Annotated in this window: 350 protein-coding genes, 2 tRNA genes, 1 pseudogene and 1 riboswitch (2 of these 354 only partly in view); of the genes and pseudogenes, 142 read left to right on the forward strand and 211 right to left on the reverse strand. The window is 38.7% G+C overall.

Going from position 1 to position 461,373, the window contains the following annotated elements; translation table 11 throughout:
- The 4 genes in view from R2R71_RS02280 to R2R71_RS02295 are tightly spaced (at most 16 nt apart) and all read left to right on the forward strand, a layout consistent with a single transcriptional unit that may run on beyond the window.
- Positions 1 to 510: the 3' portion of a biotin-dependent carboxyltransferase family protein gene (locus R2R71_RS02280; RefSeq protein WP_316829621.1), read on the forward strand. The gene continues 480 nt to the left of window position 1, outside the view; 510 of the gene's 990 nt are visible here — the last part of the coding sequence; its start codon lies beyond the left edge, outside the window; the stop codon is at positions 508 to 510.
- Positions 511 to 526: 16 nt separating this feature from the next.
- A complete protein-coding gene (locus tag R2R71_RS02285) occupies positions 527 to 1,288 on the forward strand; it encodes a 5-oxoprolinase subunit PxpA (protein WP_316829622.1) in 762 nt (253 codons plus the stop codon).
- Complete coding sequence (locus R2R71_RS02290; protein WP_316829623.1) at positions 1,285 to 2,469, forward strand: NRAMP family divalent metal transporter; 1,185 nt, start codon at positions 1,285 to 1,287, stop codon at positions 2,467 to 2,469. The genes R2R71_RS02285 and R2R71_RS02290 overlap by 4 nt, the downstream gene beginning before the upstream one ends.
- Before the next feature lie 10 nt (positions 2,470 to 2,479).
- On the forward strand, positions 2,480 to 5,035 hold the full coding sequence (locus R2R71_RS02295; RefSeq protein WP_316829624.1) for a M1 family aminopeptidase: 2,556 nt from the start codon (positions 2,480 to 2,482) through the stop codon (positions 5,033 to 5,035).
- A 4-nt stretch (positions 5,036 to 5,039) separates the two neighbouring features.
- Here the strand turns inward: R2R71_RS02295 and R2R71_RS02300 are convergent, their stop codons facing one another.
- Complete coding sequence (locus R2R71_RS02300; RefSeq protein WP_316829625.1) at positions 5,040 to 6,761, reverse strand: PDZ domain-containing protein; 1,722 nt, start codon at positions 6,759 to 6,761, stop codon at positions 5,040 to 5,042.
- A gap of 208 nt (positions 6,762 to 6,969) precedes the next feature.
- Here R2R71_RS02300 and R2R71_RS02305 point away from each other — a divergent pair, with 208 nt between their 5' ends.
- On the forward strand, positions 6,970 to 7,878 hold the full coding sequence (locus R2R71_RS02305; protein WP_316829626.1) for a Nif3-like dinuclear metal center hexameric protein: 909 nt from the start codon (positions 6,970 to 6,972) through the stop codon (positions 7,876 to 7,878).
- Positions 7,879 to 7,891: 13 nt separating this feature from the next.
- On the opposite strand, the gene R2R71_RS02310 is transcribed toward R2R71_RS02305, so the two are convergent.
- Positions 7,892 to 8,062, reverse strand: a complete 171-nt coding sequence (locus tag R2R71_RS02310; protein ID WP_316829627.1) for a hypothetical protein — start codon at positions 8,060 to 8,062, stop codon at positions 7,892 to 7,894.
- Between the two features lie 177 nt (positions 8,063 to 8,239).
- Here R2R71_RS02310 and R2R71_RS02315 point away from each other — a divergent pair, with 177 nt between their 5' ends.
- Positions 8,240 to 8,440, forward strand: a complete 201-nt coding sequence (locus R2R71_RS02315; RefSeq protein ID WP_316829628.1) for a hypothetical protein — start codon at positions 8,240 to 8,242, stop codon at positions 8,438 to 8,440.
- A gap of 85 nt (positions 8,441 to 8,525) precedes the next feature.
- Here R2R71_RS02315 and R2R71_RS02320 read toward each other — a convergent pair.
- The 4 genes from R2R71_RS02320 to msrA all read right to left on the reverse strand — a co-directional run bounded on the left by R2R71_RS02320 (position 8,526) and on the right by msrA (position 10,223).
- Positions 8,526 to 8,613 (reverse strand) — tRNA-Ser (locus R2R71_RS02320).
- A 114-nt stretch (positions 8,614 to 8,727) separates the two neighbouring features.
- The gene (locus R2R71_RS02325) at positions 8,728 to 8,994 is read right to left on the reverse strand and encodes a hypothetical protein (protein ID WP_316829629.1); all 267 of its coding nucleotides are present in this window, start codon (positions 8,992 to 8,994) and stop codon (positions 8,728 to 8,730) included.
- A gap of 465 nt (positions 8,995 to 9,459) precedes the next feature.
- Complete coding sequence (locus tag R2R71_RS02330; protein ID WP_316829630.1) at positions 9,460 to 9,618, reverse strand: hypothetical protein; 159 nt, start codon at positions 9,616 to 9,618, stop codon at positions 9,460 to 9,462.
- Positions 9,619 to 9,734: 116 nt separating this feature from the next.
- Complete coding sequence (gene msrA, locus R2R71_RS02335) at positions 9,735 to 10,223, reverse strand: peptide-methionine (S)-S-oxide reductase MsrA (RefSeq protein ID WP_316829631.1); 489 nt, start codon at positions 10,221 to 10,223, stop codon at positions 9,735 to 9,737.
- A 217-nt stretch (positions 10,224 to 10,440) separates the two neighbouring features.
- On the opposite strand from msrA, the gene R2R71_RS02340 reads away from it, so the two are divergent.
- Positions 10,441 to 10,665: a hypothetical protein gene (locus R2R71_RS02340; RefSeq protein ID WP_316829632.1), complete on the forward strand. Its 225-nt coding sequence runs from the start codon at positions 10,441 to 10,443 to the stop codon at positions 10,663 to 10,665.
- 215 nt (positions 10,666 to 10,880) lie between these two features.
- Here R2R71_RS02340 and R2R71_RS02345 read toward each other — a convergent pair whose 3' ends face one another.
- From R2R71_RS02345 to R2R71_RS02385, 9 genes are all read right to left on the reverse strand, one after another.
- Positions 10,881 to 12,314, reverse strand: coding sequence for an efflux transporter outer membrane subunit (locus tag R2R71_RS02345; protein WP_316829633.1), 1,434 nt, complete (start codon positions 12,312 to 12,314; stop codon positions 10,881 to 10,883).
- The gene (locus R2R71_RS02350; protein ID WP_316829634.1) at positions 12,307 to 15,477 is read right to left on the reverse strand and encodes an efflux RND transporter permease subunit; all 3,171 of its coding nucleotides are present in this window, start codon (positions 15,475 to 15,477) and stop codon (positions 12,307 to 12,309) included. Before R2R71_RS02350 ends, R2R71_RS02345 begins: the two co-directional genes overlap by 8 nt.
- A gap of 23 nt (positions 15,478 to 15,500) precedes the next feature.
- On the reverse strand, positions 15,501 to 16,583 hold the full coding sequence (locus tag R2R71_RS02355; RefSeq protein ID WP_316829635.1) for an efflux RND transporter periplasmic adaptor subunit: 1,083 nt from the start codon (positions 16,581 to 16,583) through the stop codon (positions 15,501 to 15,503).
- Between the two features lie 239 nt (positions 16,584 to 16,822).
- A complete protein-coding gene (locus R2R71_RS02360) occupies positions 16,823 to 17,218 on the reverse strand; it encodes a LytR/AlgR family response regulator transcription factor (protein WP_316829636.1) in 396 nt (131 codons plus the stop codon).
- 17 nt (positions 17,219 to 17,235) lie between these two features.
- Positions 17,236 to 17,652, reverse strand: a complete 417-nt coding sequence (locus R2R71_RS02365; protein WP_316829637.1) for a response regulator — start codon at positions 17,650 to 17,652, stop codon at positions 17,236 to 17,238.
- Positions 17,653 to 17,658: 6 nt separating this feature from the next.
- Positions 17,659 to 21,021: a PAS domain S-box protein gene (locus R2R71_RS02370; protein WP_316829638.1), complete on the reverse strand. Its 3,363-nt coding sequence runs from the start codon at positions 21,019 to 21,021 to the stop codon at positions 17,659 to 17,661.
- A 387-nt stretch (positions 21,022 to 21,408) separates the two neighbouring features.
- Positions 21,409 to 23,367, reverse strand: a complete 1,959-nt coding sequence (locus tag R2R71_RS02375; protein ID WP_316829639.1) for an OmpA family protein — start codon at positions 23,365 to 23,367, stop codon at positions 21,409 to 21,411.
- Between the two features lie 40 nt (positions 23,368 to 23,407).
- Positions 23,408 to 24,379 carry a type IX secretion system membrane protein PorP/SprF gene (locus R2R71_RS02380; RefSeq protein ID WP_316829640.1) on the reverse strand — a complete coding sequence of 324 codons (972 nt, stop codon included), beginning with the start codon at positions 24,377 to 24,379 and terminating at the stop codon, positions 23,408 to 23,410.
- Positions 24,380 to 24,434: 55 nt separating this feature from the next.
- A complete protein-coding gene (locus R2R71_RS02385; protein WP_316829641.1) occupies positions 24,435 to 43,184 on the reverse strand; it encodes a Calx-beta domain-containing protein in 18,750 nt (6,249 codons plus the stop codon).
- Between the two features lie 957 nt (positions 43,185 to 44,141).
- Between R2R71_RS02385 and R2R71_RS02390 the strand changes: the two genes are divergently transcribed.
- From R2R71_RS02390 to R2R71_RS02405, 4 genes are all read left to right on the forward strand, one after another.
- Positions 44,142 to 44,693 (forward strand): hypothetical protein, encoded by a 552-nt coding sequence (locus R2R71_RS02390; RefSeq protein WP_316829642.1) that lies wholly within the window; start codon positions 44,142 to 44,144, stop codon positions 44,691 to 44,693.
- A 90-nt stretch (positions 44,694 to 44,783) separates the two neighbouring features.
- Positions 44,784 to 45,314, forward strand: a complete 531-nt coding sequence (locus R2R71_RS02395; RefSeq protein ID WP_316829643.1) for a DinB family protein — start codon at positions 44,784 to 44,786, stop codon at positions 45,312 to 45,314.
- Positions 45,315 to 45,374: 60 nt separating this feature from the next.
- Positions 45,375 to 45,875: a GNAT family N-acetyltransferase gene (locus R2R71_RS02400; protein WP_316829644.1), complete on the forward strand. Its 501-nt coding sequence runs from the start codon at positions 45,375 to 45,377 to the stop codon at positions 45,873 to 45,875.
- A gap of 94 nt (positions 45,876 to 45,969) precedes the next feature.
- On the forward strand, positions 45,970 to 46,722 hold the full coding sequence (locus R2R71_RS02405) for a glucose 1-dehydrogenase (protein WP_316829645.1): 753 nt from the start codon (positions 45,970 to 45,972) through the stop codon (positions 46,720 to 46,722).
- 99 nt (positions 46,723 to 46,821) lie between these two features.
- On the opposite strand, the gene R2R71_RS02410 is transcribed toward R2R71_RS02405, so the two are convergent.
- The 14 genes from R2R71_RS02410 to R2R71_RS02475 form a co-directional block, all read right to left on the reverse strand.
- Entirely contained in the window at positions 46,822 to 47,064 is a 243-nt protein-coding gene (locus R2R71_RS02410; protein WP_316829646.1) for a hypothetical protein, read from the reverse strand.
- A gap of 202 nt (positions 47,065 to 47,266) precedes the next feature.
- Positions 47,267 to 47,965 carry a sulfite exporter TauE/SafE family protein gene (locus R2R71_RS02415; protein WP_316829647.1) on the reverse strand — a complete coding sequence of 233 codons (699 nt, stop codon included), beginning with the start codon at positions 47,963 to 47,965 and terminating at the stop codon, positions 47,267 to 47,269.
- Positions 47,965 to 48,402, reverse strand: coding sequence for a FixH family protein (locus R2R71_RS02420; RefSeq protein WP_316829648.1), 438 nt, complete (start codon positions 48,400 to 48,402; stop codon positions 47,965 to 47,967). Before R2R71_RS02420 ends, R2R71_RS02415 begins: the two co-directional genes overlap by 1 nt.
- Positions 48,403 to 48,427: 25 nt before the next feature.
- A complete protein-coding gene (gene ccoG / locus R2R71_RS02425; protein ID WP_316829649.1) occupies positions 48,428 to 49,807 on the reverse strand; it encodes a cytochrome c oxidase accessory protein CcoG in 1,380 nt (459 codons plus the stop codon).
- Positions 49,791 to 50,759: a cbb3-type cytochrome c oxidase N-terminal domain-containing protein gene (locus R2R71_RS02430; RefSeq protein WP_316829650.1), complete on the reverse strand. Its 969-nt coding sequence runs from the start codon at positions 50,757 to 50,759 to the stop codon at positions 49,791 to 49,793. Before R2R71_RS02430 ends, ccoG begins: the two co-directional genes overlap by 17 nt.
- Positions 50,746 to 50,928, reverse strand: a complete 183-nt coding sequence (locus R2R71_RS02435; RefSeq protein ID WP_316829651.1) for a hypothetical protein — start codon at positions 50,926 to 50,928, stop codon at positions 50,746 to 50,748. Before R2R71_RS02435 ends, R2R71_RS02430 begins: the two co-directional genes overlap by 14 nt.
- Positions 50,929 to 50,935: 7 nt before the next feature.
- Positions 50,936 to 53,074 (reverse strand): cytochrome-c oxidase, cbb3-type subunit I, encoded by a 2,139-nt coding sequence (gene ccoN / locus R2R71_RS02440; protein WP_316829652.1) that lies wholly within the window; start codon positions 53,072 to 53,074, stop codon positions 50,936 to 50,938.
- Between the two features lie 72 nt (positions 53,075 to 53,146).
- Positions 53,147 to 53,326: a cbb3-type cytochrome oxidase assembly protein CcoS gene (ccoS, locus tag R2R71_RS02445; RefSeq protein ID WP_316829653.1), complete on the reverse strand. Its 180-nt coding sequence runs from the start codon at positions 53,324 to 53,326 to the stop codon at positions 53,147 to 53,149.
- Positions 53,323 to 55,710, reverse strand: coding sequence for a heavy metal translocating P-type ATPase (locus R2R71_RS02450; RefSeq protein WP_316829654.1), 2,388 nt, complete (start codon positions 55,708 to 55,710; stop codon positions 53,323 to 53,325). Before R2R71_RS02450 ends, ccoS begins: the two co-directional genes overlap by 4 nt.
- A gap of 11 nt (positions 55,711 to 55,721) precedes the next feature.
- The gene (hemN, locus tag R2R71_RS02455) at positions 55,722 to 57,068 is read right to left on the reverse strand and encodes an oxygen-independent coproporphyrinogen III oxidase (RefSeq protein ID WP_316829655.1); all 1,347 of its coding nucleotides are present in this window, start codon (positions 57,066 to 57,068) and stop codon (positions 55,722 to 55,724) included.
- Positions 57,068 to 57,496, reverse strand: a complete 429-nt coding sequence (locus R2R71_RS02460; protein WP_316829656.1) for a lactate dehydrogenase — start codon at positions 57,494 to 57,496, stop codon at positions 57,068 to 57,070. Before R2R71_RS02460 ends, hemN begins: the two co-directional genes overlap by 1 nt.
- A 94-nt stretch (positions 57,497 to 57,590) precedes the next feature.
- The gene (locus R2R71_RS02465; protein WP_316829657.1) at positions 57,591 to 58,622 is read right to left on the reverse strand and encodes a response regulator; all 1,032 of its coding nucleotides are present in this window, start codon (positions 58,620 to 58,622) and stop codon (positions 57,591 to 57,593) included.
- 3 nt (positions 58,623 to 58,625) lie between these two features.
- Positions 58,626 to 59,828 (reverse strand): PAS domain-containing sensor histidine kinase, encoded by a 1,203-nt coding sequence (locus R2R71_RS02470; RefSeq protein ID WP_316829658.1) that lies wholly within the window; start codon positions 59,826 to 59,828, stop codon positions 58,626 to 58,628.
- 49 nt (positions 59,829 to 59,877) lie between these two features.
- Complete coding sequence (locus tag R2R71_RS02475) at positions 59,878 to 61,647, reverse strand: hypothetical protein (protein ID WP_316829659.1); 1,770 nt, start codon at positions 61,645 to 61,647, stop codon at positions 59,878 to 59,880.
- A 206-nt stretch (positions 61,648 to 61,853) separates the two neighbouring features.
- Between R2R71_RS02475 and R2R71_RS02480 the strand changes: the two genes are divergently transcribed.
- A complete protein-coding gene (locus R2R71_RS02480) occupies positions 61,854 to 62,831 on the forward strand; it encodes an alpha/beta hydrolase (protein WP_316829660.1) in 978 nt (325 codons plus the stop codon).
- Between the two features lie 60 nt (positions 62,832 to 62,891).
- A complete protein-coding gene (locus tag R2R71_RS02485) occupies positions 62,892 to 63,242 on the forward strand; it encodes a hypothetical protein (protein ID WP_316829661.1) in 351 nt (116 codons plus the stop codon).
- A gap of 86 nt (positions 63,243 to 63,328) precedes the next feature.
- Here R2R71_RS02485 and R2R71_RS02490 read toward each other — a convergent pair whose 3' ends face one another.
- Positions 63,329 to 65,209, reverse strand: a complete 1,881-nt coding sequence (locus R2R71_RS02490; RefSeq protein ID WP_316829662.1) for a gamma-glutamyltransferase family protein — start codon at positions 65,207 to 65,209, stop codon at positions 63,329 to 63,331.
- 174 nt (positions 65,210 to 65,383) lie between these two features.
- On the opposite strand from R2R71_RS02490, the gene R2R71_RS02495 reads away from it, so the two are divergent.
- Positions 65,384 to 66,247: a DUF808 domain-containing protein gene (locus tag R2R71_RS02495; protein WP_316829663.1), complete on the forward strand. Its 864-nt coding sequence runs from the start codon at positions 65,384 to 65,386 to the stop codon at positions 66,245 to 66,247.
- Between the two features lies 1 nt (position 66,248).
- Here R2R71_RS02495 and R2R71_RS02500 read toward each other — a convergent pair whose 3' ends face one another.
- Both R2R71_RS02500 and R2R71_RS02505 read right to left on the reverse strand, forming a co-directional pair.
- Positions 66,249 to 67,091, reverse strand: coding sequence for a metallophosphoesterase (locus tag R2R71_RS02500; protein ID WP_316829664.1), 843 nt, complete (start codon positions 67,089 to 67,091; stop codon positions 66,249 to 66,251).
- Between the two features lie 38 nt (positions 67,092 to 67,129).
- Entirely contained in the window at positions 67,130 to 69,568 is a 2,439-nt protein-coding gene (locus R2R71_RS02505) for a bifunctional YncE family protein/alkaline phosphatase family protein (protein WP_316829665.1), read from the reverse strand.
- A gap of 223 nt (positions 69,569 to 69,791) precedes the next feature.
- On the opposite strand from R2R71_RS02505, the gene R2R71_RS02510 reads away from it, so the two are divergent.
- Complete coding sequence (locus R2R71_RS02510) at positions 69,792 to 71,375, forward strand: Na+/H+ antiporter (protein ID WP_316829666.1); 1,584 nt, start codon at positions 69,792 to 69,794, stop codon at positions 71,373 to 71,375.
- A gap of 63 nt (positions 71,376 to 71,438) precedes the next feature.
- Here the strand turns inward: R2R71_RS02510 and R2R71_RS02515 are convergent, their stop codons facing one another.
- From R2R71_RS02515 to R2R71_RS02540, 6 genes are all read right to left on the reverse strand, one after another.
- Complete coding sequence (locus R2R71_RS02515) at positions 71,439 to 72,812, reverse strand: DUF3526 domain-containing protein (protein ID WP_316829667.1); 1,374 nt, start codon at positions 72,810 to 72,812, stop codon at positions 71,439 to 71,441.
- 3 nt (positions 72,813 to 72,815) lie between these two features.
- The gene (locus R2R71_RS02520) at positions 72,816 to 74,261 is read right to left on the reverse strand and encodes a DUF3526 domain-containing protein (RefSeq protein ID WP_316829668.1); all 1,446 of its coding nucleotides are present in this window, start codon (positions 74,259 to 74,261) and stop codon (positions 72,816 to 72,818) included.
- Complete coding sequence (locus tag R2R71_RS02525; protein ID WP_316829669.1) at positions 74,261 to 76,762, reverse strand: TonB-dependent siderophore receptor; 2,502 nt, start codon at positions 76,760 to 76,762, stop codon at positions 74,261 to 74,263. Before R2R71_RS02525 ends, R2R71_RS02520 begins: the two co-directional genes overlap by 1 nt.
- 12 nt (positions 76,763 to 76,774) lie before the next feature.
- A complete protein-coding gene (locus R2R71_RS02530) occupies positions 76,775 to 77,470 on the reverse strand; it encodes an ABC transporter ATP-binding protein (protein WP_316829670.1) in 696 nt (231 codons plus the stop codon).
- Between the two features lie 96 nt (positions 77,471 to 77,566).
- Positions 77,567 to 77,926 carry a hypothetical protein gene (locus R2R71_RS02535; RefSeq protein WP_316829671.1) on the reverse strand — a complete coding sequence of 120 codons (360 nt, stop codon included), beginning with the start codon at positions 77,924 to 77,926 and terminating at the stop codon, positions 77,567 to 77,569.
- A 90-nt stretch (positions 77,927 to 78,016) separates the two neighbouring features.
- Positions 78,017 to 78,388, reverse strand: coding sequence for a helix-turn-helix domain-containing protein (locus tag R2R71_RS02540; RefSeq protein WP_316829672.1), 372 nt, complete (start codon positions 78,386 to 78,388; stop codon positions 78,017 to 78,019).
- A gap of 88 nt (positions 78,389 to 78,476) precedes the next feature.
- Here R2R71_RS02540 and R2R71_RS02545 point away from each other — a divergent pair, with 88 nt between their 5' ends.
- From R2R71_RS02545 to R2R71_RS02555, 3 genes are all read left to right on the forward strand, one after another.
- Positions 78,477 to 79,355: an NAD(P)H-binding protein gene (locus R2R71_RS02545; RefSeq protein WP_316829673.1), complete on the forward strand. Its 879-nt coding sequence runs from the start codon at positions 78,477 to 78,479 to the stop codon at positions 79,353 to 79,355.
- A gap of 163 nt (positions 79,356 to 79,518) precedes the next feature.
- On the forward strand, positions 79,519 to 79,752 hold the full coding sequence (locus tag R2R71_RS02550) for a hypothetical protein (RefSeq protein ID WP_316829674.1): 234 nt from the start codon (positions 79,519 to 79,521) through the stop codon (positions 79,750 to 79,752).
- 195 nt (positions 79,753 to 79,947) lie between these two features.
- Positions 79,948 to 80,316 carry a response regulator gene (locus R2R71_RS02555; protein WP_316829675.1) on the forward strand — a complete coding sequence of 123 codons (369 nt, stop codon included), beginning with the start codon at positions 79,948 to 79,950 and terminating at the stop codon, positions 80,314 to 80,316.
- Positions 80,317 to 80,322: 6 nt separating this feature from the next.
- On the opposite strand, the gene R2R71_RS02560 is transcribed toward R2R71_RS02555, so the two are convergent.
- The gene (locus R2R71_RS02560) at positions 80,323 to 82,011 is read right to left on the reverse strand and encodes an ATP-binding protein (RefSeq protein ID WP_316829676.1); all 1,689 of its coding nucleotides are present in this window, start codon (positions 82,009 to 82,011) and stop codon (positions 80,323 to 80,325) included.
- Between the two features lie 111 nt (positions 82,012 to 82,122).
- On the opposite strand from R2R71_RS02560, the gene R2R71_RS02565 reads away from it, so the two are divergent.
- The 3 genes from R2R71_RS02565 (at position 82,123) to R2R71_RS02575 (ending at position 83,271) form a co-directional block, all read left to right on the forward strand.
- Positions 82,123 to 82,251: a hypothetical protein gene (locus tag R2R71_RS02565; protein ID WP_316829677.1), complete on the forward strand. Its 129-nt coding sequence runs from the start codon at positions 82,123 to 82,125 to the stop codon at positions 82,249 to 82,251.
- Positions 82,252 to 82,330: 79 nt separating this feature from the next.
- Positions 82,331 to 82,549, forward strand: a complete 219-nt coding sequence (locus tag R2R71_RS02570; protein WP_316829678.1) for a hypothetical protein — start codon at positions 82,331 to 82,333, stop codon at positions 82,547 to 82,549.
- A gap of 128 nt (positions 82,550 to 82,677) precedes the next feature.
- Complete coding sequence (locus tag R2R71_RS02575) at positions 82,678 to 83,271, forward strand: hypothetical protein (protein WP_316829679.1); 594 nt, start codon at positions 82,678 to 82,680, stop codon at positions 83,269 to 83,271.
- 49 nt (positions 83,272 to 83,320) lie between these two features.
- Here R2R71_RS02575 and R2R71_RS02580 read toward each other — a convergent pair whose 3' ends face one another.
- Entirely contained in the window at positions 83,321 to 85,738 is a 2,418-nt protein-coding gene (locus tag R2R71_RS02580) for an outer membrane beta-barrel protein (protein WP_316829680.1), read from the reverse strand.
- 312 nt (positions 85,739 to 86,050) lie between these two features.
- Here R2R71_RS02580 and R2R71_RS02585 point away from each other — a divergent pair, with 312 nt between their 5' ends.
- Positions 86,051 to 86,269 (forward strand): hypothetical protein, encoded by a 219-nt coding sequence (locus tag R2R71_RS02585; protein WP_316829681.1) that lies wholly within the window; start codon positions 86,051 to 86,053, stop codon positions 86,267 to 86,269.
- 61 nt (positions 86,270 to 86,330) lie between these two features.
- Here the strand turns inward: R2R71_RS02585 and R2R71_RS02590 are convergent, their stop codons facing one another.
- On the reverse strand, positions 86,331 to 86,798 hold the full coding sequence (locus tag R2R71_RS02590) for a hypothetical protein (RefSeq protein ID WP_316829682.1): 468 nt from the start codon (positions 86,796 to 86,798) through the stop codon (positions 86,331 to 86,333).
- Positions 86,799 to 86,977: 179 nt separating this feature from the next.
- Here R2R71_RS02590 and R2R71_RS02595 point away from each other — a divergent pair, with 179 nt between their 5' ends.
- Entirely contained in the window at positions 86,978 to 87,499 is a 522-nt protein-coding gene (locus R2R71_RS02595) for a GNAT family N-acetyltransferase (protein ID WP_316829683.1), read from the forward strand.
- Positions 87,500 to 87,515: 16 nt separating this feature from the next.
- Here R2R71_RS02595 and R2R71_RS02600 read toward each other — a convergent pair whose 3' ends face one another.
- From R2R71_RS02600 to R2R71_RS02615, 4 genes are all read right to left on the reverse strand, one after another.
- Positions 87,516 to 88,097 carry an HPP family protein gene (locus R2R71_RS02600; protein WP_316829684.1) on the reverse strand — a complete coding sequence of 194 codons (582 nt, stop codon included), beginning with the start codon at positions 88,095 to 88,097 and terminating at the stop codon, positions 87,516 to 87,518.
- A 77-nt stretch (positions 88,098 to 88,174) separates the two neighbouring features.
- Entirely contained in the window at positions 88,175 to 88,810 is a 636-nt protein-coding gene (locus R2R71_RS02605; protein ID WP_316829685.1) for a hypothetical protein, read from the reverse strand.
- A gap of 127 nt (positions 88,811 to 88,937) precedes the next feature.
- On the reverse strand, positions 88,938 to 89,423 hold the full coding sequence (locus R2R71_RS02610; protein ID WP_316829686.1) for an SMI1/KNR4 family protein: 486 nt from the start codon (positions 89,421 to 89,423) through the stop codon (positions 88,938 to 88,940).
- A gap of 543 nt (positions 89,424 to 89,966) precedes the next feature.
- On the reverse strand, positions 89,967 to 91,079 hold the full coding sequence (locus R2R71_RS02615; RefSeq protein WP_316829687.1) for an acyltransferase: 1,113 nt from the start codon (positions 91,077 to 91,079) through the stop codon (positions 89,967 to 89,969).
- Between the two features lie 260 nt (positions 91,080 to 91,339).
- On the opposite strand from R2R71_RS02615, the gene R2R71_RS02620 reads away from it, so the two are divergent.
- Positions 91,340 to 92,215 (forward strand): alpha/beta hydrolase family protein, encoded by an 876-nt coding sequence (locus R2R71_RS02620; protein ID WP_316829688.1) that lies wholly within the window; start codon positions 91,340 to 91,342, stop codon positions 92,213 to 92,215.
- Between the two features lie 20 nt (positions 92,216 to 92,235).
- Here R2R71_RS02620 and R2R71_RS02625 read toward each other — a convergent pair whose 3' ends face one another.
- Together R2R71_RS02625 and R2R71_RS02630 are read right to left on the reverse strand one after the other, a co-directional pair.
- Positions 92,236 to 92,919 (reverse strand): DUF6624 domain-containing protein, encoded by a 684-nt coding sequence (locus R2R71_RS02625; RefSeq protein ID WP_316829689.1) that lies wholly within the window; start codon positions 92,917 to 92,919, stop codon positions 92,236 to 92,238.
- A gap of 1,662 nt (positions 92,920 to 94,581) precedes the next feature.
- Entirely contained in the window at positions 94,582 to 96,441 is a 1,860-nt protein-coding gene (locus R2R71_RS02630; protein WP_316829690.1) for an ABC transporter ATP-binding protein, read from the reverse strand.
- Positions 96,442 to 96,693: 252 nt separating this feature from the next.
- Between R2R71_RS02630 and R2R71_RS02635 the strand changes: the two genes are divergently transcribed.
- Complete coding sequence (locus R2R71_RS02635; protein ID WP_316829691.1) at positions 96,694 to 96,912, forward strand: DUF6965 family protein; 219 nt, start codon at positions 96,694 to 96,696, stop codon at positions 96,910 to 96,912.
- Between the two features lie 15 nt (positions 96,913 to 96,927).
- On the opposite strand, the gene R2R71_RS02640 is transcribed toward R2R71_RS02635, so the two are convergent.
- The 3 genes from R2R71_RS02640 to R2R71_RS02650 all read right to left on the reverse strand — a co-directional run bounded on the left by R2R71_RS02640 (position 96,928) and on the right by R2R71_RS02650 (position 99,184).
- Positions 96,928 to 97,344: a DUF5655 domain-containing protein gene (locus R2R71_RS02640; RefSeq protein ID WP_316829692.1), complete on the reverse strand. Its 417-nt coding sequence runs from the start codon at positions 97,342 to 97,344 to the stop codon at positions 96,928 to 96,930.
- A 132-nt stretch (positions 97,345 to 97,476) separates the two neighbouring features.
- On the reverse strand, positions 97,477 to 97,920 hold the full coding sequence (locus tag R2R71_RS02645; protein ID WP_316829693.1) for a hypothetical protein: 444 nt from the start codon (positions 97,918 to 97,920) through the stop codon (positions 97,477 to 97,479).
- Between the two features lie 151 nt (positions 97,921 to 98,071).
- Positions 98,072 to 99,184 (reverse strand): sensor histidine kinase, encoded by a 1,113-nt coding sequence (locus R2R71_RS02650; protein WP_316829694.1) that lies wholly within the window; start codon positions 99,182 to 99,184, stop codon positions 98,072 to 98,074.
- Between the two features lie 94 nt (positions 99,185 to 99,278).
- Here R2R71_RS02650 and R2R71_RS02655 point away from each other — a divergent pair, with 94 nt between their 5' ends.
- Positions 99,279 to 99,425, forward strand: coding sequence for a hypothetical protein (locus tag R2R71_RS02655; protein ID WP_316829695.1), 147 nt, complete (start codon positions 99,279 to 99,281; stop codon positions 99,423 to 99,425).
- A gap of 21 nt (positions 99,426 to 99,446) precedes the next feature.
- Here R2R71_RS02655 and R2R71_RS02660 read toward each other — a convergent pair whose 3' ends face one another.
- The 4 genes from R2R71_RS02660 to R2R71_RS02675 all read right to left on the reverse strand — a co-directional run bounded on the left by R2R71_RS02660 (position 99,447) and on the right by R2R71_RS02675 (position 102,846).
- Complete coding sequence (locus R2R71_RS02660) at positions 99,447 to 100,193, reverse strand: LytTR family DNA-binding domain-containing protein (RefSeq protein ID WP_316829696.1); 747 nt, start codon at positions 100,191 to 100,193, stop codon at positions 99,447 to 99,449.
- A 217-nt stretch (positions 100,194 to 100,410) separates the two neighbouring features.
- The gene (locus tag R2R71_RS02665; protein WP_316829697.1) at positions 100,411 to 101,217 is read right to left on the reverse strand and encodes an MBL fold metallo-hydrolase; all 807 of its coding nucleotides are present in this window, start codon (positions 101,215 to 101,217) and stop codon (positions 100,411 to 100,413) included.
- Positions 101,218 to 101,221: 4 nt separating this feature from the next.
- On the reverse strand, positions 101,222 to 102,091 hold the full coding sequence (locus R2R71_RS02670; RefSeq protein WP_316829698.1) for an alpha/beta hydrolase: 870 nt from the start codon (positions 102,089 to 102,091) through the stop codon (positions 101,222 to 101,224).
- A 17-nt stretch (positions 102,092 to 102,108) separates the two neighbouring features.
- Positions 102,109 to 102,846 carry a hypothetical protein gene (locus R2R71_RS02675; RefSeq protein WP_316829699.1) on the reverse strand — a complete coding sequence of 246 codons (738 nt, stop codon included), beginning with the start codon at positions 102,844 to 102,846 and terminating at the stop codon, positions 102,109 to 102,111.
- Between the two features lie 538 nt (positions 102,847 to 103,384).
- Between R2R71_RS02675 and R2R71_RS02680 the strand changes: the two genes are divergently transcribed.
- The 5 genes from R2R71_RS02680 to R2R71_RS02700 all read left to right on the forward strand — a co-directional run bounded on the left by R2R71_RS02680 (position 103,385) and on the right by R2R71_RS02700 (position 107,216).
- On the forward strand, positions 103,385 to 103,903 hold the full coding sequence (locus tag R2R71_RS02680) for a hypothetical protein (protein WP_316829700.1): 519 nt from the start codon (positions 103,385 to 103,387) through the stop codon (positions 103,901 to 103,903).
- Positions 103,904 to 103,920: 17 nt separating this feature from the next.
- Positions 103,921 to 104,571, forward strand: a complete 651-nt coding sequence (locus R2R71_RS02685; RefSeq protein ID WP_316829701.1) for a TMEM175 family protein — start codon at positions 103,921 to 103,923, stop codon at positions 104,569 to 104,571.
- Positions 104,572 to 104,878: 307 nt separating this feature from the next.
- A complete protein-coding gene (locus tag R2R71_RS02690) occupies positions 104,879 to 105,571 on the forward strand; it encodes an alpha/beta hydrolase (protein ID WP_316829702.1) in 693 nt (230 codons plus the stop codon).
- Between the two features lie 132 nt (positions 105,572 to 105,703).
- Positions 105,704 to 106,288, forward strand: coding sequence for a hypothetical protein (locus R2R71_RS02695; protein WP_316829703.1), 585 nt, complete (start codon positions 105,704 to 105,706; stop codon positions 106,286 to 106,288).
- Between the two features lie 121 nt (positions 106,289 to 106,409).
- The gene (locus R2R71_RS02700) at positions 106,410 to 107,216 is read left to right on the forward strand and encodes a hypothetical protein (RefSeq protein WP_316829704.1); all 807 of its coding nucleotides are present in this window, start codon (positions 106,410 to 106,412) and stop codon (positions 107,214 to 107,216) included.
- Positions 107,217 to 107,287: 71 nt separating this feature from the next.
- Here R2R71_RS02700 and R2R71_RS02705 read toward each other — a convergent pair whose 3' ends face one another.
- The gene (locus R2R71_RS02705; protein WP_316829705.1) at positions 107,288 to 109,930 is read right to left on the reverse strand and encodes a sigma 54-interacting transcriptional regulator; all 2,643 of its coding nucleotides are present in this window, start codon (positions 109,928 to 109,930) and stop codon (positions 107,288 to 107,290) included.
- 343 nt (positions 109,931 to 110,273) lie between these two features.
- Here R2R71_RS02705 and R2R71_RS02710 point away from each other — a divergent pair, with 343 nt between their 5' ends.
- A complete protein-coding gene (locus tag R2R71_RS02710; RefSeq protein ID WP_316829706.1) occupies positions 110,274 to 112,211 on the forward strand; it encodes a sigma 54-interacting response regulator in 1,938 nt (645 codons plus the stop codon).
- A gap of 67 nt (positions 112,212 to 112,278) precedes the next feature.
- Here the strand turns inward: R2R71_RS02710 and R2R71_RS02715 are convergent, their stop codons facing one another.
- Together R2R71_RS02715 and R2R71_RS02720 are read right to left on the reverse strand one after the other, a co-directional pair.
- Positions 112,279 to 112,998 carry an SDR family oxidoreductase gene (locus R2R71_RS02715; RefSeq protein ID WP_316829707.1) on the reverse strand — a complete coding sequence of 240 codons (720 nt, stop codon included), beginning with the start codon at positions 112,996 to 112,998 and terminating at the stop codon, positions 112,279 to 112,281.
- Positions 112,999 to 113,176: 178 nt separating this feature from the next.
- Complete coding sequence (locus R2R71_RS02720; protein ID WP_316829708.1) at positions 113,177 to 115,645, reverse strand: sensor histidine kinase; 2,469 nt, start codon at positions 115,643 to 115,645, stop codon at positions 113,177 to 113,179.
- 359 nt (positions 115,646 to 116,004) lie between these two features.
- Here R2R71_RS02720 and R2R71_RS02725 point away from each other — a divergent pair, with 359 nt between their 5' ends.
- Complete coding sequence (locus R2R71_RS02725) at positions 116,005 to 117,603, forward strand: hypothetical protein (RefSeq protein ID WP_316829709.1); 1,599 nt, start codon at positions 116,005 to 116,007, stop codon at positions 117,601 to 117,603.
- 253 nt (positions 117,604 to 117,856) lie between these two features.
- Positions 117,857 to 118,909, forward strand: a complete 1,053-nt coding sequence (locus R2R71_RS02730; protein WP_316829710.1) for a DUF5694 domain-containing protein — start codon at positions 117,857 to 117,859, stop codon at positions 118,907 to 118,909.
- 66 nt (positions 118,910 to 118,975) lie between these two features.
- Here R2R71_RS02730 and mnmE read toward each other — a convergent pair whose 3' ends face one another.
- On the reverse strand, positions 118,976 to 120,334 hold the full coding sequence (gene mnmE, locus R2R71_RS02735; RefSeq protein ID WP_316829711.1) for a tRNA uridine-5-carboxymethylaminomethyl(34) synthesis GTPase MnmE: 1,359 nt from the start codon (positions 120,332 to 120,334) through the stop codon (positions 118,976 to 118,978).
- Between the two features lie 294 nt (positions 120,335 to 120,628).
- Between mnmE and R2R71_RS02740 the strand changes: the two genes are divergently transcribed.
- Both R2R71_RS02740 and R2R71_RS02745 read left to right on the forward strand, forming a co-directional pair.
- The gene (locus R2R71_RS02740) at positions 120,629 to 121,753 is read left to right on the forward strand and encodes an AI-2E family transporter (protein ID WP_316829712.1); all 1,125 of its coding nucleotides are present in this window, start codon (positions 120,629 to 120,631) and stop codon (positions 121,751 to 121,753) included.
- Positions 121,754 to 121,774: 21 nt separating this feature from the next.
- Entirely contained in the window at positions 121,775 to 122,299 is a 525-nt protein-coding gene (locus R2R71_RS02745; RefSeq protein ID WP_316829713.1) for a protease, read from the forward strand.
- Position 122,300: 1 nt separating this feature from the next.
- Here the strand turns inward: R2R71_RS02745 and R2R71_RS02750 are convergent, their stop codons facing one another.
- Together R2R71_RS02750 and argS are read right to left on the reverse strand one after the other, a co-directional pair.
- A complete protein-coding gene (locus tag R2R71_RS02750) occupies positions 122,301 to 123,062 on the reverse strand; it encodes a sulfite exporter TauE/SafE family protein (RefSeq protein WP_316829714.1) in 762 nt (253 codons plus the stop codon).
- 434 nt (positions 123,063 to 123,496) lie between these two features.
- Positions 123,497 to 125,263, reverse strand: coding sequence for an arginine--tRNA ligase (argS, locus tag R2R71_RS02755; RefSeq protein WP_316829715.1), 1,767 nt, complete (start codon positions 125,261 to 125,263; stop codon positions 123,497 to 123,499).
- Between the two features lie 182 nt (positions 125,264 to 125,445).
- Here argS and R2R71_RS02760 point away from each other — a divergent pair, with 182 nt between their 5' ends.
- The 6 genes from R2R71_RS02760 to R2R71_RS02785 all read left to right on the forward strand — a co-directional run bounded on the left by R2R71_RS02760 (position 125,446) and on the right by R2R71_RS02785 (position 131,416).
- Positions 125,446 to 126,891: an arginine deiminase family protein gene (locus tag R2R71_RS02760; protein ID WP_316829716.1), complete on the forward strand. Its 1,446-nt coding sequence runs from the start codon at positions 125,446 to 125,448 to the stop codon at positions 126,889 to 126,891.
- A gap of 83 nt (positions 126,892 to 126,974) precedes the next feature.
- A complete protein-coding gene (gene ctlX / locus R2R71_RS02765) occupies positions 126,975 to 127,889 on the forward strand; it encodes a citrulline utilization hydrolase CtlX (protein WP_316829717.1) in 915 nt (304 codons plus the stop codon).
- A gap of 542 nt (positions 127,890 to 128,431) precedes the next feature.
- Positions 128,432 to 129,820, forward strand: coding sequence for an arginine decarboxylase (locus R2R71_RS02770; RefSeq protein WP_316829718.1), 1,389 nt, complete (start codon positions 128,432 to 128,434; stop codon positions 129,818 to 129,820).
- A 103-nt stretch (positions 129,821 to 129,923) separates the two neighbouring features.
- Entirely contained in the window at positions 129,924 to 130,160 is a 237-nt protein-coding gene (locus R2R71_RS02775; RefSeq protein ID WP_316829719.1) for a DUF433 domain-containing protein, read from the forward strand.
- Positions 130,153 to 130,506 (forward strand): DUF5615 family PIN-like protein, encoded by a 354-nt coding sequence (locus tag R2R71_RS02780; RefSeq protein ID WP_316829720.1) that lies wholly within the window; start codon positions 130,153 to 130,155, stop codon positions 130,504 to 130,506. The genes R2R71_RS02775 and R2R71_RS02780 overlap by 8 nt, the downstream gene beginning before the upstream one ends.
- 10 nt (positions 130,507 to 130,516) lie before the next feature.
- Positions 130,517 to 131,416, forward strand: coding sequence for a DUF72 domain-containing protein (locus R2R71_RS02785; RefSeq protein ID WP_316829721.1), 900 nt, complete (start codon positions 130,517 to 130,519; stop codon positions 131,414 to 131,416).
- A 44-nt stretch (positions 131,417 to 131,460) separates the two neighbouring features.
- Here R2R71_RS02785 and R2R71_RS02790 read toward each other — a convergent pair whose 3' ends face one another.
- On the reverse strand, positions 131,461 to 131,958 hold the full coding sequence (locus tag R2R71_RS02790; RefSeq protein WP_316829722.1) for a DUF1579 domain-containing protein: 498 nt from the start codon (positions 131,956 to 131,958) through the stop codon (positions 131,461 to 131,463).
- Between the two features lie 82 nt (positions 131,959 to 132,040).
- Between R2R71_RS02790 and R2R71_RS02795 the strand changes: the two genes are divergently transcribed.
- From R2R71_RS02795 to R2R71_RS02825, 7 genes are all read left to right on the forward strand, one after another.
- A complete protein-coding gene (locus R2R71_RS02795; RefSeq protein ID WP_316829723.1) occupies positions 132,041 to 132,754 on the forward strand; it encodes a 3'-5' exonuclease in 714 nt (237 codons plus the stop codon).
- Complete coding sequence (locus R2R71_RS02800) at positions 132,755 to 133,018, forward strand: hypothetical protein (protein WP_316829724.1); 264 nt, start codon at positions 132,755 to 132,757, stop codon at positions 133,016 to 133,018.
- Positions 133,018 to 134,721: an ABC transporter ATP-binding protein gene (locus R2R71_RS02805; protein WP_316829725.1), complete on the forward strand. Its 1,704-nt coding sequence runs from the start codon at positions 133,018 to 133,020 to the stop codon at positions 134,719 to 134,721. Before R2R71_RS02800 ends, R2R71_RS02805 begins: the two co-directional genes overlap by 1 nt.
- Positions 134,702 to 135,760 (forward strand): sialidase family protein, encoded by a 1,059-nt coding sequence (locus tag R2R71_RS02810; RefSeq protein ID WP_316829726.1) that lies wholly within the window; start codon positions 134,702 to 134,704, stop codon positions 135,758 to 135,760. The genes R2R71_RS02805 and R2R71_RS02810 overlap by 20 nt, the downstream gene beginning before the upstream one ends.
- A 131-nt stretch (positions 135,761 to 135,891) precedes the next feature.
- Positions 135,892 to 138,021 carry a ribonuclease R gene (gene rnr, locus R2R71_RS02815; protein ID WP_316829727.1) on the forward strand — a complete coding sequence of 710 codons (2,130 nt, stop codon included), beginning with the start codon at positions 135,892 to 135,894 and terminating at the stop codon, positions 138,019 to 138,021.
- A gap of 36 nt (positions 138,022 to 138,057) precedes the next feature.
- Positions 138,058 to 139,221: a carboxypeptidase-like regulatory domain-containing protein gene (locus tag R2R71_RS02820; RefSeq protein WP_316829728.1), complete on the forward strand. Its 1,164-nt coding sequence runs from the start codon at positions 138,058 to 138,060 to the stop codon at positions 139,219 to 139,221.
- 8 nt (positions 139,222 to 139,229) lie between these two features.
- Positions 139,230 to 140,204: a polyprenyl synthetase family protein gene (locus R2R71_RS02825; RefSeq protein WP_316829729.1), complete on the forward strand. Its 975-nt coding sequence runs from the start codon at positions 139,230 to 139,232 to the stop codon at positions 140,202 to 140,204.
- 64 nt (positions 140,205 to 140,268) lie between these two features.
- Here the strand turns inward: R2R71_RS02825 and R2R71_RS02830 are convergent, their stop codons facing one another.
- The 3 genes from R2R71_RS02830 to rplU all read right to left on the reverse strand — a co-directional run bounded on the left by R2R71_RS02830 (position 140,269) and on the right by rplU (position 142,023).
- A complete protein-coding gene (locus R2R71_RS02830; RefSeq protein WP_316829730.1) occupies positions 140,269 to 141,096 on the reverse strand; it encodes a hypothetical protein in 828 nt (275 codons plus the stop codon).
- A gap of 150 nt (positions 141,097 to 141,246) precedes the next feature.
- On the reverse strand, positions 141,247 to 141,660 hold the full coding sequence (rpmA, locus tag R2R71_RS02835) for a 50S ribosomal protein L27 (protein WP_316829731.1): 414 nt from the start codon (positions 141,658 to 141,660) through the stop codon (positions 141,247 to 141,249).
- A 51-nt stretch (positions 141,661 to 141,711) separates the two neighbouring features.
- Positions 141,712 to 142,023 carry a 50S ribosomal protein L21 gene (gene rplU, locus R2R71_RS02840; protein WP_010601215.1) on the reverse strand — a complete coding sequence of 104 codons (312 nt, stop codon included), beginning with the start codon at positions 142,021 to 142,023 and terminating at the stop codon, positions 141,712 to 141,714.
- Positions 142,024 to 142,352: 329 nt separating this feature from the next.
- Here rplU and R2R71_RS02845 point away from each other — a divergent pair, with 329 nt between their 5' ends.
- The 3 genes from R2R71_RS02845 (at position 142,353) to R2R71_RS02855 (ending at position 146,930) form a co-directional block, all read left to right on the forward strand.
- A complete protein-coding gene (locus R2R71_RS02845; protein ID WP_316829732.1) occupies positions 142,353 to 143,216 on the forward strand; it encodes a GLPGLI family protein in 864 nt (287 codons plus the stop codon).
- A 76-nt stretch (positions 143,217 to 143,292) separates the two neighbouring features.
- A complete protein-coding gene (locus R2R71_RS02850; protein WP_316829733.1) occupies positions 143,293 to 144,270 on the forward strand; it encodes a GLPGLI family protein in 978 nt (325 codons plus the stop codon).
- Complete coding sequence (locus tag R2R71_RS02855) at positions 144,270 to 146,930, forward strand: carboxypeptidase-like regulatory domain-containing protein (protein ID WP_316829734.1); 2,661 nt, start codon at positions 144,270 to 144,272, stop codon at positions 146,928 to 146,930. The genes R2R71_RS02850 and R2R71_RS02855 overlap by 1 nt, the downstream gene beginning before the upstream one ends.
- Positions 146,931 to 146,972: 42 nt before the next feature.
- On the opposite strand, the gene R2R71_RS02860 is transcribed toward R2R71_RS02855, so the two are convergent.
- The 4 genes from R2R71_RS02860 to R2R71_RS02875 all read right to left on the reverse strand — a co-directional run bounded on the left by R2R71_RS02860 (position 146,973) and on the right by R2R71_RS02875 (position 150,806).
- Positions 146,973 to 148,397 (reverse strand): M56 family metallopeptidase, encoded by a 1,425-nt coding sequence (locus R2R71_RS02860; protein ID WP_316829735.1) that lies wholly within the window; start codon positions 148,395 to 148,397, stop codon positions 146,973 to 146,975.
- Between the two features lie 4 nt (positions 148,398 to 148,401).
- A complete protein-coding gene (locus R2R71_RS02865) occupies positions 148,402 to 148,764 on the reverse strand; it encodes a BlaI/MecI/CopY family transcriptional regulator (RefSeq protein WP_316829736.1) in 363 nt (120 codons plus the stop codon).
- Between the two features lie 116 nt (positions 148,765 to 148,880).
- The gene (locus R2R71_RS02870; RefSeq protein WP_316829737.1) at positions 148,881 to 149,330 is read right to left on the reverse strand and encodes a hypothetical protein; all 450 of its coding nucleotides are present in this window, start codon (positions 149,328 to 149,330) and stop codon (positions 148,881 to 148,883) included.
- Positions 149,331 to 149,420: 90 nt separating this feature from the next.
- A complete protein-coding gene (locus R2R71_RS02875) occupies positions 149,421 to 150,806 on the reverse strand; it encodes a dicarboxylate/amino acid:cation symporter (protein WP_316829738.1) in 1,386 nt (461 codons plus the stop codon).
- Between the two features lie 160 nt (positions 150,807 to 150,966).
- Here R2R71_RS02875 and R2R71_RS02880 point away from each other — a divergent pair, with 160 nt between their 5' ends.
- The 3 genes from R2R71_RS02880 to R2R71_RS02890 are packed head-to-tail and all read left to right on the forward strand — an operon-like array spanning position 150,967 to position 152,641.
- Complete coding sequence (locus tag R2R71_RS02880; protein ID WP_138821654.1) at positions 150,967 to 151,464, forward strand: RNA polymerase sigma factor; 498 nt, start codon at positions 150,967 to 150,969, stop codon at positions 151,462 to 151,464.
- On the forward strand, positions 151,451 to 152,050 hold the full coding sequence (locus R2R71_RS02885; RefSeq protein ID WP_316829739.1) for a hypothetical protein: 600 nt from the start codon (positions 151,451 to 151,453) through the stop codon (positions 152,048 to 152,050). Before R2R71_RS02880 ends, R2R71_RS02885 begins: the two co-directional genes overlap by 14 nt.
- 33 nt (positions 152,051 to 152,083) lie before the next feature.
- Positions 152,084 to 152,641, forward strand: a complete 558-nt coding sequence (locus tag R2R71_RS02890) for a DUF922 domain-containing protein (RefSeq protein ID WP_316829740.1) — start codon at positions 152,084 to 152,086, stop codon at positions 152,639 to 152,641.
- Here the strand turns inward: R2R71_RS02890 and R2R71_RS02895 are convergent.
- The 7 genes from R2R71_RS02895 to R2R71_RS02925 all read right to left on the reverse strand — a co-directional run bounded on the left by R2R71_RS02895 (position 152,633) and on the right by R2R71_RS02925 (position 160,384).
- Positions 152,633 to 153,007 (reverse strand): diacylglycerol kinase family protein, encoded by a 375-nt coding sequence (locus R2R71_RS02895; RefSeq protein WP_316829741.1) that lies wholly within the window; start codon positions 153,005 to 153,007, stop codon positions 152,633 to 152,635. The genes R2R71_RS02890 and R2R71_RS02895 overlap by 9 nt on opposite strands.
- 63 nt (positions 153,008 to 153,070) lie before the next feature.
- The gene (locus tag R2R71_RS02900; protein ID WP_316829742.1) at positions 153,071 to 153,667 is read right to left on the reverse strand and encodes a hypothetical protein; all 597 of its coding nucleotides are present in this window, start codon (positions 153,665 to 153,667) and stop codon (positions 153,071 to 153,073) included.
- 61 nt (positions 153,668 to 153,728) lie between these two features.
- The gene (locus tag R2R71_RS02905; RefSeq protein ID WP_316829743.1) at positions 153,729 to 155,639 is read right to left on the reverse strand and encodes a beta-N-acetylhexosaminidase; all 1,911 of its coding nucleotides are present in this window, start codon (positions 155,637 to 155,639) and stop codon (positions 153,729 to 153,731) included.
- Positions 155,640 to 155,819: 180 nt separating this feature from the next.
- Positions 155,820 to 156,776, reverse strand: coding sequence for a thioredoxin-disulfide reductase (trxB, locus tag R2R71_RS02910; RefSeq protein ID WP_316829744.1), 957 nt, complete (start codon positions 156,774 to 156,776; stop codon positions 155,820 to 155,822).
- A 119-nt stretch (positions 156,777 to 156,895) separates the two neighbouring features.
- Positions 156,896 to 157,531: a hypothetical protein gene (locus tag R2R71_RS02915; protein WP_316829745.1), complete on the reverse strand. Its 636-nt coding sequence runs from the start codon at positions 157,529 to 157,531 to the stop codon at positions 156,896 to 156,898.
- A 49-nt stretch (positions 157,532 to 157,580) separates the two neighbouring features.
- Positions 157,581 to 158,744, reverse strand: coding sequence for a dipeptidase (locus R2R71_RS02920; protein ID WP_316829746.1), 1,164 nt, complete (start codon positions 158,742 to 158,744; stop codon positions 157,581 to 157,583).
- 11 nt (positions 158,745 to 158,755) lie between these two features.
- The gene (locus R2R71_RS02925; protein WP_316829747.1) at positions 158,756 to 160,384 is read right to left on the reverse strand and encodes an acyl-CoA carboxylase subunit beta; all 1,629 of its coding nucleotides are present in this window, start codon (positions 160,382 to 160,384) and stop codon (positions 158,756 to 158,758) included.
- 160 nt (positions 160,385 to 160,544) lie between these two features.
- On the opposite strand from R2R71_RS02925, the gene R2R71_RS02930 reads away from it, so the two are divergent.
- Positions 160,545 to 160,988: a DUF2721 domain-containing protein gene (locus R2R71_RS02930; RefSeq protein WP_316829748.1), complete on the forward strand. Its 444-nt coding sequence runs from the start codon at positions 160,545 to 160,547 to the stop codon at positions 160,986 to 160,988.
- Between the two features lie 61 nt (positions 160,989 to 161,049).
- Here the strand turns inward: R2R71_RS02930 and R2R71_RS02935 are convergent, their stop codons facing one another.
- The 4 genes from R2R71_RS02935 to guaB form a co-directional block, all read right to left on the reverse strand.
- On the reverse strand, positions 161,050 to 161,514 hold the full coding sequence (locus R2R71_RS02935; RefSeq protein ID WP_316829749.1) for a MaoC family dehydratase: 465 nt from the start codon (positions 161,512 to 161,514) through the stop codon (positions 161,050 to 161,052).
- Between the two features lie 74 nt (positions 161,515 to 161,588).
- Positions 161,589 to 162,182, reverse strand: a complete 594-nt coding sequence (locus tag R2R71_RS02940; protein WP_316829750.1) for a TIGR00730 family Rossman fold protein — start codon at positions 162,180 to 162,182, stop codon at positions 161,589 to 161,591.
- Between the two features lie 229 nt (positions 162,183 to 162,411).
- Positions 162,412 to 164,991 (reverse strand): TonB-dependent receptor, encoded by a 2,580-nt coding sequence (locus tag R2R71_RS02945; RefSeq protein ID WP_316829751.1) that lies wholly within the window; start codon positions 164,989 to 164,991, stop codon positions 162,412 to 162,414.
- A gap of 466 nt (positions 164,992 to 165,457) precedes the next feature.
- Positions 165,458 to 166,927 carry an IMP dehydrogenase gene (gene guaB / locus R2R71_RS02950; protein ID WP_316829752.1) on the reverse strand — a complete coding sequence of 490 codons (1,470 nt, stop codon included), beginning with the start codon at positions 166,925 to 166,927 and terminating at the stop codon, positions 165,458 to 165,460.
- Between the two features lie 225 nt (positions 166,928 to 167,152).
- On the opposite strand from guaB, the gene R2R71_RS02955 reads away from it, so the two are divergent.
- Genes R2R71_RS02955 through R2R71_RS02965 form a run of 3 tightly spaced genes read left to right on the forward strand, consistent with a single transcriptional unit; the run spans position 167,153 to position 171,347 of the window.
- Positions 167,153 to 169,159, forward strand: coding sequence for a DUF3858 domain-containing protein (locus R2R71_RS02955; RefSeq protein WP_316829753.1), 2,007 nt, complete (start codon positions 167,153 to 167,155; stop codon positions 169,157 to 169,159).
- 1 nt (position 169,160) lies between these two features.
- Positions 169,161 to 171,056 carry a DUF3857 domain-containing protein gene (locus R2R71_RS02960; protein WP_316829754.1) on the forward strand — a complete coding sequence of 632 codons (1,896 nt, stop codon included), beginning with the start codon at positions 169,161 to 169,163 and terminating at the stop codon, positions 171,054 to 171,056.
- A 9-nt stretch (positions 171,057 to 171,065) separates the two neighbouring features.
- Positions 171,066 to 171,347 (forward strand): pyrimidine/purine nucleoside phosphorylase, encoded by a 282-nt coding sequence (locus tag R2R71_RS02965; protein ID WP_316829755.1) that lies wholly within the window; start codon positions 171,066 to 171,068, stop codon positions 171,345 to 171,347.
- A gap of 55 nt (positions 171,348 to 171,402) precedes the next feature.
- Here the strand turns inward: R2R71_RS02965 and R2R71_RS02970 are convergent, their stop codons facing one another.
- Complete coding sequence (locus R2R71_RS02970; protein ID WP_316829756.1) at positions 171,403 to 172,674, reverse strand: pitrilysin family protein; 1,272 nt, start codon at positions 172,672 to 172,674, stop codon at positions 171,403 to 171,405.
- On the reverse strand, positions 172,667 to 173,911 hold the full coding sequence (locus R2R71_RS02975; RefSeq protein ID WP_316829757.1) for a pitrilysin family protein: 1,245 nt from the start codon (positions 173,909 to 173,911) through the stop codon (positions 172,667 to 172,669). The genes R2R71_RS02970 and R2R71_RS02975 overlap by 8 nt, the downstream gene beginning before the upstream one ends.
- A gap of 171 nt (positions 173,912 to 174,082) precedes the next feature.
- On the opposite strand from R2R71_RS02975, the gene R2R71_RS02980 reads away from it, so the two are divergent.
- Both R2R71_RS02980 and R2R71_RS02985 read left to right on the forward strand, forming a co-directional pair.
- Positions 174,083 to 175,207, forward strand: a complete 1,125-nt coding sequence (locus tag R2R71_RS02980; RefSeq protein ID WP_316829758.1) for a CofH family radical SAM protein — start codon at positions 174,083 to 174,085, stop codon at positions 175,205 to 175,207.
- An 8-nt stretch (positions 175,208 to 175,215) separates the two neighbouring features.
- Positions 175,216 to 175,722 carry a hypothetical protein gene (locus tag R2R71_RS02985; RefSeq protein WP_316829759.1) on the forward strand — a complete coding sequence of 169 codons (507 nt, stop codon included), beginning with the start codon at positions 175,216 to 175,218 and terminating at the stop codon, positions 175,720 to 175,722.
- A gap of 156 nt (positions 175,723 to 175,878) precedes the next feature.
- Here R2R71_RS02985 and R2R71_RS02990 read toward each other — a convergent pair whose 3' ends face one another.
- Positions 175,879 to 176,739: a ferritin-like domain-containing protein gene (locus R2R71_RS02990; RefSeq protein WP_316829760.1), complete on the reverse strand. Its 861-nt coding sequence runs from the start codon at positions 176,737 to 176,739 to the stop codon at positions 175,879 to 175,881.
- Between the two features lie 18 nt (positions 176,740 to 176,757).
- A complete protein-coding gene (locus R2R71_RS02995; protein ID WP_316829761.1) occupies positions 176,758 to 177,477 on the reverse strand; it encodes a ferritin-like domain-containing protein in 720 nt (239 codons plus the stop codon).
- Between the two features lie 126 nt (positions 177,478 to 177,603).
- Here R2R71_RS02995 and R2R71_RS03000 point away from each other — a divergent pair, with 126 nt between their 5' ends.
- From R2R71_RS03000 to R2R71_RS03020, 5 genes are all read left to right on the forward strand, one after another.
- Positions 177,604 to 178,392, forward strand: a complete 789-nt coding sequence (locus R2R71_RS03000) for a LytTR family DNA-binding domain-containing protein (RefSeq protein WP_316829762.1) — start codon at positions 177,604 to 177,606, stop codon at positions 178,390 to 178,392.
- A complete protein-coding gene (locus tag R2R71_RS03005; RefSeq protein WP_316829763.1) occupies positions 178,379 to 181,384 on the forward strand; it encodes a two-component regulator propeller domain-containing protein in 3,006 nt (1,001 codons plus the stop codon). The genes R2R71_RS03000 and R2R71_RS03005 overlap by 14 nt, the downstream gene beginning before the upstream one ends.
- A 252-nt stretch (positions 181,385 to 181,636) precedes the next feature.
- Positions 181,637 to 182,203: an SMC-Scp complex subunit ScpB gene (gene scpB, locus R2R71_RS03010; protein WP_316829764.1), complete on the forward strand. Its 567-nt coding sequence runs from the start codon at positions 181,637 to 181,639 to the stop codon at positions 182,201 to 182,203.
- Between the two features lie 89 nt (positions 182,204 to 182,292).
- Complete coding sequence (locus R2R71_RS03015) at positions 182,293 to 182,484, forward strand: hypothetical protein (protein ID WP_316829765.1); 192 nt, start codon at positions 182,293 to 182,295, stop codon at positions 182,482 to 182,484.
- Positions 182,485 to 182,556: 72 nt separating this feature from the next.
- Complete coding sequence (locus R2R71_RS03020) at positions 182,557 to 183,675, forward strand: GNAT family N-acetyltransferase (protein WP_316829766.1); 1,119 nt, start codon at positions 182,557 to 182,559, stop codon at positions 183,673 to 183,675.
- 130 nt (positions 183,676 to 183,805) lie between these two features.
- Here the strand turns inward: R2R71_RS03020 and R2R71_RS03025 are convergent, their stop codons facing one another.
- From R2R71_RS03025 to R2R71_RS03075, 11 genes are all read right to left on the reverse strand, one after another.
- The gene (locus R2R71_RS03025) at positions 183,806 to 184,735 is read right to left on the reverse strand and encodes an EamA family transporter (RefSeq protein ID WP_316829767.1); all 930 of its coding nucleotides are present in this window, start codon (positions 184,733 to 184,735) and stop codon (positions 183,806 to 183,808) included.
- 4 nt (positions 184,736 to 184,739) lie between these two features.
- Complete coding sequence (locus R2R71_RS03030; RefSeq protein ID WP_316829768.1) at positions 184,740 to 185,219, reverse strand: Lrp/AsnC family transcriptional regulator; 480 nt, start codon at positions 185,217 to 185,219, stop codon at positions 184,740 to 184,742.
- A 121-nt stretch (positions 185,220 to 185,340) separates the two neighbouring features.
- Entirely contained in the window at positions 185,341 to 185,661 is a 321-nt protein-coding gene (locus R2R71_RS03035) for a helix-turn-helix transcriptional regulator (RefSeq protein WP_316829769.1), read from the reverse strand.
- Positions 185,662 to 185,736: 75 nt separating this feature from the next.
- A complete protein-coding gene (locus tag R2R71_RS03040; protein ID WP_316829770.1) occupies positions 185,737 to 187,089 on the reverse strand; it encodes a UDP-N-acetylmuramate--L-alanine ligase in 1,353 nt (450 codons plus the stop codon).
- A 77-nt stretch (positions 187,090 to 187,166) separates the two neighbouring features.
- Positions 187,167 to 188,006: a 50S ribosomal protein L11 methyltransferase gene (gene prmA, locus R2R71_RS03045; RefSeq protein ID WP_316829771.1), complete on the reverse strand. Its 840-nt coding sequence runs from the start codon at positions 188,004 to 188,006 to the stop codon at positions 187,167 to 187,169.
- A complete protein-coding gene (tpiA, locus tag R2R71_RS03050; protein WP_316829772.1) occupies positions 188,007 to 188,768 on the reverse strand; it encodes a triose-phosphate isomerase in 762 nt (253 codons plus the stop codon).
- A 51-nt stretch (positions 188,769 to 188,819) separates the two neighbouring features.
- A complete protein-coding gene (locus R2R71_RS03055) occupies positions 188,820 to 189,986 on the reverse strand; it encodes a GlmU family protein (RefSeq protein ID WP_316829773.1) in 1,167 nt (388 codons plus the stop codon).
- Positions 189,987 to 190,058: 72 nt separating this feature from the next.
- Entirely contained in the window at positions 190,059 to 190,307 is a 249-nt protein-coding gene (locus R2R71_RS03060) for a type B 50S ribosomal protein L31 (RefSeq protein ID WP_025142617.1), read from the reverse strand.
- Between the two features lie 178 nt (positions 190,308 to 190,485).
- Positions 190,486 to 191,184, reverse strand: a complete 699-nt coding sequence (locus tag R2R71_RS03065; protein WP_316829774.1) for a hypothetical protein — start codon at positions 191,182 to 191,184, stop codon at positions 190,486 to 190,488.
- A gap of 181 nt (positions 191,185 to 191,365) precedes the next feature.
- Positions 191,366 to 192,013, reverse strand: a complete 648-nt coding sequence (locus R2R71_RS03070) for a response regulator transcription factor (RefSeq protein WP_316829775.1) — start codon at positions 192,011 to 192,013, stop codon at positions 191,366 to 191,368.
- 53 nt (positions 192,014 to 192,066) lie between these two features.
- Complete coding sequence (locus tag R2R71_RS03075) at positions 192,067 to 193,824, reverse strand: histidine kinase (RefSeq protein ID WP_316829776.1); 1,758 nt, start codon at positions 193,822 to 193,824, stop codon at positions 192,067 to 192,069.
- Positions 193,825 to 193,948: 124 nt separating this feature from the next.
- Here R2R71_RS03075 and R2R71_RS03080 point away from each other — a divergent pair, with 124 nt between their 5' ends.
- Positions 193,949 to 195,574, forward strand: coding sequence for an amidase (locus R2R71_RS03080; RefSeq protein WP_316829777.1), 1,626 nt, complete (start codon positions 193,949 to 193,951; stop codon positions 195,572 to 195,574).
- Positions 195,575 to 195,599: 25 nt separating this feature from the next.
- On the opposite strand, the gene R2R71_RS03085 is transcribed toward R2R71_RS03080, so the two are convergent.
- Positions 195,600 to 195,875: a hypothetical protein gene (locus R2R71_RS03085; protein ID WP_316829778.1), complete on the reverse strand. Its 276-nt coding sequence runs from the start codon at positions 195,873 to 195,875 to the stop codon at positions 195,600 to 195,602.
- A gap of 217 nt (positions 195,876 to 196,092) precedes the next feature.
- Entirely contained in the window at positions 196,093 to 196,500 is a 408-nt protein-coding gene (mce, locus tag R2R71_RS03090) for a methylmalonyl-CoA epimerase (RefSeq protein WP_316829779.1), read from the reverse strand.
- Positions 196,501 to 196,618: 118 nt separating this feature from the next.
- On the opposite strand from mce, the gene R2R71_RS03095 reads away from it, so the two are divergent.
- The 6 genes from R2R71_RS03095 to R2R71_RS03120 all read left to right on the forward strand — a co-directional run bounded on the left by R2R71_RS03095 (position 196,619) and on the right by R2R71_RS03120 (position 203,588).
- Positions 196,619 to 197,830, forward strand: coding sequence for an IscS subfamily cysteine desulfurase (locus R2R71_RS03095; RefSeq protein WP_316829780.1), 1,212 nt, complete (start codon positions 196,619 to 196,621; stop codon positions 197,828 to 197,830).
- A 105-nt stretch (positions 197,831 to 197,935) separates the two neighbouring features.
- Complete coding sequence (gene iscU / locus R2R71_RS03100; protein WP_316829781.1) at positions 197,936 to 198,349, forward strand: Fe-S cluster assembly scaffold IscU; 414 nt, start codon at positions 197,936 to 197,938, stop codon at positions 198,347 to 198,349.
- Positions 198,350 to 198,427: 78 nt separating this feature from the next.
- Positions 198,428 to 198,754 carry an iron-sulfur cluster assembly accessory protein gene (locus tag R2R71_RS03105; RefSeq protein WP_316829782.1) on the forward strand — a complete coding sequence of 109 codons (327 nt, stop codon included), beginning with the start codon at positions 198,428 to 198,430 and terminating at the stop codon, positions 198,752 to 198,754.
- A 767-nt stretch (positions 198,755 to 199,521) separates the two neighbouring features.
- Positions 199,522 to 201,438, forward strand: a complete 1,917-nt coding sequence (locus R2R71_RS03110) for a long-chain fatty acid--CoA ligase (protein WP_316829783.1) — start codon at positions 199,522 to 199,524, stop codon at positions 201,436 to 201,438.
- 120 nt (positions 201,439 to 201,558) lie between these two features.
- The gene (gene lysS, locus R2R71_RS03115) at positions 201,559 to 203,268 is read left to right on the forward strand and encodes a lysine--tRNA ligase (protein ID WP_316829784.1); all 1,710 of its coding nucleotides are present in this window, start codon (positions 201,559 to 201,561) and stop codon (positions 203,266 to 203,268) included.
- Positions 203,269 to 203,375: 107 nt separating this feature from the next.
- A complete protein-coding gene (locus R2R71_RS03120) occupies positions 203,376 to 203,588 on the forward strand; it encodes a hypothetical protein (RefSeq protein WP_056090401.1) in 213 nt (70 codons plus the stop codon).
- Between the two features lie 77 nt (positions 203,589 to 203,665).
- Here the strand turns inward: R2R71_RS03120 and R2R71_RS03125 are convergent, their stop codons facing one another.
- Positions 203,666 to 204,220, reverse strand: a complete 555-nt coding sequence (locus R2R71_RS03125; protein ID WP_316829785.1) for a pyridoxamine 5'-phosphate oxidase family protein — start codon at positions 204,218 to 204,220, stop codon at positions 203,666 to 203,668.
- Between the two features lie 115 nt (positions 204,221 to 204,335).
- Here R2R71_RS03125 and R2R71_RS03130 point away from each other — a divergent pair, with 115 nt between their 5' ends.
- Positions 204,336 to 204,842: a YdeI/OmpD-associated family protein gene (locus tag R2R71_RS03130; RefSeq protein WP_316829786.1), complete on the forward strand. Its 507-nt coding sequence runs from the start codon at positions 204,336 to 204,338 to the stop codon at positions 204,840 to 204,842.
- Between the two features lie 85 nt (positions 204,843 to 204,927).
- Here the strand turns inward: R2R71_RS03130 and R2R71_RS03135 are convergent, their stop codons facing one another.
- Positions 204,928 to 205,467, reverse strand: a complete 540-nt coding sequence (locus R2R71_RS03135; RefSeq protein WP_316829787.1) for a DUF2892 domain-containing protein — start codon at positions 205,465 to 205,467, stop codon at positions 204,928 to 204,930.
- 153 nt (positions 205,468 to 205,620) lie between these two features.
- Here R2R71_RS03135 and R2R71_RS03140 point away from each other — a divergent pair, with 153 nt between their 5' ends.
- The 3 genes from R2R71_RS03140 to R2R71_RS03150 all read left to right on the forward strand — a co-directional run bounded on the left by R2R71_RS03140 (position 205,621) and on the right by R2R71_RS03150 (position 207,360).
- Positions 205,621 to 206,100, forward strand: coding sequence for a thioredoxin family protein (locus R2R71_RS03140; RefSeq protein WP_316829788.1), 480 nt, complete (start codon positions 205,621 to 205,623; stop codon positions 206,098 to 206,100).
- Positions 206,101 to 206,161: 61 nt separating this feature from the next.
- Complete coding sequence (ung, locus tag R2R71_RS03145) at positions 206,162 to 206,839, forward strand: uracil-DNA glycosylase (protein ID WP_316829789.1); 678 nt, start codon at positions 206,162 to 206,164, stop codon at positions 206,837 to 206,839.
- 110 nt (positions 206,840 to 206,949) lie between these two features.
- The gene (locus tag R2R71_RS03150) at positions 206,950 to 207,360 is read left to right on the forward strand and encodes a GxxExxY protein (RefSeq protein WP_316829790.1); all 411 of its coding nucleotides are present in this window, start codon (positions 206,950 to 206,952) and stop codon (positions 207,358 to 207,360) included.
- A 187-nt stretch (positions 207,361 to 207,547) separates the two neighbouring features.
- Here R2R71_RS03150 and R2R71_RS03155 read toward each other — a convergent pair whose 3' ends face one another.
- Positions 207,548 to 208,018, reverse strand: a complete 471-nt coding sequence (locus R2R71_RS03155; protein ID WP_056090420.1) for an Lrp/AsnC family transcriptional regulator — start codon at positions 208,016 to 208,018, stop codon at positions 207,548 to 207,550.
- Positions 208,019 to 208,144: 126 nt separating this feature from the next.
- Between R2R71_RS03155 and R2R71_RS03160 the strand changes: the two genes are divergently transcribed.
- Positions 208,145 to 208,807: a metal-dependent transcriptional regulator gene (locus R2R71_RS03160; protein WP_316829791.1), complete on the forward strand. Its 663-nt coding sequence runs from the start codon at positions 208,145 to 208,147 to the stop codon at positions 208,805 to 208,807.
- A complete protein-coding gene (locus R2R71_RS03165; protein WP_316829792.1) occupies positions 208,794 to 210,656 on the forward strand; it encodes an Nramp family divalent metal transporter in 1,863 nt (620 codons plus the stop codon). The genes R2R71_RS03160 and R2R71_RS03165 overlap by 14 nt, the downstream gene beginning before the upstream one ends.
- Here R2R71_RS03165 and R2R71_RS03170 read toward each other — a convergent pair.
- Positions 210,646 to 211,122, reverse strand: coding sequence for a TlpA family protein disulfide reductase (locus tag R2R71_RS03170; RefSeq protein WP_316829793.1), 477 nt, complete (start codon positions 211,120 to 211,122; stop codon positions 210,646 to 210,648). The genes R2R71_RS03165 and R2R71_RS03170 overlap by 11 nt on opposite strands.
- 209 nt (positions 211,123 to 211,331) lie before the next feature.
- On the opposite strand from R2R71_RS03170, the gene smpB reads away from it, so the two are divergent.
- Positions 211,332 to 211,781: an SsrA-binding protein gene (gene smpB, locus R2R71_RS03175; protein ID WP_316829794.1), complete on the forward strand. Its 450-nt coding sequence runs from the start codon at positions 211,332 to 211,334 to the stop codon at positions 211,779 to 211,781.
- 73 nt (positions 211,782 to 211,854) lie between these two features.
- On the opposite strand, the gene R2R71_RS03180 is transcribed toward smpB, so the two are convergent.
- Positions 211,855 to 212,511, reverse strand: a complete 657-nt coding sequence (locus R2R71_RS03180; protein ID WP_316829795.1) for a protein-L-isoaspartate(D-aspartate) O-methyltransferase — start codon at positions 212,509 to 212,511, stop codon at positions 211,855 to 211,857.
- A 189-nt stretch (positions 212,512 to 212,700) separates the two neighbouring features.
- Between R2R71_RS03180 and R2R71_RS03185 the strand changes: the two genes are divergently transcribed.
- Positions 212,701 to 213,387 carry a hypothetical protein gene (locus tag R2R71_RS03185; RefSeq protein ID WP_316829796.1) on the forward strand — a complete coding sequence of 229 codons (687 nt, stop codon included), beginning with the start codon at positions 212,701 to 212,703 and terminating at the stop codon, positions 213,385 to 213,387.
- Here the strand turns inward: R2R71_RS03185 and priA are convergent.
- Both priA and R2R71_RS03195 read right to left on the reverse strand, forming a co-directional pair.
- Positions 213,384 to 215,864 (reverse strand): primosomal protein N', encoded by a 2,481-nt coding sequence (gene priA, locus R2R71_RS03190; RefSeq protein WP_316829797.1) that lies wholly within the window; start codon positions 215,862 to 215,864, stop codon positions 213,384 to 213,386. The genes R2R71_RS03185 and priA overlap by 4 nt on opposite strands.
- On the reverse strand, positions 215,864 to 216,250 hold the full coding sequence (locus R2R71_RS03195) for a DUF423 domain-containing protein (protein WP_316829798.1): 387 nt from the start codon (positions 216,248 to 216,250) through the stop codon (positions 215,864 to 215,866). The genes priA and R2R71_RS03195 overlap by 1 nt, the downstream gene beginning before the upstream one ends.
- 92 nt (positions 216,251 to 216,342) lie before the next feature.
- On the opposite strand from R2R71_RS03195, the gene R2R71_RS03200 reads away from it, so the two are divergent.
- Together R2R71_RS03200 and R2R71_RS03205 are read left to right on the forward strand one after the other, a co-directional pair.
- Complete coding sequence (locus R2R71_RS03200) at positions 216,343 to 217,911, forward strand: DUF3352 domain-containing protein (protein ID WP_316829799.1); 1,569 nt, start codon at positions 216,343 to 216,345, stop codon at positions 217,909 to 217,911.
- A 25-nt stretch (positions 217,912 to 217,936) separates the two neighbouring features.
- Positions 217,937 to 219,346 (forward strand): DUF5723 family protein, encoded by a 1,410-nt coding sequence (locus R2R71_RS03205; protein WP_316829800.1) that lies wholly within the window; start codon positions 217,937 to 217,939, stop codon positions 219,344 to 219,346.
- On the opposite strand, the gene tsaB is transcribed toward R2R71_RS03205, so the two are convergent.
- The 8 genes from tsaB to R2R71_RS03245 all read right to left on the reverse strand — a co-directional run bounded on the left by tsaB (position 219,347) and on the right by R2R71_RS03245 (position 224,026).
- A complete protein-coding gene (tsaB, locus tag R2R71_RS03210; RefSeq protein ID WP_316829801.1) occupies positions 219,347 to 220,033 on the reverse strand; it encodes a tRNA (adenosine(37)-N6)-threonylcarbamoyltransferase complex dimerization subunit type 1 TsaB in 687 nt (228 codons plus the stop codon).
- A gap of 117 nt (positions 220,034 to 220,150) precedes the next feature.
- Complete coding sequence (gene yidD, locus R2R71_RS03215; protein WP_316829802.1) at positions 220,151 to 220,381, reverse strand: membrane protein insertion efficiency factor YidD; 231 nt, start codon at positions 220,379 to 220,381, stop codon at positions 220,151 to 220,153.
- Positions 220,365 to 220,763 carry a ribonuclease P protein component gene (locus R2R71_RS03220; protein ID WP_316829803.1) on the reverse strand — a complete coding sequence of 133 codons (399 nt, stop codon included), beginning with the start codon at positions 220,761 to 220,763 and terminating at the stop codon, positions 220,365 to 220,367. The genes yidD and R2R71_RS03220 overlap by 17 nt, the downstream gene beginning before the upstream one ends.
- A 66-nt stretch (positions 220,764 to 220,829) precedes the next feature.
- Positions 220,830 to 220,988, reverse strand: coding sequence for a 50S ribosomal protein L34 (gene rpmH, locus R2R71_RS03225; RefSeq protein ID WP_010601723.1), 159 nt, complete (start codon positions 220,986 to 220,988; stop codon positions 220,830 to 220,832).
- Between the two features lie 153 nt (positions 220,989 to 221,141).
- The gene (locus tag R2R71_RS03230) at positions 221,142 to 221,876 is read right to left on the reverse strand and encodes a LytR/AlgR family response regulator transcription factor (protein WP_316829804.1); all 735 of its coding nucleotides are present in this window, start codon (positions 221,874 to 221,876) and stop codon (positions 221,142 to 221,144) included.
- Positions 221,854 to 222,915: a sensor histidine kinase gene (locus tag R2R71_RS03235; protein WP_316829805.1), complete on the reverse strand. Its 1,062-nt coding sequence runs from the start codon at positions 222,913 to 222,915 to the stop codon at positions 221,854 to 221,856. The genes R2R71_RS03230 and R2R71_RS03235 overlap by 23 nt, the downstream gene beginning before the upstream one ends.
- A gap of 3 nt (positions 222,916 to 222,918) precedes the next feature.
- A complete protein-coding gene (locus R2R71_RS03240; protein ID WP_316829806.1) occupies positions 222,919 to 223,257 on the reverse strand; it encodes a DUF4288 domain-containing protein in 339 nt (112 codons plus the stop codon).
- 1 nt (position 223,258) lies between these two features.
- The gene (locus tag R2R71_RS03245; RefSeq protein ID WP_316829807.1) at positions 223,259 to 224,026 is read right to left on the reverse strand and encodes a LiaF transmembrane domain-containing protein; all 768 of its coding nucleotides are present in this window, start codon (positions 224,024 to 224,026) and stop codon (positions 223,259 to 223,261) included.
- A 130-nt stretch (positions 224,027 to 224,156) separates the two neighbouring features.
- Between R2R71_RS03245 and R2R71_RS03250 the strand changes: the two genes are divergently transcribed.
- On the forward strand, positions 224,157 to 225,029 hold the full coding sequence (locus tag R2R71_RS03250; RefSeq protein WP_316829808.1) for a ChaN family lipoprotein: 873 nt from the start codon (positions 224,157 to 224,159) through the stop codon (positions 225,027 to 225,029).
- Positions 225,030 to 225,068: 39 nt separating this feature from the next.
- Here the strand turns inward: R2R71_RS03250 and mscL are convergent, their stop codons facing one another.
- A complete protein-coding gene (gene mscL, locus R2R71_RS03255) occupies positions 225,069 to 225,458 on the reverse strand; it encodes a large-conductance mechanosensitive channel protein MscL (protein WP_316829809.1) in 390 nt (129 codons plus the stop codon).
- Positions 225,459 to 225,623: 165 nt separating this feature from the next.
- Between mscL and rpoN the strand changes: the two genes are divergently transcribed.
- Positions 225,624 to 227,096, forward strand: a complete 1,473-nt coding sequence (rpoN, locus tag R2R71_RS03260) for an RNA polymerase factor sigma-54 (protein WP_316829810.1) — start codon at positions 225,624 to 225,626, stop codon at positions 227,094 to 227,096.
- A 58-nt stretch (positions 227,097 to 227,154) separates the two neighbouring features.
- Here rpoN and R2R71_RS03265 read toward each other — a convergent pair whose 3' ends face one another.
- The 3 genes from R2R71_RS03265 to R2R71_RS03275 all read right to left on the reverse strand — a co-directional run bounded on the left by R2R71_RS03265 (position 227,155) and on the right by R2R71_RS03275 (position 232,715).
- A complete protein-coding gene (locus R2R71_RS03265) occupies positions 227,155 to 228,168 on the reverse strand; it encodes a type IX secretion system membrane protein PorP/SprF (RefSeq protein WP_316829811.1) in 1,014 nt (337 codons plus the stop codon).
- A gap of 2 nt (positions 228,169 to 228,170) precedes the next feature.
- The gene (locus R2R71_RS03270) at positions 228,171 to 231,656 is read right to left on the reverse strand and encodes a PKD domain-containing protein (RefSeq protein WP_316829812.1); all 3,486 of its coding nucleotides are present in this window, start codon (positions 231,654 to 231,656) and stop codon (positions 228,171 to 228,173) included.
- Between the two features lie 204 nt (positions 231,657 to 231,860).
- Positions 231,861 to 232,715, reverse strand: coding sequence for an HD domain-containing protein (locus R2R71_RS03275; protein ID WP_316829813.1), 855 nt, complete (start codon positions 232,713 to 232,715; stop codon positions 231,861 to 231,863).
- Positions 232,716 to 232,931: 216 nt separating this feature from the next.
- Here R2R71_RS03275 and R2R71_RS03280 point away from each other — a divergent pair, with 216 nt between their 5' ends.
- Together R2R71_RS03280 and R2R71_RS03285 are read left to right on the forward strand one after the other, a co-directional pair.
- Complete coding sequence (locus tag R2R71_RS03280) at positions 232,932 to 233,585, forward strand: TetR family transcriptional regulator C-terminal domain-containing protein (protein ID WP_316829814.1); 654 nt, start codon at positions 232,932 to 232,934, stop codon at positions 233,583 to 233,585.
- Between the two features lie 4 nt (positions 233,586 to 233,589).
- The gene (locus tag R2R71_RS03285) at positions 233,590 to 234,888 is read left to right on the forward strand and encodes an AarF/ABC1/UbiB kinase family protein (protein WP_316829815.1); all 1,299 of its coding nucleotides are present in this window, start codon (positions 233,590 to 233,592) and stop codon (positions 234,886 to 234,888) included.
- Here the strand turns inward: R2R71_RS03285 and R2R71_RS03290 are convergent.
- Positions 234,885 to 235,241 (reverse strand): two-component system response regulator, encoded by a 357-nt coding sequence (locus R2R71_RS03290; RefSeq protein ID WP_316829816.1) that lies wholly within the window; start codon positions 235,239 to 235,241, stop codon positions 234,885 to 234,887. The genes R2R71_RS03285 and R2R71_RS03290 overlap by 4 nt on opposite strands.
- 246 nt (positions 235,242 to 235,487) lie before the next feature.
- Between R2R71_RS03290 and R2R71_RS03295 the strand changes: the two genes are divergently transcribed.
- Positions 235,488 to 236,090, forward strand: a complete 603-nt coding sequence (locus R2R71_RS03295; RefSeq protein ID WP_316829817.1) for a GIN domain-containing protein — start codon at positions 235,488 to 235,490, stop codon at positions 236,088 to 236,090.
- A 128-nt stretch (positions 236,091 to 236,218) separates the two neighbouring features.
- Positions 236,219 to 238,165, forward strand: coding sequence for an LTA synthase family protein (locus R2R71_RS03300; RefSeq protein WP_316829818.1), 1,947 nt, complete (start codon positions 236,219 to 236,221; stop codon positions 238,163 to 238,165).
- Positions 238,166 to 238,196: 31 nt separating this feature from the next.
- Here the strand turns inward: R2R71_RS03300 and R2R71_RS03305 are convergent, their stop codons facing one another.
- The 5 genes from R2R71_RS03305 to R2R71_RS03325 form a co-directional block, all read right to left on the reverse strand.
- Positions 238,197 to 240,599, reverse strand: coding sequence for a GAF domain-containing protein (locus tag R2R71_RS03305; RefSeq protein WP_316829819.1), 2,403 nt, complete (start codon positions 240,597 to 240,599; stop codon positions 238,197 to 238,199).
- Positions 240,600 to 240,801: 202 nt separating this feature from the next.
- Positions 240,802 to 244,407 carry a BamA/TamA family outer membrane protein gene (locus R2R71_RS03310; protein WP_316829820.1) on the reverse strand — a complete coding sequence of 1,202 codons (3,606 nt, stop codon included), beginning with the start codon at positions 244,405 to 244,407 and terminating at the stop codon, positions 240,802 to 240,804.
- A 78-nt stretch (positions 244,408 to 244,485) separates the two neighbouring features.
- Positions 244,486 to 245,388, reverse strand: coding sequence for an SdiA-regulated domain-containing protein (locus R2R71_RS03315; protein ID WP_316829821.1), 903 nt, complete (start codon positions 245,386 to 245,388; stop codon positions 244,486 to 244,488).
- A gap of 72 nt (positions 245,389 to 245,460) precedes the next feature.
- The gene (gene ppk1, locus R2R71_RS03320) at positions 245,461 to 247,500 is read right to left on the reverse strand and encodes a polyphosphate kinase 1 (protein ID WP_316829822.1); all 2,040 of its coding nucleotides are present in this window, start codon (positions 247,498 to 247,500) and stop codon (positions 245,461 to 245,463) included.
- Complete coding sequence (locus tag R2R71_RS03325) at positions 247,500 to 248,729, reverse strand: Pycsar system effector family protein (protein ID WP_316829823.1); 1,230 nt, start codon at positions 248,727 to 248,729, stop codon at positions 247,500 to 247,502. Before R2R71_RS03325 ends, ppk1 begins: the two co-directional genes overlap by 1 nt.
- A gap of 298 nt (positions 248,730 to 249,027) precedes the next feature.
- Between R2R71_RS03325 and R2R71_RS03330 the strand changes: the two genes are divergently transcribed.
- Positions 249,028 to 249,101 (forward strand) — tRNA-Ile (locus R2R71_RS03330).
- 77 nt (positions 249,102 to 249,178) lie between these two features.
- On the opposite strand, the gene R2R71_RS03335 is transcribed toward R2R71_RS03330, so the two are convergent.
- Positions 249,179 to 249,973 carry an SDR family oxidoreductase gene (locus R2R71_RS03335; RefSeq protein WP_316829824.1) on the reverse strand — a complete coding sequence of 265 codons (795 nt, stop codon included), beginning with the start codon at positions 249,971 to 249,973 and terminating at the stop codon, positions 249,179 to 249,181.
- Positions 249,974 to 250,445: 472 nt separating this feature from the next.
- On the opposite strand from R2R71_RS03335, the gene R2R71_RS03340 reads away from it, so the two are divergent.
- Positions 250,446 to 252,395: a sigma 54-interacting transcriptional regulator gene (locus R2R71_RS03340; RefSeq protein WP_316829825.1), complete on the forward strand. Its 1,950-nt coding sequence runs from the start codon at positions 250,446 to 250,448 to the stop codon at positions 252,393 to 252,395.
- A gap of 34 nt (positions 252,396 to 252,429) precedes the next feature.
- Here the strand turns inward: R2R71_RS03340 and R2R71_RS03345 are convergent, their stop codons facing one another.
- The gene (locus R2R71_RS03345; RefSeq protein WP_316829826.1) at positions 252,430 to 253,800 is read right to left on the reverse strand and encodes an alginate export family protein; all 1,371 of its coding nucleotides are present in this window, start codon (positions 253,798 to 253,800) and stop codon (positions 252,430 to 252,432) included.
- A 354-nt stretch (positions 253,801 to 254,154) separates the two neighbouring features.
- Between R2R71_RS03345 and R2R71_RS03350 the strand changes: the two genes are divergently transcribed.
- The 7 genes from R2R71_RS03350 to R2R71_RS03380 all read left to right on the forward strand — a co-directional run bounded on the left by R2R71_RS03350 (position 254,155) and on the right by R2R71_RS03380 (position 260,295).
- A complete protein-coding gene (locus tag R2R71_RS03350; RefSeq protein ID WP_316829827.1) occupies positions 254,155 to 254,448 on the forward strand; it encodes a hypothetical protein in 294 nt (97 codons plus the stop codon).
- Positions 254,445 to 254,816 (forward strand): hypothetical protein, encoded by a 372-nt coding sequence (locus tag R2R71_RS03355; protein ID WP_316829828.1) that lies wholly within the window; start codon positions 254,445 to 254,447, stop codon positions 254,814 to 254,816. The genes R2R71_RS03350 and R2R71_RS03355 overlap by 4 nt, the downstream gene beginning before the upstream one ends.
- A gap of 146 nt (positions 254,817 to 254,962) precedes the next feature.
- On the forward strand, positions 254,963 to 255,718 hold the full coding sequence (locus R2R71_RS03360) for an SDR family oxidoreductase (RefSeq protein ID WP_316829829.1): 756 nt from the start codon (positions 254,963 to 254,965) through the stop codon (positions 255,716 to 255,718).
- 12 nt (positions 255,719 to 255,730) lie between these two features.
- The gene (locus R2R71_RS03365) at positions 255,731 to 256,513 is read left to right on the forward strand and encodes an alpha/beta hydrolase (RefSeq protein ID WP_316829830.1); all 783 of its coding nucleotides are present in this window, start codon (positions 255,731 to 255,733) and stop codon (positions 256,511 to 256,513) included.
- A gap of 18 nt (positions 256,514 to 256,531) precedes the next feature.
- The gene (locus tag R2R71_RS03370; protein ID WP_316829831.1) at positions 256,532 to 258,316 is read left to right on the forward strand and encodes an amidohydrolase; all 1,785 of its coding nucleotides are present in this window, start codon (positions 256,532 to 256,534) and stop codon (positions 258,314 to 258,316) included.
- A 26-nt stretch (positions 258,317 to 258,342) separates the two neighbouring features.
- Complete coding sequence (locus tag R2R71_RS03375) at positions 258,343 to 259,347, forward strand: MBL fold metallo-hydrolase (RefSeq protein WP_316829832.1); 1,005 nt, start codon at positions 258,343 to 258,345, stop codon at positions 259,345 to 259,347.
- 15 nt (positions 259,348 to 259,362) lie between these two features.
- Complete coding sequence (locus R2R71_RS03380) at positions 259,363 to 260,295, forward strand: alpha/beta hydrolase (protein WP_316829833.1); 933 nt, start codon at positions 259,363 to 259,365, stop codon at positions 260,293 to 260,295.
- A gap of 86 nt (positions 260,296 to 260,381) precedes the next feature.
- Here the strand turns inward: R2R71_RS03380 and R2R71_RS03385 are convergent, their stop codons facing one another.
- Entirely contained in the window at positions 260,382 to 262,649 is a 2,268-nt protein-coding gene (locus R2R71_RS03385) for a histidine kinase dimerization/phosphoacceptor domain -containing protein (protein ID WP_316829834.1), read from the reverse strand.
- Positions 262,650 to 263,226: 577 nt separating this feature from the next.
- Here R2R71_RS03385 and R2R71_RS03390 point away from each other — a divergent pair.
- On the forward strand, positions 263,227 to 264,357 hold the full coding sequence (locus R2R71_RS03390) for a TlpA disulfide reductase family protein (RefSeq protein ID WP_316829835.1): 1,131 nt from the start codon (positions 263,227 to 263,229) through the stop codon (positions 264,355 to 264,357).
- Positions 264,358 to 264,593: 236 nt separating this feature from the next.
- On the opposite strand, the gene R2R71_RS03395 is transcribed toward R2R71_RS03390, so the two are convergent.
- The 5 genes from R2R71_RS03395 to R2R71_RS03415 all read right to left on the reverse strand — a co-directional run bounded on the left by R2R71_RS03395 (position 264,594) and on the right by R2R71_RS03415 (position 273,206).
- Positions 264,594 to 265,370, reverse strand: coding sequence for a GLPGLI family protein (locus tag R2R71_RS03395; protein ID WP_316829836.1), 777 nt, complete (start codon positions 265,368 to 265,370; stop codon positions 264,594 to 264,596).
- 3 nt (positions 265,371 to 265,373) lie between these two features.
- Positions 265,374 to 268,190 (reverse strand): outer membrane beta-barrel family protein, encoded by a 2,817-nt coding sequence (locus R2R71_RS03400; protein WP_316829837.1) that lies wholly within the window; start codon positions 268,188 to 268,190, stop codon positions 265,374 to 265,376.
- A 1,269-nt stretch (positions 268,191 to 269,459) separates the two neighbouring features.
- Complete coding sequence (locus tag R2R71_RS03405; protein WP_316829838.1) at positions 269,460 to 270,143, reverse strand: lipid-binding SYLF domain-containing protein; 684 nt, start codon at positions 270,141 to 270,143, stop codon at positions 269,460 to 269,462.
- A 137-nt stretch (positions 270,144 to 270,280) separates the two neighbouring features.
- Positions 270,281 to 271,453, reverse strand: a complete 1,173-nt coding sequence (locus R2R71_RS03410) for a chondroitinase-B domain-containing protein (protein WP_316829839.1) — start codon at positions 271,451 to 271,453, stop codon at positions 270,281 to 270,283.
- 148 nt (positions 271,454 to 271,601) lie between these two features.
- Positions 271,602 to 273,206: a DUF6377 domain-containing protein gene (locus R2R71_RS03415; RefSeq protein WP_316829840.1), complete on the reverse strand. Its 1,605-nt coding sequence runs from the start codon at positions 273,204 to 273,206 to the stop codon at positions 271,602 to 271,604.
- 608 nt (positions 273,207 to 273,814) lie between these two features.
- On the opposite strand from R2R71_RS03415, the gene R2R71_RS03420 reads away from it, so the two are divergent.
- The gene (locus tag R2R71_RS03420; protein ID WP_316829841.1) at positions 273,815 to 276,802 is read left to right on the forward strand and encodes a SusC/RagA family TonB-linked outer membrane protein; all 2,988 of its coding nucleotides are present in this window, start codon (positions 273,815 to 273,817) and stop codon (positions 276,800 to 276,802) included.
- A gap of 10 nt (positions 276,803 to 276,812) precedes the next feature.
- Positions 276,813 to 278,543: a RagB/SusD family nutrient uptake outer membrane protein gene (locus tag R2R71_RS03425; RefSeq protein ID WP_316829842.1), complete on the forward strand. Its 1,731-nt coding sequence runs from the start codon at positions 276,813 to 276,815 to the stop codon at positions 278,541 to 278,543.
- A gap of 138 nt (positions 278,544 to 278,681) precedes the next feature.
- On the opposite strand, the gene R2R71_RS03430 is transcribed toward R2R71_RS03425, so the two are convergent.
- The 4 genes from R2R71_RS03430 to R2R71_RS03445 form a co-directional block, all read right to left on the reverse strand.
- Complete coding sequence (locus R2R71_RS03430) at positions 278,682 to 279,566, reverse strand: polysaccharide lyase (protein WP_316829843.1); 885 nt, start codon at positions 279,564 to 279,566, stop codon at positions 278,682 to 278,684.
- Between the two features lie 234 nt (positions 279,567 to 279,800).
- Complete coding sequence (locus R2R71_RS03435) at positions 279,801 to 281,675, reverse strand: RagB/SusD family nutrient uptake outer membrane protein (RefSeq protein ID WP_316829844.1); 1,875 nt, start codon at positions 281,673 to 281,675, stop codon at positions 279,801 to 279,803.
- A gap of 10 nt (positions 281,676 to 281,685) precedes the next feature.
- Positions 281,686 to 284,772 carry a SusC/RagA family TonB-linked outer membrane protein gene (locus tag R2R71_RS03440; RefSeq protein ID WP_316829845.1) on the reverse strand — a complete coding sequence of 1,029 codons (3,087 nt, stop codon included), beginning with the start codon at positions 284,770 to 284,772 and terminating at the stop codon, positions 281,686 to 281,688.
- Positions 284,773 to 285,036: 264 nt separating this feature from the next.
- Complete coding sequence (locus R2R71_RS03445; RefSeq protein WP_316829846.1) at positions 285,037 to 286,920, reverse strand: 7TM diverse intracellular signaling domain-containing protein; 1,884 nt, start codon at positions 286,918 to 286,920, stop codon at positions 285,037 to 285,039.
- 246 nt (positions 286,921 to 287,166) lie between these two features.
- Here R2R71_RS03445 and R2R71_RS03450 point away from each other — a divergent pair, with 246 nt between their 5' ends.
- A complete protein-coding gene (locus tag R2R71_RS03450; protein ID WP_316829847.1) occupies positions 287,167 to 288,171 on the forward strand; it encodes an FAD:protein FMN transferase in 1,005 nt (334 codons plus the stop codon).
- 347 nt (positions 288,172 to 288,518) lie between these two features.
- Here the strand turns inward: R2R71_RS03450 and R2R71_RS03455 are convergent, their stop codons facing one another.
- Genes R2R71_RS03455 through R2R71_RS03465 form a run of 3 tightly spaced genes read right to left on the reverse strand, consistent with a single transcriptional unit; the run spans position 288,519 to position 292,714 of the window.
- Positions 288,519 to 290,705 carry a PepSY domain-containing protein gene (locus tag R2R71_RS03455; RefSeq protein WP_316829848.1) on the reverse strand — a complete coding sequence of 729 codons (2,187 nt, stop codon included), beginning with the start codon at positions 290,703 to 290,705 and terminating at the stop codon, positions 288,519 to 288,521.
- 15 nt (positions 290,706 to 290,720) lie between these two features.
- Positions 290,721 to 291,206 (reverse strand): DUF2271 domain-containing protein, encoded by a 486-nt coding sequence (locus tag R2R71_RS03460; RefSeq protein WP_316829849.1) that lies wholly within the window; start codon positions 291,204 to 291,206, stop codon positions 290,721 to 290,723.
- Between the two features lie 2 nt (positions 291,207 to 291,208).
- On the reverse strand, positions 291,209 to 292,714 hold the full coding sequence (locus R2R71_RS03465; RefSeq protein ID WP_316829850.1) for an ankyrin repeat domain-containing protein: 1,506 nt from the start codon (positions 292,712 to 292,714) through the stop codon (positions 291,209 to 291,211).
- 398 nt (positions 292,715 to 293,112) lie between these two features.
- Here R2R71_RS03465 and R2R71_RS03470 point away from each other — a divergent pair, with 398 nt between their 5' ends.
- The 3 genes from R2R71_RS03470 (at position 293,113) to R2R71_RS03480 (ending at position 296,351) form a co-directional block, all read left to right on the forward strand.
- Positions 293,113 to 293,280, forward strand: coding sequence for a hypothetical protein (locus R2R71_RS03470; protein WP_316829851.1), 168 nt, complete (start codon positions 293,113 to 293,115; stop codon positions 293,278 to 293,280).
- A gap of 115 nt (positions 293,281 to 293,395) precedes the next feature.
- Entirely contained in the window at positions 293,396 to 294,169 is a 774-nt protein-coding gene (locus tag R2R71_RS03475; protein ID WP_316829852.1) for an HAD-IIA family hydrolase, read from the forward strand.
- A 97-nt stretch (positions 294,170 to 294,266) separates the two neighbouring features.
- Positions 294,267 to 296,351: an AAA family ATPase gene (locus R2R71_RS03480; protein WP_316829853.1), complete on the forward strand. Its 2,085-nt coding sequence runs from the start codon at positions 294,267 to 294,269 to the stop codon at positions 296,349 to 296,351.
- 80 nt (positions 296,352 to 296,431) lie between these two features.
- Here the strand turns inward: R2R71_RS03480 and R2R71_RS03485 are convergent, their stop codons facing one another.
- Entirely contained in the window at positions 296,432 to 297,865 is a 1,434-nt protein-coding gene (locus tag R2R71_RS03485; protein ID WP_316829854.1) for a SusD/RagB family nutrient-binding outer membrane lipoprotein, read from the reverse strand.
- A 10-nt stretch (positions 297,866 to 297,875) separates the two neighbouring features.
- Entirely contained in the window at positions 297,876 to 301,043 is a 3,168-nt protein-coding gene (locus tag R2R71_RS03490; protein WP_316829855.1) for a SusC/RagA family TonB-linked outer membrane protein, read from the reverse strand.
- 319 nt (positions 301,044 to 301,362) lie between these two features.
- Positions 301,363 to 301,470: riboswitch (SAM riboswitch) on the reverse strand.
- Between the two features lie 135 nt (positions 301,471 to 301,605).
- Here R2R71_RS03490 and R2R71_RS03495 point away from each other — a divergent pair.
- Positions 301,606 to 302,877 carry a TlpA disulfide reductase family protein gene (locus R2R71_RS03495; RefSeq protein WP_316829856.1) on the forward strand — a complete coding sequence of 424 codons (1,272 nt, stop codon included), beginning with the start codon at positions 301,606 to 301,608 and terminating at the stop codon, positions 302,875 to 302,877.
- Between the two features lie 98 nt (positions 302,878 to 302,975).
- Here R2R71_RS03495 and R2R71_RS03500 read toward each other — a convergent pair whose 3' ends face one another.
- The 5 genes from R2R71_RS03500 to rhaT form a co-directional block, all read right to left on the reverse strand.
- Complete coding sequence (locus R2R71_RS03500; protein ID WP_316829857.1) at positions 302,976 to 304,121, reverse strand: alpha-hydroxy acid oxidase; 1,146 nt, start codon at positions 304,119 to 304,121, stop codon at positions 302,976 to 302,978.
- 12 nt (positions 304,122 to 304,133) lie between these two features.
- The gene (locus R2R71_RS03505) at positions 304,134 to 305,519 is read right to left on the reverse strand and encodes an FGGY-family carbohydrate kinase (protein ID WP_316829858.1); all 1,386 of its coding nucleotides are present in this window, start codon (positions 305,517 to 305,519) and stop codon (positions 304,134 to 304,136) included.
- 15 nt (positions 305,520 to 305,534) lie between these two features.
- Positions 305,535 to 306,818 (reverse strand): sugar isomerase, encoded by a 1,284-nt coding sequence (locus R2R71_RS03510; RefSeq protein ID WP_316829859.1) that lies wholly within the window; start codon positions 306,816 to 306,818, stop codon positions 305,535 to 305,537.
- A gap of 156 nt (positions 306,819 to 306,974) precedes the next feature.
- Positions 306,975 to 309,095 (reverse strand): bifunctional aldolase/short-chain dehydrogenase, encoded by a 2,121-nt coding sequence (locus R2R71_RS03515; RefSeq protein ID WP_316829860.1) that lies wholly within the window; start codon positions 309,093 to 309,095, stop codon positions 306,975 to 306,977.
- A 28-nt stretch (positions 309,096 to 309,123) separates the two neighbouring features.
- Complete coding sequence (gene rhaT, locus R2R71_RS03520) at positions 309,124 to 310,215, reverse strand: L-rhamnose/proton symporter RhaT (RefSeq protein WP_316829861.1); 1,092 nt, start codon at positions 310,213 to 310,215, stop codon at positions 309,124 to 309,126.
- 127 nt (positions 310,216 to 310,342) lie between these two features.
- Here rhaT and R2R71_RS03525 point away from each other — a divergent pair, with 127 nt between their 5' ends.
- The 5 genes from R2R71_RS03525 to R2R71_RS03545 all read left to right on the forward strand — a co-directional run bounded on the left by R2R71_RS03525 (position 310,343) and on the right by R2R71_RS03545 (position 318,015).
- Positions 310,343 to 311,374 (forward strand): GntR family transcriptional regulator, encoded by a 1,032-nt coding sequence (locus R2R71_RS03525; protein ID WP_316829862.1) that lies wholly within the window; start codon positions 310,343 to 310,345, stop codon positions 311,372 to 311,374.
- A 938-nt stretch (positions 311,375 to 312,312) separates the two neighbouring features.
- The gene (locus R2R71_RS03530) at positions 312,313 to 314,013 is read left to right on the forward strand and encodes a ribulokinase (RefSeq protein ID WP_316829863.1); all 1,701 of its coding nucleotides are present in this window, start codon (positions 312,313 to 312,315) and stop codon (positions 314,011 to 314,013) included.
- A complete protein-coding gene (locus tag R2R71_RS03535; protein WP_316829864.1) occupies positions 314,010 to 314,711 on the forward strand; it encodes an L-ribulose-5-phosphate 4-epimerase in 702 nt (233 codons plus the stop codon). Before R2R71_RS03530 ends, R2R71_RS03535 begins: the two co-directional genes overlap by 4 nt.
- Before the next feature lie 93 nt (positions 314,712 to 314,804).
- Entirely contained in the window at positions 314,805 to 316,295 is a 1,491-nt protein-coding gene (gene araA / locus R2R71_RS03540; protein ID WP_316829865.1) for an L-arabinose isomerase, read from the forward strand.
- Between the two features lie 19 nt (positions 316,296 to 316,314).
- Complete coding sequence (locus R2R71_RS03545; RefSeq protein ID WP_316829866.1) at positions 316,315 to 318,015, forward strand: sodium:solute symporter family transporter; 1,701 nt, start codon at positions 316,315 to 316,317, stop codon at positions 318,013 to 318,015.
- 154 nt (positions 318,016 to 318,169) lie between these two features.
- Here the strand turns inward: R2R71_RS03545 and R2R71_RS03550 are convergent, their stop codons facing one another.
- The 17 genes from R2R71_RS03550 to R2R71_RS03630 all read right to left on the reverse strand — a co-directional run bounded on the left by R2R71_RS03550 (position 318,170) and on the right by R2R71_RS03630 (position 347,284).
- A complete protein-coding gene (locus R2R71_RS03550) occupies positions 318,170 to 319,183 on the reverse strand; it encodes a zinc-binding alcohol dehydrogenase family protein (protein WP_316829867.1) in 1,014 nt (337 codons plus the stop codon).
- A gap of 101 nt (positions 319,184 to 319,284) precedes the next feature.
- Positions 319,285 to 320,073, reverse strand: coding sequence for an SDR family oxidoreductase (locus R2R71_RS03555; protein ID WP_316829868.1), 789 nt, complete (start codon positions 320,071 to 320,073; stop codon positions 319,285 to 319,287).
- A gap of 78 nt (positions 320,074 to 320,151) precedes the next feature.
- On the reverse strand, positions 320,152 to 322,464 hold the full coding sequence (locus R2R71_RS03560) for a DUF5703 domain-containing protein (RefSeq protein WP_316829869.1): 2,313 nt from the start codon (positions 322,462 to 322,464) through the stop codon (positions 320,152 to 320,154).
- Positions 322,465 to 322,552: 88 nt separating this feature from the next.
- Entirely contained in the window at positions 322,553 to 323,980 is a 1,428-nt protein-coding gene (locus R2R71_RS03565; RefSeq protein WP_316829870.1) for a sialate O-acetylesterase, read from the reverse strand.
- A gap of 138 nt (positions 323,981 to 324,118) precedes the next feature.
- Positions 324,119 to 326,188, reverse strand: a complete 2,070-nt coding sequence (locus tag R2R71_RS03570) for a glycoside hydrolase family 127 protein (protein ID WP_316829871.1) — start codon at positions 326,186 to 326,188, stop codon at positions 324,119 to 324,121.
- Entirely contained in the window at positions 326,185 to 329,577 is a 3,393-nt protein-coding gene (locus tag R2R71_RS03575; RefSeq protein ID WP_316829872.1) for a glycosyl hydrolase, read from the reverse strand. Before R2R71_RS03575 ends, R2R71_RS03570 begins: the two co-directional genes overlap by 4 nt.
- Before the next feature lie 69 nt (positions 329,578 to 329,646).
- Positions 329,647 to 330,930, reverse strand: a complete 1,284-nt coding sequence (gene fucP / locus R2R71_RS03580) for an L-fucose:H+ symporter permease (protein WP_316829873.1) — start codon at positions 330,928 to 330,930, stop codon at positions 329,647 to 329,649.
- Between the two features lie 105 nt (positions 330,931 to 331,035).
- Positions 331,036 to 331,476 carry a MaoC family dehydratase gene (locus tag R2R71_RS03585; protein ID WP_316829874.1) on the reverse strand — a complete coding sequence of 147 codons (441 nt, stop codon included), beginning with the start codon at positions 331,474 to 331,476 and terminating at the stop codon, positions 331,036 to 331,038.
- Positions 331,477 to 331,528: 52 nt separating this feature from the next.
- Positions 331,529 to 332,608 carry a Gfo/Idh/MocA family oxidoreductase gene (locus R2R71_RS03590; protein ID WP_316829875.1) on the reverse strand — a complete coding sequence of 360 codons (1,080 nt, stop codon included), beginning with the start codon at positions 332,606 to 332,608 and terminating at the stop codon, positions 331,529 to 331,531.
- Positions 332,605 to 333,843 carry an extracellular solute-binding protein gene (locus R2R71_RS03595; RefSeq protein ID WP_316829876.1) on the reverse strand — a complete coding sequence of 413 codons (1,239 nt, stop codon included), beginning with the start codon at positions 333,841 to 333,843 and terminating at the stop codon, positions 332,605 to 332,607. The genes R2R71_RS03590 and R2R71_RS03595 overlap by 4 nt, the downstream gene beginning before the upstream one ends.
- On the reverse strand, positions 333,836 to 334,999 hold the full coding sequence (locus tag R2R71_RS03600) for a CaiB/BaiF CoA-transferase family protein (RefSeq protein ID WP_316829877.1): 1,164 nt from the start codon (positions 334,997 to 334,999) through the stop codon (positions 333,836 to 333,838). The genes R2R71_RS03595 and R2R71_RS03600 overlap by 8 nt, the downstream gene beginning before the upstream one ends.
- A 119-nt stretch (positions 335,000 to 335,118) precedes the next feature.
- Positions 335,119 to 336,270 carry a CaiB/BaiF CoA-transferase family protein gene (locus R2R71_RS03605; RefSeq protein ID WP_316829878.1) on the reverse strand — a complete coding sequence of 384 codons (1,152 nt, stop codon included), beginning with the start codon at positions 336,268 to 336,270 and terminating at the stop codon, positions 335,119 to 335,121.
- Positions 336,255 to 337,427 (reverse strand): ABC transporter substrate-binding protein, encoded by a 1,173-nt coding sequence (locus R2R71_RS03610; protein ID WP_316829879.1) that lies wholly within the window; start codon positions 337,425 to 337,427, stop codon positions 336,255 to 336,257. Before R2R71_RS03610 ends, R2R71_RS03605 begins: the two co-directional genes overlap by 16 nt.
- 106 nt (positions 337,428 to 337,533) lie before the next feature.
- Positions 337,534 to 340,929 (reverse strand): glycoside hydrolase family 2 TIM barrel-domain containing protein, encoded by a 3,396-nt coding sequence (locus R2R71_RS03615; RefSeq protein ID WP_316829880.1) that lies wholly within the window; start codon positions 340,927 to 340,929, stop codon positions 337,534 to 337,536.
- Complete coding sequence (gene galB / locus R2R71_RS03620; protein WP_316829881.1) at positions 340,926 to 343,418, reverse strand: beta-galactosidase GalB; 2,493 nt, start codon at positions 343,416 to 343,418, stop codon at positions 340,926 to 340,928. Before galB ends, R2R71_RS03615 begins: the two co-directional genes overlap by 4 nt.
- A 7-nt stretch (positions 343,419 to 343,425) precedes the next feature.
- Positions 343,426 to 344,586 carry a glycosylase gene (locus tag R2R71_RS03625; RefSeq protein WP_316829882.1) on the reverse strand — a complete coding sequence of 387 codons (1,161 nt, stop codon included), beginning with the start codon at positions 344,584 to 344,586 and terminating at the stop codon, positions 343,426 to 343,428.
- Positions 344,525 to 347,284 (reverse strand): family 78 glycoside hydrolase catalytic domain, encoded by a 2,760-nt coding sequence (locus tag R2R71_RS03630; RefSeq protein WP_316829883.1) that lies wholly within the window; start codon positions 347,282 to 347,284, stop codon positions 344,525 to 344,527. Before R2R71_RS03630 ends, R2R71_RS03625 begins: the two co-directional genes overlap by 62 nt.
- Positions 347,285 to 347,556: 272 nt before the next feature.
- Between R2R71_RS03630 and R2R71_RS03635 the strand changes: the two genes are divergently transcribed.
- Positions 347,557 to 348,330, forward strand: a complete 774-nt coding sequence (locus tag R2R71_RS03635) for an IclR family transcriptional regulator (RefSeq protein WP_316829884.1) — start codon at positions 347,557 to 347,559, stop codon at positions 348,328 to 348,330.
- Between the two features lie 74 nt (positions 348,331 to 348,404).
- Here R2R71_RS03635 and R2R71_RS03640 read toward each other — a convergent pair whose 3' ends face one another.
- From R2R71_RS03640 to R2R71_RS03765, 26 genes and pseudogenes are all read right to left on the reverse strand, one after another.
- On the reverse strand, positions 348,405 to 350,570 hold the full coding sequence (locus R2R71_RS03640; RefSeq protein WP_316829885.1) for an alpha-rhamnosidase: 2,166 nt from the start codon (positions 350,568 to 350,570) through the stop codon (positions 348,405 to 348,407).
- A gap of 57 nt (positions 350,571 to 350,627) precedes the next feature.
- Entirely contained in the window at positions 350,628 to 352,217 is a 1,590-nt protein-coding gene (locus R2R71_RS03645; protein WP_316829886.1) for a sodium:solute symporter family transporter, read from the reverse strand.
- A 338-nt stretch (positions 352,218 to 352,555) separates the two neighbouring features.
- The gene (locus R2R71_RS03650) at positions 352,556 to 353,641 is read right to left on the reverse strand and encodes a Gfo/Idh/MocA family oxidoreductase (RefSeq protein ID WP_316829887.1); all 1,086 of its coding nucleotides are present in this window, start codon (positions 353,639 to 353,641) and stop codon (positions 352,556 to 352,558) included.
- 135 nt (positions 353,642 to 353,776) lie between these two features.
- Positions 353,777 to 356,281: an L-rhamnose mutarotase gene (locus R2R71_RS03655; protein WP_316829888.1), complete on the reverse strand. Its 2,505-nt coding sequence runs from the start codon at positions 356,279 to 356,281 to the stop codon at positions 353,777 to 353,779.
- Between the two features lie 3 nt (positions 356,282 to 356,284).
- Positions 356,285 to 357,184, reverse strand: a complete 900-nt coding sequence (locus R2R71_RS03660) for a sugar phosphate isomerase/epimerase family protein (protein WP_316829889.1) — start codon at positions 357,182 to 357,184, stop codon at positions 356,285 to 356,287.
- Position 357,185: 1 nt separating this feature from the next.
- Positions 357,186 to 358,823, reverse strand: a complete 1,638-nt coding sequence (locus tag R2R71_RS03665; RefSeq protein ID WP_316829890.1) for an acetylxylan esterase — start codon at positions 358,821 to 358,823, stop codon at positions 357,186 to 357,188.
- Positions 358,777 to 359,070 (reverse strand): GIY-YIG nuclease family protein, encoded by a 294-nt coding sequence (locus R2R71_RS03670; RefSeq protein ID WP_316829891.1) that lies wholly within the window; start codon positions 359,068 to 359,070, stop codon positions 358,777 to 358,779. The genes R2R71_RS03665 and R2R71_RS03670 overlap by 47 nt, the downstream gene beginning before the upstream one ends.
- A 239-nt stretch (positions 359,071 to 359,309) precedes the next feature.
- On the reverse strand, positions 359,310 to 360,446 hold the full coding sequence (locus R2R71_RS03675; RefSeq protein ID WP_316829892.1) for a sialidase family protein: 1,137 nt from the start codon (positions 360,444 to 360,446) through the stop codon (positions 359,310 to 359,312).
- Positions 360,447 to 360,586: 140 nt separating this feature from the next.
- A complete protein-coding gene (locus R2R71_RS03680; RefSeq protein ID WP_316829893.1) occupies positions 360,587 to 361,252 on the reverse strand; it encodes a DUF3826 domain-containing protein in 666 nt (221 codons plus the stop codon).
- A 239-nt stretch (positions 361,253 to 361,491) separates the two neighbouring features.
- Positions 361,492 to 364,230 carry an alpha-L-rhamnosidase gene (locus tag R2R71_RS03685; protein ID WP_316829894.1) on the reverse strand — a complete coding sequence of 913 codons (2,739 nt, stop codon included), beginning with the start codon at positions 364,228 to 364,230 and terminating at the stop codon, positions 361,492 to 361,494.
- A 262-nt stretch (positions 364,231 to 364,492) separates the two neighbouring features.
- Positions 364,493 to 367,267 (reverse strand): glycoside hydrolase family 2 protein, encoded by a 2,775-nt coding sequence (locus R2R71_RS03690; RefSeq protein WP_316829895.1) that lies wholly within the window; start codon positions 367,265 to 367,267, stop codon positions 364,493 to 364,495.
- Positions 367,267 to 368,625: a sialate O-acetylesterase gene (locus R2R71_RS03695; RefSeq protein ID WP_316829896.1), complete on the reverse strand. Its 1,359-nt coding sequence runs from the start codon at positions 368,623 to 368,625 to the stop codon at positions 367,267 to 367,269. The genes R2R71_RS03690 and R2R71_RS03695 overlap by 1 nt, the downstream gene beginning before the upstream one ends.
- A 241-nt stretch (positions 368,626 to 368,866) precedes the next feature.
- Positions 368,867 to 370,699: a six-hairpin glycosidase gene (locus R2R71_RS03700; RefSeq protein WP_316829897.1), complete on the reverse strand. Its 1,833-nt coding sequence runs from the start codon at positions 370,697 to 370,699 to the stop codon at positions 368,867 to 368,869.
- Between the two features lie 264 nt (positions 370,700 to 370,963).
- Positions 370,964 to 371,854, reverse strand: a complete 891-nt coding sequence (locus tag R2R71_RS03705) for a glycoside hydrolase family 43 protein (protein ID WP_316829898.1) — start codon at positions 371,852 to 371,854, stop codon at positions 370,964 to 370,966.
- A gap of 364 nt (positions 371,855 to 372,218) precedes the next feature.
- Positions 372,219 to 373,619: a glycoside hydrolase family 140 protein gene (locus tag R2R71_RS03710; RefSeq protein WP_316829899.1), complete on the reverse strand. Its 1,401-nt coding sequence runs from the start codon at positions 373,617 to 373,619 to the stop codon at positions 372,219 to 372,221.
- Between the two features lie 3 nt (positions 373,620 to 373,622).
- Positions 373,623 to 376,775 carry a DUF6298 domain-containing protein gene (locus R2R71_RS03715; protein WP_316829900.1) on the reverse strand — a complete coding sequence of 1,051 codons (3,153 nt, stop codon included), beginning with the start codon at positions 376,773 to 376,775 and terminating at the stop codon, positions 373,623 to 373,625.
- A gap of 346 nt (positions 376,776 to 377,121) precedes the next feature.
- Positions 377,122 to 377,430, reverse strand: a pseudogene (locus R2R71_RS03720) (GIY-YIG nuclease family protein); the annotation flags it as partial.
- Between the two features lie 201 nt (positions 377,431 to 377,631).
- On the reverse strand, positions 377,632 to 379,263 hold the full coding sequence (locus tag R2R71_RS03725; RefSeq protein WP_316829902.1) for a polysaccharide lyase: 1,632 nt from the start codon (positions 379,261 to 379,263) through the stop codon (positions 377,632 to 377,634).
- A gap of 1 nt (position 379,264) precedes the next feature.
- Positions 379,265 to 380,920, reverse strand: coding sequence for a polysaccharide lyase (locus R2R71_RS03730; RefSeq protein ID WP_316829903.1), 1,656 nt, complete (start codon positions 380,918 to 380,920; stop codon positions 379,265 to 379,267).
- A 291-nt stretch (positions 380,921 to 381,211) separates the two neighbouring features.
- Positions 381,212 to 383,062 carry a RagB/SusD family nutrient uptake outer membrane protein gene (locus R2R71_RS03735; protein WP_316829904.1) on the reverse strand — a complete coding sequence of 617 codons (1,851 nt, stop codon included), beginning with the start codon at positions 383,060 to 383,062 and terminating at the stop codon, positions 381,212 to 381,214.
- A gap of 12 nt (positions 383,063 to 383,074) precedes the next feature.
- Positions 383,075 to 386,344: a SusC/RagA family TonB-linked outer membrane protein gene (locus R2R71_RS03740; RefSeq protein ID WP_316829905.1), complete on the reverse strand. Its 3,270-nt coding sequence runs from the start codon at positions 386,342 to 386,344 to the stop codon at positions 383,075 to 383,077.
- 977 nt (positions 386,345 to 387,321) lie between these two features.
- On the reverse strand, positions 387,322 to 388,260 hold the full coding sequence (locus R2R71_RS03745) for a hypothetical protein (RefSeq protein WP_316829906.1): 939 nt from the start codon (positions 388,258 to 388,260) through the stop codon (positions 387,322 to 387,324).
- A 30-nt stretch (positions 388,261 to 388,290) separates the two neighbouring features.
- Positions 388,291 to 390,126, reverse strand: a complete 1,836-nt coding sequence (locus R2R71_RS03750; protein ID WP_316829907.1) for a RagB/SusD family nutrient uptake outer membrane protein — start codon at positions 390,124 to 390,126, stop codon at positions 388,291 to 388,293.
- 26 nt (positions 390,127 to 390,152) lie between these two features.
- Entirely contained in the window at positions 390,153 to 393,290 is a 3,138-nt protein-coding gene (locus R2R71_RS03755) for a TonB-dependent receptor (protein ID WP_316829908.1), read from the reverse strand.
- A 34-nt stretch (positions 393,291 to 393,324) separates the two neighbouring features.
- Positions 393,325 to 394,005: a DUF3826 domain-containing protein gene (locus tag R2R71_RS03760; RefSeq protein ID WP_316829909.1), complete on the reverse strand. Its 681-nt coding sequence runs from the start codon at positions 394,003 to 394,005 to the stop codon at positions 393,325 to 393,327.
- Between the two features lie 24 nt (positions 394,006 to 394,029).
- Entirely contained in the window at positions 394,030 to 395,652 is a 1,623-nt protein-coding gene (locus tag R2R71_RS03765) for a fucose isomerase (RefSeq protein WP_316829910.1), read from the reverse strand.
- A gap of 228 nt (positions 395,653 to 395,880) precedes the next feature.
- On the opposite strand from R2R71_RS03765, the gene R2R71_RS03770 reads away from it, so the two are divergent.
- Positions 395,881 to 396,750, forward strand: a complete 870-nt coding sequence (locus R2R71_RS03770) for an AraC family transcriptional regulator (protein ID WP_316829911.1) — start codon at positions 395,881 to 395,883, stop codon at positions 396,748 to 396,750.
- Here R2R71_RS03770 and R2R71_RS03775 read toward each other — a convergent pair.
- From R2R71_RS03775 to R2R71_RS03810, 8 genes are all read right to left on the reverse strand, one after another.
- A complete protein-coding gene (locus R2R71_RS03775) occupies positions 396,747 to 397,448 on the reverse strand; it encodes a hypothetical protein (protein WP_316829912.1) in 702 nt (233 codons plus the stop codon). The two genes, R2R71_RS03770 and R2R71_RS03775, sit on opposite strands and share 4 nt — an antisense overlap.
- A gap of 153 nt (positions 397,449 to 397,601) precedes the next feature.
- Positions 397,602 to 398,534 (reverse strand): dihydrodipicolinate synthase family protein, encoded by a 933-nt coding sequence (locus R2R71_RS03780; protein WP_316829913.1) that lies wholly within the window; start codon positions 398,532 to 398,534, stop codon positions 397,602 to 397,604.
- 58 nt (positions 398,535 to 398,592) lie between these two features.
- The gene (locus R2R71_RS03785; protein WP_316829914.1) at positions 398,593 to 400,161 is read right to left on the reverse strand and encodes a sodium:solute symporter; all 1,569 of its coding nucleotides are present in this window, start codon (positions 400,159 to 400,161) and stop codon (positions 398,593 to 398,595) included.
- Positions 400,162 to 400,259: 98 nt separating this feature from the next.
- Positions 400,260 to 403,736, reverse strand: a complete 3,477-nt coding sequence (locus R2R71_RS03790; protein WP_316829915.1) for a malectin domain-containing carbohydrate-binding protein — start codon at positions 403,734 to 403,736, stop codon at positions 400,260 to 400,262.
- 23 nt (positions 403,737 to 403,759) lie between these two features.
- The gene (locus R2R71_RS03795) at positions 403,760 to 406,594 is read right to left on the reverse strand and encodes a glycosyl hydrolase family 95 catalytic domain-containing protein (protein ID WP_316829916.1); all 2,835 of its coding nucleotides are present in this window, start codon (positions 406,592 to 406,594) and stop codon (positions 403,760 to 403,762) included.
- A gap of 16 nt (positions 406,595 to 406,610) precedes the next feature.
- Entirely contained in the window at positions 406,611 to 408,233 is a 1,623-nt protein-coding gene (locus R2R71_RS03800) for a glycoside hydrolase family 28 protein (protein ID WP_316829917.1), read from the reverse strand.
- Between the two features lie 4 nt (positions 408,234 to 408,237).
- Positions 408,238 to 409,761, reverse strand: a complete 1,524-nt coding sequence (locus R2R71_RS03805) for an MGH1-like glycoside hydrolase domain-containing protein (protein WP_316829918.1) — start codon at positions 409,759 to 409,761, stop codon at positions 408,238 to 408,240.
- A gap of 23 nt (positions 409,762 to 409,784) precedes the next feature.
- Complete coding sequence (locus R2R71_RS03810) at positions 409,785 to 412,535, reverse strand: hypothetical protein (protein WP_316829919.1); 2,751 nt, start codon at positions 412,533 to 412,535, stop codon at positions 409,785 to 409,787.
- 330 nt (positions 412,536 to 412,865) lie between these two features.
- Between R2R71_RS03810 and R2R71_RS03815 the strand changes: the two genes are divergently transcribed.
- The 4 genes from R2R71_RS03815 to R2R71_RS03830 are packed head-to-tail and all read left to right on the forward strand — an operon-like array spanning position 412,866 to position 415,675.
- The gene (locus R2R71_RS03815; protein ID WP_316829920.1) at positions 412,866 to 413,630 is read left to right on the forward strand and encodes an SDR family oxidoreductase; all 765 of its coding nucleotides are present in this window, start codon (positions 412,866 to 412,868) and stop codon (positions 413,628 to 413,630) included.
- Between the two features lie 25 nt (positions 413,631 to 413,655).
- A complete protein-coding gene (locus R2R71_RS03820) occupies positions 413,656 to 414,510 on the forward strand; it encodes a fumarylacetoacetate hydrolase family protein (RefSeq protein ID WP_316829921.1) in 855 nt (284 codons plus the stop codon).
- Positions 414,511 to 414,512: 2 nt separating this feature from the next.
- A complete protein-coding gene (locus tag R2R71_RS03825) occupies positions 414,513 to 414,842 on the forward strand; it encodes an L-rhamnose mutarotase (RefSeq protein WP_316829922.1) in 330 nt (109 codons plus the stop codon).
- Positions 414,843 to 414,853: 11 nt separating this feature from the next.
- Complete coding sequence (locus R2R71_RS03830; RefSeq protein ID WP_316829923.1) at positions 414,854 to 415,675, forward strand: amidohydrolase family protein; 822 nt, start codon at positions 414,854 to 414,856, stop codon at positions 415,673 to 415,675.
- Between the two features lie 9 nt (positions 415,676 to 415,684).
- On the opposite strand, the gene R2R71_RS03835 is transcribed toward R2R71_RS03830, so the two are convergent.
- Positions 415,685 to 416,836 (reverse strand): aldose epimerase family protein, encoded by a 1,152-nt coding sequence (locus R2R71_RS03835; protein WP_316829924.1) that lies wholly within the window; start codon positions 416,834 to 416,836, stop codon positions 415,685 to 415,687.
- Between the two features lie 119 nt (positions 416,837 to 416,955).
- Between R2R71_RS03835 and R2R71_RS03840 the strand changes: the two genes are divergently transcribed.
- Together R2R71_RS03840 and R2R71_RS03845 are read left to right on the forward strand one after the other, a co-directional pair.
- Positions 416,956 to 417,627, forward strand: coding sequence for an HAD family phosphatase (locus tag R2R71_RS03840; protein WP_316829925.1), 672 nt, complete (start codon positions 416,956 to 416,958; stop codon positions 417,625 to 417,627).
- A 1-nt stretch (position 417,628) separates the two neighbouring features.
- Positions 417,629 to 418,327, forward strand: coding sequence for an NUDIX hydrolase (locus R2R71_RS03845; RefSeq protein WP_316829926.1), 699 nt, complete (start codon positions 417,629 to 417,631; stop codon positions 418,325 to 418,327).
- Here the strand turns inward: R2R71_RS03845 and R2R71_RS03850 are convergent.
- On the reverse strand, positions 418,324 to 419,100 hold the full coding sequence (locus R2R71_RS03850) for a helix-turn-helix domain-containing protein (RefSeq protein ID WP_316829927.1): 777 nt from the start codon (positions 419,098 to 419,100) through the stop codon (positions 418,324 to 418,326). The genes R2R71_RS03845 and R2R71_RS03850 overlap by 4 nt on opposite strands.
- A gap of 333 nt (positions 419,101 to 419,433) precedes the next feature.
- Between R2R71_RS03850 and R2R71_RS03855 the strand changes: the two genes are divergently transcribed.
- Both R2R71_RS03855 and R2R71_RS03860 read left to right on the forward strand, forming a co-directional pair.
- Positions 419,434 to 419,799, forward strand: a complete 366-nt coding sequence (locus R2R71_RS03855) for a hypothetical protein (protein WP_316829928.1) — start codon at positions 419,434 to 419,436, stop codon at positions 419,797 to 419,799.
- A gap of 63 nt (positions 419,800 to 419,862) precedes the next feature.
- Positions 419,863 to 421,134: an Hsp70 family protein gene (locus R2R71_RS03860; RefSeq protein ID WP_316829929.1), complete on the forward strand. Its 1,272-nt coding sequence runs from the start codon at positions 419,863 to 419,865 to the stop codon at positions 421,132 to 421,134.
- On the opposite strand, the gene R2R71_RS03865 is transcribed toward R2R71_RS03860, so the two are convergent.
- Complete coding sequence (locus R2R71_RS03865) at positions 421,135 to 421,545, reverse strand: PAS domain-containing protein (RefSeq protein ID WP_316829930.1); 411 nt, start codon at positions 421,543 to 421,545, stop codon at positions 421,135 to 421,137.
- A gap of 420 nt (positions 421,546 to 421,965) precedes the next feature.
- Between R2R71_RS03865 and R2R71_RS03870 the strand changes: the two genes are divergently transcribed.
- Together R2R71_RS03870 and R2R71_RS03875 are read left to right on the forward strand one after the other, a co-directional pair.
- Entirely contained in the window at positions 421,966 to 422,151 is a 186-nt protein-coding gene (locus R2R71_RS03870) for a hypothetical protein (RefSeq protein ID WP_316829931.1), read from the forward strand.
- A gap of 58 nt (positions 422,152 to 422,209) precedes the next feature.
- Positions 422,210 to 422,665 carry a hypothetical protein gene (locus tag R2R71_RS03875; protein WP_316829932.1) on the forward strand — a complete coding sequence of 152 codons (456 nt, stop codon included), beginning with the start codon at positions 422,210 to 422,212 and terminating at the stop codon, positions 422,663 to 422,665.
- A 3-nt stretch (positions 422,666 to 422,668) separates the two neighbouring features.
- Here R2R71_RS03875 and R2R71_RS03880 read toward each other — a convergent pair whose 3' ends face one another.
- The 8 genes from R2R71_RS03880 to R2R71_RS03915 form a co-directional block, all read right to left on the reverse strand.
- Positions 422,669 to 423,865: a GAF domain-containing sensor histidine kinase gene (locus R2R71_RS03880; RefSeq protein WP_316829933.1), complete on the reverse strand. Its 1,197-nt coding sequence runs from the start codon at positions 423,863 to 423,865 to the stop codon at positions 422,669 to 422,671.
- Positions 423,866 to 423,984: 119 nt separating this feature from the next.
- Positions 423,985 to 425,250: a sensor histidine kinase gene (locus R2R71_RS03885; RefSeq protein ID WP_316829934.1), complete on the reverse strand. Its 1,266-nt coding sequence runs from the start codon at positions 425,248 to 425,250 to the stop codon at positions 423,985 to 423,987.
- A complete protein-coding gene (locus R2R71_RS03890; RefSeq protein WP_316829935.1) occupies positions 425,234 to 426,607 on the reverse strand; it encodes a sigma-54 dependent transcriptional regulator in 1,374 nt (457 codons plus the stop codon). The genes R2R71_RS03885 and R2R71_RS03890 overlap by 17 nt, the downstream gene beginning before the upstream one ends.
- A 17-nt stretch (positions 426,608 to 426,624) precedes the next feature.
- Entirely contained in the window at positions 426,625 to 427,806 is a 1,182-nt protein-coding gene (locus R2R71_RS03895; RefSeq protein WP_316829936.1) for an ABC transporter permease, read from the reverse strand.
- 20 nt (positions 427,807 to 427,826) lie between these two features.
- Positions 427,827 to 429,056: an ABC transporter permease gene (locus R2R71_RS03900; RefSeq protein WP_316829937.1), complete on the reverse strand. Its 1,230-nt coding sequence runs from the start codon at positions 429,054 to 429,056 to the stop codon at positions 427,827 to 427,829.
- A 9-nt stretch (positions 429,057 to 429,065) separates the two neighbouring features.
- On the reverse strand, positions 429,066 to 429,731 hold the full coding sequence (locus tag R2R71_RS03905) for an ABC transporter ATP-binding protein (protein WP_316829938.1): 666 nt from the start codon (positions 429,729 to 429,731) through the stop codon (positions 429,066 to 429,068).
- Between the two features lie 153 nt (positions 429,732 to 429,884).
- Complete coding sequence (locus R2R71_RS03910) at positions 429,885 to 431,339, reverse strand: TolC family protein (protein ID WP_316829939.1); 1,455 nt, start codon at positions 431,337 to 431,339, stop codon at positions 429,885 to 429,887.
- Between the two features lie 4 nt (positions 431,340 to 431,343).
- Positions 431,344 to 432,591, reverse strand: coding sequence for an efflux RND transporter periplasmic adaptor subunit (locus R2R71_RS03915; protein ID WP_316829940.1), 1,248 nt, complete (start codon positions 432,589 to 432,591; stop codon positions 431,344 to 431,346).
- A 185-nt stretch (positions 432,592 to 432,776) separates the two neighbouring features.
- On the opposite strand from R2R71_RS03915, the gene R2R71_RS03920 reads away from it, so the two are divergent.
- Complete coding sequence (locus R2R71_RS03920) at positions 432,777 to 432,959, forward strand: hypothetical protein (protein WP_316829941.1); 183 nt, start codon at positions 432,777 to 432,779, stop codon at positions 432,957 to 432,959.
- A 221-nt stretch (positions 432,960 to 433,180) separates the two neighbouring features.
- Here the strand turns inward: R2R71_RS03920 and R2R71_RS03925 are convergent, their stop codons facing one another.
- A complete protein-coding gene (locus R2R71_RS03925) occupies positions 433,181 to 433,945 on the reverse strand; it encodes a LuxR C-terminal-related transcriptional regulator (protein WP_316829942.1) in 765 nt (254 codons plus the stop codon).
- A gap of 320 nt (positions 433,946 to 434,265) precedes the next feature.
- Here R2R71_RS03925 and R2R71_RS03930 point away from each other — a divergent pair, with 320 nt between their 5' ends.
- From R2R71_RS03930 to R2R71_RS03950, 5 genes are all read left to right on the forward strand, one after another.
- The gene (locus R2R71_RS03930) at positions 434,266 to 435,576 is read left to right on the forward strand and encodes a patatin-like phospholipase family protein (protein WP_316829943.1); all 1,311 of its coding nucleotides are present in this window, start codon (positions 434,266 to 434,268) and stop codon (positions 435,574 to 435,576) included.
- Positions 435,577 to 435,588: 12 nt separating this feature from the next.
- Positions 435,589 to 439,611 (forward strand): cache domain-containing protein, encoded by a 4,023-nt coding sequence (locus tag R2R71_RS03935; protein ID WP_316829944.1) that lies wholly within the window; start codon positions 435,589 to 435,591, stop codon positions 439,609 to 439,611.
- A gap of 20 nt (positions 439,612 to 439,631) precedes the next feature.
- Positions 439,632 to 439,829, forward strand: a complete 198-nt coding sequence (locus R2R71_RS03940; RefSeq protein ID WP_316829945.1) for a hypothetical protein — start codon at positions 439,632 to 439,634, stop codon at positions 439,827 to 439,829.
- A gap of 262 nt (positions 439,830 to 440,091) precedes the next feature.
- On the forward strand, positions 440,092 to 440,727 hold the full coding sequence (locus tag R2R71_RS03945) for an HAD family phosphatase (protein WP_316829946.1): 636 nt from the start codon (positions 440,092 to 440,094) through the stop codon (positions 440,725 to 440,727).
- A gap of 8 nt (positions 440,728 to 440,735) precedes the next feature.
- Complete coding sequence (locus R2R71_RS03950; RefSeq protein WP_316829947.1) at positions 440,736 to 441,056, forward strand: DUF962 domain-containing protein; 321 nt, start codon at positions 440,736 to 440,738, stop codon at positions 441,054 to 441,056.
- 371 nt (positions 441,057 to 441,427) lie between these two features.
- Here R2R71_RS03950 and R2R71_RS03955 read toward each other — a convergent pair whose 3' ends face one another.
- Positions 441,428 to 442,615, reverse strand: a complete 1,188-nt coding sequence (locus tag R2R71_RS03955; RefSeq protein WP_316829948.1) for a proline dehydrogenase family protein — start codon at positions 442,613 to 442,615, stop codon at positions 441,428 to 441,430.
- A 92-nt stretch (positions 442,616 to 442,707) separates the two neighbouring features.
- Between R2R71_RS03955 and R2R71_RS03960 the strand changes: the two genes are divergently transcribed.
- The 11 genes from R2R71_RS03960 (at position 442,708) to R2R71_RS04010 (ending at position 452,394) form a co-directional block, all read left to right on the forward strand.
- Complete coding sequence (locus R2R71_RS03960) at positions 442,708 to 442,914, forward strand: RNA-binding S4 domain-containing protein (protein WP_316829949.1); 207 nt, start codon at positions 442,708 to 442,710, stop codon at positions 442,912 to 442,914.
- The gene (gene aroB / locus R2R71_RS03965; RefSeq protein ID WP_316829950.1) at positions 442,914 to 443,972 is read left to right on the forward strand and encodes a 3-dehydroquinate synthase; all 1,059 of its coding nucleotides are present in this window, start codon (positions 442,914 to 442,916) and stop codon (positions 443,970 to 443,972) included. The genes R2R71_RS03960 and aroB overlap by 1 nt, the downstream gene beginning before the upstream one ends.
- 1 nt (position 443,973) lies before the next feature.
- On the forward strand, positions 443,974 to 444,939 hold the full coding sequence (locus R2R71_RS03970) for a sterol desaturase family protein (RefSeq protein ID WP_316829951.1): 966 nt from the start codon (positions 443,974 to 443,976) through the stop codon (positions 444,937 to 444,939).
- Positions 444,940 to 445,255: 316 nt separating this feature from the next.
- A complete protein-coding gene (locus tag R2R71_RS03975) occupies positions 445,256 to 445,447 on the forward strand; it encodes a hypothetical protein (RefSeq protein ID WP_316829952.1) in 192 nt (63 codons plus the stop codon).
- Complete coding sequence (locus R2R71_RS03980; protein ID WP_316829953.1) at positions 445,444 to 445,770, forward strand: type II toxin-antitoxin system RelE/ParE family toxin; 327 nt, start codon at positions 445,444 to 445,446, stop codon at positions 445,768 to 445,770. The genes R2R71_RS03975 and R2R71_RS03980 overlap by 4 nt, the downstream gene beginning before the upstream one ends.
- Before the next feature lie 271 nt (positions 445,771 to 446,041).
- Entirely contained in the window at positions 446,042 to 446,875 is an 834-nt protein-coding gene (locus R2R71_RS03985; protein ID WP_316829954.1) for a prephenate dehydratase, read from the forward strand.
- Positions 446,876 to 446,983: 108 nt separating this feature from the next.
- The gene (locus tag R2R71_RS03990; protein ID WP_316829955.1) at positions 446,984 to 448,123 is read left to right on the forward strand and encodes a chorismate mutase; all 1,140 of its coding nucleotides are present in this window, start codon (positions 446,984 to 446,986) and stop codon (positions 448,121 to 448,123) included.
- A gap of 285 nt (positions 448,124 to 448,408) precedes the next feature.
- A complete protein-coding gene (gene aroA / locus R2R71_RS03995) occupies positions 448,409 to 449,677 on the forward strand; it encodes a 3-phosphoshikimate 1-carboxyvinyltransferase (protein WP_316829956.1) in 1,269 nt (422 codons plus the stop codon).
- Between the two features lie 73 nt (positions 449,678 to 449,750).
- Positions 449,751 to 450,848: a chorismate synthase gene (gene aroC, locus R2R71_RS04000; RefSeq protein ID WP_316829957.1), complete on the forward strand. Its 1,098-nt coding sequence runs from the start codon at positions 449,751 to 449,753 to the stop codon at positions 450,846 to 450,848.
- A gap of 96 nt (positions 450,849 to 450,944) precedes the next feature.
- A complete protein-coding gene (locus tag R2R71_RS04005; RefSeq protein WP_316829958.1) occupies positions 450,945 to 451,556 on the forward strand; it encodes a DUF1684 domain-containing protein in 612 nt (203 codons plus the stop codon).
- A 91-nt stretch (positions 451,557 to 451,647) separates the two neighbouring features.
- On the forward strand, positions 451,648 to 452,394 hold the full coding sequence (locus R2R71_RS04010) for a LytTR family DNA-binding domain-containing protein (RefSeq protein ID WP_316829959.1): 747 nt from the start codon (positions 451,648 to 451,650) through the stop codon (positions 452,392 to 452,394).
- Positions 452,395 to 452,398: 4 nt separating this feature from the next.
- On the opposite strand, the gene R2R71_RS04015 is transcribed toward R2R71_RS04010, so the two are convergent.
- Both R2R71_RS04015 and R2R71_RS04020 read right to left on the reverse strand, forming a co-directional pair.
- Entirely contained in the window at positions 452,399 to 454,519 is a 2,121-nt protein-coding gene (locus R2R71_RS04015; protein ID WP_316829960.1) for a tetratricopeptide repeat-containing sensor histidine kinase, read from the reverse strand.
- A 464-nt stretch (positions 454,520 to 454,983) separates the two neighbouring features.
- Positions 454,984 to 457,404 (reverse strand): thiamine pyrophosphate-dependent enzyme, encoded by a 2,421-nt coding sequence (locus tag R2R71_RS04020; RefSeq protein WP_316829961.1) that lies wholly within the window; start codon positions 457,402 to 457,404, stop codon positions 454,984 to 454,986.
- Between the two features lie 172 nt (positions 457,405 to 457,576).
- Here R2R71_RS04020 and R2R71_RS04025 point away from each other — a divergent pair, with 172 nt between their 5' ends.
- Complete coding sequence (locus tag R2R71_RS04025) at positions 457,577 to 457,975, forward strand: DUF1573 domain-containing protein (protein ID WP_316829962.1); 399 nt, start codon at positions 457,577 to 457,579, stop codon at positions 457,973 to 457,975.
- A gap of 62 nt (positions 457,976 to 458,037) precedes the next feature.
- On the forward strand, positions 458,038 to 459,234 hold the full coding sequence (locus R2R71_RS04030) for a pyridoxal phosphate-dependent aminotransferase (RefSeq protein WP_316829963.1): 1,197 nt from the start codon (positions 458,038 to 458,040) through the stop codon (positions 459,232 to 459,234).
- 61 nt (positions 459,235 to 459,295) lie between these two features.
- On the opposite strand, the gene R2R71_RS04035 is transcribed toward R2R71_RS04030, so the two are convergent.
- Both R2R71_RS04035 and R2R71_RS04040 read right to left on the reverse strand, forming a co-directional pair.
- On the reverse strand, positions 459,296 to 460,621 hold the full coding sequence (locus tag R2R71_RS04035; protein ID WP_316829964.1) for an amidohydrolase: 1,326 nt from the start codon (positions 460,619 to 460,621) through the stop codon (positions 459,296 to 459,298).
- Between the two features lie 140 nt (positions 460,622 to 460,761).
- A protein-coding gene (locus tag R2R71_RS04040; protein WP_316829965.1) for a helix-turn-helix domain-containing protein crosses the window boundary here: on the reverse strand, positions 460,762 to 461,373 show its 3' portion. 228 nt of this gene lie beyond the right edge of the window; the window shows 612 of its 840 coding nt (coding positions 229-840); its start codon lies off the right edge, out of view; its stop codon occupies positions 460,762 to 460,764.

The raw sequence follows: 461,373 nt of genomic DNA on the forward strand, positions 1-461,373 counted from the left end.
TCCCAAAATATTTCCCATAGCCTTAAGGGAATCCAGCCGGCGTGGCCAGCATGGTACATTCCCCGTTCTATAATGCTACCTGCTGAACGTAAAACAATAAGGATTTTTCCAGGAGAAGAATTCACCTGGTTCAATAGCGAATCCATCATTAATTTTTTAACCAGAGATTTTAAGGTAGGTTTAAACAGTAACCGAATGGGTTATCATTTATCAGGAAATAAAATTGCCCGTCGAAGGAATGATGAACTATTAAGTACAGCAGTTTACCCGGGAACAATTCAGGTTACGGGTAATGGTGATGCTATTTTACTAATGGCTGATGCGCAGACCACGGGCGGTTATCCTAGAATTGGACAGGTTGCTGCTGTAGATTTACCATTATGTGCTCAATTAAAGCCAAACGACAGGATATGCTTTACTGAAATTAGCAGAGATACGGCGGAAATGCTGTATATTGAGCGTGAAAAACAACTCTCAGATTTTAAACACTCAATTAACTGCAGGTTTTAACAAATAACTATTTTAAATGCTAAGCATCGACCTCAATTGTGATATGGGAGAAGCATTTGGAAATTATTCCATGCCAAATGATGAAATTTTAATGGATTATATATCGTCGGCAAATATTGCCTGCGGTTTTCATGCCGGAGACCCTGAGGTAATGCAAAAAACGGTATATACAGCTATAAAAAAAGGTGTTGCAATAGGTGCTCATCCTGGCTTACAGGATTTGCAGGGTTTTGGCCGGAGAGTTATAAAAATAACGCCTAACGAAGCATACCAGCTTACCCTTTATCAAATAGGTGCCTTATCGGGCTTTGTTAGGGCCGCTGGCGGAAAACTTAATCATGTAAAACCCCATGGCGCACTGTATAATATGGCGGCTGCCGATAAAAACCTTGCAGGCGCAATCGTTAATGCAGTATACGATTTCGACCCGAATTTAATACTTTATGCTTTGGCGGGGAGTGAAATGATAAAAGCTGCCGGATTAAAGGGTATAAAAACAGCTTCAGAAGTTTTTGCCGACCGTACTTATCAGGAAAATGGGTTATTAACTCCGCGAACCCATGCTAACGCAATGATAATCAACGAAAAATCTGCTATAGAACAGGTTTTAAACATGGTTAAACACCAACAGGTTATTGCAACTAACAATCAAGCCATTAATCTGAAAGCAGAAACATTATGCCTGCACGGCGATGGTATCCACGCGGTAAGTTTTGCTAAAACAATTTCTGAAAAGCTAAGCGCTGAAGGTATTTCAATTAAAGCGCCTTTAGCATGAAGAAAAAATACAACTGGAGTGTATTAATCGGGGTAGCATTTTTAATGGCCTCATCGGCAATTGGACCAGGATTTTTAACCCAAACAGCTGTTTTTACTGAACAGCTCGGAGCAAGTTTTGCTTTTGTAATTCTGCTATCTATTCTGCTTGATGCCATTGCACAGCTAAATATATGGCGAATAATTGCTGTTGCCGATAAATCTGCTCAAGACATTGCAAATAAAGTATTTCCAGGTTTAGGCTACTTCCTCTCCTTTCTCGTTTTTTTAGGAGGACTTGCATTTAACATCGGCAATATTGCGGGCGCAGGTTTAGGGCTGAATGTGCTTTTCGGAATTAGCGTAGCCCAGGGAGCTGTAATCAGTGCAATTATCGCAATTGGAATTTTTCTATATAAAGAAGCCGGAAAAGCAATGGATGCTTTTGCAAAAACAATGGGTTTACTTAAAATATCCCTAGCTTTATTTGTAGCCTGGATTAGTAATCCACCCCTTGCTGAAGCAGCCATTCGGTCAGTTAACCCAACGCAGTTTAGTTTTAGCGCAGTATTAACAATTGTAGGCGGAACTGTAGGTGGTTACATTACTTTTTCAGGCGCACACCGTTTACTCGATGCCCGACAAACCGGTATCGATAATCTGCCGGCGGTAAACAAAGGTGCTTTAAGTGCAATTGGCCTGGCATCAGTAATGCGTTTACTCTTATTTATTGCTGCTTTAGGAGTAATTAGTAACGGCGCACACTTAGACCCTGCAAATCCTGCTGCCTCGGTATTTAAATTAGCCAGCGGACAATTTGGTTATAAAATTTTTGGTGTGGTAATATGGGCGGCAGGTATTTCCTCGGTTGTTGGATCAGCCTATACTTCCATTTCCTTTATCAAAAGTTTTCATCCGCTTATTTTAAAATACAACAGGCAAATCATTATTATTTTCATCCTTATTTCCTGCTTCATTTTTATACTTATTGGTAAACCCGTAAAAGTTCTACTCGCTGTTGGCGCCATTAATGGGTTAATTTTACCCATTGCCTTAGGCGTAATGCTAATTGCCGCCTATCAAACAAAAATTATTTCCAAATACAAACAACCTTTATGGTTAACCGCTGCCGGAATCGCCGTAGTTGCAACGATGATTTGGATGGGTTATGGCACCATCATACAAATGTTTATCGCTAATTAATTACATGCTAATGAAATCTACTTTTATACTTTTCCTGTTATTTTCTGGTTTGAATCTATTTGCCCAAACATCAGTAACAGCCACTGTAGAAACGGGTGTTTCCCTTTCACTTGCAAAATCACGCAAAGCGATAATAAACGAAATCGAATACAAATTACATTTCAATATTCCTGCCAGCAAAGCTTCTGAAATTGCGGCCAGTGAAGAGATTAAATTTAACTTAAAAGTTATCCCTACATTACTTCAGCTTGATTTTAAACAAGATGCTAAGCATATAAAAAGCATTGCTGTAAATGGGAAATCAATTGCAATAAACTTACAGAAAGAGCATTTACTCATCGATAAATACCTGATAAAGGCAGTTAATAAAATCAACATTCAGTTTATAGCAGGAAATGAGTCGCTAAATAGAAACCCTGATTATCTATATGCGCTTTTTGTTCCCGATCATGCCAGAACGGTTTTCCCATGCTTCGACCAGCCCGACCTAAAGGCAGTTTTTTCGCTTACGCTAACGGTTCCAAAAGAATGGCAGGTATTGGCTAATGGTGCAAAAAAAGATTCTGTATCCAATGTATCCGCTACAACATATCAATTCACCAATTCAGATAAATTACCTACTTACCTCTTCTCCTTCGCAGCGGGAAGATTTATTCCTTTAAAACAAACACTGAACAACCGTACCATGGAGTTTTTGCACAGAGAAACTGATGCAAAAAAAATCATTTTAAGTGTAGATTCTGTTTTCATTGCCCACCGTGATGCCATTGATTTTTTAGAAAAATGGACCGGTATTCCTTTTCCTTTTCAAAAAACCGGTTTTGTAGCCATTCCCGATTTTCAATTCGGGGGTATGGAACATCCTGGAGCCGTTCAATATAAATCATCGGCTTTGTTCCTGGACGAAGGCGCAACCCGCGACCAGTTTATTTCGCGTTCGAATTTAATTTCGCATGAAACTGCCCACATGTGGTTCGGCGATTTAGTAACAATGAAATGGTTTGATGATGTCTGGATGAAAGAGGTTTTTGCAAACTTCATGACCGATAAGGTAACAGAAAAGCTGATGGGTAAAAATACTTTCGACCTTAAATTTCTTCAAGACCATTACCCTGCAGCTTACGGTATAGACCGTACTACCGGTGCTAATCCAATTCGCCAACAGCTCGATAACCTTGAGAATGCAGGTTCGATGTACGGAAACATCATTTATCATAAAGCGCCAATAATGATGAAGCAATTGGAGCAATTAATGGGTAAGAAAAACTTTCAAAAGGGTATTCGGGAGTATTTAAAAAAATACAGTTACACTAATGCCGATTGGAATGAGTTAATTTCGATATTAAGCAAATACAGTAAAACAAATTTATACGAATGGAATAAAGTCTGGGTTAATCAACCAGGGCGTCCGGTGTTTAATTACCAGATTAAATATAATGGAAACAAAATCAGTAGCTTCATCATCTCGCAGCAACCAGAAAATGGTAGCCAGCGTGTGTGGCCGCAAACTTTCAGCGTAAAACTATTCTATCCCGACCAAGCCAAAACCATTTCAGTTAATATAAAAAATACATCAATCGCTTTAACAGAAGCTGAAGGATTGGAAAAACCTTCATTTATATTGTTTAATGCTGATGGTACCGGATATGGGGTTTTTCCGATAGAAAAATCAATGGAAGAAAAGATTTACAAAATGGAAAATCCGCTGGAAAGGGCTTCATTTTATATTAATGCTTATGAGAATACATTAAATGGTAAATATTTTAGTCCTGAACAACTTTTATTATTGCTTACCAAAGGACTTATTGTTGAGAAAAATGAAATGAATCTACGCTTGATTACTGGGTACATCAGTAATTTATTCTGGACTTTTACTCATAGGGATAACCGTTCTACTTTAAGCCTAATGCTGGAGAAAGCTTTGTGGCAAGCGATGGAACAACAAACTGCTTCTAATAACAAAAAAATTCTTTTCAATACCTATCAAAACATTTACCTGAGTGATGAAGCTGCAAGGAACATTTACACGATCTGGCAGACGCAAAAAGCACCAAATGGAGTGAAATTGATCGACGAAGATTACACTGGTTTAGCATTGTCAATTGCGTTAAAATCAGATACTGCAAAAAATGTTTTAAACCAGCAGCTGCAACGTATTACCAATATCGACAGAAAAAGCCGCCTGCAATTTTTAATGCCAGCACTTTCTTCGGTTGAAAAAGAGCGTGACAGCTTTTTCTATAGTCTAAGAGAAAGAAAAAACAGGGAGAAAGAAGCCTGGGTTACCAGTGCATTATCCTACCTGAACCATCCCTTAAGGCAAAACTCATCTATTAAATATTTACCGGAAAGTCTTAATCTTTTAGAAAGCATACAAAAAACAGGCGACATATTTTTCCCGCAATCATGGCTTTCGGCAATATTTGGAAGTTATCAAAGTCCTGAAGCAGAAAGGATAGTTAACGATTTTTTAAAAAATCACCCTAAATACAATCCAAAACTTAAAGATAAAATCCTGCAATCGACAGATAATTTATTCAGGGCGAACCGTTTATTAAAAAATTAACATTTTATTCTTTCAGCCAGCTCTTCTGAATAACCTGCTGTAAAGGCGATAAGTTTGGTTTACGTTTAATTTCAAAACTTGTTTTCATTTTCGTACCCAATATTACCGGAACTTCAATATTTCCATCAGGTCTTGAAATTTCTAACTTAACAATGTCGCCATCTTTATAATTTTTAGTAATTGCATCCAGTGTTTCAACGGTGGCTTGCTGGCTGTTAATTTTTAAAATAACATTGTTTCTACGAACTCCCTCATTCCAGGCAGGCGACATCCATTCAACATCTCGAACAACCAGACTTTCATTTTTTACACCAGCGTTAATACCAAGCCAACCGCCTGGAACTGGCTTTGGGCTTAAATCGACCGCGAGGCCTGCATAGTTAAAATACTTATTATAATCGGGGGTAGTTAAAGTATACACATAGCTAAAAAACTCATCAAGTTTTGTTCCTGCAATATTTTCACAAACGCTTCGAAATTCGGCTTCGGTATATCCCCTGTTTAGTTTCTTATAAAAATCATAATACAATTTGCGCATCACATCATCCAGTGATTTCACATTTTTGGTTTCATTTCTGATTTTTAAATCGAGCATCATGGCCAAGATTGGCCCTTTTTCATAATACGAAATGGTTTTATTAACCTCATCGTCTTTTCTACCGAAGGGACCATCAGACCATGTATCGTAACTTGCCTGGCTAACGGTTTGAAAGTATCTTCCCGGAGAAGTTTCGTAAGACTTTATTGTATTACTAAAATTTTTAAAAATTTCTTCACTACTTTCAAGACCTGCCCATCTTAGCAGCATTTCATCGTAATAAGTTGTTACGCCTTCTGCAACCCAAAGCATGTTTGTTTTACTACCATTATCGTAATCAAATGGCCCCAGCTCTATTGGTCTTATCCGTTTTGCATTATAATGATGAAAATACTCATGACCTAAAAAACTCAACACAACTTTTCTTCCATCAGCTGTATTGAGTTCTTTACTACCCGAAAATGAAACGGCACTTGAGTTAATATGTTCAATCCCTCCTCTACCTGGACCTATACCAATAAATGTATAGTCGTTGAAAGGAATATCGCCAATAACATTAACAGCAGCATCTACTACTTTCTTTAAATCAGCGATAAACGAAGTTTTATCAAAATCTCCCAACTTATATCCTATAAAATAATGAGGAACTCCCCTTACCTTAAAAACCGGGAGTTCATCGAGTTTTCCAATTAAAATCGGGCTATCATACAAAATATCAAAATCTGCAGCAGTGTAGGTAAAGGGCTTTTCTATTATTTTAGTTAAACCTGTTGCAACCTTTGTCCATCCTGAAGCTGGTTTTAACTGAACAGTTACCGGGGTATTAATTTTATTGGCAACATGCAGAAACATACCTGTTGATGCAATAAAACCATAATCTGCGGTTAAATAATTGGTTGCAACAAAAGATCTTGTTGTTTTAACGTTATAAGTGATTTTCAGGGAACTTACAGTTCCGTTGTAAACCCGCCAGGTATTATGATTTGCCCGCTCCCATTTTACATCATGCTCCGTTAGATCTTTGATTTTTAAATCCTGAATATCATTTGCATAATTCATAATCTGATAATAGCCGGGCATCCACACAGGAATTTTTAAATCAGTTTGAGACGACGATAAACCACTGCAAGTTAACTCAACCTGATAAATTCCCTTTTCCGGATGCTCCATCGAAACTATAAAATCCATTTTTAATGCTTCAGCATTAGCTTTGGAAGAACAGAATAAAAGACAAAGAACAAATAGCAAATGAAACCCAATACGTAAGAGTAACTTTTTAAAAGATTTAATGAGCACCATGATTATAAAAATATTAATACAGCAGGGAAATTAATTGATGAATGTAGCTGCAAACTAAGCAAATATGACTTATATTCAAATTCATTTTATTCATCCTATGAAAAACAGCAGCAAATTACTCCCACTCAAACGTCGCAATTTTATTGCTTTAACAGGAACTGCAACAGCTTCAATAATATTATCACCAATATTAACAATGGCTGAGTCCTCAAAAAAACAGGTAACGGTTAAAGATATAATGAATACCTACATCAATCAGTTAGCCACAGGCCCTATTGCAAACACGGTTGACACGTTAAAGTCGGGAAGCCCTGATTTGGTGGTTACCGGAATAGTAACCTGTATGTTCGCAACTATTGAGGTAATAAACAAAGCTATTGCCATTGGTGCAAATTTCATCGTCGCGCACGAGCCTACGTTTTACAACCACCAGGATGCAACAAAATTTCTGCAGAATGATGAGGTGTATAAATTTAAATCTGAACTATTAAAAAAGCATAACATTGCGGTTTGGCGTAACCACGATAACATCCACAGTATACAGCCTGATGGAGTTTGGGAAAGTCTTGTAGAAAAGCTTGGATGGGAAAAACAGTTGAATAATGAAAAAAGAATATACAATTTCAACCCTTCCATTAGTTTTAAAAACCTGATTACAGCGTTAAAAACAAAACTTGAAATTCCCGCACTCAGGTATATTGGCGATATGAACCAGCAGTGTAGCAAAGTTTTACTAATGGTTGGCGCAGCAGGCGGTCAGCGACAAATAGAAGCCATTGGGAAATTTAACCCCGACGTACTGGTAACCGGAGAAATAGCCGAATGGGAAACTGCTGAATATGTGAGGGATGCCAGGGCGAGTGGTAAAAAACTTTCATTAATTATACTTGGCCACATTGCAAGCGAAGAATGGGGTTCTAAATACATGGAAGAATGGCTTAAAAACAAGTTCCCCGATATTAAAACCACATTTATTCGAACCGGCGCATCTTTATCAATAATTTAACCTAAGAAGGAAGTTACTCGATAGATTCTGTTTCATTATTGAGATGTTCAAGTAAGCCTTTCAACACATATTCTCTTTTTTCTTTTAAATCGGGAATATTCTCCTGAATTATTTGCGAATCAGGGCTTTCATTAAATCGTTTAGATGGCTGGAAGTAATTTGAAAAATCGAATGTATTGATCATGGTTCTTAGTTTTCGTTCAAAAAAAAGACAAGTAAGCTCTTGGTTTTGTTTTGCTTAAATTTTGTTACAATCAAAGCAAAAAGTCAAATGTATTTTTTTTCAACTGAAAAAGAAGCACTTACATTTTTTTTACCTTTAAGCATAATTTATGCCCGTTGAAGCAATTAATTTTGCATTATGGCAAATCAAAACATCAGCAAATTATTGCAGAACAAAATCGAGGTTCTTAAAACAGAGGTAGAAAATGCAAAATCGGAACTTCAGAAATGGCAAACCATTGAAGAAGAATTTAACCTTCACCCAGAAAAATTCGAGTTAATGGCAACCTTACTTTTAGGTGATACCGCAGATCAGAAAAAGGCAAAAAAGAAAGTATAATGTTCTTATACGAGTAAAGATTCGTTACAACCATGTTGTTAAACAAAAAAGGGAAAACATTTATTAAAATGTTTTCCCTTTTTTTTGGCGGAAAGCGAGGGATTCGAACCCCCGGACCTGTTACAGTCAACAGTTTTCAAGACTGCCGCATTCGACCACTCTGCCAGCTTTCCGGAGGCAAAAGTACAAACTCCGGCTTCAATAGCAAATATTTTTTCAGCTTTTAATGCTATTTTAAGCTAACTAATAGATAACCAGCTAAAATAAATTAGAATGTATTTTAAAAATCAGGCCACTTGATTAAAAACAAGGCTGCTGTTTCCTTCTCCATCGATATTCAGGAAACAAATCTTTATTGGCGTAGAAAAATCTACAAAGACCTTTACCTTGGGCATCAGGCTTTCGGCAAATTCAACCGGAGATATATGCTCCTGCAAATGAACAAAAATTAAATCTTCAGTTTTAAAACTTACCCTGTCTATTTGTCCAGGCCATTCTAAGTCCATCTTTTGGAAGAAAACCTTGATTTTTTGCTTTTCGATTATCGGATTCATTGTTGAGGCATTGATTGTATGTAAAAGTAGATACAAAGCCATCCAAAAAAATGATGATACTGACGAATGTTAACAAAAAACTTTTGATAAATATCAATATTAATAAAAAAGCCCGTTGCTTTTGCAATGGGCTAAATGGCGTGGGGTGAAAGTTATAAAAAATTGAAACTGATTAAGGCATCAAAAAATTAAATTCCTGCAATCCACAATTTAAATAAGATTAACGAATAAAGAATTGTATTAGGTGCGCTTTTGAATTTTCATAACTCATTATAAAAAAGGTTAAGAAAAAAGTCGGTTAATACGATAGACGGTGCTACCCCCTATTACGCCTTTCTTGTTTTCAAATGTATTTCATTGCTTCGATAAATGCAAATCTATTTTAACCGTACTTTGATAAACAGATGAGCTAAAACACTTTAAAAACAAAAAACTGCAACCTGTTATGATTGCAGTTTTTTTTTACTAATAGCGATGTGCCGGAACCCAATATCGACCGCCATGAGGGCCAACATTATAATGTCCTGGAACCCAATGTGCCCGTGGAGCCCTGGTTCTCACTACGCATGCACTCAAATTAATAATCAGCATTAATAAGAGTAATACATTTACTATTCTTTTCATAACCTAACCGTTAAGTAAAACAATAAACTAAATTTTAAAATGTGTGTTATGGTTTTGACAAGTATTGTTAAGAAAAGTTTAAAATTGAGTTTGATTAATGCTGATTTTAAATGCTTTTACAATGCCCACTCAGGGCGTTCAAAATGGCAGGTATAACCATATGGGTTTTTCTGCAGATAATCCTGATGTTCTTCCTCCGCATTCCAAAAGTCGCTCGCCGGAACTACTTCAGTCACAATCTGACCAGGCCATTTACCTGAAGCTTCCATGTCCGAAATCAATGCTAAAGCCGTATCTTTTTGCTTTTCATTAAGATAAAAAATTGCCGATCGGTAAGAAGTACCGATATCATTCCCTTGTCTGTTTCTTGTTGTAGGGTTATGAATCTGAAAAAAGTATTCTAATAGTTTTCTGTAGGATATTTGTTCTGGATCGAAAATAATTTCAATTCCTTCCGCATGCGTTCCATGATTTCTGTATGTTGCATTAGTTACATCTCCACCGGTATATCCTACAACAGTAGAAATAACACCTGGTTGATGACGGAAAAGTTCTTCAACCCCCCAAAAACAACCGCCGGCAAGAATAGCTTTTTCTGTATTCATATAATTGATTTTATTGACTAAAGTACGTTGATAATAATTTTTAACAGCAACAAGATTGTAAATAAATCCTAAACATTAATTATTTATGATACGAAAAACCATGGATAAAGTTTTTAAAAAATAATTATTGAAAAATTTAAAGTAAAATTTAAACTCATTCGTCTACCTGATCAAATCCTTCCGAAATAAGTTTTCTGGAGGAGAAAAACCAGAACTTATGATTTCCGTATTTAAAACAAACGTACTTAATGAAGTTGAGTTGCTCAAACTTAAACCCAGCTTAAATTTACCACATGTAAATTGGAATATAGATTTAGCTGACAGCGATAAAATCCTGAGGATAGATTCAAAAGAAAACATTAATGACATTATTATTTCATTATTTAAAGGCTTAGGTTTTAAATGTACTATCCTTGAAGTTTTTCACGAACCTCCGATATAAAAATATCCGTTGAATAGGTTTTAAATAAATAATATATTTTTTGTTAAAAAACTTGCATATTAAAAAGAGGAACAATACCTTAGTTCCTGAGAGCGTTAATTTAGATAAATGGGAGTATGACTTAGGTCGTATTCTCATTTTTTTTGTCCCAAATAATATCATAAAAAAAGGGATAATTGAAAAATTATCCCTTTTATATGCTAAACTATTTTTCTTTAATTCCAGCCACCACCAAGCGCCCTGTAAATATATACTACAGCACTTAACTGCTGCTTCTTGGTTTCTATTAATTCAAGTTTTGATTGCAAAGCATCACGTTGTGTCATCAATACCTCAAAATAATCTGCCCTTGCCGCTCTAAACAAATCGTTAGAAATATCAATTGATTGTGTAAGTGCTAAAACCTGCTTCGATTTTAAATCGAAGCTTTTTTGCAGGTTATTAATGTTCGACATTTGGTTTGCCACTTCGATATAACCGTTCAAAATTGTTTTTTCGTAGTTAAAAACGGCCTGTAACTGTTTTGCATTGGCAGTTAGGTATTCGGCTTTTATTGCATTACGATTAATTAGCGGACCCGCCAAATCAGCAGCTAAGGAATAAGCTAATGACTCAGGTGTACGTAATAAATACGAAGGGTTAAAAGCCTGGTAGCCTATTGTAGCAGAAATGCCCAACGAAGGGTAGAACTGTGCTTTAGCTACTTTAACATCTAATTTGGCAGCAGCTAAATCATATTCAGCCTGTTTAATATCCGGACGATTTGCCAATAACTGAGATGGCAATCCGGTTTGTACTGCAGGAGGTACAAGATCAGTGAAGTTACCATGATTTCTTACGATAGGCTGTGGAAAACGCCCTAACAGGAAGTTAATCTTATTCTCAGTTTCAGTAATATTCTGCTGAATATCGAATTCCAAACTTTTTGAGCTTAACACCTCCGCTTCAAACTTTCTCACCGCTAATTCAGTAACTCTGGTAGCCTGTTTTTGAATTTTCATCAGCTCCAAAGCATTACTTTGCAAGGAAATATTTTGCTTTACAATTGCTAACTGGTTGTCCAGTGCAAGTAACTCATAATAAGAGTTTGCCACCTCAGCAACCAGATTGGTAATTACAAAGTTCTTTCCCTCAACCGTAGAAAGGTAACGTGTTACGGCTGCCTTTTTTGAGTTACGCAATTTATGCCAGATATCGGCTTCCCAGTTTGCCTGTAAACCAAAGCCATAATCAGGCAATACTTCAGGCACTTCTTTACCAGGTGTAATATCTGTAGAAGCATCACCAGCACCTGAACTTGTATAACGACCTACTTTTTCCAATCCAGCACCTACCCTATAACCCACACTTGGTAACAGTTCACCTTTTTTTGCTTTGATTTCGTTTCTTGCAATTTCAATCTCCTGCAACGTAACATTAAGCTCCTGATTATTTTTGAGTGCAGTATCAATCAGGCTCACAAGATTTGGATCAGTAAAAAACTGGCGCCACTGCAATTTGGCAGTGTTTGTACTATCATGCGAGCTGCCAAAGCTCACAGGTACGTTTTTATTTTCGTTACGTTGGGCAAAATCAGGCACTTTACAAGCCGAATAGGCAGCGCATATTATTGCTAAACCAGCGTATTTATAAATATTTTTTCTAAACATTATCTTCAATTTCTTCAGTTAACGGATGTTCTTCTTCAATTTTAATAAGCTTACGCTTAGCGGCAATTGAACCAAAAATATAATACAAGCCTGGTATAATTACTACACCGAATATGGTTCCCAAGAGCATACCTCCGGCAGCGGCGGTACCAATTGTTCTGTTTCCGATTTTACCTGGCCCGGTTGCAATCATCAAAGGAATTAAACCTGCCACGAAAGCGAATGAAGTCATTAAAATTGGTCTGAACCTGATTGCAGCACCTTCCATCGCTGCTTTTAAAATGGTAACCCCCTGACTGTGTCGCTGGGCTGCAAACTCGACAATCAGTACGGCATTTTTACCAAGCAAACCAATAAGCATTACCATTGCAACCTGTGCGTAGATATTGTTTTCTAAACCAAAAAGTTTAACAAAAAGGAATGCACCGAAAATACCTGTAGGTAGTGATAAAATTACCGATAACGGCAGGATGAAACTCTCGTACTGTGCTGCCAGGATTAAGTAAACGAAACCTAAACAGATTAAGAAAATATAAACAGCCTCATTACCCCTTGAAACCTCATCTTTAGAAATACCCGCCCAGTCAATTCCATAACCACGTGGAAGTGTTTTTTGTGCCACTTCGTTAATTGCTGCGATGGCTTGTCCTGAACTATAACCAGGCGCTGCCTGGCCGCTAATTTCGGCTGCATTGTGCATATTATGACGGGTAATCTCCGAAGGACCATAAACTTTTTCCATCGTCATAAAAGCAGAGAATGGCACCATTTCTTCTTTGTCATTTTTCACATAAAGCTTCAGGATGTCTTCAGGCAAAGCACGGTATTGTGGCAAAGCCTGAACAATTACTTTATAAGGACGGTCATACTTAATGAAACTGGTTTCATAATCACTACCTACATAAGTAGAAAGTGTACTCATTGCATTATCGATACTAACGCCTTTTTGTTGCGCAAGGTCGTTATCAATATGTAGCATATATTGCGGGAAACTGGCACTGTAAAATGTAAATACTGATGAAAGCTCTTTACGTTTATTTAGTTCGCGAACAAAATCTTTCGCAACAGATTCCATTTTTTTGTAATCACCCGAACCTGCAATATCAAGCATACGACACTCGAAACCACCTGCCGCTCCATAACCCGGTACTGCCGGTGGTTGGAAAAACTCTACAGTAGCACCCGGAATTTCTTTTGCTTTCTCTTCAAGTTCACGGATAACATCAGCTGCCGAATTTTTACGTTCGCTCCAGTCTTTAAGGTTAATTAAACAGGTACCTGTATTTGAACCAGTACCTTCAGATAACACCTCATAACCAGCAAGTGACGAAACTGATTTTACCCCTTCAATATCTTCTGACATTTTTTGAAGTTTCTCAGCGGCCTGATTTGTACGTTCGAGCGTAGAACCAGGAGGCGTTTGAATAATCGCATAAACCATTCCCTGATCTTCATTCGGGATAAAACCAGATGGAACACTATTACTGATAAAGTAAACGCCTACACAGAAAAGAGCTAAAGTACCAAAGGTAAACACACGTCGGCTAACCACTTTACTTAAAATGCGTTCATAACGACCGGTTAACTTGTAAAAGCCACGGTTAAAAGCATCTAAAAACTTATCAATAAATGTTTTCTTTTTAGGTTTACCATGGTTATTTTTAAGCATGATGGCACAAAGTGCAGGTGTTAATGTAAGCGCAACTACACCTGATAAAATAATTGCCGTTGCCATGGTTATAGAGAACTGTCGATAAAAAATACCAACTGGCCCCGACATAAATGTCACCGGAATAAACACAGCAGCCATAAGGAAAGTGATGGCTATAATGGCACCACTAATTTCCCGCATGGCCAGCTGGGTGGCTTTTAATACGCTTAATTTCGGATCGTGTTCCATCTTGGCATGCACGGCCTCAATAACCACAATGGCATCATCAACTACTACCCCAATGGCCATAACCAAGGCAAAGAGGGTAATCAGGTTTAAGGTAATCCCAAAAAATTGCATGAATACAAATGTTCCGATTAGGGAAACAGGTACTGCAATAGCAGGAATTAATGTTGAACGCCAATCGCCCAGAAACAGGAACACCACCAAACCCACAAGAATGAAGGCTTCTACAAGTGTGTGTACTACTTTCTCAATAGATGCATCTAAGAATTTAGAAACGTCGTAACTGATTTCATAATCGATACCTTTAGGGAAAGATGAAGCTTTAATTTCTTCCATCTTTGCCTTAACATCTTTAATTACCTGTGTTGCATTACTTCCGTAAGATTGTTTTAAAACAATAGCGGCAGAAGAGCGTCCGTTTAAGGTAGAATAAAGATTATAAAAAGATGAACTGAAACTAATATCTGCCACATCTTTCAAACGCAACATTTCACCATTGGCATTTGCACGTAAAACAATATCGCCGTATTGTTCAGTAGTTGTAAAACGACCTGAATATTTCAGAACATATTCGAATGCCTGCGATCGTAAACCCGAACTTTCACCCGTTTTACCTGGCGAAGCTTCTAAACTCTGTTTACCTAAAGCATCCATTACCTCATCAGGAGAGATTTTGTAAGCCTGCATCCTGTCGGGCTTTAACCAGATACGCATGGCGTAATCACGATCACCAAGAATATCAGCGAAACCGACACCATCTACCCTTTTTAATTCTGCCAGAATATTGATATCAGCAAAATTATAAAGGAAATTCTGATTCATTTTAGGGTCTTTGCTATACAAGTTAATGTACATTAACATGTTTGGCTCTTCCCTGCTTATTTTAACGCCCTCTCGAATAACTAAAGGAGGTAACTTATTGGTAACTGCCGCTACGCGGTTTTGAACGTTTAATGAAGCCTGATTGGGATCAGTTCCTAATTTGAAAACGACCTGGATACTTGCTTCACCATCGTTACCGGCATCAGAAGCAATATATTTCATTCCAGGAACACCATTTAAGGCACGCTCTAGTGGAATAACAACCGACTTGATAAGCAACTCGTTATTTGCTCCAGGATACTCTGCTGTAATGTTAACCTTTGGAGGTGATATTGAGGGAAATTGTGTTACCGGAAGGCCTGTAATGGCCAATACCCCTAAAAACACAATTATAAGTGATATTACGATAGAAAGGACTGGCCTTTGTATGAATTTACCGAACATAAAATTAAATTAAAATGGGTTGACTACTCTGCTGCAATTCTCAATTTGCTGATTACGCTTTTTGGATCCAGAAGTTTAAATTTGATTTTATCGTCGTCTTTTACTTTTTGAACACCTTCTAATAAAATCTTATCACCTTCTTTTAATCCTGCACCAACCACATATAAATCTGGAATTTCTGTAGCAATGGTAATTTCTCTTGAATGTACTTTATCATCATTTCCTACCACAAAAACGAAAGTTTTGTCCTGGATTTCATAAGTTGCTTTTTGAGGAATTACCAAAGCATTTTTTAATGGCACAAGCATCTGAATTTTACCTGTTTCACCATTTCTAAGTAAGTTATCTGCATTATTAAATCTTGCACGGAAAGCAATATTACCGGTTTCGTTATTAAACTCACTTTCAATAACTTCTACCTTACCTTTTGATTTAAGCAGCTCATTGTTTGCAAGTAATAAACCTACTTCCTGATCGCCTTTTGCTTTTGCTGCCGATTGATAACTTAAATATTCAGGTTCAGAAACATTGAAATAGGCAAAAACCTGACTGTTATCTGAAAGGCTGGTGAGTAATGCCCCTTCGTCAACAAGGCTTCCAAGCTTTAGAGGAATACGATCGATTGTTCCATCGAATGGTGCCTTGATCTCGGTAAAACCTAAATGTAGCTTTGCTAATGCAGTTTCTGCATTTGCGGCCTGCAATTTAGCTTTAGCCATAGCAAGTTCATTTTTAGAAACTACATTTTTATCTGACAGTAATTTTGTGTTTTCGAGTTCGATTTCTGCAGACTTAGTTTCTGCCTGTGCTTTGAGTAACTCTGCCTGAAGCATTTTAGGCATAATACGGAACAAAACCTGTCCGGCATGAACACGTTGTCCCTCATCAACATAAATATTTTGCAAAAAACCTTTCTCCTGAGCACGGATTTCGATATTTCTAACAGATTTTATCTGCGAAACATACTCCTTTGTGAAAGAAGTATCGATCTTTATCGGTGTGGTAACCGCATAAGTAACTTCTTCTTCTTTTTCTTCTTTTTTCTCGGTACAACCTGTTACGTAAAGTAAAGCACACAGGCCAAATAGCATGACATTTCTCTTCATCTTTTTACTGATAGTTTATCTGATTTATTTTTTATTAATTGATCAAACAGCTAAAATTTTTAAAGATTAGTACTCCACAAAGCAGATGAAACATCAATAAACTAGGGTTATCTGTTGATTAATTCTAGTACGAAATAAATACAGAATTATGAAGTTATAATGAAGTTCATCTTGTTATATTAAAATTGCGTAAAAGCTATTCAAGGCCAATATTTTAAACGGCAACTAGGCTATATATACTAAAGCTTTCTGTTCCTTTGTAAGTTTTTGGCAATTAAACTGTTAATTGCTTTAAGAACGAGATCAAAATCTACTGGTTTAATCAAATATGCATCGCCGTTTTCGAAAGCTTTAACAGCAAATTCTTCATGTCCTGTTATAAAAATAATATACTTTACCTTTTTTTTAAGCATTCTTGCCAAATCCAAACCTGAAATTTCCATACCGATATCAATAAACAGGAAGTCGATTATTTTGTAATTCTGAAATGCGGCCATAGCAGCAACCGGATCGGTGAAACTGCCGGTTAGTGTTAATTTACTAATATTTGAGATATAATTTTCAAGTAAGAAAACACTTAAGGGATCATCGTCGAGAATTACACAGTTGTAGCCAGATTTTTCTGATGGTTTCATAGCGCTTCCATTAAATTTCAGTCTGTTTGTTGTGAAACAAATGGCCTAATTTCTTCTATATTTTTAAGTTTATCTATGTATTCCTGTTTTAAGGGTTTACTTATAAAATCATAAATATTACCATATGTATTCGCTTTAATTTTATCGCTTTCATTTACGGATGATGTAACCATGACAACAGAAATATTATCTTTAAAATTGCTGTCATTTATTTCTTCTAATAAGTCCCATCCACTAATCATCGGCATATTAATATCTAAAAAAAGTAGAAATTTTTTATCACTTTTAGCTTGTCCTTCTAAGTAAAGCAATGCATCCCCGGCATCCTCAAAATACCGACATGTTATTCCGGGCAATGCCAACTCAAGCACCGCCTGATGGATCATTAGAATTATCGGGTCATCATCTATTACCAAAATTTCACGCTCGCTCATTAATTTTTACTTTGTTTTATCAGATTTTGCTGTAATTTCTTTTATGATAACATCAAGCTCTTCCGCAGAGCTTTCAATGTGACTAATTATATCGCTTTGCGACATTACTTTTTGTTCTCTATTGTTAGAAAGTATATCAACTAATCCCATAATTCTTGCCAAAGGTGCCCTAACCGTGTGCGATTGTATCCATGCAATTTCTTCCAACTTGGCATTTTTTTCCTCAATAGCATTTATATGAAGCAACTCTTTGGTAATATCGGCTGAAACAATCAGCTTAGCTTTCCGTCCTTTAAAAAGCATGGGATTGCTTCTAACATCAGCACGTATAACCGTTCCATCTTTTAGCTTATGCTTATATATACCTCGGGTATAAAAAGAGTTTCCTTTTTTTATTTCTTCAATTGTATTTTCCAATACTGGTATTTCTTCTTCCGGGCGGATATCCCTTATCGTCATTGAAAGGAATTCTTCTCTGCTAAACCCATAATGATTAATTGCAGCGAGATTAACATCTAAAAAGCATAAGGTTTCCGAATCGTAAACCCACATGGGTAATGGACTAAAATGAAAAAGTTCGCTGTATCTTTTTTCGGATTCAGCAACTTCCCTTAAAATCTTTTTGTTAAGCAGCTCAGCCCTTTTACGTGCATCAATATCCTGAAAACTACCAAAAATTCTCACACATTTTCCACCTACCATCTCTGCCTGCCCGATGGTTCTAATCCATTTAGAATTGCCTTTAAACGTTTCTATCTCAAGCTCCTCATCCCAGGGAGTGCCATAAAGCATGCATGCTTCAACTTTAGCTTTAATGGTATCTTTATCCCTGCCATCTTTAAAATAGTGTATTCCTGTTTCTAAATCTGGTTTAAAATCAGGGTCAGCTTCCCTTATTTCTTTGGTAACATCTGACCAGAAAACAGCTTTGTCTGCAACATTTACCTCCCAACTACCAATACGGGCCAAACTGTTGGTTTTCTGAAGTAAATCAGCAAGCATTTTCTTTTCCGTAATATCTTTAGCAACGGCAAATATTAGTCCGTCAGCAGAAACTGCATTGGCAGTCCAGGAAAGCCACTTTACCTGACCAGATTTTGTGATATACCTGTTTTCAAAACTTAGGGCTTTATCGCCATCGGTAAGTTTTTTTATTTTCCTGGCGGTTGATAATCGATCGAGTGGGTGTACAAAATATTTGGCAGGTTTTTGAAGCAGCTCTGCTTCCGAGTAACCTAACAAATCTGCAGCTGCAGGATTAATTCTTTTAAAATAACCTTTGTAATCAAGGGTAGCTAAAATATCAGGTGCAAATTCGAAAACTTCACCCAATTCCTGCTCAAGAAGTTTACGTTTTACTTCACCGGCTAAAAACTCAGAAAAATTTTCCGAAAGAATAGCCATTCCTTCCAGTTTATGATGTTGCCTAACTGCAAGAATAAGGATTCCCGTTAGTTTGCCATTATAAATCAGAGGCAAGCCATAAATATGTTTCAATCCTGCCTTTATTGCGGCCGGAATGCGTATTCCTTCAACAATATCACCCGTTAAACTTGTATCCTCAGGCTTCATATCACGCCAAACTCTTCCGGCAAGCCCTTCTCCCTTTTTAGCAGTACCAAAATTCGCTGTCTCCACATAGAAATGCTCCATCAATTCATCTGCTTTGCTACGGGCAAAAAGTTTCACATGCCTGTCGTTTGCATCGGGTAGCCAGAGTTCGGCAGTACAGAAATTACCGCACCTACTTATTTCATCGAGAACAAGTGCTGTTGTTCTCTTCATATCAGAAAAACGGTTAAATAATAAACTGATTCCTGAAAGCAGGTTCTGTCTGATCGTTTCTATCTTTTGTTGTGTAATATCCCTTTGAATGGATATCCAACGGTTGAAGTTTCCTTTATCATCCGCAATTGGTGTTACTGATAAATTGAGCCAGAATTCATCACCATTTTTTTTATAATTAATTAGCGTTGCTTCGCCTGGCAATCCCTTTAACAAATCAATAACCAACCGGTTCAACTCTTCCTGGTCTGTTCTTGGCCCTTCCAATAATCGCGGCGATTGACCAATGATTTCACTATATGTATAACCTGCCATCCGGCAAAAAGCCTCATTAACATAGACTATTTCACTTATTGGAAACTTCTCGGGATTTACTTCCATAATGGCAACCGAATCTGTCGTGTTAAGTACCACTGATTCGAGTAGTTTTAACCTTTGCTCTTCCTGCTTCATTTTGGTTATGTCCTGAAGTGCACCAACCATTCTTACAGGATGACCCGATTTATCAAAAATAACAAATCCTTTGTCAGCAACGAAAGCATAGCTACCATCGGCTTTTCTTAATCTGTACTCATCAAACCAGTTACTTTCTTTATTTTCGAGCACCTTATGAATACTTGAGTTAACCCTATTTAAATCATCAGGATAAATTTTTTCGAACCAGGTGTCTATTATTGTATTAAGTTCATTTTCACTATAGCCAAAGAGTTTATTAAATCCTTCGCCCCAAATCAATGAGCCAGAAACTAAGTCCCAGTCCCAGATAGCTTCTGATGTTGCCCTTGTAACGTAATTATACCGCTCGTTAGATAGCAATATATCATTCTGGATATTTATCTGTTCCGTTATATCTCTTGAATTGGCAATGATTCCTTTTACAGAGGGTTCATTACGTAAATCGGTAAGTGTTGTTTCAATCCAACGCCAGCTACCATTCTTGTGTTTAAAACGAAATGGTTTTAATACTACGCTGCTTTTACCATTGATATTTTGCAATGATTTTTTAGCTTCATCAATGTCATCAGGATGAAAAAACTCAAAAGTATTCCTGCCATTGTAATAGTCAGATCCAAAACCTAACACTGGCTGTGAAGAATTGCTTACGTATAGATAGTTACCATTATCATCCAGTACAGAAATCATATTTAAACCATTTTGTATAAGATGATTAAATCGCTGTAAATTGAGAGCAGAATCATCACTTAAATCCTGTCCATCCTGGTTAGTGTCATCAATTGTTAATATAAAATATGGTGTATTAACTGACTCTACATCCATAGGCTTAATATTTAAGCCTAATGTTTTTTTTAGATGCTCGCTGTAAACTAAGGCCTGAACTTGTTTATGTGTAGCCGAAGCATGTGCAATACCATCAGCAATAATTTGACTTGTTTTTTTATCACTGGTTATTCCTGAAAGGAAGTTAGTTGACGAAGTTTCCAAAAAGTCTTTTTTTTCTATTCGTGCCAGCTTTAAATAGTAGTCAGTCACTTCAATAACATGATTTCCATTCTGTCCCACTTCAACCAGCATAGCAGCCTCAGCCGACTTACAAAATAATTGCCGATAGATATCCTTTAACATGTTTTAATAATTAGTCAAACTTCGTTATTCTCTCAAATGAATCCGTTGTTATTGGTGTTCAGGTATGAAAAATATCCATAATTTAAGATTATTACAAATAAATTACATAAGGCTGTAATCACATATTCAATGCCATTTCTATTAATTTAGTCATCTTTTACAACATAAAAAAGGCAGAAACCATCGAATAGCATTGATAATGAAATAATTGCAGTAAAAATACTCTGCCTTTCTTAGCTGTTCATTACTGAATAGAGCGTTAAGCATTATTATTCATTATGTTCATTGTATTATATTTAGTATTGCGTTAGGTAGAAAGGTAATTACTGAAACCGTATTTAAATAAAAAAGTTCCGGCTAAATGTGCCGAAACTTTTCTCGTAACAATTATTGTTTGATAATCTTAAATTCGGTTCGTCGGTTAAGCTGGTGTTCAATGTCTGTGCATTTTACACCTTTTGCACAACGGTTAAGTAACTTTGTATCACCATAACCTTTAGCCGTTATGCGTTCCATATTTATACCTTTTGATATGATATACTGCCGGGCAGATTCTGCTCTTCGCTGTGATAATTTCAAATTATAATCGGCTTTACCCCGACTATCCGTATGCGAACCCAGCTCGATATAAATTTCCGGGTTATCCTGCATAATGCTTACAAGATTATTGAGCTCAATTGCGGCAACATCTAAAATTTTGGCACTATCGAAATCATAGTAAATATTATTCAACCTAATGGCTTTATTTACTTCAATCTGATTGAGGTAAATATCTTTAGCTAAAATAGTTGAAGTAACCAATCCCTTAGTACTTACCGCTTGGCCATTGGCAAAAAAACCACCTTTTTTTGCAAGTACCCGATAGTTGGATGCAGTATCTAAAGCAAACCAATAATTGCCTTTATCATCGGTTTCAAATTTTAGCTGATTTCCTTTTTCTTTTGTCAATGTTACAACTGCTCCTGCTATTGGGGTATTCTGTTTACTATCGAAAACACGTCCTTCGAGTTTTAAAACAATAACCGGCCGTTGTGTTATGGTATAAATATCATCACTACCTAAACCGCCAATTCTATTCGATGATAGATATTGAATATTTCCCTGTTCATTTAAACTAAAAGCAAAATCATCTTGAGGGGAATTTACAGGAAAGCCCAAATTAACAATACTACTAAAACCATGCGTATCTTTTTGAGCAAAGAAAATATCCAATCCACCCATGCCAACCCTTCCATCGCTCGCAAAGAATACATTACCTTTTGCATCTAAAGCAGGGCTACGTTCATTCCCAAATGTGTTTATTTCTGCTAAATTATTAGGTTTACCCCATTTCCCATCATTGGTTTTTAAGCAGAAGTAAATATCTGTCCCACCTTTACCACCAGGCATATTGGAAGCGAAATATAATTTTTGTCCGTCAGGTGAAATAAAAGGGTCGCCAACTGAGTAATCGTTTACTTTATTGTATTCAAATGAAACAGGTTTACTCCAGCTCCCATCATTATTCTGAATACTGCTGTAGATTTCTACATTCACAGTACTCGGTTTATTTCTCCTTTTTTCCAGGTCAGATGGAATTCTGGTCATTGTAAAATACATCGTTTTGCCATCACTGGTAAAACTTGCAGAACCGATATGGTAATCACCCAACTTATCAATTGGCAGCAGGCGAACACTGTCTGTTGTTGAGGATTTCTGATACAATTTCAGATAGCCATGACCAGCCCAGCCGTAAACATTTTTATCAAGTGATTTAGTACCATCAAACCTTAGGAATGGCTTATCTTTAGTAGATTCAGGTTTGCCAATATTTCTATCCGAAGTAAATATAACAGCTCCTTTATTGGTTACCGCTCCCCAATCTGACTGAATACTGTTTAACGAGGCTTCATTCTTTATATCAACTGGTTTTGGTTTCTTAGTCCAGCTTATAGCCGAATCACACGAAGCTGTCCATACATTAAGCTGTTGAGGCGTAACCGCCTTATTTTTATCAGCATAATTTAAATACTGAACCTTAGCTTCTGCATATTTGGCATTGTTTTGTAAAGCTTTAGCGTAGCCAAGGAGGTTATCGGCTTTGCTTTTTTCCATTTTAGATGCAATGGAAAACCAATGTTCAGCCTGCTGGTAATTATTATTTAAACTATAAGCACTAGCCAGCTGTTCGGCGGCATGTAAGCTTTCTTTTTTCTTATAAGCCTGCTCATAAAGTTCGATCGCTTTATTATAATTATAAAGCTCGTATTGTTTGTCGGCTTCTTTAAGTACAGTCTGTGATTTAGCACTAAAACTTAATACAAACAAACAAACCAGAACTGCAATGCTTAGTGAAAATTTCGTCATTATATTTTTAGCGTACGGATGATTCATAAAATAATAGCATTTAAAATACCCTTGGCGTAGCCATTCTAATATTTGATTTCAGGAACGAGAAAGCAATCGAAATTTCGTGTGTTCCACCACTATAACCTTGTAACGGACCTACTGAAAAATCATAACCATAGCCGATTCTGAATTTCTGTGAAGGGAAAATCTGAATGGCAGCTACAACTGAATTTCGTGGTGTAAGGTCTTTTTGCAAGTAGCTTTTATCGTAAAGCTTCACACCGGTACGATAAGAACCTCCAATCCAAAGCACCTCCTTAATCATTAAAAAGGCATTCAAATCTAAACTTGTTGGGCCTCCGCGGTCATCTTTCAATAAAAATGATGGCTTAATCTGGAACTCTTCATTTAACGGAAAAAGTGCACCTGCTGTAAGGTAATAATGTGGTTTGGGCTGAGGAATAAAGGCATACTTATCAATATTTACGTATTGTGCAATGAGGTTATCAACAGAAAAGCCAGCATAAAATTTATCGTTCGAAAAGTAAACACCTGCCCTTGCATCAGGTACAATGGTACTTTGCGTTCCAACCGGCTGGGTAAGTTCAGGATCGTTGGGATTAAGCAACGAACCATCTATTGAGAGATTTACCATCCCAAGTCCAAGTCCTAAAGCCAATCTGGAGCTACCGTCATCATTCATCCTGATACGATAGGCATAATTACCGTATAAGCTAAGGTTATTTTGTGCACCAAGTTTATCGCTAGCTACCTGCAAAGCTAAACCTACGTTACCATTGTTTGCAGAAGCATCAACCGCGAGCGACATACTCCTGGGTGCACCCTGAATGCCTGTCCATTGACTGCGGTAGAAACTATGAAGATTTAACACTTCCTTGTAACCAGCATAAGCAGGATTAATGTAAATCCCATTAAACATATACTGGCTGTACTGTGCATCCTGTTGTGCTAACACTGGTTTAACCATCAGGAGTAACGAACCTGCTAACAACAATATTAATTTTTTCATCATCATCGTATATCTTACGAAACCGGATAGCAACATCCGGTTTCTAGCCTCTTAATTATTTTTTAAATGCTCTTATTAATGTTATGTACCCTTTCAATACCTCAACCTGTTTAGTTTGAGGATTTGTAATGCGGAGCAGATAATAATATGTTCCTTCATTTAAGCCCTCTCCCGTCCAGTTGTTCTGGTATCCATTAGCATGGAACACTTCATTACCCCATCTGTTAACAATCTGTAAGGTATTTACAGGATATTGATTTAGCCCTCTGATTTCGAAAGTATCATTTGTTCCATCACCGTTAGGTGTAAATAAATTAGGTATAGTTAAACCGTAAAGGTTTGCTGTTAACACTACAGAAGCAACGTTCGTGTAATAACCGTAGGCATCCCTAACCCTGTAGGTAAATGAATCCTGACCAGTAAAACCTGGTATCGGTGTAAAGGTTACTGTACCATCGGCATTCACTCTTACTGTACCATTTTTAGGCTGTGTGATGATTTCAACCGTTAAGGTATTAAATGATGAATTACCAGAGTTATCATTATCGAGTACTCTGATAACGACTGGAGAATTTGCCGGTGTCTGTGCCACATCATCAACAGCTACCGGAGATTTTGGATAGGTTGTTACTGTTGCCGTGTTGTTATTCTCAGCAGTACCAGAAATATCACTTACATCACTACCTGTAATGGTTTTCGCATTTACAGTTGCTGTATTTGTTGCCGAGCCTAAATCTTTATCTGCCTGTGTTAAGGTGTAAACTTCAGTTGTGGTTACCGAAGCACCTGAAGCCAGACCACCACTTACCGGAACAGACTTATTAGCGATATTCAGTTTCGCATCAGTTAGCGTAATCGTATTCAAGGTAATTGAACCCGTATTTTTAATGGTAAACGTGTAAGTAATCTGATTACCACTGAACACTGCTGTTTTAACTAAACTAATCGCTCCTGCAGAACCCGTTGAAGTTACCGTAGGCGTGTTATTGTTCTCAGCAGTTCCAGAGATATCGGAAACTGAAACATTTGCCGGTGTCTGACCGGTAACATTCGCTGTATTGGTAACACTTCCTGCATCTTTATCGGCTTGCGTTAATACATACTGATAGCTATCTGTTAAAATATCGCCTGGAGCCATAATACCCGGAATTATTCTGCTTAAGCCTAATTTCGTATCGGTTAAGGTGATAATCCTTAGTGTTACATTACCAGTATTTTTAACAGTGAAATTGTAGGTAATGCTATTACGGTCCGTACTTAACGTACCTGTTTTAACCAGCGTAATTGCACCATTTGCACCAATTGGCGTTATCGTTGCATCATTGGCTGCAGGTGTATTCGGATCATCAGATAATTTTGTCAGATTATTACCCTGAGGATCGCTTGCTCTCGCCGAAGCCTGATTAGTTACGCTTCCGGTATTAATATCGGTTTGTGTTAAGATATGGGTCGCGGTTAAGGTAATCGTTGCTCCCGGTGCCAAGCTTGCAACAGGTGATCCTGTTACCGTTGCATTAGCATCAGTTACTACAATGTTACTTAACGGAACATTTCCGGTATTGGTAATAATCAGGTTATAATTTAATGGCGCTCCTGCCGTAACCGGAACAGTTCCATTGACCACTTTTGTAAAGGTATAAGAAGGTGCGCTGATTATGGTTATCGTAACCGGAATAGTAACCGTAACAGTACCTCCCTGGCCATCGCTAACCGTAATTGCAAACGAATCGGTACCCACATACCCTGGTGTTGGCGTGAAGGTATAAGTGCCATTAGCATTCAAGGTAACAGTACCATGTGCTGGTTGAGTTGATACGGTAAAGGTTAAAGGATCGCCGTCAACATCATTGGCAACAACAGCGCCGTTTACTGGCGTACCCTGAGGTGTTGTAATTGCCGGTGCACTTGCTGTTGGCGCATCATTTACAGGCGTTATGGTTACATTAATGGTTACGGCAACTGTTCCACCTTTACCATCGCTTACGGTTATGATGAATACGTCTGCTCCGTTGTAATTGGCCGCTGGTGTGTATGTGTATGTACCATCAGCATTTACTATAACAGTTCCATGTGCTGGTGCTGTGCTTACAGTAAAGGTTAGCGTATCACCATCAACATCACTAGCCGAAACCGTTCCGTTAACAGGTGTATCTTCAACTGTTGTTATTGCTGGTGAACTTGCGGTTGGTGCATCGTTTACAGCTGTTACGGTTACATTAATATTGATTGTAACGTTACCGCCGTTTCCATCACTTATCGTAACACTAAATACATCTGTTCCGTTATAATTTGCGGCTGGTGTGTAAGTATATGTACCATTTAAATTTACAACTACTGTACCATGTAACGGTGGATTACTTAAGGTATAAGTTAACGGATCACCATCTGCATCGCTTGCTGTAATTGTACCATTAACAGGTGTATCTTCTGCTGTGGTTATCGCTGGCGAACTTGCTACAGGTGCATCGTTAACTGGTGTCACCGTAACGTTAATTGTTACTGATGCCGTACCGCCTTTTCCATCGCTCACAGTTACGGTAAACACATCGGTTCCGTTGTAATCTGCAGCTGGTGTATAAGTGTATGTAAAATCAGGATTTAATACAACTGTACCATGTAATGGCGGTGTTGAAACGATTGCGGTTAGCGTATCACCATCAACGTCTGTTGCTGTGATTGTTCCGTTAACCGGAGTATCTTCCGCAGTAGTTATTGCCGGGGCACTTACAACAGGTATATCATTCACCGGTGTTATGGTTACATTAATTGTTACTGTTGCTACACCACCTTTTCCATCACTTACAGTAACTGTAAATGAATCGCTGCCATTGTAATTTGCAGCTGGTGTGTAAGTATAGGTACCATTAGTATTTAAAACTACAGTTCCATGTCCCGGAGCATTTCCCAGAGTGTAAGTCAATGGATTTCCATCCGGATCGGTTGCAGTAATAGCCCCGCTTACTGCAGTATCTTCTGCAGTTGTAATTGCAGGCGCACTTGCAACAGGAGGGCGATTATCAGTAATATTCACAACAGCAGGGATTGTGCTAGCAGTAATTAACCCGTTACTTGTCATCGCATTCATTGTAAGTACTACTGTTTCTGTTCCTTCTGCTAAATTATCATCAAGTACATTAACCGGAATCTTCACTACGGTTTGTCCGGCTGGAATGGTAACTGTTGTTCCCAAAGTAGTGTAATCACTTCCTGAAGTTGCCGTACCTGAAACTGTAAAGTTAATTACCGTGGCTGTTGTAGATGCATTACTTAGCGTGAAGGTAAATTCGCCTGGTGTAGAAGGTTCTGCACCATCGGCTGTAGCCGTTACAGTAACTGTTGCCACAGTATTATCAATAATGTTAATTGTTGCCGGTGTAGTTCCAAAAGTAACACCGGTATTATTTGAAGCTGTTAATGTTGCTATTACCGTTTCATTTCCTTCAACAATTGCATCTGTTAATACAGGAATATTAATTGTAGCTGAAGTTTGTCCTGCCGGAATAGTTACTGTTTTTGTAACTGTAGTGTAGTCAGTACCTTCTGTAGCTGTTCCTGTTAAAGTAAATGTAAGTTGCGTATCAGTTGATGATGGATTAGTTAAGGTAATAATAAATGTTCCGTTAACAGGTCCGTTTTCCTTACCATCGATACCTGCTGCAATTGTTGCAAATGATGTATCGTTATCTGTAATGCTTGTTGTTACACTGGCTGTGCCAATAGTAACCAACCCGCCTGTTACATTGCTAATTGTGGCCGTAAAGGTTTCAGCTGATTCAACAATATTATCATCAAGTATAGGTACTGTGAAAGTTAACACTGTTCCTGCCGCAGCGCTTGCAGGGAATGTTAATGTTCCTGATTTGGCAGTATAATCTAATCCGGCCAGAGCAGTACCATCAGCGGTATTATAGTCAACTGTAAATGCATTTTGAACCGCAGTACTTAAAGTTACCGAATAAGTAACGCTTCCGGCGTTTTCATTCACGGTTGCCGGACCAGAAATGCTTACTGTTGCTGTATTGTTGTCGTTGATATTAATTGTTGCTGAAACATTACTTACGGTAATTAATGCATTATTAGCAGATACCAGCTGTGCAATTACAGTTTCAGTTCCTTCAACAACCGCATCAGGTATTACCGGAATATTAAATGTAACTGATGTTGAACCTGCTGGTATAGTAACCTTTTTCACTATGATTGGACTGTAATCTGCACCTTCAGTAGCCGTTCCACTTAATACATAAGTAAGTTCTGTATCTGTTGATGCAGGGGTACTAATACTCACACGGAATGTTCCTGGTACAGAACCTGCTTCTGCCCCATCATTAACAGCAGCTATGGTTGCTATTGATGAACCACTATCGGTAATGTTAACTGTTGCAGCAGTTGTACTTGCTGTAACAGCCGTATTGTTTGTTGCAGGATTCATCGTAACAATTACTGTTTCCGTACCTTCAATAACGTTGTCATTAAGTACAGGTACAGCTAAAGTAACCGTTTTTTGCCCTGCAGGTATAGTTATCGTAGTTGGAAGCGCAGTATAATCTACACCACTGGTTGCGGTTCCTGTTACTGTATAAGTTACCTGAACATCAGTTGTTGCAACGTTACTTAAAGTAAATGTAAACTGTCCTGGTGTAGATGGTTCAGCACCATCAGCGGTAGCTGCTACTGTAACAATTGAATTGGTATTATCCAGAATGTTTATAGTTGCCGGTGTAGCATCAGCAGAAACAGTTAAATTGTTTGAACCCGTTAAGGTTGCCACAACGGTTTCGTTACCTTCAACAATATTATCAGCTAGTACCGGAATAGTAATTGTTCCTGTTGTGGCACCAGCCGGAATGGTAATGGTTTTAGTTGTAATAATACTATAATCACTTCCTTCTGTTGCTGTTCCGCTTAAGCTATAAGTTAATTGTGTATCGGTAGATGACGGATGGCTCAAGGTTACCGTAAATGTTCCGGCAACCGGCCCATTTTCATTACCCTGAATGCCAGCGCTAAGCGTAGCTACCGAAGCATCATTATCAATAATTGATAACGTTGCAGTACCGTTGCCAATTTTAACTAAACCGCCAGATACATTCGTGATTATGGCATTAAAAGTTTCAGTTGGTTCAGCAAGGTTATCATCAATAATCGGAACAGTAAAGGTTAAACTTGATCCTGCAGCAGAACCCGCAGGGAAGTTTAGTGTTCCGCTTGTTTTGATATAATCTAAACCAGCCGTTGCGGTTCCATCTGTTGTTGTGTAATCTACACTAAATCCATTTTGAACTGCGCCGCTCAAAGTTACCCTGAACGTGGCGGTTCCGGCAGCTTCATCTACGCTTACAGTCGATACTGAAATGGTTACCGATACTGAATTATCGTCGAGAATATTAATGCTTGCCGGTGTGTTATTTACGGAAATCGCAGGATTATCACTGCTTACCAAAGTAGCCACAACCGTTTCTGTTCCTTCAACAATATCATCATTAAGAACCGGAATGGTTACTGTTGCGGATGTTGCGCCTGCAGGAATGGTTACTGTTTTACTTATCGTTGTATAATCACTTCCTTCCGTTGCAGTTCCGGCCAGGGTAAATATCAGGTGTGTATCTGTTGATGAAGGATTACTTATCTTAACAGTAAAGTTTCCATTAACAGGACCATCTTCATTTCCATCATTTGCGGCAAGTATTGTAGCAACTGCCATATCATTATCAACAATGGTTAACGTAGCTGGCGAAGTTCCAATAGTAACCACACCACCTGTAACATTACTTAATGCAGCAGTTAGCGTTTCATTTGGTTCAACCAGGTTATCATCATTAATTGCTACAGTAAATGTTAAAGTTGTTCCCGCCGGAGCATTAGCAGGGAATGTTAATGTTCCGCTTGTAGCAGTATAATCCAAACCAGCTGTTGCCGTTCCGTTTGCGGTTGCATAATCAACACTAAAGCCATTTTGAACAGCATGATTTAGAGTTACGGTAAAGGTTGCCGTTCCTGCGCTTTCATTAACCGTTGGATTTGAAGAGATGCTTACAGTTGCAAAATCTTCATCAAGAATATTGATGGTTGCAGGTGAAGAACTTACAGAAATCGCAGGATTATCCGAGCCGGTTAGCGTTGCAATAACCGTTTCTGTACCTTCAGCCAAAGCATCAGACATTACAGGAATGATGATACTTGCCGTTGTTGCACCGGCAGGGATAATAACGGTTTTATTTACAGTACCGTAATCAGAACTTTCGGTAGCTGTTCCGCTTAGTGAAAAGGTTAAAGTTGTTGGTGTTGATGATGGATTGCTTAAGGTAATATTGAACACACCATTAACCATCCCACTTTCATTGGCGTTATTACCTGCCGTAACCGTAGCAATAGCTGTATCGTTATCCACAATGGTCACTGTGGCCGGACTCGTTCCAATTGCAACATCTGCCCCTGTTACATTACTTAAACCAACAGTAAATGTTTCAGAAGGCTCAACTAGTAAATCTTCAAGAATAGGAATAGTTACTGTTAATGTTGTACCTGCCGGAGAATTTGCCGGGAAGGTTAATGTCCCGCTTGTTGCGGTGTAGTCTAACCCTGCAATTGCAGTGCCGTTCGCTGTCGCATAATCAACAGTGAAACTATTTTGTACAGCAACATTTAAATATACTGAAAGTGTTACCGAACCAATACCTTCACTCACACTTGGTGCGCTAATCGAAATACTAACATTGGCCGTGTTTGCATCAATAATGTTAATACTAGCCGGAGCTGTATTTACCGTCACCGATGGATTATTGGTTCCGGTTAATGTAGCGATTACCGTTTCTGTGCTTTCCGCTATTGCATCAGCAAGAACAGGAATATTTATGGTTGCTGATGTTTGTCCTGCCGGAATAGTTACTGTTTTATTGGTAATTGCGGTGTAATCACTTCCTTCAGTTGCAGTGCCGCCCAACGTATAGGTTATCTGTGTATCAGTTGATGACGGTTTTGTCAAGGTTACAATAAATGTTCCGTCGGCCGGACCTGTTTCATTACCGTTTGAACCTGCAGCAATACTCGCCACAGAAGTATCATTATCGGTAATTGTTACCGTAGCAGTTGCCGTTCCGATTGTAACTAATGCGCCCTGAACATTACTCAAGGTAGCAGAAAAAGTTTCAGAAGGTTCTACCAGATTATCATCAATAATTGGAACAGTAAATGTTAATGTTGCTCCTGCTGGTGAATTTGCAGGGAAAGTTAATGTTCCTGTTTTCGCTGTATAATCTAAACCTGCTGTGGCCGTACCATTGGCAGTAGCATAATCAACAGTAAACGGAGTTTGAACTGCCGCACTTAAAGTTAAAGTAAACGTTACTGAACCTGCACTTTCGTTAACTGTTGGTGTTGCACTTAAACTTACAGTTGCAGTATTGTTATCGATGATATTAATTGACGCAGGCGAATTATTTACAGTTATGCTACCATTATTGGTGCCTGTTAATGTTGCAATAACCGTTTCGGTACCTTCAACAACATTATCAGCCAATACAGGGATAGTTATTGTTCCCGTGGTTTGTCCTGCCGGAATGGTTATTGTTTTTGTCGTAATGGTTGAGTAATCGCTACCCTCTGTTGCAGTGCCACCCAACGTATAGGTAATCTGCGTAGCAGTTGATGATGGATTACTTAAAGTAACTGTGAATGTACCAGCTACAGGGCCGTTTTCATTTCCATCTATCCCTGCGGTTATCGTTGCAACAGCAGTATCATTATCAGTAATATTTACTGTTGCAGGGCTTGTGCTTGCAGTGATTGCAGAATTATTAGTTGCAGCAACCATAGTTAAAATAACGGTTTCTGTAGGCTCAACAATATTATCATTCAGCACAGGAACAGCTAATGTAATTGTTTTTTGTCCTGCCGGAATAGTTATCGAAGTGCCAATTGAGGTATAATCAACTCCGCTGGTAGCTGTTCCACTTACTGCATATGTAATAACAGTTGGCGTTGTTGATACATTGCTCATGGTGAAAGTAAACTGGCCAGGCGTGTTAGGCTCTGCCCCATTTGCAGTTGCCGCTACGGTTACTGTAGCTGTTGTATTATCAGCAATTGATAATGTTGCCGGTGTAGTGCTTACTGTAACTAAAGGATTGTTAGAGGCCGATAAAGTTGCAATAACAGTTTCTGCACCTTCAACTATTACATCCGTTAATACCGGAATCGTTATCGTCGCAGTTTTCTGTCCTGCCGGAATGGTAACCGTTTTGGTGACAATTGAGGTATAATCGGTGCCTTCAGTTGCTGTACCACCTAAAGTAAAGCTTAATTGTGTATCGGCTGAAGATGCATTACTTAAGGTAACAATAAACGTTCCGTTCACAGGTCCATTTTCACTTCCGTCTACCCCTTTCGCAATCGTTGCAACCGAGGTATCGTTATCGGTAATGTTTACCGTTGCAGGACTTGTATTCGCTGCAATAGCCAGGTTATTTGTCGAAGGTGATAAAGTAACAATTACAGTTTCGGTACCTTCGGCAAGATCATCATCTATAACGGTTACTGGTAAAGTAATGCTTAACTGATTTGCCGGAATAGTTATGCTTGTACCAATCGAAGTATAATCAGCACCACTTGTTGCCGTTCCGCTTACCGTAAAATTAACAACGGTTGGTGTTGTCGAAACATTGCTCAGCGTAAAGGTGAACTGGCCCGGTGTATTTGGTTCTGCACCATTGGCAGTGGCCGTTACGCTTACAACCGATGTCGTATTATCTAAAATGTTAATACTTGCCGGTGTGGTACTAAATGTAACCAATGGATTATTTGATGCAGATAATGTAGCAATAACCGTTTCAGTAGGTTCAACAATCGCATCCGTTTTCACCGGAATAACTATTGTTCCAGTGGTTTGTCCGGCTGGAATAGTTATTATTTTGGTGGTGATAGCTGTATAATCACTACCCTCAGTAGCTGTTCCACCTAAAGTATAGCTAATTTGTGTATCTACTGATGAAGGATTTGATAAAGTTACTGTGAACGTTCCGTTAACAGGACCATTCTCATCACCTTGATTTCCGGCAGCAATGCTGGCTACTGAAGTATCGTTATCGGTGATGTTAACTGTAGCAGCAGTAGTACTTGCTGTAATAGATGGATTGCTGGTTGAAGCCAACATCGTTAAAATTACAGTTTCTGTTGGCTCGGCGATGTTATCATCAATTACCGGTACCGTTACTGTTGCTGTGGTTTGTCCGGCAGGGATGGTAACTGTAGTACCGATTGATGTGTAATCAAGTCCGCTGGTTGCCGTTCCGCTTACCCCATAGGTAATTTGTGTATCTGTTGATGACACATTACTCAAGGTAAAGGTAAACTGTCCTGAAGTATTTGGCTCTGCAGCCATTCTTGTCGCTGCAACAGTTACCGTAGCCGTTGTATTATCGGTAATGTTAATCGTAGCCGGTGTATTGCTAATGGTTACCAAAGAATTACCAGATGCTGTTATTGTGGCGATAACAGTTTCATTACCTTCAACAATATTATCAGTCAGTACAGGAATGGTAATGGTTCCGGTGGTCTGTCCCGCCGGAATAGTAATGGTTTTTGTTATTATGGTACTGTAATCACTTCCCTCGGTCGCTGTACCTGATAAAGCATAGGTAATTTGCGTATCAACTGACGAAGCTTTGCTTAGTGTTACTGTAAATGTACCATTCACAGGACCGTTTTCACTACCATTTACACCTGGAGCAATGGTTGCTACTGATGCATCATTATCGGTAATGGTTGTCGTTGCCGTTGCATTTCCGATAAGAACAACTCCTCCAGTAATATTACTTAATGTTGCCGAAAATGTTTCAGCAGGCTCTGCAATTAAATCATCTATAATGGTAACTGTAAACGATCTTGTGGTTCCCGCGGCTGAATTAGCAGGGAAACTCAGCGTTCCACTGGCAGCTACATAATCGTTGCCCGCAGTTGCTGTTCCATCAACGGTTGTATAGTTAACATCAAAAGCATCCTGAACAGCATTGTTTAGTGTAACGATAAAAGTTGTTGTACCTGTTCCTTCACTAATAGTTGTTTGTGTTGAAATACTTACACTGGCAGAATTAGCATCAAAAATGTTGATGGTTGCTGCCGTATTGTTTATAGTAACATGCGGATTACTCGAGGTGTTTATTCTGGCAATAACGGTTTCTGTGTTTTCCGTTATGGCATCAGTAAGCACTGGAATAACGATGGTACCTGTGGTTTGACCCGCAGGAATAATGATAGTTTTAGGTGATATTACAGAATAATCTTGACCTTCAGTTGCTGTTCCGTTTAACGTAAAACTAATTTCTGTATCAGAAGACGACGGATTGCTTAACGTTACAATAAATGTTCCGTTCACTGGTCCGGTTTCATTTCCGTTTACACCTGCTGCAAGTGTAGCTACCGAAGTATCATTATCAATAATAGAAACTGTGGCCGACGCGGTTCCAATGGTTACCAATCCACCTGTTACATTGCTTAAAGTAGCCGTAAAGGTTTCGTTAGGCTCAACTAAATTATCATCCGTTATTGGCACAGCAAATGTTAATGTGGCTCCTGCTTGTGAACCTGCAGGGAATGTTAATGTTCCGCTGGTTGCCGTATAATCCTGGCTTGCAATTGCAGTTCCATTACTGGTTGCATAATTCACACTAAATGCGTTCTGAACGGCGCCGCTTAGGGTAACGGTGAAAATTGCTGTTCCGTCACCTTCATTTATAGTTGCACCCGAAGAGATACTAACTGTAGCAGTATTATTATCAATGATATTAATGGTTGCACTGCTGGTATTTACGCTAACAAGTGGATTGTTTGAAGTTCCCAAAGTAGCAATAACTGTTTCATTACCTTCAACCAGGTTATCACTGCTCACCGGAATTATAATTGTAGCTGATGTTTGGCCAGCTGGAATGGTAACGGATTTGGTTCCAATGGTACCATAATCTGATCCTTCAGTTGCTGTACCACTTAAGGTATAAGTAATAGTTGTCGGGTTTGCCGATGGGTTTGTTAAGCTTACGATGAATGTTCCGTTAACCGGTCCGTTTTCATTACCATTTACACCCGGTGCAATACTGGCAACAGAAGTATCGTTATCTGCAATATTAACAGTTGCCGGATTAGTACTTGCAGTAATCGAACTGTTACTTGTTGCGGCATTCATGGTTAAAATCACCGTTTCGGTTCCTTCAGAAATATTATCATCCAATACCGGAACACTTAGGGTAGCTGTAGTTTGTCCGGCTGGAATGGTTATGCTCGTACCAATCGAAGTATAATCAACACCACTGGTTGCTGTTCCGGAAACGGTATAAGTAATAACCGTATTTGTGGTAGAAACATTACTCAATGTAAATGTGAACTGACCCGGTGTGTTAGGTTCAGCACCATTAACTGTTCCGGCAACTGTAACGGTTGCTGTTGTGTTATCAAGCAGGTTTATACTAGCTGGTGTATTACTAAATGATATTGAAGTATTGTTTGTACTGGTTAAAGTAGCAATTATTGTTTCCGTACCTTCTACAATTGCATCTGCTACAACAGGAATAACAATAGTACCCGTAGTTTGTCCGGCAGGTATCGTAATCGTTTTGGTCGTAATTGTAGTATAATCGCTTCCTTCGGTAGCAGTACCGCCTAATGAATAGGTAATTTGTGTATCTGTAGACGACGGATTACTTAAAGTAACGATAAATGTTCCGTTAACTGGCCCGTTTTCATTACCGTTTACGCCTGGTGCTATACTGGCAACTGAAGTATCATTATCGATAATGGTTACCACTGCTGTTGCTGTGGAAATTGTTACTAAACCACCGGTTACATTACTGATTGTTCCGGAGAAATTTTCAGACGGTTCTACAACATTATCATTGATAATAGGAATAGTAAAAGTTTGGGTAGCACCATTAGCCGAACCTGCCGCAAAAGTTAAAGTGCCGGTTTTGGCTGTAAAGTCATTTCCATCTGTAGCTGTGCCATTTAACGTACCATAATCAACAGTGAAGGCATTTTGTACCGCACCGGTTAAAGTAACTGTAAATGTAGCTGTTCCTGCACCTTCATTAACACTCGTTGGTGTTGCAGAAATACTAACAGTAGCCACATCATTGTCAGTAATCGTTCCGATTCCTTCAGCCTGCGAAATGGTTACAGGCGCTGTCGCACCACTTAAAGTTACCTTAAAGTTTTCTGATGGTTCTCTTACGTTATCATCGATTATTGCAATCGATATCGTTTGTGTTGCGCCGTTTACCGATCCTGCAGGAAAAGTAATGGTTCCCGTTTTACTGGTATAATCTGAACCAGCTAAGGCGGTGTTATCTGAAGTAGCATAATTCAGAGTCAGTGCGTTCTGAATATTTCCGGTTAAGGTTACCGTAAATACCATATTGCCAACGTTCTCTGCTGCAGTAACACTGTTAATTGCCACACTTGCTGCATCATTATCAATAATAGTTCCTGTACCTGTTGCACCGGCCGCCGGAATGGTTACCGGAGCACCTGCACTTACCGATGTAAGGTTTACAGTAAAGGTTTCTGTAGGTTCGGCAACGTTATCATTAATGATTGGAATATTGAATGTTTGAGTTGCACCACTTAAAGATCCTGCCGGGAAAGTTACTGAACTTGTAGTTGCGGTATAATCACTTCCGGCAAGAGCCGTTCCGTTAACAGTAGTATAATTTACAGTAAAGGCATTCTGAACATTTCCAGTTAAGGTTACAGTGAAAGTTGCATTTCCTGCTCCTTCGTTTACGGAAACACTGTTAATGGCTACTGTGGCGGCATCATTATCTGTAATATTAACAGTAGCAGGGCTTGAACTTGCTGTAATTGCCGAATTGTTTGTACCTGTCATCGTTAGAATAACAGTTTCTGTTGGCTCCGCAAAATTATCATCGAGTACCGGAACAGAAAGTGTTACACTGGTTTGCCCGGCCGGAATAGTTATCGAAGTTCCGATAGAAGAGTAATCGGTTCCGCTTGTAGCAGTCCCCGTTACATTAAAATTAATTATGGTATTGGTTGATGAGGCATTGCTCATGGTGAAGGTAAACAAACCTGATGTTGCAGGTTCGGCACCATTTTGCGTTGCTGCTACCGTTACGGTAGCTGTTGTATTATCTAAAATATTGATGGTTGCAGGCGTATTGCTTACTGTTACAGTTGCATTGTTGGATGCTGATAATGTTGCAATAACGGTCTCTGTTCCTTCAACAATTGCATCGGTTAATACAGGGATAGTAATCGTTCCGGTTGTTTGACCTGCAGGAATTGTGATTGTTTTTGTAGTTATCGTGCTATAATCACTACCCTCAGTAGCTGTTCCGCCTAAGGTATAGGTTAATTGTGTATCTGCCGATGCAGGGTTACTTAGAGTAACCGTAAAAGTTCCTGACACAGGGCCATTTTCATTACCAGTTACGCCGGCAGTAATTGTTGCGGTAGCCGCATCGTTATCGATAATTGTTGTTGTAGCTGTTGCGTTTGCGATAACAATTGAACCCGTAATATTGCTTAAGGTTGCACTAAAGGTTTCATTTGGTTCAGCAACATTATCATTTATAATCGGAACTGTAAAAGTTCTGATAGTTCCTGCGGCCGAACCAGCAGGAAAAGTAAGTGTTCCTGATGTTGCTGTATAATCAGAACCCGCAAGTGCAGTTCCGTTTACAGTTGTATAATCTACCGTAAAAGCATTTTGCACTGCATTATCAAGTGTAACAGTGAAAGTTGCTGTACCGGCACCTTCATTTACTGTGGCTGCTGTCGAAATGCTCACACTAGCTGTATTTGCATCAATGATATTAATTGTGGCTGCTGTTGAGCTGGCAGAAATTAAAGCATTGTTGGTTCCTGTAAGTGTAGCAATAACGGTTTCAGTACTTTCGGTTATGGCATCCATTAATACTGGAATGGTAATCGTTCCAGTGGTTTGACCAGCAGGAATAGTAATTGTTTTCGGTGAAACTGTTGTGTAGTCGCTTCCTTCTGTTGCAGTACCACCCAAGCTAAATGTAATTTGCGTATCAGTTGCCGATGGGTTGCTCAGGGTTACAATGAACGTTCCGTTAATCGGACCGCTCTCGTTTCCGTTCTGGCCGGCAGCAATGGTTGCTATAGCAGTATCGTTATCCGCAATATTTAAAGTCACTGGTGTTGTGCTGGCTGTAATTGCCGAGTTATTGGTAGCGGCTGCCATTGTTAAAATTACCGTTTCGGTTCCTTCAACCAGGTTATCATCTTTAACCGGTACTGTAACCGTAGCCGAAGTTGAACCGGCCGGAATGGTAACTGATGTTCCAATTGAAGTATAATCTGTTCCGCTTGTGGCGGTACCTCCTACCGAATACGTTACGATTGTATTGGTTGTAGAAACATTACTTAAGGTAAAAGTAAATACACCATTAGTTGATGGTTCTGCGGCGTTTGTCGTTACAGCAACACTAACTGTAGCAGTAGTATTATCGATTATATTAATTGTAGCAGGACTATTACTCACCGAAACTAAAGCATTATTTGATGTCCCTAAAGTGGCGATAACAGTTTCTGTTCCCTCAACAATGTTATCTGTCCTTACCGGAATAGAAATTGTAGCGCTGGTCTGTCCGGCCAAAATAGTCACCGTCTTCGTAGCAATGGCCGTATAATCACTCCCTTCAGTTGCAGTTCCCCCCAAAGTATAGGTAATCTGCGTATCGGTTGTAGTCGGATTGCTTAAGGTAACAATGAAAGTTCCATTAGTTGGACCACTTTCACTACCATTTACACCTGGCGCAATAGAAGCTACAGAAGTGTCATTATCAGTAATGTTAACTGTTGCCGGCGTTGCGCTCGCCGTAATTAAAGCATTGTTAGTAGCAGCGGCCATTGTTAAGATAACCGTTTCGGTGCCCTCGGCAATATTATCATCAATTACAGGGACTGAAACTGTTACAGTAGTTTGGCCCGCCGGAATAGTTACTGATGTGCCAATTGAAGTATAATCCGTTCCACTTGTAGCGGTTCCACTTACAGCATAGGTAATTACCGTTGCAGTAGAACTCGGCTTACTCATGGTGAAAGTAAACTGGCCATTTGTAGATGGTTCAGCTCCATTAGCAGTTGCCGCTACGGTAATGGTTGCTGTATCGTTATCAGCAATATTTAAGGTAACTGGTGATGTATTAGCTGTTATTAAACTGTTGCTCGTTGCAGCAGTCATGGTTAGAATTACCGTTTCAGTACCCTCAACAATATTATCGTCTATTACCGGAACTGAAAGTGTTGCAGAACTTGCACCTGCCGGGATCACTATGGATGTACCGATTGGGGTATAGTCAGTACCGCTTGTTGCCGTACCGCTAACAGTAAAATTAACAGTCGTAGCAGTAGCACTTACTTTGCTTAGCGTAAAGGTAAATAATCCGTTTGTTGATGGTTCTGCAGCATTCGTTGTTGCGGCAACGGTTACTGTAGCCACATCATCATCAGCTATTAATAAGGTTGCTGTTGCCGGCGTTACAGTAATGGCAGGATTATCTGTTGCTGCATTAAATGTTAAAATGATGTTTTCTGTTCCTTCAACAATCTGGTCGTTGATCACATTAACCGGAAGGGTAAAAGTTGTGGTGTTTGCGGGTATAACTACTGTGGTTGCAAGTGTTGAATAGTCAGTTCCATTCGTAGCAGAACCACCAATAGTGTAAGTTACTGTTGTAGCAGTTGCACTAGCCTTACTTAGGGTAAATACAAATGATCCGTTTGTTGTCGGTTCCGCGGCATTGTTGGTCGCTACAGTTATTGCCGATACATCATCATCAGCAATATTTAAAGTTACAGGTGATGTATTTGCTGTTATTAATGAATTGCTTGTAGCAGCAGCCATCGTTAAAATCACAGTCTCGGTTCCTTCCACAAGCTGATCGTTTATTACCGGAACAGTAAGTGTAAAAGTAGTCGTATTAGCAGGTATAACTACAGATGTTCCAATTGATGTGTAATCAGTTCCACTTGTAGCAGTTCCGCCTACGGTATAGTTTACGGTTGTTGCTGTTGCGCTAGGCTTACTTAAGGTAAATGTGAAAACGCCATTGGTTGATGGTTCAGCTGCATTTGTGGTGGCAGCTACGGTTACTGTTGAGGTATCATCATCCGCAATATTTAGGGTCACCGGTGTGGTACTTGCCGTAATCGAAGCATTGCTGGTGGCAGAAGCCATCGTTAAAATTACTGTTTCATTCCCTTCTACAAGATTATCATCAATTACAGGGACAGCTAAAGTTGCCGTAGTAGCACCTGCAGGAATTACAATAGATGTACCAATAGCAGTATAATCCGTTCCACTTGTTGCCGTTCCAGTAACCGTATAGTTCACCGTTGTAGGTGTCGAACTTGGTTTCGACAGAGTGAAAGTAAATAAGCCATTTGTAGATGGTTCAGCTGCATTCGTTGTTGCAACAACACTTACGGTTGAAATATCATCATCAGCAATATTTACCGTAGCGGTAGCATTAGCCGTGGTTGGTGTAATGGCGACACTGTTTGTAGCAGAGTTAAGGGTAATAATTACTGTCTCAGTTGGCTCGACAAGATTATCATCAATAACACTTACAGGTACAACTACAGAAGTACTTCCTGCGGGAATCGTTGCTGTTCCCGTTAATGCAGTATAATCAGTACCCGCAGTTGCTGTTCCGGTAACAGTGTAACTTACAACGGTTGCGTTAGCACTTGCATTCTGAATGCTAATGGTGAAAGCACCATTAGTTGAAGGTTCTGACGCATTGGGTGTAGAAGCGGTAACACTAGCATAGTTATTTACAAAAACACCAGTATTATAGGCAATGTTGTTACAGGTTTCATTTGCAGTCCCATTCTTACATTCCTGATGCGGATCGGTTGGTGTTCCGGATGTTGATGGATCAGTAGCATCCGGATCTGTTGTATCTGCAGGACGCAACATACTGGCTTCGACAGCAATATTACTTCCGGCCAAGGAAGTCCCTACAGTTCCTACAATAGTATAGGTTGCTGTAGAGCCACTGCTCATATCAAGTTTAGAACTGAAAACATTTCCGGCATTCGTTGCACCACTTTGCTGACTAACAGTTCCTGTAGATGAAGTAATTGTTGCCGAGTTAATGGTAAAACCAGCTGGAGCTGTAAATTTAAATCCAGCACCTGTAACTGCACTTGTACTACCAGTACTCGAATTATTAACATTTTCGACAACTACTGTATAAGTAACAGTGTTACCAATAGCTACAGGATTTGTAAATGTCGGGGTGATACTGGTTGTTTTCAAATCAGCCACGGCAATATTTATGCTCACAGGTTGTGTAACTGGAGTAGCAGAAATATAGGCATAAGTATCCAGTGTTTTTTCATTACCGAAGTCAAACAAACCAGTCCCGGTATTCGAATTTCCTGATCCACTTCCACTACCAGTTACATATGCCCCCCATTTATGGCCATTTGTTAATGAAGATACTCCGCTATTTTGGGTAACAGGATTGGAACTACGTGTAGTACCTGCACCAGAAATTGATGAGTCATCCCAGTAAACAACATTGTTATATACCGACGGATTGGTGCTTGATGATTGAACCGCATACGCTGTAGTATTTTCAGTAAGTTCAACATTAATCCCATTTGGATTAATTTCCATATCAATAAACGGGAAGTGAACTTCGGCTGTATATAATCGAACACTAATACTGCTTATAACAGTCCCTGCAGGTAATACATTTCCATTTCCGTCTTTTCCGTCCCATATAACTGAGTTTGCTCCAGCGTTTGCATCACCCGTTAAAACCCTTGGCGTTGGTGCAGGAATGGTTATTGAGTAAGTTCCATTTTCTGTAGAATTGAAAGATATTGTCCCACCCTTTTGGCCTGCCTTATTTGGTGTACCCTCCTTTCCGGTAAGCATCACATTTGATATAACCGGACTACTCGCTGTCTTTTTAAGCCAGGTGGTTGTTGCGGTTGTACCTATTGTAACATTCTGATCGGTTGTTGGCAAATCACTAGCTGGCGTAGTATAAAATATTTTGTGGGTAATTTGTATTGATGGACTAGCAATATCCTGCGTTGTCGGATCTTTAATTGCTGCGACTACTGCGGCACGATCTGAAGCATCAAGACTTTTAAATGTTGGTACTCCTGATGCATCAACAACGCCTTTATTATTAGCAAAGAAAGTAAAACCAGCCCCGTGTATACCATTTGTTTTAACACGATAAGCCCTACCGTTTTTTGTTAATACATAGGCTGTACCATAAAAGCCAGAGCTGAAATCATTATTGATTACAAAAAGGTTTAACACATTGGTATAAACCCTTCCAGGTATAAAAGCAGTACCTAAAGTATTGATAACAGAAACATCCCATGCTGCGATTAAACTTGTACTATTAGTTGTTGTTGGCGCTTGCCAATCCACATTTGAATTCACATTGGTTGATTGCAATTCAGTTGTATTCACCCCAGATGCAGACTGGTTACCTACAGGCAAAAACTCAACCTTATAAATACCTGAAGTAGTTGCTGTTACGTAAGCCGGTGTATATCGGTCTGCAACCACATCAGCTGCGCTAAGCTTTGGTCCCGCTACTTCATTTGCCCTTGTCGCTATTTTACCTGTTGTAGAATTGGTTGTTACTACCGAAACTACCCCAGCAGGCGTAGTAATTCTTATAGCTGCACTACCTACACCAGCCGAACTGAAGGCAAGTGCAATTCGCTCATTTGTAGCGGCATAAACATAGTGCGTACCTAGTGTTTTTGAAAGGCCAAGAGTTAATTGTAGTTCCATCGGTAGTGTAGTCATTACTATACATAAATGCCCTTCGACCAACCGGAGTACCTTGGTAAAGGTCTTTACTACCATCAGCATAAACAGCATTAGATGACAATAATGCAATTAGCTGCAAAGCACATGCAACTAAACTAGTATTAAATATTTTTTTAAAATTGATGAAGATATTCCCTCTGGAACGCAAGAATGGTAAAACTCTATTCATAAGCACATGATAACATGATATAGCACAATAAGGATGATGGCTAAATTGATTAGTTTGTAGCACTAATTACGAAATTTTAAACCTACTGGTTTTAAAAAATTAAAAATAATTAGTTTTCCGTTTCAAAGGTAAAATATATTCCATGAAAATACGTTGGCCAAAACTGAAAAAATATTTTATTCATGCTTTAGATGTCTTTATATCATACAGAATAACCAATAAATAAGCTACAAAAAACAACATTTTCTTTCCGTAAAAGTACTAACAAAATAGTACAACAGCATTAAAACATTGATTTACCAGCAAAAAAACAGGGTAAAAACACCCTTTAAATTTACCTGAAATGTGTTTTTTTTAAAAATTTTAAATAAGAATAACAGTAATTTAACGCAGAATAATTAGCTAATGTAAAGTTTAAGAAATGATAACATTATTCGTTTAAAAAACAATAATTAACTAAAAACAATAAGTTTAGCATCATTTAACAGCTTGTTAAAAATAACAGTCTAGAAAAAGCTAAAATCTGTATTTATACTTAAAAATGATCGTTTCAATCTTATTTTTATATTGTCTATTATCCAAATAAACTACACATTATCTATCATAAAGACAACTTAAAAAGCAAAATTAATAAGTCAATAATACTAATAAATAATACGTAATTTCTAGCTTAATGTCATAAAAAACTATAATCAACTGATATTCTGTGCTTTCTATTAAATTGCAGCTAAATCCCCTAAATTAACAAAATGAATAACTTCTTGCTGGCTATAAGTTTTAGTTGCTTTAGCCTGTTGACATCGATTGGAAACAATTTGTCTGAAAACGTTTATCCTCTTAAAAAAGACTTATTTGATAATCCCGGAAATATTAAAGCTTCATGGTTAGGTTATCTGCAATCGGCAAAAGCAAACAAATCAATTAATAATGTACCAATGTTCGTTTATAAAGATGAACAGTCAACTTATGCTAAAATCATTTGCGTTCCCACAAAACCTGTCCTATGGAACACTAAGTTTAAAGGCAAAAATATTCCCGAAAAAATTTCGATTTCCAAAACCTTAACCCAGGGCATAATCAATCATTCATTTGGAGAGAAAAATTTCATCATTTATGCCTTTGTACAGCAAAGCGATAATGTGAATAGCTTCCCTGCAACTATTTATATTTACCGAAACACGGGAAAAAAATGGAATCCTGTATCACAAAAAAAAGTTAATAATGCAGCTTCATATCAGCAGTTACAATATGATGTAGCCGACATAGCTTTAGCACCTGAAAAATTAATCAGAAAGTTGTAAAGATGCTAACTCGTCTTTAAAAATTTAATTAGATTATCGTTTCCACAGCTGATTTCTGCCTTATATTTGTTTCACAAAACAAATCAGATAATGAAAAAAGCAAAATTATTTTTAACCCTTTTATGCCTGGTGGCAGTAACGGGTTTGGCAAATGCACAGGAAAGTGCTGCAACTAAAATCGCAGAATGGGAAAGAGCTAAGGCTTACACCAAAGAATACCTTGATGCGATGCCTGAATCAGGATATGCCTTGAAACCAACCCCAGAAATGCGCTCTTTTGCTGAGCAAATGCTACACTTAACAGATGCTAATTATGCTTTTACAGCTACTGCCACTGGCGAAAAAAGTCCTTATGGATTTGGTGAGGTGGAAAAAATACAGGATAAATCTAAGGCAAATGTTACCAAAGTGGTTTTAGCAGGATATGATTACGTAATTGCTGCATTAAAGAAAATGACGCCAAAGCAACTTGAAGAGCATGTTAAATTCATGAACCGTTTCGACATGTCAAAAGACATGGTTTTTACTAAAGATTTTGAGCACCAGACACATCACCGCGGCCAGGCTACGGTTTACCTTCGTTTAGCTGGTGTAAAACCTCCTCAGGAAAAATTATTTTAAATACATTGAGTCTGCTGCAACTGAACAAATTGTAGCAGACTTCTCTCCTAACTCTTAAATATGAATATCAGATTAGCCGTTACTGAAGATATAGCGGAAATAATGCAACTGGTTAAAAAAGTTGTTCCATTGATGCGGGCTTCCGGAAATTTTCAATGGGGCGATGATTATCCTAACCCAGAAGTATTTGCCAAAGACATTTCCATAAACCAGTTATGGATTGCCGAAATTGATGAAAAAATTGTTGGGATATCGGCCATCACAAACGATCAGGATGCAGAATATGCCGATGCGGGATGGGATATTAATGAAAAAGCAATCGTTACCCATCGCCTTGCAGTTGATCCTGATTGCCAGGGAAAAGGAATAGCAAAAGCATTGATGAACCAGGCCGAAATAGTTGCAGGCAACTCAGGCATAAAGATTTTAAGGGTGGATACCAATAGTGAAAACATGGCTACTCAGGCACTTTTCCCTAAACTGGGTTATACATTTAGTGGCGAAATCGGTTTGGCAAAACGCCCCGGACTACGTTTTTTCTGCTATCAGAAATTACTTTAAAATTTATCAAACAATGCGTTGCTAAAACAACTTTTAGCTGACAAACATTTCCTCATCTCCATCCGTTTGTTAGACATAATTTTAATAATATATTATGTCAACATTAGAAAATAAAGTAGCCGTTGTCTCCGGAGCAGGTTCCGGAATTGGAAGAGCCATTGCCATTACTTATGCAAGCGAAGGTGCCAAAGTTGTAGTAGCCGATATCAATGAAGAACATGCTAATGAAACCGTAAAACTGATTAAAAGTAAGGGTGGTGATGCAATAGCTGTAAAAGCTGATTCATCAAAAGCCGAAGAAAACCAAAGACTGATAGAAGAAGTAGTTAAGCAATATGGAAGGTTGGATATTGCCTGCAACAATGCCGGCATGGGTGGTCCGGCAAAGCCTACGGGCGACTATGAGCCTGAAGAATGGGATCGCGTGATAGCCTTAAACCTTAATGGTGTTTTCTATGCATGCAAATACGAACTACAGCAAATGGAAAAGAACGGTGGCGGATCGATTATTAACATTGCTTCTATACACGGGCAGGTTGCTGCCCCAAATAGTCCTGCCTATACTGCTTCTAAACATGCTGTTGTTGGCTTAACCAAAAATATTGCAGTAGAATACGCTCAGAAAAATATCAGGTGTAATGCCGTTGGCCCGGGTTACATTGAAACGCCCTTGTTAACGGCCAATCTTAATGAAGCTGCAATGAAAGCCGTTGCCGGGAAAAGTGCAATGAACCGATTGGGAACTGTAGAAGAAATTGCATCGCTGGTAGCATTTTTAAGTTCCGATAAATCATCTTTCACCACTGGCAGCTACATTATCGCTGATGGTGGATATACAGCAGTTTAATATTTCAAGATAATCAAAAAGAAAAAGACCAGCTATATTAACTGGTCTTTTTTATGTTATTTAATCAGACTATTATTGAGCAATAGAAAAGATACCTGATTAAGAATTATATATATCTCCTATTACGGTTTCAACATCGTCTATCAGATTTCGTTTAGCCACGTTCCAGGTTCTTGGCGAAGAAAAATCTTCAATCATTCTGTTAATGTTGTTTTCTGATGCATTTGTGAATTTCTTAAATTCATTCACCAGATTATATGAATCCATATCCCCAAAGCCCCTTAGCTGCTGCACTTTCTTTAAAAATGAACTCATCTGAGAAATTTTATTGAGCGTTTCCATAACACAAATATAGTCCTTTGTCTTTTTAATTATACCGTAAAAACACCTTATTTGCATTTCGTATTAAAATAATAGATTAAACACCCTTTCAAGTAGTTGAACAGTATAAAAAAGTCGTTAAAGCTTTTCATCAGGTTAAGATTTTCTCAAAAGTAAGTTGAATTTAAACCATTTAAAACCAAAAACATTTTCCAAATGCCTATTACCTGCATTCGGCTGAGTGTGAGTAAGAATTGTTTGTTTTTGGGGATAGAAACGGGATTCCTAGATCCGCGGAACGCAGAATTAATAAAAGTCCCATAAAAAAAACGAACCAGGGAATTAATTTTTGGCTACTAAACCTGATGTATTTATTCAGAAAAATTCCACCTAAAGAAATCATCAGCATTAACGGTGTGGTCCCTAATCCGAACAGAAACATAAACTGAGCACCTGTCTCTAAGCTCCCGGTATTAAGGGCGGTTGCCAAAGCCAGATAAACCATGCCGCATGGAATTAAAGCGTTCAACATCCCGGCAAATAAACCCCAAAGGGGAATGTTAAATAATTTCCCCATTAATTTACTTAAAGGATTTAGCAATTTAAGCTGAATTGCAATATACCGGTTTCGATAACTTTTGCTAAACTGCAGGATTGTGAATAATAAAAGTATTGTTCCAATGGTGATGCTCAGTGTCTTTTGATCACTAAAAACCCTGATACTATTTCCCATTCCTCCCACTGCTATGCCCAGGATCGTATATATCGATATTCTCCCAAACTGATATAGCAATAACTGAAATGCAGATTGAAGGAGCTTAGCTTTTTTAAGTGGAAGTCCAAGCATAATCGGGCCGCACATTAGGGCGCAGTGCAGGCTACCAAATAATCCCATCAGAAATGCAAGCGGTAAAAAGTCCATCAAAAACGGATATTATCTTTGTATAAATAATCTTTTACTCCTGAATGCCATTTCAAATCGAGAAACCACACACCTTTTGCCAACCTGGTTTTATCAATCAGAATTAAGTTGCTACTTCCTGAGGTATTTCCGGTAAGTTTTAAATCGTCGTTGCTATTCGATGGACGCATTAAAATGAGTTCGTATTGTGCACTATCGCTTAACTGGATAATAAATTGTTTTGGTGTAATGGAAATTTTAGGTTTTACACCATCATGAATTACATTTTGCTTTGCATTGTACTCCGTATTGTAATCGATACCTTTTTCATAATAATTATCCTCCACAAGGGCATCCCGACCGTGAACATGAAACATATAGATGACCATTGCAACAATAAATAACATGAAACTTATCATGCCTAATACTATTTTTGTTCCCCAATTCATAAATTTCATCGCTAATTGTAAATTATTAAACCACTTAATCTGCCTGTGGCTGCGCAAAAAAACTCGTTCTGGCTGTGCTCAATATTTTACCATCAGCTACAACTTCAAACGTTGCCTCAGTTTTATATGACTTAATCCTATTGTTTTTCCTGATCAGAAAGAAAGTTAGGTGTACAGTACCTTCCTTTGGCAACACAGTTGACTGCTGAACAAAATCGATCTCATCATTATTGTTTTCAGGCTTAAGCCTGAATCGGATTGTTTTATTTGTTTTATTGATGAGTTCGGCATTGTACAAGTTACTGGTTTTATCATTTCCCCTAGCCTGGTATAATGTTCCGCTTGCCCGTAACACTGTTGTCTGAACCGCTTCGCGTTGATAAATAAGAGACGAAAACACCAGCATAACGATGAATAGAACTGCGGCATAACCATAGGGCTTTAAACCAATCTTATATGGTTTACCCTCATTAATAAACTCCTGATTATAAAAACCAATCAGGTTCGAGGACTTTCCTATTTTTTGCATTACCTCATTACAGGAATCTATACAGGCAGTACAGTTTACACATTCCAATTGCGTCCCCTTTCTGATATCAATGCCAGTGGGGCAAACCTGCACACACAAGCCACAATCAACGCAATCGCCGGTTTGTTTCAGTGCAGCATCTTGCTTCTGAAGTTTCCCTCTTGGCTCGCCTCTGGTAAAATCATAAGCTACAATTAAGCTTTTATTATCGAGCAAAACACCTTGCAAACGACCATAAGGACAGATAACTGTACATACAACTTCTCTTACATAAGCGAAAACCATATAAAAGACCAAAGTAAATACCCATATCGAAACGAATCCTGAAACATGAAAGCGGATGGGTTCGGTTATGATTTTTATTAAGACATCAGAACTGATAAGATAAGCCAGAAAAGTGTTGGCAATTGCAAATGAAATCAGTAGAAAAATAAAATGCTTTATTCCTTTCTTAGCTATTTTCTCTGCATTCCATGGACTGGCATCGAGTTTCTTTTGCTTGTTTGCATCACCTTCAATCCAATATTCTATTCTTCGGAAAACCATTTCCATAAAAATGGTTTGCGGGCAGACCCAACCGCACCAAAGCCTGCCCAAAACCACCGTAAAACAAACGATAAAAACAATAAGTATAAGCATTGCCAATGCAAACAGGTAAAAATCCTGTGGTGTAAATAGCAACCCAAAGAATACGAACTTACGTCCCAGGAAATTTAACAAAACCAGTTGTTCGCCATTTAATTTTAGAAAGGGCGAAGAAAATAAAGCAAGAAGCAGGAAGTAACTTAGCCATTTGCGGTAACTATACAGTTTACCTGATGGCTTTTTGGGATAGATAAAATTCCTGCCCCCGCTTTTGGCTTTTTCTTTATTTTGCTGAAGCATTGTTATTGTTCAAACTGTCTTTGTTAGCTTTCAATTCAGTACCCTGAACATCCTTGGCATCGTATTTTTCACCTTGAGGCGCTTTTGCACCGGCCGGATTTGAACCATGTAATGAAAGAATATAATTAGCAACTGCACTGATTTGCTTTGGTGTTAAATTTTTCTCCCAGCTAATCATTCCTTTTTCAGGCACACCGTATTTAATGGTTTTGAAAACGTTATTGATACCGCCTCCATGAAGCCAGAAATCATCGGTAAGGTTTGGTCCGATAAGCCCCTGCCCCTTATCGCCGTGGCAAACCACGCAATTACTGCTAAAAACACCTTTACCTTCTTCAAGTACTGCTGGCGTATGATCAGCTTTAACTGTATTTTCATCAATCGTATTAGCCGATTTTTCCAGATAGGCAGTCTTTTCCTCCTGCGCTTTAATCATTTCATGTTCATATTCCTTATCCTGCAAATCGCCATAACCACCAATGTGATAGTAGAACAGATAACCTGCGGCAAAAATCATTGTCCCGTAAAACAATACGTTAAACCAGGCGGGCACAGGATTATTAAGTTCCTTAATACCATCGTATGCATGTTCAATTTCCAAATCCTTTTCCTGCGCCATTGGCTTTAAGCTCAATAGTTTCTCCCATACAGAAGTACCGGTTTTCTTTGCTTTTAACCAGCTTTCGTAATCCTGAACAATTTCTTTTACAGGTTCGGTATATGGTGTAGGGTTTAATTGTTCTTTATACATTACCCTGAATGCATGAAGTAAGGTAATCGATACAAAAAGCAGAACAAGTACAAAAAGCAACATAATCAAAATAAGTAACTCCGATTGGCTAAGGCCTAATCCCGGTTCACTATGTACTATTGGTGTTGTAGCTTTTTCATCGGCTGCAAAAACACCCAGCGATAAAAAAAGTAAAGCAGTTAATAGGTTAATCTTTTTCATAAACAGCAGGTTGATTTTCCTGAACAGGAAGTGAACGCATGGTTTCGATGTGCTTTTTACTTAGTTTCAGGAGGTAAATCCCTACAATTACAAAAAACACCATAAATAACAGCAATGAGCTGATGAGGTAAAATTCTCCTCCGGCTAAGTCTTTTATTTGATTAAACATAATCTTATTAATTTGAAGGAATAGTTTCTTTATTAGCTTTGATATCAGTCCCTAATCGTTGCAGGTAAGCGATGATCGCCACGATTTCTCTGTCGCTTTTTACTTTGATATTGTTCTGTTTTAAATCCAGCGCAATCTTTTCGGCTTGTATTTCCAGGTCGACATTTGCTTTTAAAGCATAACCTTCGGGATAAGGAACCCCGAGCGATTGCATAGCCCTGATTTTTGCCGGTGTTGTAGACCTATCAAGTTTCTGTTCAATGAGCCATGGGTATGGTGGCATTATACTACCTGGCGACATTGAAGTTGGGTCGAGCAAATGGTTATAATGCCATGCATCAGAATATTTTCCTCCAACACGATGTAAATCAGGCCCGGTTCTTTTACTTCCCCATAAAAAGGGGTGATCGTAAACAAATTCACCAGCTTTACTGTATTCACCATAACGTTCAGTCTCCGAACGGAAGGGTCTTACAGTCTGCGAATGGCAGTTTACACAACCTTCTCTGATATACAAATCCCTTCCCTGCAATTCGAGTGCTGAGTAAGGTTTAACACTTGTAATGGTTGGTACATTCGATTGAATGGTAAAGGTTGGCATCATTTCTACCATCCCACCGATGAGAATAATAATCAATGAGAAAACCATAAATTTCATTGGTTTGCGCTCCAGCACTCTGTGCCATGCTTTATCTGCAGGCGAACTATCAACAACTGTTTTTTCCAATGCCCTGGCCTCAGCAGGTTCGTTGGCAATTAGTTTTGCGCCAAGCATTGTTTTTGCCAGGTTATAGCTCATTACGATTACCCCGGTCAGGTAAAGTGCGCCACCTATGGAGCGTAAAACATGCATCGGAATAATCTGCAGCGTAGTAGCAAGAAAATTCGGGTATTTAAGCAAACCTTCAGGCGTAAACTCTTTCCACATTAAACCTTGTGTAAAACCTGCCCAGTACATTGGAATAGCATAAAACAAAATCCCTAGGGTGCCAATCCAGAAATGAAAACCGGCTAATTTTTTAGAGTAAAGTTGTGTTTTATACAATCGTGGTATCAACCAGTACATCACTCCAAAGGTTAGGAAACCATTCCATCCTAAGGCTCCTACGTGAACGTGAGCTACGATCCAATCGGTAAAGTGGGCCACACCGTTGATCTGTTTCAGCGATAGCATTGGTCCTTCGAAAGTTGCCATGCCATAGGCCGTTAGGGCAACCACCATAAATTTAAGGGTAACATCTTCCCTAACTTTATCCCAGGCTCCCCTTAAAGTAAGTAAGCCATTAATCATACCTCCCCAGCTCGGTGCTATCAACATAATTGAAAAGGCAACACCCAACGATTGTGCCCAGCCTGGTAAAGAGGTATACAGTAAATGGTGAGGGCCTGCCCAGATGTAAATGAAAATCAGCGACCAGAAATGCAGGATACTTAATTTATAAGAATATACCGGGCGACCAGCCATTTTAGGAAGGAAATAATACATCATACCCAGGTAAGGAGTAGTCAGGAAAAATGCAACGGCATTGTGTCCATACCACCATTGTACCAGCGCATCCTGAACACCTGCATATACATAATAACTTTTCAGAAATGAAATAGGTAACTCGAACGAATTAACAATATGCAGAACGGCAATGGTTACAAAGGTTGCAATATAGAACCAGATGGCAACGTATAAATGACGTTCCCTCCTTTTGAAAATTGTACCGAACATATTAATGCCAAATACAACCCAAATAACAGTAATGGCAATATCTATGGGCCATTCTAATTCTGCATACTCATGCGATGTTGTAAAACCCAATGGTAAGGTGATGGCCGCCGCAACAATAATCAACTGCCAACCCCAGAAATGGATTTTACTCAAAATATCGCTAAACATTCTTGCTTTTAGCAGACGTTGTAAGGAGTAATAAACACCCATAAAAATGGCATTTCCAACAAAAGCAAATATTACAGCATTGGTATGTAATGGCCTTATTCTACCAAAAGTGGTATATTGATTACCCATGTTCATAGCGGGCTTAAAGAGCTGCATGGCGGCAAGTAAGCCAACGGTCATGCCGATAATGCCCCATACAAGTGTAGCGATTCCAAAATTTCGAACTATTTTGTTGTCGTAAGTAAATTTTTCTAACTGCATAATCTATAGAAAGTTTTGTTCGTTTGATGAGTCAAAGGTATTGTGAGCGGAAGTGGTAAATGATGACAGCGCTTAGCTCGAAAAGTGATCTTTTTCACTTTTTTCGGTTTCAGCTTCATCATCAAAAAGAATTCTTACACCTGGTGTGTAAACATCATCGTGTTGCCCGGTTTTTGATGCCCAGAAAAAGGCGGCAAGAAATATTAGTGCCATCAGTAAACTACAGCAAACAAGAAAATAAAGAATGTTCATTTCAATTTATTTTTACGGGCGAAGAACCCTGTAGTGAATGTGGTGAAACAGATAATTGTGATGGTACTAACCGGCATTAAAACCGCAGCAATTAAGGGATATAACGCTCCCTGAACAGCATAGTAAATACCGATACAGTTGTAAGCCGTAGCAATGGCAAAACTGGTTTTAATTATTTTTAAGCCGTCTTTCGCCTGCCGGATAAACGCCGGCAAAAAATTGAGCGAACTGCCCTTTAAAATGGCATCGCAACCTGGCGTAAAATTGTTAATGTTATCTGTTATGGCAATACCAAAGTTACTCTGCTTCAATGCGCCTGCATCATTAAGTCCATCACCAAGCATTATTACTTTTTGGTCGTTTTGTTGTAAAGACAGTACTGTACTAAGCTTTTCATGTGGGCGCTGCCTGAAGCTGATCCTGGTGTTAGGAGGAAAAATTGCTTTTAACTTTTCTTCATCCTTGTCGGTATCACCCGATAAAACATAAAGGCTAAACTTATTTTTAAGCTGGGAAATTAACTTTTGTAAATTGGGCCGCCATTGCTGTTGAACTGAAAAATACCCGAGGTAATCGCCACCAATAACAATATGAACACCGCTCCCATCAACTTTGCTAAGTTCAGTTGGTAACAAAGTCAGATTTCCGGCAAAAATATTACGCCCATTTATGATTCCGCTAAGCCCTTTACCTGGTGTTTCCAAATAATTTTGAACGGTATAGAATTTATCGGCATTCAAATATTTCAGAATATGACGGCTCATCGGGTGCGTAGAATTTCGCATCAGCGAACTGATTAAAATTTTCTGTGGATAAGTAAGTGTTCCGTGAAAGATGATATCAGCCTGTTCGCTGCTGGTTAAGGTTCCCGTTTTATCGAACACAATAGTATCGCACTTTGCAAGCGCCTCTACTGCATCAGTATTCTTCACATAAAAGCCTTGTTTATCAAATACGGAAAGTATAGCCGATAAAGTAAAAGGTGTACTCAAGGCCAAAACACAGGGACAAGCCACAATAATTACCGCGGTGAAAGCCGACCATGCCCGATGAGTATCTCCGGAAAAAAACCAGTATCCGGCAGCTGAAAAAGCAATGATAAAAACACCAAGGCTGAAATATTTAGCCACACGATCATTAAAGGTTTCCTTTGCATGGTTTGCCACATAATTTTCGTTGTTCCATAAACCGGTGAGATAACTTTGCGATACGGGCTTAATCACTTCAAGTTCGATAGCCTCACCTGTTTGCCTTCCCCCGGCATAAATAATTTCGCCCAAAACCTTATTTACCGGCTCAGATTCACCAGTAACAAAACTCATATCCATCCGAGCATCACCTTTCATTAAAATGGCATCAGCAGGAACCAGCTCTCCATTTCTAATCCACAACCGGTCGCCTGTTTTTACTTCATTTATGGCTAATGGTTTTTCCTTTCCTTCCTTAATTACAGTAACCGCGATTGGAAAGTAAGAACGGTAATCCCTGTCGAACGAAATATGATGATAAGTTCGCTGTCTTAGCCATTTACCCATTAACAATAGAAAGACAAGCCCGGTAAGTGTATCGGCAAAACCAGGACCTGCGTAAAATAATACTTCAAAAGCCGTTCTTAAAAAGAGCACTGCGATAATAAGTGCAAGCGGTGTATCAAGATTAATGTGCTTATGTTTTAGGCTTGTTATGGCTGATACAAAATAATCGCGACCGCAATAAAAAGTAGCCGGAATAACGCAGGCCAGGTTTAACCAGCCAAACAAGTGCTGAAATTGTTTTTCCAAGCCCGATAAACCAAAATACTCCGGAAAACTGAATAGCATTACATTGCCCATGAGGAATCCGGCAACCGCAATTTTTAAGACCAATGCTTTGTTATCTGAATTTTTCTGTTCTTTAACAATGTCCTGTAAACTGATTAATGGTTCATAGCCTATATTAACAAGCGTTTCTACCAGTTGCCTTAATGAAATTTCTTCGTGATTAAAATTTATGGTTACCTGCTTCTTAAGGAAATCAATCCGAGAACTGAAAATGGCTTCGTTTATTTTATACAGATGTTCCAGCAGCCAGATGCATGAACTGCAATGAATAGCCGGAATATAAAAAGTGACGATACTGGATGCACCTTGCCGGTAATCAATTAACTGATTAATGATAGCTTCCTCATCAAGGTACTCCAACCGGTTATCGTTATTAAAACGCTGTCCGGGGCTGTCATTGTAAGAATAGTAATTACAAAGGTTATTTTCTGATAAGATTTTATAAACCCCTTTACAGCCGGCGCAGCAGAAACCCTTATCATCAAACTGGTATTTTAGTGCTGGTAAATCTTCTCCACAGTGATAACATACTTTACTTAAAATCGCTTTTTTTTGGTTTTCCATATTGAAATGGTTTATATTGAAGAACTGAAAATCTGTGTATCGGGCTTTTTCATCCATAACTTTTCATCAAAGGCCATGCATACATTTCTGATGAATGATTTACCCTTTTCGGTGGCGCGTATTGATTGGTGATCTGACAGAATAAGTTTGTCTTCAAGAAATGGAACCAACCGCTGATACACGTGTTCCGGAATATCATCAGCAAATCTTGTTTCGCCAAGGCACATCATATTCAGAATATGCTTTCTGATACTTAAGTCTTCCTCTGTAAGAAGATGTCCTTTTTCTACCGGTAACAACCCGTCTTCAATTTTTTGCAGGTAAATATCTACCGTTTTTGGATTCTGTGCGAAAGCAGTCCAGCTATCGCTTATCGATGAAACACCTAAACCAATGAGCAATTGTGTATGCTGTTGGGTATAGCCCATAAAATTGCGATGTAGTTTTTTAGCCTGACTTGCCTGGAAAAGACTGTCGGTTCTCAGAGCGAAATGGTCCATCCCTACATCTTCGTATCCACAATTGAGTAGCAGGTCACGGCCTGTTCGGTAAAGTAAGAACTTCGCATCGCCAACTGGCAAATCCGCCTCGGTATAATGCCGCTGACCAGGCTTTAGCCAGGGCACGTGCGCATAGCTGTAAAAAGCAATACGGTCGGGCTGCATGTAAATCACTTCATTTATGGTTTCACGTAAACCTTCGATGGTTTGCATAGGTAAGCCATAAATTAAATCGAAATTAACAGAATCATAGCCGATTTTTCTTGCCTTGTTGGTAACCTCGAATACCTGCTCAGGTGTTTGAAAACGGTTAATCATCAATTGCACTTTAGCATTAAAATCCTGTATCCCAAGGCTCAATCTCCTGAAGCCTAAGTTATAGAGTATTTTAAGGTGCTGGTTTGTTGTATTTGCAGGATGTGCTTCAAAAGATAACGCTGCACCCGCTGCCAGTTCAGCTTTGGCAAATATGCCTTCGATGAGTAGCGACAGGTGTTCCGGACTGAAAAACGTTGGTGTGCCCCCACCCAGATGCAATTCCTTTATTTTGGGTTTATCGCCCAAAAGTGTAACATACATTCCCCACTCTTTTAAAACAGCTTCGATATATGGTTTTTCAACAGCATGATTTTTAGTGATGCGGGTGTTACAGCCGCAATACGTACATAAACTTTCGCAGAAAGGTAAGTGTATATACAGACTTATTCCATCAGCAGCCGATTTAGTGTAGGTGTATTGAACAGCTTTTATCCATTCTGCAGCAGTAAAATTTTCCGTTTCCCAGTACGGAACCGTTGGGTAGCTGGTATACCTTGGTGCTGCAACATTGTATTTTTTCAACAGGTCTGCAGTATCCATTATTTCAAATTTTTAGTAACACCACAGTTATTCTGGCAACAACAGGCTTTGCCAACGCATTTACCGGCAGCCCATTGGTCGAGGTTTTTAATCACCTGTTCCATCCGCAGATCCGGTTGATGGTCTGCATCAGTTAAGGGAACATTGGCAACTTTTATCCCCGCAGCTCCTGCTGCCTTTAAATCTAGATGGTTGGTTTGATAAGATGAAGTGGCGATATATTTTATGCCCAGTGCTTTTAGCCCCTTAATAATATCAGCATTAAGCACATCATTATTAAATACCAAAAGGGCTTCTTTGCCTGTTGCAAAAGGAAGCGTATCAATAGTTAAACTATTGGCAATTATGGTAATATCGTGCTTTTTATAATTTGCCAGAACCAGCCATTCCTTTTCGTCGGGTTTAATATTATAAGCTATAACTTTCATATACAAGTTTTATGTATACAAAACTAAAGCCCCTGAAATTGTGCTTCGGTGAGGTTACTTAGACAAAAAAGTGATTGTTATCACAAACTGTTGTTTATTGTTTAACGTTCCGGAGTTTCTCTATAGAAAGGATATTAATTGCATTGCCACTCTTATCGATTAACTTTTCTTCCTTAAAATCGGCAAGCATGCGGCTTACGGTTTCGCTGGCTGTACCTACCAATGCAGCGAGATCATCTCTGGAGATTTTAATGGTACAGCTATCATCATTACCTGTACCAAATTTAGCAGCAACCTGAAGCAATGCTTCAGCAACCCTTTTGCGAACTGATGAATAAGCAAGTTGAAGCATCTGTTTGCCTTTATCGCGAACATTACCCGATAATAAATCGATAAACTTTTTAGAAACGGCCTGATGGCTTAGCAAATACTGCATGAAGTCAGTTTTTGTAACCTGAATAATTTCACTATCTACCAGGGTAGCTGCGCTGTCTGCATAAACTTCACCACTACAGATGCTTTCATAACCAAAGAATTCCCCATCGTTATAGAGCGACGACGACAGCTCACGGCCATCTTTAAATCGCTTATAAGTTTTAACCTGCCCTTTTAGTATATAATATAAATATGCAGGTTCATCTCCCTCCACGTAAAGAATTTGTTTGCGATCGATTTGTTTGTTTTTCCCTTTTTGGCGGAGTTCTTCGAGTATCATTTCAAGGCTGGCGCCTGATGCACCAAAGCCTGCTGCAGCATTTTTCTTTTTAAACCTGCTTTCTATGGCTTTGAAAAGTTCTATATCATCAAAAGGTTTGGTCAGGTAATCATCAGCGCCCATTTCCATACCTTTGCGCATATCAGCCCGTTCTGTTTTAGCCGTAATAAAGATAAAAGGAATGGAAGCTGTTTTCGGGTTTTTGTTTAACAGATAAAGCACGCCGTAGCCATCCAGCTCGGGCATCATGATGTCGCATAAAATAATGTCTGGTATATGTTGCAAGGCAAGTTCAACACCTGCCTTACCATTTTTTGCTGTGATAGCCTGGTAACCTGCAAGCTCCAAAACCTCTGCTGTACCTTCACGGATATCATCGTTATCTTCAATAACTAAAACTTTTCTGTTCATGTGCTAATTTTTTAACTGGCTGCCTTGGTTAAATGTTAAGGTAAATGTTGTTCCGTTATTTTGTTCGCTCTGGCAATAAACAGTTCCGCCCATTAGCGCAACATAACGTTTAACAATGTTTAAACCTAGTCCCGTTCCAGGGATATCGCCTGTATTGTGTGCCCTGAAAAAAGGTTCAAAAAGATTATTCTGATCATTATCAGGAATACCAATACCATTATCTTTTACTTCAAGCACCAGTTTATCAGCTGATAAATTGGTATTAAACTGAATTAAAGTATCTTCTCCCGAATATTTCACGGCATTCGAAATCAGGTTAATGATACAGTTACGGAGCAAATTCGGATCGATGTAAACATCGGCGGTAATACCCCTATGCTCATAAATGATATGCTGGTTCTGTTTGGTCATTAGCTGCATTTCTTCCGTTATTTCTTCAGCAAAGCTGATGATGTTGAACAACTGTGCAGAAGCTTCTACTTTACCCGCCTCAAGTTTCTCGAGGGAAAGAAAATCGTTAAGAATGGTCGTCAGGTTATTTATCGAATTTTTTATTTTCGAAGTATGTTTTTCAACGCTACTTACATCATTTTTTGAAGTATACTTATCAATTAACGAGGCAGATAACTGAATGGAACTCAAAGGTGTTCTGAACTCATGCGATGCCATAGATACAAACCTGGTTTTTAACTGGTTTAATTCCTTTTCCTTCTGAAATAAAGCACGCATATTTTCTTTCGCTGTTTCAAGTTCCGAAACCAGTTTAACCAAATCGCGGGTACGTTCTTTAATTTTTACTTCCAGCTTTTCGGTGTAGGTTTTAATCTGTTCTTCACTTGCCTTTTCCTTACTCAAATCGTGGATAAAACCCGTGTAGATTTTACGGTCGGTAAATTTCACTTCACTAACGCCTAAACGAAAAGGAAAAACAGAACCATCTTTACGTTGCCCATGTACCTCTCTTCCTATCCCGATAATATGTTTTTCACCCGTTTTGTCGTAATTGTGAATGTAACCATCATGCCTGGCCTTATCTGGCTGGGGCATTAATACCGAAACATTTTTGCCTACAAGTTCTTGTTTGGTATAGCCAAAAAGTGTTAGCGCTGCAGGGTTCAAATGTTCTATAATGCCTTTATCATCGATGGTTATAATCCCGTCAATAGCATTTTCTATAATCGCATCTAAAAATTTCGACCTATCCATCAATTAAGTTATATGTCTGTAAATATAGAAAGATATCCTTATAGCTTTGTTAATCGACAAGGATGTTATTGAGCTTAATTTCTGAAACCGCAAGTGCCTTTAACTGTTCAGAAGCCTGTCCGGCCATTTCGCTGAAAAGGTTTTTATAGTAGTTTATACCGGTAGCTAACTGTTGTTTAAAGTTGTTTAATTGTTTTCTCTTTTTATCGCTAAAATCCTGAAGATGCTGCTGTAAATCATTTTGTAAATAATCGATATACAGATTCAGCTCTTTGATAAAGAAATGAGGACGTTCCACTTCAGCAAGTAAATCAAGCTTACCGTAAATATGACCTACCATTTCATCGAGCGAATATACATCCGAAAAATAAGCCAGGTTCGGCCCCGGACAAATGGCTACGGCCTTACTTTCTTTTGCTTTACTGATGCCATATTTTAAATAGGCTGAAGCACATAAACCTTCGCAAAGGCAAACTTTTTCGGTAACTGTATCAAACTGCCTTTGGTATTCCTGTTCAGAAAGCCCGCCAGTTTTAAGTGCTTTAATTTTAAGGTGCTGGTATTCTCTGGAAGCGGTGCAAATGGCCTGTTCGGTAAAATCGGTATTATTGCAAAGGTATTTTTTAGTACACGGACTGCCAGGCCTGCCTTTTTCTATCCGCTCTTTCCTTTGTTTTTCAATACTGCTGTTTCTGAAATTATTAAACTGAATACCCAATGGCGAAACCGAACTTAAATAGTAATCGTTTTCCTGTGCAGCAGTTAATTGAGCCAGTGTTTCTGCATCTACATTTGTCGCCTCGGGAACCAGTAAAAAAGGGCTTCCCCAGCCTGTTCCGTCAACACCATAATACATGCGTAGAAAATCATTCTCTGATGCAGTACCAATGCCGCCCTGAACGCTGACCCTTTGTTTAGGTTTTACCTTAATCTCGATATCTTTTTGAACTATTGCCCCCTGATAAAGCTGAAAAAGTTCATCGTACATCGCAATTTTCCTGTTCTTAAATTCTTCCAGTATCGGGCCAAGCAAATAACCTTCGGTAGCAAATGCATGTCCGCCACAATTTAAACCCGATTCAATCCTGAACTCTGAAACCCATAAACCTTTTTTGGCCAGAAACTTTGCCTGGATTAAGGCTGAGCGAAAATCGCTTACTTTTAAAATAATTCTTTTTTTGAGTTTACCCTCTGCATCAGGGAAAAAGTCTTTAAAGCTTTCCAGATAGCTGTATAATTTAGGGTTCATTCCTGCCGACAGAATAACCGATGCGTTTAAATCACTTTGTGCAAATCCTCTTAATGCCGCCAGGGCATCAGTATTTACATCACCCGAGTATTCATTGTTAACATAATTCATTTTATCAACTTTGGCCATGATATTTACATCAACAGCGCCCAGACTCATCGATTTCCGTAAGCGTTCCTGAAATGCTTCCCTGCTTTTCCCTTCAGGATAATCGAGCATTAAATCGTAACCTTGTTTTAAGGGAGAGGCATCAGGCAACAGATCAAAATACCGGCAGATATCGCTTCCCCCAATAAATGGTTGTTGTTTCAAGTCCGAAAATTGCTGGTTAATCTGATGGTTAAGAAAGTTTAAGTAAGCCGTAATTCTTTTACTACGATAATCCGTTTCTGATTTGGCAATGGGAATAAACTTCAGCATCGCCTTTTGTGTATGATAAGCTCGCATACGCTCGATCAGCTCATCATCAACAATTGATAAAACCGAAGATATGCCATAACGGGATACTTTTAGGGGCGTATCTATCGAATAACCAAGGCCTAATACGGGAATGTGAAAGGTGTGCGACATAAATTGAATATTTTTAACATCGCAAACCTATTAAAGGTACTTTACAGAATGCCAGACAACGATTACTAAATAAAATGATGAAAATCACTTTTAGGTAGCTACAAGCAAATCTGCACAAATATTATTTAGAATGATTCAAAATAACTTGCAATTTTTAAGTTTAAATAGGTACTTTGTGTAGGTACTTAAGCTAATAATATTCATTTATGAAAACACTTATATATATCATTTCAGCGCTAGGAGTCTTGCTATTGTTTGGTTTTATTTTAGAACAGATATTACGCAGGAAACAATTTGAAGAATTGAAGAAAAACCAGACTTTTATGGAGGTAAATAAGCACAAGCTGCAATACCTGAAAAAGGGTATTGGAAACTGTACTGTGGTATTCGAATCTGGCTTGGGTAGCGATTTAACGATTTGGAAAGCAATACAGGATAGTCTTGCTCAAAACGCTGTTACAATTTCATATAATCGTGCCGGAGTTACTTTGAGCGAGCCATCAAACAGCCTGCTCACTAATGAGTCGGTAAATAATGATTTAAGCGAATTACTTGAAAAAACCGCCTGCCCGAAACCTTATGTCGTGGTTGGACATTCTATGGGCGGCATATATCTTCGCAGGTTTATAAAGAAAAATGAACACAACATTGGTGGGATTGTTTTCGTTGACGCTGCACATCCCCTCCAGATGAAAATGGCATCAGAAAAATTATTAAAATCTGTTTCTGTTCCGCCGGTTTGGCTTATTAAATTTTTGATGAATACAGGTTTATATCGGTTAATTTTTTCTTATGTAGGTTTCCCGCCTGAAGTACCAGCCAAGCACCCGATTAATATTCAGCAAAAAAGGTTTTTTTATCTCTCATTTAATGAAACGATGAAAGAAGCTAAAAATGATAAGGTAAATTTTGAGGAAGCTGAACAATATAATAACTATGGTAATATTCCTTTTGCTGTAATAACAGGAACATCATCAATTCGTACCAAAGGTATTAGTGATGAAGTGATCAGAGAAGAATACCAGGATTTAGTGTCCAGGTTACAGGAAGATTTTTTAAAACTATCAACCAATAGCTGGTTGGTTAAGGCAGAAAAAAGCGGACATGTGACTCAGGCAAGCGAACCACAACTTATTGTTAACGAAATCAGAAAGGTGATAAATAGGCGACACGTTGAAAAATGAGTTGAATTGTTGAAAACATGATTTCCGGTTTTTGGATGGTAGGTGTTAATTTTGCCGCCAATGAGTTCAAGCTATAAAATCCTCTACCTTTTTGAAAATACCGAATTACTAATCACTGAAATTAAGCGCTTAGATTTACCTGAAGATGCCAAAGTAGATGAAATATTTCATTGGTTATTACTCGAAAAACAATCTTCTTCTTTTGTAAAACTCTGGTTTCGTTCAATGGATTCGTCAGCTGAAATCGAAGAATGGTACTTCGAGCAGGGTTATCTTAAGTTCAGCGAAACTGAAGCAACCTTTATCGAAAAGTATAATTCTTCACAGCATAAACTTACCAACCGGATTAAACAATCTTCAGAACATGAAGTTAAAAAATTAATCAGCGATTACCTGAAGCAGGTTCAGTAAACATAGTTTATCCTCATGGCGGGTAATGCTTCGTCGATTCTTGCAATTATGGTAAGAACTGATAATGCTTTAGCGGAAAGAAGAAGCTACCATCCGATGCCGTAATCCTCGCCATGGTTACTCGATCCGCCCCAGAAACTACCGTGCTTCCAATCGAAATAAATTGCATTAATCGGTCCGCTGGTACGTTCTGAGAAACTCAAACGGTAGCCCATCTTTTGTAGTTCTGTGCGCACATTATCTTTCGTATTGGTATTCAGCAATAGCTGTCCAGCTTTTGGTTCCCTGTCGCTGGTTTTCGTACCACCTAGCGAAAGCCATAACTGATTCGTATTAAAATTGGCAGCTTCCGTAGCTTTTTGAACGGTCATTCCAAATTCGGCCATATTTAAAAAGAACTGCAGCAGGTTTTGGTCCTGTGTATCACCTCCCTGCACTGCAGCCGAAACATAAGGTTTACCATCCTTTAAAAACAATGAAGGCGAAAGTGTAACCCTTGGTCGTTTGCCCGGAGCCACCACGTTAAACGGATTGAGTGTAGAATCAAGTACAAAGCTCTGCATTCTCTGGCTCATGCCTATGCCCGTATTCCCTGCTATGCAGGCGGGTAACCAGCCACCACTTGGCGTAACCGATACTACCCAGCCCTCTTTGTCGGCAGCTTCTATCGAGGTAGTTCCCCTCCACAATCTGTCTTCGTATAATTCCTTTGGGGTGTTATTACCTAAATCATGCTTGGGAGCAAAATTGCGTTTGGTGGTATCTATTTCATATCCCCTGCTTTTTAATAAGTTCAGGTAAGGATTATTTTTTCCTTCAAAAGGATAAGGATCACCAGGGCCAATCTTCTCATTATTTTTATTGGCATCAATTAACGCCGCCCTTTGTTTTGCATAGTCTTTATTCAGTAAACCTTTCATAGGTTCTTCAGGCCCTTGTGCAGGGTCGCCATAATAAAAATCGCGATCAGCAAAAGATAAATTCATCGCCTGGTATAAAGTATGGATATATTTCGGACTGTTATAACCCATGCCTTTCAGATCGAAATTCTCAAGGATATTTAAGGCCTGAAGCAAAACGGGGCCTTGTGTCCATTGCTGTAATTTATAAACGTCAATGCCTTTGTAGTTGGTAGTTAGTGGCTTTTCCTCAACAGGTTTCCATTTCGCTAAATCAGCCATGGTAATCAAGCCACCTTGTTCCTTGCTCCCCCTTACAAACTCTTCGGCAATATCGCCTTTATAAAACCTGTCGTAAGCAGCCATCAAAGCATCTCCTCTCGATTTCCCTTTTTTTAATGCAGCCTGCTCTGCCTCAACCATTTTGCTTAAAGTAGCCAGTAAATCTTTCTGAACGAAAATCTCACCGCCTTCAGGTGCCTCACGTTTTTCGCCGGGATGGGTAAGAAAAACTTTCTTGCTATAGGGCCAGGTTTTAATAAGTTCTTTATCCCGTTCCATACTGTTTGCAGCCTGTGCCTCGATAGCATAACCTGCAGCCATATGCATTGCAGGTGCCAGCACCTGTTTCAGGCTCATGCTACCATACTTGCTTAACATGAAAATCAAGCCCCCAGGTGTACCCGGTGTTGTTGCAGCCAATGGACCGTATTCAGGTGGAAAGTTATAGCCCTTACTTTTAAAAAAATCGACCGTGGCACCTGTTGGCGCAACGCCCATCGCATTTATTGCAATTACCTGTTTTGTTTTAGGATTATAAATCAGTGCCTGTGTTTCGCCACCCCAGCTTAAGGTATCCCACATGGTACAGGTTGCCGCCAGCATCGCAAAGGCAGCATCAACGGCATTGCCGCCTTGCTGAAAAATCATAGCTCCGGCTGTTGCTGCCATCGGTTTACCAGTAATGGCCATCCAGCTGTTACCGTACAACATTGGTTTTTGTGTTTGCTGACCAAAAACCGCACTAAATAAAACAGAAAAGAAGATAAACAGGGAAAACTTTTTCATAAACCTAAGATAAGGAAAACAAACTGAAATTATTTCCTAAGAATATATAGATAATAAGCATCAGCTTAAAGTAAACTGAAATAATTTGGATGGAAATAACAAATATTTATCACAGATTATAGATATGAATTAAAACTGAATTCATAATTTGCGGCCACAGATACAGATAAGAATATGGCCTCAGGTTTTTTTGCGATTTTAGATGATATAGCCGCTTTAATGGATGATGTGGCAGTTACCGCAAAGGTAGCCACAAGAAAAACCGCAGGAATACTGGGCGACGATCTTGCTGTTAATGCTGAAAAGGCTACCGGCTTTCTTTCTTCACGAGAACTACCGGTATTATGGGCAATTACTAAAGGTTCACTCGTCAATAAGCTGATAATTGTACCGATTGCATTACTCCTCAATGCCTTTTTTCCTATTGCGATAAAATTAATATTGATACTTGGCGGTTTTTACCTGGCTTACGAAGGCGCTGAAAAAATTTTCGAATACCTTTTTCATCGTTCAGAAGCGGCACCAACTGCTACAGAAGTAATCAAGAAAGATGATGATGCAGAAAAAGCAAAAGTTAAATCGGCGGTAACAACTGATTTTATCCTTTCTGTGGAAATTGTAATCATTGCATTAGGCACAGTACTTACCGAAAGCATTACCGTGCAGATTGTAACAGTATCCATTGTTGCATTATTGGCTACAATTGGAGTTTACGGCATCGTTGCACTTATTGTCAGGATGGACGATACCGGTTTTAAACTGATGAAGCATGCTAAGAACAAAGGTTTTTTAAATGCTTTGGGCAATCTACTCGTAAAAGCCCTACCGATAATTATCCGAGTTTTAGCCGTAGTCGGCACCATTGCACTGATACTCGTTGCCGGTGGAATTTTCACCCATAACATCGAATACATGCACCACCTCTTTCCATCGTTAAATTCTACGGTAAAAGAGCTTGCTTTTGGTTTAGCTGGGGGCTTTCTGGCTCTATTCCTGATTACGCTCACTAAAAAAATCATCAGTGTATTTAAAAAATAAGCTAAAGCTTTACTTCATTTAAAACCGGATTCTGGCTTGCATTAACCTGGTAGGTAGAAATTTTGTTTTCAGCGGAGACTTCTACAATTCGGTAACCTTTATAAGCCGTTCCCCAATTGCCACCAATATGAGAATCGAAGAAATGTGGAAGTTTATTGGTGTAAAAAACCGAATCTAAACTATGGTCGTGGCCGTGAAAAACAGCTTTGATATTTGAATATTGGTGCAATAAATTAATGGTATCAGCACACTCCACAAAAGGACTTTCAGGCACCCAGAAATGCGGTGGAATGTGAAGAACTACAAAGACCGTTTCAAGGGCCTTAAACTTCTCAAAAGCCTGCTTTAAAAACTTATTATCCGGACACAGGTATGTTCCTTTGGTATCTGAAGTATTGGCCAAGACAAAGCCAATCCCATTCTTTTCGAAGGAAAAATTATCTTCATATCCAAAAACTGATTTCCATATTGCGGCATCTGCATGATCGTGATTTCCTGGAATGGCATAAAAAGGAACTTTCAGTCTGTTGTAATAATTTTTCTTCACCTCAGTCAGCAATTCCGGTCTGTCGTGAACCAAATCACCATTTATGATAACAAAATCAAGCGGTGTCGTTTCATGTGCCTCATTCAGCCAGCGCACTATATTTTCATGATCCTTTTTAAAATCAGTTCCAGGCTGACCATAATGGCCATCAGATGCAATTGCAAAACGCAGTTTGGTTTTTTTATCACTTAAACCAATTGGTTGCTGCAGCTCCTGTGCTGCTGCCATTACAGGTGCCAGCCCGGTCATTACGACTGAAGCTAAGCCACTTTTTATAAAAAATCTTCTGTCAGACATATCCGCTTTTATCTTTTTAGATTGCTTTTTTGATGAGATTAGTCGTCATCATCCTTTTTCTTTTTCTCCAGAATTACAAAGGCACTTCGCTTTGGTGCCGGCATTACAGAATTTTCACCTTTTACCGATTTCCAGATCACCTCATTTAAATCCAGGTCAGGAGCTGAATCTTCTTTTGCAAAATTGAAAAGCTCAGAACGTCTGCTGCTCTCATTAACAGCCACATTTCTATTATCAAGGTTGATTAAAGGTTTAATTACGTTGTACGGTGTAAAATCAGGTTTATTGGTAAAACACTCAAATAAAGGAACCGCTGCCGCATCATACTGGCTCATTGGAGGTAAACCTAATATCAATTCCATAGTCCTTAAAAAACCTGAAGTTGAATACATGGTATGTACTGCTTTATTCCTTTTTACATACGGCCCCACAACATAGGCTGGCGAACGGTGTGCATCCACGTGGTCAGGGCCATTTTGTGCATCATCTTCCAGAATAAATACCACCGATTCTTTCCATACCGGACTGTGTGAAAGCTTATCCAGTATTCTGCCCACTGCAAGATCGTTATCGGCTACTGCCGATTGTGGTGAAACTTTTCCTTTTTTCTGTCCGCTGGTATGATCGTTCGACACCCTTAACGTACTGAATTGCGGTACCGCATTGGCAATAAGCAAGGAATCAAAATCTTTAATCCAGGCATCTGCCCTTACCTGGTCAGGGATATCCATATCAAAACCTGGCGAATTCGGGCACATGTGTCCTTGCAACGATTTAATATTAGCCTTGCCGTAATCGCCAAACTCGCCATAACTGCGATAAGAAATACCTGCCCGTTGGCAGTAATCCCATATAAATCCGCCTTTCGGATAAGTTACCGGTCGGCCACCTTCATAATTTGTTGTTCCACCGCGTGCCCCATAACTGGTAGGCCAGGTTTTCTCAACCACATCGGTAGCATAGGCCGCCATACTCCAGTTATGCCCGTCGGCGCTAACTTCCGCATCAACATAAAAGTTATCCAGCAATACATAATTCTCGGCAAAGGCATGTTGATTCGGGGTAATCTTTCTTCCGAAAAGGGTCAGGCTCGAGTCACCGTTACCTTTTGTTACATCGCCAAGTACCTGGTCGTATGTCCTGTTCTCTTTGATAATATAGAAGACATGTTTAATAGGTGATTTTTCGCCCTGCTTCCTCGGAATCGGATTACCTTCTTCCCCATCTGCCGTTATTGCCCGCTTATCAGTAAATGGTGTATTGGCATAAACCTGGCTGGTGTAGATCTTCAGCTGCTCAGGTTTTGGCACATCAATAAATGATAAGGTACCTTTAAATAAGCCTGCAATGTATTGTAGTTTATTGTTTGCTGTACTTCCCATCTGATAGCCACTGTTATCGGCTTTTGATATGGGTTGAGGGCCTTGCGGATTTGCCATTGATGTATTTCCCTTTCCATTTGTAATCAGAATCTTAGTACCGGCAACCTTTACACTGGTTGGGTACCAGCCTACGGGAATAAAACCCTGGCTCTGGCTTGTGCCAGGTTTGCTTACATCAAAAACGGCAAGGCAATTATTATCAGCGTTGGCTATGTACAATGTTTTTTCATTGGCACTTAAGGCTAAACCGTTGGTTGTAGAACCCGTAAGTTGTGTAGCATAAAGTGTTGTGGCAATGGTTTCAATAACTTTATTGCTTATGGTATTAATTACCGAAACCGTATTATCATTGGCATTGGCAACAAAAAGGTAATTCCCTTTTTTATTCAGCAATAACTCGTTGGGATGGTCGCCAACCGGAATAAGGCTGGTAATTTTTTCATCGGCAAGATTAACAATCGCGATGGCCCTGCCACCCCAAAGCGATATGTATAAACGGCTTTCATCGGGCGAAAGCACACAGCTGTAAGCAATTGCCGGCAGCTGAATCTTTTTTAGAATTTTCTTTTCTACCGGATTAACGATGTAAAGACTGCTATCTTCTTTGGTTACCGTAAATAACCTGTTATTATCTTTATTTACAGCGATGCCTGCAGGGCTTATTTTTCCCTTAGGCCAAACTTCGCCAAGTTTGATGGTATCACTTGATGCAAGTTTATTTGCTTTAATGCTGAAATTCAGGATAATATTATCATTCCCACCCGAAACATACAGATGCTTTTCATCTTTACTGAATGCCAGTCCGTACCATGATTTTTTTAATACCTGTTCATCCAGTACCTGCGAAGTCTTCGTATCAATAAGCTGAACAGTTTGCGTACTTTGACCATTATTAGTAACCGCAACGTATTTTCCTGAAGCGCTCAGCTGCATATTTAACGGTAAATCGCCCAGCTGAATAGACTGTCCAGCCGGACTAAGTTTCCAGCCGTTAGGCAATAGAATTTGTTTGCCCTTACCCGTTGGGCCAGGCTGCTGTGCACAGGCAGTGCCAATGCAACAAGCGCTTAATAAAATGAATAAATACTTTATCATTACAGGATGGTTATGCTGTTAGTTTGTATGCTTATAATTCCAGATAAAAGATAAAAATTTTCTTCAATCTTTCCTTGCGGTCAAAAGTAAATGCGGCATGTTAAATTTATGTTAACCCATTCATAAAAACATAAATATTACACAAAGCACCAACCTTATTTTTTTAGCATTACTTTGAAAATTTTATATTTTTAAGCAGCCAAAACACTTTGGTCTACCGTTTATGCACACACTTCTACCATTTTTCCTGGCCATGATTGCCGCCATTGTACTCCTGAACATGTGGGCAACCAAGCTTAAAATCGCCTACCCTATTTTACTTGTTGTTGCCGGATTGCTGGTCAGTTTTATACCCGGTTTACCAATGGTTAAAATAGATCCCGACCTCATCTTTTTCATCTTTCTGCCGCCCTTGCTATTCGAGGCTTCCTGGACAATATCTTTCAAAGAAATGAAGAAATGGTGGCGTATTATTGGGAGCTTTGCATTCCTGGTGGTGTTCTTTACTGCCCTTTCGGTAGCACTGATTACCAACTATTACATCCCTGGGTTCACTATTGCCATTGGTTTTTTATTAGGTGGAATTGTATCGCCGCCAGATGCGGTAAGCACCGGGGCAATCATGAAATTTGTTAAAATCCCAAAATCAACTTCAGCTATTTTAGAAGGTGAAAGCCTGCTTAACGACGCATCTTCCTTAATCATTTTCCGCTTCGCCCTTGTAGCTGTTGGCACAGGTCAGTTCATCTGGCAGGAAGCGGCAGGCAGCTTTGTATGGATGGTAGTTGGTGGTGCAGCAATCGGATTATTACTGGCTTGGTTATTTGTTCAGGCGCATAAACGCCTGCCAACAGATGCACCATCCGATATTGCACTCACACTCATCGAGCCTTATTTTATGTATTGGGTGGCTGAACAGCTGCACAGCTCGGGTGTAATGGCCGTTGTTAGCGGAGGTCTTTACATGTCATCGCAACGCCTGATCTTCCTGAACAGCGCAAGCCGTATCAGGGGCTATAGCGTTTGGGAAAGCTTTGTTTTTATCCTCAATGGTATCGTATTTCTTGTTATCGGTCTCGACCTGCCCGAAATAGTTGCGGGCATACGCGAAGAAGGAATTCCATTACAAACCGCCATTGGTTATGGTGTATTAGTTACGGCGGTACTTATCGGGGCGAGGATGATTAGTTCATACGCCGCTCTAATTGCTACCACCATATTCAGACCCAGCGTAAGGCCGCCTGCATCGTCAGTGAAAAGACGCTGGATGATGCCGCTCATGCTCGGATGGACTGGCATGCGAGGTGTGGTTTCACTCGCAGCAGCCTTGTCCATTCCGGTTACTTTAGGAAATGGCATTGCATTTCCTCATCGGAATCTTATCCTTTTCATTACCTTCATGGTTATTCTCCTTACCCTGTTAATACAAGGTTTAACCTTGCCTTACCTGATTAGAAGTACACATATTTTCGATAGCATTTTAAACGAAGACAGTGAAGTAACTTCCCGTCAGAAAATGAAGCAAGGCTTGAAGCAACATGTTTATGAAGTGCTAAAAACCAGGTATGAAAACGAATTACAAGGCCATGCAGGCATCGAAAAAATACTCAAGCAATGGGAAGAACGCTCAAAGGCGACTGATGACAGCTGGATGAACGATAAAACAAAAACTGTGTTTATCGAGCTGCTCGAAAGCCAGCGCAATTACCTTACCGAGCTGAATAAAGATCCAACCATTAATGAGGAAATCATCAGGCAGCAATTGTACCAGATTGATCTGGAAGAGGAAAGACTGAAAATCATTTAAATTCCTCTGTAAAAAATTGCCATTGGTTTAAAGAAATAAAACCAATGGCAATGATTCGGATAGCTAAGGGTTTAAGCGATATCTACCTGATTTAAATTTCAGCACCGATATAAGCGAAAGGATTAATGTCATCACAAATAACGATACAAGTCTTCCGTAAGGGATGATGTTTGTTTGGGGATTAAACATGCGCAGTTTAGTTTTTTTGATGTCTGTTTTAATCACCTCCTGATTCAGAAAGATTGCAGGATAAAAATGTAACCTTAACTGCTCATGATAATTTCTAACAGCCTGCTGAAATTTCAAATGATTTGCTAAATCGGTACCGGCAAGCTCATTTACACCAAGCTGCAGTTGTATTGTTGGAAAAAACAGTGCAATAAGATTTGTAAAACCCTGCCTCGAAGCCAGTTTCTGTTCCATCGCCAACCGGCTGTCCATCGCCTGATCATCACCCATTTGCTGCATACCATAATACCAGAACCAGCTAAAACTCTTCTCTTCAGGAAAAGGATATTTCGCCAGAACGGGATAATGTTTAAAAAAGGGTTTCATGGTTACCTGTTTATCCATATCCCATTTTTCGTGATAACCCTCCCTTTGCTTAATCACATGTGCCAATGCTTCGGGCATTGGATAACGTTGCGTAACATAAAGATTTAGGGAGGCCGGGATTACAATACAAATCAGTACCCAGAGCGCAACAAAGGCCGAGGCATTGAAACTGGAAGACTTCCCAAGAGCGATCAGCAAAAAAGCCATTGCAAACCAAAAGGCGAGATATAGAACAATTAATGCACAGAAATAGATAAATTTATCATCAAATGGCAGCTCCATGTAATAAAAGCTAATAATTAACAGAATAACTGCAACTGCATAGACAGTCAGAAGTCTGACCAGAAATTTCAGCCATACCAACTTAAATAACTGATTTGTTTGCGCCCTTAGAACTGGCCACAAACCACTCTCCTTTTGCTCAGAAAGTAAATTATAGGTAAAAGCGATGATCACCAGGGGGAATACAAACAAAAAAACAAAGTTTAAATCAATATTACCAAAAAGTAAACTAACCGGATTGGCAATATCTGTATCATACAATTGCCCTTCCAATCCGAGCATTGTTACCGAAATCAGGTAAGGATTTACATCTCTTTGTCCGTTGGCAATTCCAGCCCATACAGTAGGTTTGTTGGCCAGTGAGAATTTATTATGATAAAAGAAAAGACCGGCATCTTTACCAAAATGTGCTATATTATTGCTTGTATTTACCCTTTGTAAAACCGATGCGGTTTTAATAACGTCATGCTGTTTTTCGATAATTTTTTTGCCAAAATACAGTCCGGTAAAGCCGGTAAGGAGTAGCACAAGGATGCCGATCCATGAGGCCGTATTCCTGAAAAACAACTTAAACTCGAGTGTTAAATAACTTTTATTCATGATTTATATAATTTTAATCCACCTTGCGGCATATTGAAGAAACAGCACCATTGCCAGGCACCACAGTGAAAGTGAAACCAGTGATAAAACTTCACCGGAGATAATATTGCCAAGAAATTTAAAACGATAGTTAAAATCTGGTTGTTCTGCCCAATTGGCCTTACTGATTGCCAGTGGTTTTTCATGCTCAGCAGGTGTAATATTGCTGATTTTATCAATCTGTAACTTATTCATTTTCTGCGCCAGCTGATAACGGTAAGTTTCGGCCTGTTGTTGGAAATCCACATAGGTTTTAAAATCTGAAGCAGTAAGCGCCATCGAAAGCTGCTTAAGCGCCAAGTACAGATTGAATAAGGCGGCATAGGCCGTAAGGCTGTTTTGTTTTTCAAAACGCTTGTTTAAGGCCTGCTGGTGCTGGCTGTAGATTGCGGAAGTTATCTTCTCTCCTTCTGCCATAATATACCCGCCATAGTTAAAAGGCAATTGCTTTACATCGGCTACGCCGTATTTACGCAGGAGTGAATCTTTAATAGCCGCATAGTGTGCATCATTAGGATCATGGCTATCGCCTTGCTTATGGATATCCGTAGCAATAGCCGCAGCAAATTCAATTTTTGATGGTGTAGGATGCAGTTTCGTCCCGATTGCCTGCGTAAGCCTTGGCATAATCACAATGAAAAATATCCAGCCTGAAAGCAGCACAACCAAAGCCGATTTGGAGCTGCGTTGAAAAGCAGAAACCAGAACGGTTAGCGCTGCAATAACAAAGAAATAAGTACTGTATGCCAGCACCAGTAAAAGTAGCCTTAGGGTCGAATCGAAACTGATTTGCCAGTTGCTTAACGATGCCCATAGCAAGGTGGTAAGTATAATTAAGGGAATAAATACTGAAAGACAAACACCACTTATGCCTAAGGTTTTACCCCAGAGCAATTTTGGCCAGCTTACCTCCTGGCAAAGCAGTATTTTTAAAGTACCCGATTCCCGCTCGGCAGAAATACTGTTGTAGCCCAGAAAAATCAAAAGTAAAGGGACAAGGAGCTGAAGTACCATGGCTATGCTGATTTCGCCAAAGCGGAGCATCCCATTAGAAAAACCTGCCTCACTGAAATTAACGCTGTTTTGCTTATGCGCTTCCAGGAATATAGATACCCCCGCGAAACTTTCTATTCCAAAATCAAAAAAGCTCAGCTCATGTTTCTCGCGGAAAGCCAGGTAGCCATAATGTGCCATGCGGTGCGGATGCTTGTCCGGTTTAGCGAGCCATTGCTCCCGGACAAGTTTTTTATATTCAAGACGCTGGTTATTTTGCGTTTTATAGTTTTGCCAGCCAACATAAGTAGCCAGGCACAAAGCAAACCCGAGCAGAATACTCAGCGACAGGGTTGCCTTGTTCGTAAAGGCCGCTTTATAACCTTGTCTGGCTATCGTGAAAAGAATATTTGCCATTAGATGTTATAGGTTACGTTAAACATTACATTTCTTGGTGTACCTGGGAATAAACGCAGGTAATTCTGTGCGCCAACCCAATAAGTTTTATTTAGGATGTTATTTACATTCATCGAAAGCTGAACTTTACTGCCGGCAGGTGAATAATAAATGGCTGCATCTGAAATGGTGTAGGCGGGCAATACAAAATCGCGAATGTACAGCGGAAGCTTGTTGCCACTATATTGTACACCGGCACCAAAACCGATACCTTTTAACGCCCGCGACTGTAAATTATAGCGTGTCCAGATACTTGCACTATGCTTTGGTGTATTCTGTACCATTTCGCCAATAAGTGCCGGATTAAAATCATCCCTTATAATTGCATCTACGTAACTGTAGCCGGCATTAAACTGCCAGTTAGGCCTTATAAAGCCCGATGATTCGACTTCAATTCCCCTGCTCCGTTGCGCACCCCGCTCAATAAGCCGGTTTACATCAAGGGGATCGTTGGCATTCATCAGCAGGTTTTTCTGGTTAATCTCAAAAAAGGCCAGGTTAAGCATTAGCTTTCCGTTAAACCATTCCGATTTAGCCCCAAACTCCTTTAAATCACTTTCAAGGGGCTTAAAATTTGTACCTGCAGGTGGCGGTACAATCACCAATGTAGAAGTATTGCCTTGCGGCTGATAACCTTGCAGGTAGGTACCGTATACATTAATGTTTTTGTTTACGGTATAAGTAAGTCCAACCCTTGGTAAGAGCTTATGCTGATTGATTTCTTTCTGGCTTTCGAGTTTGTAATTACTGTAATCGGCATACCATTCCTGCCGTAAACCAACGGTTAATGTTAATTTATCGTATTTAAGCTGATCCTGAAGGTATATGCCGTTTACCAGGTAATATGCCGGCGGAATTTCGGCCTTTGTGAAGATATAATCATTCAGATTTTTAAGTGTATAACTCGGATTTGCAAGGTTAAAATGATCTACATTGGGAACTGGTGCATTTACCCCATTAACTACCCTGAACTGGTAGAGGTCCTTTTTAGTTACATCGTACCTCGCCGTTACTGTTCCGTCTTTAAGGCGATAACCCTGTGCGGTATTTGTTCCTCCACCCCTTAGTTTTTGTGTCGTGATCCTGTCATAACCTACAATTAATTTATGGCTTATCCCCAATGTTTTTGCATCAATGGCCAGGTAGCTGCTCAGGTTATCAGTGCTCCATTTTTGTTGGCGCTGAACAGCAATCATACCGGCAAGGGTTCTGATCGGGGCATTGTTTTCATCTACAGCAAAAGCATTGTTTGTGCGGTGTTCCTGTAAATCTTCATTCCAGTTTTGTTTCATATAGGCCAAATTGAAGGATATGTCTTTGCTAATGCGATGCGAAAAATTGGTCATCAGCATCAGGTCCTGGCTGTTAAAACGGTCGTTGCTTGCCCCCATATTAAAGCTTATGGGCGTGCTGTTTAAATCTGTTTGACCGGCTACCGCACCAAATATGGCCTGCCCCCTATCGAGCCTCGAATTACTGTTGTTCACCACCACTTCCACATTTAAGCTGGTACGGTCGTTGGGGATATAGGAAAATGAAGGCGCAATCATATAACCTTTACGGTACTGAAGGTCTCTGAAACTTTTACTGTCTTCATAACCGATGTTCAGCCTGTAGAGTAAAGTTTTCTCCGGATTCATAGGGCCAGTAAAGTCAAGTGCTCCCCTCACAGTTCCAAAGCTTCCGCCCGAAATGCTCACAACTTTCCGATCCTGATCTAAAGGCTTTTTCGTTACCAGGTTAATGCTACCACCCGGGTCTACGCTCGAAAAGGTAGCGCTTGCAGGGCCTTTAATCACTTCTATCCTTTCCAGGTTATTGGTTAAAGGCTGATTAAAATAATACTGCCGGGTACGCATGCCATTAATAATTGCCCCTTCCTCATTCTGATTAATCCCCCGTATGGAAAACTGATTATAATAACTGCTTTGCGATACACTGGTTACGTTTTTAACGGCATCAGCAAGCACGGCGGCCTGTCTGTCGGCAATCAGTTCTTTCGATATGGAAGAAATAGATTGTGGGATATTTTTATTCAAGGATGCGATTTTAGTTGCCGAAAAGGAATAGTTACCATAATACTTTTTCCCATTGGTGCCGACAACCTCAACGGTTTGGAGCGACTCGGTAGAAACTTCGATTACGATAGTGGCTAAATCGAGGTCACTATTAACAATATAGTGCTGGCTATAGGAATGGAAGCCAACAGCGCTGACCGTAAGGGTATAGCCTGCAGCTTTAGGTAATATGATGCTGAAATTCCCCGATGAATCGCTGCTGAAATTTAAAACATCTTTACCATTTTTGAACTTAAGGGTTGCTTTGTTAACGGCGTTGCCTTGTGTATCGGCAATTTTACCATTTACCTTAACCTGGGCTATGGTAAAGCTGTAGAGCAGGCAAAATAACACCACCAGAGGCAGTGCTTTAAAAAAGGTTTTTACTTGATACGTTGGTTTCATTAAGTGTGTGTGTTAAATGGTTTGTAAGTACAATTCCTGAAGGTCGGCAGCACTGATCGCACTGGCTTCAAATGTGTGCACGAGTTCGCCTTGTTTCATGATACCGATATGTGTACCTATGCTTACGGCATTGAAAATATCATGCGTAGCCATTAATATCGATTTTCCTTCGGTAGCAAGCTGCTTAACCAATGCAGAAAATTCAGCTGTTGCTTTAGGGTCGAGGCCGCTTGTTGGTTCGTCCATTAAAATGGTACTGGCATTTTTGGCCAGGGCAATGGCAATTCCCACTTTCTGGCGCATCCCCTTACTAAAACCTGCCAGCTGCTGGTGGTGGGCTTGCTCCTGTAAACCACATTGGTTTAAAAACTGAGCAAGTTGTTCCTTAGCATAGGCAAATCCGGCAAGCCTTGAAAAATAATCGAGGTTTTCAACTGCCGAAAGGTTCCCATAAAGCATTACCACTTCAGGAATGTAGGCCAGGTGCTTCCGTCGTCTGGTATCTGTAGCCGAAACCGCTTCTCCATTTATTAAGATTTTTCCTGAGGTGGGTTCAATAAAGCCGAGGAATAAGTTGATGGTGGTTGTTTTTCCCGCACCATTCTGGCCGAGCAAACAATAAACCTCTCCCGGTTTCACGGTTAGGTTAAGCTGGTTCAGGACGCAATACGTCCCGTAATTCTTTGATAAAGAAATTGCCTGAAGCATAAATATATACTAAAATTTAGCGCATACCGACTTGGGGTAGCACATTAAAAAGAAATGAATTCGTGTGGATTAAAAAGAACCTTGTGGTTCAGGAGCTTATGCCGTCAGGAATGGCGGCCCCTTGTTGGTGCAGGCTAAAAGGTAGGCACCAGTATGTTTCATCGTGTAAACAAAGACCCTGTTTACAGGCTTAACAAGCTGAACCGGGAAAGCACAAGCTGCCGGCAAATGAAAAAAATGCGAATGGTGCTTCAGCACTTCACAAAGCTTACACTTTACTTTTACGGCATTCAGTTGTTTTGTCTGATAGGCTATACCAGCCTTCTTTGGGGTAATTTCCTGCTCATGGTGATGTAAACCCTCAATAAGTAAGGCATTAACAAAAATTACAAGCAATAAAATTGCACGTACTTTCGAGAAAAGATGTTTACGGTATAAAGCTTTTGCAGGTTCCAATTGCAACAAAGATACATTTAAAATTTACATTGTCAATTTGCTGCATTATTATTAAACAGCTCAAATGGTTATAATCTTAAACGCTTTTGCTTATAATGCAGCACGGAAATGGCCATCCATATCCATAAATGCCCACTGTGCCATGGCATTAATCACAGGTAAAAGGCCTTCGCCCGCAACACTTAAACGATAATGTACAACAGGCGGCACTACGGCACTTGCATCCCGAAGTACAAGCCCATCGGCCTGTAACTGTTTTAAATGTTGTATCAAAACCTTTTCCGTTATGGCAGGTATATTCCTTTTCAATTCACTGTAACGCTTGCTTCCATTTGATAGCTGATAAAGGATAATCGGTTTCCAGTGGCCACCAATTTTATTCATTACGTGTGTAACCGGACAGGTTTCGAGTGCATATTGCTTATTTTCCTGTATAGTCGAAGTTTCTTTAATGGCCGTCATTAGCTACATACTTTAGGGTAAGTACTTGTAAAAAAGTAAGTACAAATATACCTTTGGTGTATCAATTAAAAAAATAAAATATATAAACATGAAAATAACATTAACAGGTTCATTGGGTAACATAGGTAAACCATTAACCATAAAATTATTGGAAGAAGGACATGAAGTAAGTTTAATCAGCAGCAGCGAAGCACGCCGTTCGGAAATAACGGCGCTTGGTGCAAAACCGTTAATCGGCTCGGTAGAAGATGCCGCTTTTCTTACGGAGGCCTTTAGCGGCGCAGATGCCCTGTTCGCTATGACCCCGCCTAACCTTGGTGGTGCAAATGTTATAGAAAATACCGTAAATGCTGGTAAAGCTTTTGCAGCAGCCATTAAACAGAGTGGTGTTAAACGTGTAGTGATGTTAAGCAGCATCGGCGCCGACCAGCCGGCAGGTACAGGACCAATTAAAGGGCTTCACCAGATTGAGGCGATTTACAATGACATAGATGGGATTGCCTTAACAAAACTTCGTGCGGGTTATTTCTATACCAACTTCTTTAACGATATTCCTTTAATCAAAGGCATGGGTATTATGGGTGGTAATTTTCCGGCAGAAACCTTGATTCCGCTGGTACACCCGACAGATATCGCAACTGCTGCAGCGGCGCAATTGCTTAGCCCTAAAGAGGATAATGAGGTAACTTACATTGTTAGCGAACTAAATTCAGCAGTAAACATTGCCACTACATTAGGTACAGCCATTGGCAAACCTGAACTACCATGGGTAGAATTTACAGATGAACAATCGCTCGATGGAATGACACAGGCCGGCCTTCCCGCAGAAATTGCTGCTTTATATACGGAAATGGGACAAGGACTGAAAAAAGGTTTACTACAAAGTGATTTCCAGGCAAAAGGAAGCCCTATTGACGGCAAAACCAAACTGGCAGATTTTGCCAATGAATTTTCGGCAGCTTTTTAAATAAACATAAAGGGGATTAGTGTTGACAACTAATCCCCTTAAATTGTAACTTAAACGATGCAGACCCGTTGTTAATCAGCTTTAAACGCCATATATTCTTATCATGCGTAAACTCTCGCGAACCTTATCCCGCGGCGAATGGTTTTAAATCAAAACCTTTAGCATGAAAGAAATAATTACAGGTTTACGCAGCCTGCTTGGCAATGAGGTGAAAGATATCTATCAACTGGAAGCAGATACCATAAATGTGATGTTGTTTGATCAGAAAGACCTCGATAAGCTTTACCAGAAAACAGAAACCTATATTGTTCAGTTAACCGATGCCAATACGCTGGCTTTAATAAATTTTGTAGATAATGAAGAGGTTGTTTTAAAATCCTTCGCACTTGTTCAATAGCGGCGATCATTTACTCATACAGTAAAAAACGAAGATTACACATCCTCTTGCACCATACAATACTATCAAACAGGGTTTTACCTTAAATGAGTAAATTTATACGGTAAATCATGGAAATGCTTGCCTGTCGTAAAATTAATACATACATTTACGAATGTTCAGGATACCAAACAAGTAAAACCCGGAGTGAATTTTATGAGCCTTACAAAAAGAATATATGTACTCGAAGATGACGAAGGCATCAGGGATATTGTAGAAATGGTGCTCGAATCAGAAGGGTATCAGGTCTTTTCTTTCCCAAGTGTAAGCCGATTTAACGAACAGGGCTTTAATACACCGGCAGATCTTTACCTGCTTGATATTATGCTGCCCGATGGCAATGGACTTCAGGTAAAGGAACAACTGGCCCTGCATCCCCTAACCAATCGTATTCCGGTATTGGTAATGAGTGCGCATACCAATAACCACCAATTAGAAAACTGGCCAGGCGAGCAACATTTCATTGCAAAACCATTTGATATCTACGAACTTACCGGCAAAATTGACTCGCTCTTAAACGCCTGATAAGTTTTATTGATGTTGAAATAAGGGAATCGTAAACCAGAAATTGGCACCTGCACCTTTTTCTGATTGAACACCAATTTCGCCACCATGTTTACGCACAATATCGGCGCTGATAAAAAGCCCTAAACCAAGGCCTGAATAATGTAGCTCCTTATATTCTGAGCGGTAGTAGCGATCAAACAAATGCGGGATTTTCTCTGAAGAAACTCCTTTTCCCTGATCCTGAACGGCAATCCTGGCAAAATCGCCAACTTTAGAAAGGTGTATATCAACAACCTTCGATTCAGGTGCATACTTAATTGCATTGTTTACCAGATTTACCACAACCTGATTAATACGATGTTCATCGGCCTCAACCTGCAAAGTTAAATCACCTGTCGTCCTGATTTCATATGCTCCTTCCAAACCAATATGGTTGCAGCAATCGCTGATCATGTCTGCCAGTTTAAAAACCGTTTTATGCAGTTGCAATTGTCCGGCACTGATGCTGTTCACATCAAGCAGGTTTAGCACCAGTCCATTAAGCTTATCCATGCTTCGGTTAGCCTGATCGATGAGCTTCGAAAACCTTGGCGAAGCAAAATCATCACGTATTTTCTCCATCAGCTGCAGGGAAGCTCGTAGTGTGGTTATGGGGGTTTTAAGTTCGTGACTTGCAATGCTGATGAAGTCGTCCTTTTCGTTCATCAGATTTCTTCTCGTCGTAACGTCGATAAAGGTGCATACCCCACCCGAAAGCTCGTTGAACTCATTAAACAAGGGCGCTGCATTAACTGATATATAAAGTACATCCCTGCCAGGGCGCAGGATACCGATTTCCTGGTCAAAAACCGGCAAGCTGGTGTTCAGCATAATGTACATGGGGTGTGCTTCTATCGGCAGGATGCTCCCGTCGAGGTTTACATTTTGCCAGAGTGCATCATTGTACTTCCGCGATTGCATATCTTCGAGCGTTACCTCAAATATGTGCTGCGCCATCTGGTTGATGTATACCGTTTTGCCTTTGGCATCAACAATACACACCCCATCGGCCATGGTATCCAAAATACCTACAAGGCGCTGTTCACTTTCAAATAATCTGGCATTGGCAGCTTTCAGGGTGGCTGTATTTTCTATGTTTTCCAGCCGCATTTCAAGCTGTTCGGTGACTATGCCTGCCAGACTGATCAGTTGTTCGATTTCAATGGCATTCAAAGTACGTGGCACCTTATCGATGATGCATATCGTTCCGATAACGAAGCCGTCGTTACTGAAAATTGGTACGCCTGCGTAAAAGCGAAGGCTAAAATCACCATATATATAAGGATGGCCAATCAGGCGATCATCTTCAAAAGTATCTGGAATTAAGGTAATGGATTCGTTAAGGACAGTTAAGGCACATAAACTAAGTGAGCGGTCTACCAGAAACAAACGCTCATCAAGACCCACATTTGCCTTAATCAGCTCATTATTTGCATCAAGAAACGAAATGTGTGCAATCCGCACGTTAAACATACTGCAGGCCAGTGCACAGATCTTCTCAAAAAGGGGTTCGGGCTCATTATTAAAAACCTGGTACCTGCCCAACGTGGCTACTCTTGCTGCATCGTTATCAGGTATGTGATTCGCTATTGCATGCTTGTACATATCCACCTCATCATTGATTTTAGGAAAGATATACAAAATCAGCTTTTCTTTCCAAATGCAATTAGACAAAAGTCAAATACATTATTGTAATGAACTGACCTACTGAAATAAATAAAACTTTTCAAAGCTGATATTGTTTTGATAATGAAGATCATTTTTTAACGCTTTTATTCTATTAAAATGTACAACAAACCACTTCAAAAAAACCATTCATTTGCATTCCTTTGGGCAATTGTTATTGTAATGTTGTTAGTTTTTTTATCTGTTGTGCTTGGGCCTGATAATTACCAGAGCTGGCTGGCACAGTAAAAATTGTTAGCTTTTCAAAAAAAAGACAAAACTATTTTCCATTCCTTTTGTTTTTGGGCTATCTAATTAACTCAAACAAATGTTCAGCGATGTAAACACTGACACGAAAATTTTCGTGCACAATAATCAAACCGTGGTGATCAGCCGCGTACTTGGTGTCCCATTAAAATTCAGGATATATATAGATGGCGCCAATAAAGGCTATATTGAAAAAATTGAAGGCCAATGGCAGCTCACTGAGAAATACGGAATCCCCAGCGATTTATTCGAACTCATATCCAATAACATGGGCGTTTAAGCCTTACTCAATAATTTAAAGAAGGATAGAAAAAGGAAATTAACTTATTTCCCTTTTTGCTGCTGCATTTATATTTTTGTTTTAAACCTCTGGTAAGCTATTCGGTCAAACCATCCCAAACCAAACCTATGCAGCGCCTAATTTTATCCTTGATTTTTACCCTTTGCTGTGCACAGCTTTATGCACAGCAACAATACAACCGGGTAGCCCCACAAAAAGCCGATTCGGTAATAGAAAGTATTAAGAGTGTTTTCCCTAAGTTTTACCGCGAATACAAATACCTGCTGGCGCAGGATAGTCTGATTAAGGAAGTCCGCTTTATTGATGAACGTGCCGTTGGCCCTGCCTTTGCCTCACCAAAAGGAATCATTACTTTCAACATCGATTACCTGAAAAGAAGAAGACCTGCTTTTGATGATAACCGCCTCATTGTAGTCCTTTACCACGAAACCGGGCATCTGCATTATTATATGCTCACCCCAAAAGAGAAATGGACACCCGAAGAAAGTGAAAAAGCCGCCTTTGAATACTCACTACTTAAAACCAGCGAAATGGTGGCAAAAAACGATTGTCTTCCCCTGGCGGCAGGACTTAAGTTTATGAAACTGCGCAGTGAAAGCAATGATACCAAAGACCCGCATGTAAGGGCTTTAAAGCGCATGGTTACCGAGCCGCTCTACGCTAGCTACCTCAAGTACCTGAACGACCATTGCAACCAATAAATAGCAAAAGCGGGGTTGTCTTAATGGCAACCCCTCTTTCTGTTTAATGCTAGTTCGACGACTTCTTAGTATCATCATTGCTGATACTCCGTTCGTTCTTTTTAATCGAACCCTGTAGCTTTCCGAATTTCCAGTTGATACCGAAACTGATGCGTCTGAAAGCATTCTCGCGGATGCGCTCCTGGGTAAAATTAGCACCTTCACTATAGCTTCTGAAAGCCCTGAACTGCTGGAAAGGATTGGCAACCATGGCCGAAACCGTAAGTTTATCTTTAATGATATCCTTGCTGCCGCTTAAACCCACAAAATAATAGCTGTTCGATTTGCCCTGTAACATTACATCAGGTGCACCGTAATTAACAGAAATATTTGCTTTCCAGGCCCTTTCAAATTTGTAACCCGTATTCAGGTTGGCATAGCCTGTAACACCGCTGTTTTTGGCAAGTACGCCACTAATCATGCCCTGTAAGCGGATATAGTTCAGGTTAGCGCTTAAATTCAGGTTCCATTTGGGTGTAATCGGGTAGTTAAAATTTGCATTTAAACCCAGTAAGCGTGTTTTACCAATATTAAAGGAAGTTACCCTGGTCAGGTTTTCGGCCGCTATAAACTCATAAACCTGCTGTTGTGTATTGTTGGCAAAATTGTAGCTCAAACTTAAGTTTAACGAACCTTTTTTAAAGTTACTGTAAGTTAACTCGAAGTTATTACTCAATGTGGCTTCCAGGTTCGGATTACCCACAAATTCGAAGCTTGGTCTCGATTTATCAACAAAAGGATTTAAATCCCAGATTCCCGGACGCTGGATACGCTGCGTAAAACCCAGACTTAAACTCTGGCTGTTTTTCAGCGTCCTGTTCATTGAAACCGATGGAATCAGGTTAAAGTATTTGGTTTTAACCGTAGAGCCGGTGCTTTCGAAATTACCGGTAACATAAGTTCCTTCCAGCCTTGCGCCGCCTTTAAAAGTCCAGTCTTTAAGTTTTAAGGTATAAGTATTGTAAACGCCGAAAATATCCTGATCGTTGCTATACACATTGCTTTGCGCAGGGTCTACGATGTAATCCTGCTGTGCAGCATTAAAATTCAGGTACTGGAAATTACTCTCTCCTTCTCTTAAGATGGCTTTAAAACCTGCTTCAACCGTAAGCTTTTTAAAGGGATTAATGTAATCGATCTGCGCCGTTTGCTCTTTTGATTTACTGGTATTATCCTGTTTGTAATTCGTACCCGTAAAATTGCTAGCATTACTGAACGAAACATTATTAAGCTGGGGTTCTGAACTTCCAAAGCGTTTGTAAGAAAAAGTTAAGAGGTGTTCTTTTTTATCCTTAAAACCTTTCTGGTAGTTAAAGGTATAATCGGTTCCACCCCACTCATAGCGGGTACGGCTATCCATGTCGTAACCCGAACGTACCGTTCCATCGCTAAGATCGAAATGCTGGTTAAGGTCTTGCTGGTTATAACCGCCATAAGGGTTTATCTCTACGGTAATCAGGTTTAATGAATCGATTTCGTAACTCAGCTCGCCGCCACCCCAGGCCCACTTGTTATCAGTTTTCTGGAAGCCCAGCGAATAAAGGCTCGAAGGCACTGCTGTTCCCACACTGTTCCTGATATCGGTAACTTTAATACCATCTACCTGCCATATACCGGTACCCCCATAAAGGTTTACCCCGAAATTCCCCTGCTTAACCGTCAGGTTCATGTTACCGCTCGGCCCGCCCGGAAACTGCTGGCGCACATTCAGGTTGCCATTATAACCATTATCCATTTTACGTGAGGTGATGATGTTGATAATCCCGGCAAGCCCTTCGCTTTCGTATTTTGAAGGTGGTGTCGTAATTACTTCTATCTTCTGTACCCCCGCAGCAGGCATGCTTTTCAGGTATTCTTTTGGGTCGCGGGTTAAGATACCCGAGGGTTTACCATTAATCAGGATACGGAAATTGCCGGTACCTTTCAGTTTTACGTTATCATCCGCATCGACTGATAAAAGTGGTACCTTACGCATCATATCCATTACCGAAAGTACTTTGCTTTCTGCATCGGCCTGGATATCGTAAGTAATGCGGTCGGGTTCCTGTTTTATAATCGGCCGGCTACCCATAACCGAAACCTCTTTCAGGTCGTTACCCGAAGCAGCCATTTTTATTTTACCCAAATCGGTATCGCCACTAAGGCTTAACAGAACCTGTTTTGATTTGTAACCAATCGAACCCAGAATAAGGGTGTATTTACCGGCCGCAATGCCTGTAAAGTTAAATTTCCCCAGTTGGTCGGAAACGGCACTTTTAATGACTGCCGAATCTTTACGCAGGGCGATGGTAAAATATTCTCCGGGTTTTTGACTCAGGCTGTCGATGATGGTACCCGAAACCTGGTATTTGTTTTCCTGTGCTTTTACACTGGTTAAAACGAGGCCGCATTGCAGCGCAATGAAAATAGTAAGTAAGTATCTGCTCATAAATTTGTTTTCCGGTAGTTATATCCTGCTGCATCTTCCAACTAACAGATGCAGAACTTTATTAAAAGTTGCACGGCTCGCTTAAAATTTCTGCTAAACACAAAAAGCTCAGCGCTTTATTTTTCGCAGACACTTTACTATTACGGTATAAAAAAGCGCTTTTTTAAGGTAAAATCAAGGAAAATTAAGGCAGAAGAATTGTGCATTTTGCACTTGTTTTTATGTAACAAACGTGTTATATTCACAAACTAAACGAAAGGTTTTACCTTCGTTTTTTTATGATCAGGAACAGGCAAATTAAAATTAACGGCCATGAGAAAAGGCATTGTTGTAGCAATCGATCCGGAGGGCAGAACCGGCAGGATTGAAGATGAGAATAAACAGGAAATATCCTTTATATTCAACCGGGTAGATGAAGTGCCAGTTATCCGAACGGCGGTAAGTTTCGATATCAGCCTGGGGCCCGATGGCTTAACCGCCATTGATGTGAAACCCATCGTTTCATCGGGCCAGGCAGAAATCAGCCTGTAAAAACCAGTTTTATCAGCTATTGGCCATGGCTTGCAGCCAAAGGTTTTCAGTGCCAGGCTTTTCAGGCCTGACGCTTGCTTTTTACATCGAGTTTAAAGCTGAAATCCTGTGTAAAGTTGTAGCTGTAAACTTTCAGGTCCATGCAGATTTCCTGGTTAAATAAGCGGGTAACATGCTTACAGAAGATGGAACGGAACGTACCAAGGTTTACCTGTGGCTTGCACACGATGGTAATTTCCGAGTCTGATTTCTTCTCGGCACTGCCAATGATGCCCGGCCAGCGGTCTTTAATCTGTAAAGGGATGGAATCGTAATAATTTTGCTGAATGAAGGCACCTGCCCCACGGATCAGTTCCTTAGGCAAAGCATCGCCCGAAAGTTGCTTCCAGCCATCCTGTATCCGCGACAAGCGGGCCAGCAGTACATCTTCTTCGCTGATGCACCATAAATCTTCAGGGCTACTTTGTGAGAGCTGTAAGGTACGGAAATGCCCGTAAATATCTTTAAAGCGGTAATTCAGTATAATCATAAATTTTATTGGGTTACGAAAATAGCCAGGCATTCCCGCAGCATCAATATTTTCTATCAACAAAATGTTGGTAAATTTTTAAGCGCCCTTATTCTTCATTTTTCCGTCTTAATGTGTAAACTAAGCATTGTCACTTCATCTTTTTCTGCTATTTTCGCCCCCTTAATAATTTCACCAACATGCCAGTAAGTATTGCCAGCCCAACCGATATTCCTGTTTTAAACATTTTAATTAACTCAGCCTACCGCGGAGCAAGCTCGAAGACTGGCTGGACTACTGAAGCTGATATCCTCGGTGGTATCCGTATTGATGAAGAGGGGCTTGAAAAATACTTTGCGCAAAGCGATACCACCCTGTTAAAATACACCGCCGAAAGTGGCGAACTGGTGGGAACCGTTTGCCTGGAGGTAAAACCCGGCGAACTTTACCTCGGTATGTTTGCTGTATCGCCTGCGTTGCAAGCTGGCGGAATTGGCAAAGCCCTGCTTGCCGCGGCAGAAGTTTTTGCTCTGCAGCACCATTGCCCCAAGATTACCATTTCCGTAATCAGCATCCGCGAAGAGCTCATTGCCTGGTACAAACGGAACGGCTATGTACCCACCGGACAGGCCATTGCTTTCGAAGAAATTGAAGGCCGCTTTGGCGACCCTAAACTGGAAGGCATTACACTGATTACCATGGAAAAAATACTGGTAAAGTAAGCTGCTGGTTTTATGGCTAGCGCTTATACCTGCGCCAAAGCTGAAACCATTTCTTATTGCGGGGATAACTGCGGTGTTGTGTACGGTTATTGAAAAAGATGGCCACCAGCAGCAGGATCATTACGCCCGAAAAAACGGGACTCAGCACGTACCAATAACCCAGTGCCTGTATTTTTGCCGAACCAATATTTGCGATTAAAGCTGTTGCGCCACCCGGCGGATGAAGTGTCTTGGTGATCTGCATCAGTACAATGGATAATGAAACCGACAGGGCCGACGACAGCCACAGCTCTCCGGGAATAAGTTTATGAATGGTAACCCCTACCAGCGCACAAACCACATGCCCGCCAATCAGGTTACGCGGCTGCGCCAGCGGGCTGTTGATAATCCCGTAAATTAATACGGAAGAAGCCCCGAATGAGCCGATGAGGAAAAGGTTATCGTAAGCTGTAAAGTATTCCGAATTAAGGAGGCCAATGAGTGCAATCCCCGAAAAAGAACCGAGAAATGTCCAGAGGTGCTCTTTTACATCAATTAGCGTTTCTTTATAAACGATATACTTTGCCGTACGCAAGTGTTTTCTGATTCTTTTTCTCATCGCCTGTTCCTGTTGCGGGCAAAAGTAAGAAAGTGAGAGTAAATAAGCAGCGGATTTGGGGAAATTAATATGAATGGCTATGGTTGTTGATTTCTTTTTCTCATTTCTTCGTATGTATATTCTGTCTGTAACATTAAATCAAAGGACATGCAGAAAATATCAATGGGTTGTGCCCGATTAAATTCTATCCAGGCAAAATATAACTCATAGTGAAGCAGTTCAACTTTAATAATGAGAAAATCGGCCTTAAATTTTAAGTTATACTCATATGCACTTGGAAATAAATGTTCAGGATTAACACTATTCAGTTTGAAGGATTTTGCAGACTCTGACACTTTAGTTGAAAGATTTTGCCCTTTCACTGAGGCGACTAGTTCGTTCAGATAGTCTGTCGGAAGATCGATTGGTGTTGGCTGATAATTTTGAAACCCCTGACCGGCAAAACTTGCGAAAATCTTTTTCTTCTTATTTTCATCTTCCAAACGAGAGTTCCAGTTATATAAAATATGACAAAACGAACTCCCTAAAGAAGCTATAAAATCAGTTTCAATTGCAGAACCTTCAATTAGTATTCGTTCCCCTTGGTCATCGGATACTTTTCGAAGTGCAAATCTGGTATTATTGACCCGATTGCATACACTAACCGCATATAGTAATGGTTGAAAGAGAATACCATCAAAATAAACCTTAAAATCTAACTTATCTATATGCATAATTATTTTTGTTTTACACCATTGCTGAGTACGTTTATGTGTATTTTCATAATTTTGGACTCAATCATTCTATCTCTATTCTACGCCCTGGCTTTTTGGATTAAAAAATATTTGATAACTAGCTTGCCTAAAATGGATTTCTACCTTGTTGTGTACGTTGAATTCTTTGATTAATCAAATCTGATAAAGACCTAACGGCGATAGGATGAATCCAATCGGGAAAGTCACTATTATTATAATAAGCTCCTTCATAAACCTTGGGATCATCATCCTCATCTAAATAGATAAAAAGAAACTGATCTCCTTGGTTGTAAATATCTACTGCATAAAAAGGTCTAGATATAGTCCTATTCAATTCCGTCATGTTCTCACGTACATAATTTTGGATTTCCTCTTGAGTGTTCCAAATTCCATAGTCCAGTACGTAACAATAATTTCCTGCGAGAAAAAGAAGTTCTCTAAGGGCTTTCGGAAAAGTATTCGAATTATTATAATGCTGTTCTAATAATTGAATTTCTTCCAGCGAAATAGGTTGATTAGTACCTGTGTAGTTTTGACTGCCTGCATTTCTTGAAGGAAAATCTCTCAATTTTTTTTGATATTCTATATTCATTTTAATTTAATTAAAGATCTAACATCTCCCGCTTGCGCTCGTTTGTAACGAGTGCATAACTAGAACAGCGACGGTGTCGCGATGAGCGAGGTTCCTCCAAATCCTCTTTTCAATTGAAGCAAGGCAATTTGGAGCAGCTGTTAACTTTTAAGGTACAAAGATTTCTCGAGTTCGCTCGAAATGACGATGTTGTTTAACCTGTTTGTAACGAGTGCATAAGTAACATAGCGACGGTGTCGCGATGAGCAAAGTTTCCCAAAATCCTCTTTTCAGCTGGAACAAGGCAATTTGGAGCAGCTGTTAACCTTTAAGGTACAAAGATTTCTCGACTTCGCTCGAAATGACGGTGTCTTTTTTGACCACTTACCCCGTTTGTGCTCGTTTGTAACGAGCGCATAACTAAAACAGCGACGGTGTCGCGATGAGCGAGGTTCCTCCAAATCCTCTTTTTAGCTGGAGCAAGGAAAAGTGGAGCCGCTGTTAACCTTTAAGTTACAAAGATTGACCGACTTCGCTCGAAATGATGGTGTTTTTTTAACCCGTTTATGCCCATTTCTTCCGCAACCATTTGCGAACAGGCTCGTCGTACCATTTCAAACTCAGGTAAGCCAAAGCAATGGCACCAATTAAAATGGCTAAAGCATAAGGCCATGCCTCCGCAAGTGTAGTCCCTTTATTATTGCTGATCCATGCCACATAGAAGTACACAAATGGATAATGAACCAGATACAAAGGATAAGAAATATCGCCCAGGAACTTACATACCCGCTTACCCGCATTGGTTTTCACCACACCACTTGCCCCCAGGTACACAATCAGCGGAAAAAGGATAATGATACTTACAGATTCATAAATGCCATTAAGCCATAAATGCGTTGCACCGCCAATACGGGGCATATATAACACCAGGGCAATTAATATGCTGCACCACAAAAAGGCATTTTTAATGTGGCCCGGTTTAGCCATCCGCGACAAGAGCAAGCCGGCAAAAAAAGGAAATAGTGTACGGGTAATACCGATGCGCAGCTGTTCGATATTCCAGGTCCAGCCGCCTGCAACATCGCCATTCGGACTAGTTATTGCCAGGTGTGCTAAAGCAACAGCAGCAAGCAGTACGAAAATACCCAGTGCCTTATTCGAAAACTTACGGATCCCCAGCGCATACAGAATATTGGCAATATATTCGAAAAATAAGGACCAGCCGACACTGTTCAGCGGGTGCATCTCCTCCCATCCCCTGATGTCGAGCGATAAAGGTACAGGAAGAACCGTAAAACCAATAAGGGTAACCAGCAGCATTTTCCAGAGCGGCACGGTATGGATAAGCGGCCAGATGGTAGAATCGGTAAAGTAAAAACCTATGGCACCGAGTGTCATTCCTAAAATAACCATTGGCTGCAAACGGATTAACCGTCGTTTAAAAAAACTGCCAGCAGTCATGCTCCCCCAACGATCGTCATACGCATATCCCATCACAAAACCCGATAAGAGGAAAAAGAAATCGACTGCCAGGTAACCATGGTTAACCAGGTTATCGAGATGACCTGTGGCCAGTGGTTCGGTAAGGTGAAAGGTAACCACAATAATGGCGGCTACACCACGGAGGCCATCAAGTATCGGATAATGTGGTTTCGCGACAAGGTTTTTATCGTGCATGCTGAGGATGTTAAGCCCGCAAATTATTAAAGATTAATAATTTTTAAGGCAACTAACGGCATTGTTGCAATTAGCCTACCTACAATTATCAAAAGCAAAACCGTGTAAATACCTCTTATTAAAATGATTAATTTGTAAATCAATAATAAAAGAAACCTCGAAAGCCTAAATAGATTATTCATCACATTTTTAACCGTTTCCATCACATTTTATATTCTGGTACTTCATTCTCCGCTACATTGCTTTAAAATTATCAAGCAATGAGATTAAACCTGTTTATTATTTTCCTTTCATTAAGTGCCTGCGCATTCGGGCAAAGTAATACCGATATGGCCAGGCAATTACCCTATACCCTGCAAAACATAACATTCGAAAGTGCAGGCACAGCACTGGCGGGCACTATCTTTTTACCGGAACGACCTAAATCGGCCATTGTTCTGATACATGGCTCTGGTCAGGAAAAACGCATGGTTAAACTGGGAGCAGATTTAGCTGCCAGGGGTTTTGCCGTGCTTACCTATGATAAACGTGGGGTTGGCGAATCGGGCGGTGTATATGCCGGCCCTGAAGCAGGCACCAATAATATCGACACCACGAACCTGAACCTACTGGCTGCTGATGCAGCGGCAGCCTGCAAGTTTTTAGCGGCACATTTAACCCGAAAAAGAACAGCCATCGGGTTAATGGGTGCCAGCCAGGCTGGATGGGTTATTCCCCTTGCAGCAACAAAAACCCCGCTGGTGAAATTCATGGTAATTTTTAGCGGCCCTGTTGTAACGACATTAGCACAGCTACGCTTTCAGTTTTATACTAATGGCAATACAGCGTTCTGGGATTCGCACAGCGAAGCTGAGGCGCTCGAGCACATCAAAAACGATCCTGACCGGTACAAGTTCGAAGCATTCGATCCCAACCCTGCTCTTCTAAAGCTTAACATCCCGGCCCTCTGGGTTTTTGGTGGAAAAGATATCCAGGTACCGGTTTCGCTATCGATAAACAACCTTAAGACACTACAGGCAACAGGAAAAAAGTTCGAATATGTGCTGTTTCCTGAACTGGGACACAATACGTTGTTTTCAAAATCAACGGAGCCTTTAAGCACAGCTGAGCACTGGATGAGGGGCCATTTTAAATAGTCTTGGCCGAAACCGTTCTCCTAATTCTTAAATCCGGTTTTCCGGGCTTTTTCTTCAATGGCGGGCAGGTTTTTTTGGTAAGCTGATAAATCCCATTCCATGTTCATGGCTTTGGCATATTCGGCCATCGGAATTAAACCCATTGCAGCTCTTCTCACATCAAGCTGTTCGGGTTTTTCTATCGGATAAAAATACATTGTTCCCGAAGCGGCATCCCTCACCGCCTGACTGCCATACATTTGCCTTAAGCCTTGTCGCATGTTTACACGATCTTCCAGAATGGCCAGGTTACTAGACAGGATTTCCTTATTCTTTTCGGCTGTACGGATAAGCGGAAGGTATTTTAACTGCGTAGTTAAATTGGCATGCTGAATCACCAGAAACAATGCCTGACTGGCCGACATGCCCACTTTTTGCGGACTAAGCCAGCCATGCTTATCAAGTATGCCACATACCAGTACGAGGTTGCTGGAATCTTTACGCTGCATAATTTTCCGCAGACTATCGGTAACCGTTCTTGGCTCTTTATTATTGAGGGCCTTTGTGTAGGCCATCCGACCATCCTGATCCTCATGGTATAAACTATCTAATGTTTTGGTGAGCGGCCTGATAAACTTACTGCTATCGATCACAAATGAGGTTACCTGGGCATGAGCTATAAAACTACCCATCAGCAGAATGAGCATTAAAATATTTCTTTTCATATGTTGATTTAGTATATCGTAAAGTTAAGTAAACCCGCTATTGATAGTTGCAGATGAAAAAGTATATACGCACTGTTTTAACTTTTTTTAACAATATATGCCGGAGTAATTGTTCAATCGGTTAATTGTTTAACTGACAATTGGTCACTGGTCATTCGTTCATTGGTCATTAGTTCATTGGTCATTAGTCATTGGTTCATTGGTTCATTGGTCTCAACAACTCGTCATTGCGAGGTACGAAGCAATCTACTCATTAACATCATTGCGAATTGTTCAATCGGTTAATTGCTTAACTGGCAATTGTAAACTGTTCGTTAGTTCATTGGTTCATTAGTTCATTGGTTTCAACAACTCGTCATTGCGAGGTACGAAGCAATCTCTTTCATTAACTTAGATCAAAAGATTGCTTCAGCCCGCTCATTCCTGGCTTCGCAATGACGGGTTGGTGAGTCCTTCGACTACGCTCAGGATGACAGATTGAGTAGGACGACTCTTTCATACCGAAACGATGCTCCACACCGTCACCCTGAACTTGTTTCAGGGCCTCCTTTTCAATGGATGCTGAAATAAATTCAGCATGACGTTTGGTGTTCTACGCTCAGGATGACAGGTTGAGTAGGACGAATAGTTCATTGGTCATTGGTTCATTGGTCTCAACAACTCGTCATTGCGAGGTACGAAGCAATCTCTTTCATTAACTTAGATCAAAAGATTGCTTCAGCCCGCTCATTCCAGGCTTCGCAATGACGGTGCTAACTGTAAACTGCCAATTGAAAATTGTTCATTAACTATTGCGGAGGCCTCTAACTCTGCTTCTGCCTTTCTTAACCTTAACATTTGGAAAACTTCGGGACTTGTTCGGCTGGTGTTTTGGAAACCGTCAGTACGCCGGGCTTGACAAGACAATGATTTAATTGCTATCCTATTGCTATCCCGGTCTGATCCCTGAATACTTTAGTTCTCTGGAGTGGAAGTGTTACTGAAGCAGAACTGAAGTAGTCTGGGAGATAATGTGAAGTAAGGGTGGATAAAAGGTGGACAAAAGGCGGACTTGAGTCGGACTTGAGGTGGACTTAATGATGAAAATTATTGGTGAAAAGTAGCGGAATCGCGGTATTAATCTTGTCTGTGAACAGCTACACAGGTTATCGATTAAATCTAAACTGGTTAGACATACAAATTTCTAATTTCTTTTTCAGTTATACAAGTTGAAAGTGTACATTAAATGGATTGCTTCGGCTCCCACTAGTCCAGCCTCGCAATAACGGCTGAGTAATCCTTCGACTACACTCAGGAGGACAGCCCCATAACTCGTCATTGCGAGGCACGAAGCAATCTCTTCCAAAAAACTTATTTCCTAAAACTCATCATCCCGATTGGAGGACAACGGAACAGCAATATCTTTGAAACTGAAACAATATCAGATGTGACTAACGGAATAGATTTCTCCAATACGGTCGAAATGACGGTTAGGTTTGTCGTCATGCTGAATTTAGTTCAGCATCTAATGATTAAGACCCTGAAACAAGTTCAGGGTGACGGATAGCGCCCGCCTCATAGCTTCCACACCACAACTCGTCATCCCGATTGAAGCGCAGCGGAACAGCGGGAACTTTTAAACTGAAACAATAACAAATGTAACTAACGGAAAAGATTCCTCCGTTACAGTCGAAATGACGGTTCGACATCATTAAAGCTTCCCATATTAAACTGTAAACTGCTCAGGTAACGGTAAAGACCATGTTCGTTGGTGATCAGGGATTCGTGTGTACCCGATTCGATGATGTGTCCTTTCTCCATCACCAGAATTTTATCCGCTTTCTGGATGGTCGACAGGCGGTGGGCAATGATAATGGAAGTGCGGCCTTTCATGAGTTCTTCAAGGGCTTGTTGCACCTGTCTTTCTGATTCAGCATCAAGGGATGAAGTAGCTTCATCGAGAATTAATATGGATGGGTTTTTCAATAGTGCCCGGGCAATGGCAATGCGCTGACGCTGGCCACCAGATAATTTCACGCCGCGTTCGCCAACCATGGTTTGGTAACCTTCGGGAAAGGCCGTGATGAACCCGTGGGCATTGGCCCTGATAGCTGCTTCCCTGATGGCATCACTCCCGGCTGATAAATCGCCATAGGCGATATTTTCTTCAATTGTACCACCAAAGAGCAATACATCCTGCGGCACAATGGCAATCTGGCGGCGGATATCATTAAGGGAATATTCACTGACTGCTTTGCCATCGAAAAGAATTTCGCCATGCTGCGCCTGGTAAAACCTTAAAATAAGTCCTGCCGTAGTCGATTTACCTGAACCACTAGGCCCAACCAATGCAATTTTCTCTCCGGCATTTGCCTCAAAACTTAAGTGATGTAAAACAGTTGATTCCGGTCGGGACGGATAAGCAAAACTGACTTCTTTGAACGAAAGATTACCCTTGATTAGCTGATTAACGTGTTTATCTTCCTGTGTAATGGAAATGGCTTCACCTTTTTCGCCTAACAGTTCCAGCACCCGCTCACTTGCACCGATGGCCTTTTGCAGGTTGGCAAACAGCTCAGGAAAGCTGCCAAGCGAACTACCAAGAAACATGGCATAAAGTGAAAATTTTAACAGGTCGCCGAAAGTAATTTCATTATGGCTAACCAATATGCAGCCATAACCAACAACAGCAAGTATACCACCAAAAACGCATAACACTATAAAGGAAACAAACATACCCCTGTATTTTGCGCCCTTTATAGCAATATCTGCCACTTCACCGATGGCTTTTTTATAGCGTGAGGCTTCAAAGAATTCGTTAACGAAGGCTTTCACATTGGCAATACCCAACAGGGTTTCTTCAACAATACTGTTCGATTCGGCCATTTTATCCTGTGCCTGGCGGGAGATTTTTTTTATGAAACGGCCGAATAACACGGCCAGTACAATCATTAAAGGAAGGATCAATAACAGCGCAAATACCAGCTTTCTGGAAATAACCGCCATAAAAACGATTCCACCAATGAGCAGCACAAACTGCCTTAACATTTCGGCAATAGTAGTGGTAAGGGTATCCTGTACCTGAGAAAGATCGGCAGAAATGCGGCTGTTAAGCTCCCCTACTTTCCTGCTGGCAAAAAAGTTCATCGGCAAGGTAATGAGTTTGAAATATGTATCTCTACGGATATCGGAAAGCGATCGCTCTGCAACGCTTACAAACCATAATATCCTGAAATAAGATACTACAGCCTGTATGGCCAGCACGAGAAAAGCTAAGGATAAAATTCCGGGAATTGTATCAGGCAGAAAAGCATTACTCCTTTTGCCCTGAGCGGTATCGACGAGGGCACCGATAAATGATGGAAAAGCTAAACCCACCAGGCTTGATAAAAACAGGAAGAATAAGGCTGCAATAAATTTACGCCGGTAAGGCTTAAGGTAGCTAAGTAAGCGGGCTATATGGCCAAGGCTTTCTCTCGTTATTTTTGCTTTTGTTAATTCAATTCCCTGCTGGTTGCCGCTATTCAGTTGTTTTCTTGCCATATTTTTTTAGGGTAAACAGCTAAGATGATACATTACGCTCTCAGGTTACCATTGCCATTAAACTCATTTAACCGAGTTAAATGTTTTGGTATTATTGATAACGGATGAGTTTTAAAAATACTTTAAAAATTTTTCAGCATTATTTCAGCAATAAAGATTTTTAAGAGCCGCTATTCAGTATATTTAACAATGGCATACGGCATACTTTTCAACACCAATAATATTAAATGCAAATTTAGCTAAGTTTGCCCCATGACGATAGCAGAATTGAATGAACTGGAAACATTTTTTGCAAATGCAGAAAAACAGGCAACCCCTATTTATTTAAATGAAGCAACCATAATTACTGATTACGATCATTTCCTGGAAAGTCATCTCGCTCCCTTACGACATGATCTTGAAAGCAAGGTTAACCAACCCTTAATCTGGCGGCTGAAAGCCTTAAAGCTTATTGTAGAAGCCAATGGTTAACCCGTTTAAACTGTTTTAAGTTAATTTCCGGCGCATTAGCTCATATGACTCACGGAGGTAAACGAATAAACCAGGACGAATATCCTCAACAGCAGCTATGCGAATGTGGTTTTCAAATTTCTTTCCTGAGACGACACTTTTAATCACCGGCTTTTCAGCATGTTGCTTTGCAGAATAAAACTTAATATCCAGGCATTTCTGCATGGGCCTGATGATGAGGAAACCTACCCTACGGGTGAAAACTATACAATTAGGTGTAAGTCCAACCAATACCTCTTCCCAATCTGCTACCTCTGCCAGGATCTTATCAAAAGCCAGAACAAGTTCTGGTGAACGGCCTTCAAATAAACTATCAAGGCTTACCCGGGCACAATAATGCCGGTAATCTTTCCATGGTAATTCACGATCGCAGTTGGGACAGGTCCAGCTCATCTTATCATTTTTATATGGTGCTACCAAAAATGTGCCAAGGCAGTATAGGTATTCTTTACCGGCTGTTTGATAAATGAAAAAGGAAAAAGCGCAGGATAAAATTATTTTACCCTGCGGATTGAGCGCAGATCCTTAGATCTGTATTTCTTCCATACTCGAACCGAGCAATGCCAGTGTTTTACTGATATGCGCCAGTTCATGAGCAATGTGCTCTTGTTCGGCGGGTGATTGGTATATGGCCAGGATATTACTGACTTCAGCTTGCTGATCGGTAATTAGTGTGATGATTTTATTGATCTGGTCGCCGTTGGAGAGCGGTTTTAACGGCCCGCTTACGTTACAATTTGCAGCCCAGGCACCTGTTCCTCCTGCTGACCATAGTTCCCTGGAGCAAAACAAGTACAAAAAATTATCGAAAGCATTAAGAAGGGACACATGGCGGATAAAATAAGCATGATGGGCCAGGTGTCTTTTTTCGATCTCATTTCTCCAGAAGCGATCGAAAGCATCTGCCAGAAACCTGGCCTTTAAGGCCAGGCTGAGTAAATTTTCGGCCGGGTTTTCACGTGCATCCATTTCTATCCTTAAGCATCTAGAGATATGCTAAGTTGCTCAAAAGGATAAAAAAATGTTTCACCGTTATATAAAAACCATACTTTTCTATATACCTCCTGCAATTTTGGGGAAAAAGATAGCCAATCCGCTATTCCTAAAAGCGTTATCAGCGCTATTGTGCTATTAAAACTTTAGGTTTCAGGTTGAGTGCTGCGAGCAGTACCGTTATCCTGGCGCAAAATACACCTTCAACCTTTGTAAAAGAACAGGTAGCAGCTTCACCGTAAGCAAAGTTTAACCTTTCTTCTATATTTTTCAACCCTGCCCTTGATGAATTTTGTTTATGGCTGCTGCCGATGGCATTAAGGGTTTCGATAAGCAGCCTGTCTCCTTCAATCGTAACAACAATCTGTATACCAGTTTCGGCCTCAGTGGTATCACCATGTTTAAAGATATTCTCAACAAGTGTCATCAATACAAGGGGTACAAAACGTAGTTTCGCAGCATCGCTGTCAAAATTCAAAATCAGGTTGAGGGTTTCTGATTTCCTGAGTTCATATAAATGAATAAGCTTTTCAACCTGCTCCATTTCTTCACCAAGGATAATAAATTCTTCCTGCTCACTTGAATCTACGGCATAGCGCATCATTTCTGAAAGGGTAAGTACGGCATCTGCAGCCTCAGGAGCATGTACACTAATGTTGTGGTAAACAAAGTTGAGGGTATTAAAAAGAAAATGTGGATTGATCTGTGCTTTAAGGAAGTCGTTATGGGCTTTAGCCAGGGCACGCCGGGTACGCTCTTCTTCAATCATCATTTCGAATTTTTGCTTTTCAAGCGCAATGCTGATATTTTTTTGTTTGATGAAACGATTAACGAAATAGTAAGCCATTACCATACACAGGATATACACAAAACGGAAAGATATTCGGCTGATGTAGCTGCGATCGAGAAAGATTTCCATTTTTTTTCCAATCAAATCGTAATAAAGCAGCAGGGAATCAACGCCAAAGTTAGCTAATGTGAAAAGGATAAATAAAACGGCGAGTACCAGTGGAAGTTTCCAGAACGAAGAAAGAAAGCTTGAAAATGTCCATGGCAGGATAACATTTCCTACCATATAAAACCAAAGAATTACAATAAGATAATGCAGGAAGTAATTGGCAAAAGTACTGAAAGTGCCCTGCAAAGAATATACGAGCCATAATTCATAGCCAATAAAGACCATCCATGCAATAACATGATACCAATAATGCTTAAAAACATGGGAAATACTTTTATTCATGAGCTAAAAATCTTTCAAATAGAAAACATAACGTACTGTATAACAAGTTTTTACAAAATAATCTACGAGGCTAATTTTCATAAAAAATCAAATTATGAAAAAGCCAGCATCAGTAGCAAACAAGAAAACAGTATTCATTTACAAATCGTTAAAAAATCAAATTAAATGGCATTCAACTGATCCGATCACTACATCGGCAACCATGACGGTAAGCAGTACCATTTGCATGGCAAGGCATTAAAGTTCAGGGCCAGGTGTATAATTATTTACGTCTGGCCTTGATCAATTTCGAATCAACAAAATCATTGAAATACTTTTTGTAGTAATCGCCAACGGTAATCCTCGTTCCGTTTTGCATTTTAATGGCATTACCTTCGATATATTCTATGTATTCGGGGGCAATAATAAAACTTCTCTGGAACTGCATAAACCATTCGAACTGTGCCAGTTTTTTAGACATTTCGAGCAAGGACATGTAGGTGGTTACGCTTCTGTCGAGCGTGTGGATCTGAATGTAATTTAATTTACTTTCTACCGCCACGATATCCTTATAACGGATTTTTATCAGCCTGAGGTTATCTTCTTTACTTTTAATGAACATATAATCATCACTATCCTGACTACTGGCCAGTGCCTGATTTTGTGGAAATAGTTTATTGATTGTTTTGAGGAAACTCGCAAGTGAATAAGGTTTAAGCAGGAAATCATCGGCTTCAACCTTGAAAGCTTCGTAAGCATATTTACTATGTGCTGTTGTGAAAACCAGTTTGCGTACTTTTGGCTTGAGCGATTCACCAAGCTCGATACCTGTTATTCCCGGCATATCAACATCTAAAAGCACAAGATCAATAGCTTCACCTGAAGAAATCTCCATCATTGCTTTTATAGGATCTGTGTATGTATTTACGATTTCTATTGCCGGTACCGCCTCAATATACCTCCGTAAACCTTCTATAGCATGTGGCTCATCATCTACAATTATGCAGCTAATCTTCTTTTCCTTTTTCATCAAGGTTAAAGATAGCGGCTTTCTTTTTCACTCTATATCTTTTTTAATGTATTTCCTTAAAAAGCTGCTATTCAAATAGAAAAAAACAGATTTCATCCTGAATTGTGGGGATTATCGGGGAGGCTTAAATGAAAGATTTGTTTTTAAACTATATGGATATCCGGCTATTATCTTTTACATAGTGATAAAAACTTAGTAAAAAACGCTGAAGCTTTGATTAACTTTCATTTTTCTTGGGAAATAAATAGCGCTGGCTCAGGTTTAACAATGCATCATTGTAGTAATCCGGTCTGGCTTCTTTAATAGCGGTGATAAATTCAGTAAAAGTTGTACTTTGCTGGTATATCCGCCTGGCAGCAGCAAGATATCCCAACATTAAATCGTACAATTCTGTTCCACCGGGTTTGCCATGTCCGGGAAAAATATGCACATATTTTTTTTGTGATTTAAAATGCTCCAGATCCTGCATCCAGCTATCAAAGGCCATATCACCAAGATAAGGATGAATACGGTTGTATATCATATCCTGTGTAATGAGGATACCATGATTGGGTAAGGCAATGATCAGTGCATCTACCGTTTCTGCATTTTTGAGGTGAATAAATTCCAACTCAATATCATCGAAAATTTCTGTTCCTGCCTGGATTATTTGCGCTACCCGCGGTGCCTTGGCAGGTACCAGATCTCCTAAACGGGCGTGCATGGATCCTGCAAAAAGATCAGCTGTTGCCTCAATCATTTCAGCTGTTTCGGTTAAAGCAGAAATGCTTGTATTGAAGGCTGTGGCACCAAAAAAATGGTCGGGATGATGATGCGTTACATATAACCTGCTTATGGGTTTTCCTAAAGATGCTGCATAATCAGCAACTTCTTCAGCGTAGGGAATGAGTAGCTGCGCATCAACAACCAGCAACTGTGAAGGTAGCTCAATAATATGCGAATTAACAGACCAGCCGTTTTCAGGAGAAGTGTAGGTATGGATAATCAGATTATCTATGATTGAGGCGTTTATTTTTCCTTCCATAATATCAAAATTTATTAAGGTTTAAAAACTGGATGATATAAGCTGCTGCAATAGCCGGATACTGATGCTGAGGCGCATGTCCTGCCTGAGGGAGAACCACTAGTTGCAAATGACTAAGTTGTTGATTGAGTGCATACCAGTTTTCTACAGCAAAACAAACATCGTGATCACCCATCAGCAAAAAGATTGGTTTTTCGTGCTTAATAATTTTATCTCTGATGTTAAGCACATCTGCCCTGAAACCATTTCCACCTTCAAAATATTTTTGAAAGATTGGTTCAGCTACTGGTATATCAAGGTCAGATTTACGGCTTTCTATTCTTTTCCGTGATTCTGCTCCGAGCCTACGGCTCAGTTCAGAACGCGGTTCAAAAAAGGCGATATAATCGTCGTTGAGATCGTTAAATGGTTTAACCGCCACTTCATAAAATACTTTTTCAACCGGGTGAGGATTATCTCCAGGTGGTGGGGTTCCAATCAAAACTAATTTTGCTGCGTATTCCGGATACAAAGCAAAAAAAGTTTGTGCAACCATTCCACCGTAGGACCAGCCTCCAACCGAATATGGTTTGAGCTGAAGGCCATCCAGTAAATCTTTTAAATCCCTTGCTGCATCCTGAACATTAGCGACGGTAACATCGCCAGTTGAGCGACCAATACCACTGTAATCGAAAATTACAACCTGTAATTCTTTTGCAAGCGCATCTATAAAAGCCGGATCCCATGTATCAAGCATACCTTTGAAGCGGTTACACAAAACCAGAACAGGTCCAGAACCAATTACCCGATAAGCAATCCTTCTCCGGTTTACTTCTATTGTTCTGGTTATTGCGGTATTGAAATCAGCCGCTGCATCATCAAGTATTTTTTTCATTTTTCAAAATTTTAGGTTCATAAATGGTATTCAATGTTACTCAGATCGGCCCATATGGCCAGATTCAGCATACCTGGACTATTGTCTTCATTGCGGTGGTACATCCTCCTGATGGTTGGCATTTTCAAACCTTGTACTTCCCGGTAATCATATACATATTGTGCTACTTTGAAGGTATTTTTCTCTTCAACTGCAACATCAACCACGTAATCCTGGCGACGTAAAAGAAAATTATTATCGAAATAAAATTGCTGTATTCTGCTGTGGCTCATAAGGTTTTCAGGGAAAGTTACTTCCAAAACCCTCCAGGTTTCATTACGCTCGGTATAAGGATCGATTTCCTTTATAGAAAACCCTGGCAAAGTCATAAAAAAAGGCATGTTAAGGTACTGCCAAAGTGCATAGCCATTGAAGGTGGCGAGGCCCAATATACCCCAGAGCCCTGTTTTCATATCCTTATGTAAAGTCTGGGCTGTGCCTTTACGTTCAGCGATCAACTCACCATTTACATTTTCAATCGCTACGCGTGTGGGTGTAAAATCAGAAAAAACTTCTTCGGACGGGCCAAAGGGTTTTAGTCCTGCACGCTGCTGGTGTAACCAGGCTGTAACTGTCCGCTCGCTTCTGTTCTGTGGCATTTCCTGTAAGGTTAGCAGTGTTCCACCACCAATCATGGTTACCGAAACTTTCTGAAATTTTTCCCATTGCGCAATTCCACCATGCGCAGCAATAATTTTTTCTAGTAATTCCATCATGTTTATTTTGTGAATAAATCTGTTAAAAATTGTTGTTAGCAATTATGGTTACCAACCTCAAACCTGTTATTACAAGCAGGAAACCAAAATATTTAAACACTGATTATCAGTTAATTATACATTTAACCTCTTATAAGAAATGCTTCATTTCGAAAAAGATACCTCTTGCTTACTAAATATCGAATCGAACTAATGGGTGATAGAAGAAGAACTTCCCCACTGAAGAAAATCGTCCTGCGATAAACGACAGCAGTGAACTGAAAGATTAAGTGCATCGTGATAGAAACATCAGATTTATTAAAACCAAAGCAAACCTGAACCGCTTAACACAGCCATCAACCTGTATTTAAACGGTTTAAAGTAATATGCCCAGTTAAAATTACCGGATATCGGAAAGCATGTTTCGTAAAAACAAGTTTAAAACCTAATTACCAACGCTTTACATAAAGGCGTATGAATTGAATAAAGAATTGCAGCGGACTGAAATGTTTCAGCCATGCTTAGCTAAATATTTCAAAATACCTTATCTAAAAAAATTATGAAAAGAAACATCAGCATCTATTGTGTGGCAGGCTGCCTGTTATTTGGCGCCTATCTTATTTTTTCCGGCTTCATTAAGGCCAAATCTACAAGTCAGGAAATGGAAGTAAAAGCAAGATTCAAAGGCCTTATAGACGCAGAAAACAAACATGATCTCAATGCCGTCAAAACCTTTATCTGGGACTCTGAAAATGCCTTATTTATTTCAAAGACAAAATCGATGGAAGATGGTGGCTGGGGAGCATATTGGGGGACGGCAAATATTATGACCCACTTCGGGGATTTGTACAAAGGTATCTTTCGGATAGATCCCGTATATAGCCGTCAGAGGGTTGTATTTTTGAATCCTACGGTAGCACAGGTTTATGTACCTGCAAAATTTACGGTGAGTTATGGTGGTAACGTACCCAAACCAGTTCCCTTTTTAATGGTCACCTTGTGGGTTAAGAGTGGAAAAGACTGGAAGATGAGTACTGACATTCCATTACCTGTTCCTCAATCTCCAATAAGCAAATAATACATTCTGGAGTAGATATGAAAAGATACGATCAATTGGCCGGGCAGAATATTTCCCGCTTGGAATTCCTGAGCGATGGGGTATTTGCGATTTCGATTACACTATTGATATTAGATATTAAAGTGCCTTTAAGTAGTTTAATCCACAATGAGGCAGATTTAATTTCATCCTTTTTAACACTTTCTCCCAGACTACTCGCTTATTTCCTGAGTTTTCTCACATTGGGAATTTTCTGGACTGGCCAGTCTTCAGAATTTCAGTATATCAATAAGAGTGACCGAAACCTAATCTGGATTAACCTCTTTCTCTTGTTGTGTGTATCTATTATTCCTTTTACAACTGCATTTTTAAGTGAGTACATGAATTTCAGGTTCGCCGTGATTGTATACTGGTTTAATATTTTTCTTATTGGCTTAATGCTTTACCTCAACTGGACTTATGCCGACAGGAAGGGCTTGCTCAAAATTAACCGACCTGACAAAGCACGGATTGACCGAGCAATAAAAAACAGGATTATTTTCGGGCAGGCTTTTTATTTCATCGGCTCCGCAATGTGTTTTATCAATACGTATCTAAGTATTGGGATTATATTTCTGGTTCAGCTCAATTATGCTTTAGGCCTCTTTACCAGACGAACAAATGCGCCTGAACAAAAGGCTATCCATTAACGACAGTTTACAGCTCTGTTTTCTGGCAGGTTTTACAAAATCCTTATGATTACGAATTATCAGAAACAGAGATGAATTATTACGAAATATGGTAAAGCAATTTGAACAATAAAACAAACAAATAACTCATTATCAATTATTTAAATAAAGGCATTTCAATTGCAATATACTGAGCAATCTTACTTAAACAATGAAATACATCACTAAAAAATTGACAGCTATGCTAGGCATTGCTGCAATAACAATTTGCTTTAGTGCAGCTTACAGCTACGCTGGCTATTTAAAAAAAAACTATAAAAACAAAATTATGACTACCCAAAACGAAAAACCCACAATTGTATTTGTCCATGGCCTGTGGGCTGATGGTTCCTGCTGGAATAAGGTAATTGCCGAACTCCAGGCAAAAGGTTATGAAACAGTTTCGGCCCAAAACCCAACAACATCCTTATCAGATGATGTTACAGCTGTAAAAAGGGCAATGGATCGTGTAAAAGGCCCTATTATCCTTGTCGGGCACTCCTGGGGCGGAATGGTTATTACGCAGTTTGCTGATGACCCGAGGATAAAAGGACTGGTTTACATTGCTGCCCAGGCACCAGACAAAGATGAAACAACAAATACACTACTCAAAAGTGTGCCTGCCAATCACCTTAACGATTACCTGGTAACTATTAATGGTTTCATAACCTTATCAAAAGAAGGTATGGAAAAAGGTTTTGCACAAGATTTATCCAAGGAAGATCAGATGATATTGTTTGCTACACAGGCACCTGCCGGAGCTGTTGCTTTCGACGATAAAAGTGCCTCACCTGCCTGGAAAGTGAAACCTACCTGGTACATACTGACCAAAAGAGATGAAACGGTTCCACCGCAGCTTCAAAAAAACATGGCTACCCGGGCAAAGGCAAAAATTACTGAGCTGGATGCCAATCATGTAGTAATGTTATCAAAGCCAAAGGAAGTAACCAAAGTAATTCTGGAAGCCGCAGGAAGTATATAAAATTTAGAAATAAATCCCTGCCAGTAGCAGGGATTTACAACCAGATTTAAGCCATCAGCGTGATCAGTGTAAGTCTGTCGATACAAGACTTAATCCAGGCGAAATAATAATATGGTTAAAAAGAACTGAAACATGAAAATTGAAGAAATAAGAGCAGCCTTAATCCATACTAAATGGGCAAGTATCTGTACTGAAATCAGGCCAAGCATCCTTAAAGATGAAAAGGGTAATGTTAAACCCATATTTTGTACAAGGGAATTTGATTATATGCCTGAAGATATATTTGAGCTCCGGTTTACCAGTTATGGTGATTCGAATGGCAAACTTGCACTCTCTGAAATGCTCATTCGTGGGCATATTCACTTTGGTGAGGAATTAGCGCTTATCGCTGGTGCTTATGAAATAAATTATATTGCCGACATCTCCTTTGAACTCACGCTGTTACATGATGGTATGGTGGAAACTTTCAATCAGCTACCACAAGATCCTGTATTGGGAAAATGGACAAAAAATACAAGTCAGGCTGTACTCAAAAAAGCATTACCAGCTTTAGGCTTAAAAGCAGATGAATATTTCGAGGAGTATGACCTGATTTATTTGTATGATGATTTACTATTTAACGGCAGCCGACATGTGGATGGAAGACCATTTGATAAGCCAGAAAACAGGCCTACCAATTTGCAGATCCCATTGACCCGTAAAGCAGACCGAAAATAATCACCTAATTACCAAATACATACAATAGAACATCATGAATTAATGCTTGCTTAAGATCGAAATTACAATAAGAAATGTGGCCTCATGCAGGCAACGATATGTTTAATTTAAATTTATACCTATGCATCCATTCAGAAAAGCAGTAATTAACAATACCAGTGACGATGAATTTAAAATGCTTTTTTCAGAGCAGGTTGAATTCTGGGCTCCTATGCTTACCAAACCCTTGTATGGGCGGGATTTTGCTGTTACTTTACTTTCAAATGCAGGCAAAGTGCTTGGCAAACCTCAATATACCCGTGAGATAAAAGATATTTCGCAAACTTTATTATTCTGGCAGGGTCAGGCAGACGGTCATCTGCTACAAGCGGTAACTATACTTAAAGATGATGAAAACACTGGTCTAATTAGCCAGGTAAGGTTTCTGATGCGCCCATGGCCTATCGTTTCACTATTTGTAACCAAGATGCATGAGCGCTTGTTCGACCTTATTCCCGAAGAATACTGGCAGGTTCAGGCGGCAGGCAACCCTAATGAGGATCATAAGTTTTCTCCTGTTAAATTGGTGGACCTTCCCTTTACTGAAGACCTGACACTTCATAGTCCGATTTTTGGTAAAGCCCTTCAAGGCAGGGATTGGGTGATCAAAGGATTATCAACTGTGCATCAGATACAAAGTCCTTCTTCATATACTTCGATCATTGCTTCACCGGAATTAAAAATTGAAGTATTTGATTGTAAAATAGCAGCGCATGCTGCTGAAGGGATATGGGTTTCGAAAATTAATCCGGCAGGCAAGGTATACGATTTAACGGTTTACTTGCGCCCTTATCCAGTAGTTTCACTGCTGCGTGAAAGGGCAAAAGCTACAGCAGAACAAGATCCTGAGCAGCGTGAGTATTTTAAAACCTACTGGGATATTTCTTAAACTTAAAGATCGTGGTTAATTGTTTTTATCATTATGGCATAAAAAGACGGTTTAATCAAAATGAAAAAGGGCTAAATTGACAGCCCTTTTTTTATTTTCAGTCTTATTATTTTCGAATTTAGGGTTGTAGATGGAATTCTAAGTATTTCTGCTGCTCCGCCAGGGCCGGCGACTTTACCATTACATCTTTTAAGTACTTCAATAATATGTTCACGCTCCACTTCGTCAATCGTTTTCACATAATTGGAGCTACGGCCATCCTCATTCTTTATATCGTTAAGGTAAAGATCCTCAATCACTGTTTTTTTATTAATTAAGACACTACGTTCGATAAGGTGCTCAAGTTCGCGTACATTTCCAGGCCAGTTATAGTTTTCCATCTGCGCAACCGCACTGGCAGAAAAGCTCATTACATGTTTCGCATTTTTTGCTGCGAACCTGAGGAGGAAATGGTTAGCAAGTTTACTTATATCATCCCTTCGGGCTCGCAAAGGAGGGATTTCGATGGGAAATACATTTAGCCTGAAATATAAATCACTTCTGAAATTTCCCTGACTTACCTCTTTTAACAAATCGCGGTTAGTAGCTGCAATGATTCGGACATTGGTTTTGATTACCGACCGGCCACCTATTCTTTCAATTTCTTTCTCCTGTATTGCACGCAAGAGTTTGACTTGTAAATCCAAAGGCATTTCACCGATTTCATCGAGGAATAATGTACTGTTATCGGCCAGTTCAAACTTACCTATGCGCCGGTCAATTGCACCCGTAAAACTGCCACGTTCATGTCCGAAGAGCTCACTTTCAATTAAATTTGCAGGAAGGGTTGCACAATTTATTTTAACCATTAATTTGCCCTTTCTAGGCGAATTATTGTGTACTGCCCTGGCAATAAGTTCTTTTCCTGTTCCGGTTTCTCCTAGTATCAATACTGAACTGTCGGATGAGGCTACCTGAGAAACTAATTCAAAAACACGATGCATGGAGGCACTTTCTCCAACAATTTCATTGTAATTATGGGTTGTACCAATTTCTTCCTGAAGGTATTTATTTTCTATTTCCAGTCGCTGTTTAAAATCGGATATTTCATTAAATTGTTTTTCAACTTTCTGGGCAGCAACATAATGGGCAAGTGCAATGGCAATCTGCGAGGCAACGCCTTTCATAAGCCTGTTATTTACCTTTCCAGCATGTGCCCATAAAATCCCGATATCTTGTTCCCCTACCCTAAGCGGAACACCTAATATACTATCTACACCAATAGATTTCCAGAATGATGCAGTAGGAAAATTAATTTTTTTCTCTTTAATCACCTGATCGACTTCAAAAATTACAGGATCAGCTGATTCAAAAACAACTTCAGCCATACCATTTTTTATGGGAAACTTATTATCCCGAATTTTATCAAAGTCGCGGCTAAGTTCGTACCGGGAACCCGCATCAATTAAAAAATAACTATGTGTTGTGTTATCATCATTCTTGAGTGATAAAATATATAATTCTATTTTAAACAGGTTGCTTAATCCCTGTCTGATTACTGCCGACAGGTGATTGCGGTCTCTAACTGCAGCAATATTATTACTAAAGGAAAGCAAGGCCGTCTTTTCTTTCTCTCTTTGCAAAATTTCATCGTTGATAGCAATGCTGGAGATTGCTGCTGATAAGAATGAAGAAACGTTTTTTATAAAATCAAGGTGTTGTTTACTTAACAGGTTTTTCTCATTGAGGCAAAAAACAATTAGTGCCTGTGGTTCAAAACTGTCGGCACTTAACGCATAAACCACCTCACGGGTTCCAAAAGAATGCTTCAACCGAAGAAAAGCCGGAAGGTCATCACGTCCAATCAGTTCGTCCAGGTCAAAAACCAAAGGACCATCGGAGGCGTATAATAAATTTACCAATCCCGAATCTACTTTTGATTTATCAAGTAATGCTTCAGCAAAGTGCAGATCATTTCGCAGGTCGGCCTGAACTTCAAATATATAAGGGGTATACCATGATTTATCTTCACTGATTTTACAGATGATAACCTGATCAATTGGGATTATCTTTTTTAGGTGTTCATTTATTGTACGTGCAGACCCGGCTTTATTCCTGATCACACCAATCGAATTACCCAGCTCCAGCATAATATCCCTTTCCCTCAGTCGTGCCCGAGCCTCATCCCGGGCAATAATATTGATTAAGGCAAGCCCGGTTGTTATCGCTATGGAATTCAGAGCAGTAATGTCATTTGCAGAAAGAAGCAATTCTTCATTACTAGATAAAACAAGTAATCCAATATGTTTTGTATTATTGGTTAAATTCAGGCATACCACTGTTTTTGCATCACCCCATATTTCCGGAGCTAACCATCCGGGCCTAGATTTTATTTTATCCATTTGTGCAGTACTCAATATCAAAGGCTTGTCTGCTATTGATAGTTCAGAAATTAGCTTATCCGTAAAGGGATATACCGCTTTCATTAAACTACTTGATGTAACCTGACTTTTCCTTCCGGATTCATTATCAAAAAGGCCTATATGATAAAATTCCTGATCATTATCAGCTAACAAGCAGATGATACCATTAATAGGAATATTTATATACTGCCTGAGCATTTTGAGCAGTTCTGATCGGTTAGCCGCAAACCCTATAGCCCGGTTGGCCCTAAGCAATTTATCGAAATCCATAGGATACGGGTGATTTTGTTTACCTCTGCTGTTTTTTTTCATTTCCATAATGATTAAATAGGGATTTATTTAATCCGCACAACCAGATCTGTTCCATGATTTAAATCTTGTTTGGTTAGTAATACAAGTTGTTATACGATTCAGTAATTTACCTTATTTCGTAATTTAATAAAATTAATTACGAAATAAGGTTTTTAAAATACCAATTAAAGTTAAGGTGGGTAATATTTCATTTTTAATCAATGAGATTAGCCCTAAAAGTTGAACATATTGGTTAGTTTGGCTAAATAAAAATGCTTTAAAGTAAAAGGCGCAATTTTTGCAATGACAGTTAGATTACTAATATAAAATAGTAATTATTTGGCGAATCTGTTAAACTTATAGCGTGAAACTCAGAATACTAATTGTTGAAGACCAGTTTATCCAGGCAACTCATTTAGGTGATATCCTTACTAAAGAAGGACATCAGGTAATTGGATTTGCGCAATCTGTTGATGAGGCTTTGCTGCTGGTGAGCAAAGAATCGCCTGACATGGTTTTTGTCGATATTTTTTTGGCAGATGCGCTAACAGGTATTGACCTTGCAAAGGTACTTAACCACAAAGACATCCCTTTTCTATTTGTTTCTGCTAATTCAAATGAATCTACCCTGGCGCTGGCAAGGGAAACACAGCCTTTTGGTTTTTTGGTAAAACCCTACCGGGAGAAAGATATTCTTGTTGCCATGGATATTGCTATTTACAGGCACCGGCAGAATATGGATCTCAAAACAAAACAAACGCTTTGGCTTAACCGCGAACTTAAACCTTTCATTGAAAACGCTTCAGGAACAGGTGTTAAAATTTCCGAATTTCTTAAAGCTTTTCATTCTTTCATTCCTTTTGATGGTGTTTTATTGGATTTAAATACAGCTGATACAGATATCAGTAGTATATTCCAGTTAAAGCGGACTTCATACAATGATTATATCGAAGTAAACAGCTGGGATTTTTTCGAAACTGAAAACCTTCCGCTAAAATCATTAAATGTGCTTAGACAAGGATTCGATGAATTTGATGATTTATTTTTTCTTTCAGGCTCACAGGTTAAATCTTTATGTCTTAAAAATAAAATACTGGCGCTGTTTGTAGAACATAATGAAATCGGAAGCATCATTGGTTTACCTGCAAGTTATGGAAAAGGCTTAAGGGCCAACCTTCTTTTCTTTAGTAAAGACTGTGATGCATATCATCCTACACAGGCAGCGGTATTACGTGCTTCAAGATCATTGATAGTGAGTATTCTGAATAATATACATACCACTAAACAGAAAAAAAACGGCACGAGCTTAGTTACAAACAGCACAACTCAACATAGAAACGTAAAAGAAAAACTAAAACATATCATTGGCAACAGTTCAAAATTACTGTTCGTGCTGGACCAGGTAAATCAGGTAGCTTCTTTTGATACCACTGTTATCATTGAAGGAGAAACTGGTGTTGGGAAAGAAGGAATCGCATTGGCTATCCATGAACTTTCATCAAGAAAAGCATTACCGATGATTAAAATAAATTGTGCTGCAATACCTCGAAATTTAATTGAAGCAGAATTATTTGGCTATGAAAAAGGGAGCTTTACAGATGCTACACAACGCAGGCTTGGAAAATTTGAACAGGCAAACGGAAGTACCATTTTTCTTGATGAAATTGGTGAAATCCCACTGGATATTCAAGGAAAACTACTGAGAATTATCCAGGAAAAGGAACTGGAGAGGTTAGGCAGTGCAAATACCGTAAAGCTTGATGTGCGAATTATTGCAGCAACTAACCGAAACCTATATAATGAAGTTACTACCGGAAATTTTCGACTTGATCTTTATTACAGGTTACATGTCTTCCCAATTTCTGTCCCGTCATTGCGTGAGCGCAAAGAGGATATTCCATTGCTGACAAAGCATTTTTTGAACTATTTCGCAAGTAAGGACAAGCTTGAAGAGAAGTCGATTACAGATGAAGCAATGCAAAAATTAATGGATTACCCATGGCCAGGCAATATCAGGGAGCTTCAGCATGTGATTGAGCGCCATGTATTGACAGCTGGCAGCAATCAGATTTCGAGCATTGAACTACCTGAAATAGAATCTCCGTCGGATTCAGATGCAAAAGCAGCCTCTTTCCTCACAATGGACGAATATGACCGTAAACACATCATGGAAGCCCTAAAAATCTGTAATGGTAAAATTTCAGGCAAGGGCGGTGCTGCCGAATTGTTGCAAATGCCCGCCAATACATTAACCGCGAAGATGAAAAAACTTGGGATCAGCTGGAAATTCATCTATGATTAAATGCCTGAATTCAGCCACATAGTATTTTTCTACATGGCTGATATATTTTTGGCAATAAGTATGAATCCTATACCAGCAGCGTACCACCGTCTATAACGATAGCCTGTCCGGTGACGTACTTTTGAGTCATAAGGTAAAGGAACCCCTCAGCAATATCTTCTGGTTCTCCAATACGTTTGATCAGTAATGATTTGCTGACATATTCAAAAAGTGACTGTCGATCTTGATCCGGCATCGAATTCCATAGTGGTGTTTTTATCACTCCAGGAACAACACAATTAACCCTAATTGGCGCTAATTCAACGGCCAGCGCCTTAACCAATCCCTCTACTGCTCCGCAAATACTAGATGCCAGGGTCCATCCTGATCCTGGCCGTACACTGGCCGTTCCACTGGTTAAATTGACAGATCCCCCATCATTCAGAAAAGCTAAACTATATTTTACCGCTGCGATTGCACTCCAAAAGCGTAGCGTAAAAAAATGTCTGGCCTCTTCCAGGTTTGTATCAGCAAGCAACTTTAAGTCAAGGTTATCACCTGCAGAATATACGAGATGATCAAAATTTCCAATTTTTTTAAATAACTCAACGATGTTAATTTCATGGTTTAAATCGGCAATGATTCCAGATGTATTGGTCGGAAGAAGCTCCAGAGCAGCATCAATTCGCTTTTGATTACTTGATAATATGATGACTTCAGCACCGTTCTCTGATGCCAGCTTTGCTGTTGCCAATCCAATACCTGAACTTCCTCCCAGAATTACTATTTTTTTATTAGCTAATTTCATATGTAAATCTTTAAAATGTTAAAGACCTATTTTAAACAAATAAAAAGCTAATAATTAAATAATTAATAATCAATAGATTAAAATTAAAACAAGAATATTGGTAACGATATTTCAAAAACAGAAATATCAATATTTCGAGATATGGCAATTGGAATCAGACAAATAAAGCTATCAAATATCAAACTGGTATCTGTAAATTAATGGTTGTACCACCGTTGCCGGTAATTATCAACTTCCCCTTAACTTCTTTGGCCAGACCGTGAATAAGACGCATCCCGAAATGACTTGATGAATTATCAGCAGGGGTATTATTTATCCCAATACCATTATCCTTTATTTCCAATTCTATTTCGTTAGAAGAAGTTTTACGAAAAATTAGAGAAATTTTTCCGGCCTGATTTCCAGGAAAGGCATGTTTAATGCAATTTGAAAGCGCTTCATTAATTAACAGTCCGATAGGGACAGCGACACTAAAATCCAAAAATATGGGTTCAGCATTGAACTTAATTTCAATTCCGGCACCTGGATTAAAAACTTCACTAAGGTGCTCTACTAGTTCTTCAATGTAAGAAGCCATATCTACCTCATTGTAATTTGAAGTATTGTAAAGTTTTTGATGAATCATAGCCATTGCCTGAACCCTGTGCAAACTATCCTGTAAAGCAGTATTGACTTGTTCATCTGTGCTGGCATAAAGCTGACTTCCCAATAAGCTGGTAATGGTTTGCAGGTTATTTTTTACGCGATGGTGAATCTCTTTTACCAACAACTCTTTCTCACCCACTAATTGTTCTAATGAAGCATTTTTAGCGTTGATTAAATTTTGCTGCTTTTGAAGCTGACGATTTTTCTCGTTTTTAAAACTGTATAATCCGAAAAGAATAGCAGCAAGTAAAATAAGAATAAATACACCCCCTATGGCAAGTATTTTCGTTTGAGTAGTTTGTTGCAATTCTTTTTTACGTAGCGCTGCTTCTTTCTCTAACAGTGCAATGTTTTTCTCTTTCGCCACGGTTTCAAACTGTATCTTCAAAAAGTTTACCTGATTAGCCTGGCGATCGTTACTGATGGAATCTTTTAAACGGTTCGCCCTTCTATAGCTGCTCAAAGCCACCTGAAAATTACCAGTAGCAGAATCAGTCCTATATTTCAGATAACGCAGCTGCATTTCCATAACAGGCGTTACATTTGGAAACGATAGTGCTTTGGTAGCGTAAATATCACCTGAGTCAAACTTATTGAGGCTAACATAGAAATTTGCGACATCGAGATAAGCCTCTGTTCCAACAATATTATAGTCAACTTTAGAGTTACGACCAGTTTCAGACCATACCTGTTTATCAAGCGCCAAAACCTGTAGAAAATATTTTTCGGCTAGTTTTGTCTCTTTTATACCCTGATAACAAAGCGCCATGATATCAGCAGCTATTTCCTTGCTCGTAGTTAGTTTTGCCGGATTTCGTTTCAGGTAATATTGGCTGTAACGGAGTGCCTGCCTTGCCTTTCCCTGCTTAATGTAACCCCTTGCCAGGCTTCTTAAAGTATAAAAATATTTTAAGGCACCAAAACTGGTATCAACAGGTCTTTCCATACACAGAAGATAATAATCGCAGCTTTTTTGGCTTTCACCGAGTTCCCCATAAATATCCCCAAGTGAAGCGTATACATTCGCCAGGTAAATATCCTGATGCAATTTTTCAATATTTCTCAGGGCAAGCAAGGTATAGCTTAATGCATTGTTTAAATTCCCTTTTAATTTATAAATATCTGCAAGCGCCAGATAGGTTGTAAAAAATTTCTCCTGATGCGCAGCCTTTAACAGCGTTATCCTTTTCAGATAATTTTTTTCTGCGAAGTCTAATTCGTTGCAAATAAAGGCATCAAAAGCCATGTCTTCCATTACAGAGGCAGCCTGGTTCAGATTACCTATAGAGAGATTGAGGTCGATGGCGTGTTGAGAGTATGCCAACGTTTGGCGATGATATTTGCCTATTCCTGGCATATAATGTGCCATTTCTGACCAGATAAATGCTTCCTGCCCTTTATCATTCTTAGCCTGGAAATACTTAATCAGTTCGAAGAAAAATTTTTTCCCGCCTTCAATATCCCCTTTAGCGTAATAAAGTTTACCCATAGCCAGTTTACTTTCCATATTCCATTTTTCAGATTGGGCTTGCTGAGCTGTTTCGATGGCTTTTTTCAAGTAGTTTTGTGCTGTATCCAGATTACTTTTGTGGGCTGATACCGGCATCCAGATGTAGTGTTCGGCAAAGGTTATCAGCAGACGTGCACGCTGCTCTCCATGAGTTAAGTTTAAAACCTTGGTAGCAGAAACCAGATCTGATTTTTCCAGATATGCCTTGCACAGTAGTAAAGTTGATTCAGTGAAACCAAAGTTATAGCCAATTTGTTTGCTTAGGGTGAGCGCCTGATGCCCAAGGTAAATGCAGGTATCGAGCTTCATTTTACCGCCGGAAGATCTTCGCCATTCTATACTGAAAAGTTTTATCAGCAAATTAACCTTTGCCGAATCTTCTTTAGCCTTTTTCAGCAGCACATTTACTTCTTCGGGACTACCCGCAAATTTCTTCACTTCGAGTGAACCTTCCGTTTTCTGGGCATACAGTGTTCCTGAATACAAAACCATCAACAAAAAAAAGATTTTTAACCTGGTATACCCCCTCATAAGTAATGCTATTCAAATCGGCCCGAATGTTTAATAAATTTAGCGAAAAGGCCTCATGCTAAATTACTTATTTTCTACCGAAAAGCAGTAATATTTTTCGAGCGTTTGACTTCAAAAAACAGCCTTAAGGCCTTATTAGAACCATATTTCATAAGCAAACTCGCTTTAAAAAAATGCAATAATTACCACTAATCGTAATTAATTGTCATCACATAACGATATATCAAAAGCATAATTTCATAAAAAAAATAAAGCGCTCATTTACAACATCTTACCAAAAGGCATTGCTTTTGAACTTTATGCTATCATAAAATATGATAATGGTGATAGATACTTCAAAAAATTTACCGGAAAATTCAAAAATTGCTACCACATACTTAGGACATCAATGGTTGGATAAAGCCGGCTATAAAAATAATCGACTGATAATTACAGCTATAAAAACAAGCCTACTATTGTTTTCTATAGTATTTCTGCTCTTATTGTTTTCTTCAACAACATATGCATTAAGCCTGAACGCTAAGGCTCCAATATATGAACTTTCCTGGGATGGCAACTCGTCGACAATAAAGGTTGATATAACTTACTATACGGCATCGCCAAAAAATACATTTGCCTTTATTAATGACATCGGAAATCAAAAAAACATTTTCCGTAGTATGCATATTATTAAAGTTAACGATGATGATAAAATTACGATAGATTCAATAAAACGTGAACTTACTATCACTCACAATCCATCAACTGCACTACACTTCAGCTATGAATTTGATGGTCACTTAAACATTAATATCAAAAATGCAATTCCCAATGAGTTATTCAAACCGATAATCGAATCGGGCGTATTAAGGGCCAAAGCCATTAATTTTTTAATGAAAATAAAAGAAATTCAGGCCGAGGATATCATGATAAACTGGAAACAAATCCCTGAAGACCTCCCATATTTTGTTTCTATACTGCCAGATGCAACAACAAAGTCTGTACTAAGGGTAAAAGAAAAGGATTTTAACGATCTGATTTTTTTCATGGGTAAAGATTTAATAATTAAAACTCATGCAATCCGTCATGACAAATATTATGAAATCACCTCTTCAAGAGATACGATAAACAAGATGCAAACTGCCTTGAAACCATTTTTTGATGTTTTTTTCCCTCGAGCATATGATTTTTGGCAAGATGATAAATCAGGACCTTATTTTTTATTCTCTGCCCCATTTTATACACCCGAACAAAAAACGAATAGCGGATATGCCGCTGGCAAACATGGATTTGTTATGATTTACCAAGGAAAATATACCCTTAACAATACCATGATTGTAGCACATGAAACTTCACATAGGTGGATCGGAGGAGAATTGAGAATTACAGAGCATGGTGATAAATACACCTGGTTTTCTGAGGGGGTTAACGACTATATTACTTATTTTTTATTAGCCGGATCAGCCATGATAAACAAAGAGGAATTCGTTTCAGAAGCCAACAAAAACCGATTTGAAGCCCTCTATAAAAACCCTGTAAATGCGCTTCCTGCAGATTCCATATCAAAACATTTCTGGGATGGCTATGATTATATACAACTCTCCTATCAGCGAGGATTCCTATATGGTTTTGTTCTGGATAATCAAATAAGAATCGCCTCGAAAGGAAAAAAGACTATGCGTGATTTTTTGCTCTTATTATTGGAGAAACAACGGTTAAGTAGAAATAAAGAAATTACGTACAATGATTTTATAGAGGTAGGTTCATATTTTATACCGAAAGAAATTTTCAAAAAAGATGTTGAGGAACATATGATTAAAGGGACTTTATATGATTTCTCGAAGATAAAGCTCATCAATGGATATAGGATAAATTACAAAAATGGAATTCCTTCATTGGAAATTTCTCCTGATACAGACATTAAACAAATTTATTCCTAGTAATGATAAAAACTATCGAGTTCAAACTGATCAACATCATATTAAAAAAATGGAAAAACAAAAATTAAAAAACCACGATGCCATGTTTTATATCCAGATGAAATGGAATATTGCAGAAAGAATGTCGTTCGACCGTACCACTCAGGGTCTGTATTCCACCTAAAATAAAGCTTTGCCAGTCATGGAGAATTTTCTATTTTGTGTTCATCTAAAGATTTGGACTAATCATCTACCCTTAATCTGAAATGCAGCCATGAAATATTTTTTTGTTTTGTTCCTTTTGTTCTCCCTCTCCTGTTCTGCTCAAAAACTGGAAGTTTTCCTAATTGGGGTATCCCATGATTATAGCAAATACCCCAAGCAGGACGTTTCTGACATTTACCGCAAAATCGAAGGCTTTAAACCAGATGGTTTTTTTGGGGAGTTTTTGAGTAAAACTGATGAACAGAACCTGATGGATTATTGGTGCAAAAAGGATAATCTTGCACGATTGAAAATGCTCCGAAAAAACAGGGATATTGCAGAATCGCAGCTGATGAAAAAAATCGACAGTTTAAAAAAAATGGTGCTGCAGCAACCTGAAAACTTTCAGCTCAAAACGGATCTGGCCCAAGCACTTTATTTAAACCAGGATGTCAGCAATGCCCATTACCAGTATTGGCAGGTTTTTGATGCCCTTAAAGCAAAACCGGATGCGAAGCTCCAAGCCTATGTGGATGCTGTGCTGAGTCCACGCCTGGATACCACAGGCCGGAGCATGCGCAGGCTTCAGACTTCTGAGTATGCGCTGATCGCTTTTCCGATGATGAGGAAGTTGGGCATCCGGGAGCTTCTGGCGATGGACAACCAGGATTATGATTTAAACTGGGGCGCCTCCTGGGCGGCATTTGATGCTAAATTTCTGAGTTTCAGGAAAGACACCTCGGCGGTATTCCGCAAAGAACTCAAAGAAAAACTGGAAAAAATAAACAACGGCTTTACCGAGTATGACCGGATAGAGAAAACCTCGAATAAAGTTACGGAGTGGCTCAATACGTCTGAAGCTTCTGCGATTTCTGCATCCGGAGATTTTTACCTTCCTGAAATGTATGACATGAAAGGCTTTCCCAAAGAAGAGATGCTCTCAAAAATTCACTGGTGGCTGATGCGCAATGAGGGCATGTGCAAAAATGTAGTGGCAAATGCTAAAGCGAAAGGCCTGAAAAGGGTTGTTGTGATTGCAGGGGCTAACCATAGGAAGTATATGCAGGATATTTTTGAAAAGATGCCTGGCGTAGTGGTCAAAAACCTGAATGAATTCAAATGATGATATGTTGTACTTCTGTTCATTCGTAACAGGCTCGCCACTTCTGATACAGATAAGACCTCCTTATTACTTTCCGATACAAAACTTAGTAAAAATATTCTCCAGCAAATCGTCCGTGGTAACTGTACCTGTTATTTCCCCGAGGTAATGTAAGGCCTGTTTAATATCCATGGCCAGGAAATCAGAAGTTACCGGATTATCTACATTATCCAGTACACGTTGTAAGGCATTTTCAGTACGTTTCAATGCTTCTACATGGCGGATATTGGTTACGAGTGTTTCGCTGGTATTAATGTGCAGCAAATTAACCTGTTCCAGCAGTGTATTTTTTAGGTCTTCGATACCGAGCTTTTCCTTTGCAGAAATAAAGACAACATTTAGCGGGGCAAAGGCTTTACGTTTTTCTTCGGAAATTAAATCGGCTTTGTTTACGAGAATCAGGTAAGGAATTTCGAGTTTTTCCAACCCTCTTAGCTGTTCTTCAAGCTCCGTTATGCTTTGTTCCGCATCGGCCATATAAATGATTAACCGGGCTTGTTTCATTTTAGCCAAGGTACGTTCTACACCTTGCGCTTCAATAATATCAGCGGTATCGCGGATACCTGCTGTATCGATAAAACGAAATACAATACCGCCAATGGTTAACTCATCTTCAATGGTGTCGCGGGTTGTACCGGCAATATCAGAAACAATGGCACGTTCTTCATTCAGCAAAGCATTTAACAAGGTTGATTTGCCTACATTAGGTTTACCTGCAATAACCACGGGAACACCATTTTTTATTACATTTCCCATCTCAAAGGATGAAATCAGGCGGCTGAGCACATGGTTAATTTTCGTAACCAGGTTACGCAGTTGTTCCCTGTTGGCAAATTCCACATCCTCCTCAGCAAAATCGAGTTCAAGCTCAATCATCGATGCGAAATGAATCAGTTGCTCACGCAGGACTTTAAGTTCATTGGCAAAACCACCACGCATTTGCTGCATTGCCACATCGTGTGAAGCTTTGGAATTTGAAGCGATTAAGTCGGCCACTGCCTCTGCCTGACTTAAATCAAAAGCACCATTTAAAAAAGCACGTAAAGTAAATTCGCCAGGTTTTGCAGCCCTCGCTCCTTTGCTAATCAACAGGTTGATGATTTGCTGGATGATATAGTTGGAACCATGGCAGGAAATTTCTACCACATTTTCTTTCGTATACGATTTCGGCGCTATAAACAATCCGGCTACAACTTCATCAATTAGCTGCTCACCATCCTTTACTAATCCAAAGTGCAAAGTATGTGAATCCTGCTTTTCGAGGTCCTTACCTGCAAAAACCGAATTGGTTAAGGAAATGGCATCCGGCCCTGAAAGGCGTATAACCCCAATGGCACCCGAACCCGGTGGCGTAGATAAAGCAATAATCGTATCTTGATTGTTCATGTTAGTTTACCGAAAACGCAAAAGTAAAGTTAATCTGCATTTATATCATTAGCAGGATGTAATTTTTTAACGGAAGTGAACAGTTGGCAGTTTTCAGTTTGGAATACCAATGACGAATGAACCAATGACAAGTGAACTAATGAGCCTACCAATGAGGTACAAAAAGAAACACTCTGCCCTGCGGGCACCCCGTTGAAAAGAGGGAAATGACTAACTGAAAGAGAATAGCACAAAATTATGCTCATCTTAAAACATTTAAGCATAAACCATGTTTAATGTGCAAACCGAAAAACTATGACGAACAATCTACCCCTTACCGTTAAACGATCTATTGAACTGCTTGGGCTAATCGCTCTTGTAGCTGTTATTGTTATCGGAAGAGATATTATTATGCCCATTCTGATGGCTTTTTTCATCAGTATTGTATTGTTACCCGTATATCGCTTCCTTAAAAAGAAGCACTTCCCTGAAACCCTGGCTATCATTTTACCTATTTTACTGGTTGCCTTGTTTGTGGCGCTTATTGTATGGTTTTTATCCAATCAGGTTGGTATCCTGGTAAAAGATTTCCCTCAGATAAAAAGCAATGTAACCCAACATATCAATGCTTTGAGCGATTGGGTAAGCCGTATTACGCATTACGACGATAAACAACAAAAGGCTTTTATTCAGGCGAAAAGTGATGATTTAATGAATATGGGAACCTCACTTGCCGGAGGTGCTGCAGTAACACTGAGCGGCATATTTATATTCATTGGCTTACTTCCAATCTACATTTACCTGATGCTGTTTTATAAAGATATCTTGCTGCGTTTTATCTTCATGTGGTTCAAAACCGACGACCATGCAAAGGTGAAAGAAGCTATTTACGAAACAGAATCTATCATTAAAAGTTACCTGATTGGCTTACTCATTCAAATCACTTACATGACTGTTTTATTAGGCGGGATTTTAATGCTGATTGGTATTAAACATGCCCTGCTGATCGGCGTTATCTTCGCTATATTAAACCTGATCCCTTATGTTGGGGCGCTAATTGGTAATGTGATTGGTGTTTTATTAACGCTAACCTCATCGCAGGAGCTTTGGCCGGTACTAACCGTTTTGGGTGTAATTGCCTTTGTACAGTTTCTTGATAACAACATTTTAATGCCTCGTATTGTGGGTTCAAAAGTGAAGATAAATGCATTATTTGCCATCCTGGGGGTATTTATAGGAGGAAGCGTTGCCGGGATTTCGGGAATGTTCCTGGCTTTACCAATTGTTGCGGTATTAAAAATCATTTTTGACCGTACCGAATCCTTTAAACAATGGGGGGCTTTACTGGGCGATGAGCGTCCGGCAAAAAGTCCAATGAGTTTTCCGGCTTTCAGAAAGAAAAAACCGGTAGCCGTAAAATCGGGAACGGAGAAAGGTTAGGTCTATTTTACATTTAAATCCATGAGAAAACTAGCAATTATCGCATGTACCTGCGCCATTTTAGGTAGTGCATGCCATTCATCTGACAAGGAAGATAAAACTGCGGCAAGAAACGACACTACACTGGTAAGCGAAACTGAATCAGTAAAGGAAACAGATCCGGTTACCGGAAAAATGACACTTACTGGCAGCGCCAAACTTGGTGAGCCAATAAACATAAAGTTCTCCGTTTACAACAACAGCGACAGCACAGTTAAATTCTGCAAATGGCACAGCCCTTTCGAGAAACTGATGAGTAAATACCTCGATGTGGCGATGGATGATTTTACGGATGTAGCCTACCTGGGGCCAATGGCTAAAAGAATTATGCCGCCTCCGGCCGATAGCTATACCACCTTAAAAAAGGGCGACAGCACGAGTACTAGTTTTAATCTTAGTGAAGCATACGATATTAAAAAGGCAGGAACCTATACCATAAAATATAATGCTTCGGCAATTAGCGGAATTGTGGTGAAAGACAGTTTAAAAATTGTGGTTTTACAGTAAATTACTTAAACAGGATATCGTAGGCAAATCTTAAGATGGTTCCGAAAACAACAATAAGAAAAAATATCCGTATAAATTTATTACCCTTTAGCAGGGCTAGTTTTGTTCCGAAATATGCGCCTGTTAAGTTTAAAACAGCCATCGGAATAGCGTACTGAAAAAGGATATGCCCTGTAGAACTGAAGTAAACGATCGCCGCCAGGTTGGTGGCAATGTTTACTATTTTCGCATGTGCACTTGCACCTACAAAATCAAAACCCAGTACCGCAATAAAAACCAGAATTAAAAAGGAACCTGTTCCCGGACCAATTAATCCATCGTAAAAACCGATCAGCAAGCCAAATACCGAAGCCATTAACACTTGCTTTTTTACTGTATGGTTTTTCTCCTGGTGTATCCCGAATTGTTTATTGAAATAAGTATAAAGCGCAACGAGTATTAATACAAGCAGAATTACTGGTTTAATAACACTGTTATCGATGCGGCTAACCAAAAAAGCACCAAGGAGTGCTGTAATAAAGGCCGAACCGGCACAAACCGCTAATATTTTAAAATTAAATTTAACATGTTTGGAGTATTTAAAAGCAGCAAGTGTTGTACCTGAAAGTGATGGGATTTTGGTTGTCCCCAGCAAGGTAGCCACCGGGTAGTGCGGCAAAATGAGTAAGGTTGCGGGTGTTTGCAATAAACCTCCGCCACCTACAATAGCATCGATAAATCCTGCAGCAAAGGCTGCAAGGCATAATAAAGTTAGTTCGTACATCAAACTTTAGTTCATTAGTTCATTGGCTATTGGTTCATTAGTCATTGGTTAATTAGTCATTGGTCATTAGTCACCAGTGACTGCAAATTGCCAATTAAAAACTGTAATCCGGTTAATTGTTTAAACTGTTTAACTGACCTAAAAAGGCATTAGCCATTGGTTCATTAGTCATTGGTCATTAGTCATTAGTGACTGCAAATTGCCAACTGTGAACTGCCAATTGAAAACTGTGATCAGGTTAATTGTTTAAACTGTTTAACTGAATTAAAATGCCATTGGTTCATTAGTCATTTGTCATTAGTGACTGCAAATTGCCAACTGTGAACTGCCAATTGAAAACTGTGATCCGGTTAATTGTTTAACTAAATTAAATGCCATTGGTTCATTGTTTCGCTATTCGCTGGTAACTGCCAACTGCAAATTGATTATTCCTCTTACATCCTTTCAGGTGAAGTAATTCCTAAAATTAACATGCCGCTATTAATGATATCAGCTGTTTTTTTGCAAAGGTTTAAGCGAAATTGCTTATCTGCACCTTCTTCCATTTTAAGGATATGTGGAACTTCGTGATAAAACTTATTGAATAATTTCGCTAATTCGTACAAATAGTTGGCTAAACTTGCCGGACTATAAGCTTTAGCCGCAATTGCGATTTCAGCAGGATATTTAGCCAATAACAAAATCATTTCCAGTTCAACAGGCAAAAGTTCTGACGGTTGAGTTGCAGCTAACTGATAACCTGCCTTTGTAAGTAAGGATTTAATCCTGGCGTGTGTATATTGTATAAATGGCCCGGTATTGCCCTGAAAATCGATACTCTCTGCCGGATTAAACAGCAATCGTTTTTTTGGTTCTACTTTTAAAAGGAAATACTTTAAAGCACCCAAACCAATGTTTTTGTAAAGCTCATCTTTATCTTCCTGCGGAAAATCGTTGGTTTTACCCAATTCTTCTGTTTTCTCACGGGCAGTATTTACCATGCTTTCGATCAACTCATCAGCATCTACTACTGTTCCTTCACGGCTTTTCATTTTGCCGTTCGGTAAATCTACCATCCCGTAAGAAAGGTGATATAAGCCTTTGGCCCAGCTTTTACCCAGTTTTTCGAGGATTAAAAACAACACTTTAAAATGATAATCCTGCTCGTTACCAACTACATAAATCGACTCATCCATATTGAAATCGTCGTGTTTCATTTCTGCAGTGCCTAAATCCTGGGTAATGTAAACCGAAGTCCCATCGGCACGTAAAACCAATTTCTGGTCTAAGCCATCGGCAGTTAAATCAATCCACACCGAGCCATCTTCCTTTTTAAAGAAAACACCCTTTTCCAGACCTTCATCAACCGTATCTTTTCCTAATAAATAAGTGTTGCTTTCGTAGTAAAACTTATCGAAATCTACGCCCAGGTTTTTATAGGTAACATTAAAACCAGCGTACACCCACTCGTTCATTGTTTTCCAAAGCGAAACCACTTCCTCATCGCCCTGCTCCCATTTCAAAAGCATCTGCTGTGCTTCCTTAATTAAAGGTGCATTCTTTTTAGCTTCCTCTTCGGTTTGTCCTTCAGCTTTTAGGGCATCAATTTCTTTTTTATACTCCTTATCGAAAACAACATAATATTTTCCAACCAGATGATCGCCTTTTAAACCAGAACTTTCAGGAGTTTCGCCATTACCCCATTTCTGCCAGGCCAGCATCGATTTACAGATATGGATTCCCCTATCGTTTACGAGGTTTACCTTTACCACATCATAACCATATGCTTTTAACAATTCAGAAACCGAATAGCCCAGGAGGTTATTGCGTACGTGTCCTAAATGCAGCGGCTTATTGGTGTTTGGCGAAGAATATTCAACCATTACCTTTTTCCCGTTTGATGGATACAATCCAAAATCAGGTGCTAAAACCTCTTCATTAAACTGGTTTAAAAAATAATTTTCGGCAATACTGAGGTTTAAGAAACCTTTAACCACATTAAAAGCAGTAACTTCTTCAACATGTTCTACCAAATATTCGCCAATTGCCTGAGCCGTTTGTTCAGGTGATTTTTTAGAAATTTTTGTAATGGGAAAAACAACAATCGTTACCTGACCTTCAAATTCTTTACGGGTTTCCTGTATATTGATTACACTTTCAGCTATTTCTTCGTTATAAAGTTGTTTAACGGCATCAAGTGTTGCAGTAATAATAAAATTCATGGTGTAAAAATAGAGAAAAAAGTCCGGAGTCGGAAAGTCCGCAATCAGAAGACTAGTAGTATATTATTATCAAAATTAAACTTTTTGACAGGTTTTGTTTAGTAGTTGTCAAAACTTCTGACCTGCGACATCAGACTTCCGGACTATAAAAAAAATGATAGCTTTGTACAACTAACTTATTTATGAGCGGACAGAATCAAAATTTCAAAGTGAACGTAAAAACCGAAATCGGACGGTTACGTAAGTTGTTAATCCACAGTCCTGACAGTGGTTTGGGCAAAGTTGTTCCATCAAAAGCACAAGACTGGCTCTTCGAAGATATTGTGCATTTAGATACGATCCGCAAAGGCGAATACGATTACTACATCAAATTGCTGATGTATTTTCTCGACCCTGAAAAAATTAAAGGCAAGCTTGCTGAAATAGATTCGGAAGAGAATAACCGTAATTTTTACAAACCTAATCATCCTGACTTCCATAACTCGACTTCTGTAATTGAGATTCAGAACCTTTTAAGCGAAATGCTTGAAAACGAATCGATCAGAAAAAAACTGGTCGCTGCAGTTTGTGCAATAGAGGGGTGCACATATAAAGTTCAGCTGGAGCTAACCAATACCGATCCTAAAGAATTGGCAGAAATTTTTATTTCGGGTACTCTGGCGAATGATGATATGATTTTTGCGCCAATACCGAACCTGATTTTCACCCGCGACGTTGGTACAACTATTAATAATCATATCCTGCTCAACAAACCTGCAAAAAAAGCACGGGTTCGGGAAACGCTTTTAATGCGGTATATTTTCTTCAACCACCCGCTTTTCGAAGCTTACCGAAATAACATTCTCGAAATTCCAGATGTTACCATGCACTTTCTGCGTCCTGGCGATGAGCCTGCTTTCAGTACCACTTTAGAGGGTGGCGACGTGATGATGGTAAGTCCGAACCATGTACTGATTGGGTGCAGCGAAAGAACTTCGGAACATGGTGCCAACGAAGCCATTAAATTGTTATTTGATAATGATGTGGTGGAAAAAGTTACGGTAGTTAAAATCCCGAGTAAACGTGATTATATGCACCTAGACACCGTATTTACTCAAGTAAAACGGAATACCTGGGTCATATTAAATTCGATTGCACATTCGCCAAAATATAATCCTTACGAGCCGATTAACTTTTTAAAAGAGCCTGAAAAACTGGAAGCAACAACCGCTATTCAGTTTACCAAATCAAATCCGCAGGCACCTAAACATTTTGAACATGTTGAAGCGCTATTGAATGATATCAGTCAGAACGATTTAAAAAGTACGGAGCCAACCAAAATCATTTACAGTGGAAATAACACTTTCCCTTACGACTCGAGAGAACAATGGACTGACTCGTGCAACCTGCTGGCCATAAAAGAAGGAGTAGTTTTAGGTTACGACAGAAACGATAAAACCGTGGATGCCTTTAAAGCTGCCGGATTTAATATCGTTAACGTTAAAGATTTAATCGACGACCTTGAAAGCGGCAAAGCTGATGCAGAAACCATCACCGATACATTAATTTTAATGCCGTCGGCAGAGTTATCACGTGCACGTGGAGGTTTCCATTGCATGAGTTTACCGATATGGAGAGACGAGATATAATGTAAGAGGGAAGATGGGTAATGTGCCGGAATGGTCTTGATACCTGATAATAAATACTTGATACTAAATACCTGATACTATAAATGCAAACAACTAACCACATATTAATGATTCGCCCGGTTGATTTTAAATTCAACGAGCAAACTGCAGAGAACAATAAATTTCAGGTAGCATCTTCTCAAACAGATGTTCAGGCGCATGCATTACAGGAGTTTGATGGTTTTGTTGCCTTGTTAAGGAAAAACGATGTGGATGTAACCGTAGTGGATGATACATTACAACCAGAAACACCCGATTCTATTTTTCCAAACAACTGGGTTTCTTTTCATGAGGATGGTTCAGTTTACCTTTACCCAATGTCGTCAGAAAACAGAAGACTTGAGCGCAGGAGGGAAATTTTAGATGGTCTGGAAGCAAACTTTGAAATCAGCCACATCAGCGATTTAAGTTTCTACGAACATCAGGAAGCTTACCTGGAAGGAACGGGAAGCATGGTTCTGGATAGGGTAAATAAAATTGCCTATGCCTGTTTAAGCATCAGGACAGATGTAGCTGCCTTAAATAACTTTTGCCAGCTGGCTGAATATAAATCAGTAATTTTTAATTCGGTAGATGGCAGTGGTTTTCCTATTTACCATACCAATGTAATGATGTGCATTGGAGATAAATTTGCAGTAATTTGTCTGGATTCTATCCCAAATGTGCATGAAAAAATTTTCGTTTCGCAGGTGCTTCAAAGCACGGGTAAAGAAATTATCGAAATAAGCCTTGAGCAAATGAACCGTTTCGCAGGAAACATGCTTCAGGTGGCAAACAACAAAGGAGAAAGCTTGCTTGTAATGTCAGAACAGGCTTATTTATCCTTAAATCATGAACAAATTGCCCGGCTCGAAAAATATAGCCGTATTATCTACGCTCCAATTTATACTATAGAAAAAAATGGCGGAGGTAGTGCAAGATGTATGCTTGCCGAAATTCATTTGCCTCAAAAAAGTTAATTGGTTATTGTATTATAGTTCATTAGTCATTGGTCATTAGCCATTAGTTCATTAGTCATTAGTCACTAGTTTTCAGAAGTCGTCATTGCGAGAAGGAACGACAGCACGTTCCGAATTATTCGGAAAAGCACTCTTTTCGTTAACCTGATTGAAAATTGATTATTGGTTACTGTTTAGTAGGTTAATTATGTAATTGTAAACAGCCAACTGTTCAACAAATGTTAAGAACCAATCTTTAACTATCGCCCTGCTGAACCAGTACTAATGAGTGTCCTTCGACTCCGCTCAGGAGGACAGGATGAGTAGGTTAACTCCACAAGTCGTCATAGCCAGCTACGAGCAATCTGATAGCTGTTGATCAGAACCTGAAACAAGTTCAGATTGACAGTATTTTAGTCCTTCAAAATCCCATGTAAAAAACAGAAAACAATTTATAAGCGAAGTTTGTCTTAGCCCTGACGTTTCTCTACAGTAAAAATATTTTCAATAAAGATTAATTCTCGATTTAAAATTACATTTTTGCAAAAATTATTTAAAAGTAAATGCAGAGTTACTCAGAATTTCTCGATCTAAGCGTTGGCTTTCCGCAGGAAGGCTTTGATGTTATAGATGATGAATTATATTTTCAGGATTTAAACCTGATGGAAATGATTGAAACTTACGGTACTCCCCTACGTTTCACTTACTTACCTCTGGTGAGCAAGAAAATTCAGCAAGCTAAGATTCTTTTTCAGACTGCCATCCTAAAGAACAACTACCGTGGTGATTATAAATATTGCTATTGTACAAAAAGTTCTCACTTCAGACACATTGTGGAAGAAGCACTGAAAAACAACATTCACCTGGAAACTTCTTCGGCATTTGATATGCCAATGGTTGATGCCCTGGAGAAGAAAGGACATTTAACCAAAGATACCACCATCATCTGCAACGGTTTTAAAACCTACCAGTATAAGCAATACATCATCGATATGTTGCATGATGGTTATAAAAACATCATCCCTGTATTGGATAATAAAGAGGAATTTAACCTTTACGATGATGAGGTAGAAATGGAAGAACCTTGTAATCTGGGTATCCGCATTGCAGCAGAGGAGCAACCAGATTCGCAATTCTATACTTCCCGTTTAGGTGTTCGTATGGAAGATGTAATCGATTTCTATAATAACAAAATCGTTCATAACCCGAATTTCAAGGTAAAGTTATTACACTTTTTCATCAACTCGGGAATCACCGATTCACCATACTACTGGAATGAGCTTGAGAAATATGTAACGCTTTATTGCAAGTTCAAAAAGATTAATCCGGATTTAGATACCCTTGATATAGGTGGTGGAATGCCATTTAAAGATTCACTGGTATTCGATTTCGATTACGAATACATGGTAAATGAAATTGTAAAAAGGATTAAAGAAATCTGTGCCATTCACGATGTTATGGAACCGGATATTATTACTGAATTCGGTAAATATACAGTAGCTGAAGCATCAGGTATTTTATATAAAGTTTTAGGTCGTAAACAGCAAAATGACCGTGAGCGCTGGTTAATGCTTGATGGTTCATTCATTACGAATTTGCCAGATGTTTGGGCATTAAACCAAAAATATATTCTTTTACCCATCAACAATTGGGATGCAGAGTACGAACGTGTAAACTTAGGGGGAATTACCTGCGACGGGCAGGATTACTACAACCAGGAAGCACATATGAACAGCGTTTTTATGCCTAAAACACGTAAAGTTCAGTACCTTGGTTTCTTCCATACAGGAGCATACCAGGAAGTATTAAGCGGTTACGGTGGTATTCACCATTGTTTATTGCCTAGTCCGAAACACGTATTAATCCGCAGAAACCGCGACGAAAGTTTCAATTTTGAGGTTTTTGGTGAAGAGCAGAACAGTAAGCAGGTATTGAAGATATTGGGTTACTAAGCTTAGTTAGCAGTTTTCAATCTAGAAATAATAAATTCTAAAATTAAAATAAGGTGCAAATCCCTCAGTTTTAAAAACTGAGGGATTTTTTTTATATTTGATTATGGCACAAGAACAAATTCAATTATTTGATAGAATCATTGCGACAGATGGTTTGATGGGCGGTAGACCTACAATACGTGGGTTAAGATTCCCTGTTTCTGATGTACTTGAACTATTGGCTAGCGGCATGAGTGAAGAACAAATACTAGAAGAGCATCCAATTCTCGAAAAAGAAGATATTGTAGCTGTTTTACTATATAGTGCTCAAAAAGTTGATGAGGACCTGATGTATGAGTAAATGGGAAATTTGGACCGACACCAACATATCCCCTATTATTGCCAAATGGCTCACAGAATACACAAATTTTAAAACAAAATCTTCTTATAGTTTAAATCTGCATGGAGTAGATGACATGACCATTTTTAAAATGGCTCAAATTAAAAAAAATGTTATCATCATTTCTAAAGACCTCGATTTCAAAGAATTAATTGATTGGTTTGGTGCACCTCCAAAACTGATATTAATTAGGTTTGGGAACTGCTCAAATAAACAGTTTTGGTTAAAATTAAAACCAAAAATTAAACCGGCAATAGAGATTCTTTTGGGTTCAAATGATGAAGTTAATGTAATTAGTATCACATAATAAAATTACCATGAAATTCGGACAAGTAGAAGATCCCTCAATTATAGATTTCACACTTCCGGCAGATGCTCCGGAAACAGCAGCAATATTAGCCGCCAATAAAAAAAATCAGAATTTTCAGGCATCAGTAGGTTGTGCAAAATGGAATAAGGCTGATTTAAAAGGTTTTTATCCAAAAGGAACAAAAGACGAGTTAACTTATTATTCAACTCAATTTAATTCCATTGAGCTTAATGCCACTTTCTACGGAATGCCATCAAGCGAACAAGTGATCACCTGGACGCAAAAAACACCGGCTGATTTTAAATTCTTTCCTAAATTAACAAATACAGTTAGCCACTTTAAAAGATTAATTAACGTTAAGGAGCCTGTAGCGCAATTTTGCGATGCCATCAGTAATTTTGAAGATAAACTGGGTATGGCTTTTCTTCAGTTGCATGATAACTTTAAACCAAAAGATTTCGACCGTTTAAAAACGGTGATAGAGGAGTTTCCAAAAGTTATTCCTTTGGGCGTTGAAGTGAGAAATGAAGAATGGTTTTCGAATCCTGCTGTTGCAAAGGAGTTTGCCAAGTTATTTGAAGATAACGGCATTGCTAATATTATTGTTGATACCGCTGGACGCAGAGACATGCTGCACATGCGCTTGACTACGCCTACAGCCTTTGTTCGTTACGTTGGGGCAAACCATGAAAGCGATTATGCCCGTTTAGAAGAGTGGGTAGAAAGAATTGCAAACTGGAAAGAACAAGGCTTACAGCATCTTTATTTCTTTGTACACCAGAATGTTGAACTGGCTTCGCCCCTTTTGTCGGCTTATTTTATTGAGAAATTAAATAAGGCCATCGGAACGGATTTAAAAATCCCTACAATGGGAAATGGCACCACACCATCACCAACCTTATTCTAAGTTCAAATAAAACCGTATCAGGTTCTAAAAGCCTGATACGGTTATTAAATCCGCTTTAATACCGTCTCAGTCGCTTTTGTTTCTTCCCCTTCAGGCGTTACATTGTAGGCCGTAATCATTATTTCATCAGCACTTAAGACTTCCAATACGGTTCGCCAGCCCCAAAGCTGGTCGCCATACTCCGGATTGCCATAAGTTCCTAAAATTGAAAAACCTTTATCTGTTCTATCGCCGCTCGACAGCATAATCTGCGTTCCCATATGAAAACTATCAATCCAGCTTGAGGTAAATTTCTGGTAAGGGATATCGAAACCAATAATCATTTTACCAGTTAAAGGCTTTTCATTCAGACTACCATTATAGTCATAAGAAATAAACCGGTTTCCCAATATTTCCGAAATCTTCCCAGAAACGGACGATTCATCAGCCAGTACATCCTGCTCAAACCATGTTTTTGTTATGCCATTCCATTCTCCGGCTAATCCGGAAAGCATTTTATGAGCCCCATCTTCAAGTGATTGTTCAAACTTACTTTTTGCCATACTCAAACTTAAAAAATTTTCTAGTTAAACAGCTAATACCTTAAATGACTTATTGTTATTCAGAAAATCGTTATATTGTTATATGCTAAAAACTGTCGACCTCAGCCAGGTAATGGTTATCGATATAGAAACCGTGCCTCAATATGCTTCTTATAATGAAGTTCCACCGCATTTGCAGGATTTATGGGAGCAAAAAACACATTACCAGCGAAAGCCTAAACAAACTCCAGATGACTTTTATGATAGAGCCGGCATAATGGCTGAATTCGGCAAGATTGTTTGCATCAGTATGGGTGTTTTTTACATGTATGAAAAAACACAATATTTACGCATAAAATCAATTTCAGGCAATGACGAAAGACAGCTTTTAACCAGCTTTTCTAACTTATTACAAAAACAGCCTGCTACCTTAATGTTTTGTGCGCACAATGGAAAGGAATTTGATTTACCCTATTTATGCCGGCGTTTTTTGATTAACACATTGGAGATTCCGGTACAGCTTCAGATTTCGGGTAAAAAGCCCTGGGAAGTAAACCACCTCGACACGATGGAACTCTGGAAGTTTGGTGATTACAAGCATTACACCTCCTTGAATTTAATTGCTGCCATTTTAAATGTTCCTACACCCAAAGATGATATTGACGGCAGCATGGTCAGGCAGGTTTATTATGAAGAAAAAAATTTGCCACGCATTGTAACTTATTGCCAGAAAGATGTAATTACAACAGCTCAGGTATTATTAAAATTTAAAGGAATGGATATAATTCCGCCAGAAAACATTACCATTGTAACTTAAATGAAGGTCGAAGTAAAACTGGAAATCCCCAAATATGATAATAACCTAGGATTGCAATCTAGTTGGGTGGATGGATTTATCGTTAAAACCGACATTGTTGATGATCAAATCCAAATTCAGGCTAATAAAGCAGGCCTCATTTCTCTTGCAAAGCAGCTACTATCCTTAGCACATGATGAAACACCAATTGGTTGTCACTACCATTTAGACGACTATAACAGCTTAGAGGCAGGCTCAATTGAGCTTATTATTTCAAAAATCTGATGCTAAACGTTGAAAATTTAAATATCGATTTCTTTAACCAGGAGGAAAAAACCTGGTTTAACGCTGTAAAACAAATTAGTTTTAACGTAAAAAAAGGCACTGTTTTAGGCATTGTCGGCGAATCTGGTTCGGGTAAATCCGTTACTTCGTTCTCTATTATGCGTTTACACGATGAGCGTTCTGCCCGCATTGCCGGTGCAATAGATTTCGACAGCGTTAGTTTGCTTAACCTTAGTAGCAATGAGATCAGAAAGTATCGGGGTAACCAGGTATCAATGATTTTTCAGGAGCCGATGACTTCGCTTAATCCGGTATTTACCTGCGGCGATCAGGTTGCTGAAGCCATTATTCTCCATCAAAAAGTTAACAAAGCAGAAGCAAAAAGACAAACGATAGCACTTTTTAAAGAGGTACAGTTACCGCGTCCGGAAAAGATATTTGAAAGTTACCCACATCAGCTTTCGGGTGGACAAAAGCAACGCGTGATGATTGCCATGGCCTTAAGTTGCAATCCAAAACTATTAATTGCCGATGAACCGACAACTGCACTCGATGTTACGGTTCAGAAAACCATCTTGCAGCTCCTATTAAAACTAAAAGAAGAACGCCACATGGCAATGATATTCATTTCCCATGATTTGGGGGTGGTACATGAAATTGCCGATGATTTAGTGGTCATGTACAAAGGCGAAATTGTTGAACAGGGTAATGCAAAATCAATCTTTCAGAACCCTCAACATCCCTATACCAAAGGCTTGCTTGCTTGCCGGCCATCGCCTGCCCTGCAACTCAAAAAGTTACCTGTGGTAGCTGATTTTCTTACAGGAGCAATTGATGATGCCTCTGCTCATTTAAATCCTTCAAACCAAATAACAGCAGCAGAAATTCAAAGCCGGAGAAATGAATTGTATGCAAAAGCTCCCTTACTGGAAATAAAAAATTTATGCACCTGGTATCCCATTAACAATGGCTTTTTCAATAAAACAAAAGAATATGTTAAAGCGGTAGATGAGATTAATTTTAAAGTTTACCCGGGCGAAACGCTAGGCCTGGTTGGTGAGTCGGGTTGTGGTAAAACTACATTAGGCCGCAGTATCCTACGATTAATTGAGCCTACTGCGGGCAGCATTATTTTTGAAGGAAATGAGATAACCCATATCGGTAAAAGCGAACTGAGAAAGCTGAGAAAAGATATACAGATTATTTTTCAAGACCCCTACGCCTCCTTAAATCCTAAGCTTACTATAGGTCAATCCATCCTGGAGCCTTTACAGGTACATAAACTTTTAAAAAACGACACAGAACGCAAAGCAAAGGTGTTGGAGTTATTGCATAAAGTTGGTTTAAATGAAACGCATTATAACCGGTATCCGCACGAATTTAGCGGCGGTCAGCGCCAGCGTGTGGTGATTGCAAGGGCTTTGGCATTGAAACCAAAATTTATTATTTGTGATGAATCGGTTTCGGCTTTAGATGTTTCTGTACAGGCACAGGTTTTAAACCTGATTAAAGATTTACAGCATGAATTTGGCTTAACATACATCTTCATTTCCCATGATTTAGCGGTAGTAAAGCACATTTCCGACAGGATTTTAGTTATGAATAAGGGCAAAATTGAAGAGGAAGGTTTTCCTGAAGAAATATTTAACAACCCGAAAGCGGCATATACTAAAAAATTAATCGATGCAATTCCAGGCACTTAAGAAATCGGGCAATTTCAGCCATTACTTATGCTTATTACTTCTCTTAATAAGTTTTACAAGTTTAAATGCGCAGGTTAAAATTTTAAAGGAAGAATACATCTTTGAAAAAGCGCCTTTTGCAGCCTGTCATGCTTCAACATTAGCCGAACTGGATAAAAACAGCATAATAAGTGCCTGGTTTGGTGGTAAACATGAGGGAAGCAATGATGTTGTAATCTGGTCGTCCATTAACAAAAATGGTAAATGGTCAGCTCCTGTTGAAATTGCAAATGGCATTCAGCATGATAGTTTACGTTTTCCGTGCTGGAATCCGGTACTTTTCAAGGCAAAGAACGGCATACTTTATTTGCATTATAAAGTTGGTCCAAATCCGCGAGCCTGGTGGGCAGAATATAAAACCTCAAAAGACAGTGGCAAAACATGGTCGGAAGCCCTAAAATTACCCGATGGATTTTTAGGTCCGATAAAAAATAAGCCCATTCAACTTGCAAATGGCAGTATTCTTTATCCTTCAAGTACTGAAAGTACTGATGAGAAAAAATGGCTCATACACATCGAAAAATCGGATAAGAATGCAAAGCATTGGAAAAAAATAGAAATTGACTGTGATACCTTTGGCGTAATACAACCTTCTATACTCAGTTATCCCGATGGGAAATTACAACTCCTTTGCAGAAGCCGGCAAAATGTGATTATACAAAGCTGGTCAGCCGATAATGGCGAAACCTGGTCAAAACTAACAAAAACGACTTTACCAAACCCTAATTCGGGCAGCGATGCCGTGACATTAAAAAACGGCAAACAATTGCTGATTTATAATCCACTTGAGGCAGGTAAAAACTGGTGGGAAGGCAGGTCTGTTTTAAAACTTGCCCTTTCAACCGATGGACAAAACTGGAAAGATATTTATACATTAGAAAATCACCAGGATGGTGAATACAGTTATCCTGCTATCATACAAAGCCGTGATGGTGTTGTTCACCTGAGCTATACTTCATTAAGAAAAAAAATCAGGTACCTGTGCCTGTTACCTGAATAAACACATCTGCAATTAATTGGGTTTACATCATTCTTTTTACCTACTGCATGGTTTCTTTTATCGCTTACACCATACCATTACGGCCTACATTTCGCCTCTTTTCTGTATCTTCGGTAAATTACAATTAACACATGGCAAAGAGAAAATCTGCAAATATAAAATTGGTTCTGAATCAACTGGTTAGTGATGTTTTCGAAAAAAACAGTAATCAACCTTTAAACTATAAACAGGTTTCTGCCAAACTGAGCCTTAGCGACCAGGAATCGAGAGAAACTATCCTCGAAATTTTAAAGGAAGGTAAAGGTGCAGGTATTTTCCTTGAACCCGAAAAAGGTAAGTTCAAATTAAAAGAATTGCAAAACTTCCTTACCGGACGTGTAGATATGACCGCTGATGGTTCTGCGTATATTATCCCGGATGATGAATTTGAAAAAGATGTTTTCGTAGCGCCACGTAAACTCAGAAATGCGTTGCACGGTGATTTGGTAAAAGTATATGTTTTTGCTAAAAAGAACGGGCGTAAAAATGATGGTGAAGTTATTGAAATCATCAAGAGGGCAAAATCTGATTTTACCGGAGTAATCAAAGTATCGGAAAGATTTGCATTTGTAATTGCCGACGATAAAAAAATGATGCATGATATTTTTGTACCCCTTTCTGACACGTTGGGTGCTAAAAATGGCCAGCGGGTTTTGGTGAGCCTTACCGATTGGCCGGAAGGTGCAAAAAACCCAATCGGAACAGTTAAGCATGTTTTAGGCGACCAGGGCGAGAACAATACTGAAATGAATGCCATTTTAGCCCAATACGGTTTCCCTTTAACTTTTCCACCAGCGGTAGAAAAAGAAGCTAATGTAATTCCCGAAGAAATCCCTGACTCGGAAATTGCTAAACGCCGCGATTTCAGAAATATATTAACCTTTACCATCGATCCGGCTGACGCGAAGGATTTCGACGATGCGATTTCTTATCAGCGCTTACCAAATGGCAATCATGAAATCGGGGTTCATATTGCAGATGTTTCTCACTATGTTATCCAGGGTACTGAATTAGATAAAGAAGCTTACAGCAGGGCTACCTCTGTTTATCTTGTAGACAGGGTAATCCCCATGCTTCCGGAGCGTTTAAGTAATGGCGTATGTTCATTACGTCCGCATGAAGATAAATTATGCTTTGCAGCGGTTTTTGAACTGGATGATCAGGCTAATATACAGGCTGAATGGTATGGAAAAACCGTAATTCATTCTGATCGCCGTTTCAGTTATGAAGAAGCGCAGGAAGTTATCGAAAATAAGGCCGGCGATTATGTGACAGAAATACTTAAATTAAACGAACTGGCCTACATCCTTCGCGACCGGAAATTTAAAAACGGAGCCATTAGTTTTGAAAGTACTGAGGTTAAGTTTAAGTTAGATGAAAATGGGAAACCTATAGGTGTTTATGTAAAAGAGCGCAAAGATGCCCATAAACTTATCGAAGACTATATGCTTCTGGCCAACCGTAAAGTAGCTGAATTTATTGCAACAAAGCTAAAGGGTAAAAACAAACTGACATTTGTGTACCGTGTTCACGATTCTCCAAACATGGAAAGCTTGAATACCTTTGCAAATTTCGCATCGCGTTTTGGCTATAAAATCAACACCAAATCAGATAAAGAAATAGCCCGATCACTTAATTATTTAATGGCCGATGTAGAAGGTAAGAAAGAACAAAATGTACTTACCTCACTGGCTATCCGATCGATGGCTAAGGCAATTTATACCACAAAGAAAACCAGTCACTACGGATTGGCATTTGAATACTACACCCACTTTACCTCACCGATCCGCCGTTATCCTGATGTTATGGTACATCGCTTATTGCAGGATTACCTTGCCGGGGGAAAATCAGCTGATGCAGAATTTTACGAAGTAGCCAGCGTACATTCATCTGCAATGGAAAAAAGAGCTGCTGAAGCAGAACGTGCATCAATCAAATACAAACAAGCAGAATACCTGGAAGAGAATGTCGGAAAGATTTATCCGGGCATTATAACCGGCGTTACCGAATGGGGTATGTATGTAGAAATTGAGGAAAACAAATGTGAAGGTATGGTTCGCCTGCGGGAGATTGCTGATGATTTCTACGTACTGGACGAAAAAAACTATTGCATTATCGGTCAGCGTAAAAAGAAAAAGTATCAATTAGGTGATGAAGTGATAATAAAAGTTAAAAAAGTGGATCTCGCTAAGCGACAGATAGATTTTTCATTAGTTTTATAAATGCTAAAAAATATTTGTTTCTTTTTACTTTTTATCTTGAGCTTAAAAAGCTATGCGCAAACTCTTCAGGGTAAAGTTATTGATGAGGTTTCGGGAGCTCCAGTTCCTTTTGTATCGCTTATGATTGTTGGTACGCAAACCACTTCAATAACCAACGAAAACGGAGATTTTGTTATCAAAGCTACTGCCCTTCCGGTAAAACTGAAGTTTAGCCATGTTAGCTATCTGAATGGCGAAGCTGAAGTTAAAAGCATTTCCGAAAACCTGGTTATTAAACTGAAACAGGCCGCCATTAACTTAGCGGAAGTAAAAATAGATCCTTTTCAGGGAAAAAGAATATTAAAAAGTGCTTTTGAAAAGGCAGCAAAATATAAAGATGAAAACCATTATTTAAAGGCTTTTTACCGTCAGCTAACTTCAGTAAACAACAACCCGACAAAAATTCATGAAATATTCTACGATATTAAATGGAATGTTACCCGCACTACGGGCTGGATTGCCAGGCAAACCAGGTTTGCAGAAAGTAAAAACCAATATGCTTTTGATTTGAGTAACCAGTCTTATTTTACTTTTAATTCCAGCGGATATCTTAGTCTGGCAGCTTCCGGTACATTTGTTACCGAGAAAACACTCGACAAATACAACATTGAAATTGAACGTTACATTGAACAGGCCAACCAGGATATTGCAGTAATTAACTGCACAATTAAAAAAGGAGGCAAAAATCAGTTTTATGCCAACGCAACTTTTTACGTAGGCACCAGTGATTTCAAAATCTATCGCCTGGAACAAAATATTATGAACCTGCCAATGGATTTAGATGAAGGTGCAAGTTTTAAATATCCACCTATTGTTAAAACCGTAGCAACCTTTAAAAACAGTTCAGGTGATATAAACCTGCTCGAAAGCATCTCTACAAAAATGTACTTAGCTGTTAGCCAAATGGATAGAATGCGCTCCAATGATTTAAGTGCAATTGTAAGCTCACTGTTAACCGTTTACCAGGAAGATAACTCATTAAAAAACGAAAATTTCCAGCATGTAAAACGTGACACTAAAGACAAAAATGTTGTAGAATCTATAAAATATAATGCCGATTTTTGGCGAAATAATCCAATTGTTAAGCAAACATCACTTGAAGACAAGTTTAGTAAAATGATGGAAGGCCAGAATGCCTTTGGCACGATGATTAACCCTTAAAATTACGAATGTACAGCATCATACAGTTACAAGAAATTCTAGAAACAGCAATTACTAACTTAAAGTTTCCTGAAAACCCCAGGCATCTTTACGAACCAATAACTTATATCATAAATCTTGGCGGTAAAAGAATTCGTCCGTTGTTGGTATTGATGTCTACTGAGCTATTTGGTAAAAACCCAAATGATGCAGTACATGCTGCTATGGCAATCGAAGTGTTTCACAATTTCACGCTTGTACACGATGATATCATGGATAATGCTCCGTTGCGGAGAGGGAAAGCAACCGTTCATGAAAAGTGGAGTACCAACACAGCTATTCTAAGTGGTGATGTAATGATGGTTGAAGCGAATAAAAACCTGGCAAGAGTAAACCCGGTATTTTTAAAAGATGCCCTTGATACATTTAATGCCACTGCGCAGGGCGTTTGTGAAGGCCAGCAGCTGGATATGGAATTCGAAAACCGTGATGATGTAACCATTGATGAGTACATTAACATGATTAGGTTGAAAACGGCTGTTTTGCTAGGGGGTGCCCTAAAACTCGGCGCTATCATTGGCGAAGCATCTGAGCAGGATGCTGATTTAATTTACCGGTTTGGCGAGAACATAGGTATTGCTTTTCAACTTCAGGATGATATTCTTGATGTTTATGCAGATCCTGAAAAGTTTGGCAAACAGGTTGGTGGCGATATTATTGCCAATAAGAAAACTTTCCTCTTATTAAAAGCGTTCGAGCTTGCCGAAAAAGAACAGCTGCAGACATTACAAACCTGGACAAAACACCAGGAATTTGATGTTAAAGAAAAAGTTGCAGCCATAACACAGGTTTACGATGTATTGGACATTCAAAACATTGCAAAACAAACAATGGATAATTATATGAACAAAGCACTCGAATTAATGGCACAGATTAATGTTAGCGATGCTGCGAAAGCAAATATTTTAGATCTTACTGCACAATTGATGGCCAGGCAGTATTAATTACCTGAAAGTTAAAGAAGTCGGCTTAACTAAAAACCGACTTCGCATTTGTATTTAATTGGGGTTATTTTGCCAGTTTGTATTTAATCCAGAAGTCAGACTTCTTATTCTCCTGATTTTCCATTCCTCCTTCATGTGGTCGCTGACCTCTTCCGCCTCCCATACCACCGGGCGAGCCCATGCCGCCACCCATGCCACCTCTTCCACCTGGCCTGCCTCCTCCTTGTGGTCCTTTGCCATCTTTCTTAAAATCAGGTTTATTGGGTTGATTAATTTTAATATTGTATGCAATTGGTTTTTTCAAATCTAAATTAACGCCTAGTTGTTCCAGCGGAATGCTTAGTTCGTAAATTAAATCCCTGTTCGGATGAATATTCATTCCGGCTTCAACACCGTATTCATTCATTGCGGGCAAATTTCCATCTTTAATATTTTTGAAACCCGAAACTTTAATGCTTTTATTCGTCAGAGAAGGCTCAACATGTTTATCGATGTTTTCAGGTGGAGGTGCATCCAACTCCTTGCGCTCAGGTATTTCATGTTCTTGCGGCATTGCAGGTTGTTCTATCAACGGAAAAACTAATTTAATGCCATCCTTCTTCTTTCCCTGTGTATTAATGTTCAGCGTTATTCCTCCTCTCAAGATACTGAATGTAGTCTGAGGATCTAAAGATTCTATGATAATGTAGAAGTTTTTATCATCATTTGCCAAAGCAAAGGCCAGTTTTGTTGCATCATTATATTGATTTAATGGTTCATCCCACTCATTCGATATTCCATCAGCCTTAAATGGCTTTATCATTCTGCTATTTTCTTCAATTTCCTGAGCCCTTAAAGAAAGGCTGGTTAGTATAATTGTTCCGATAAGCAGGCTTGTAATTTTAATACTCATTGCGCTTATATTTTGCGCTAAGTTATACCTGGTACTTGTTAAAATTTGTTATTTAACAGAGTTTAACCATGTTAAATACAAAAAAGCATAAAACACAAAAAGCTCCCTGATGTAAAACCAGGGAGCTTTTTAATATAAGTTTGTTACTAATTATTCTGCAGCTGCAGCTTCTTCAGTAGCTTCGTCTTTTTTAGCAGCTTTTTTTGCTGGTGCTTTTTTAGCAGGTGCTTCAGCAGCAACTTCTTTAGCTACAGCTTCTTTTTTAGCAGCTGGTGCTTTTTTAACCGGCTCAGCTACAACTTCTGTTTCAACGTAAGGAAGAATAGAAACATAAGATTTGTTATCAGCTTTCTTTCTGAAAACAACTGTTCCATCAACCAAAGCGAATAAAGTATGGTCTTTACCAATACCAACCCCTTTATCCGGGTGGTGTTTTGTACCACGTTGACGTACTAAAATGTTTCCTGCGATAGCTAACTGACCACCGAAAACTTTAATACCTAAACGCTTACTATGCGATTCACGTCCGTTTTTCGAACTACCGGCTCCTTTTTTGTGTGCCATGATTTTATATTTTGTAACTCGCTAAAAGCGAATTATTGGGTTAACAATTAATTATAGAGTGATATCAGAAATCTGAATTTTAGTGAAAAACTGGCGGTGACCGTTTTTCTTTTTGTAACCTTTTCTACGTTTTTTGTGAAAAACGATTACTTTATCACCTTTTAAATGAGATACGATAGTCGCTGAAACTTTAGCACCTTTAACTGCAGGAGCACCTACAGTAATTGCACCACCGTTATCAACCAACAATACGTTATCAAATTCAATACTAGCGCCTTCATCTCCTTGTAATCTGTGTACAAAAAGGTGCTGGTCTTTAGCAACCTTAAATTGCTGGCCTGCTATATTTACTATTGCGTACATTGTTTAAATATTAGTTTTTTAATTTTTATTTAACGAGGTGCAAATATAGAACAAATTCAATTAACACACAAACACATATCAAAAATAATTTCACTTAATTAAATCGGCAGGATATTCGGTTCGTTCTAAAATCCAAAATCGAGCTTTGTTCAAAGAGAATACCTGAAAGCATGAGGTTTTATAGCCTGTATTTATCGTTTAGTATTTCAAAGTTCAAGCGATCAGCTGAAACGCAAGCTTGTTATCACCACGTAAAAAACTAAAAGTTAAAAAATGTTAATTCTTTTTATTATTACGATAATTTCGTAGTTTTACGAAAACTAAATAATATGAAAAGAACTATTTTAATTTTTCATTTCGCTTTGGTCTTTGCAACAAAGCTCTATGCACAAAAACCAGACAAAGTACTGGCCCGCGTGAGGTACACATATACCAACCTTCTCGATACACTCCCATCGGGCAAAACACGAACTGAAAATATGCTCTTATTTACAGGAAAAAATGCTTCCCTATACACCAGTTATGATAAATTAAACTATGAAATAGCCAGCGATAATAGTTTCAGGGCGTCGATAAAAAACCGCATAGGAAATGGCCGCCCGCAAGCCGTTATCATTGATACAAAACCATCTGAATGGATGACAACTTCGAGTTGCCTGTATTTCAATAAAGAAGATAAGTTCTTCACAAAAGAAGTAATCGCACTCCAAAGCTATGTTTACGAAGAAAAACCCCCACAAATAAGCTGGCAGATTACTAAAGACACCCTGAGCTTTTCGGGATTAAGTTGTAAGAAAGCAACAGGCAAATACAATGGAAAAAACTGGATTGCCTGGTTCTCTACTGAATACCCTCTACCCTATGGGCCCTGGAAATTAATTGGATTGCCAGGTTTAATTATAGAAGCTTATGATGAAGATCAGCTTATTAAATTCCAGTTTGCCGGGATAGAAAATGCCAGAGCAGGAGAACACGAACGAATTGATGACGTAACGAAAAGACCGAATGCAGCACCAGGCGATTTTAATCCCATCGACCAGTTGATTGGCCGCGATGTTGGTACTGCTTATTTTGAGAATACTATATCATTACCTCAAAATGCGGTTAAAACCGACAAAAAGAGCTTGGATAAACTTAAAGTGGCTTTCAAAAAAGACCCTAAAGGCTTTGTTAAGAGTAGCATAAGCTTTTAATAGCATACCAATAGCGTAAAAAACACCAATTTAATTACGAAAAAATCGTAAATCTACGAACAATAAAAACAAAATTATGAAAACAAACTATCTTATCTTATTTCTTTTAGCTTGTACCATTGTTGCAAATGCGCAAAAAGCCGACAAAGCCCTATTGAGGGTAAGCTATAATTTCATCCACGTTCAGGATACCAACCACAGAGACCAGCCTTACACCGAAAATATGATACTGGTAATCGGTAAAAATGCTTCGGTTTACACCAGTTACGACAAAATTACACAAGCAGCCATTAGAAGAAAGATGATTGAAGAAGCCGTAAAAGCGCAATCAGAATCACCTAACCAAACCTTAAAATTAGATGGAAGAGGTATCAAAAAGACTAATCCGGTTGATTATTTCAGCTTTATAAACGAGCGTAAGTCTTTTACTAAAGAACGACTTATCAACAATTATTTAGTAGAAGAACCTACACCTCAGTTGAATTGGAAAATAAGTAAAGATACCGCTAGTTTTTCTGGCATTAAATGCCAGAAAGCAACGGCAACCTTTAAAGGAAGAAACTGGATTGCCTGGTTTGCGGCAGAACTACCTTTTCAAAGTGGCCCATGGAAATTGAGCGGCTTACCAGGTTTGATTATTGAAGCCTATGATGATAAAAAAGATGTTCAGTTCCTTTTTGCGGGTATTCAAAAAGTAGACCCCTCGGTAGAAATTGAAAAAACTAATGAAAACAAAGAACCAAGGGTGGGACAAACCGGAACGGTAATTAGCGTTGTTAGCGTTTCAGGCGCTGGTTCTTCTTCTGAAAACCCTAACGAGTACATGGGTGCTGAAATCAGCTTACCTGCTGACGCCATCAAAACGACGAGAAAGGAACTGGAAAAATTAAAAGAGGCGTCAAAGAAAGACCCAATGGGTTTTATGAATGCCCAGATGGCTGGCAGGGTTTCAGGCATACAAGTAACCGGCTATTCGATGAAAGCTACTGCAACAGGTTCATCCACTCAACCGAAAACCGAAATAAACAACCCAATCGAATTAGCTGAACAATAATGAGAATAGCCATAATTTTCATATCCATATTTTTAACCGGTCTCGTTTCTGCCTATGGGCAGAAACAGATCAAAGGTGTTTTAAAGGATACAAAGGGCGTAGCCATCCCATCGGCAAATGTTAACCTTAAAGATGCCGAGGGCAATATTCTAAGTTTTACTAGGAGCAATGACAAAGGTGAATTTATAATCAGGCAGCTTACCGATGAGAAGAACATAAGTATCGAAGCAACATCTGTTGGTTTTGAAAAACAAACCATCAAACTGTCGGATATAAATAAGTTTTACCAGATTGTTATGACTGAAAGTGATATAAGCTTAAAAACGGTTGTTGTTAAAAACAGACCAACTTTAACCTTAAAAGGCGATACCCTGGATTATAAAACTTCAGATTTTGCAGACAAGCAAGACCGTTCAATCGGTGACGTAATTAAGAAAATGCCAGGGATAACCGTTGAAGAAAATGGGAAAGTGAATTATAATGGCAAACCAATTTCGGCGCTGTACATTGATGGTGATAATGTTTTAGATGATAAATATGCGATAGGTACCAAAAGTATTCCACAAGGAGCCGTAGAAAAAGTACAGGTGATAGAAAAAGACCAACCCATTAAAATGTTGCAAAAAAACAACATGAGTGAGGATGTGGCGCTAAACCTGGTTATTAAAGATGAAGCGAAACTAAAGGTTATGGGCGATGTTAAAGTTGGCCTTGGTACACCTGATCGGTTTGACGGAAACGCAAACGCCATGTTGTTTAAGAAAAAAATTAAATTCCTAAACAACCTTAAAGGCAATAACATTGGTATCGACCCCGGAATTGACTTAACATCATTTAACCTGGATGATTATTTAAAACGCCTTGATAATGACAAGCCTTCAAGCTTTCTTTCTGCGGGAGCGGCAGGCGTGCCTACCCTGCCCCAATCGCGTACCTTGTTTAACAAAGCTGGATTAATTAACCTGAATAACTTGTATAAATTCAATGACGAGTTACAGGTAAAAGCGAATATTGCCTACCTGTACGATAAACGAGTACAGCAATATAATAAGCTATCGGAAACCTACCTGCAGAATGAAACCATCAGCTATACAGAAGCACAGGAAAACACGTTAAAACCGCAAAAACTGCAAACAAAGCTTCAGCTTACCGGTAACGCCGAAAAATATTACCTGAACAATGTGCTGATGATGAATTATAGTCCTACCAATACAAACTCTTATGTAATAACGAATGGAATTGCCGCAAATCAATCCTTGCAACAGTCTACTTTTGATTTATCGAATGAGCTGAACTACCGGAAAAAGTTAAAATCGGGAAATAATTTTCTTTTGTATTCTTACTTAAACCGGACAACACAGCCCGAAACCCTGAATATTAACCCTGGTTTAAATGAAGATTTGCTGAACAATGGAAATCCATATGCCGGATTAACCCAATATGTTAAGTTACCAACCTGGTATACTAACAATTACACTTCATTTGCCTTTGTAAACAATGCCTTTACGCAAAGTTATAAGGTGGGCTTTAATGTTCAGCAACAGGAATTAAATTCTGAATTATACCTTAGCCAAAACAATGGAAATAGTGCGCTCGTTTCCGAAAACATGACAAACAGTTTGGATTGGCTTAAAATGAAGTTATACACTGATGCAATTTACGATTACAATAGTTCAAAATTTAAAGCAACATTGAGTTTACCGTTGAGTTATAACTACATCAGCTATGACGACGCTGGTAAAAACCTTAACAGGAACATGAATAAATTCTTTGTTAACCCTATGCTGAACCTTAAATACCAAACGGGCATAGAGCATTACATCACGGCCAACTACAGTTTTAAAAATGATCTGGGAGGCATTGACGATGTATATCGGGGAACAATTCTAAAAAATTATCGTACACTGTTTTCTAATGATGCACCAATTTCCGAACGCAAAACGCAATCTGCAAACCTGGGCTTCAGTTATAAAAGAGCCATACAGATGATATTTTTCAATGCCAATATCAGTTATACAAACAGTACGAGAAACACTATTTCATCTTACAACTTAACGAATTCAATTCAGGAACGAATCGTATTACCACTTAGCAATGATGTTAAAAGCCTTAGCTTTAGTGCATCAGCAAGCAAATATCTTTTTTCTTTAAGAACTACGATAAATGCAGGTACAGGCTACAGTCAAACAAAATTCGACCAATTACAAAATAACGAATTGTTACCTTTTAATTCGATAAGTACTAATTATAAGGGAGGTTTCGATGCCAAGGTCACCAATTTCATGAACTGGTCGTACAACGCAACATTTGCGTTAAGCAAAAGCAAATCTGAACTAGCAGCAGCCGTCGAAACGAAGAACAAACAGTTAAGACAGCAATCTTCCATTACTGCTACATTATTCAAAAGCTTATTCATGACGGTTTCTGCAGAGCATATTTTCACCAGGCAAGTTGCACAACCTGATTTAAACTACATTTTTGCGGATTGTAACCTTAGATATAAATTCCTGAAACTTAAAACAGACCTTGAGTTCAGCTTAACCAACATTGCAAACGTTAAAAAATTTGAAGCGAATTTTATTTCTGTTAATTCATTCACATCAGGAACTTACTACATTCCGGGTAGAGTAGCAATGGTAAAAGCAACTTTTAATTTTTAAAGAAAAGGCTCTTAAAAATTATTTAAGAGCCTTTTTATATTTCTATTGCTTAAGCGGTTTACCCACAACTGTAATGGTTTTTATCGAATTAGGGTCAATTGTATTTAACTTTTCCTTATCCATAAATTCTCCATTCACAATAACATAACCTCTTTTTAGGTTCGTATTTACACTGTCGGGGTTAATTGCCCTGAATCTTACTTTTTTATCAGCATCATTAGCTGCTTTACGGGCGTAACCAATAACCACCACTTCTGCAAGTTTTTTATCTTCCTTTTCGGGTGATTTTGTTTCACTCAGCTGAATGCCTTTTACTACTCCTTTTAACTTCAACACCAAATCTTCGCTGCTGTGTTTACTATCTTCAATAAAAACAGGTTTTGCCCGATCTGAAACTGCGGAAACCAAACGTAAAGAATCCGCAGGCATTGAAATTGCCCGGATCATATTTATAACCCGAATAGCACTATCGGAAACCTGACTGGTTTTGACTTTTACTTTTTTTACCGTTGATTTTTTAGGCACACCAGCTATTTCAAGTAAGGGCTTATCATCCTTTTCATCGGCTATTAAAACCTGTTTAATAACGGCAATTTTTTCTTTAACATCTTTTTTGTCAACGGTAAAGGCAAGTGTAAGGCAAAGCAAAACAGGTAATAAAAAAATGTACCTTGTTAAATTCACCTTTGATGAGCGCTTTACATTCATCATCAGAATCCTTTTTTTCAGATCAGAAAGGTTAAAATTATTTACAATAGCTACTGACGATTGTAAAGTTCCAACACCCAATAAGCTGTACTGGTATGCTTTTTTATCTATTCCTCCTTTTAAAATTTTCGCATCGGTAATAAATTCGATGTTTTCCCGAACAGCCTTTTTCATTAACCACACACCGGGATTAAACCAATGAAAAACGAGGCTTAATTCTGAAAGAATGATATCGATTGTATGCCATTCTTCAACATGCACTTTTTCATGTTCTATAATACTGTTCAAATCAGTCTTTGTATGTAGTGCAGGATTAATGTAGATGGTTTGCCAGAACGAAAAAGGGCTCACCTCATCCTTAAGAATCCTAACTTTATTACGATCAATTATCCCCGGATGAGAATTTTTATGTATTCTATGCAAGGAAATAAACTGAAGCACTAACCTTGAGGCCATAAAAACAACACCGGCATAAAACAAAAATGTTAAAACCTGCCACAAGAAAGAAACTGCATCAAACTGAATAAGCGCCTTTACATTCTGGTTCAATCCTGGAACAAATGCAGGCAGCGATTCATTACTGGTAAAAAACTCAGTCAGGTTTATAAAAGGATAAATTGTTGAAAACAGGATCCCAAATAAAAGAAAAACACGGTTTAACACATAAAAAGTAAGCTTTCGCAGAACAAGGTAATATGCGGCAGCAAACAGTATTAAAACAAGGTTTATTTTGAACAAAACAATAAAGAAATGTGGCATAACTTTACTTTTCAGGGTTTTCGATCAGGTTAATTATCTCTTTTAATTCTTCAGCACTAATCTTTTTATCTTTGGCAAAAAATGCCACAAGCTCTTTATAAGAACTTTTGAAATAGTTATTTACAAAACCATTCATAAACCGTTTCTTATAGTCGGCTTCTTTAATTTTTGCACTATAACGGTTGGCATTTGCAAACCTTTCGCTCATTAAATAGCCCTTGCGTTCGAGATTTTTTATGGTAGAAGCAAGTGTTGTATAAGGAGGTTTAGGTTCGGGCAGTGCATCCATAAAATCTTTTATAAAACCTTTTCCGGTTTGCCAAACGGCAAGCATTGCCTCCTCTTCCTGTAATGTTAACTTTTCCATTTATTACGAATATATCGTAAATATACGAAATTTACTAAAAAGAAAAAGGCTTTAATAAAACGCTAATCATTAGCATTTTATTAAAGCCTTAAAAGCTGTACCAGGAAAGAAAAGCTTTATTTACAGCTTCTTTTCTCTGCCTGATTTATAGTTTCTTCTATAATTTTTCTCATTTGCATGGCTGCATCCAAAAGCTTCGGATTTCCATCAAAATCGCCATAAATTACCACGTGCTTATTCTTTTCTTTGTATTTGAAAAACATATCGTAACGCGGTACTGTCATCGATTTAGCGCTTTTTTTACCAATTGTATCTGGAAAATTCCATAACCCAAGTTCATTGGCTTTACTGTGGATATACAAAATATCATCACTTTTCAAACCTACTTTTTTACGGATAACAGAATCGCGGCTGTTTACATAGCGGTATGAGCTATCAGCAGAATTATATTCATTTTCCAACGTATCTTTAACACCCCATTTGTAATCCATAGATACAAAATCGTTTTTACGAAAAGGTGCGTTCTGAATAATCGGTTTATAGTAGATGTAACAATAGATAACCATCGGAACGATGATAGTTAGCGCTAAAAATATCTTTTTCCCTTTACTTGACACTTTACTTATTAATTATTGAATGATTAAATGTTGATTAACTTATGCTTCCTGAATTTCTTTAAGCTCGCCCTCCCATTTACTTACTACAGCGGTTGCAATGCTGTTACCTACAACATTTGTTGCAGAACGGCCCATATCCAATAATGGATCGATACCAATTAACAATGCCAAACCCGCTTCAGGAATGTTAAAACTGGCTATTGTTCCGGCAATTACAACTAGTGATGCTCTTGGTACACCGGCGATTCCTTTACTGGTAAGCATCAGGATTAAAAGCATCGAAATTTGCTGTTCGAACCCCAAGTGAATGCCATAAGCCTGTGCGATAAACAATGAAGCAAAAGTCATGTACATCATAGAACCATCAAGATTGAAGGAATAGCCAAGTGGCAATACAAAACTTACAATTTTGTCCTTACAACCGAAACGCTCTAAAAGCATCATGGTTTTAGGATATGCGGCCTCGCTGCTGGCGGTACTAAATGCCAAAACAGCTGGTTCTTTCATATCATTTACTAAACGAAAAATCCTTTTCTTTAAAATTAAAAAGCCCAGAAAAATAAGTACTGCCCACAGAATGGCTAATCCAAAATAGAATTCGCCGATAAATATAGCGTAGGTATTCAGTACGTTTAAACCCTGTTTTGCCACTATAGCGGTCATGGCACCAAAAACTGCAAGTGGTGCAAAATTCATTACGTAACCTGTCATTTTTAAAATTACGTGTGCAATGGCATCGAAGGCTTTTATTACAATTTGTCCTAAATCACCAATTGCAGCGGTAGCTACGCCAAAAAATAGTGAGAACACAACAATTTGGAGAATTTCATTCGTGGCCATTGATTCGGCTATACTTTTCGGAAACACATGCGCAATAAAATCTTTAACACTCATAGCCGTTTTTTGAATTCCCGTATTTACAAGCTGATCAGGAAGTGTTAGCTTCATGTGTTTACCTGGCTCGAAAAGATTTACAAGAATTAACCCAAGTACCAGCGACATCAGCGACATTGCGATAAACCAGCCTAAAGTTTTCCCGCCAATTCGTCCCACGGCTTTGATATCTCCCACCTTAGCTACACCCACAACAAGTGTTGTAAACACCAAAGGCGCAACGATCATTTTTATCAGGCGAAGAAAAATATCGCTCAGTAGTGTAAAATATTCAAGTTTTTTTTCACGAATTTCTTCGTTCTCTTTTTTAATTTTTGCGTTAGCCTTTTTATCAGCTTTTAGCTGCGCAAAAACGGCAGTAGTTGTATCGGTAGTTTTTGCAATATTTACTTCGATACTTTTAACTTTAGCATCAGCAGTTAGGATATTCTGGTTGTAAACATTAATGGAATTAACATTTAAAATGTAGCCTAAAGCAATACCTGCAACCAGCGCTATAAAAATAAAAAGCGTGAGTTTGTTTTTCTTCATGAATAATTAAGTTTGTGGCGCTAATAATTTGGTAAAACTACGATATTTACCGCTTGTAACAAATTTTGATTTTTCACGAAAAGAAAAATTCGTTTATTTTTGATTTTCGCTGTAACAAAAAACATTACAAACTATCTAAAAAACAATCTTAACCCTTTAAATGGAACAAAAAGACAAGTTATTTAAGCAAATCTTCGATTCGAATTCCAAAAAGATATTCCATTTATGTTATGGTTATACAGGTGATACCGACGCGGCTAACGACCTTTTGCAGGAAACTTTTTTAAAAGTATGGCAAAATCTGGATAAGTTTAGGAACAAATCTTTAATATCAACCTGGATTTACAGAATAGCTGTTAATACCTGCTTAACCTATTTACGCTCTGAAAAACGTCAGGCAAAAGATGAACTGACCGACAATATAATTGAAAATAAAATTGAAGAATTTTCAGAAAAGAACGAACAGGTTGCTTTGTTGTACACCTGTATCTCAAAGCTTGAAGAAAACGACCGCTTAATAATTACTATGGTTTTAGATGAATTACCATACCATGAAATTGCTGATATCTCAGGAATAAGTGAAGGCAATTTAAGGGTAAAAATTCACCGTATTAAACAAAAATTAACAGAACTATATAACCAGTATGCAAGCGTTTGATCAAATACAGGAGTTGTGGCAAAAGCACGAGGTAGAAGTTAAAGTTTCTGCTGATGAAATGCTGCAACAAGCTAAAAAAGAGGTTAATGGTTTAAAATTAAGGTCTGCTTTAAATATTTTAGGCATGCTTGCTTCGTTTGTAGCTATTGCGGCATTATTAATATTTATGCATTTCGAATCATGGACTACCTATGTAGGAATTACAATCGTCATGGTAGCCATTCTTTCCAGTACAATTGTACTTTACCGCGATCATAGACTAATTGCTAAAAACGATTTCACCGTTCATCCAAATGAATACCTGAAAAATTTAAAAACTTATCAGGTAAACCGATATAAAATATATAATTCCCTTTTCTGGGTTTACGCATTTGCTTTATCATTAGGAATTATTTTTTATTTCCTTGAAATCTTCACTTATTTAACAACGATTCAAAGAATATTTGCAATAAGTTTTACTGTACTTTGGATGCTTTTTTGTTCTACAATTTTAAGAAAAGCCGTCATCAAAAGAGAAAAAGAACGAATAGCTTTGCTAATTGAAAAATTTGAACGAATTAGTGGGCAGTTTTCAGGAGTAGAGTAATTTAGGCACGGTTTTTTCAATAGCTTTCAAACTATGAGAAGCCTGCTGATAACCCTTTCGTTTTTAATTGCCTTTCCGCTCCTGTCTTTCAATCCAGCTAGGGATGAACCTGAACAGTTAGACTGGAATATACATTTTAAAGGTAAGCCAGATAACAATTCACCTTATTATGCGCTAACTGCCATGACATGGAGGTACAGTTATGCTTCTACTATTTACAGGAACCGTGTTGAAATAAAATTGCAAAACGAAATCAGCATTGATAAAAACCGCTCATGGGTTAAATTTGATAAAGTTAAAACGGAAGAAGCTAGACAAAACCTTTTGCACCATGAACAAGGACATGTGAACATTCAGTACATTTTATACCTTGAAGCAGACAGGGTATTAAAAAACAGGAATTATTCAGTTAAAAATTACAAGGCACAGATTTCCCAACTAGCCAATGAAATAAGCAATTATTTCGATACCATGCAAAAGAATTATGATGAAGAAACCGAACATGGGAGTAATCACCGGATGCAGGCAAGGTGGGATGAAATTATCAGCGATAAAATGGAAGAATCGAGAGCGGCAAGTAACTCAAAATAGTTTCGGGAGGAAAATAAATCCAGCTACCGCTATGGCTAAAAAAGCCGCCACCAGAACTGCACCAGCTGCTAAATCTTTTATAATTTTTATTTTCGGATGAATTTCAGGAGATACGATATCCGCAAGTTTTTCTATGGATGAATTTAATAGTTCAGCAATAAACACAACTGAGATGACAACCAATATAGCTATCCATTCTAAATATGATAGTTTTAAATAAATTGAAAGTGCGATGGCAAAAACCGCAGCCAGAAGATGTATTCGTGCATTATGCTCACTTTTAAAGAATAAGATTAATCCGTTAAAAGCATATTTAAAGCTTTTAATTCTGGCCCGAACCGAAAATTTCTGATTTTCCTCTTGCATTTAACTGTTTCACCTTAACCTTCAGAAATACAACTTTTCATTTCAGGTTATTATTGTTAAAATTTATTTCACTTCGCTCGCAGAAAAGCTATTTCCACTTAACTTATACTGATATGTTTTCGTTATTGTTTTCGTTGAGTCTGTTTCATCCTTTACCGGAAATGACCGAAAAAGGTCGCCATTTTTTATAAAGAACTTATCATTACCTGTATAACCTTTCTTTTGGTTTGTTGTTAAGGAAGGAAAACTAATTTTATTGAAATTACCACCTGAATATTCAAACACATTTAAATCGAAAATATTTTTCTTACTTAATAACTGAATATAGAGTTCAGGGTTTCCATCATTATCCAAATCCATGTTCCAAGCATCGGTTATAATTCCGTTACGTTCTACAGCAGTTGAACGGTAGTTATGCTTTACCGAATCAGACATCAGAATCTGATAGCCTCCAATGGAATCGGCACCTTTACCCCAACTTACCAATTCAAAATTCAATCCTGGCTTCACTTCGATATCCTTATAAAAACGAAAAGGATTTTTCTCAACTTTAGGCGCTTCAATTTTTACCTCTGCAGGTTTTTCTTCGGTGCATGCAAAACAAAACAGCATCCCTGCAATTAACAAGAGATGCTGTAGTTTATAATTATGGATGTTCATTTATGTTTGGGAGTTTTTTCTAGTCCCAAAATAATGATTTTAGCTTTTTAAACAAAGTATTTTATTTCTTAGCCTCAGTTTTAACATCTGGGGCACCGTTATTTAAAATGGTTTCGGTTGTTACACTCCTTCTGCCACTCGGCGCTATAACAATTGTTCTAAGAACTCTTTTTTCTCCCTGAGGGACAATTACTTTTACAGGTGAAGTGTATAAAAATGCGTTTTCAGAAGGACGTGAGCCATCTAAAGAATAATAAATTTTTCCACCTTTAATTGGCACTTTTAAATCAATGGTAAAATCTCCACCCGAAAGTGGCTTATCGCTCTGTCCAATTGGTGTTGGCACCCAGAGATTAATATTCTTTTTATCCAAACGAGCCAAATGCACTGGTAAACGCTCTTCAGAAAAGTTTTTCAAATCCTTACGGTCAACCGGCGACCATGCAATTTCTGATAAAGCCAATAAACGGGGAAATGCATGATTTTCTGCTTTTTCAGGCGTTTTAATGTATTCTGTCCACAAATTTGCTTGAACACCTTTAATATATTTACGCTGATCTGCGGTTAATACCTTAGGAACCGGATCGTAAGCATAAATTTTCTGATAAGGTGCAAAGCCACCAATTGTTACCGGTTCATCAGGAGAATTGGATTGTTTATGATCGATGTATAAGCCCATAGAACCTGGTGTCATAATTACATCGTGATTTTGCTGAGCAGCTGCAATTCCACCAGCCTCTCCTCTCCAACTCATAACGGTTGCATTTGGTGCTAAACCGCCTTCTAAAATTTCATCCCAACCAATAATCGAACGGCCTTTCCCATTAACGTGTTTTTCGATGGTTTGAATAAAATAACTTTGCAACTCATGCTCATCTTTCAAACCTTTTTCTTTCATTAAAGCCTGGCAAAAAGGCGATTCCTTCCAGTACGTTTTTGGTGCCTCATCGCCACCAATATGAATGTATTTCGAAGGAAAAATAGCGATAACTTCATCAAGGATATTATTGAGAAAAGTGAATGTGTTCTCTGAAGGCACAAAAATATCATCAAAAACGCCCCAGGTTTGTTGTACCTGTTTTCCTTTTTTACTTCCGGCCCACGGTGTTTTATCGCTCACAAAAGTATCTCTGTCAGGAAAGCAACTTAATTCCGGATATGCTGCTATTGCCGCAGAAGCATGTCCTGGCAATTCAATCTCCGGAATAACAGTAATAAATCGCTCTGCAGCATATTTCACAATCTCCTTTGCCTCATCCTGGGTATAAAAGCCTTTTACTTCAGTTAAATAATTTCCGTTTCCTGGATAATTCCCAATAATAGACCCGTTTCTGCTCGAACCTACGGTGGTTAATTTAGGGTATTTTTTAATTTCCAGTCTCCAACCCTGATCATCAGTTAAATGCCAGTGAAAAGTGTTTATTTTGTAGTAAGCAAGCTGATCGATGTACTTTTTGATAAAGGATATAGGAAAAAAATGGCGGCAAACATCAAGCATTGTTCCACGATAAGCAAAACGAGGATAATCATTAATATCTACAGCAGGAATAGTTATTTTTTCGGCACTTTTATCAGACATCATTTGCATGGCCGACTGTACTGCATAAAATAACCCTGCACCTTTACCGTTAATGATTACCTGATTTGGGGTAACCTTAATGGTATAACCTTCGGCGGGCAATTTATCTGCTCCAGCGGATGTTAGCAAAATACTTTTCTGGTTTGGCTGTGCAACTTTGGCTTCACGTAGAGCAAAACCAGCTTTGGTTACAATAAATGCATTCAATAAATCAGCAGATTTTGCGCCATCAATGCTTTGATTTATTAAAACAGTTGTCTTATCTAATATAAAAGTGCCATTTGCCCTGGTAACAGATACAGGTGCCGGAATGATACCTAAATTGATATCACTCTGTGCAAAGACATTGGTGCTGATTAATACGCCAATAAAAATCGATAATGCTTTGTTCATGATTGGGTTGAGATTTGGATAATGTATTTATATAAATTAACCTAAGATAGATATTCTGACAAACCCAAAACCTCACTTTTCTGTTACAATTAGTAACAAACGTTTGTTTTTATAGATTTAACAGCAAAAAAAATCTCCCGGAAATTAATCAGGGAGATTTTAAAATAAGATCTATAATGCTTAAGCTTCTACAGCGTGTTCTTTAGCTGCCAGATACCTTTCAGCATCCAAAGCGGCCATACAACCTGAACCTGCAGCGGTAACCGCCTGGCGGTAGTACATATCCTGTACATCGCCACACGCGAAAACACCTTCTACATTAGTTAATGATGAACCTGGTTTAGTTAACAAATAACCGGTTTCATCCATATTTAACTGACCCTTGAAAATATCGGTATTTGGTTTATGGCCAATTGCAACGAAGAAACCTTCAACAGGTATTTCCGAAGTAATGTTGCTTTTATTATCGATAACCTTTACGGCTGTAACATTTTTACCATTACCCAAAATTTCCTGCGTTTCGGTATTGTAATGAACGATGATATTTGGCGTTGCCAAAACACGGCTTACCATTGCTTTCGATGCTCTGAATTCATCGCGACGAACCAATAAATGAACCGTTTTACAGAGTTTAGCTAAATAGGTAGCCTCTTCAGCCGCAGTGTCGCCAGCGCCAACAATGGCTACGTCCTGGCCTTTGAAAAAGAAACCATCACAAACTGCACAAGCTGAAACACCAAAACCGTTGTATTGTTGCTCACTAGGTAAACCCAACCATTTTGCTGTTGCTCCTGTAGCAATAATAACTGTATCGGCAGTAATGGTTTTAATTTCATCAACCACAACCTTATGGGGAGCTGATGAAAAATCGACAGAACTTACATACCCAAAACGGATATCGGTTCCAAAACGCTCAGCCTGTTTGCGGAAATCTTCCATCATCTCAGGTCCCATGATTCCTTGCGGATAACCTGGGAAATTTTCTACATCAGTAGTTTGCGTTAACTGCCCACCAGCTTGCATACCAGTGTACATAATTGGCTTTAAATCTGCTCTGGCAGCATAAATTGCTGCTGTATAACCCGCCGGACCAGAACCTATAATTAAACACTGTACGTGTTCGTTTTCTTGTGACATTATATTGTGTGTTTGAAATTCATTAATTGAAAAGCAAATTTAATGCTTTAAATATTTGCTGGCAAGTAGGCATTGTCAACATAGTTTACTTATTAACAACTGAAAACAATGCTAATCGGTTATTCATAAAAACTTTTCATCAGGTAGAAGATAGTGTCAACAAAATAAATAATTCCGTTGTTTGTGAGAACATTTTCATCATGCAAGTCTTCAAAAATAATTCCTAATTGAAGATTCACATAATCATTATTTCTATTATTCATAAAGTTATTGAACGAAAGAAATTTTCTTACTGTATTCAAATCAGTAATCTCGTTAGCAATAATAAAATCCTGCTTAACGACTGCAAAAAGTTCATCATTAACTATTTTAAACCCAAGAAATGCATAAGTTGTTGACTGGAAGAAATAATTATGAATCAGTAAACTATTGAAGTAATCTAACCAATATTCATAAAAAACAGCATCATTTAATTTGATTACGCTAAAATCATCATAGCGATAAACCCTTTGTTCCGCTCCCGCACAAATGAATTCCTTTTCAGATATCTCGCCGTGATAGAATAAATTCTCTTTCTTCGCAAAAGAGATTAAACCTATTTCCTCTTCACTTTTGAGGTACTCTTGTTTTTTAAATTTTCGGCTTGCTTTCTCATTTCTTCTAAGGAAATTTTGTGTTTTTTTGAGTTTGCTTGTTTCGCCAGTTGGTCCATTGCCGATAATGATATCTCGTAATTCATTTTTGATAGTTGTCATTAAAATAATGTTTAAATATACGAAATATTTTAGGTGCTTAAAGCAACCACTAACTACCTTTATTTTCCCTAATTAATCGGATAACGTTAGCTCCAAGAATCTTCTTAATATCCATTTCCGAATAACCGTTTTTAATCAATTCCTGGGTAATTTTAGGGTAATCAGCTACGCTGTTTATTCCTTTTGGAAAAGACTCTGCTCCATCAAAATCGGCACCTAATCCAACATGATTTACCCCAATTAATTTAACAATATGATTAATGTGTTTAACCAATAAAGAGACTGATGGACGTGTAGCATCGGCATCTGCCCTATGATTCGAAATAAGCGTATCAATAGCATTACTTCTCCCATATTTTGCTGAAAGCGATTTTAACTCCGCATCGTATTTTGCAAAAAACAATTTCTGTTTGTTATTAAATGTCGAATCTAAAAATCCGCTGTAAAAATTAACACAAACAACGCCTCCGTTTTTTCCAATAGCCTTTAGCTGTTCATCTTTTAAATTTCTGGCTACAGGATTTAAACTGTAAGCACAACTATGAGAAACAATTACGGGCTTTGAGCTTGCCGCGATGGCATCGTAAAAAGTTTTCTCACCAACATGTGATAAATCTACCATAACACCTAACTTATTTAAACGTTGTACCACTTGTTTTCCAAAGCTATTTAAACCAGCATTTTCAGTCCTCACTTTACCCGATGTTTCATCTGCAGCCGAGCTCGACCAGGGTGTGCTGTTGTTCCAGGTTAGCGTGAGGTAAGCCATACCCCGTTTAGCCAGACTATCGATATAATCTAAACGATTTTCAATCATGTGGCCTCCTTCAACACCTATAAGAGCAGCCAATTTATGCTGTTTAACTGTTTTTTCTAAATCGCTAGCATTATTTACCAATTGTATTTTGTCCGGATATCTCTTAATCAGGCTGTAAAGCGAATCTATTTCACGGTTTGCTAAGGCAAATCCACCTGTTTCATCGCACCAGATGGAAAAAAACTGAACATCAAGGCCACCACGTTTTGCCCGGATCAAATCGAAATTACCGACACGTTGCTCTTTTCCAACATCAATCCCAGATTTAATCTGATTGAAAAGGATATCGCCATGCGTATCCACAACTATGGCTTCCCCGTGAAGTTTGTGAACGTTTTGAGCAAAAAGGTTCACTTGTGAAAGTACCAATACAATAATTAGTGAAAGGATTCTCATGGATAAAATGGCTATGTCTGGATAATACCAACATTAAACTTTTTGGTTATGGGCGATTGATTTGCAGCTTCAATACCCATTGAAATTACTTTTCGTGTTTCAAGCGGATCGATAATACCATCAACCCATAATCTTGAAGCAGCATAGTAAGGTGTTGTCTGGCTATCGTATTTACCGGTAATTTCTTTTAAAAGTTCAGCTTGTTTTTCTGGTGTTACCAGCTCTCCCTTTGCTTTTAATGATGCCTCCTGAATTTGCAAGAGCGTTTTAGCAGCTTGTGCCCCACCCATTACTGCAATTTTTGCACTTGGCCAGGCATAAATTAACCTGGGGTCGTAAGCTTTACCACACATGGCGTAATTACCTGCACCATACGAATTACCGATTACGATGGTAAATTTTGGCACAACAGAATTGGCTACCGCATTAACCATTTTTGCACCATCTTTGATAATTCCTCCATGCTCCGAGCGACTTCCAACCATAAAACCGGTAACATCCTGTAAAAAAACCAGTGGAATTTTCTTTTGATTGCAATTCATAATGAATCGGCTGGCCTTATCTGCACTATCAGAATAAATTACACCGCCAAACTGCATTTCGCCTTTCTTTGATTTAACCACTTTACGTTGATTAGCCACAATGCCTACTGCCCAACCATCAATCCGGCCTAAGCCACAAACAATACTTTGGCCGTAACCTTGTTTGTATTCTTCAAATTCAGATTTATCAACCAATCGGTTAATAATAGCCATTATTTCATATTGTTTATCACGATTTTCGGGCAAAATCCCATAAAGTTCCTCTTCTTTTTCTTTTGGTTTTACTGGAGTTATCCTATCAAATCCAGCATTCTGAGGGCTTCCAAGCATGGCCATAATATTTCGGATACTATCAAGACAAGCTTCATCGTTGGGGTGCTTATAATCCGTAACACCCGATATTTCGCAATGTGTTGTAGCACCGCCTAAAGTTTCATTGTCAACTTCTTCACCAATAGCTGATTTCACCAGATAAGAACCTGCTAAAAACACAGAGCCAGTTTTATCAACAATCATTGCCTCATCGCTCATAATCGGAAGGTAAGCGCCTCCCGCAACACAGGCCCCCATAATCGCCGAAATTTGTACAATTCCTTCCGATGACATGATAGCATTATTTCTGAACATCCTTCCAAAATGCTCTTTATCGGGAAAAATCTCATCTTGCATGGGTAGGTAAACACCCGCACTATCAACCAGATAAATTACAGGTAAACGGTTCTCCATTGCAATTTCCTGGGCACGGAGATTCTTTTTGGCGGTCATTGGGAACCATGCACCTGCTTTAACGGTAGCATCGTTAGCTACAATCATACACTGACGGCCGCTTACATAACCAATGCCACAAACTACCCCAGCAGATGGGCAACCGCCTTGTTCTGCATACATTCCGTCTGCTGTAAAAGCACCAATTTCCAAAAAATCGGAGCCTTTATCAGTTAAATAGGCAATTCTTTCCCTGGCCAGCAGCTTTCCTTTTTCTTTTTGTTTGGCTGCATTTTTTTCGCCTCCACCCTGATAGATTTTCTTAAGCTTTGTATTTAATTCATAAACCAACTGCTTATTTATATCCTCGTTTTTATTGAATTCGATATTCATAAAGGCAATTTAAAGTTATTTTTAGAAAAAATATGGAGACTAAATCGGTTTCTGGTCTACTGCACTATTCATCAGCAAAAAAATAAGAAAAAAGGCCCGCTTTGCAGTTAAATAAGCAAATATCAGTTTAAAATAATATTTTTGATTTAAACCTTATCGAATGGAGTTAACGGTAAACATTCCTGCACTACTATTTCCCGCAATCAGCCTGATTATGCTGGCTTACACCAATCGCTTTCTGGCTTTGGCGGCACTGGTTAGAAGTTTAAAAGCAAAGTATGAGGAAGGCGAAAAAAACATTGGGTTACAGAACCAGATCAAAAACCTGCGTTATCGGCTAAAATTAATTAAGAATATGCAAGCCTTTGGTGTTTTAAGCTTTTGCCTTTGCCTGTTCTGTATGTTTTTTATTTACCTGGAATGGAATGTTGTAGCGGAAATTCTTTTTGCTTCAAGCCTGATATTTTTTATGGTTTCACTAGTCATATCATTAATAGAAATTCAAATCAGCACAAAAGCATTGGAGTTAGAACTAAGTACGCTGGAAGACCTGGAGGATGAGTCGCTTGGCGGTTTCATCAAAAAGAAGTTTATAAAAGATTAACAGTACCCTATAAGATAATCAGTATAGGTTGCATACTGATTATCTTATAGGGTATTTTATTTTATGTGGTGATGAAGTGGTATAGAAAAACAACTTCTCCCGTAAATGCAGCTTTTTTTTGCCCCTCTATTTCCATTTCGATGCCCATATTTACTTTAGTAACGCCACGTAAATTAACAATTGAAGCAAGTTTAGCCTTTAACCTGATTTTGCTGTTTACAGTTACCGGTTGGGCAAATCTCAAACTTTCAATTCCATAGTTAATTTCCATTTTCAGGTTTCTGATATCAACAATTTCTTTCCACAGGTATGGAATTAATGAAAGTGTTAAATAGCCATGTGCAATAGTTGAGCCGAATGGACCTTCATTTTTAGCTTTTTCTTCATCGGTGTGAATCCATTGAAAATCGAGTGTTGCATCAGCAAATTTATTGATTTGCTCTTGCGTAATGGTATGCCAGGAAGAAACTCCCAGCTCTTTTCCTAAATGTTGTTCAAATTCTGCGTGAGAAGTAATAATTTGCATTGTTATTTATTTTTATCGTCAATTTCTTTACAAATTAACGGTTTGAAAATTGTTTATCTTTTTTAGTTATTCGATTAAGTTAAATTTCTTTCCCTGAACCAAACTTCATCAGGCATTGCAGAAAAGCTATCCATTTTATCAATCAGCGATGAAGCAACAGCTTCATTATAAACCAAATCGCGGTTAGCCGGTTTTAAAAATTTACTTTGGACCATCATCTCCATTTGTTCAAACAATGGATCGTAAAAACCATTTACATTTAATACGCCGATTGGTTTATTGTGTAGGCCTAATTGCAACCAGGTAAGTACTTCAAAAAACTCTTCAAGCGTACCAAATCCACCGGGAAGAATTACAAAACCATCACTTAAATCGGCCATCTTCTGTTTCCGCTGGTGCATATTTTCAGTTACAATCATTTCGGTAACACCCTTATGACCAACTTCTTTATCCATCAAAAACTGTGGAATTACACCAGTAACCAATCCTCCAGATTCTAAAACATCATTCGCAAGCACTCCCATTACGCCTACACTTCCAACACCATAAACCAGCCTTATTCCTTCACCAACTAGTTTTTCTGCCAGTTCTTTAATTGCCTGTCTTAGTTTTGGATCGCCATTAAAATTGGAACCACAATAAACACAAACTGCTTTAAGCTTATTCATTTATTAAAAATTTACCGAAGTTAAGCTTTTATCGTTGTGCTGTAAACTATAATGTTGCACAAAAATTAATTTTAACTTTAATATTTGGAAAAAACAGCTTTGACCCAATCTTTTTAAGTATATAATAATCATTCTAACAAAGTTCTACACTGCTTTATAAAACAAAAAGTGCCGGATAAATCCGACACCTTTCAACCAAATATAAGAGAGAAAAGATTAAGCGCTTAATTTAAAAACTGTAGCGGAATGTTGCACCGTAAGTCCTTGGGTCGCCAAGTACACCGGCATACAAGCCTGAATTGCCTGCTGCAGCCTGCAATTGCTCATAATAGTTTTTATTTGTAAGGTTTCTGCTCCACACAAAAACCGAAAATTTCTCTGATTTAAACCCTAAACGTGCATTAAATAAGGCATAACCCTGAACATTTAACACCGCTGAGGGTGTAGGATTTGAAGAATAAGTAGAACGGTAGCTCGCATCGCCCGCAATAAAATAGCGGCCAGGTTTTGTGGCTAAACTCCCCGGAGTGCTAAACTCTGAACCACCTGAGATATTCCACTTAGAAATGCCCGGAAGTCTTCCGCCAGATGCATCTTTAAAAGCAACCTGTGTTGCTACTCCATTAATGGTTTCGGTATGACCAGTTTCTTCTAAAGGTAACGGTGCATTGGTAAAGGTTACATATTTTCCATCGAGGTAAGCTAATGCCGCATTCAAGGTCAAGAATCTTTCTAACTGATATGTTCCATCAATTTCCAATCCTTTAACATTTACCTTTTCTGCGTTTGCCAGATAGCCTCTGTTTACACCCAATTGAGGCGATTGCACATTAGTTTGGTAATCTTTAATGTCGGTATTGAAAGCTGTAACGTTTAAAATTGTACCTTTGAATGGCTTAGTTTTAAGGCCTAACTCATAATGTTCAACGTATTCTGGTTTTACCACGGCTACAGATAAATCTGCTGCACCTGTCGAAGTCGTTGGCAAGCCACCTACGTTAACACCAACCGGTTTATAAGCCGTAGAGAAAATTCCGTAAACATTTAACTTAGGTGTCGGGCGATAGGAAAGCGTAATATTTCCTGACAAGTTATTGTTAGTTACACTAGTATTAAATTGCTGATTACTGTAAACCGCAGCTTTAAGTGCCAGAAGCGCCGCATCAGTGGTTTGCAAACCTCCGTAGGTAGTCCTGTTATAATCAACATCTTTTTTATCGTAGGTAAACCTTAAACCTGGTAATACATGCAGATTTTTAACAACTTCCCAATCTACCTGACCAAAAACTGCTGTACTTAACGACTTGATAACAGAGTTAGTTTTAATGCCAAAACCATCCAACAAACCAGGTGTAGAATATAGTGCCTGCGACCCGGTATTACTGGTTTGTACAAATCTCCACTGGTCTTTACCAACTTCTTCCGTTTGATCTAAGCCTTTTAAATTCTGGCTTAAGGCAAAAACACCGATTACGCCACTTAATTTCTCGCTGATATTACCTGCATACCTGATTTCCTGAGAATACTGATCATGACGCGAGTTGCCCTGCGATTTTGTCAAAGCTGCCAGCTCCGAAAAATCCCGGTCGTTTGTAGGGTCCCAGTTCCAGAATCTCCATGCCGTTGTCGATGTTAATGTTCCGTTACCGATTTTATAATCAACATTTACAGAAACACCTCCTATCGATTGATTATGTCTCCACGGTGTATTTGTATTTATTTCCCTTGAGAAAGGATCGATTTTAGGTTGCTGATAGCCTAAATCAGAAACAATTCTGGCGTATTGGCGATAAGCGCTTCTTTCTGTTTGTGTAACGCCTGCAATTACCAAAGGATAACCTGCCGGATGTTGAACACTTACATCGCCACTTAGTAATATTTTCAACTTATCAGATGGTGTAAAATACAGCTGCCCTTTAAAACCCAGGTTATTTTGACCACTGTACCTACGTTCTTCCCTTGTATTCCAGATGGTTCCGTCACGCTGTGTGCCCGAAATGGATATTTTAGCGGCAAGATTTTTAGCAACTCCACCAGATACAGATGTTTTAGCTTGCAGGAAGTTATAATTTCCAACACTCATTTCAACTTTCGCACTTGGTGTTTGGCTTGGCTTGGTTGTGGTAATGTTAAAAGCCCCTGCAGTGGTATTTTTTCCGAACAAGGTTCCTTGAGGACCACGAAGCACTTCTATTTGGTCAATATCAAGAAAATCGGTTGAGGTAGCCGCTGGACGAGCGTGATAAACGCCATCAACATAAAAACCTACTCCAGGATCTATACCGTCATTGGTTAAACCAAATGTAGAACCTAAACCACGGATATTAAGTGTTGTATTCCTGGCGTTTGAAGCATATAATTGTACTGATGGTACTAACTCCTTTAAACGATTAACATTAAAAGCACCTGCATTCTCGGCAGCCTGACCACCAATAACGGTTATTGGGATTGGCACATCCTGTAATACCTCCGAACGCCTTCTCGAAGTTACTACAATTTCATCAAGCTGCGTATCTTCTACTAGAACCAATTCCAAAGGCGCTTCCTGAAGTTTCAAAATCTGAAAATCCTGAGGTTTGTAGCCAACATAGCTCACACGAATATAAAATGGCGGTTCTTGTTTAGCGTCGATAGTAAACGCACCGTTTGCATCAGTAACAGTTGCAATTTTGCTTCCCCTTATTGTAATTGTTGCTCCGGGTATTGTTGTGTTATTTGCACCTTTCACTATACCAGTTACTATACTTTGAGCGAATACTGAGCTGGCAGAAAGGGTTAAAAAAAATATGATTAGTATATTTCGTTTCATGATTAAATTAATGTATTTGGGTTAGATTTTTTAGATTATGGCCGCGTTCGGAATGCTTTATTTTGTGAATAAAGGAAGCAACAACAGCTATTTAAATGGTTATTAATGCAATGTTTCATTTTAAAATATATTAATTCTATGGATTTTGTCGACAAATATATTAAAAAAAGACACTTGCCAAATTTTATTTTGCATAATTATTTTCTGGTATGATTGAAAGCGTGGTTATTTGCTAAACAAATGCGTATTGGCGTAGAAATTTTGTTTCATTATTTTATTTCAAGAGATAAAGTAAAATCTTATCAGACAAGAAATGGCTGAAATTGAAACACCCACCATCGCAATAAAAAACGGAGCTATCAATAATGATGCTCCGTTTAAATTTTTTTGAGGTCTAAATGAGCGTTAAAGCTTACCAGACCATATTAAATGAGATTAATAATCTTTCTTGATTAAATGTTGCAGATTATCTTGTATAATTAGGTGCCTCTTTAGTAATCGTGATATCATGTGGATGACTTTCACGCATACCTGCAGCTGTAATTTGAACAAATTGTGCTTCTTGTAAAGCTTCGATATTTGCAGCGCCACAATAGCCCATACTGGCACGTAAACCACCTATGTATTGGTACATCACTTCGGCCAAAGTACCTTTAAACGGCACACGCCCTACAATACCTTCAGGAACTAATTTTTTAATATCATCTTCAACATCCTGGAAATAACGGTCTTTTGAACCTTGTTCCATTGCTTCGATAGATCCCATTCCGCGATAAGACTTAAATTTACGTCCTTCGTAAATAATGGTTTCACCTGGTGATTCTTCAACTCCTGCAAATAATGATCCCGCCATTACTGTACTCGCTCCGGATGCGATTGCTTTTGCAATATCGCCGGTATGTTTAATACCACCATCGGCAATAACCGGTACGCCAGTTCCTTTTAATGCTTTAGCGCATTCGTAAACAGCATATAATTGCGGTACACCAACACCGGCAATAATTCGGGTAGTACAAATTGAACCCGGTCCAATACCAACTTTAACCGCATCGGCACCAGCTTCTGCTAAAAATTTTGCAGCAGCTCCGGTAGCAATATTTCCAACGATAACCTGTAATTCAGGATATTTTGCTTTAACTTCCTTTAATTTATCAACTACACCTTTAGAATGGCCATGGGCCGTATCAATGGTAATTACATCAACACCAGCAGCTACCAAAGCGTCAACACGTAATAAAGTATCAGCAGTTACGCCAACGGCTGCGCCTACACGTAAACGACCACGTTCATCCTTACACGCTACAGGATAATTTTTAACTTTCGAAATATCTTTAAACGTAATTAGACCACTCAGGTAACCATCTTTAGATACTACTGGTAATTTCTCTATTTTATGATTTTGAAGGATTTCTTCAGCCTGTACAAGGTTAGTACCTTCAGGTGCTGTAATCAGATTTTCCTTAGTCATTACCTCTGCAATAGGTCTTGACATGTTTTTCTGGAAACGTAAATCTCGGTTTGTAATAATACCAACCAATTTATTATCGCTGCTTACAACAGGAATACCACCGATTCTGTGCTCTTTCATAATTTTGAAAGCATCGGCAACTACCGCAGTTTCTAGTAATGTAACCGGGTCTTGAATCATGCCACTTTCTGAACGTTTTACCTTGCGAACTTCGTTGGCTTGTCGCTCAATCGTCATGTTTTTGTGTAACATACCAATACCGCCATTTTGTGCAATGGCAATAGCAAGTTCAGCTTCAGTTACAGTATCCATCGCTGCAGAAATCAATGGAACGTTAAGCTTGATTTTTTTCGTTAGAAAAGTGGCTGTATTTACATCACGAGGTAGAATTTCAGAATATGCGGGTACTAAAAGTACGTCGTCATAAGTTAAACCTGTAGCAATAAATTTTGTGGAGTCGAGTTGCATAGCAAATAAATTACGATTTATTATTTGCCAGGCAAAGATACAAAAAAACCAGGAAAATAAAAGTGTAAGGCTGAAAATGGTTAAATATTAAGCTTTGCTGACAAATGGAAGAGGCATTTAATATTATGTTCAGCCAAGCTCTTTTCTGTAAATTAAATCTTACATTTAATTTTAAATATCAAAGAATGTTTTTATTATTGTTATAACCAAACAACTAAAAAATTCATGCGTAAAAACGTTCTCACATTGTTTTGCCTTGTGCTATGCACATGTGCAACAAACCTTATTGCCCAAACAAAGCAAACTGTAAAAAAAGAATTCAAATTTGGCAAAATTTCTCCTTCAGAATTTGATATCAAGGCAACAGGACAAGATTCTTCAGCCGCAGCTATAAAGCTTTTTGATGTTGGAGATTGTTATTTCGAACTAAGTCCTGCATCGGGCAGTTTTATATATGTTTTTGAAAGACACATACGTTATAAAATTCTGACTAAGAATGGTTATGATCTTGCCAATTTCAAAATTGAGCTTTACAAGAACAGTAATTCTGCTAAAGAAGATTTAAATTACATGGATGCTGCTACCTATAATCTGGTTGATGGAAAAATGGTTGTTAGCAAGCTTAATAAAGATGCAAAATTTACCGAAGAGTTTAATAAAAATTATGTGTTTAAAAAATTTGCTTTGCCAAATGTAAAAGAAGGGTCAATCATAGAATTTAAATATAAAATCAAATCAGATTTTATATTTACGCTACGTGGCTGGCGTTTTCAAAGCGATATACCTACAATGTATTCAGAGTACAATGTAAGTATACCAGAATATTTATCTTATAAAACTGATTTAAGTGGTTATTATAGCGTTAATCATACATTACATAAGAGTGAAAATGCCAGCTATGTTACGGGTGTATCGTCAAATGCAATGCATGACCAGTATACCGCAGAAAACTTACCAGCACTAAAAGATGAAGCATTTATCACTACAATTGACGATTACATCCCAAGAATATCGTTTGAATTACTTGCAACACGATTTCCAAATCAGATGTATCAAGACTATACCGGAACATGGCCCAAAATTATTAACAGCCTTGCCTTAGATGAGAACTTTGGTGGATTTGTAAACAAAAACGGCTATGCAAAAACAGTATTACCTAACATACTAAAGGGCGAAAAAGACACTTTAGCTTGTATTAAACTGATTTATAATTATGTTAAAAACAATATTAAATGGAACAATGATTATTCTAAGTATACCTCAGTAGTTAATCCAAAAATTATATTCGAAAAAAAATCGGGATCATCAGCAGATATCAACCTCACACTTCTTAGTTTATTAAAAGAGGCTAAAATTAACGCATACCCTGTTCTACTTAGTACGCGTGATAATGGTGCTCATCCAGGGTATCCAATCATCTCAAAATTTGATAATGTTATTACATTAGCATCAACAGGCAATCGAGCTTACTTTATGGATGCGACGGACCAGGATTTACCTATTGGCATGATAGATTTTGAAAACCTAAGTCATCAAGGATTTTTAATTGATTTTAAAAATATAAGTGGCAATTGGATTTCTACTGAACCAGAATTTGCTCAAGAAAAGACATTTATTTATAATTTAACCCTCGACAAAGAAAACAAGCTTAAAGGGCAAATAAATCAATATTCAAAAGGTTACGCAGCATTAAACTTAAGAAATAGATACCGAAAAACGAATAATGAAATAGAATTCTTAAAAAGTTTTAAAAAAGATAAAAATGGATTGGAATTATCCAACTATAAAATAGACAATTTGGATCTGCTCGATGAAACCTTAACTGAATCTATGTCTGTAGTCATTGAAGACAATGTGGAAGAGGCTGGCAACCTTGTCTATTTTAATCCTTTACTTTTCGAAAAAACTAAGGAAAACATATTTAAGCATGAGGAAAGAAAATTCCCAGTCGACTTCGCTCATCCAATTAAAGAATCATATCGAATAGCATTGAACTTTCCTGAAGATTATGAGATTGATAAGCTACCAAAAAGTGCTGCATATAAATTACCAGATGACAATGGAACTTTTACGATTTCTTATCTTTCGGAAGGTAAAACTTTAATGGTAAAGAGTGTAATTACTATTAATAAAACAATATATGCTCCGGAAGAATATTTTGATCTAAAAGCCCTTTTTAAAGCAATAGTAGAAAAGCAGGCTGAACAAATTGTATTTAAGAAAAAAGGATAAGATGAGGTATTTATTAATTCTATTGATATCATTAACTACACTTAATTTTTCTTCTGCTCAGATTAATTATGATGTAGCAAAAATTACTGAAGACTTAAAAAAAGATGCTGTTGCCGTAGTTAGAAATGAAGAGCAATTTATAGACATTAAAAGTATTGGATCAGCCCAATATGAATATAAAATTGCGATAACCATTTTAAATAAAGCAGGTGATGATTTAGCAGAAATGGAAGAAGTTTATGATAATTTTTCTAATATTTCTAATATCAAAGCTGCTCTTTATGATGCATCAGGAAAACGAATAAAAGAATATAAATCTTCTGATATTCGTGATCAGCTTGCATCAGATGGTTTCTCTCTTTTTCAGGACAACAGAATAAAGTTGTTAAAATTTGTTAGCAATAATTATCCATATACCATTGAATACAGCTTCACTCAAAACTTTAATGGACTACTCACCTTGCCTTCCTGGAGAGATCTTAAAGGCTTTGGCATTTCCACAGAAAAATCGGTATATACCATTCAAAAAAACAAATCATATCAGTTAAAATATTTAACCAGTAATAACCTTAAAACAGATTCGACAGCAATAGGCGATAAAATTCAATATAACTGGAGGAGCAATAATATCCAGGCAATAACCAGAGAACCAATGTCAGCAGGCATTGATAACATTTCTTCTTGGGTTAAAGCTTCCCCCAATCAGTTCGAGTACGATAATACAACTGGAAATTTTGATAATTGGAAAAATTTTGGTTCGTGGATTTATAAATTAAATGAGGGGGGGAATAAACTGCCCGAATCAACAAAAAGCTTGGTGCAAAATTTAATTAAAGATGCGAAAACAAATAAGGAAAAAATTCAGATTCTTTATAACTATTTGCAGCAAAATACCAGATATGTTAGTGTTCAGCTTGGCGTAGGTGGTTTCCGTCCTATTTTAGCAGAAAAAGTTGCGCAGGTCAATTATGGTGATTGCAAAGCTTTATCAAATTTCATGAAAGCACTTTTAAATGAGGCAGGAATACAATCGAACCTTATCATTATTGGAAATGGAATGCCAAGCTTAAATCCAAATTATTCCAGCATAGGTCAGGCAAATCATATGATTTTGTGCATTCCCTCGGAAAAAGATACTACATTTTTAGAATGTACAAGCCAATACAAACCTATGGGCTTTATTGGTTACAGTAACGCTGACCGAAATGTTTTAATGATTACTGAATCTGGAGGTAAAATGGTACGTACACCTGCATTATCCGCAAAAGAAAACTATCAAATAAGAAAAACAAAAATTATTTTGGCAGATGATGGAACTGGAAACCTTGAAATGAGATCAATTTACGGGAACGCTCAATTTGAAGACAATTTCGAATTTACATTATTAGAACCTGTAGAAACAAGAAAAAAAATATTGGAAAGCAGCATGCTTCCGATTGCCGAACTTCGAAGTTTTAAATACCTCCAACCAAATAAAAATACACCTATACTAACTGAAGAATTAAACTTTAAAACCAATCAATTGTTAAGTAAAGGAGGAGACAAACTATTTTTAGTTTTAAATCAGGTTAATAGAAAAGAAAGTGTGCCGCTTAAAGTTGAGAATAGGAAGACACAATTTTCGGTACCATTCAGTTATAATGATGAAGATGAAATAATTTACAACTTACCAACTGGATTGAAAGTAGAATTTATTCCTAAAGACATTACAATTAATTCAGAGTTTGGTTCATACACGGCCAAATTTGTTACTAAAGAAAATACTATTGTGTATACCCGTACACAAACAATGAATGATAAAAAATATCCTCCTGAGAAATATAACGAATATGTAGAATTCTATAAGAAAATATACCAGGCGGATAAGCAAAAAGCAGTTTTAGCAAAAATACAGTAAAATTAGGTTATGATAACTGAAAACCAATACTTCGATGGAAATGTAAAATCGTTAGGTTACGAAAGTGCAGATGGTAAATCAACGATAGGTATAATAAATCCGGGCGAATACGAATTTGGAACAGCCCAGAAAGAAATTATGCATGTTATTGAAGGCGTTCTTAATGCTTTACTTCCTGAACATGATGAGTGGGAATCTTTCGGAACCGGAAGTAAATTTGAAGTTCCTGCTAATTCATCCTTCAAAGTAAAAACAGATATACAGACAGCTTATTTATGTCAGTACAGATAAAAAAAGGGGCTGAAAATTAATTTTCAGCCCCTTTTTTATTCTTACTATTATCAGGTTACTTCTTCCCTACCACCACTTCGGTAAAGCTTGCAGTAGTCAGGTATTTATTAGCTAAATCCTTTATTTCTTCAGCACTTATCGTCTTCACTTTATGAATATAGTTTTCATAATAGCTGTAATCCAATCCCGAGAAATAAATATTCTTGAATTTATCAGCATGTGAAAAGACATTTTCCAGGCTACCTAACATCGAGCCTAACATATAATTTCTCACCAGTTCAAGCTCTTCTGCTTCAACGAGTTCGTTTTTTAGTAAATCTATCTCTTTATAAATTTCAGTTAATGCTGCAGTACAAACATCGGCACCAACCTCTGTCGCAATAAACAAATATCCGGCATTTTTTAAGGATACAATACCCGAACCAATACCGTAAGTATAGCCTTTATCTTCCCGGATATTATTCATTAAACGGGAGCCAAAATAACCACCTAAAACACAGTTTAAAATCTGTAATCCTGCAAAATCCTCGTGTCTGCGGTTAATTGCCAGCTGACCAATACGAATAGCTGACTGCAAAGATTCGGGTTTTTCTTTATAAACCTCATTTGCTTTTGGCGAATCGAAACTGAAATTGTTTTTTGTTGCATCACTTTTTCCCCAGTCCTTACCGAAATGGGTATTCAATAAAGAAAAACTTTCTTCACTGAATTTCCCTGCAACAACTATTGTACAATTATTTGGGGTATAGGCAGCTTTGAAATACGCCAGTAAATCATCACGTTTTACGGCGTCATAATGTTTCAACTGGATATCAACCCCGTAAGCTGTATCACCAAATAAAGCATGAGAAAATTCTTTACGCGAAAGAATATCATTTTTCTGCAAATTGACCTGTAATTTTTGCTTTTGATTCTGGATATAGATATCAAGTTCTTTTTGTGGAAACTGGCTATCAGAAAGCACATCCTTAACAATAGGTAAAACAGATGCAAGATGTTTATTTAAGGAATAAAGGGTTACTGTAGATTGGTCTTGCCCATATTCTGTTTGAAAAAAAGCACCATAGAAATCGATATTCTCGGCAATTTCTTTTGATGATAATTTCCCGGTTCCATTATTTAACATGGCACTAACAGCAATGGCTTGTAATGGTTTGTCAGGATTCCAGTTTACATTTTCGAAAATGAATTCGATTCTTACCAAATCCTGTTCTCCTGAATACACGGTAAACACCGGAACATCATTATCCAGTGATTTTCTTTCAGGTTGAATAAATTTTATGTTGGATACCTGTTTAAAATCAGGTGCCTGCGTACGGTTAAGCATGTTCTTCGGTTAAATAATACAAGGTAGATGATAAGTCTTTATTGAAAGTTTCCTGAGCTATTCTTTGAACATCATCAGCCTCAACCTTCAAATATTTAGCTGCTTCTTCATTTAAAATAGCTGCATCGCCCAGCAATTCGTAGTATGCCAGATTCATAGCTTTATCAAGCAGGCTCATCTCTGAGAAAACCAAAACCGATTCTACCTTATTTTTCACTTTTGTTAACTCCTTATTGCTAACAGGTTCAGCTTTCATTTTCTCAAGTTCTTCCCATATGGCAGCCTCTGCTCTTTCAATCGAAACGCCTTCAACCAGTTTTCCTTCAACGATAAATAAACCGGGGTCTAAACTACTTGAAATATACGCATTGATATCGCTAAATAACTGCTGCTCTTTTAACAAACTGTTATGTAATCTCGACGATTTTCCGCCAGAAAGTACATCTGATAATAAATCGAAAGCGTAATAATCTTTCCCTAATCTACCCGACATCTTAAAAGCGATATATATAGCATTAAGGGGAACATTCGCTTTTACGGTTTCAAACCTTGCTTCAGTTTGTTTTGCTTCCTGACTAAGGTTTCGGTTATATTTTTCGCCTGCTGGAATAGGCTCGAACCATTTCTCAGCAAGTTTTTTAACATCATCTACCTTCACATTTCCACCAACAACCAAAATTGCATTTGTTGGGTTATAATGTTTTTTAAAGAAGGCTTTTACATCACTCATTTTAGCATCTTCAATGTGCGAAAGCTCTTTACCAATAGTTGCCCAGCGGTAAGGATGGGTTTTGTAGGCCAGCGGACGTAATTTCAACCATACATCGCCATAAGGCTGGTTTAGATAGCGCTGTTTAAACTCCTCGCTCACAACATTAATTTGTGTTTCAAGGCTTTTTTCAGAAAAAGCAAGATTCAGCATCCTGTCGCTTTCCAGCCAAAAAGCTGTTTCTATGTTTTCAGCGGGTAAAGTAATATAGTAATTAGTGATATCGTTACTTGTAAATGCGTTGTTTTCACCACCTACGCGTTGCAAAGGCTCATCATAATTCGGGATGTTAACTGAACCGCCAAACATTAAATGCTCAAATAGGTGGGCAAAACCAGTTTTTTCGGCATCCTCATCGCGGGCACCCACATCATACAAAATATTTAAAACTGCCATTGGCGTTGTGGCATCTTCATGTACCAGAACTTTTAACCCATTGGCTAGTGTGAAGCGTTTAAAATCTACCATTATCTAATTTTAGGATTGTAAAGATAGAATTTTAGAAGAAAAATGAGGATGTAAAATGTAAGCTGTGAGACACATTTTATTTTTGAAAGGTTTAACGCTTTTTAACACTGTATTTACCAAAGGCTGACGACTTAGGGCTTGCGACTGACGACTTTTATTTATCTTTGTACTATGAATACAGCCGATTTACTGCAACGGGCATTACATTTCGATTTCTTAAGCCTTGAAGAAGGTGTACATCTTTACCATAATGCCGATACGGCATCTTTGATGTTTGTGGCTAACGAACTCAGGAAAATTCAGGTACCAAGTGGTAAAGTTACCTGGCAAATCGACAGAAATGTAAATACCACGAATGTTTGTATTGCTAATTGTAAATTCTGCAACTTCTTTCGCCGCCCTGGTCACGACGAAAGCTATATTACTGATATTGAAACCTATAAAGTTAAAATAGAGGAAACTTTTCGTTTAGGAGGTGATCAGTTATTGCTGCAAGGCGGTCATCACCCCGATTTAGGTTTGGCATTTTATGCTGATTTATTCAAAAAATTAAAAGAATTATATCCTGATTTAAAACTTCATGCTTTAGGCCCGCCCGAAATTGCGCACGTAGCTAAACTCGAAGGTTTAAGCCATACTGATGTTTTAAAAACGTTAAAAGAGGCTGGTATGGATTCTTTACCTGGAGCAGGAGCTGAAATTTTAAACGACCGTGTTCGGCGTTTGATTTCGAAAGGTAAATGCGGTGGACAAGAATGGCTGGATGTAATGAGGGCTTGTCATCAGCTGGATATTACAACTTCAGCTACCATGATGTTTGGCCATGTCGAAACCATCGAAGAACGTTTCGAGCACTTGGTTTGGATTCGCCAGGTTCAAAGTGAAAAACCTGCTGATGCAAATGGGTTTTTAGCTTTTATACCGTGGCCTTTTCAGGATGACGGAACGCTGTTAAAAAGACTCAGAGGAATCAGCAACAACGTTACTGCCGATGAATACATCAGAATGATTGCTTTAAGCCGTATTATGTTACCAAACATTAAAAATATTCAGGCAAGCTGGCTAACTGTTGGTAAAACAACTGCTCAATTGTGTTTACACGCAGGAGCAAACGATTTCGGTTCGATTATGATTGAGGAAAATGTTGTTTCGGCAGCAGGTGCACCGCACAGGTTTACGGCAAATGGCATTCAACAATCGATAAAAGCAGCAGGTTTTGAGCCACAGCTTCGTGGGCAAAAATACAATTACCGCGATTTACCTGAACATTTAGAAGAACAGGTGATAACTTATTAGGATTTATCATGTTTCGGAAATATTTTTGCCTTTTCTTTTTCCTCATTTTAAGCATAGCAGTAAATGCACAGCAAAATTGGTTTAATCAAAAGTTAGGCGATAAAATCAGTATATCTTTTCCAAAAAAACCAGTAAAAGCTTCTGAAACATCCTATGGTGTTAAAGATGACGAAGGTGTAATTTTTGCTGCCAGCATGGCTGATATCGCAAAAGCAATTAATTTTGATAAGGCGGCATTTGATAGTGTAGTGGTTGAGCAGGATTTTGCTAATGAATTTCTGGAAGGTTTTAAACCGTCGATGCCAAAATATACATTTGGGCCAGTTTCGATCTCAAACCTTACCGGAAAAACTTCGTATCAGTTTGAAGGCCGTGATGAGGTTAATAAATCACGAGTGTATTTTATTACTATATTCATCGATGGTGTTGCTTACAGTTTCACCTGTATCTTGCCTGACGGTAAAAGCATCCTGAATAAAAACATATTTTTCAAGGGAATAACCATTTCTAAATAGCTACTCAACTCATTTTAAATAACAACATTTCCCGCAGCCCAAAAATCTATCTGCGTTAAAATCCTGCAAAAAAAAGGGAAACAGAACCTAAGTCCTACTTCCCTACCTTAAACTAAACATTACCTATTTTAATCAGGATTGATTATATTCTTTCTATTATAATTTTGAACCCGTTCTTAAGAATAAATTTGCGATTGTAACCACACTTGCGGTATCTAAAGCTTCATCAAAGGATTCTACAGCTGCAGCTTTCGTTACACCAGTATTACCGTTTATACCGGTAATGGTAACACCTGCCTGTACATCCAGATTTTCGCCAGCATAAACAGGATCAACCTGAGGTACACCTGTATCGTTAGAAATGCCGCCAGCGCCAAGGCTAATCCATGGTTTAATTGAAGCACCGGCAGCGGCAAGCATCTGGCGGATGTGCGAAGCATGACGCGCTTCTACAGAATGAATTTGCAATGCGGTAGTTAATACTGAATTACCCTTTAAAACAGTTGCCTGTCCTTTGTATGCCCTTACGCCTGTATCTTCAAAACCTAGCGCAACTTTTAAGAAAGTAGTGTAATCAGAATAAACCGTTGAAAAGGTACCGCCTGCGGTAAAGTCTGTCATTGCGTAAGTAATCTCAGCCCTGGCTGAAGAACCTAATGCACCTTTTAATAAAGCAACGTGAGCAGCTTCATGATCGCGGATAGTGGTGATTGCAGCTTTTGCGGCAGTAGTTGGATACGCAAAGGTAACATCAGTACCTAACAAAGCGTGGTTATAAAAATTGAACTCCAAATACTCTAAAGCCAGTGCAAAATTCAATGTTCCAACTACAGCTGTTGGTAATGTTTGTCCATAGGCTTTGGTAAACATCGAACCTAATGCCAATGGTGCAGCCGCGAAAGCAATTTTTTTACCCATTGAGTAAAAATCTTTCATTGCAGCTCTTCTCGGACTTAATCTTTCATAGATTTCGCCGTCAACTTTTTCAATTTCTTCTAATATATTTACGATATTCATGATTTCAGGAGATTAAGATTAAAGATTAATTACATTAATTTTTGTTTTGATGTATTTACCAGCTACAGCCAATACCTTATCTGGTGTTAATGCGCCATCCAAACCACCTGCATTGTTCGAACCAAGTGCGGTTAAATCGTTTAAATCAGCGAAAGAACCATTAGATATTAAATCGCGGATGTAAGCAGCATGGCGAGCCTCTACAGAAACAATTTTGCCAGCTAACACTAAATAAGCATCAGTTTTAATACGTACACCTGCTCCGTTATAAGCTGCAACACCTAAATCTTCGAAAGCTTTAGCTGCCCCCAAAACACTTGTACGATCGGTAAAATTAATGCTCGAAAAATCAACCTCTAAACTACCAATTGCAGCAGTGCTCAAAGCGTTTTTAAAAAACTCTCTGTGTGCAATTTCATGAAACTGAATATCCTGGAAATAAGCTTTTTCAGCAGCAGAGAAGCTTGTTGGTGGAGCTGAAGCAACTTTAACATAAAATGCAGCTTCCAATTGCTCTAAAGCGTAGGCATAGTTTAATACACCAAAGTCATCTTTAAAATCTAAAGTTGCACCATCCATTGATGCGTAACCACGGTCTTTTTTACAACCGGCAGCTATCAATGCCATTCCCGCAGCACTGGCTCCGGCAAATTGTAGAAAAGACCTGCGGCCTAAACTACCATTAAACAAACTTTCTTGCTGAAGTTCATCTTTAATTTCTAGTTCATTGTTTTTCATATTTTTTACGTTTAGGGATTTTTCAATCTCGGTTTGGTGATATATACGTGACAATTACCAGTCTTGGTTTTTGCATTTACATTTTTTTTTATAAGGCGTTTTTAATACATTCACCAACCTATAACTATGAGTATATTAAAAGCTATTATTGTTGATGATGAGGAATTTGCACGTTCTTCGCTGTTCTTTTTGCTGCAACAAAACTGTCCGCAGGTAGAAATTACCGGCATAGCCCGTTCAGTTGCTGAAGCGAAGGAAATCCTTGCTCATCACCCTATAAACCTAATATTTCTTGATATTGCAATGCCTGGAGGTAATGGTTTTGAGCTTATTCCAGCCGCCCAGCAACACAATGCTGCCGTGATATTTACAACAGCCTACGATCAGTATGCTTTAAAAGCAATAAAGGCCAATGCGCTCGATTATTTATTGAAACCAATAGATATTGATGAATTAAAAATCGCAGTCGAAAAAGTTGTAGAGCACATCCGGCTACACAATACCATTGATAAAAAAGACGAACGGATCACAAATCTGGCATCGAGCCTCACCAGCAGGACAGAAATAAGAAAGCTTACACTTCCTTATGGACAAGGTTTTAAAATGATTGATATTGATGATATTATTTACATTGAGGCCGATAGTAATTATTCGGTATTCCATTTAAGTAATCACGATAAAATAACCGTTTCGAAAGTACTTCGCGAATTTGAAGAACTTTTACCTTCCGAGCAATTTGTTCGTATACATAAATCAAGCATCATCAACCTTAATCATTTAAAAGAATATAATTCTAAAAATGGCTTACAGGCACTTCTTAAAAACGGCGATAGTATAAATGTATCAAGAAGAAGAGCAAGCGATTTTTTTGAAAAAATAAAGCTATTTACAAAATCGAACGGTGAGCATTATTAGAAACACTCAACTCATTTTTTCGGCAATTATCCGATATTTCTACACAAAAACAGTGTTCAGAAACAGCTTCTTATTGCTATCCCTTGCCTTATTAGCTTTTCCTAATTACATTTTAGCACAAACAACTTATTTACCACATTACACCTCTAAAAACGGACTGGCAAGTAATAATTGCTATTATATTTTACAGGATAAAAAAGGTTTCATATGGATTGCCACAGATGCAGGTTTAAGCCGTTTTGACGGAACTAATTTTCAGAATTTTAATATTGAAGATGGCTTACCTGATACACAAATACTTCAGATAAAAGAAGATAGGGCGGGCAGGTTATGGTTTTTAGCGCTAAACGGTCAATTAAGCTTCCTTAAAGATGGTAAATTTTATAACCGTAATAACAACAAGTTACTTAAAGAACTAAATTCAAATACTGTAATTGTTTCTTTCTTAGAAGATAAAAAAGGTAGAATATGGCTGGGAACAAACTCAAACCTTATCATTCTTTGGGATGGAAAATCTGTTAAAAAATTTATTTCACCTGGCGTAAATACCCAGTTTACAAATGCTTTTCTTCATGAAGATGAAAAAGGAAATATTTATGCATACAGCGATTTAAGCAGACAAAAGTACGACGGAAAGAATTTCTCTGTTACCACAAACAAAGTTAATCCCTTATCGTACATGTCGGCTTGTAACCTACCCAACGGATCGTTGTATTATCTGGATGAGCAAGGACTGAAATTATATCAGCATAATACGATAAAAAGCCTCATAACCATTCCCGACAATTTGCTGAAAAATATGTCTGGTTATTTTTATTATGATAATAAGAATGGAGAAGTTTGGCTTGCAAATAACAACGGCGCACTGGTAATGGACCGAAGCGGCAAAACAGTGATGTATTTGCAAGGCATTACCGTTAATCAATCGGTAAAGGATTACAGCAATAACATGTGGTTTGCTACAAACCAGGGCATTTATATGTTGCCGAATGTCAATTCCCGCTTATCAATCATCGATGCAGAATCGGGCTTGAGCAGCAACGTAATTAAAAGTATTACCAAGGATAGTAACAACAGGCTCTGGCTTGGCACTGATGATGCGGTGATTGATATACTAAATATTAAAAACTATGCAATTGATGAGGTTGGTCTGGATGATTACAAAAAGTATAAAGTAATAAAACAAATTGCTTTCGATGAGAAAAAAGATGCCGTTTATTTTTCATCTGATTATGGATTAGGCGTTTTTAAAAATGTATCGAAAACCAAAGATGATGTAAAATACCTCAAGGAGGCGAACAATTCAATGTTTGTTGTAAAGCATTTTAGCCTGAGCGAAAAAAACAACCAATTGGCGCTGGCATTATCTTCGGGAGTAGTTTTCCTTTCCGACAGGATAAACAAACTCGAATTTAACTCATTAAAATACCGAGAGAAAGAAGATTTTTTCAAAGACAGGTCTTACCATGTTTTTTACGATAAAAATGGTGGTTTGTGGTTCTCTAATGTTAATGGTTTATCGCAATTCGCCAATGGCAAATTAATTCAGCATTTTAGAAATAATCCGCTGTTAACCAAAAGGATAAACGATATACAGCAATTACCTGACGGCACTTTAATTTTAGCAACCGACGGTTATGGCATTCTTTTTTATAAAGACAATAAAATCATCAGACAGATTACTCAAAAAAATGGTTTAACGAACGATATCTGCACAAAACTTTTTATAAAAAACAATGAAATTTGGGCGCTTACCAATAAAGGGGTAAATAAAATTTCGGATTATGCAAATAAGGCTGAAGTAATTAATTTCGATTATGGAAAGGATTTGCTTACCGAAGATGTTAACAGTTTATACATTGATGATAGTACTGCTTATTTCGCTACAAATAAGGGATTAATTCTTTTTAAGTACGACAAGAAGAATGTAAGCAAGAGTCATCCAAAAGTTTACATCACATCGATTATAAAAAATGGCGAACGTTTACCGATAAATCAGAATAATTTTACTTTTGAGAGCGGAAACAACACCGTACTTTTCACCTTTGGTGCAGTTGATTTTACCACAAGTGATATAACATACCGCTATCGTTTAAATGAAAATTCGGCATGGCTCGAAACCCGAACCCGGCGATTGGATTTTTCGGCATTGCAAGCAGGCGATTATTTGTTCGAAGTAAGTGCAAAAAGCCAGAATAACGATTGGGGGCCATCTGCAAAAATTGCTTTTACCATTAAAAAGCAATTCTGGCAAAGCCTGTGGTTCTTATCAATCTTAATTCTTTTGGTAGGTTATGTTTTCTATAAACTAGCTGTGTACATTACAAGAAGGCAAAAAGATAAGGAGCAGGAACAGCTTTTGCTTAAAAACAGAATTTTAATGCTCGAGCAACAGGCATTACAGGCGATGATGAATCCGCATTTCGTTTTTAACGTAATGAACTCCATCCAGCATTACATCAATACTCAAAACACAGCATCGGCCAATAAGGTATTAACTGGTTTTGCAAGATTAATTAGAAAAAACCTTGAAATCTGTACGAAAAGCTACATAACCCTGGAAGAAGAGCTGGAGTACTTAAACTTATACCTTAAACTAGAAAAAAACCGTTTTGGTGAAAAACTTCAATATGTAATTAATATTGATGAAGAAATAGACAGAGACGAAACCTTAATTCCGTCGATGCTTTTACAACCTTACGTAGAAAATGCTATCTGGCATGGTATAATGCCGAAAGAAACCGGAGGCGAAATACAAATTAACATACACCTACTTGATGAACAATACCTGAATATCGAAATTATTGATGATGGTGTGGGAATAGAGAATTCGCTCAAAGACAAAAAGGACAAACACATTAGTAAAGGGATGCAACTCACTAAAGAAAGGTTAAATCTTTTAGGACAAATTGAAGCAAAACCTATACAGTTAAATGTACGTCAAAACAACGAAAACGGAACAACTGTATTCATTTCTATACCGTTAAAATAGAATTATTACCGTTTACTCAATTATTAATACCACTCACTAAATAGAAATAACTTCGCATTAAGATTAGCCTTAAACTTGTGTTAGAAATAAACGATAGTGTTTATCAAAAACGTTCTTATAGAATTGATATAGATATTTAATAACCTAACCTAAAACTATATCTTAATTCAGGTTTCATTTGTGTGTTGAAAGCGGTCTTGTTTTTTAAAAAGCGAGACCGCTTTTTTTTGCTCAAAACTTTTACTTTTGTTTATGCCCCAAACTAATATTACACAACACATAGAAGCCCTTATTTTTTCTTCGGTACAAAGCATTAATGTACAGGAAATTATCCTAGCGCTTAATGCTGTTTTTGAAGATGAGATAATTGAAACGCAGGTTTTTGAAAGTTTAGATGAAATTAAATTAAAATATGCTGATCATAACTTTGCAATAGAACTCGTAAATCTTAATAAAGGATATCAGTTTTTGACAAAGAAAGACTATCACGAAACAGTAAACCAGTTACAGCTACATCGTTCAAAGAAAAAACTGAGCCAGGCCGCTATGGAAACACTGGCAATAATTGCCTACCGTCAACCCATCACTAAACTCGAAATAGAACAAATAAGAGGTGTAAATTCCGATTATTCTGTACAAAGGCTTTTAGAGAAAGAACTAATAAGCATAGAGGGAAAAGCAGAGACACCTGGAAGACCAATTTTATATACCACAAGTAACTTATTTATGGATTACTTTGCTTTGAATAACTTATCGCAGTTACCACAGTTAAAAGATATAACCCGTGAAGAAAATACAATAGGCGAAACTACCGAATAAATTAATTTTAATTTGTTTAAAACCAGTTTGTTATTAAAAAAAGTTTTTTCGTATTTTTAAACTATAAAAGCAATTTTTATTTTTGTTGTATGAAAACTCCAAAGAAATCCCCGACAAAACCGACTACTAAAAAAGAAGTAGAAGATAACGACGATTTTGAAGATGATGCAGATTTAAAACCTGCAAAAAAATCCCGTGATGATGATGATGACGACTTTGATGGTCCTTTAGATGACCTGGATAACTTCGACAACTTTGATGACGACGACGACGATTATTAATTTTTAAAAAAACTATATATTTGAAAAGCATCCGCCCGTTTGGTTGGATGCTTTTTAATTTTAAAATCTGCCATGCAAATTATACAGGTAAGTAATTCTACGCTAAAAAACGATTTCTTAGAAACACCAAAAATTCTTTACAAAAACGATAAAAACTGGATTTGTCCGCTTGATTCAGAAGTAGAGAATGTTTTTGATCCGAATAAGAACAATTTCTTCAGCCACGGTAAATGCACACGATGGGTTTTAAAAGATGAAAGCGGAAAGTTAATTGGGAGGATTGCAGCTTTCATCAACGAAAAAAAAGCTTTTCAATACGAACAACCTACCGGTGGGATGGGTTTTTTTGAATGCATAGATGATGAGCAAGCAGCTTTCTTATTATTCGACACGGCAAAAGCCTGGCTTACTGAAAATGGAATGAAAGCCATGGATGGACCAATAAATTTTGGTGAAAATGATAGCTTCTGGGGCTTATTGGTTGATGGGTTTACCCCTCCTTCTTTCGGTATGAATTACAATTTCCCATACTATCAAAAATTTTTCGATGCCTACGGTTTTGAAACACAATATGAACAGTTAACCAACCACATCAATTTAACCATCCCCTTTCCCGAAAGATTTACAAAAATAGCCAATTGGGTTAGAAATAAGCCTGGTTACACGTTTGAATATTTCAGCAAGAAAAATTCGGAAAAGTACATTGCCGACCTGATGGAAATCTATAATGATGGCTGGCAAAATTTCGAAAACTTTGTTCCTGTAAAGAAAGAAACTTTAGAGGAAAGTTTTAAAAGTATGGAGCCGATAATGGATGAGCATTTAATTCAATTTGCTTATTTTGAAGGAGAGCCTGCATCTTTTGTTGTGCTTATTCCCGATGCAAACCAGATGATTAAAGGTTTTGATGGTAAATTAGGCTTATTACAAAAGTTAAAATTTGCATACCGCAGATGGGTTGGCGTTACACGTATGCGAGCAATTGTAATGGGCACCAAACCAAAATTCCAGAAACATGGACTAGAGTCTGTTCTATTCATTCGCCTTGGAGAATATGTACTACCAAAAAATCAGTACAAGGAATTGGAATTAAGCTGGGTTGGCGATTTTAACGAACAGATGATCGCCATTCACAAAGCTACCGGAGCTACTTTCGGTAAAAAGCATTTAACAATGCGGAAAGTTTTTTAGCCTAAAACAAAGTCTTTTTGATTATACCGGCTATTTTTCATTTTTAATGCAATGAAGAAATCTATTTTAGATATTATATAGATTTCTTCATTAAGTATTAATTTGGGAGGGATAAAAGTTTAAGAACAACCTACACCTTTTTATATTTCGGAATATTAATTAGCAGTACACTTCCCAGAATAATTACAAGTCCGATTACCTGTGTAAACCCAATCTTCTCATCGGTAAAAGTTAAACTGAGCAGTACCGCCACAACCGGATTTACATAAGCATAAGTACTCACCTGCGTAGCCGGGCGAACTTTTAACAACCATACATATGCGCTAAATGCGGCGATAGAGCCAAACAAGATCAGATAAATGATAGACAACCAAGCATCAAGTGGAATACTTCGCCAATCGAGCTGTACAAATTCTGATTTTAATAAAGCACCGGGTAAAAAAGCTAAACTTGCCATCAGCATTTGCCAACCTGTATTTACTGAAACCGAACTCTCTGTAGTAGGATGGTATTTTGAATAAAGAGAACCACCTGCCCAGGCAATTGGTCCAAAAACCAGTAAAACCATACCAATAATTTGCAGGTTACTTTGCGGTTTATCGAGCGCCTGTACAATCTGGTCGCCGAATAAAAGTACAACACCTAAAAAACCAATAATTAAGCCTGATACGATATATTTATTACTGAGGTTTTCTTTCCAGTGTGATTTATCAAGAATAACAAACCATATTGCAGCCGAAGCCACCATAATAGCCACTAAACCGCTTGGAATAAACTGCTCAACCCAGATTACGATACCATTTCCTAACCCTAGCATTAAAAGACCACTAACAGTTGCAATTTTAATGGTTTTAAGGTTAAAAATTTGTTCTCCATTAACCCTGCACCAGCTTAGCATTAAAACACCCGCAATGGTGAACCTTACAATCCCTAAAGTAAAAGGCGGAAAACCTGCCAAAGCCTTTTGAATAAAAAAGTAAGTTGAACCCCAAACGATGTATACAATAGCAAAAGCCAGGTAAACCATTACCGGCGATGCATTTTTATTTAAGTTCGTCATGATTTTACTTTTGAGGAATTACCAGTTGTTGCTGCTCTTTTACCGTTTCTAAAACAATCGTTGTTTTCACCGATAAAATATTAGGGATCTTACTAAATTCATCGCGGAGCAAAGCCATAAGTGAGGCTGAATCGGTGGTTCTTACCTTAACCAGAAAGCAATCATCCCCGGCAATAACATGTACTTCCTGCACATCAGGAATCTTCGCGAGTTCGTTTGCGGTATCGTTACAGCTAAAACTCTGGGCCGACTTCATCGAGATAAAAGCCAATAGCTTTAAATCAACAGCCACAGGATTTACTTTGGCGTTGTATCCGGTAATTACATTCTTTTTTTCGAGTTTTTTTACGCGTTCTAGAACAGCTGAAGGGACGAGCTCCAATGCCTTTGCCAAATCAACGTTAGAAATCCGGGCATTTTCCTGCATCAGTTTGAGTATAGCTAAATCGACATGATCGAGGCTAAAAGTATTTTCGACTATCATTCTATAAAACTAAAAAGAATAAGAACAAAATTCAAAATTATTTTAATATATATGAATTTTATTCTATTTAAATTTTAAATTTATGACAATTAATCGAATTAAACTCAACAGAAATGAATTTTCATATACCCAGCTTATCATATAGCTCAATCACTTTTTTACGAAGTTTATTAAGCTCGTCCTCTTTCTCTATTAGCTCTTTTTTAAGGAAAACCAATTCGCTTGAAGCATCTGCCACATCTGCTTTTTCATCAATTAGCTGAGCAACGGAAATTTTAAAAGCTTTTGAAATCTGAAGTAATCGGGAGATATTGAGATCAGTTTGTCCGGTTTCAATTTTACAGAAAGCCGGGGTTGATATTTTAAGCAGCTTAGCAGCATCGGCCTGGCTTAATCCGAGCGATATTCTACTTTGCTTAATATTTTCGCCTATGTTTTTCATACAAAGAGCCAGAAAACTAAGGCGTGAGATCCTGATAGTGATTTAATCTAATTTTCAAAATCTCACACCTAAAATCTATTTGTTTAATGAAGCTGCGAGTTCAGGCAAATCAAAACCTGCATAATTACCAGAACTCATCATTAATAAATTTGTATCCTTATAATTTAAACTTAACAAATACGTCTTTAAAGCTGAGGCATTATTGAAAAATTTAAGGTTTGGATTTGAAAAAGAGTCCTGAACATCCTGCTCAGAAAATGGCTCCATCCTTTTTTGCTCAAATGATTTCAAATCGATAAAAACGATTGCATCATCTGCTTTATCCATCGAACCTGCATATTCCTTTAAAAAATCTTTATTTAGACTGCTGAAAGTATGCAATTCAATACAAGCAACAAGTTTACGATTAGAAAACTGCGATTTCACGGCATCGATAGTCGCCTTTAACTTTGACGGCGAATGAGCAAAATCCTTGTACACATTTGTAGACTCATCAGCAGAAATAACCTCCAGACGTTTCGCTGCACCGGCAAATGACGAAATTGCCTGGTTAAAATCCGTTTCGCTAATATTGAGCTGAGCACAAACTAGTTTTGCAGCATTCATATTCATCAGATTATGATCGCCAAATACCTTTAATGCCGTTTTTTGAGGAAGTAAATAAGTTATGCCCTCTCTTATTTCGTGTTCAGGAATAGCGTAGCCTATTTTGGTTATTTGCGCACTGCTGTTTGCTACAATTTCATTCAGATCGGCATCTGCCTTGCAATAAATCAAAGTGCCGTTAGGCTCAATGGTATTTATAAATTTGTCAAATTGCAAAGTATAGTCAGCGTATGTTGGGAAAACATTGATATGGTCCCAGGCTATGCCACTAATAACTGCCACATTTGCCTTGTAGAGATGAAACTTGGGTCTTCTATCGATTGGTGAAGATAAATATTCATCACCTTCAATAATCATTACCGGAGCTTCCTCTGTTACTTTAACCATGGTTTCGAAACCTGCCAATTGCGCCCCAACAAGATAATCGAAATCGCGGTTGTAGTAATTCAATACATGCAGAATCATACTGGTAATGGTTGTTTTACCATGACTACCGCCAATTACCACACGCAGTTTGTTTTTGCTCTGCTCGAAAATATATTCAGGGTATGAATAAATTTTAACGCCAAGTTCCTGGGCTCTTAGCAATTCCGGATTATCTATCCTTGCATGCATGCCCAAAATTACGGCATCAAGCGCTTTAGAAATGCGGTTTTCATCCCAGCCCATTTCGATTGGCAAAAGCCCATATTTATCTAATCTGGATTTTGCAGGTTCAAAAATAACATCATCAGAACCTGTTATTTGATAACCTTTTTTATGTAAGGCAATTGCTAAATTGTGCATGGCACTTCCGCCAATTGCGATAAAATGTATGCGCATATACTTAATGATTGAATTTTAAATGATTGAATTATTGAATGAATGCTATTCATATCATCCATTTCACATCACACATTTTACTTTTTTTCAAACTGAGCCGCAACCCAATCGCCGTTTTGTTTGTGATCCAGGTATTTGATACCATATTTAGCGCATTCGGCTGTGAGCATACTTAAATCAGGATCTAAATAAAAACCACTAAAGAAAATTTTACCGCCTGTTTTTAAAACTTCAGCATAACGATGAATCTGATCTAAGAGAATATTGCGATTAATATTGGCAAAAATAATCTCATATTCATCATTAGGAATTACTTCCTTACTACCACAAAGTGCATCTAAATTATCAACCTGGTTAAGTGCGGCATTTTCGATGGTACTTTGGTAACAGATATCATCATAATCGATAGCCATTAAATTTTTAGCCCCAAGTTTTGCGGCCAGGATCGCTAAAATACCGGTGCCGCAGCCCATGTCGAGGATATTCTTATCCTTTACATCAGCAGCTAAGATATATTGCATTACCATGGTTGTAGTTTGATGATGACCAGTTCCAAAAGCCATTTTTGGGTCGATCACGATCTCATACGGATATGACGGTTGAGGTGTATGAAATGTAGCCCTCACATAGCAAACATCATCGATAATCAACGGACTAAAATTCTTCTCCCATTCGGCATTCCAATTCTCATCGGCAACGTCTTCCAACAGATAATCTGTTGCAAATTCCTCGCTGTAATTAGCCAAAAGAGCTTTTAATTCCTGCTCATTAAAATTATCCTTGATTACAAATGCAGTAAAACCACCCTCACTATCTTCGAAAGTATCGAAGCCTAAATCGGCAAGATCGCTTATGAGCAGATCTTGCTGATAGTCTTCAATACCTTTGAATGTAAATATTGCCTTAATGTATTGCATCTAGCTATTTAATGCTTTAATAATATCTGTAAAATCACGTGATTTTAACGAAGCTCCACCAATTAAACCACCATCAATGTCTTTCTGTGCGAATAAGCTCGCGGCATTACCTGGGTTACAGCTACCACCATATAATATTGTAGTATCGTCAGCAACATTAAAACCATAGTTTGCTTCTATTTCAGAACGAATAAAGGCATGAATATCTTGTGCTTGTTCAGGTGATGCAGTTAATCCTGTACCAATAGCCCAAACTGGTTCATACGCAATTACAACTTTTTTGAAATCTTCTTCAGTTAAACTAAAAAGACCTTCAACCAATTGTTTCTTCAGCACTTCATAGTAACTTCCATTATTACGTTCATCTAATGTTTCACCAATACAAAAAATCGGCTTTAATCCATTAGCTAAAGCTGTTTTGGTTTTTGCTGCTAATAACTCATCACTTTCAGCCTGGTACTGTCTGCGTTCTGAATGGCCTAAAATAACATACTCCACGCCAACAGATTTAACCATTTTCGCTGAAATTTCTCCTGTGTATGCACCACTCTCTTTATCGTGAATATTTTGAGCACCAATGGCAACATCAGTACCACCAAGCTTTACCAAGCTATTTAAATGAACAAACGGAGCACAAATAATAGCAAGCTGATCGCCCTTGCGTTCATCTTTTACCATATTTACAATTTCGCTGAATAATGAAATGCCTTCATTATAATCTAAGTTCATTTTCCAGTTACCGGCAACAATCTTTTTTCTCATTTTGTATTATTATTTAAGGATTGGTTGACCCCTAAAGATCAAGGTTTTATATTAAAATCGTCTGTACGATTCAGTTAATTCAAATACTTTGGCAATAATATCTCTTTCTGTATTAGTTAAAGACAGGTTTTTTCTGGCGAATACCTTTTCAGTCGTTTCGAGCATTTTATCCAATCTATATACTTCAAAGCTATTTCCACCGCCCCAACTAAAATCGGGTATATAATTTGGCGGAAATCCACCACCAAACACATTTGCACTAACACCAACTACACTGCCGGTATTAAACATCGTATTTATACCACATTTAGCATGATCGGCCATGATTAAACCACAAAACTGCAGGTGTGTGTTACGCATTTTCTCCCTTTCATAATCGTATAGCTTAACTTCGGCGTAGTTATTTTTCAAATTAGAATTGTTGCTATCAGCACCAATATTGCACCATTCGCCCATTACTGAATTACCGAGGTAGCCATCGTGTCCTTTAGCTGAATTACCCCATATTACAGCATTGTTAATTTCACCGCCTGCACGACTATTCGGGCCGATTGTAGTACCTGAATAGATTTTCGCTCCCATTTTTACCGACGAGTTTTCGCAAAGTGCAAAAGATCCTCTGATTAAGGAACCTTCCCAAACTTCGGCATTTTTCCCGATGTAGATTGGCCCATAGCCACTGTTAAGCACACTACATTCAATTTTAGCACCTTCTTCAAGAAAAATATCATCACCAAGCAATTGATTGGTACTGCTTATTTTAGCAGAACTTCGACCATGTGTTAACAGTTTAAAGTCTTTTCTAATCTCTCCCGGGTTATAGCCAAAAATATTTTCCGGATGAACGATCTGTACAAAATCGGCAACGTATTCAATCTGCTTCAAGGATTTAACCAACTCAAGATTGTGTTGCTCAGCCTTATAAGCGATAACAATATCATTTTTATAAAGTGCTTCACCTGCTTTAAGATTGTTTACTGCATTGAGCAAAGCCTCATCAGGACAAACAGATCCGTTTATAAATAACTCAGCATTAGGTTTAGGCGTAAATTTTCCGGAAAGATAATCCTGTGTGTAAAAACCAAAATCGGCATTTAGATATTTGGCCCATTTTTCAGCTATGGTTAAAATACCAACGCGTAAATTGGCCACTGGCCTTGTAAAAGTAAGCGGACGTAAAGACGCCCAGCAAGCATCATCAAATAAATTGATTATCATAAGGCGCAAAAATAAAAAAAGTCCCGATGCTTTTGGCAAAGGGACTTCAAAAAATGCTTTTTACAGCTAAAATTATTTTTTAGCGTAACGGTTTTTAAATTTATCGATACGTCCTGCAGTATCAACCAATTTCATTTTACCAGTATAAAAAGGGTGAGAAGTGTGAGAAATCTCTAATTTATAAAGAGGATACTCATTACCATCTTCCCATTTAATAGTTTCTTTTGTATCTACGCAAGATTTTGTTAAAAAAGCATATTCGTTAGACATGTCTTTGAAAACAACTGGTCTGTAGCTAGTAGGGTGCAAATCTTTTTTCATTTGAATATTATTTTAGTTATCTGTGTGAAACTTTCAAGAACTCTTTTGCAATTTGCTGGCAAAAACGCTTATGTCAATTTCTATTACTCTTTTTTATCTCTATTTTAGAGGTTGCAAATATCTTAATTTTATTTCTGATAAACAAGAGTAGAAAACAAATATTTTAATATTCTTATCCTTATGGAGAAACTAGCCTCGAAGCTCCAAATAGTTCAAGTAATTGCTTTTCTTTTGTAACTGCAAGAAACTCCTGCTGTGTAATCGCAGTTGAAAGTCCATCGCTTTCATAAATTAACCTACCCTGCCCTTCTTTAATAAAGGTATTATCTGTGGCTCCATTTTTATTTGAGATGCAAATTAAGCCATATTTAAAGCCTTTAAAAGTCTTATTTTCTAATTTAGCAGTTAAAATAATTGCGAATTCTGCCACTTTACCCCCTCTATTCGACTTTACTTTACCATAAACAGTGATATCGTTACCTGTACCTGAAATTGCCGTAACAATACTGGTATCTCTTTCAGCTAAAAAATTTTTACCCAACAAAAAAATGTTAAAATCAGCGTCTTGTTTAGAAAGATTAAGACGGGCATCACTAAATCTATAGCCAATTTTAACATCATTAGGAATGTTAGTGGCTTCTAATAATAATGGATTAATAGCGTAGTTCCCTTCAACATTGGCCGGTGTAATACCAGTATTTATGGTGAGTCCAAGTTTTTTCAAAGAATCCAGGTATATATCCGGAATAATTTGTTGGATCTGTTTTTTCTGGATTTCTACTTTGTTAATCTCTTCAACGAGATTATCATCTTTAGAGCAGGAAGTAATAGCAATGGTTAACGTTGCCAGCAAGTAAGTAAATTTTAAAAATTTCATGTGATTTAATTTTAATGTTTGCGATAATTGATTTAAACAAAAATTCATCAAATCAATTCATAAGCAAATACCACAACGGGTGATTTTAAACAGATAACTTAAAGACCTACAATTAATTAAATAACAAAAAAGCACCATAACTATTCTGGTTATGATGCTTTTAATATATATGAGAGCCATACTATAATAAACCCTGCTGCCTTGCTTTAAGAATTGCCTCTGAGCGACAAGCAACATGGAGTTTTTTGTATATATGTTTAATGTGCGTTCGAACGGTTTCGTAACTTATAAAAGCCTTTTCAGCAATTTTCCGGTAGTTATCTCCCTCAATCATTAATGAAAGTATTTCTTTTTCCCGGTTACTTAAATCAAAATCGGCTTCATTTGGCTGCACAAGCATTACGTTTTGACGAACAAAAAACTGCATTACTTTATGGGCGATTGCTGAAGACATCGAAGCCCCTCCGTTATAAACTTCTTCCAATGCCTGTAGTTGTTTCAAGGGGCTGTCGGTTTTTAAAATATATCCCGATGCACCAGCACACAAAGCATTAAATATTTTCTCGTTATCGTTAAAAACAGTCTGGATAAGTACTTTCACTTCAGGAAATTTTGTTCTTATGATTTTAGTCGCCTCAATACCATTACGCCCGGGCATTTCAATATCCATTAATACCACATCCGGCCGACTAAAAGTAACATCTGCCTCAACCTGATTGACATTAACAAAAGTACCCGAACAAACAAAACCTGGCGTTCCGTTAATAATGGTTTTTAACCCTTCACGAATGAGTTTGTTATCTTCGAAAATGGCTACTTTAATTTCCATAATATTTTTACCCTGTAAATTTGCCTGTTTAAAAATCATTAAAAAATCACCCTTTAGGTGATTTTACAAATAAGTTCAATTTTTGTTCCTTCGCTGCCAGAACTCTGGATTAATAACCGGCCACCAATCTCTTTAGCCCTGCTTTCCATATTTATCAATCCATTACCTTTCAAAGTTGCATCATTAATAAAACCCTTTCCGTTGTCGCTTATTAAAATATTAATGTTTCGATTAATCACATTAACATCGATCTTCAGCAAGCTACATTCACTATATTTTACAGCGTTATTTATGGCTTCTTTACAGATTAAGTAAATATTTTTACGCTGTTCCATTGGTAGTTTTGAAGCAGCGAGTATTTCAGGAATATCAAATGAAACATTTATATATTTTACGGCTGCGATTTGTAAAGCAAAATCCTTCAACCGCTCTAAAAGTTCATATAAATTATCCTGCATCGGATTAACAGCCCAAACAATATCATTTAGTTTTGAAGCCATTTCACCGGCATTATCCTTGATTAACTCCAGCGATTTATTTACTTCCTCCCGTTGATTATTTTTTAGCTGTTCCTGGGTGATGTAGCTATACATGGCAATGCCACTTAATGTTGCACCAACTTCATCATGTAAATCCTGGCTGATTTTAGTCCTCAAATTCGCTAAACGTAAACGTTGCAAACTGTAATATCTATAGGCAATAAATGCAGCCATAAAAACCAGTAAAACCAGTAGCAACACATACATCCTGGTTATTGCCAGGCTTTGTTTATTTTGAGATTCAGCTAATTCCAGATTAAAGATGAGCTTTTCATTTTTCAAACCCGTTAACAGAAGTGTTTGTATCTGGGTATTATTTCGCTCGTAAGTAGCAGTTTGAATTTGTGTTTTTAATTCTAATGTTTTTATTAACTCGTTATTATTGGCGTACTCACGATAAATCTTTAATGCCGTCTCTAAAAACATCAGGCTATAAAAATCATTTAATTGAGGATACTTTTTAAGTAAATTAAAGCCGACAGAAAGCTGGTTAAATGCAGTTGTTTTATCTCCTGTTTCAGCAGCACAATCGGCTAAGCCGCTATAACTATTTAATTCTACATCAAAATCCCGACTTTCTATCGAAGTCAGATTCGTTTGTCTGAAATATTTCTTAGCGCTATCAATCTGTTTTTCACGAATAAATGCACTCCCAAGGTTTAAGTTTGCTGTTGCTGTACCACGTCCCGATTTAATTTCTGTGGCTTTTTGTAGAGAAGCCCTACTATAAAAAATGGCGCTATCCGGTTTATTTAACTTTTCAAATGCTTCAGCCAGGTTTCCATAAATATGATGAGGCTTTGAAAGTTCGATATATTTTGAATCGTAAGGAGGTTGTTTACATAAAAGCAATGCTTTTTTAAAATAATCAATTGCCTGCGTTGTTTTATTATTATTCATGTAAAACAAACCAATAAAATTACAGGCATCAGCCATCAACAAGCTATCTTTTAAAACCAACGCAATATTCTCGGCTTTAAAAGCTTCCTGTAATCCTAATTCGTGCAAATTGTTATAATAATAAACTTCAGCCTGCCTTGATGTTAAAAAGTATGAAAATAACGAGGGTTTACGGTAACTAACTTTAGTGTAGATTTTATTGAGCCACAATTGTGCAGAATCGTAATGATCTGAATTCATGTATTCATCAGCATGATTGAAAGCTTTAAGAATAAAAGCCTTATCAGCACCATTTATTTCAGCAGTGGGTTTATCTTGTCCGAAAACAATTAAAGGAATTAACAATAAAAAAAAGAGAAGCTTTTTTTCCATTTGGTTTTAAATATAAAGAAAATGACGATAATACATTTGAAATGAATTAATTACATACAATACCCTCCAAAACGAATACAAATCCAGATAAAAAATTATATTTATAACATCAATTATTCCCCAGATGAACAGAAGAAACTTTTTAAAAAACAGCTCAACCACAGGATTGGGACTAGCGATAGGTATACCTGCATCGGCTGCTGTAATATCCACAGTCTCAAATGATGTTTCCAGTTTTAATGATGATTTCGAATTAAATGAAATTACCATTACCGAATTGCAAAAAAGGATGCAATCAGGAAAAACCTCGTCGGCAACGCTTACAAAAATGTATTTAAAAAGAATAGAAAAAATTGATAAGAAAGGACCTAAACTCAATGCGGTTATTGAAATAAACCCTGATGCAATTAAAATTGCTACTGAACTGGATGAGGAAAGAAAAGCTGGTAAAATAAGGGGAATGATGCATGGAATTCCGGTTTTAATTAAAGATAACATTAACACTGCCGATAAAATGCAGACCACGGCTGGTTCGCTGGCTTTAGCGGGTAATATTGCAACCGAGGATGCCTTCATCGTTAAAAAATTACGCGAAGCAGGTGCCGTTATTTTAGGCAAGACAAATTTAAGCGAATGGGCAAATTTCCGCTCAACACGCTCGTGCAGCGGCTGGAGCAGCCGAGGCGGGCAAACTAAAAATCCCTTTATCTTAGACAGAAGTCCGAGTGGCTCAAGCTCTGGTTCCGGTTCTGCCGCTTCGGCAAACCTTTGTGCAATTGCTATAGGTACCGAAACAAACGGCTCAGTAATTGCGCCATCCACTTATAATGGAATAGTCGGGCTAAAACCAACAGTCGGTTTATTAAGCCGAAGCGGAATAATCCCCATATCGAAAACCCAGGATACCGCAGGACCAATGGGTAGAAGTGTTACCGATGTTGCAATTTTGCTCTCCGCTCTAACCGGCATCGACACAAACGATGAAATAACAAAAACCAGTGAAGGTAAAACTGAAAAAGATTATACCTTATTCCTTAAAACCGATGCCTTAAAAGGACAAAGAATAGGTATAGAAAAATCGTTTCTATCCGGACATGAAGGAGTTGTTTCACTTTATAAAAATGCTATTAATAAACTCAAAGAATTAGGCGCTGAAATTATCGAAATTGAATTACTTAAAGAAATGAGGGTTATAGGTTCTGCAAGTTTTACTGTACTGCAATGCGAGTTTAAGGATGGTGTAAATACCTATCTGTCAAAAGCAAATGCAAAAGTAAAAACTTTAATTGATGTAATTACTTTCAACAAAGCAAATGAAGCTACCGCCATGCCCTATTTTAAACAGGAAACCCTGGAAAGCAGCGATAAAGCACCTGACATAAGTAGCAAGGAATATAAAGATGCGCTTGAAAAAGTACTTTCATCAAGAAAAATTATTACCGATTTGATAACCAAAAATAAACTCGACGCAATTGCAAGCACAAGCTATGGAATCCCTTCGGGAATTGATTTATTTAACGGCGATTACAGCAATGGTTTTTATTTCTGCTCGCCTGCAGCCATGGCCGGTTTCCCTCACATAACTGTTCCAATGGGCAAAATTTATGAATTACCTGTAGGGTTATCGATAATGGCCTCAGCCTACGAAGAAAAAAAGGTTTTGGCTATGGCTTTTGCATATGAGCAGGCAACAAAACACAGAACGGCCCCCAAATTTATCAGATCTTCAAATTTTTCATCGGGTATTTAATAATTGATGCAGAAAAACAATATGATTACCTACTATATTTTTTCCAGGTTTCGAGCTTAGCCATCTGCCGGGCGATATAAGTATCTGCAATAACTTCTGCAGCGCTTCGCCCCTCAGCAGTTTCGAGCAACTCTTTTAATTTATACTGATCAACATCCGCCTTATACAAAATCTGAATAAGTTTAGAAAAATCATTATCTATAAGGTAAGCAAAGGCATTAACCAATGTTTCATGTAATTGGCTTTCTGATAGATTTTCATTGATATCAAAATCTTTACTGATGATTTTTATTACCGACATGGATCAGGATTTTTAGGATTACTGTTGATCATATTAGTAGAAAGCGATGAAACACAAAATTAAGTAAATAAACCTGATAGAAACGGGCATCCTGTATCTCTCGAGATAAAGTGGAAGCAGGACTGAAGAAGCAATGAAAGCCGAACTATTCATTTTCAAAAAAACAAATAATCAGCAACCCCTCCCATTTTCCATCATCCATCCCACATCTTCCATTTTAAATCCACTTAATCTCCTGACAAAGTTCTATTAAAACACCATTAGTTTCTTTCGGATGCACAAAGCACACCATTTTATTATCGGCCCCTTTCTTTGGCGTTTCATTGAGCAATGTAAAACCCTTTGCTTTAAGGCGCTCCATTTCTTCAAGAATATCATCAACAGCAAATGCAATATGATGAATCCCCTCTCCTTTTTTCTGTAAAAATTTAGCAATTGCGCTGTCTTCCGAAGTTGCTTCGAGCAGTTCTATCTTATTTTCGCCGGTTTTAAAAAAGGCCGTATTTACATATTCTGATACTACTAATTCTGTTTTATAACAAGATGTATTCAAAAGCATTTCGTATAACGGAACCGACTTGTTGAGGTTATTTACAGCAATTCCAATATGTTCTATCTTATTCATCGTGTAAAAGGTTGGTTAAATGTAAAAATGCGGCTTTTATCTATAACCTCATAGCTATTAATTATAATTGTTAGAAAACTTTTTTTGTATCTTTGTAATCATAATTAACAGAATAGAGATGAAACAGCCGATATATTTAGATAATAACGCAACCACACCTTTAGACCCTAGAGTGCTGGAAGCGATGCTACCTTACTTTACTGAGAAATTTGGAAATGCCGCAAGCCGTAATCACGCTTTTGGATGGGTGGCCGAAGAAGGAGTGGATTATGCCCGCGAGCAGGTAGCCAAATTAATCGGCTGTACTGAAAAAGAAATCATTTTTACATCAGGTGCAACTGAGGCTGATAACTTAGCCATTAAAGGTGTATTTGAAATGTACAAAGATAAAGGTAACCATATCATTACTGCGGTTACTGAGCATAAAGCTGTATTAGATACTTGTAAACACCTTGAAAAAAATGGTGCCAGAGTAACTTACTTAGGTGTTAAAGAAGATGGTTTAATTGACCTTGCTGAATTAGAAGCAGCAATGACTCCTGAAACCATTTTAGTTTCAATTATGTATGGCAACAATGAAATCGGTGTTATACAACCTGTAAAGGAAATTTCAGCGATAGCACACAAACATGGCGCTTTATTCATGACTGATGCAACGCAAGCAGTTGGAAAAATCCCGGTTGATGTAAATACTGATGGAATAGATTTAATGGCTTTCTCTGCACACAAAATGTACGGTCCGAAAGGCGTTGGTGCGCTTTATGTTCGCAGAAAAAACCCAAGAGTTAAAGTAACATCACAAATGGATGGTGGTGGCCATGAGCGTGGCATGCGTTCAGGTACCTTAAACGTTCCGGGTATTGTTGGTTTAGGTAAAGCTTGCGAACTTTGCCGTTTAGAAATGGAAAGCGAAGCAAAACGTTTATCGGGCTTACGCGACCGTTTAGAATCGACATTAAGTAAAATGGAAGAGAGCTATGTTAATGGTAACGTAGAACACCGTTTACCACACGTAGCGAATATCTCATTCAAATATGTTGAGGGTGAAGGCTTAATGATGGCGATGAGTGATTTAGCCGTATCATCGGGTTCGGCTTGTACTTCAGCTTCACTGGAACCATCATACGTATTGAAAAGCTTAGGTTTATCTGATGATTTAGCACATTCTTCTATCCGTTACGGTTTAGGACGTTTCACAACGGAAGAAGATATTGACCATGCTATTGAAATTACACAAAAAGCGGTTAACCACTTAAGGGAACTTTCTCCACTTTGGGAAATGTTTAAAGAAGGAATTGACTTGAGTAAAATTGAGTGGGCAGAACACTAAGAAGCAAAAAGATTAAAGCAGAAAGATAAAAGCTTTAAGTCTTAGTCTTTCAACTTTAAGCAAAAAATAATAAATCACCTTCGCAGAAGGCAAAAAAATAAAAACATGGCATATTCAGAAAAAGTAATTGACCATTACAATAACCCACGTAACGTAGGTACATTAAATAAAGACAGTAAATTTGTAGGAACAGGCTTAGTTGGGGCACCTGAGTGTGGCGACGTAATGCGCTTACAAATTGAAGTTAGCGAAGATAACGTAATCACTGATGCTAAATTTAAAACATTTGGTTGTGGTTCGGCTATTGCTTCTTCATCTTTAGCTACAGAATGGTTAAAAGGAAAAACAATTGATGAGGCTTTAGCAATCGACAATATGGATATTGTTGAGGAATTAGCTTTACCTCCTGTAAAAATTCACTGCTCGGTGTTAGCAGAAGATGCGATTAAATCAGCTATTAACGATTACCGTGTTAAAAATGGCTTAGAGGCAATTGCGTTAGAGAAATCACACCACTAATATTAGTAGCAAGTATAAAAAGCAAATATCAGGATACTCAAATTTAATCTTGATACTTGATACTCAAATCTTAATACGATGATCACAATAACAGATAAAGCAAAAGAAAAAATCAATCACTTGATGCAGGATTCTGAAATGGGTGCTGATTACTTTTTACGTGTTTCAGTAAAAGGTGGTGGTTGCTCGGGTTTATCTTACAATCTGGACTTCGATAACGAAGAACAAAAAGGTGACCAGTTTTTTGAAGATAAAGGAATCAAAATTGCATTAGATATGAAATCTTTCCTTTACCTGGCTGGAACAGAACTAGATTTCACTGATGGTTTAAATGGAAAAGGTTTCAACTTTGTAAACCCTAATGCCAGTCGCACTTGTGGTTGCGGTGAGAGTTTCTCTGTTTAAAACTCATTACTAATAATATTTAAAAGGCCTCGACTTTTCGAGGCCTTTTTGCATTATGCTGTTTTTTGGTCCCCGCAGATTAACACTGATCTCACAGATTTAAAACGATTTCTTGGCTCAAAAGATTAGACAACTTGCTTACAATTTCTAATGGCCGTAATATCATAGATATAAATCTGCGTAAATCCCTTTCTTCTACGGGAAATAGTATTACAGCTGTTTTTTGGTTCACGCTGATTAACGCTGATCTCGCAGATTTAAAACGATTTCTTGGCTCAAAAGATTAAATAGCTTTCTTATAATTTCTAATGACCGTAACATCATAAATATAAATCTGCGTAAATCTCTTTCTTCTGCGGGAAATAGTATTACAGCTGTTTTTTGGTCCACACAGATTAACGCTGATCTCGCAGATTTAAAACGATTTCTTGGCTCAATAGATTAGACAGCTTTCTTATAATTTCTAATGATCGTAAATATAAATCTGCGTAAATCTCTTTCTTCTGCGGGAAATAGTATTATAGCTTTTTTTTGGTCCACACAGATTAACGCTGATCTCGCAGATTTAAAACGATTTCTTAGCTCAAAAGATTAGATAATTTGCTTATAATTTCTAATGACCGTAATATCATAAATATAAATCTGCGTAAATCTCTTTCTTCTGCGGGAAATATTATTACAATTAAATCGGCTGCAAACATCAAATTATAGTTTTAAACCAAAAAGCACTATAATTGTTAATTATAACGAACACCAAATAAAGAGCAATGCCATTAATTAACGAATTTTCAACTGTCCCTACCCTTTTAAGGAATGTTGTAAAAAATATTCATAAACCCGCTGAAACTTTCTTAATACACAAACAAGGTGCAGAATGGGTTGAAATTTCTTATGAAGATACTTTAAAGCGAGCCGATGCTGTTTCTGCATACTTTTTAGAGAAAGGTATAAAAAAAGGCGATCGCTTAGGCTTAATGATTGAAAATTCGCCGGAATATGTTTACTACGATCAGGGCATCCAGCAAATTGGTGTAATAAATGTTTCTATTTACCCCACACTTTCCGAGCAGGAAGTTGCCTATATAATAAACGATTCAGGTATTAAAGGAATCCTTGTTGGAAATAACTTCCTATACCGTAAAGTGCTTAAAGTAGCTGCAAACTGTGCTGAACTAAAATATATAATTCCTGCATTTAAGGATTTTGAAAAAGTTACCTTACCTGCTGATGTTAATGTCGAAATTATTGCATTTAATGATATTTTAGCGCTTAAACATCAGGTTACTGCTGCTGAGCGGGCGGAAATTGATCAATGCAGAAGCCTCGTTTTACCAGAAGATGTTTCTTCATTAATTTACACTTCAGGAACCACAGGAACGCCGAAAGGTGTAATGCTTACACACCATAACTTTGTTAAAAATGTTGAGGTTTGCCTGCAACAAATCCCTGTAATCGACCAAACAGAAACATTCCTTTCATTCTTACCCTTATCACACGTATTCGAGCGTACCGCAACCTATCATGTATGCTGTGCACAAGGCTGTAAAATCGCCTTTGCGCAAAGCTTAGAACTACTTGCCAAAAACATGGGCGAAGTAAGGCCAACGGTAATGAGTTGCGTACCTAGGTTACTAGAACGCATTCATGACAAGGCCATAAAATCGGGTACTGCAGCCGGAGGAACTAAAGCCAAAATATTTACCTGGGCATTAGAAACTGGTAATAAATACAGGGTTGCCAAAGAAGCGGGAGAAAATCCAGGCTTAGTATTATCAGCAAAAAAGGCTATTGCAGAAAAATTAGTTTTTAGCAAGATAAAGGAAAAAACCGGAGGCCGTTTGAAATTTATGATTTCAGGCGGAGCGGCCTTACCTAAAAATGTTGGTGAGTTTTTTGGCGATTTGGGTATTAAAATCCTTGAAGGATTCGGATTAACTGAAACCTCACCCGTAATGTCGGTTACAGAATACCACCGCCAGGTTTACGGAACGGTTGGTCGTGTAATTCCAGGTATAGAGATTGGTATTCAGGATGTTGAAAGCAAGGAAATTATTAATATCCAGACACATGACACATTTAATGAAGAATTTGAATGTGCAGAAGGTGAAGTAATTGTCCGCGGACACTGTGTTATGAAAGGTTATTTTAATAAACCTGCAGAAACAGCTGAAGCAATTGATAAAGATAAATGGTTTCACACAGGTGATATTGGTCGCTTTTACAAGGGTAACCTCCAGATAACCGATCGATTGAAAAACATGATTGTGAATGCCTACGGCAAAAATGTTTATCCAACACCTGTTGAAAATATTTACCTCAAAAGCCCAAAAATTGACCAGTTATTTCTTATTGGTGATAAACGTGAATTCATCACTGCAATCATTATCCCAAACCGGGAAACTTTAGAAGAAACCTTTAATTTAAAACCTTCATTTTTCGAAGAGGCAGATCCGTTTATACAAAACAAGGAAATTATCGATTGGATTGAGCAAGACATCAGGAAAATTTCAAATGAACTGGCTAAATTCGAACGGATTAAAAACTTTAAAATCAAACGTAATCCTTTCAATATCGATGAAGGAGAAATTACGCCGACCATGAAAGTTAAACGTCGCATTGTTGAAAAGAAATACGCAGATGCAATTAATGAAATGTATGAAGAAGGCATTGAAGCCGAATCTTAAATAATACGGTTATTGCCTGGCACCAGGCAATGGTACAAAAAATAAAATTCAATCGTTTTAAGCTTGCTTCTTACCTCGCAATAACGGAAGAATTCATTACTTTTGCAAAAAATACCCGAAATGAGTATAGGATTATCAGAACAAGAAATATTGCGACGTGAGTCGCTAAAACAATTACGTCAATTAGGCATTGAGCCTTACCCGGCAGAAGCCTACGAAATTAATGTTACCGCTGCCGATATTTTAGCAAATTACGAAAAAGATAAAACTGCCTATAAAACCGTTAGTTTAGCTGGTCGGATTATGGGACGTAATATCATGGGAGCTGCATCTTTCGCAGAATTACAAGATTCAACAGGCCGTATCCAGATTTATTTGAAACGTGATGAACTTTGTCCTGGCGACGATAAAACCCTATATAATACAGTATTTAAAAAACTTTTGGATATTGGCGATTTCATCGGAATTAAAGGATATGTTTTCACAACACAAACCGGAGAAATTTCCATTCACGTAACCGGATTTACAGTTTTATCAAAATCTTTACGCCCTTTACCGATTGTAAAACGCGATGATGAAGGAAATGTATATGATGGTTTTACTAATCCTGAGCTACGCTATCGCATGCGTTATGTGGATTTAACCGTAAACCCTGATTACAAACAAATTTTCATTAATCGTTCTAAAGTAATCAATACCATGCGTAATTACTTCGACAGCCAGGGCTGGATGGAAGTAGAAACGCCAATTTTACAGGCAGTGCATGGTGGTGCGGCGGCCCGTCCGTTTGCAACACACCACAATACTTTAGATATGCCATTGTTTTTGCGTATCGCGAATGAACTTTACCTCAAAAGGTTAATTGTTGCTGGTTTTGACGGCGTTTACGAGTTCGGTAAAATGTTCCGTAACGAAGGGATGGACAGAACACACAACCCTGAGTTTACTTCAATGGAAATCTATGTAGCCTACAAAGACTACGTTTGGATGATGGGAATGGTTGAAGAATGCCTGGAAAAAATTGCAGTGGCGATCCACGGTTCGGCTGTTGTTAAAGTTGGCGAGCATGAAATTGATTTTACCGGTCCGTACGAGAAATTAACAATGTACGAATCTATTCAAAAATATACAGGCATCGATGTTTCTGGGATGAGTGAAGCGCAATTAGCTCAAACCTGCAAAGATTTAGGTATCGAAATCGACGACAGCATGGGGCGTGGTAAATTGGTAGATGAACTTTTCAGTGAAAAAGTTGAAGCTAACTTAATTCAGCCTACTTACATTACCGACTACCCTATCGAAATGACACCTTTGGCGAAGAAACACCGCAGTAAAGAAGGTTTAGTTGAGCGTTTTGAGCTATTCGTAATGGGTAAAGAAATTGGTAATGCTTACTCGGAGTTGAACGACCCGATTGACCAAAAAGAACGTTTCGAAGAACAATTAAAACTGGCAGCCAGAGGCGATGATGAGGCAATGGCGATGGATGATGATTTTGTCCGTGCTTTAGAATATGGCATGCCACCAACCTCAGGCTTAGGTATTGGTATCGATAGATTAGTAATGCTAATGACCGACCAATCGACAATCCAGGAAGTATTATTCTTCCCTCAAATGCGCCCTGAGAAAAAGAAAATAGAACTTACAGCAGAAGAAACTGAATTATTCACTTTGGTAAAGGAAGGCGAACAAGTTCTTTTAGCGGATGTAAAAACTAACCTGACTGATTGGAGCAACAAAAAATGGGATACAACGCTGAAGGCTTTAACCGGAAAAGGGATTTTAAAAGTTACTAAAACTGATGATGGCTTGTTCTTATCGCACAAATAAGCACAAGATATTAACAAAATCATAACATAAACTTAAAAGGCTTGCTAACAATTAATTAGCAAGCCTTTTCTATATTTACAGCAATCGACATTAAAAATCATTGCGTTATGAATACTTCAAGTTTAGAAATTACGGAAAGAGAATACTGTATCAAATTAAGTAAAGAAGCTTTCGATTTATCATTGGTTCACCAGTTAATTAAAAGAATACAAGCGGAAGCCTTCTTCTTCAAAAGAGCTGAAGCCGAAGAAGATGATATCTTAAGCAAAAGAAATCAAAGAGAAGAATTCGAAGGATTTGATTATTTGGGTGATAAATAATACCCCATACGTCACCCTGAATTTATTTCAGGGTCTACTCGAGCTAGATGCTGAAATAAATTCAGCATGACGAAAAGCTAATCAATCGCCAGGTTCCCCTCAACCGAGTCATCCATCGTTTTCCCGGTAATTACCGATGCGGCCATCTTTAAAAAAGCAACAGCTGCTCCATGTTTGGTATCCCAGTAATAACCTTCTGAAGGAATAACTTTTATCAAAGTAATATTTGGATCGTCTTTACCACCCTGAAACCAGGTTTTAATCAAGGGGCTCCAAAGTTCATCTATCTTCGCCTGATTTCTACTAATCTCTGCGATTCCATAAATATTTACAAAACCTGAATGTGCACTTGCCTGAAAAAGCAAATGTGTAAAGGGATCAGTATTTATTTCATCATTTTTATGGCTATCCTTCATACTCATAAACCAGATATTTCCTTCATCATCAACCTGCTGAATGGCCATAGGTCTTATTGATAGTGGTACGCCCGTTTTTATATTGGTACAAAAAAAGCAACTTTCTGCCTTTTCTGCCAGCTCTTTAAGCTTCTCAACTGCTTTTTTGCCACCCAAATCTTTTATATTATTATCTTCCTGAGTATTATTCGTACTCCCGTTTTGTGATGTTCCCATAGGTATAAGTTTATATACACTACATTCAGAAAATGATTTGGTTTTAGGTAAATTGTTTAAAGAGTAAAACTAAAAACACCTGTTATGTTTAAAGCTGCTATATTTAATCTATAAAATGATGAAAACAAAGAAGCCAAAGCCATTTTCAGCCGATATTGAGATAATAGGAATAAATCCATTTGTACTTATTCCTGAAGAAACACTTGCTTATATTTTCCATTCTGCAGGTAAGTGTAAGGGCCAGATTCCTGTGATGATTAAAATTGACGGATATAGTTTCAAACAAACCCTTGTGAAATATGCTGGCAACTGGCGATTATACCTCAACACACCTATGCGAAAGGCTGCAGGCAAGGAAGTTGGCGACAGAGCAATATTCGACATAGCGTTTGACGCCGAGGACCGCGTTATCAAGCTAAACCCTCAGCTTAAAAAGGCATTAGGAGAAAATATAAAAGCTAATGAGGTTTTCGAAAGCCTGGCACCTTATCTCCAAAAAGAAATTATCCGCTACATAAATAACCTTAAAACTGAAACGTCTATTAACAGAAATATCGAAAAAGCAATTGGTTTCCTTCTCGGTAAAGAAAAGTTTATCGGCCGTGAACCCCTTGTAAAGTAATTCCAAAAACCATTACACTTCTATTTACTTAAGCAACAAAAAAGCCATTTCAAATCTGAAACGGCTTATATCTTTATGTTGAATTCTATCTGTAACGAACCTGCTGTTGCTTATCCATCATCCCCATCTGATCTTTCATTTGCTTAATTTGTTCAGCAAGAAGCTTGTTCTTATCTGCTTTTTTAGCTTCCGCTAAATACATTGTAGCCTCACGTTTATTGCGCTTTGCCATTGCAATACCTGCTAAACTTAATTTAGCCAGGGCCACATTGTGTTCCATTTGCATACCTAAACTAAGTGCAGTCTTAAAGTATTTTTCCGACTTCATTGGCGCCGTTCTGCTTTCAATTAAGCCAACAAGTAAATTATAATAACCGTGTTGAAGTTTAATTAATTGCTTTTCATAATTTGTAATCCTGTCCAGATACATTTTAGCTTTAGGCATATTGTCTTTTCGTAAAAACCATTGTGCTAAAAGCATGTTTTCATTGAAGAAATAGGTAACAAGTACAATTATTCCAAGTAGAATGGCAAGAATACCCCAAGGCCAGAAACCGAAAATAAATAAAGCAACAGCGCCACCCAATAATGCAAACCCCGCTATTAATCTGATAATATTTGGCATAAATTTTATTCTAAATTATTTTTTTGCAAATATCGTGTTTAAATAGCAGAAATTAGATTTTAAAACAATAATTTCAATAAAAATTTACAAGCCGATAAAAAACAATTTATTAAAATGAAATATCTATTATCCATAACCCTAATAATCCTTACCATGACCGTTTCTGCACAAGAAGTAAATAAAAAAATCCACGATGCAGCTCACAATAAAGATATACTGATCAATACCTGCACCCGTGAAGGCGTAGTCACATTCCCCGAATTTAAGGAAATGTATGATCCTTTATATGAAGCATATACACCTGATGCAGCAACCATGATTGAACTAAAAAAACTTGTAAAAAAAGAGCATATAAAAATTATTTTCGGTACCTGGTGTGGTGATAGTAAAGTAAATGTTCCAAATTTTTTCAAGGTACTTGATGCATTGCAATTCAAAGAAAAGAATGTGGACATCATCGCGGTAGATGGCCATAAAAAAGCTGAAAATGGCATTATAGATGGATTGGACATTCAAATGGTGCCAACTTTCATTATCTATGACAATAAAGGCAAAGAATTAGGCCGTATTGTAGAACACCCAAAAACTACTTTAGAAGGCGATTTCTTAGCAATCCTGAAAAAGAAACCTTAAACATTCCCTGTTAAAAATAGTTATAATAATTATCAGGATTGAACTAAACATTTATATTAATATGTCTGCTGCATTAGAGCCTGGCTGGTTAGCCGTTTTAGAAGAAGAATTTGAAAAAGATTACATGAAAAGCCTTAAAGCTTTTTTGCTTGAAGAAAAAGAGAAAGGCCATCAGGTATATCCTAAAGGAGCAGATATTTTTAATGCTTTAAATACAACACCATTTGATAAAGTTAAGGTCGTAATTCTTGGCCAAGATCCATATCACGGTGTTAATCAAGCGCATGGATTATCTTTTTCTGTACAAAAAGGTGTCCCGGTACCTCCATCGTTAAAAAACATTTACAAAGAACTTGAAACCGATATAATAGGATTCAAAACACCACAACATGGCAATTTAATGCATTGGGCCGAACAGGGTGTGTTACTCTTAAATGCAACACTTACCGTTCGTGCAGCTGAGGCTGGCTCACATCAAAACCGTGGATGGGAAATCTTTACCGATGAAATTATTAAAGCACTCTCAACAAAGCGGGAGCACCTGGTATTTTTGTTGTGGGGTAAATATGCACAACAAAAAGCAGCATTAATTGACCAAAAAAAACATTATGTTCTAACCGCCGCCCATCCATCGCCCTTCTCTGCCTATAATGGTTTCTTTGGTTCAAAACATTTTTCAAAAGCAAACCAGCTGCTGGTACAAAATAACTTAAGTCCTATTGATTGGAAAATTGATTAGATTAACCACTATATATACTTTCTTATTAAATTTACCACCTCAGACACCTAAGAAATTCTTGGCAAATCATTTGAATCATCCCAAAAGTTTATAAACTGATTGATTTATATATGATTGAGAAAACATTCATTGATACTTTAGAATATAAAGTGACAGGAGCTTGTATAGAAGTTCATAAACTGCTTGGCCCTGGATTATTGGAAAGCATTTACCATAAATGTCTGATTAGGGAGTTACAATTGCAAAATATAAAATTTACTTCAGAGCAACCTATCGCCCTATTTTATAAGGATATTATTATTAATAGTGAATTACGTGCAGACTTATTCATTGAAAACTGCATGGTTTTGGAGTTAAAATCTGTAGATAGTATTTTACCAATAAATGAAGCTCAAATACTTACATACATGAAGTTATTAAAAGCTCCGAAGGGGCTATTAATAAATTTTAATTGCACAAATATCGTCCAAATTGGTAAACGGGCCTTCGTCAGTGAATTCATGCACACAATTAGAAAATAAATATCAATTTATTTAAAATTTCTAAATTGAGTAATGAAACTCAAAAGATAAATCATCTTTATCATTAGAGATTTAGCTCTTTATAATTTACAATATTAGATGCTTAGGCTAATAGTAGTAAATCAGTTTTATAAATATTAACTTATGAGAAAACTAAGTTGCTCTTAGGTGCCTAAGGTGGTAGCAACTAATACTCCAAAGGCACTATCGGTTCTTTTTTTGTTGTCGACATAATCATCATCGTTTGGAATGTTTTAACAACAGATATCTTACTTATTTTATCCATTATTAAACGTTCATAAGATTTTATGTCTTTCACATAAACCTTTAAAAGAAAATCTGCTTGTCCCGTTACGTGATGGCATTCGGTGATTTCTTTGATCTGGTTTACTTCATCTAAAAAGATCTGAATGGTATTGTTCTTATGAAAATCCAGCTGAATCTGAATGAAAGTTTTTATGCCTAAGCCTAGTTTTTCTTCATCAACCAAAGCATGATAGCTCTTAATATAGCCAGCCATTTCGAGCTTTCTTACACGCTCTAAAGTCGGTGCAGGCGAAAGGCCTATCTCCTGAGATAATAAAAGATTGGTAATTCTACCATTCTCCTGCAAGATTCTTAAAATTTTAAAATCAATTTTGTCTAATTCAGATGCCATATAAGTCCAAAGATATTGAGAACACAAACATAACCAAATTATATTCTAAATTTTAACAAAATTTATCATATATATTTTAAAATAAAATTTTTAGATTTACCTAAAAATAAAATTAGATAAACATAAATGCAAAGCTTCACCGAGGAGAACTATCTTAAGATTATTTATCACCTTTCAGAAAAAACAAATAGCGTTCAAACAAATGCCATTGCCGAGCAGATTCAAACAAAACCTGCATCAGTTACGGATATGATTAAGAAATTGGCCGAAAAAGGATTAGTTGATTATATTAAGTACCAGGGCGTTACTTTGACCGAAAAAGGAAAGCAAGCCGCAATCGATATTGTTCGAAAGCACAGGCTCTGGGAGGTATTTTTAGTTGATAAACTTAATTTTAAATGGGATGAAGTTCACGATGTAGCCGAAGAGCTCGAACATATCCGTTCTGTCGATTTAATTGAAAGATTAGATGAATTTCTCGGTTTCCCCAAATCCGACCCGCACGGCGACCCTATCCCTGATAAAAACGGGAGATTTGCTAAAACACAATTCATAAAACTTATTGAGCTTAAAATTGGTGATGGCGGTACCATTACCGGTGTAAGCCAGCACAGTTCCGCATTTTTAAAACACCTTGAAAAACTGGGATTAACCCTTGGCAAACAAGTGCAGGTATCAGATGTTACAGATTTCGATGGTTCAGTAGAGATTGTAGTGTCTGACAAACAAATTAACATTAGCAGAGAAGTAGCAAAACATATTTTAATTAGCAGTAATGGCAAAAACTGAATCGTTAAGTGAGGTTCATCAAAGTGTAAATACCGATAAAAGAAAAGGTTGGCGCAGGGTTTTATCTTTCATCGGCCCGGCGTACCTTATAAGTGTTGGCTACATGGACCCCGGAAACTGGGCTACCGATCTGGCTGGAGGAAGTAAATTTGGCTACCAGCTCATCTGGGTACTATTAATGTCGAACCTCATTGCATTACTTTTGCAATCGCTGAGCGCCCGTTTGGGAATTGTAAGAGGTTTAGATTTGGCGCAGGCATCTAAGCAGGCCTACCCACGCTGGGCAAACATCCCTTTATTCGGATTAGCCCAGCTTGCAATTATTGCCTGCGATTTGGCTGAAATAATTGGAATGGCAATAGGTTTACAGTTACTTTTCGGCCTTCCACTAATCTGGGGCATTTCGATAACCATATTCGATACCATTTTATTGCTTTTCCTTCTTAACAAAGGAATGCGGGCTATGGAAGGCTTTATTGTTTCAATGGTTTTCATCGTAGGCATTTCCTTTCTTGTCGAAATGTTTATTGTAGAGCCATCACTAAAAGAAGTGGCAAGAGGTTTTGAGCCCTCGCTTTTAAGTGGCGATGCACTTTACATTGCCATCGGAATTATTGGTGCTACTGTAATGCCCCACAACTTGTATCTGCATTCTTCATTAGTTCAGACCCGTAAAATCGAGCGCAGCAATAAAGGTATTAAAGAAGCTTTAAAATTTAACCTGGTTGACACAACGATAGCACTGAACCTGGCATTTTTTGTTAATGCCGCCATTTTGATTTTAGCCGCCGCTGCTTTCTTTAAAAATGGCTTACATGAAGTTGCCGAGATTCAGGATGCGCACAAGCTATTATCCAATATTTTCGGAAACATTGCCCCTACGCTATTTGCAATTGCCTTAATTGCCGCCGGACAAAGCTCTACTGTTACAGGAACACTTGCCGGACAGATTATTATGGAAGGTCATATTAATTTGAGGATTCAACCTTGGTTAAGGCGATTAATAACCCGCTTGTTGGCCATTATTCCGGCATTTTTTACGATACTTCATTTTGGGGATGATGCACTGGGCGGTTTACTGGTGCTCAGTCAGGTTGTGCTTAGTTTGCAGCTTGGTTTTGCCGTAATTCCCTTAATTCATTTCACATCAGATAAGAAACTGATGAAAGATTTTGCCATAAAAACATGGGTAAAGGTTTTAGCCTGGGGAAGTGCATTACTAATAATCGCACTAAATGTAAAACTCGTTATCGAAGAAATTTCAGGGTGGGCTAAAGACACAAATACCTGGTGGATTTATGTTTTCGTATTACCAGCCGTGTTTTTAATCGTGCTTCTTTTACTTTACGTATTTTTTCACCCCTTAATTGATAAACGAAACCTGCAACGGCAAATGGTTCCTCATGGTAATGCCTTGGATATCGGTAAAATTGACAAGATAAGCTATCAGCGGATTGGTATCGCAGTAGATTTCTCTAAAAATGACAGAAATACAATCAGGCACGCATTAATTCAGGGCGGAAAAGATGCTCACTATTATTTAATCCATGTGGTTGAAACTGCAGCTGCCCGGTATCATGGCGATATTGTTATGGACCATGAAACACAAAGCGATGCTAAGAATCTGGATAAGTACAAATCAAATCTTGCTGATTTGGGCTATGATTCTACTGGCTTTATTGGTTTTGGCGGTACAGCAAAGGCAATTGCAAACATAAGCAACAATAACAAACTGGAACTGCTTGTTATGGGTGCTCATGGTCACAAAGGATTAAAAGATTTAATTTTCGGAACTACTGTAGATGCTGTTAGGCATAAAGTGAATATCCCGGTATTGATTATCCGATAGATTTCAGAACTTTCTTAATTCCACCATCGCCATTGCTGTAAACCAAAAGCTTTCCGCCTGTAGAATAAAGATACATTGCAGGATATTGCGAAGGTAAAAATGTCGGGATAAAGGTTCTGTTCTTATCCTGAAGTACGGTAACATTTGGTTTTAGGTTTAATCCTGGTGCATAAGAACCAAAAAATTTCTGGATAGATATAGATTCATCAAGGGTAACCATTAAAATGTTCACATCCTTAAATTTACTATAAACACTGTTTAACTCCTTTGCTTCACGCTGGCAATGCTCGCAGGTACAATCAAATAAAATAAATAAGGTTTTCTTTGCCTGGTTAATGTTTACATTCGAATAAGGTTTACCATCTAATTTAAAAAATTTAAACTGAGGTAAAAAAGCAGGTTGCTGCGCATTTGCACTTATCGCAAAAAAAAGGATTACGACAAAAAATAGATTTTTTAGCTTCATAGTAAATAAAATAAATCCAAACTTAATTTTTTAAATGCGAACAAAGTAATTAAAATATAGGTTTTACATAAGATGAACAAATTATCTTTTCATTCAACTATGTTTTAATTTAAAATAATTTTTAAGGCATTTTTTAAGATATTTGCTTTCCCTTAACATTTTTAATCTTTCTGACCTGCATTAAAAATGTTATTTAATAGAACATAATTTTGAAAAACGATATCAACATAAAAAACAAAAGAGCTTATTTCGATTATAATTTAATTGATAAATACATTGCTGGAATAGCACTTTTAGGCACCGAGATTAAAGCAATAAGACAAGGAAAGGCGAACATGACTGATGCCTTTTGCATGTTTGTTGGCGGAAATTTATATGTGCGTAATCTCCATATTTCTGAATATAGCCATAGCTCATTTTATCACCACGATATTAAAAGAGACCGGGCTTTACTGCTTCAGAAAAAAGAAATTAAGAAACTAAAGTCTAAAGGTGAAGAAAAAGGTTTTACAATAGTACCATTAAGGATCTTTGTTAATGAACGCGGCTTTGCGAAGATTGAAATTGCTTTGGCGCAAGGTAAAAAAGAATTCGATAAACGCGATAGCATTAAAGACAGAGATACTAAACGCGAACTAGACAGGGCAATGAAGCGGTAATTTTAATATCGCACCTGCATTCTTGAGTTAGTAGTTGAACAGTCATACTGCCAACTCAGGAATAAACGCTTAACTACCAGGCCTGATCGCCAACCAACGGCACAAATCTAAAGGTATCTAGTACTATTTTTTCGAAGTCAGTTTCGCTGATACGAAGAACGGTAACCATTTTTTGACTGTGCTCATCGCCAACAGGAATAACCAGAATACCACCGATTTTTAGTTGTTTTAGTAAAATCTCCGGTACCAACGGTGCACCAGCAGTTACAATTATTTTATCATATGGTGCATATTCAGCAATACCTTTCGAACCATCGCCGCAATAAAATGTAGGTTTATAGCCCATTCCTGGTAAAACCTGAATGGTTCGGTTGTAGATATTTTCCTGTCTTTCTATAGTAAATACCTTAGCACCAAGTTCCATTAAAATACAGGTTTGATAACCAGAGCCAGTTCCTATTTCCAAAACTTTATCACCTTTTTTAATATGAAGTAATTCGCTTTGATAGGCAACCGTGTAAGGCTGGGATATGGTTTGACCATCACCAATCGGGAAGGCAATATCTTTATAGGCCTGATTCCAGAAAGTTTCATCGAAAAAGAAATGGCGGGGTACTTTGCCTATTGCTTTTAATACACTTTCATCCTCAATACCACGAGATTTTAACAACTCTACAAGCTTTTTTCTCGCTCCTCTTTCCCGGTAATTATCAACAAATTTATAGGCCATGAAGTTTCAAAAATAGCTTATTTAAGTGGTGATACAAGGTAAAAATTTTATTCTGATTGTAAGTAACAGGAAATCAAAACTAAAAAAATATGCCTGAATGATATGCTTAGAATATTATTTGCTCGTTATTAATAATTATTTTTACTTTTGAGGTCTATAAAAATTATAATTAATCTATCTCCCGCTTAAATGAAAAAAATTTTCCTTTGCATATTAATTTTGTGCGCCGTTATTATTAATAAATCATTTGCCCAAACCAGTGCCGATTACAACTATTCGTTTTCAGTTAGAGGTTTTAGCATGATGCAATTACCAAAGATCCTGAATCAAACAAATGCTCAGGATTATACAAAAATGGCTGCAAATGGCGGAGTATTAAAATTTAATGATAACCAGATCAGTTACAGAATAAGCGGCAATTACTTCCGCGACAAGAACGTTCAATTTGTTAACACTTGCGAAACCTGCGAAATTGCTAAAGGGACAGTAACAGACTACTCTTTCAAAATTGGTTTTGAGAAAAACTTCAATTATTCAAGGATTCAGCCATATTTCGCATTTGATATCGGTTATCGCTCAAACAGATTTACCGGTACTTTAAGTCCTGCAAATTCAATGGTTGGTACAACAAGTCAATCTGCTGATGCAACTAAAAACGGCCTTGTAATGTCTCCTGCTATAGGATTCAAAATTAATATCATTCCAAACCTTTCTATCTTTGCTGAAAGCAGCCTGGATTTCAATTACTCTTATGAGAAACAGGATATTACACAACCAAACCAGGGTGCACGTACAATAAACACGTATAACAAATGGGAATTTTTACTAAATCCTGTATTGGCCGGACTTCAGTTCAATTTCAACAGTAAAAACTAATACGGATCAACATCAATCTGTATCAATACACTTTTAAAATCTTTCATCGCATTAAAGTCGGTAAGCGTTTCTCTTAACACATTTTTCACCTTGTGTATTGCGGTATGCTTATCTGCTTTAATGATAATTTGCTTAATATAAAGATTCCTAACCCTGCTAATCAACGGTTGTTCAGGTCCTAAAACCCGTTGTCCAAACTTAGCCTTTAATGTTTGTGCCAAAAATAAAGCTGCCTTATCTAAAACATTTGAATCTTTGTGTTTAACGGCGATAAAAATCATCCTAGAAAAAGGAGGGTAAAGAAATTTTTCGCGTTCGGCAATTTCATCGTTATACATCCCCAGGTAGTCGTTATCTACAACCTGCTTTATAATCCTGTTCTCGGCATCATAAGTCTGGATACAAACATTGCCCTGGTCGGCTCGCCTGCCAGCTCGGCCAGCAACCTGTGCCAATAACTGGTAACTTCTTTCGTAAGCCCTGAAATCAGGATAACCCAATAAGGTATCGGCGTTGATTACACCAATCAGGCTTAGGTTATCAAAATCCAAGCCTTTGGCAACCATCTGTGTGCCAATCAAAATGTCAGTTTTCTTTTCCTGAAAATCGGTTAATATTTGTTGTAAACCATTTTTGGTACGGGTTGTATCCATATCCAGGCGGGCAATGGTAATATCCGGATAAAGTAATTTCAGTTCCTCTTCTATCCTTTCGGTACCAAAACCTTTTTGCTCAACGTGTACAGAACCACAGGCAGGACAAATATTAACACTGCTTTGCTGGTAGCCACAATAATGACAATGCAATTTCCCACTGCTTTTATGGTAAGTTAAACTCACATCGCAATTAACACATTTAGGCGTGTAGCCACATGTGGCGCAAATTAAAATGGTTGCATATCCCCTTCTGTTCTGAAAAAGTACAACTTGCTCCTTTTTACTTAGTGCTAAATCGATATCTTTTATTAAAACGCTTGAAAAATAGGAAACCATGGTTTTTCGCTTCGTCTCCTCCGCTATGCTTACTACCTGCTGATTGGGTAGCTGAACGCCACCAAAACGCTCTTTCATTTCAACGAGCCCATACTTGCCATTTAAGGCATTATAATAACTCTCTAATGATGGCGTGGCAGAACCAAGAATCACCTTAGCCTGATGTAAATGCGCTAAATAGATAGCCGAATCGCGGGCCTGATAACGTGGCGCCGGGTCATATTGTTTATATGAAGGTTCATGCTCCTCATCAACCACAATTAATTTCAAATTTTGAAATGGTAAAAATACCGCCGACCGCGCTCCAAGAATTACCTTAAATGCACCATGTTTAACTTTATTCCAGATTTCAACGCGTTCATTGTTATTAAATTTGGAATGATATACCCCTATCGAATTACCGAAATACTGCTTAATCCGCTCTACAATTTGGGTAGTCAATGCTATTTCCGGCAGCAGAAATAAAACCTGCCCGTCGCTGTTATTAATAACTTCCTCAATGAGTTTTATATAAACCTGTGTCTTGCCAGAAGCGGTAACACCGTGAAGCAACACTACATCTTTATCCTCTAATGCTGCATTAATTTTGTTTAGTGCGGCCTGCTGCACCGTATTTAAGGTAAAGTTGGCATTAAAATCATCATCATGTGCAGCCAGACGGCTAACAGGCCTTTTTAATACCGTAAAAACATCCTTATCGGTTAAAGCCTTTAAAGCCGCAGGCCCGCAGTTGCTTTCTTCTAAAAGTTGTTCTTTAGCAATGGGCAAGCCTGATTTATTTAACTTTAAATAGGCAAGTAAAGCATCGAGTTGTTTAGGTGCACGTTCTAATATGGCAAACAGCTGCTTTAAATTTTCCTCATCATTGTAAAATTCATTCAGGATGATGAAAGATTTTAACAGCGGCTTATATTTTTGAATAACTTCTTCTGCAACCAGGATTAGTGCTTTATCTAACAACTGGTTGATGATGGGATAAATGGTTTTCTGCCCTAATAATTTTGAAACATCGTTAACTGTTAATTTTTGCTGTTTCTTTAAAGCGCTGATAATTATTTCCTCTTTTTCCGAAAGGATTACATCATCATCAAAATCTTCACGAAGTATAAGGATTGTTTCGCTGGCAAGTTTTAAACTCGCAGGTAAAGCTGCAGCCATAACATCACCTTCATTACACATATAATATTCCGTCATCCATGTCCAGAATTTCAACTGTGAAGCAGTTACTGATGGTGCCGAATCGATAATATCGAGAATGTATTTCGCCTCATAAACAGTAGGCGGAACTTTGGTAATCCCTTTAATTAAGGCCGTATAAATTTTATGCTTCCCGAACTGAACAACAACTCTTTTTCCGATTTCCACCTGACTGTTTAAATCAAAAGGCACACGGTATGTGTAGTTTTTTGCCAAAGATAAAGGCAAAATAACTTCAACAAAAAGTGTTTCTCTTTCTGCAAAAATATCAGGTTCAAATGTGTTCATTATTTATCTTTAAAAGCAGCAAAGAATAACATTATCCAGCCAAGGACAAATAGAAGTCCTCCAATCGGCGTAATCGGGCCCAAAACATCAACAAAGCTTAGGTTAAGTACGCTTCTCGTTGCCAGTAAATACAGCGATCCTGAAAAAAGCAGGATTCCGAAAGTGAAACAAAAATAAGCAATGTTAATGAGTTTATTTCTGTAGCGGGCAAATGTAGATAAATAAAGGAGTGCGAAGGTATGGTAGAACTGATAATCGACACCTTTCTGCCATATTTCTAAAGAAGGTGCATCAATTAAAGCCTTTAAGCCATGTGCACCAAAGGCACCTAATAAAACAGCAACAGCACCAAAAAAAGAAGCAGTAAGAATAATACGTTTGTTCATATAGTTTTAGCTTAGAGCAATTGCTAAATTAATAAATTGGGAAAGAATTTCGTACAAATGGATGTAATAATTTAAATTTGTTTCACAAACAGATGAGAAAAATTTTAGCCCTGGTAATTGCATTAACCGTTGGTGTAGCAGCTTTAGCTTACCTTTATTTTTCTAAATTAAATAATGATAATAACGCGAAAGACCTTGCACTTCAATCGGCTACAAATAATGCACCGATAATATTTGCCTTTCAAAACGATAAAGGTTTTTATCAGATTATTGAAGGCCAGGACTTACTTCAGCAAATTTTAGGCAAGGAAAAAACCAATCTTTTAAAAAGCTTTAAAGAAGAAATTACAAACGATAATACCTTAAATAGTTTCTTTTCAAACCAGGAGGTCTATTTAAGTATCCTCCCCGATGAAGAAAAAAAGCTTAATTTTCTGATTACCGTTCAGATTAAGGAGGGTAAAGATCAAAAACAATTATACAATTACCTTCAACAGCAAAAATCAGTTTCGAAAAAAGCTGATAATCTTTATAACATAAAGTTAAATGATAGCCTTAACTTTTTTATTGGTACGCAAAACCAGGTATTAACAATTTCGACATCAAAAAAACTGATTGATGATGCAGCCATAAGGTTAACAGAAAATCCATTTACCGATTACATCAAGCAAAGCAGTGTAATAAACAAAAACGTACTCGCACATCTATATATTAACTTTAATCAGGCTCCTGCTATTTTAAAAAATATTATTGCCGGCAGTTTAAATGGCGAACTTACTGTATTTGATAAACAAAATAGCTTTGCTTCTTTAAATTATAACTTTAGCAAAGAAAGGATATTGTTTAACGGAAATACAGAACTAAAAAGCAGCACTAATTACCTGAAGCTTTTTGAAAACACACCGGTTCAGGCCATCAGCATTACGAACCTGCTTCCATACAATACAGCAAACTATGTTTGGTATGCATACGATGATTACAAAAACTGGTTAAAAAAACTTGCAGCCTGGCAGTCTGAAAACAAAGAATCTGCCAGAATAGCTTCAGTAATTAAATCAGTAAAGAATGAATACCGTGTTGATTTAAGTCCGGTTTTTGAAACCTATGTAAAAAATCAGTTTATCTCTTTCCAGTTAAGTACAGCTGAAAAATTAGGCGCAATAGCTTTATCAAACGGCGAAAAAGTTAAACAACTGCTTTTAGATGTAAGTTCAGACTATAACGATGATATTAAAATATTTAAGTCATCAGACATCCTGTATAATTTCTTCGGCGAGCCCTTTAAAAAGTTTCGAAAACCATATTACACCATTATCGATAACTTCATCGTTTTCGCCAATAATGCGAGTACAGTTCAATCATTCTTAAACAGTTATAAAAACAACAAACTACTAATTGAAACACCGCAGTATCAGGATGCACTAAACCAGCTCTCCGTTACTGCAAATATTGGCTACTATATTAATACTGAAAACAGTAAAGATCTATTCAGAAACAATGTTTTATTACCCTATTACAAACATTTAAGAGCAGATAGCGGTTTAAAAAGTTTCGATACTTTTTACTACCAGATGAGTGCAGACAAAAACAAATTCATTACTAACATGCTTTTAAACAAATATTTAAAACCAGAAATACCAGATTCGCTCACCAACCGTTAATATCAAAACCCGAACTGCCAGCTACATGAAGAAACTTCTACCTATACTCATCCTTTTATTATCGTTTACAAATTCTTTTGCGCAGCAATATGCATTATTTGGTACTAAAACGATGTTTGATGCATTTGAAAATCCATCACAGAAATCATTTACTTTAGATTCGTCCAGAAAATTTTCATCTAACTTTTTCCTGCCCTATTTTGGTGTAAACGGTGCAAATACGGGAGATGCAGAACCGGTGATCAGAAGGATGATTGTTGATGGTGTTAATGATACCAGGACTTTACCTATTGGAAATGGAAACCTGAATCATTTCTATCAGAATAGTAACGTATATGTTTTAACACTTCGGATATTTCAATCTTATAAATACCAAAAAGAGATGGGTTTTGCCTGGCAAATCCGTTCAGATGCGCAGATAGACTACACCAATGAAACCCTGGCAGTTTTCGATTCATACAGAAGGTTTCCTCCACTTACCGAGCTAAATGATATTTTTAATACGAAAGGTTATCAGCAAACCTATCACCAGTTTAGTTTTACTTATCGCGAAAATTACAATAAAAGGCTAGCATTTGGTGTAAAAGCAAGCTTATTGAGTGGAATGGTTTATAACAATTTAAATATCTCCGACTCATACCTTTTTGTTAATCCTGAAGCAAACTCATTAAATATTGGCCTTGCAGGAACTTATTCGAGCAATTTTAACGACCAGAATAAGATAACGAGAAATACCATTGTGCCAACCTTTAAAAATCCGGGGGTATCAGTTGGTTTTAGTACAAACTACACGACTAAGAAAGGCTTGTTTTTAATGGCTAACATTAAAGATCTGGGTTTTATATGGTGGAGAAACAATACGCACAGTACAACAGTAAATACCTTAAAAACCATTAATAACATTGTTAATGATCAAAAAGAAACAAATCAGCAAATCAGAGATATTTTTGAACTTACAGAGCAACCAGCTAAATTTTTAGCTGCTACGAATGCCAAAGCAGATGTTTATGTATCTAAAATATATGGATTTTACAAACCTGCCCTGGCGGTATCCAAAAATTTATTTTACCGTGGTGGCGATATTGCTTTTATAAATACCTTTAATTACAATAATCTATCAGGTAGTGTTACCCCGCTCTATAACCTGAATAATGTGTTCATGGTTGGACTACAAGGAAAATACCAGACACCAAATTTTGAAATATTTATGGGAACTGACAACCTGCTTTCTACGGCAAGCACAGCCTCAGGCATCCTTAATAACGATTATTCCGGCGGCAGCGGACCAAATGGCGCATCCTTTTATATGGGCGTAGGTATTAAGTTCGGAAACATTGTAAACCACCCGCAATTTAGCGACGTGATGCCTGGCATAAACGATAACGAAGGTGGAAGTTTCTTTAAAAACCTGTTTTCTATTTTTAAGAAAAAATAATTAAACTTTCTTCTTAGGCTGTGTTAACACAAAATCCTTAAGGTAAAAAGGTTCAAAATAGGCTACATCCTCGAATTTAGCTGCCTGATAAGCATTTTCTGCAAGTACAGACATATTAGCTGCCGAATTAAAATTGTCGTTTACAAAAACTGCATTTTCTTGTTTTAAGGTTTCGGCACACTTAGCTGCACCATCGCCCAAAAAGGTAACTGTATTTTCAGCTAAAAAATTACTGAAACTAATTTCATCGATAATTTTGGCGGCAGTTGGCTCAAGCAATGCTAAACCAGCGGTATATACAGCAGTATAAACCTCCATCCTTCTCGCATCAATCATCGGGCAAACCAGTCCCTGGTATTCAGGATTTTGGATTAAAAAGCCCGCAGCCATCATTTCCAGCGTTTCGATAGCAATTAAAGGTTTATCAAGCGCATAAGCTAAGCCTTTAGCTGTAGAAACCCCTATCCTAAGACCGGTATAAGAGCCTGGCCCCTTACTGATGGCTATAGCATCTAAATCCTGATACACTAAACCAGCTTTACCAACTACTTCATCAATAAATAAGGTAAGGTTACTTGCGTGCAGATTCTGACCACCTTCTTCTTTAACGGATACTATTTTTCCATCAATTGATAATGCAACCGAACAGAAAGCCGTTGCCGTTTCCAGTAGAAGTATTTTAGCCATAGCGCAAAGATATAATTTTTAGCCCGAACTAGGCAGACCAAAGCAGGAAGTTGATTAACCCAAGTACGCGATTAACCATTTCTAGCCGGGATTTGGGCTTAATTAACCACCAAAATACTAGGGAACCGGATCATGGCCATGTTTACCCCAGGGATGACATCGGCCAATACGTTTTAACGCCATCCAGCCACCTTTAAAAGGCCCATATTTTTTAATTGCTTCTACACCGTACTGGGAGCAGGTGGGCGTGAAACGGCAGTTAGCACCAAGCATGGGCGAAATGGCATATTGATAAACTTTTATCAGGCCTAAAAAAAACCAGCTAAATAATTTATTCAGCAACTTCATCTGGTTGAATTAAACTGTGAAAACGTTTAAAGGTTGCAATCAGTTTTTTCTGAATGAAAGCAAATTCATACTTATCCTTTCCCACAAATTGAATCGAAAATAGAAGCAAACCTTTATCTGCCTGAAGCTGCGTATAAAAACTTTCTTTTTTATTAAGCCTGTAAGCTTCGCGGATGCGACGTTTGAGTAAATTACGGTCAACCGCCCTTTTATATCTTTTTTTAGGAACATTAATTACAACCTGTGCCTGAACTTCGGCAGCTGCATCAATAAAGATATAAGAAATACGAAATGGATATAATAAAAAAGAAGAACCGCTTTTGAACAGCAGATCCAAATGTTTCCTGCTGCATAACCGTTCTTCTTTTCTGAATGTGTACATATATTTTTGATTGATAATTGCAGATTTTGATCTGCCAGTTCCGTTAAACGGAAAAGCAATCAAAAATTATGCTTTATGCTTGCGTTCGTCAGAAACTGTTAATCTTTTTCTTCCTTTAGCACGACGTGATGCTAATACTCGTCTGCCGTTAGCTGTTGCCATTCTTTCGCGGAAGCCGTGTTTGTTTCTTCTCTTTCTTTGCGAAGGTTGGTATGTTCTTTTCATGACTGTATATTATCTTATTATAATTTCAAAATTAAGAGGTGCAAATATAAAGCGATTTCTCTAAAATTGCAAGTCTGTTTAATTTTATTTTTTCTATTTAAAATGCAAATATAATAATTCGTTTTAAAATGTGGCAAATACCATTAATACATCTTACAAACCTAATGCTGCTTTTAATTTTACATAACCTGTTTTACTCACCGGCAACCAGATATCCGATTTAAGCAACACCACATAACTGTCTTTTTCTTTCAATTCGATTTTAGTTACCTGTGCAAGGTTTATAATGTACGAACGGTGAATCCTGATAAACTGCCCGGCATCGAGCGTTTGCTCAAAAAAGGCCATGGTTTTATTTTTATAGAATGCACCTTCATTAGTACTTAGTTTAACATAATCATCATCAGCTTCCAGGTAATTGATGTCGGCAACTGGAATAATTTTTATTACACCGTCTTTCTTCACAACTACCCGGTTATTTTGCGCCGGGCTCATCGATGCTGCATCCAATACAGCTTCTGTATTTTCGGTTTGGCTTAATCTTGCCGGAAGCTTCTGAATAGCTAAATCGAAACGGTTTTTATCTATCGGTTTTAACAGATAATCTACTGCATTTACCTCAAATGCCTTAATTGCGTACTCATCAAATGCCGTTGTAAAAATTACTGCAGGCTTGTCTTCTACCAGTTCGAGCATTTCAAAGCCACTAATTTTAGGCATTTGTATGTCCAGGAAAATTAAATCAGGCTTGTGCTGTGTTATTGCTTTCAAACCCTCAAAACCATCATTACATTCCGCAATTACCTCTATTTCTTTATGTTCTGAAAGGTAAAACTTTACAATATCTCTGGCTAAAGGTTCATCATCAATTAGTATGGTCCTGATCATTTTTCTGAGGAATTTTTAAGGTGGTAATATATAAATTATTTGCCTCAATTTCTGTTTGCAATAAAAGCGGGTTTGCAAACAGCAGATATAATCTGCGTTTTATCGCCGTTAAGCCAAAACCGGTTCCACCTGTAGCCTTCATTTCCGGGTCAAACGGATTTTGTACTTTAAGATGAAGAATGTTTTGTTCAACAGTTACATCTATTTTAATGGTAATGGCTGCCGAAGTATTGTATAAGCCGAACTTTATTGCATTTTCTACAATTGGCTGCAGCAACGTTCCGGGAAGGCATAAATTTAGCGTATCGTTGTCAATGTTTACCTCAATATTTAACCTGTGGCTAAAACGGACCTTTTCAATATCCAGGTAAAGCTGAATATATTCCATCTCTTCCTCAACACTAACCCAAAGTTCATCATCGCGTTTCAGGGTTCCGCGTAAAAAAGAAGCAAGTTTGGTAATCATTACCCCGGCTTCTTTAGGATTTACCATGGTTAGTGCAAATACAGAGTTTAAACTGTTAAACAAAAAATGCGGCTGAAGCTGATGCCTTAGCTTATTCAATTCGGCCTCCTTGGCAAGGTTCTGGGCAGCCAGAAGCCTGTCTTGCATTTCAGATTGTTCTTCAAGCCGGTACCATAAAATATTAGCCAGTGCGCACCATCCCAGGCACATAAAGGAAATCAGCCCCCTGAAAGCAAAAGAAAACTGATAAAAATCCAGATAGTTTTTATAATCGGCAAAAATATACTGTAGCGCATACTTGGCAATAAAAATAATAACAAAGGTTAATGCAACCGTTATAATCAGAACATATAGTATTCGCTCATTTTTTGGCTGATAATACCCAAGCATATTACTGATACTGATACATGCAACTGCCAGCAAAATGTTGTTAACTATACTATCGGTAAAAGAAATCATCCACGAAAAATTGACCACATAATGCAAACCTACAGCGCACAGAACAGTCCATGCAATAGCAATGCCTAAAGCCGTTTTTTGAATTTGCGGGACTGATAAAGGTCTTGTTGTCAAAACTTATTTATTTAGTTCAGTTAATGTTTTAGTTCGGTGTTTTAAATCTTTCAGGTATGCTTCAACCGATTTTGGTTCTAAAATCTTCGAACTTACCTCTATCCCATCTGTCGGTTCATCTACAGCTGTTATTCCGCCAACAGCTATAAATTCCCATCTAACCATTTCCCCCACACAATTCTCAAACGAAGCATTGTACCCAAAGGCCAGCAGCTTTGCTTTTTGTATCGCTTCAAATGATGTTTCTGCAGTTACCAGCCGTACCTGTTCATTAAATTGTGGCGAATGTTTGCCCTCGCCACAAATTACCTGGTAAATACAATTAACCGCAAACCATTTCATTTTAAAAGCTTTTAATCTCTATCCCGCCAAACAATACAGTTCCGTCAATAATTAATGTTTTCTGAATTTCGCCTGTTGGAATCAAATGTCCCCGCTTATCTTCAATACTGCCAAAAATCGGTGTACCGTTTGTTTTAATGATCCAGTTTTGCGGAACAATGAGCTTAACCCCCCCGAAAACCGCTGTAACATCAAATACAGCAGTTTCATTAAAATCTGCCTGTGTTAAATTAATATCTGCCCCGCCAAAAACAACCGTGATATCGCCTCCTTTAAGGTTTTTCGAATACACAATCTGGTTGCTTCCTCCAAAAACAGCTGTTGCTTCCACAATATCGTGGTTGTTGGCTTTTTCACCACCGGCAGGATTTAAATTTTCGCCGGTAGTATTAAAGTTTTCGGTAAAACGTCTTTTGCGTCTTCCCGAAAAATCACCTTTTGGTTTTAACAATAAATAGCCTCCCAAAATAACAAGGCCAACACCTAAAGCATATTTCGAGGCGTCGAAATCCAGACCGGTAATATCATCAATGGTGAAATAAGCACCCACTAAAATCATGATTAACCAGCCTGCACCTTTAAAATTACGTCTTACGCCAACAAAAATACCGATGACAATTAAAAATGTATGCCAGCTAAATACCCAGTTAGGAATATCAAAGCCCATATTATCGAATAGGAATGCCAGTCCTATCATTACGATAACCAACCCACTCAGCATTCTGCCTGAGCGGTTGGTAACTGTATTATTATTATTTAAATTTTCCATTTGTGCAATTATTAATAATCAAAAGTATTTATAAAAGCTTAACCGCAGCATAGCAATTCACCGAAAAAGGGCTAAAAATCGGTAAGTAACCCTATTTCATCGGTGAAAAATATTTTAGTATTTTGAGGGCATGAAATTTCCATTATTTATTATTGCTTTATTTATTTCGGGAATAGTGGCTGCCCAAAGCAACGGCAATAGCTATAAAATTTACGATGTAAAAAAACAAAAGCTTATCGAAGTTGATGATATCATCAGCGATATGAACCGGGCAGATGTTCTGTTTTTTGGCGAAGACCACAATGATTCTATCGGGCACTTTTTAGAAGCAGAAATTTTTAAAAAACTCAGTGAAAAATACCCTAAAAGAACCGCGCTAACACTTGAGATGTTCCATACCGATATACAACCTGTTGTTAATGAATACCTGGCGGGATTAATATCAGAAAAAAACTTTATTAAAGAAGGCCGTGCATGGCCTAACTATAAAGATTACAGACCTTTAGTGGAATACGCCAGAGAAAATAAAATTGAAGTAATTGGCGCCAATGCCGCCACAAGATACAGTAATGCAGTAACAAAAGGTGGATTAGATGCTTTAAAAAGTTTTCCTAAAGGCTCAGCTGCATTTCTTCCTCCCATGCCAATCGATACCGCAACCGGACGATACAATGATAAGTTTGCCGAAACCATGGGCGGGCATAATACAGGACCAATGAAAATTTACCAGACCCAAAACCTTTGGGATGCCACCATGGCATGGTCCATAGCCAGATTCGCCAAAGAACATAAAGGCACTAAGATTTTGCAGCTCAACGGCCGGTTTCATAGCGATGAAAAACTCGGCACTTTTGCCCAGCTTCAGAAATATGCACCGAAATTATCGGTTTTAAATATCTCTTCATTCTCGGATGAAAGTTTCGATAACCCCAACTGGGAAAAATTTAAAAACCTTGGTGATTACATTATCATAACCGATCCCAAAATTAAAAGAAGCTATTAAGCAAAAAGGTTCGCAAATATTGCGAACCTTTTATTTTTATTATGCTTTAGTTTTAAGCAAATCTCTTATTTCCGTTAACAATACTTCTTCTTTTGTTGGCGCTGGCGGAGCTGCAGGCGCTTCAACTTCTTTCTTTTTAAGGTTGTTTGCACCCTTGATAATTAGAAACAGTACAAAGGCTACGATTATAAATGCAATAACCTGCGACAAGAAATTCCCGTACTTAATTGCCGTTCCCGGAATCACAAGCTTGCTTAAATCTTCTAATCCCGCAGCCTTTAAAGCCGGGCCTAAAACTGCTGGCGTAATAATATCCTCAACCAGCGAGCTAACAATTTTCCCAAAAGCAGCTCCGATAATCACACCGACTGCCAGATCAAGTACGTTTCCTTTAACTGCAAAATCCTTGAATTCTTTAACAATTCCCATAATAGTTTAATTAAGTTTTAGTGAATTTGTAACGAATTTAATAAACATTAGATTGCAAACAAACGTTTATCAAATTATTTAAAGTTAAATCTGCAGGGTATTAAGATTAATTCTAAAAAATATCTGATAACAATTCCTTATTTTTGGCGAACACTATAGAATAACATGTTAAAGCAACACCTACAACAAAAATTATTACAAAAGTTATCCCCTCAGCAAATTCAGTTTATCAAGCTGCTGCAGGTGCCAACTGTTGCTTTAGATACCAGGGTTAAAGAAGAACTCGAAGAAAATCCGGCACTTGAAGACCCTAGTTTAATGACAACCGACGAACCAAAAGGTGAATACGACGATTTAAATGACGGTCCTGACGATTATGAACAATCGTCAGAAGATAGTGGTATGGATGAGTTTAATGTAGATGATTATCTGCAAGACGACAGTGCAAACGATTACAGTACAAACTATAATAATGGCGATGATGATGAAGAGAAAAAAGAAACACCAATCGCCATCGAAAGTACCTTTTTCGAAAGCCTTCAGGAACAACTTGATTTAGTACCGCTTTCTGACCAGGATTTTATCATAGGAAAACAAATTATCGGCAGCCTTGACGATGATGGCTACCTGCGCCGCCCCTTAAGTTCGATGATTGACGACCTTGCCTTCTCTCAGAATGTAATGGTTGAAGAAGAAGATGTGCTGGAAATGCTTAAACTCATCCAGAGCTTCGACCCTCCCGGCATTGGTGCCAGAGATTTAAAGGAATGTTTGCTGATCCAGTTAAAAAGAAAAGATACTGGCAATCCGATAATTGTAAAAGCGATGAATGTTGTCGAAAATTACCTCGACGAATTTACCCGCAAACATTACGATAAACTGGAAAAAAGCTTAGGCCTTGACAGCGAGGAACTCAAAGAAGTAGTAAATGAAATTCTTCGTTTAAACCCGAAACCCGGTGATGCAAACCAGGTAACAACCAAACAAATGCAAATCATTCCTGATTTCCATATCAGCAATAATGATGGCGTTCTGGTATTAACCCTGAATTCGAAAAATGCACCGGAATTGAAAGTAAGCCGCTCTTACCAGGAAATGTTCGAGCACTACGATAAAGCTTCTTCAAAAGATAAAAAGCTTAAGGAAGCCGTGCAGTTTGTAAAGCAAAAGCTCGATTCGGCAAAATGGTTTATCGATGCAATAAAGCAAAGGCAGCAAACCCTGCTTAAAACCATGAATGCCATTATGCATTATCAGTACGAATATTTCTTAACTGCCGATGAACGTAAAATGCGACCTATGATACTTAAAGATATCGCCGATAAAATCGACATGGATATCTCTACGGTTTCAAGGGTGGCAAACTCAAAATATGTTCAAACAGAATTCGGGACTTTTCTATTGAAATCTTTCTTTTCAGAAGCAATCCAAACCGAAAACGGTGAAGAGGTTTCTAATAAAGAAGTTAAAAAAATCCTGGAAGACTGCATCGGCAATGAAGATAAGCGTAAACCCCTTGCCGACGAAAAACTTACCGAGATATTAAAGGAACGTGGCTATAATATCGCCCGCCGCACAGTTGCCAAATACCGTGAGCAAATGAATATTCCGGTAGCAAGACTAAGAAAAGAACTTTAAAAGTTTAGCCATTCAGTAAACAGTTTTCTCCTCAAGAATTAAGCTGTTTACTGAATTGTTACCACATCTTAATGTATGATGGTACTTTATAAATATTGTTCAGCAACAGCCCCAGAACAATCTCATGGCTGCCATTACTTACCGTATTCAGATCAGAAGTTGTAAAATCATACGAATAGCTTAAGTTTACCATTTTACCGATGTTAAACCCGGCCATTGCAGCAAAAGAATCATCCTTTCGGTAACTTCCCCCTATCCATATCTTATCCTTAAACGCAATCTTCATATTCAGGTCGAAAGATACCGGAGAGGGTTGTACATATTTAACCATAACCGATGGAATAGCCGCAATCTGGTCATCAAGAAAAAACTTATATCCTGCCGTAGCAAAAAAATGAGGTACTTCCTTACCAATATTATAATTATCAGAATTGGTAAAATTTAACTTCTGCGATAATACCTGCTGGGCTGATATCCCTGCAAAAACACGGGCTCCATACAACCATATACCAACACTCAAATCGGGTTTTACCTGACTAACAATCGCGTTGGAAAGCGCAGGATCACTTTGGCTATCAGGAAAGGTAAGCGAATTAACATCCAACTTAATACTCGAAATACCGGCCGCAGCACCAACTGACAAGTTAAAGGTATTGCTCAGCTGCAAATGGTAAGCATAGGTTAAGTTCGCATCTATTCTTGATAAAGGCCCTGCTTTATCCTGCACTACCGTTACCCCCATACCATGGTGCGCCGGAGATGAAGTATAATTCTGTGTGTAATTTCTGTCCATAGGGTCGCCGGTTTGCTCTGGAAATGACGTTAATGCATTACTCCAAAGATGATTATCCCCTAATGCCCAATGCGCCGAAACAAAGGAGGTTTGCGGCGCATCCGTTATCCCCGACCATTGTTTTCTGAAACCTGCCTTAAAATCAACATAATTCTCAATCCCTGATAACGCAGGATTTAATAAATATTGATTAAAAATATACTGAGTATATTGTGGCCGCTGCTGACCAAAGCCTTTAAAACTCAAAAATAAGGCGAATAGAATGATATATTTCTTCAATTTTATCTGATTATTGTTAGTGGTCCGGTTACTGCTTTTCTCCCGTTTCTTGGGTTGATAAGATAATAATAAACACCGACAGGTAAAGCTTCATTCTGATAATTCCCATCAAAAGGAACCTTATAGCCGTTGCTGAAAAATACCCTTACGCCATTTCTGTTAAAAACTTCGATGGTTGCATTTGGGTAGCTTTCTAAATATTTTATATTCCATACATCATTTACACCATCACCATTGGGTGTAAATGAGTTGGGTGGATTTAATGCCTGTAAAACTTTAACCGTTACGGAAGTCGTCACAGTACACCCTTCATCTGTAGTTGCAATGAGTTGGTAATCGGTATCTTTCTCCGGCGAGGCCACAGGATTTAATACATTGTCATGATCTAATCCAACCGACGGTGTCCATTTATAAGTTAAGCCTGAGCCATCGGCAACAGCAGGAATCGTTACCTGTCCGCCAGAAAGTATATATAATGTTGCACCGGCATCAGCCGTTGGCGATTTATAAACCTTTATGGTTTTCGAAATACTTCCGGCGCAGCCATTGGTTGCTGTAAAAGTATAGGTAATAACATGCTCGCCAGTACTTACATTTTTTGGGTTGAAATTTCCTTCTGCATCAACCCCATCGCCTGAGTAAATACCTGTTCCGGCAATTTCAGAATTTTCCTTAGCCTGGTTTATAACTACTGAACCATCATTCTGGCAAGCCGCCGGAATATCTTCAAATGTCAAAATCGGAGAAGGTTTAAGCGTAATCGTTTTTTGTGCTTCCTGAAAACAGGATTCGCCAGAGTATGCAACCATCCTGATTAAATAATTGCGGCTTCCGGCACCTCCAAAAGCAGCATAAGTTAAAGGTATATCTGCATTTGTCGGATACATTATCGTTTCAACTTCTTCAGGGTGATCTATAAAGTCTTTATAAATATCAATTTTGGTAATCCGGCCAAAAAAGGTCGTTGAGGAGTTATTAATTACAACAGCGCTATTACTGCATAAATTATTTTCATTCTGCACCGTAAATTCAGCTTTCTGAACGGCTCCGTTCACTGTAAACTGTTTTGTTATAGTAGAAACACAACCGTTAATATTGGTTATTTTTAATGTTACAGTATAATTACCAAAATTTGCATATTTATGTTTACCGTCTTTGTCGGTTGAAGTATTGGGATTAGCAGTAGTAGATGCTGCATCACCAAAATCCCATGCGTAAGTAAAAGTGCCTGATCCGCCGGTTACATCAGTCGATTTATTCGTAAACAACGCAATAGCATCTGTTAAACAAATATCAGGTGTACTAAAATCTGCCACAGGCAGGTCAGCTACCGTAACCTTTTGACTATAAACTTCACTAACACAACCTTCGCCGGAAGTAGTAAGTAAAGAAACTGTATAACTACCTGCACTTGTATATTGATGAACAAAAGGCGTTGCGTCAGTCTTATCTATCTTTGTACCATCCCCAAAATCCCAGCTCCACTTGGTAATGGTATTCGGACTTTTTGCAGAACTTATCGAAGATTGATCCGTAACACGATAATCCGTATTAATACAGGTATTTAATGATGCTGCAAATTTTGAAACAGGCAAAGGAAATATTTTTACCGTTTTAATTACAGCGTCCGAATAACACCCTGTTCCGGCTTTGACAGATAAACTTACATTGTAGGTTCCTTCATTTGCATACTGATGTTTTGGATTTTGCTCTGTTGAAGTACTGCCATCACCAAAATCCCAAAACCAGTTGGTTATCGCAAAATCGGCAGAATTAGATGAACTCTTATCCGTAAATGTAATATCCGATTTTGCACAGCTACTTGCAGCTAAATCAAAGTTTGCCGTTGGTAAATTGTAAATGGTGAAAACATAATTGGTTTCAAGATCACCACTCTGGCAACTTGTGGCATTATTCGGCACATGCGCAACAACATTTAAATGATATTCACCCGTAGTGGTATAGGTTTTATTAACCGGGTATTTGTAAATATATACCGTTTGTCCGTTTGTCGTTTTTGTTTCAGGCACCGGATTTAAAGTAACTTCTGGCGTGCTGTTTTCCAATGTCCAGGTAATTTTATCGGGTTGATAAGGTAAACTGACTTTAAAATCAATTACCTGCCCCACACAGCCATTCGGGCTTTCTTCATTCTTTGCTTCATTAACTACCGTTAAATAATTATTTGAAGCCAGATTGGTACCAGCAGAATAGGCATACGATTCTGCCTGCCCAAAGCCATAGGCAATTGCATTAAAGCCATCATCGGCAGTCAAAGTCAGGCTGCTTTCCGTAACTGGTATCTGGGCAAAAGCATAAAGATTATTCCCCAAAAGCGTTGCCCAGGTTACTGCCGGAGCTACACCATTAATTTTAAAAGTACTGGTTTTGTCAGCTTTCATTAAAATATTAATATACCTGACTGAAATATTTTGTAATGTGGAAGAGAAAACCGTAACCGCTTTGATATTAAATTCAATAGGATTCAGCATCACCATATCAGGGTCTCCAATCATGCTCCCCCCCGTGGCTGCAGAACAAGCCTGTGTTAATGAATATTGTGCAACACTTATTAATTTATCTGATGTAATGAAAGCCGATTCCGTTAGCTGACCACTCTCTAAATATTGCCCTTTGTTAATGGTAAAAGTTTGTGCATTATAGGTAACAGTGGTATTATCTTCCTGTGCAAGAATTCTTAAAATATATTTCCTGTCAGTAAAGGCTACAACGCCATAGTTTTTCCCCCAGCTTACTGTTGGATACAGTTGTTGGTATAAGGGGTCTTGAGAGCCTGTACAGGCAATTGTTAACACAGACGATCCGGAAAAAGCAGCAAATCTTTTACAAGACGATGTAGCCGCATCTGTTTCAACATACACACCGGTTAAGTCTGATGTGCCCGAAATATATTCATAAACATCTCCCGCCTTGGCCAATGTAATGGTTTTGGTTGATCCGCTTTTTTCATGGAGCAAAACAGTGGTGTTATCTTCAACAGCCACAATGGTGAAAAAATTATTTCCCCCATTACTTTGTGTATAATTCATCGAATAATAAGTTTGCCCGAGTGTTTCGTAAGGCAAAATTAAAGAAGCTGCAGACCGTGCACCAGCATATATATGCGTATAAGCCGAAACCTTAGGTTTTCCATCAGTTACTTTTATATGAATACCCCGGTTGGTCAAATTCTGATTAGCATCAGCAATATCAACATAAGCGTTTGCTCTCGGAACATCAAATTGAATTGCTGTATTTGCAGGAATTACTTGTTTTTGAGACCATGCCCCGCAACTAACCGTAACTTCTGTTGCAGCTTTTGATGTTACGAAAACAGCTAGACTGGCCAGGTTATTAGTCATGTTAGGCACATGCGTAGGAAAAACTGCCCAAAAATCTGTTCCTTCATTAGAAACAGTTTGTCCGAATACCGCATTTGATAACGTAAAGAAAAGAACGACAAAAACTAATAATGTAGCTTTTCTCATTACAGTTAGATTAATTCAGAAATAGTTTGCATGGTTATATAAATAGTAAAGCAATATACTATTAAAGAATATACAACAAAAGCAACTAATTAAAAATTAACACATTTTAAGGAATAAAAAGCAAAATTTCGTGTAAAATCCTGAGTGGTTGATGTAATTTTTTTTCTCATAAAACTTAAGTTGTTATGAATTACACCTCAAAACTTAAACAAACAACGCACTTAAAGTTCTTGATTTTACTTTCGGTACAGCACCATTCCGCATAAATTCTGAAAAACCTTTTAACTGTTTTATTGATTTTATGGCATCATAACCAAAAGTGTGGCTTCTTATTTTATTTAACAACATCGTGTCGGTTTTAAATAAATCATTTTCCGTGAGCACCCCCTTTTTAATCAGATTTTTGATTAATTCTGCCATTTTACCATTGGCATACAGATATAATGGTAACTTAAAAACCTCTTCATTTAATCTTTTGAATACGTCATTAATCCACAAAACCTCATGCTCGGTATTTACAGCAATTTTTCCATCATTTAAAACTACCGACTGGAGAAATTCCTTAGCCCTTTGCCGGGAAATAATGCCCGCATGAATACTATCCCGCAAGGTGTAATCTAAACGGTCAGCACACAACGAAGGCAATGGTTGTTCTAAAATATTAAACTCACCAAATAAAACCTGATTTACACGATAACCATACCTGAATAAAACTTCAGGGATTTCTGAATTATATAAAACTTCGGCAAAGATTTTTTCGTGGTAATCTTCGTCCGTATTACCAAATACATAATCGCCAACATGTGAAAATGCCGTGTGAGAAACATCGTGCAGCAATCCTGCAATCTGCTCCAGTTCACTCCCGCCAAGTCTCCTGATTAACATCATTACACCAATTGCATGTTCTAGCCTCGAATGACAGAGATCAGGATTTACCAGAAATATAGCACCACTCTGGTGAATTCCGGCTAAACGTTTTAAAGCATCTGTTGCCAGAAGTTCCTTAAACACCAAAGGCAACTCCATATTGCCATATAAAATATCGTTCACCTGAATCATATCATTAAAATTTAAAACCAGTAAACAATATTACTAATAATTTTAGCCAAATAAAAATTTAAAGAAACATTTTAGACTCTTAAAAACTAACTATATTAGCTAACAAACTTGTTTTAATTTCTTTACCGTTGATTATTACAATAACATGATTAATAAAATATGCCTGATAAAAACAAGCTTATCCTATTAACGTTATAAACATATACAAAAATCGATATGGCAACTGCTCAACAAATTCGAAAAACATATCTGGACTATGTTTTAACTAACAATAAAAAGCCAGAATCAGTTTATAGTTTTGTTAAAAAACTAAAAATTACTGAGGCCGAGTTTTATCAGTTTTATGCATCTTTTGAAAGCATTGAGAAAAACATATGGTTTGAGTTAACTTTTGAAACGATTTCAAGAGTTAAAGAACAGGAGGTGTGGCATCAGTACTCGGCCAGGGAAAAAATACTTTCCTTCTTTTATAGTTATGTAGAAAACCTTAAAAATGAACGAAGTTTCATTGTCTATAGTTTGAAAAGCTACAAATTACAGCTTACCACGCCAAATGTTCTGGCAGGTGCTAAAGCAATATTTGAAAATTTTGTAGACGATATTATTACGGAAGGACTCGAAAACGGAGAACTTGCTCAGCGCCGTTTTTTGAGCAAAAGATACAAAGATGCAGTGTGGATTCAGTTTGCTTTTATTCTAAACTTCTGGATTAACGACGACAGTGATGGTTTTGAAAAAACTGATGAAGCCATTGAAAAAGGTATTAATGTCACTTTTGATTTATTTCAGCATTCTCCAATTGACAATTTAATAGATTACGGGAAATTTTTAAGCAGAAACAGAAATTTCAAAGAAAGTATGGGGCTTTAATTTCATGAAAGAACAAAAGAGCATTCCGGTAACCAAGGTAGAACGTTCGGCTAAGTTTGTAAAGACAGGCATTCAGATTGGTGGAAATTATATTAAACATTATGCTAAAAAATTGTTCACGCCAGATATGGATAGAGAACAGCTCAATGAAGATAATGCAACAGATATTTATAAATCATTGAGCGAATTAAAAGGCAGTGCGCTAAAAATTGCGCAAATGCTCAGCATGGATAAAAATATACTTCCAAAATCCTATGTTGATAAATTCACACAATCTCAATACAATGCGCCTCCCTTATCAGGCCCTTTAATCATCAGAACCTTTAGCAAAAACTTTGGTAAAACACCTGATAAACTGTTTGATAGCTTTAATATTAATTCAACCAATGCCGCATCTATAGGTCAGGTTCATCAGGCAACATTAAATGGTAAAAAATTAGCTGTAAAAATTCAATACCCCGGTGTTGGCGATAGTATTTCATCTGATCTCAAACTCGTAAAACCTTTCGCTTTTCGTTTACTCGGCATGTCTGAAAAGGAATTAAATATTTACATAAAAGAAGTTGAAGAACGTTTATTGGAAGAAACTGATTATCAGTTGGAAGTTAAACGCTCCATAGAATTTTCGGAAGCCTGCAAAAACCTCGACAATGTAATTTTCCCAAAATACTATCCTGAAATGTCTGGTAAAAGGATTATTTCAATGGATTGGATTGATGGCCTGCATTTAAAAGAATTTTTGAAAACGAACCCCTCGCAGAAGCTGAAAAACAAAATCGGCCAGGCTTTGTGGGACTTTTATAATTTCCAGCAACATGAGTTGAGAGCCGTACACGCCGATCCGCACCCGGGAAATTTTATGATTACTCCGGACGAAAAACTAGGCGTAATAGATTTTGGATGTATTAAGGAAATGCCCGATGATTTTTACCAGCCATTTTTTTCACTAATTTCTACCGACGTTATTAATGATAAAGAAAAAACGATTGATGCATTTCGAAAACTTGATATGATCCATAAAGATGATACCCCTGCCCAGGTAGAATTCTATTACAAATCGTATAAAGAAATGATTGAGCTTTTTGCTAAACCCTATATAAATCCCTTTTTTGATTTCAGTAATAATGATTTCTTTGAAAAGCTTTATGCTTACGGTGAAAAAATCTCAAAAATGCCCGAATTTAAGCAGGCTCGTGGTGTGAAGCACTTCATCTACGTAAACAGGACAAATTTTGGCCTCTATACAATTTTGCACGATTTAAACGCAACTGTTAGAACAGATACTTTTAAACCTTCCTTTTAAGCATTCTTTTTAACAACTTCCACCATGTGGTCCAAATCAAATGGTTTCTGAATAAAGTCATCTGCTTTGCTTTCTTCAGCTATCTGGGGTAGTTTATCAGAAGTGGAAGTTAAAACAGCAGCAATATCTTCCGTTTCAGGATCAGATTTCAGCTCTTTTATCACCTTCGATCCTTTTTTATTTCCTTTAATATTGTCGTCAATCACCACAACATCCGGCTCAATTTCATTAATCTTATCTATTGGCTCAGTAGATAGTGATGCCGTAACATCAAAACCTTCCTCATCAAGTACGTGATCCATAATATCCAGGATGTCTTTATTATCCTGAACCAGAACAACCTTCTTCTTCATAAAAATTTGCCGGGTTTAATTTTCAATTAAATATAATGAAAAGAATAATTCAATAACACCAGCAGGCAATAATTTATTTTCTGCAGCACTTATGCTGAGTTCGTCTGATTTTTAATGGTGTTCGTCGATTAGTTCCTAAAACTTGTATAAAAGCGCCGCATTTGCTGCAACGTATTTTCGGTATTGGCGTCTTATCTACAAAACAGAAACTTAAAAAATTTATAAATAATTTTAAATAACAGCATTATGAAAACCTCAACCAAAAACTTAATCGCCAGCGCATTAACAGCAATCGTATTAACATCATCAGTTTTCGCAACAACTGCAGTTGCTTCAGAAAGTAAACCCGTAACTGCTGTTGCAGCACCGGCAAATTTCAAAAGAATAATTGTTAAAGGCAATGTAGAAGTTACGCTGGTTCAAAGACAAAACGAAGGTGTTAGCTATACTGAAGACAGTTTCGGAAAAGCTAAAATTACACAGGAAGGCAATATCTTAAAAATTACATCTGCCGATAAAGAAGTTGCTAAAGTAATTATATATGCAAACGACCTTTTCAGAATAGAAGCTTCGGAAAATGCAACCGTAAAAACCAGTGGAAAATTAAAAACTAAATTCTTACAGGTATTTTTAAAAGGAAATGCACATGCAGACATTAACTCAAATACAGAAGGCTTATATACCGTAATTCAGGATAATGCAGACTTAAAACTAAGTGGCGCTACCGATAACCATACTTTAGTGATGGGAAAAACACCAAAATTAACAATCGACAGGTTTGCTGCACTAAAAACAAACATCAGCTCAGCTGAAGCTAAAGCAGTTGAAATGGCCGCATTAGTAAAATAACAAAACACGCAATTTAAGATAAGCGGCAAAGGAATTTGCCGCTTTTTTTGCTTTTATCTTTTCATCCACAAACCTAACTTCAGTATTTCTTCAGAATGAAAATGTATTTTGCATGAAATTCCTAATCAATGACTAACCTATTTAAAGGCAGATATGCTATTCTCATTGCCTTTTTAACTTATTTTGTTTCTTTTTCGCTTATTGTAAGAACAATATTATACATCCTCTCCACACAAAAAACCGACTTTTCATTAGCTGAAACCATTACCGTATTTACGGTAGGATTGTTTTTCGATTTAGGAACCGGATTAATCATCCTTAGCCCCTATGCACTGTTTTTACTTTTTATATCAAACAAATACTACCAGAAAAAATGGATTCAGCTCTTGTCTAAAGCCACGTTTATTTTACTGGTAATCATCACCTTATTTTCATTTTTTGCCGAATTAACTTTCTGGCAGGAATTTGAAAGCCGCTTTAACTTTATCGCGGTTGATTACCTGATTTATACTTACGAGGTTATCCATAACATTAACGAATCTTACCCTTTACCAATATTAATCTCTTTAATACTGCTTATCGCATTAGGGGTAACCATTACATTTACGAAGCTTAAAATTTTCAAAAACAGTTTTACCAGCATTGTTTCATTAAAACAAAGGATTTCAGCTTCGGCATTGCTTATCACAATGGCAATTGTTTTTGGCATATTTGTTAAAAACAGCTGGGCAGAACAGGGGAACGATCGCTACGCAAACGAATTAAGTAAAGCTGGTATTTACTCTTTTTTCGCCGCCTTCAAAAACAATGAATTAAACTACAAAGATTTTTACAGCCTGATTGATGATAAAACGGCCTTTACCCTGATCAGAAATGAACTACAGGAAAGTCATAGTAATTTTATCGGCAGCCAGGCATCAATAAAACGTAAAATCGATAATGTTAAACAGGAATTTAAGCCAAATGTAATAACCATTACAGTTGAAAGTTTAAGTGCCGATTTCATGGAGCACTATGGCAACACACAGCACATAACGCCATTCCTCGATTCAACAGCAAATCATAGCATTTTCTTCAGTAACATGTACGCAACGGGAACAAGAACGGTTCGTGGCATGGAGGCACTAACGCTCCTGATCCCGCCTACACCGGGAAGCAGCATTGTAAGAAGAATGGATAATGAACATCTTTTTTCAGTAGGCCACGTATTTAAGGAAAAAGGATATGTTAATACATTTTTTTACGGTGGTGATGGTTATTTTGATAACATGAACCATTTCTTCGGCAACAATGGTTATAACATTGTCGACAGGGGCCGTAAATTATTAGATGAAACTTACGATGGAAGCCGAACCATTATTAAAGATAAGGATGTAACTTTCGAAAACGCCTGGGGAATTTGTGATGAAGATATTTTTAACCTGGTTATTAAAGATGCCGATGTAAAGTATAAAAACAACCAGCTGTTCAATAACTTCATTATGACAACTTCGAACCACCGCCCCTATACTTTTCCTGCCAATAAAATAAATTTACCGCAGGGCACACGTGAGGCAGCGGTACGCTATACCGATTACGCCATTGAACATTTCATAAATGCAATTAAAACCAAACCATGGTTTAAAAATACGGTGATCATAATCGTTGCCGACCACTGCGCAAGCAGCGCCGGCAAAAATGAAATCGATATCTCGAAATACCAGATTCCCTGCATGATTTTAAACATGAAAGATAGCCCGGCAAGAAATATCAGTAAAATGACTTCTCAAATCGATGTTTTTCCAACATTATGGAGCATGCTGGGCTGGAAGTACACCAGTAATTTCTTCGGAAAAAGTGTTGATGATGAAGATTATAAATCCAGGGTGGTTTTAGGTACCTACCAGAAGCTCGTTTACATGAGGAACGACAGCATGGTTGTTTTAAGCCCGCAACGTAAAGTGGAAAGCTTTATTTACATCAAAGCAAAAAACGAACAGCGAAAGGCTGATTCCGCTAAAGCACTTACCAACCAGGCCATTGCCAACTATCAAACCGCATTCGAACTCTTCAAAAACGGCAGCTTAAAGGAATAAAAAAAGGAACTGTTTTCACAGTTCCTTTAGATTAGCTTTCTTTTAAATTCAGGCTTAAATCGTCGGCCTTTAAATCTTCTGCCTCTTTTCTTTTTGTTTTATTTAAGTATTTAACGCCAACCCTTAGCGCTTTTAACCCGGAAACACCTTGCAGTTCTTCCAGGTCAAGCTGCTCCAGATCATCATTCAAAAAGCCCAGATCCTGCAAATACTTAATATACTCGATATATTCCTTCGCTTCATCAGCATTGAAATAAACCATGGCAATTTTATGCGGCTGCGTTAAACGCTCTGATGTTCCTTTAATTAAAACTTTATCGATACGCTTTTTAACCACTTCGTACCGGATATTATAGGCTCCTTCAACATCAAACCTTCTTTCATCGTTACGGAAACTGATGTCAATCGAATTTGAGTGGATAAAAACCAGTTGTGTTGTTTCCAGTGGCCTTGGCATTTCGCCGATCAGGTTTTTCGATAAACGGGCAATTTCCACCATCGATGTAAGCTGCCACAACCTGATATTTTTTAAATAAAGTAAATCGAAAGGTTTGTTTGGCGCTATATCCTGCCCGATATAGATATCATACTCCACACCATCAGTACGGAATTTAGCAAAATAACAAGGATAGGAAGCCTGAAGGTTTGCCTGTGCTGTTTCCAGGTACTGGCTTACTTCCATATTTATCAGCTGCATCGAAACCTCAAGTTTTCTTCTGTTTTCGAAAGCCAGACCCGTTTCCGGAAGGATCTCCGCAAAATAGTCGTCAACAATTTCCGCTGCCTCCGGATGATTAAGCTTGATAACCGAGAAAAAAGGATATACCTCTGCCGCAAGGAATTCGTTCAGCAACATTTCTTCATTGCTCGAGGCAACATTGCTGATACGCACGATCCAGTCGTTACAGTTAAAAATAAGTTTATCAATAAGTTCCAGGTAAACATATTTCCTTAAACCTTTAAGGGTTTTAATGATGTTCAGTAAATGAACATGCATATCTTCTTTTAAAGCCTGGTTCCGCTCGGTAGTAGAGTTACGGATATCAATAGCACCAAACAGCGGGTACATATTTTTAAAGGTAACCGTATCAATCTGCTTATGCTTTTTATTCGCCCTGTTTTGTTGAATAAAGTGCCATACCGCTTCATTGAACTTCCATTGTACCGAAGGCTGCAAGGCCGTAAATTTATCCATCAGCACCGCATCCATCTTTGCATTGAACTCCTCAATACTGTATTGGAAAAGCTGGCCGATGAGTGGCATCGCCGGACGTAAACGCGAAAGCAGTTTATCATCAACCATTACTTCCTTGTTCGAATAAACCTCCAGTACCCCGGCAAGCTGTGTATTATAGTAAATCGGTAGTACCGAATAAGAGCAAACACCTGCAGCTTTCAAAACCTTTAGGAAAGGATCTTTCGACATCTGGTCCTCATTAATCGAGCTTACAAAAATCGGACGGGGATCTTCCTTATATTTATCTACCAGGGAATAAAAAACCTCTTCTTCCATGTTCGATGCTTTCGCCGAATTGATCAGCATGCTCTGCGAAAAATCCTGGTTATCGAATACCAGTTTATTGTTTACCGTTAAGAAAGGCATTAAACCGAATTCCAGGTCGCCATTACCACTTAAGGTTTTTAAGGCCTGAATAACATGATTATAAGCTTCCGTTTGATAATTATGATCAACAAGGGCACTTCTGATACCTTCAATAGCGTGTTGCAGGGTAACGTCAGTAATCGAAATTACACTAAAGCCTTCGAAAGTAAATTTCTTGAGAGGCAGTTTCTTTACCAGGTATTCAATTTCAGTTCCTTCCTGAAAATGTTGCGCAAGCGCTTCAAAATTCAGTTCCGGAAGTGTGCCCTTATACTTGATATCAATAAACTGTGTATCGTTCTGAATGTTATAGTACTGCGTTAACTTGTTTTCAGGGTTAACATGGGCATAGATAATTTCATTTTTAAGCACTGATGTGAAGTTATAAAACCGATCTAAAATTAAATTATAGATAAATTTTAAATGCTTCATTTCCGAAGGCTCGTTATTATCTTTATTTACCTTGTTTTTAGGATCATGGTCCTTAAAAAACTGGTAAAAAGCATTCGTACTAAAGAAAATTTCGTCAGGTACAGGCGTACTTAAAGCCCAGAACAATTCATTCTCATTGGCCATTAAAGGCGTAAGAATGGTAAAAATCAACTCTAAAGTTTCTTTATACTTCGCTAATTCCTGTGCAGTTATATTGCCGAGTAAAGCATCTTCTTTCTCGATTTTTTCCAATAAAAACCTGTAAAACTCAGATTTAACTGTTTTTTCTGTCTTCAACCGGTTTTTCAGGTAATTTACCAATGGCCTGAAAGACAAGTTCGATTCGACCTGACAATGAATACATTCGTTTTTATGTATTTGTATTACATTGGTATTCATGAGTATATGTTTTGTATAGACGTAAAATTAAATGTTAAAATAATATTTTTTAACAAAGATACGAACAGCTAAAGCCATAAATAGTCTTTAAAACGTAATACTATTTTTACATCTGTTATATATTACCTACGCTGTTTCAGGCCTTTTAGTTTTAAATAGTTAATCTTTCTTACTCCTTCAGGTGATTACAGCGCCTCGCCCCTTAATACCTGAAATTTAAGGAAACATAAGGATACCAGCCATCACTCGAGTGCCCCATTACAAAACGTATAAGGGTTAATGAGGCGGGAGCAAAATAAACTCCTCCACCAACACCATGGTGCCATAAATCCGAATTTTCATTACGGCTCCATACACGCCCTACATCGTAAAAACCTAGTAAACCAACTTGCCCCGGCAAAACATAACTCACCAGGTCGCCAAGCTTCGCCCTTAACTCCAGGTTATTATAAAAGGTGTGGTCGCCGGCAAACCTGAACTGTCGATAGCCCAGTAAATTGCCCTGCCCACCCAAAAACTGCGATTGATAAAATGCCGGCTTACCTACGGTTATACCGCCGCCAAAACGATCGGCCAGTATAAAAGCTTTACGCCCGTCAAGGTTTTTATACAAGGCAATACTGGCTGTAAACTGTCCAAACGAATTGGAATATTTATTTACCCCCTTGTAACCAACCAGTTTAAAATCGACATAACTGCCCAATGTTGGCAATAAATCGTTATCGCGGGTATTGTTGGTAAAGTTTACAATCGCCCCTGCAAACATTTTTTCGTTGCGGAGGGTCAAACTATCCGACGAATGTAAAGCGCCGCTGCTCGTAATAAAACGGCCTTCATTATCTTCCTGGTTTAATTTATAATACTGGAACGACGGACCAACACTAAAGGTCGATTTTGGCCTGCGCCACCTGATCGACGGATCAACCTGGTAAAGATTAAACCTTGCCCGGTAATACCTGATATCATCGCCATGTTCATCAAAATGCGTGTTATTACCTATACCAAAGAAATTCTGCGTATTGTTTGGCGCATAAGCATCAGCCTTGATAATAAAATCGCCCTTACCCAGTGCCTTTAACCATTCGCCCTTATAGCTAAACCGGAAAGCCCTGGTAGAGAAGGAATGCAAGAATGAAATTGTTTGCGAATTCCCGTAAGGTTGCTTCCGGAAACCCGGGTTCGTTTGCCTGAAAATCAAACCTAAAAGCACGCCGTCATCATTATTATAGCCCGCATTTAATAACCACGAATTCCTCCTGTACATATCTTTCGGGATATAACTGAAATTTGAAGTGTCGTTCGAAATGATTTTCCTGATTTTATCAGCAGCTTCTCCATTGTAAGTTGCCTTATCTTCCCGGCCGTATAACTTTACCGAAGCATTGCTGTTCGCAAAATCGTAAACCTTCTTACCTTTCCCGCCGATAATCCTGATTTTAATATCCGATTTTTTATTATCAAGGATTAAACTGTCGTTTCCGTTATGCATGTACACACGGATTTCACGGGTAACTTTCGGATCGAATACACGGTCGAAAAGTTTTTCCTTAATATTTCCTTCTTTCGAAATTTTATTGATTTTGACCTTTAAACCCTTATCTGCGGCATCCGTAATCTGGATTAATTCATTTTTATTCGTTACCTCAATATCAACAATGCGGTTAAAGAAATGGTAATATTCATTCATTAACTTCGGCAGCTGCTGCACCCTTGCACGCATTTGAGCCAAAAGCGCATCATGATGAAGCGAATAACTTGGCTCCGGAAGTTTTTTCAGTGCCTTTTCAAATACTTCATCATTGTAGTGTGAACAAAACTCCTTAACAATTTTATCCCATTCTTCCTCACCAATGTTTGCTGTCCAGCGACTGCTGATCTCTCTTCCCTCCCATAAAAACCAGTTGATGTTCTTGATATTGCGTTCATAGCCCTGCATCATTGGCAACAACGATGATGATTGTGTATATCGCTGCAAAGCACCGTCAGAGCGAAAAAATACCTGGTCACGGTCTCTTGGTACCGGAGTATAATGAGAACCGCCATCCTTTTTGGTTTCCTTCCAGCGCCATTGGTCTTCATGCCTGTCCCAGTCGCCCAGTAAAACATCAAAGGCCCTAGCCCGCAGCCATGCCGGCCCATCTAAAGTATTGTCATTATCATCTGTTAACTTCCTGTCCATTTTAGGCGAGTTATCCGATTCGCCTAAAGGCTCCCTTTCTTCCAGTAAACACAATGTATTTGCAAAGGCCGGTTCATACTCGCCCAGGTTATCATCAGGCGAAACCCAGCCAATAATCGGGTTGGTATGCGGAATGCCCCCGGCTTTGGCCAGTTCAGGAACCACCAGTGCCGAAAAAGGGTGTTGCGCCGACATGTTATCCTTAATAATGTCTTTGGCAAAAGTTTGCCTTAACTGCTCAGGAAGCAATACTTCCGGGTATTTCTCTACACTCCTTAAAACGTATTCCTTACCATTCTTATCTTCAAGCCTTAACGACCTTGACTGGTTTCCGCCACCTCTTTGCGTGGCCTTTAACCCTCCCGCAATTTCCGATATCCGCAATACCGGCACCTTGGTTCGCTGGGCATACTCTTTTCGGTAGTTTTCGCCAAAAACATAACGATGGAAACGACCTACGCTATCATATTCAGGTTTAATCTTAACGGTAATACTGTCTGCTAAAATCGGTTTATCCCGGTTTCTAACCTTCTGACTAATGGTTTCGAATTTCTTGGTATAACTATACACCCTTTGAACGCCCGTATCTGCATAGATATAGTATTCGTAACGCATATCGTTGTTCATTAACTGATCGGCAACAACATAGCCCTGCTGCATTTCGTGAAACAAGGATGTCTTACCCTCCTTATTTGGCGAAACCTTCGATCCGGAACCGCTGATGATCTGTAGCTGTTTCCCTTTAATCAATTGCAAACCATGCTCATGCCCAGCAACATAGGTCACATTGGGGTAATCACCAAAAACACCTGTTATCGATTTGATCATATCCTTATAGGCCGGATGGTTCAAATCCTCAGGACTTAACAAAGTGGAACGTAAAAAAGGATAAACAGAACCTAAAACCGGCATCGGGATGTAAAGGTTCTTATTTAATGAGGTTAATGGAAAAAGGTGATTGCGTAGGTTAAAATACCCCCCATGCGGGCCATAGCTCTGGAAAGGATGGTGCGAAGCAAGCAAAATCACTTTGCCTTTGTTTTTCTCCAGCAAATCTTCCATTTTTACCAATATCTCATCTTTCGTGCGGCATTCGCAGTCACCGTTCGGGTTAGCCTTATTGTAAGGAAACAGCCACCACTCACTATCGTAAGCAATAATGGTTAATTTATCCGTTAAATTAATGGCCACCGGGTCAGGACAACCATTTTCAGGAATCAGCTTTAAAAGCGGGTCGTTCTGTAGTTTTAAATAATCATCCTGCGCCTTGATTTTCGCCAGCCCCTTTGGCCCAGATTTATCCCAGTCGTGGTTACCCGGGATAAAATAAACAGCCGCACCCTTTTCACGCATAGGCACAAACTGCGATTGCAGGATTTTCTTCGTTTCTTCTTCTTCCAGGCTACCGGGTAAGCCCATACCCGTAGGATAAATATTATCGCCCAGGTAAAGCACCGTTGTTTTTTTGGGAATGATCTGCTTGGCTGCATTCTTCAGATCCTGCATTTGGCCAGGGTTCATCTCGCCGGCATCACCAAATAAGATCACCCGGTACTTGACATCGCTTTGCGAAAAAGCGGCAATACTTATCAGGATAAAAAATATTGATAAAGTAAAATTTTTAATCATAGGGTTTGGTTTAGGATGCTTTGCAGCAGATCGTAAATAGAACAGGCAACCATGCATCTGCATCGCTGCCCGCTTATTTTATTTTTTTAGTTTAAACTGTAAAATATTGCCGGCAGCCAGTGTACCGCCCTCGTTTGAGATATAAAGATTTTGATCCCGGTCGAAGGCAATGCCCTCAGGCTGATTAAAGTTACCACCTTTTAACGAATGTACAGCCGTAATTTTAAAATCAGCATTCGCAATCACCAGCATTTTATTCACCGACGATAAAATATACCATTCTCCGGTAGCCGGGTTTTTAGCCAGCGCCGAAGGCTTGAACTTAACCTTTTTCTCGCCTGATAAGCTTTCAATATCGGCAAATGGCAAACTGAACTCCCCTGATGCCTTTAAAGTGCCATTGTCGCTGAAATCGAAAGCGTAAATACTTGTTGCCTTATTTTTATCATCTGCCTTGCTGCCTTTGGTAAGAACATAGACTTTACCGGCTTTTTCATCGGCAGCAAGCCCTTCATATTCTGCTTTCGGAACCAGGTCTTTGGTTTTCACAACATTTTCAGCCTTTGCTTTACTGATCTGCGATAAAGGGAAAATATGCAGCTCGCCATTGCTTTTAAGTACAATTACCTGATTTTTTATAATGGTCAGGTCTTCGTAATCGCCTTTACCGCCAAATTTGGTAAACTTCAATTCCTTATCATTTAAACCTAAATAAAACAAATCGCCGTCTTCATCCTGAATGGCAAAAACCTGTTTCGGATCGCCATTATGAAAGACAATACCTGAAATCTCGAACAGGTTCTGTGGCATGTTGTACTTCATGGGTTTATCCAGATCGTAAGGAAAGGCTGCCGCCTTTGCCTGCGTTTCTTCATTTAGACTGCCTTCTTTTTCACGTTTTCCGTTAACACAGGAGATGCAGAAAAATGCCAGTAAAAATACCGGAATTGATGACAGGAGGTATAGCTTAAATTTTTTCATTTAAATATAATTGATGTTTAGCCTGATGAAAGGACTTTTGTGCTTAGCAAGCTTTTCATCGTCCAATAAAAATCAGCACTTATTTTTTAAGTATTCGTAAATTTCATGTTGTGATGCAATAAGTGTTCCATCATTTTTAACCGGGATATTATCCATGTTTTCATCAATAAGAACAGCCTGCACATTATCCTGTTTCTGGATATTGATGATGTCGATGATTTCGGCTTTGATCTTTTCATCATACACCGGGAAACAGACCTCAATGCGCCGGTAAATGTTCCGGTTCATCCAGTCGGCCGAGCCTAAATAAACAGCCTCCTTGCCGCCATTGTGAAAAATAAACACCCGGCCATGCTCCAGGTAGCGGTCAACAATCCTGATGATTTTAATGTTTTCACTCATCCCTTCCACACCCGGAATTAACCTGCAGATACTCCGCACCAGCAGGGTAATTTTTACACCGGCCTGCGAGGCTTCATACAATTTATTGATTAAAACCTTTTCTTCCAGGTTATTCAGCTTAATGGTAATCGCCGCTGCCTTCCCTGCCTTTGCCTGCGCAATTTCCCGGTCAATTAAATCAAGGAAAGCCTGCTGAAGGTTAAACTGTGCCACCAGGATATGCTCGAATTTAATGAAGTCGCTTGATGCCGGTTTGATCCGCTTGGCCAGGAATATAAACAGCAGTTCTATTTCGCGTAAAATAGCCTTGTTCGCCGTCATTAAAATATGGTCGGTATAAAAGGCTGCCGTACTTTCGTTGAAATTCCCCGTGGCCAGCAGGCCTGTATAAAGCATCCTGTTGCCGCTTTTACGTTTTACCAGTGCAACTTTGGCATGTACCTTTAAAGCCGTAACACTGTAAACAATCTCCACGCCTTTCTCCCGCATCTTTTTTGCCCACTTAATATTGTTTGCCTCATCAAAACGGGCTTTCAGCTCTACCAGCACAAAAACTTTTTTACCATTCTTTGCCGCACTGATCAGCGCATTGATAATTTTCGAGTCACTGGCTACCCGGTAAATCGTCAGGTAAATTTCCTCAACATCAGGATCAATAGCCGCCTCATTAAAGAATCTGAGCACACTATCGTAACTATGGTAAGGCGTATGGATGATGATATCATTTTTAACGATAGCATCGGTTAAGCTGCCATCAACCACATCGGTATTGTATATTTTTGGCCAGGCTTGGTTTGCCAGCTTGGGGTTGCTTACCGGAAAACCCATAAAATCTTTAAGGTTATGGTATTGGCCTCCTTCAACCATACTAGTTTTTTTAAGGTTGAAGATTTTTTTCAGTAAAAGCAGCACCTCTGCCGGTATTCCGGGCTGGTGAAGAAACCTGGTGGCAAGCCCCGCATCTCTTTTTAACAACTGCGCCTCCAGCTGTTCTGATAAGCTCCCCGAATATTCATCCTTAAGGTCTATTTCCGCATCACGGGTAATTTTAAAGCTAAAACAACCTGTTACAACAGCGTTTTTAAAAACAACATCCAGGTGAAAACGGATAATATCATCCAGGAAAACCACGAAAACTTCCTTCCCAACTTCTACCTTATAAAATCGGGGCAGCTCATTCGAAGGGATATTTAAGATCACCGATTGCTCTGCTCCCCCTTCCTGAAGGGTAATCAGGAAATAAAGCTCGTTATTTGAAGGGAAAAAAGTGGTTTTTGGGCTAAGGTAAACAGGCTGCAAAAAGGCCAGCACCTGACTTAAAAAATAGCGGCTCAGTTGCGCCTTAACCTCATCAGGAAATGGCTTGCCGTAAATCAGGTTAATATTGTTTTCTGCCAGACCGGGGATGATCGCCTGTAAAGTCTTTCCATAGCGCTGTTGCTGCGCTGCAATTAAGTTGTTGGCACTGCTCAATAAGTCGGCTTCAATGCTGATATCATTATCATCACGGTTGCTCAATTTCTCCAGCGCCAGCAAAACCGGCATCCTTACCCGGTAAAACTCATCAAGGTTGGATGAAAAAATAGACAGGAACTTAATTCTTTCCAGCAGGGAAACACTTTCCCTTTCGGCTTCCATTAAAATGCGCTCATTAAATTTGAGCCAGCTTAAATCGCGGTTAAAGAGCGATGTTTCCCTTTGTAGTTCCATTAAAGTTTACCGTATGCAGCATAGGCAACAACAAATGCCAGCACCGCTGCAATTAAACCAAACATAAAGATATTATAGGCCAGCCTGATGAGTTTGTATTTTCGGCCCAGCACAACCCCCTGCGAGTAAACATCGGTAATCAAGGTGCCGTACAGAAAATCCTTATCGTCCATTACCCTGAGCATGCCCTCGGTATATGCCGGTAACGACATTTTATAAAAGTTACCGAAAAACAGCAGGTTTACCTTTTTATTGTCCATATCCTCTGGGGTAAAAACGCCCGAAGGAATAGAAGGACGGGTTGATAAAATAGATACAACCACACAGGTTAAACTTACCATCAGCAAAATGAAAGTAGGTATAATTAAGTTGCCATGGTCTTCAAGCCTTCTGAGCAGTAAACTCACAATCAGGGAAAGCATAATGGAATTAACCGTAATTAAGATATGCGCCTTATTATCGGCCATATCACTTAAACGCTGGTTATTGGCCGAGGTAATCCGGAACATGGTTTCAATCCCCTTATCCGGTTTATCATCCTTGTCCTTTTTACCTTTCTTCTTTTTTTCATGGATAACAACCGACGAATTATTAATCGTTACCGGGGCCTCTTCAAAATCGACAGTCCCTTTTTGTTCCGAAAGTTTCATTTTTATCTTGTCGATATTTTTTTGTTTCTGGTCATCGAGCAGTAACCTGGCATAATCGGTATGGTAATGTTGCGATTCGAGAAACTTGATATCCTTAATCCGCCAGTCGCTTTTACTGATGTCTTTTCCGTAAATCAGCTCCACCTCCTTATGCATCAGCTTGCCCTTTTTCCTGAAATCTTCTGTACCTAGATGAAAAAGGTCGGCATCACATAAAATATTTTCAAGCTGGTTATTCGGCTGCTGGGGGATTTTCGTACTTAAAATGGCGCCCGAAACCTTCGCCCTCACTGCCGCATCAACCCCTATTGATTCCAGGTATTTATCGGCAAGTTCCGAACCCTTTAACTCATGTTGCAGGGCATCTTCAAAATAACCCGTATCATGAAACCAGGCCGCAGCCGTAACGATAAAGAAATCTTCATCATTTAACTGGTAATGATTGGCAATCTGATGGGCAGCCTTAACTACATATTGCGTGTGCTGGAGGTTGTGGTAAACCAACCTCGGGTCGTGATGCGTATTAAAGTAATCGGTAACATGTTTTTCTACATCAGTTTGTAGTTGTTTATAATCCATGTGCTGTGATGCTATTGTTTTATTTATTGCCGGATATCTCCTGCAGTATGCTGTGTTTAATTAGCTAAAATTACGCTTATTTTCATAAAAAACGGCCAATGTTTAACAGGTAGCCCGCATCAAAAATATTTTATGACAATGTTATCTATAATGAAATTAGCTTGTTTTTGTTTTAGAAAAAAGCAATTCATTGAAAATGAAGTTGAAATAAGCTTTTTTGAAATTTATGTAAAAAACTTTTTCCAAAATCGAAAGCAAATTTGTAACATTGCACTCGCAAAAAACGAAAGTTTTTTCAGGGCCTATAGCTCAGTTGGTTAGAGTAGAAGACTCATAATCTTTTGGTCGCTGGTTCGAGCCCAGCTGGGCCCACAAACCCTTCAGTATTACTGGAGGGTTTTTTTATGATTTCAAATCATACTTTAAATAGCTTCCATCTGATTAAGTACCTAAACAGCACCTTTCAGCAAACCTCCTTCTGCTCGAATAGCCGCACCATTGGTTGCCGAGGCCAGCGGACTCGCTAAATAAGTAATCATATTGGCTACTTCATTCGTTTGTAAGAATCGTTGTATAATAGAGGTAGGCCGGATAGTTTTGAAGAAATCAGCTTCTACTTCAGCAACGCTCTTGTTTTGATCATTGGCAAGGCTATCGATAAAACCGCCAACGCCTTCTGATAAGGTTGGCCCTGGCAATACCGAATTTACGGTTACCGATGTCCCTTTAGTTAATTCGGCCAAACCTCGGGCTATCGCTAGCTGCGCAGTTTTGGTCATCCCATAATGTATCATTTCTTCAGGAATCTGAATGGCAGATTCGCTTGATATGAATATAATTCTGCCCCAGTTATTTTTTAGCATTTTATCAAAATAAGCACGAGCTAAACGTATGCCGCTCAATACATTAATCTCATAAAAGCGAAACCAGTCTTCATCGGTGATATCGGCAAAGGCCTTAGGTTCAAAAATGGCAACATTGTTTATCAGAATATCTAGCTCCGGAACTTGATTAATGAGCTGTTGAATAGACACGCTATCGGTAAAATCGGCAACTACACCACTAACCTGATCGTTGCCACTTTCAGCTTTAATCTGAGCTACAGCCTTATCAATACGCTCACGTGTACGTCCGTTAACAATCACTTCAGCCCCCTCCTTTGCTAACTGAAGGGCCGTAGCGAAACCTATTCCGGCAGTCGATCCGGTAATTAATGCTTTTTTGTTCTTTAACTTTAAGTCCATAATATCTTATTATTAGTATTTCTTAGTAATGCTCTGTCACGCTCCGACAACTCCAATGCCAAAAGCTTAAATACATACAATTAATATTTTTATAAAAATCTTCGCGCTGTAAACAACTTTATTTCAAAAATAACAGCTTTTTACAACGATATCCGGTAAATATGTTACGGGCAGGTAATTTAAGAAGTGATAAATTGCAGATAACCACTTCCTGCAAAATCATAATTAAAAAACAACGAAATATCGCTGATAAAAACAACGGTATTTCGTGGCTTTAAAATACACATGCATTCATGACTTATTTAAAATTCCGTTAAGCTGTTAAAAATATTTAACTTGCTTCATTAAACCACAAAATGTTTCTTTGGCGCTGCTTTATGGCAGGATTTATGAATAACAGCCAGCAATAACTAATCAGCAAATCCGGCATGCTGTAACCGGTGACAAACTAATTGACATGAACTCACGGAACATGAAAACAAAAAACATCCTCATTGTTGAAGATGAATTTATTATTGCGGATGTACTGGCAGATATCCTGAAAACAGCTGGCCATAGCGTTTCCGGCATTGCCGACAATGTTAATGAAGCCATTGAAATGCTAACCTTGTTCAAGCCTGACATTGTGTTGGTAGATATTTACCTGAAAGGTAAACTTACTGGGATCGACCTGGCAAAGAAGCTAAACGAATTGAATATCCCTTTTATTTACATTTCCGCCAACTCCAATCAGGAAGTGCTTGATGCAGCAAAAACAACCAATCCTTACGGTTTTATTATCAAACCATTTCGCGAAAAAGATGTAATTATAGCACTTGAAATTGCAATTTACCGTTACGATAACTTACTGGAGAATGGCACACACCAAACAGCAGTTCTACAGAAAAAAGCTGCTGAAATATTAGCATCAAAATTAAATTGGGAACTTAAAATATTGGAAATAAGCAAAACCCTGCAGCCCTATTTGCCTTTTGAGTTTATTTCATTTGGAACAATCCCCGCAGACGAGGCTAACTTTTATGAGCTATGTTTTTCCAGAATCGGTTTCGAAGAATATCAACTGATATCTGCAGCAGAACTTATGGTGATTTCAGGCTTAAAAAGGCATGAACTCGCCAGACTTAAATCCAACGATTCTTTTGATAAAATAGCTACCTGGTATGATGAAAACGAATTATCATCCCTGCTCCAGACACCATCTTTGAAAAAATTTCTTACAAATAAATATCGCCTAAAATCTCATCTTTCCTTTCCGCTTTCTTTAAATGATGGAACGGAATGCTATTTTAATTTTTATAGCAGGCGCCCTGATGCTTACCAGCCTGACCATTTGATTTTATGTAATCGCTTTGAGGCTTTGCTCACAAATTTCATGAGCAATTTACTTCGTCAGGCTGACAGCCCGCTGAAACAGGAAGTAAATAATTTTTCAGTCAGCCACCACAAACCTGTTATTGAAGCCAACAATCCTTTCTCAGGCATTATTGGTAACAGTCATCTTTTACTCGCAGTATTCGATAATGTGATACAGGTTGCCGGCTCAGATTCGTCGGTACTGATTCTGGGAGAAAGCGGTACCGGCAAAGAAAAAATTGCCGAACGCATTCATTCATTATCACGACGTAAAGACAGGCCATTCATTAGGATAAACTGTGCAGCATTGCCCACTACACTCATTGATTCTGAACTCTTTGGTCACGAAAAAGGAGCATTTACCGGCGCTCATGAACGAAAAACTGGCCGTTTCGAACATGCACACACCGGCACTATTTTTTTAGATGAAATTGGCGAGCTACCCCTGGAGTCGCAATCGAAATTATTACGCGTACTTCAGGAAAAGGAAATTGAACGGATTGGTGGTAGAAGCACTATAAAAACTGATGTAAGGATTATCGCCGCAACAAACCGTAATCTTGATAAAGAAGTAGCCGAGGGACGTTTCAGACTCGATCTTTTTTACCGCATCAATGTTTTTCCAATCGTAATGCCTCCACTTCGCGAGCGTAAAGAAGATATACCAGGCCTGGCCATGCATTTTTTAAACGTATATTCCCGAAAGACAGGAAAAAATGTAAAAACCATTGTTCCAGAAGTCTTAGCCCAAATGAATCAATACCATTGGCCTGGAAACATCAGGGAACTGGAAAATATGATAGAGCGAAATGTTTTACTAACAAAAGACGATACCATTAGCAATATGGTGCTCCCAAGTCAGCTTGAAACCTACGGTGCATCAAAACCCGTTGAAACCTCAATAACGACCATGAGTGAAGGCGAACGTGCCCACATTCTTTCCGCACTAAGAAAGTGTAATGGAAAAATCTGGGGTGAAGGCGGTGCAGCAAGCTTATTAAATCTGCCACCAACCACATTAAATTCTAAAATGAAAAAACTGGGAATCAGTAAGAATTTTGGTCTTTAAAATCACCCGTCGGAAATTTCATTTACCCTTATCGTTAGAATTTAAAAATAATAGTACTACCGAACATTAAAATATCTTTCCCCGTTCCAGCCTGCTTTAGAAATTCGCCTGCATTAAACCAGGTAATTTCCTGTCTCAGGTACAGGAATTTATTTGGCGAATACCGCAGTTCTGCACCAATCTGGCGACCAATATGTTTAGCACTTACATTTTTACCCGAATAGATAAGTTTACCATTCACCGCATACAAGCCATCATTACGGTTCATTCGCCAGAATAAATCGTAATCTGCAGCAAGCACAAGTTTTTTAGTAAGATTATATTCAACATAAGGATGCGCATCAAGTAAATTATACGGTCCGATTAATGCCGCCAACCCGAAGTATGCGCCTTTAGGAAATAATGGATTAAAAGTATTTAACCGGCCATCACCATAGTTTTTATCGCCACTAATGGCTTCTGCCTTAATCCCCGCCTGTAATTCATGTTTGGTCTTAAGAAATGAATAAGAAAGGTTTGCAGATAATGTCCATGCAGCGATACTTTTTTGGTTTAAATCGCCAAACTGGTACAGTCCTTCCACATCATACTGAAAGCCTCCTGTTGTATTCCAGAATCGCCCACCTACCGAGTGCCTGGTTTCAATCCCCTTGCCATCATCATAAACAGCATTTTTTTTATGGATACCTAAATAATAAAAATCAAGATTTTTAATGACAGGCACATTTGTGAATACACTGTACACCCCCCAGAATTTTGTATCAGCACTAAAGCGATCGTCAAATATTGCAGCTTTCGCCGGTACATAATAAGAATAAAAACCATCTATTTTGATATGCTGTCGCTTAACCATGATTTTAACAGCATCGAACGACTGGCGATTATTAGGTGCTTCGCGAACAGAGACTAACCGCTGAGAACCATATGCTAATTCCTGTCTGCCAACCCTAAAAGTAAGTTTAGTGGCAGCACCAATGCCAGTATTGAAATCAACAAATGCCTGATGCAGGTCGAGTACATTCTGATCCACAGGCGATGGTACCTCCTCTTTTCCCGCAGCCATACTGCTTTGTAATTGTGCAAAAATACGGAAGTACTTCCCTCCATGAAAATCAACATGCCCAAGATAACGGTTCAGTACAAATCCATCATTATCTTTCGGAGATTCACCCCAGTTCTCATTTTTAAAATAAAAATACTGGTACCTCACTTCTCCTCCCAGACTTAAATAAATGGATTGATCATGAGATAACGGCTTGAATTTTAATTGATCATACCAACTCCTGGAACTATCATTTTTAAGTGTTTCATAATTCTCTTCGTAACGCAACTGCTTAAATGAATTTTCCTGTGCAAGGCTAACAGAGGAAGCAAATAATAAAACTAAAATGATGATGTTTTTCATGGGTTTGGTTTTTAAGAATGAATATCCTTTGGCTAAAACTATTTCCTCATGATACCAAACAAAGCACCAACTACATAAACAACTGAATATAAACGCATTAAAAACAATAAACCGCACCAATAACTAAATCTCGTGGTTTCAGCATTTTTTAATAACGATATATGGTTGATTAGGAATTATACCGATGATTTAAAGCAGTACTGATATTGATCGCTGATAACTAAATATCATGATGGAAATTGAAAAATATCGAAATAACGTTATTATCCACACAAACAAAATCAACTAAAAACACTGCAATACAAGCATTTACATAAAAGGAACGCCTATTGTTTATTTCGTCAAAAAAAAATTATGAGGAAAGCAATCAAGAGAAAATTAAACAGTGAAATAACAAACTGGGTGATTATTCTTCACGAACGAGGTTATATTAATGATTTCCATTCTCTTAATCACGAAAAACTACAGTGTGCACAGAATGGAGAATGCTTCCCGATACTGGAGCTGAATATTCACCTGATAGATTGTAGTTATGACATCCTGAACCAAAACTATAAATACATCCATACTATTGAAACACAGGCCGGTTATCGTGGATTATTGATCATAAACGGCTTGCTACCCCTAAATAGTTTTACTGCACTATGAAAAAATCTCAGACTGCTAATTACTTTCTATCTCAGGATATCAGGGTTTTAATGGAACAACATATAGCGCAGATTTTTTTCAGCAGGGAGATCGAAAAGTACCTGTCAATTAACGAGAGTGGTTCTATATATTGCATTTTAAACTACTGCGGCAAAGCTGCTCCAAAACTGTCTTCAATAAGATTAGCTTATCAGATTTGGATAAACATGTCCCTGTCAGACCGCCATGCCATATTATACTTATTTCACACGCTTTTAAAATCATTTTCTGTCGCAGTATCACCAGGTAAAAGAAACTTAATATTCTGTACACTTTTTATTAATGAACTCACAGGGCTTTTGGATGATATGATGATGAGTCGAAGCTGATCCTACCCACTATATGTCGTTGCTCGGAAGCGGCAGATAACGAAATATAGTTAAGCTCAATACCGAAACAAGATACAAAAGACTATATATCAGCACATTAAATAGATTGGCCGATACCTTGTCATTTCATATCAAATACTCACGATATGAATTCACTTCAAAAAAAAACAGCGCTCATTACCGGAGGCAACAGTGGAATAGGTTATTCCACCGCAAAACTTTTCAAAGAAAACGGTGCTACGGTTATCATCAGCGGGCGAAATGAGCAGCGCATTAACAGTGCTGCTGCAACATTGGGCATAACCGCATACACCTCCGATCAGGGAGATCTTACAGCTATAGACAAGCTCGCAGAGATGATAAAAAGAGATTTTGGAAAACTCGATATCCTGTTTCTGAATGCAGGTGTAGCAAGCTTTTCTCCATTCGAAAGTGCTGACGAAAGCCACTTCGAAAATATCATGGATGTCAACTTCAAAGGTGTTTTTTTTACCCTTCAAAAATTACTCCCCTTACTAAATGATCATGCATCGGTAATATTCAACACTTCTGTTAACGCAAATATCGGCATGCCTAATTCAGGGGTATATGCTGCGAGTAAGGCCGCAATAGTTGCATTAAACAGGGTGCTGGCAACTGAACTCGCTCCAAAAAATATCCGGGTCAATTGTATATCACCAGGCCCTGTCAAAACACCTGTATATGGGAAACTTGGATTGGATATCGATGAACTGAATGCATTCGGCAAAATTTTAAGCGAAAAAATATTGCTGAAACGTTTTGCTCAGGCTGAGGAAATTGCACAATTAGCCGCCTTTCTCGCCTCCGATAAATCATCATTTATTACGGGAACCGAAATTGTTATCGACGGTGGCCTTACGGTTAATGCGGTAGTTAATTAAATCTTATTGGTTATGAAAAATATACAGTCGAAAACTATTGTATTTATTACAGGGGCATTCGTAAGCAGTGATTGCTGGAAAGAATGGAAAACCTACTTCGAAAATCAGGGATATACCACACACGCTCCGGCATGGCCACATAAAGATGCGCCAGCCTGCACCCTCAGGCAACGACACCCTGACCCGGAGATCGCTGGCATACGTTTAAGTATGCTTACAAACTATTATACGGCATTTGTAGAAAAGTTACCTGAACGGCCTATTCTAATTGGTCATTCAATGGGCGGCTTAATTACACAGCTGTTAATCCAAAAAGGTTTGGCATCTGCAGGTATTGCCATTCATTCCTTGCAGCCACAAGGGGTTTTTACCTTTAAATTTTCATTCTATAAAGCTGGCTGGCCTGCATTAGGTTTTTTTACTAATCCTGCCAAAACCTATCTGATGTCTTTTCCGGAATGGCAATATGCATTTACAAATGGTATGGAATACGAAGCCCAAAAGGAGGCTTACTATAATTTATTGATCCCGGAATCGAAACTTGTAGTACGCGATGCAACAACAAATGCAGCGAAGATAGATTTTGAAAAACCACATGAACCGCTCCTATTTATCGCCGGGAGTACCGACCGTTTTATACCAGCTTCATTAAATTATTCGAACTACAAAAAATACCGGCACGAAGAATCAATTACGGTTTACAAAGAATTTACCGGCCGCAATCATTTTGTTTTAGGTCAACCCGGTTGGCAGGAAATTGCAAATTATATTTCAACCTGGCTTTCAGCAATTTAACCTTCAATAATAAAAATAATGAAAAATCTATATCAACTCAGCAGCATCTTTTTGTTGCTTATGGCAGTATTGGTTTCACAAAATTTGCTGGCACAGCAAAAGGCCGATTTAATCATTTATAATGGCAAAATTGCCACCATGGCCAAAGCCGGAGAATTTAAACAAGCGATAGCCATTAGGGACGGTTTAATTCTGGAAACAGGTACTACACAGGCCATATTCAAACAATTTAAAAGCAAAGAAACCAGATTGGTTAATGCTGCAGGCAAAACCGTAATACCTGGATTAAACGACAGCCACATGCACGCCATCCGTGAAGGGCTTAATTTTAATATGGAACTTCGCTGGGACGGTGTTAAAACACTTAAACGGGCTATGCAAATGTTAAAGGAACAAGCAGCACGTACACCTCCCGGAGCTTGGGTAAAGGTGGTAGGCGGATGGAACGAATTCCAGTTTGCCGAAAAAAGGCAACCCACAATTGATGAAATTAATGCTGCAGTTCCTGATAAACCCGTATTTATAACTTATCTATATGGCAAGGCTTTCCTCAATAAAAAAGGAATTGAAATGTTGGCTTACGATAAAAACACCAGTTATCCCGGAAGTTTAATAGAGCTGGATCAGACAGGTAAACCTACTGGTTTACTTTATGCGAAGGAAACGCCAATGGCAATATACCGTACGCTCGCCCTTACAGGAAAACTAACACCTGAAGAAAGGATAAACAGCTCACAGCATTTCTACCGCGAAATTAACAGCTTCGGCATTACCAGTGTAATCGATGCAGCCGGAGGTTCGCAAAATTATGATGCCGATTATCAGGCCTCACTCGAGCTTGCACGTCAGGGAAAACTTACCGTACGTACAGCATATTACCTTTTCGCTCAGCAAAAAGGTAAAGAACTGGAGGATTATGAGAAATGGATTAACCTTACTCACCCCAACAAAAACGATCATATCCTGATGGCAAATGGTTATGCTATGGAAGGAGCAGGAGAAAACCTGATTGCCTCAGGAGCAGATTTTGAAAATTTCCTTGAACCTCGCATTGAACTTGGTCCCGAGATGGAAGGTGACCTTGAACCCGTTATACGTCTATTAGTTAAAAACCGTTGGCCTTTCCGCCTGCATGCAACCTATGGCGAGTCCATCGACCGTATGCTGAATGTATTTGAAAAGGTAAATAAAGATATACCCTTTAATGGTTTACGCTGGTTTTTCGATCACGCAGAAACCATAACCGATAGCGAACTGGCAAGAGTAAAAGCATTGGGCGGCGGTGTCGCTGTACAGTTCAGAATGTACTACCAAGGCGAACTGTATAAGAAAATGTATGGCCAACCCAAAACACAATTACCCCCAATAAAAAAAATGCTGGCCATGGGTATTCCTGTTGGTATGGGTACCGACGCCCCCAGAATTTCTACCTATAACCCATGGATGGCCTTACATTGGCTGATCACAGGCAAAACAATTGGCGACATGCAGTTCTGGCCAAAAGATCAGGTACTTGATAAATTCACCGCATTGAATATATACACATCCGGTAGTGCATGGTTTTCAGGAGAACAAGATAAAAAAGGCAAACTGATTAAAGGCATGTATGCAGATATGGCCATCATTACTGATGATTATTTTACCGCCAGCCCTGAAAAGGTAAAGGGTATAACAGCATTGATGACCATTGTTAATGGCAAAATTGTCTACGCTACCGGCAATTATGCAAACCAATGTCCGCCTATAGCAGCTCCCATACCGTCATGGTCGCCCGTAAACTATTTTGGTGGCTATCAGAAGTAAAAATTCCGACTAAACGATAAAATAAAATGATGAAGACATTAAAATTAATAGCAATAGCCTTTTGGCTAATGGCTTGCTGCAATTTAACATTTGGGCAACAGCCACCTCATATTCCGATATGGGATGCCAACAAAGTTACTTTAGCGCTGCATAAAATAACAACCGACGTTTATGCAATTATTCCTTCAACAGCAGAAACAGAAACTACAAAGGGCATTCCCCAGGCTACTACCGGAGGATTCATTATTGGTGAAAAGGGCGTGCTGCTCATTGAAGTGATGCTGAGTAAACAGCTTTACGATCAGCAAATAAAACTGATCCGTTCGGTTACCGATAAGCCTGTTTTTTATGCCGTAAACACCAGCGACCATGGAGATCACTGCTTCAGTAATTATTTGCTGCCACAGTCAGCAACCATTATTCAGAATGAATTTGCCCGCGATAACCTGTCTAAAAATTTTGATGGCATTAAAAGCTTTATGATAGGCCTCTTTGGAAGCGGCAGGGGAATAGAAAATGCAGTATACAGGGCTGCAGATATTGTAATCCCCAAAAACAGTAACATGAAAATCGATATGGGAGCCGGCAAAACCGTAGAACTGCTTAATGTAGGTACTGCGCAATCACCGGCAGATTTATTTGTGTGGATGCCGGCACAGAAGATATGCTGGGCCGGAAATCCATTTATTGCAGAAAGCCCTGCTATACCATGGCTTTTCGACGGCTTTTTTCTCGAACCGGCAGCAAACCTGAAAAAGGTATATGATTTTTTACCCGACGACGCCATTATAATCCCGGGTCATGGACGTATAACCAATAAAGCAGGCATCAAATTCACGATCGACTATGTTTTACAACTCAAAAAAGAGGTCGAATCCGCTGTAGATAAAGGACTAACATTAGAGCAGACTAAAGCGCAGGTTCAAATGAAAGACTATGATAAAGGCTATGAGCTGTTTAACTGGCTGCATTACGGATCTAACTTACCCAATGCCTATAAAGACATCAGTAACAATAGAAAATTAAAATAAACTAAATCACTAATCATGAAAACAAAAATTAAAATGAAGTACCTGGCGGCAACATTATTATTGACCATAATGCTTGGTCATGCCTTTGCTGCAGTTTCACCGGCAAATCCGCCATCCAATTTCAAACATCAGTATGCCACAGTAAACGGCGTTAAAATCCATTATGTTATCGGAGGTAAAGGCGACCCCCTGCTCCTGGTACATGGCTTTGGACAGAACTGGTACATGTGGAACCGTCTGCTCCCTGAACTTTCTAAACACTTCACCATAATCGCCCCTGATTTAAGAGGTGTTGGCGAATCGGGTAAAACAGCCGCAGGCTACAACAAAAAGAATATGGCAGTCGACATGCACCAGTTGATGCAAAAGTTAGGCTACAATAAAGTTAATGTAGCAGGCCATGATATAGGTTTAATGGTTGCCTATGCCTATGCCGCCCAATTCCCTGATGAAGTGAAAAAACTAGCCCTAATGGATGCCTTACTGCCAGGTATAGAGCCTGTATGGAGTCAGGTGAAAGCACAGGCCTGGTGGTTCGGCTTTTTTGCCCAGCCCCATGCAGGTGAGCTCGTTTCTGGTAAGGTTGCTTTGTTTCTAACCGATTTCTGGCCTGTTGTTGGTTTTAAGAAAAATGCCTTCACCAAAGCAGAAACTGCAGAATTTATACGTGCCTATTCAGTTCCCGGCGCTACAACAGGTGCATTTCATTGGTTTGGTTATTTTAATCAGGATGCTAAAGATAATGAAGTGTTTGCCGGCAAAAAATTGAAGATGCCCGTACTTACCGTAGGTTCAGATCATTTCGCAGCCCCATTTCTGGCAACCCACACCAGGTTGGTAGCTGAAAATGTGAAGGAATCAATAATTAAAGATTCAGGTCACTGGGTTGTTCAGGAAAATACACCCCAGGTTCAAAAAGACCTGCTCAGTTTCTTCCTTTCTAAATAATACGCTCAAATTTAAAAGCCAGGACCTCCTCTTCTCGTCGGAATTCCTGGCTTTAACTTAACCTGGCAATCCTGCTCCACATTAACTCATGATATCGTCCGGGATAGCTGTTGCTCCGGTTCAAAAATTATTTCCACACTAACACCCTGATTATTTCGTATCTCAAAGCTACCACCCAGCTGTTTAGCTAATCCACGCATTAAATTCATGCCCATGGAATCTATCTTTTGTAAATCAAAATCTGTAGATAAACCAACCCCGTTATCTTTTATGCTTAGCTTATTGTGTTTCTTATCTATCCTTTTAAGCGAAACACGGATAAAATTCGAGTTATTTTGCGGATAAGCATACTTGATGGCATTTGTAATGGCCTCATTCATAATAAGACTCAACGGAATGGCCTGCGAAACAGATAAATAAATTTCATCAAAATCCTTTTCAAAAATCAGGTGGTCACCTAAATCCAGACTTTCTTTCACGTAACTAATAAATTCATCTATATACTCCGCCATGTTGATGAGATCAAATCCTTCCGACTGATAAAGCTTTTGGTGAATCAATGCAATAGAACGCATCCTGTTCTCACTATTGGAAATAGCATCTTTAGCAATCTTATTATCAACATATTTAGATTGGCGTTGTAGTAAACCGATAACAATCTGTAGGTTATTTTTTACGCGGTGATGAATTTCTTTTAATAACCACTGCTTTTCTTCAAGCAGTTTATCTTTATCTCCTAGCAGGGAATTCAATTCATTGTTTCGCTCCTGAATTATGCGGTTATTTTTCTGTTTTACGCGATAACTGTTGATGAGTACACCAATAAGCAAAAGCAATAATATGATAAACCCAATGATCAGATTTCTGATATAATCGGCTTGTAACACTTTATCTAGCAATAGGCCACGCTCCTTTTGCAATGCACCAATCGCAGCTTCTTTCTGCAGGGTCTTATATTTCACCTGTATTTCGGCAATTTGCCTCGCTGATGCCACATTAAAAGCAGAATCACTTTTTTGCTTAAATCTTCGGTAATGTTCCAGAGCAGATTTAAAATTCTTGTTAGCAGAATCTATTTTATAATAGTAAAGTGCATCTTCAGCACTGTTCAGGTATGCCTGACTATCAGAATGGATATTTTTAAATTCCCGATCCAGGTAAGTACGGGCAAGCGCATATTTTTTTTGTTCCATGTAAAAACCAGCCAGCATCTTATTCCCCCACGATTCGTCCATTAAAGTACAACGATAGTACGCGACCATTTTCAGGTACCAACCTTCTGCAATACTATATTTACGGATAGCATTGTAATACATGCCGTATACTTCCGCCTCACGTCCATGCTGCAGGCTATCTACAGGAGGATATCTTTTAAAAATTTTCCGGGCTTCAATAATTGCAAATTGTACTTTATTTAAGATAAGTGATTCCCTTACCAGCTCAGTAATATTCAGATAAGTGATCTCAGAAGTGCTGTTACCCGGATTATTTTTGACACCGATTTTTATCGAACGATTGAAATTTTCGAACGCATTTAAGTGGTCGCCCATATCCGAATAAACATACGCTAGCTGGTTGTAACGCTTCGCCAGATTTAAGTAATTCAAGGTATCACCCCGCTCAATGGCGTTATCAATGGCTAGCAAGCTGTATTTTAATGCTCTATTGAGGCTGCCCTTATTCCGGTAAATGAGCGACAAGCTATGATAGGTAAATCCCAGGTCGACAGATCCGGTCGATTCATATAGCTTTAAAGCCTTTAGTGAAAAATATTCCGCACTATCTAATTTAACCCGGTCGAAATATTCTGCACCTAAAGAACAGAGCGCTTCTGCTTCCTTATTTACGTCTCCGGTTTGTTGGTATAATGTGATGGCTTTTTTTAATAGCGACCTTATTTCAGGTCGTACTTTGTAAGCACTCTTCATCATATTTGCAAAACGTAACCAGGTTCTGGCTTCCCGCTTTTTATCGCCGCTTTTTTGGTAAGCCTGGATAACTGACATGAAATATCTTTTTCCATCTGTTAGGTTATTCAACCTGAAATAAGCTTCACCAACCCGTAGCATACCTTCATACCTGTTATTAACACGAAGCTTTACAGAATCTGCAAATTTTATGGAGTACAGAAAATAGCGAAGACCACTATCCAGATTCACCTTCTTGTTGCCCGGCTTTAATAACTGAATTTTACCTAACTGCTGAATCAGATTACATTTAATGCTATCATTGCTGGCAGCTTGAAGCATTGCTTTCACCTGAGCAGTCCCCGCCTGATCTCCGGATAGTGCCTGCGCAAAGGCCATACTCCTTTGCAAAATAAGGGCAATCAAAAAGCAATAGAGAATCTTCATATTTCAACCACCTAATTTATTCAAAATTCCCAATATTAATTTTAGTTTTTTGCTGATATAAACCTATCTAAACTCATACCCTAATTACAAATTGATGGTTAACAGTGATTTGTAATTAAATAAAACTAAACACCAACGGTATTTCGCTGCTTTAAAGCTAAGGCAACGATATTTAGTGGTAATGTTGAAATAGATATGAGGAAAAAATGCTGTTAGCAGCTTAAACTTAACTTTCAATTCCCATCACCTTGATATTACATTCGATCAGATAATTTTTAGCTAACATTTTAGGTGTAAGTGACCCACGAAAAAATAATACTTAAACAAGAAGGAGTGGAAGAATGTATATTACTGACAATCAATAAACTATTATGTCAAAAAAATTAAAAGGGTTCAATTTTTTGATGGTGAAGAATTGAAACAAATCAGAAGGTCGTAGATGTAACAAGATCGATCGTGACTCCCAATTCCATTGCGTTTCATCTAGAAATGACGTACCTTATGCAAAGGTTCCTTCTAATTATTGTGTAAAATAAAAATCGACCGGAAATAAATTCTAGGCGTTAATTTAATATCTATGAAAAATCTTTTTAGCATTTTAAGCTTCTTCTTGCTGTGGATCCCAGCTAGTAAAGCGCAAATTCCTTTCGAAATTGAACTTCAATCCAAATCGTTAAAGAACTCTAAATTCATATTCTGTGTATTGGCCAACAATAAGATAGAAGTGCTGAAGAAATATGATATTTCATATAAAAATGGATATGTTAAAATGAGGGGAAGTTTGGACCAGCAGGCAAGATTTGTCAGTTTGAGTACGCAACACAATGGACAGACAGCATTTAAAATATTTTCTATCGACGGTGGAAAGAATTCGGTTACCGTTGAGCTGAAAATGAAAAACAACGCTCCTCAACTTGTTGTGTTGACAAATGCGCAATCCAATCAGATTTCTGAATTAATCGACACCGCCTTCTATGAGAACCTTGCCATGTATCGCCAATCATCCGGGCTTAAAATGGCGCACACGCTCGATACCGCTTTTAATAACAAATTCAAGGATGCGGTCTTAAGGATTATTGCCTCTAATCCACAAAATTATGGATCACTATTAGCGCTTAGTGGCATCAGTAAAATTGAAAATTCCCCACAATGGGCTGAGAGAATACTTACCGCTATGGACACTTTATCACCTAATATAAAATCAACATCACTTTTTAAGCAAATAGCAACAAGCAGAAAAGGACTGATAGCTGGCGTGCGCAATTCGTCAGCAGGGCAAACCGCCAAAATTTTTGAGATTAAAGATGAAAAAAGTCAGGTATTTAGCAACAAAAATTTATTAGGTCAAAATTACCTTCTTGCCTTTTCTGCAACATGGTGCATCCCTTGCCAACATCAATTACCATTGTTAAAAAAAATCTATGCGGCATATAAGCAAGCCGGGTTAAAAGTAGTGTACTTCAATGATGATGACAACATTGAGAAATGGCAGCACCACATTAAAGATAACGAACTAGATTGGATTAATGTTTCAGACAGAAAAAAGCCAGGACAAAGTATTGTACAAAAATCTTTTGGCATAAATGCGGTTCCAACGATACTTATTGTTAATTCTGAAGGTAAGATTGTTTATAATTCAGATCAGACTGATCCAGGATTAAATACCCTTGAATCTAATATAAAGTCTCTTTACAGCAATTTAAAATAGTCATTTTGAGTTATTGCATGATACCAATCTTAATAGCAACATAATAGTGGAACAAATCTTTCCGGGATACGGAAAAGATGTTCGTTGCGCATCACTATAAATATTCAGGCTTAAGTTCAGCTATTGGTGGTAAATCAATGATTTTAAGGAATGAATGCGTTAGAACACGGTGATGAAAACCCAAATTGCAAAGGCGTTCTGCAAAATGACCAAAAGTTAGAACTTTATCACTAAGGCTAAAGCATTATCCCCTTGAGAAAATTCCGTTCGTTGAAATTGTTTCGTTTAATCATAGGCAATAAAAAGGTTGCGAGTTCTCTTCTAGGTATTTCCTTACCGGCTGTAGGGGGTTTAATTACTGAAGGAGCAATGGTTTTCTCTTCGACCTCAGTGGCGAACCATGTGATATTTTCATGAGGCAAAGCCAAACCCAAAATCATGCCTGGTAAACCTCCAAAGCTTTCAGGTCCTGAAGAAGATAATATTTTCTCGGTGTAGAAAGCAACCACGTAAATTGAATCCTGGATGAGGCCGTTAGCCCTTTTACACGGGAAACCCGCTATTTCCCTTGTTTCTTCGGTCAATTTCCAAACCATTTTCCTTGTTGAATCCTTCAGTAAAAAAACTTCGCCAAGAATTTTCTTTTCAACAACATCAATTTTGTTGTCTCTGTCTTTGAAAACAACATTGATCTGTCCTCCCATTAGATCTTCTCCAAAATAACCGACATTATCCCCGGAGGTTTGGTTCAAGGGTTCAAAAAGTGATTGAGCAGCGGAAAAATATAATTTGCTCTCCAAAACCCTAAATTGTGGTTGGGTGAGTTTAAATTGTTCAAAGGCTTGCTGCTTTACCGGATCTTTGACAGATAGTGTCTTCTTGATCCTAGCGTAAAGGTTTATCCTTTTTTCAAAATGTATTACGCCTGAACTTATGAAATGAAAGTTTTGTGCTTTTGCTGGAATGAAAAAGTGTAATGATGAAATAACTAAAATTAAAAATATGAGCTTCATGATTTATGGGTTAGGTTGGGTACCGAATTTGCTAAAATCCCAGGCAAGGGATAACATAAAATATTGTTTTATCGTGCTATAGTTGGTTTGTGTTAGGGTTGTGCCGATCATGGTTCTTCTAAAGCCCTGATTCTGATTTAAAATATCATTTGCCTGTAGGCTGAGCTTGAGATTTTCGGACTTAAAGAACTTTTTAGTTACAGAAGCATTCCAAAGAAACAGTTCATAACTTTGTGGAAATGCGAGTGTTTTTGCCTGATACTGATAGTTTATGGATGAGCGTACTTCAAAAGCTAAAGGAAGGTAGATATTCCCCGTTAGATCCAAAATAAACCCACTTCCATTATTATTTAACTGTTTGAATAATGAAGAGCTACTAAAGGTATAACTGGGGCTTATATTAAGCATGAAGTCATACCGTTTAAGTTTTGATTTTGACAAGTTCAGCCCTGCAGTAAGTACCGAAGCATTACGTTCATTTATTAAACCATTGGATAGTCCATAATTTTTCGTGTTACTCACAGACATATTTAGCCCCAAATAAGTATCAATTGATTTAATCTTCGCTCCTGCGTTTATCCTGCCATAGAGACTGGAATTATTTTTTTGCCTAAGGTTGATGGCCTGATAGGTCGTTTTCCCCGCATTATCAATATTTACCTCGGCCACTATTGGATTCACAATGTTATTATAACTTAAAGCTAGAACGAGATTCTGTCCAGTTACGAGTTTCAATATGTTGTAATCCAAGGAAATATTATTAGAAAAGGAAGGTTTTAGATCTGCATTTCCGATAAGGATATTCAATGGATCAACATTATTCCTCACGGGTTGTAGCTGATCTATTGAGGGTTGGAGCGTGTTACCAAAATAGTTCAATCTAATCAAGTGTTGAGGGCTAAACTGATAACGGTAGCTTACCTGTGGATTGAGATAATTGAAACGACGTTGATACTGAATATCGGTGATTAAATCATTTTGATTAAAGAAAACATGTGAATATTTTAAGCCCGCCTCAACTGATATTTTATTTTTAGAATACAACACGGAGCTGCCGATCTGGTTGGAAATCTGGTTAAAATCATATGAATTTGAGTATTCAGCATCTAACAGGTCAAATTGTCCTGTAGCAGATTTGTTAAAAGATTTTCTGTCTGAAAAGCTGTTATTAATCCCTAGTCCGTAATTTATGATCAGGCTAGTAAATTTCGCCAGCGGCTCAGACCAGCTCGCGGCGGTACTAAAAATTTCAGTCTTACCGGTTTGTAGTTTTAACTGTTCAATCTGCTGAACACTGTCTACGGCGCCCGAGGGTGCAAAAAAGCTGGTCCTGGCGAACAATGAACCTGCGAGGTCATTTTTTATCGATGCCACAGAAACATTCAATGAAAACAGACGATTTTCTTTTTTGAATTTATGACCGAAAAAAATCCCCCCATTAAAGAGGTCCTGATGGCCGTTATCATCTAATAACCGATTCGTACTATTAAGCTGACCTAGGCCAGCCAAAGTGTTTGAAGAAATAAACGCTGTTTTCGAGGCAGTTCTTTTTTGGGTACCATCAAATGAAATCTTGAAGGTATTGTTCGGATTTGGCCTCAATGTAATTGTCGCATCGAGTTTTTGTCGGAAAAGATTATTGTTGAATGATTGTTGGGAATTGCTGATCAATGATGTAGCAGAGAGATCATTTTGCGTGAAATTATCACGAACACCCGAAACGTCCAAAGCTCCTATTTTATAGTTTGCGTTAATCGCTTTTCGATCTCTTGACCATTTTGCATCGTAATGGATTCCTGCAGTTCTAGCCTCCGGCAAACCTTGACCAGAAAACCGACCAGATGATGAACTTAGTTCATCTACTTCACTAGGCGAGGCCATCAAGCTTCCACCTACGAAAACAACATTTTCAGATGAGGATGCATATTTGGAATTTTCAGAACCACTAAGTCCCAAGCGGCCTATATTACCAAGATTTCCATATACAGCGAACTTCTCTTTTTCAAGAAATCTATTGAACATCGTAGCAGCAGTATAGTACTTCTGGGTGGACGCCCCTGCCTCTATTTTCCCAAAAAATCCTTTCTTCTTATCTTCTTTAAGTTTAAGGTTGATCGTCTTTATTTTTTTCCCATCCTGAGACTTTGTAAAAGCAGCCTGTTCAGACTGTTTGTCAAAAAGCTGCACTTTATCTATCATATCTGCACGAAGATTTCTTGTGACTAAGGTTGGATCATCACCAAAAAATTCTTCGCCATCAACCAGTACTTTATCAACCGATTGCCCATAAGCGGTGATTCGTCCATTATTATCAACCTTGATTCCTGGAAGCTGAATAAGCAAATCTTCTACCTTTGCATTCGGCGTGATACTAAAAGCTTTCGCATTATATTCGGTTGTATCACCTTTGAGCCTGATTGAATTCAAAGTACCTTTCACAATTACTTCTTTGAGCAGTTGCGCTTTCAGCGTAAGGGGGGTTGGATTTAGGGCAAGTGAAATATTATCTTTGGCGATAGTAAGGGTATCAACAAAATCAGCGTATTGCGGGTAACTGACTGTTAACGTGAATTTTCCTTTTGGAAGATAGGAAAGTAAAAAACTACCGTCACTTTTACTTCGGCAAAAGGCAACCAGCAGCGTATCACGATGATTTGTGAGCGTTACTGATGCATTCAATAACTTTACTCCAGTTTCTCCATCGTAAATTAGCCCTGAAATATTTGATGACGACTGCGCCCGGGTTTGAGAAGGAATTACAGACAACCAAATAAGTATTGCTGTTGCTGAAAAAAAAAATCTGAATTGTAATCTGCTCATGAAATGTTTTACTTATTGGAAAAGTTACTTATAACCATAGTGATGCTTTAGCAGTAATGATTAAGCCAAATGGTGTTTAGTGCATAATCACTAACACTGTCTGAGATTGCTTTACAACACTTATTGCACTTTGAGATAGTAAAAAAAGCTTGCGTGTTTGTATGCTAGCAATAATTGTCAGTTTTTTATCTGGCATCAAAAGAATTTCTGCTTCCTTTGAAGAACAGATCAAACGGTTTGGTTCTAACTTAATTTATTTGAGCGGCTTTGTATAACTTTGTTTATGATTAGAATATTCTTAATGCATGTTTCGAGCTTTCCCATCGTATTCTGGTCATGGTGCATAGCGATACAAGTTATATACATAAAATTTGGATGTTAAGAGGTTAATATTTGATTTATCAAACATAAGGTTAAATACATAAATTCCTATAACCAATCCTCCATTTCATTTTTTGATTGAACTTTCGTGTTGCTATAGATTGTCATTAAAGTGAGGATTATCCCAAAAGTGGCTACTAATTTCTAAGCAAAGAAGTCACTTATTTCCGTACCAAGATATGCACTGACCACCCCCTTAAAGGTATGTAGTCGACTGGTTTTAAGTCTTTTTAAGCGCCAGATTCCGACATGCGGACTACATCCTATTCTTTTGGTTCTTTAAAGTTCCCTCAAAAGATTAAAATTGCTTTGAAAATAAAATTGCTTCGGTGATTTGACCTTCAAACTTCAACTAGACTTTTTTTAGCAGTTAAGGATTTGAAGTGCCTTTGACAAGGTCCGAAGAGTCGGATCCAAGCTTCGATGAGTTGTAGCATATGCAGCTAAGCCATTTTCTGATGGGAAAACATGAACTGGAGATGAAGCTGATTTGTCAACAACTGGCCTTTGATGCACTCGTTACAAACGAGCGCAAGCTATTGAATTTATTAGTTGTCATTCTAAAATACCGTGATTAACTAGTCCAGAGCTGGTTATCTTGTAGTCCCTGTCCCATTGCATGCCCACTGCCTTCCTATTGCATCCCTAAGGCATGATGGTTGCATTTTATGGCATGTTTAAAATTTAGCTTACAGGAGTTTTTAAGCATAAAAAAAGAATCACTGAATCAAAACCTTCAGGAACACGAATCAGCTTTACAATTCAAACCCAGGAAGGCCATATAAAACAAATAACCATTTAAGGCGCAAGGGTTCAGGCTTTGCTTAACCTGAATATGCTCAAATACCTTAAATGGTTATGCTGTTTTTACCCGAAGCTTACAAACAGCTATTTCATGCCGTTAAGCTTGTTTTTCAAGGCAACAACCTGCTCATCACTACTGTTCTCCGCACTGAATATATCGCCAACGCTTAAATCCTTGCCGTAAAAGGCTTTATTTGCAGCAGCGTCAATAGCAAGCGAAGCACCGTTTAATGAAATCCCTGCAAATAGCCCCCTGCTCCGCGAATATGAATATACTTCTGCATCCAGTTTATAATCGGTATTGGCGGTCGAGCTTCTTCCAACAGGGCCTGCCGCTACCGAAATATCGCCACCTAAAGTAAAACTGCTCTTCTTAATATCCGAAAGGCTGCTCGCATGTTTAAAAACCAAAACCAGGTCAACAGACTGTACACCAATCTGCGGACCAACGCTGCCACCGGTAATCGTAACAAAAACAGGGTTACTCCAGCTGCCATCAGCCTTTTTAACCATTGCCAATCCCCTGCCCCGCTTACCGCCAACTACAAATCCCGCATTAATAAGCTTCGGCACAATGATAATCCCCTGGGTAATATTCAGCAGTTCCGAAGGGATCGATTCCTTCATTTTACTGAATTCCGAAAGGGTAACCGTTGCGGCTTCTATTTTCTTCTGCTCTTTTTCCTGTGCCTGTACGCTTGTTGTAGTTAGTGCGCCTGCGCCAATAAGCGTAATCAGGCAAATGCTTAATGTTTTAGTAAAATTCATGGTTATATTTTTTATCATGCATGGCCGCAATGGCGGCACGATTTACTAAACGCTTAAAGTCCTGAAATGATTTACCCCTGGCTTTATTTGATTTTGGGATGATTTTTCAGGATAGGTTCCTGCCACCTGAAATCAGGCTATAAATGGCTGATGGCTGTTTTTACCCCGGTAAATTCATTATCGCTAAACACATTGTCAAAGGGTGCTACATCCTGAAAAACCCGCGATGGATAGCGTTTGGTATCAAATTTACCAGTCCAGTCGGCATTTTTACTGCCCCCTTCCAATATCCCCGTTGTGGCATGGCTTATTTTATTCCCCTTAACGATACAGCCGCTGGCGGCAATATAAAATCCGGTATCGGTTTTGCCTTTTGCCATGCCGTACATCAACCTGATGGCCGTTTCGATACCGCTTAGGTTATTATTGATTACCTGATGCCCGGTGCCGTTAATCCTGATCCCACCGGTTCCGCCTTTAAAAACATTTCCTTCAATCAGGCAATCATGTCCTCCCCTCAGCACCAGTTCGCCATCATTATCCTGAAAGTAATTATTTAGGTATTTATTTCCACTGCTTTTGTTGCTGATCACCTCATTCTCCCCGTTACAACGGATAAACCGGTTATTTTCAACAGTGCAGAAAGCCGCTTTGGTGCCCAGTAAAATCGGGTCCTGCCCTACCTGAACGCATTCGCCGCCATTGCCATTCGCCCAGCTTACTTTTTGTTTATCGCTGAAAATGTTCTTCCTGATATGCGTATACTGTGGCAAATCCTCATTTGTTATTTTTACCTGAAGATCAATACTGTTGATATTCGAAATGAATGAACAATGGCTCACCACATTATAAAGCCCATCTCTTGTGATGGAAACAAGCGGAAGAAACTGGCTGCTTACCTGGTTAGCAATAAAAGAACAATGCTTAACCTGGCAATATTTAGCGCCTTTCAGTTCAATCAACATGCCCGTTCCTGCCTGTTCCTTTACCAGGTTTGCATTTTTAAAAGTCAGGTTTTCGAGGATGATGTAATCGCCGCTAAGCTGAAAGATACATGCTTTAACCAGCCCTGTAAAAACAGTTTTGCCCTGACCTGCACCCCTGATAATAACCGGATTTTGGGCTGTACCTTTTACATGCAGTTTTACAGACCAGTTTTCGTAGTTCCCGGCCAGGATAAGCACTTCATCGCCCGGCTGAAGTTTGTCTTCCAGTTCTTGAAATCCGGCTTGCGAACTTACGCTGTATTTCTTTGCATAAGCCGGCTGGAGCAGCATAAAACATAATAAAATAGTAAGCAGTTGTTTCATAAAAAAGGGCTATTGACTGCTCAATTTATAGAAAATAAGCCCTGGCAATTAAGGGCATTCAGGAATTTAAGCACCAAAAGGCCATCCCTGCATTTTACAACGATTGAAATAATGGCGAAGCGAAGGATGGCTGCTTGCCGGGAAAAACTTATACCGCCTTTACCGACATGATGATATGGTCGAATTCCTCTGCCGGAACCAGCGCTTTGGCTTTCAGCCGCATCTTGTAAACGTAAACGGTATTGACCGAATATTCTAAAATATTGGCAATCGTCTGCACATCACTGATCCCCAGACGCGTTAAGGCAAATATCCTTAAATCGGTATTCAGCAGTTCAGGAGCCTTTGGCCAGATCTGGTCTTTTTCATCGAACATGGAGTTAAACACCGTGATGAAATTCGGGAATACGCTCATAAACACACTATCGAAAGTATTAAAAAGCTGCTCACGCTCTTTTTTGATATCGATATCGTTTAATGAGGGCAGCACTTCGGCAAAGCGCTTGGCCAGTATTTTCCGCTCAACGTTTTTCTTTAAGCGGTCGAGCTTAAGGATATAGCCCGATATGGTATTAAAAAAGGTGCCGATATACCTTTCATTTAAAGTGGCATATTCCCTTAATTTATCGTTTGTTTCGATGAGCCGCAGGTTAATCCGTTCCAGTTCCAGGTTCTTCTCGTTGATAATCCTTTCTTTCGCTTTAAGTTTCTTAAGCTGGATGTAAATAACAAAGGCCACCAGGAGGATAATAATGGTAACCATGGAAATCGCCAGGAAATACATGAGGAATTTATTTTTCTCACGCTGTGCCACCAGGTTAACCTGTGCGGCAATATCGGGCAATACCGATTCGATCTTTAGTTTCCTGAGCCTGTTACCATAAAAACCTGCATCATCCCTCGATTGCTGAATAAACAGGTAGGCATCGTCAAGGTAACCGTTCCTGAACAGTTCTTCCGATAAAAGTAAGGTGGCGAGCGTTTCCCTGGTCGAAGAACGGATATCGTAAATCGCCGATTCGGCCAGCAGGCAAATGCGTTGCTCGTGTTGCTTTTCACCCCGGTAAAATGCGGCCATGGCCGTGAGCAGCCTTGCCCTTTGGTGTGCCGTAAGCTTAAAGTGCTGCAATAATTTAATAAAGATGGCAGGGGTTTTCCGGGTTTCCCCCGCAACAACTTCTCGGTTTCCCGCAGTAAATAACCGCTCAAACGAATTCGGTTCGCATACCGCGATAGCCGAATCGAGCAAAGCCACCGCTTTTTTATTGTAAGGAACAGTAAAGTTTGGATCGTCGTTATAAATGGCCAGGTTGGAGTAAGCCCCCGATTTTAAGCAATAGTATTCGTACTGGTACTGGCTGTTTAAAAGCTTTACCTTAATCTCACCGAGCAGATCGAACGTTTCCTTAAACATGCCCGCATGCAATAAAAGGGAAGCAATTTTAACCTTGCTTTCACTGATTTTAACCGGATTATGCTTGCTTAAACGAAGGTCGAGCAGTTTTTTTCCATAAAAATAGGCCGAATCGAACTTGTAATACTCATATTCATTAAACAGCTGAAGATAGGCTTCGTCTGCATTCAGGGGCAGCAGCAAAGCGATTCTTTTAATCCGCTGCAGTTTTTGCTGCTCATACACACCCTTTCTCGAAATCTCAGTTTTCAATTGATGGAGTAAACTGTCTTTCCTGTTTGCTGCCCTCACAGCAAGTAAGCTAATAAGGCATAAAAATGTGGCAAAAAACAGTTTCATTGATTAGGGTTAGCGCCTTCAAAATTAACATATCTCCTGAAATCTGAAATTATTTTTTGCAGAGGTGCCACGCAAGTAAAGGCATTGAACATACAAATTTAGAAGCCTTGCCACAGGGGCATGGGGCTTATTTAATCCTAAATCAAGCCTGCCTGGCTTCATATTCCTTTATATTTTTCAGGCACAGACATTTCATAACAAGCTGACAAACAATTTATTACAATTATAAAAACCAATAAATGTTTATACATTTTCCTGATCAGGCTAAATCGTAGCAGTATAATTTTTCATCCGTTCTAAATTAGGTATTCGAAACCTGCTGAATTATGCAGCATCGAAAAATAAAATAACCAGATAGAAATTTTGCCTCCGCACTGCAACACCATAAGGTTACAGTAAATCCTTTTAGTCTACAGTAAAGAGCAGCAGCTAATCCCCGATATGAGAAAAAACATACCACCTTAACAAGCGGTTCCCAGGTTTGCAACACGCTCATGATAGGCCCCAACCTAAAGCAGGTAACGTCTATTGCCTGCTGATGGAGGGCCGCCCAGGCAAACACACCGGCAATTCAATTTAACTAACATAAACTAATTAATTCTAACCATATGTATAGGAACATTCTACTATTAATGGCCTGCTGCGTGATTTTATTTTTATCAGCATCTCCCGCGAGGGCCCAAACCAGGTTAATTACCGGAACCGTAACAGATATGGCCGATGGCGCTGCCCTGTCTGGTGTAAGCGTAACGGATAATAACAAAACATCAGGTACCTCCACTAATACGGCGGGAAAATATTCAATCGCTGTTGCCCCGAATGCTAAACAGCTTATATTTTCTTACGTTGGCTATCAGCCTAAAACCATCACCATAACTGAATCAAACACCATTAATGTAACACTGAATTCAACAACAAATACCTTAAATGAGGTAGTGGTAGTAAGTGTGGGCTACGGAACTTTAGATAAAAGGGAAATATCCAGTGCAATCACGCATGTTTCATCTAAAGATTTACTCACCGTGGCTGCAAACAACCCTTTAATGTCTTTACAGGGCAAGGTACCCGGCTTAAACATCACCAATACGGCATCAGCCGATCCGAACTCCAGCCCGAGCATCCAGTTAAGGGGTGTATCATCCAGAAGTGCCGGCCTTGGCCCCCTATATGTAATTAATGGTGTACCGGGAGGAAATATCGATAACATCAACCAGAATGATATCGAAAGCATCGATGTTTTAAAAGGTGGTGCAGCTTCGGCAATTTATGGTACAAGGGGTAGCAATGGTGTAATTATCATCACCACCAAAAAAGGCAGCTCACAATCACAAATGCTTTATGATGGCTATGCCAGCTTCGATTACCTTACCAATCGCCTGCAAAACCTTTCAGCAGAGGAATTTATTGCCAACCGTGTGGCCAACAAGCAAGGTCAGGATTACAAAGCCCGAACCAATTGGCTCGATGAAGTAACCAACTCCCCTGCCTTCGCACAAAAACATACCCTGCAGTTCTCCGGTGGTTCGGCAAAAACCAATTATTTTGCCTCAGGCGATTACCGCGATGCGGATGGTATCGACTTACGTGCCCATAAAAGGGAATATGGTGCCAGGTTAAACATTAACCATGCCACCGATAATAACATGTTCGTGGCTACCTTAACTGCCGCACCCCGCTACATGAAAACCAGCAATGCCGATCAGGGAAACTTCAATAATGCCTTAACCTTAAACCCTACCTACCCGATTTACAACAGCGCAGGTAAATACAATTACATCAACACAGGTTTTTTCTCTAACAACCCTGTCGAAAATGCCAATGTGATTAAATCTGAAGCAGAAATTAAGGAACTTGATATTAATGGCTCCCTGAAGATGAACATCCTGCCCACTTTGAGCACTACGGTAACCCTTTCGGAAATCAGCCGCTCGGCAAAGAATATGTATTTCACACCATCTACCTTATCCTCTATTGTGCAGGCGAATAAAGTAACGCAAACCAATTTTGCTTCGCAGGAACAACAGGAAAACGACCAGAAAAACATCGAATGGACTGGAAACTATGCGGAAAACTTTGGCAGGAACCACCTGAAGGTACTTGGCGGCTATTCTTATTCCCTGTACAATTACAAACGGATGTATGCGCAAAACTATGATTTCCCTTTCGATACCTATTTATGGAACAACCTGGGTTCGGGATTATATAATGGTGGTGCCGCCGGACAAGGCCAGAGCGCAGTAGCTTCAACACAGAACGGCTCTACACTCATCGCCTTTTTTGGTCGTGTAAATTACGATTTCGATAACAAATATATCTTAACAGCGAGCTTACGCCGTGAAGGCTCTTCGAAATTCGGTGCCAATAACAAATGGGGAAATTTCCCGGCGGTTTCTGCCGCATGGCGTGTTTCGGAAGAAGGCTTCTTTAAATCGGCAGCACCCTGGATGAATGAATTAAAGCTCCGTGCCGATTACGGTATTACAGGTAACCAGGATTTCGGGAATTACCTTTCTTTGCTGCTCTACGGTGGCGCGGGCTACTTCCCCTATAACGGCCAGTATTACCAGGTTTATGGTCCTTCATCAAATGTAAACCCCGACCTCAGCTGGGAAAAATCAGTTAACTTTAACGTAGGTCTCGATTTCTCTTTACTCAACAGCAGGATCAGTGGCTCACTTGATTATTACGTAAGGACCAATAAAGACCTCCTGGGTTCATACACGGTGCCGGTACCGCCCAACACACAATCAACAACATTTACCAATGTGGGTACCATGAAAAATTATGGTATTGAACTTGCCCTGACAGGTGAAGTGGTAAAAAACGAAGGCTTCAGCTACAATGTCAACCTGGCCTTCGCTTACAACCGCAATAAATTTATCTCCTTTTCAAACGACCTTTACAAAGGCGGTACTTTTCAGGATGTTGCCGGGCTTCCTGCTCCGGGTTCGCCGGGAAACATCCAGCGGATTCAGGAAGGACACAGCATAGGCGAGTTTTACACGCTTCGCTCAGCAGGCGTAAATGATTCCGGTGCTTTAATGGTATACAAAGCCGATGGAAGCATCGTACAGGCTAACCAGGCTTCCAATAACGACAAACAGTTTGTGGGTAACGGCTTGCCTAAATTCATTACCTCAATGGGTAATACCTTCCGCTATAAACGCTTCGACCTGGGTATCTTTCTTCGTGGCACTTTCGGCTACAAAATCTTTAATACCTCGGCATTTTACATCGGTACGCCATCAAGCCAGACCGATGCCAATGTGCTGAAATCAGCTTACGATAGCAGCAGCAAATATTCATTGCTGAAAAACAGTGCAACCACTTCTATTGCCTCAGATTATTTCCTTGAGAATGGCTCTTTTGTTAAAATCGATAACGTTTCGCTTGGTTACCGCCAGCCTTTAAATAATAAATACCTGAAATCGGTAAGGCTTTACGCAGCAGGAAGAAACCTGCACACCTTTACCAAATACACTGGCGGCGATCCGGAACTGGTACAGGTTAATGGGCTTACTCCGGGCGTAAACACTTCCCTAAACTATTATCCTTCAACCCTTCAGTTAATCTTTGGCTTACAGGCAACATTTTAAAAAGAAAAAAATGAAACACTATAAAATATTTATCAGCGCTGCATTAGGAGGTCTTCTAACCTTTGCAGGATGTACCAAGTTGGATGAACAGGTATACGACCAGGTTGATGCCGCAAATTTCCTGACCAGAAGAGACGATGTGATCCGCGATTTCCTCAGGCCTTTCGAACATGCTTACTGGAGTATTCAGGGCAATGATGTTTATGCCGTTGGCGAAGACAGCAGCGATGAAATGGGTACCTACAACCGCCAGGGCGACTGGCAGGATGGTGGTTACTACCAAAGGATGCATTACCACACCTGGACACCCCAGGACAATTTCACCAATGGTGCATGGCGCAACTTTTACCAGGGTATAGTACTTTCTACCAACTCCTTACAGGATATGGAAAGCATTACCGACCCTGCAAAATTAAGTTTAACCCCTGATGAACTAAACGATTTCAAAGCCGAACTCAGAACCTTAAGGGCCTGGTTTTACCTGCGGGCATTTGATTTTTACCGCAACATTGAAATCGTTACCGATGTAAAGAACAGCACACAGGGTGGTACGCAGGCTACACCTCAGGAAACCTTTACCTACATCGAATCGGAACTTAAAGCGGCCATTCCTTCCTTACCGATCCGCGAACAACTTGGCGCTAATGGCATTGGCCGCTGGACCAAAGCTGCCGCAGCCAGCTTACTGGCAAGGTTATACCTGAATGCAAAAGTTTACATCGGCACCGACAGGTACGCCGATTGCGAAACCATTTGCCGCGATATCATCAGCGGTAAATATGGTAACTATGCATTGGATACCCGATGGGATGCACCTTTCGATTACACGAATAAAACCCTTAACTCGGAAGTAATTTATGGCTTCCCGGGCACACTGGCAAGAACACACTGGCAATATGATAGCGGTATGTTTTTCTGGGGCATGACTTACGATGCCGCAACCCTTTACTGTGGCTTTACTGACTTTGGTAAATCGAACCCTAAATATGCCTTGCAACCAGGCCGTGATGTTGACAGCGTAGAATATACCCACACTTTAGGCAAGCCATTTGTTAAATTCCAGAAATACCCTGACGATTTACGCCTTAAGAAATATAAAAACCTGGGCGACAGCAAACGTGAAGGCATGTTTTTATATGGATATTTACCTTATACAACTACCGTGAACGGAACGAGCAAGGTTGATACCGTTCGGGGTAATAAAGGACCTTATGCATTATTTATCAGGGATCAGGTTGGTTTCTTTTTAGGGGCAAAACCAGGTACTAAAATTGCGGATAAGGAGTCGAACATGAATCATGCTGATCATAATTCGGGGATTTTCCTGGTTAAATATCCAGTATATCCAACACCAGATCCTAACCGGATCACCTCAGCTTATGCAGAAATCAGGCTATCCGAGATTTATTACACACTTGCCGAATGCCGCTATCGTGCAGGTGATAAGGCGGCCGCAGCAGGCTTCCTTAATCAGGTAAGGCAACGGAATTATCCGCAGGGTTCAGCAAGTTTATATACAGCAAGCGGTAGCCAGTTAACAGATGATGAAATGATGGATGAATGGGGACGTGAGTTTATCGGCGAAAACAGGCGTCGTACCGACCTGATCAGATGGGGTATGTTTACCAAAGGTACCTGGTGGGATAAAAAACCGGACGCAGATAACCATACAGAAATATTTCCTTTAGGAAGGGACATCTTAAATGCCAATCCTAAACTGAAACAAAACCCTGGTTATTAAAATATAACCCTTGAAATATTAAGAAGTTAAATTTGGATTAGTTAGGTGTCTCCTGTAAAAGGGAGGCACTTTTTTTTTAGAATTAAACCCTTAAAAAATAAAACCGGCAGTACACTTTACTACTGCCGGTTAATGTTTTTACTGGATTTTATTAACCACAAGGTCGTCAAAATAGATATAACTGGTTTGGCTCGAACCCCATACCGCTACATCTTTGCCGCCCCTGAAATTATGGAACGACAACCTGTTGATTAGTCGCTGGGCATCGTTCGTGGTCCAGCGGATGGCCTGATCAAGTACGGTAGTACCATTAATCAGCACTTGTACCCATCCGTTTTTGTTCGAACCGGTATTGCTTTTAATATACAAATGCACCGTGTAGGTATTTCCTTTAACCAGGCTCCCGGTTGAAGGGTAAGATTTCCCGAAGGTATCGCCACATGGCCCTGCCATATCCCTGTGGTAAACATAAGGCTGAAAGTAAACCCTGCTGCCACTGTTGTACCACATTAACCTTAAGCTGCCACCATTGCCATCAGTTGCGATATCGCAACCGGTATTGCCCTCACCTATTAAGAAACCAAAGCCTACTTTTCCGCCTTTGCTCCAATCAAACTGACTATGGAAACGCACTTTAAATGTTGCTTCGTAGGCTGAGCCATCAGAAATGTCAGCTCCGGCAATCAATCCGTTTGATACAGCATTTGGTGCCAGCGTTGCCCTCGCCCATCCACCTGAAATGTAGGCCCGGTCCTCGTTCCAGCCCGTTAAGGCCGCCATGCCAAAATCGCTGCTGGCTTCACTATAAGAGTAAGAACCATCGGGATGATTAAAACTGGTGTTAATGTTACTTGGATAGGCCTGTGCCGCGGCAACAGCCATACTTTTGTTTACAGTTAACTTTTCGGCTGCATTTGCTGGTTCATTTAATTCTGCCGAATCTTTGGAACAACCCGCTCCTGCTAAGGAAAAAATAAGCAAAGCGATGCCCGTTAATTTTTGGAAATTAATTTTTTGGCTCATGATAAGAAGTTTAATTTTAAATTTGGTTAGTTTTCTCACGCAGTTTCATGTCCTCGACAATCCCTTGCTGCTTAGTTTAACTTACTGTTTCTTAATTACGGTTGGATTTTATCTGATTTGCTGAAAGCGCAATGGAATCTGGTTTTTAAAAGAAGCAGTCCTTGCTAAAGGGACTGCTCCGAACAACTAAACCAACCCTGTTTATACTAAATACAGGTGAAGTTCTTTGGCCTGCTAAGGCAGTTTATCTAATGCAGGTACATTCTGGTCATAGCCTGCGTAACCTTTATTCTGATTGATCCGGCCTTCGGTATTGAAACGCTGTGCACTTGCCGGAACAGGCCACAGCACATGGTAAGGTGCGATTCTGTAATTTACCCCCTGTAAAGTCGGTACCTGATTCTTATAGAAATCGTTTTTCTCCATAATCCTGTCGTACATAAAATTATTATCCGAGAAAGTGGCCATGCTATAACTTTTACCGTTGTAGGCAGGTTTTCCGGTCTGTGCAAAAATGTATGCAATACGGGTTAATTCCGTTTTACGCGGCTCTTCCCAGTACAATTCCCTTGCACGCTCATCTAATATGGTTCCGATATTAACCTGGGTTGCATCTGTTAACAAAGTTGCATTGGCCCTGCTCCTCACTACGTTGATATCTGCCATCGCTAAAGCCAGGTCACCTTTCCAGTAGTAAGCTTCGGCCCTTAACAAATAGGTTTCTGCTAAACGGAATACATACCAGTCGGTGTTTGTTCCGCGTGGTGGTGTCCAGTACGGGTCGTTGGCCAGGGCATTGGTCGAGTTAATGAAAACTTTATAATGCGGCCAGCCAAACCAATGGCGGATGGTATCAAGTGCACCGTTTGTAAAGCGCTGTTTGATATTGGCGTCAGAATACATTTGCAATGGCTGCCCGTACAAAGCCCTGTCGGCCGCATTGGTTGAGGTTTTTAATGCCGGATTATTATACACTAAATCGGTCATTTCCATCCACATCCCTTTCGCATGGCGATAATCGGTATTATCTGTCCAGATGTATTTTGTGCTGTAGGGTGTTCCGCGGTAGCGGCCAATGCCACGTCCATACATTCTGGTTAAAGGAATTTCGGCGGTAACCGCATCCACTATTGCCGTAGCACCCGAAGGGGTTTTTACATTGGCAAAGTGCCAGGCCGGCACAGTATTCCGCATCAGCTGAGAACCTAGTGCTGTAAAACCGGCAAAAGCTTCCCTGTCGATCACCAGGAACAATGCTTCGCGGTTGGTGGTCAGCGCCTTGTTATCCATACGGTGCAAATCCCAGATTACATTTTTAGTAAGGTCTGATGCCGTACTGCCAAAGCGTGCCGTCATCATCCCGTATTTGCCACCGTTAATTACATTCGATGCGGAAGCAATGGCATCATCAAATTTACCAAGGGCAAGATTAACCTTGGTAAGTAAGTGGCTCACCGCTCCCTTAGTTACATCGCCTTTGTTCCCGCCATCGGTTACCCAGGTCTGGGCAAATTCCAGGTCGGTTTTCATTTTACCTAAAATCACTTCCCGCTTGGTAGAATAAAAATCGGCCTTAGGCGATTCAAGGTCTTTTAAAAGTAAGGGTACATCACCAAACTGATGAACCAGGCGATAATAGAAATAAGCCCTGAAAAAGTATGCTGCACCTAAAATGGCATTCTTCTCAGCCTCTGATGAATAAGCAGGCTTATCGATGTTCGAGATGATGGTATTTGCCTGTCTTACTGCGACAAATTCATTATCCCAGTACCAGCCGATTTTATTAAAATCGTCACTGTTCAGGTTGGCATCAGGCGTAATCCTCGAAACTAAATCCTGAGCAGGCGTATTTTTATCTGTGGTACCTTCTACCGCCACATCCGAAAAGATGGATTCAGTAAGCATAGGCGCCGAGTCACCAAAAAATTCGCGTCGGGTAGCCAGGCCCAGGCCATTTAAAGCGGCTTTCATGGCAGTAAGGTTGTTCAGGTTTTCCGGAGCATAAGCTGAAAGCTGTTCCGAATCCAGAAAGGTTTTCTTGCATCCTGCGCAACCAAGCAGCATAGCGAAGGCCAGCAGAACGATTATATTTTTATTGATCTTTTTCATTTTCATCTACTTATAAAGTAACATTTAAACCTAAAGTGTAATACCTCGGGGTTGGGCCATTGTTCTGTGGATCCCAGAATGTCCATTTTGGTGCGTAATAACCAGCATTGTTTACATTAGCATAAATCTTTGCACTCTTTACGCGAAGCTTTGTCAGTAAATTTGCCGGCACCGTATAAGATACTGCAACGGTGTTTAAACGGATAAAAGAGTTATCCCAATAAACATTGTAACTGGTTCCGCTTGATCCTGAATTTAACCTGGCGTAATCGTTAATCGGGTTTGATGGTGTCCAGTACGGCAAAACATAAGATGTTGCACGGGCAAAACCTACACTTCCCGGCTGGTTTTTAGCCGAATTATATTGTTTTAACTGCCCCCAGTTTGCTAATAGCTGGAAAGAGAAATCGAAGTTCTTAAAGATGTTAAACTCATTACGCATGGCGAAGAAATATCGCGGGGTACGGTAACCCAGGAACTTTTTATCAGCATCTGAATAGGCGTAATCACCATCTACGTCTTCCAGTTTAAAATCTCCCGGTTTAATGGCCGCCTTTGTAAATTTAGCAGCCTCTGCCATTTCACTTTGCTGCCACACACCAAGGATGTTGTAATCCCAGATAACATCTATATCTTTCCCGATAAACCAGCCGTTTCCAGGGTCATCTGTAGGTAGTGCCAGGGCTACAATTTTATTCCGGTTGAAAGAGAAATTGAAATTAGTATTCCACTTGATATTTCCCTCAACAAGGTTTTTTGTATTCAGGTTTAGCTCGCCACCCCGGTTATTGATCCGGGCTAAGTTGGAGTAAACGGTAGAATAACCACTTACGTTAGGGAGGGTTTGCCTAACCAGCAGGTCGCTTGTTTTTTTGTTGTAGGCATCAATCGAACCACTAATACGGTCGTTAAGGATTGAAAAGTCCAGACCAGCATTAAGTGCAGTGGTTTCTTCCCATTTTAGGTTTGAATTGGCCATTTTACTGCCAATTGATACCGTATTTACATCAGATGCACTTCCGCTTGTTGTTACCGTTTGATATTTACCACTGGTAAGCTGGGCAAGGGCTGCATAAGGGTCTACCGTTCCGTTATCCGGATTTCTTAAATCGCGGTTACCGTTTATACCGTAAGAAAGACGAAGTTTACCGTAACCAAGCCATTTCTGGTTTTTCATGAAAGGCTCATCGGTAAATACCCAGGCAAAAGCCGCTGCAGGAAAGGTTGCCCGCTTGAAATTCACCCCGAATACGGAATAACCATCCCGCCTAACGGAAAGGGTTAAAATGTAGCGTTGCAATAAGCTGTAGTTTAACCTGGCCATCAAAGCATCGCCGGTGTACACTTTATCTTCACTGTTGGTTACTGGTTTAATACCACTCGATAAGTTGTGGTAACTTAACACGTCGCCCGGCACAAAGCCTTCATTTGAAGCCTGTGTCCACCAGGTTTGGTATTTTTCGGCATTTGCCAGTAAGGTTACATCGATGTTATGGATCTTTGCGAACGTTTTGTTCCACTTGATCAGGTTATCGATTTGCCAGTTGTAACGGGTTTCATTTGCACGGCTGGCAGAGCCACCCGGGGTTACTACATCAGGGTTTCTTGATGATTTATAATCGAATGTCCGGTAAAAATCAAGCCCCGGACTAAAATTCAACTGGTAAGTAATGCCGAAAGGCAGCTTTACACGGCCATAAATACTCGCAAAAATGGTGTTCTGCTTGTTCATACGCTCGTTATAAGTCATGCTCAGAAATGGATTCCTGGCATTAAGCCCGCTATCATCTGTAGGAATACGCCTTAACTCGCCATTCGGTAAATATTTATCTCCGTAAGGTGATAAATTGATGATCTGTGTCCAGTCGGCTTCAGTAGAACCATCGCCTGTCCTTGCTTCATCCCTGTCGGCAAACTGTACATTCATGCCCAGTGTCAGAAATTTTGCAGCTTCACCTTCCAGGTTGATCCTGCCCCGAATAGCAGTGTAATCCCCGCCTTCGATAATGTTCTGATTCTTCTGATAATTCATCGACATGTAATAGGTAATTTCCTGTTTCTTACCGCTCAGGCTTAAGGTATGGTCCTGGCGGAAACCTGTCCTGAAAATATCATCGTACCAGTTTACAGTTTTTCCGGCGAGGTAATTTGTCTTTTCATTGGCAGTAAGCCCCAGCCTGTTCAGCCACAAGTCAACCGGGTCGCCGGTTTGTCCGTTGAGCCATTGGGTTAAAGTTACACCTGATGGCAAGTTACGCGGGTCGTTATACAGGTAATCTGGTGTTACAGCGCCGCTCCTGAGTACATCACCACGCCAGGCAAGGAAACCTTCCCCATCGTATGGACGCATGTTTTTGCCCACCTGTGCTATACCTACATTTGTATTTACAGTGATGGTTGGCGAATCGCCCCGCCCTTTTTTTGTGGTAACGGCAATTACACCTGTTGCTGCCTTTGCACCGTATACGGCCAGTGAGCTGGCATCTTTCAGTACGTCGATGGCATCGATATCATTTGGGTTGATATCTGCCAGCTGTCCGTTGTAAATTACCCCATCAAGTACAATTAGTGGTGAAGTACCAGCACTTAAGGTCGATTTTCCACGCACCAGTAAATCACCTCCGCCCTTTGCGCTGGAGTTTAATCCTACTGATAAGCCCGGAATATTACCCTTTAAAACATCGGCGATACTTTGAGGGTTTTCATTCTCAAGCTGTGTAGCCTTAACACTTGAAATGGCGCCCGTTGCATCCCTTTTGGTGGTGGTACCATAACCAATAACCACCACATCGGTTAAGTTCTTTGATTCTTCATCTAAGCTTACCGAAAGGTTAGTTTTTTGATTTACGGCAACTTCTTTAGTAGCGAAACCAACCGCCGAAAAGATAAGGGTTCCGTTTGCCGGTACAGTGATGGCAAAAGTACCATCGGCACCGGAAGAAACCGCCGTTCGGGCATTTTTAACTTTAATGGAAATACCGGGCATACCAACACCGGATTTATCAGTAACGGTTCCTTTTACATTTATATCCTGTGCGAAACAGATGCTAAGTGTAAAGCAAACCAAACTGATCAGGAGAGTAATTTTTTTTCTCATTTTTATTTGGTTAAGATTTGATTAGTTAGCACAAACCTATTCCATTTATCACCAAATAACAAATAAAAATAATCGTAACTACTTAATATATAGATAGTTATAAAATTTTGTAATACGTTTCATAAACAAGCTGATTTCAGGAAAAACAGCTTTATTACCTGTACAGCTATTTTATATTTTTCAGGCTAATACGCTTTATAAACATTAATTTTTTTAGAAAAAATTTCACTTCGCAGCTCATTTTTCAGCCTTAAAGCAATAAGTTTAATATGTTTCATCAACTACCAGTCTGCTCCACCCTTCCACACCGGCCTTTTTTATTTCCTCTTTCCGCTCGTGAAAGAGCTTTTGCATTTTGGAGTTATAGGTCCAGCAGGTACTTTGCCTGATATCGAGTATTTGCGAAAGCTTATAGGATGAAATGGTGCCCTTGGAGCTGTATACCAGAAACAGCATGTACAAAGCTTTATTGATTGGAATCCGGCTATTTTGAAATACTGTTCCGGCAATAACCGATTCGTCATAACCGCATTTTGTACACCTTTTACTGTAAAGGGTTTGTCCGGCAAGGTAGTGTGTATTACTGCACTTTTTACAGGTATAACCTTTTTTCCATTTAATATCGGCAATGTAACTGAAACAGCTTTCTTTATCAGGATAAATGCGGCAGAATTCCTCAAAATCAGGAACCTTCGAAGTAAGCCTGGCTTTTGTTGCCCGCTCTATATTAAGGTTAAGTTCGATGTTATCTTTTTTAAGCATCGAATTCATTACCGAAATCTCGATATTTTGCTGCTCAATAATTTCAGCTTTTTTACTGATTTCGGCAGTGCGTTCCTCAACCAATAGAGAAAGCTCGTTATTCAGGGTACGGGTAAGTTTCTCATTAATCCTTAGCTGTTCGATAATGCGTTTCTGTGCCCTGCTTTGTTTCTTTCTCAAAGTCCTGATACTATTACCAATGGCAAAAGAAACCAGTATCATCTCAAAAATAAAACAAATGCTCAGGCTGTAGTAAACCAGTGTTCCATAAGGTATCCATTTCAATAGCAGCAATATTTTCACTACAAAGCCAGTTAAGAGAAAACCATAACCAATCATCAGAAACATGGCTGGCTTAAAACCTTTCCGGTAAACATAAACGCCGGCGGCAAAAACCACAATTAAAGGAAACAGCTCAAGTATTTTGAGGTTAAACAGCCTTGTATCAAAAAGGCAAGCCACAAAAAACAGTGTCCTTAAAACAATCAATGAGGCTATCACTTTGTAAAAACCCGGTGCTTTGGCTTTCAGGTACAGAAAATTCATGGTAAAAAGCATTCCGAAAATACTGCTGATGAAAAGTGCTACGCCAAAACCATAAACATTTGCCTGCGGAAATGATGGCCATAAATACTGAAAAGCGATGCCATCGTTGCACATTTCGTAAAGACCAATTCCGAGATTGTAAAGTACATAAAACAGGTATTGTCTTCTTTTTACGGCGAAAAACATTAAAAGGTTATACAGACAAAAAACGATGATCATGCCGTAAAACAACCCGAAGATGAAGTATTCGCCAATGGCATAACCAACAAACCACCTTAAATCCCTGAGCACAATAATGGCACTTACGGGATTAGGCGATTTTACCCTGATGTAATAAGTGAGCAGCTGGTTTGATTTATTCTCTAAATCGTAGGTAAAGTTTTTATGTGCATAAACCCGCTTGGCAAAGCTGTAATCTGTTCCAAAGTGGTTTACCTGATAGCTGTTAAAACCATCAGGAACATATAATTCCAGATTGGTGATCGACTGGTCGAAGAATTCCAGTAGCCAGCGTTTCGATGAGGCCTCATTATGGCCGATTTTAAAACGGTACCAGTAAACCGATGCAGTATGGTCGTTTTTTGGAATACGGTTCCGGTTAGCTACAAATTTAGCCTGCCAGGGATTTGTTAAAACCTGGCCAATGTTTAACTTACCTGAAGCATCTTCCAGTACATCAATCTGGCCGAATGTTAAAATCTGATGCGGGGTACTGTCATCGATCAATACCGGTAACTGCGCCTTGGCTTTAGTACAAAACAGTACGAACAGTAAAAAAGAAAAGGTTAGCCTGTACCTGATGATAATCCGGGATATCGGAAATTGAAGTTTTGTTTTCACGGAATTAGCTGGTTAGTTAATTCATTATAGCTAAAAATAGCCGCTTAAAATCCTTCTTCATCCATAAATCAATGCTAAATCCCCCCTTCGTCGATTTCAATCGATTGAAATAATAACAACATCTGGCTTCCGCCCGTATACCGCCTCAATTCGCTGTTCTGATTATTTCTACACTTTATTGTGACGATATAAATTGAGGATTATCGGGCTAATGGGTTAATTTTGCAGCTACAAAAATAATCACACATGAAAAACATCTTCTATAGCTGCCTTTTACTGATTTCCCTTCATGCCAACGCACAGGTTTTGCGGAAAAGGACAACAATTTTAATGGGTGGCCGCTTCGATATCAGCATCGTTGCCGATAACCGGGAGATTGCAGAAGATAACATTGATACGGTGATTGCAGAGATTTCGAGAATTGAATACCTTATTTCAGACTGGAAGCCAAACTCTGAAGTATCAGCGGTTAACAATAACGCAGGGATAAAACCGGTTAAAGTTAGCGCAGAGGTACTTGCACTTGCCGAAAGGGCCATAAATTTATCTGAAATTACCAATGGGGCTTTCGATGTAAGTTTCGCCGCGATGGACAAAATATGGAAGTTTGATGGCTCAATGAAAGAGATGCCTTCGCCGGAAGAAATAAAGAAATCGGTAGAGAAAGTGGGTTACCGGAACATCATCATAGACAAGGCACAATCAACCATTTTTCTGAAACTAAAGGGAATGAAAATTGGCTTCGGTGCTTTAGGAGAAGGTTATGCAGCCGACAGGTGCCGCGAGATGATGCTTGCGAGAGGCATTAAAGCAGGTATCGTTAATGCCTCAGGCGACATGAGTACCTGGGGAAAAAATCCTGATGGAAAAAACTGGACAATCGGAATCACAAACCCAATGAAAGAAGATACCATTTTTGCAGTAGTGCCCATGAAGCAAAATGCCATCGTTACTTCCGGCAGTTATAGAAAGTTTGTAGAATTTAACGGCAAACGTTATGCACATATCATTAATCCGGCTACCGGATATCCTTCTACAGGCTTAATCAGTGTCACCATCATGGGACCAAGTGCCGAGGTTGCAAATGGTTTAAGTACATCTACAATGGTGTTAGGCCCGGATGCCGGAAAGAAACTGATTGAGAAATTTCCGGGATACAGTTACCTGATGGTTACGGATCAGGGTGAATTTCTGGTTTCGAAAGATAATTCGGTGTTATCGAAAATTAAACTACCAAAACAGATAAAGTAAGAAGGTGCTATCAGGATAAACACCAGTCTAATTATTTGTTCTGAACTGTTAACTATTTTCTTTTGGCAACAAAAGAAACAAAATTGCCGGCTGAAAATTTTTGTATTAAAGATGCGGCAATGGCCAAACTAATGCATCCCCAAAAATTTGTTAGGCCGGATTTAAGCTAAACGGAGGTTCAATACCGGGGCCTGGCTGGATGAAGGTAAAAGCCTTAAAAAAGGTTTTCCTGAACGATTTAGTTAGATATTAGAGGAAGTCTAAAACTTAAAGAATATAGATTGCTTCGTGGCCTCGCAATGACTTTACTATTTTCGTCATTGCGAGGCACGAAGCAATCTTATCGATTAATAACAATCCGTTAAAATCTGATTTCTCGATTGGTAGAAAGACAAAGGATTTCCGGTTCTTTCGATACAAATCTGCTCAAGCACATTCAGGATATCCTTTTGCATAGAAAGCGATCCGCAGATCATAACTACAGCTGATTCAGTAAGGCTTTTTGCCAGCAGAACGGCATCTGCAGCTACTAAATCGCTCACATATTGTTTTACGCCTTCTCTCGAATAAGCTACGTTAAGCTTGTTTAATTTCGAATCGCCAACTTTAGCCTTAAGAAATTCTTCAAATGGTTTAAAAGATGCAGTGTTTTTGAAACCGCAATAAAGATGGCAGGAAACCTGCTTTCTGTTTTCATCTATCATCCCTAAAAAAGGTGCTATGCCCGTTCCATTGGAAATCATAATTACTGATGATGCCTTTGGCGGAAAATGAAAGTGTTCGTTCTTAACCACTCTCGCCTGCAAGGTTCCATCCTTACCTAAGGCATGTAAAAACCCTGAGCCTAAACCATTTTCATGAAGCTTAACGCTCAGGCTTATATTTTTATCGATAACGCCGATTGAATAGAGCCTTTCACGGTGGTCGTTTGCCGGGTAAATGGCCAATAAATCACCCGATTTAGCCTTCAACTTTCCGCGGCCTTTCATTGCAATCTGAAAAGTTTCACCATGTTTAATATTCGACAGAACAGTAAAATTCCTTAAAGGTTTCTGTTTTTCTTTCGCCGGACTTGAAAATCCCTCAAAAGAAATATCAGCCTTCTGCGACCAGGATTCCTGCCAAAGCAATAAATCCTCAGGCGACCTGTCGTTTACCGTATGAATATCAATTAATGGCCTGGCCCATGCTGTAGCCGAAAGCTTGTTATGCACATCAAAAGCAAACTTACAAAAATCGGGGTACGACTTTGAGCCGAAACCCAATACGGCATAATTAACCGGGTTAGGTTGCTTTATTTCATCAATTAAAGAAAGGAATTTCTGCGCATTGGCAGGTGGTTCTCCAATACCGTATGTTGATGTGAAAATTAAAAAATGTGAGGCCTTTGGATAAACCGTATAGCTATTCATTGGGGCCAAGTATGCTTTTTTACCTTGTTTAATCAGTAATTTAAGCACTGCGGAGGCATAACGGTTTGTACTGCCGTTTTCGGAACCTACCAATAAAATAAAATCACTTTCCTCTTTCGCATATTTGTTTTTGGTTCGGCCTGATAATCTTTTCAGCGTAATTGCAAAACCCGAATAAATAAAGAAGAGGATACTTAAAGAGGAAATACCTAAAACAATTGCCCAGATTGCACTCGCCCTTCCCGTATGGATACTCATGCTCAGGTTGCTAACCAGCACTGAAAACGGATATTTACTTTCGGCAATAACGACACCTGTAATTTGATTTACCGCAACTTCCCTGTCTTTCAGGGTTAATGTAAAGTAATCTTCAACATCTTCGGAAAATGGAAATTCGATGGTTTGCACATCAGCTAAGCTCACCGACTGGAACAGCTCAAAATCTTTAATATCTTTCTGAGGACCTGATTTAATGCTGTCGAAATCAACATCCACATTGGTTTTTACAGGTTTTATAACCCCAAGCGTATTCAGCGAGAGGTAAGTTCCGCTGGTAGCAATTAAAAGAATAAAAATTAACGAAAAACGGCCAACAACGGTATGGTAATACTGGTTTGTTTTATCGTTGGGGATTTTAGCAAGAAAACGTCTTATGCCACGTTGTCTTTTTATGGTAAGCATAATGCCCGAAACTGCAATAAGCATTAACAGGAAAGCCGTTAATCCTATAAAAATACGGCCAAGTTCGTGCAGGAACAACGACCTGTGCAAACTGGTTACCCATTGAAAAAACTCATTCTTTTTACCAGGTTTACCAATAATTTTCCCGGTTGTTGGTTCTACATAAGCCTTAACATCATCGCCGGCCTTATCTGTTCCCTGAACCAGAACATACTGGTTGCTTTCTACTGTAATACTGGTAATCCCCGGATAATTTTCGCGTAAAACAGGAATGGCCTGCGCTAATTTTACACCGTCAAGATTTTTAGCTGCATAGGGTTTTAGCTTACCAATAACGGGCTCGGCCGAAAGAATTGCACCTGTAACCGAAGCCAATAGCAGAAAAAGAAAAGAAGATATAGCCAGTGCTAAATGGCTATATCTCCAAAAATGATTCGTCATTATCCCGTGAAAAAATTAATTAGGGCTAAAACGCACGTATCTGATGTAACCGGTGCCTTCAGTTTTAGCTGCAAGGGCTTCGGTTGTTAATGGTATTTCCAGGTCTTTAACGTTATATTTCTGGTCTTCTACCGCACTTTCAAAACGAAGTTTATATCCGGCATTAATTTTAGATTTATCAATATCGATTATAGAAACACCCCTGTCGCCACCGGTTAGCGATGCTCCGGTAATGGCACTGATATTAGATGGTTTTTTAGCATTAAATTTATGCCACTCTTTTAAGCTGTTGTACCATTTTTTATCGGCACCCAATACATAAAGGGTTTTTTCATACTGGCCTTTTTCATCGATTAATGAAATCGCAATATAAGCACCTTCACCCATGTAATTGGTCATTTGAATCATGCACTTATACTTTGCCGTTTGTGCTTTCGACTGGCTCTGTTTAAAAAATGTAACAGCTAAGAGTAAAAGGGTTATTTTCAGGAAATTATTCATATTTATTTTAAGAAACTAAGTGAAACATTGGCTTTTGAAAGTGATTCATTTTCACTTGCAAGATCGAAGGCACTTTCATCGAAACTGGTTTTTGGATCTTTTTTAGCACCGATAGACAATAAGTATTTAAGCATCGCATCATCTTTCGAAATCATTGCTGCTTTATGCAAAGGGGTAATCCCTTCTTTATTTTTTGCATTTATATCAACTGATAAATCCTGAAAACGTTTAACTAATGCAATATCGCCTTTGGCAACCGCCAGGTGAAACAAAGTATTTCCATTCTTTTGTGGCGTTGCAATATTGAAGCCTTTTGCCTGTAAAAGCGCTAATTTCTGGGTAAATTCCTGCGACCTTGAAGGCATACCTGCAGGTGCCGGGCGACCAGTTTCAGGATAATATGATTGAACCAGGTAATAGGCAAGGTTATTACCATCATGGTCAACAGCATTTAAATCTGCACCTTTAGCAATTAACAAATTTACAATTGCCGGAGCGTTATTGCTAACTGCCATTGCCAGTGCAGTAACACCTTTAGCATTAGCCTGATTGATGTTCTTAACTTTTGGCAATAAAATAGCAAATGCAGCTGTATCGCGGTTAGTTAACGCAGCATTCATTAAAACAGTATTTCCATCTGCATCGGCCTGGTTCACATCAACACCGGCTTTAATAAAATGCTCAATTAGTGCATTTTGTCCAGGTCTGCGAACAATAGCGTGCAATACGTTACGCCCATCTTTACTTAGTGCAGTAGGTTTTATCTTAAGACTTTCCAGGTATTCAAATACTTCAATCGGTGCTGCTCCCCTGCGTGAGCCTTCGGCTGCAAGAAGAATAGCCGTATTGTCTACCGGAACACCTTTGGCAATAAGTGCTTTAAGTACATCAATATTACCAGATCTTGCCGCATAACCGAAAGCATTATGCCCTTCCTTATCTGTACTCTTCAAATCCAAGCCTTTAGAAATAAAATAATCCGTCAGTTTTAAATCCTTATCGCCACTAATAGCAAGCAATAAAAGATTTGCACCTGCACCATTCTTTTCTGCTTTAAGATTAACACCTTTCGCAGCAAATAAATCATAAATTTTGGTATTCTGCTGTCCGGCTCCAGCTGCAAAAGTTAAAGGACTTGCGCCATGGCTGTCGATATAACCGATTGATGAGCCTTTATTAATCAGGTAAGATGTAATTTCCTCGTTTCCACGATATGCAGCCCAGTGTAAATAAATACGACCATCATGAGTGAGTTTTGCAACATCATTTCCAGGTTGTGATAGTAGATATTTAATTGTTTCATTAGGCGCATCAGCATTTATGGCCAAAACTACCGGATCGAAGCTAGACTGATTTAATTGTGATGGATTAGCACCTTTTTCAATTTCAGCTTTTACTGCATCTACAGTTGGCTTGGTTTGCCAAAATGATCCTTCCAAAAGACTATTTTTCTGTGCATACACAGAAACCGACCATAACAATGCGATGGTACATATTATTTTTTTCATTTTCTGTTTATTGTGAGATTGTTTGAACCCATAAATTACGGATGGCTCAAAATTAACAAGAATTAGTCTAAATAAGAACTAAATATTTTTTTATTTTGTAAGATTTATGATGCTAATAGTTTCGCTAAAGCAGCTATCTGCTAAAAAAATCAACATATCATTTATTGTTTTAGTTACCTGAACTGCTAAATAAAAGATAGATATACAATTTATAAAGTATAAAAATTACAAAATTTATCAATAAAGTAATACATACCTATAAAACATTACAATTATTAATATAAAGAAGCATCAACTTACTAAAAGACATAAAATTGTAAATAACTGACAATAAAATTTTGTCAACTAACAGATTTACAGTATATTTACGATATACAAAAAACCAAAAACTCAGAATTATGAAAAATTTTTTATTTTTCTTTCTGACGGTTTTAATTTCCACAGTTATCATACTTATAGGTTCTGACTATTATGAACCTGAACTGATTTACAGCACTGTGATATTGGTCTGGGTATTTTATTTGTGGCAGCTATCTTATGCCGGCAAAAAGAATTACAGCGAATAACGATTAGTTTATCTTTCCTGATTGTATTATCAGTTAACCATTTCGTATTGTTAAGTGTATAAATAACGATTATTTAAATCCTATATTTGGGTTTTTACGTTATTTAGCTTTTATTATGAAACAAGGACTTTTAATTGATATGGACGGGGTTATTTACAGTGGCGAAGAATTAATTTTCGGTGCTGATAAGTTTATCAATAACCTTATTAAGAATGATATTCCCTTTGCTTTCATGACAAATAACAGCCAGCGAACGAGTTTAGAAGTTCGCCGTAAACTAAAAGGCCTGGGCATGAAAGTAGAAGACAAACATGTTTACACCAGTGCAATGGCAACCGGAAAATTCCTGAGCGACCAAAGCCCGAATGGTACAGCATATGTTTTAGGCGAAGGTGGTTTATTAAGCAGCCTGCACGAAAACGGGATTACCTTGGTAAACACCGACCCCGAATTTGTTGTTCTGGGCGAAGGAAGGAATTTTACACTTGAAATGGTGCAACGTGCTGTTGACATGATTTTAGCAGGTGCAAAATTTATTACCACTAACCGCGACCCATCGCCAAAAAAACCTGGATGGAACAATTTAGGCATTGCCGCAACAACGGCCATGATTGAGGAGGCAACAGGCAGAAAAGCTTTTGTTACCGGAAAGCCGAGCCCCGTTATGATGCGTTCGGCACGTAAGTTCTTAGGCCTTGAAACCTCCGAAACTACTGTGATTGGCGATACAATGGAAACCGATATTCAGGGTGGTGTTCAAATGGGCTATAAAACCATCCTCGTACTTTCAGGGATTTCTACAAAAGACCGTTTAAGTCATTATGCCTTTAAACCCGACTTAATAGCAAGCTCTGTAGATGAAATAGAATTCCCGTTAAGCTGGTGGTAAGCAAATAGATACTAACATTTTTAGTAAAAATTAAATATTCCTTGTATTTTTGAAATGGAATTAGCACACATTCTTCCATATCCTTAAAAAATATACATTGGCCCACGAACATCAGCTCATTCTCGATTTTCTTAAATCTACAAATCAATCGATTTTTCTAACCGGAAAAGCAGGAACCGGAAAAACGACCTTGCTGCGCCACATCAGGGAAACTACAGCGAAAAATTATGCTGTGGTAGCCCCTACAGCCGTAGCTGCAATTAATGCCGGGGGCGTTACACTACATTCTTTTTTTCAGATTCCATTCGGACCACTTATCCCGGGTAATCCGGGTGAAGCCATAAAATACTCATCAGAAAAAATTAAGCTTTTAAAATGCCTTGAGCTTTTGATTATCGACGAAATAAGTATGGTAAGGGCTGACATTCTTGATTTTATTGATGCCGCCTTAAGACGTGTAAAATCATCACAACTCCCTTTTGGCGGTATACAGGTTTTAATGATTGGCGACCTTTACCAGTTAGCTCCGGTTGCGCATGATGCCTGGCATATCCTGAAAGCACATTACAGCAGTCCTTATTTTTTCGATAGTCTTGTTATCCGGGCCAATCCCTTAACTACTTTCCAGCTTGATAAAGTTTACCGCCAGTCTGATCCTCAGTTTCTCGATATTTTAAATGGTATAAGGGAAAATACAGTTTCCATCGAACTACTTGCCGAATTAAATAAGCGTCATGAATCGAATTTAGCTTCTTTTAATCCGGAAGAATACATCACTTTAACAACACATAACCACCTGGTAACACAAATTAACCAGCAATACCTGGAAAAGCTTCCCGGGGAAATTCATCAGTTTAGCGCTAAAATTACGGGTGATTTTCCTAAAGATGCTTATCCTGTGGATGAAGTGCTTGAACTGAAAACCGGCGCAAGGGTGATGTTTGTAAAGAATGATTCATCGGGCAAAAAACTGTATTATAATGGAAAAGCGGCAATAATCACCGAAATCAGAGATGATGGTGTAAAAGTGAAATTCAACGATGAAGCTACTGATCTGGAAGTTGAACGTGAAGAATGGCAAAACATTAAATACAACCTGAATCCTGCTGATAATAAAATAACGGAAGTAAACACAGGCTCGTTTTCTCAATATCCATTTAAACTTGCATGGGCCATTACGGTTCATAAGAGCCAGGGATTAACTTTCGATAAAGCGATTGTTGATGTTAGCTCATCTTTTACCCACGGACAGGCATATGTTGCGCTAAGCCGCTGCCGAAGTCTTGAGGGATTGATTTTAAAGTCGCCGATTTCAGCTGAAAATGTAATTACAGATGCAAAGGTTATTCAATTCACGAATGATGCCATTGTTTCAAAACCCAATGCTGAAGCGCTGGAAAATGCATCCAAAAATTACGAATGGACGCTCATTTATGATTTACTAGATTTTGTTGCCATTCAGAAAAACTGGTCAGTATTGAAAAAATCTTCCTTTGGCAACAATCCGGGGAATACTGCATTCCATGAAATTATCGATAAAATAAGTAAAGTTTTAGAGGAAGAACTTATAGGTGTTGCAGGTAAATTCATCAACAAAGAACTTATCAGCTTGGTAAAAAAACAGCAGGTTAAAAATGAAACAGAATTTGTTGGCCGTTTGAGTAAAGCATCGGCCTACTTTATTCCGAAACTGGAGTTTGTATTAAGCGAAGCTGATAAATTTAATGAGCTGAATGTTTATTTAGATGACCGATCGGAAAAGATATTGAACCGAATCAGCGATTTAATTAACGACCTGAGTATAAAATTAGCGCTCTTTAAATTATCATGGGGCGAGTTTAATATCGAAGCCTATAATAAAACCTATCATAATGCCGGCAGCAAGTATGAACCTGTGCAAACCGGGCGTAAACCTAAAGTAGTTGTTGCGCCAAAAGAAATTTCAAATGTTCAGCTTTTCAATGAACTTTTAAAGATTAGAAAAAACATCAGTGAAAAGCGTAACGTACCTGAACATCATGTACTTTCGGAGCAGGCCTTGCTTTTAATTGCAACTAAACTACCTAAAAATACCGATCAGCTTGCTGCAATAAAAGGTGTTGGTATCGGGAATGCGGTTGAAATTGGCAATGAAATTTTAAAATCGGTTAATGGCTATTTAGGAACCAGCGAACTTTTTTAAAAGCGAGAAGCAGCTGCGAACCATGAAATAAGATTATGGATCGCAGCTGCTTCATCAGATTACAGGAAAATTAGAATTGTTTAAAAGGCATCGAACCAGAGTTTTGTCGTTAACAAATCTGCTCCCTGATTAGCAACGGCATGTTTATAGCTCTGTCCGTTTAAAGATTGTTCAGTACCTGGATAGATAAACCTAACCGGAATTTGGCCGTTTAAAACTGTATTTACTGATGCTGTTAATTGCGGATAATCCAAACGGCGTCTTTCTGCCCAGGCTTCCAGACCCTGACCAAAAAGTGCAATCCATTTTTGTTCACCGATTGATTTCTTAAAGTTTGCTGCATCGTACTGTACTGAAGCTTGCGCTGTATAAGTTGTTGCAGCAGCATCAGCAATGCCATATTGTTTTAATGAAGCTTTTATAGCCTGCTGGTATAAATCTGCAGCATTTTCGGTCGTAAAGCCTCTTGCAGCAGCTTCTGCCCTATCAAAAAGTAATTCTGAATAACTGAAAATTACTGCCGGTGCCTGAGGCAATAGGAAATATGCTCCCGGTTTTGAAGTTTTGGCAAAGCCCAATATACTGGCTTCAGAATTCGTTAAACCATTCGGCACACCAATGTACTCTTCAGGTGTTGCAGTTTGTGTTTTACTGGCAAAGACAGCTAACCGTGGGTCGTTAAGTGCAAAAAGCTTATCAACAATGGTTTTGCTAATGCGATAGTCATCTCTGGTTTCGAATAAAGCACTCACCGGATTTTGCTGTGGGGAAGTAAGGTAATTTAATTGTGCATTATCCGAATTATCACTCAGGAACAAATCGCCATCAGCTTTAATCTCATCTAATACTGTTTTTGATTTTGCCGCTTCCTTATCTGCAATCCTTAAAGCAATACGTAACCTTAAAGAATTAGCCAGTTTTTTCCACCTGGCGATGTTTCCATTATAGATCACATCGCCACCAATAGCTTTCCCCGATTCGGTTAAAGTATTTTTTGCAGTTTTTAAATCATCAAGCAAACCGAAGTAAACATCCTTTTGCTTATCGTAAGCTGGCGTAATAAATTCATTAATTTTTCCGGCCTGCGTATAGGGAACATCACCATAGGCATCGGTTAGCAATAAAAATACCCACGAACGCAAAACCAAAGCCACACCTTTATAATTAGGGTTTGCCTGCGCATTTCCTAGTTCAATAATTTTATTAAAAGCGGTTATACTCTGTGCATATCCGGTTGACCAAAGCGAGGTAAAACTACTGTTTGAAAATATGAAGCGGTCTTCTTCGGTATATTGAATCTTAGACCAGTGCTGCACAAAAAGTAGGCTCGAATTCATGGTATTCGCTGTACTCCAATAGGCATCGGCAGTAGTTTTTATTGCGCCGGTAAGTAAATAATCGGGCTGTGCGTTTTCGGTAGCATTCGGATTAATGTTTACCTTATCCAGCTCTTTACTGCACGATGTTAGCACAAGAGCAGTAATCGCCAGTATATATAATCTAGTATTTTTCATGATTTAACTGTTAAAATTTGATATTCAGGTTAATTCCGTAACTGCGTGTAGTTGGATTTGAAAGGCTCTCTAAACCCTGTCCGTTCCCCGTATTAAAAGCAACTTCAGGATCTATATCCTTAACATTTCTATGGATAATCCAAAGGTTTCGCCCAACGAGCGAAACAGAAGCTCCCTGCAAATTCAAATGCTTAATCCAGCCCGACGGCAGGTTATAGCTTAATTTCAATTCGCGAAGCTTAACATAAGAGGCATCAAAAATATTGGCTTCATCAATCGTTCTGAATGATTTATAATATTGCTGAGCAGGTAAAATCTTTTCATTTTTCTTACCATCGGCTGTAACACCATCAAAAATTATCCCGTCGTCGTAAACCGTTAAGCCAGCAGGCGCAGTTCCGTTAACCCTAACTGTTCCATTAGCTTTAACATTGCCAGGATAGTAATAGGAAATACCGCCATATTCGGCAGCACGACCTGGTAAAGTTGAAGCGAGAACGCCTGTGTAAGTTCCGGTAGCATAAGTACCGTTGTATATTGAGCCGCCAAAACTGGCATCAACCAATACACCTAAACTAAAGCCTTTATAGCTGAAAGTATTATAAATCCCTCCTATCCAATCGGGCGTATATTTCCCCAAGACCTTCTTGGTTGGATCAGTTTGGGGGGCTCCAGTTGCGTTGACAACAATATTTCCATTTCCATCTCTAAGAAAGGCATTGCCATAAAGCGTACCGTAAGGCTGGCCAACAGCTGCAATAACCTGTGCTGAATTTGAAGCAATAACATAGTTTTGCAATAAGCCGGCAGCATCAAGCGCAACAACTTTACTGCGGTTTGCCGCATAGTTGATGTCGATATCCCAGGTAAATTGTTTTTTAACAGGTGTTAAGCCTAATTGTACCTCAATACCTTTGTTATTGATTTTACCAGCGTTTAAAAGCTTCGAGCGAAATCCGGTTGAAGGACTTACATCGACACTTAAAATCTGATCGTAGCTATTGGTATTATATAAACTTAAATCCAATCTTAACCTTTTATTTAAGAAAACCGCTTCGGCTCCCAATTCGGAAGAAGTTGTGGTTTCGGGCTTCAGGTTTGGGTTTAAATCAGTGGCTGAAGTGGTAAGTTGCGGACTTGAACCAAATGGTGCACCGAAAACATAGGTATTTACTGAGCGGTATGGATCAGCATCTTTACCTACTTTAGACCAGCCACCACGGATTTTTGCATACTCAAGAAACTGGCCTTTGATATCGAAAGCTTCCGTTAGCACCAAACTTCCATTAAATGAAGGATAAAAATAAGAGCGGTTTTGTGCTGCAAGTGTTGATGACCAATCGTTACGGGCGGTAATGTTTGCAAAGAGATAATTTCTGAAACCAACCTGCGCCGACGCATAAACACTGTAAGATTTTAATTTGCTATAGTTATTTGAAGAAATAAGCGGGTCGCGTGAGTTGCTTAATGAGTATAGACCAGCAACAGCAAGCCTTGGTGCACTCTGGTCGTTTTGCTCTATATAACGCGAACGAATATTGCTACCTAATAGTCCCTCAAGACTAAAATCAGCACTTAATTGTTTATTTAAGTTTAACGTTGCATCGGTATTATTTTCATTTACGGTAAATCCATTCTCCATGTAAGAGCCGTAGGGTGTTCCATTTGTACCGTAAGCAATTTTGATTTTTCTCCTGTCGTTATAATAATCTGTTCCCGAACGGAAATTAAATTCCAGGCCATCGATAATTTTATAATTTAACCCCAGACTTCCTATTAAACGATTTCGGCTCTGGGCAACAGTATTTTCATAAGCCACCCAATATGGATTGCTGTAATAGCTGTTATTCCAGTTAAATGTATTTCCGTTTTCATCAAGATAGTTTTTCAGCTGGTTAATATCAACCTGACGGCCAAACCAGGTAAACTGCAGCATGGTACTTGTAGACCTTGAACCACCGGTTCCAGGTAAATTATCAGAAGAAAGCTTACTGTAATTCGCATTAGCATTAATGCTTAGTTTTGGTGTAAGTCTTAAAGTTGTATTCAGGGCAAAATTGTTCTTACCCTGGCCGGAGTTCGGAATTACCCCAACTTGCTTAAGGTTATTGTACGATAACCGGTAATCGAATTTTTCAGAAGCATCGGCTATTGCAATACCATTATTCAAAGTATAGCCCGTTTCAAAAAAATCGCGGACATTATCCGGATGCGCCACAAATGGAACAGCAACACCTTTAGAGTAAAACTGTGGAATTAACTGGCCATTGAGCTTTGGACCCCAGCTTTCATCAACGCCATCGTTAACACCGCCGCCCTTTCCATCAACATAACTAAATTTCCCTTCAGAACCTTGTCCGAAAGCATTTTGATAAACAGGCAATGTGGCAATCGTTTCAATTACGGCATTTGAATTTAAGGTAATCCCCACTCCTTTTTTTGACTTTCCTGTTTTTGTTTTAATCAGAATAACTCCTGCTGCTGCTCTTGAACCATAAAGTGCTGCCGCATTCGGGCCTTTAAGTACACTTATCGATTCGATATTATCAGCATTTATATCTGAAATGGCATTTGCATAATCTCTTGCGCCACCGGAATTCAACTGGGAGTTATCAACCGGAACACCATCAACTACAAACAGCGGCTGGTTATTACCTGAAATAGAGGTTTCACCACGGATCACCACACGCGAAGAACCCATGTCGCCCTGACTATTTGTTACCCTAACACCAGCAACTTTTCCGGCAAGTGCATTTACCAGATTCGATTCCCTGGCTTCTGTTAAATCCTGCCCCTTCAATTCCTGAACAGCATAACCGAGTGATTTTTTTTGTCGTGAGATGCCTAGTGCCGTAACAACAACTTCATCCAAAGCATTTTCACTGGATTGTAAAGTAATCGTTAGCGCCCCGGCGTTTTTATTTACCAGAATTTCCTGGGTTTGAAAACCGATGTAAGAAAAAACGAGGGTATTTTTATCCGATACATTAATCGAAAAAGCACCCTTTGCATCGGTTGCAACTACCTGCTTACTTTCCTTAACCAAAACCGATACCCCCGGAATGCTTTCACCGGCAGATGTCCGGACGGTTCCGGTTACGATTGAATTTTGAGCCGATAACTTTTGCGCAAGCAGGAGCAAAAGTATGAAAACCGGCAGTTTGATTTTTTTGAACATAATTTTAATAATGATAAGTTAAAGCGAATTATTTGGGCATAGCAGTTCCCCGATGGTTAAAAACCATTATTTTTTTTGAAGGAAACAAATGTTAGATATACCGTTGAGGCCTGTTATTTTTTAATCTTTAACAGGCTTTACACATTCGGAAATAACCGATGTGTGGTAAGAAAATACAATTGTGTAGGTTTTGCTCGTCTGTTTTTTTCATGTTAATGATTTTTAATAAAAACAACTTACCAGAAAAGCGCCAAAAGAAAAGCACCCCCGTAAAATCAGAAGTGCTCCTATATTAATCATAAGGAAATGCATTCTTACTGACTTAACTACCCGGAAATCATTCCGGATGGAATTAGCACCATTTCCGTTTTCACAGACGGTTGCTAAGGCTTCAAAGGGCCATTCCCTCCACCTTTCTTGATAAGTAATTTTAAAATAACTGCCGCAAAGATATAACTAATTCCATTTATCCTATAGTTTTTATAGATTTTTATTTAAAATTTTTTTGTTTGCCCAATACATGCCTATATTTGTCGACTTATTTAGTAGATTACCACACACAATGAATAAAAAAATCACATACATAACAATAGCATTAACTGCATTAAATACAGGCGTGGCTTTCTCGCAAACAAGTCTGGCATCTGCAAATGCTAAAACGGAGCAACTGTCAAAATCAAAAACTTTTATTGCAGATGGTAAATGGCGGGGTGTTTTTAAAATTAAAGAAGGACTGGAAATACCTTTTAATTTTGAAATTGCGGAGCAATCAGGTGTTAAAAAATTGTACTTCCGCAATGCTGAAGAAAGTTTTGAAGGCGGCCCTATTAAACAGGTTGGTGATTCTATTTTTGTTAAACTCGACCAATTTGATAATGAGCTTGCACTTGGAATTAATGGTAACACGCTTAATGGAAGTTTAAGAAAACAGAATGGTACCGGACGGGCAACGCTGGTGTCGGCTGAAAAGAAAAATTACCGTTTTGAAAGTAATGGAAAAGCTGCCGCTGCAGATTTCTCGGGAAGTTATGATGTCATCTTTAAATCTCCTGATGGCAAAGAAGAAAAAACAGTTGGTTTATTTAAGCAAAGCGGGAATAAACTTACCGGAACGTTTCTCCGTATAACTGGTGATTCACGCTATCTGGAAGGTATTGTTGAGGGAAATGAGTTTCAGTTATCGAGCTTTATCGGCTCATCGCCTGCTTACTATAAAGGAACATTTAACAATGACGGAACCTTAAGTGGCGAAATTTTGGGTGCAAGGGGTGCCCAGCCATTTACCGGAACTAAAAATAAAGATGCCGCGCTTCCGGATGCCTATAAACTTACCTACCTGAAAGATGGTTATAAAACCCTCGATTTTTCTTTTCCTGATGTTAACGGCAAAAAGATTTCACTTAAGGATGAAAAGTATAAAAACAAAGTTGTTGTGTTAACGATTACAGGAAGCTGGTGCCCTAATTGTATTGATGAGGCAGGTTTTATTGCACCATGGTATAAAGAGAATAAAAAGCGTGGTGTTGAGGTAATTGCTTTACATTATGAAAGACAAACGGATGCAGATTATGTGAAGAAAGCTTTGACGAATTTCAGAAACCGTTTCGGTATAACATACGATCAGGTAATTGCTGGTAAAGCTGATAAACAAGCCGTATCAGAATCTTTGCCTGCATTGAATTCATTTTTATCTTTCCCTACAACCATAATTATTGATAAAAGTGGAAATGTGGCACAAATTCATACAGGTTACAATGGCCCTGCCACAGGCAAATATTATGATGAATTTGTTAAAGAATTTAATACCGAAATTACTAGTTTACTTGCTAAATAGTGCAGGTTCCCTAACGATTAACTTCGGTTAAAATGTATTAGTTCCAGTGGTCTGTCTATTACACACCACTGGAACTGAAATAAAGATTTAATGCTAACTTAAGAAAGGTGATGATATAAATCTTCTACTCTTTCGCAACCTAACTGGTCCATAACCTGTTTAAGCTGCGTTTTAAGCATGCCAATGGTATGGTTGCCGCCTTCATTGCCTAATGCTCCTACACCATACATAAATGTACGTCCAAGAAAGGTAAAATCGGCTCCCGCAGCTATGCTACGGGCAATATCCGGCCCCGATCGAACGCCACTATCCATCATCACCGTTAATTTATCCTTGTATTTCGGGGCAATCTGTATTAAAGGCTTAATCGATGACTGTCCGGCATCAAGCTGACGGCCGCCATGGTTAGAAACAATAATTCCATCTAAACCGAGTTGAACGGCTAGTTGTGCATCCTCTTCTGTTGCTACCCCTTTCAAAACCAGTTTACCTTTCCACTTATCGCGGATAGCTGCAATTCGCTCTGAATTTAATCTGCCTGAAAAAGTTTTATTCATGTACAAACCCAGTTGTTTCATGTTTAATCCTTTAGGCATATAGGGCTTCATGGTTTCAAAAGCCGGTTGTCCGTGAAAAAGGGTTCTTAACGCCCATTCAGGACGGCCAACAATCTGCAACATATTTTTCAATGTCATTTTTGGAGGCATGGCAAGTCCGTTGCGGATATCACGCGGCCGAAAACCAAAACTTGGCACATCACAAAGAATTACAAGTACCTTACAACCTGCAGCTTCAGCACGGTCGATAATATTGTTTTTTATATCTGCCTCGGCCGGGTGGTAAAGCTGATACCATGCGTTTCCTTCGGTTATGCTCATAATCCTTTCAATTGAAGCAGTGCTAACCGTACTCAGAATGAAAGGCACGTTGTGTTCAAAAGCCGCTTTTGCTAAAATTTCGGGTGCATTGGGCCAGATTAAACCTTGTAAGCCAACTGGCGCAATACCAAAAGGGGCATCATAAGTATGCCCGAAAAGATTTGCTTTTAAAGATGTTTCTTTGAAATCCCTGATGTAAAAGGGCAATAACTCTAAGGCCCTGATATCATCCGTATTCCGGAATAAATTTACGTCTTCGTTACAGCCACCATCCAGGTACTCAAAGGCAAATCCAGGTATTTTTGATTTGGCCTTGTTTCTTAAATCGTCGATTGAGGGATAATTGGAATTGTATTTCCAGCTCATTTTATAAGGTATTTAGAATTGCAGACTGCGTTGTATCGCAGAATAATATTTTAATTGAATAATATCGCTAGGTGGTGGATTCTGGTTCCATGAATCATGAATTGCCAAAGCCGTTCCGATTGAAGTAGCCTGAGAAACTGAAGATGCGTAAACCTCTATATCGGGGATGGATGTAGCCAGTAAATGCATGTAAATTGCATTCTTCCCGAAACCTCCATCTACAAAAACCCTTTTTACACCTTCATTTAAAACCAGTTTCAGGGCATAAACCTGTTGTTTTACCAAATCGAAAATTAACTGATGATAGGCTTCCTCAGCGGTTTGAAATATATTTAAATCCCTATCCCCAAAAGCAGATTTCTCTGAAAACACCGATTGAATATTCTGATTTTCAGGAATTTTATTAGCAAGTCTTAAGATCATTGCGGGGTTAAACTGCAAGTGCTTAAATAAGTAAGCTGCCCTATCAAAATGCTCAGCAATACGTTTAAGCTGTATTTCGTGTTCATAACCGGCAAAAATTCGGGATGCTTTTACTGCCTTTCCTTTAAAATGCATGTAGCACAAACAATCTTGTTTTAATTCTTCTGAAGTTAAAGGTTCCTGATTAAACGGATTCAGACTAATGCACCAGGTTCCGGTTGATAGCAGAACAAAAGGAACTGAAAAATTAGCCAGGTAAGGAATCAATGCTGCAGAACTATCATGTAAACCAACACCGACCTTGAAATTCCGGTCTTCAAATTTTGCTTCATCAACTGAATCGGCTGCAGTATAAGTACCAAATTTATTTACCAAACCTTCATCTACAACCCATTTATGGTATTCATTTTTGTTAAAATCCCAAAGCTGTGTATGGCAGCCAATGCTTGTAATATCTGCTACTGCCTTTCCTGTAATTAAATAACTTAAATACTGGGGTAAATGCAATGCATATTTCACCTTTGCAAATACTTCAGGCTGTTCTTTTTTAAGGCGGTATAATTGCATTCCCGAATTTAAACTACCTAATATAGGTGAAGCAGTTTCTAAAGAAATCTTTGCTTCTCCCCCATACCTGGCATAGAAATCGTTTTTTAAATCTTCGGGATAAGCTTTGAGGTAATTATAAAGCGGTGTTAATGGCGTTCCGTTTTCATCAAGATACACGAAACTTGCACCATATGTTGAAAAATTAATCGCTTTAATATCGTATTCCTCTAACTGCATAACCTGATTCAATGAATCAAAAACAGAGGTACGGAGGCTTTCCAGGTTTTCACAAGGTTCGCCATCTTCGTCTTTTGTTTCTACAAAACGGGCCGAACGCTCATAAACGATGTTATAATTTTCATCAACAAGAAATAACTTTTTATTTGTTTTCCCAACATCAAATATCGCTGCAACAGTTTTTGGCATTTCTTCCTCCTTAAATTATAAACCTGTAGCTACTGTAGCCAACCCACGGTTTTTAACTAAATTCTGACGAACATTTAGCTCACGGTATAAACTAACAGGAGATAATGCTGCATTTGCCCTTAACCTTGCCTCAGCAACCAAGGCCCTTAAATCAGTGCGGAAAGTATTTTGGAGAATTTCCTGTGCACCTGCCACATCATTGTTATCCTGTGCAGCATTTAACGCTTTTCTATCAACCAATAATGCCTGGGCATAAGCAATCATTATTGCTTCAACCGATTGCAGTAAATCTTCAAGCGGATCTTTTACATTATGTGAAGCATCTATCATCCAGCCCAAATCTTTTGAATGGTTCATTCCTTTTGCATCCATCCCCTCAACAAGCTCGTTAAAGATTAAAAATAACTGATAAGGCTTAATGCTTCCGGCAGTTAAATCATCATCGCCATATTTGGAATCGTTAAAGTGGAAACCTCCTAATTTACCCTCCATTAACAACAACGACACAATTTGCTCGATATTTGCATTTGGCAAATGATGGCCTAAATCGACCAATGTATAGGCTTTTTCACCCAATTTCGAGGCATACAGTAATGATTGTCCCCAATCGCCAACGGTTGTAGAATAGAAATTAGGCTCAAATGCCTTGTACTCTACAAACATTTTCCAGTTATCAGGCAAAGCCGAATAAATTTCTTCCAAACTTTCTAAAGTGTTTTCAAATGCTTTACGGAAATTTAACTGACCGGGGAAACAAGAACCATCAGCAAGCCAAACCGTAAGCGCATCTGAACCCAACGCAATACCATGTTTAATTACTTCGATGTTGTGCTCAATGGCTTGTTTGCGGATAGCTTTGTTTACATTTTGCAATGAGCCGAATTTATAACTATGGGTACTGCCTGCCTGGTCTTGAAAGGTATTGGAGTTCATGGCATCGAACTTCAATCCGTAACTGGTGGCAAGCGTTTTTAATGCTTCGGCATTTTGAGGGATATCCCAGGGGATATGTAGTGAAATTGCACCGCTGGCACCATTTAAAGCATGAAGTAAGCCTACATCTTCTATTTTCTCTTCAATTGTTCGTGGTTCTCCACCTGTTATGGCAAAACGACCAAAACGGGTTCCGCCGGTACCTAAAGCCCAGCTCGGTATCGCAATTTGAAAATCTACCAGTTTCTGAATTACATTTTCTAAATCAATTTGTGACCATTCTTCTTTTAAAAAATTTAGCTTACGCTGATGTGAAGTTAAAAGGGCATCGTTATGTTTTTCTATCTGGTTCTGCTCAATATTCATCAGTCTATTCGGTTAATACAGCTAAAAAAGCTGAGGTTAGGTAATATTTCTTTTTTAACGAGCAGTAATTAGACTACCCGGATTTTGGTTGAAAAAGTTATTTCGGCCCGCAATGAGCTACGGGCCTTTTGAAACAACTTACTAAAACTACATTAATTATCTTACAAATGCCATTGCTACGCCACCATCAACATTTAAAACGTTTCCTGTAGATTTTTGCAATAAGCCGCCAACAAAGGCGAAACATGCATTTGCAATATCATCAGGCAAGATAATTTGATTCAACAAGGTACGTTTTGCATAATAGGCAGGCAATTCAGCTACCGTTATACCATAAGCTTTTGCTCTGCCTTCGGCCCAGCCGCCAGCCCATATATTACTATCACTGATTACCGCATCGGGATTTACCACGTTTACACGAATATTATCTGCACCCAGTTCTGCTGCATTTAACCTGCTCAGATGCAACTGAGCCGCTTTTGCACTACCATAGCCTGCATTATTTGGTCCGCTAACCAGTGCATTCTTACTTACGATATTAATGATATCACCACCAATATTTTGCTTTTGCATGGTGCTTGTTGCAGCTTGCGTGATAAAAAACTGACCTTTTACTAAAACATCGTATAGTAAATCCCAATCTTTCTCAGTGTGGTCGCCAATTGTTTTTGAGATTGACAAACCGGCATTATTTACGACAATGTCTATCCCTCCAAAGGCTAATGCTGCTGCATCAAAGGCATTATTAATATCTTCCTGGCTGGTTACATTTAAAATGGTGGTACTGTACGAATCCTTACCAAATTGAGTTTTAAATTCTTCTCCAGCTGCCGCCAAACGTTCGGCATTCATATCATTTAAAATCACTACACCGCCTTCAGAAACAAACTTTTTAGCAATCGCCTTTCCAATGCCGCCCGCACTCCCTGTTATCAGGGCAATTTTTCCTGTTAATGGTTTTGGTTTTGGCATACGCTGAAGCTTCGCTTCTTCCAGTAACCAGTATTCGATATTAAAAGCTTCCTGATGTGGCAGAGAAGTGTATTCTGAAATCGCTTCAGCACCTTTCATTACATTAATGGCATTGATATAAAATTCTGCCGCAACCCTGGCCGTTTGTTTATCTTTAGAGAAAGTAAACATTCCAATTCCAGGATATAAAATTACCACAGGATTAGTATCGCGGATAGCAGGGCTATTGGAGTGTTTACAAGCCTCATAATAATCGGTATACATTGCTCTGTATGCTTCAAAAGCAGGCGTTAAAGTTTCTTTTAGAACTTTAGCATCTGATAGATCGGCATCAGTTGTAAGTGTTAAAACCAGCGGACTGATTTTAGTTCTTAAAAAGTGATCGGGACAACTTGTTCCCATTGGTGCTAAACGAGCCAGATCGTTTGAATTGATGAATTCTAAAACACGGGCATCATCCGTAAAATGACCAATCATGTGTTGTTTAGAAGAACATAATCCACGCAAAACCGGTGCTAAAGCTGCTGCCTGCTTTTTACGTTTATCAGCTTCGGCACTTTCAATTTTCTGTCCGCCAAAAACTGGTCCTTTTTTACCATAGTTCTGTGCCAGATAAGCTGAGCAAATTTCAATTACATCCAAGGTGTTTACATAACTTTCATAAGCTGTATTACCCCAGGTAAACAAACCATGAGAACCTAACATTATGCCTCGAATACCAGGATTTTCATCCAGACATTTTTTAAGTGTTAAACCCAATTCGAAACCTGGCTTTTTCCATTCAACCCATCCAATGGTGCCACCAAATAATTCTTCGGTTATTTTTTTACCATCTTTCGCAGCTGCGATTGCAATGGCAGCATCAGGATGTAAATGATCGATATGCGCAAATGGCAGAAAACCGTGTAATGGTGTATCGATTGAGGGTGCTTTAGAACTTAAGTCGAAAATGCAATGGTTAAATAATTCAACCATTTCATCCTCATGCTCAACACCACGATAAATATTTTTCAGGCTTCTTAACCGATCTACATACAGCGCAGCAAGGCCACTTTTCTTCAAAGTACCTAAATCGCCACCTGAACCTTTAACCCACATCACTTCAGTTTCTGAACCTGTTAAAGGGTCTTTTTCGAGCAGCTTACAAGAGGTATTTCCACCCCCATAATTTGTTAAACGTAAATCGGCACCTAACAAATTAGACCGATAAATTAATAATGCAACTTCATCTCCGGCTAATTTTGAAGCCTCTTCTTCATCCCATAAGTAGCTTACGTACTTATAATTTGTTTCTTTAACAGACATGTATATTAATATTTTACTTTTTTAAAATTTATTTGATTGAATTTCCGTACCCAACAATGAGTACAGATAATATTATGGTTAAAATCCCGGCTAAAACCGTTAATAAGGTTTTCTTTGAAACACCTTTCCATTCTTTCAAAACCAAGCCCCAAACGTTTGCAATTAAGATGATGAAAGCCATATGGAGAATCCACGAGCTTGCGCCGTTACCCATTTTGCTCTCGCCCATTCCGTAAAAGAAAAACTGTAAAAACCAGGTGGTACCCGCCAGTGCCGAGAAAATATAATTTTTTAATAAAGGCGTACTTGCCTTTGTATAATCACCGAAAGTTTTGTTTCTGGCGTTCAAAATCATGCACCAGATAAAGTTTGTGGTTAAGCCACCCCACAAAACCACTACATAGGTTACATTATTCTGAAAAAGAAAATTTCCAGTTTCTGAAGGATTTGCGGCTTTCCAGATTGCATTAGCTGCATCGGCCATTGGTTTTCCTGCTTCAATACCAAAATTAAAACAAGCACTCAACACGCCCGATACAATGCCAACAAATAAACCTAAACCAAATTTATATTCCGTTTTAACTTCTAATCCATGAGGGTCGGTAACAGCAGTTTTAATTTCTTTTTCTTTCATCACACCTGCTTTACCACAGATAATAATTCCCAAAACACAAACTAAAAGTCCTAGTAAAACCATCCTGCCCCAATCGGTTTCCAAAAACATGGCAAAAGTATCTTTACCAGCCTGGGAAAAAAAACCGAAGTATATAGATGGTAAGATTGAACCAAGCACCATGCAAAGTCCCAGAATGATACTACTGCCAAGCGAAACACCTAAATAGCGAACACCAAGTCCGTAAGTTAAGCCTCCGATTCCCCACAGTATACCAAAGAAATAAGTTAGCAGTAAAATACTTCCGCTTGTACTGGCAATAATCGTTGTAAAATTCGGAATGGTTAAAAATGCAGCCAGGGGCGGAACAATTAGCCAGGAGAAAATCCCGCCAACAATCCAATAACTTTCCCAGGCCCAGCCTTTAACTTTTTTGTAGGGTATATAAAAGCTGCCGGAAGCAAAACCTCCGATAAAATGAAAAATAACGCCTAAAATTGCCTGCATACTATTTGGTTTATATTTGGTTTTCGAATGTAGAAATTGAAATGTATTTAACTGTCATGTACTGTCATGTACTGTCATGCTAATAAGAAATGCGTTTTATTATATTTGGAAAAAATAAACCTCTGTTTTGAAATCTGAAGATTTAATAAGCCACATCAATATCGACGAGTATTCGGCCACGCCAAAATACAAGCAATTGGTTAATACAATTTTATACGCCATTGAAACCGGAAAGATTCAAAACGGGAGTATGTTGCCCTCCATCAATGAGCTAAGTTTCGTTTTAGAAATATCGAGAGATACGGCAGAAAAAGGTTACCGCAGGCTGAGAAAATTAGGAGTTATCGAATCCATCCCCGGAAAAGGTTATTTTGTAATCAATACCGATTTTTCGAGAAAACTTAAAATCTGCCTGCTTTTCAATAAACTCAGTACACACAAAAAAATCATCTACGATGCTTTTACCAAAGCCATCGGCGAGCAGGCTGCTATTGATTTATATGTTTACAACAATGACTTTTCACTTTTCAAAAACCTGCTGAACAATAAAAAAGATGGTTACACCCATTATGTAATCATTCCGCATTTTAACGAAGGGGATGAAAAAGCACAGGACATTATCAATGCCATTCCACGCGAGAAGCTGGTGATTCTTGATAAACTTTTACCCGGAATTACCGGTGAATATGCCGCAGTTTATGAGAATTTTGCACAGGATATTTACAACGCCCTTGAGCAGGCTTTAACGCCACTATCCAAATACAATACGCTGAAAATAATCTTCCCGAAGAACACCTACTTCCCTAAAGAGATTTTAGATGGTTTCTATAAATTTTGCCAGCAGTATGCCTTTAACCATAAGGTAGTAGATAACATTCTTATAGAAGAAATTAATAAAGGTGAGGTCTACATTAGCCTTATGGAGGATGATTTGGTAACACTCATAGAAAGATTATTGGCACTCGACATGGAAGTAGGAAAAGATGTTGGTGTTATATCTTATAATGAAACACCACTTAAACGCATTATTCTAAATGGTATCACTACTATTTCTACTGATTTTGCGATGCTAGGTACCGAAACGGCAAACTTTATCTTAAACAATATCAGGGAGAAAATTCATGTTCCCTTCTACTTGAATTTAAGGAAATCGCTTTAGTTTTTTGCCGCTGATTTCTTTCGCGGAAATAAAATATTAATTATCTAATGAATAAAAATCTGCGATTATCTTTTTTAATCTACGGGAGAAAAAGCAAATGCCCCCCGATGATTACACAGATTTTCGCAGAGTTAGAATGCTAATTTTCTAATGAATAAAAATCTGTGATTATCCTTTTTAATCTGCGGGAGAAAAAGCAAATAGAACCACCTGCTGATTACACAGATTTTCGCAGAGTTAGAATGCTAATTTTCTAATGAATAAAAATCTGCGATTATCCTTTTAATCTGCGGGAGAAAAACATAATAAAACCGCCCACTGATTACACAGATTTTCTCAGAGTTAGAATGCTAATATTTCTATTCAATAAAATAAACAATTATCTTTTTTAATCTGCGGGAGAAAAAGATAATAGAATCCCCCGCTGATTACACAGATTTCCGCAGAGTTAGAATGCTAATTTTTCTATTCAAAAAAATCAATAATTATCTTTTTTAATCTGCGAGAGAAAAAGCAAATAGAACCGCCCGCTGACTATACAGATTTTCGCAGAGTTAGAATGCTAATTTTTCTATTCAAAAAAATCAATAATTATCTTTTTTAATCTGCGGGAGAAAAAGCAAATAGAATCGCCCGCTGATTACACAGATTTTCGCAGAGCTAGAATGCTAATTTTTCTATTCAATAAAAATCAACATTATCTTTTTTAATCTGCGGGAGAAAAAGATAATAGAATCGCCCGCTGATTACACAGATTTCCGCAGAGTTAGAATGCTAATTTTCTAATGAATAAAAATCTGCGATTATCCTTTTTAATCTGCGGGAGAAAACCTTTAAAAGCCTCTAGAAATCAATATTGAAATTTATAAACGTTAAAAACACGATAAAAATTTTTAATTGTAAATAAATAAACGTTAATTAGACACTTATTTATTGTTATGAGCACAGCAAACTATGTAATCGGCGTGGATTACGGGACAGATTCTGTCCGTTCCGTTCTGGTCGATACCGCAAATGGAAAGGAAATTGCCTCTTCTGTTTTTCTTTACCCACGATGGCAAAAAGGCCTTTACTGCAAACCATCAATCAATCAATTCAGGCAACATCCATTAGATTATATCGAAGGTTTAACACACACCATAAAAGATTGCATTGCTAAAGCTGGGGGCGCTTCTGCAGCTTCTTTAGTAAGAGGAATTTCCATCGACACAACCGGCTCCAGTCCTGTAGCCGTTGATAGAAGCGGAACACCTTTAGCTTTAAAAGAGGATTTTGCCGAAAACCCAAATGCTATGTTTGTACTCTGGAAAGATCACACAGCGGTGAAAGAAGCTTCGGAAATTAACGAACACGCCAAAAAATTTCCAGTTAACTACCTGAAATATGTGGGTGGAATTTATTCATCAGAATGGTTCTGGTCCAAGTTATTGCATACGTTGAGAGTCGATCCGAAGGTTGGAAAAAGTACTTTTTCCTGGGTTGAGCATTGCGATTGGATTCCATTTTTACTGAGTGGAAAAACAGATATAAAAGAGATGAAACGCAGCCGTTGTGCCGCCGGACATAAAGCACTTTGGGCCGAAGAATTCGACGGTTTACCTCCGGAAGACTTCTTCGAATCGCTTGACCCTTTACTAAAAGGATACCGGGATTCATTATTTAAAGATACTTATACCTCTGATGTTTCGGCAGGAAACCTAAGTGCCGAATGGGCTGAAAAATTAGGACTGGATACAAGCGTTGTAATTGGTGTTGGCGCTTTTGATGCCCACATGGGTGCAGTAGGTGGCCAGATTGAACCCTATTATTTAAGTAAAGTAATGGGAACCAGTACCTGTGATATTCTTGTTGCCCCGAATAAAGACATGGAAGGGAAACTGGTAAACGGAATTTGTGGTCAGGTAGATGGTTCGGTTATCCCCGGAATGGCTGGGTTAGAAGCAGGACAATCAGCCTTTGGTGATGTTTATGCCTGGTTTAAAAACCTCATCAGCTGGCCATTGAATAACTTATTATGCGAATCTACGCTAATTGACACACATACTGCCCAGGCTTTAAAAGAAGAACTGGAGCAAAAAATTATTTCTAATTTGAGCAAACAGGCTTCAGAACTACCGAATGATGATTACCCTGAGCTTGCCCTTGACTGGTTAAACGGCCGGAGAACACCGGATGCAAACCAGGAATTAAAAGGCGCTATTACCGGCCTTAGTTTAGGTACCGATGCACCAAGATTTTTCAGGGCTTTAGCTGCAGCAACGTGTTTTGGCGCTAAAAGCATTGTTGATAGGTTCAGAGAACAAGGCGTTCCGGTGAAAGGGATTATTGGTATTGGTGGTGTTGCGAAAAAATCATCGTATATCATGCAAATGATGGCCGATGTACTTGAAATGCCAATCAGAATTCATCGTTTTGAACATACCTGCGCTTTAGGTGCGGCAATGTTTGCTGCCGTGGCGGCAGGCGTATACCCTGATATCGAATCGGCAATGGCTGCAATGGGTACGGGATTCGAGAAAGAATATCTTCCACAGCTAAAAAACAGAAAAATTTACCGTCAGCATTATCAGCAATACCTGGGCTTGGGTCGGTATATCGAAAAATATAATAAGAAAGATGTAAAACCATACATATCATGAGCAATTATCAAGATATAAAAGAACAGGCTTACGAAGCAAATATGCAATTGCCAAAGCTGGGATTGGTACTTTTCACTTTTGGAAATGTAAGCGCTGCTGATAGAAATAAAGGTGTATTTGCCATAAAACCTAGCGGTGTTCCATACGATGATTTAACTGTCGAAAAAATGGTTATTGTTGATTTCGAAGGAAAAACTGTTGAAGGAAACCTGCGTCCATCATCCGATACGAAAACACATGCTGTACTCTACAAGCACTGGGAAGATATTGGCGGTATTGTGCACACACATTCTATCTATGGAACGGCCTGGGCACAGGCACAAAGGGCTATTCCAATTTTTGGAACCACACATGGCGACCACCTAACGGTTGATATTCCTTGCGCTCCACCCATGGATGATGCTATGATTAAGGGAAACTACGAGTATGAAACCGGTTTTCAGATTATAAATCATTTTAAAAACCTAGGCTTAAGTCATAAAGAAGTGGAGATGATTTTAGTTGGTAATCACGCTCCATTCACCTGGGGCAAAACTGCTGAAAAAGCGGTTTACAATAGTGCCGTTTTAGAGGCCGTTGCCCAAATGGCAATACTTACCGAGCAGATTAATGCCAATGCGCCCCGATTAAAAGAAGCCTTAATTAAAAAGCATTATGAGCGTAAACATGGTACCGACGCTTATTACGGACAGGAATAAATTCGGAGCAATCTCGAATGCAGAAATGATATCAAAAGCGAAGACTGCTTTACAAAAAAATATAAATTATAGTAAATAGCTAACCACAATAAAATGATTGATTTAAAAAAATTACAGGTTTGGTTTATCACCGGAACACAGGATTTATACGGAGAAGAAACCTTAAAACAAGTGGCATTACACGCCGAAGAGGTTGCAAAATCCTTAAATAATAATGATAAAATTTCCGTTTCGGTAGTTTACAAGCCAATTGTAAAAAATACAGATGAAATTTTTGAAACGCTGCAAAGCGCCAATACTGATGAGCATTGTATTGGTGTGGTAACCTGGATGCATACTTTTTCGCCTGCTAAAATGTGGATTAGGGGCTTAAATGTATTACAGAAACCTTTATTGCATTTACACACTCAATTTAACCGCGATATTCCATGGAATTCAATTGATATGGATTTCATGAACCTGAACCAAAGTGCTCACGGCGACCGTGAATTTGGCTTCATGGTTTCAAGAATGCGTAAGGACCGTAAGGTGGTGGTTGGCCACTGGCAGGATGAAGAAGTAGCTAAACAGATTGATACCTGGGCAAGAGCCGCTGCCGGATGGAATGATTGGCAAGGTGCAAAATTTGCACGTTTTGGTGATAATATGCGTTTTGTTGCCGTTACTGATGGTGATAAGGTAGAAGCTGAAATGAAATTCGGATTTTCGGTAAACACCTATGGTATTGGCGATCTTGTGGCAGTGATCAACGCAGTAAGCGAAGACGCCATTCAAAATTTATTAAAAGAATACGAAGCTACTTATGAAATGGCAGCTGATTTAAAAGCAGGTGGAGAACGACATCAATCGGTTTATGATGCCGCTAAAATTGAGCTGGGTTTAAGAAAATTCCTTGAAGATGGCGGATTCAAAGGCTTCTCTGATACTTTCGAAGATTTACATGGTATGATTCAGTTGCCAGGTATTGCTGCACAACGTTTAATGGCGGATGGTTATGGTTTTGCAGGCGAAGGCGACTGGAAAACGGCAGCGTTAGTTCGTGCATGTAAAGTGATGGGCGCAGGCTTACCGGGTGGAAATGCTTTCATGGAAGATTATACCTACCATTTCGATCCATCAAATGCAATGGTTTTGGGCTCACATATGTTAGAAGTTGATGCATCACTGGCAAAAGGAAAAGCCAGCCTGGAAGTTCATCCTTTAGGTATTGGTGGTAAGGCAGATCCTGCCCGTTTGGTATTTAATGTTGCAAGTGGCGATGCATTAAATGCCTCTTTAATTGATATGGGTAACCGTTTCCGTTTGTTGGTAAATGAGGTTAAAGCTGTTGAGGCAGCGCACGATTTACCAAATCTGCCTGTTGCACGTGTACTTTGGAAACCACTTCCAGATATGAAAACAGGTTGTGCGGCATGGATTTATGCCGGAGGTGCGCATCATACGGCATATAGTCAAAATTTAACTACTGAACATTTATCAGATTTTGCAAATATCGCAGGTATCGAGTATATTAACATCGGCGCAGAAACCAAAATAAACCAGTTTAGAAATGAGCTTCAATGGAACGAAGTTTTTTATAAATAATAACCAAATAAACTAAATTATGAACAGATTTTCGACGGTAGATTACGCCGTTTTTATCTTCTACTTTATCCTCATATCGGCCTACGGTTACTGGATATACAGCAGAAAGAAAAATAAAGGTACATCAGGAAGTCACGACTTCTTTCTTGCTGAAGGTTCCTTAACCTGGTGGGCAATCGGTGCTTCACTTATCGCTTCAAACATTTCTGCCGAGCAGTTTATTGGCATGAGTGGAAATGGCTTTGTGGTTGGTGTTGCGGTTGCTGCCTACGAATGGGTTGCCGCTGTTGCGCTGATTATTGTTGCCGTATGGTTTATTCCGGTATACCTGAAAAATAAAATTTTCACAATGCCGCAGTTTCTCCAGACTCGCTATAATGAAACAGTAAGTTTAATCATGGCTATTTTCTGGCTATTCCTTTATATTTTCGTTAACCTGACTTCGATTTTATACCTGGGTGCTTTGGCCATTAGTAACCTTGTTGATGGTTCTAATTTTCATCTGATAATGATTGGCCTTTCAATTTTTGCCCTTATTATTACCCTGGGCGGGATGAAAGTTATCGGTTTTACCGATGTAATTCAAGTTGCAGTATTAATTATTGGTGGTTTGGTTACCACTTATATTGCCTTAACCATGGTAAGCGAGCATTTTGGATTAGGTAAAGATGCGATTGCAGGTTTCAATATGATGATGAAAGATTCGCCCGATCATTTTAAGATGATCCTGCCAAAACCCGGGCCGAATTCTACACAAGCAGATATTAACAAATACCTGATGTTACCAGGTATTGCGATGTATTTTGCCGGTCAGTGGATTGTTAACCTGAACTACTGGGGTTGTAATCAATACATTACACAGAGAGCACTTGGTGCAGATTTAAAAACGGCACGTACTGGTATTTTATTTGCTGGTTTCCTGAAATTAGGCATGCCTGTAATCGTTATGCTTCCGGGTATTGCAGCTTATGTTTTACATAGAAACGGTGGTTTGCAGGCTGAAATGGCTCCCGGAGGTCATTTTAATTCCGACAATGCTTATTCAGCAGTTTTAGGTTTTCTTCCAACCGGTTTAAAAGGGCTTTCTCTTGCAGCACTTACCGCAGCAATCGTAGCCTCTTTAGCTGGGAAAGCAAACAGTATTTCGACAATATTTACCCTAGATATTTATAAGAAATACATCAACAAAACTGCAGATGATAAAAAGCTGGTGATTATTGGACGTGCAACAATTGTATTGGCTATCGTATTTTCTATTGTTTTAACCTGGAAAGATTTACTTGGCATTGGTGGCGAAGGCGGCTTTACTTTCATTCAAAAGTACACCGGTTTTATTAGTCCCGGTGTTTTTGCAATGTTTATTTTGGGTATGTTCTGGAAACGTACCACCGGTACTGCGGCTATTGCAGGTTTATTAACTGGTTTTGGTTTATCAGTTGTCTTCAACAACTATGCACCGGCCTGGTTCGGACATGAAACTTTACTTTATACTGCTTATCCAAATGGTAAAGGTGGTTACGAGATTCCCTTCTTAATCTGTATGGGATTAGCTTTTGCTTTCACCATGCTGGTAATGATTGTGTTGAGTTTGGCTGGTCCGAAAGTAAATCCAAAAGCTTTTGTATTGGATAAAGCAATGTTTAAAGTTGCGCCATCTACAATGGTTTTAATCGTAATTACTTTCTTACTGCTTACCATGCTTTACGTTAAGTTCTGGTAAATATTCTTTGGCTGAAGCACAATTAGCCGAATAATGCATATAGTAAAAGAGGCAGTTTCCCTAATGGAAATTGCCTCTTTTTTTTGTTGATTATCTATTGATTTGGAAAAAGAACAAACCATTGAAAAGCATAACCAATGCTGCATAGTTAAGCCTATAAACTTACCATCGCTTTGATTACGCCATTTTTTGGATCTAACCAGCTTTCAAACTCTTCTTTTACTTCTTCAAATTTAACCTGATGCGTGATGTAGTTGGTTGGGTTTACCAGGCCTGCTTTCATTGATTTAATCACATGTTCAAAATCTTCAATGTCGGCGTTCCGGCTGCTCATTAAAGTAGATTCGCGTTTATGAAACTCAGGGTGGTTGAAAATTAAATCACCTTTTTGCAGACCGATTAAAACAAATCTGGCGCCGTGAGCCATGTAGTTAATGGCATTGTTAATGGCTTTTTGATTTCCGGTAGCATCAATAACGACAGTAGGCATATCGCCGTTGGTAATGTTAAGAAGTTGTTCCGTCACATCAGGAGACATTGCGTTGATGGTGTGTGTTACGCCCAGTTTTTGTTTACAAAAGCTTAGCCGGTCATCATTGATATCTAAAGCAACCACATGAGCTCCGGCAATGCGGGCAAATTCCATAGTCCCTAAGCCAATCGGGCCAGCACCAATCACTAAGACGAATTCGCCAGGTTTTACATCTGCCCTACGAACACCATGTGCGCCAATAGCCAAAGGCTCAACCAAGGCAAGTTCATCATAAGTTAACCCTTCGCCATGCAATAGTGTACGCGATGGAACCTGTAAATATTCACGCATCCCGCCATCAACATGCACGCCACAAACCTGCATTTTTACACAGCAGTTGGGTTTATTCATCCGGCATGCGATACATTCGCCACAATTGAAATATGGAATAAATGTAACCGCTTCTCCGATCTTAAAGTCTGCTGCCCCATCGGCTTCAACCAACTCACCGGAAAGTTCGTGACCAAGAACGCGGGGATAGTTAAAAAAAGGTTGCGTACCTTCAAAAGCGTGTAGATCAGTTCCACAAATGCCAATTCTTTTAATCTTTATAATCGCATGGTCTTTTTGCAATGCAGGTTTGTCTGTTTCTGAATATTCAAATGAACCAGGTGTTGTACAGGTAAGGGTTTTCATTTTTATTTCGATATTGTCAGTTTTAACTTATCGTCATTGCGAGGTACGAAGCAATCCCTTTTAATTAGATTGCTTCGTACCTCGCAATGACGTCTAAAAAATTAAGCATTCGCCAGCGCCCTGTCTAAATGCACATAACCGCCATCCACATGAATAATTTGTCCCGTGGTGTGACTTGATTTATCTGAAATTAAAAAAGCCGTCATATTTGCGATTTCTTCCGCAGTCGTCATTCTGTTCTCCAAAGGGATTTTTGAGGTAATTTCATCCAGTTTGGCTTGAGCGTCAGGTAGTGTCTCAATCCAGGTTTCGTAAGCTGGCGTCCAGCATTCGGCTACCACAACGGCATTTACCCTGATTCCATATTTTAACAGTTCAACGGCCCACTCTCTTGTTAACGCATTTCTACCACCGTTTGCTGCCGCATAAGCGGAAGTATTTCCTTGTCCGGTTTCGGCTGTTTTTGAAGTAATGTTAACGATAGCACCTTTACTTTTAATGAGCTCTGGCAGTGCATGGTGTGCCATCAGGTAATAGTGAACGACGTTTTTATGCAGTGAAGCCATAAAGTCTTCGTAATTGCCATTTTCCAAACCAACCCCATCATTAACACCTGCATTATTTACCAATCCGTCAACGCGGCCGAATTTAGCTGCAATTTCGGCCACAACCCGCTTACAATCTTCAGGTTTTGAAAGTTCAGCTACAAATTGCGCTGCCTTACCACCTTGCGATTCGATTTCTGCTACCACTTTTTGATTGTCTTCAGCTTTTCTACCTACTACAACTGCAACTGCATTTTCTTTAGCAAATACTTCTGCAATGCTACGGCCAATCCCTTTAGCTGCACCTGTTACAATGATTACTTTGTCTTTTAAGTTTAAATCCATGTCTTTTTCTTTTAATTAATGAATGATTGAATTTTGAATGAGTGATTTTTTTGGCGAACAGCAACATATTCTCTCATCCTATGATTCTCTCATCCTATCATTTATTATTACATCTGCCTTTCTTGATTCGGGCATAACTTTTAAATCGGTTAATTTTCCATCTTTCAGCGTTGCCTCTACAGTGGTTTGATAAGGCGCATGAAGTTTGAAATGTACATCCCATCCTTTAGGCCATGCCGGGAAAAGGTAGATTTTCTTACCGTCTACCTGCATCAACATTTCCTGTAAGCCAATCATTCCTGATCCACCCCAATTATGGTCGGGTGTCCAATCGAAACCTGGCCCCCAGAATGCCGGAAATCTTCTTCCCGAATCCTTTAATTTAGCAACGATCAATTTCGCTGCATCTTCGGTTAAACCTAATCGTGCAGCGAATATATTATCCTGTTTCCAACCTACATGACTTCTGAATTTTAAAACATCTGTATCGTATTTAAAAGTATTGATGGCTGTATCCAGGCCTGGCTTACCTATCCCATAAATGCCCCATGGATAGACCGGGTATAATTGCGGACTTTCTGTATTGTTAATTCGCTCCCAGATTTTAGCTGGAGAGATGGTGGGTTTACCGTCAAAATCCCTGAAGCTCATCGGAGGAATTGTTTTGAGCATTTCAGCCCACTCAGCCTTTTTACCTGCTGAAAGGTTTGGATATTCAATCAATCGTTGCAACACGGTTTTCAAAGCCGCAATGGTAGATGTTGAATTATAAGCAATTTTATAGGTTTCGGCACCGGAGCCCGGATATAAAATCAAATGTCCGTTAGCATCTAAACTTTTTGCGCCACGTTGTGTGGCTAAATAAGTATAATGAGCCTTGAAGAATTCGAGTGAGCTTTCGATTAAAGGGATATACTGATCGATGTTTTTAGCACCATATCGTTCGGTTTCCAGAATCATCATGCAAAATTCCAGAACGGTGTCCCATTCATATTCCAGCCAGGCATTATATTCCATGCCCTTATTAAACCCGGCCGGGCGCTTCCATCCATATTCAGCCGGATTTGGTAATCCAAAATTTTCCAGTTGTTCTGTAAAGCTCGCACCATCATGCCCCCATGCTTCTTTTGTTCTGATTTCTGCATTTTTCAACAGATTGAGGTAGAAATCAAATTGTGGCTTCATCATATCAAAATCACCACTTTTGAGCAAAGGCCAATACACCAAACGTTGGTTCTGGGCTGTGTGTGTTCCTCCTCCCCAATTCCGGAAATCCGGTGTGTACTTTAAGGTCGAGTCAGTTAACTGGGGATCAAAAGTGAACAAGCCCCCATTAAATTTAGTTGGATAATTTCCAAATGCATTACAGCCGAGCATATATCTGAATAACTGATAATTCAACGAGACCTGCCTTAACGATGTGTCGGCTGAAAGAATATTGATAAAGCTCCTGTTCCAGAATCCGTTCCACCATTTAACGGAGGCATCCTGTGCTTTTCCGCGGATGGCATATAATCCCTTCTCCCACTCCTCCACGGAGGCTGTCCTCGCTGTATTTAAAGCTAATGAAATTGTTATCTTTTTCGAGGGCTTCTTAGTTTTTAGATTCCAGCCTTTGAATGGTGTACTTAAATAAATTCCATTGTAGTTTCCTGCCGGAATCATGTTATCACCTTTCAGAATCCCTCCGAAAATCAGGTTTTGTAAAGGATTGAACAATTCGGCTTTCCGGTTTTCCAGTCCCTGCTGCTTCACCGTTAAATCAAAGACTGTTTCGGACTTGTTCTGGTGATAAAAGACCACGCTGTTATCTTTAAAATGAACTTCATCTTTAAGCGTCTTTACTGTCCCCTGTGGTGCCCATTTATATGAATTCTGGTTATTTTCCTTGCCTTTAGTAACCCGGTCTTCGAAACGCCAGCTTTCATAACCTGCCTCTGCAGCTATGTTCTGATTGGATTTGATATCAAGATGAACAACCGGATTAAATACATCTACCCAAACATTGATTTCGGTCTGAAGATTTCCGTTTGTACCTGCAATCCGGGCATATCCATCCTGCAAAATAAGGGTTTGCTTAAATGTTTGCCCGGCAAAAGGATTTGGCATTAATTTGAGTTTTATACGACCAAGCTTGAGCAAGGTATTATTTTCATCAAAGGTGCCGCTTCTTGATACATATAAGTAAACTTCCCCTTTCTCTACCCATAAATTAAGGCCGATATCCCCACCCCCAACTGGCATCGATTCTGATGAGTTATTGCTTTGAGAAGTCCAGGTTAGGTTTTCCTGGGCAGCCGCATGTTGTGTTAACCATAAAAGCAGAAAGCCCGCAAAGAAAAATTTTAACCACCTTAGACACTTTAGCGCACTCAAGTTAATATGGGGCATGAATTTTGACCATATCAGGCAGTTAAGAATGTTTAAACGCTCAACCATAATTATCTTTGTTCTTTGTGCCTTTGTGGTAAAAATCATATTACTTCTCCCAATCATCTGTACGGAATGAAGAAACTGGCAGTCCATCATTTCCGAATAAATCACCAATTACAAAATCTTTAAAAGCATAACGTACTGCCACTGGTGTTTTTACCTGCTCTGCCGAAAGCGTAACACTGCTTCCTGTGATAGCAGCCTTTGCAGGATGAAACTTCTGATCGGCTCCTGCCACTTCAAACAAACTTAATTCCTTACCAAATGAAGTTAAGCCATTTGCTGCATTTCTAAACTTTATTACTGCTTTATTTTTATCGATGGTTAATGATTCGTAATCCGGACTAAATGCGCCAAAACCTTTAATACCATAAGTTTGAGCGAGTGCTAAATAAGCCAGTCGCTCACCTCCCTGTTTTTTATTAGCAGGATGGATCGATTTTTCTTCGCCGATATCCATGAGTACGGCCATTCCTGAATTGGGGATTTTAACTTGCGATTTCCGTTGTGCATCCCTCAAAAAAGCAGAATTAAATTTCCCTCCTACATGGTTTGGGGGTAACTGCGCATAATTATACGGTGCTATCTGTGCATAATAAAAAGGGAATTCGCCATTATCCCAGTTCTTACGCCAGCTCGAAACCATTGCCGGAAATAAATCCTGGTAGCGATCAGAACGTTCATAGTTAGATTCTCCCTGATACCAGATAGCACCTTTTACACCATAGCCAATCACAGGATGGAGCATTCCGTTATATAAAGTTGTAGGCGTCCTGCTCACCTCTTTAATCGTATCACCTTTTGAAGGAATTTTTACTTCTGCAAATGCTTTCAGATCTTCGGGCGACATCCAGGCTTCAATTGAAGAACCACCATAACTATCGTTGATAAGGCCAACCGGAACATTCAACATTTCGGATAATAATTTACCAAAATAATAAGCTGTTGCACTGAAATTAGAAACCGTTTCAGGTGCTGCTAACTTCCATGCAGAAGGTTTGCTATTATTCTGACGCTCAATAACGGATGATCTCGGAACAGTATAAAGCCTGATATTACTGTTTGCAGATTTTAGAATAGCTTCATTCGAACCGATAATTGGCTGGCTTTTGAAACCTTTCATAGGCATTTCCATATTTGATTGGCCACCACAAAACCAAACCTCACCAATCAGAATATCGGATAGTGTGAGCTTCTCCCCATCATTAAATTCAATATTGTATGGACCACCTGCTGAGGGTGTTGATACCTTCACTTTCCATTTACCATCCTGGTCTGAATTAACGGTATAATTCTCCTTATTCCAGGAAGTATTAATTTTTACTTTGGATGATGGCTTTGCCCATCCCCAAATGGCTACATTGCTTTGTTGCTGCAAAACCATGTGGTCAGTAAAAATAGATGCAGGTTTTACCGTTGCCAAAGCATTAATACAATAAGCAAAACTTAAAAATATGGTGAGTTTTATTTTCATCTTTCTTTTTTATTTACCACCTCAGGCGTCTGAGAACTACTAATTTTTTTGTTTCAATGCATAGTTAAATCCCCAAAGCAAACACGCATTTCTTTTCAAATTATCTTAGGAGAACTAAGGTGTCTCAGGTGGTTAAAATTATTTACTTACCGGTAACCAAACCGACATCTCCGAGTGTCCTCTGTTTCCCCAGGCAAAATAAGGTACCAGCTTAATTTCTGTTTCTATATTTTTATCATTTACCGGGCGATACAAAACATTTTTCCAGTTGTCAGGCTCAATCATTTTAACATTACCAACCAAACTTATCATATCAGCGCCGTCAATTGTAACTGGTTTAGCCTCAAATTTAGCTGTCGCCGGGATCACTGCATTGAAGATATTTTTGCCCGCAAAATCGGTTGATTCCAGGCAGTAAACCACTGGTCCACGTTTTATGGCAACCTGATTACGGTTTTCTTCAACTAAAGGATTAGCCTCGATCAATGTAGCTTCCATCGGCAGGTTTAACTCCACAACATCCCCTTTCTTCCAACTCCTGTTAACCTCAGCGTATGTTCCGGAAGTTGTTTTGATATTTTCAGGGTTACCATTGATACTAATTGTAGCATTATTTGTCCACGATGGGATTCTTAAAAATAAAGAATATGCCTTATTTCCGGTTTCTTTAACCGTAATCTTAATTCTTCCATCCCATGGATAATTGGTTTCTTCCGCTAGCGAAATTTTCGTTCCATCAGTCAATTTGGTTGTCAGCTCATTGCCGCCGTATAAATTAAACCATAAACCCTTCTCTGAAACACTATAAGCATAATCGCTCACCTCGGCAATGGTGCGCACTACATTTGGCGGACAGCAATTAGATAGCGCAATGTAAGGTACTCTATCTTTCGACCAGCGTTGTTTGAACGGCAAATCATCAGATTGTGCCAGCGGATTGGTGTATAAAAAGTTCTTCCCATCAAGGCTTATACCTGATAATACGCTGTTATGCAAAGCAAGTTCCATTATATCGGCATACTTTGCATCGCCTGTAATCTGCAGCATCCGCCAGTTCCAGAGTACATTACCTATATTGGCACAGGTTTCGTTATGGGCTGTAAAATTGGGCAACTGATAGTCGCGACCAAAAGCCTGGTGAATCTTCTGTACGTCGGCAGGATTATAAGATGTACCATCAGCAGAAGTACCATCATACAGCGATCCACATCCTCCGGTCACATACATTTTATGCTGATTTACATCATCCCACATTAAATTCAAAGTATTAAGCAGCGAATCTTTTCCTGTTTCCGCATATAAATCGGCTACACCAGCATACAGATAGTTTGCCCTCACTGCATGGCCCATTGCTTTTGTTTGCTGCAAAAATGGAATGCGATCCTGATTATCATCGGTGCCGTCATCAATTTTACCTTTAATAGCGATGAGATGCTGCGCCAGCTCTAAATAACGGGGATCTTTGGTGGTGCGGTACATTTCTACAACGCCCATGTAATGCGATGGACAAATAGCATTTCTGGCCAATGTAGGCGAAGCTTTCTTATAGAAATTGTACAAATAGTCTGTTGCTTTTTTCGCGATATTAAGCAAAGTGGTTTTACCCGTAGCCCGGTAGTGAACACAACCCGCAGTCATTAAATGGCCAATGTTATAAGCTTCGAAACTGAGCCTGTCCTGAAACTGATTATTTGAACCTGTTTTGCGCTGTTCAATCATGGCTTTGGTATAGATGTAACCATCTTCACGCTGCGATTTACCAATGACAGCAATGGCCTTATCCATCATTTCATTCAACTTTGGATTTTTCGTTGAAGCATAGAGTACCGCAACGGCCTCTAAGGTTTTATAATAATCTCCATCATGAAAAGATGGCCCTGAATGAGAACCCGTGTCTAAGCCTGCAGCTATTTCGAAATTTTTGAACGCGTGACTGATTTTAGGATCGTTGTAAATGGCCCACATGTTGGGTACCATTGTTTCAGTAGCGACTTTAAAACGGTCAGCCCAGAATCCTTTGGTCCACTTTACATCAGTCATGTTAATGCTGTGTAATTTGGCATAAGGTGAACCAGCGTTGTTAACCAGGGCCTTATCTTGTGCATTAGCAGTTAAGAAGAAAGCTAAAAGGTTAAAGATTAAAGCTGAAAGCCTGAAAGTTACCGAGACTTCGTTTATTGAATTTCTATATGCTTGAATTATCTTCATTTTTCTTCAATTTGGATGACAACCGGTCCTAATAAACCAGCTGGATTTAAAGGCTTCCCTTCCAGCCTGAAAGGAGCAGTAGTTTTCGTTAATCTTTTCCCTTCAGGCAATTTGTTATCGCCAATCAAACGGTTTGCCCAGGTATTGGTTACTTCAATAGTGATATTGTTTTCCCCCTCTTTTAAGGCTGTGCTGATATCTAAACGATGCGGAGGAGTCCACAACGTACCACAGTTTATTCCATTTACCTTTACTTCAGCTATGCTCGAAAAATCACCTAGATCGATCCAAACTTTTCCGGCAGGTTTATCCTTAAATGTGAATGTGCGGGTATAAACAGCGGTGCCTGAATAATATTTCACCAAACTATCCGGATGTTTTGTCCAATCACTTAGTTGGTTAAAAACAATTGGTTTTGAAGGACCGAAGTAAGCGGTATCAAATCTGGCATCCCATGATTTAGAAATATCCTGAACGGCAGTAAAAACTGTCCAATTATTACCGTTATTTGATTGGTTTGTATTTGCCTCTTTTTCGAAAATAACGAATACTGATTCATTGGCTTGTAAAGCTAATTTCAATGTTGTTCTTTCATCCGAAATTCTCCATTGCTTTGCCTCTATTTTCTCCTGATTTACAGCATTATACAACTCAGGGATTTTACCCGATACCCTGAACGATGCTGAAATGACTTTAGCTTTATTCTTCTGGTTTGAAATAAAGTAAATCTCTCGATCGGCACTTGTACGATGAGTATATGCAATATCTTTAGCGTAATTCAATGAATCATCAATAAATATACAATCAGGCGCAAGGCCTATTTCTCTAAAACTATCTCCATAAAATGGTGCTTTATAAATTACTCCCAGTCCCAGCTTTTTGGTATACACCGGATGTCCGTTACTCTTATAAGATTCAAAATTCCCTCCCCAGATTTCCTCAATCACTTTATTAAATTCCACTTGATTGACTTGTTTCAAGCCATTTTGATATAATGGTTTTTCAGCGATGATCACTTTTGCCCCTGCTTTAATCAGTTCGCTAAGCTTTTTTAGGGATTGATAGCTAATGTATTCGTAATTAGGATTTAACTTAAGCTGCCCTGTGAAAACGAGAATCTTATAGGTTGCACCGCTTTCAAACACTATATTTCCATTTTTCACCTGAGCCGTTTGCAATACATCCGGATTAAAACTATCATAAGCATATCCACGTAAAGGATTTACCCAGTTTTCCGGATCGGCCATATTTGCCGAATGGGTAACACCCGCAGGCTTTTGTCTCAAAGGTTCTCCTGTATTTGCAAGCCTGATCTTTTCGGTTTCCACTACATCTGCACCAAATATACCAGGCAAGGTCTCCACTAAACGATCGGGTAAAACCGAACGGCGAGGCAGTTCTTCTCCGGTAAACACGGCAACATCAACTACAGGTTTGCCTTGTTGCAATAAATTTTGTGTTCGCTCTGCATACTCAACCCAGGCCTTTCCGGGTTTCCACCAGGTTTGATCACGTTGAAAGTACAGGCCTACTCCATCCAAAGTAACTCCGGGCTTGTCGTTTCCCGGATTTTGCGTAAATACATGGTACACCAGCTTATTTATACCGAGGGCATAATTCCGGTCCTGTAAGGTTTTAAGGTTTACCGGACTTTCATTCCAGTCCATTCGCACGGTCGTAAATGCTTCCGCCTGAATAATATTTTTACCGTAAATATGTGCGCCCGAAATGGCATCAAGCATATCATTGGGTTTGTCGTGAGTCGGGCTATTCAACCAGAATTCTCCCATGGGAACATCTACAGTTTTATAATGCAACAAGCCATCGCTCATCATCGTTGGAGCGATACTTTCAGCGGTAAACGTAACGCCTTGTTCTTTTGCAAGGTTAGCAAGGGTTTTGTAAAACTGATCGACCACTAGCTCTGAAATGGTTTTACGAACATCGTACAGAAAATTTTCGGATACGTTTGCATTTTCCACTGGCAAGCCCGTCATTACAGGCAAATATGGTGTTAAATCGTATCCCCTGCGTTTTTTAAATTCAGCCTTGAACACAGGCGACCAATTCTGGCTGCCACACTCCCAGCTATCTACATGAAAAACACTTAAAACCTTCTTTGCAATTTCAGGTCCGCCGTGTCTTAGGGCTTCACCATACCAGCTGTTAAACTGTAATTTTACCGCTTCGGGGTTAAACTTGTCGCACTCCAACCCTTTACCTCCGCCCGCTGTAGCATTGGTATGCCCTGTTGAGGTATGTCCAACCCTTAAAATTGTCCAATTGCCTTTGGGTGCTTTCCAGTTTAATGTTCCATCAGGGTTTAATTTATCGGTAAGGTTGATGAATTTATTTAAGGGAACACAAAGGTTTTTAGCAACTTGCTCGTCTGTACTTCTTTTACTTATTCTCCAGACTGAACCGTTTTTACCTTCAAACTGATTAATGCTGGCTTCGCCAGATAACTCAAGATTTACCAGTTTCAAAGATGGTTTCCATTTGGCAGCATCCAAATCTTCTGCACCGGGTTCCGAACCTTTTTTATCATAAATAAACCGGAAATATTTCGCTCTTACGGGTACAATGGTATGCGTTACATCTTCGTCCGTATCCTGCCAGCCGTGGCGTGGTGCTTCCAATCTGCCAGCAGAACGAAAGGTTTTCCCGTCATCGCTCACCTCGATAGCCAACCTTTGCGCCTGATAGTTATTCCCACTGATTTTAATGGTTACTGTCCGGCAGGTAAAGGGTTTTTCGAATTCGTATTGAATGTAGCAAGGTTCATTTGAGCCAAAGCTTTTTTTATTACCCGGCTGTATAAGGCCCGTTGCATCGACACCGTTACTCGAGGTGATTTTAGGAATAATAGTTCGTGTAGATATCCCTGTACCTGTTGGCGACGGGTAGGCATAAACAGCGATATCTTTATAGTAATTTTCCTTAGCTTCCGGCTCAGCTAATCTGATTGGTTGATTGGAATGATTTACTATTGTTTTAGACCATACAACTTTTTGCATAGAAAGTGCTGGTGTAATCCACGGCCCACCTGCAAGGGCAAAACCGTCGCTTACATGCATTCCTAATTTCAGATTCAACCGTTTTGCTTCGTTCATCGCAAATTCAACCAGTTTCCACCATTCTGGCGAAAGCTGAACTGCAGGTGGATTATAAAATGGCTTTTGATCTGGTCCTTGTATCGTCATCAGGTAGGCTCCGACAATTCCATTTGATTTCATCGCCTCCAGATCAGCAGTGATACCACTCTTTGAAACAGCCCCTTTCACCCAATACCAGAACACCCAGGGTTTGGCAGCTTCGTTTTGTCGGGCATTAAGCTTAAAGCAAAAAGCAGAAAATAAAAAGAACAGAAAAAGTTTACTAAGCTTCATTTTGTTGTTTTGTATCGTCATTATGCGAATGATTGTCTGTCGGGATAATCGTTTCGCAATGAAGTATTGTTACGCTTTATGAGCAATCTTATAGCCTTTTAATCCGAAGTAAAGAATAATAACAAAGCATACCAATGGTACACTATAACCGATCTGCACCTGATCATGGTTTGCATCGATCACAGCACCCATGGTCAGTGGAACCAATGATCCTCCGATGATCGACATAATCAACCAGGATGAACCTGGCTTGGTATCATCTCCAATTCCATCAATGCCTAATGCAAAAATTGTTGGAAACATAATCGACATGAAAAAACCTAAACCACCTAATGCATACACTACAATTGCACCTTTTGCTGCAATAGCAATCAGACACAAGATAATGGCTGTAGCGGCATAAACAGATAGTAATTTAGGAGATTTTACAACAGACAATAATGCTGTCCCGGCAAAACGTCCTACAGTAAACAGCACGCCATAAATAGTTAAATAAATTCCGGCGGTTTTTTCGTCAAAGCCTGCACCCTGCTGTGCTGCACGGATAAATGAACTGGTTACACATACCTGTGCACCAACATAAAAAAACTGTGCCACTACTGCCCAACGTAGATGTTTATGTTTCAAAGCACCCAAAAAACTTCCTTTCGCTTCACCGTCAACACTTTTGGTTTTAATCTCAGGAAACTTAATGAAGCAAAAAGAGATAGCAATAAAAACTAAAATAGCGCCAAGGATAATGTAAGGCGTTTTTACTGACGACGCTTCAACCAGGCGAACCGCTTCGGTCATATTGTCGAGTTCATCTTTCGAATAGGTTTTTCCTGATAAAATATAATGAGAGCCTACATAACCCGCCACTGCTGCAGCCAAACCATTAAATGATGCAGCCAGGTTTAGTCTTGTAGCAGCTTTTGCCGGATCGCCCAGAACCGCAGCATATGGATTTGCAGAAGTTTCCAGTGTTGCCAAACCGCATCCGATAATAAACAGCGCAATTAGAAAGGTAATATAGGAAAGGTTATTAGCTGCAGGCACAAACAAGAAGGCCCCGAAAGCAAATACCAGCAAACCTGTAATCATTGTACTCTTATAGCCCCATTTCTTCAAAATAACCCCGGCAGGAATAGCCATGATGAAATAGGCGAAGAAAATGGATGTATCAATCAGCATTGATTCCAGGTTACTCAGGTTAAAGGCCTTCCGCAAATGTGGAATCAAACTCGAATCGAGGTTGTGTGCCATTCCCCAAAGGAAAAACAAACTGATTACAAAAATAAATGGCAATAGATACTTCTTTCCCGAAGACGGATCGCCTTCAGTAACAATTTCTGCTTGTGTGTTGTGGTTCATTATATTTGGTTTTATGTTGGTTCATTAGTATCATTAGTTCACTGGTATCATTTTGGTTAGTTCACTGGTTACTGAATCCTTACCAATAAACTATTGACTAATGAACTAATATTTTTTAACTACCAGCAGGTGATCGCAAACTAATACTACTTCGCCATGCTGGTTGATAATTTCTACGTGTTCGGTAACGGTGCCGTATTCCGGTCTTTTACTCTCAGCTTTCTCAGATATGGTCACTTCCGAATGAATGGTATCGCCTATAAAAACGGGCTTTACGAAACGTAGCTTATCATAGCCTTTAGACATGGCCTCGGGATTAATTTCTGATGCGGTTAAGCCTATCCCAATGCTAAAAATCATTGTTCCGTGGGCAATCCGCTGTTTAAATGGCTGTGTTGCACACCATGCAGCATCCATGTGGTGAGGAAAAAAATCTCCTGTGTGACCCGCATGTACCACAAAATCCGTTTCCGTGATGGTACGTCCTAAGGTTACACGTTTATCTTCTAATTTATAATCTTCAAAAAATGTTGATTTGAAATACATAGTTAGTATGTTATTAAACCTGGAAGGTTTTGAAAACCTTCCAGGTTTGGGTTTATTTTAATTTATCCGTAACCTTAACTCCCCCAATATCACTCGATTGGTAAGCACTTTCAACCACGTTCATGGTTTGGATTACGTCTTCTACGCTGGTATGCAGTAAGCTCGAACTTCCTTCATTATAACGCATAAGACTAGCCATTGTGCCAATAAAAGCCTCAGGGAACCAGGATCCTTCTAACTTAACCGTTTGCCATTCCGGTGCTTTGCCTTCTTCTACCACACAGTATTCAAATACATCAGGCACACCATGCGGATAATCCATTAGCAAACCAATTTTTGCCACGATAGCACCTTTAGTTCCTTCCCATTTGATGTAGCTTTCCTGATGGTCAGGACCAAATTCATGATCATGATTCGTATTAATTACTGCATGCATGGTGTCACCGTAATCCAGCAAAATTGTAGAGCGTGAAGAGGAAAGCTTTTTCGCAGGATGTTTAAGTGTTTTTGCCAGCACACTCTTCGGGTTACCCAAAAATGAGCGGATTAAATCAACATAGTGAATACTATGATATTGTATTTCCAACCTTGGGTGGATGATCACATGCGGAAAAATCTCCCAGGGTGTTTTAATGGTCACCCTAACTTCCATATCGTAAAGTTCTCCTATCAATTCCTGATCGATCAGGAATTTGGCTGCACTCACAAATGGTGCAAAGCGTAGCTGAAAATTGATAGCCGCTTTCAACCTCTTCGTCCTGCACAGTTCAAGGATTTCAGTAGCCTGCGTAATATCGTCGCCCATTGGTTTTTGAATTAATACAGCACTGTCATCAGGCAATTGCCGCAATGTTTCAATATACTGCTCAGGCATAATTGTTAAATCATACACAGCGTTTTCAGGTGCCAGCTTCACAGCTTCGGCTACAGAATCGTATACATTTGGAATACCAAACTTATCGGCTAGTTTCTGCGCTCTTTCTCTGGTCCGGTTTACAATTCCGTGGACTTCAAAACCAGCAATTTTATAGGCCGGAAGATGGGCATCGGCCACAATCCCACCTGCACCGATGATGATGATTGGTTGTTTGGTACGTGGTAATTCTGGCTTATATTTTATTTCAATACTCATTTATCAATTTCGTTAATCTGTTTTTGAGCAATTTGAATCAGGTCTGCTGTTGGTAAGTCCGTTCGAATTGCCTGTAAAACCATTTCATCAATAATGGCCGCTATTGAGGCCCAGTTTTTCTTTTGAGGAAGTGTATTCGCTACCTCATGTAATTGCTCCAACTTGTGATAGTATGGGATAGTCTGATTAATATCCCCATCGTTCCATGTCGATATTCTGCAACCAATACCGCCTTCTAATGTCAGTTGCTTATCCTGCTCCTCTGCCAATGCAAAACGAAGAAAATCATAGGCAACTTCTTTATTTTTGCTACCTCTGGCGATAGTATAGAGCCAATATACATTTAATGATGCAGAACTTTTATCTGCTGCCGATGGCAACAATTCCACATCAATTTTACCTTTGACTTTTGAGTTTTCATCAACCTCGCACATTGCGGCGAAACCGAACCAGTTAATCATCATAGCCGCCTCCCCTTGTGAAAATGCGATACCGGCAGCTACGGATTCAAACTCAGCAGATTTTGGATGAACCGCATTTTGATCATTAACCATGTTACGGTAGAAATCCAGTCCTTCAATCGCTTCAGTGGTATTGATCTGAATCGAGCCGGTTTTATCAATCAGAATGCCGCCCCTCGTCCATAACTGTAAACAAAAATCAAAAACGGTGTTGTGTCCATCAGGATAGCAAGCGAAAATGCTTCCATACAAATGTTCAGATGGACGATTAAAAAACTTCGCGATCTGGTGAAAATCTTCCCAGCTTTTGGGAACTTCTAATGCTTTACCAAATGCGGTCAGGTAGTTTGCTTTCTCAGTTTCGCTTTCAAATAAATCTTTCCTGTATATGAAACACTCGGGACCATCATGAAAAGGGAAGCCAACTACCTCCCAGCCAAAACGTTGCAAACCTAATAATGATTTAGACCAACCTCTTGGAAAACCTTCTGGTTTATTTTTATTGATGTAAGGATTCAGAATTTCAAAATCCTCACTGGTGTAACCCTCCAATACCCAATCGGTACTGATATGAGCAATATCAAAATCACCATTAGCAAGCCCTTTCTGTGTAATGGCACGATCGTAAAGCTCATGTAAATCCATCACCACCATTTCCAACTTTAGCACACAGCCAGTCTTTTCACAATACTGATCCCAGAATTTCTGCATGGCAGTTTCAAAAGGACCAAATTTGCGTACGGCTATGGTAAAGGTTTCTATTTGGTTAGGCATTTGCAGCTGTCTTCTTTGTTATAAATTCGTTGATAATCTTTTCATTATCCTGACCAAGCTTTGGAGATCCTTTAGCAGAAGTGAGCAATTCGCCATCTATGCGAATCGGACATCTGGTCGTCTCATACCTGTAACCATCAGTCATCTCCACTTGCTGAATCATATTCAGCACCTTAAAGCCCTCGTGGGCCATCAGTGCTTTCCAGTTTAGTACGTCAGCACACCAGATATCAGCCGGTTCAAGTACAGAAAGCCATTTTTCTGTAGTAGCCGATAAAAGATGGTCAGCTAAAATAGCTTTAATTTCATCACGTTTATCAAATGATTCAGCCATTTTAGTATATTCTTTTAGCTTTTCGCACTCCAGCAATTCCCCTAATTGAGGAATCGATCCCATCGCTAAAGCTAAATATCCGTTTTCAGTTTGATAAATACCATAAGGTGCACCTAAATATGCATTGGCATTATTTTTTTTCGAGCGTTCGGGCAATGCACCACCGTCGTTCAGGTAGGTGGTAATCGTTTCAAACTGAAAATCATAGGCCGACTCCATCATGCTTACCTGAACAAAACCGCCTTCATTTTTAATTGCTTTGCGATAAAGGCAAGCTAATAAACCCTGAGCCAAATGTGCTCCGGCCAGCATATCTACAATAGATAATCCCATAGCTACAGGGCCGCTATCAGCGTTGCCCGTTAAAGATGTCAATCCGGTAACCGATTGCAATAATAAATCTTGTCCGGGTTTACTTTTCCACTCCGTATCAGTTCCATACCCTGAAATTTCGCCATAAACAATTGATGGATTTAAGGCCGCCACAGATGAATAATCGAAACCCAAACGTTCCATTACACCAGGGCGAAAGTTATGGATCATCACATCGGCTTTTTTTACTAAATCGCGAACCATTTCCACATCTTCCTCACTTTTCAGATCGACTTCGAAACTTTCTTTATTTCTGTTGATGGCATGAAATACCGACGATTCCCCATTCATAATCAGATTGGAAGTGTATAGGGTACGGCAAATATCACCCACTCCCTGCCGTTCAATTTTGATCACGCGGGCACCCATATCCGCTAAGCGCAAGCTTGCCGAGGGGCCAGATAGAAACTGACTGAAATCGATAACTAAATAATCCTCAAGCGGTCTCATAACTTTTATTTTTTAATATTTAATGTTTCTTCAGGCACCAATAGCGCCTGTTTTTCGTCATTGCGAGACACGAAGCAATCTGTATAAGAGATTGCTTCGTGCCTCGCAATGACGCGATATTAAAGAAGTTCAAATTCTTTATTAATCTCTCCCGTATCTGCACCTAACTTTGGCGCCGCTTTCGAAGCAAATAACTTCTTCCGGTCCAGCCGGATAGGACTTACTGTGGTTTTAATTTTTAGCGCTCCTGATAAATCCAGTTCCTGCTCAATTTGCAACTTTTTATAGGTATCGATTTTGGTAGCAGTTTGATAATTAAGCACTTCAGCACACCAGATTCCGTGGCTTTCCAATAGACTAACCCAGGTCACCGTATCTTTCTGCTTGAAAGTTTCGGCTAAACGAACAATTAGTTTATCCCGGTTTTCGAAAGCTGAACCGGCTTCTACATACAAATCGCTGATATTGCATTTTATAATGGCACATATATTTGGCAAATTCCCCATAGCCATAGCGATATAACCGTCTCTTGTTTCATACATGCCATACGGCGCACTTAAGTAGGCATGTGCACTACCTTTAGCTCCACTTCTATCGGGTAGTTTACCACCATCGTTCAGGTAAGTAGTCAATACTTCAAATTGGACATCAAGAATAGATTCAAGCAAACTTACCTCAACCAAAACACTTCTATTGGTCTTCGCCCTTTTGATTAAGGCTGCCATAATACCCTGGGCAAGGTGATTTCCGCACATAATATCAGAAACGGATAATCCAAAAGGTACGGGCCCATCCGTATCTAATCCTGACAGAAAAGTTAAGCCCGAAACTGATTGAACCAGTAGATCCTGACCAGGTTTATTTTTCCACGGGCCTTCATTTCCATAACCTGTAACTACGCCGTAAACGATTTTAGAATTAATGGTCTGAACATTTTCATAATCAAGCCCGATTTTCTCCATCACACCAGGACGAAAATTATGTGTCATGACATCTGCTTTGGCAATGAGCTTTTTGAGCGTTTGAAGATCTTCCGGATTCTTCAAATCAGCTGCATAACTTTCTTTATTTCGGTTAATGGTGTGAAATAATAAACTATCCTCATCAACAAACAGGTTTTTAATGGATAACTGCCTGCAGGCATCACCAGTATTCGGGCGTTCAATTTTTATTACGCGTGCGCCCAAATCAGCCAGCTTTAAGCCTGCTGATGGTCCTGCGAGGAACTGGCAAAACTCCAGCACCAAAAGTCCTTCTAATGGCCTGTCCATGATAATACTAAGCTTTTAGATTTAATATATAATTCATTCATAGTTGATAAAACCTGAATCTCATCACCGCCATTCATCAGGTAATCTCTTACCACATCCCCCGCATGGTCCTGAAAATACATAGAACCGTGGTAACGCGGACGAAGAAAAGCCCGTTGCAAGGCCGGTAAAGTATTTGCAAAATAATTCTCACTCTGGCGGTTTACTTCTTCATTTGTCCATGCCGCCAAATGCCCTGGTTGCCCACCATTTTGAAAAAACAATGTGGATTGACAGCCAGGCGAACCTACAAATTCTACATATCTGGCGGCAATGTCCAGATGTTCACATTTAGAAGAAATCGCCAAACCTGTACCGCCTAGTGTGCTGATCAGATTAGTTCTTCCATCTAAAGAAATCATATCATGAAAATGCAAGGTTTTACGTGCATATCCCTTTCTCGAATAATTTGAATAACCATAGGCAAATGGACAATAGGCAATATTATCACCTTGTGTCATCGCCTCATAAACCTGAATTGGGTTTCGGTTGAAGTTCGCTTTATCCATTTTAGAGGCAAGTTTACGATACATTTGTAAAGCCTTGACACCAGTTTCAGTAGAGATAACCTGTTCATCACCCTGACATGGCGCTTCACCGAGTGAGCAGCAGAGCGTGTAAAAATTCATTAACACATCTATCGGAATACCAGCGAAAGCAACCAAACCCTTGTTGGCAAGTGCCAGTAAATCTTCAAACGACTGAGGTAATCCTAAGCCTTTTTGAGCAAGCAAATCTGGCCGTGATGCGGCAACCGGTGTCGCTGCATCAATAGGTAATGCCCATAAATGATCATCATAAAAATAACTTTCATAGGATTGTCCTACTGAATTTTCTTTCTGATCAGTTAGATATTGATCAGACAAATAAAAGTCTAATGGAACAATCGACTTGGTTTTTGCAGCAAAACCCGCCCAAGGATGATCAATTACCAGTAAATCGAACCGCTCAGCCAATTCCTGAATGGAAAAATCTGCAAACTGCTGCAAGCTTCTTTTCTCCCAGGTAATATTTACATTCGGATACAATTCAGAAAATCGTTGTGCGGTAGCCACCATAGGCAAAAGCCCGCGACTGTGGTTCCATGTAATTCCTTTTAAATTAATTGTCTTCTCCACTTTACTTCTTCTAATTATTTTCTTTTTTAACCTTTAACCGTTGACTGAAGTCAACGGCAATCGAGTGTCTTTGAAGGCTGGTGTCTTCACCTGCCATTCTTATATTTCAAAATTTTATTCCTTTAACCCTATTTATTACTACCTCTTTTTTTCCCTCAAAAGGAAAAAGGAAAAAGCTGTAACTGTAGTTCTTTGATGGAATCTGATATTGCGGCAGTGGAGCCGCTACTTCACTCCAACTGTCATTTCCTCCAACACCCATCTGTACTAAATCTACATTGACCACCATATAACCGGCGTCTTTCAACGTATTAGTGTGTTTGGCCTGCTGTACATTTTCATCGGTATAAGGGCTGGCACTCATGCTCAATAAACTGTCGGCAACAATAACCAAACCTTTGTTTTTTGCAGGATTTGAAAAATACATCCAACGCACATCTGTACGGTTGCCATTCTCTTGAGGAACCGCATAATGCTCCATAAAATCGTTGATAGTTTCACTATAAATAGCGGCATCGGCAGCATAATTCTTATCGATATAATTTTCCATTGGCCCTTTACCGTACCAGGAAACCTGATCGCAGTTGCGAAGAATCCCCATTTGAATACCAACCTTCGGAAGGTTTGGCAAGCCCGGCTTCACATCTAAGGCATAACTAACCTTGATGATACCTTTTGATGAAATCCGATAAGTGATGTTAACCTTTGCACTGTCATTAATTAAGCTATATTGGCTTGTAATCAGGGAAGAAGCATCAGACTTTGAATCAACCGTCGACCGGATGAATTTCAAATCATTCGCATACCATTGTTTTAATTTTTTGTTCGACTTCCAGCCGCGTTTATCGTTGTCTGTTAGCGGACGTGTAAAGTGCGGTAGTAACGGTGCTGAAATTTGTTCCATACCTTTCCATTTATACGAAACTAAAGCACCATTCTTTTTGCTGATTCCAACTTCAAAGTTTTGTCCCGCATAAATATCCAGATCTGCATTTCCTGTGTGTTTTGGCGCCGTACCTAAAGCAATCACCTTAGATTCAGCCAGTCCGGTTAATGCAAACTGGTTTGATGCTACCTCGAAACCCTTTTTTGCCCAAGGTTCATCTTTGCTTAAGGTAAAATGAATATCTGCCAGATATTCTGAACCAGATTCCATTTTGGGGAGGTATCTGGAAATATTGATGAGTGTATCTCTCCCTGCAGGTAGGTTAATCGCAGATAATAATTTCTGGCTAACCACTGCACCATCTTTTCTCACAATCAAAGTAACCGTGTACTCATTTAAATTTTTAACGGCATGGTGGTTGGTAATCTTTATAATGTCTTTTAATTGATTACTCCACACTGTTTCTGCCCCCTGATAAACTCGTTTGCATTCAAACATGGCACCTTTAGGCTTTCCATCTGAATTTACCACACCCTTTATCGTAAAGTTATCGAAGTATTTCTCACCAAAATCGCCACCATAAGCGTAAAACTTTTTGCCTGCACTATCGGTTTGAAGAATTCCCTGATCTTTAAATTCCCAAATGGCACCACCAATCACACGTGGTGTTGCACGAAAAACATCCCAGAAATCTTTCATATTACCAACTGAATTCCCCATGGCATGGGCATATTCGACGAAAAAGATCGGACGATGGTCGCCATTCTTTTGTTCAGCGAGCATTTTCGGTGTATAGATACTGGGATACATCCTACTTACGATATCTACATAGGGTTGGTCCTGAGGATTCTGTAAACGGTGGGAATGATCATTAGGTTTTAAGTAAGCAGGATTGCTTGGATCCATATACCCATCCAAACGTGGATTGCCCATAGCAGGTTCATAATGTACTGGTCTGGTGATGTCGAAATCGTGAATCCATGCCGCCATTGCTGCATGATTCGGACCACTACCCGATTCATTTCCCAAACTCCAGATGATAATGCTTGGATGGTTTTTATCACGCATCACCATTCGGCTGCTTCGCTCCAGATAAGCCGAAGTCCAGGTTGGATCGTTACTTAGTTTACCTCCAAGGCCATGAGTCTCAAGATTGGCTTCATCGATTACTAAAATCCCGAATTCATCACATAAATCATATAAGTACGGATCCATTGGATAATGGCTGGTACGGATACAGTTAAAATTGAAACGCTTAATGGTAAGTACATCTTCTAAAATATCTTCACGACTCAATGCCTTGCCCTTTGTAGGATGATGGTCAGGGCGATTGATACCATACAGATAGGTCTCCTTCCCGTTGATTAATAGTTTTCCATTGGTTTTGGAGAATTCTATACTGCGGAAACCAACTTTGCTGCTTTTCACTTCTAAAATCCTGCCGGTACTATCTTCAAGAGCTAGCGTAAGCGTATAAAGATTTGGAACTTCATCACTCCATTTCAAAGGATTTTTAATGCGGGTTTCGAGCAAGCCAAACTTCACATTATCCAGTCGGGGCCAGATTTCATTAATGATACTTTCCGCACTTCTTTCTAAAGGTTTTTCTAAAACTTCCTTTCCGTTATGATCAAAAAGTGATGCTTTGATTTTATATCCTTTAACCTCTTTTCCTGTTAAATTTTCAATCCTCGGACGAATGCTCAGCGTTGCATCTTTATAATCCTTGTCCAGCTTAGTTTGAACGAAGAAGTCAGCAATTCTTAATTTTGGTTCTGCAAGCAACATCACTTCGCGGTGGATGCCACTTAAACGCCAGTGATCCTGATCTTCCAGGAAACTACCATCTGTCCAGCGCATCACCTGAACCGAAAGGATATTTTCGCCAGACTTTAAGTAAGGTGTGATATTAAACTCTGAAGAAAGGAAACTATCTTCTGCATAACCTAAAAACAAACCATTTACCCAAACTTTATAACCCGAACTTACCCCACCAAAATGAAGGGTAATATTCATGTCTTTCCAGTTTTCGGGGATGGTAAAAGTACGTTGATAACTCCCAACACCATTGTAATCCATTGGTGGATTCGGGGGATTTACCGGACGAAACGGATAAACAGCACTTTTATAAATGGGTTTATCATAGCCTTTCATTTCCCAGTTAGAGGGCACTTCAATTTTCTTCCATCCGCTAACGCGGGATTTGTAAAAGTCTTTAGGCGCATCTGCAGGTTTTACTGCAAAAGAAAAATCCCAGTCCCCGTTTAAAGAAATCATTCTACCTGACTGATTGCGGTCACCTTTTCTGGCAGCTTCAATACTACTAAACGAGTAAGCCGCGGCACGCGATGCATCTCGGTTGATTCCACTTACCAATTGATCTTCCCAGGGCTCTTTACTGTAAATTTGAGATACTTTCTGTACAGCCGTTGGTGTTTTATCAACCAGTTGTGCGGAAGATTTAAAGCCGATTGACACAAAAAACAGCAAAAACACTATTTGTTTCCCGCTGATTAAGAAGATTTCCGCAGATTTTAAAAAATTTATTCTGCGATGATCAGCGAAATCTGCGGGAGACTCCATTTGACAAATATGTTCAATCAATCTTCCTTTCATTTCCCTGTATTAATTGTAATGAATGAAGATGCTAAACCTTTAGATGTAGCCGTTAATTGAATAGTTCCACTCTTTTCTGTAGCCTGTAGAATAGCCAGACATAAACCATGAAAAGCTTTACGGTAATTTGCTTTGAAGGGTTCAACACTAGCTTGAAAGCCGTTATCAACGCCTGCAATAAATCCATCGCCTTCAACCTTAAAATCAACCAGATTATCAGCATCAGGAACCACATTTCCTTCAGCGTCCAGTATGCGAACCGTAATAAACGATAAGTCTTTACCATCGGCTTTAATATTCTTTCGATCAGCAATGAGCTCGATTTTTGCAGCTGCACCGGCAGTATTCACTTCTCTGATCAGCACATCTTTACCATTTTTTCTCGATATCGCCTTCAAAGTTCCAGGCTCAAAATAGACATCCCATTTAACATGCAAGTCTTCGTCCTGCTTCGATTTCTTACCTAAAGATTTTCCGTTAAGAAACAATTCAACTTCATCTGCCTGATTGTAATATGCCCAAACTTCAACAGATTTTCCCTGTTCCCAATTCCAATGCGGTAAAATATGTAAAACAGGTTTATCAGTCCATTCACTCTGATACATGTAGTAGGAATCTTTTGGGAAACCTGCTAAATCCACAATCCCAAAATAAGAACTTCTGGCTGGCCATGGATAAGGCAAAGGTTCACCTAAATAATCAAATCCTGTCCATACGAATAAACCCGAAACATGATCGTATTTTTTAGCGGCGGCCCAGGTTTCTTCGTGAGTAGAACCCCAATATGCCGAAACATTATCATAAGAAGAGGCCGACCATTCCTTATTGCCCTCGGTAAACTTGGTTTTACCATCACGTGGCCAACGCCTGATGGTATCGGCAGTATCATAAAAACCACGGGTTTCTAAAGCAGAAGTAGTTTCTGTAGCCAGAAATTTAACGCCCGGATAGTTTTTCGGAAAATCGTTATAAAGCTTGTGGTTATAGTTTAAGCCATAAATATCTATGGCATTTGCCTGATAGATAAAGTTCTTTTTTGCATCTGTTTCCGTTAGGGCTGAAATCACAGGACGGGTTGTATCCAGATTTTTAACAATCGATACCAGTTCTTTCGTAATTGCTATGCCGGTACTATCAAATTGTTCACGGATTTCATTTCCAATGCTCCACAAAATAATGGAAGGATGATTGCGGTCACGTTTAACCATGTCTTCCAGATCGCGTTTATGCCACTCCGGAAAGTTAAGGTGATAATCGTTTTTAGTTTTCTTTTTAGCCCACATGTCAAACGCCTCATCCATCACCAGGAAACCCATTTGATCACATAAGTCTAAAAATTCCGGTGCAGGTGGATTGTGGGATGTACGGATCGCATTTACGCCCATTTCCTTCATGATTTCAAGCTGACGTTCCATGGCACGAACATTTACTGCCGCCCCCAGTGCACCTAAATCATGATGCAAACATACACCCAAAATCTTCATCGGTTTTCCATTTAATGAAAAACCTTTTTCGGCATCGAAGTTGAAAGAACGGATTCCAAATCTGATTTCGTGAGTATCGATGACTTTGCTATTTTGAAGAATTTGTGTGACCAATTTATATTGATATGGATTTTCAACTGACCAAAGGATTGGATTTTTAACTTCCAAAGTTCCGTTGATCGTTCTTCCCGACGTATCTATACTGGCTGTTTGAGCAGCACTTCTTACTATTAATTTTCCATCTGCTGCATAAACAGCGCTGATAACTGAAATGGTTTGAGTTTTTAGATTTTTGTTCAACACCTGCGTTTGTACCTGAATTTTGCCGGCCTGATTTGCGGTAACAAAAGTACCCCAGTTGGCAACAGCAACTTTTGCCGTAGCAGTTAACCAAACATTACGGTAAATTCCCGAACCTGAATACCAACGGGAATCGGGTTGAGCGGAATTATCTACTTTAACTGCAATGATGTTTTTCCCGGCTCTCAAGTATTTGCTTATTTCATAAGAAAACGAAGAATAGCCATAAGGACGTTTTCCCAGATATTGACCATTTGCCCAAACTTCACTGTTTTTATAAACGCCATCAAATTCAACAGTAATTAACCTGTTCTTGAAATTAGCAGGAGCAGTAAAAGTTTTTCTGTACCAGCCAATGCCAGTTGGTAAACCTCCCCCTTCTGGTTTAGCAGGATTTTTTTCGTCAAACTTACCTTCAATACTCCAGTCGTGTGGTAGAGTCAGCTTTCGCCATTTTGTATCATCGTATGCAGGTGATTTTGCACCAGGTTCATCGCCAGGATAAAATTTCCAGTCCTTATTGAAACTGGTTCTGTTTCTTACCTCGTCATTGCTGTTTTTGGATGAGCCTAAGCCATCTGAATTACTGAATGAGATTGCTTCGTACCTCGCAATGACGGCATTGGTGGATTTGGCCTCACAACAGAGAGAAACCAAAAACGCTAAAACTATTAAACCAAAAATTCTATATTTAAACTGAGGCATCTTCATTCTAATTTCCACTTACAAAATCAACTTTACTTTTACCCAGATCTTTCGATGTGGCTACTGCAATACCACGCTGGTCTTGTTTATTTACTGCACAGTAGAAATGGTAAACCACACCTTTATATTTCAATACAAATGATTTGTGCGCATAAAGTTCATCGTACTTTTCTGATGATTCTATGAGGTTATTACCTGTCCAGTCTGTCCAGTTCACTAAATCTTTGGACACAGCAAAACGGTTAAAGGAACCTTTACGGTCCTGCCAGAAAGCGCCAAAGTAAAACATCACATAGTAATCCCCTATTTGCTGAATGACAGCATCTCCCGTAATGCCTACAGGGTGATGAACAACAGGATTACGCTGAAAACGGGACCAATGGAGCATATCGTCAGAAACGGCCATGCCAATACGTTCATACCATCGGGTTTTCTTATTATTGATCAAAGAATCGCCAACGGCGTTATAATACATCACAAAACGGTGTCCGGTAAGCCTTTTCTGATCTTCAATGACGGTACTCTTAAACAATTTGTTTCTGTTTTCCCACCAGCGCACATCTTTATCAAGCGAACTCAGTACGGGCTGATCCAATCTGCTCCACTCCTGAACTACTGAAGGGTGCTTGCTGGTATAAGCTATCCCAATGGATAAGGGTTCAACCTCATAACCTTTTTCTTTTCCACCAAAATACGACATCCAGTATTTTCCATCGAACGATTTTACCTGATAACTCCCGCCCCATTTCGTATCTAAAAGCGCATTGTATCCTGCTTTCTGGTTATCATCCCACTTTCCTGAATCTCCAAACGAAAGCAATTTCCCCTTATTTTCCCAATGTAAAAGATCCTTACTTTTAGCCAGCCAGGTTTCATATCCGCGGCCGCTAAAAATCAAATAAGTCATGTACCAGAACTTGCCCTTCCTAAACACAGTTGGGCAATCCATTTTATGTTCTTTATCATCAGGAACCATCACCAATCCATATTTATAAGGCGTTTTCACCTCATCATAAATCTTCTCCATGGTTTCAGCGGAAACCGGATTAATATTTTGAGCCTGCAGATTTATTGCACAAATCACCAGAAGTATGATCATTTTAATACTATTCATTTGTGCACCTGAATTTATACCTACCTGAACCAATTGTAATTTTTGCCTTTCCATTTTCGAAATGCAGCGCTTCCATTCCCGGATTTAGCTCATCGGTAATGGTTTCCATTTTTTTGCCAGGGAAATAAACATCAGCTTTGGTGTTTACCGGAATGTTTACTTCCAACACAAATTGTTTATCTGTTTTTTGCCACGAAGTAGCTATTTTCCCATAGGGCGAATCAAAGCTCACATCGGCAGATGTCAAATCACCTACAACCTCTGGTTCAATTTTAATATGCTTAAAAGCAATAACGTTTTCAGCCTGACGGATACCACCAATACCACTGTAAAGCCATTCCATTAAATGACCGAGCATGAAATGATTATTGGATACCGTTGGCAGAGCTGCCCAGCTTTCAGTGAGCGCTGTAGCCCCTTTCGCAATCTGCATTCCATATCCTGGCACATCAGATCGGCTATTCATATCAAAAATTACATCCGATTTGCCTGCGTCCTCTAAAACCCGCAATACATAGCGGTAACCGATATCTCCGGCAGTTAAACTATTTTTTCTATTTCTGATATCTTTTACCAGATTTTCAACCACATCGTTTTTATCTGCATCGTTTACCAGCCCCATGTAAACCGCCATAGCATTTGCAGCTTGCGATCCGGTAGCATATTGTTTTGTTTGAGCGTCGAAAAATTTATTATTAAATGACTTCCTCACCTCAACAGCTAAATCCGAGTAAGTAAGGGCATCGGCTTTTTTGCCTAAAACTGTTGCAATTTTTTCAAGTACTTTTAAATCATAATAGTAAATCGCTGTAGCGGTAACGCCCATTGGTGTAAGTTGCGACACACCCGGAGGCTTTGGTCCCAGGTCGTACCAATCGCCCAGGCCTTGTGATAAAATATGGTGATCGGCTTTGCTCGCCAGATAATTGATATACCGCTGCATCATAGGGTAGTAATCAATAATTGCCTGTTTATCCCCATACCATTGATACAGGTACCAGGGCAATAAAATACCACTACTTCCCCATTCAGGCGAATCGCGAAACATATCTCCACCCCATTCGAACTTCACATATTCCGGTGCAATTTCAGGAATCAATCCGTTGGCTAACTGAGAGTTTTTCATATCCTGCAAAGCCTTTTTAAATAGCGGTGCCGCATTGTAATTATAACCGACAGAATTACCCATCAGATGAAGTTGTTCTAACCATCCTAATTTTTCCCGATGCGGACAATCAGTAAAAACACTCACCATATTGCTTTTAACCGACCAGTCTATCAGCTTAAAAGTTTTATTGAATAATGTATTGGAAACTGAAAACTTGCCTATATTTTCAGCCGCATTTCTGACATGCAATGCCTGTAAGTCTTCAATTACGGCTTTGCCGGATAAATTTTCTTTCCCGGCTGGTGTACCACCCTTTACCTGCAGATAGCGAAATCCTGTGTAAAAAAATCTGGGTTTCCAGATTTCTAAACCATCACCTTTTAAAATATAAGTGAAGTATGAAGGTCCGCCGATATTTTTTTGAGTAACTGACCCATCATCTTTGGTTAACTCTGCGGGTGTAATACGAATGGTATCGCCTTTTTTTCCACGAACGCTTAACTCTATCATCGCAGAAGAATTCTGACCTAAATCATAAACCCAGTCCCCATTGTTAACCAGAGTGATTTTCTGTGCAGAAAAACGCTCGAAAATTTTCACAGGCTCTTCCTGTTGCGCCTTTAATATTGGTCCATCAACTAGCAGAGCAGTTTTCCACCTGCCATCATTGAAACCTGCTATATTCCAATCCTTTTGCTCCAGATTGGCGTTGTAATCTTCACCGCCGTAAATACTCGAAAAAGTAATCGGCGATGGTGCTGTTTTCCAGCTTTGGTTTGTAATGATATTCTCTTTCGATCCATCTGTATATTCAACCAGCACACGGCAGATCATTTTCGGAAAGCCATAGGCAACTTTTAGTTTCCTGTACCTATCCTTAACCGGAGGGATATAGTAAAATCCATTTCCAAGCATCACACCAATAGCATTACCACCAGTTCGAAGATGCTTCGTCACATCATAAGTCACATACAAGGCTTCCTGATCATACTTTGTCCATCCGGGTGCCAACACATCATCTCCAACCCGCATACCATTGATGGAAAGTTCAAAATGCCCCAAACCCGAAATAAATGCTGTTGCTTTTTTGACTTTCTTTCGCAAGTTGAATTCCTTACGAAATAAGGGTAATACATTGTTCGCCTGATATTTATCTTTCTTGCCGTCTGTAGGGAGTATATTGATATTGGAATCAGCCAGTTTTTCAAATGCAATCCACTTTGCGCCTTTCCAATCTGCAGCCGCTAACAAGCCCATTTGAAAAGAAGCAGGTTTGCTCCACGCAGATGAATGACCTTTATTGTCCCACACCTTAACTTTCCAGAAATACTTTTTAGCAGCGATGAGCTTTGAACCATTGTATTTAACCTGGATAGATTGATTCGAAGTTACTTTTTTACTGTCCCAAACCTCGCCTATATTTTTATTGAGATTTTCAATCTCACCTGAAACCAAAACCTGATAGGCGGTTTGCATAACATTTCGTTTTGAGGATGTTAACTTCCAGCTTAGTGCAGGATGAACATCATCGATTCCAATAGGTTTATCCCGATACATGCAGCTTGTTTCCTTAACCTCAATATCCTGCGCCATAAGCGAAAAGCTTATCATAAAAAGGCAAGAAAAGATTAAGATTTTGCTCATGGGATTTTGTTCTGCTTTGCGTTAAAAATTTTACGCGAAGGCAATGGTTTAATTTGGGTTTATAAATGGTTATCGATAACTTAAAGCATTTTAACGGCGAAATTCTTCCGGGCTAAAACATAAAAAAAGCATCAATTCAAATATAAATGTTTTTTTTAAATATGAAAACATATATTCGTATTTAAATTAACAAAATCTTCACATCACAATTTATGGATAGCATTTTGTATGTTTGAAATTGCAAAACATGCCATAGCCAAATTTAAACCTGTATGAACGAAAAAGAATCAAAATACCAGGCGCCTGCGCTCGATAAGGGGCTTGATATATTGGAATACCTCTCTGCACAGTCTATTCCGCTTTCTCAAACGGAAATAGCCATAGGTATTGAGAAAACCCCGAATGAAATTTACAGGATGCTGATGAGTCTGGAAAGCCGCGGATATATTTTAAGGGATGAAGTATCAGGAAAATACAGGTTATCGTTAAAACTGTTTTACCTCTCTCACCGCCACTCACCAATTGATGAATTACGTAAAGCCGCACAATTTCCACTGGAGGAATTAGCGAATACCATACGCCAGTCCTGCCACCTGAGTATTCTTTACATGAACCAGGTGATGGTCATCATACATGCCAAAAGTCCGGGGCCAATTGCTTTATCTATTGAAGAAGGAAACCTTTTCCCATTACCCTTAACAGCTTCGGGTAAGGTTTTACTTGCGTATATGTCTGATCAGGAGCGGAACACCACATTAAAAAACAATGCCATTTTTAAAAAATACCAAAAAACCCAACAGGAGGAGTTTATCAGTTCGCTGACAGAAATACAAGAAACAGGTTCTTACTTTAAGAATAGTGACTCGGTATCTGGCGTAACGGATATTTCTGTTCCGATTGGTATTGCCGGAAACAACGGTATTATCGCCTGTTTAACAATTTCTATGTTAAATGCGTTAAATGCAGATAAAGCGATTGAAAAAGAAGTAATTCTTGCTGAAGCTTACAAATGCGTAAAAAAGATTGAGCAACGGATTGGGGTTTAAGCCCCTAATACCGTCATTTCGAGGCACGAAGCAATCTGTATAGAGATTGCTTCGTGCCTCGCAATGACGAAAAATTATTCTGTATATTTCACCAGATATTCTTTTCCCTTTTCAATCTTCACTTCGTATTCCCCTTTCGCTACTTCTATCACAGTAGTATTCTTAGCCACGGGTTTCGACTTACTTTTAATTTTAAGTGTACCACTTCCAACAGCCGAACTAACCTTGATTTCTTTTTTGTTCATGTAAACAGAAATATCGCCATTTGCAGTAGGCACCTTTCCTTCCATCCATTCTAAACCGCCTAAGTTTGGTTCAATAGTATAAGTTTCATAACCAGCACTCACGGGGCTCACACCTAAATAATATTTTCCCAATAAATAAATCGGACTGGCACCCCAGGCATGGCACAGACTTTTACCAAATGGACGTCCGTACATCTCAAGGTGTTCCGCTCCTTTTTTATCCGGGTTGTATTCTTCCCAAAATGAAGTAGTCCCCAGTTTTAACATGCCACCCCAGTAGTTCTTCATTTCTTTCAGCACGTATGATTGTTCCCCCATGGCGCATAAAGCCTCCAACTCATAAAAACGCATATATGGCGTTGTAATTTTTGCCACGTTGGGATTTAATAGCACATCTTTCTTCACGCCAAGCTTTTGCTCAGGAGTAAAATAATCGAAAAAAATTCCGAACATATTGGCATAACGTGTTACATTCTCAGTTTGTTTATCATCAATACGACTATGTACAAGGGCATGCTTACTTTGATTCCAGTAAAGGTCAAAGATTTTCTTTTTTAATGCTTTTGCCTGTTGATCATATTGCGCTGCACCGTTAGGATCGTTTGCAAGTTTAGCACACAAGGCCATAGTTTCTAAACTCCTGGCATACAATAGTTGCTCAAAGCTTACTTCCCCGTCTTTACTCAGTTTGTCCGCCCAATCGATAAAAATCCAGTCACCAGGCATCCACTCCAACAAACCATTTTTATTTTTTCTGCCATCGATATAAGTCATAAGTGATTGCATTCTTGGATAGATATCCTGCACAAATTTCTGATCGCCGGTAAATTTATAGTAATCGTAAATCCCCAGAAACCAATAGAAAGAATAATCCATGATGGTATTAATGTGTGCCGTTACCGGGTCTTTACCACGTTGCGCCAATAAGGTCCTTTTCACGGTTGGTGCATCGAAAAAAGAGTAATAATTCATCAGGTAACTCTGATAGGCATCTCCGCTCCATACCCATCGGTCGCGTTTGATCCCGTCGATAAAAAACTCTCTGGTATTCAAATGAAAGGTGTATTTGGCAACATCGTAGATCTTATTCAATTCCGCATCAGATGATTTAAAACTGCCACGCTCCGTTACCGGCGCATATTCATAAAGCATACTAACTGAATCAACCGAAACCGTCCCACCTGGCTGATAGTTTACATATCTGAAGGCTTTTGAAAGCGGCAGAATAGAATCTTTTTTCTGAGCGATATCGATGTCCAGATAATCCAGGGTTTCGCATTTTTCTGTCGATAAAGCCTCCTCAGGCGACTCACCGTAGTAAATACTTACCCTGCCTTTGCCTTTAAGCCCATGAAGTTTAATAAAACCGAATGTCTCTTTGCCGAAGTCGTATAGTTTACCCTTATCTGCATTTTTGATAGAGATGGCCCGATGCGCCTCAACCGGCAATTTAAACTGCGAGGGTAAAACATCCGGATCAGTTAAGTTCCACGATCCGGCAGAAACAAAAGTCGTTCCTGATTTATCTGAGGTTTTTCCACTGGCATCAATCCATTCTTTATCTTCAAAAGTAGTGAGCCATGTATCGTCGGACACCATTGTTTTTCCCTGAACAAAAATAGCTGGAACATGCGCCTGATTGTAGACTTTCAAGCTTAATTTATGCTTTCCTGCCGGAATATTAACCGTTTTTGGAAACCCTGAAATCGCCTGCCCGTCGATCTTAACATTGTAGGTACCTTCAACAAAGAGTTTCACTTCTTCAGGCTGGCTCAGCGTAAATTCTTTATGAAAATCGACCAATACGTAATGGCTATCCATTTTCCAGAAAACAGGAAAAAATGCCCCACGTTCAGTCCTACGGTTTTGCATCACATTGCTGGTGTATATATCCAGATCTCCAGGATACCAGATCCAGGAAGCTTTTTGAGCAAAGGCAGGAACGATCAAACTCCCAAAGATCGAAAGGAGAATAATTTTTTTAAGATTCTTCATAGTTATTTATTTGTCGTCATTTAAACTCTTACACGGAGCAATGACGGATTTATATTTTTAATGTCCGTTAAAGAATAAATACAGTACAACCATTACAACAGCAAGTGCAATCCAGGCTACCCAAACTGTCCTGTCCGGCTTTTCAATATTGGCTTCGTGTTCATCATTAGCAATATAAACACTGGGCGATCTGTCGAACAATGAAATAGCAATAGCCAGAAGCAGTAAACCGATAAAAATTAAAAAAGAAAGGATGAGGTAATGTGGCCAGAAGTTGTATTTATCAGGAGGTAATATCCAGAGATAAGTAACGCCGACACCCAGGCTTAGAATTGAACCAGCTGAAAGGGTAAAATTCACAGCTTTGCGGGTAGTTCTTTTCCAGAAAACAGTGAGTAAAAACACCACAGACAATGGCGGTGCAATAAACCCGAGTACCGATTGGAATACATCGAACAGATTTAGTCCTTTAATGTTATCAATAGCCAGAACAACAATAACCGCAAAAATACAGCCCGCAACAACCGCCCATCGGCCAACACCAATAATCTGTTTGTTAGAAGCTTGAGGATTGATTTTCTTCACATAGATATCCATCGTAAATACTGTACTTAACGAATTTAGCGATGAACCAATAGTGCCCACTAAAACAGCTATCAGTACCACAATGACTAATCCGTTCATCCCCGGTGGAAACAGATTGGTAACCATGGTCATATACGCTTCATTAGGATCTTTTAAACCCGGAAAGAGCACATAACATAATATTCCTGTTCCGATAAATAGTGGTAACGATAAGATTTTTAACCAACCGATAAAGTTCACCCCAAGTTGCCCCTGTTTTAAGTTCCTGGCGCCTAAAACGGATTGAACCATAGATTGATCAGTACAGAAGAACGCAACAGCAGCAACGGGATACCCTAACAGGATGGCATACCATGGATATTTCGGGTCGCTGGCAGGTTGGATTAAATTCCAGAAATGAGATGGTGTTTTAGCATATAAAACAGAAATACCGCCCACTTTATTCAAGCCCAGGAGCATCAGCGATAGAGAAACCAGAATCAATAAAATCATTTGAAAAACATTCACCTTAGCAATAGCTTTCAGTCCACCGAAAAAAGTAAATAAACCTGCAAAAGCCACTAAAACCGTAACCGATTGCCACATGGGAATTCCCAGAATCTGACGAACCAGAAAACCTCCTGCAAATAACCCGAGTGATAACCAAGATATTAGAATTTTAACCAAAGCATACCAGGCCAGGATATTCTGTGTCGAATCACCATAACGGTTTCCCATAAACTCGGGCATGGTGCTCACTTTTGCGGCCAGATACTTAGGTGCAAATACTATCGCCAGCAAAAACAGAAAAATAAAGGCATACCAATCGAAATTTACTGCAACTATGCCTGTGCTATAGCCAATACTGGCAAAAGCAAGCAACATGGAAGGGCCAACATTTGTACCCCACATATTAAAGCCGATACTCGACCAGTTTAAAGATTTATTGGCCAGAAATAATGTCTCATCTCCGTTATTTTTTTTAGAAAAACTGGCCCGATATCCTATAAATATCAAAACAGCGATATAGGCGACCACAATGAAGTAATCGAGGTTAGTTAATCGTTCTACAATGTTTCCCATTGATTTATTTGGTTAGTTTGGTTTATTTTTTTTGCCAATGAAACACGAAATTCACAGAATATGCAAGCTTCCGTCATTGCGAAGCCGGGCTTGAGCGAGCTGAAGCAATCTATAAAGGATTGCATCCTATTCCGCAATGACGAAATTTTTATAATCCTATCGATGCTTATATTTTTGCCACTGAAACACGAAATTCACAGAATATGCAAGCTTCCGTCATTGCGAGGCTGGGCTTGAGCGAGCTGAAGCAATCTATTAAGGATTACTCCGTACGCTATTATAAAAATAAATTCCCTTTCCCGTGTCCTCTGTGTTTCCGTGGCGGTTTTTATCGAAAGCTATAATCCTATAGATTCTCGTGTAATATTATTTGCTTTTAAAATATCATCAACCTTCACGGGTAAACCTGTCTCCATTGATTTATCCATAGCTTGTAAAAGCGCTACGGTGCCAATACCTTCTTTCAAATCAGGGTATGCGGTAAATTTGTTATTAATACTATCCGCGAAATAGTCCAGGTAGTTCTGGTATTCACCAGCATGGTGGCTCTGCCCCTCAAAACGGAAATAGTGTTTTAAAGTCGAATCGCCCCAGGTGATAATCTTTTCCTCCCCGGTTTTTGTAGTAACCGAGTAACGCAATTCATGGTAATCGGCCTGGCTGGCGCCTTCTGTTCCACGCAAAATGCAGCTCATTCCACTATCCCGGCTTGCTGGCTGCGTAGGCCCGGTATAAGCGCCACTTACGCGGGCAATTCTGCCATCCTTAGCCTTGAATATGAAGTGCATGGTGTCCTGGTTTTTCAATCCTGCTTTTAAGCCGTTACTGCTCAACATCCCGTAGCCCATCACCTCTTCAATATCGGGCATGTACCAACGTATAAAATCCACAGGATGGCTCAATCCGCCATACAGCCACTTAAAAGATTGTTTTAGCGACCAGCCCTTTTCCAGAAACCATCGGTGATCAGCATGGTAATAACTTTCAATGGTAATTAATTCACCTATCAATCCTTTGTCGAAATCTTTACGCTGGCGCATAGCCGGCTCAAAAAAACGAGAGCTTTGCCCTACAAAAATTTTCTTTCTTGATTTCTTCGCCAGTTCAAGCAGCTCATTCGCCTGACTTAAATCATCAATAAATGGTTTGGTACATACCACATGTTTGCCGTGTAACAAAGCCAGTTTGATGTGCTCAAAATGCAGGTGATCTGGCGTATAAATCGCAATCATATCGATTTTATCACTGGTGAGCATATCCTCATAATTAGTTGTCCAGTTCTGAAAATCAAATTCCAAAGCCCTTTCCTCACAAAGCTTTTTATTGGCATCGCAAATCTGGATGAGCTTAAACTTTCTGCTGGTTAATGAGGCAGAAATTGTACTTCTTCCCTCTCCTAAACCTAAAATTCCTAATCTTAACATATTTATATTTAGCGTTGTATTATTAATAATATTTTCGTCATTGCGAAGCTGGATTCGAGCGAGCTAAAGCAATCTCTTTTATTAACTTCTTATAAAATTAGATTGCTTCGTCGTTCCTCCTCGCAATGACGGGCATTATTCAATAGGCTTAAAAAACACCCACACTTCTCCCGGTTTTGTGCCTTCTATTCCCTCCTGGTATTTTTTCATAATGGCATTCCATTCATCTACCCGCGGATTATTCTCCATAGTTTTTGGATTCAGGTCATCCAGCTTCTTTCCTTTCGGAATACTGATGATCAGCATTAATTGCCTGTCTTTTTTAAAAATCACGAGCCGCTGAAATTCGGCATTGCAAAACCCCCTTGAGATTTCAGGCCACCGCTCAAACTGAGTTTTATGATACTCCAGGTACTCGTGTTGCATCTTTTCATCCTTGACTAAACTGGCAGATAAAATGATATTGTCCCATACTGCTACGGGCTTATCACCGCAGTTTTTTGCCCGTGTAAAATCGTAAAACAGATCATCATACAGCTTAATTTCTTTGGCATTCAGGCGCTTCAAAGTCTGTTGAAGGCTTTCAACCTTTAATGTTGAAGTATAAAATACCAATCGGTTATTCCACTTATAAATGTCACCGGGCAGAAGATTATTTTCTTCCGCAAATTTTTCCAGGACTTTATCACCGGGCAGGTTTTTATCATCAAAAACCAGTTCAAATACTACCGATTTGTCTTCTGCCTGATTAATTCCACGCTGGGAATGCGGCGCTTTCTCCTGCAGTAAATAACGGTAAGCAGGTGTTAAACCGGCTTTCAGCTTTATGCTGTCAGCAACTCCCGGACCGTTATTTTCCCACAAGTTATCCGGCCCGTTGGCATTTTGCAGATATTTTTGAGATGGTGTCCAGTTGTTTTTGATGGTGAAGTAAGATGATCCTTCATCGGTATATAAATAAAACCAATGTTCCGGCAAATGGGCAAAAGGTGCCTTGTAAATGCTATCTACTACATTCTCTGTAATGAATGATGCCGGTTGGGCAGACAAAGTATAAATACCGGCAACATCGTACATGTGTTTTCCATAGTGATGGATTTTGTTACCATTGATGGTATTATTCTTCATCGCATTTTTGCTTTTGGTCCACCCCCAGCCCATGCTGATCCCTGAATAAGCAACATCACTAATCTCGTTATGCAAAATTCTGATCCCCTGAACATAACCTGCACCAATTCCAACCGCACCCCAATCTTCATTGGTTACGTCCGTAATGAAGTTATTTTCGATGCGATCATTGGTACAAATTTCACGTTTATCAGAGGGGTTATAAGGTAAATGTACTTCCGTCGCCTCATCAGAAAAAGTTCCGGTCAATACCGCAGCTCCTCCAATATCCTTAAACAAATTACCTTTAACCACATTATCGGATGTACCCTTTTTCAAATCCAGTCCGGTAGAGGCCAGGTGTAAAAAGCGGCAATTTTCAAACGTTGTTTGGCTTGCATAAGATACTTCTATCGCCGATGCCGGCCGTCCAACCCAGGCCTGGTTCTCCAATGAAGCTTTATCAGGTGTCCCAGCCTTGTCTAATTTATACGCATCAAGCATGTACATTCCTGCCTGGTGCGGAACATGTCCTTGTTTTGATGGTCGCAACCAGGTTGAATGCTCAAATGATATATTCCTGAAAGCGATAAAAGAGATTGGCTGATCTATCGTTCCTTCAATTTTCACCAGATTTTCAATAGCGGGAGCAATAACCTCAGCATGAAGCATATTTTCTGATGCCCTCGGCCAGTAATACAATTTATGGTTGATCAAATCCTCAAACCATTCTCCCGGTTCGTTTAAAAACTGAATGGCATTGGTTAGATAAAAAGCTGAATTACCTGTTTTATCCGAAATCCAGGGTGCTGGCCAGGGATGCTCTGACTGAATTCTGCTTTCAGGCTGCATAAAAGATAACTCGGCACTTTGTCCAACAACTTTCACGGATTTTACACGAAGATTAGCAATGGCCCACCATTGATGGATAAGCATCTCCATGCCTTTGATATGGGCTAAATCGATGTTTTTCTGAAGTGGAATTCTGCAGGTTTGTTTTTGATTATCCCATGATAAAATCCGGCCCATTAAAGCTCCGTTGTAATTTTTCGCACGTGTGGCTTTATTTCCGTTTACCCAAAGCTGACGAAACTGCAAATCACTTCCATCAAAATTGGGCACATCTGTAACCCATACTTTCCCTATGGCTTCTTTTGGTAATCCCTGTATGGCATGGGCCGGCTTTTTCCAGCCTCCAATCTGAACACCTCCACTTAAAACCACTCTATCAGCGCCAATAATTTCGGTCGGGCTATCCTTTGTACCCGAGTCTTCCGGACGAAGTACAAGGGGCTCGTGCAATTGGTAAACACCTTTACCAACATGAATTTTGATGCCGCCTTTGATGGATTCATCTTGCAACCTTCTTAATTCTCTCGCTTTGCGAATGGCTGAATGAAGTGTAGCCAAAGGTTTTTCCTTCGAACCCGGGTTATTATCCGAACCGTTTACTGCAACGTAAATATCAGCTGCACCTGCTTTCAAGCACAACAAACTGCATATGATCAAAATGATTACACGAATCTGTTTCATAAGTTACCGGGCTTGAAAGACTGATTTAAGGTAGCTTGTATTTGCACTGAAATTATACTTAACATTGGTTGGTTGTGCCGCATCCCTACTCCGCTCTACCACTAACCAACCGCTCCAACCCATCTCATCAAGGGTTTGCTTCACTTTTATCAGATCAATTTTCGGATCATGCTGCAACCAAACCCCATCTTCGTTTGTTGCATGGATCTGTATGATGTTTTTTCTACCAAGAATACGCAACTCTTCACTTAAATCCCGTCCGTTCTTTACCGCATTCGAGAAGTTGAAATAGCTCTTCACATTTCTGGAACCTATTTCTTTAAGTAACTGAAGCTCGCCACGGGCATCCAGCGAAGTTTCTATCCCGATAACTACACCCGCCTTTGAAGCCATTTTACCGGCCACCTTTAAACGTTCGACAATCGGAGTTCTCAGTTCCGGATTTTTTACCAAATCACCCTGAACACCTAATGGCAAAAATGCCACTTTAATATTCATCGCTTTTGCAGTATCTAAACAATCCTGAATCATTTTTTGATAGGTAGGCCTTGTAGCAAAAGATTGCGCATAAAAACCAGTCATGGCCAAAGCACAAAATTCCAGGTTCAATTCTTTTGCTTTTTCCAGATATTCCTGCAGGATTTTTGGATCTGCGAGTTTATTATCAAAAGTTTCCCTGTTTCCCAAACCACCCATATCCAGCTCCAGTCCGTCCGCGCCAATTTCCTTCGCTAATGGTAAAGCACTTATCTTTTGCCTTTTCAAAATCATCAAATCAATAACGGCAATCTTATATTTGCTTTTTGGAACTGCCGCCATCAAAATATCCGGCAACGCTAAAGTGCCTGTTAATAATGCCATTTGTGCTAAGAATGTCCTTCTGTTTTGCTCAGTTGGTTTCATACTAGTTATCGCCTTTTATTGGAAACAGTTTTTCCAGGTTCTCAAATCCCATTACCGCATTTTTAGGCAGCTTCTCACCCTTGTCACCAAACACATATAGTGCATTTTCTTTCTCAATCGTTACTTTACCCTCATCGTATTGATCGGTCTTATCTTTCACCGCAGTTGCATTGAGCTTGAAGTTTTTGATTAAGAAATCATAAAGGGCTATTCGTTTATTAATTCCAAAATCATGTTTTTCATCAGGCAAGTGAACATTTTCTACTTTGCCCTGAACGCCATAATAACCGTACATTTTTTGCAGGTATGGAAAATCATGTTGGGGTGTGTGAGCAGTCCAGTCGCCTCCATCAGATACCAACAACATCGGACGGGGTGCAGCCATTGCTGCAAGCTCCACATTATCGGTACCGCCACCGCATTGGTGGATTGGCATTCCGCTTTCGCAAGGGCATCCGCCATAAAAATAGGATGACATGGCTACAACAGATGCGCTAAGCTTAATCCGGTCATCCATGGCCGTCATCAGAATCGAATGACTGCCTGCACCCGACCCCCCGCTAATGCCAATTCTGGTGGTATCTGTTTCTTTCAACGAAGTGAAATAATCCAGAATCCTGATGCCTCCTAAAGTTTGAACCGTTTGAGCCAGGCTACGGCGGTGATCCTCATATTTAAACTGAAGCATCGACTCTCCCCATGCAAACAAATCGTAACTAAAGGCCATCGCACCCATTCTGGCAATCATTGCACAGCGGATCTGGCAATCAGCCCTGTAACGTTGTTTCTCCCAATGGCCGTCAGGACTTAAAACCAGCGGGATTTTACCCTTTGCATTTAATGGTTTGTATAAAGAGCCGTTGATCCAGACACCAGGAAGAATTTCTAAAGCGATGTTTTCAACAGAATAACCATCAAAAATCCGTTTTGCCGTTACGATTGGCTTTGAATTGACCTTCGCAGGCATTGGTGATAACATCAATGCTTCATATAACGCTGGTTTGATTTCTGCTTTACGTTTTTCCCAACTCGCTTTATCGTGGTATTTAGTTGCCAGGCTATCTAAATATGCCCAGCCATCCTGAACTTCCCAGCGGTAATATTCGTACTCTTTAAGCTTATAAACACCTGGTTTTTCTTTATTCACCTTCATATCCAGCGGCATCAGCACATTAGTCAGTGTTTCATCCAGGTTGCTGCGAAAACGCCATTCTGCGTAGTTCACCCATTTATCCTTTACCTGGGCATCAGTGTATTTGATCTGAACCTTAAAACGGGATTGGATTTCTTTTAAAACATCAACCAGAGGCTTTTTATAAAGATTGTCGGTGTTTTGTATTTGGGCATGAAGGTTGTTTTGGGATAAAAAACTGACAAGAAGTGAAATAGCCAGGTAAATCAACACCCTGCCCGTCATTGCGAAGCCTGATGTGTGCGAGCTGAAGCAATCTGACTTACCTAAAAGAGATTGCTTCGTGCCTCGCAATGACGACCATTTTAACGTCATTGCGAGGCCGGGTTTGTGTGAGCCGAAGCAATCTAATACCGATAATTTAGACTCAATTATTTCACGCTTCGACGACGAAAAAGACTTAGTCCAATGTTTCAAATAAATCATTCCAATCAGGATTAAATTCATTAATCAATTTTAATTTCGCTACTCTGCTGCCTCCTTTTATTCTTTTTTCTTCTGCAATTGCTTCTTCAATGCTCCAGAAAAAGTTATGATAAACCAGCTTGTGGCATTTATATTTTGAGGTAAAACTTGTAGGGTAATGATTATTGATGTGCTCATAAATTCTACTTCTTAAGTCGGAGGTCACTCCAACATATAAAACAGTATGATTTTTACTGGTCATGATATAAACATATCCTCCTCGTTCCATATTTTAGTTTCCTTTTAAGAGATTGCTTCGTCGTACCTCCTCGCAATGACGACCTCTACTTATAGTTACTACAGGATTCGGTGAACTGAAGCAATCTGACTTTTCTAGCATAGATTGCTTTCCCGAAAAGTCGGGACAGGGTATTCTTCGAAATGATGAAGTACCGAGGGATAGCCTCGATAAATCCGTCATTGCGAGGCTGGGTTTGTGTGAGCCGAAGCAATCTATATTTAAAATTCTCATGGCTCTTCGTTTTTAGTCTCAGTAATCACCGGAGCAGTATAGCCTTTTAATTTTGGCCATGTCCCGTTCTCTATCTTCTTCAGTTTCAATTTAGATGGATCAACTACAACATGCCTGATTTTCTCCCTCCTCCAGGTATAAATGAAGTGAAGCATACCATCTGCTGTTTGAATCACTGCGGGATAAGAATACTGGCTGATCGGAGAATCCTCCAGAATAAGTGCCGCAGACCATTCTTTTCCATCATTTGAAACCGCAACATTCAATGGTGTTCTGGGTCCTTTAGCAAGATCACCCGGAGGCAAAACATGGTTGTAAACCAACACGTGACGACCATCTTTCATCGTTACCGCGTCCGTTCCTGAATTATTGTTCGGCAAAGATGTTTTGGTCAATGCAGACCAGGTTTCACCATTATCTTCAGACCACGATTCTACGATTGCCCTGTTCGCAGTTCTGGCCAAAATCTGAAGCTTCCCATTACCATGCTGTAAAATACTCGGTTGAATGGCTTTGATTCCATTCTCTTGCAATGGTCCCACAGTACGCCAGGTTTTACCGTTATCTTTAGTTACCTCAAAATGAATCTTCCAGCCATTCCCCTCTTTACTTGATGGCGCAAACAGATTTCCATTGCTTAATAAAACAGGTTTGTTTTTTACTGGTCCGATATAACCGTCGGGTAGTTTCGTTGCATCCGACCAGGTTTTACCACCATCCTTCGAACTCCTCATCATTCCCCACCACTCAGATGGTTTTGGGCCGATTTTGTAAAACAACAACAATTCACCTCCCGGAACCTGGTACAGAACCGGATTCCATGTCGGTAACCGTTTACCATCAGCCTGAATACCGTTAGCTACGGAAACCGGCGCTAACCATTTTCCATCAACAAAACGACTGATATAGATCTCTACGTCGGGATTCCGTTCCTTAGTGCCCCCAAAAAATGAAGCTACCAATCCGGTTGGGGTTTCAGCTATTGTTGCCGAATGGCAGGATGGAAAGGAAGCCTTATCGTACAGAAATTCCTGCTTTACGATTCCTTTTTGCCATTTTTCAACCTGGGCTTTAGCGGTAAGTGCAATTGCAAAAACCATTGCCAATGTGATGTATATTTTTTGTTTTAACATAAATATTTTTGCTTCCTTCATTACTTTAATCCTGCCGTCATTCCCAGCCTGACTGGGAATCTTAATGCGTTCACAACACATTCCCTTTTGCTTTAAGATTCCCGCCTTCGCGGGAATGACGCACCATGAATAGCGGTTTACTACTGTTTCTGTGCCGCTTTCTCTTCTTTTATCTTTTTCGTATAAGCACTGTAAAGTGCTCTCCAGCTGCGTCCGTTGTTATTCAGCATCTGCTCCGATTTAGTCTTATAAATCTCAAAAATTGCTGAAATCTCTTTCATGTTTTTATAATCCACCGCCTGCTCACGCGCTTGCTTCAGAAAAGCCAGGATTTTTGCCTCCTCATCGGAAGTTAAATCCGGAACGATGGCCTTGTAACCTTTCATAGTAAAAGCGACCTTTCCAATTGTATATTGATCTAAAATAGTTTCTACCTGCTCCGGAGACAAATTCTGAGTTAACCCAGCCATTAAGGCCTGATGAACTGAAGATGGCATCGCTGAATCAGCAATAATCTGTTTATCCAGATCATTTAATTTATTGCCCGTAACCGGGTTAATCCCATCCGGAACAGTTGATGAAGGATGGTCGTTATGCCAATCCTTTACCGTAGTTAAATGGATGGCAATAACCTGCTCAACAGCTGTCTTCTTCGAAGCATCAGTTAAATTCAATACCGCAACAAATGCTTTTGCTCTGGTAAGGATTTCTTCAGGCACCACAATATCTTTTGTTTGACTGAATCCGTTTACTGCACTGAGCAGCATGGTCAGTAACATAAATGGTTTTAAAAATTTTTTCATCATTTAGCTTTATTTTCAATATCCGCTCGTCATTTCGACCGCAGTGGAGAAATCTTTTAATGCAGGTAAAAAGATTCCTCGGTTGCGTTGCACTTCACTCGAAATGACGATATATTCTTAATTCCTATTCCTTTTAGTTCGCTGCGTCATTCCCAGCTTGACTGGGAATCTTAATGCATTCGCGATACATTTTTCTTTGCTTTAAGATTCCCGCCTGCGCGGGAATGACGACTACTTTATCATTATTTTTTCCCTACCACAAACTCATAATCGCCCGATCCAATCTCATAAATCACCCGGCCATTCTCCATTTTTACAAATTTTAGTTCCTTAATTGATTTCAACTTTTCCGAAACCTCATTTCTATTCCCTGCCGGAACATAAACCACCGCGCTTGCATTAGCCGGAACCGTAATGTTCCACTTAAATTCTTTCGCTGTTTTAGTATAGCTGCTTTTAATCAATCCATAAACTGAATGATAGCTTGCATTTACACTATTCAAACCATTAATCATTTCAGGCTTCATCATGATCTTCTTAAACGCAGCACTTTCTGATTTAATCCCTGCAAGATTTTCATAGTACCAGATCAGCAAATCACCCAACATCATCACATGGTTCTGTGAATTCATTTTTTGGTCGGCTGTATTTCCGTTCCATAATTCCCAAATGGTGGTGGCACCTTGATCAACCATATAACCCCAACCCGGATATGTCTTTTGCGTGGCAACTGTATAGGCCAGATCAGGTCGTCCATAGTCATTCAGGCACCGCATAAGCCATTGTATACCGACTAAACCATTACTCAAATGTCCCTTATTCGTTACCTCAACGGTGTAAGTAATATTTTTAAAAACAGTTTCTGCTTTATCCTTTGGAACCATACCGAAATACAGCGGAATAATATTATCTGTCAAGGCATTCGAGGCATAATATCCTTTATCGTTATAGAATTTTTTGTTGAATGCTTCTTTAATTTTATCGCCTAAAAGTTCAAAGTCCTTCTTATCTGCGTCGTTTCCACTAACTTTTGCAAAATCGATCATCAAGCGGGTAAAGTGGTAGTAGTAGGCCGTTGAGAGTAATTCAGAAGGATATTTTTTATCAGCACTTTTACCACGACCTTCCTCAATCGTTGCAGGAGGCATACACCAATCGCCATAGCTATCTTTGGTCAGGATATAATCTTTCATATAGCGGTCCTGCATATAAGCCAGCCATTTTTTCATTGCCGGATAATTATCGCGGATGGCATTTACATCATCGGTTTGTTTGTAAAGCATTTCGGCAACAAGTAGCATAGCTCCAGGCCAGGTCATATTATCGCTGTAATAACGCCAGAATGCAGGAGCAACATCCGGAATAGCACCATCTTCTTTCTGTGCATTTCTAATATCCGTTAACCATTTCGCATAAAACCTGCCGTTATCGAACAGGAAACTTTCACCATAAGCCACCGCTCCACGATCGCCAAGCCATGGCATACGCTCATTCCGTTGCGGACAATCAATTGGAATTCCTTTATAATTTCCCGCAATCCCCCACCACGCATTCTTGAAAATCTGGTTCGTTAAAGCATCTGAGGTTTCAAATGTGCCGACAGTTTTAATGTTGTCATAAATCATTTTGCCTGTAAAATCATTTACAGATGGTTGATAGGCATAACCACTGAGTTCAACATACCTAAAGCCACGGTAAGTAAAAGTAGGGTCCCAGGTTTCTGTTTCTCCACCCTTTAAAGTGTATAAATCGGTACATTTAGCATTGCGAAGATTGGCTGTAAACAGCTCCCCGTTATCCTGTAATGATTCTGCAAACCGCAGCTTAATTTGCTTGCCTTTGCTGCCTTTCACTCTTATCTGCAGCCAGCCCACCATATTTTGCCCCATATCGAGGATGTATCGTCCATCAGCTAATCTCTTAACAGAAACAGGTTTTAAGGTATTCATCACCCGCATATTCTCATTCATCTGTGCTTCCATGGTTCCGCCTGGTTCCTGCACAAACTCTGCTTTGGCCCACTTGCTGTCATCAAAACCTGTATTATTCCATCCGGTGACTTCTTTTGTTGCATCATATTCCTCCCCATCATACTCATTACTTGCCCGTATCGGACCATCAGTAGTGCCTTTCCAGCTATCATCGGTATCAATGTTCGCCGAAGTACCGTCAGTATAAACGATATTAATATTCATCAGCATTTTCGGAAAGCCGAAGGTTTTGATCTTATATGGTTTTTCATTCTGGCGCATGGCGAAAAAACGACCACTCCCTAAAACCGTACCCACCGCATTTTTACCTTTCTGCAGATAGGCCTTTACGTCATAAGTATTGTATTTTACATTTTTAGTATAGTCTGTTGCAGAAGGCGATAAAACATCTTCTCCCACTTTTTTACCATTGATGTAAAGCTGATACAAACCTAAACCGATGATTGAAGCCGTTGCTGACTTAATTTCCTTTACACTTTGAAATTCTTTTCTGAAGTATCTTGCAGATAAGCGTGAATCCGTCTTGATATTATCCCATGGAAATGCTCTGTCAAAACCAATCCAGCCTTTAGGCCAGTCTTTATAGTTCAGCAAGCCCATCGAAAAGGAGTTTACCGCCGACCAGTCACTCTCTCCTGCACTCGTCCACACTTTAACTTTCCAAAAAGCTTTGTCCCTGCTGTTAAGCGCTTTTCCATCATAAGTAACATGAATAGAAGCGTTTGAATTTACTTTTTCCGAATCCCATAAATCAGCCTCGCCTGCACGTAGTTTTTCCGCTGATGAAGCCACAATGATCCGATAGGCATTCTGCATTACATTTCTTTCTCTGGCTACAATCTGCCAGGCCAGCCGTGGTTTCCTGACATCAATCCCCAAAGGATTCTCCAGCATCTCGCACGTAGTATGTTGCAGGGAGATTTGCGCCACCAATTTTGTAAGGGGTAGCAAACAAATGCTGATGATTAATATGCAGATTTTAATATTCATTTAATAATTCTATTCTCCCGCTGATTTCACAGATTACCGCAGAAACCATTTCTATCTGCGTGAATCACCTTAAATCTGCGGGCCATTTTTTTCATTGTTTTATAATTCTTTCATTCGTCATTGCGAGGCTGGATTCGTGCGAGCCGAAGCAATCTCTCTTTATGACTCTCCCGCTGATTTCGCAGATTACCGCAGAAACCATTTCTATCTGCGTAAATCATCTTAAATCTGCGGGCCATTCTTCTCTTTATTTTGTAAAAACCTATTTCCCGCTAAAATAAAAATACAACACCATATCCAACGCCCGGCTCTGGTCTTTATCAAAATCGTAAAACACATGCTTCATACCCATTGGGCCTGTTGTTTCCGGTTTCTGGGTTTTCGTCCCGATTGCTGAGATTCCATTCATAAATGAAATATCGCCGTTCGGAAAAGTCGGACTCAAATTATCATACTCTGTATCTTTCGATTTCTTTGGTGTAAACAACCTCAGGAACACATCTTCCCGATCGGTAACAACCTTAAATGATTGCTGCTTACCTATAAATTCCGTCCAGTAAATATTAGAATAATATCCTTTGAACTCCGGATACTGCCATCCTGGTTCTCCTGTTGCCGAATCATTGTAATCCTTATTCCAGATCCCAAACTGCGTTCCCTTCATTCTGTTTTTCCAAACACGGTAAGGACCATTACCTTTATAATTTACCGACTTCATCTCCGACTCCGGATAAGAGAAATTCAATCCGACAAAAGTGGTGAAGTAAGCAGAAGGGAAATACTTCACTTCCATTTTCAACCATCCGGATGGATAGACTGTCCATTGCAGCGTATTAAAACTTTCCTTTTTATTAAATGTGGATGAAATCACCAGGTTATTGCCATCCATTCTGGCGGTGAAATTCTTAAAGTTATTTTCTCCTTCCTGCAATACGGGCCCATTCGAGAAAGGAATAACACCTTTCGAATTTTTAGCCTGAAGCAGTAGTCCTGTAACTTTATCAAAGGAGAGGTCGATACCATTTGCCGAAACCTCATAAGTTTTAGCATTTTCATTTAAAACTACTTTTGATGCTGCTGTTTTCACCACCAGTTTTTCTGCATCGTCTTTTGGCAAAGCAATCGGATAGCTCCAGGTAAACAATTCTTTTCCATCAGGCCCTTTGGCCGTTAAGTACAGGGCATCAAAGCTTCTCCAGTCTGCAGGCAAGTTAATTTTTAGTGTTCCTTTTTCTAAAGGTTTAATATCTGGGGCATCTGCTTTACCGGATTTGAAATCCGCATCCGCTCCGGCTTTAAGCCTTTTAATTTTCCATTCAAAACTGCATTGATTCAGGTTAGTGAAAGCATAACGGTTTTCCAGGATAAAAGTACCGTCGAAGCCAAGGGTCATTTCTCTTTTCTCTATGAAAACAGGACTCCACACCTCTTTAATGGTGAAGAAACTACCCTCTTTTTCATGATAAGGGCCAACAATCCCATCCGGACCATGGTTGCCATCTGTATCCAGTTCACCATTTTTATCCGTGCGTACCACGGCCTGGTCGGCAAAATCCCAAAGAAAGCCTCCCGCAGATTGTGGATTGTGCCACATGGCATTCCAATAATCTTCTATTCCTGCACCATGGCCACCATCCCACATCCCATGTAAAAATTCTGTAGGCATAACAATCTGATGTCCATGGTCATAATTACCGATTCCATAATTAAATTCCCGGTAATGTGTGGTTTCGAAACCGCCAAAAACTTCCCATGGATGTATCAATGGTCGTTTTTGTATATCTTCTTCCGGAAAAAGATGGTCTAGCTCCCGATTGTGTCCGCCTTCATTTCCATTGGCCCAAAAGATGATAGAAGGATGGTTTTCATCATTCTGGAACATCTCTTTCATTAGTTTCGTTCCGGTGACAGTGTTATAAGTTCCGTGCCAGCCAGCCAGTTCATCCATCACAAATAAACCGAGCGAATCGCATACATCCAGAAAGTGGCCATCAGGCGGGTAATGCGACATGCGAACAGCGTTCATATTCATCTCTTTCATCAGCAATACATCCGCTATACTGATTTTTTTACTGGTGGTACGCCCCGATGAAGGGTAGAAAGAATGCCGGTTAACGCCTTTGAATTTCATTTTTACACCATTGATGTAAACACCATCGCGTTCTTTAACTTCTATGGTTCTGAAACCGATTTTTTTAGAAATAGTATGGACGACCTTATTGGCCTGATATAAAGTAAAAGTTGCGGTGTGTAGATTTGGGAACTCTGATGACCATAATTTCGGCTTTGGTAATTTATAGCTGATCCGGTAATTTTTATCTCCACCCATCACGATTAAATCTGGTATAAACCCCAAAGCCTTTCCGTTTTTATCGGTTATTCTGGTTGCAATCCTGTCATAATCACCAGTTGAATTTACAATTGCAATAAATTCGCCATTTGCCTTTGCATCAATCTGAACCCTGTTAATATGATTTTCAGGTAATGCTTCCAGGTACACCGGGCGGAAAATACCACCAAAAATCCAGAAATCTGCTTTTCGCTCAGCATTGTTCACCGATTCATTGGCAGAATGTTTAGACACTTTTACTTCCAGCAAATTATCGTTACCCGGCTTAAGGAGCTTGGTAATATTGTATTTAAATACATAGAATGATCCCTGGTGAATTTCACCAGCCAATTTGCCGTTGATCTTCACTTCAGTATCCGTCATCGAGCCTTCGAAAACGATATTAATTTGCTTGTCTTTCCAACTCTCCGGAACCCTGAACGTATATTTATACAGTCCCTGCTCTTTTCCCTTGTTCTCTTCTTTATTGAAACCGTAATTGTATTTCCCAAAGCCTTGCAACTCCCAATTTGAAGGAACAGGAATGGTAGTCCACACGCCGGATTTTGCACCTGCAGTGCAAAAGAAATCCCAGTTTACGGTATCATCATTCCCGGTACCCGACAAGTACAATGTCTCTGTTTGTTGCGCCTTAACTACGCAAAACATCAGGAATAAACACCAGAAAAAAATTAAACTGCGTCTCATTAATTGGTTTTAAATTGTGTGGTTAAGGGATTATCTGTACGAAAAGGAAGTGCTGGTAAACCATTACTGTAAAAGTTACCTGTTGGATTTTCAGTCCAGTTATACCGAACAGCTACCGGCTGTTTCACTCCATCGGCTGATACCATCACCTTTCCATTCTTCACAACTGCATGCGCCTCTACAAATTTGCCGTCGCTTCCTGCAATCGTAAATCCCGAAAGCTCAGTGTTTACAGGTTTTAAATAATCGAAATCCAATATCACTTCACTATTCCTGAAAGCAACGGATTTGTAAACCGGACCTGAAAAACCAGTGATTTGTTTGTATGTTTTCCCCAATGCCAGCAAGGCCAATCTTCTGCCCACCTCCCATTTATAGGTTGGGTGTAAATCGCCACCATTATCGTTCAAATCTGAGGTGGAAATCATCGCCGTATTGGGCAGCCGCAGTAGCTGTTGTTGCGCCTCCCAAAAATTTGGTTCTGTATCAGCTGTCAAAACAACCTTATCACTTTTTTGCTTACTGTAATCAAATGGAGCAATTTGAACATAATAAAAAGGTAAATCCTGCTCTCCCCAGGTCTTACGCCAAAGATTGATCAGGGTTTTCAGCTTATAACTGTAAGAAATGGTTTCATTCAGGAAGCAGTTGGTTTCCCCCTGATACCATAAAAATCCACGGATTTTAAATTTTGTGAGTGGCTCAATCATCGGCGTATAAAACTTACCAGGATCATTGCCCACTTTTACATTTTTGAAATAAGGTTCTTGCGCAAATGCTTCTGGTGCAACCCAGGGCTCTATGGCACTTCCCGAAACGGATGAAGAAATTACACCTACAGGAATACCCAATTTTGCCTGAACTTCTTTCGCAAAGAAATAACCAACGGCAGAAAATGCCCTTAATGCCGAATCTTCAGCTACGGCCCAGCTTTTATGAATGGAATCGGGTTTACTTAATGTTTTGCGGTTAACCAGGAAAATCCTGATTTGCGTATTCTTTGCTTTCTCCACTTCATCAGACGGAAAGCCTAATTTTTCATTTTTAGGTTTAGGAATTTTAGCCAGCTTACGCATCTGGTACTCCATGTTCGACTGACCTGAACATACCCAGACTTCACCAACCAGAATATTATTTAACTCGATTTTATTTGAGCCGGTAATGGTCATGGTTTGTGGCTTTGCAGAAGTTCTAAGCGGACTTAACTCTACCGACCAGTTTCCATTTTGATTGGCTATCGTCGTTTTCTTTTGTCCCGCAAAACTCACTTCAACTTTTTCATTGGCTGCCGCAAATCCCCAGATATTAATGGGTTTATCCCGCTGCAACACCATGTTGCTGGATAAAATCTGCGGCAAAAGGACTTTAGCGTTGGCGGAAAATAAACATAATAGCAAAAGCGTGGCTACCAAGCTTACTTTGCGGAAACAAAAGCAGCCTAGCCACCATTTCGTCATTTCGAGCGGAGTGCAACGAAGCCGAGAAATCTTTGTAATTGGTGACAAAGATTCCTCCGCTACGGTCGGAATGACGAACAGTGTAGTAAACCATCCCACTAAAACCCTAAACGATAAACGTAAACCATTAAACCTTTCCATCCTAAAACCTCTTCGTTTTTAAATATTTTATCGAATAAACAGCTTCTTTTTTCTCCGCTTCTCCGGCGTTCTTCAAATCATATGTCTGATCGGCAGGCGTATCCACGTCCGGAAAGCGGCGAACATCGCCTGTACGGAAAACAATTCTGAAAACATCAGCTACAGGCTGAAAAGCCAGACTCGTTAAAACATCCTTACCATTCACCGTAATGGTATAAAAGCGTGTGTGCGCATCTAGTTTCAGCTTCATGTCGTACGTTTTTCCAGATTCATACTTCATGAAATTTTTATACCTGGCGCCTGCTTTAGCACTAATTGTTCCGGCAGTGTCGAACGTTAACCGAACCGTAGCCATTCCTTTTGCATCCTGAAGCTCAATTTCCAATAATCCGAAATCGTTTTGTTTTGGTGTAACAGAAAATGAAGTAACAATCTTAGGGGAAGCGGGGAAGATCCGTTCCGCTTTTGCATAATCAAATGGATCTTTGTCTTTTAAAGTTAAGGCACCATTTTCTACTTTCACAGATGCCCAAAGCGGACTATAAATATTCCACCACTCCAGTTCTTTACCTTTGGCCATAGTGCTAAAATCATCATTAACATGCTGAGTGGCCTGATCATTTACCGGAACAGGAACTGACGATACCCAGATGTCTTCTTTATTCATGCTGTAGGTTACCCATAGTTTACCATCTGCAGGTTTACCATTTCCTTCCTCAATTCCACGAACATACTGCGGACCATAAGACTTGTAATTGCCACCATATCGCATGGGTGTAATCTCTCCATTTACCAATAAAAGATTGGTGTATTCCAATCCATTTTTACTGGTCGAAATGGCTAGCGGCCAACGGTATTCTGAAGGATTGTAAACCGTAGCAAAATTCCCATCTGAAGTTTTCTGCCCCCAGATTTTAGCATTACTATTCACAAAACCTGGTGCACGGAATGCACTTTCCGGCCAGCTTTTGCCATTATCGGTACTGATTGCCGTAAGGGCATTTTTCCATAAACCAACCACTCTTCCATCAGGTAAGTGATAATAACTAAAGGCCTTATATTGCTTTTGCAAGGTAATTAACGGATCTTTACGGTCCGCTTCTTCATTCCACTGCTGGGTCATGAGCCTGTTTGCCAATAACTCATTACAAGCGGCTACGAAAGCTTTGTTTTTACTTTTGGTAAAATATGGATAGCGGGTGTTTTTCTCTGAATATCCCGGATTGTAATGAATGAAGTATATAGGGCCATACTTGCCATCGGCTTGAATTTCACGAACCGCACGGCCTATGCCATGGCCGTCATTAGGATCATCCTTTGCATCAAAACTAATGGCGTAAAATCCCAACACCAGGAATACATTTTTAGTAGAAACATAAAAGCCCATTCTTTGGTGCATCACGGCATCCAGATCTTTAGCTACATCGGTTCTACCCTCCTTTGTCGTTCCATCAGGAATCCGGTAAACAGGAAAAATTACCTCAGGTTTGGTCCAGGTATAACCATCTGCAGAAGATTGCAATAAAGTTTGCCCTGGCGGAATACTTTCACCTACCTTATCACTTAAATACTCTACATAAAATTTATTGTTCCAGTAGGCCAGCATTGGTGCATGGTTGTACGTCCAGCCAAAGCCTTCCGCCAGTTCTGGATGCTCCCGATTGGCCCTGAAAGTCTGAATACTATGCACGCCAATTACCGGTGAAAGTTGACCATGGGGATAGTCTGCGTTGACTAAAGTCTTACCGGTATAACGCACTGTATCTTGTGCTTGCAAGGTTTGTATCCCAACCGCAAAGAGCACTGTTAAACAAAGTATTTTAACTATTTTCATTTTCATTATTTACGCTTTGTCATTCTGACGAAGGAAGAATCTCTACGCTATTATTACTGACTTCAGCCGTTGCGTGTCGGTGAGTCAGATTTTCATCGCTTACAGATCCTTCGTACCTCAGGATGACAACAACTTTTTACGGTTTAACATCTTTCTTCAATTACTTTTATAATCGTCCCGTGTTTATGAACTCAGATTGCTTTGTCGTTCATCCTTTCGCTACGCGTAAACCTTACAGGTTTTAAAAACCTGTGAGGTTTGTAATTAATATTTCTTCAACCCCTCAATCACTTTCCTACTCACTTTTATAATCGTTCCGTGTTTATGGCCTTCAGGAATGGAAACCTGCGCCGTTACATCTTTAAAACTTTTAAAATCTGAAGTTTCGTAAGCAGAATAAACTTTCTGGCCATAAGCATCAAAGTAAATCAGCCACTTTTTACCCACTTTCACCACAGTTGGACCTTCGGTTAACTTCGGGCTAAAAGTTTCCGAAACATGTTGATATGGTCCTAAAGCATCCTTAGCAAAAGCTACTTTTAAATTCCGGTTCGGACGGGTATTATCTTTTAAAACCAATACATAATCCTTTGCCGCCCTTTTCACAATCACCGCATCAATTACACTAAAACCAGGGTCTAAAAACAGTTTCGTTTCCGAAAAAGACTTAAAGTCTTTTGTGGTGATGCTATACATCCGGTGATTGTTTTCTTCCTCTTCTACCCCTTTTTCAAAACGGAAAGGGATCGTGGATGCCCATATGATCACAAATTCCTTTTTCTCACTGTCGTAGAAAATCTCAGGGGCCCATACGTTTACCGTTTTAGGTTCCTTTTCCATTACCGGAAGAAACTTTTGATCGCTCCAGTGAATTAAATCTTTAGAACTGGCATAACCGAATCCCTTATCACCTTTCCAGCTACTGGTCCACACCAGATGAAAGGTGCCATCAGGACCTTGCACAATAGAAGGGTCGCGTAGTACCTTTTGCGTTCCAATTTCAGGTTTCAGCAAAACTTTATTCAAATCTGTCCAGTGGTAAGCATCATCGCTGTACAACATCCTTAACCCATCCGTTGCTGGTTCATGGAATGAGGTAAAGATGTAGGCCTGCTTCGAGCATGAAGTTAATCCGCAAAAAGCTAAGCCTATCATGACTAACCGAAAGGATGATATGAACTTTGATTTTAACATTTATCTTTCTTTTTTCCGTCATTCCCACGCAGGCGGGTATCTTAATGCAACCTGCTAATACTTTAGGATTCCCAATTTAATTAGGAATGACGACCTTATTATATCTTCGTACTCTCCTCGTTCAGCCTTCATTCCCGCGCAGGCGGGAAACTTAATGCAACCTGCTAACGCTTTAAGATTCCCAATTAAATTGGGAATGACGGCATTATTATCTCATCGTCCTCTCCTCTTTCTCCCGTCATTCCCGCGCAGGCGGGTATCTTAATGCAACCTGCTAATACTTTAGGATTCCCAATATAATTAGGAAATGACAGCATAATTTATTTTACACTTTATCCAATATCAATACCCAATCATTTCCGTTTGCAGGTTCCCCTGGTGGATTAAATTCTTTAATCCCTTTATTTTCAAACTCACCAATTAAGGTAACCTTCCCCGTACGCGGATCAAACCAGGATGCTTTTACCTCATCGCCATCAATTTTCCCCATCTGCACGCTAAAGTTTTTACCAGTGTAAGTGTAGAGCATGGCAAATTCTTCTCCTCTGGTTGCAATCACCCGTTCATATTTTTCACCGTTCTGACCTGCAACTAGTGTCTGGTCAGGTACACGGTCGAAGTAAGAGCGGGAAAGCATCAGGTCTTTAAGATACTGCATCTGCTTTGCTCCCGGCGCATTGATCGCGGTAATCCATTGCTCATGCGGACCATAAGCAGGTTTCTTATCCGTAAACTTATACATCTGCATCACCGAATTATGACCATAGGTGTAACCAAATGCACCTGCAAAAACCGACCAGTAACCGTAACGCCTTACATCGCTATCTTTCCATCGTGGCTGTGTCGTATCGTGTAAACCTTGCGGAATATCTTCATAAGAAGGCTCTCCATCAATGGTTGGCTTTGTTGGCTTTAGTTTATAATCGGCTTCGATGTATTTCCAGTTGTCTTCTCCATAATGTAATTTCTCTTTGGCTGAAGTATCCTGATCGTAACGGCGGTGACCTGATTGTACCATATCAAAATCACTCCATGCCGAATTATGAAACCATTGCGAAGAGGCTGTTCTTCCCCTCGGGTGAAAGGTAATCAAGTGGTTTGGATCGTTTGCACGTAAGGTTTCGCCAATGGCTTTCCACACATTTCCCTTATCATCACCACGGATATCGCCACCGTTTAACCAGATGATGTTCCATTTTTCTTTATATCTATCAGCAAGAAATTTTGCGTAAACCTTAGCCTGGGCTTCTTTTACCTTTCCTGTTTTTACATTGGTGCCCCAAACAGGTACGAGCGCCATATATAGTCCTTTTTCAGCTGCTTTATCTACGATATAATCTACATGATCCCAATAATCATAAGCCAGTGAATCCTTAGGATTGTTTCCGGCAGTAACCATGGGTTTCGATACATCGGCATGAACTACTGATGAATCCATATAAATATTTCTTGAAGGGACATCGTGCAGCAGCATCACCTGAATCACATTAAAACCCTTCTGTTTACGGTCTTCGAGATAGGTATTAGCCTCTTCTCTGGTTAAACGACCAAACAATAACCAACCTGTATCACCAAGCCAGAAAAAAGGTTTTCCATCACCGGTAGTCAAATATCTGCCGTTATCAGATACCAGCAGGCTTTTATCTCCGAAATGAGGTTTTTGTTTACAACCAAAAGCGGTAATAGCAAATATTGAGAAAAGATATATTTGATTTTTAAGCGTCATATTCTATATTTTATTGATGATAATTACTTCATCGCCCTTTCCAACTTTATTAATTTTTGCTACGGTATTTCCGTTTATTTTTTCTTCCTTAAGGATATTGCCTTTTTTGGAGTCCAATATTTTCACGCTGAATTTGCCAGCGTAATTAGTCAAATCAAGAGCGGCAGCTTCTGTTGAAGAATTGTACAGCAGATATGATTTCCCGACATTTTCCAATCCATAAACATGACCGTTTTTCCCTGCGGGAAGAAATGGTTTCATAGTTGAAATGGCACTCAATGTATTCTTATCAATATTTTGTGCATTGGATAAAGAACCACCTGCCATTAAAATTGCCCATCCGAAACTATCGTAACTATCGCCTGAATAAATCACCGCTTTTTCAGGAAACTTTGTTTTGTATTCCGAAACAGCATGATAAACTTCTTCAAACGATGTTTTTTTAGGTTTTAGCAAACGGGCATGCTGACGGGGAGCCAGGTTTAATCCTCCCTGGGGTGCATAAGCCTTTCCATCAGCCTGATAGTGCCAATATCTGATATCGATCAAGTCGACTACTTTTGCTCTTTTTTCATCAGCTAAAATCGCATCCTGAACGTCTTTGGTTACACTTAAACCTATAACAGGGTGCTTTCCAGTTTCCTTTTCCCATTCATCGATGGTATCAATCCAGAATTGAACGAAATGTAAAGGACCTGTAAATTCAGCTCCGATCAACTGGATTACCCCAGAGTTTCCGTCGAAATTCTCTAAACATTTGCGGATATAGGCTTTATGGATGGCCTTACGGTGTTCATTGGTAATATCGTAAAACTGCTCAGCCATAAAAATACGCTTATCACCTGCGTAAGGTACGGGTTCGGGGAATCCGGTATTGTTGATGTTGTTTGCCGTACGCCATGGAAAATCTGCATAATGTGCCCCCGCCTCGATAATATTGTGCTGAAAATAGTTTTCGTGAATCAATACCAAACCTTTCTGGTCTGCGAGATTGGCAAACTTTTTCAACCTGTCCCAATACCAAAGGTTATACTTCGTAATGTCGTATTTACTCAAACCATCCCATGCTTTATCCTGTCCGCTTCGGGCAAAAGGAAGTTCGTAAAATGGCGCCCACACTTCTCCATCCATACGGCGGATACGTTCGTGATCATCTCTTCTCCTGTCGTACCAGAGACCGTAATTATGATCGAGGATTTTAACCGAACCATTCTTCATCGAATCGGTTATCTCATCTAAGTTATCGGTTAAACCATTGCCCTCACGCCCGGGAACAAAACGCGTAGCATGGAATTTCGTATTTTTTAATCCATAAGGGCGTGCACTGCCGTTCCACCAGGGAACTTCCTGCCGGTTACCCAATTCAACTTCATTTCCGCGAACCAGCCAGCCATTTTTAATGCGCATTGCGGCTGCCAATTCCGGCGTAATAACTTTATCCAGCCCGATTTTATCAATGCTTTTAGCCTGACCATCCCCTAAAGGAATTTTGTTCCTTTCAGCTGCCGAATCGATAAATTCTGCAACTGTTAGTGCTGGTTTATAGGCGAGTTTAGTTAAACTCTGAGCTACATCAACCGGCGGGCTGCTCGATGCTTCCGTTTCTACAGGAAGTACAAAAGCACGTTTATCCGCCTCAGCGCCTATCCTATCCTTTAGCTGCGCATAATATAAACTTCTTGGCTGAATCTGTTCGTTCGACATATCCCAATAACCGTTACCCGTAAATTGTGACCATGTACCGAATGCCCAGTTCTGAGCTGTTGGCGGTTGTGGATTATCCACCCTCGCCGCACTGCACTGCCAGAAAACGCTGTTTGCCGCGCTCCAGCCAGCACCCTGACCATCCTGACCACGGTTTAAATAACTTAAAGCCTGTCCATCCACATTCACAATATCAAACAATACACCCGAGGCCCAGCTGTCGATGGTTCCGCTAAAACTGAAAGGTAAGTAAGATTGACACTGCACAAAAACATTAGGCCCTGGAGCACAAAACCCTACAGCAAAATCATGATAACCATATTCAGCATATAAACGCTGGAAAAGCGTTTGCTGACCGGTAGTAAAAAAGGTATTTCTCCTTTCGCCGCCGATTTCTGAGACCGGTTCAAGCGATTTACAATCCTCAACTGTTACTCTTTTGGCAGTTTCAAGCACATTAACAGCAGAACCTGCAAAGTGCTTAAATACAACCTGACGAACCCATGCATCCTGTACATTTTCTAAACAAATCGCTGTCCAACGATGGTATTCATCTTTAATATTTTCTTGATGATAATCTGATGCCAGGATCAGGTTTTCAACGCCTGTTTTTGCAATTCTTCCATTCCACTGGTATTTTGATATCGTTGCACTACCATATTTGCTATCCAAAGCAGTCGTGATTGGTGCATCAATCGTCAGTGTATTCCCCTTTACAGCAGTAATTTTTCTGTCCCAGCGAATATCCCTCGTTCCGGGTTTCCAGCCTAAAGCACTTTCACCACCGCCAAATTCAACCGTTTTAAGCGTTTCAATCCACTCTTTCGTAGAAGGACGGTTAATGATAATCTCATCGCCAACCTTAAAACCTGAAGCATTGGCTACAGAAATCTGATTTGCATTAACAGGTACGTAACTATCTGTGATAGCTATTGGTGCTTCTTCAATTCTGTTCTTTTTGCCGAGGATTCTGATTACACCAATGCGGTCTAACCCTGTAGCAAAAATCTTTGTTCCGTTATCACCTGTTCCACTGCCACGAAGTACAATACCAGATGCTGATAACTTCAAGGTTCCGCTTACTTCATAAGTTCCTTTTTCCAGTAAAACAGCACCACGCAGGCCATCTTTTCCAACAGGTAATTTTGCAATGTAATTAATGGCCGATTGAATCCTTAAAGTGGCATCACTTTTTGATACCGGTACAATTACTTTAATGGCCGCGTCAGGAATCGCCTGATCACCTGCCATATAACCAGCATAAGAAAAATCCGGAATGCGGTTCCCCAGTTCATCAGGGGTGTAAGCCATTTTACCTTCTTTGGTCCTAAAAATAGGCTTCGGTGGCTCAACAGGTTTTGCCTTCTGGGCAAATGAGAAGTTTGCAGCAAAAAGCAGCAATGCCATAATCGGCAATCCCTTGATTTTATATAGATGGTTAGTCTGTTGCATTTATTTGTTTATCATTACGAATGATTCATCTAGCATTAGTGTTGTCATGCTGAGGCACGAAGCATCTGTTTTTTTTACTTCTAGCCTTGCTAATGCAACGCAATTAATGATTGTGCTATTATTAAAGTTTTCTTTTCATCGCTTGCAGATTCTTCACTATGTTCAGAATGACAATAAACGTTTTGTCATGCTGAGGAACGAAGCATCTGTTTCTTTTTTACTTCTGGTCTTGCTAATGCACCGCCATTAATGACTGTGCTGTTATTAAAATTTCATTCTCATCGCTTACAGATTTACTTCGTAGCTGCTTCGCGGTCTTCGCAACGCTCAGAATGACATTAAGTATCTAATTTTCAACTATTTCATCATTCAAAAATCTCCAATCAGGATTCTCAATTGCGATCAGATCATTTTTCTTTTGTCTCTTCCAGCCTTTTATTTCTTTTTCTCTTTCAATGGCATGTTCAATAAACTGATGTCGCTCAAAGAAGACCAGATAATAACAGTTATACTTATAAGTGAATGCCGTTTTATTGTCTTTATTTTCTATGTGTTGTTTCAGTCTGATCTCCAAATCATTTGTAACTCCAGTGTATAAGACTGTTTTATTCTTATTTGTAAGGATGTAAACAAAGTAATTATGATCCATCTCATTATTTAAGTTTTCTTTTCATCACTTACAGGTTCTTCGCTGCGTTCAGAATGACAGTTAGCAGTTTGTCATGCTGAGGTACGAAGCATCTGTTCCTTTTTACTTCTGGTCTTACTAATGCACCGCCATCAATGACTGTGCTGTTATTAAAATTTCATTCTCCTATCTTACAGATTCTTCACTGCTTTCAGAATGACAAGTTCATTAAGGCTTCACTGTTCCCACATCAACCAGGCTATTTAAATATACCTCAATATTTGCATATCCTGATTTAGAAATTTTTGCAGCATCACTGGCGTCCTTAGGATTCAATCCGTTTTTAGTCTCCCATGCATCCGGAATACCATCATGATCTGTGTCTACATAAGGTTTTCCTTTATATTCCGGATAACCGCCAACCTGAGCAATATCAGAGATAATCCCTTGTTTATAAGAATCGGCAGGAAGTCTGCGCTTTACATAACTTTGTTTTGCAGGTAATTTTCCATCTTCCACATGTTCAATTTTCCCGGTAGACACCTGCTTAATGATCCGTAGATCTACAGCATCGCGAACAGGCAAAGAAGCACCTGCATTGGCTAGCACATAATCATAAGCTTTTTTGGTATCGATAATGGAAATCTTCGCCATTGGCAATGGCTTATCAGTCCTGATTGAATCCAGTAGCTTCTGTTTATCACGTTTGCTTTCCGGCTGAACACCACCCTCCCAGTTATTTTTAGTTACCTTTTCATTACCTTCAATGATGTTTCCTGTTACATACGCACGACCAAACTCATTGCTGAATCTTTTATCTCTTCCAGATTCCGGCTTTAAAATACGATAAGAAATAGGTTCACCTGCAGGTGTGATCGGTCCTGGTTTGTAGTAGTTGTTAATGAAGCTGTAAAAAGAAGCATTATCACCTCCATCGGCACTTCGGTTCCACCAGTTGAAAATTACATTATTTGCAAAACCAAAATCGCCATACATTCCAACAGATGGATTACGGCTGATGTTGGAAGCCCAAAGGTTGCGCATAAACGTAGAGTTTAAGCCACCAATAGTACTGCCAAAAGCATGGTTATAAGTATCTAAAGCCTCCGAAAAAATAGAGTTCTGGATGGTTACATTTACAGTCGGTAACTTTTCAGGTTTCGAACCATCTTTCGGATCATATACATGTCTGTAAATCGACATGTTTTCATCTAATCCCCAGCTCGCCGATACATGATCAATCATGATATTCCCTACAGGATTTCCTCCGATAGCGTCATCTCTTCGGGTTACATCAGTTTCGCCACGGCGGAAACGCATGTAGCGGATCACGACGTCATGCGTATTAATCCATACCGATTCGCCGGCAATACAAACACCATCACCAGGTGCACTCTGTCCGGCAATCGTAATATACGGCGCACGGATAATCAGCGGTGTTTTCAACCTGATGATTCCGGAAACATTGAAAACAATGATCCTCGCCCCACCCTGCTCGCATGCCTCACGCAAAGTACCTTTTCCCTCATCGGCTAAACTGCTCACCACATATACTTTACCTCCACGACCACCAAATGAATAAGCACCACCACCTTCGGCGCCTGGAAAGGCTACCATTTTTGACTGTGGTAAATCGCCTGGTTTCGCTGCCCATGGAATATAAGGCTTTCCGTGTTTCGCCTCCTCGTCAACAATCGGTTTCACTTTCAAAAACTGTAGTTCGGATTTCTCTTCAATACTTTTTAGAAGTGAATCCGCTTTCTTTTCCATTGCTTCCGGAATAACCGGATACTGAGCAAAAACAGGACTTGAAGCCATTATTCCCGAAAACAGGGAGGCCATAATAATAAACCTTTTCATATTAGTTAGGCTTAACAATAGCAACCGGAACCACACTATTCAAATAAACTTCGATGTTCGAATAACCACTTTTAGTGATTTTCATCGCATCAGAAGGATCTTTAGGATTTAAACCATTTTTTAGCTCGTAAGCATCAGGCATACCGTCATCATCCGAATCTTTGTATGGCGTTCCTTTATACTCTGGGTAACCGCCTACCTGTGAAATTTCGGTAATGATTCCCTGTTTGTAAGAATCGCCTGGCAACCTGCGGTGCTCAAATTGAAATGCCGAAGGTTTAGCATCAGGATGAACTTCAATTTTACCAGTTGTGACCTGTTTAATTACGCGTGTATCAACCGGATCCCGCTTAGGTAAGGTTGCACCAACATTCGCCAACACATAATCTTTAGCCTGTAAAGTTGGAATAATAGAAATTTTAGGCATTGGAAAAGGTTTATTTGCCTTCATCGCTGCAAAGTATGGAGATGCTTTTTCAAACGACATCAGACTTCCTTTTTTATCCTCTACCTGAACACCACCGTCCCAGTTGTCTTTGGTTACCTTATCGTTTCCTTCTATAATATTTCCGTTTACATAAGCTCTTCCAAACACCACATAAGGCAATTTACTACGGCCAGATTCTGGTTTTAAAATGCGATAAGAAATCGGATCTTTTAAATCGGTAACCGGACCTGGTTTATAATAGTTATTAATGATGTTGTATTGGGCAGTATAATCTCCGCCATCTGTGGAGCGGTTGTTCCAGTTAAATACCACATTATTGGCGAAATTGAAAATGCCATTCCATCCAATAGATGGGTTACGGGCACCATTATCTGCCCATAAATTTCTTACAAAAGCACAATTCTCGCCGCCTAATGTCGAACCAAAGGCATGGTTCCAGTAATCCAATGCTTCAGAAAAAATAGAGTTCTGGATGGTGATATTAACGGTTCCTAGTTTCTCTTCTACCTTACCTGTACTGTCGTTATACATATGGCGGTACATCGACATATTTTCATCCAGGCCCCAGCTTGCCGAGACGTGATCAATCATGATATTCCCAACCGGATTTCCACCAATGGCATCATCACGACGGCCTACGAAAGTCTCACCTCTTCTGAAACGCATAAAACGGACAATCACATCATGGGTATTTAACCATACCGATTCACCTGCTACGCAAACACCATCACCAGGCGCCGTTTGTCCGGCAATGGTAATATATGGTGCACGGATAATTAATGGCGTTTTTAACCTGATAATACCGGCAACATTAAATACTACTATTCTTGCGCCTCCCTGCTCGCAGGCATCACGCAACGAACCCGGCCCGCTATCGTTTAAATTTTTAACCACAATCACTCTTCCGCCACGGCCACCAAAACTATAGGCTCCCCCACCTTCAGCACCTGGAAAGGCTAACAATTCCGATTGCAGTAAGTCATTTGGTCTAGCCGCCCATGGAATATAAGGTTTCCCTTGCTTAGCCTCTTGTTCAATAATTGGCTTGGCCTTTTCCCATGCAATATTGGAGTGAAGCGTTGCCGCTTTCATCAATGAATCTGATGTCCTCTGAACATCGGCAGGAATTTTTGGATACTGTGCAGAAGCTGAACCGGCGGAGAGCATTAATGCTGCTGAAAACAGCAGATTTAAAAAGTTCTTTTTCATGTGTGTTTTGCTCGTTAAAGAAGCTGAAGAAATAGCTATGCACTTTTTGCAGCAGATTATCTGCAATTTATCATCTGGCTACTTCCGGGTATTCTTTGGTTATTAAATTTGGTTAGGTATGCTATTTTGTTTCAAATTTCTCTGTTTGAAATCTATGATCCAAGGTAAGAATATTTTTCATATATAAATGTAACATTCTTAAATAAAAAAAAGGAAGCAAATAAATTGCTTCCTTTAAACCAAATATACAGATGAGCGTTATTAATTTTCAGATGTTATTATAACTAAAATTTATTGCAATGGATCGAATGGACCACCCCAGGTATTATTCTGCAAGAGATTTATATTATTATTAATTGCAGCGGTTGGTATGCCATAAAAATAGTTACCAGCCTGGAATGCGATATTTTGATTGTCTAAAGCTTTTAGTGATATTGTAAAACTTGATGCATACAAAGCATCAAGCGATGTTGAGGCTGAAGCTTCTCTTGTAGAAGCAATGTAATCAGTTGCTAATGTGCCACTTCTGTTTAACTGAATAACAATTGCATTTCTTTTAGTACCATTCAATGTAGATTCCAATAATTTTCTTCTTCTTAAATCAAAGAATCTTTTGCCTTCGAAAGCAAATTCTATCTGTCTTTCCTTCATTATTGCATTCACCAAATCTGTTTTAGACATACTTGCTGTTAAACCATACAAACCATCACTTCCTGCTTCCAATCCTGCTCTTTTCCTAATGGCGATTAAGTTAACATAGGGTTCATCAGCTATACCTACTTTATTCAGTTCAGCCGCAGCTTCAGCTAAATTCAATAATACTTCTGCATATCTGATTTCTATCCAGTCAGTCCCCATGAAAGTACTTGGCGACGCTTTTGTTTCATCTACACCTTTTCTTAAATAAAAACCAGTATTACTTGCAGCTGTAGCTTCGGTAGTTTTATTGGTTGTTCCTGATGAAGCGCTGTAGTAGTAATAGGTCCATAACCTTGTACCATTCATTACACTACCCCAGGTAGTACCATTATAAGCAATAGTAGCGTTAAATCTTGGGTCTCTGTTTTTATAAAATGTAGCTAACGAATAAGGATATTTTGTTGATGCTCCGGTACCCGTAGCTGGTTTTCCGTCAAGCATAGGGAAAGCCAAACTCATTTCATAACTAGGTGTGTATGAACCACTACCCGAAACCGACCTTGGTCTGGCGCCATTATCAAAAGTATTGTTATTTGCATTATTATCAACAGAAGATGTATTATAGCCTGTTACCAACACGGCTTCTGGATTATTTGGTGCACCGCTAGATGTTCCGCCCTCTGTAGTCCACATCGTATAATCATATTTAGCGTATAAACCATAACCGTTAGCCGACAAAAGCGTTACCGCAGTTTTACTTGCATCGTAGGCAGCTTGCCATCTTGTAGCATCGTTATTAGGATTGAACTGAGGACTAGCATAAGTTAATAATACCCGTCCAAGAAAAGCTGCAGCAGCACCAGAAGTAATCCGACCATAATCAGCTTGCTTTGGCCATTTAGCTGGTAAATACTTTACGCACGAATCCAAATCACTTTTAATTTGAGCAAATACTTCGCTCGTTTTTGCACGCGGTGTTAAGGCCAGTTGTTTAGCTTCATCACCAACAGCATTAAGTGGCACCAGGATTAATGGTACTCCTCCATATAATTTAGCAAGCTCAAAATATCTGTAAGCTCTCCAGAAATAAGCCTGAGCTGCAAATCTGCGCTTAACTGCAATATCTAATGTACCTGCGTTTATGTCCCTTAAAAAGGTATTAATTGTACGGATTTTCCCATAACTGTTACCTGTTGTATTAGCAACACCTAAATCGGTTACACTTTCTATTGTTGCTGTACCTAAAACAAATACGTTACTACCCTGGCTTTCTTCAGTAAGGTTATAAGTACCGGCAGAGTGAATCGAACCTCCTGTTGTACCAAACCAACCTGGCTGATTTTGACTATATAAATAATCAACATTTAATTTAACAGTTGTAGAGTCATTAAATACCTGCTCTGCAGTAAAATTTCCTACATCCGATTTTTCAAGAACTTTTTTGCAATTCGTTAGCGATAAAACAGCTAAACTTAATGCGGTTATGATGAATATCTTTTTCATTTTATATATCAATTAGAAGCCAACATTTAATCCAAACGACCATGTTTTAAGGGTTGGATAACTATATAAAGCTGTTTGTAAATCTCTGTATTTTTCCGGGAATGGATTAATAAACTGAACCGGATTAGTAGCCACAGTAAATAATCTTAAACTAGACATACCAATTTTATTGGCAATTTTAGTTGGCACATTATAGCTTAAATTTAAACTTGTAATGTTAAAGCTAGTAGCCTTTACCAACCAGAAATCAGATGTTACCTCGAAATTGGTTCTAAAATATGGGTTTGGATAAGCAGCATTGGTATTTGTCGGTGTCCAGTGATCAACCCAGTAAACAGCCCTATTATCATATATTGATGCTCCCGTTGCAGCACTTGATTGGTTAGCAGGTTTTAAACCATCCATACTTGTCCAACCACCCCACGACATTCCCATGATTACGTTCAAAACCAATCCTTTATAACCCACACTCCAGTTTAAACCCAACGCATTATGGTTACTTTGTCTGTCTTTAATGAAGTATTGATCTTTTTTATCAGTACTAATTACACCATCACCATTAACATCTTCATAGTTAATCATACCTGGTTGAACAGCTTGTCCAAATATCTTAACATTAGCTGCACCACCAGCTGCTGCTGCTCGCTGTGCTATAATCGCATCTGCATCTGCTTGTGTTCTAATAATACCTAAAGATTTATAACCAAAAACACCTAAATCTGATGAACGACCTGTAACATCTTCTACCGTACCTACGATAGCAGCAGATTGATCAACTTTCAGCATTTTATTATCCATCCAAGTGTAGAAAGGACTAAAGCTATAGGTAAAGTCTTTACCAATTTTATCTCTCCAGGTAACTGAAAATTCCCAACCAAAGGTATTGGCATTTGTATAGTTTTCAGTTGGTGTTGAAGCACCAATAGTTGCCGGAACAGAAGAACTTAATGATGTTAAAATGTCTGTACCGTGGTTCCAGTAATATTCACCTGTAAATGCTAAACGATTTTTCAGGAAAGCCATATCTACTCCATAAGAGGTTTTTAGCTCTTTATTCCAGGTAACATCAGGGTTAGGGATTGCTAAGTTTGGCTTAATGGCAATGGTCCTGTTATCATTACCATTAAAAACAGCTCCACCTGCACTTCCAGTACCAAGATTGTAATTGGCCAGATACTGATATGCTTTGGTATTATCAACACCTGATAAACCAAATGAAGCCCTGAATTTCAACATATCCAACCATTTAAAGTTATCAGCAATAAAAGATTCTCTTGAAGCTACCCAGCCAAAAGATGCTGCTGGAAAATTACCCCAGTTTTTACCAGGCGCAAATCTTGAACTACCGTCTCTTCTAAAGATAGCTTGAAATAAATATTTTTGATCGTAATCGTAGTTCAAGCGTGAGATAATTGATTGAAATCCGAAAAGACTTACTGCCGATGACTGGTTAGAACTTGAAGTCCCCACAGCAAACGATTGATAATCTAAAGCTCCTGCAACAAGACCAGTTGCTTCAGCATTTACGGCCTCGCTGTATTGTTCACGCTGCTCAAACAAGGCCAAAGCAGATATGCTATGTTTGCCGAAAGTACGGTTATATGTCAATCCGCCGTTAATCTGATAACTATCAGCAAAAGTTGGTGTTAAACGAACTTTATCACCATTCAAAACGTTAAAAGTTCCTGTTAATGCGCCGCCAGGAATATGACTATTTGCACCTAAGCCCGCGTATTTATAATATACGAATGTAGTACCAAACTGCTTATTATTCGCAGCATTTAAATTCTTATTAAAAGTAGCAGTAGCAGATAAACCCTTGATTGCAGGAATTTCGTAAGAAACTTTGGCTAAAATATTTGTAGAAGTATTAGTACCTCCCGTATAGTTATTGGAATTTTGTATTTGGAAAAAGTTAATGTTATCGTTACCCCCCGTATTACTACCACCAATTACAACAGGGTTGCCATTGATAAAATACTCTTGCCAAGGCTGAACATTTTGTAAAGAAGCCGCATCATTATCTAAATTCTCTGATGTACTTGTCAATTTATACCAGTAACTTCTTGTGTAGCCAATATTGGTATTCAATGATAATGAAGTTACTAAACCTTTTGCTGGTTTCGCTTCAACACTAGCCCTTAAGCCATATTTATGAGAATTTATTCCTTTAAAGTTACTATTCTGATTTACAAAGTCTCCACCAATAAAGTAGGTTACTTTATCAGTACCACCACTGATATTCGCTGCAGTACGCCAAACATATGCAGGTCCGAAAGCATCATCAAAATAATTATGACTATGAGTAGAAAAATAATCAAGCTCATCTGGGGTGTACCATGCAGCTGTTCTTGAATTAGCCGGCACGCCAGCAGTTACTAAATAACCATCTGCATTGATAAATTTATCAACAGGTACCCCAGGAACAGTCTGCATATAAGCAGATGCATTTGTATAATCATTTGAAAAAGTTGCCAACTGAGTAGAATTCATCATCTTAGGCATAATGGTCGCTGTAGAAACTCCTAATGAATTACTAATATTAAATTTCGGGGCACCAATTTTACCTTTTTTTGTTCTGATCATTACTACCCCATTCGCACCTTGAATACCAAAAATAGCTGCTTCAGCATCTTTTAATAGCGTTACACTTTCTACCTCATTAATATCAAGGTTATCAAAATCCGTCTGTGTTCTGATAATATCATCAATAACAAATAAAGGGTTGGTTCCTTGACCACCATCTTTAGCAAACACAACCGGGTTACGAATCGTAATGGTAGTACCCTGTCCAGGTCGTTGTGCTCCACCAGATACACTTAAACCAGGGGTGGTACCTTTTAAAGCGGCAGTGATATTTAATGCCGGAATATCTTCAACTGTTTTTAAATCTGGCGATGAAACAGAACCGGTTAAAGAGATTTTTTTCTGCGTTCCGTAACCAACAACCACCACATCATCTAAATTTTTATTATCTGATACCAGCTTTACATTAATCGTTGTTTGTGTTCCGACCGAAATTTGCTGCCTTGTATAACCAATGTAAGAAAACACCAATACATCTGTGTTAGATTTAACCTGAATGGTATAAACCCCGTCAGCATTTGTACTCACATTACTTGGAAAACCTTTCAGACTGACATTTACACCGGGAATACCGGTTCCATCAGACTGATCGACTACCTTACCCGTAATCTTCCGATCCTGAGCAAATAGAATTGTACTCGCCAGCAGCATTAGCAGCAAAGACAACGAAAGTTTGCGTAAAAATTTTAAGTTCATATTTATTATTTGGTTAGTATTTATGCTGTTTGTTTACAGCAATTTTTTTCGGTAAAAATTATCTGTTTCCGGTTGCTCTTGTCTAAAAAAATAGATTCAATTTAAACTCCATCTTCAAGTACCCATAATCAACAAAAGAAATTTACTCGGATAAAATCTGGCGAAAAACCACAAAGCAGTTTTGATAAAAATGGCTCATTTCTTCGTTTTTGTTTAAATCTATATTTTGGTTAGAAAGTATAATTATACTTTAATTTTCAATTAAAAAACTAAAATAAACGTTTTACAAGGAGCTATTTTATAGCTTATTATCATCAACAATAATAAACGTTATTTTAACATTTTTAATTTCATTACAATATAGAAATAAATTCATATATAAATGAAATATTCTTGAATAAAAAAATGTTAAAATATTTTTATTGTCAATATATAGCTGGGAGTAGACGACTTAAAGCAGTTCTCTAAAGACACCACAACAACTATTAGTACTGCTAATATTGGTAAACTCGCGACGGTGTTCCTTGCGGGAATCTTAATTTTAATTTCAGAACCTTCCGCTCAGCCTTGATTAAGCATCAGCTTTTATTAAATTATTCGGAGATTATTCATTAATTGTTTTACTCAAGCTTGTATTAACTACTGGAAAAGGTCGGGAAAACTTCGGGTAAGCTTCGGCTGGTGTTTTACTGAAACCCGATCAGCACCCGAATATTTCCCGAACACCTCCGGCACTTTTCTCGCAGTTTTCCCGGAGGATAGCCAAAGCTTTCCCGAAGCATTCCGCATGCTTTCCCGAAGCCCCGCCGAACATTCCCCGAATAAGTGGGGTGTTTTTCCGAATACTTCCCGAACAACTCCCGAACAACGTATAGATTTTTGCTGCTATTTTCTTCAGAAAACCAATTGATCAAAAACCGCTATAAACAAAAAAAGGAGACATTTTAAAATGTCTCCTTTTCGACTTGTAAAAACGATTAATTTTGAATCTTGATGTCAACATTCATGAACAATCCTCTTGTGGAATTTGTGCTTGAAATTGAATTGACATAAAATGCACCGTACTTCCCTTCCGGGGTCAAAAAATAAAACAAGCTACCAGCTACCAGCCCCGTAGTAATCGATTTAACATTAGGTTTTGCGCTTTTTCCTGCGGTAATGATCTGTGCCCCCGTCCGTAATGCGGTAAAGGTTGAAGCTTGTCCAGTTTTAGGTGCCGCAACTAATGTTGCACGCTTATTGGCCCATGTGCTGAAATCGTATGCTGTAAATGGCATAGGATTGGCATCCAAGGCATATACATTATATAAATAGCTGTTCGCACTTGTTGTTCCGGTACCCGGTGTACGGTAAAGACCCAGATCGATTTTGCTTGTATTATCTTTACCGTTGTTATATGAATATAACTGTCCATCGGTTAGCGAAATAAAGGAATTGGAGTTTTTGCCGACGGAATCGGGAATAAAGAATTCCCTTGAAGCCCAATACTTGTAATCAGGTAACACATTTAAAGTGATGGTTTTATATCCATCCCCTAAATATATACCACCCTTATCCAGTGCCCAGATCCGGTAAGAAATCTTACCTACCCTGGTATCCATTTTAAGCTTTACAATTCCTGTTGCCTTTCTTCTTTGAGAAGGTTCCAAAGTAACTTTTGTAGGAATAGCCGACGACGTTTCAAAGATACAGGCCACGTACATATCTGTTTTTGCCGATTCAATGGTATATTCTAAATATACACTATCGCCAACATTTACATCTTTATAATCAGTTACCGCATACTTACTGTTGGCAGTATAGGTAACGGTTACATCAGAGAACATGTTGAAGATATTTTCCGTTTCTTTTTTACATCCGGCAAAAAGAAGCGCAGCCATAAAAAACAGGCCTATGTATTTTAAATTTCTTTTCATTTTGACTTTATTTAATGATTAGTGAGCGCATTACAAAGGATCAAATGTTCCTCCATCCCACCCAATGGTTTGATCGAGTAGTGGACTGGAATTCATAAAGGTTGATGGCAAACCAAAGAAATAATAGGTATCCAAAGCTCCAAATCCTGTTGCGCCCTGATTTACATTCGTAGTTGAAAAATATTTATCAAAGGTTGTCCTATCGTTGATATTAATACTTTCCCTAAACCTTATACCGTTAGTACCCACTGTCTCCAATTCAGTTTTTAAGGCAGTTGTCTTCACCGTCCATTGAATGGTTTGCATATTACCTGATAACAAATGATACTGACGCATTCTTCTTAAATCAAATGATCTTTTCCCTTCAAAACAGAATTCCACCATACGTTCATTCATAATTAATGTCCGCATTTGCTCTTTAGTCGTCGCTAAGTCCAAACCATAGTTTTTTGTCCCAGGTAAAATTCCGGCCCTCACCCTGATTAACTTAACCAAATCTTTTGCCTCTTGCAGGTTTCCGATTTCATTGGCACATTCTGCATAATTCATAATCACTTCAGCAAAGCGAAGTTCAACCCAATCCAGACCATTGCCCCCATAATCATTTGCATAAGCTACTGATCCTTTTGCCAGATCAGGATCACAAAATTTCTTAAGATAAAAGCCCTGAGGTGATGCTTCTGTCACGCCGCCGGTATAGCACCATTGCCGTCTGGTTGCGGCCCCGCTTAGTTTCCAGGTGCTCCCGTTATACGCTATCGTCGCATCCAGACGAGGATCGCGGTTTACCCAGAATAATACAGGATCATAAGTAAAGGAACTCGTTTGCCCAACTGGCACACCATCTTTCATTGTATAGGCGTTTACCAGCTGCAATGTTGGATTGAACGCAGATGCGTTACCACCCTCTTCCGTTGGCCGGCTCTTTTGTTCTACGTTCTGTCCTCTTTTTGCCAGTTTTGCCGAATAAGACCTTACAATAATAGCCTCAGGATTCGCCGTGCCTTCTTTCAGGAAAATATCGCCATAATTTGGCAATAAGGATGCTCCCGCAGCCTTGCAGATATCGTAAGCTTCTTTACTGGCATCATATGCTTTTTGCCATCTCGACTGATCAAAAGGATGTGCAGCTATTGTTGTAGGGTTAAATTGAGGACTTGCCCAGTATAACAGTACCCTGGCTTTTAATGCTGCCGCAGCCTGACGGGTAAACTTCCCACGTTCAGTTGCATCTGCCCAGGTAACACCATTTAATAATTTCATTGCCGAATCCAGATCATTAACTATGGCCTGAAAACATTCACTAGCTTTAGCACGGCCCGACAGCGTAATATTATCTGGATTTTGAGGCGTTAGCACCAATGGCACCCCACCATACAACCTCACTAACTGAAAATAAGTTAATGCCCTCAAAGAGAAAAATTGTCCCCGCAGCTTATCTTTCGAAAGCTGAGAAAGCGTACCTTTTGGAATTTCAGCCAATGCCGTGTTGCAACGTGCAATGTCGAAATAGCGGTTATCTCCCTTATTGCCCTGATATTTCGTGGCAATAAATTTTACATCATTTGATGTAAGTGTTCCATTTACACCAATAGCTTTACGCATAATTGATTCGGATGAGGAATATTTATCTTCATCACTAGCGTATATCACATTGTCGGCAGCTACCTCATATGGATAATCGGGCATCACCACGTCATAGGTATCGTTTAACAAAAATTGAATAGACCCTTCATTATCCCAGATTCTGGAATCCATTCCATTACGGTCTTCCAGCTCGAAAAAATCTTTTTTACAGGAAGAAATTGATATCGTTAGCATAGACATCATGGCGATGACCAATGCTGATTTGTTTTTGAAATTCATTCTCATTTATTTTCTTAAATAAAAGATTACAGGCTTACATTCAATCCAACAGAAATAGTCCTGAGTGTTGGATAATCGTATATTGTTGAGGAATAAGGATCTTTATAATCCAGCGGATTAATAATTGTCCATAAATTATTTCCGGCCAGCACCAACCTCGAATCGCTCAGTCCAAGCTTGCTAAGCAGCATTTTCGGTAATCTGTAAGCAAGCGTCATGTTATTGATTCGAATCATCGTGCCGCTACGTGCCCAGAAGGTTGAGTTCCATCCCGCTGCAATAGAAGGATCATCATACCTTGGAAATTCGGCATTCGTATTTTCAGGTGTCCAGTGGTCTCTCCAGTAAGCAGGCACATTTACTGTAGTACTTGCAGGAGCTTTCGACTTCGCATCAAAGAAAACTTTACCACCAAACCTGGTAACGAAGTTTGTGTTCAGTACAAACGATTTGTATGTTAGCCCTACATTAAATCCAAAGCCAAAACCATTCGTTTTCTTGAACATCAGGGTCTGATCTTTTTCAGTGATCTTACCGTCGCCATTGATATCTTCATAATACAACCAGCCCACCTGTGGAACCTGACCATTGATCGTATAAGTTGGATTTTTATTTAAGAATTCATCAACCTCAGCCTGTGTGCGCAGCATACCTTTCGAAATCAACCCAAAGTTAGATGAGTTGTAAACATTGGGATTAGTGCCAAACTGATATTTCAAGTCAGGATAAGTGATATCCCATAACTGGAACTGATTATAGAACATCCGGTCGATACGGCTATTACCAAAACCAAACATCACATCGGTTGAAATACCCCAATCTTTACCGATTTTAGTTTTGTAACCTAATGAAATTTCATGTCCCCAGGCTGTTCTTTGCTGATAGTTTACAATAGGCGCTTCAAATCCTGCGTACATTGGGAAATTTTCATTATTTCCTTTATCAAACATATCGTATGAATAGCGATGATAAAATTCGTAGGTAATATTTAACCTGTTGTTGAATAATGAAGCATCTAAACCAAGGTTCATCGTCCTGGCTTTTTCCCAGGTAATATCCGGATTAGGTAAAATTGATGGATTCAGGCCTCCATATAGCGTTTCATTATAAGAATAGCCATTAGGATCAACTTTGTAACGCGATTGCCACAACCGTGCATCAACACGGCTTTCACCAACTAATCCGTAATTTGCCCTTACCTTTAAATTACTAACAAATCTGACATTATCTTTAAAGAAATTTTCCTGACTGATTACCCATCCTAAACCAATACTCGGAAACAAGCCCCATCGGTTACCAGGTGCAAAATTCGATGAAGCATCCCAGCGTGCAATGGCTTCTAAAAGATATTTTTTATCATAATCATAGTTAAAACGGCTTATATAGGAACGCTGAACAGATTCGCCAAACGTATTTTCCTGCATGGTAAACGTAGATTGGTCAAAGCCCCAATACTGATCAATGTTGGGAAGTACCTGATTTCTCCAGTAAACGGTTAATGATTCACTATTTCCCTCCGATTGATCGAAAGCTGCCATGGCCGATACAGAATGTTTTCCAAAAGTACGGCTGTAGTTTAAGGAACCAATAGCCTGATAACTCGATTCGGTAGTGGTGCCTTTAAGCAATAAAGTATTCGCCACACCTACCGCTGTAGTAGAATTAAGTAACTCGTTTGTATAAAGTAACCCATTCTGTCCGGTCATTTTAAAATTGTAAACAGTATACGGCGGAACATATTGACCACTATTGCCTCCCCTGTTATTTTTTCCAAAGCGTACACTAGCTGTTAAACCTTTAATAAATGTTGGGCTATAATTGATAGCGGCATTGATATTCAGTCCCTGTGATTTAGTAAAAATATTATTGCCTGAATTGATAACCGCTAGTGGATTGGTGTTGTTGTTATAATTTACAGGCTTACCGTCAATCTGAATAGGTACCCACATAGGTGTAGTAATCAGTTGCTGAAAAAACGCCTGATCATTTTCTCCACCATTTTTATAGGTATCGCTATTTTTTTTGTTGAAATCAAAGTTCAGTGTAACGTCTGCAGTTAATCCAGGCAAAATTTTAGCATTCATTCCCGAACGAAAAGCATATTTATTATAAGTGATACCGCCGTAATTGCCTGTTTCATTGTAATAGTTTCCACCCGCAAAAAATGTTATGGTTTCCGAACCTCCAGATACATTGATATTATGCCGCTGTGTTGTAGCGGCCTTCCATAACTCATCAAACCAGCTTTTATTAGGGTTATTTTTCAACACCTCCAGATCGGCATCTGAAAATAAGGTTGAAGTAGCGGCATTTTTAATTTTGTTAGCATCATTGAGCAGTGTCGCGTGTTCGTAGGCACTAAGCATCTTCACATCGCTGGTATTATCCTGAACACCCAAATAGCCTGTGTAACTGATTTTTGGCTTACCAGTCTTTCCTCTTTTGGTAGTAACCAACACTACACCTTTTGCTCCCGATGCACCATATATGGCAGCAGATGCATCTTTTAGAAAGGAGATATCCTCAACCATAGAAACGTCGATGTTATCGAATTCATCTCTCGACACCGTGATACCATCGATAACATAAAGAGGCTCCGAGGTTACACCGTATAGCTGCGATTGTTCTGATGCGGTAGAATTCCGGATATTTAAGGTGATGGATGAGCCAGGTTTACCCGAAACAGTATTGACGCCAACCCCCTGAATTTTATTCCGCAATGCACCTGCTATGTTTGGAGCAGGAATATCCTGTATCTCTTCTGCCTTTATGTTTGCAACAGACCCTAAAATTTCGGACCTCTTTTTAACACCATACCCTACTACCACAACAGCATCATTATCCAGACTTCGTGAATCTTCTGCAAGGTCTATCTGAATGGTAAGCTTTCCTTGTAGAGCCACCACCTGCCTGACATAACCAACGTATGAAAATACAAGTTCATCGGCATTTGGATCGGCATAAAGGGCAAATTCCCCCTTGTCATTTGTGCTCACATTGTTGGTTTTACCTCTTATACCAACGCTAACCCCTGGGATGGGTTGCCCGTCTTTTTTGTCTACTACTTTACCCCTGATCTGTTTTTGCTGTGCAAAAGCGACTGTTGAGGCAAAGAGTAGCCATAGCAGTGCCCATGAGGCCCTGCTCAAAATTTTAATCTTCATAATAGTTTATTTGGTTAGTTACTGTATTTTCTGATTAGTTATTGGTTTCAGCTTTCGCCTTTCGCCGCTTCTCCCATTCTATCCCTTCCTTCTTCAAATCATAGCCAGCAGCTGACAAATAGTTATTGATACGCCCTTTGTATTTACCGAACCAGGCATGTTTTTTATCTGATGATTCAGCATCAATTGCATGTTCCCTGGCCTCAGTTAGCCACACCAGAATTTGCGCTTTCTGCGCATCGGTAAGTGTTAGTATTTCTTCCTGATAGGCCTTATAAGTTAATGGTAAAACATTATAGGTCATTCCGTTTTTTACCCCTTCAATCTGCTCAGTAGTTAATTGCGCAGAAAGTTTGCCAATGTATTTTTTATGGAGCTTTGCCAAAGCCATTTCCGTATTGCGGTTTTCTTTTGCGATGGCGGTATCCCTAACTGCTTTATCGTCTTTATTCTTTTCTTTAATAGCTTTCAGATTAGCATCGCGAACAGTGTAAATATCATTCAGATTACTGTACTGATCCCTGATTATATTTCTAACCTTTTCGGTTTTAGCCGCATCGGTTAAACCAATCACTGCCACAATTTTATCGGCACGTTCGGTTATAATTTTCACATACTTAGCTTTATCTTCCTCCGAAACTGCATTTTGCTGTGCAAAAACCTCGGAAATACCTGAGAGCATTAAAAACAAAACAAGAACTGGTACTTTCATCATTTATATATTTTAAATTTTATTATTTTACTTAATTAAATGTACATCGCCACAAAAATGAACTTTTAAGCCCAATTCATCTAAAGCAGCTGCTTTTATTCTGCAGGCTTCGTGTGCACTTGCCTCGTAATTAGTGTAAACTACGTGAATGTGATTTGCCTTATGCCTCGCCATCAACTGGTTCCGGCTTACTCCCTTTAAAACTGCATGCATAATTGGCCATTCCGGGGTAGTGCTTTTCCAACGCCTGTTTGTTTCTTCTTCCGGTAAAGCTACAACTTCGCCAACCCCTAAATCGCAATGTAATTCGTTGTCTGCTATATAAACCCGACTCCAGACAATAAAACCGGGTTTACTTATACCTTTTAATGTACCTCCACCGAGGCGAAAATACATCGGTGGCTGCCTGTCGCTACTTGCACCTTCATAGCCCCCTATAAAATGAGCTGCCGGTGCAGCACCTGAAATCAGGAAAAGCCACACAAAATCATCAATTTCGCCTCCTTTATAATGTTCTCCCCAACGGATATCATGTAAAGTATTTTCGCCGGTCATTCCAAGTTCCTTCCATAAATGATAGGTGAGCATAGCGTCTAGTCCGGCGCACTCATCCACTTCGTTAAAATGTGGTAGCGCCTGGTTTGCATATAATTCTTTACCTGTTTTTGAGAAAGCAGGTGGACGATTTTCATTATTTAATAAACCTTCAACCAAATCGCTGGCTACAGTTAAATCTTTTAAGCCTTGCTGGTATTGGATACCAATAGTATCGCAGCTAAAATTATCTGCAATACGCAAAGCAGCGATGTACATTTTACATTGCTGCAAGGTTTGTGCTTTTGTTAATTCTGTAGTTTCATCAGTACCCCAGTTAAAAGTCATTCCCTTATTCAGCAGCCAGCTTAAAACCGCCTCTGCTTCATTATCGGTTACATCGAGCATTTCGGCATATAAAGCCGACTGGCTTAGTCTTTCTTTGAAAAAACCTGTTTGATGCAAGAGTTCATCAGGAATAATTGCATTATACATACCCATGCAACCTTCATCAAAAACACCCATAATCACTTTGCGTTCTTTTAATGTTCTGGCAAAAGTTCTTCCTTTATTTTCATCAGCCAATGGGATTTTAGATAAACTATAGCTATTAACATGGCTTTGACTGTGACTGATTTTTGATGTAGTTAACCATTCCTGAAGTCCGGTGGTAAAAAATTCGTCGGTAAAATCCTCACTCCATAAAGTACTGTATTTTACACCCGCTTTAGTTAAACAGCCATTAAGATTAAGCATACCAACCAGTCCGGGCCATTGTCCGCTCCAGTTCGCTACAGTTAAAATTGGCCCCTGATGTGTTGTTAACCCTGCAAAAACATGATGTGAGTATTGCCATACGCTTTCGGCAACGATTAGGGGTAGTTTTGGATCGATATTGCGAAAGATATCCATTCCCATTCTTTGCGAATCGATAAAACCATGCTTTTTTGTTGAATCATAAGCATGTGCCCGCTTAACTTTACAGCCAAATTTTTCAATTGCAGCTGTTAATTTAACCTCCATTTCAAGCTGTGCAGCCCAGCAATTCTGATTAGCGGAAAGCCTTAAATCTCCGCTTGAAACCAATAAAATTTCGTTCTGTTTTTCAGGCCTCATAATTCATTCATAAACAAATTATTCATATTAAAATAATTTGCCGGGTTATATTTTGGTTATCACCTTGATGGTTATATACAAAACTCTACAATCAGAATTGTTATTTACTAATACTTTTTAGCAAATTTATGTAGGATATTATCACATTATAAGCTAACTTTAATTCTTAAAGCTTATGATGTGCAAAACATTATATTGCTGGATTTAACCAAATATCCCTACAAATTAATGAAACCTCATTTTCACAAAGTTCCTGTTACACTTCAAAGTTCTTTTAGCATACGTCATGATATTAAACCAGATTTTGGCAACATCTGGCATTACCATCCTGAGCTAGAATTACACTATGTGATCAAAGGTGAAGGTGTACGTTTTATTGGTGACAATATCAGTAATTTTGTGCCTGATGAACTGATTCTGCTTGGCGAAAACCTCCCCCACACCTGGCGTTGCAAGGATGAATATTTTCAGGGCAATCCGGATTTGAATACCGAGGCCATGGTTGTTCACTTTTTACCCGACTGCCTGGGTAAATATCTGATTAATTTACCTGAAGCCTACCTGATTCCTAAATTATTTGAGAAGGCTAAAAGCGGTATGATTATAAAGGGCGATGCAAAAGAAAAACTGATTGATTTAATGAGGGAAGCTGTAGATGCCACAAACCTCGATAGGGTAATTATCCTGCTTTCGATTTTAAAAACACTTGCCGAAACAGATGAATACGAAACCATTGTTACGAGCAAAAATACATTTTATCAATCCAACGAATCGGAGACTTTACGCATTAATAAAATTTGCACCTATACATTAAGCAATTACAAAAAAGATATTAAACTTGAAGAAGTTGCTAATCTGAGCAACCTGAGTGTAACTTCATTTTGCCGGTATTTTAAGCTAATGACTAAAAAAACCTATTACGATTTTCTGATTGAAATAAGGGTTAGCCATGCATGCCGGTTCCTGATTGAGAACAAATTGCCTACAGAAGTAATTTGTTTTGATTGCGGTTTTAATAACGTATCGAATTTTTACCGTCATTTTAAAAAAGTAACGGGAATGACACCACTTGATTATAAACGAAAGTATCTGAATTAGTTCTTTTTTCTTTTTTGAATCAATAAACCCAAACCAAGCCGTGTTAATACGCGATTACGCGTATAGGCCTTAAGTTTAAAATTGCCTTCTAAGAAATTTGTAAAGTCATTTTCGCCTAAAATATCCCTAAAAGAAGATGCGTCCATTTGAAAAAGTTCCATCCTATGTTTAATAGATTCAATCAGATTCGCTTCCGGAAAAATTAGCTCGTTACGCTCATAGTGATCGATTTTAAAAATCAATATCATTAATCTGCGATATTCAGGAGATCCGGGCCGGGCGCCGAATAATGAAATAGCTTCATTTAAATAAAATTCATATTCTTCGAACGATTCGAAATCGATTAATTCCGATGGTTTTATATCGAAATTAAAACTTGTTATTTTATCACTTAATTCAGAGCTGTAGGTTGGAGTTGAATTGTCAGGTTTTATTTTTTTTATAACATTTACCTTTCCTGTTAGAACAACCGTTTTAGTTTCCAACTTTTCACCAAGAACATCTCGAAAATATCTTTCCCGCTCCTCATTTTCTTTTCTTCGTTTTTCTTCTTCTTCAAAAATAGTTCCTATCCAGGTTATCAACTGAGTTTTTGCGGGATGATTCGTTTCAAATTCAATACAATATTTGTTATCAGTACTTGCAGACCCTCTACCATTTGGACTGCCAAGGCCTATCGTTCTATCGCCAGAAAACATTAAATCAGGTTTTGATTCAAAATGTTTTAGCCAAAGAGCAAGTGATACCCTCGATTCAGGGTGTTCATTAATATAGTTTAATATTTTATTTTTTGAAATGAGAAACATTGCGTGATAATTTAGACCTTAAGCGTTTCCCAATATATCGATTTATCAGATATAAACCTGAATATTTAAATCATGTCTCAGCGCTGTGTAATCATTAAATAATTTTTCAACGTCTTTAATAACACCAGGTGTAAAATTACCTACGTTTCTCCTCGTAAAAGTAGAGATATCCAATCCTCTCTTCTGAAGGAAGTATTTCGAAACTATTGGATAAACATTATGCATTACATCCATATTATCAATTAAAAACTGTTGCACGATATTTACTTCTTCAGCAGCAAAGGGATCGTTATAATGATCACATAACCAAACGATTAATTCAGGAAAATAATTCCCCTGAATACAGGATAAGCCTGCTGAACCAGCTTTTAAAGATTCTACAGCATGAACAATATAAGCATCATATAATCCAAAATTCTGCCCATTGGTAAGCCTTAACTTTTCCCTGATCTGGGCTAAATTAAGTGAAGTATCTTTATGGTAAATTACCCGGCCGGTTGATACAAACTCACTCAGTTGTTGTGGTTTTAAAACACGTTTATATGGAACCGGACACTCGTAAAAGCCTATGGGAATATCGCCGGTTTGGGTTAACAATTCAAAAACACGATCGTTAAAAACCTCATCAGATTCATTTTCTGCAGCCAGCAAACCTGTTATTGCGATAACTGCTTCTACGCCGGTATCGCTAACTTTTTTCACAAAATCTGCCTGACTGGAAATTGCACCGCCAAATGTTCCGGTGGCCACTACGGGCACTGCGCCATCAACAACTTTTATAACATGTTTAATGGCATCAATACGCTCTTTATCCGTTAATTCGAACATTTCGCTGGATAAACAGTTGGCAAATAAGCCAGAAGAACCCGCCTGAAGGTAAATCTCCGTGAGTTGAGTAAGCGCTGTATAATCGATATTTCCATTGCCTAAAAAAGGCGTGAGCATAACCGGGATGAACCCTTTTTGTGAGTTTTCCATTTTATTAATTCGATATGTTTCCTATTATATTTTTATTCTGAAAGGATTAAAAAAAATCCTAATCTGAAGATTTTAAGCTCCTGTTTTTAATTTTAGTTAGACCAATGCCTGTTAAAAAGATGGTTAGTGTACCAACAACGATAATCATATTTTTATGCAAAGGATTTCTCAGCATTTCAAATTGTGGTGGCAATAATGCTGAAAAAGTCATCCATATAATTACGAGGATTCCGATCATTGTAGCAATGATAGCCTCGTGGTTTTTTGTCTGTCGGCTGGCAAGTCCCAATAGAAAAAGTCCCAACATACCTGCAGCGAAAATCCCTGATAACTCCCACCAAACATCAAGTATGCTCTTAACACCAATCATGGCAATCCCGGCAAGCATTCCAAGTAGCCCAAAAGCTACGGTAGCAATATGCAGAAGCGATAAATTTTCTTTCTCAGTAATGCCTGGTCTGATATAACGTTTATAGATATCGACTGAAAAAACCGTTGCAGAAGCATTCATTCCTGAACTGATGGTACTCATTGCTGCTGAAAGAATTGCTGAAACAATTAATCCCACTAATCCTACGGGAATTTTAGTCACCATAAAATGGGGCATAATTTTATCGCCATAATCTGCAGGTTTTAAGCTATTTTCTACTTTCAGAATTTCAGCTGCTGATGAATGGATTGGCAACCGCTCTATTGCGACCTGGTGTTTTACCGACTGAACCAAATCGGGATTAACATCATAATAGGCATACAGGCAAGATCCTATAATAAAAAACAACAAGGAAGCAGGAATATACAACCAAACACAAAGCCATATTGATTTAGATGCCGCCTTACCAGATGATGCCGTATGATACCGCTGGATATAGTTTTGATCCATCCCGAAATTGTTAAGATTGATAAAAAACCCATACAACAATACCACCCAAAATGAGGAACCCACAAAATCAGGTTTGAAAGTACCCAGACTAAATTTTCCTGCAGATTGGCCTATCGATACAATTTTTGAAATACCTCCCGGCATGTTGGTAAAAATCAGGTACAGAATTAACAAAGCTCCAAAGGTTTTTATAATTGCCTGCACAACCTCCGTCCAGATAACAGCTTCTATACCACCTAAAACGGTGTAGAATATAATGCAGATCCCCATAACAATCATAATTACCTGCATTGAATAACCCGTTAAAGCCTGCAAGCTCAGTGCTATTCCGAAAAAAATAGAGCCCATTCTGGCAAGCTGAGTTAACAAAAAGCAAACAACTGCATAAACTCTGGCCCATGACCCAAAGCGCTTTTCCAGGTGGGTGTATGCCGATATTTCACCCGTACTCCTGTAAAAAGGCACGAAGTATTTCGAGGCAATCCATGCCGCTAAAGGCATCGATATACTGAAAACAAATGCATTCCAGTTACCACCAAAAGCTTTTCCTGGCACACCTAAAAATGTATTGCTGCTTAAAAATGTCGCATAAATTGATAAACCTATTGCCCATCCGGGAATGAGGCCCGAAGCTTTTGTAAATTGCTCGGAATTTTTATTTTTTCGCGAAAAATAAACGCCAACTAATATCATTCCAACAAGATAGATGAAGATTACAGCAAGATCGAATACAGGTAGACCCTTCATTATCAGTTGGCTCGTTTATTAATTTGGTTAAAGCAAATATGCATTACTATGTTTTGTTATTAATATAAGATTTTAACTATATATTGTACCATCTTATCTTATTGAACATCAAGCCCATCAATATATAAACCTTTAGTTTGAATAGTTGTTATTCTGAGTTTATAGCTTCCTGCATTAATCATCGTTCCGGAACTGGTACTGTAATAGTTCCATTTGCCTTCTTTTGTAGGCGCAAATTCTGCTTTTTCAGTTTTCATGAGCGTACCATCGGCAGCTAAAAAATCGATTTTACCAATTAAAGGCTTATCCATTGGGTTATGATATTTCAAAGTAAGTGAATAAGTATCGGCAACACCAACACCAATAGAAAATTCAAGAGCAGCTTCAGAATCGTTTAAAAGTATCCTTTGCTTTCCAATGAAATCCTTTTTAATTGCGTTTCCATTTAACAAACCGTCAGTAGCTTTGTAAGTGGTAACCGTTTTTAAATCGTAAGCTGGCGCTAATTCACTAGGTGGAATTAAGGCTACAAATGAAAAGTTTTCACCTAAATCAACCCGGCTTCCCTTGATAAATCTTTTTCGGTAAACTTTGAATTTGTTAAAGTTGCTGTTTTCAATGAAAGTTTTAGTGTCTTCAAAACCCTTAAGGTTCGTCGAATCGATGTTTTCACTGGCGATAAAAACATCAGCTTCTTCATTAACTGTAAAATTAAACCCGGCATGTTTAGCAGGCATTTGTACCCATTCTGCACCATATAAATTTGGTGGCAAGGAAGTAAATACAATAGCCTTATCTAAAAACTGCTGGTCGCCAATGTCTAACCAGCTCGAAAGACTAAATTCATTTTTAACGGAAAGTTTTGCAATGGTATTGCTTTTTGGATCGACCTTTAGCTTTTTGTCTAAGCTGGCAACTGCAATTGCAGAAATAACCGCCTGACCAACTTTTACATTTGGAAATGAGACAACCATTCTTCCTTTCTTAACAAAAACCCTCACAGTTTTTTTCAGGAGCGAGTTGGTTCCGACTTCCTTCCAGATATCCAAATCTTTTAAAACCAGCTGATTGTTGATGGCAACATCAAATAGCCTCATTTTTTCGGCATTTATTCCTCCACCTATCCCTAACCAGGGTTCGATAAAATATAATTCTACTAAATACTCGCCATCTTCGGGTATAGTAAAATCAAAACTTAACTGATCTCGCCCATACCTGAAAGATTGAAACAATTTCCAATCATTTGTTCCCTTAACAGGCGAAAAAGTTCTTCGCTGGCTGGCAAAAAAAGCAGGCACCCCAGGAAATTGAGAAGTCCAGGAAGAAGAGCCGTAGTTGTATTGATCAATTTCCTGATCCTTTAACCAGACATTCCCATATTCATCTTTGTACTCGGCACCACCACAGTTTAAACGGTATAGGTAATTGTAATTCTTTTCCGGTTTTAAACTAACAGTATTCGTAATCAGCTTGTTTAAATGAGGTGCCTTGGGTAAACTATTCAGAACAACATAATCTTTTGCTACTGCTTGCCCGTTAACATAACCTATTGCATAAAGCACATTGTATTTGATGTCGGGTTTATCCCACTGAAAATGTGTCCCGGTTTTTCCACGTATTTTTTTACCCAGCGATTCGCCGTCAACATCATTAAACAATTCCACTTCATCACAATTAGAATAGACGACTATACTATCTTTTATGCCAGGTTTAGACCAGCGATTTGGCCAGGTGTGCGAAACAATATAGGCCATTGGTTCCGTTTGTTTGGGTGCATAATTTGCCCTGAACATATAATAAACATCAGTAGGTTCTTCCCAGGGCGTAAACATGCCTTTATAATTTACCGGCCCAATGCGGTCCAGGTCCCTTAATCCTTCACCTCCCTGAACACGGCCTGGATTATCATGAGAACTGTATAGCCAGAAAAAGTGTCCGGCAGTTTTATCCTTAACCACATCGGCCAGACGAACTTTCGTTTCCATTAAATCAGTCATTGCGTTCTCTGTGTAGCCTTTTTCTCCAGCATTTAAATGATGTAAATCTAAAGTTCTCCAGGCGCCATACTCTCCAACTAAAACTTGTCGTTCCAGATCGTCTCCATAAGTTAAAGGATTTCCGCCATAAGTACCTGTCCAGTTTTGCGGCACGTCCCAATCAGTTCCCTTACCGCCATTACATGTGGTAACTTTTCTTTGCGAGGACGCTGTAGGATCTAATTTTCTGATTAAGGCTGTACATTCTCTCGCAAAATCTTCGGGTAAAGTACTTTCGTTTTCAAGTCCCCATAAAACAACCGCCGGGCTATTCCTCCGCTCCTTTACCCAATCAGTTAAAAGTGCCTTAAAATTATTTCTAAATTCAGGTGTATCGTACCAGATATGCGCTGCCATTTGTGTCCAGCATAATACGCCTAACTTATCCCAGTAGCTATTATACAAAAGATTATGAGGTTGATGGGCATCGCGAAAAGCATTAAAACCTGCAGCTTTAATTTGTCGTACCCGCGAATAAATCTGTTCATTTGAAAAAGCATGGCTTTGGCCTAGCAGGTGTTCATATTCAGCTATTCCATTTATAAAGACGGGTTTTCCGTTTAGTAAAAATTGTTTCTGATTAACGTTATCGCCTATTGGCCAGCTTACCCATCGGATTCCGTAAGGCGTTTTTACTTCATCAACCACTTTTCCACTTTCAATAATCGTTGTTTTTAAGGTGTAGAGATAGGGATTTTCCAAAGACCACAACCTGGGGTTTCGTAACTCATCTGTTTTTTGTGATTTTGTAACTTCTGCCCCGGCCGTGAGATTGGCCAACTGCCTCAGTTCTTTAACGATTCTATTTGAACTATCTAAAAGTTGTGTAATAACCGTTAATGATTTCGTCTTTTCACCATAATTTTTCAGGGTAGTTTCGATATTTAAAACAGCTGCTCTATCAGAAATCTTGTTATCATTCCAGATGTGTATCCCAAATGGCTGTATTTTTGCCTCGTTCGTTACTATTAAATGTACTGGCCTGAAAATCCCAATGGGTTGAGAACCCTCAGAAAAACCCCTTTCAGTTGAACATCCACCATCAACCCAGGGCAAATCCTGAATATTGGCAGGATGATCGGCCCTTACCGCCAAAATATTATCCTGATTCTTTAGCTTTATCTCTGCGGTAACATCAAGTGTAAAAGTTGTTCTTCCACCAGCATGATAGCCTACCTTTTTGCCATTAAGCCAAACGGTAGCATAAGAACCAACACCTTCGAAATACAGAAAAAATCTTTTGCCTTGTTTTACCTCATTGCTCTTAAAAGTCTTCCGATACCAGGCGTAGCCATGTTTGTTACCGTGAAGTTTTCGCTGATAGCCTTCATACTGATCCCAGTTATGTGGTACATTTACGGTTTTCCATTGAGCAGTTTTATACGCAGCATTTTGAAAACCATTGTAGCCATTAATATCCTTTTCATCAGCAATACTGTGCCAGCCCGAATTTAAGGAGATATCTTTTCTGATCTGGGCCGAAAGCTTACAGGAAATAAAGGAGCTGATGAGTAGAAAGCATAGAACTTTAACTTTCAAACGGGTGAACTTTTCATTTATCATCATAACAACTTCAAGTCACTGTTCAAATTATAAGTTCCGCCAGCTTTTGTATCAAGGTTAATTTTTTGATTTTTATATACAATTCTGCACAAACCGCCTGCTTTCGATTTAACTTTTAAGCCAGTTAACTTTCCGTCATTCCAGTTTACATCCAGCTCATAAGCACCTCTCACACATAAACCTTTAATTTCGCCGAAAGGTAATGCTGTTGGCAATGCAGGTAATATATCCAAATAACCTTCATGACTTTGAACGATCATCTCAGCTATTCCTGCAGCACCACCAAAATTTCCATCAATCTGAAATGGAGGGTGTGCATCAAACAAGTTAACATACGATCCTGAGCCATTTCCGGCAGGTTTTATTAACATTTTAATGAGCTTCATGGCATGATCGCCATCTTTAAATCTCGCCCAGAAATTAATCTTCCAGGCCAGGCTCCAGCCTGTAGCATCATCGCCCCGGTATAACAACGATTGCCTAGCAGCTTCCATTACTTTTTTATTGCTATCCCAGGTGATGTCATCGCCAGGAAAAACACCCCATAAATGCGACACATGCCTATGCTTATTGGTCGTATCATCCTTATCTTCCAGCCATTCCTGTAACTGACCGAACTTCCCGATTTGATTTGGTGCAATTTCCTTTATCTTTTCTTTTAACGATTCAGCAAAAGCATCATCTTTGGCTAAAACTTTTGCAGCTTCAACACAATTTCTAAAGAGTGTTCTGATGATTTGATGATCCATAGTTGGCCCGGCAACTAAACCACCATTTTCTGGCGAATTGGATGGTGTGCTGATCAGCCACCCGGTTTTCGGGTCTTTCACCAGAAAATCCTCAAAAAACAATGCAGCTTCTTTCATTAAGGGATAGGCCTCGGTTTCCAGAAACTTTTTATCCTTTGTGTAGAGGTAATGTTCCCACAAATGCTGACTTAACCAGGCCCCGCCGGTAACCCAGATACCATGATTCGATGCATTAATCGGGGCTGTTCCGTTCCATAAATCAGTATTATGGTGTAAAACCCATCCCCTTGCGTTATAGTAAGCTTTTGCAGTTTCCTTACCGGTAACCGATAAACCTTCAATCTTTTTAAACAGTGGATTATTTAAGGCTGAAAGGTTAAGAATTTCTGCCGGCCAGTAATTCATTTCCAGATTGATATTGGTAGTATATTTACTTCCCCAAGGCGGGGTTAACAAATCGTTCCAAATGCCCTGAAGATTTGCAGGCTGGGTTCCGGGCCTGGAGCTTGAGATTAACAAATACCTGCCATATTGCATATAAAGCCCTGCAAAAGCGGCATCGTTTGCATTTGCAAATTTTTCTAGTCTTTCATCTGTTGGAAGTTTTTCATTTTCTGAATGACCAAAATTTACGTCGAAAGTATTGAAGTAGCTTTGATATTCTTTGATGTGTCTGGCTTTTATTGTTTCATAAGATAATCCCTTTATGGCCAGCTGACGAGCTGAATTTTTAGCTTTTGGATTACCTGAAACATTAGCGGCATTTAAAAAGTTCGTTGCCGCAGTGAGACAAAATGTTACTTCATCAGCTGCATTAACGATAATTTTGTTGTTTACTACCTGAACCGAACCATTTTTAGTTTTTACACTTAACCAGCTCTCTCCTTTTAAAGCACCATCTTTAACCTGAACGTATAAGGCAATGGCGTGAGCACTTAAAGTTTTCACATCAAATTTCTGATGGACACTTGATAATATCGCATCTAAATTTAAACTACCACGCTTAGCAGTTTTTAAATGAATAAAGAGTGCCTGGTTGGGTTCACTGATAAAATATTCTCTTTCAAAGTTTACCCCATTCAGTGTATAGGTAGTTTTTGAAATTGCTGTCCTTAAATCAAGAGAACGTTTATAATTGGTAATTTTCCCCTTTACCGATTTAAAGTTCAACATTAAATCGCCAAATGGCTGATAACTTGCCTGATACTGCGGCACTGCGGGTGGATTATCATCCTGAATTTTATATTTCCATAACTTAACAAGCGAAATACCTTTTGATACATCAGCACCTTGAGGGTAAATACCAATAGGTTTTGAAGTGTCTTTATAACCAGCAAGACCACCTTTATCGTAATAATTTAAAACCTGAATGGCTATACTATTCTGGCCGGCTTTAATTAACCTGGCAGGAATAACATACTTTCTTGGTTCTGCATTATCTGTATTACCTACCAGTGTACCGTTGATATAGGTAAAGTCCTGGTCGCGGATTCGGTTTAAATCCAATATTAAATCTTTGCCTAACCAGTTTTCGGGTACATTAAAAGTTGTTCTTAGCCAAACTGCACCGTCAAAGTTCGCGAGTCCAACGGCTTCCCAGCCTTCGTATGATGGCATTTTTATGGTTTTCCAGGTTTTATCATCGAATTTTTCCAATGCCGGATTTCCTGTGATCCCTTTTCCGGCCTGTATATCTTTCACCCATTTAGCCCTGTCTCCGGTTTCACTTTGTAAACCCATAAACTCAGCCTGCGCAAGGTTTTCGGCTTCTTTTTGTTTACCTTCTGAAAGCAACTTTCTGATTTGTGGCAAATATGCTGATGCACCTTGTTTATTGTAGTTGCGTGGTTTTCCAGTCCATAATGTTTCTTCATTAAACTGAATATGGTCAGACGCAACTCCGCCAAAAACCATTGCACCTAAGCTACCATTTCCCAAAGGCAGTGCATCCGTCCATTTTTCGGCAGGCTTATTATACCAAAGTGTTAAATTGTTCTGAGCAGCAGCACAAAAACTAATGAAAATCAGCACTGCAAAGCAGCCGAACTTTTCATTTAAAAAAGATTTCAAAATTTTATTAGCCATTACATGAATGAGTAAGTTATTGCCCTTTATCTCCAGATATTACATTTATCGAATCTGTAACCTCTTTCTCTTTTACCACTGCATTTTTTACATTCTTAAAGTTATTGTTTCCAATAGAAATACTTTTGGTTTTCGCTCCGCTAAGTTTTAGATATGTTTCCGTTCCACTAACAGGAAAAGCATTGTACAAAAAAACATCGCTAACATTTTTTAAATCGATAACCGCTGATTTATCATTGGGTGTATAGGTTTTAACATTATCAATGGTTAGGCTATTTACATTCGAAGCCGATAAAGCAGAGCCTAATGTTGTATTAACCTGAACATTGTGAAATTCAATTTTATTGGAATTGCCAATACTAAAACCCGTTTTAGCGTCTACATTGATATCATTAAAAGTAATGTTCTCGATAGGCATTTCTTCCAGTCCGTTTAAATATGCAGCCTGATTTACTTCACCAGTTATATTGCTGAAATGAATATTCCGGAATTTCGGGGTTCGTTCAGAAACAGGCTCCGGATTCGTTTTAGCGTATTGCATATCGAGTACAATTGCCTGTTGGCCAATGTTTTTCATGATAATATTACTTACCCTGATTTCCTCAACAACACCGCCACGGCCTCTTGCGGTTTTAATTCTGATTCCTCGGTCGGTTCCATCAAATACACAATTGGATATGGTAATTTTCCTGACATCGCCCGACATTTCACTGCCGATAACCACACCACCATGACCTGATAACATGGTGCAATTTGTTATGGTATAATTTTCAGCAGGTATTCCCATTTTACGGCCAGGTGCATCTTTTCCGGATTTTATGGTTATGCAATCATCGCCAACACTGATATGGCAATCGGAAATATGCACATTTTTGCACGATTCAGGATTAATTCCATCGGTATTTGGCGAATGTGGATTATTTATGGTAACAGCGTGAACTTTCACGTTTTCGCAAAACTCGGGGTTTATTGTCCAGAATGGAGAATTTCTTATGGTAATTCCTTCGATAATGATGTTTTTACAAAACATAGGCTGTATAAATGGCGGGCGCAGAAAGCCACGTTTCATCTGCTTTGCATCATCAGGCAGGATAATATCCTTATTTAACTCATCAAATTTATTTTGCCATTTAGAACGTGCTTGCCCTTCTTTATATCCTTCAACAAAATCCCACCACTTTTTACCATGTCCATCAATCAAGCCTCTTCCTGTTATGGAAATATTTTCAGCTTTATAAGCATAGAAAAGTGGTGAGAACGAAGTAACATCAACACCTTCATACCTCGATTTCACCATGGGTAAATAATCATCAAAATTATCGCTAAAGTGAAGTTCAGCTCCGGCATCAATAAATATGGTAATGTTACTTTTTAAATGAATGGGCCCCGTTAAGTATTTTCCGGCAGGAAAATAAACAGTACCTCCACCTGCTTTTGATGCAGCATCAATCGCATTTTTAATCGCTGTTGTGGCAATTTTACTGCTATCATTTTTTGCGCCATATTTCAAAACGTTGTAAAACGACTGGGCATTTGCAACTGAAAACGCGAAGAACACAAAAGTAAACAGCAATGCTTTTAATAAATGGGTGTAATATTTCATTAAGGTATTTCTTTTAATCGTTGTAGAAGCAGCCATTTAATTAAAGTTTAATTTTTACAGGCTTTAAATCGCTATTTCTATAAATTTCTTTTCCATTAGCATAGATAAAGAAACCTTTACCCTTTTTATATTTTGCTCCGGTTTTATCCCACATTAAAGTTATTGTTTTATTGTGGTAAGAAATGTTATCAAGGGTAAACCAATCCCATTTTCCTTTTGGAATTAGCGGATAAATTTCGAGTATGTTATCTATTCGAGGTTTCAGACCGATTAAATCGCTGATAATTAAATCGCAGAAGGTAGAGTGGTTATAGAAACTGCTTCTGGGATTATCGCCCTTTAGCCATTCGCCATTTTTTTCATCCTGATATTCACCTATATAAGGCTTTCCATTTTTTTGATGGGAAAGTGCATATTTATGTAATTCATCATAGAAAACATCAGCAGTCATTTTGCCGTGCTTTTTATAATTGGTTAATAGATTTGATAGGCCTTTTAATGTTTGTGATGAAGCAAAAGGCCATAAAGCACCATCCCATTCACAGCTATGTCCCGAACCTCTTGTCCTGAAGGTAGGATTTCTCCTTTCAGCCGTAGTTAAACCCCATGGTGCATTAAAACCTGCTGTATCTAAAAGTTGATCCCATGCTTTTGCATAATTATCCTGATCATCAGGCAAATTAAAATCCCAGGGTGTAAAACCGATGGCTTCACGAACATTGGCAAGACCTTTTTTTGCAAGTTTAGTTTCGAAAAACGATGAGGTAGCATTCCACAAACTATCCTGAACCAGTTTTTTTAACGTCAGGGCTTTTTGCTCGTACTTCTGTTTTATTGTTTCTTCTTTAAGTAAACCGGCAATAGTGGCTAAAGCTCTTGCATTGCCAAACATATAACTGTTAATGGTTGGCCGGCTGTTCTCATCCTTTCTTGAACCGCTAATGGATTCTTCCATGCCATCTTTAACATCGTGCTGCCAGAACAAACCACTTTTAAGCTGTCTTTCCTTTTCCCATTTTTCATAATCGGTATTAAGTGCCGGTAATATACTTTTTAAAAAACCAGCATCGGGTTTAACCATATAATTAGCCAGTACGGCATCGTCTACCCAGCTGCTAAACTGATGAAAACGTGGTTTGGTTTGGCCAACATCAGCCTTATATAACCAGAAATTAATGTATTCTTTGAGGTACTCGTTATTTTTAAGCCAACGACCTTCGTATATATGATGCCCGAGCGCACAGCTGATTGAGTTGTACTTGCCAGCATGCTTTACGGGCTCTATAAACTCGGTAAAGATGAAACCTTCAGGTGTTTTAACCAGGTGCTTACGGTACGACCACCAGCGATAGTAATAATTTTTCTCGATTACTTCATCAGGGCAATCCAGCAAAGGGATATTTTCGGACAACCAATTGTAGGATTGCGCATTGGGAACAAAGTTTTTGACTGCTTCGGTATCAATTGAGTTAAAATATTCGACATAATTTTTCAGTTTCGCTTTAAGCGGAACTGTTTTTTGTTGTGCAAAACCTGTTGCAGTAACAAACAGGCAAATTGCCATTATTAAATTTTTCTTATTCCCCATTATTCAAATAACCAATCAATATCTTTTCCATGTCCGTCTAAACCAGCGTTAAAAATCCGTAAGGTTTGTTTATCATCAATAAATCCCAAAAGCAAGCAGGCACCTTTACCTAATGTTAAAGTATGCGTACCGGCAGGAAAGGAATACGCATGAACATTTACAGGTTCATAACCATTTACAACCAGTGCATTTGAAATTTTAATCTCCGATTGCCCGTAATTATTGGCACTCGCATCTATTTCGAGTTGTGGCGGCAACAGTGTTTTACCATCCATCTGTTTAAAATAACCTACCAATAACTTAACCGGGTTTTTAGTGCTGAATTTAATTTCGGTTCCCTTTTTAATCTGATTTTCTTTAGATAACCTGAAGCCGTTAAGACCAGTAAGTTCTGTTGTAATTTCTTTAATCTGATTTGTAGTATCCGTAAAAACCTTTGCATTTTTTTCGAGTGGATAAAGCTCCATATTGCCCGACAGTAGCTTTACATCAGCATTTTTATAAGGAATTATTTTTGCAGATGCAGTACCATTTAACGACTTTAACGAATCGATACTATGCTTAAAATGACTCAATTCGTTAGTAAAAACAGGCAGCATTTCTTTCCAATGAATAAATGTTTTATCTACACCACGCATTGGTATTTTTCTTTGCTTTGTTTGCATGCTGTTGGCATATAGGTATTCATTTTCGGTTAGCATGGTTAGCTTTTGATAGAAATCCAGGCTCTTTTGTAAAAACGGCAATGCTTTATCCAAATCTTCAACGTTATTCGAATATTTATACCTCAACACCCAAAGTGCGGCCTTAACCTTTTCGGCATAAGCATTGGCGAGTGCATCATAACAATACATATCATTTTTTAACCGCCTGAACTCGGCTGTATCCTTTTTAACCGCCGGCGAGGCTTCGTTAATTGATGCCACAGCTTTCTTTCCATGTTCAATTACTTCATTTGCAATCTGAACAGGAGTTTCACCAACGTGCCCCTGCTTTTTCCATTCTTTCTCTGCATAATCAATAATCATTTCGCCTTCAGGCGCTTCCGATTCATACATTAAAGTGAACAAGCCATAGCGGAAAGGATTAATTAGCTGCGTCATTAACATTCCCAACGTTAAGGTCTGCCTGTTACCATCGGTAATACCATATCTTCTCAGCAGTTTCGGTGCAATTTCTCCCGACTCTTCATAGGCATTTAATATGGCTTTACCGGCAGCTAAATCAGTTCCGTACTTATCTGCCAATTCATTACCCCAATAATTTATTTCAGTTTTTCGGTCTCTTTGGCTATTCCACGAGTAACGGGCCCATTCTTTATACCAAATCCAGTCCCTGTCAATCTGCAGTTCGCGGGTTTTAGTTTTGTCAGCTGTGTAAGGCCAATCCCAATAACTAGCCTGTGGGTATAAATGAAGCCCCTTCGCACCATAAATCCTGTTCATTGCCTGCACTGATTTTTGGATGAAATCTGCAGAACCATACCTAAAAGGTTCGAGATTTGCCAGAATGTGAACATTGGAAATATTCATCGTTCCAATTGAAGCAAGCTTTCTATTCAGTTCGGCCCATGCACCCCTTGGCTCATAGGTAGTAAGTGCTTCTCCGTTAAATTTATTCTCGGTATAAAGATTCTTGTAAAGTGGCAATGCTGCTTTCATAACTGCCGGGGCGTCCGTATCATGTGCCCGCAGCACGATAGGCGGTTCATTCTTTATACCCGCAGCTTTCAAACCATCTTTTACGCCAGGGATAATTGTTTTTGTAAACCAATCAATATCATCTTGTCCTACACCTTCCATGGCTTCGCCGAGGGCAACCATCAAACCTACATTCGGATATTTCTCTACAAAAGCCGCAATAGATTTCTGAGTATAATCGGCAATAATCGGAATGATTGGCCGGTTTCTATCCTGCGTTTTCAATCCATGTTTATCCGCAAAAGGCTTAGGAATAATAATGTTGTAAAACATTTGTATCACCCAAATCCCCCTCTTATCGGCTTCAGTGGTCAAAAACCTGAAAATTTGTTCGTTCTTTTTAAAAGTGGCGTCATCAACTTCAATTGCGTATGGGTATTCCTTGAGCTTCACAAGCGATGAAAAAGGATGACCATTCCAGAGGTAAAGCGAGTTATAACGGTTTTCAACCATCATATCCAGGTATTTTATCCACAGTTGTTTATCGTAGAGCCATGGAAATGTTTCGGGTGTATAAGGATATTCGTATACATCATGTCCAGGTAAATAATCAGTTTTCTGTAAGCCAATACAAGTTCCCCTCATAACCATTTCCGGATGGTCAGTCAATTCAATTTTCGACGGAATATCACCAGTTTTTTTAAGTTGTTCAATAAGTTCTAAACAACCATATAATGTACCGGAAGCATCAAATCCAATTACATATAAATTACCGTCAGTTCCGTAAGAAATAACAAAACCCTCCTTACCGGCTCCCTGGACTTTCTTCTTAATTACTCCGGGAAGATTGTGAGAAATAAAGGAGTTATTCAGTTCGCCTATTAAAACGGCATGCTTTTCTTTGAAGGAAGCCTTATTAGTTATTTTTTTTAACGAAGATTGATAACCGGCTTTCTTCAAAGCGTTCAGAAATTTGGCTGTTCCAAAATTAATCCTGGCGTTATCAGTAGAAATAATTATCGTTTTAACCTTTTCAGCTTTTTTAATCGATGCCATTGAAACCAATGGAAAAAGTAACGCACAGGAAACAAAAATTAGAAAATTTCTCATTCAATCAGTTGGTGACATAAACCTCTTTTTAAAAGGTTTAATTTTACATTTGGTTAAAATTTTATTTAAATATAAAGATATTATTCAAATATAAGTAATATCGCATGTTGATTTTGTAAAATTTCTGCAAGGTAGGCAAGGCTAAACGGTCTTGAAGGCATTATGACAATATCAGCCAATATTTTGCTAAAAAGTTAAAGTATTTATTCAACATTAAGTATTTTATTTGTAACCAGCTATAAGATAAAATGTAATTTATCTAATGATTTTAACTCAATACTGGTTTCTGTTTTGTTAAAAAATCGATAATTTAAACCAATAATATAAACGATGTTTTCACTAAAAGATAAACGGGCGGTAGTAACCGGAGGCGGAAGTGGTATTGGAAAAGCCATAGCTACAGTTCTTGCAAAGCAAGGTGCCGAAGTGCATATCATAGAATTAGGAACTGAGCAGGCTCGGGAAACGCTTTCTGAAATTGAAGCACAGGGAGGCACTGCCTTCAGTTATGCCTGCGATGTTGCCGACCATAATGCAGTTAAAGAAGTTTTTGCTAAAATAGGAAAGCTAAATATTCTGATTAACAATGCAGGTATTGCGCATATAGGCAAAGCAGATACTACCGAAGAAGCAGATTTTGACCGTGTGATGCGTGTTAATGTAAAAGGTGTTTATAATTGTTTGTATGCTGCTATTCCGCAACTGCGTCTTTCGGGTGGTGGTGTTATCATCAACATGGCATCTATTGCTTCTTTAATCGGATTGCCGGATCGTTTTGTATATAGCGCTGCTAAAGGTGCCGTTAAGGCGATGACCATGAGTGTGGCCAAAGATTACATTGGCGAAAACATCAGGTGTAATTCAATTTCACCTGCAAGGGTGCATACCCCTTTTGTTGATGGTTTTTTACAGAAAAACTACCCTGATAATATCGAAGAAATGTTCGAAAAACTATCTAAAACACAACCAATAGGCCGTATGGCAAGACCAGAAGAAGTTGGTGCATTGGCCTTATACTTGTGCAGCGACGAAGCTTCATTTATAACGGGCTGCGATTATCCGATTGACGGTGGTTTCACAACATTAAATAACTAAACATTACAACGATAAAAAAATAAAAATGAAATTAATACGATTTGGCGAAGCAGGTGCTGAAAAACCGGGCGTAATTATCGACGATAAATATTATGATGTTTCATCGCTGGTTACGGATTATAACGAAGCCTTTTTTGCCGGTGATGCAATTGAAAAATTAGCAGCCGACATTAAAAATACAACCTTACCCGAGGTAAATAAAAGTGTACGCTTAGGTGCTGCCCTTGCCCGTCCTTCAAAAATAATTTGTGTGGGCTTAAACTATAAAGACCATGCTGCAGAAACCAATGCCCCAATCCCAGCAGAGCCAATTTTGTTTTTTAAGGCAACGTCTGCCATTGTTGGGCCTAATGATGATTTAGTAATCCCTAAAAACAGTAAGAAAACTGATTGGGAAGTAGAACTCGCCATTGTAATTGCTAAAAAAGCAAGCTATGTGACAGAAGAAAATGCGCTTGAACACATTGCCGGCTACGTTTTACACAACGATTATAGCGAACGCGAGTTTCAGCTAGAAAGAAACGGGCAATGGGTTAAAGGTAAAAGCTGCGATACCTTTGCACCAATCGGGCCATTTATTGCAACACCCGATGAAATTAGTGACGTACACAATTTAAGATTATGGCTAACCGTAAACGGCGAGAAATTACAGGATGGAAATACCTCGAATCTGATTTTCAATGTACCTTTCATGGTATCGTACATTAGCCAGTTTATGACACTTTTACCGGGTGATGTAATTACCACCGGAACACCGGCAGGTGTTGGTTTAGGTCAAAAACCAGAACCTTGGTATTTAAAAGCGGGAGATGTAGTAGAGCTGGGCATTGATGGTTTAGGTAGCAGCAAACAAGTTGTAAAAGCTTACAGCGAAAATTAATCATGAAAAGACATTGTTTTACACTCGATTTAATAGATGATGATGAGGTGATTGCTGCTTATAAAAAATACCATCAATCCGTTTGGCCCGAGATTAAAGCAAGCATTAAATCAGCTGGTGTTGAAGCTTTGGAAATTTATCTTCTCGGCACCAGGCTGTTCATGATGATGGAAGTTGATGACTCATTTTCTTTTGAGGCAAAAAACAAAGCCGACCTGGAAAACGAAAAAGTTCAGGAGTGGGAAAAACTAATGTGGAACTACCAGAAGGCACTTCCGGGAAGCAAACCTGGCGAAAAATGGATATTAATGGAAAATATTTTTAAACTCTAAACGAACTGAATATGATTGATACGCATGTGCATTTTTGGAACTTTGACCCGGTAAGAGATTCGTGGATTACAGCAGACATGAATGCCATTCGTAAAGATTTTACGCCTAAAAATCTAATCAGAACTTATAGTGAATTAAAAATTACGGGTTGCATTGCTGTGCAGGCTGTTCAATCAGAAGTAGAGAACGATTTTTTATTAACCTTAGCCGAGCAAAACGAGATAATTAAAGGTATTGTTGGATGGGTTGATTTAAAAAGTAAAAATCTGGAAGAACGCTTACGCTACTGGTCGACATTTAAAAAGATAAAAGGATGGCGACATGTACTTCAGGCCGAAAACACAGATTTTATCCTTTCAGAAGATTTTATCGAAGGTATCAAAACTTTAAAAAAATTCGATTACACTTACGATTTATTATGTTACCACAATCAGCTGCCCGACATCATAAAACTTGTTGATAAGGTTTCTGACCAGCCTTTTGTTTTAGATCATTGTGGCAAACCCGATGTAAAAAGCCAGGATTTAAAAACATGGAGTAAGAACATTAAAACTCTTGCACAAAACAAAAATGTTTACTGTAAGCTTTCGGCGCTATTGGTTGAGGCCGATTGGAAAAACTGGAAAGAAATAGAAATTTTCAACTGTTTCGATGTGATATTCGAACACTTTGGAACCAGCCAGGTAATGTATGGCAGCGACTGGCCGGTTGTATTATTAAGTCGCCCGTACGCTGATTGGTTTAACCTTGTTGCTAAGTACACTTCAAAATGCAGTATTCAGGAAAGAGAAAACCTGTTTCTGAATACTGCATCTTCATTTTATAAGCTGTAACAGCAAACCTTACTTTAAAAACTTATAGGTTGTTGTAGTTTTATAAACTTCGCCTGGCTTAAGCACTGTTGAAGCAAAGTTTGAATGATTCGGTGCATCAGGGAAATGTTGTGTTTCCAGGCAAAAAGCCGAGCGGTGCGGATAAGATTTACCATCTTTGCCATCTTTATCTTTCCCGGTTAAAAAATTTCCGCTATAAAACTGTAAACCTGGTTCAGTGGTATAAACTTCCATTACAATGCCGGTAACTGTACTTTTTACCTTTGCAATGGCTTTATTTTCATCATGCTGGTTTAAAGCAAAGTTATGGTCATATCCTTTTCCAAAACCTAATTGCTCATCCTTATCTTCGATATTTTTACCAATTGTTTTCGTTTTGGTAAAATCAAATGCTGTACCTGCAACAGGTTGTAATTTCCCTGTCGGGATTAAAGTTGAATCAACTGGTGTATAGGCATTTGCATCGATAGATAATTCGTGATCTAAAATCGTTGAATTTCCTTCACCATTTAAATTAAAATAGGCATGATTAGTTAAATTAACGATAGTCGTTTTATCTGTACTTGCAGAATAATCTATTTTCAGTGCATTATCATCTGTCAACGTATAAGTAACTTTAACATCCAATTTTCCCGGATAACCAGCTTCTCCATCCTTTGAAGAATAAGTTAACTCCAATTTTTGGGCGTCAGTTTGCTTTGCATCCCAAACTTTTGAATAAAACCCATCAGTGCCGCCATGCAAAGTATTTACGCCGTCATTCAGTTGTAACTGGTATTCCTTTCCTTCCAGCTTAAATTTCCCTTTGCCAATTCTGTTACCATACCTGCCAATTAAAGCCCCGAAGAATGGCTCGCCCTTTTTACGGTAAGCCCCAATGCTGTCGTAACCCAAAACCACATCTGTTAATTTGTTATTTTTATCAGGTACCAAAAGCGAAACCACTCTCCCACCATAATTTGTAATTGAAACCGACACACCTGCTTTATTTTTCAACGTATAAAGCGATACGGTTTTGCCATCTATTGTTGTGTTGTAAGCTGATGAATCTGTCTTAATTTCCTCAGTTGTTTTATTTTCTGAAGATGGATTACAGGAAAGTAAAAGTGTTGATAAAGACATGGTAGCAATCGCTACTACTGAAAAAATGTTTCTTTTCATAAAGATTTTAATTTGGTTAAGGCTAAAGTAACAAAATAATTAACGTTATTATAACGATTATAATTATAATTGTCTTCCAGAATTTACAGCATTAAAAAAAACTAATTTTGTCCTTAAATATGACCATAAAGGATATTAAACCCCGGGCTTTTATTTTCGATTTGAATGGCACCATGATTGATGACATGGCTTACCATACCATTGCGTGGCATTCTATTATCACAGAGGATTTAGGCGAAAAAATCAGCTATGAAGCGGTTAAGCAAGAAATGTACGGCAAAAACCATGAAGTTGTTGAACGTATTTTTGGCTCCGAAAGGTTTACGACCGAAGAAATAAGCAAGTTATCGCTTGAAAAGGAGAAACGATATCAGGAGGCTTATTTTCCAAATCTTAAATTAATTACCGGCTTAGAAGAATTTTTAATCGCGTCGAAACAAAAGGGAATTTTAATGGCTATAGGTTCAGCGGCGATTATGTTTAACATTGATTTTGTACTAAATGGACTAAAAATTCATGATTTTTTTGATACTATTGTTAGTGCTGATGATGTTGAAATAAGTAAACCCCACCCCGAAACTTTTTTGAAAAGTGCGGAAAAACTTGGTGTAGCACCATCAGCATGTGTAGTTTTCGAAGATGCACCAAAAGGTGTGGAGTCGGCCCTGAATGCTGGCATGAGTTGCATTGTACTTACTACAACACATAAAACTGAAGAATTTAACGGTTACACAAATATTTTGGGATTTATTGATAACTTCAACGACCCAATATTAAAAACGCTTTTTTAAGATGGCAAAATACATAAACCAAAACCCTGTTCTCGTAGCAGTAGATTGCATAATTTTCGGATACGATGGAGAGCACTTAAAACTTTTAATTATAAAACGGGCAATAGAACCCGTTAAAGACCAATGGAGTTTAATGGGTGGTTTCATTGGTACTAATGAAGATTTAGATGGTGCGGCAAAACGTATTTTACTGGAATTAACAGGTTTGCACGATGTTTACCTGGAACAGCTACATGCATACGGGCAACCAGACAGAGATCCTATTGAAAGAACAATTTCTGTTACATATTTTGCCTTAATCGACATTAATAAATACAGCAAACAGATAAATGACCAGTATCATGCCGAGTGGTTTAAATTAAAAGAAGTACCCGAATTAATTTTCGATCACAATGTTATGGTTAAAGCGGCAATGGCCAAAATCAGGTATCAGGCAGCGTTACACCCTATTTTATTCGAATTATTACCAAAAAAATTCACAATCCCCCAGCTTCAGAATTTATACGAACAGGTTTACGATTCGCCCATTGATAACCGCAACTTCATTAGAAAAATTATGGCGAGCGGTTTATTGATTAAGCAGGCGGAGAAAGATAAATCGAGCTCAAGAAGAGGTGCATTTTACTTTAAGTTAGATAAACATAAACATAAAGCGCAGTTTCAATCGTTTTTAAACTTTATCCCGAAACAAAAACCTTAATTCATCCTTCTGAATTCGAGTGCCGATATACCTTTTGTTTTTTTGAAATTACTAACAAATGAATTGGCTTGCTCAAAACCCAGTATTTCAGCAATCATCGACATGGAATAATCGGTGTGGATTAATAATTCTTCTGCTTCGCGGATAAGCCTCGCATATAGTAATTCAGGAAGATTTTTCTTAAATGCCTTTTTCAGGAAAGCATTCAGCTTTCTTGAGTTCATTCCCATGCCTGCGGCATAAAACTCCGTGGCACGTTCGGTTTTAAAGTATTGTTCTAAAATAGCCCTGAACCTTAATACCTGTTGTAGCTCATCAACGGTTAAATCCATAAGCTCGGCATTTAAAACAGCTGAAAAACCAAGAATTAAAGACAGGTATTGTGCCAGATAAGAAGTATCGCGTTTAGCTAGAATTTCTCTTTTAAGCTGTTCAAGCAATGTAAAAGCCTTATGCGCCTGAACGTTTGTTAAATCCTTAAAAGATAATGTCATGAATAAATTTCGCGATTGGGAATCGCGATGCTGCAGTAAAAACTCAGAATATAGGGTACTACTAAAACTCAACCAATAAGCTGAGGTAATTTCGCCTTCTAAACGTATAATTCCCTCTTCGGGTATAAAAAATACTCTTCCAGGCGAAAGTACATAATCGCCGGAATTCATACATAATAGTCCGGTAGCTTCTTTAATAATCAGTACCCTGATCGGGAACTCCGCATGTAGCGCCTTATCTCTTTTAAACCTGCCCCTGACATCTTCAAGTTGTATCATTTTATATCAAAGTATCTTATTTTACTCAGACAACATAACACCTGTTTACAGTTACATCACAAAATAAGCATTTTACATAACAATTCGCAATATTGCCTTCGATTAACCAAAAACAACAGTATTTTAACCTAACCTATTATTTTTTGGGTTATTTTCGCTGCTTAATTCATTACGAATACAGTTTCAATTAAATAATAATCTTATCGATCTAACTACACAGTTAGATTTTTTCGATGCAAACCTACATTTTTTAAGTAAAATTAATACTACAAATAATTTAATTTTTGAAAACAATATAAAACCTGGTATGTCGTTATCTTAAAATCAACTACCATGAAAAGTACTGTAATTATCATTTTGCTATGCTCATTTTGCTGTGCCTGCAAAAAAAATATACCCGAACCCGATGTGATTAAAATGGATGTATATGCTACCAAAATTAATCATACCAATCATAATGAACCAGATATACTGTATTGGTATGTAAGAGTGGCTAATAAAGGTGGTTATTTCTACATTAACTCTACCAGGGACATCAGTAACTTTAAAGATTATAAATTTTCCTATTCAAAAGATATCCCGAAAGATTTATTAAGTAAATCACCGGTAAAACAAATTGTGGTTTGGATTAATCAGCTAAATGGTGATTTATTATTTGATATCACAGGAAAAACCGCTTCTGTTCCTTCAACAGATTAACGGGATTTTTTTCATACTTTCGCAACCCAATTAAATTTCACCACTAATTTTATTTCTGCTGCGATGAGTAAATTTCTATATGGAATAGATTTTGGTACTACCAATTCTGCCCTATCCATTTTTGATGAAGAGAAGAAAGAAATCGTTTCTACAATTTCAATCCCCTCACTTATTTATTTCAAGCACGCCCTAACCTCTGCCGACAAAGGAAATTATGTTGTCGGTGAACAAGCAATTGAAGAATACCTTAATGATGGAATGAAAGGGCGTTTCATAAAATCTATAAAACAAATCCTATCCAGAACTACTTTTACTGAAACCAGAATTCAGAATAAACGCTATAATGCTTCTGATTTGGTTACCTTGATATTAAAGGATTTAAAAGAAACCGCTGATAAAATAACGGGAGTAGATTGTACCAAAGCAATAATTGGGCGTCCTGTTTTTTTTGATGATGATAATACCCAAAAAGATACACTTGCACAATCACGTTTAAAAAAGGCAGCTGAAAATGCTGGTTTTACGAATGTACGTTTCCAGTTTGAGCCTATAGGTGCAGCTTTTGCCTATGAAAAAACCATTACCAAAAAAGAAAAGGTTCTCGTTGCCGATTTAGGTGGGGGTACAACAGATTTCACTTATTTAATTCTGGACCCTGAAAAAGTTGGCAGCAAAGACCGGAAAAATGACATGATTGCTTCAGGAGGCATTTACATTGGTGGAGACAGTCTGGATTCGGCCTTTATGTGGGAAAAAGGAACTCCTTATTTTGGCAAAAACACTAAGTATGAAGCTACGAGAGGCCAAATACTGAATGTACCTAAATCACTTTTTGCCAATATATGCTCTTGGGATAAGATGAACTTTTTCAACGGGCAGAAAATCCAGAAAGATATCGATGATTATTATTATTTCTCTGGAAAAGACAGGAATTTTAAAAACCTTATCACTTTAATTGAAAATAATCTTGGCTATTCTGTTTTTCAATCCATCGAAAAAACAAAAATAGAATTGTCTGATATGGAATCATCGATATTTAAGTATAATAATATGGGGATTGAAATTGATGAAACCATTACGATACCTGAATACGATGAAGTTATTGCCAAAGATGTTCAGAGAATAAATGAATATTTAGACAAATTTCTTGAAACATATCAGATAAATCATTTGGAAATTGATTGTTTGTTTATGACGGGAGGAACATCGATGGTTAAAGCGATCCAAAGCCTATTCAGAAATAAGTTTCCACACATTCCGCTAAATTCAGGAGACAACTTTAAAAGCGTAGCCAAAGGACTGGCATACAGCGGCTATTTATTTGAAGATAACTAGCTAACTTCTTAAGTCAGTAATATCTTGTGTGCTGCCAACAAACGATATGATCACATTTCCATCACGTTCTACGGCACCATCAGCTTTTATCCACCTGATTTCGCCATCGGTTCGGTTAATTCGGTAAATAGCCTGAAAACTGCTTTTTTCTCCAGATAAGGCTAAATCAACTTCATCCTGCATAGCTTCTAAATCTTCAGGCAAAATCTGCGAAAGTAATTGTGCGTAACTAAAAGATGCATCCGGACATATACCGAAATTCTGTTTACACCTGGCTGTACAACGGATTTCACCAGTTTGGGTGTCCATTTCAAAAAAGCCAAGCTTTACGTGGTTCATAGCGACCAGTAAATGAGATTTCGAGATAAACTGAATATCTTCATTTTCATTTAATAATCCGCTCTCAGACATACAAAAATTGTTATAGAATAATACTCAAATGTATTTGTTTTTAAGAAATTAACAAATACCAGGAAACAGTCTACAAAAGCTAAATTATAACGAAACCGGCACTAATATCTGCATGATCTTATCTATTTATCGAATATACAAAAGCAGGCCTACGGCACAAACTCACAGTAAATCAATAATATAAAGTTTTAAATTATCAGCTTTTTTTCCCTCCTCCAAAAATCACACAGAAAACGCTGAAACCTCCGGCTATAAAAACTAAGCCCAATATTAAATTAAGTGTATCGCCCATGTTGTAATATAGACGTAATAAATGACATTAAACAGACTTTTCCATTTTTTTAGCATTCTATTTTGGAATAAACAGGCTTGTGGTATCGCTTTTGCAACCTCCACATTTAAATTAATCATATTATTTTTATGCCGTTAAGATTGACGTACACTACGCCACTTAATATTTTGGATAATATTAAGATTGGTGATTTAATTTCTGATGCCTACCAATTAATGGGAAAAGTTATAAAAATTGAAAAGATTACACTCAAAGGCAACATTCAGTTCATTTTTACCCTCGATAATTACAAAAGCATTTTAATGCTTAGATAGTTACCTATTTCAATTAAAATAAAAACATGTAAATTGCGGTGTAACCAAATACATCCCAATGAAAATCAGTAAGCTAGCTTTTACCGGCATCGTATGCCTTTTTTATTCTTGTAAATCAAATAAAGCGGATCAGACGCAATTAAATATTGCGGGAACCTGGAGATTGGTATCAAGTATGGCGATAACCAAAGGTGATACCCTTAATACTTCACCAGCTAAGGATATTGAAATGATAAAGATTTTGAATGCTACACATTTTGCTTTCTTTAAGCACGATTTAAACAAAGGCAAAGGTTCTTCGGCAGTTTATGATTCAGGTAGTGGCAGCTACACACTTACTGGAAACAATTATGATGAACACCTCCAATATTGCAGTGCCCGCGATTGGGAAGATCATCATTTCAAGTTTACTGTAACACTTAAAAATGATACACTCACGCAACGCGGCATAGAAAAAATTGAAAACCTGAATGTAAACAGGGAAATTGTAGAAATTTATACCAGAAAAAATTAGTGCTTAGCCTACAGGAATTTTAAGCGTAAAACAAGTTTCTTCGTTATCGGATACAACGTTTAATGTACCTCCGTGTGCTTTTGCAATTTCTGATGCGATAAAAAGTCCCAGTCCTAAGCCTTTTTGCGATGGTTTAACTTCCCCCCTTGAAAAAGGTTCAAAGAGTCTCTCCATTGAAGCTTCAGGAATTTGTTCGCCTTTATTTGCAATTGATAAATAAAATTGACCACCACTAACACCCGCTTCTACATTAATACTTTCTTCCGGATGGCCATAAGTTAAGGCATTGCCTAAAAGATTAGAAAATAACTGCGCTATTCTTTTACCATCGCAATTAATTGATTCAGGTAAATTAAATGAAGTATTTATTTCGCGATTCGGATAATTGGCTTTAAGTTCTGCTATAACCTCGTTTAAAACCGGTTCTACTACTTCCTTTTCATTGCGATAAATTTTTATGCCATCGCCAAGCCTTCCGCTGGCAAAATCGAGCATGCTTTCGATTAATCCGTTAATCCTGAAAGATGAATTTTGAATGATATCAGAAATTTTAAGGATACGTTCATCTGTGGTAAGCCTTTTTAATAGCTGCGAACTATTTAAAATGGCATTTAATGGGTTTCTTAAATCGTGCCCAAGTATTGCAATGAAATGTTCTCTCAATTCAGCAACTAGTCGCTCTTCTACCAGGTTTTTCTGCGAAGCTGCAACTTGTTCCAGTGAATCCAGGTGAAAAGAAATTAAATCGGCAAATAGATTAAACATGCCGATTACTTCAGGTGTATTTAACCGATGGGGTTCAGGATCGATGGCGCAAAGCGTACCGAAAAACTCGCCCGATTTAAGCATTATCGGAATGGATATATAACTTTGAAAACCGTATTGCAATGGGGTATGATGCTTTGCAAAGTGCGGATCTTTCGCAACATGATCGATTACTACCGGCTTATGGTGATCGCGGATTTCATTACAGATGGTACTTTCCAACTCAAGCTCCCCACCAGGTTTAAGCCCGAATGCTATATTATCAAGTAAGGCACAGGCTACCCATTTCTTCTCCGTTACGCGTGCAACGGCCGCAAATCCCATCCCCGTGGTACGGCAAATTACCTGAAGTATATTAGGAACTGCAGAAATACTGTTAATGGCATCTATTTCAGCCTGAATATTTTCGGTACCGGGAGTTTGATTTTGTTTCAAAGGATGGTTATTTTTTGATTCAAATATATTAAATGTAATTCCCCAATATATTTGCCGGCGGTAAAGATACTGTTATAATCAATCGAATTAATACTTAATATTTGAAGTTAAAATACGATTTATCCAGCCATTTGAATGGTAAATACGGTATTTGAATTAATCGTTCTCAAGGAGAAATCGAAGCCATGGTTAAGCAATATCTCTCTAACCAAGGTTAAACCAATGCCTTGTCCATCTTTTTTAGTGCTGAAAAAAGGGCTGAAAAGTTGTTCTGCATTTTCTTCAGAAATGCCTTTTCCATTGTCTGAAATATTGAGCTCATGTTTAGAGGAATTCAGTTCTATTTTAATAATACCATTGCGTTCTATGGCCTCAATTGAGTTTTTAATAATGTTAATTAGCGCCTGCTCCATTTGTTCAACATCGGCTGAAATAAAATAGGATGAGGCTGGTAAATCAAGTTCAAACCTGATTTCTTTTTCATTTGCGGCGAAATACATTAGTTCTGATACAGATTTGAGGAGTTCAGCCAAATCTGTTTTCTTTCTGTTTGCCTCAGGGAGTTTAACCAAATCAGCAAAATTCCGCATAAATACATTTAGGTTCTGGTTGCGTTCCACAGCAATTTTCATTGCATTTTTTAATAATTGTTCTTCCTCTTCGAGCCACAAATTATCCTGTGCCAATGCGGTATTGATGATAGAATTTACCGGACCAACGGTATTATTAACTTCGTGCGCCATCATTCTGATTACCTTACTGTAAACACTTTTTTCGGCAGCAAAAATTTCAGCTGTAACCTCCTCCATCATAATAAAAATCCGTTCAAAACCCCTGTCAATAAATCTCGACTTTTGAATTTTGTAGGTATGCAGTCCATCTGTTCGGAGCATTTTTGAAGTTCCGGTTTTCATTCCCTGAATCTGGTTTTCGAGCAAATCGGGGTTTGCTTTTATAATGTCAACCGCTTTGGGGTTAATTTGCTTTACCTGTCCGTCATAATCGAGAATAATTATTCCTGTTGGAGAAGTTTGAATAAGCTTTTCGAGAAAGAAATGCTGTTCTTCCTGCTTTGTCCGCTCCGTTCTCAATTCATCAATCATCCTGTTGTAAACATCAACCAATTCATCAACTTCTTTTTTTCCGGTGAGAATAAATTTAACATTAAAATCACGATCCTTTATAGCTGCAATACCTTGCTTTAAATAAGTAAGCGGGCTGATTAACTGGTTATAAAGACTGATAGAAATAACAACAGAAATAATGATAAATACCTCAGCCAGCATGAATATGAGCTTGTTTTTTTCAAAAATATAGTAGCTCATCACCAGGCAAATCAGATGAAGAATAACGATAAACAGGATATATTTAGTCTTCAGTTTCATTAAATGGAATTTGATGTTTTTCTAAACGGCGATAAAGGGCATTTCTGGTAATCCCCAAAGATGCTGCAGCTTTTGTGATTCTGTTTTTATGAAAATTCATCGCCTGCTTAACCATTTCTGCTTCCATCTGGTCGAGTGTCATAGTGCCTACGCCTGGCAGTTTTATCTTTTCATTTTTTAGTGGTGATAAATTTAACCGCGATTGAAAATCATCAATCCTCAGTTCATTTTTATTGCTAATCAAAACCGTTCGTTCAACGAGGTTTTTAAGCTGGCGGATATTACCAGGCAAAGGCAATTGCTGTAACCAGCGCATGGCATTTGGTGCAATTGATAATTCTTCCCTGCCATAAATTTCCTTCAAATTATTGATAAAGAAATTAACAAGTAAAGGAATATCAGATGACCTTTCTCTTAAAGCTGGAAGATGAATGGTGATGAGATTAATCCGATACAACAAATCTTCCCGAAACAGGCCAGATGCGACCATTTCATTTAAATTTTTATTTGTTGCACAAACTACTCTGGTATCTAAAGTCTTGGTTCGGCTGCTACCTAAAACCTCATAAGTACGATCTTGTAAAACCCTTAATAATTTCACCTGACTAGATGCTTCCAAATCACCTATTTCATCCAGAAAAATAGTTCCTTTATTTGCCATTTCAAACCTTCCGGTTCTATCGAAACGGGCATCGGTAAAAGCTCCGCGAACATGCCCAAACATTTCGCTTTCAAATAAGGAAGATGAAATCCCTCCGAGGTTAACTTTTACAAAAGGCTTTCCCGAACGGTTACTGTTTTCGTGAATAGCCTCTGCAATCAGTTCCTTCCCTGTCCCACTCTCGCCGGTAATTAATATTGATGCATTTGTTGAGGCTACACGGCCAATGGTTTCGAGAATGGCTAGCAAGCTCGGATCTTCGCCTATAATCTGTTTAAAATTATACTTCTTATCAAGTTCTTTCCTGTTCCGCGAGAGTGGTTTTTTACCATTTATTTTCAATAATGTTTCTACCGACTGAAGGACGTGTTCATTATTCCAGGGTTTATTAATAAAATCGTTTGCGCCGAGCTTCATTCCCTGAACAGCAAGTTCGATACTCGCCCATCCGGTGATTAAAATTATAGGAACATTGGTATCAATTGCCCTGATTTTTTTGAGCAAACTCATCCCTTCTTTACCAGAAGTATCAATCGAGAAATTTAAATCCAGTATTATAAGTTCAGGCTTTTGGGTTTTCACAACCTCAAAAGCCTGAACTGCGTTATCTGCAACAAGCACCTCGTTTCCTGCTCCTTTCAAAAGGAGCGAAATTGAAGCCCTAACGGCAATGTCATCATCAACAACTAAAATCATATACGAAGTTAAACTATTTAGTCTTCATGCAATGCGATGGCAGGATGAATTGCAGCTGCTTGCCTGCCCGGATATAATGAGCATGCAAAAACCAACGCATAAATAAACAAAACTGAGATTAAAATGGCGATAAGATAAACGCTTGAAGCAATATCAAAAACATTTAAAAGCGGGAACTGAATGGCAAAGAAACAGCCGATTAAAATTGATATGGTAGCTAAAATTAGTGATTCAAGCACCATTTGATTAGAAACGGAAAAACCACTTGCACCAATTGCCCGCCGCAGGCCTATTTCACCTTTCCGCTTATTAATGTTATACCATAATACACCGAAAAGACCAAGGGCGACATTAATAATCAGAAAACTTGCAACAATGATGAATAACAACATAGGGATAATGGTTTCCTTGTTTCTACCCTCACGCATTTCATCAACATGCTGAATTTCGACTGCACTACGCATCGTTGTAGCCATAAACTTGTACAACTTACTTTCAAAAGTTGCATCAGCGGTTTCCCTTACCTTAATCAAAAGTGTATTTGTCCATTTTAAATAGGCGGTATCTAACTGACTAAACATCACATTATTTCCAGGCACAAAATCGCCATTTGCCTTAAAATCGTTCACGACACCAATTATTTTGAATTTATTTTTATCATCAAAATCCCCGATTAGCTTTCCCGCAGCCTTTGCTGTCCCGAACATTTCTTTGCTAAACGATTCATTAATTATTATTCCTTTATCCTTACTGATTAAATCTTCGGGCGAAAACCATCTTCCATCAACAAGGTTAACATTCCATACTTTTTGATAATCATTCCCTACGTGGAAATCGCTGATATTATTAAATTTCTTGCGGTCATGAGTTAGGCCGGTGCTCATAAAACTGGATGAATACGGATAATTCGGACTCGAAAAACTGACTTCTTCAATTTCAGGCATTGCCTTTAGGGCTTTGTTCAGGTTTGTGTAAAAAATATTCAGAGAATCAGGGCTTTTCGACAATTGGCCACCGCTATAGCCAATTGCCCAAACCCTATTATAATCAAAACCAAGTGGCTTAGTATAATTTTTATAGTAATAGGTTAAGTAAGAAAAAACAGCAAACACAACCAGAAAGGAAATCAGAATTTCGGATAAAAAAAGGAAATTTTGTTTCCTTTTATTCCACATTAATTTAAACAGATGCTTGTACATAATCGTATTTTATTTTAAGGCTAAGCCTTTAATGCTTTAACTATATTTAATTTCGACATTCGCCATGCCGGGTAAACACCAGATATCAACCCAAAGAAAAAACAGGTAATCAGGCTGAAAAACAATACCGTTAAGTTCATGGAGAGGTTGAAATTTGACACATAATCTGATTCATTTATTAAATAAATCACCAACAAAGACAAGAACACACCGATAACCCCACCAATAAAGGTTAGAATTAAGTTTTCGACAATAAACTGGTAAACGAGCGTTTTTGATGAGGCACCAAAAGCTTTACGAACGCCAATTTCAGATGAACGCTCCATAATTCGGGTAATATTAATATTCACTAAATTCATGGTTGGTAGTAACAAGAAAAGCAGGACAAAAATTCCACCTACTGTGATTACTTTAGCAGTTCCGTTACTGGTCGAATTTCCAGCCATTCGGCGGGTAATACTGGTTTTAAATTCATCTGCATTGCAATAAATCTTATCAAAATCTGGCGGAATTGGCAGTTTACTTACCATTTGAGCAAACTCTTTCTTCATTTTAGGAACATCATTTTCGGTACGACCGAGAAGCACCGCATTATATACACCCATTAAACCGGTATCCTTACTATCTTTAGAAAGCGTATATGGCAAATACATATCGCCGGTAAAATTGCGTACAGAGCCCGAAACATTTTCTACAACACCAATTACACGATAATTAATGTTATCTGCAGAGATGTATTGGCCGATTACCGATTTCTCATCCCCGAAATAGGCTTCTTTTGTTTCTTTAGAAATTACAGCAACACGTTCTGCACTTTTAATTTCCTTATCACCATAAGGTTTGCCCTCCAAAAATTTGTACGATAAAACATTCCAGTAATCTGCATTGGTATATTTATATTCTATTACCAGCTTTTTGTTGTTTACATAAGCATTTGAGGATTTTTGCCCTGATGAAATGGCCATTTTATAAACCGTTTTTAACTTAGAAACATAATGTTCAAAGAAATAAAACGAGAGATTACTCATGTTCATCCAACCTTCTTTTGTATTTTTTATTTCTATTCGCTCTACATAAAGCGAACGATGTTGATTGTAATCGGGATACCCCGGATTAAACATCTTATCTGCTAATGCAGTGGCTACCATTAATATGGTTAGCGTAAGGCTGATGCCAAACAAGCTGATGAAGGTGAAAAACTTCCTTCTTTTTAAAACAGCTATGGCAATTTTGAAGTAATTTTTTAACATAACTGAAATTTATTGAACCTGAGAACCATCAAAAAGACGAACCAACCTGTGCGTTTTGTGCGCCATACTTTCATCATGTGTTACCATAACGATTGTTGTACCTTCATTTTTATTAAGGTTGATGAGGATATCCATAATTTCATTTCCCATCGCACTATCCAAATTTCCCGTAGGCTCATCAGCAAGGATAATCTGAGGACGGCCAACAATGGCCCTGGCGATGGCTACACGCTGACGTTGTCCACCCGAAAGCTGTGTAGGAAAATGTTTTAAACGATTGCTCAGGCCAACTTTTTCCAATGCTTCAGTAGCTAATGCCTTTCGTTCTTTCGCAGATGAGTTGCGGTATAATAAAGGTAATTCAACATTATCTAATACCTGTAAATCATTAATAAGGTGATAACTCTGAAAAATAAATCCGAGTTTCTCATTTCTGAAATTGGCCAGTTTCTTATCAGAAAAGCTGCGAATGTCCTGGTCGTCTATTTTAATATTCCCTTTCGATGGTTCATCGAGCAATCCCATGATGTTGAGTAATGTACTTTTACCACAACCCGAGGGACCCATAATGGAAAGAAACTCTCCTTTTGCAATGTCGAGGTTAATACCGTTTATCGCCAGAGTTTCAACGGTATCTGTACGGTAAACTTTTTCAATATTTTGTAAGCGTATCATAATTAGTTATGTAATAATGTAAAATGGTTAATGGATGATGTAATCTGTTGACTTTATATCTCGGAAATTAGTAATTGATTAGTATGATTGGTTATTGCACATTGTCATTGGTTATTGTAACTTGATTATTTTAAATTAATTCAGCGGCGTAAACTAATAGGTTATTTTTATGTTTTTTTCAAAATCGTAAAGTGAAAGATAACGAAGCTGGTAATAAGCGCCCCAAAAATCGCGGAGCGAAGAAACATAGTCGCGTTTTGCGGTATCATTTTCCTGGAATGCGATGCTTAAATCGGTGATGCTCAGATTACCTAAAACATAGCGTTCGCTGGCTATTTTATATTTTTCAGCGGCTATTTTTTCGGCAGTATCCGTTAGCTTTATCTGTTCTTTCATCATGTTAAAAAGCGTTACTTGTGTTACAATTTGTTGTTTAAATGTTTGCTTATCTTGTTCAACTGAATAAGTTACCAGCTGCTCGTTTGCCTGTGCTGTTTTTGTTCTCGATTTAGATCTGCCCCAATCCATAACAGGAATAGACAACTGTAATTCTACTGTTTGCTGATTTTTTGGATTCCGGTAAATATCAAAAGCAGTCAATCCTGCATTGGAAAAACCCAGATTTGCTCTCAAGGTGGCCTTAAGTCCATTTTCTCCCTTTGCCTTGGCAACATCTCTTCTGGCTTCTGCTAACCTTCGAACAAATCCAATAGCATCTGAACGGTTTTCAAAAGCTTCAGCCAAAACTTTTTCAGTCGCCACGGTCATTTGAGCCACTGCCTGTGGCATGTCCAATTTTATCCTGTCATCTCCCTCAATCCCTGTGTAACTACGAAGGTTCAACGTTGCAACCTCAACATCTCTTTTAGCTGTTCCAACAGCTTTTTGAGCGTTAAGTACCTCAAGCTGAAGCTGTAGGATTTCATTTTTTGAAATCTTTCCCAATTCAAATTTTGTATCGGCAATGCTCAGAATTCTTTTGGTGTTTGCATAGTTTAAATCAGCAATATCGAGGTTAACCTGCGCCAATAGCAAATCAAAAAAATATTCGGTAACGGTAATCGATATTTTCTCCTGTGTTTCGATAAAAACCTGTTTACTTTCATTGTATTTTAAGGGTTCGATTTTCTTATCCCACTTTAAGCTATTAAACTGTAACAGTGGCTGTGTATACCCAATTCCATAAGGGATACCATTATAAAGCACGCTGTTTCTGTCAAAATCATCAAAACGCTGCAACTGGGTAGTTCCGTAAATTGTGCCTCCGGTTGCCGCTATACTTTGACTAAAATTTAGTGTCAGTGAAGAATTATCATAATGTACAGGCTGGAAAAGAATACTTCCGTTAGGTTGCTGAACTTGCGTATATGTTTTGGTATAGCCAGGTAAAACACCTTCTAAAGCCAGTTGTGGTTGGTAATTTGATTTGAAAGTACGCCACTCCCAGTATTTAGTTTCCTTAACTGTTGTGGCCTGTTTAGCAGCAATAGAGTTTGACTTAGCCATTTCAACTACCTGAGGTAAACTAAGCTTCAAAGTATCTGTTTTAGCAGCTAATGAACCTGCAAAGCATGATAAAAACACGAATATGGTTACAATTTTCATCATCTTCTTAATTACTTATTGTTACCGTTTTCGAGTTTTTAAAATCACCCATATCCGACGTAATGATTTCATCACCGGCTTTTAACCCACTTAAAATTTCAACGTAATCAAAATTGCTTAAACCGGTTTTCACAGTGCGTCTTTCGGCAATACCATTTTTCAACACAAAGATTTCCTGCAAATTTGAACCGTTAAAAGCTGGCCCGTTTGCCACCCTTAAAACACTATTTCTGGTATCGGTAACCAGAAAGACATCTACTTTCTGATTTGGCCTCAACACTTTACTGTCTTTTTGATTGAGCTGGATATCGAACGATACCGTGGCATTGGTTACCGCAGGTGAGATATTTACAACGGCACCTCTTAGTTGAGTATCACCAATCCTGATAATTGCAGCCATATTATTGCGGATTTTATCGAGTAAATTATCCGATAGGCTGCCGGCAACTTTAAAACCATTTAAATCAGCAATACGCACCAATGCGTCGCCTTCGTGTACACTAGAGCCAATATTTTTATTTACCCAGGTAATTACGCCCGGCCTGGTCGCTGTTACATCAGCCAAATCAAGTTTCCGTTTCAATGCATCCAAATCATTCTTTTGGATAGCGAGGGCAATTTCAGCCTCCCTGATTTCTATTTTCATGGTTTGCTGTTTGCTTTTAATTTCATTTTCAAGTTGCAACTTCTCCAGTTCGGCAACCTTTAAATCAAGCTCAGCACGTTCCACATCTTCTTTGGTCCCACCTCCTGCTTTAAGCAATCTCTTCGCCGATGAAACCGCATCTTTAAGATTACTAATCCGTAACTGTTTAATATTGTTGCTCGATTTAACATCGAAAAAGCTTTTTTCCAAATCGAGTTTCAGCTTGCTAATTTCATTCTGTTTTGATTCCATCTGAAATTGCAGTTTCCCATAGTCGGCCTGGCTTACCGATTTATCAAGCAAGAGAATTGACTGGCCTTTATTAACATTTTTTCCGGCATCCATTAAAACATTTTTTATTGATGCACTTATCGGGCTGGTTAATACTTCTTCGAATTCAGGGAGAACTTCGCCTGTTGCATTAATCGTATTTTCGATTATTCCTGTTTCAACTTTTGCAGTAGTAATGTCAGCACTGGTTAAGGCAGCTTTAAAATAAAACCGCACAAACCAAACACATAATGCGAGTAATGCAACGATGATAAAAATCAGGAGATATTTTTTTTTCTTCCTTTTAGCTAAAACTTCTTCTTCAATGAGTTTGTCCATTTAAATATTTTTTGAACAAGCTTTTACAAGAGAAATGCCAATATTAAAATACTGAAAATCAGATTATTATAATTTTAACAAAATATTTAAATGCCCGATATCGAACGTTTTGTTTGTTATCGAACGAATAAAACATACTTAAAAATGACTTGTAAATTCTTTTTACATAAGATTACCTTTACCCCATGAAAAGATTAAACAGTGAAACGCCAAATGATGAATTACAAGATGTAAAAAAGGGCGACCTGGTGACAGATACTTTTAGTAAAACCGGTTTGGTGGAAAGTATTGAAGTAACTGACGATGGTTTGTACATAACCTATGAATTTACATTGGTTACCGGCAGGATAATTACCGTTAAAAAATAAAAGAGGGGCATTACACCCCTCTTAAATTGTTTTGAAATACATCACTAGTGGTAATGATAAATTTCTCACAATAAAAATAATGTAATGCCATAGTTTAGTATGCACCTGGTTTTCAGTTTAAACTGCAATTGCAGGTACTTTATGAATTACATTGATTACACAAAGACAATTATTAGTCTGGTTTTTGTGTAGAACTTAAATTAATATTTAGCAGTTTCATATTACAACCGGGCAATTTTATTTATCGCAGCGACCATATTACCACCACCGGTTTTAGCAATTATGTGCTTTCTGTGGCTTTTTACCGTTTCTATACACAAGTAAAGCATAGCTGCAATTTCTTTACTGGTGTAACCTTGCCTCGCAAGTTCCAGGACTTCTTTTTCCCTTTTAGATAATGTTTGGTTTAAAGCAGAAAACTCTGTTTCATGGCATAGGACATAGGTTCCTGCGGCAGAAAGCTTATGGATAGTTAAATTAATCGCATTGTTAAACCTAAATCCGGTTATATCTGCACAATTGAAATATTCTAGCGTTGGTTTTCCATCGGCAGTAAAATTTGCAAAATTACTCTGCCTTAAAATGGTAATGTAATTTTCATCCGCCGCTCTAAGCCTGATATTATAGCTAAAACGAAGTTTCGCACGCTGCTCTGCCGGCGTTTTGTAATAATAACTAAAAATAGCCTGATGTATTTCCTTTAGCAATTCTAAATCTGAAGGATGGACGATGCCGAGTGAGAAATTAACACCTCGGCTGAGAAATGAGACGGCTTCATAGCCTAGAATTTTCTTAACAGAAGCACTAATCGTTACATATTGCATGCGTGCCCAATTAAAAACGCCATCGTAGCCAGTTGCGTTCTGCGCCTGCCCATCAACTTCATTAATTAAACCAGGAACATTAAATTCCTCCTTATGCAACTTATTTGAATAACCCGCGATTCGATACAACTCGCCGGTTGAGAGAATATCCAACAGATTCATAACGTAGATTATAGGGTAAACAAACTTAAGAAATTATATCATCACTTAATAACCTGAAAATCACTCTTTTGAGGGATAATTATCCATCTTAATATTTTTGATATTGTAGTATAAATTAATCTCGCAAAAAATGATTAACAACGTACTTTTAGACGGAGTTATCGTATCTGTATTTACAATCAGTAGATCTATACTGATTAAAAAACAAAGCTCAGCCGTCTGTTCTGCTTTAACACAAGATTTACAAAAACATAATTTACCTGGTTTCTTAACCATTGTTATAAACTTGATGAAACAGGTAAAAACTAAACTATCTTACTATGGCATATAAAATCCTTTCTCTTGATGGTGGAGGTTCGTGGGCAGTAATTCAGGCCCGGGTACTTCTAGATATTTATGGCGATTTAAACGGCCATGAATTACTTAGAAAATTCGACCTTGTTATTGCAAACTCAGGTGGAAGCCTGGTATTGGCAACACTCTGTAACGACATGAAGCTGAGTGAAATCATCTCAGTTTTCGAAGATGAATGGAAACGTAAACAAGTTTTTTCGAAACTATCTTTCTGGGAAAAGCTACGCTGGCGAAACATTGCCAGTTTAACAAACGTACTGGGGCCAAAATACAGCATGGAACGCAAGATATCTGGCTTGCAAACGGTTTTAAAGCAATATAACCGTTTAATGGATGAAGGAAAAACCACTCGTCCAACACTCGAAATACAACTTAATGAACTACCTGCAATCATTGGGAAATCAGCATTACAGTTAATTATTGTAGGTTTTGATTATTTCAGGCAACGGGCAACATTTTTCCGTTCAAATGCCAGCAGTAAAACCGATGTTTTTAGCGGGGGAAAATACTATCAGATCAGTTTAGGCCACGCTATTCATTCATCAAGCAATGCTCCTGTAAATTATTTTGATGCGCCTGCTGAGGTGAGCATAAATCAACTAGGTGGTAACGATACACGGAAAACCAAAATGTGGGATGGTGCCGTTTCCGGTTTCAACAATCCTGTTCTGGCTGGTTTAATCGAAGCCATTACAAACAATACCATCCCGATGAGTGATTATAAAATTCTTTCGTTGGGCACAGGGACAGGCGGGCAGGCGATGATTGCGGATTACCATACCTCAACAAATCCCGAAATTAAAGCCATTTACGAAAGAAATGAAGATAACAAACTAGCCTTTACCGATTACAACCTGACCTTCATCTCCGATATTAAGAAAATGTCGACCAGTATTTTAGGAGACCCACCTGATTCTGCAACATTTATCGCTTATTCAATTATCGATCCAGCGTTAACCAACAACGCCTGCCTGGTAAGGATTAACCCTTGTATAAAACCTGTTTTAAATCCAGGCAGCCTGGTTTTCGAAGCACCTGCAGTTTACAAAAGTGAGCCAAACGGCAACGAACTTTTTATTAAATTGATGGATTTAGACATGGATGCTGTAGCTAACGAAGACGTAGCATTAATCACCCAATTATGCACCAAGTTTATAACCGACAACAGCTTATGCTTACCAAATCAACTTATCAGAGGCGATGGAAACGGAATTCATTTAGGAGATGATACTTACCAGAAGGCAAAAGCCCGATGGATGAGCTGTAATCCAATTTAATACCTGTAGGATATGTCGAAATTTTTCAGTTTTAGCCGCAACCAGGGTGTAGTTATGGTTACACTTCTTTTTGTTGTCTTATTGGGAGCGATTTACTTTTTCATGTATATCCCAAACAATCAGCGAAACCTTGAAGAACAAAGGTTCAGGTGCCTTCAGAATATAGAAACCAACATCCATGCTAAAATTGATAATTCAGTAGCCCTATTAAACAATCTGCTAATTACCTGGCAAAAAAACGACAAACAATACAATAGAGAACGGTTAAAGCAATACATTAAAAATTATCCGCAGCAAAATTTCACGCTAATTCCAATAAGTACCGCTAAAAACACACCCGATAAAACAGTTGAAGACAGCACTTGCAATATCGATTTCAACAAGCAGGATTTAATTATTTATCTCAGAAAAAATGGCTATCAGATCGGGTTAAAATACAGTATTAATCAGTTTATTGATCCACTATTGCCTCGCGATATTTATAACGAATACATTTTATTAAAATCAAGCAAGATTGTTTATCAAACCTTTCCCAGTGGGATAACAACCATAACTACCGATTCGTTAAAAACTGATAAAAGTGCTTTTGCAGGAGAACAGGTTAAAAATATAGCGCTCAGCGGAACACAATATAAACTCTTTTCACAACAGCTAAGTTTAAATGCAGATTCTGTTCTAACAATTACCGGCCTTTTAAAAGACCAGAATTATCAGCACGAAAAGAATAAGCTTCAGGAAAATGTAGTTTTGCTCTTACTAATACTCGCAATTGCCACAATATTGGCCTTACCGTGGATTAAACTCTATCAAATGGGTAACCAGGATAGGTTAACCGTTGCAGATGGTTTATTCTCATTTGCCGTTTCCATGTTACTCATGTCACTCTTGTTTTTTGCATTTTTTAAGTATAACGTTTTATTAAGGCCTGGTGAAAATGTTTCGCAGAAGATTGGTAAAAACCTGGCCAGTGAACTGGAGAAATCATTTGTAAATGAAACCAATAGCGCATATAAGCTTTTAACAAGACTGGATCAGGTAAGGGATAATAATAAAACTGCGGCAGCTTTTATAAACTTCAGCGATAAAAGTATCAACTATAAATACCAGGGCAGCGATACAACTAGCCAAACTGGTAAATTTGCCTATAAAATTGATTCTATTGCCCGTGGAATAAATATAAATCAGATTTTCTGGCTAAAAAACAATGGTTCTGAATCAAATAACTGGTCGGCTGCTGCCAACATTGCCCCACCAGGTAACTTCGCAAACCGAAACTATTTTACAAATCTTCAAAACAAAAGTTCCTATTTTCTCCCTCTTCCAAATAAACAACCATACTACCTGGATCAGGTCATATCATGGACTACAGGGCAGTTTACATCAATTATTTCAAAACCATCTGTAAATAAAGGTACCCCGGTGGTGGCCATGTCATTCAATTTTAAATGTTTAAGCAAACCAATTTTACCATCGGGTTTTCTTTTTGCAATCATTAACAATGAAGGCAAGGTTTTATATCATTCAAATGCATCTAAAAACCTAAATGAAAACCTGTTGAATGAATTTTCGGAAAAAGAAAAATTAAAAACGGCTGTACTTACTCACGGAAATGCATTTTTTTACACTCAATATTTAGGAAGAGAATATTATGCAACCGTTAAATCGATAAGCAACCTCCCCTATCAAATCGTTGTTTTTGAAGACAAGGACTATAAAAACATCAGGGATATTAATGTATTCAGTTTTAGCTTTGTAATGCTTTTCAGCTTTTTCTTACTGCTTATCATTCAGATACTGGCCGTTTTTGGATTTTCTCAAAAAACTTCCTTTTTCAAAAAACATTACTTTGATATCTCCTGGATTGGTCCTAATAAAAACTTTGCTCATCAGTACAATCTGGCAATAGTTTATAATGCTATCAACATCCTTTTATTGTTGATTTTCTTCAAGTACTCCAGCTTTTTGCAGTTTTTGTTTATACTTTTTGTTTCTTCAACCTCAGTCACCCTGTTCTTAAACTACAATTATTCAAAAAGTTACTATAATACCTTTACTGAGAAGTTTAAACTTAAAAGAACAGCCAACATTGCGCTAATTGTAGTAATTGTCCTGGTAAACATTGCTGCCTTAATTATCATTGAACCTTATAAATTTTTCGGTTTTGAAATAATTTTAATCCTAACGGTTATAGCGCTTCTAAACATTTCTGAAAGGGCATTTGAGTGGGCAAATCGCTTTAGGTTTTTCCCTAAAAACAACTGGAGTTTTAGCAGCAGTTATTCCTTAATGATTTTTACAAGGTTGATTATTACAAGTGGTTTACCGGTGATGCTGTTTTTTACGGCATCGTATAATTACGAACTAAAAATGACCACCCGGTACCGGCATTTACAGTTTACCAAGGAGTTGCTGGACAAGTATCCAACATTAAAAAAAGACCTTAAATTTAAAGATGTTTATATCGATAGTGTATGGATCAGGGATATTAAAAACACCACAGAAATACCACAGTTAAAAATATCTGATGAAGAAAAAAATACGACTACCTTATTTAAATACTTAACCAATTACACAACAAAACAGCTTCCTGATATCGACCAGTATAATCCCAATCCTACTGAAAGTTTTATGATGTTTTCTCCACTGTTTCAACCGGGAAAAACGGAAAGTTACCATAAACTGGCTAATGGAAAGTATATCCAGCTCACATCCTTAAAAATACAATACATATCGCCTGCAACCTACAATAACGACAAATGGTATTTAGGAATCATTTACTGGGTATTGTTTCTTTCAGCGTTGCTGGTGTTCGGCATGGTACTTCATAATATATTTAAAAAGCTTTTTGCACTGAATTTACCAGCTACAAAAGGTTGGCAGGAAATAGATGAACTCTTATTAACAGACAATGAGTTAAATTCATTACTCTTTGTAATTGGTTCACCAGGATCAGGAAAGTTATCGAGGTTTAAAAAGCTCATCAGCGATAAAAAAATAAAAGGCAAATGCGATGTGGAGTTGATTATGGAGCAAAGCAACACAGCAAGTAACAACGTTTTTATTGCTGATATGATTTTAATCCCGGAAAATGCCGAAGAAGCCAAAACAGATCAAAACTGGCTCGACATGCAGGATGCTGCTTTAAATAAAGACTATGCATTGGTAATCGTAAATCATTTCGAATACGACATTAAAAACCCATCAACAAACGCTGCAAAACTCAATTTTATGGAAGCCTTGTTACAACGTAACAGGAGCAAGATTGTCATTATCTCCACGGTACATCCGGTTAATTTTTTAGATTCATTAAATCAACAGGAATTATACAAGGTCGAAGATAATCGTCAGCCTGAACATGATTTGGAGCGATGGCATGTACTGTTAGGTCATTTCAGAATTATTATAGAAAAACTCCAGACTGCTGCGATTAATATAGACGCTAAAGCACCGTTATGGAAAAAAATATTAATGATGGAAACGCAAAGCGGCCATTTTTTAAAGAAAATGCAACAACCCTTAACTACTTGCATTGATGAGTTACCGGCAGACGAATTGGCGCTCGTTGATGGAGATTCACTGGCCTTTAAAATGCAGATTACCTCCCATTATTTTTACATGTACCTGTGGCAATCGCTAACAAAAGAAGAGAAATTCTTACTTTATGACCTGGCAGAAGACGGACTTGTAAACCCTTATGATGATTATAACCTTACCTTGCTCATTAGCAAAGGTATTATCACCAAAGAAGACGGTATTTTACGCTTATTCAATAAAGGTTTCCGCAATTTTATACTAACTGCCATAGGTAATTCTGAAGCGATGAAGATAAGAAACCAGATTAAAGATAACGGAAACTGGAAAAACCTTAAAACCCCGCTGATGATTTTGGCAGTAGCCATTCTGGCATTTTTATTCACCTCGCAACAGGAAGCTTATGCCACAATAATTAAGTATTTAACCATTTTATCAGTTGGTGTACCTGCCATTCTCAAGTTTTTCTCGATGTTTAGCGGAGATAAAACCGAAAAGAGTTAAAACTCGGCTATATTTATCAAATGATTAAAGTTGATAAAAATACGGCAACATCAACGCTGCTTGAAGTAAAAATTGGTTCAGTCATAACTGATGGCCATGAAATAACCGGAACTGTTACAGAAATTAACATAACTGATACGGATGAATTCTGGTTGTTTATTTTTTATCTTGATGAAAAGAAGCAAATAGAAATCAGAAAGATTAAAAATATTTGCTGATTGCTTTAGCGCTTTTAAGATTAATCTATAAATAAATCATTCAGCTATACCATGAACTATTGTTTATCTACTTCACAAACAGTTAACAGTATAAATAGAGTACTTTTAAAAATCTAATTACAATACGGTTTCCAGCCCTATATCTGCTCTATGCTTTAAGCCAGGTTAAAAAAGCCTGGCTTAAAATTTAAGTACCTTTATTTCAAAAAACCACTTCGAAAAATCATTTTAATAAAGATATTTGCATCAAAATTTCAATAGCATGCAAAATATCAAAAACATCATTTTTGATTACGGAAACGTAATTTTCGATATCGATTTCAGAATAGCGCAGGATTCATTTAAAAAACTGGGCATAAGCGACATCGAAAATTTCTTCGCACATAAAGCACATAATCAGTTATTCGATGATTTTGAAACCGGTGCAATTTCGCCGGCAGAGTTTAGGGCTGGAATAAGAAAAGTTGCAAATCAGCCAGAGCTTACTGACGACCAGATTAATGAGGCCTGGAACAGTTTATTAATCGGAACGATCCAGGAAAACCACGATTTACTCTTAAAAGTTAAAGAAAAATACCGCACATTTCTGTTGAGTAATAACAATGAAATCCATTACGACTGGATTATTAATTACCTGAAAACAACTTTTCAGATTAATAATTATGATGAATATTTTGAGAGAGCTTATTTTTCTCAACAAATGAAATTGCGTAAACCAAATACCAATATTTTTGAGCAGGTTTTAAGAGAGAATAACTTAAATCCAGCCGAAACCTTATTTATTGATGATAGCCCACAACACATTGAAGGTGCTAAAAAGGTAGGATTAAACACCTTATTAATGACAGAGAAACCTGCCCAGCTTGGTGCAGTTTTAAAAGCAAACGGAATTTTGTAAATTTAGTTATGGCAGAAAAAAAGTTTAAATCGCTAAAAGAATTTTATCCGTTTTATTTAAGCGAGCACACCAATACTACATCTCGTATTCTACATTTTATAGGAACCGGCCTGGTGGCACTTGCATTTATTACAGGGTTTTTATTTCACGACTGGCGTTTTTTTCTGGCAATGCCGGTTTTAGGCTATGGCTTTGCCTGGGTTGGTCATTTTTTCTTTGAAAAGAATAAACCTGCAACATTCCAATACCCCGGTTATAGCCTGGCAAGCGATTTTATCCTCTTCTACGATTTATTAACCGGTAAACAAGGTTTTGTAGTTAAGAAATAATATATGATTTCATCATTTTATTTAACTGCTGGTTATTAGCTATCGTTTGTATTCCACTAACTAAACAATTTTTCCACGGAAAGACAGCATAAATACTGGAGATGAATCTTTGGGAAATAAGTTACTGCCCTAAACTCTTAACCCAATTGCAGCGGAAATACTTTTTGTAGCAGATCTTCGATAAGCTCAAGCTGACAATGAAATAAAGATTGAAGCACAATGCTGGGCTGAATTCACTTAAGAATTACTGAACATTCATTTCTAAAAAAGAAGTAGATAATTTTGCTTCAACTACGCTCATTTTGTCATTCTGAGGAACGAAGAATCTGTTTCATTGGTTGCAGATTCTTCGTTCCTCAGAATGACAAAGATTACAGCTTCCTTCTTTTTAACTCTCTTTCAATTAAACCTAACTCCCTGCCTGTTTGCCCGGCAACTGAAGTATTCTCCTGCGCTCTTCTGAACAGATAAGGCATAACGGCTTTAATCGGGCCATATGGAACATATTTTGCCACATTATAATTTGCATCGGCGAGGTTAAAACTCAAGTTATCGCTCATACCCAAAAGTTGTGCAAAGTATACATGCGGGTGGTTGTGCGCCACTTTCTTCTCATCCAAAAGGTAAGTAAGCAAACGGCTGCTATCTTCATTATGCGTACCACAAACAATTGCAATTTCTTCAATATGATCTACGCAATAACGTAACGATTCGTTGTAATCTCTGTCTGATGATGCTTTATCAGGTTGAATTGGCGATGGATATCCTTTCTCTTCAGCACGCTTACGCTCCTTTTCCATATAGGCACCACGAACCATTTTTACACCTAAAATAAAACCAGCCGCCTTTGCAATGAGGTGGTCGGCCTTCATATCAGCAAGTTTATCGCGGCGGTACATTTGGTAAGTGTTATAAACAATGATACGCTCCTGATTAAATTTGCGCATCATATCTAAAGCTAGTTCATCAATAGTATCCTGAATCCAGGTTTCTTCTGCATCAATCATAATCGGCACATCTTTTTCGAATGCTGTGCGACAAATCATTTCACAACGTAATTTAACTTTCTCAAATTCTGCCTGTTCTGCAGCATTTAAGGCTTGTTTAGCATCTAATTTCTCAAGCAATGCAAAACGACCAATCCCTGTGATTTTAAAAACCGTAATCGGAATATGCTTATCGCCATCGGCACGAAGAATTGTACGGATAATTTCCTGGCAGGTTTCATCAAATACAACCTCTTCCTCCTCACCTTCTACCGAATAATCCAGAATCGTTCCAACACCTCCGCTGGCTAGCTTTTCTATAGCCTTATCACATTCGGCAATGGTTTCGCCACCACAAAACTGCTGAAAAATTGTCGCTTTAATAGCGCCCTGAATAGGTAATCCGATATTTAAAAAGAAATTCGTTATTGGAGGTCCAACCTTAGTTAAGAAGTTACTGCCAATCATTTTAAAAAGCCAATAGCCTTTTTTTAATTCAGCATTGGTTTTCTGGCGAAAAGCGACTTCGGTATTATCGAAATTAGGTTGTTTGTTTGATGATAATTCAATCATTTGTTATGTAATAAGTCAGACGGATGCAAAATTATAAAAAGCATTCATTGTAAAAATTAAAAACGGCTAAATAATCGTATTTTTGCAGCAAAATGATACAATTCAAATTAGAGGGCGAATTTATTCCACTAATCCAGCTTTTAAAAGCAACTGGCTTGGTAGGTACCGGTGGAGATGCCCAGGCCGCTGTTATGGATGGCTTAGTAAAATGTAATGGAGAAGTAGAATTTCGTAAGCGCTATAAAGTTAGGCTTGGCGATATCATCACTTTTGAACAAGATAAAATCGAAGTAATTTAATGGAAACCTTAACCAGCGCAGGCCATTCGCTTTATTTCGAAAGCAATTTAGCTGCCTTAAAAACACTTTTAGAAAGCAATAAATACAGCAAGGTTTTTGTACTTGCCGATGATCATACAAGCGAAATCTGTTTACCGGTTTTTCAATCGATGATGGATGACTTTGCAGATTTCGACCTTATTGAAACTTCTGCAGGTGAAGAAAACAAAAACATCGACTTTTGTATTGGTATCTGGAAAACCCTTCTTGATTTTGAAGCCGACCGCAAAAGTTTAATGATCAATTTAGGTGGAGGCGTAATTACTGATATGGGTGGCTTTATCGCATCCACATACAAACGAGGCATCGATTTCGTTAATGTTCCCACCACCCTGCTTTCGCAAGTAGATGCTTCAGTTGGCGGTAAAACCGGAATTGATATCGATAACGTAAAAAATATGGTGGGTACCTTCACCTTGCCTCAAATGGTTTTTATCGAAACTGAATTTCTAAAAACCTTGCCTCAACGTGAACTTTTATCTGGCTTTGCCGAAATGATTAAGCACGGTTTAATTTATGATAATGCTTATTATGAAAAGTTAAAAACAACTGATTATTTAACACCTTCAGCTGAAGATATTTACCGCTCCGTTGAAATTAAAAATGAAGTGGTAACGATCGATCCGCATGAAAAAAATCTCCGTAAGATTTTAAATTTCGGCCATACCATAGGCCATGCAGTAGAAAGCTATTCGCTTGCAAACGACGAAAACCCACTTACGCATGGTGAAGCCATTGCTGTAGGTTTTGTTTGTGAAGCAGCTTTATCAATTAAAAATAGTGGCTTAACAAAAGAAGAATTAAAAGATATCAGCGATTATATTTTATCGTTATATCCTAAATATCACATTAAAAAAGAAAGTTTCGATACGCTTTTAGAACTCATGCAAAGCGATAAGAAGAATGAAGATGGCAATATCCTGTTCTCTTTACTCGAAACTACTGGTAAGTGCACGTTTAACTGCCGTGTAACTACAGCCGATATTTTAAGCAGTTTGGATTACTATAACAGTTTATAAAATGACATTTACCGGAAGCGATATTTCTGTTGGCGGATTATTTGGGTTTGTTATCGTTTTAACCCTGGTTGAAATGTATTTCAGCTATGCCCACGACAAAAAACTATACACCACACGCGATACTTGGACCAATATTTACCTAATGGCAGTTGCCGTTGTGATTAACCTTGGCATGAAAACAGCAACTTTTTTCTTGCTGGCTTACTGCTACCAGTTCCGATTATTCCAAATCTCAAATATGTGGCTTTACTGGCTGGTGTTAATTTTAGCGCAGGATTTTTTATATTGGTTTCTCCACACCGTTGGCCATTATGTCCGCTTTTTCTGGGCCATGCACGTTACGCATCATTCTTCAGAGCACTTTAACTTAACAACCGGGTTCCGTTCTACCGTTTTCGAACCACTTTACCGCGTATTTTTTTACTTGCCTTTGGCATTCATGGGTTTCACTGCGATGGATATCCTTTTTGCCTATCTTGTAACGCAAATTTATGGCAATCTGGTTCACACCCAGTATAAAATTAACTTCCCGAAATGGTATGAATATGTTTTTGTAACCCCATCGCACCATCGTGTGCACCATGCGAGTAACGTACGTTACCTGGATAAAAATATGGGTATGGTTCTAATCCTTTGGGACAGAATGTTCGGAACATTCCAGGCAGAGCTGGAAGAAGACAAGATTAAATATGGTTTAACTACGCAACCAAAAGATACTGGTCCGGTTAACATTATTTTCCACGAGTTTATTGCCTTAACTGCCGACGTAAAAAAAGCGCCTACTTTTATGGATAAGGTAAAATACATTTTTAACCCTCCGGGATGGAGCCACGATGGTAGTACCAAAATTGCAAAAATTATGCAACACGAACTTCACCAGGCCGAAGCACTTGAAAAACAAGCACAGGAAAACAACAAGATAAAGGATTTTAATACGCATCAAAGAGATTTGAGCTCTGCAGGATAAAATGGAACAGTCTGTATTTTACAGGCCGTTTTTATTAATTGTTTTTTTTAAAATGATTGGTACTGTTCCTTTGGCCTAAGCAGCCCTGCTATTCACTCCAATCTTTTAAAAACTTCTCTCCTGCCGAGGTACAGAAGCATCTTTTTCATAGGTTACAGATGCTTCGTTCCTCAGCATGACAGCCTGTTCAAGGTTACTGCTATTTAAAAGTATTTTCGTTTCTATCAGGTTTATAAAACTAAGCCGCTAACGTCCATCAAAAATCCTTTTCAATACGATAATATTATTTTGTATTTTTGAATAAAGTCTACTGTATATGACAACATTAACCATACAAGTAAAGGATAATGACACTCAATTTCTTTTAGAAGTTTTAAAAAGAATTGATGCAAAAATCATCCAATCTTCTAAAAAGCAAGAATTGCTTAATGGAATTAAACAAGGTATCAAAGAAGCCAAGGAAATCAAAAAAGGAAAAATTGCGCCCTTATCTTTAAGTGATATATGATAGATGGAATCAAAATTATTTATTCCCCTATATTTATTAAGAAAGCGAAACAAGTAAAAAAGAAACACCAATCTTTAGTTAACGATTTAGCACAATTAGAAACAATACTTAAATCCAATCCTAAAACGGGCACAAATCTTGGTAATGGCATATTTAAAATCAGGCTTGCAGTTAAAAGCAAAGGAAAAGGCAAAAGCGGCGGTTATAGAGTTATAACTTATTTTCAGAACGAAAGTGAAATCACGATGATTTACATTTACGATAAATCTGAAGAAGTATCAATTTCTAAGAAAGACATTCAAAGTTTAGTTGATAGCCTATAAATATGATTACTCAACCTTTCATACCAAAGCCCAAAACGGTATAAATGAAAAAAAATAAAAATATTTTCATTTTCCTATTGACAAATTAAATTTTGTTACTACATTTGACTCATTCAAAAACGAAAAATGAAATTATTCAACACATATTACTTTGGTTACTTTTACTATTTTAGTGAGAGCCGGGGCTAATATGCAAAAAGATATATAACAATATTAAAATGTATAGAAAAGTCCCGGCCAACAGCCGGGACTTTTTTGTTTTAACGCAAAAATGGAAACGACAAAACGAGTAGCAATTCAGGGTATTAAGGCCTCTTTTCATGAAGAAGCAGCTTACAAATTTTTCGGTAAAGAAATCGAAACTGTAGAGTGCAATTCATTTAAAGAAACTTGCGATAAACTTGAAAAAAACGAAGCTGATTTTGTAGTAATGGCTATTGAAAACTCCATCGCAGGCAGTTTACTACCAAACTATACGCTTATCCGCGATTATGGCTTCTCGGTAGTTGGCGAGGTTTATTTACCAATTCAATTACACTTAATGGCTTTGCCGGGTGTAAAATTCGACGACATCAAAATCGTAACCTCACACCCTATTGCAATCCGCCAGTGTATCGATTTCTTTTATGATTATCCACATATAAAAATCGTCGAAAGCAATGATACTGCCGCTTGTGCCAAACGAATCCAGGAAGAAAAACTAACAGACACAATGGCTATTGCAAACACTTTAGCTGCAGAGCTTTACGGACTAAATATCTTAGAACGTCGCGTAGAATCTAATAAGAAAAACTATACCCGATTTTTAATCCTTAAAAAGGAAAAAACCGATGAAGGTAAAAAGATAAACAAGGCCTCAATTTGTTTTCAGGTTGGCCACAAAGCAGGTTCATTGGCTACAGTGCTAAACATATTTGCTGAACAAGAGGTAAGCTTAACAAAAATACAATCTATGCCGGTGTTAGGTAAGCGAAACGAATATTATTTTTACATCGACTTAGAATGGCCAAGTACCGAAAAGTATGATAAAGCGGTGAGGAAGGCACTAAAATATACATCAAATTTTAACATCCTTGGAGAATATCAGAAAAACGACAAGGTATAACCGAACATAAGATTAAGCATTAAAATTGTACAAATTGGTTAGTTGTACAAGGAGCAATTAAAACAAATAACAGATTAAACAAAAAGTAAAATACTACAACTCAATATCATGAAACTTAATTTAAACATCCAACCTTTAAACACCTGGTTAAACACAAACAACGAACCATTGTTAATTTCTGGCCCATGCAGCGCAGAAACTGAAGAGCAATTATTAACTACAGCACATTTATTAGCAGCAACAGGCAAAGTATCTGTTTTAAGAGCTGGTATCTGGAAACCACGTACCCGTCCGGGAGAGTTTGAAGGCATCGGAAGCATTGGTTTAGAATGGTTAAAGCGTGCAAAAGCTGAAACTGGTTTACCAACAGCTGTAGAAGTTGCCAATGCAAAACATGTTGAAGAAGCCTTAGCAGCAGGTGTTGATATCCTTTGGATTGGCGCACGTTCTACTGTAAATCCTTTCACAGTTCAGGAAATTGCCGATGCATTAAAAGGTCATGATGTTCCGGTATTAATTAAAAACCCGGTAAACCCTGATTTACAATTATGGATTGGTGCTATTGAGCGTATCAACGGCGCAGGAATTACCAAAATTGGTGCAATTCACCGTGGTTTCTCATCATTCGAGAAAAGCTCTTTCCGTAACGAACCAATGTGGGAAATGGCAATTCAGTTGAAAACTTTATGCCCTGAATTACCAATCATTAACGACCCAAGTCACATTTGTGGTAACCGCGAGTTAATTCCTTACATTTCGCAAAAAGCATTGGATTTAGACATGCAAGGTTTAATGATCGAATCGCATGTTGATCCTTCAGTAGCATGGACTGATGCTAAGCAACAAGTTACGCCAGCAGCTTTAGCAGAATTGGTTGACCGTTTAACCGTTCGCGAGCCAGAAGCACCAAATGAAGCTTTCGCTGATAAATTAGCTGATTTACGTAAATCTATCGATAAAATTGATGATATCTTATTGCAGAAATTAGGTGAGCGTATGGCTATTGTTGAAAAAATCGGGGAGTATAAACGCGATAATCAGGTAACTATTTTACAAGTTAATCGCTGGGATGCCATCATTCAGAAAGGGCATGCTTTTGCCAAAGCTTTAAAATTAGATCTAAACTTTACGGAGAAATTCTTAGAATTGGTGCACGGAGAATCAATCCGCAAACAAACTGAGATAATGAATGCCGGTAAAGCTGAAAAAGGAATCGCAGCTGAGCAACATACAGAAGTTTCAAAATAAGGTAGAGGGTTTAAAAGTTTAAGGTAAAGGGTAAAACCAAATGCTTAACAAAAAACCTTACTCCACGTCATTGCGAGGAATAGTTTTTCCCGAAATTTCGGAAAAACAATCTTAATGAAATAGGATTGTAGCATTAGTTAATCTTCGCAATGACGATTAAATAAATATGATGGTGTTGTATTTACATTTGTTATCCTGAGCTTGTCGAATAACTTTATTACGGTGTTCGACAAGCTTATACTGACAAACTGTTAACAGCAATCCATTAAAAATAAAAAGAATACCATGTCAAAAAATGCCTTAGTTTCTTTTAAAGGAACCAGGAATATTAATACGGAAATCCAGTTAACGGGCTCGAAAAGTGAATGTAACCGGGCTTTGATTATTAGTGCCTTAAGCAAAAAGCTGGTTAAAGTAGAAAATTTATCGAATGCTGCCGATACGGTTACACTTAACGGCATTTTAAATAATCTGGAAGAAGAATTAGCAGTAGAAATTCAGGAATCTCAAACGGTAGATGTTGGTCCTGCAGGCACAGCAATGCGTTTCCTTTCAGCCTATTTATCTGCTAAAAACGGAAATTTCTTACTTACCGGAACCGAGCGAATGAAGCAACGCCCAATTGGTATTTTAGCTGAAGCGTTAAAAACCATCGGCGCTGATATTTCTTATGCCGAGTCGGAAGGCTTTCCACCACTGAACATTGCAGGCCCTTTAAATCAAAAAGCTGCTGAAGTTAAAATTAAAGGCGATGTTAGCAGTCAATATATTTCAGCTTTATTGATGATTGCGCCTGTTTTACCTCAAGGCCTGACTTTGGAAATTGAAGGTGAACTCACATCAAGGCCTTATGTTGACATGACTTTGGATATGTTAGCCGAGGTTGGTATTGAGCATTCGTGGAACGGAAATTCCATTTCAATAAAACCACAGGCGTTTAAGCCAGGAACGCTTGTTGTTGAACCTGATTGGAGTGCAGCTTCATACTGGTATAGTATTGCAGCATTGGCTGATGAGGCGGAAATTAGTTTACCTGCTTTAAAAGAGAAAAGCCTGCAAGGTGATAGCCAAATACAGAAAATCATGAAGATTTTTGGTATCGCCACCAGCAAAACAGAAACCGGAATTTCGATCAGCAACCTTGGATTATCTTTAGAAACAAATCAGGTACTAGATTTAAAAACTTGCCCTGATTTAGCACAAACGATCATAGTAATTGCCGCAGCATTAGGCAAAAATATGTCGTTCACTGGGTTAGAAACACTTAAGATTAAAGAAACTGATCGAATTGCCGCTTTGCAAAATGAACTGGCAAAAATTGGCGTTACTTTAACCGAAGATAATTTGATTTACACGCTGAACACAGATAAACTTCATTTCCCTGAGAAAGTAACCATTGCAACTTACGAAGACCACCGCATGGCAATGGCTTTTGCACCACTCGCTTTGTTAATTAACGAAGTTGAAATTGAGGAAATGCAGGTTGTAGAAAAATCATATCCTTATTTTTGGGAAGATTTGAAGAAGGCCGGTTTTGATGTGAGTCTCAATTAGCGATAATCGAGTATCAAGATTAAAAACACAAGCCCAAAAATCGTAAATCCAAAATCATCAATCTAAAATAAATATGGCAGGCAATTCATTCGGACAACTCTTTCGCATAACCACCTTTGGCGAATCTCATGGCGTAGCCATTGGGGTTATTATTGATGGTTGCCCGGCACAATTAGATATCGACATGGACTTCATCCAATCTGAATTGGATAAACGCAGACCAGGTCAATCGAAAATTACCACCCAAAGAAAAGAGAGCGATACCGTTCAGATTTTATCAGGCATTTTCGAGGGAAAAAGTACCGGAACGCCTATTGCGTTACTCATTCCTAACGAAGACCAGCGTTCTAAAGACTATGGGCACAATATAGATGTTTATCGCCCGAGCCATGCAGATTATGTATATGATGCAAAATACGGCATACGCGATCACCGTGGTGGTGGACGCTCATCTGCCCGCGAAACAGCTGCACGGGTTGCCGCAGGAGCAATAGCTAAATTATTTTTAAAGCAACAAGGCATTGAAATTTTTGCGCATGTAACTTCGGTTGGAACTATTGATGCACCGAACCTTGAAAGCAACGATTTATCGGCATTATTAAACATCCGTGAAGAAAATATTGTACGCTGTGCCGACCCTGCAACTGCACATGAAATGGTTGAATTTATTGATTCTGTCAGGAAAGATGGCGATACAGTTGGCGGGAAAATCAGTTGCGTAATCAAAGGCTGCCCGGCAGGCCTTGGCGAACCTGTTTTCGATAAATTACATGCCGATTTGGGTAAGGCAATGCTAAGCATTAATGCTGTTCATGGTTTTGAATATGGTTCTGGTTTCGCCGGAAGTGAGTTAAGAGGTTCTGAACATAATGATATCCCTCAGCCTAAAGCAACCGATTCAAAAGTTTTCAAAACGACAACCAATTTTGCCGGAGGTATTTTAGGTGGCATTTCAAATGGAATGGACATCACCTTTAAAGTCGCGTTTAAACCGGTTGCTACAATTATGCACAACCAGCAAACCATAAATGCTGCAGGTGAAGCTGCAGAAATTAAAGGCAAAGGCCGCCATGATCCTTGTGTCGTTCCCAGAGCAGTTGTAATTGTAGAAGCAATGGCCGCATTAGTTTTGGCTGATCAGTTTTTGAGAAATAAAGCAAGTGTTCTTTAGCAACAAACGCAATATTCATCTTGTTACTTTGAACTTGTAGAAGGATTTTTAAAGATCTCTTCAGCAAGCTCAGACTGACATTAAAGAGCAAAATAAATGATGAAATTTTCACTCCTTATCCTTTTATTAATCAGCTTAAATTCTTTTGCTCAATCCTACTCCGAGCAAATAGCCAAACATCGTGAAGGTTATAAACAAGATTTTGTTAAGGAAAGTAATTCTCCTTTAAAAGCGAATGATTTACAAAATCTTCATTTTTACGATGCTGACAGCAATTATAAAGTTTTAGCTGATGTCGAGCTTTTGAAAAATGAAAAAGTATTTAAAATGCCAACGTATGATGGAACCAGCAAAGAGTTTTATCGCTTTGCGAAGATAAATTTCGAATTAAACGGTAAAGCTACAACAATGACTTTGTATAAAAGTGTAGCGTTAGCCTCCAACCCTGCTTATAAAGATTTGCTTTTTTTGCCTTTTACCGACGAAACTAATAATAAAGAAACTTACGGCGGTGGGCGCTATATAGACCTGAGTTCGAAGGAAATCGTTAACCATAAAATAGAGGTTGATTTTAACAAAGCCTATAATCCTTACTGTGCTTACAGTGATGGTTATAGTTGCCCGGTTCCACCCGAAGAAAATGATTTACCGCTAAAAATTGAAGCTGGAGAAAAGCAATATACTGGAGAGAAAAAGCACAAAAAATAATCTGTTAATTTTGGTGAAGCTAAAAACCTTATCTTTATCAGAACAAACATTTAAAAATATTTGTTTTAAAGTCCTAAGTTAATCACTGCTTATGTACACCTGTTTAATTGTTGATGACAATGAGATAGAACGCGATGCTATTGAATTGCATTTAAAAAAAATACCCTCGCTGGAAATTGTTGCTACATGCAATAGTGGTATTGAAGCTGCTGCTATTTTGGCGACAAAAAAAATAGATATTGTTTTCTCGGATATAGACATGCCCGACCTTTCGGGAATGGATTTGTACAAATCGCTTAAAAAAAAGCCGCTTTTCATATTTATCACATCCCACAGCCATTACGCAGCAGAAAGTTTTGATTTAGACGCACTTGATTTCCTTACAAAACCTGCCACCTTTGAAAGATTATTAAAGGCAACCAATAAAGCGATCGAATACATAGAACTTAGAAAAAATGTTGCCCTTTCTTCAGAAGACTCCATCAGTCATCCAGACAAGGGAGAGGATTATTTTTTCTTCAAGGAAACGAAAGGTATAACCAAGCTCAATTATAAAGATGTTATTTACATCGAAAGTATGGGCGATTTTTCAAAGATTTATACAGCAAATGAAAAGCATATTATACTTGTAGGTTTAAAAAATCTCGAGAAGCAGTTACCTGAACAATTTCTTCGTGTACACAAACAGTATATCATTAACGTAAACCATATTTCGACCGTTACTGCTCACGAAGTTCATTTAACTGAACATTTTATTGTACCAATCAGTGCTGCAAGCAGGCAGGAATTATTGGATAAGGTGATTGATAAAAAAACTTTATCAAGATTTAAGAGATAACTTGTTATGATTTTTTGAGAAATAAGGTAAACTCAGTTCCCTTATTTGTTTCAGACATTACACTAATCCTGCTATCCATTAAGCCAATAAACGTTCGGCATAACAGCAACCCTAAACCAGTCCCTTTCTCCCGGTTTGTACCTGGTGTACTTACTCCGGCTCCCTGATATTCTGATTTATTGAAATGATTTACCAATTCTGCTGACATACCTACTCCGGTATCGGTAACAGTAATTAGCAGTTCGTTATTTTTTATTGCTGATGCAAGTATTACTTTTCCGTTCTCTGGTGTAAATTTAATCGCGTTACTAAGCAGGTTCCTTAAAACAAGCTCCAGCATATTGGTATCAGCCTCACATGTGGCCTGTTCGCAAACATTATTTTCGATTTTAATATGCTTTAAATCAGCTGTACTTCTTAGCGAATTTACCACATCATCACTTAAGCCGTGCACATTTATGGTTTCAAGATAAGGATTAAAGCCCTGCATCTGCCCTGCTGCCCAATTCAATAAATTTTCCATCATTGAAGAGGTATACATTAAATTATTTTTCAGGGATGAAGCATATTTTTTAAGCTTGTCCTGTTCAATATTCCCTCCTTCCAACAGCTGAATGAAAGATATCAGCGAGTTTACCGGTGTACGCATATCATGACTAACAACACTGAAAATCCGGTCTTTAACTTTACTTAACTGTTCAAGTTCGCGTTTTTGCTTGTTTATAATCTTATTGAGCCGGGTTGTTTTCCGTTGATTGAAATAGATTAAGCCTGCAGTACATAACACAAGCGCAATTGCTACCGATAAAAATATTTTTACCTTTTCGTCAAACTTTATCTGCTGGTTTTGCTCCGAAATCTTTTTGTTTCTGACCAGGGCTTCATTTTTCGATTCTAGCTCTGATTTTTCAAAATTATTATGTTGCGCTATTTTTTCATTTTCCAAATCCTTCTGGTTTTGAAGAAACTTTAAACGCTGAAGCATTTTTTCCTTGTCACTTAAATCGAGCTGCTGCTGACGAAGAATTAATTGTTGGTGTTGTTGCTTTGCCAGCAGTACCTGTTGCTGCAGAATTGCATCAGTAAACTGCTGTTTTAACTGATAATCCTTTTCTTTAATCCCAAAGTCAAGCTGCATTTGTCTGCGGGTAATTTCCTTCTCTTTTTCAGCATTAAATATTTCATCTTTTACAATAACATACTGCTTATAAAACGCCAGCGATTCATCATACTTTTTAAGTTTATCATAGGCATCGCTTAACTTTAAATTTGCATCTCTTTCTATATCTAAAAGCTTATTTCGCTGTGCAATATTTAACGATTGGGTAAGTAATTTTACAGCATTTGCATAATCTTTCTGGTTGATATAAAAATTGCCTAATGCCTGTAAATTTTGGGCGGGAATGGCTTTGTTATCTGAATTTTTATTTAACTCGATAGCTTTCAAATATGCTTTCAAAGCCAAATCTTTTTCACCCATTTGCTCATAAACCCGACCAAGATTCATTTTTATTGAGCTGGTTAAATTATTATCATTACCAAATTCTTCCGCAATTTTTAATGCTGTATTCAGGTTATCGAGGGCAACGTTAAGTTTTTGACTAGGAAGTATATCCATGTTAATCAGCTCAGAAGGTGTCGCATTGATATAAGCAATTCCAATTTCTTTGTAAACAAGTGCCACTCCCCAGTTTTTCGCCCCGTTTCGGGTCATGATATTTTGTGCCAGCCTCAGGTATTCCAAAGCTTTTTTGTGCTGGCCCAAATCCTGATAAATCCCCGAAATATTTACATAACAACTAGCAACATTTTCTTCATCATTTAGCTTTCTATATATTTCCAGCGCATGCTGGCTGGCCTCCAGCGATTTAGCATAGTCGGGAATTAAACTATATAAATCACTCATATTTAAATAAGTATCTGCTATTTTAGCTTGATTACTAACCGCGTAATACTCTTTAATTGCTTTATAATAATTTTCTTCAGCTTTTTGATAATTTGTCTGCCCGTGAAAAAAACGAGCCATTATACCATATACATTTCCAGCTTGCTTCTTTAAATCGAGCTTGTAAGCTAACTGAATTGTTTTATTAGCATATTCATCAACTTTTTCAAAATTCTTCATCGTAACATACTGATGAAAAACATCCATCAATAAGTTAACTTTTACAGAGTCTTGTTTTAAATGTCTTTGATTTAAAAGTAAAAGGCTATCGAGGCACTTCTGAGATGTTTGCGCACTACTATTTAATCCAGAAAACGCGAAGAACAAAAGTATTACAACTTTAGGCGATTTAAGATTAATCAGAATAGAGCGCCGGCAACTCATTAGTACAAATCAAAATTTAGAAAAACCTGGTTTTGTTTAATAAGAAACACAGCGGGTAATCAGTACTGCATTAATAACGGGATATTTAGGGCAATTAAAATAAAGGGCTGATTGATTTCTTAATTATTGTGTAATATAATTTTTTTTATTCAATTCAGTAATTATTAGTAGTTTTTAAAATACAAAAAAGCTTATTCAATCACATATTACAACTTGTAGCTATAAATAACTGACTGAATAAACTTTTCGATATAAAGATTTTAAAATAATGCCGGAAACTTTACCGGATTGGCGTCGTGCATAATTTGATAAACTGCTTCAACCACATCATCAACTGATGGTTTGCTAAAGTAATCACCATCAGAACCAAACGGAGGCCGGTGCGCCTTTGCCGATAATGTTTTTGGTTGTCCGTCTAAATGAAAATAACCATTTTGATTTTCAAGAATCTCCTGAAGGATATAAGCCGAAGCTCCACCTGGTACATCTTCATCAACAACTAAAAGCTTGTTTGTTTTATTTAACGATGTAGCACAAACACTTGTTTTATCAAAAGGTAATAGTGTTTGAGGGTCAATTATTTCGACAGAAATACCTAACAATGCCAGTTCTTCTGCGGCCTCCTGTACAATTCTTAGTGTAGAACCATAAGAAACAACAGTAATATCACTTCCTTCTTCTAAAACTTCGGCAACACCCAGTGGAATCGTAAATTCGCCCACGTTAGCTGGTAATTTTTCCTTTAAACGATAACCATTAAGGCATTCGATAACAACAGCTGGTTCATCGGCCCTGAAAAGCGTATTGTACATTCCTGCTGCCTGGGTCATATTTCTTGGAACACATAAATGCAAGCCTCTCAAAGAGCCGAGCATCATGCCAATTGGCGAACCTGAATGCCAGATACCTTCTAAACGATGGCCCCTTGTCCTTACAATTACCGGTGCTTTCTGAATACCCTTTGTGCGGTAAGACAGGGATGCTAAATCATCACTGAGAACATTTAATGCAAATATTAAATAATCGAGATACTGGATTTCAGCTATCGGCTTTAAACCACGCATGGCAAGCCCAATCCCCTGCCCCATAATGGTCATTTCACGTATTCCGGTATCAGTTATCCTTAACTCTCCATATTTAGCCTGTAATCCGGCAAAGCCCTGATTAACATCACCTATATTTCCCAAATCCTCACCAAATGCTACTAAACGAGGATCGCGGGCAAAGTTCTCATCGAAACATGCGTTTAAAACCTCACGGCCATCAACCATTTTAGAAAACTCGTCAAAAACTGCTGCAACAACACTTATCTTTTCAGGGCTTTCATTTCCATCGGTATGCAGTTTTGAGTTATACCTGTCGTAGTTTAATTCTTCCTGGCTTTTGTACCAGTTTACCAGAGCATCTCGTTCTGCAGAAGGTTTGTTTGCAGATAACCTGATAGCTTTACGGGCGGCTACAAAAATTTCTCTTCGCTGGGCATCGGCAATTGACGCAAGTTGCGACGAGATTTTAGCCAGTTCAGGCTGGTTTTGAACCATTGCCGAAATAAAATCTACCACAGCCTTTTGTTCTGGCTTCATGGTATCCAGAAACTCATTCCATGCTTCTTTCTGGGCATCTCTGACAAAAGCTTTCGCGGTTTTTTCGAGTTCGGCTATTTCATCTTCAGATATAATTGCCGATTCGAGCATCCAGGCACGCATTTTTGCAATACAATCATGCTCAGTTTCCCAGCTTAACCTATCTTTAGATTTATATCTTTCGTGCGACCCCGAAGTACTATGCCCTTGAGGTTGCGTAAGTTCTGTAACGTGAATTAAAACAGGAACATGTTCCTCACGACAAACATTAATTGCTTTTTCGTACACTTCGCATAAGGCCGGATAATCCCATCCTTTTACCTTATAAATTTCGTACCCAGCATTTTTTTCATCGCGTTGAAAGCCCTTTAAAATTTCGGAGATATCTTCTTTTGTAGTCTGGTATTTTGCAGGAACTGAAATCCCGTAATCATCATCCCAAATCGAAATTGCCATAGGAATCTGTAATACTCCCGCAGCATTTATCGCCTCAAAAAACACCCCTTCAGATGTGGATGCATTACCAATTGTACCAAAAGCAACTTCATTACCGTTTACAGAAAAATGTTTCAAATAATCGAGTTCCCGGTTCGCCCTGAATAATTTAGAGGCATAAGCTAAACCTACCAAACGGGCCATTTGTCCGCCGGTTGGCGATATATCGGAGGAAACATTTTTGATTTGCGTTAAATCATTCCAGCTGCCATCTTTATTTATTGATTTTGTTGCGAAATGACAGTTCATCTGCCTTCCCCCTGAGAAAGGATCTGCATCTTCTGATGGATTAGCATATAATTGGGCAAAGAATTCCTTAATGGTAGAAATTCCTGCTGCAAATGCAAAAGTCTGGTCTCGGTAATAGCCTGAACGCCAATCGCCATTTTTAAATGCCTTAGCCATGGCTATCTGAGGGACCTCTTTGCCATCGCCAAAAATGCCAAACTTCGCCTTCCCTGTTAATACTTCTCTACGGCCTAAAATACTGGCCTGCCTGCTCTCGTAGGCTATTTTATAGTCGTTTATAACGATAGATTTGAAATCGTTGAAACTTAATTCAGAAGTATCAATAGAGTTGGTAATCAATTTTTCATTCTGCATCGTAATCAAATATTGGTTGTGGCAAATATATACAAAATTAAAAGTTTGCCTTTATCCGTAACTGTAAAATTATATATGGATGAGTAAAATATATTTGGAATAGTTTTTGTTTTAATAGATAAATATTAAATTTGTTATAGTTAATTTTAAAAAACCATTTCAACACATAAACATGAAAAAGATTTTAGTATTATTCGCCTTTGTAATGGGTTTTGGCTTAGTTGCTAATGCACAAACTGCGGCCAAACCGGCTGAATTTAAGTTCGAAGCTGAAACTCATGATTTCGGTAAAATTACGGTTAACAAACCTGTAACTTACGATTTCAAATACACTAATGTTGGTGAAGAACCATTAATTATTACTAAAGCAGAAGCAAGTTGCGGATGTACAGTTCCTAAATACACAACTGTTCCTTTGAAAAAAGGTGAAACAGGAACAATTTCGGTAACTTTCAGTGCTGCCGGTTCGCCACAGCCATTTACTAAAACGGTAACGGTAACTTCAAATGCAAAAACACCTGTAAAAGTGCTTTACATTAAAGGTGAAACTGTTGCAGCAGCTTCAAAGTAATATTTTAAACGATAATATTTAAAAAGTCCCGATTTTCATCGGGACTTTTTTATTTTTGTGGCATGCCAAAAATTTCACAAAAAGGCTTGCAGATGCCTGCTTCGCCAATCAGAAAATTAACCCCATTTGCCGATAAAGCAAAAAAAGACGGTAAAAAAGTTTTCCATTTAAATATCGGTCAGCCGGATATAGAAACCCCTGAAGGAATGTTAAATGCCATCAAAAACATCGATTTCGACGTTTGGGCTTATACACCATCAGAAGGTACCTTAGCTTATCGCCAGAAACTTACAGAATACTACAACAAATTAGGATATAACATTACTCCGGATAATATATTGGTAACGGTTGGTGGCTCAGAAGCCATTACCATTGCCATGCAAACTTGTGTTGATGAAGGTGACGAAATCATTATTCCGGAACCTTTTTACGCAAATTATAATGGTTTTGCCTGCATGAGTAATGTGGTGGTAAAACCTATACTCTCGTTTATAGAAAATGGATTTGCCTTACCTCCTATTGCTGAATTCGAAAAACTGATTACCGAAAAAACCAAGGCAATTATTATCTGTAATCCGAATAATCCTACAGGTTACCTTTATTCCAAAGAAGAACTTGATGCTTTAAAAACGCTTTGTGTTAAATATAATTTATTCTTATTCTCTGACGAAGCTTACCGCGAATTCTGTTATGATGGTCGTGAGTTTATTTCACCGATGCACCTTGATGGTCTCGATGAAAACGTTGTGATTATGGATACCGTTTCTAAGCGTTATAGTGCCTGTGGTGCCCGTTTAGGTTGTCTGATTACCAAAAACAAGGAAGTTATTGCTTCAGGATTAAAATTTGCCCAGGCAAGGCTAAGCCCTGGTATGGTTGAACAGATTGCAGGAGCAGCAGCAGTTGATACACCTGACAGTTATTTCGAAAAAGTAAATACCGAGTATACTTTACGAAGAGATACCCTAGTTAATCGCCTGAATAATATTGATGGTGTCTTCTGTCCTAATCCGGGTGGCGCTTTTTATGTGGTAGCTAAATTCCCGATTGATGATGCAGATAAATTCTGCCAGTGGATATTGGAAGATTTTAGCCACGATAACCAGACGGTTATGATGGCTCCGGCAACGGGATTCTACTCTACTCCCGGCTCGGGCAAGAACGAAGTTCGTATGGCTTATGTTTTAAATACTGATGATTTAAACAAAGCGATGGACTGTTTGGAAATTGCGCTAAAACAATATCCTGGAAGGGTTTAAAAATCCCTTTAAAAACAAAAAAGCCGATGTTTACGTCGGCTTTTTTTGTTGGTTACTATTGCTAAAAAACAATATTTCCTTCATGAATCAGCGATTTAACAGGCGAAACCCTTGAAACTGTCTCTGCTGAGCAACTGGCATCAACTAAAACCATATTCGCTTTATCTCCTGCCAAAGGCCATTGTCTTTTACCATGGTCATCCAACGGAAGAATATTTCCAGTTGCCAGTTTTAAAATTCTTGATAAGTCGAACTCTGTACGATAGCCGTAAATTTGTGCAGCAATATTCGCCTTCTGCAATATACTACCTGAGCCAAAAGTACTCCAATGGTCAACAATACAATCGTTTCCTGCAACAACATCCACTCCATATTTATACAATGTTGGGATGGGCATAGGGTTACCTGACAAAGGAATTGTAGATGCAATACCCATTTTAGCTGCACCTAATTTTTCGGCAATTTCTTCTGTTTTATTTTTATCGAGATACCTTAATGCGAAAGCATGGCTAACAAAAGTTTTTCCTTTTAAAACCGGATTTTCCATCACTTTTGCGATCAGGTATTCGATTGTTTTAACACCCGATTCACCAGATTCGTGCAGGTGAATATCAATGCCTTTACCATTGTCAAGCGCCAGCTGAATAACAAAATCCATGTGTTTCTCGATGCCGCCATCAATTGAGGTCGGATCTAGTCCGCCTATAAAATCGATATTCATTTTAGCGGCTTCTTTCATCAAATCAGCAGATTTTGTATAATATATCCCATGTTGTGGGAAAGCCACTGTTTCAGCATGAAATGACGATTTTTTATTTTCAAGCGCCGTCTCGAGGTGTTTCAAAGAATTTAACCCCGAGGTTGGCTCGATATTAACATGCGACCTTGCATAACCTGTACCGTACGACTGCAAAAGTTCAATTAGTTTTTCTGTTCTGGTAACAGAGGTTTTCAGAAGTTCAGGAATAATTTGCTGCTCAAAAGCAATCATATCTTTAACACTCCTATTTTTCTTTAGGTGCGCCTGCCATGGAAGTCCATAATAAGTTTTATCCAGATGGATGTGCATATCTTTAAAAGATGGAAGCATTAGCAAGCCCTTTGCATCAATTCCTTTTCCTTTGGCATCGTTTGGCAAAATATTTTTTATTTTCCCATTTTCTATCTCAACCGTAAAAAGCTCAGTTTTAGTTTTAATTACCTCATCCTGGTCATAATCAAAACCTGTTTCTAACCTTACGTTTTTAAGAGTAAAATTCTTTCCCACATTTTTGCCTAATGCAGCTTGGTTCGCCAGCACACTATCCGAACTCAGTATGCAGGAGCTTGCCAGTAAAACTGATGAACTTTTTATAAAATCTTTTCTTGAGATAGAATTGCTTGTCATAATCTGGATTTATACAGACAAAAATAAATTATCGCAACATTTGTTAGTCAGTAAATATTATTCCAAAAATTGTATAATTTATAACCAAAACGATTATTATCGAATAATAATAGTCAAAACGTTGGCTCAATTATTATTTCTCAGGCTTCAGCCCTGAAGTTATTTGGTGTTATTCCTGTTTTGCTTCTGAAAAATTTTGAAAAGTAGGCTACATCATAAAAACCCAGATCAAATGCAATTGCTTTAATTGGTTTTGTAGTAGTAAGTAGCATGCGTTTACTTTCCAGAATAAGCCGTTCGTGGATTAATGTAGTTGCCGGAGTGTTGAAATATTTTCTGCATAAAATATTAAGGTAATTAGCTGAAATATTTAATTCACTGGCATAAAAACTAACTAGTTTCTGTTTATTGTAATGCTGTTCAATAAGCGATAAAAACCTTAGGAGAATCGGTTTCGTTTTATACACGGTTTGATTATTGAATAAAATCTCAGCCTCCCGGCTGATGATTAAGGCGATAATTTTAATGCGCTCATGAATGATATCCCATAAAATTACCGGCTTGGCACGTTCAGACTTAATCTGCTTAAATTCATATAAAACCTTATCAAAAGCATCGTCCCTTAAATTTAAAACAGGGTTACTTTTATAAAGAATCTGCGAAAACCTCATGAAATTTGCCAATCCCTCAAAAAGGTTTTTATTCATCATGATTTGATGGGCATGCGTATTTTCTTCCAGCTCCCACCTATG

This window comes from Pedobacter aquatilis, from assembly GCF_032678405.1.
GTDB lineage: Bacteria > Bacteroidota > Bacteroidia > Sphingobacteriales > Sphingobacteriaceae > Pedobacter > Pedobacter aquatilis_A.

Excerpts from the sequence above, each read along its gene's own strand:
- R2R71_RS02285 (WP_316829622.1), top strand. The coding sequence starts at position 527 with ATGCTAAGCATCGACCTCAATTGTGATATGGGAGAAGCATTTGGAAAT.
- R2R71_RS02290 (WP_316829623.1), top strand. The coding sequence starts at position 1,285 with ATGAAGAAAAAATACAACTGGAGTGTATTAATCGGGGTAGCATTTTTA.
- R2R71_RS02295 (WP_316829624.1), top strand. The coding sequence starts at position 2,480 with ATGAAATCTACTTTTATACTTTTCCTGTTATTTTCTGGTTTGAATCTA.
- R2R71_RS02300 (WP_316829625.1), bottom strand. The coding sequence starts at position 6,761 with ATGGATTTTATAGTTTCGATGGAGCATCCGGAAAAGGGAATTTATCAG.
- R2R71_RS02305 (WP_316829626.1), top strand. The coding sequence starts at position 6,970 with ATGAAAAACAGCAGCAAATTACTCCCACTCAAACGTCGCAATTTTATT.
- R2R71_RS02310 (WP_316829627.1), bottom strand. The coding sequence starts at position 8,062 with ATGATCAATACATTCGATTTTTCAAATTACTTCCAGCCATCTAAACGA.
- R2R71_RS02315 (WP_316829628.1), top strand. The coding sequence starts at position 8,240 with ATGGCAAATCAAAACATCAGCAAATTATTGCAGAACAAAATCGAGGTT.
- R2R71_RS02325 (WP_316829629.1), bottom strand. The coding sequence starts at position 8,994 with ATGAATCCGATAATCGAAAAGCAAAAAATCAAGGTTTTCTTCCAAAAG.
- R2R71_RS02330 (WP_316829630.1), bottom strand. The coding sequence starts at position 9,618 with ATGAAAAGAATAGTAAATGTATTACTCTTATTAATGCTGATTATTAAT.
- msrA (WP_316829631.1), bottom strand. The coding sequence starts at position 10,223 with ATGAATACAGAAAAAGCTATTCTTGCCGGCGGTTGTTTTTGGGGGGTT.
- R2R71_RS02340 (WP_316829632.1), top strand. The coding sequence starts at position 10,441 with ATGATTTCCGTATTTAAAACAAACGTACTTAATGAAGTTGAGTTGCTC.
- R2R71_RS02345 (WP_316829633.1), bottom strand. The coding sequence starts at position 12,314 with ATGTTTAGAAAAAATATTTATAAATACGCTGGTTTAGCAATAATATGC.
- R2R71_RS02350 (WP_316829634.1), bottom strand. The coding sequence starts at position 15,477 with ATGTTCGGTAAATTCATACAAAGGCCAGTCCTTTCTATCGTAATATCA.
- R2R71_RS02355 (WP_316829635.1), bottom strand. The coding sequence starts at position 16,583 with ATGAAGAGAAATGTCATGCTATTTGGCCTGTGTGCTTTACTTTACGTA.
- R2R71_RS02360 (WP_316829636.1), bottom strand. The coding sequence starts at position 17,218 with ATGAAACCATCAGAAAAATCTGGCTACAACTGTGTAATTCTCGACGAT.
- R2R71_RS02365 (WP_316829637.1), bottom strand. The coding sequence starts at position 17,652 with ATGAGCGAGCGTGAAATTTTGGTAATAGATGATGACCCGATAATTCTA.
- R2R71_RS02370 (WP_316829638.1), bottom strand. The coding sequence starts at position 21,021 with ATGTTAAAGGATATCTATCGGCAATTATTTTGTAAGTCGGCTGAGGCT.
- R2R71_RS02375 (WP_316829639.1), bottom strand. The coding sequence starts at position 23,367 with ATGACGAAATTTTCACTAAGCATTGCAGTTCTGGTTTGTTTGTTTGTA.
- R2R71_RS02380 (WP_316829640.1), bottom strand. The coding sequence starts at position 24,379 with ATGAAAAAATTAATATTGTTGTTAGCAGGTTCGTTACTCCTGATGGTT.
- R2R71_RS02385 (WP_316829641.1), bottom strand. The coding sequence starts at position 43,184 with ATGGAACTACAATTAACTCTTGGCCTTTCAAAAACACTAGGTACGCAC.
- R2R71_RS02390 (WP_316829642.1), top strand. The coding sequence starts at position 44,142 with ATGAATAACTTCTTGCTGGCTATAAGTTTTAGTTGCTTTAGCCTGTTG.
- R2R71_RS02395 (WP_316829643.1), top strand. The coding sequence starts at position 44,784 with ATGAAAAAAGCAAAATTATTTTTAACCCTTTTATGCCTGGTGGCAGTA.
- R2R71_RS02400 (WP_316829644.1), top strand. The coding sequence starts at position 45,375 with ATGAATATCAGATTAGCCGTTACTGAAGATATAGCGGAAATAATGCAA.
- R2R71_RS02405 (WP_316829645.1), top strand. The coding sequence starts at position 45,970 with ATGTCAACATTAGAAAATAAAGTAGCCGTTGTCTCCGGAGCAGGTTCC.
- R2R71_RS02410 (WP_316829646.1), bottom strand. The coding sequence starts at position 47,064 with ATGGAAACGCTCAATAAAATTTCTCAGATGAGTTCATTTTTAAAGAAA.
- R2R71_RS02415 (WP_316829647.1), bottom strand. The coding sequence starts at position 47,965 with ATGGACTTTTTACCGCTTGCATTTCTGATGGGATTATTTGGTAGCCTG.
- R2R71_RS02420 (WP_316829648.1), bottom strand. The coding sequence starts at position 48,402 with ATGAAATTTATGAATTGGGGAACAAAAATAGTATTAGGCATGATAAGT.
- ccoG (WP_316829649.1), bottom strand. The coding sequence starts at position 49,807 with ATGCTTCAGCAAAATAAAGAAAAAGCCAAAAGCGGGGGCAGGAATTTT.
- R2R71_RS02430 (WP_316829650.1), bottom strand. The coding sequence starts at position 50,759 with ATGAAAAAGATTAACCTATTAACTGCTTTACTTTTTTTATCGCTGGGT.
- R2R71_RS02435 (WP_316829651.1), bottom strand. The coding sequence starts at position 50,928 with ATGTTTAATCAAATAAAAGACTTAGCCGGAGGAGAATTTTACCTCATC.
- ccoN (WP_316829652.1), bottom strand. The coding sequence starts at position 53,074 with ATGCAGTTAGAAAAATTTACTTACGACAACAAAATAGTTCGAAATTTT.
- ccoS (WP_316829653.1), bottom strand. The coding sequence starts at position 53,326 with ATGAACATTCTTTATTTTCTTGTTTGCTGTAGTTTACTGATGGCACTA.
- R2R71_RS02450 (WP_316829654.1), bottom strand. The coding sequence starts at position 55,710 with ATGGAAAACCAAAAAAAAGCGATTTTAAGTAAAGTATGTTATCACTGT.
- hemN (WP_316829655.1), bottom strand. The coding sequence starts at position 57,068 with ATGGATACTGCAGACCTGTTGAAAAAATACAATGTTGCAGCACCAAGG.
- R2R71_RS02460 (WP_316829656.1), bottom strand. The coding sequence starts at position 57,496 with ATGAAAGTTATAGCTTATAATATTAAACCCGACGAAAAGGAATGGCTG.
- R2R71_RS02465 (WP_316829657.1), bottom strand. The coding sequence starts at position 58,622 with ATGAACAGAAAAGTTTTAGTTATTGAAGATAACGATGATATCCGTGAA.
- R2R71_RS02470 (WP_316829658.1), bottom strand. The coding sequence starts at position 59,828 with ATGGATAGGTCGAAATTTTTAGATGCGATTATAGAAAATGCTATTGAC.
- R2R71_RS02475 (WP_316829659.1), bottom strand. The coding sequence starts at position 61,647 with ATGTCGCACACCTTTCACATTCCCGTATTAGGCCTTGGTTATTCGATA.
- R2R71_RS02480 (WP_316829660.1), top strand. The coding sequence starts at position 61,854 with ATGAAAACACTTATATATATCATTTCAGCGCTAGGAGTCTTGCTATTG.
- R2R71_RS02485 (WP_316829661.1), top strand. The coding sequence starts at position 62,892 with ATGAGTTCAAGCTATAAAATCCTCTACCTTTTTGAAAATACCGAATTA.
- R2R71_RS02490 (WP_316829662.1), bottom strand. The coding sequence starts at position 65,209 with ATGAAAAAGTTTTCCCTGTTTATCTTCTTTTCTGTTTTATTTAGTGCG.
- R2R71_RS02495 (WP_316829663.1), top strand. The coding sequence starts at position 65,384 with ATGGCCTCAGGTTTTTTTGCGATTTTAGATGATATAGCCGCTTTAATG.
- R2R71_RS02500 (WP_316829664.1), bottom strand. The coding sequence starts at position 67,091 with ATGTCTGACAGAAGATTTTTTATAAAAAGTGGCTTAGCTTCAGTCGTA.
- R2R71_RS02505 (WP_316829665.1), bottom strand. The coding sequence starts at position 69,568 with ATGATAAAGTATTTATTCATTTTATTAAGCGCTTGTTGCATTGGCACT.
- R2R71_RS02510 (WP_316829666.1), top strand. The coding sequence starts at position 69,792 with ATGCACACACTTCTACCATTTTTCCTGGCCATGATTGCCGCCATTGTA.
- R2R71_RS02515 (WP_316829667.1), bottom strand. The coding sequence starts at position 72,812 with ATGAATAAAAGTTATTTAACACTCGAGTTTAAGTTGTTTTTCAGGAAT.
- R2R71_RS02520 (WP_316829668.1), bottom strand. The coding sequence starts at position 74,261 with ATGGCAAATATTCTTTTCACGATAGCCAGACAAGGTTATAAAGCGGCC.
- R2R71_RS02525 (WP_316829669.1), bottom strand. The coding sequence starts at position 76,762 with ATGAAACCAACGTATCAAGTAAAAACCTTTTTTAAAGCACTGCCTCTG.
- R2R71_RS02530 (WP_316829670.1), bottom strand. The coding sequence starts at position 77,470 with ATGCTTCAGGCAATTTCTTTATCAAAGAATTACGGGACGTATTGCGTC.
- R2R71_RS02540 (WP_316829672.1), bottom strand. The coding sequence starts at position 78,388 with ATGACGGCCATTAAAGAAACTTCGACTATACAGGAAAATAAGCAATAT.
- R2R71_RS02545 (WP_316829673.1), top strand. The coding sequence starts at position 78,477 with ATGAAAATAACATTAACAGGTTCATTGGGTAACATAGGTAAACCATTA.
- R2R71_RS02550 (WP_316829674.1), top strand. The coding sequence starts at position 79,519 with ATGAAAGAAATAATTACAGGTTTACGCAGCCTGCTTGGCAATGAGGTG.
- R2R71_RS02555 (WP_316829675.1), top strand. The coding sequence starts at position 79,948 with ATGAGCCTTACAAAAAGAATATATGTACTCGAAGATGACGAAGGCATC.
- R2R71_RS02565 (WP_316829677.1), top strand. The coding sequence starts at position 82,123 with ATGTACAACAAACCACTTCAAAAAAACCATTCATTTGCATTCCTTTGG.
- R2R71_RS02570 (WP_316829678.1), top strand. The coding sequence starts at position 82,331 with ATGTTCAGCGATGTAAACACTGACACGAAAATTTTCGTGCACAATAAT.
- R2R71_RS02575 (WP_316829679.1), top strand. The coding sequence starts at position 82,678 with ATGCAGCGCCTAATTTTATCCTTGATTTTTACCCTTTGCTGTGCACAG.
- R2R71_RS02580 (WP_316829680.1), bottom strand. The coding sequence starts at position 85,738 with ATGAGCAGATACTTACTTACTATTTTCATTGCGCTGCAATGCGGCCTC.
- R2R71_RS02585 (WP_316829681.1), top strand. The coding sequence starts at position 86,051 with ATGAGAAAAGGCATTGTTGTAGCAATCGATCCGGAGGGCAGAACCGGC.
- R2R71_RS02590 (WP_316829682.1), bottom strand. The coding sequence starts at position 86,798 with ATGATTATACTGAATTACCGCTTTAAAGATATTTACGGGCATTTCCGT.
- R2R71_RS02595 (WP_316829683.1), top strand. The coding sequence starts at position 86,978 with ATGCCAGTAAGTATTGCCAGCCCAACCGATATTCCTGTTTTAAACATT.
- R2R71_RS02600 (WP_316829684.1), bottom strand. The coding sequence starts at position 88,097 with ATGAGAAAAAGAATCAGAAAACACTTGCGTACGGCAAAGTATATCGTT.
- R2R71_RS02605 (WP_316829685.1), bottom strand. The coding sequence starts at position 88,810 with ATGCATATAGATAAGTTAGATTTTAAGGTTTATTTTGATGGTATTCTC.
- R2R71_RS02610 (WP_316829686.1), bottom strand. The coding sequence starts at position 89,423 with ATGAATATAGAATATCAAAAAAAATTGAGAGATTTTCCTTCAAGAAAT.
- R2R71_RS02615 (WP_316829687.1), bottom strand. The coding sequence starts at position 91,079 with ATGCACGATAAAAACCTTGTCGCGAAACCACATTATCCGATACTTGAT.
- R2R71_RS02620 (WP_316829688.1), top strand. The coding sequence starts at position 91,340 with ATGAGATTAAACCTGTTTATTATTTTCCTTTCATTAAGTGCCTGCGCA.
- R2R71_RS02625 (WP_316829689.1), bottom strand. The coding sequence starts at position 92,919 with ATGAAAAGAAATATTTTAATGCTCATTCTGCTGATGGGTAGTTTTATA.
- R2R71_RS02630 (WP_316829690.1), bottom strand. The coding sequence starts at position 96,441 with ATGGCAAGAAAACAACTGAATAGCGGCAACCAGCAGGGAATTGAATTA.
- R2R71_RS02635 (WP_316829691.1), top strand. The coding sequence starts at position 96,694 with ATGACGATAGCAGAATTGAATGAACTGGAAACATTTTTTGCAAATGCA.
- R2R71_RS02640 (WP_316829692.1), bottom strand. The coding sequence starts at position 97,344 with ATGAGCTGGACCTGTCCCAACTGCGATCGTGAATTACCATGGAAAGAT.
- R2R71_RS02645 (WP_316829693.1), bottom strand. The coding sequence starts at position 97,920 with ATGGATGCACGTGAAAACCCGGCCGAAAATTTACTCAGCCTGGCCTTA.
- R2R71_RS02650 (WP_316829694.1), bottom strand. The coding sequence starts at position 99,184 with ATGAATAAAAGTATTTCCCATGTTTTTAAGCATTATTGGTATCATGTT.
- R2R71_RS02655 (WP_316829695.1), top strand. The coding sequence starts at position 99,279 with ATGAAAAAGCCAGCATCAGTAGCAAACAAGAAAACAGTATTCATTTAC.
- R2R71_RS02660 (WP_316829696.1), bottom strand. The coding sequence starts at position 100,193 with ATGAAAAAGGAAAAGAAGATTAGCTGCATAATTGTAGATGATGAGCCA.
- R2R71_RS02665 (WP_316829697.1), bottom strand. The coding sequence starts at position 101,217 with ATGGAAGGAAAAATAAACGCCTCAATCATAGATAATCTGATTATCCAT.
- R2R71_RS02670 (WP_316829698.1), bottom strand. The coding sequence starts at position 102,091 with ATGAAAAAAATACTTGATGATGCAGCGGCTGATTTCAATACCGCAATA.
- R2R71_RS02675 (WP_316829699.1), bottom strand. The coding sequence starts at position 102,846 with ATGATGGAATTACTAGAAAAAATTATTGCTGCGCATGGTGGAATTGCG.
- R2R71_RS02680 (WP_316829700.1), top strand. The coding sequence starts at position 103,385 with ATGAAAAGAAACATCAGCATCTATTGTGTGGCAGGCTGCCTGTTATTT.
- R2R71_RS02685 (WP_316829701.1), top strand. The coding sequence starts at position 103,921 with ATGAAAAGATACGATCAATTGGCCGGGCAGAATATTTCCCGCTTGGAA.
- R2R71_RS02690 (WP_316829702.1), top strand. The coding sequence starts at position 104,879 with ATGACTACCCAAAACGAAAAACCCACAATTGTATTTGTCCATGGCCTG.
- R2R71_RS02695 (WP_316829703.1), top strand. The coding sequence starts at position 105,704 with ATGAAAATTGAAGAAATAAGAGCAGCCTTAATCCATACTAAATGGGCA.
- R2R71_RS02700 (WP_316829704.1), top strand. The coding sequence starts at position 106,410 with ATGCATCCATTCAGAAAAGCAGTAATTAACAATACCAGTGACGATGAA.
- R2R71_RS02705 (WP_316829705.1), bottom strand. The coding sequence starts at position 109,930 with ATGAAAAAAAACAGCAGAGGTAAACAAAATCACCCGTATCCTATGGAT.
- R2R71_RS02715 (WP_316829707.1), bottom strand. The coding sequence starts at position 112,998 with ATGAAATTAGCTAATAAAAAAATAGTAATTCTGGGAGGAAGTTCAGGT.
- R2R71_RS02720 (WP_316829708.1), bottom strand. The coding sequence starts at position 115,645 with ATGGTTTTGTATTCAGGAACACTGTATGCCCAGAAAACGGAAGGTTCA.
- R2R71_RS02725 (WP_316829709.1), top strand. The coding sequence starts at position 116,005 with ATGGTGATAGATACTTCAAAAAATTTACCGGAAAATTCAAAAATTGCT.
- R2R71_RS02730 (WP_316829710.1), top strand. The coding sequence starts at position 117,857 with ATGAAATATTTTTTTGTTTTGTTCCTTTTGTTCTCCCTCTCCTGTTCT.
- mnmE (WP_316829711.1), bottom strand. The coding sequence starts at position 120,334 with ATGAACAATCAAGATACGATTATTGCTTTATCTACGCCACCGGGTTCG.
- R2R71_RS02740 (WP_316829712.1), top strand. The coding sequence starts at position 120,629 with ATGACGAACAATCTACCCCTTACCGTTAAACGATCTATTGAACTGCTT.
- R2R71_RS02745 (WP_316829713.1), top strand. The coding sequence starts at position 121,775 with ATGAGAAAACTAGCAATTATCGCATGTACCTGCGCCATTTTAGGTAGT.
- R2R71_RS02750 (WP_316829714.1), bottom strand. The coding sequence starts at position 123,062 with ATGTACGAACTAACTTTATTATGCCTTGCAGCCTTTGCTGCAGGATTT.
- argS (WP_316829715.1), bottom strand. The coding sequence starts at position 125,263 with ATGAATTTTATTATTACTGCAACACTTGATGCCGTTAAACAACTTTAT.
- R2R71_RS02760 (WP_316829716.1), top strand. The coding sequence starts at position 125,446 with ATGAGCGGACAGAATCAAAATTTCAAAGTGAACGTAAAAACCGAAATC.
- ctlX (WP_316829717.1), top strand. The coding sequence starts at position 126,975 with ATGCAAACAACTAACCACATATTAATGATTCGCCCGGTTGATTTTAAA.
- R2R71_RS02770 (WP_316829718.1), top strand. The coding sequence starts at position 128,432 with ATGCAGAGTTACTCAGAATTTCTCGATCTAAGCGTTGGCTTTCCGCAG.
- R2R71_RS02775 (WP_316829719.1), top strand. The coding sequence starts at position 129,924 with ATGGCACAAGAACAAATTCAATTATTTGATAGAATCATTGCGACAGAT.
- R2R71_RS02780 (WP_316829720.1), top strand. The coding sequence starts at position 130,153 with ATGAGTAAATGGGAAATTTGGACCGACACCAACATATCCCCTATTATT.
- R2R71_RS02785 (WP_316829721.1), top strand. The coding sequence starts at position 130,517 with ATGAAATTCGGACAAGTAGAAGATCCCTCAATTATAGATTTCACACTT.
- R2R71_RS02790 (WP_316829722.1), bottom strand. The coding sequence starts at position 131,958 with ATGGCAAAAAGTAAGTTTGAACAATCACTTGAAGATGGGGCTCATAAA.
- R2R71_RS02795 (WP_316829723.1), top strand. The coding sequence starts at position 132,041 with ATGCTAAAAACTGTCGACCTCAGCCAGGTAATGGTTATCGATATAGAA.
- R2R71_RS02800 (WP_316829724.1), top strand. The coding sequence starts at position 132,755 with ATGAAGGTCGAAGTAAAACTGGAAATCCCCAAATATGATAATAACCTA.
- R2R71_RS02805 (WP_316829725.1), top strand. The coding sequence starts at position 133,018 with ATGCTAAACGTTGAAAATTTAAATATCGATTTCTTTAACCAGGAGGAA.
- R2R71_RS02810 (WP_316829726.1), top strand. The coding sequence starts at position 134,702 with ATGCAATTCCAGGCACTTAAGAAATCGGGCAATTTCAGCCATTACTTA.
- rnr (WP_316829727.1), top strand. The coding sequence starts at position 135,892 with ATGGCAAAGAGAAAATCTGCAAATATAAAATTGGTTCTGAATCAACTG.
- R2R71_RS02825 (WP_316829729.1), top strand. The coding sequence starts at position 139,230 with ATGTACAGCATCATACAGTTACAAGAAATTCTAGAAACAGCAATTACT.
- R2R71_RS02830 (WP_316829730.1), bottom strand. The coding sequence starts at position 141,096 with ATGAGTATTAAAATTACAAGCCTGCTTATCGGAACAATTATACTAACC.
- rpmA (WP_316829731.1), bottom strand. The coding sequence starts at position 141,660 with ATGGCACACAAAAAAGGAGCCGGTAGTTCGAAAAACGGACGTGAATCG.
- rplU (WP_010601215.1), bottom strand. The coding sequence starts at position 142,023 with ATGTACGCAATAGTAAATATAGCAGGCCAGCAATTTAAGGTTGCTAAA.
- R2R71_RS02845 (WP_316829732.1), top strand. The coding sequence starts at position 142,353 with ATGAAAAGAACTATTTTAATTTTTCATTTCGCTTTGGTCTTTGCAACA.
- R2R71_RS02850 (WP_316829733.1), top strand. The coding sequence starts at position 143,293 with ATGAAAACAAACTATCTTATCTTATTTCTTTTAGCTTGTACCATTGTT.
- R2R71_RS02855 (WP_316829734.1), top strand. The coding sequence starts at position 144,270 with ATGAGAATAGCCATAATTTTCATATCCATATTTTTAACCGGTCTCGTT.
- R2R71_RS02860 (WP_316829735.1), bottom strand. The coding sequence starts at position 148,397 with ATGCCACATTTCTTTATTGTTTTGTTCAAAATAAACCTTGTTTTAATA.
- R2R71_RS02865 (WP_316829736.1), bottom strand. The coding sequence starts at position 148,764 with ATGGAAAAGTTAACATTACAGGAAGAGGAGGCAATGCTTGCCGTTTGG.
- R2R71_RS02870 (WP_316829737.1), bottom strand. The coding sequence starts at position 149,330 with ATGGTTATCTATTGTTACATCTACTATAAACCGATTATTCAGAACGCA.
- R2R71_RS02875 (WP_316829738.1), bottom strand. The coding sequence starts at position 150,806 with ATGAAGAAAAACAAACTCACGCTTTTTATTTTTATAGCGCTGGTTGCA.
- R2R71_RS02880 (WP_138821654.1), top strand. The coding sequence starts at position 150,967 with ATGGAACAAAAAGACAAGTTATTTAAGCAAATCTTCGATTCGAATTCC.
- R2R71_RS02885 (WP_316829739.1), top strand. The coding sequence starts at position 151,451 with ATGCAAGCGTTTGATCAAATACAGGAGTTGTGGCAAAAGCACGAGGTA.
- R2R71_RS02890 (WP_316829740.1), top strand. The coding sequence starts at position 152,084 with ATGAGAAGCCTGCTGATAACCCTTTCGTTTTTAATTGCCTTTCCGCTC.
- R2R71_RS02895 (WP_316829741.1), bottom strand. The coding sequence starts at position 153,007 with ATGCAAGAGGAAAATCAGAAATTTTCGGTTCGGGCCAGAATTAAAAGC.
- R2R71_RS02900 (WP_316829742.1), bottom strand. The coding sequence starts at position 153,667 with ATGAACATCCATAATTATAAACTACAGCATCTCTTGTTAATTGCAGGG.
- R2R71_RS02905 (WP_316829743.1), bottom strand. The coding sequence starts at position 155,639 with ATGAACAAAGCATTATCGATTTTTATTGGCGTATTAATCAGCACCAAT.
- trxB (WP_316829744.1), bottom strand. The coding sequence starts at position 156,776 with ATGTCACAAGAAAACGAACACGTACAGTGTTTAATTATAGGTTCTGGT.
- R2R71_RS02915 (WP_316829745.1), bottom strand. The coding sequence starts at position 157,531 with ATGACAACTATCAAAAATGAATTACGAGATATCATTATCGGCAATGGA.
- R2R71_RS02920 (WP_316829746.1), bottom strand. The coding sequence starts at position 158,744 with ATGAGAATCCTTTCACTAATTATTGTATTGGTACTTTCACAAGTGAAC.
- R2R71_RS02925 (WP_316829747.1), bottom strand. The coding sequence starts at position 160,384 with ATGAATATCGAATTCAATAAAAACGAGGATATAAATAAGCAGTTGGTT.
- R2R71_RS02930 (WP_316829748.1), top strand. The coding sequence starts at position 160,545 with ATGGAGTTAACGGTAAACATTCCTGCACTACTATTTCCCGCAATCAGC.
- R2R71_RS02935 (WP_316829749.1), bottom strand. The coding sequence starts at position 161,514 with ATGCAAATTATTACTTCTCACGCAGAATTTGAACAACATTTAGGAAAA.
- R2R71_RS02940 (WP_316829750.1), bottom strand. The coding sequence starts at position 162,182 with ATGAATAAGCTTAAAGCAGTTTGTGTTTATTGTGGTTCCAATTTTAAT.
- R2R71_RS02945 (WP_316829751.1), bottom strand. The coding sequence starts at position 164,991 with ATGAAACGAAATATACTAATCATATTTTTTTTAACCCTTTCTGCCAGC.
- guaB (WP_316829752.1), bottom strand. The coding sequence starts at position 166,927 with ATGCAACTCGACTCCACAAAATTTATTGCTACAGGTTTAACTTATGAC.
- R2R71_RS02955 (WP_316829753.1), top strand. The coding sequence starts at position 167,153 with ATGCGTAAAAACGTTCTCACATTGTTTTGCCTTGTGCTATGCACATGT.
- R2R71_RS02960 (WP_316829754.1), top strand. The coding sequence starts at position 169,161 with ATGAGGTATTTATTAATTCTATTGATATCATTAACTACACTTAATTTT.
- R2R71_RS02965 (WP_316829755.1), top strand. The coding sequence starts at position 171,066 with ATGATAACTGAAAACCAATACTTCGATGGAAATGTAAAATCGTTAGGT.
- R2R71_RS02970 (WP_316829756.1), bottom strand. The coding sequence starts at position 172,674 with ATGCTTAACCGTACGCAGGCACCTGATTTTAAACAGGTATCCAACATA.
- R2R71_RS02975 (WP_316829757.1), bottom strand. The coding sequence starts at position 173,911 with ATGGTAGATTTTAAACGCTTCACACTAGCCAATGGGTTAAAAGTTCTG.
- R2R71_RS02980 (WP_316829758.1), top strand. The coding sequence starts at position 174,083 with ATGAATACAGCCGATTTACTGCAACGGGCATTACATTTCGATTTCTTA.
- R2R71_RS02985 (WP_316829759.1), top strand. The coding sequence starts at position 175,216 with ATGTTTCGGAAATATTTTTGCCTTTTCTTTTTCCTCATTTTAAGCATA.
- R2R71_RS02990 (WP_316829760.1), bottom strand. The coding sequence starts at position 176,739 with ATGAATATCGTAAATATATTAGAAGAAATTGAAAAAGTTGACGGCGAA.
- R2R71_RS02995 (WP_316829761.1), bottom strand. The coding sequence starts at position 177,477 with ATGAAAAACAATGAACTAGAAATTAAAGATGAACTTCAGCAAGAAAGT.
- R2R71_RS03000 (WP_316829762.1), top strand. The coding sequence starts at position 177,604 with ATGAGTATATTAAAAGCTATTATTGTTGATGATGAGGAATTTGCACGT.
- scpB (WP_316829764.1), top strand. The coding sequence starts at position 181,637 with ATGCCCCAAACTAATATTACACAACACATAGAAGCCCTTATTTTTTCT.
- R2R71_RS03015 (WP_316829765.1), top strand. The coding sequence starts at position 182,293 with ATGAAAACTCCAAAGAAATCCCCGACAAAACCGACTACTAAAAAAGAA.
- R2R71_RS03020 (WP_316829766.1), top strand. The coding sequence starts at position 182,557 with ATGCAAATTATACAGGTAAGTAATTCTACGCTAAAAAACGATTTCTTA.
- R2R71_RS03025 (WP_316829767.1), bottom strand. The coding sequence starts at position 184,735 with ATGACGAACTTAAATAAAAATGCATCGCCGGTAATGGTTTACCTGGCT.
- R2R71_RS03030 (WP_316829768.1), bottom strand. The coding sequence starts at position 185,219 with ATGATAGTCGAAAATACTTTTAGCCTCGATCATGTCGATTTAGCTATA.
- R2R71_RS03035 (WP_316829769.1), bottom strand. The coding sequence starts at position 185,661 with ATGAAAAACATAGGCGAAAATATTAAGCAAAGTAGAATATCGCTCGGA.
- R2R71_RS03040 (WP_316829770.1), bottom strand. The coding sequence starts at position 187,089 with ATGCGCATACATTTTATCGCAATTGGCGGAAGTGCCATGCACAATTTA.
- prmA (WP_316829771.1), bottom strand. The coding sequence starts at position 188,006 with ATGCAATACATTAAGGCAATATTTACATTCAAAGGTATTGAAGACTAT.
- tpiA (WP_316829772.1), bottom strand. The coding sequence starts at position 188,768 with ATGAGAAAAAAGATTGTTGCCGGTAACTGGAAAATGAACTTAGATTAT.
- R2R71_RS03055 (WP_316829773.1), bottom strand. The coding sequence starts at position 189,986 with ATGATAATCAATTTATTTGATGATGCTTGCTGGGCGTCTTTACGTCCG.
- R2R71_RS03060 (WP_025142617.1), bottom strand. The coding sequence starts at position 190,307 with ATGAAAAAAGATTTGCACCCTACTAGCTACAGACCAGTTGTTTTCAAA.
- R2R71_RS03065 (WP_316829774.1), bottom strand. The coding sequence starts at position 191,184 with ATGAAATTTTTAAAATTTACTTACTTGCTGGCAACGTTAACCATTGCT.
- R2R71_RS03070 (WP_316829775.1), bottom strand. The coding sequence starts at position 192,013 with ATGGAAATTAAAGTAGCCATTTTCGAAGATAACAAACTCATTCGTGAA.
- R2R71_RS03075 (WP_316829776.1), bottom strand. The coding sequence starts at position 193,824 with ATGGAAAAAAAGCTTCTCTTTTTTTTATTGTTAATTCCTTTAATTGTT.
- R2R71_RS03080 (WP_316829777.1), top strand. The coding sequence starts at position 193,949 with ATGAACAGAAGAAACTTTTTAAAAAACAGCTCAACCACAGGATTGGGA.
- R2R71_RS03085 (WP_316829778.1), bottom strand. The coding sequence starts at position 195,875 with ATGTCGGTAATAAAAATCATCAGTAAAGATTTTGATATCAATGAAAAT.
- mce (WP_316829779.1), bottom strand. The coding sequence starts at position 196,500 with ATGAATAAGATAGAACATATTGGAATTGCTGTAAATAACCTCAACAAG.
- R2R71_RS03095 (WP_316829780.1), top strand. The coding sequence starts at position 196,619 with ATGAAACAGCCGATATATTTAGATAATAACGCAACCACACCTTTAGAC.
- iscU (WP_316829781.1), top strand. The coding sequence starts at position 197,936 with ATGGCATATTCAGAAAAAGTAATTGACCATTACAATAACCCACGTAAC.
- R2R71_RS03105 (WP_316829782.1), top strand. The coding sequence starts at position 198,428 with ATGATCACAATAACAGATAAAGCAAAAGAAAAAATCAATCACTTGATG.
- R2R71_RS03110 (WP_316829783.1), top strand. The coding sequence starts at position 199,522 with ATGCCATTAATTAACGAATTTTCAACTGTCCCTACCCTTTTAAGGAAT.
- lysS (WP_316829784.1), top strand. The coding sequence starts at position 201,559 with ATGAGTATAGGATTATCAGAACAAGAAATATTGCGACGTGAGTCGCTA.
- R2R71_RS03120 (WP_056090401.1), top strand. The coding sequence starts at position 203,376 with ATGAATACTTCAAGTTTAGAAATTACGGAAAGAGAATACTGTATCAAA.
- R2R71_RS03125 (WP_316829785.1), bottom strand. The coding sequence starts at position 204,220 with ATGGGAACATCACAAAACGGGAGTACGAATAATACTCAGGAAGATAAT.
- R2R71_RS03130 (WP_316829786.1), top strand. The coding sequence starts at position 204,336 with ATGATGAAAACAAAGAAGCCAAAGCCATTTTCAGCCGATATTGAGATA.
- R2R71_RS03135 (WP_316829787.1), bottom strand. The coding sequence starts at position 205,467 with ATGCCAAATATTATCAGATTAATAGCGGGGTTTGCATTATTGGGTGGC.
- R2R71_RS03140 (WP_316829788.1), top strand. The coding sequence starts at position 205,621 with ATGACCGTTTCTGCACAAGAAGTAAATAAAAAAATCCACGATGCAGCT.
- ung (WP_316829789.1), top strand. The coding sequence starts at position 206,162 with ATGTCTGCTGCATTAGAGCCTGGCTGGTTAGCCGTTTTAGAAGAAGAA.
- R2R71_RS03150 (WP_316829790.1), top strand. The coding sequence starts at position 206,950 with ATGATTGAGAAAACATTCATTGATACTTTAGAATATAAAGTGACAGGA.
- R2R71_RS03155 (WP_056090420.1), bottom strand. The coding sequence starts at position 208,018 with ATGGCATCTGAATTAGACAAAATTGATTTTAAAATTTTAAGAATCTTG.
- R2R71_RS03160 (WP_316829791.1), top strand. The coding sequence starts at position 208,145 with ATGCAAAGCTTCACCGAGGAGAACTATCTTAAGATTATTTATCACCTT.
- R2R71_RS03165 (WP_316829792.1), top strand. The coding sequence starts at position 208,794 with ATGGCAAAAACTGAATCGTTAAGTGAGGTTCATCAAAGTGTAAATACC.
- R2R71_RS03170 (WP_316829793.1), bottom strand. The coding sequence starts at position 211,122 with ATGAAGCTAAAAAATCTATTTTTTGTCGTAATCCTTTTTTTTGCGATA.
- R2R71_RS03180 (WP_316829795.1), bottom strand. The coding sequence starts at position 212,511 with ATGGCCTATAAATTTGTTGATAATTACCGGGAAAGAGGAGCGAGAAAA.
- R2R71_RS03185 (WP_316829796.1), top strand. The coding sequence starts at position 212,701 with ATGAAAAAAATTTTCCTTTGCATATTAATTTTGTGCGCCGTTATTATT.
- priA (WP_316829797.1), bottom strand. The coding sequence starts at position 215,864 with ATGAACACATTTGAACCTGATATTTTTGCAGAAAGAGAAACACTTTTT.
- R2R71_RS03195 (WP_316829798.1), bottom strand. The coding sequence starts at position 216,250 with ATGAACAAACGTATTATTCTTACTGCTTCTTTTTTTGGTGCTGTTGCT.
- R2R71_RS03200 (WP_316829799.1), top strand. The coding sequence starts at position 216,343 with ATGAGAAAAATTTTAGCCCTGGTAATTGCATTAACCGTTGGTGTAGCA.
- R2R71_RS03205 (WP_316829800.1), top strand. The coding sequence starts at position 217,937 with ATGAAGAAACTTCTACCTATACTCATCCTTTTATTATCGTTTACAAAT.
- tsaB (WP_316829801.1), bottom strand. The coding sequence starts at position 220,033 with ATGGCTAAAATACTTCTACTGGAAACGGCAACGGCTTTCTGTTCGGTT.
- yidD (WP_316829802.1), bottom strand. The coding sequence starts at position 220,381 with ATGAAGTTGCTGAATAAATTATTTAGCTGGTTTTTTTTAGGCCTGATA.
- R2R71_RS03220 (WP_316829803.1), bottom strand. The coding sequence starts at position 220,763 with ATGTACACATTCAGAAAAGAAGAACGGTTATGCAGCAGGAAACATTTG.
- rpmH (WP_010601723.1), bottom strand. The coding sequence starts at position 220,988 with ATGAAAAGAACATACCAACCTTCGCAAAGAAAGAGAAGAAACAAACAC.
- R2R71_RS03230 (WP_316829804.1), bottom strand. The coding sequence starts at position 221,876 with ATGATCAGGACCATACTAATTGATGATGAACCTTTAGCCAGAGATATT.
- R2R71_RS03240 (WP_316829806.1), bottom strand. The coding sequence starts at position 223,257 with ATGAAATGGTTTGCGGTTAATTGTATTTACCAGGTAATTTGTGGCGAG.
- R2R71_RS03245 (WP_316829807.1), bottom strand. The coding sequence starts at position 224,026 with ATGGAAAATTTAAATAATAATAATACAGTTACCAACCGCTCAGGCAGA.
- R2R71_RS03250 (WP_316829808.1), top strand. The coding sequence starts at position 224,157 with ATGAAATTTCCATTATTTATTATTGCTTTATTTATTTCGGGAATAGTG.
- mscL (WP_316829809.1), bottom strand. The coding sequence starts at position 225,458 with ATGGGAATTGTTAAAGAATTCAAGGATTTTGCAGTTAAAGGAAACGTA.
- rpoN (WP_316829810.1), top strand. The coding sequence starts at position 225,624 with ATGTTAAAGCAACACCTACAACAAAAATTATTACAAAAGTTATCCCCT.
- R2R71_RS03270 (WP_316829812.1), bottom strand. The coding sequence starts at position 231,656 with ATGAGAAAAGCTACATTATTAGTTTTTGTCGTTCTTTTCTTTACGTTA.
- R2R71_RS03275 (WP_316829813.1), bottom strand. The coding sequence starts at position 232,715 with ATGATTCAGGTGAACGATATTTTATATGGCAATATGGAGTTGCCTTTG.
- R2R71_RS03280 (WP_316829814.1), top strand. The coding sequence starts at position 232,932 with ATGGCAACTGCTCAACAAATTCGAAAAACATATCTGGACTATGTTTTA.
- R2R71_RS03285 (WP_316829815.1), top strand. The coding sequence starts at position 233,590 with ATGAAAGAACAAAAGAGCATTCCGGTAACCAAGGTAGAACGTTCGGCT.
- R2R71_RS03290 (WP_316829816.1), bottom strand. The coding sequence starts at position 235,241 with ATGAAGAAGAAGGTTGTTCTGGTTCAGGATAATAAAGACATCCTGGAT.
- R2R71_RS03295 (WP_316829817.1), top strand. The coding sequence starts at position 235,488 with ATGAAAACCTCAACCAAAAACTTAATCGCCAGCGCATTAACAGCAATC.
- R2R71_RS03300 (WP_316829818.1), top strand. The coding sequence starts at position 236,219 with ATGACTAACCTATTTAAAGGCAGATATGCTATTCTCATTGCCTTTTTA.
- R2R71_RS03305 (WP_316829819.1), bottom strand. The coding sequence starts at position 240,599 with ATGAATACCAATGTAATACAAATACATAAAAACGAATGTATTCATTGT.
- R2R71_RS03310 (WP_316829820.1), bottom strand. The coding sequence starts at position 244,407 with ATGATTAAAAATTTTACTTTATCAATATTTTTTATCCTGATAAGTATT.
- R2R71_RS03315 (WP_316829821.1), bottom strand. The coding sequence starts at position 245,388 with ATGAAAAAATTTAAGCTATACCTCCTGTCATCAATTCCGGTATTTTTA.
- ppk1 (WP_316829822.1), bottom strand. The coding sequence starts at position 247,500 with ATGGAACTACAAAGGGAAACATCGCTCTTTAACCGCGATTTAAGCTGG.
- R2R71_RS03325 (WP_316829823.1), bottom strand. The coding sequence starts at position 248,729 with ATGGATTATAAACAACTACAAACTGATGTAGAAAAACATGTTACCGAT.
- R2R71_RS03335 (WP_316829824.1), bottom strand. The coding sequence starts at position 249,973 with ATGGACTTAAAGTTAAAGAACAAAAAAGCATTAATTACCGGATCGACT.
- R2R71_RS03340 (WP_316829825.1), top strand. The coding sequence starts at position 250,446 with ATGAAAACAAAAAACATCCTCATTGTTGAAGATGAATTTATTATTGCG.
- R2R71_RS03345 (WP_316829826.1), bottom strand. The coding sequence starts at position 253,800 with ATGAAAAACATCATCATTTTAGTTTTATTATTTGCTTCCTCTGTTAGC.
- R2R71_RS03350 (WP_316829827.1), top strand. The coding sequence starts at position 254,155 with ATGAGGAAAGCAATCAAGAGAAAATTAAACAGTGAAATAACAAACTGG.
- R2R71_RS03355 (WP_316829828.1), top strand. The coding sequence starts at position 254,445 with ATGAAAAAATCTCAGACTGCTAATTACTTTCTATCTCAGGATATCAGG.
- R2R71_RS03360 (WP_316829829.1), top strand. The coding sequence starts at position 254,963 with ATGAATTCACTTCAAAAAAAAACAGCGCTCATTACCGGAGGCAACAGT.
- R2R71_RS03365 (WP_316829830.1), top strand. The coding sequence starts at position 255,731 with ATGAAAAATATACAGTCGAAAACTATTGTATTTATTACAGGGGCATTC.
- R2R71_RS03370 (WP_316829831.1), top strand. The coding sequence starts at position 256,532 with ATGAAAAATCTATATCAACTCAGCAGCATCTTTTTGTTGCTTATGGCA.
- R2R71_RS03375 (WP_316829832.1), top strand. The coding sequence starts at position 258,343 with ATGATGAAGACATTAAAATTAATAGCAATAGCCTTTTGGCTAATGGCT.
- R2R71_RS03380 (WP_316829833.1), top strand. The coding sequence starts at position 259,363 with ATGAAAACAAAAATTAAAATGAAGTACCTGGCGGCAACATTATTATTG.
- R2R71_RS03385 (WP_316829834.1), bottom strand. The coding sequence starts at position 262,649 with ATGAAGATTCTCTATTGCTTTTTGATTGCCCTTATTTTGCAAAGGAGT.
- R2R71_RS03390 (WP_316829835.1), top strand. The coding sequence starts at position 263,227 with ATGAAAAATCTTTTTAGCATTTTAAGCTTCTTCTTGCTGTGGATCCCA.
- R2R71_RS03395 (WP_316829836.1), bottom strand. The coding sequence starts at position 265,370 with ATGAAGCTCATATTTTTAATTTTAGTTATTTCATCATTACACTTTTTC.
- R2R71_RS03400 (WP_316829837.1), bottom strand. The coding sequence starts at position 268,190 with ATGAGCAGATTACAATTCAGATTTTTTTTTTCAGCAACAGCAATACTT.
- R2R71_RS03405 (WP_316829838.1), bottom strand. The coding sequence starts at position 270,143 with ATGAATTTTACTAAAACATTAAGCATTTGCCTGATTACGCTTATTGGC.
- R2R71_RS03410 (WP_316829839.1), bottom strand. The coding sequence starts at position 271,453 with ATGAAACAACTGCTTACTATTTTATTATGTTTTATGCTGCTCCAGCCG.
- R2R71_RS03415 (WP_316829840.1), bottom strand. The coding sequence starts at position 273,206 with ATGAAACTGTTTTTTGCCACATTTTTATGCCTTATTAGCTTACTTGCT.
- R2R71_RS03420 (WP_316829841.1), top strand. The coding sequence starts at position 273,815 with ATGTATAGGAACATTCTACTATTAATGGCCTGCTGCGTGATTTTATTT.
- R2R71_RS03425 (WP_316829842.1), top strand. The coding sequence starts at position 276,813 with ATGAAACACTATAAAATATTTATCAGCGCTGCATTAGGAGGTCTTCTA.
- R2R71_RS03430 (WP_316829843.1), bottom strand. The coding sequence starts at position 279,566 with ATGAGCCAAAAAATTAATTTCCAAAAATTAACGGGCATCGCTTTGCTT.
- R2R71_RS03435 (WP_316829844.1), bottom strand. The coding sequence starts at position 281,675 with ATGAAAAAGATCAATAAAAATATAATCGTTCTGCTGGCCTTCGCTATG.
- R2R71_RS03440 (WP_316829845.1), bottom strand. The coding sequence starts at position 284,772 with ATGAGAAAAAAAATTACTCTCCTGATCAGTTTGGTTTGCTTTACACTT.
- R2R71_RS03450 (WP_316829847.1), top strand. The coding sequence starts at position 287,167 with ATGAAAAACATCTTCTATAGCTGCCTTTTACTGATTTCCCTTCATGCC.
- R2R71_RS03455 (WP_316829848.1), bottom strand. The coding sequence starts at position 290,705 with ATGACGAATCATTTTTGGAGATATAGCCATTTAGCACTGGCTATATCT.
- R2R71_RS03460 (WP_316829849.1), bottom strand. The coding sequence starts at position 291,206 with ATGAATAATTTCCTGAAAATAACCCTTTTACTCTTAGCTGTTACATTT.
- R2R71_RS03465 (WP_316829850.1), bottom strand. The coding sequence starts at position 292,714 with ATGAAAAAAATAATATGTACCATCGCATTGTTATGGTCGGTTTCTGTG.
- R2R71_RS03470 (WP_316829851.1), top strand. The coding sequence starts at position 293,113 with ATGAAAAATTTTTTATTTTTCTTTCTGACGGTTTTAATTTCCACAGTT.
- R2R71_RS03475 (WP_316829852.1), top strand. The coding sequence starts at position 293,396 with ATGAAACAAGGACTTTTAATTGATATGGACGGGGTTATTTACAGTGGC.
- R2R71_RS03485 (WP_316829854.1), bottom strand. The coding sequence starts at position 297,865 with ATGAAAAATACTAGATTATATATACTGGCGATTACTGCTCTTGTGCTA.
- R2R71_RS03490 (WP_316829855.1), bottom strand. The coding sequence starts at position 301,043 with ATGTTCAAAAAAATCAAACTGCCGGTTTTCATACTTTTGCTCCTGCTT.
- R2R71_RS03495 (WP_316829856.1), top strand. The coding sequence starts at position 301,606 with ATGAATAAAAAAATCACATACATAACAATAGCATTAACTGCATTAAAT.
- R2R71_RS03500 (WP_316829857.1), bottom strand. The coding sequence starts at position 304,121 with ATGAGCTGGAAATACAATTCCAATTATCCCTCAATCGACGATTTAAGA.
- R2R71_RS03505 (WP_316829858.1), bottom strand. The coding sequence starts at position 305,519 with ATGCCAAAAACTGTTGCAGCGATATTTGATGTTGGGAAAACAAATAAA.
- R2R71_RS03510 (WP_316829859.1), bottom strand. The coding sequence starts at position 306,818 with ATGAATATTGAGCAGAACCAGATAGAAAAACATAACGATGCCCTTTTA.
- R2R71_RS03515 (WP_316829860.1), bottom strand. The coding sequence starts at position 309,095 with ATGTCTGTTAAAGAAACAAATTATAAGTACGTAAGCTACTTATGGGAT.
- rhaT (WP_316829861.1), bottom strand. The coding sequence starts at position 310,215 with ATGCAGGCAATTTTAGGCGTTATTTTTCATTTTATCGGAGGTTTTGCT.
- R2R71_RS03530 (WP_316829863.1), top strand. The coding sequence starts at position 312,313 with ATGAGCACAGCAAACTATGTAATCGGCGTGGATTACGGGACAGATTCT.
- R2R71_RS03535 (WP_316829864.1), top strand. The coding sequence starts at position 314,010 with ATGAGCAATTATCAAGATATAAAAGAACAGGCTTACGAAGCAAATATG.
- araA (WP_316829865.1), top strand. The coding sequence starts at position 314,805 with ATGATTGATTTAAAAAAATTACAGGTTTGGTTTATCACCGGAACACAG.
- R2R71_RS03545 (WP_316829866.1), top strand. The coding sequence starts at position 316,315 with ATGAACAGATTTTCGACGGTAGATTACGCCGTTTTTATCTTCTACTTT.
- R2R71_RS03550 (WP_316829867.1), bottom strand. The coding sequence starts at position 319,183 with ATGAAAACCCTTACCTGTACAACACCTGGTTCATTTGAATATTCAGAA.
- R2R71_RS03555 (WP_316829868.1), bottom strand. The coding sequence starts at position 320,073 with ATGGATTTAAACTTAAAAGACAAAGTAATCATTGTAACAGGTGCAGCT.
- R2R71_RS03560 (WP_316829869.1), bottom strand. The coding sequence starts at position 322,464 with ATGCCCCATATTAACTTGAGTGCGCTAAAGTGTCTAAGGTGGTTAAAA.
- R2R71_RS03565 (WP_316829870.1), bottom strand. The coding sequence starts at position 323,980 with ATGAAAATAAAACTCACCATATTTTTAAGTTTTGCTTATTGTATTAAT.
- R2R71_RS03570 (WP_316829871.1), bottom strand. The coding sequence starts at position 326,188 with ATGAAGATAATTCAAGCATATAGAAATTCAATAAACGAAGTCTCGGTA.
- R2R71_RS03575 (WP_316829872.1), bottom strand. The coding sequence starts at position 329,577 with ATGAAGCTTAGTAAACTTTTTCTGTTCTTTTTATTTTCTGCTTTTTGC.
- fucP (WP_316829873.1), bottom strand. The coding sequence starts at position 330,930 with ATGAACCACAACACACAAGCAGAAATTGTTACTGAAGGCGATCCGTCT.
- R2R71_RS03585 (WP_316829874.1), bottom strand. The coding sequence starts at position 331,476 with ATGTATTTCAAATCAACATTTTTTGAAGATTATAAATTAGAAGATAAA.
- R2R71_RS03590 (WP_316829875.1), bottom strand. The coding sequence starts at position 332,608 with ATGAGTATTGAAATAAAATATAAGCCAGAATTACCACGTACCAAACAA.
- R2R71_RS03595 (WP_316829876.1), bottom strand. The coding sequence starts at position 333,843 with ATGCCTAACCAAATAGAAACCTTTACCATAGCCGTACGCAAATTTGGT.
- R2R71_RS03600 (WP_316829877.1), bottom strand. The coding sequence starts at position 334,999 with ATGAGACCGCTTGAGGATTATTTAGTTATCGATTTCAGTCAGTTTCTA.
- R2R71_RS03605 (WP_316829878.1), bottom strand. The coding sequence starts at position 336,270 with ATGGACAGGCCATTAGAAGGACTTTTGGTGCTGGAGTTTTGCCAGTTC.
- R2R71_RS03615 (WP_316829880.1), bottom strand. The coding sequence starts at position 340,929 with ATGAAAGGAAGATTGATTGAACATATTTGTCAAATGGAGTCTCCCGCA.
- galB (WP_316829881.1), bottom strand. The coding sequence starts at position 343,418 with ATGCCTCAGTTTAAATATAGAATTTTTGGTTTAATAGTTTTAGCGTTT.
- R2R71_RS03625 (WP_316829882.1), bottom strand. The coding sequence starts at position 344,586 with ATGGAAAGGCAAAAATTACAATTGGTTCAGGTAGGTATAAATTCAGGT.
- R2R71_RS03630 (WP_316829883.1), bottom strand. The coding sequence starts at position 347,284 with ATGAGCAAAATCTTAATCTTTTCTTGCCTTTTTATGATAAGCTTTTCG.
- R2R71_RS03635 (WP_316829884.1), top strand. The coding sequence starts at position 347,557 with ATGAACGAAAAAGAATCAAAATACCAGGCGCCTGCGCTCGATAAGGGG.
- R2R71_RS03640 (WP_316829885.1), bottom strand. The coding sequence starts at position 350,570 with ATGAAGAATCTTAAAAAAATTATTCTCCTTTCGATCTTTGGGAGTTTG.
- R2R71_RS03645 (WP_316829886.1), bottom strand. The coding sequence starts at position 352,217 with ATGGGAAACATTGTAGAACGATTAACTAACCTCGATTACTTCATTGTG.
- R2R71_RS03650 (WP_316829887.1), bottom strand. The coding sequence starts at position 353,641 with ATGTTAAGATTAGGAATTTTAGGTTTAGGAGAGGGAAGAAGTACAATT.
- R2R71_RS03655 (WP_316829888.1), bottom strand. The coding sequence starts at position 356,281 with ATGAAACAGATTCGTGTAATCATTTTGATCATATGCAGTTTGTTGTGC.
- R2R71_RS03660 (WP_316829889.1), bottom strand. The coding sequence starts at position 357,184 with ATGAAACCAACTGAGCAAAACAGAAGGACATTCTTAGCACAAATGGCA.
- R2R71_RS03665 (WP_316829890.1), bottom strand. The coding sequence starts at position 358,823 with ATGAATTTAATCCTGATTGGAATGATTTATTTGAAACATTGGACTAAG.
- R2R71_RS03670 (WP_316829891.1), bottom strand. The coding sequence starts at position 359,070 with ATGGAACGAGGAGGATATGTTTATATCATGACCAGTAAAAATCATACT.
- R2R71_RS03675 (WP_316829892.1), bottom strand. The coding sequence starts at position 360,446 with ATGTTAAAACAAAAAATATACATCACATTGGCAATGGTTTTTGCAATT.
- R2R71_RS03680 (WP_316829893.1), bottom strand. The coding sequence starts at position 361,252 with ATGATGAAAAAATTTTTAAAACCATTTATGTTACTGACCATGCTGCTC.
- R2R71_RS03685 (WP_316829894.1), bottom strand. The coding sequence starts at position 364,230 with ATGAATATTAAAATCTGCATATTAATCATCAGCATTTGTTTGCTACCC.
- R2R71_RS03690 (WP_316829895.1), bottom strand. The coding sequence starts at position 367,267 with ATGAGACGCAGTTTAATTTTTTTCTGGTGTTTATTCCTGATGTTTTGC.
- R2R71_RS03700 (WP_316829897.1), bottom strand. The coding sequence starts at position 370,699 with ATGAAAATAGTTAAAATACTTTGTTTAACAGTGCTCTTTGCGGTTGGG.
- R2R71_RS03705 (WP_316829898.1), bottom strand. The coding sequence starts at position 371,854 with ATGATAGGCTTAGCTTTTTGCGGATTAACTTCATGCTCGAAGCAGGCC.
- R2R71_RS03710 (WP_316829899.1), bottom strand. The coding sequence starts at position 373,619 with ATGACGCTTAAAAATCAAATATATCTTTTCTCAATATTTGCTATTACC.
- R2R71_RS03715 (WP_316829900.1), bottom strand. The coding sequence starts at position 376,775 with ATGCAACAGACTAACCATCTATATAAAATCAAGGGATTGCCGATTATG.
- R2R71_RS03725 (WP_316829902.1), bottom strand. The coding sequence starts at position 379,263 with ATGAAAAGGTTTATTATTATGGCCTCCCTGTTTTCGGGAATAATGGCT.
- R2R71_RS03730 (WP_316829903.1), bottom strand. The coding sequence starts at position 380,920 with ATGAAAAAGAACTTTTTAAATCTGCTGTTTTCAGCAGCATTAATGCTC.
- R2R71_RS03735 (WP_316829904.1), bottom strand. The coding sequence starts at position 383,062 with ATGAAAAAGATATTCATCATAACCGCATTAAGTTTAGCTGTTTTATCG.
- R2R71_RS03740 (WP_316829905.1), bottom strand. The coding sequence starts at position 386,344 with ATGAACTTAAAATTTTTACGCAAACTTTCGTTGTCTTTGCTGCTAATG.
- R2R71_RS03745 (WP_316829906.1), bottom strand. The coding sequence starts at position 388,260 with ATGAAAAGAAATTTAAAATACATAGGCCTGTTTTTTATGGCTGCGCTT.
- R2R71_RS03750 (WP_316829907.1), bottom strand. The coding sequence starts at position 390,126 with ATGAATTTCAAAAACAAATCAGCATTGGTCATCGCCATGATGTCTATG.
- R2R71_RS03755 (WP_316829908.1), bottom strand. The coding sequence starts at position 393,290 with ATGAAGATTAAAATTTTGAGCAGGGCCTCATGGGCACTGCTATGGCTA.
- R2R71_RS03760 (WP_316829909.1), bottom strand. The coding sequence starts at position 394,005 with ATGATGAAAGTACCAGTTCTTGTTTTGTTTTTAATGCTCTCAGGTATT.
- R2R71_RS03765 (WP_316829910.1), bottom strand. The coding sequence starts at position 395,652 with ATGAGGCCTGAAAAACAGAACGAAATTTTATTGGTTTCAAGCGGAGAT.
- R2R71_RS03770 (WP_316829911.1), top strand. The coding sequence starts at position 395,881 with ATGAAACCTCATTTTCACAAAGTTCCTGTTACACTTCAAAGTTCTTTT.
- R2R71_RS03775 (WP_316829912.1), bottom strand. The coding sequence starts at position 397,448 with ATGTTTTCTGGCGATAGAACGATAGGCCTTGGCAGTCCAAATGGTAGA.
- R2R71_RS03780 (WP_316829913.1), bottom strand. The coding sequence starts at position 398,534 with ATGGAAAACTCACAAAAAGGGTTCATCCCGGTTATGCTCACGCCTTTT.
- R2R71_RS03785 (WP_316829914.1), bottom strand. The coding sequence starts at position 400,161 with ATGAAGGGTCTACCTGTATTCGATCTTGCTGTAATCTTCATCTATCTT.
- R2R71_RS03795 (WP_316829916.1), bottom strand. The coding sequence starts at position 406,594 with ATGGCTAATAAAATTTTGAAATCTTTTTTAAATGAAAAGTTCGGCTGC.
- R2R71_RS03800 (WP_316829917.1), bottom strand. The coding sequence starts at position 408,233 with ATGGCTGCTTCTACAACGATTAAAAGAAATACCTTAATGAAATATTAC.
- R2R71_RS03805 (WP_316829918.1), bottom strand. The coding sequence starts at position 409,761 with ATGGCAATTTGCCTGTTTGTTACTGCAACAGGTTTTGCACAACAAAAA.
- R2R71_RS03810 (WP_316829919.1), bottom strand. The coding sequence starts at position 412,535 with ATGAGAAATTTTCTAATTTTTGTTTCCTGTGCGTTACTTTTTCCATTG.
- R2R71_RS03815 (WP_316829920.1), top strand. The coding sequence starts at position 412,866 with ATGTTTTCACTAAAAGATAAACGGGCGGTAGTAACCGGAGGCGGAAGT.
- R2R71_RS03820 (WP_316829921.1), top strand. The coding sequence starts at position 413,656 with ATGAAATTAATACGATTTGGCGAAGCAGGTGCTGAAAAACCGGGCGTA.
- R2R71_RS03825 (WP_316829922.1), top strand. The coding sequence starts at position 414,513 with ATGAAAAGACATTGTTTTACACTCGATTTAATAGATGATGATGAGGTG.
- R2R71_RS03830 (WP_316829923.1), top strand. The coding sequence starts at position 414,854 with ATGATTGATACGCATGTGCATTTTTGGAACTTTGACCCGGTAAGAGAT.
- R2R71_RS03835 (WP_316829924.1), bottom strand. The coding sequence starts at position 416,836 with ATGAAAAGAAACATTTTTTCAGTAGTAGCGATTGCTACCATGTCTTTA.
- R2R71_RS03840 (WP_316829925.1), top strand. The coding sequence starts at position 416,956 with ATGACCATAAAGGATATTAAACCCCGGGCTTTTATTTTCGATTTGAAT.
- R2R71_RS03845 (WP_316829926.1), top strand. The coding sequence starts at position 417,629 with ATGGCAAAATACATAAACCAAAACCCTGTTCTCGTAGCAGTAGATTGC.
- R2R71_RS03850 (WP_316829927.1), bottom strand. The coding sequence starts at position 419,100 with ATGATACAACTTGAAGATGTCAGGGGCAGGTTTAAAAGAGATAAGGCG.
- R2R71_RS03855 (WP_316829928.1), top strand. The coding sequence starts at position 419,434 with ATGAAAAGTACTGTAATTATCATTTTGCTATGCTCATTTTGCTGTGCC.
- R2R71_RS03860 (WP_316829929.1), top strand. The coding sequence starts at position 419,863 with ATGAGTAAATTTCTATATGGAATAGATTTTGGTACTACCAATTCTGCC.
- R2R71_RS03865 (WP_316829930.1), bottom strand. The coding sequence starts at position 421,545 with ATGTCTGAGAGCGGATTATTAAATGAAAATGAAGATATTCAGTTTATC.
- R2R71_RS03870 (WP_316829931.1), top strand. The coding sequence starts at position 421,966 with ATGCCGTTAAGATTGACGTACACTACGCCACTTAATATTTTGGATAAT.
- R2R71_RS03875 (WP_316829932.1), top strand. The coding sequence starts at position 422,210 with ATGAAAATCAGTAAGCTAGCTTTTACCGGCATCGTATGCCTTTTTTAT.
- R2R71_RS03885 (WP_316829934.1), bottom strand. The coding sequence starts at position 425,250 with ATGAAACTGAAGACTAAATATATCCTGTTTATCGTTATTCTTCATCTG.
- R2R71_RS03890 (WP_316829935.1), bottom strand. The coding sequence starts at position 426,607 with ATGATTTTAGTTGTTGATGATGACATTGCCGTTAGGGCTTCAATTTCG.
- R2R71_RS03895 (WP_316829936.1), bottom strand. The coding sequence starts at position 427,806 with ATGTACAAGCATCTGTTTAAATTAATGTGGAATAAAAGGAAACAAAAT.
- R2R71_RS03900 (WP_316829937.1), bottom strand. The coding sequence starts at position 429,056 with ATGTTAAAAAATTACTTCAAAATTGCCATAGCTGTTTTAAAAAGAAGG.
- R2R71_RS03905 (WP_316829938.1), bottom strand. The coding sequence starts at position 429,731 with ATGATACGCTTACAAAATATTGAAAAAGTTTACCGTACAGATACCGTT.
- R2R71_RS03910 (WP_316829939.1), bottom strand. The coding sequence starts at position 431,339 with ATGATGAAAATTGTAACCATATTCGTGTTTTTATCATGCTTTGCAGGT.
- R2R71_RS03915 (WP_316829940.1), bottom strand. The coding sequence starts at position 432,591 with ATGGACAAACTCATTGAAGAAGAAGTTTTAGCTAAAAGGAAGAAAAAA.
- R2R71_RS03920 (WP_316829941.1), top strand. The coding sequence starts at position 432,777 with ATGAAAAGATTAAACAGTGAAACGCCAAATGATGAATTACAAGATGTA.
- R2R71_RS03925 (WP_316829942.1), bottom strand. The coding sequence starts at position 433,945 with ATGAATCTGTTGGATATTCTCTCAACCGGCGAGTTGTATCGAATCGCG.
- R2R71_RS03930 (WP_316829943.1), top strand. The coding sequence starts at position 434,266 with ATGGCATATAAAATCCTTTCTCTTGATGGTGGAGGTTCGTGGGCAGTA.
- R2R71_RS03935 (WP_316829944.1), top strand. The coding sequence starts at position 435,589 with ATGTCGAAATTTTTCAGTTTTAGCCGCAACCAGGGTGTAGTTATGGTT.
- R2R71_RS03940 (WP_316829945.1), top strand. The coding sequence starts at position 439,632 with ATGATTAAAGTTGATAAAAATACGGCAACATCAACGCTGCTTGAAGTA.
- R2R71_RS03945 (WP_316829946.1), top strand. The coding sequence starts at position 440,092 with ATGCAAAATATCAAAAACATCATTTTTGATTACGGAAACGTAATTTTC.
- R2R71_RS03950 (WP_316829947.1), top strand. The coding sequence starts at position 440,736 with ATGGCAGAAAAAAAGTTTAAATCGCTAAAAGAATTTTATCCGTTTTAT.
- R2R71_RS03955 (WP_316829948.1), bottom strand. The coding sequence starts at position 442,615 with ATGATTGAATTATCATCAAACAAACAACCTAATTTCGATAATACCGAA.
- R2R71_RS03960 (WP_316829949.1), top strand. The coding sequence starts at position 442,708 with ATGATACAATTCAAATTAGAGGGCGAATTTATTCCACTAATCCAGCTT.
- aroB (WP_316829950.1), top strand. The coding sequence starts at position 442,914 with ATGGAAACCTTAACCAGCGCAGGCCATTCGCTTTATTTCGAAAGCAAT.
- R2R71_RS03970 (WP_316829951.1), top strand. The coding sequence starts at position 443,974 with ATGACATTTACCGGAAGCGATATTTCTGTTGGCGGATTATTTGGGTTT.
- R2R71_RS03975 (WP_316829952.1), top strand. The coding sequence starts at position 445,256 with ATGACAACATTAACCATACAAGTAAAGGATAATGACACTCAATTTCTT.
- R2R71_RS03980 (WP_316829953.1), top strand. The coding sequence starts at position 445,444 with ATGATAGATGGAATCAAAATTATTTATTCCCCTATATTTATTAAGAAA.
- R2R71_RS03985 (WP_316829954.1), top strand. The coding sequence starts at position 446,042 with ATGGAAACGACAAAACGAGTAGCAATTCAGGGTATTAAGGCCTCTTTT.
- R2R71_RS03990 (WP_316829955.1), top strand. The coding sequence starts at position 446,984 with ATGAAACTTAATTTAAACATCCAACCTTTAAACACCTGGTTAAACACA.
- aroA (WP_316829956.1), top strand. The coding sequence starts at position 448,409 with ATGTCAAAAAATGCCTTAGTTTCTTTTAAAGGAACCAGGAATATTAAT.
- aroC (WP_316829957.1), top strand. The coding sequence starts at position 449,751 with ATGGCAGGCAATTCATTCGGACAACTCTTTCGCATAACCACCTTTGGC.
- R2R71_RS04005 (WP_316829958.1), top strand. The coding sequence starts at position 450,945 with ATGATGAAATTTTCACTCCTTATCCTTTTATTAATCAGCTTAAATTCT.
- R2R71_RS04010 (WP_316829959.1), top strand. The coding sequence starts at position 451,648 with ATGTACACCTGTTTAATTGTTGATGACAATGAGATAGAACGCGATGCT.
- R2R71_RS04015 (WP_316829960.1), bottom strand. The coding sequence starts at position 454,519 with ATGAAGAATTTTGAAAAAGTTGATGAATATGCTAATAAAACAATTCAG.
- R2R71_RS04020 (WP_316829961.1), bottom strand. The coding sequence starts at position 457,404 with ATGCAGAATGAAAAATTGATTACCAACTCTATTGATACTTCTGAATTA.
- R2R71_RS04025 (WP_316829962.1), top strand. The coding sequence starts at position 457,577 with ATGAAAAAGATTTTAGTATTATTCGCCTTTGTAATGGGTTTTGGCTTA.
- R2R71_RS04030 (WP_316829963.1), top strand. The coding sequence starts at position 458,038 with ATGCCAAAAATTTCACAAAAAGGCTTGCAGATGCCTGCTTCGCCAATC.
- R2R71_RS04035 (WP_316829964.1), bottom strand. The coding sequence starts at position 460,621 with ATGACAAGCAATTCTATCTCAAGAAAAGATTTTATAAAAAGTTCATCA.